Genomic DNA, 332,280 nt, shown 5'->3' with positions numbered 1-332,280 from the left:
AGTGCCAGAAATCAAAAGCCTAAGCACTGTGGGTTGGGTTTCACAACGTAGGATGGGCGAAGCCCATCGCAAGAGCTTGATGGGTTGCACCCGCCCTACGAGACGCAGGCGTGAGTTGCTTCTTTGCTGGCAGACGAACCATCAGACGCCGCCGAACGCCCCTTTCAGAAGGCCGAATGGAATCGCTGCGTAGAGGGGCGAGCGGCATGGATGCCGCGAGAGCCGTGAAGGGCCATGGATGGCCCTTGCGCGGCGGCCCTCAGCGCAGCGATGGAATGAGGGAAGTCGAGCGCAGCGAGACCCGGATGCAGGGGCAAGACCTTTTGGTTCCTTTTGGGGCGACTGCCAAAAGGAACTCGCCCAGCGGGGCGAAACCAAGCCATCAAACAACTCCCTAATCAGCCTCACTCCCAAAACACGAACAATAACGTGAAAACCCCTGAGCCAATTCAACCCCCACCCCATTCATCCAACCGTCACATCCATCTGTTTCCGTGCCCTCACGCACTGGCGCGCCTCGCCACGGAGACCCGATGAAATCCCTGCTCAAACTCCACACCCTTACCCTTCTCGGCCTGGCCATAGCCGCCAACGCCGGCCTGCAAATCTATCTCGCGACCGGCCAGCTCAAGGCCTGGGCCGAGATCAACTGGATGGACGTCGCCGGCGAAGGCGGCTCGGCCGTGCTCGCACTGGCATGGCTGATCATGCTGCTGCGCAGCCGCCCGGCCGGACGGGTGACGCGGCTGCTTGCGCTGGGTCTGTGCTGCGTATTCTTTTCCTGGTGGATGGACGCGTTGGATGAATTCATTCACCTGCCGGAACTGGCAGTCTGGGACAACTGGCTGGAAACGGCACCAATGCCCATCGGGCTGATCCTGCTGACGCTGGGTATCTACCACCTGAACCAGGAGCAGCGCGCCATCAGCCAACAGATGAGCAAGCGTGAAAAGCTGTTTCGCGAGCACCGTCTGTTCGACAAGCTGACGCCCCTGGGCGCCGCCGAATATCTCCGGCAACAGCTACAGCGTGCGCTGGCACAGGGCCTCGAACATTCGCAGCCACTGTCACTGGTGGCCGTGGACATCGACGACTTCAACGCCATTAACCAACGCTACGGCCAGGCCGAAGGCGACGCCGTGCTTCAGGCCATGGCACAAGTGCTGTTGCTCAATCTGCGCCGTCAGGACCTGCTGTGCCGGTTGGCCGGGGATCGCTTTGTCGCGGTGCTGCCCAATACCGGGGAAGCCCAGGCGCGGCTGATCGCCGCTGAGCTGCAACAGGCGGTCGCCAGCCTTGCGCATCGGACGGAGCAGCACGGCGAGCGTCTCCATTTGCAAGCCAGCACCGCTGCAATCATGGCCATCGACGAAAACGCCGAGCAGTTGCTCAAGCGCCTGAATCTCGGCCTGGCGAAAGCCAAGCAACATCTGCCGCGCTGCGCCTGAACAATGAACATGCCGCTCGGCTACGAATGCGACACCCGATTCATTGCCGCGCATCATCAGCCGGCGGTGCTGATCGACCTGGCGTTATCGCGCGGGATCGACAGTCACCAGCTGCTGCGCGGCAGCGGAGTGTTCTACGACGACGTGACCAGCGGAGGAGCGCGCATCAGCCCTGATCAACTGCGCGTGCTGATTGGCAATGCTCAGCGACTACTGGGCGCTGACGACAGCAGCTTCCTGTTCGGCCAGCGGTTGCTGCCCGGGCACTACGGAGAGGTCAGCCATGCCCTGACTCACGCAGCGTCGCTGCAGCAGGCTCTGGAGCAGCTGCAGCAGTTCCGCGCCCTGCTCAGCCCCCTGCTGACTCCGCGCTTGTTGCACGACGAAAAGCAACTGCACCTGTACTGGACAGCCAGTTGCGGCACCGGCGAGCAGCGTTTCCTTACCGAAGCCAGCCTGACCGCTGTGGTCGCCATGAGCCGACGCCTGTCAGGCGCGCGCTTGCCTTGGCGCTTTCACCTTGCTTACGGGCAGCCGCGGCATATCGAGCAGTACTGGGTACACATGGGCGAAGACCTGACGTTCGATAGCCAGATGACCATGATGAGCCTGCCGATCGAGTATCTGCATCAACCCTGGCCGAACGCCTCGGCAACTGCAGGTCGGGTCGCATTGCAGGCAGGTCAGGCCCAGCTTGAACAGCTCGGATGTACGAGCAGCTTCATCGATCAGCTATACGATCATCTGCACGCCAACATCCGCTCACCGCTCAATCTGGAGCGCGTCGCGCAGGCCTTCGACATGAGCCCGGCATCGCTCAAGCGCAAACTGCACAAGCACGGCACCGGCTTTCAGGAGCAACTCGACCAGGTGCGCAAGCACGTTGCGTTGTACCTCTACCAGATGAAGGGTTACAGCAACGAGGAAGTGGCGAGTTATCTGTGCTTCAACGACACTACCAACTTCCGTCGCTCCTTCAAGCGCTGGACCGGCATTGCGCCCAGCGCCCTGCGCCAGCTGTTCGACTAGCTAGACGAACACCCAGAGCGCGAGCATCCCGCCAAGCAGGGCATAGATCAGGGCCGGCGCCAGGGTACGTCGCAGCACCTCGCCCTCCTGGCCAACCAGATTCACCGTCGCGCTGGCCGCCACGATGTTGTGCGGACAGATGATATTGCCGACAGCTGCGCCAAAACCCTGAGCGCCGAGCAAGGGCAACGCCGGCATACCCAGACGCTCTGCGGTGGCTTGCTGGAAATCACTGAACAGGATGTTGGATGCGGTAGCCGAGCCGGTCACGAATGTACCCAATACACCCACGAAGGGCGCGAACAAGGGCCAGACACCCCCAGTTGCGTTAGCCGCCGCCAACGCCAGGGTATCGATCATCTGCGCGTGCACCATCACCCGCGACAATGCCAGCATCGCGGTCAGCGCCAGTGTCACCGACAGCATGCGTCGCAGCACCTGAACCGCGGACGCAGAAACCTCGGCAAAGGCCGCACGCTGACAGAAAGCACCGATGAGAAAGCTCAGCAGTAGCAAGGTGCCAGGGTGATAAAGCACGGCCATGCTGCCGCTGAACGCCTCGAATCGCCACGTTAGCGTCACACCCTGCAGCGCTTCGCGGATCGGCGTGATCAAACGCGTCACCAGCACCAGCGCAACCAGCGCCAGATAGGGTGCCGATGCCCGCAACAGCTGCTGTCCGGATGCACCGCTCTGCCCTGCCGCGCGAGCACCCTCGCGGCGGCGCAATGTCACCAACGCCGCGACGAAGATCATCGCACCCAGTAGTGCACCGCCCAGCGTTGGCAGTTCCGGACCGATGAACACGGCGATCAGGTAGAACGGCAGCAGGAACGCCACCGCGGCGAACAGCGGCCACGCCCACTGGGCCAGCGAAATCTGCCGACTGCCAGCGAAGGCGCGGGAAACCAGCCACATCACCACCAGCGGCATCAGCCAGCCCAATAGGACGTGGTAGTTCGCAGTCGCCGCGGCCAGTTCACCGCCGCTGAACGGCGTGACCGCCAACTGCGGCAGGATCGGCGTCCCCACCGCCCCAAAGGACACCCCGACGGCGTGGCCGATCAAGGCGATGCTCACCGCCTCCACACGACCAAAACCTGCGGCAACCAGAAACGGCGCGGCCAGGGCGACTGAAGTGCCGAAGCCTGCGGCGCCTTCGATGAACAAGACGAAGAACCAGGCCACCAGCAAGGCGACGATGCGCGGATCATCAGACAGCCGCCCCATAGCCTCGCGCAGCACATCGATCGCCCCCGTGCGCGACTGCAACTCGTGGATGCACAGCGCCGGAAAGATGATCCAGAGGATGGTCATTGCCAGGAACAGCGCTTCGCCCAGCGCGCCGGCTGTGGCAACGCCAACACCCAGTTCAGGCAGCAGCCGCGTACCGTAGCCGAAGGCAAACCAGGCGATGCCAAGGGCAAGAAGCAAGCCGACACTGCCGGAACGCGCGGCGGACCAGCGAAATCCGACCATCAACACCAGTATCGCGATGATAGGAACCGCCGCGAGCCCGGCGAACAGCAGATTCGGCATCAGGCGATCTTGTCCGCGTTGACCCGATGCAAGGTGCCCGTGCCGCTCTCGAAGGCAGTGATATTGGCGATCGTGGTGTCGGCGATGTTGGTCAGCGCCTCGGCGGTGAAGAACGCCTGATGGCCGGTAATCAGCACATTGTGGAAGGTGGTCAGGCGCATGAACTGGTCATCGCTGATGACGCGCTGGGACAGGTCCTGAAAAAACAGGTGCTCCTCTTCTTCGTACACATCAAGCCCGAGCCGGCCGATCTTTCCGCTCTTGAGCCCTTCGATCACTGCCTTGGTATCAATTACCCGGCCCCGCCCGGTGTTGATGAGCATGACGCCGTCCTTCATCTGAGCGACCGCCTTGGCATCGATCAGGTGATCGGTTTCCGGCGTAAGCGGGCAGTGCAGGGAGACGATGTCCGCTTCGCCCAGCAGGCGGTCCAGCGCAACGTACTCAACGAATGGCTTGGCATCCGGGCTTGGGTACGGGTCAGCCGCAAGAATCTTGCAGCCAAAGCCACGCATGATGTCGGCGAAGATCAGCCCGATCTTGCCCGTACCGATCACGCCGACCGTCTTGCCGAAGAGGTCGAAGCCGAGCAGCCCATCAAGGGAGAAGTTGCCCTCACGCACACGGTTGTAGGCACGGAAGGTCATCCGGTTGAGGCTCAGCACCAGCGCCACCGCATGCTCGGCCACCGCATGGGGCGAATAAGCAGGCACCCGCGCCACCGTCATGTCGAGCCGTTCCGTCTCCGGCAGATCGACATTGTTGAAACCCGCCGAACGCAGCGCGATCAGGCGTGTGCCGCCGGCGTGAAGCAGCTGCAGCACCTCGGCATCGAGCTTGTCATTGACGAACGCGCAGACGCCGGCGAATCCCGCGGCCAACGACGCCGTTTCGGCTGTCAGCCGGGCATCCAGATACACCAGCTCATGCCCGTGCCGCTCGTTGGCCTTGTCGAGAAAGGTGCGGTCATAGGGTTTGGTGCTGAATATGGCGATGCGCATGGGAAGACTCCTCTGGAAGCGAATTGATGGGCCACCCCAGCGATACATCGACCTGATGTCATGCTCGACAGATCAAAGGCGGAGCGGCCAACCGGCTCAGCGAGTCTGGCAGAAGCAATGCCTCACGCTATCCCCTCGAACCGGGCGTAGGGGTTGCTGCAGGGTAACCTGTAACCGATAAAGCTGACTTTTGCCTTGGCCTGGGGCTGCTGCCGCAGGAAATCGGTAGACATCATGAAGTCAGTCAGCAGGCGACGCTCGAATTCATCGACCTTTGGGTTGGTGTAATCAGTGCCTACGCCGGTGTCCTGACGGATCCGGTAGAGCCCCATCAATGCCATGAGCTTCTTCTGACCATAGTGCTCGTGCATTGCATCAACGAACTTGCGCTGGTCGTCGGCACTCATCTCGAAATCTCCAACCAGCCGATGAAGCAGATGTGGAATGAAGACCTGGCGGTCTTCGTAGACCCAGGCGGCTGAGCCCACTGCGGCCAGCCCCAGCGTGGCGGCGGACGAGATCAACAACGTACGGCGTTTCATTGGCAGTCCTTAGCTAAACAGCAGGTCAGCAGCACGGATCGACAGCGCGGCGGCGGTCAGGCTGGGGTTGGCGGGCGAGCAGCTTGGGTAGGTGGCGGTACCCACCACGACGAGGTTGCGCATCTTGTGATGCAGCATGTGCCCGTCGACGACCGAACCATCGTCGATCTGCCCCATGCGCAGCGTGCCCTGTACGTGCGATTCGGTCAGTCGCCATTCACGAAAGTTGATCGACTCGACGGGCAGCGGCGCCAGAAGCTTTTCAAGATTGTCCAGGCCGTACTGAACGCCTTTCAGGCCATAGTCCGACTCACCCTGGTAATCGACGATCGCATTACCGCTTTTCGGATCGATCTTGATCCGGCTATCGCGGTTGGGCAGATCTTCCCCGACGAGCATCAAAGGCAGCAGCTGGTTCCAGCGGCCAATTTCCGGCCGCAGCCCGTAGGGCCATCGATTTTCGAAGTAGACCAGGCAGGCCGAGTGGTCCTTGCGGAAATCACCGTCATAGAGCGAGTAATTCAGGCCGGTGGTGATGGTACTGCCATCGAAATTGCCAAGACCGTCCAGATAGACCTCGATATTCGCACCGACCTGCTCGTGCAGGCCCATGCCCGTATCACCGAAGGCAATATCAGAACGCAGCAGGATGGCAGGACTCTGAATGGCGTTCGCACCCAGCACGAACAGATCACCGAAAACTTTGAACTCTGCTCCGTCAGAGCGAATCGTCGCGCCCTTGATGGTGGTGCCTTCGTATTCGAGCGTGCGCACCTCGGTGTTCAGGCAGACGTCCACCTTTGGGTGCCGGAACAACTCAGCCAAGCCATTCTGGGCAGTGAACTTGGCATTGACTGGGCACAGATTGCAGGTGGCGTTGGCGCAGCAGACCCCGCGGGTGCCGGTGGCGACACGAGCGCGACCGGTCGGCATGATGAAGTGGTAATCAGGCATGGCCGCCTTCATCAGCATGTCGATCGATGAGCCCTTATGGGGCGGTTGGGGGAAAGGCTGGCTTCGCGGCAGCACTCTGGCCATATCTTCATCGCCAGCGATCGACATGATCTGCTCAGCCTGACAATAGTAGGGCTCAAGGTCGTCGTAGCTCAGTGGCCAGTCGTGACCAACGCCGTAACGGGTGCGAGTGGCGAAATCACTTGGGTGCAAGCGAGGGGTCTGGGAATACCAGCAATTCATCCCGCCGCCGAGCGCAATCGTGGTGTTCCAGGGCTTTTCGTGAGGGTTTTCGTATGTGGACTCGGGCGTGATGACCGAGCTGCGCTGGTTTTGAATCTGCCAGTCCCATGGGTGGAAATCGCCCCACTCGATGATCAGGGCCCGTCCTTTGAGGTGCTTCAACGCTTCGGTCAGAAAGAAGCTGGAACCGAAACCAGATCCGATCACTACTAATTCATACTGCGAACGGTCGACATCCCTTGCACTTACGCGGTTGATTTCCACGCCGACTACCCTTCCATATCGCAAACTGGTCCTTGGACAAGCTGCCTGATCCATGATTGGCGCGAGCATCGAAATCCTGCGCGTGCCGTAAGCGCCTTCGCTGCTGGATAATCAACCGCAGCGACAACAGCTTTACGAGACCTTTCACGCAGGGCTTAGTTCCACGCGTAGTTGCGTCGCACCCACCGAATTAGACCTGCTCGACACGAAAAGACAGTTCAGCCAATGGATTCCGTCAGCCATTGTCGTACTTTGCGACGATCACGGCGTGACAATAGCTGTTGAGTGAAGGGGCTCTCAGGGATCAGCGCGCAATCAGGTTCGCCCTGATCGGCCAACTTGAACCGTCTGAGTACGCCCATGGGATGTCGCTCCGGCCCGTAGAAGGCTACGGCCCGAATCTCCAGGGCATTGAACTGCCAGTCACCGGCGGGCCGGTATCCGTTCAACTCGACCCCGTGACGTCGCGCAACAGCTTCGAGCATCCCTTGGAAGGTGCCAACCTGGACGTATTCACCGCTGCGCAAAGGTCCCTGATGCGTCGTTTGGCCGATGGACAGGTCGGGCGATGCAGCTGTCTCGCTATCGATGCTTTGCCGAATGTCCGTCACATCGAGTTCAAGCGGCCCCTTGGACGTTTCGATGGAGACAACCAGCTGGTTGATGAACATGGGCTCGGCGCTCATGTTGGAGATCAGGCAGAGCGAGCTCAACCCTCTCCCCGCCCCACGGTTGATGATCAGGCTCGGTTTGCGCTGCCGCCTGAAATTGAGCAATAAAAGGTGTGCATAGAACACCCAGACCAGCAGCGTGCAGGCCGAGATCCCGAGCGTGAGCAGCTGGTGATTGTCTTTCAGCCAATCGATCATTGTTTGCCTCGAAGTCATGTGTCTGGCTAGGACAGCGCGACGACCGCGACGTGCCTGACCTGTCGTCCTGCATGCCTGCATCGAATTCAGGCATGAACAACTGCGCGGGTGGCTGGGTCCGTATCAGAGAGCATCCGCTCCTGACATCGAGGGCTTTGTGATGAACATTTCAGCTATGGCAGCCACATTTCTCGCCGCGCTATTGACGGGCGCAACCGTTCAGGCGGCCCCATCCGACAGCGGTCAGGACGCCGGCCAGAGCCAGCAGGAGCAGAACGACGAGGCTTCGGCCCACGGGTATCAGAACCCGACCGGCGAGGATCCTGACCCTCGGATGACGAACCATCCGAACAGTGAGCCAGAGATCACCGACGAAGAAGACACCATGGATGATGAAGACGACAGCGAAGATTAATGCCGGTCTGTAATCGCCATGCCTGTCGGGCGTGTCGGCATGGCCGCTGCAACGGGAATCGCGGTAAGCGAGGAATATCCGGAGCCGCTGCGTTCACCTGACCTTATCCGCGGGGCCGCGGATAGGTTGTAACGCTTGCGCGACTGGCGCTTTCAGGCACTGTGTTGACGTTCGAATGCTCCGCCATCAACGATTTCGGCGTTCTGGGGCGGCCGGTTGAGAATCGGCTGCTCCGGTAATGTGCCGAAGGCCTTCCACATAAAGTAAATGCTGAGGGCAATCGTAGTTGCCATGAGCGACAGCAGCATCACCGTTCCCATCTTCATCACTCGCTAAAAGTTGCCAGGTTGCGAATGATGTCACAGTGATATCTATGTGAGTAATGTTTTTGTCTTGCAACTGCGCGATGACAGAAGTCACAGGCTCATGCAAAGCGGCTGTTCAGCCGTCCGTTAGCAACTATCCCTCGACCGCTGAATCATTGATCCTACGATGTGGCATCAGCCGCGGCAGACTTAGTGTAATGACAACGCCCTCGCTTTCGGTGGATGTCACCGAGACCGTGCCTTCATGTGCTGTGACGATCTCTTTGACGACATAAAGGCCCAGTCCCAGATTTTGCGTACGGGCAGCGATGCGCTCAGTGGCCGGGCGAATGACGAAGCGCTTCACAGGATCGAACAAGGTACGCAGCCGCGCAGGCGGAATGACGTCGGCGTCGTTTTGAACGCGGTACATGACCTCACCGGGCAATCCGAGGATCGATACCGCAATTACCCCGTCTGGCTTCCCGTGCTGCACGGCGTTCGTAAGAAGATTTGAAAACGCCTGCGCGATTCGAGCGCCGTCCCAGGCACCGATCAGATGGCCGTCCGTCGTCAGATGAATCTTACGGTCCGGATGGAAGGTTCTCGCTTCCTCAACCACCGTCTGACAGACCTCAAGGAGGTCGACGTTGTGCGGGTCGATGGGTATGCCACCGCCCAGGTGCGTCGTCGAAAAGTCCAGCAAATCTCTGACGATCTCGTCCATCCGTTTAGAGCTGTTGAATATCCGCAGCCCGACTTTCAGCGCCTTGGAAGGCAGGCTCTGGTCGAGAAGCAGCACCTGAGCACCCATGCTGATGGCACCTAGGGGAGTCCGTACGTCGTGGCCGAGTATGGCGAGAAACAGATTCTGAGCTTCTCTCAGCATCTTGGTATATCGCGCCATGGATTCTGTCTGCGCCTGATCCATGGCTTCGTTGAAGCGAACCATGTCTTGAATCTCGCTGGCGCTGGTGACTTCGATCCGCCGTGCCCACAAACGCAGCACGCTTGAACGAAGGGCTCTGAACTCGGCCATCACCTGATCGCTGCTCAGGCCGGCCGCGATTCGATGGGCGGCATGACTTTCGGCAACTGTGTCTTCTGTTGACTGTGGGGCCAGCCCCTTGGACTTGGCAATACTCTCAAGCTCATCCTGCGGCGTATCCAGATCTACAACGATAACCTGCAACAGTGCAGCGGCATGGTCCCGCAGCTCTGCCCTGTCGGCGTGACGAAGCGGCTCCATTGTCGACGCAAAGGCTTCCCACTCCTGAAGTATTTCTTCAAGGTTGGATAATATAAAGACGGATAATTTCAATTAATTTCCTGAGCGATCCCACTTGGGGGTACAGAATGAATCTCGAGTAACTTTCGCACACTGACCAACAAGCCTTCGACCATAAATGGCTTTTTAATGAAACCGTCGTAATAGTCGCTAACACCCACATCACACTGAAGCGAGCCACTCATCAACAGGATGGGAAGTTGAGCAGTGGATGGCGTCTGCTTAACGTGCTGACACAGCTCCAGGCCTGTTAAGCCAGGCATACAATAGTCAGATATCAGAAGATCCGGTTGTAATGATTTAATCTTGGATAATGCGTCAGCCCCACTGAAAGCCACACTCACCTCATAGTCAAAGGACTGCAACAACATTGCGCAAGTCTCGGCAAATGCCGAGTCGTCATCCACTACTAGAATCATTGCTACCTCTGAACTTGCGCACATGCCGCTAATGACACGGCTCAGTTACATGCGCCCCGCCATTTGACATGAGAAATTATTGCCTTCCTACAACCAGAAAGCCGTCCGGCACCCATTTCAGGCTCAGATATTATTTCGGAAGTATCAAACAAAACAGCGCTCAAACAAGCGGAAGGAAGAATTGTGCCGCCTCACTAAAACTCGGCGCATGCAATCAACATACAGTAATTAAGCTCAACAATCCTTTTTTCTTTTTTATTTCACACTTATATTAATCCGCTTGGAATTATTAACGATTTCGAGAGAAATCGTCTTAGGAGGTCTCGAAACGCTCAGAGCAGGAATCGTCTGGCGGTCCGCTGAACGGCTACATTTGCGAGACAAGCCGGCATCTAGCCTTGCGGTTGCCCGAGCGTAGCAGCCGCACCGGGCAACTTGATCAGGCAATGCCGCCTGTCGATATCTAGGTATGGCTCAGGTCTGTATGCAAGACTCAAGGCAACGACGTATCGAAACGAACGCCTATGCACACCACCTATAACTTCGCACTGGTCGGCCTTTCCATACTGATTGCAATCGCCGGCTCATTTACCGCACTCGACCTTGCCGGCCGTAATCGGGTCACCCACGGCTGGGCTCGCCACGGGTGGCTGGCCGCCGCCGCTGCCTGCATGGGGGGCAGCATCTGGGCGATGCATTTCATCGGCATGCTCGCGTTCGGTATGCCGGGAATGGACATTCAGTACGACCTCGGGTTGACGCTGTGGTCGTTCGTCGTGCCCATTGCAGTGACCGCCATCAGTTTCTTTGCGGTTGGCGCACGCTCGGACAAGCTTACGCTGGGCATCGGCGGCCTGTTTATGGGGCTTGGTATCGGTGCGATGCACTATATGGGCATGGCCGCGATGACCATGCACGCCGAGCTGAGCTATGACCCTGCCTGGGTAGCGTTGTCCTTCGCAATCGCCATTGGCGCGTCAACCATTGCGTTGTGGTTATCGGACAAGGGCGCCAGGCCCGTGCTGCAGGGGGTATCCGCCGTCATCATGGGCTTTGCCATTGCCGGCATGCATTACGCCGCGATGGCAGGCGCACGCTTTACGCCGATTGCAGCCGATATGCCTGAGATGTCCGGCGATGGTCTGGATCTCCTGACGCTGGCTTCGGCGGTGTCCGGTTCGACGTTCGTCGTTCTGTTCTTGGGTTTGGCTGCGTCGATGCACGACCGGCGCAAGGCAATGATCAGCGAGCGCGAAGCATTTTCCCTGCGCCTTAGCGAGGAGCGCTTCCGAGAGCTGTACAGTAAAACGCCGCTCCCGCTTCACTCGCTGGACGCCGATGGACGATTGGAGTCGGTGAGCGATACCTGGCTTGCGCTTGTCGGCTATCGTCGCGAAGACGTCATCGGCAGGCATCTGGTCAGCTTCATGACGGAGACATCGGCACGTCAGATGCTTGAACAGGACTGGCCGTTATTGCTGGAGACCGGCGAATGCCTCAATGCCGAGTACCGCCTCGTCGCCAGAGCGGGCATTTTCGTGGATGTCCTGGCATCGACCCGTATCGAGAAAGTGTCCGGGGGCTCGCTCATCCTTGGCGGCCTCGTGAACATCAGTGAACGGCGACAGGCCGAAGCCGCACTGCGTCAAGCGCAGAAGATGGAAGCCGTCGGCAAGCTGACCGGGGGCATTGCACACGACTTCAACAACCTGCTTGCCGTGGTTGCAGGCAATCTGGAGCTTCTGCGCAAACGCGTGCCCCGTGCCGAAGGGCGCATCGACAGCCTGATCGAGAATGCGCTGCAGGCCACGCGGCGCGGCGAGGGTCTGGTTCAGCGGTTGCTCACATTCGCCCGTAAACAGGAACTGCGCCCCAGCTCGGTTTCGCTTCCCGATCTGGTAATGGACATGCGCGAGCTGCTTCAACGCTCAGTGGACATCAACATCACGGTCGATATTCGCTTTCCGCTAAACCTGCCGCCGGCATATGTCGATGCCAACCAGCTTGAGATGGTGCTGATCAACCTGGTGGTGAATGCGCGGGACGCAATGCTAAACGGCGGCACCATCTGTATCGAAGGCCAGTGTCGGTCTGCGAATTTCGAAGGGAAAGACGGTAGCCGGGACTATGTCGTGCTGAACGTGCGCGACGACGGCTGCGGGATGTCCCCGGAAATACTGGCTCGAGCCACCGAACCGTTTTTCACGACCAAGGGTCCTGGCAAGGGCACTGGCCTGGGCCTATCGATGGCGCATGGCTTGGCCGAGCAGTCAGGCGGACGCCTGCATGTGCGCAGCACTCTGGAAAAGGGAACGACGATAGAGCTTTGGCTCCCTCTTTCGACCGTAAGCGCAGAGAAGCACAGCGTCGCCGATCCAGAAGCGCTTGAGGCCGATACAGCTGGCCAGCGCTTTCCCGTCCGGACCTCCCTGGCTGTTCTCGTCGTCGATGACGACCCACTCGTTCTGGAAAACACTTCTGCGTTGCTCGAGGACCTCGGCTACCGCGTTACGGCGGTCGACAGTGGCGAAGCCGCCCTCGGCCTGCTGCGCGGTCAGGGACATTTCGACATTCTGGTGACTGATCACATGATGCCCGGGATGACGGGCGCTCAGCTGGCGGACACCCTGCAGGCGGAGCGTCCGGGTTTTCCGGTTCTTCTTGTGAGCGGTTATGCCGACCTCGCTGAAGGCAACCGCCGCCGCCCTACCCTCGCCAAACCCTTCACACAGTCCTCGTTGGTCCTGGCGATGAACCAGGCGATGCATCGGCCAAACCCTGGCGTGGTGGTGGAGCTGTACCCCGCTCGTTAGCGATAGGTCTGCCGTCCTGACATTGCGAAACCAGACCGGACCACTGGACCAGCTCACCTGTATTGGAGGTGGTTCTTTCGCTCCAGCTGTCTGCCCATTACGTGCTCGTCAGATGCTAATCACAGCGGCCCTAGGCTAAGTGGCATAGAGCCACTCGTCGGCTGTAAGTAAATGCTTACAAGCAATGAAGGCAGTACGCCATTACTGGCCATCTGACTTAAGCTAATAATGGCATGGCACACGACGCACAGGGATGCACAAGCAACTGGGATCGTCTGCAGGATCGCGAAACGGAATTCGCTTCAAGGATTAATGGAATAGACGTGTGTAAGCCTCGCTCCGGCGAGGCTGTTCCACTTAGCTGGCCTCTGCCCGCTGTAGCTTTTTAGGCGTCGCTCCCGTTCTAGTGCGTCAGCCAAAGGGATAGCCCCTCCAGCTCGGAGGCAAATCCCAGCAGCCCCCACCACTTAATTACCTCTCCACCTTGGCCGGACGCATCGTTCCGCCCGCTTCTGCTTGCACAGGATTTGCACATGCCGCTCACGCTACAGATGGCAACCGCTATTGTCGAAAGCGCTTTCATGCCCCTTTCGTGCCGCTTCTCGCACGATCTGTCCAGCGCCCGGATCCGGATCTACGACTCAGCTACCGGTGAGGCGCGCCTTCTGGTCGCGGGCATCCAGATGAGTGGATTGAGTAACTCCAAAGCAGTAAGCAAACTTGTTGGCGAGATCCGCCACGAACTCGAAGTGGTCAACCTGTTCATGCCGCGCGTGTACTGATCCTCGTCTTCAAGCAAGACCGAAACGGAACAGCCCCGCGATCGCCCAGATGTATCAAGCAGGATGAGAATTCAGACCTGCTTCCGAGGCAAGCAGCACTACGGGTGCTGCCCTGCGCGCATCCGATCGCGCCAAGATCAATTTTTAGTCGGCACGGCCGTTACAACTAGGCAGCGACATTTCGCTTGCATACCTGCCACGAGTTCCAAGCATGAGCCGTCCGACAGATCGGAACCATTTTCCCTTTTTCGCTTCGCTTTGTATTGTGCTCGGCGCCTGGTTGTTGTTCGGCATGTCGGCCTACGCTCTGTCCGAGAACTCTAGCGGAAAGATTTTGCGCTTAGGCCAGGCTGAGCAATCGCTGCGGACCGATGCTGGCTCCTACTCTGAATACTTGCTTCAGCCTATCACCCGCTCATTCGATCATGCCGCGCAATCCGGAGATTGGCAGATCCCTGCACGCGGGATTGTGAGTCTCGGCCACAAGGATCAAGGGGGTTGGATCCGCTTCCGAGTGATGAGCCAGACGCAAACAGCAGATGCTTGGTTGCTGACACTCGCGGTCCCGACTCTGGAGCGGGTTGAGATGAGGATGTTTGATCCGCTTCGTGGAGCCTGGTCTCGCTCCCAGATCTCGGGCAACGCCGTCAGCTCCCAAGAAAAGCCCATTTGGAGCCGCTATCCCGCCTTCGAGTTGGATCTGCCTCCAGGAGAGGAGCGCGTCGTCTACATCCGAGCGAGCAGCTTCGACTACCTGAATCTTCCGGCCGTCGTTGTTCGACACGATGTCTGGCATCAGCAGGAATCACAGCTCATCCCATTACTTGGAGCGTTCTTCGGCGCGATGTTTGCGATGCTGATCTACAACGGCTCGCTACTGATCTTCACACGCGACAAGGCCTATCTCTGGTATTGCCTGTACTTGAGTTGCTCAATTACCTACACGCTCAACATGACGGGCTTGGGCAACCAATATCTATGGGGTGATATGCCGTCGCTTGCGTCTCGATTACTTCCGATGAGTATCTGCGCAAGCTTCGCTGCGGCTGGAGTGTTCATTCGATCATTCCTGAACCTCAAGCAACGAGGCGGCTACCTTCTGCAAATCAGCAATTTCACGATTCTTTACTGGTTTGTAGTCACGGTCATCGTCGCATCCAAACCAGACCTTTTTACGCAACTCGGGGTGTACGAAGTAGGCTTCTTCAGTTGCGTTGTCGCGCAGGGCACGGCGATGCGCTTATGGTACGAGGGCAATGTCTCAGCTCGCTACTTCACCATTGCCTGGCTCGCACTTTATATGAGCACCGGTTATTTGACTCTAGCCCTGGCTGGCTTCATCCCGATGTCGCATAACCCAATCCACTTGCAACTAATCGGCTTTACGCTCGAGTTCTTGTTGCTGTCTATTGCATTGGCCGAGCGGATAAACCGTGAGCGCATTGCGCGCATACAGGCGCAGCGAGAAGCATTGGCGGCTAGTCAGGCACTGGGAATCGAACGGCTCACCAGCTTACGCACCCAACAGGAAGCCAACGTTCAGCTCGAACATCGCGTACAGGATCGAACACGCGCACTGGAAGAATCCAACCAGGCGTTAGCCGCTGCAAATGCGCTGTTATCCGAACTAAGCCAACGGGACGCGCTGACCGGGCTGTTTAACCGGCGCCACTTCGACGAGCTATTCGAAACAGCCGTTCAGCAGGCGGCGATAGACCGGCACTATATTGGCATCGCCATGCTCGATATAGATCATTTCAAGCGCATCAACGATAGTTACGGACATACGGCTGGCGACCATTGCATCGTCGCGGTGGCCGATGTGCTGAGGCGCTATACGCAACGCAGCGGCGAGAGCGCGGCAAGATTCGGCGGAGAGGAATTCATATTGCTGTTCACCAACGTCTCTCAAGCCGCGCTGTACACCTTATGTGAACGGATCAGGAAGGATATTGAATCCATGCTCGTCAGCGTCGATGGTTCAGGCATCTCATTCACAGTCAGTATCGGGGCAGCTTGCCTGCAGCCCCAGCCAGGAGATCAGCGCGAAGCTTTTTCAAAGCAAGCAGACGAAGCGCTCTATAGCGCCAAGGCCGAAGGACGGAACCGCGTCTGTGTCTTTACCGCAGCGAACATGTAACAAAGCTGGCCCGTCTCAAGCTTCCTACATCGTACTTTTGCCATCAGATAAGCGGGATGCCGCAGCGAACAGCAGCCTCTTGATTTTCACCATACGAGCTGTCCTGCGATGGGCAGCTGGCCCAACCTATTGCACTAGCCCACTAGATCAAGCTCTGACGTTTCGGCCACTGTCGCTCTGGCCGGCGCCTCCAGCTTGAAATAGGAAAGGACACGGGCGTTATGGAAAAGACCTGCGCTGCACCAAACAACGACCACAAAAAAGCCCCGCTGCACAATTGGTGCGGCGGGGCTTTCAGGTCCTCGAATAGTGGCGGAGAGATAGGGATTTGAACCCTAGGTACCCGCGAGGGTACAACGGATTTCGAATCCGTCCCGTTCGGCCACTCCGGCATCTCTCCAGCGGCGCGCATCATAGCAGTTCATGAGCGATTGTCGAACCCCAGTGAACCGCTTTTTTCTCGCTTTTCAGGGCGTTGCGTAGTCGCCATGGCCGTCGCGTTTCGTGCTCCTGAGGACAGCCCAGAAAAGAACGATCAGGCAGTTAGACGTGTCAGCGCTTCGCGATACTTGTCGGCCGTCTTCTGAGCCACGTCAGCGGGTACAGGCGGAGCGGGTGGCTCCTTGTTCCAGCCTGTCGACTCCAGCCAATCACGCACGAACTGTTTGTCGAAACTGGGGGGATTGCTCCCTTCCCGGTAGCTGTCCGCCGGCCAGAATCGGCTGGAGTCAGGGGTCAACACTTCATCCATCAGCGTCAACGTGCCGTCCTCGTCCAGGCCGAACTCGAACTTGGTGTCGGCAATGATGATGCCTCGAGTCTGGGCATACTCCACCGCGGCGGAATAGAGCGCGATGGATGTATCACGGACTTGTGCCGCCAGCGCGGCGCCGATGATGGCTTCACACTGCTCGAATGAGATGTTTTCGTCGTGATCGCCCACTGCGGCTTTGGTTGATGGCGTGAAAATAGGCTGAGGCAGCTTTGCCGCTTCATTCAGACCAGCAGGCAGTTCGATTCCGCAGACCGTCCCGCTTTTCTGATATTCCTTCCAGCCGGAGCCAACGATGTAGCCTCGCACGATGGCCTCGACGGCAACCGGCTTCAACCGCTTGGCAACCACCGCACGACCTTCCACCAAAGGCAATTCCTCGGCAGAGACGACGTCTTCCACTTTGTCGCCCGTGAAATGATTGGGGACCAGGTGTCCAAGCTTGTCGAACCAGAAGTTGGAAATCGCGGTGAGGATCTTGCCTTTCTCCGGTATCGGCTCGGCGAGAATCACGTCGAAAGCGGAGAGCCGGTCGGTGGCAACCATGAGCATGCGCTTGTCATCGATTTCGTATAGGTCACGAACCTTGCCGGAGTAGATCTTCTTAAGGCTGAGAGATTGGGTACTGGTCATGGTGACTCTCGTGTTTACCAAGCCGTTGCCCAGCTGCGTCGATCTGCAGCCGCGACAATTGGTCTTTCATTAAACGAAACAGGCGAAACCGAGGGGTTTCGCCTGCATGGACTGGCACGGGTCGATCCGCCGATCAGTCCAAATTTTCCTTGAGCATGTTCAGCACACTGCGCGCGACGTCTGCTGGTGCAACCGTGTCGAGATCCTTGTCGAGCGAGACTTGAACGTTGCCGCCGACATCGGTCAGACGAAGCTGATACCGCTCGGATCGGGCATCCAATTCTTCACGATCCGGCGCACCGCCAAACAGACGCGAGAAGAAGCCTGGCTTGTCGTCAGGATTGGCCGCACCTTCGGCAAGGTTGATGTAATAAACGCCGAGGCTACGATCAAGATCCTCCACCAGAATGTCGCTTGCTTGCAGTGCTCTTCCAACACTCGACCAGGCACGGTTGAAGTCGGTATCAAGCTGCAGGACTGGACTGCCGCTGCCCGCTTCGCTAAGCGTTACTCGGCTTGGGGCGTCATATTCACGCTCTGCCAGCAGCGAGGCCGACCCGCCCTGCTCGGTGCTGCGGTTCAGGCCCGCGTGCAGTTCATCGAGGAGCACTCGATCAAGCTCGGCATTAACCGGCGCATCGGGCCAGGCGACATCTGCGCTGCTGCCTGCCGGACGTTGAACGCTGACCAGATAGATCTCGCTGGTATCGCGCTGCACACCCGGCTCGATCCTGACCCGAACCCGGGTTTCGGCATCGCTCAGACCAAGATTGCGCACCAGCGCAGTAGCCAGTTGATCACGGGTCTGCCAGGCGGTGACGAACTCACCGGTCTGCGGCCGCTCTTCATCGATCTGGAAGCCATTGTCAGTGAAGAACTGCCGAGTAGCAGCCCAGACCTGCGAGGGCGCACGCATCGCAACCAGCCAACGTGCATCTTCAGAGGTCTGCAGGGAGAACTCACCAGCTTCTTCGGCAATCAACAGCCGCTGAGGGCGCGGTACTTCGTACTCACCGGTCGAACGTGAGTCGGCAACCTGCTGAGGAACGGGAAGCAGCGGCTCGATCGGGCGCAACGCTGCGCCAGCCGGAACCTGCATAGGCGGCACTTGCTGCGCCTGGAGATAATCGCTGCCACGGTCGCGGAAATATCCGTCGTCGCCCCACAACCAGCCACAACCGCTGGTTCCAGAGATGATCAAGGCTAGGGTCGAGAGGCCGGCCAATCGCTTCATGCATGTTCCTTCATTGTTAAATCGGTACACCGGAGACTAATCAGGCCAGCACACCGGACTGACGCATGGCATTGCGAAGCGGCTCCTGGCAGCGCTGGCTGAGCCAAGTCAGCGGCAGGCGAATGCCATCCTGCATCAGGCCCATCTCGTGAAGCGCCCACTTTACAGGGATCGGATTGGCCTCGAGGAACAAGGACTGGTGTAGCGGCATCAGCAGCGCATTGATGGCGCGCGCTTTCTCGGCGTCGCCCGCGATTGCTGCAGCACAAAGCTCACTCATCGCACGGGGCGCGACGTTAGCTGTCACTGAAATATTGCCCTTGCCGCCCATCAACATCAGTTCGACCGCGGTGGCGTCGTCACCGGAATAAACGAGAAAGTCCTTACTGACACGATCAAGCACTTCCTGACCGCGCTTGAGATCGCCGGTCGCTTCCTTGATACCAATGATGTTCGCCACCTTGGACAATCGCTCGACGGTTTCAGGGAGCATGTCGCAGGCCGTACGGCCTGGGACGTTGTATAGAATCTGCGGAATCGCGACGGCTTCAGCGATATGGCGGAAGTGCAGGTACATGCCTTCCTGGGTCGGCTTGTTGTAGTAAGGCGTGACCAGCAAGCACGCATCGGCGCCAGCGGCCTTGGCGTTTTCAGTCAGCTCTACCGCCTCGCGAGTAGAGTTGGCTCCGGTTCCGGCAATCACCGGGATACGGCCATTGACCTGATCCACCACTCGCCGGATCACTTCGATGTGCTCAGCCACTTCGAGCGTAGAAGCCTCGCCCGTGGTACCGACAGCGACGATCGCATTGGTGCCTTCCTGGAGATGGAAGTCGACAAGCTTGCTCAGGCTATCCCAATCAAGACCACCCTGCGCGTCCATGGGAGTGACCAACGCCACCATACTGCCCGCAATCATGCAACCCACTCCTGCCGGAAAAAGAGAGGCGTAATGGTACAAGGCTCCTGAGCGCTTTGCGAGTACGCTGGATGCATCCCATCTGGCGGAAGGCCCAGATCGCGGCGGCCCCCTTCGTCTCACTTCAGCGGCCCCCTCATTCCCTCGGGCATCGCTTTTCGATACCCTTAGCCGTTTTCGGCTTGGCTGGCCGACCGATTCATCACCGCCAGGAATCTGAATGTCCACCCCCCCTGTACCCAGAGAACAGTTTCTCGTCATCAGCGCCATGGGTCGCGACCCCATGGCGCTTACCAACGTGCTTTGCAGAACCAGCAACGAGAACCGCTGCGCCGTCGTGAGTACGCGTTTGACCCGGCATGGTGAATGCTGCGCACTGGTCCTTGAAATCACCGGAACATGGGACGCGCTTGCTCGCATGGAAACGGCTCTCCCGGCGCTGGCCAAGAAGCATGAGTTCACCACTAACGTGGTGCGTAGCGAAGCGCTGGAGACCCGCCCTCAAGCGCTGCCCTACGTGGCCTATGTCAGCTCGGTTTACCGCCCGGACATTCTTAATGAGCTGTGCCAGTTCTTCCTCGACCATCGCGTCGAACTCGAGAGCCTGACCTGTGATACCTACCAGGCCCCTCAGACCGGCGGCACCATGCTTAATGCGACCCTGACCGTCACGCTTCCGGCCGGTACGCAGATCAGCTGGCTGCGTGACCAGTTCCTGGACTTTGCCGACGCTCTCAATCTCGATGCCTTGATCGAGCCTTGGCGCCCGCAGAACCCTTGATATAAGGAAGCAGATGATGGCAGTGCAAATCGACCAACCCGTTCCGCCCTTCCTGGCCCGAGCAACCAGCGATTGCCTGGTCAGCCTGGAAACCCTCAAGGGCAAGCAGGCGGTGTTCTATTTCTATCCGAAAGACAACACGCCAGGGTGCACCACGCAAGGCCAGGGTTTCCGCGACCTTCACACCGCCTTCGGCGACGCCAATACGCTGGTTTTTGGAATTTCCAGAGACAGCCTGAAGACCCATGAAAATTTCAAGGCCAAGCAGGCGTTTCCCTTCGAGCTCATCTCCGACAAGGACGAGCAGCTTTGTCAGCTATTCGATGTAATCAAATTGAAGAAGCTATACGGCAAGGAGTACATGGGGATCGACCGCAGCACCTTCCTGATCGACAGCCAAGGTGTGCTCCGCCAGGAATGGCGAAGCGTCAAGGTGCCTGGGCACGTTGACGCTGTCCTGCAGGCTGCTCAGGCACTGCATAGCAAATAAGCGAAGGCCGGTTGATACCGGCCTTTTTCTTGCCTTAAAGTCTCTCGACTTCTGGCACTGCAGCCGCTCTACGAGGCCACGCATAAAGCACCGCCTTGAACAGGGTCGCCAGCGGGATCGCGAAAAACACGCCCCAGAAGCCCCACAGCCCTCCGAATAGCAGCACTGAGCAAATGATCGCCACGGGGTGTAGGTTCACCGCTTCGGAGAACAGCAACGGCACCAGTACGTTGCCGTCCAATGCCTGAATGATTGCGTAGGCAACCATCAAGTAGATGAACTGGTCACCCAGCCCCCACTGAAACAACCCTATGAGTGCTATCGGGATGGTGACTACCGTGGCGCCGATATAGGGCACGACAACCGAAATACCCACCAGCATTGCCAGCAGCGCCGCGTAATTCAGTTCCAGCGCTGCAAACACCGCATATGACACCACGCCACAGATCAGGATCTCGATCGCCTTGCCGCGGATGTAGTTGGCGATCTGCATGTTCATTTCCTGAGACACCTGGGTGATAAGCGCGCGCTCACGTGGCAGGTATCCGCTTAGCCAGTCGCTGATTTGCTGACGGTCTTTAAGAAAGAAGAACACCAGAATCGGCACCAGAATCAGGTAGATCATCAGACTCAGCAGCAGCGGAAGACTGGACAGTGACGACGTCAACACCAACTGCCCGTAACGCCCAACCTCCCCACGCATGAAATCGATACCACGCAGCACCTGCTCCTCGGTCAACAGCTGTGGGTAGCGCTCCGGCAGCAGCAATAGTAGGGACTGCCACTCGACCAGCATTCGCGGCAACTCGTTAAACAGCGTCAATACCTGCTGCCAAAGCAACGGCACCAGGAACAGAAGGCAAACGGTGAGTATCCCAACGAACATCAGGAACACCAACCAAACCGCCAATATATGCGGGAGGCGTGCGCGCTCCAGCGCACCGACCAGTCCCTGCATCAGAAACGCGAGTACCAAGCCAGCCAGAACGGGCGCGAGCATGTGACCCAGCGTCAATACGGTAGAGAAAGCCACCACCAGCAATACCGCCAGAACCACCGCTTCTTCATCAGAAAAATAGCGATGGACCCAGCCACGCAACACCTTGAGCATGTATTTCCTTACCGGCCTTCAGGCCTTGCGCAACCAGTATTGATAAAGACCTTGATCCACTTCTTCCCGCACAAGGGTATGCCCTGCAAGCGCGGCGAAACTGCGGAAGTCTCGTTGCGATCCTGGATCAGTCGCTGTGACTTTCAGAATCTGCCCGCTCGCCAAGCGATTGAGCTCCAGCTTCGCCTTCAGCAGGGGCATCGGGCACTGTAGCCCTGCCGCGTCCAGCTCAGCGTCGCAGCCAGCATCGGACACGCTGTGTTGAGTCATGGCCTTCTCCTCTAAAGATACGCAGGATACCGACCTGCCACGGCCTCTGGCCAGTTACCCAGGCACAAGGCTACAGTAGCGCTCCCGCCCTCATGAGCCAGTCTGGATGAAATTGCTGCGCCCTACCCTACTGACGCTTGCATGCCTGATCGGGCAGCCGGCCATGGCCAATGATCTGCCGTCCCTGGGCGACTCCAGCTCAGGCATCGTTTCGCCGGAGCAGGAGCACCAACTGGGTCGCGCCTGGCTCAGCCTGCTGCGCGGCCAGGTCCCGCAGCTCTCGGACGCTTTGCTGAAGGATCATCTGGAGCGCAGCGTGTACCGTCTGGCCGAGACCAGCCAGCTGCAGGACCGTCGTCTGGCGTTCGTACTGCTCGATAGCCCACAGCTGAATGCTTTCGCCGCGCCCGGGGGCATTATTGGGGTCAATGGCGGCCTGTACTTGCACGCACAGACCGAAGCCGAATACGCCTCAGTATTGGCGCATGAATTGGCGCACTTGTCCCAGCGTCACTTCGCACGCGGCCTCGAAGCTCAGAAGCGCATGCAACTGCCCTTGATGGCGGCCATGCTCGCCGGTGTAGTTGCAGCCGCGGCAGGTGCAGGAGACGCAGGGATCGCCGCTATCGTCTCGACACAAGCGGCTGCCATCCAGGCGCAACGGCGCTTCTCCCGGCAAAACGAGCAGGAAGCTGACAGGATAGGCATCGTCAATCTGGAGCGAGCCGGCTATGACCCCCGCGCCATGCCACAGATGTTCAGTCGGCTGATGCGCCAGTACCGCTACGACCAGAAGCCCCCTGAATTCCTCCTGACCCACCCGGTTACCGAATCACGTATAGCGGACACCAATAACCGCGCCGAGCAATATCCCGACGGCGGGGTCAAGGACAGCCTTCGCTATCAGTTGATGAGGGCTCGAGTGGATCTTAAATTCGAAAGCACGCCAGGCGTCAGCGCCAAGCGCTTTCGCGCGATGCTCGCAGAGGATCAGGAACTGGACGCGGCTCGGTACGGGTTGGCGCTTGCACAGATCAAAAGCGGACAGCTTCCGGATGCTGCAAAAGAGCTGGAACCACTGCTGGCAAAAGAGCCCGAGAACGCCATTTACAATCTGGCGCAGGTCGAACTGGACATCACCGCCAACCGGCTCGCCGCAGCGCGCAAGCGGACTCAGCGACTGCTCCAACTCTACCCGGGCAGCTACCCGGTGCGGCAAACGCACATCGACCTGCTGATCAAAGAAAACAAGCTGCAGGAAGCCGAGCGTGAGCTGGATAAGCTGGTCGAAGCCCGTTCGAAGGACCCAGACATTTGGTACCAGGTATCGGAGATTCGGGGGCTCACAGGGAACATCATTGGCCTGCACCAGGGTCGCGCGGAGTATTTCGCGCTGGTCGGCGACTATGATCAGGCGATAGAACAGCTGGATTTCGCCAAGCGTCGCTCGGACAATTTCCAGGCAGCCGCCCGCATCGATGCAAGACAGAAGGCGTTGATGGACGAGAAGCGGATGGTGGAGGAAATGTTGCGCTGAAGCCTTTCTCTACAGCGAAAACCTCGTGCAACCAGCGCAGGATTCAACCTGCGCTGGGCTGAAGATCACGCATTTCCTGCCTGTCTGATGCGCGCCGCCTGGGTGAAGTCCAGCATGCGCTTGAGCGGCTTGACTGCGCGAGGCACGAGGGCTGGGTCTACGAAGATCTCATTGCTGCCCGCCTGCAAACACTCCAGCGTCCGCTCCAAAGTGTTCATTGCCATCCACGGGCAATGGGCGCAACTACGACACGCAGCGCCGCTTCCCGCAGTCGGTGCCTCAATGAACTCCTTGTCAGGGCATAGCTGCTGCATCTTGTAGAAGATGCCGCGGTCGGTGGCGACAATGAACATCGGGTTCGGCAGCGTCTGAGCCGCCTTGATCAGCTGACTGGTAGAACCCACAGCATCCGCGAGGGAGATTACAGATTCCGGCGACTCGGGATGAACCAGCACGGCCGCATGTGGATACAGCGCTTTCATGTCCTCCAGCTGTTTCGCTTTGAACTCTTCATGCACGATACAGGCGCCATCCCATAACAGCATATCGGCACCCGTCTCACGCTGTACGTAGCTGCCTAGATGCTTGTCCGGAGCCCAGATGATCTTCTCACCGTTATCCATCAGACTCTCGACGATCTCCAGCGCACAGCTGGAGGTGACGACCCAATCCGCACGCGCTTTGACCGCCGCGGAAGTATTGGCATAGACGACGACGGTGCGCTCTGGATGCTGGTCGCAAAACGCGGAGAATTCTTCGACCGGGCAGCCCAGATCCAGCGAACAGGTTGCCTCAAGCGTGGGCATCAGCACGCGCTTCTCGGGATTGAGAATCTTAGCCGTTTCCCCCATGAACTTGACGCCGGCAACCACGACGGTTTGTGCCGAATGCTCGTTACCGAAGCGGGCCATTTCCAGCGAATCGGAAACGCATCCCCCGGTTTCCTCGGCTAAGGCCTGTATCACTGGGTCGGTGTAGTAATGCGCTACCAGTACCGCATTCTGCTTTTTCAGCTCAGCCGCAATCTCACCGCGCAAGCGCAGCTCATCGGCCGGCGTCAGCGGGTGCGGCTGCTTGGCAGCAAGGTGCGCCTGAACCAGGATGCGTTCGGGTATTTGCGTCATGTTCGCGAGTTCCTGCAAGCACGGCGGAGCACGGATCGCCGAGTATAGCCATTGAGGCAAAGTTTACGGAGGTAGTGAGCAAGGAGAGCCGCGAAGAGCGAAGCATCCCCCCTGCCCTTTCCCAAGGGGGCGGAATACTATCCGAAGCTTTCAGAAAAATGAAAGCAGAGAGGGGAATAACGAAATACTGGCCTGAAAAGCGAGAAGCCCGCCAACTTGCGTTGGCGGGCTTCCGGTTGGCTTACTTGCCCTTGAGCATATGACCACGCTCTTCGAGATTGGTATGCCAATCCATGGCTTCATGCAATAGGTGTGGCGTCTGACCACCCTTCTTGCAGGCCGCATCGAAGTAGGCGTTGAGCGCATCGCGGTAAGACGGATGCACGCAGTTGTCGATGATCACCCGCGCGCGCTCACGTGGCGCCAGGCCGCGAAGATCGGCAAGGCCCTGCTCGGTCACGAGAATGCTGACGTCATGCTCGGTGTGATCGACATGGGCAACCATCGGAACGACGCTGGAGATATTGCCGCCCTTTGCAATCGACTTTGTGACAAAGATGGCCATGTGGGCGTTACGCGCGAAGTCACCCGAACCGCCAATGCCATTCATCATCTTGGTGCCGCCAACGTGGGTAGAGTTGACGTTGCCGTAGATGTCGAATTCCAGCGCGGTGTTGATGCCGATAATGCCGATACGACGCACCAGTTCCGGATGGTTGGAGATTTCCTGCGGACGGAGGATCAACTTGTCCTTGTACTTCTCCAGATTACCGAAGACGCGATTGTTGCAGCGCTCGGACAGCGTGATGGAACAGCCGGACGCGAACACCATCTTGCCAGCGTCGATCAAATCGAACGTGGAGTCCTGCAGGACTTCTGAGTACATCACCAGGTTTTCGAACGGAGAGTCGATCAGGCCGCACATCACAGCGTTGGCAATGTTGCCGATACCTGCTTGCAGCGGGCCTAGGCTGTTGCTCAGACGCCCCGCATCAACTTCCTTCTTGAAGAAGTGAATCAGATGATTTGCGATAGCCTGAGTTTCATCGTCCGGCGGCGTGACGGTTGAATAGGAATCTGGCTGATCGGTGATTACGATCGCTGCAATTTTGGCAGGATCAATCGGAATGGCGCCCGTTCCGATACGGTCATCGACTTTAAGAAGCGGGATCGGCTGACGGTTCGGACGCTCACCCGGAATGTAAATGTCGTGCAAGCCTTCCAGGTTAGGGTTATGGGCCAGGTTCAGCTCGATGATGACCTTGTCGGCAAACAGAGCCAAGTTGGCTGAGTTACCCACAGACGTGGTGGGAACGATGTGGCCCTGCTCGGTAATGGCAACCGCTTCGATGATCGCGATATCTGGCTTCTTGATCTGATGGTTGCGCATCTGCTCAACGGTATGAGAGAGATGCTGGTCAATAAACATGACCTCACCACTGTTGATCGCCTTGCGCAGCCCTGCGTCAGCCTGAAACGGCATACGACGGGACAGCAGCCCGGCCTCAGCCATCAATCCGTCCAGGTCGTTACCGAGGCTGGCGCCGGTGATCAGGCTGATCTTCAGCGGGTTGTCCTTGGCACGCTTGATCAGCGCCATAGGAACGGCCTTGGCTTCGCCAGCGCGCGTAAAACCACTCATGCCGACAGTCATGCCGTCGAGAACGTGGGTAGCTGCCTCGTCGGCGCTCATGACCTTGCTATGCAGGGAGGACAGGCGGATGCGATCAGAATACATTTGAGCCTCGAACCACTGTGAAATCGGAAGACCGGAGTCTAGTACGTTTGAAGACGCTCGGGGCATCTACCAAGGTCGTAGAGAATTCGACCTTAATAACCGCACCGCTCGCTCTTTCTTATATGACTATAAACTGCGGGCATAAAAAAACCGGAGAGCCTTTCTGGCTTCCGGCTTTTCTTTCTCCTTCAAAGGAGAATTTGGTGGGTCGTGTGGGATTCGAACCTACGACCAATTGGTTAAAAGCCAACTGCTCTACCAACTGAGCTAACGACCCGTTGCGGTGCGCATGATACTGATTTGATTGATTAAATCAACCGGATTTTTTAAATAAATGTTAGAAGTAGCGTGTCGGATCTTCAATCCCTGCCGACTCGAAACCTGCTGCCCGGAGGCGGCAGCTATCGCAAACCCGACATGCACGGCCGTCATCGTCAGCCTGATAGCACGACACCGTCATTGAATAATCGACACCCAGCTGTACACCCGTTTTTACAATTTCAGCCTTGCTCATGTCTTGCAGCGGAGCGCGGATGGAGAAGCTCAAACCTTCAACTCCAGCTTTTGTCGCCAGGTTTGCCACGCGCTCGAACGCCTCGATGAACTCCGGCCGACAGTCAGGGTAGCCGGAGTAATCGACGGCATTTACCCCAATGAAGATGTCCCGGGCACCCAGCACCTCTGCCCAGCCCAGCGCAAGCGAGAGAAACACCGTGTTTCGAGCTGGCACATAAGTCACGGGAATGCCCTCACCCAGCTGCTCAGGCACAGCGATAGCGCTATCGGTCAGCGCTGACCCGCCTATGCCATCGAGGTTGATCCCAATGACTTTATGCTGCACCGCGAGCTGGCGGGACACACGTTCTGCCGCGTGTAATTCAGCGCGATGGCGCTGGCCATAATCAAAACTCATGGTGTAGCAGGCATACCCTTGCGCCCTTGCAATTGCAACGACGGTGGCCGAATCGAGCCCTCCGGAAAGAAGGATTACAGCTTTCTTGTCAGTCATTGACCCACCTGCTTGATACTGAACTCTGGACGAGGGTGAATGCATCCGCAGGCTCAGTGGCCAGGCGCATCATTCCAGAGAATCTTGTGGAGCTGGAGCTGCAGCCGCACGGGAAGGTTGTCCGCGATGATCCACTCGGCCAACGCACGAGCATCGAGCTGTTCTTGGCTGGGCGAGAACAACACCTCCCCCGCCCTGGCGTCTAATCGAAACTCGATAAGTTTGGATACAGCCCAGTCGTAGTCTTCTCGAGAACAGATGACGAACTTGACCTGATCATTGGCGGTTAGATGGCCGATGTTGTCGTATAGATTCCGGCCCGACTCAGCGGAACCCGGCGTCTTCAGATCAACAACACGACTTACGCGCGCGTCCGTATCGGAGATGTCCAGCGCACCACTTGTTTCCAGTGACACCTCGTATCCCGCGTCGCATAGCTGTCGCAGTAAGGGCAAACAGTTCGGCTGGGCCAGCGGCTCGCCACCAGTCACGCAAATATAACGGGGGTTATAGGAAGCGACCTGCTGCAAGATCACCTCGAGCGGCATAATCTCTCCACCGCTAAATGCGTAAGCGGTGTCGCAGTATTGACAGCGCAGGGGACAGCCGGTCAGGCGAACGAATACCGTGGGCAGGCCACTGGTACGAGTTTCCCCCTGCAGCGAAAAGAATATCTCTGTTATTCGCAGGGTATTTTGCATATCTGGCCACGGGCGTGACGGCTAAACAGGCCATCCGCCTCCGTTGCGGAAAAGGGTGGGAATTCTAACGAAAAAAACCCGCCATAAGGCGGGTCATTTGAGCATCAACAGCATCGTTTACCGATTTAGCTGTCGCTGGGCCAGCTGTGCTGCCGAAGAATTCGGATAGTCAGCAATGACCTGCCGAAGGATACCGTTGGCCTTGTCTCGATTGCCAAGGCGAACCTCGACATCGGCAAGCTTGTAAAGAGAATCAGGCACTTTGTTATGCTGCGGGTAAGCTTGGCTGACCTTGGCAAAAGCCTGGCCAGCACCCTGGAGATCACCCTTGGCGAGATTCACTTCACCTAACCAATACTGAGCATTGCCGGCGTACGGACTGAGAGGATACTTACGAAGAAAGGCAGAGAAAGCCTGACTGGCCTTATCAAAATCTTTTGCCTTGATCAGATCGAAAGCGGCATCGTAGTACAGTTTTTCCTTTTCGGGATCCGCCGACTCACCACCTGCAGCCTGTTGCGTGGAGCCACCGGAGGGCGGTGACTGCAAAGAACCGCCGGCATCAATAGCGCCAGCAGCTGAAGAATTCTGGCTAGCCGATCCGCTCGAAGCGGTATTCGACAAGCGACTGTCCAAATCCTGATAACGCTCCAGGCCCTCTCTTTTGAGGCTCTGAATTTCGTTCTGTTGCACTTCGAGCATGCCGCGCAGCTGCGCAATCTCTTCCTGCATCTGCTGCAACTGAACGAAGAGCATGCCCTGCGCTGAAGACGGAGCCGAAGCCCCGCCCCCAGCATAAGCACCGCCAGCATCCGCTCCGGACGAATAACCCGACCCAGACGAGCCACCCTGGGCTTGCGAGTCATAGTCAACAACCGGAACCTGAGCTCCCGCAAAAAACGGAAGACCAAGTGCAATGAGCGTTAGAGCGAAACGGTGCTTAAGCATGGCTTATTACTTGCGCAGTTCGACGCGACGGTTCTGAGCCCAGGACTGCTCATCGTTACCCATGGCAACCGGACGCTCTTCACCGTAGGAAACCAGTTCGAGCTGAGCAGGGGATACGCCCTGCAGAACCAGATAACGCTGGACTGCTTTGGAACGACGCTCGCCCAGAGCCATGTTGTATTCGCGAGTGCCGCGCTCGTCAGTGTGGCCTTCCAGGACTACACGGTTGCCAGCAGACTGCAGGTCCTTGGCGTGAACGTCCAGAGCGCGCATGGCCTCTGGCTTCAGGTCGGAACTATCGTATTCGAAGTAGAAAGTAGTGATGGCGCGCAGGGCAGCCTCTTCACCGCTCATGCTACCGTCGACAGCACCGCTGTCTGCGCCGTAGCCGGCGTTAGGGTCGATGGCAGAAGAACCTTCGCCTGAATCGTCGCCACCTTTGGACGAACAACCAACAGCAACGGCCATAGCCAGAGCCAGCGCAGCAAACTTACCGAATTTAAGCATTTCCATTTGTAGCAACCCCAGGTGTGTTTTTGGTTAGGTAAAGCATTAATACCGCATCAGTTCAGGTAAGGGGACCACGATGGCTCACGGACTTCGCCTTGAGCAGTAGGAAGCGGGAGCCTAATTCGACCATTGATAGATACGAGCATCAAGACTCCCCGGCCCTGCTGGCGGGTCGCGTAGATTAGCATGGTGCCATTAGGCGCAACAGTGGGCGACTCATCTAAACTCGTTTCCGAAAGCAGCCTGAGATTACCGCGTTGCAAATCCTGCGCTGCCACTTTGAAATTGGTGTAGCCGTCCTGACGATGAATCATTACCAGCGTCTTCTCGTCCGCTGATAATTTTGGATTGGCATTGTAATTACCAACGAAGGTAACGCGTTCAGCGCTATTGCCGCCCAGACGCTGCTTGTAGATCTGCGGTTTACCTGCACGATCCGACGTGAAGTAGATGGTTTGACCATCAGCACCCCAGAAAGGCTCCGTATCGATCGCGTAATGATTAGTCAGGCGCTGCAGCTGACGAGAGCCAAGGTCCATCACGTAAATTTCAGGATTACCGTCCTTGGACAGGACGAAAGCCAAGCGATTACCATCCGGCGAGAACGCAGGAGCGCCGTTCAGCCCTTCAAAATTGGTGATCTGCTCCCGACGACCGGTATCAATGTGCTGCATGAAAATACGCGGGCGCTTCTGCTCGAAGGATACATAAGCGATCCGACCACTATCTGGGGAGTAGCGCGGCGACAGGATTGGCTCCCTGGACTGCAATAGCGTTACTGCTCGTGCGCCGTCGTAATCGGAACGCTGCAGGGTATATCGGGTGTTCGCCCCGCCAAGACGCTCAACGGTCACATACAGCAGTCGAGTCGAAAACGCGCCCTTGATACCTGTCAGTTTCTCGAACGCCTGATCGGAGGCGTGGTGAGCCATGTCTCTCAACTGATCCTGACCACCGCCGACGGTACCGGTCATTACCTGCTGCTCAGTGGTCACATTGAAAACTTCGTAACGGATCTGAAGCTTGCCTCCCGAAGGTTCGATATTGCCAACCATGACGTATTGGGCACCCAGCGCCTTCCAGTCACGGAAGATGATCTCGCTTCCGCGTGTCGGGAGGCTGATCATGTTTTGTTTGGGGACAGGCTCGAAGATGCCTGAGTTGCGCATATCGTTGCCAATGATATCGGCCATGTCTTCTGGAAGGACGCTTCCGCCTTGCCACCCAAACGGCACGACCGCGATCGGGATTGCGCGATCGGCGCCACTGGTAACGACAATGTTCTTCTCTTGCGCTACGGCGCTGCCGAACACAAAAAATAGAAGAACGATTAAACCTCGAAGGTGATTGATCACAACGCTAGATCCTCAGGCGTGAATGTCATCGTGAACGAGCGATACGGCTGGAATTCCTGAGCGGTGAGCCCCTGCATTTCAGTCAACCGACCAATATTCTTCACCGCGGCGACCGCGGAATTGTCAAACGGTGCATCTCCACTGGAACGTGAAACAGTAACGGCCGTAATGGTCCCGTCAGGCAACATGTTCACGCGAAGAGAAACCGACATGTTATTGCGAGCCGAGGGCGGACGAGACCAACCTTCTGCTGCCCGAATGCGAATCAGATCATCGAAATTGCCGGAAGTTTGATCGCCCTGCGTATCAGCCATGGCCTGCTGACGCTGAGTATCCTCTGACAACAATTCAGCAAGCGCCTGAGCCTTCTTATCTTCGGATGCCTTGCGTGCCGCCTCAGCGGCTTTCTTCTTCGCGTCATCGGCAGCCTTTTTCTTCGCAGCTTCGGCTGCCGCTTTTTTCTTTGCATCTTCAGCGGCTTTCTTTTTTGCAGCCTCGTCAGCCGCCTTCTTTTTGGCTTCTTCGGTAGCTTTTTTCTTTTCCGCTTCGTCGGCTGCTTTTTTCTTGGCTATATCGGCCTGCTTCTTCTGCTCAGCCTTTTTGGCCTCTTCAGCTTTCTTGGCGTCCGCAGCCTTCTTTGCAGCATCGGCCTTCGCTACATCGGCTTTTCGAGCCTCGTCAGCTTTTTTTTGTTCCGCGGCTTTTGCAGCGACCTGCTTTTGCTGCTCTACCTTGCGCTGCTCCATCTGCTCCGCTTCGTACTGCTTTGCAGATGTCTTCTGCGCCTCACCCGCAATTTTCTGATTAGTCTGGGTTTTCGCCTGGCTCTGTGACTTCAGCTGATAGAGAGTGGCTTGGACGAATGGCTTGGATGGTGGCAGCTCCGGTGTCATGGCGAAGCTGACGAACAGCATCCCGAACAGGATGACATGCAAACCCACCGCCAAAATCGTCGGCCAGTAGAAGCTCTCTGAGCGGGAACGTTCCGGCTGCTGCATCAAGGTGCCTCGGTAATCAAGCCGACGTTACCGACACCGGCTTCCTGCAACCCACCCATAGCAGACATTACAGACCCGTAGTCCACCGCCTTGTCGCCCCGGACGAACACCTGTACCTGCTTACCCTGGCTACGGTTCTGATTCATGATTGCCGTGACGGCTTTGGTCATCTCTTCAAGCGTCAACGCCTGATCCTGAACGGTATCGGTGTCAACCTCGCTACCGATGTTCCAGAAATAGGTCTTGTCTGCCTTGATCGAGACGGTCAGGACACGGGCGTCATTATCCTGCGGCAGCACCTCGCTACTGACCTTTGGCAGATCGACCTTCACGCCCTGATTGAGCATGGGCGCCGTCACCATGAAGATCACCAGCAGCACCAACATCACGTCGATGTAAGGTACGACGTTCATCTCGGCGACTGGTTTGCGTCTGTTGCGAATTCTTGCCATGGCCTGCGGGCCTCAGTCTTCTGTGGTGTGAACTTTGCGATGGAGAATCGCCTGGAACTCATCGGCAAAGGTGTAATAACGACCGATGAGCATTTCGCCACGAGCGGAGAAGCGGTTGTAGGCAATGACTGCTGGGATCGCTGCGAACAGACCGATGGCTGTCGCGATCAAGGCCTCAGCGATACCCGGTGCCACGGTCGCCAGAGTCGCTTGTTGTACCTGCGCGAGACCACGGAATGAGTTCATGATGCCCCACACGGTACCAAACAGGCCGATGTAAGGACTGGTGGAACCTACCGTTGCAAGATACGGCAGGCTTTGATCGAGCTTTTCCTCTTCACGCGATATCGCCACGCGCATCGCCCTGTTGACGCCATCCATCACTGCGTCCGGATCGACGCCTTGCTGCTGGCGGAGGCGGGAAAACTCCTTGAATCCTGCCCGGAAGATCTGCTCGACGCCGGAATCAGGATCGGGATTGCTACCGGCCTGGCGATACAGTTTCGAGAGGTCGATGCCTGACCAGAACCGCTCCTCGAAGCTATCCAGAGCGCGCTTTGCCGCGCGAAGCATGTTGCCGCGCTGGAAAATGATGATCCAAGAGGTCACCGAGGCGCCCACCAGAATGAGCATGACCAGCTGAACCACAAAGCTGGCATTGCTGATCAGGCTCCACATGGACATATGATCGACGTTGGCTTCCACGCTTACTCTCCTGCAGGGGGTAGACCCGCCCCGGCGAACGCTGCACGCAACGCATCGGGAATGGGACGGGGTTTCAAACTCTCGGTGCGCACGCAGGCCACCACAAACTGCCCTTCGCAGAGCAGCACATCATCCTTCGCTCGCCGCACTTGCTGCATGAAACGCAGGCTTGCACGCTTGAGCTCAATCACCTCGGCCGTCACCAGCAGTTCATCATCGAGACGCGCCGGCGCGTGATATCGCGCCTCGCTCGAATGCACGACGAAAAGCAGGTCTTCACCCACCAGCTGCGACTGGGCAAACCCCAGACTGCGCAACCGCTCGGTACGGGCCCGCTCCATGAACTTGAGATAATTGACGTAGTAAACGATGCCTCCCGCATCGGTATCTTCGTAGTAGACACGACACCGATGGGAGAACGGTTGAGCATGTGATTCCGCGCGCATACTAGTGCCAGGCCCTGCAAATGCCAATCGGGTTAAACAAAGAAATATTTGTCACTCTGTTTCGCTGCCGAAAAGGTCTGGGGTGGGTGAATCACCCATGCGTTTTGGCAGGTTCAAGCCAAAGTGGAGGTAGGCGTGACGTGTGACGACCCGGCCGCGCGGGGTACGCATGATGTAGCCCTGCTGGATCAGATAAGGCTCAAGCACATCTTCGATGGTATGCCGCTCTTCGCTGATGGCAGCAGCCAGGCTGTCGATACCCACAGGCCCTCCATCGAATTTTTCGATCATCGTCAGCAGCAGGCGGCGATCCTGATGATCCAGCCCGCGCTCATCGACATCGAGCATATTCAGGGCGAGGTCGGCGGTGGTACGGGTGATCTCGCCATTGCTGCGCACCTCGGCAAAGTCACGTACCCGGCGTAGCAGGCGGTTGGCAATCCGAGGGGTCCCTCGGGCGCGGCGTGCAATCTCGACGGCGCCTTCCGTCTCGATTGTCAGGCCGAGAATACCGGCGGAACGGCTGACAATGGTTGCAAGATCGGGCGTCGAGTAGAACTCCAGGCGCTGCACGATACCGAAACGGTCACGCAGCGGATTGGTCAGCATCCCAGCGCGGGTCGTGGCGCCCACCAGCGTGAAAGATGGAAGGTCGAGCTTGATCGAGCGGGCAGCCGGTCCTTCGCCGATCATGATGTCCAACTGGAAGTCCTCCATTGCCGGATAGAGCACTTCTTCAACGATTGGCGACAACCTATGAATTTCGTCGACGAACAGCACGTCGCCTTCTTCAAGATTGGTCAGCAGCGCGGCCAGGTCACCAGGCCGTTCAAGAACGGGACCCGATGTACTTTTGATGGATACTCCCATCTCCTGGGCAATGATATTTGCCAGTGTGGTCTTGCCCAACCCGGGAGGGCCGAAGATAAGCGTGTGATCGAGGGGCTCATTTCGTGCGCGAGCGGCTCGAATGAAAAGGTCCATCTGCTCACGCACGACCGGCTGACCTATATAGTCAGCGAGGCTCAGCGGGCGGATAGCCCTATCGAACTGCTCCTCGCGGTCGCGGCCAGTGCCGGTGATGAGACGATCGGCTTCGATCACTAGACCATTCCCTTCAACGCACGGCGGATCAGGTCTTCACTGCTCAAATCGTCTTCCTGCACGGCGGATACGGCACGGCTCGCCTCTTGCGGCTTGAAACCAAGGGAGATCAATGCGCTGACCGCATCTGTCTCGGCGCTTGAGACTGCCACAGTCCCGCGGGGTTCCACCACCAGGTTGGCGATGGACGGCATGGTCTCCCAAGCCTTGAAGCGATCTTTCAATTCGACCAGCAGACGCTCGGCGGTCTTTTTGCCGACACCCGGGATCTTCACCAGCACAGATGTATCTTGCGCCTGAACACAGCGGACCAGCTCATCGACCTCGAGCCCGGACATGAGTGCCAGGGCAAGCTTCGGGCCTACACCATTGAGCCTGATCAGCTCCCGAAAAAGCTCTCGATCGCGCTTTTCCGCAAAGCCATACAGCAGATGCGCGTCTTCGCGCACAACGAGATGTGTATGAAGCGTGACCGGCTCCCCCACCGAGGGCAGCCGATACAGAGTGGTCATGGGAACTTCAAGCTCATAACCGACGCCATTGACTTCAAGTATCAGATGCGGCGGCTGCTTTTCCGCCAATGTGCCACGTAAGCGTCCAATCACTGCGGTGCGTCCTCGTTCGACCGGCATACAGCGGGCCGTAGCGTTCAACTATCTTCCCCGACGACGGCATCGGGACGACGAATTACAGCCGCAGGCGCCCGCCTCTTCGCTTGGCGCCAGCAAGCCCATGCGGAATAAGGCTTTGACGATGATGGGCATGACACAGCGCGATCGCCAGGGCATCGGACGCGTCAATCTGCGGTTTCTGAATCAACTTGAGAAGGTGCATGACCATCATCTGCACTTGCTGCTTGTCCGCGCCGCCCGTTCCGGCGATCGCCTGCTTGACCTGCGTAGCGGTGTACTCAGCAATCTCCAGCCCCTGTTCCGCCGCGGCGACGATTGCTGCACCACGGGCCTGGCCGAGCTTGAGTGCTGAATCTGCATTGCGCGCCATGAACACCTGCTCGATGCCCATGGTCACCGGGCCATGTAAACGAATCACTTCGCTGACCCCGACAAACACCGCCTGCAATCGGGCGGATAATTCACCGCTCCCGGTGCGGATACAACCGGATGCTACGTACTCGCAACTGCGACCCGTATCTCGCACCACACCATAGCCAGTGATTCTTGAACCAGGGTCAATCCCTAGAATGAGCGTCATGCCATTGCCGCACTGTTTATTTATCCAGGCGTGAGTATAGGGAGGTCGCAACGCTCCGGCCAGAGTCAAAACCCAGTCCTGGATCAGGCGATAAAAAGCCGGAAGCGCAACAGGGCACTTCCGGCATCGGGATCTGAGGCCAATCAGTCCAGCTGTTCCAGGATCTCGTCTGATATTTCCGCGTTGTGGTAGACGTTTTGTACGTCATCCAGGTCTTCCAACGCATCGATCAGGCGCAGAACCTTCTGCGCGGTTTCGACGTCGCCAAGCGGAGCAGCAATGGAGGGGATCATGGCTATATCCGCCTCCTCGCCCTTGAAACCTGCCGCTGTCAGCGCCTCGTTCACTGCGTGGAAGTCGGCAAAGCTGGTGGAAACCAATGCCGATCCGTCGTCACCCATCTCGACGTCGTCGGCTCCAGCTTCAAGAGCCGCTTCCATCAATGCGTCCTCGTTTACGCCCGAGGCGAAACTGATCTGACCCTTGCGATCGAACATGTAGGCGACCGAGCCGTCCGTACCGAGGTTGCCGCCGTGCTTGCTGAAGGCATGTCGCACTTCGGCCGCCGTACGATTACGGTTGTCGGTCATGGCCTCGACGATGATCGCAACACCGCTTGGCGCGTAACCCTCGTAGGTCAGCTCCGCCATATTGTCGGCATCATTGGTGCCGGCCCCACGTGCGATGGCGCGGTCGATGGTGTCGCGCGTCATATTGGCGACAAGGGCTTTATCGACTGCCAGACGCAGACGCGGATTGTCCGCAGGTATCGGTCCGCTCTTCGCCGCTACAGTCAGCTCGCGAATGATCTTGGTGAAGATCTTGCCGCGCTTGGCGTCCTGGCGACCCTTGCGATGTTTGATGTTGGCCCATTTGGAATGACCAGCCATTAACTGCCTCCCTTTCTGATCAACTTTTCTCTTGCTGAAACCAAGAGCCCAGGTTTCCCTGGGCTCCAGCACGCCATCATTCGGCCTTCGGTTGCTCGCGCAGGCGAATGTGAAGCTCTCGCAATGCCTTGCCGTCCACTGAGCCCGGCGCCTGCGTCATCACGTCCGCAGCACTTTGAGTCTTAGGGAAGGCGATCACTTCGCGAATGGATTGCGCGCCAGTCATCAACATCACCAGGCGATCAAGGCCGAATGCCAGGCCGCCATGTGGCGGAGCACCGAACTTGAGCGCATCGAGCAGGAAGCCGAACTTCTCGTCCTGCTCCGCTTCATCAATGCCCAGGATGCGGAACACGGTCTGCTGCATTTCCTTGCGGTGAATACGGATCGAACCCCCGCCCAGCTCGGTGCCGTTAAGCACCATGTCGTAAGCTCGCGACAGCGCGCCGGCCGGATTGGCCTCGAGTTCTGCAGGCGAGCACTTGGGTGCAGTGAACGGGTGGTGCAGCGCACTCAGAGAGCCGTCATCGTTCTCTTCGAACATCGGGAAGTCGACGACCCACATTGGCGCCCACTCGCAAGTCAGCAGCTTGAGGTCATGGCCAAGTTTGATGCGCAGCGCGCCGAGCGCTTCAGAGACGATCTTGGCTTTGTCAGCACCGAAGAAGACGATATCGCCATCGACCGCACCCACTCGATCAAGGATGACGTTGAGCTTGTCTTCCGGGATGTTTTTGACGATGGGCGACTGCAGGCCTTCAACGCCCTTGGCTCGCTCGTTGACCTTGATGTAGGCCAACCCCTTGGCGCCGTAGATGCCGACGAACTTCGTGTAATCGTCGATCTGCTTACGCGGCATGCTGGCGCCACCGGGCACACGAAGTGCGGCGACGCGGCATTTCGGATCGTTGGCCGGACCGCTGAAAACCTTGAATTCCACTTCTTGCAGTTGGTCTGCGACGTCAACCAACTCGAGCGGGATTCGCAGATCTGGCTTGTCCGAGCCATACCTGCGCATCGCTTCTTCGAAAGGCATGTGCGGGAAGTCGCCGAACTCGACACCCAACACTTCCTTGAACAGCTTGCGCACCATGCCTTCGGTAATGCCGATGATGTCGGACTCATCGAGGAAACTGGTTTCGATGTCGATCTGGGTAAATTCCGGCTGACGGTCAGCACGCAAGTCTTCGTCACGGAAGCACTTGGCAATCTGGTAGTAACGATCGAAGCCAGCCACCATCAGCAACTGTTTGAACAGTTGCGGCGACTGCGGCAAGGCAAAAAAGTGACCCGGATAGGTACGACTTGGGACCAGATAGTCGCGTGCGCCCTCAGGTGTCGGACGGCCAAGAATGGGGGTTTCTACATCGAGAAAACCATTCTCGTCGAGGTACCGACGGATGCTGGTGGTAATGCTCGAACGTAGCTTGAGCTTCTCCGCCATCTCCGGACGGCGCAGATCGATGAATCGGTAGCGCAGGCGGGTTTCTTCGCCCACATCGCTGTATTCATTGAGGGGGAACGGCGGCGTTTCTGCCTCATTCAATACTTCCAGTTCGTAACCCAGAACTTCGATGGCACCGGAAGTCATGTTGGGGTTGACTGCTCCGGCCGGACGCAGACGCACCTTGCCAATGATCTTGACGACGTATTCGCTACGTACTTTATCCGCCGCAGCGAAGGTTTCCGCGCGATCCGGGTCGAACACGACCTGAGCCAGACCTTCACGATCACGAATGTCGAGGAAGATGACCCCGCCGTGGTCACGGCGGCGATGAACCCAACCGCATAGAGTAATTTCCTGGCCGTCCAGGCTTTCGTTCAACTGGCCGCAATAGTGGCTGCGCATCATGGTGGGGTTCGCTTCTCGTATCTTGAAAATTCGTAGGATCGCTCGACTCGCGATTGGACAGACGGCTCCATTAACAGCGCACACTGAGCAGCTAGCCTGAGGTCGCAGGCAGGTAACTGCGGGGATCGATGCGCGCCTGGCCCTTGAGACAAACGAGCCGCCCGATACAAGCGCGGGATTATATCTGCATAATTGCCTCAACGCAGCCGGCGCCGATAGCCTCAGGCAATCAACACGATAGCGATCACTTTTGAACCGAAGCTGGTCAAGTCCTTCAAACGAACATCGAGGCTGGCGACAGTTTACCGCTTCACTATGTGCCTTCAATTTCTGGCATAAATGCCTTTGAATTCATCAAAACGGGAGAGAACCATGGAAATCGACATTGGTATTGCCGAACAGGATCGCGCCGCAATCGCGGAAGGTTTGTCCCGCCTGCTGGCTGATACCTACACGCTGTATCTCAAGACTCACAACTTCCACTGGAACGTGACCGGACCGATGTTCAACACGCTCCACACTATGTTCGAAACCCAGTACACCGAGCTCGCTGTGGCCGTGGACGACATCGCCGAGCGCATTCGCGCACTGGGATTTCCTGCGCCAGGCACCTACGCGGCCTACTCCAAGCTGTCGTCGATTAAAGAGCAGGAAGGCATTCCGTCTGCTGATGAAATGATCAAGTTGCTGGTCGAAGGCCAGGAAGCGGTCGTACGGACAGCGCGGGGAATCTTCCCTCTTCTGGAGAAGGTAAGCGACGAACCTACTGCCGACTTGCTGACCCAGCGCATGCAGATCCACGAGAAAACTGCATGGATGCTGCGCAGCCTGCTGGCCGCGTAACGCTGCCGCATGGCCTCGCCGATCCGATAGCCGCCCCCGCGCGGCTATTTCACTTACGCTGTCACCTCCATATCTGATGAGTCGAGCAAGGCGAGTCAGCCGTTTCCTCTTCCTTTCTAAAAGGCAGCGATTTGAGCCGCGCCCTCCTTTACTGTTAAATTCGCGCGCGCCGCAGGCTGGGCACCATCAATTACGAGCGATCGCTCCACTCTCCCGCTCAGCTTCTCAACATGCCCTTATGCCTGCCGCTTTCAGTCGTGCTATTTAACCGTGAGCCATTAACGATGCTTAAGATCATCCATGTGTTAACGGGCGTCGCCGCCCTTGTACTGTCATTCGTCCCCAGCCTGACTGGCGGAACGCCATTTCTGGTACAGCCAGAAGCGCTTTGCTTGATGTTGCTTGGTTTGCTGAACGTTCAGTTCGCGTCAAACGTGCAGCTGGCTACCGATGGCCGGAACCGCCCCATCCTGCTAGGTGCATCCGTATTGCTGATCGCTGCTGCGGCAATACAGGCCGCGGTATTGTTGATCCCAATGTCGGAATTTGCCGACCAACCTGCGACGCTCGCCAGCCTTGTGCTCGCACTGATCGCCGTATTGCTGCAGCTTGCAACGACTCAATCCAAGGCTACCGTGACACCCCATCGCAATACAGCATCGACGCCGCGCAGAACCCAGCAGGCTAATGCAGTCGTGCCGGCCGCCGGTCGCGAGAGAGGCACCGTCAAGTGGTTCAACACATCGAAAGGCTTCGGCTTTATTTCCCGGGACAGCGGTGACGATGTATTCGTCCATTTCCGGGCGATCCGCGGTGAAGGCCATCGCGTTCTGGTCGAAGGTCAGCGTGTCGAATTCACCATCATGATGCGTGACAAGGGCCTACAGGCCGAAGACGTCGTCGCCGCTCAACCAGGTCAGTGATCATCTGCGGCAGGACTGTTCAAGTCCTGCCGCAGTACGCCCGCCTCCGCTAAACACTCTGATCAATAATGCGGCGGAGGTGCTTCATCCTCGTCGCCGCCCAACCTACCTTGCATGTCCTCCTGCCGCCTCGCCAGCAAACCGAGCTGCGCCTGCAGCCGATCTAAGCTGCGCTGCTGCGCGACAAGCACATCATTCAATGTCTGGATGGTGTCATCCTGAAATGCCAAGCGGGCTTCCAGATCAGCTATACGCTGCTCAATCTCCATATCACTCACTCCGCGAACGTGAAGTTGTCGGTCAGTACCAATTTGAGCTTCCGCTTGATTGCCTCGACCTGCTCTGCAGCATACGGGCTAGCAGGATGACGGCCCCATACCGGTGCGGGCCATGCTGCATCATCCCGACGTCTAGCGATGACGTGAACGTGCAGCTGACTGACCACATTGCCCAGGGTCGCAATATTCATCTTGTCCGCACCAAAGGTATCTTTAACTATCTCGGCAAATGCCGACGTCTCTTGCCATAAAAGCTGCTGATCCGCGGCGCTCAGCTGAAAAACCTCGCTGACCTCCTCAAGCCGGGGCACGAGAACGAACCAGGAATAGCTCGCATCATTCATCAACAACAACCGACACAATGCAAAGTCCCCAATGAACAGCGTGTCCTGCTCCAGGCGTGTATCGAGAACGAACATAACGGCTCTCCAATTTTTTGATGAAAATCAACCACCACACATGGCGGGGGTAACGTTCGCAAAAAGAATAACTCAGCAGACCTTCATCGCTGGCAAGACCGACGCACCAGCACAGTGCGCTCACACGGCTTCCCAGCCCAGCTTTGGCGCGCTCCGCGGCACCCACCGAGTGAAAATCTCCCCATAAGCCGGCGTTTCCGATTTGTGCACACTTCTTGCTGTAAGGTAAAAAACCACCGCGGGAGGGGGAGGAAAATCGGAAATAGCTGAGTTAAGCTTGCTGGCGCTAGTTTACCCAGCTACACAGTAATTCTCGGAGATACATTCCAGGGCTTGCTGCTGGTCTCTACCAGTTGGGCAAACAAAGGACTCAATTGAGCTTGTATACCGAAAATAAAGATGCCTCTTTCCGGCGCACGCTGGAAAGCAAGCACCAATTTGAAACCAAAGGAGCAATCACGAATGAAAGTGATGAAGTGGAGCGTTATCGCCATGGCCGTTGCGGCCGGCACGTCGCAAATGGCACTGGCGTCCAGCCAGTCTGAATCGGAAGGCTTCGTTGAAGGCAGCAGCCTGACCATTCTGAACCGCAATCTCTACATGAACCGTGATTTCCGTGATAACGGCGCTGGCGGAACTGAGGAGCGCGGACAGAGCTATCGTGAAGAATGGGGCCATGGCTTCATTGGTACATTCGAATCCGGCTTCACCCAAGGCACCATCGGCGTCGGTGTCGACGCCATTGGCCTGCTAGGTGTCAAGCTGGACACAGGCCGAGGCCGCAACGGCAACGGCCTGTTCCCCACAAGCGATGATGGCCGCGCTCAGGATGATTACTCAGAAGCTGGTGCCGCAATCAAGTTCCGCGCATCCAATACCGTGCTCAAGTACGGCACCCAATTCGTTGCTCTACCCGTATTCTCAACAGATGACAGCCGCCTTCTGCCCGAGACCGCCGAAGGGTCTCTGATTACTAGCAGCGAAATCGAAGGCTTGGAACTGAATGCTGGCCGCTTCACAGGCCTGAACGGTCAAGCAGCCACAGCCAGCGATAGCGCCAACGGCGGCGCGCTTGAAAGCATCAACCTCCTGGGTGGTACTTACGCAATCAGCGATGCGCTGAGCGCTTCTCTGTACTACTCCGACGTAGAAGTCCATGAGGCGGCGGACTACGAGAAGTTCTACGGCAACCTCAATTACAACATGGAGCTTGGGGCTGATCAGTCGCTGGCTTTCGATTTCAACATCTACAAGTCCGACGTTGATGCTGCGGATAGCGACAACACCATCTGGAGCTTGGCTAGCACATACAGCTTTGGTGCTCACGGCCTCACCGTGGCTTATCAGCGCTCAAGCGGCGACGCAGGTTATGGATACGGCGTGGATGGCGGCGGTACCGTGTGGCTTGCCAACTCGGTTCAGTACTCCGACTTCAACGGTGAAGACGAGAAGTCCTGGCAGGCGCGTTACGATCTGAACATGGCTTCATACGGTGTGCCGGGCCTGAGCTTCATGACCCGCTACATCAGCGGTTATGACATCAGCACCCCAACCGGTACCGGTGAAGAGCGCGAATGGGACGTTGAAGCCAAGTACGTCGTACAAGAAGGCGCAGCTAAGGACCTTTCGCTTCGCCTCCGCCATGCCAAGTACTGGTCGGACTCGGATTACGCGCCAGTCTACGAGAGCTCAGATCTCACAGATGTACGCCTGATCGTCGAGTACCCGCTGAGCATCCTGTAATCCAGGTCACTCAGTTGTAACTCGCGTTAAAAAAGAAGCCCGGCACCCGCCGGGCTTCTTTTTTTCACTCCAATCACCTTTCCCTAACCATTCTGTACGCCACACTGCGACCGCCGTACAATGCCGAGCCAAATTCCGCTCTGCAAGGACACAACGGCCACATGCGCACCAGTCAGTTCCTGCTCTCGACCCTCAAAGAAACGCCTTCCGACGCCGTCGTCATCAGCCATCAGCTGATGCTGCGAGCCGGGATGATTCGCAAGTTGGCTTCGGGCCTCTATACCTGGATGCCAATGGGGTTGCGCGCTCTGCGCAAGGCCGAAGCCATCGTTCGCGACGAGATGAACAAGGCCGGCGCGCTGGAAGTACTGATGCCTGCCATCCAGCCAGCTGAACTCTGGCAGGAATCCGGGCGCTGGGAGCAGTACGGCCCCGAACTGCTGCGAGTGAAAGATCGTCATGACCGAGAGTTTTGTGTTGGTCCTACCCACGAAGAAGTCATCACCGACCTGGCGCGCAACGAGCTGAACAGCTACAAGCAGTTGCCGATCAACTTCTATCAGATTCAGACCAAATTTCGCGACGAAATCCGCCCACGTTTTGGGCTGATGCGTGGCCGTGAATTTCTGATGAAGGACGCCTACTCCTTCCATGCGGACCAGCAGTCGCTGCAGGAAACCTATGACCGCATGCATCAGGCGTACTGCAATATCTTCACTCGTCTGGGTTTGAACTTCCGACCTGTGCAAGCTGATACCGGGTCGATCGGCGGCACTGGCTCGCATGAATTCCACGTGTTGGCTGACTCCGGCGAAGACGATATCGCCTTCAGCGACAGCTCCGACTACGCGGCGAACATCGAGAAAGCCGAGGCGATCCCGCGTGAGGCCGAGCGCGGCGCCGCTACAGAAGAGCTGCGCCTGGTGGATACGCCGAATTGCAAGACCATTGCAGCCTTGGTTGAGCAATTCCAGCTTCCAATTGAAAAAACCATCAAAACCCTGCTTGTGCGGGGTACTGAGAAAGGCCAGCTGGTCGCATTGATCGTTCGTGGCGATCATGAACTGAACGAAATCAAGGCTGGGAATCTGGCACAGGTCGAAAGCCCGCTGGTATTCGCGACAGAGGCTGAGATACGCGACACCATGGGCGCTGGCCCTGGTTCTCTGGGCCCGCTGAACCTGCCGATTGCCTGCATCATTGATCGCTCGGTCGCGCTGATGAGCGATTTTGCGGCAGGCGCCAACCAGGAAGACAAGCATTATTTTGGTGTCAACTGGGAGCGAGACTTGCCGCTACCGGAAGTTGCGGATATTCGAAACGTGGTTGCAGGCGACCCAAGCCCAGACGGACTCGGCACGCTGATCATCAAGCGCGGCATCGAAGTTGGTCACATCTTCCAGCTGGGCACCAAATACAGTGAAGCGATGAACTGCAGCGTAATGGGTGAGAATGGCAAGCCGGTCATTTTGACCATGGGCTGTTATGGCATCGGCGTATCGCGGGTCGTGGCAGCGGCGATAGAGCAGAACTACGACGACCGCGGGATACTCTGGCCCGAGGCGCTGGCCCCGTTCCAGATCGCTCTGGTCCCGATGAAATACGATAACCCGGCTGTTCGTGAAGCGACCGATAACCTGTATGCCGAACTCACCGCAGCCGGCTACGAAGTGCTGCTGGACGACCGTGACAAAAAGACTAGCCCCGGCGTCAAATTTGCCGATATGGAGTTGGTGGGGATTCCGCACCGCATCGTTGTGGGCGATCGCGGACTTGCCGATGGCACACTGGAATACAAGCATCGTAGAGATGCCGAAAGCCAGGCCATTCCCGCCGCTGACATCATTGAGTTCATCAACTCTCGCGCCAATCGCTAACGGACATCATGCTCAACCGAAGTGTTTCAATCTGCGCCACGCTTAGCGTGGCGCTTTTCATGAGTGGCTGCGCCAATCAGCTGCCTCAGCGCAGCGAACACGAAGCCCGTACCGAGCGCAAGTTGCTAGACCACAGCCTGCGCATAGAAGTGGGAGCTCCCCTGCTGGAGCTGCCACAGCGCCGTATTCGCGTGCTCGACCAGAAGACTTTCGAAGTCACTGACTTCGAGGTAACCCGTCGCTATGACCGCTATACGCCGTACCAGCCATGGCGAGAGCTGTACGAGATCCCGATGGGTGCTGTCGCCGTCGTCGCGGGCGTCGGCGCCAATGTGCTGAATGTCGTATTGCTCGGCAACCTGCCTGAAAGCGCCACCCGCGACTGGATCAGCTATGGTTTCGCCGGCCTCAATCCCTTCGTCAACGTGGAATCCAACGGTCGCTCGCAGCAGAATTTGGCCAGTATCGACGAGCAGCGTCGGGACGCCCGGCTTGAGTATTCCAGCTTGCCCTGGGCTGACCGTCCTGTGCTGGTAATGGCTGGCAACCAAACCCATGAATTAAGCACCGACCGTAATGGTGTGCTGCGCCTGAATCTGCTGGATGGACCCTTCGCCGATCAGGACATCAGCCAGGTTGGCAAACTTCAACTTCAGGTCGAGGACCCGCAGGACGCGACTCGTGCCGACGCCATGCTGCTGGTCAGCAGGAGCCTGCGTGGCAAGCTTCTCGAAGCTCACGACCTAATCTTCAATGACCTGGAAGGCGATGACGTCAGTGAGTGGGTGCATCGTGTCAAACGCCTATCGGAGCTCGGTCTCGAAGAAGAGGCCAGCGAGCTCGAGCTAAGCCTGATCGAGTTGACCCGCAACGATCCCGATCTGCAGCAGGAATTCCTTCACAGCCTCATGCAGGACGCTGGGCGCCAAGCTCGCGATCCGGGCGAAGACGACTAGACGCACCATGAAAGTGCTTTTCTGCCTCGGGCTGTTGGCTTTGATTGCCGCCTGGCCGGCGTACGCAGCCGTTCGCCAGGCACCAGAGCCGGAGTTGCGTGCATTGATGCAGCGCACCGTAGCCGAAGCCGAAAGCTTTCAGGATCGCTTCGACGCAGAAGTCTGGCTGCTGGACATGTCGACCCGTCTGAAGCGATATGTCTCAGATCCACAGGAGCGTTTGACGCTGTTACGCCTGGTCCATCAGGAAGCGAGTAAGGCGGGGCTGAAACCGGACATTGTGCTGGCGCTGATTCACGCCGAGAGTCGCTTCGACCGTTTCGCCATCTCCAGCGTTGGCGCACAAGGCATGATGCAGGTGATGCCTTTCTGGAAAGCCGAGCTAGGGCGCCCACAGGACAATCTCACCGATAACGCCACGAATCTTCGCTATGGCTGCACCATCCTCAGCTATTACCTGAAGAAGGAAAACGGAGATATGAACCGGGCTCTGGCACGCTACAACGGGAGCCTCGGCAAGCATCACTACCCGGCGAAGGTGATCGGCTTCTGGCAGGACTTCTGGTACGTGAGGCCCTAGCGCACCAGCGCGGGTCAATTACTTCTGCTGCAGCTTTTCCAGGCGAGCCAGCAGCCCTTCTGCCGTTTGCTCGCCGACCAGGCTATCCCGCACCTTGCCATCAGCGTCAACGATGTAGGTGACCGGCAGTACCGCACTGCGCGGCAGGTCAAGCCGCTCGGCGGGGTCGACGCTCAACACCCTGAACTCGATGCTCAGCGCTTTCGCCGCCTCAGACAGCTCATCTCCCTGCAGCCCATCGAAATTCACCCCAAGAACCGTAATGTCATCCCTGGATTCATCCAGTGCATTCAGTTCAGGTATCTCGGTCCGACAGGGGCCGCACCATTCGGCCCAGTAATTGATAAGCAACCATTGATCATTCAATTGCTGAGTGGTGACTGCAGCTCCGTGCTGGTCAGGGCCCCAATCCTCTGAGCAGCCGGTCAATATCAGGCCGGCAAGCAGACCGAGCAATCCTAATGGTCGATTCATCGTCTCTTTTCCTTGTACTAGGCTGATTCAGTCCCGCCGCGCCTGCAGCCAATCCGCCACGCTGCCACCAAACAGACTGGACTGTTCCTTGCGCAACAGCTCAAGGGATTGCCGCAACGTGGGATACCAGGGCTCGTCCAAGTGCTCGGGCAAACCCTGCCTGCCCGAGAGAGGCCAGGGATTGCAGCGCATAAGTTGATCGAAGCTGTAGTGATTCAGGTCGCGGCATAACACCCACCCCGAAGAGCCTGTCCTGCAGACGAGCTGTTCGCGCTCGAAAAACTCAAGGATTTCGTCCCACTCGTCTTCCGGTAGCTGCCAACCGCTTCGATGTGCATCACGCAAGCGCACTTCGCGCCCGGCCTGCTGGCTCTCGAACAGCACCCTCAACAAACCAAGCATGACCAGCAGGCGCGGCACCGAGCGCCGCCGCCACTGCTGTGACGAAGACATGCCACACACCAACTCCGCGCCAAAGAGCACGATCATCCAGGACAGATAGACCCAGAGCAGGAACAGCGGAACCGCCGCGAAGGCACCATAGATCAGCTGATAGCTGGGGAAATAGCTGACATATAGACCGAACAACTGCTTGGCGGCCTCGAATAGCACGGCAGTGAAAACGCCGCCAACCAAAGCATGCCTCAAGGGCACACGGGTGTTCGGGACTGCTGCATAGATAAGCGTGAACGCAGCGACGCTGAGCACCAGCGGCATCCCCTTCAGAACAGTACGCGCGCCAATCAGCGCGTGCGGGCCGGAAATCATCGACAGCGAGGTGATGTAGGTGCTCATGGCGAAGCCAGCACCAAGCAGCAGAGGCCCAAGGCTGAGAATGGCCCAGTACAGCAAAAAGCTCGAGATGCCACGTCGCGGCTGGCGCACTCGCCAGATGACATTGAACGCTTTCTCGATGGTGAGCAGCATCATCAGTGCTGTCGCCATGAGAAACCCCACGCCGAACCAAGTCAGTTGCCGCGCCTGATCGGTGAACGCGACGAGATATTCCTGAATCGTTGCGCCAGTGGAAGGGATGAAGTTGCTGAAGATGTACATCTGGATCTGCTCACCCACCCCTTGAAATGCGGGGATCGCCGAGAGCATGGCGAAGGTGACGGTCATCATCGGGACCACCGCGAACAGCGTGGTATAGGTCAAGGCGGCGGCGCTGTGTGGGCCGCGGTCCGCCAGAAAGCGCTGCACCAGAAAACGGCCAAACTCTACAAAATCCTTGATCCGCTGCTGCATTCCATCCCCTCGGTGGCATTGCGATTGTCGAGACCTACGTCGCAGGCTTATGACAAGCGAAAGCCTACCTTGGCAGACAGTCGTCTGCGAGCAGCGTTTCAGGCCTTGCCGGATTGAAGGGTAGAATGGCCGCCAATACTGGCGCGAAGTAACCCCTGATGACCGAACTGACGCTTTATCACAACCCACGCTGCTCGAAATCGCGAAACGCACTGGAACTGCTCGAACAGCGTGGCCTGCCCCTGACCATCGTCCGCTATCTGGAAACCCCACCCTCAGCAGCTGAACTGGAGCAGATCGTTGCCCTCCTCGGCATCGATCCACGGCAGCTGCTGCGGACAGGGGAAGATGAATACAAGGCGCTCAACCTGGCCGATCCAGCCCTGACGGACGATGAAATCCTCAACGCCATGGCGGCACATCCGAAGCTGATCGAGCGCCCCATCCTGATTGCAGGCAATACTGCCGTCATCGGCCGCCCGCCTGAAAAAGTGTTGGAGATATTGCCATGAGTACGGCTTACGTTCTGGTGCTGTATTACAGCCGCCACGGCGCTACTGCGGAAATGGCGCGTCAGATAGCCCGAGGCGTCGAGCAAACGGGGCTTGAGGCTCGGCTGCGCACTGTGCCATCCGTATCTACCGAGTGCGAAGCAGTAGCGCCCACAATCCCCGAGCAGGGCGCGGTCTACGCCACTCTTGATGACCTGAAAAATTGTTCAGCCCTGGCGCTTGGAAGCCCTACGCGCTTCGGCAACATGGCAGCTTCGCTAAAATATTTCCTCGATGGCACCAGTGGGCTCTGGCTAACGGGAGAACTCGTCGGAAAACCCGCCGGAGTCTTTACCTCAACCTCGAGCTTGCACGGTGGCCAGGAGACGACGCTGCTTTCCATGCTGCTGCCGTTGCTGCATCACGGAATGCTTGTGCTGGGCCTGCCCTATAGTGAGAACGCGCTGCTCGAGACCCGAGGTGGCGGCACCCCTTACGGGCCGAGCCACCATGCTGGAGCAGACGGTAAGCGCCTGCTGGACGAGCACGAAATCAGCCTCTGTCGCGCACTGGGCCAACGCCTCGCGCAAACAGCCAAGCGCCTGGAGAATTCCCGTGGCTAGAAAGCCCAAGCCCCTTCCTTCGCTCGATTGGCTGACGCCTCGTGTGAAAATCAGCCGCGCGATCAGCCTGGCTAGCTTCATTGGCCTCGCGGCATTATTGCTCGTCTGGAATCTGGCATTCGCCGACCTTCATGGCGCACGCACCTGGGTCGTTGTAGGCATTCAATTGATCCCGCTGTTGCTGGTCGCCCCGGGGATGATCTCGGGCAGCCCGCGAGCCCACGCCTGGACCTGCTTTATCGTTAACCTTTACTTTATTCAAGGCGTACTGGCTGCGATCAATCCGGCCCGGATGGTTTATGGCTGGCTCGAGGCGATCATCAGCCTGACGCTGTTCATCAGCGCCCTCCTCTATACCCGCTGGGCTTATCAATACGGGCGCAAAGCGGCTGGGGAGAGCTGAGAAAGTCGCACGCACGTGACTCATTCGGCTTGCGCTGGGCTGGGCTTTAGATTCAGAGATTACAGGTGGAACGTCCACCCTCAATGCCAGACGAACTACCAGCCGAGCGTCTCTTTGAGAAAAGGGATGGTCAGCTTGCGCTGAGCCTGTAGCGACGCCTGGTCCAACCGATCGAGAAGCTCGAACAACGCACTCATGCTACGGGCGCCGCGGGTGAGGATGAAACGCCCGACATCATCCGGCAGGTTCAGACCACGGCGTGAAGCTCGAAGCTGCAGCGCCCGCAGCTTGTCTTCGTCGGAAAGCTCCTGCAGTTGAAACACCAGCGCAAGACTCAGGCGAGACTTGAGATCCGGTAGTTGCACGGCGATTTCGCGTGGCGAAGCGTCGGCAGCAAGCAGCAGACGCCTGCCACTGTCGCGCAGGCGGTTGAAAAGATGAAACAACGCTTCTTCCCAGATCGGATCGCCTGCAATTGCGTCCAAATCATCCAGACAGACCAGCTCGCTCTGCTCCAGATTGTCCAACAGCGCCGGACCATATACGGCCACCTCGGCCAGTGGCAGATAGACCGCCCGCTCACCGCGCTGCTCGACGCGCAGGCAAGCGGCCTGCAGCAGGTGACTGCGCCCGACACCGGTGTTGCCCCACAGATAGATCAACTCGTCGGACCAGCCCGCCTCTGGCGAGCAGACTCGCTCGACATAACCCAGCGCCGCAGCGTTGGCGCCCGGGTAGAAGTTGGCGAATGTGGCATCGTCGCGAAGGCGGATACCGAGGGGAAGCTGAATGGGTTTCATGGTTGGCGAGTGGGATCTACCGGCGGCTCAGCGTAAAGGTCGGAGAGTTTATAGAGATCATGAACATGGCGCAGTAGAACCATGATCACGGCCGCTACTGGCAGCGCCAGCAGCACGCCGGTAAACCCGAACAGCTGCCCACCCGCCAGCACCGCAAATATGACTGCTACCGGGTGCAGACCGATCCGGTCACCGACCAACAGCGGCGTCAGCAGCATGCCTTCGAGCATCTGACCCACGGTAAACACCGCGGCGACACCCAGCAGTGGGTAGGGCTCCAGGCCAAACTGGAACAACACAGCGATCACAGCAGCGCCTATGCCCACCACGAACCCCATGTACGGCACGATACTCGCGAGGCCGGCGAGAACACCGATCAATAGCCCCAACTCGACCCCGACCAGCATCAGTCCAGCCGAATACACGATGGCCAGCGCCAGCATTACCAACAGCTGGCCCCTGAGAAAGGCGCCGATCACCTCATGACATTCTCGCATCAGCGCCATGACCGTTTCCTCGCGACGCCGCGGCAACAGTGTCCGCAACTTCGCCATGATCAGATCCCAGTCGCGCAACAGGTAAAAGCAGACCACCGGCACGAGCAATAGATTGGCAAGCCACGCCAGCAGCGCAATGCTCGAAGCGGTCGCCTGGCTCAGAATCACAGCCACGACATCCTTGGTGCTGCCGAGATTCGACGAAAAGGCACTCTTGATCTGATCGAAACGCCAGAACTCATCCTCCAGACCGAAGCGCACCTGCACCCAGGGCAGCGCCGTCAGCTGGAGCCAGTCGAGCCCCAGAGGCGCCAGCTGATACAGATGCATGAGCTGCTTGCCCAGCATTGGCACGAGCACCAAAAGCAGCACCAGACACACCAGACTGAACAACGTAAAAACCACTACCACGCCCCAGGTTCGGGACATACGGCAGCGCTCCAGCCGGTCGACCAAGGGGTCCCCCAGATAGGCCAGCAGAATCCCGACAAGGAACGGCGCAAGGATTGGAGAAAGCTGATAAATCAGCCAGCCAAGCAGCAACAGCGCCGCCAGCCAGAGCCAGCGGTTGGTATGAGAGATGGTCATGTTCAAGACGCCGTGCTCCGGTTGGTACGATCCATAGGGCCACTGCAGATAAGAAGATCAGCGGCCGCGAGCGCCCGAGATGCAGGCGCTCGCTCCGTTTTGTGGGATTTTCGGCGGCACAGATAGGGTGGCATGCTGATACGCAACCTTACCAACGGTAGCGCAGCACCTCACCCCTATCCTCCGGCTGAGATTGCCGCGACTCAGCCTCGACCCGGGCATCTGCAGCAGCTTGATCGTCAGCCGGTTGAGAGGCGGCATTACCGGCCGACGTATCTTCGCTACCGGCCTCGGTCACGACTTCAGGCTCGTCGCCGCTGTTGGTCTGGGCATCAACCTCATCGGCGGGCACTTCCTGCAAGCGCGCCAATGAGAGTTGTGCCTTGAGCTGATCCTGACTTGCACGCAGGCGATACACCAGCCGGTCACTTTCGACACGCTGCAACTGCGCCCCGAATGGCTCCAGCAAACGGTCCAGCTCGGCAAAACGCGACACATCGGCACCGAGGACTTCGAGTGTGATTTCCGACGTCGCGCCTGGCGCCACCCGATACTGTGGAGCCAGAAAGCTACTAACGGCCAACATCACCTGGTCGGCGACGGCAGCCCGGCTTTCTCCGCTCACTTTGCCTTGCGATTGCTTGTCACCCACCCAAAGGCGCCAGTTAGCTCCCCAGTTTTCGTCAGACTTTTGGGCAACCACAGCGAGCAGTCCATCCGCATCATAGCGGTCGGAAATTTCGCGAAGCCCTTGCGGTTCTTTGGCGCTGACGGTGTCGGCGGTGGCTGCGAGCTGCTCGCTGAGATCGGCCAGGGGAAGCCGCAACGGCAAGCCGCGATGTTGGGCAGCCGCTTGCAATGTGGCGGCGCCCTCCTGGGCATCACCGACAAGCTGCGAGCCATCCGCCGACTCCGTCAGCCACCACGTCAGAATGCTGGGCCGGTCGGCGCCCCACAATGACAGGCCGGCTAAGCGAAGGGCGCGCTCGGTAGTTGTCGGGTCGAAGCTTACGACTACAGCATTGTCTTCGTAGGAATAACGGCTGACCAGCTGTTGCGGGTCCTTACGCAGTTGTACTACAGCGTCCTGGTCCGCTTGGGCTTCCCCGGTAAGACGCAGCACGAGGGTATCGAGCGCCTTGCGCAGCGCCTCTTCCCGCTCTTCGGGCTGCTGGCTGGCCACAGGTTCGCGCACCTTATATAGATCGCTGAGAGGCGCCGCCATGCCGTGAGCGGAAACGACCGCGCAACACAGGGCTAGAAGACGGGGAATAAAGCGCATGCGGATACTCGCTGGCTGGCCGGTCATCGGGAGCCTGTCGGTCGTGTGGCGACAACCGAGTACGGCTACGGTGGGTGAAGCGTTATACCTTAAACAGGCGTCTGAAGCGGGGCAACCACCGTACGGGCGCCTTGCGGGCGCCGCAGCAAAAGCTGAAAGGGTTTCGGTGCTCCTTATACGACGGCCAGGTGCGCGGGATGGTCGCTATGCGGCAAGCCTGATAAAATCGCGCGCTTTCCGCAGACCGGTCCGACGCCCTCTCCGCATCGAGACAACAATCTTGTCCCACCGGTCGCCCCGCACTCTCCTCACAGGTCCGGATTATGAGCAAGCAACCCTCCATCAGCTACAAGGACGCCGGCGTCGACATCGACGCAGGCGAAGCGCTGGTCGAACGCATTAAGGGCGTGGCCAAGCGCACTGCGCGTCCTGAAGTCATGGGCGGGCTGGGCGGCTTCGGCGCGCTCTGCGAAATTCCTGCAGGCTACAAGCAACCGGTACTGGTCTCTGGCACCGACGGCGTGGGCACCAAGCTGCGCCTGGCGTTGAACCTGAACAAGCACGACAGCATCGGGCAAGACCTGGTCGCGATGTGCGTCAACGACCTGGTGGTCTGCGGCGCAGAGCCGCTGTTTTTCCTCGACTACTACGCGACCGGCAAGCTCAACGTCGATATCGCCGCCACCGTAGTCACCGGTATCGGCGCCGGCTGCGAGCTGGCTGGCTGCTCGCTGGTAGGCGGTGAAACCGCGGAAATGCCTGGCATGTATGAAGGCGAGGACTACGACCTCGCCGGCTTCTGCGTGGGTGTAGTGGAGAAAAGCGAAATCATCGACGGATCGAAGGTCTCGGCCGGCGACGCACTGATCGCCCTCCCCTCGTCCGGTCCGCACTCCAATGGCTATTCGCTGATTCGCAAGATCATTGAAGTCGCTGGCACCGATATCGAGACAACTCAGATCGATGGCAAACCGCTCACCGAACTCTTGATGGCGCCGACCCGTATCTACGTCAAGCCGCTACTCAAGCTGATCAAAGAGACAGGCGCCGTGAAAGCCATGGCACACATCACCGGTGGTGGCCTGCTGGACAACATCCCGCGGGTACTCCCAGAAGGCAGCCAGGCGGTGATCGATGTCGCCAGCTGGCAGCGTCCGGCCGTGTTCGACTGGCTGCAACAGCAAGGCAATGTCGACGAACATGAAATGCACCGCGTGCTGAACTGTGGCGTGGGCATGGTCATCTGTGTAGCCCAGGGCGAAGTAGAGAACGTACTCGCGAACCTGCGCAGTTCCGGCGAAAGCCCGTGGCTAATCGGTCAGATCGCTTCAGCCGCCGATGCTGGCGAACGTGTCGTACTGAACAACCTGAAAAGTCACTGATGAGTGCTGCCTGCAACGTTGTGGTGCTCATATCAGGGTCTGGCAGTAACCTGCAGGCCCTGATCGATAGCCTCGGCGAAGACAACCCCTTGCACATTAGTGCCGTTGTTTCGAACCGAGCAGAGGCGCTAGGACTGCAACGGGCCCAGGCTGCTGGAATCGCCACTCACGTGGTGCAGCACCGGGACTTCGCTGATCGGGAAAGCTTCGATGCGGCCCTGATGGAGACCATCGACGCGCATCAGCCGCAACTCGTCGTGCTGGCCGGTTTCATGCGCATCCTGACCCCCGGTTTCGTGCGCCACTACCAAGGCCGCCTGCTCAACATTCACCCCTCTCTGCTGCCCAAGTACAAAGGCCTGGATACTCATCGCCGTGCGCTTGAAGCCGGTGACCGGGAGCACGGTTGCAGCGTGCATTTCGTCACAGAGGAACTCGATGGCGGCCCTGTAGCGGTCCAGGCAGTGCTGACGATCGAAGCCGACCAAAGCATCGGCGCGCTCACCGATCGGGTGCATGCAGCCGAGCACATCATTTACCCACTGGCCGTTCGCTGGTTCGCCGATGGCCGCTTGCGCCTTGCCGAGCAAGGCGCGATGCTGGATGGCGCTCCCTTGCCGGCTACCGGCCACCTGTTAAGACTCTAGGAGATTTTATGCGTTGCGCCTTGCTGCTCGCTCTTGCCGTACTGGCCCTGCCGGTTCAGGCACTTGAGCTCAAGCCCTTCTCCGCCAGCTATACCGCAGACTGGAAGCAGGTGCCCGTTAGTGGCACTGCCCAGCGGAGCCTGGTGAACCTTGAAGGCGATACCTGGGAGCTGGACTTCGAAGCCTCCATGTTGGTGGCCAGCCTGAACGAACGCAGCACTTTCAAGGTGGAGGGCGAAACGCTCGTCCCGCAGAAGTACCGCCTCAAGCGCAGCGGACTCGGCAAGGGCAAGGCTATAAAGCATGACTTCGACTGGTCGGCCAAACAGGTCGTCGGCGAGGACCGTGGCGACCCTGTCAAACTGCCGCTCAATCGAGGCCTTCTCGACAAATCCACTTACCAGATCGCGCTACAGCATGCCGTGGCCACTGGCGAGAAAAGCATGAGCTATCAAGTCGTCGATGGCGATGAGATCGAAACATACGACTTCCGCGTGCTCGGCGAAGAAAAGGTCAATACCAAGGCCGGACAGGTAGATGCGATCAAGGTCGAGCGCGTGCGTGACCCGACTCAGAGCAAGCGCCAGACCATTCTGTGGTTCGCCACCGACTGGGATTACCTGCTGGTCCGACTGCACCAGATCGAGAAGGACGGGAAGGAATACCAGATCATGCTGCAAGAAGGCACTGTTGCCGGCAAGAACGTAAAAGGTGACTGACTCCGGCTGCGCCAGCCCGCTGGCGCAGTAATCCCGCCGCAACGCCGAGCCCGCTCATGACCTCTTCCCGCACCTTGCTGTTCGCCCTGCTGCCCCTGTTCGCCGGTTGCCAATCATTGCCTTGGAGCACTGAGCCCACCCGGCAAGCGACCGAGCGGCTGCAGGGCGAAATCACACGTAACGATGGCACGCTGGTGATGCGCACCTGTCAGGGGCAACGGCAAGTGGAATTGCTCGACGGCGCAGGCACTGGATTGCCGGACGACGCCATGATGCTGGCCGACGGCGAGCCGCTTTTCGGCGACGTACGTGGACGGCTGGACACACGGAGTGACGGCGCCAGCGAATTGCATCTGACCCAGGTCTATCGTCTGCAGAACGAAGGTCAGGGGTGCAATGATCACGAATTCAACGAACTGAAGCTGAGCGCCGCCGGGCACGAACCGGGATGGAACGTGCGCATCACCACCAGCGGCATGCTGCTCGAGCGTCAAGGTCAGAGTCCCCTGGCGATCCCCTATCTCGAGGAGCAGTTGCCAGGCGGTCAAACCAGCTTCAGTAGCGAAGCGAACAGCCAGCGTCTTGACCTGTGGGTGGCGCCGCAGCGCTGCGTAGACGACGCAACTGGGGCTGTGAGCCATTTGACAGCCGAGCTGCGACTCGATGACCAGACCTTGCGTGGCTGCGCCTTTTACGGCGGCGCGCGCGGCGAATGAACTTACCCGGGCGCGCTTTGGCGCGCCAATCGACGCTTCGAAGATCCCCGACCATGAATAACGCCCTGTCCTTGCTGCAGCCCTATCCGTTCGAGAAACTTCGCGCTCTGCTTGCCGACGCCCGACCGCCAGCGGAAAAGCGCCCGATTTCGCTGTCGATCGGCGAGCCTAAACACCCCTCGCCCGATTTCGTGGCGCAGGCGCTCAGCAGCAATCTCGACCAGCTCTCGGTCTACCCCACCACGCTGGGCATCCCGGCGCTGCGGGAGTCCATTGCGCGATGGTGTGAACGGCGATTCGACGTGGCAAATGGCGTCATTGATCCTGCACGGCACGTATTGCCCGTCAACGGTACGCGGGAGGCCCTTTTTGCCTTCACCCAGGCCGTGGTCAATCGCGATCCTGATGCACTGGTGCTCAGCCCGAATCCCTTCTACCAGATCTACGAAGGTGCGGCGTTACTTGCAGGAGCAACGCCTCATTACCTGCCATGTCGGCCGGAAAACGGCTTCAATCCGGATTTTGATTCGGTGACAGCAGATATCTGGAAGCGTACCCAGATCCTCTTTCTCTGCTCCCCTGGCAACCCTACTGGCGCCCTGGTGCCGATGGATGTGCTGAAGCGTCTTATCGCGCTGGCGGACGAACACGATTTCGTCATCGCTGCGGACGAATGCTACAGCGAGCTGTATTTCGATGAGGCGCAACCGCCGGCTGGTCTGCTGTCGGCATGCGCTGCGCTGGGCCGCAACGACTTCAAGCGTTGCGTTGTCTTTCACAGCCTGTCCAAGCGCTCCAACCTGCCGGGGCTGCGGTCGGGATTCGTTGCTGGCGACGCCGATATTCTCAAAGCCTTTTTGCTCTATCGCACCTACCACGGCTGCGCCATGCCGGTGCAGACGCAACTGGCAAGCATCGCCGCCTGGGACGATGAGGTTCATGTGCAGGCCAACCGACAGCTATATCGGGAAAAATTCGACGCGGTACTTGAGATACTCACTCCGGTGATGGATGTGCAGCGCCCGGACGGGGGCTTCTATCTCTGGCCAAGAACACCGGTCGATGATCAACGTTTCACACGGGAGCTGTTCGCCCAGGAACATGTGACGGTTGTGCCCGGCTCGTATCTGTCGAGGAACGTCAATGGTTTCAGCCCTGGCGCTAACCGCGTCCGAATGGCGCTGGTCGCACCGCTGGCCGAGTGCATCGAAGCGGCCCAGCGTATTCGTCATTTCATCGAAACGCTCTGATTGAACTGCCGGACGCCATGGCGTCCGGTTGTCCTTCAGGCAATGCCTGGCGGAATCATGTCCTTGCCGTAATCGCGCAGCTTTTCCAGATTCTCCGGCTTCATATGCTCCGGAATGTCTGCCTTGGTTTCGTCCTGCTTGTCGTTTTCATCGACGTTCGGCTTTTCCGATTCGCTCATGACTACCTCCGTCAGATCGCATTTTCTTCCCAGATCAGCTCACCTTCTTCGCTGACCTCACGCACTTTGGTCAAGGCCGCCTCGGCGGCCACATCGGCCTCAGACGCCAGGTCGTAGCGGCGACCGTTGGCTACCTTGAAAACCTGGGCATTCTCATCAGTGCCGCGGCGTTTGACGGCGATCACCGCCTCGAACGCATCGTCAGCCGGTACTGCCGACGATATGGCTTCGTAATTTTCAAAATGTTTGCGTGCCATGAATGCCCCTCATCGTTGCGATTGTCATCTGTGGACAACAGCACAAGGGTAAAAGGTCTGAACAGGGACATGAGCAGCTGAACCGCTCGGCGTACTGAAGACTCCCATCTGTACGGCCAGCCAGGGGAGATACGGGAATGCCCATGAATGAAACATATACCGCTCACGCACCCACACGCGCCGATGTGGATATGCTCGAAGGCGTTACGTTGCTGGAGTTTGGCACCGCCTGGTGCGGCCATTGCCGCGCGGCGCAGGCTCCATTGGCAAAGGTGCTGGCCGACCGGGATCTTCGCCACCTTAAGATCGAGGATGGCCCCGGCCGTCCGCTTGGCCGCTCGTTTCGCGTCAAACTCTGGCCAACGCTGATTCTGATGCGACATGGCGAGGAACTTGGGCGGCTGATCCGCCCGACCAGTGCGCAGCCTATCGAAGAACTGCTGCACAAGGCTGACGCTGCGTCGAACTGAGCTGACAACTGCCATGAGTGGTAGCGGCGCCGCCGGCTGTCAGCAGGCTTCGCCTCATCGTGGCATAATCCGCGGCCCAGTTTGTCCGGAGAGCCTGGAGCCTGTCATGCCCGATCAAAACAAAGGTCTGTGCCTATATGGCATAAAGGCGTGCGACACGATGAAAAAGGCCCGTACCTGGCTCGACCAGCAGGGACTAAGCTACGAATTCCATGACTATAAGAGCGCCGGCATAGACCGCGCCCACCTGGAAGCCTGGTGCAATGAACATGGCTGGCAGACCGTACTCAACCGTGCTGGCACCACCTTCCGCAAGCTGGACGATGTGCAGAAATCCGATCTGGATCAGGCCAAAGCCATCGAGTTGATGCTGGCGCAGCCATCGATGATCAAACGCCCGGTGCTCGATCTGGGTGAAAAGACGCTGATCGGTTTCAAGCCAGATACCTACGCTGCCGAGCTGGCGGCCAAGAACTGATACCCGCTCGCCTGAACGAGCGCGAATGATTAAAAGGATTCCCCATGAGCAACTCTCTATTCAGCGTGGCGTTCGGCGTCGGCACTCAAAACCGTCAGGGCAACTGGCTCGAAGTGTTCTACGCACAACCCATGCTGCGGCCCGCAGGCGAACTCGTCTCGGCCATCGCCCCGCTGCTGAAATATGAAGGCGGCAACCAGGCAATCAGCATCACCACCACTCAGGCGGCACAGCTGGCTGATGCAGTCAAATCCATTGACAGCGTTCAGCACGCGCTGCTTACCCGGCTTGCGGAAAGCCAGCGTCCATTGGTGGTCACCCTGCTAGCAGATGACTCCGCACTGACCTCCACGCCGGAGGCATACCTTAAGCTCCACCTGATTTCTCATCGCCTGGTCAAGCCTCATGGCCTGAACCTGACGGGCATCTTCCCGTTGCTGCCCAACGTAGCCTGGACCAACCAGGGCGCGGTTGACCTTGGCGAATTGGCCGAGCGCCAGCTGGAAGCACGCCTAAAGGGCTACCTGCTGGAAGTTGTCTCGGTCGACAAATTCCCCAAGATGACCGACTACGTAGTCCCAGCTGGCGTGCGTATCGCTGACAGCGCGCGTATTCGCCTCGGCGCTTATGTGGGCGAAGGCACCACCGTCATGCATGAAGGTTTCATCAACTTCAATGCTGGCACCGAAGGCCCGGGAATGATCGAAGGTCGCGTCTCGGCCGGCGTGTTCGTCGGTAAGGGCTCAGACCTGGGCGGCGGCTGCTCGACCATGGGCACGCTTTCCGGCGGCGGCAACATCGTGATCTCGGTGGGCGAAGGCTGCCTGATCGGCGCGAATGCCGGCATCGGCATCCCGCTGGGTGATCGCAACACCGTGGAGTCCGGCCTGTATATCACTGCGGGCACCAAGGTGAATCTGCTCGACGAGCAAGGCGAACTGGTCAAGGTGGTCAAGGCGCGCGAGCTGGCGGGGCAGACCGACCTCCTGTTCCGCCGTAATTCGTTGACCGGCGCAGTCGAATGCAAGACGCACAAGTCCGCAATCGAGCTGAACGAAGCGCTGCACGCGCATAACTAACCGCATGGCTCGAAGCTGAAAGCCCGGGGGCTGGAGGACAACGGCGCCGCTTTCAGCTCCCTGCCTCCAGCTCAAGGTTTACCGCTATGCTTTTTTCCCCCTGGCGTGCCGATTTCCCCGCCCTGGCAATCCTAGAAAGTCAGGGGCAGACCTACCTCGACAGCGCCGCCACGTCGCAAAAGCCGCAGGCGCTGATCGACGCGCTTACCGGTTACTACACTTGCGGTACCGCTAACGTCCATCGAGCCCAGCATCTGCCAGCCGAACGGGCGACGCGCGCCTTCGAGGATGCCCGCATCAAGGTAGCGCAGTGGCTCAATGCAGCCTGCCCGACTGAGATCGTCTTTACCCGGGGTGCCACTGAAGCGCTCAATCTCCTCGCCTACGGGCTCGAGCACCTGATCAAAACCGATGACGAAATCGTGATCAGTGCGCTGGAGCATCACGCCAATCTTCTGCCCTGGCAGCAGTTGGCGCGACGGCGCGGAGCCAGGCTGGTCGTATTGCCGCTCGACGCGCGAGGAGTGATCGATCTGGACGCTGCAGCCAACCTGATCGGTCCTCGCACTCGGCTGCTCGCGGTCAGCCAGCTTTCCAATGTGCTCGGCACCTGGCAACCCCTGGCCGAACTGCTGCCAATGGCCAGGCAACAAGGCGCGCTGACAATAGTCGACGGCGCTCAAGGTGTGGTGCATGGACGGCACGACATGCAGGCGCTCGACTGCGATTTCTATGTGCTTTCCAGTCACAAGCTGTATGGGCCGGAAGGCGTCGGTGCACTCTACGGCCGTGGCGAGTCATTGTTGCAGCTCAAGCACTGGCAATTCGGCGGCGAGATGGTACGCGTTGCCGATTTTCAGAGCGCGGATTTTCATGCTGCGCCACTGGGCTTTGAAGCCGGCACGCCGCCCATCGGCAGTGTCATCGGCCTGGGCGCCACGCTCGATTATCTGTCGAGGCTCGACGCTGCTGCGGTAACGGGACACGAGCAGGCACTGCACATGAAGCTTCTCGCCGGCCTGCAGGCACGTGATGGGGTGCAGCTGCTATCCGAGCCGCAGACCGCGCTGGCCAGCTTTACCGTTGAGGGCATTCATCATGGTGATCTGGCCCACCTGCTCACCGAACAGGGCATCGCCGTACGCAGCGGCACACACTGCGCGCAGCCCTTGATGAAAACCCTAGGCGTCGACGGCGCTATCCGGGTGTCACTCGGGCTGTATAACGATGGCGTCGATCTGGAGCGCTTCTTCGGCGCCCTCGATCAGGCGATGGACGTGTTGCGGTGATCGCGCTTTCCGAAGCGGCCGCCGAAACGCTGGAGAGCTTCCAGCAGGCCGCGGGCTGGGAGCAACGCGCTCGGTTGCTGATGCAATGGGGCGACCGCCTTGAGCCCCTTGCCGAGGCCGAGCGCAGCGAGCCGAACCTCGTGTCTGGCTGTGATAGCAAGCTCTGGCTGGTCAGTGATCACCAGGATGGTCGCCTGAATTTCCGCGGCACCAGCGAAGCGCGCTTGCTGCGCGGCTTGCTAGCCGTGTTGCTGGTTCGGGTAAATGGACTGGAGGGGCAAGCGCTTCAGCAACTCGACGCCACGGAGTGGTTCACCCAGCTCGGTCTGTCGCGGCAGTTGTCGCCGTCCCGCGCCAACGGAATGAGTGCGGTTCTGCAGCGGATGCGTGAGCTGGTGTCGACAGGCTGAGCCTGGCACTCAGGACCGAACACGCTCCGCCGGACGTCGTGCCCCCGCAACCAGTTTGTCCACTGCACGGGCCGCAGCCACCAGACCAAAACTGGCCGTGACCATCATCGCCGCACCGAACCCGCCCGCGCAGTCGAGCTTCACGCCCTCACCAACGAAACTCTTGCTCTGGCAGACGCCACCGTCCGGCTTGGGATAACGCAGTTGCTCGGTGGAGAATACGCAGGGCACGCTGTAGGTGCGACCCGGCGTACGCGAGAAGTTGTACTCACGCCGCAGCAGCGAGCGCACCTTTGCAGCCAGCGGGTCGTTGAAGGTCTTGTTCAGATCGGCAACTTGAATCTGCGTCGGGTCCACCTGCCCTCCCGCGCCGCCCGTGGCGATGATCTGAATCTTGCGACGCTTGCACCAGGCGATGAGCGCCGCCTTGGCCGGCACGCTGTCGATGCAGTCGATCACACAGTCCATCTGTTCGGTGATGTACTCGGCCATGGTTTCGCGAGTCACGAAGTCGGCCACTGCATGCACCACGCACTGCGGGTTGATCGCCTTGATCCGCGCAGCCATCTCGTCGACTTTCGGTTTACCTACCGCGCCTTCCAAAGCATGAACCTGCCGATTGGTATTGGTGATGCAAACGTCGTCCAGGTCGTACAGGCTGATCTCACCGACACCACTGCGCGCCAGCGCCTCGGCGGCCCAGGAACCGACGCCACCAATGCCGACCACTGCAACATGCGCCGCGGCCAGGCGCTCGAGACCGGGGTTGCCGTATAGGCGTGCGATACCGCCGAAGCGCTGATCGTCGAAAGACATGCTGATACCCAAGAAGAACGACGGGCAATTATAGGCGCTCATGCTCCCCAAAACAGAGCCTGCGCTCTGCCACCGGCCGGCCGGCCTATGGCATACGCCACCAAAGCCGGCACACGTGAAGCTGGCGCCACCACTCGACCCGCGGCAGTAACCGGGTTTTGCTTTAATATGGCGCCCTTTCCCCGCCCGCCCCGGAGCCGTGATGACCGCCGCCGCCCTCTCCCCGACCCTCGAACTCGCTTGCGAACTGATCAATCGGCCCTCGGTCACACCGCTGGACGAAGGCTGCCAGGGGCTGATGAGCGAACGCCTTGCCGCATGCGGGTTCGCCATCGAGCCGATGCGTATCGAAGACGTGGAGAATTTCTGGGCGATCCGCGGGAACGAGGGTCCCGTATTGTGCTTTGCTGGACACACTGATGTCGTCCCGACCGGCCCTCTGCAGGCCTGGCAGAACCCACCGTTTGCTGCACGCATCGACGAACAGGGAATGCTTCACGGGCGTGGCGCGGCAGACATGAAAGGCAGCCTGGCATCGATGATCGTCGCGGTGGAGCGCTTCACTGCCGAATACCCGAGTCACAAGGGGCAGATTGCCTTTTTGATCACCAGCGATGAGGAAGGTCCGGCGCATCATGGTACCAAGGCGGTTGTCGAACGCCTTCGCCAGCGCGCTCAGCGACTGGACTGGTGCATCGTCGGTGAGCCATCGAGCACCAAGCTGGTCGGCGATGTGGTCAAGAATGGTCGACGCGGCTCACTGGGGGGCACGTTGACTGTGCGCGGAAAACAGGGTCACGTGGCCTACCCGCATCTGGCCAACAATCCGATCCATCTGGCTGCACCTGCATTGGCCGAGCTGGCTGCCGAACACTGGGATGATGGCAACGCGTTCTTCCCGCCGACCAGCTTCCAGATTTCCAACCTGAACGCCGGCACTGGGGCCACGAATGTCATTCCCGGGACGCTGGAGGCGGTGTTCAACTTCCGTTTCTCGACCGAATCCACCGTCGAAGGCCTGCAGCAACGCACCGCCGCGATACTCGATAAGCACGGCCTGGATTGGAGCGTCGACTGGGCACTATCAGGCCTCCCCTTCCTGACCGAACCAGGTGACCTGCTCGACGGCGTGGCCAGAGCGATCCGCAGCGTGACCGGCCGCGAAACCACGCCATCCACCAGCGGCGGCACATCCGATGGTCGCTTTATCGCGACCCTCGGTACCCAGGTCGTCGAGCTGGGGCCAGTCAACGCGACGATCCACCAAGTGGACGAACATATCCTTGCCAGCGATCTCGATCTACTGACCGAGATCTACTACCAGACCCTGGTCAACCTCCTCGCATGCTGATCTGCCCAATCTGCCGGGGCGAACTTATCGCCCTCGACAACGGCGTGACATGCCCTGCCAACCATCGTTTCGATCGGGCACGTCAGGGCTATCTCAATCTGCTTCCCGTGCAGCACAAGAATAGCCGTGACCCAGGCGACAACCAGGCCATGGTTGAAGCACGGCGGCGGTTTCTCGATGGCGGCCACTACGCTCCATTAGCTATGCGCCTGGCGCAGCTGGCAGCCGAGCGCGCTCCGAAACGCTGGCTGGATATCGGCTGTGGCGAAGGCTATTACACGGCACAGATTGGCCAGGCACTCCCGGAAGCGGACGGCTACGCGCTGGATATCTCCCGCGAAGCGGTAAAACGCGCCTGCAAACGTGCGCCGCAGGTCGAATGGTTGGTTGCGAGCATGGCTCGCGTGCCAATGGCCGACGCCAGCTGCGAACTGCTCGCGAGTGTTTTCAGCCCTTTGGACTGGGATGAAGCCCGGCGCCTGCTCGCACCCGGCGGCGGACTGCTGCGCATGGGCCCGACCCGCGAACACCTCTGGGAACTGCGCGGCCTGCTGTACGACGAGATCCGCGAATACGATGACGAGAAACACCTGACCCTGATCCCGGACGGCATGCATCTGGCCCATAGCGAGACCTTATCTTTCGAATTGCAGCTGGACAGTGCCCAAGCTCGCGCCGATCTGCTGGCCATGACGCCGCATGGCTGGCGTGCGAGCGCAGAGCGCCGCACGGCGGTCGTCAACGCGCCACTGCGGGTGCGGGTTGCGATACGCTACGACTGGATCGAGAGAGACAGGTAAAACCCAGCTTCTGAAGCATGCGATGCACACGACAGCACTGGCACCCTTCCACGATGGGTTCCTGATCACTTCACGCCATCTACTACCCGACAAGGCCACCGCTCATGCGTCAACCGGACATCGAAATCTATCTCAGGGATGCCAGCCATGAGGCTGTCACCGAATGGCTGACCCAGGCCCTGGGCGCCTGTTCACCTTGGGAGCCCAAGGGCAAGACGTTCAAATGCAGGGCCGGCGAGGTTCCGGTGACATGGTTGCCAAAGGCGGTCGGGAAATGGCACAGCCTTTTGCTCGAGAGCGATTCAACACCCTGGGATGACGACATCGCCTGTGCCCGCGCCGCTCATCAGGTACTCGGAGTCGAGATCCGCTGCGCACCGGGTGGCTGGCAGGAAGAAGAATCGGTAGAAGACGCTGATCGTTGGATAAGCATCAGCGAGCGCGGCGAAGAGGAGATCGTCTGGCGCACGGATTGAGCTCCCTCGCCCACTAACCCGCAGCCGACGCTCCAATCAGAGGTTCTAACCTCTGCGGCCAGAGGCGCTAGCTAAATGCCCGGGTAAGCGCTGCTGGAAGATTACTCGGCGCGGCCGATCGGAAAGAAATGACCGTGGCTCCATACCCCCAGCCACTTGGCGCCATCTATCTCGCGCGGCTCCGCCAGCTCAACCAACTGATAGAAGACGTTGCGATGGATCAGCGCCTCCAGGTTGGCGCGAACATGTACGTAAGGCGCCGGTTCCTGAGTCTCGGGATCGATTTCGACCCGCATCGGATGCTCTTCACCTGCTTCGGTTTCATCACCAACATTGGTGACGAAGCGAAGAACCTGAGCCTCGCCGCTGCCCTCGGCAATCAGCTCAACCGCCACGAAAGGCGCGTCATCGACAGTGATGCCGACCTTCTCAACCGGCGTCACCAGAAAGTAATCGTCACCGTCTCGCCGAATCACGGTAGAAAAAAGCCGCACCATGGCGGGACGACCTATGGGCGTACCTTGATAGAACCAGCTGCCATCGCGCGCAATCCGCATGTCGATATCGCCGCAGAACGGCGGGTTCCAGAGGTGAACAGGTGGCAGGCCCTTATTTTTTTCTTGTGGAATCTGGCCGAGCAGATTCTCGGCTTTTCCAGCATCACTCATGTGTGCTCCTTAGCGACTCAGGCCCGTCAGGCGCCTGGCGTAGTCTCGCAACGGCGGCCCCAACAGGAGTTGCGGCGTTGCGTCATAGATGTTCCACAGCCCGCCTCGGCTACGGATTCGTGCCGTGTCGACCAGGTAGCGAGTCCCGGTCTCGAACAACATCAGCTGCACCACGCTGGTGTCCACACCGAGGCGATCGAGCGCGCGTTGATCATTGAGTTCATCGAAACTGCCTATGCGGTCATCCGCAGCGGCAAAACGGGTGTACAGCAAGTAATGGGCACCAGCAACCGCCGCCTGGTTCAATGCCTCGTCCAATCCGGCCGGATCAGGAGCGCGCCGTACCAGCGGGAAATACTCGACAAACCCCTTGAAGGCTTCTTCTGCGACAACGTTTGGTCGCGGGTAGGCATCCCCCGGCGGGACGAAGTGCCCCTGTGCGATATAGATGAAGGAGTCGGGCTGCAAGCGCCACGAAGCCGAGCGCACGGTCTCGCTGTGGTCGAGTATGCCGACGTCGCGAAGTTGATGGCGTGTACCCTCGGCCATATCGCTTACCTTCATGCAGCCGCTTAATACGAGCGCGGCTACGATAAGGCTAAACACTTTCATCTCTCGCTCCTGGCGTGACGGAAAACCGACGATTGACGTAGCAATGCAGCAAACACGCCAGTTCTGACGGTACCGTTTTCCATCGTGTGGGAAAGCCGGTGTCATCAGCTCGATACGTTGTCCTCCGAAGCAAACCGTAGCTCACGCCCATGCGTCCGATTGGCGCGACGGTATTCGAATAAACAGGCGGCGCCAAAGCACCAGCAGCAAAGTTGATGTACCCGAGCCGGGATAGACGGGTTTATTCGACGAGCCTAACGGCGAAGCGCATCCATGTTGGCGACGTTTTATCTACCGATGTTGTCTGAAATAGATACGAAGCTACCGTGAGGGGCAGTTAAGTCTGTGCTTTTTTTCTTAGGGTGTACTATCAACATAGTCCCCATCAGGTATGAGCGAGCCATGTCCACGCCAAGCGAAGAGAGCAATGAGATCGTAGCTTCTCTAACGCGTCGCGTTGGCCCTGACGCTAACACCGCAGCGGTCGCACAGACGATCATATCCATACTGCAGGACATAGACTCAGCACTGGCGCCCATCCTCGGGCCGCAAGGCGTTGCCGCGCTGTATCGCCGTAGCCTTCACCTCTGCCTATCCAACCACCCGCACCTCACCAGCGTATATGCCGAGTTGCAGGCTTCTCTGGATCTGACAGCTCTGCAGGCCCTGCTCGTTGAGCAAAGCGTAGCCGAAGCTCTGTTTTTTGGTGAAGTGTTGCTAGTTACATTCCACAAACTGCTGACCACGCTTATTGGTTCCTCGCTCACCACCCGCTTGCTTCGCGGTGTGTGGAAACCCATTTCGAGCGAAACCCCTGCGCAGGAAAAATCGCCATGAGCACCCAAAGCGACTATAAACCGTCTGGCCACCGGTGTGCCGGGGTTGGACGAAGTGCTCGGCGGAGGGTTGCCGGAGTTCTCGTTCAACCTGATCGCCGGCCCCCCAGGTTGTGGCAAAACCACCCTGGCACATCAGATGATGTTCGCCTTGGCAACACCCGAACGCCCCGCACTTTTTTTTACGATGCTAGGCGAGCCACCGCTGAAAATGCTGCGCTATCAACAGCAGTTCGAGTTCTTCGACAGCGAAGCGATCAACCAGTCGATCCGCTACATCAATCTGGCTGACGACACCCTGGCCGGAGACCTGGACGAAGTGCTGCGGCGTATCGTCAGCGAAGTCGAAAGTCATTCGCCCGCGCTGGTGTTCGTCGATTCGTTCCGTTCGGTAGTGCTGGCAAGCCAGACCCAGAACAACCCGAACAACAATCTGCCGCAGTTCGTTCAGCAACTCGGCATGCTGATGACCACTTGGCAGGCAACGACATTTCTGATTGGTGAGTACTTCACCGAAACCGATACCAACCCGATTTTCACCGTGGCCGATGGGCTGATCTGGCTGCGCCAGAGCGTTCAGCGCAATTCCATGGTTCGCAAGATGGAAATCATGAAGATGCGTGGCCAGCCGACATTGCCTGGTTTGCACACTTTCCGAATCGCCAGCTCAGGAATCAAGGTATTTGCACCCGCGGCGTCCAGTACCGTCGAGGCACCGCGAACCTTCCCTATGAAGCGCCTGAATATGGGCGTACCGCGGCTCGACGATATGCTGGGCGGCGGCCTCCCTCGGGGCTACTCACTGCTCGTGGCCGGGCCATCGGGTTCTGGTAAAAGCATTCTGGCTGCATCTTTCCTCGCAGAGGGTGTTCGCAATGGCGAAACCGGGGTCATCGCCGTATTCGAACAACGACCCAATCGCTCGCAAAATGCCACCCTTGCCGATTTGATCAAGAACGACCAAGTCGGTTTGGTCGACAGTCGTGCCCCGGACCTATCCATCGATGAAATCGTTTCTCAGCTGTTAAGCGAAATCGACAGATTGAAGGCGACCCGCGTGGTGATCGATTCACTATCGGGCTTCGAACTGGCGCTGGCACCTACCTTCCGCGAAGACTATCGGGAATCGCTTTCAAGGATGGTTACCGCACTGACCTCTGTTGGGGTGAGTGTGCTGATGACTTCGGAGCTGGAAGATCGCTACACGGACTTGCGATTCAGCCCTTACGGTACGGCGTTCCTCACCGACGCCATTATCGTCCAGTGCTATATCGAGGTGGAGAGCCGCTTGTTGCGCATCATGGCGGTGGTCAAGGTGCGCGCCAGCAGCCATTCGGATGAGTTGCGCCTGTATCGCATTGACGATAACGGACTACTGATCGGAGAGATGCTGTCGGATCAAGAAGGTCTGCTCGGAGGCCGGCCTACCCGACGGCGTCCAAGCGGGGACGAGGAGTGAACACAAACTCGTGAAAAGGATCAATGCCGACAACGCGCAAGCAAGGGCTACCGCCTCCGAGGAACTGTTCCGGCTCGGACAGCAAACCGTTGAGGCGCGCGCGGTGCTGGCGGCATTGCATAAAGAACTGAACGACACCAACGCCCAGCTCGTCGACAGTCAGCAGATGGAGCAACTGATCGAGGCCAACCAGCAATTGGTTCTGGCGACATTGCTAGCTCAGTCGGATGCAGAGAGATCGCAGCTCACACAAGCAGAGCAGCAGCTAAGTCTGGATATGCGTGAAGCCAACGAACAATTGGTTACCGCCGCCTTGAGCGCAAAAGACCTGCAAGCCTCGGCCGAATTCGCGCTGGAGCAGCAAAGAAAAGTGCTCGCGTTGGTAGCTCACGAACTACGCAATCCCCTGACACCTATCAGCCTGATTGCTGGGCGTCTGGGGCGTACGCCAAGTGAGGAGCTGCCGCGCATGCAGGCCTTGATCGAGGGGCAGGTACGCCACATGTCTCGTCTGGTAGAAGATCTGCTCGACTTGGCGCGCGCCAGCACCGGCAAGTTCCGACTCAAATGTCGCGTTGTCGATATGGTAGAGACCATCCAAGAAGCTGTGGAGCTCTGCAGTCCGGCAATGATCGCGCGCGACATACACTTGAGCACATTACTGCCTGAGGGTGTACTGGCAATAAACGGTGACCCCATGCGGCTCGCTCAGATTCTCGGAAACCTGTTAGGTAACGCCGCCAAGTACACACCGGTCGGTGGCTCGGTCAGCCTATTGGCTACTGCCGAAGGGGACATAGTGGAGATCAGCATTCGCGACAACGGCATCGGGATCACAGCAAAAGCGCTACCGTTCATCTTCGAGCCATTCGTACAGGATGTGAATGCGGTTGGTTTCGACGGCGCAGGGCTGGGCATCGGTCTCACGGTGGTGCGCGAGTTGGTCGAGGCACACGGTGGCACGGTGACCGGCAAGAGTGAGGGAAGCGGCAAAGGAACTGAGCTGGTTGTGAGGCTTCCGTTACTGAACCCTGGAGAATCGCTGCCCGACGCACAGTTGTGGTCCAAACGTCAGCCCTTTTGCTCAACGGGCATCTGACCCTTAGCGCGGCCGCATCTGTTTTCCGAAGCACATGGCGACAAAATGCCCAGCCTCACCCCACCTGGATCAGTCTCGCTTGCGCTTGTTGCCCATCCGTACGCCGATGTCCATCAGGAACTGGAAGAAGCCTTCCTGATCTTCCAGGACGTTGCTCCAGAATGGCGAGTGATACAGCGCGACAGCGCCGTGCACCAACGCCCAGGCTGCGCAATAGTGGAAATAAGGTGGTACGTCTTCGAGTTTGCCTTCCGCGATGCGCCCCTTGATCAGCTGAGTCAGGTGTTCGAAGTTCGACGCGCGGATGCGGTGAAGCTCTTCGACCATTTCCGGCACTTGATTTCCCTTCACGACCTTCTCCTCGAGACGGTCGAACAGGCGATAGCGCTGAGGGTCACCCATGCGGAATTCGAAGTAAGCACGGGACAGCGCTTCCTTGTCCTGATCCAGGCTGGGTGAGTGCAAGAGCTCATTCAGGTCGCGCTCGTAATCAAGCATCAAGCGGAGATAGATCTCGGCCTTTGATTTGAAGTGCTTGTAAATGGTGCCTTTGCCGATTCCCACCTTGTCGGCGATCATCTCGACGGTGACGCTGTCTTCCCCCTGATCAAGGAATAACTGGAGCGCCGTATCGAGAATCTCTTGTTCGCGACGGCGAAATTCGCGGACCTTACGGGATTCATTTTGCATAAGAGGCTGCGGGTTGAAATCGAAGCAGAAGATTATGCCTATTTAGTCAGAAAATGCACGGAACATCGCCCATGAGTACATTGAGTGACGAATTTCCCCAAATCGAAGGCTTGCGATACCTGAATCACGCCTCTGTTGCCCCATGGCCGCGCCGCGCAACTGAGGCCGTGATTGCGTTCGCTCAGCAGAACATGACTATTGGTGCACGCGACTACCCGCAATGGCTCACAGTCGAGAACAGGCTGCGCGAGCGCCTCGTCAGATTGCTCAACGCCCCAAGCACCGCCGATGTGGCGCTGGTCAAGAACACCTCCGAAGCGCTCTCGTTCGTGGCTTTCGGCCTGGATTGGAGGCCAGGTGACCAGATCGTCATCAGTGACGAGGAATTCCCTTCCAACCGCGTGGTGTGGGAAGCGTTGAAGCCGCAGGGAGTCGAGATCATTCAAGTCAGCCTCAAGGGCAATGATCCGGAGGGCGCACTGTTGGCGGCCTGTGGACCCAAAGTTCGCTTGTTGGCGGTCAGCGCCGTGCAGTACGCCAGCGGTTTACGGCTCGATCTGGCACGACTTGGCCAAGGCTGCGATCAACACGGCGTACTCTTCTGCATCGATGCCATCCAGCAGATCGGCGCGCTGCCCTTCGATGTCCAGAACTACCACTGCGCGTTCGCTATGGCGGACGGCCACAAATGGATGCTCGGCCCGGAAGGACTTGGTGTCTTCTATTGCCGCAGCGACCTGCGTGAGCAGCTGCGGCTACACGAATACGGCTGGCACATGCTCGAGCATGCGGGCGACTACGACCGCAGTGACTGGCAGCCAGCGGCAAGTGCGCGCCGTTTCGAATGCGGCAGCCCGAATCTGCTCGGTGCCATGGCGTTGGACGCCAGCCTTTCGCTGTTGGAAGAGATTGGTATGAGCGCCGTAGGCAAGGGACTGAGCGAGCGCATCGATCATTTTCAGCGTGAGCTGTCAGGCATGCGAGGGGTGGAGATTCTGAGCCCCACCGATCCGCACCGCCGGGCCGGGATTATGACCTTCAGAGTCAATGGCTGGGAAAACCCGGAGCTGTTCCAAAGGCTTAAGGCCGAGCAGATTGTCTGTGCGCTGCGGGGCGGCGGTATCAGGCTATCGCCGCATTTCTACACCGAATACGAGGTGATCGAGCAGTCATTGGCAATCGTCCGCAGCCTTGGCGCAAAGTGAGCGATCAAGGCGCGTGCAACTATTCCAAATCCGTTTTAAAAAGCGGCGAATCGGCCGGCAGACTTGCTCATCCCGGCCAATACTTCAGTCACTGGCCGCGCAATCCCCCCAATGCCCGGCCAGCTGAGGAAGCGAGGAACGTGACCTCATTACTCCTAATGGTCTTGACCCGGCTTCCTTAGACGCCGGGTTTTTTTTGCCTGGTGCGCAGGCCTAGCGTCTCAACCTTAAGTGGTGCGCTTGCTGAACTGCCTTAGCTTAAAGCACAGCCAGATGAACAGCGCCCAGAAAGGGATGGCAATGATGGAGGTACGCAGTCCAGGCATCGACAACATGATGACAGCGATCAAAGCCACGAAGGCTAGGCACAGGTAGTTGCTGAATGGATACCAGAAGGCTTTGAACGACGGCTCGATACCTTGCATTTGCATTGACTTGCGGAATTTCAGATGTGCCAGGCTGATCATCGCCCAGTTGATCAGCAGCGCCGCAACCACCAGCGACATCAGCAGCTCAAGCGCGCCTTGAGGCAGCAGATAATTGACCAGCACGCAAAGCATGGTGACCAGCGCAGAGAGCGCGATCGCCAATACCGGAACGCCGCGACGGTTCACGCTCATGAACACCTTCGGCGCATCACCCTGCTCCGCAAGGCCATACAGCATGCGGCTATTGCAGTACACGCCACTGTTGTAGACCGATAGCGCCGCGGTGAGCACCACGAAATTGAGGATGTGCGCCGCAGTGTCACTCCCTATCAGAGAAAAGATCTGCACGAAGGGGCTGCCGCTGTAGGGGTCGCCCGCAGCACCAAGGGTCTCGAGCAAACTGTCCCAGGGATATAGCGCGAGCAGTACGCTCAGCGCACCGATGTAGAAGATCAGAATTCGGTAAACGACCTGATTGATGGCTTTCGGGATGACCGTTTTCGGGTCCGACGCCTCTGCCGCGGTGATTCCGACCAGTTCGAGTCCGCCGAACGAAAACATGATGATCGCCAGCGCCATGACCATCCCGCTGATGCCGTTGGGAAAGAACCCGCCGTGGCTCCAGAGATTGCTGAAGCTGGCCTGCTCGCCTCCGCTGCCGCTCAGCAACAAGTACAGGCCCAGCGCAATCATGCCGACGATGGCACCCACTTTTACGATGGCGAACCAGAATTCCGTTTCGCCAAAGGTTCGGACGTTTACCAGGTTGATCAGATTGATCAGCACGAAGAACGCCGCAGCGGTTACCCACGTAGGCACCTCTGGCCACCAGAACTGCACGTATTTGCCGACCGCCGTCAGCTCGGCCATTCCCACCAGAACGTAAAGCACCCAGTAATTCCAGCCAGAAAGGAAGCCCGCATACGGTGTCCAGTACTTGTGAGCAAAATGACTGAACGATCCGGCGACCGGCTCTTCGACGATCATCTCGCCCAGTTGCCGCATGATCAGAAAGGCAATCATGCCGCCAATGGCATAGCCGAGAATCATTGAAGGCCCGGCACTGCGAAGCACGCCTGCCGAACCGAGGAAGAGGCCAGTGCCGATGGCCCCACCAAGTGCGATCAGTTGGATGTGCCGATTCTTCAAACCGCGCTGAAGCGGTCCCGTGTGCAGCGTCTCGCTGGACATGACGTCACCTTGTCTGGGTTGTGACGAGTGGTCGCCGAAAACAGGAGCCGCGACGCATGGATTCGAATGCACCCGTTGCGTCGATGCTCGACGTCTCGGAAGGCATCTCGAAGCGGCGCGGATTGTACATGCCCGCCGAGTTCCTGGCTTGCGTATGACCAGCCTGCGACGGCTGGCCGCAATCAGAAACCGATGCGGGCCAGCGGGAACAGCCGTTTAAAATTGGCAGTGGTCTGTGAAGCCAAGGTTTCGAAATCGACACCGCGCAAGTCAGCCAGGAACTCGGCCACTTCGCGTACGTATTGCGGCAGGTTCGATTTGCCCCGATAGGGAATTGGTGCCAAGTAGGGTGAGTCCGTTTCCACCAGCAGACGATCCGCCGGAACGCGACGCGCCACATCCCGCAGTGCATCAGCATTGCGAAACGTGACGATACCGGATAGCGAGATGTAAAAACCCAGGTCCAGTGCCGCCTTGGCCATGTCCCAGTCTTCGGTGAAGCAGTGCAGCACGCCGGCCTGAGTCAAAGCCGCCTCACGAAGCAGGTCCAACGTGTCCGACCGCGCGGCACGAGTATGGACGATCACTGGTTTGCCGCAGATCTGCGCCGCCTCCAGATGCAGCCGAAAGGACTCCTGCTGCAGTTCCGCGGCCTCGGGTTCATAGTGGTAATCGAGCCCCGTCTCGCCAATCGCAACTACGCCGGGCGCCTCCAGCTCACCGAGCAGCCAGTCCAGCGCAGGTTCGGTACCAGGCTTGAGATCCAGCGGGTGCACGCCAACTGAACAGTCAACATCCTTGTATCGCTGCGCGAGTGCCTTGACTGCCGCGGTGTTATCAGCGCTCACGCCTATACAGAGGAAATGCCCTACGCCACACTCACGCGCAGCATCAAGGGCTTTGTCGAGACAGCCATCATGTGCGGAGAGATCGAGACGATCCAGGTGGCAATGCGAGTCGACCAGCATGAATATCATCCGAACCAAAAGCCGGTGATTGTAAGGCAAAGACGGTCAGCAGGTCGCCGCCGGATCGATCCGCGCAATGCAGGAGGGAAACTAAAAGGGAATAGGCGAGCAGTACGCCGGGTTACATGGTGTGGGTGGGACGATCGGACTTCATTGCGCCAGCAAGATAGGTTTCGATTTTGTTACGAGCGGTCGAGTCACCCTCGTTGAACTGCACACCTACCCCAGCCGCCCGATTGCCCTGTGCGCCTTTGGGGGTGATCCAGACGACTTTACCTGCAACCGGAATTTTCTCAGGCTCGTCCATCAGGCTGAGAAGCATGAACACTTCATCGCCCAGCTTGTAGCTCTTGTTGGTAGGGATGAACAATCCGCCATGCTTGATGAAAGGCATGAACGCCGCATAAAGCACGGACTTGTCCTTGATCGTCAGAGACAGAATGCCGTTACGCGGACCAAGGTTTGCAGGCAAGCTCATGCGGTATTCCTAACAACAATTCCGGTGGATTCTAGCTTGGCCCGGGCAAGCTTGCCCACTGCACCAGCAACGCTTCGAGAAGCAAGACACGGTTGAGGTTGGCTTTACCCAGCACTTTCTGCCTGTGGGCCAACAACCAGTCCTGTAACGCCAGCAGTTTAGACGCAGAAGTCTTCTGCCCCAGATACTGAATGACCTTTTGCATATCGGCAGCGCCGAGCTCTGCTTCATCGCCGGTCATGTGGAATCGCAGTATCAGGTGCGCCCACTCGCAGAACCAGTCAAACAGAAGAAGCAACGGCAACGGGTTCCACGCTTCGGCCAGTTGGCTGGGCGACTGCTGTCGCTTCAAAAGACCTTTTACCCCTTCGACCACCTGCACCCGCATCGCCAGAACACCAGCGCCATGCAGATTGAGCGCCGCCAGAGGCGAGTTGGCTGCCAGGCTCAACAGCTCTTCGCGCTCGACGGCGGGCAGCTCCGGAAGCTTGGCTGCCAACCAATCAAGGCTCTGCTGACGGCCCGGCAAAGGACAGCTCTGCTGGACGCAGCGACTCTTGATCGTCGGGAGCAAACGGCTTGGCTGATGGCTGATCAACAGCAATACGGTATCACCCGCCGGCTCTTCGAGGCTCTTGAGCAGTGCATTGGACGCATTAAGGTTCATTGCCTCGGCGGGCTCGAGTAACACCACCTTACGCCCGCCAAGTTGCGCAGTTTGAGTGACGAATCCGACCAACTGGCGAACCTGGTCCACCCGAATAGCCTTGTCGACCTCCTCCGGCTCGAGGATGTAATGGTCAGGATGGGTATGCGCTGCAAGCAACATGCAACCTTTACAGCTGCCGCAGGCGCCGTCCTCCGCCGGCCGCTGACACAGCAGGAGCGCCATCAGCCGTTCGGCCAAGGCACGCTTACCGATCCCAGCCGGGCCATGGAGCAAGTAGGCATGCGCGTGCTGCTGGCGGCCTGCCAACAGATCCCAGAGGTCTGCCTGCCAAGGAAGAATGGCGTCAGCCAAGTGTACGCTCCAACAGCTCAGGCAAAAGCGCATCCAGATCCTGCTGCACGGCTGTCAGCGACTGCCCAGCGTCGACCACTCGATACCGCTGAGGATTCTGTCCTGCGCGGTTGAGATAGGCGCTGCGCACAGCTTCGAAGAAATCGAGCCCTTCCTGCTCGAATCGATCAAGGCGTCCGCGAGCAGCCGCACGACTCAACCCAACCTCGACCGGCAAGTCGAAAATCAACGTCAGATCCGGCCGCTTATCGCCCTGCACGAAATGCTCAAGCTGCTCAATACGCTGAACAGACAGTCCGCGCCCCCCACCCTGGTACGCGTAAGTCGCATCGGTGAACCTATCGCAAAGCACGACTGCACCACGCGCAAGTGCCGGGTGAATGACCTGAGCGAGATGCTGCGCCCGTGCGGCGAAAACCAGAAGTAGCTCAGTATCGCTATTCATGGGCTCGTCAGCCGGGGTTAACAACAGCTCGCGGATGCGCTCGGCCAGAGGCGTTCCGCCAGGCTCGCGGGTCAATACAACATCAAGGCCATGCTCGCGAAGGCGTTGCGCCAGATACTCGCGGTTAGTGCTCTTGCCCGCACCCTCGGGGCCTTCCAGGGTAATGAAGAGACCAGTCACTGGGCATTCTCGGTAGGCGCCGGAGCTTGTCGGGGCGGTGGGCTGGATCGGTAATCAGCGCGGCGCTTGAGCTGATATTCGCGCACCGCACGGTTGTGATCGTCCAGGGAATTGCTGAATACATGGCTGCCGTCGCCACGCGCGACGAAGTAAAGGCTTTCACCATCCACCGGATTCAGTGCGGCATTGATGGCTTCGCGGCCAACCATTGCGATCGGGGTGGGGGGCAGGCCGCTGTTGGTGTAGGTGTTGTAAGGCGTGGCTTTTCGCAAATCGTTGCGCGTGATGCGCCCTTGATACTGTTCACCCATGCCGTAGATGACCGTAGGGTCGGTCTGCAACAACATGCCTCGCTCGAGCCGCCGAACAAAAACACCCGAGATCTCCCGGCGCTCTGACGGAACGCCGGTTTCCTTCTCGATGATCGAAGCCATGATCAGCGCTTCATATGGGCTTTGATATGGCAAACCCTCGCTGCGCTTCTGCCATTCCTCGGCGAGTACGGCCTCCAGCCGAGCGTAAGCTCGCTGAAGCAATTCGAGGTCGGTCACCCCGCGGGTAAATCTGTAGGTGTCGGGAAAGAATCTTCCCTCAGGATGCAGTTCGGGCTGTCCAAGCCTAGTCATTACCTCGGCATCGGTTGCGCCGACCAAGGTCTGTTGAACTGTTGGTAATGCGCTTAACGCAGCTCGAACCTGGCGGAAGTTCCAGCCTTCGACAATGGTCAAGGTGTGCTGAACGACCTCGCCACGCTGCCAGAGCTGGATCATGTCATGCGCGGTCATGTCTGGGCGCAGCTGATACTCGCCGCTGTGCAACGTATAACCGGATAGTTTCAATCGCCAATGCGCCCGTAACCAGAACGAGTCACTCAGGACGCCGTCGCGCTCAAGGCGTTGAAACAGGCCGCTGGGCGTATCTCCCGGCTGCACTTCGAGCGTCTGAACCTCACTCAGCTGCAGAGGTTGTTCCAGAGCCGAATGAAGTTTCCAGAAGATCAGGCCAAGTGCCACAGCAGCAATCAGAACGGCGCCCAAGAGCGCAAAAGACAATTTTCGAATCACGTGTTGCTCGACAGATCAGCTACCAGACGCTGAAGTTTACGTGTGAGCGGACCCACCGACCAGACACAGGCCTCGATTTGCCGCACAGGCCAAACGCCATACAAGCTGTTGCACATGAACACCTCGTCAGCATCGAGTAGGCGTTCGAGCGTGATGTCCGTGACCAGGGTATCGACTCCAATCAAGCCAGCCCTCTCCAGCAGCTCTTCTCGCATCACTCCGGCGACACCGCACCGATCAAGCGCAGGCGTCAAAAGCTTGCCAGACTCGATAATAAACAGGTTGCTGAAGACGCCTTCTATAACGCGCCCGGACATATCTCGCATCAATCCTTCGGCATAGGCGGGATCCTGCCATTCACTACGGGCGAGAACCTGTTCCAGTCGATTGAGGTGCTTGAGGCCGGCAAGAAGTGGCTGCTCTGCAAGGCGAGTCGTGCAGGAGTAAAGTTTCACTCCCTGCGTGGAGTGAGCGTCTGGATAGTTTGGAAAGGGAGACCCGAGAATGATGGTTCGCGGAATAACGGGGTCGGGCTGGGCATAACCCCGTCTACCCTCGCCGCGACTGACAATCAACTTGGCCACACCGTCGACAAGCTCAACGCTGAAAGCCGTGAGCTGCCTGCGTAGCGCTTCGCTATTGCAGGGAATCGCCAGGGTCCGGCAGCCTCGCTTCAACCTGTCGAGGTGCCGATCTAGTAGTTCCGGACGGCCGTCTACAACCTTGATCGTTTCAAACAGGCCGTCACCGTAAGCGAGCCCTCGATCATGAACAGACAACCCATCAGAGGGCTGTCCGTCCACCCAGCTCAGTGTCACTCGGTGAACCGGCGGAATACCAGCGAACCATTGGTACCACCGAAACCAAATGAATTCGAGACAGCGACATCGATTGTCCGGGGCTTTGCCACATGCGGTACGAAGTCGAGATCGCAGCCCTCACCAGGCTCATCGAGGTTGATCGTCGGCGGCGCCACCTGATCGCGGATGGCGAGCACACTGAATATCGCCTCTACTGCGCCTGCAGCACCTAGCAGATGCCCCACCATGGATTTGGTCGAGCTTACCGACAGATCATAAGCATGACTGCCGAACACCGTTCTGATCGCAGCCGCCTCAGCCTTGTCACCGGCCGGTGTCGAAGTACCGTGAGCATTGATGTAATGGACCTGGGCGGTATCTATGCCGGCATCCACGATCGCGTTTCGGATGCAACGAGCGGCACCTGCGCCATCGTCCGGCGGCGAGGTCATATGAAACGCATCTGCACTCATGCCGAAACCGATCAGCTCCGCATAAATTTTTGCACCGCGTGCCTTGGCATGCTCGAGCTCTTCAAGAACCAGTGCGCCAGCACCATCGGACAATACGAAGCCGTCCCGGTCCTTGTCCCACGGCCGGCTTGCTGCAGCCGGATCATCGTTGCGCGTCGATAGCGCCCTGGCCGCGGCGAAGCCGCCGATTCCCAGACCACTTGCTGCCATTTCCGAACCGCCTGCAACCATGACGTCAGCTTCACCGTAAGCGATGTTACGTGCGGCCATACCGATGCAATGCGTACCAGTCGTACAGGCTGTAGCGATAGCGTAGTTTGGACCTTGCAGCCCCAGATGGATCGACAGAAAGCCCGAAACCATATTGATGATCGAGCCGGGGACGAAAAACGGCGAGATGCGCCGTGGTCCCTGCTCGATGAGGGCCTTGCAGCTGTTCTCAATATTGGTCAGACCGCCAATTCCGGAGCCCATGGCCACGCCGATGCGCTCGCGATTGGCATCGGTAATTTCCAGTCCGGAATCACGCACCGCCTGGAAACTGGCAGCCAGGCCGTACTGGATGAAGAGATCGAGCTTGCGCGCCTCTTTCGCTGGCAGATACTGCTCAACGTCGAAATTCTTTACTGATCCGCCAAAGCGAGTGGAGTAGGCGGAAAGATCCATGTGCTCAATCAGGCCGATACCACTGCGGCCGGCGAGAATACCCTGCCAGCTGCTTGGCACATCGTTACCCAGCGGCGATAGCATGCCCATCCCGGTGATTACGACGCGTCTACGCGACACAGCAATTCTCCTTGCATTATTCGCCACACTCTTCGCCGCTTGCATTCGCAACGGACAACGAGCCGGGCCTTCACAGACATCGGCCAATCGGCACGACCAGCTGGTACAACTAACTCAAACAAAAGCCGCACTGCTCTGTTTAGGAGCAGTGCGGCTTACTGGTTCGAAGCAGGATTACAACTTACTGCGCGTGCGCGTTGATGTAATCGATTGCTTCTTGAACAGTGGTGATCTTCTCAGCTTGCTCGTCAGGGATTTCAGTCTCGAATTCCTCTTCCAGAGCCATCACCAGCTCAACGGTGTCAAGGGAGTCGGCACCCAGGTCTTCGACGAAGGAAGCGCTGTTGGTGACTTCCTCTTCTTTGACGCCAAGTTGCTCAGCAACGATTTTCTTGACGCGTTCTTCGATGGTGCTCATACCTTGTTTTCACTCCTATGGAAAAATCAGGCAGCTGGTCTGCGCGGTAGTGTATAGAAAGCGTTTTCCGCATTTCAAGCTGAAAGCGGGCAAGCATGACTCCGCTTTCAACCATCTGTCTATATCAAAACCGCAGTTTTATAACGAAACGGACCAGCCTTCATTACTGCATGATGACTTGGCGTCACGCTAGCTCATGTACATGCCGCCGTTCACCGGAACCGTTGCTCCCGTGACATAGGCAGCACCGTCCGAAGCCAGAAAAGCGACAACCTTGGCAATCTCTTCCGCTTGGCCGAGACGCCCCAAAGGGATCTGCCCCAGCAATGCGTCACGCTGAGCTTCAGGCAGCTCACGCGTCATATCCGTATCGATGAAGCCAGGTGCAACCGCATTGACCGTAATGCCTCGCGAACCGACTTCACGCGCCAATGCCCGGCTAAAACCTTCAAGCCCGGCCTTGGCTGCGGCGTAGTTTACCTGCCCGGCGTTGCCCATGGCACCCACCACCGAACCGATACTGATAATTCTGCCCCAGCGGGCCTTCGTCATCCCCCGCAAAACGCCTTTGGTGAGCCGATACAAGCTGCTGAGATTGGTATTGATCACGTCATGCCATTCGTCATCCTTCATCCGCAACATCAGATTATCGCGGGTGATGCCTGCATTATTGACAAGGATGGCGGGCTGACCGAGATGCTGTTGAATATGCTCCAGTGTGGTAGCTACGGACTCGTCACTTGTGACGTCCAGCACCAGACCCGCACCTTCGATGCCATTTTCCTTTAACGTTTCAGCGATACGCTCGGCGCCTGAAGAGGAAGTCGCAGTGCCAATCACGATGGCACCCTGCCGACCAAGCTCAAGCGCAATGGCCTGGCCAATACCGCGGCTAGCACCCGTCACCAGAGCGACTTTGCCTTGCAGATTCATAAATATCTCCTAGTTCAGACCAGTGCGCCGCGCGCGGCGGCGAAAGCTTCCGGGGTGTCCAGATTGTAGGTATTAATACCCTTGACGCAGCGCTTGTTAAGACCCGAGAGCACCTTTCCGGGGCCGCATTCAACCAGCTCGGTAACACCGCCCCCATTCAACACAACGATAGTCTCCACCCAGCGAACCGGACTGTAGAGCTGAGCCAAAAGATTTCGTCTGAGGGTATCGAGATCGGAAACGATCTCCGCGCTGACATTCTGGACCAGAGGGAGCTCAGGCGCTTGCCACGCGGCCTGATTGATGGCGTCGGCAAAGCGTTCCGCTGCAGGACGCATCAGCTCGCAATGCGACGGCACACTGACCGGCAGGGGCATGGCGCGCTTGGCACCTTTTGCCTTGCAAGCCTCGATGGCCCGTTCTACAGCCGCAGCGCTGCCGGCGATCACAACTTGGCCCGGGGCATTGAAATTGACAGCGCTAACGACTTCGCCTTGCGCCACTTCGCCGCAGGCAGCCAGGACGTCAGCGTCGTCAAGACCAAGGATCGCCGCCATGCCGCCAGTACCGACAGGCACCGCTTGCTGCATAAGCTGGCCACGGAGCTCAACCAACTTTACCGCATCGTGAAATGGCAGACTGCCCGCCGCCACAAGCGCGGAGTATTCGCCCAGGCTGTGCCCTGCTAAATATGCCGGCTTCACGCCACCTTCCGCCAACCACAACCGCCAGAGAGCGATCGAAGCGGCAAGAATGGCTGGCTGGGTTCTGTCGGTCTGATTCAGCCGCTCGTCTGGGCCCTGCTGGCAGAGCTCCCACAGATCGTAGCCTAGCGCAGACGAAGCTTCTGCAAAGGTGTCAATGATCATTGATTGGTGGGCACCATGCTCAGCCAGCATACCAACGGCCTGGGAGCCTTGACCCGGAAAGACGAATGCAAGTGATGCAGACATGAAACCGCTCTCTTATGGTTGTTCGTCTGGAAGAAAACGCCCTTGAGGCGCATCGAATTTCAGTTGGATGGCGAGCTGCCGGCGGCGGTCACATCATTCCCGGCATTAATCGACCGACTGGTCACCAGCATATGCTCAAGCCGACTGTGCAGCTGCTCGGGCAAGTTGTGCTCTAGATCCTGCGCTGCTCGCAGGATAGCTGCACGAAAACCCTCCGCCCCTGCACCGCCATGGCTTTTAACGACGATTCCCTGAAGGCCGAGAAAACTGGCACCGTTGTATTGCGCAGGACGCAGGTCCGCACGCAGCTGTCGCAAAAGTGGAAGAGCCAGCACCCCGACCAGCCGCGAGAACAATGATCGCCGGAAGAGCGCCTCGACACGAACTGCAACCATATGGGCAAGGCCTTCGCTGGACTTAAGGAGAATGTTTCCTACAAATCCGTCACATACGGCTACGTCGGTCTCGCCACGAAACAGCCCGTCGCCTTCGGCGAAGCCCTGGTAATTGATATCGGCCGCTTGCTGCAGAAGGCAGGCCGCAGCCTTGACCTGCTGATTTCCTTTGATTTCTTCGGTGCCTATGTTCAATAAAGAAACACGCGGCCGGTCGATACCGAAGCTTTGCGCCGCAACCGACCCCATCACCGCGAACTGATAGAGCTGTTCGGCGGAGCAATCCACGTTAGCCCCAAGATCAAGTAATAGGCATGGCCCCTTGAGAGTGGGAATTGCAGTCATCATCGCCGGCCGGTCGACCCCAGGCAGCGTCTTGAGAATCTGCCTGGCGAGCGCCATTAACGCCCCAGTATTACCCGCACTGACACAGGCATGGGCTTGACCATCACGCACGAGCTCAAGGGCAACTCGCATGGAGGCACGAGGCTTGGTGCGCAAAGCCTGGGCAGGACGCTCATCCATGCCGATCACCTCTTCGGCATCAATAACGTTCAGGCGCGAGCGGTCGACACCCTGGGTTTGGGCGATGAGTTCTTCAACAATAGAGGATTGGCCGACAAGGGCCAGATGCAGCGAGGGGACTTCAGCCAGGCATTTGAGACTGGCCGGGACAATGCAGTGGGGACCGAAGTCCCCACCCATTGCATCGATCGCTATGACCGGGACAGACAAGATTTACTCGTCAGCGCCCTTGTCGATCACTTTACGACCACGGTAGAAACCTTCCGGGGAAACGTGATGGCGCAGGTGAACTTCACCGGTGCTCTTTTCCACGGACAGGGCGTTCGGCTCGAGTGCGTCATGGGAACGACGCATGTCACGGGCGGAACGGGATTTTTTGTTCTGCTGAACAGCCATTGGGATCAACTCCTAAACGTTTGGGTCACGCTTTAACTGAGCCAGTACGCTGAACGGGTTGGACCGCGATACCTCGTCCTCATTCGGCTCGGGCTCATCAGGCCCAGCCGGCGGCTGGCAAATTTCTTGGTCATGGAGTGGAACAATCGGAAGAGCAAGCAGAAGCTCCTCTTCAACCAGCGCCAGCAGATCCAGAGGATCCTCTCCCACTTCCAGCACGTCGTAGCCCTTAGGCAGGTGCTGACTGCTCGACCCTTCATTCACAACGGCATAATCGCACTCGCTGTGAATAGGAAGAACAACCGGCTCCAGACAGCGCTGGCAAATCATGGTTACCTCAACATCCAGCTCGCTGTGGATAACCACAGCACGCTGCTCGTCACGCCCGAACTCAAAACTGACGTGCACCACACCCTTATCGTCCTCAAGAGGATCGACAAGCCGCTTCAGCTCAGACAATTGCAGCTCACCCTTAAGGGCAGCCGCTCGGTCGGCGAGCTTGCGCGGATCAACGTGCGGAGGTATTGGTCCTTTCAACATAAGCGCGGCATTCTAGGGATGCGCTCCTCGACTGTCAAAGGAATTCAACCCCATAATTTAGCTCCCCCGACAGTCAAAACTGACTCCCATATAAAAGGAAGGAAAATGCGCCAACTGCTTCTCGCATCCAGCTCTCGCTATCGACGCGAGCTTCTCTCACGCCTGAGGCTGGCATTCGAATGCAGCGCACCGGAGATAGATGAAACCGCACGTGCTGACGAGCTGCCAGACCAACTGGTGCGCCGGCTGGCCTATGAAAAAGCTCAAGCATTGACCGGAAGCCATCGAGACCACCTCATCATCGGATCAGATCAGGTGGCCGTGCTGGAGCACAGCATCCTAGGCAAACCCCACACGTTTGACCGAGCCAAACGGCAACTGCAAGCGTGCAGCGGAAAAAGCTTGGATTTTCTGACCGGGTTGGTATTGCTGGACAGCCGAACCGGGTCTGCACAGATCGACTGCGTACGTTACACCGTGCACTTCAGGCAACTCGATGAGCGCCAGATCGATCGATACCTGCACGCCGAGCAACCCTTCGATTGTGCAGGAAGCTTCAAAGCCGAAGGTTTGGGTATCAGCCTGTTCCGCGCCACGGAGGGAACGGACATCACCAGCCTTGTCGGATTACCGCTGATAAGGCTGGTAGATATGCTCAATGAAGCCGGGGTAAAGGTGCCTTAACAGTAGAGCATGGCGAGCTATCGCAGCTGCGGCCCTTGAAACCCCATCCACATGGCTAATTGCGCACCGACGCTCGCACCAAGCTTTTTCGTAAAACGGTCCAGGGCGGAATCCTTGACCGTGAAGTCAACGAGATCATCCTCACCGATGACTTCCCGCGCCACATAGCTAGTACTTCCAAGCCCATCGACCAGACCAAGTTCAAGCGCCTGCTCGCCGGACCAGATAAGCCCAGAAAAGAGCTCGGGATGCTCTGCGATCTGCAGACGCTCCCCACGCCCCTGCTTCACGCTATCGATAAACTGTCGGTGAGTGGTAGCCAGCACGCTACGCCAGAACTCGGACTCTTCAGGCTTCTCCGGCTGGAATGGATCAAGAAAAGCCTTGTGCTCGCCCGATGTGTACACGCGCCGCTCGACTCCCAGCTTCTCCATGGTATCCACAAACCCAAAGGTCGCCGCGGTGACACCTATGGAGCCGACCAGACTCGACTTATCCGCGTAGATTTCGTCCGCCGCACTGGCAATGTAATAGGCACCGGAAGCCCCGAGATCCGTTATCACCGCATAAAGCTTGGTATCAGGGTACTCACCACGTAAACGGCGAATCTCATCGTATATATAACCCGACTGCACCGGGCTTCCCCCCGGGCTGTTGATTCGCAAGACCACACCCTTGGTAGCAGGATCATCGAAGGCTTCACGCAGGGCCCCGACAATGTTATCTGCGCTCGCAGATTCCTCATCCGCAATCATTCCCCGCACGTTGATGACCGCGGTATGACTGTCGCCCGCCGTCTTACCGTCACCCATCCGCAACAGTGGCGAGAACATCAGCAATGCACCAAACAGATAGATGAACGTCAGCGACTTGAAGAAAATACCCCACCGTCGTGCACGCCGCTGTTCCTGCACACCTGCCAGCAGCGTCTTCTCCAGTAGTTTCCAGCTGTTGCGCTCTTCTTTCGCCTCGGAATCCGGCGCTTTCCAATCATCAGCCATATGCAGCCACTCCCGAATGCGCATCAGCGGAGCTCAGCCAGTCACTAAGCTCCAAAAAATGATTGATGGCCAGGCGCGGCGAGCACGCTTGCAAAACTTCCAGTGGCTGCGCCCCATAGCACGCAGCAACACTGTCCAATCCTGCGCGCCTGGCCATCTCAAGATCGAAGACAGAGTCTCCGATCATCAAAGCCCGTTCAGGCCGAACCCCGCAATGGTCAAGAATCTCGTGAATCATTAGCGGATCCGGCTTACTCGCTGTTTCATCGGCGCAACGGGTCGCATCGAAGAAGTCACTCCAGCCCTGCCCCTCAAGCGCCCGATTCAGACCGCGCCGCCCCTTCCCTGTCGCCACGGCAAGTAGGCGCCCCTGATCTCGAAACTTCTGGAGCGACTGCGCAACACCGGGAAACAGAGCCGAAGGTTCGATTTCAAGCGACAGGTAATGATCGGCATAAGCGCGACGAAAAGCCTCAACCAACTTCACATCATTGATATGCGGATAGAGAACAGCGATCGCCTCAGGCAAACCAAGCCCGATGATCCCTTTTATGGTCCCGCCATCAAGCACCGGCAAATTACAGCGGGACGCCGCGGCGGAAATGGACTCGACAATCCGTCCAACCGAATCCACCAAGGTGCCATCCCAATCGAATATTAAAAGCTCGTACTTACTCACCAAGCCTCTCCAGCGTGCGAGCCCAAAGGTCATCGACCGGCGCCTCAAGACTCAGCTCACCGCCGTCAGGCAAAGGCACCTTCAGCGCGTAAGCATGCAAAAACAGACGCTTGCCTCCTAGATCGCGAATGACGCTGGAGAACTCCTCATCGCCGTACTTAGTGTCACCAGCAATACTGTGGCCTGCGTGACGGGCATGCACTCTGATCTGGTGAGTGCGGCCCGTTACAGGCTTTGCCTCAACCAAAGTGGCGAAATCGCCAAACCGACGCAAGACGCGGAAAAGCGTCAGCGCCTCCTTGCCATCGTCAGTCACTTCCACCATTCGCTCACCCGAGCGCAGCGTGTTCTTCAGAAGCGGGGCATTGACCTGTTTCTTACTTGTCTCCCAGCGCCCACGCACAAGCGCCATATAACGCTTGTCGACGCCATCACCCCGTAACTCCTGATGCAGGTGACGCAGCATGCTGCGTTTTTTCGCCACCATCAGCAGCCCGGAAGTGTCGCGATCCAGACGATGCACAAGCTCGAGCTCCTTTGCGTCAGGCCGCAGCTGACGTAGCGCTTCGATCACTCCAAAGCTGAGTCCACTTCCACCATGTACCGCAATACCTGCAGGCTTGTTCAGCACGATCAGCGCCTTATCTTCGTAGATAATCGCTGCCTCTAATCGCTCAAGCAGACCCTGAGCCAGGGGGACCGGCTCATCCCTCTCAGCCAAACGCAGCGGCGGCACGCGCACGATATCGCCTGCCTGAAGCTTGTATTCGGGCTTGATCCTTCCTTTATTAACGCGCACTTCGCCTTTACGCAAAATGCGATAAATAAGGGTCTTGGGCACACCCTTGAGCTGAGTACGAAGAAAATTGTCGATGCGTTGGCCGGCAAGCTCCGGCGAGACCTCAAGCATTTGCACGCCAGAGGTCTGAGAGGGGGTATTTGTCATGCGCGGATGATATCAATTTTCCCTTATTTGAAGCACTTAAACATTGCTGTTATAGTCCAGACGCCGCCAAAAGCGGTCAGGTCGAGGAATGCCAGCGAAACCGCCATTCCAGGCCCAGCAATGTTCAAGGACGTGAGGCCGTCCGACGATGCTTCTCTCAAGTAGCCGGAGCACCGAAACAAGCCTTGAAGACATGATGCGTGCCCCCTTGGGGAATCGCGATAATCGATAACCCGCTCTCGGATACTGCGAGCGGCACCCGATTTTCAAAGTATGAGTGTTGGGTGGAGATGTACAGCCATCGGAGTGCGTAGCAAAGGCTTTCATAGACGCTTCATTCCGTCCGCTACCGATTGCTGATTCCTCCTCCCGAACCATTGCTTCTGTTCCGACAGTAAGCAGGAGACGTCGTCGCGACGCCGGCCCAACTGGCCTCACATCGCTGGACACTGGAGTGCCTTACAACCATTCCTGACTCACCTGACACCGACCGCGAGAGTCGTGTGTGCCGAACGCCGTTTCCGCTGCCTTGGAAACCGACGGTACTACATGAAAAGAATGCTAATTAACGCAACTCAGCCTGAAGAGTTGCGTGTCGCACTGGTCGATGGCCAGCGCCTGTTCGATCTCGATATCGAATCTGGTGCTCGCGAACAGAAAAAAGCCAATATCTACAAGGGCAAGATCACTCGCGTTGAGCCCAGCCTTGAAGCCGCGTTCGTTGACTTCGGCGCCGATCGCCACGGCTTCCTCCCCCTTAAAGAAATTTCCCGCGAATACTTCAAGAAATCCCCTGAAGGCCGCGTCAACATTAAGGAAGTCCTGAGCGAAGGCCAGGAAGTCATCGTCCAGGTCGAAAAGGAAGAGCGCGGCAACAAAGGCGCCGCTCTGACCACATTCATCAGCCTTGCCGGCCGTTATCTCGTACTGATGCCAAACAACCCGCGTGCGGGCGGCATCTCCCGCCGTATCGAAGGCGAAGAGCGCAACGAACTGCGCGAAGCATTGAACGGGCTCGATGTTCCCGCTGACATGGGCCTGATCGTCCGCACTGCCGGCCTAGGACGCTCCAGTGAAGAGATGCAATGGGACCTGGACTATCTTCTGCAGCTATGGAGCGCAGTCAAGGAAGCTTCTCAGGACCGCCCTGCCCCATTTCTGATTTATCAGGAATCCAATGTCATCATCCGCGCCATTCGCGACTATCTGCGCCAGGACATCGGCGAAGTACTGATCGACAGTGTCGAAGCCCAGGACGAAGCGCTTTCCTTCATCCAGCAGGTCATGCCGCAGTACGCCAGCAAGATCAAGCTGTACGAAGACAGCGTGCCGCTGTTCAACCGCTTTCAAATCGAGAGCCAGATTGAAACTGCATTCCAGCGCGAAGTGAAGCTGCCATCGGGCGGCTCCATCGTTATCGATCCGACCGAGGCATTGGTGTCCATCGACATCAACTCGGCGCGCGCTACCAAGGGCGGCGATATCGAAGAAACCGCCCTTCAGACCAACTTGGAAGCGGCTGAGGAAATCGCCCGCCAGCTACGCCTGCGAGACATCGGTGGCCTGATCGTCATTGACTTCATCGACATGACTCCGGCAAAGAACCAACGCGCCGTGGAAGAAAAGGTCCGCGAAGCACTCGAAGCCGATCGTGCTCGAATCCAGGTTGGCCGCATATCGCGTTTCGGCTTGCTGGAAATGTCCCGACAGCGCCTGCGCCCATCGCTTGGCGAAACCAGCGGCATCGTCTGCCCGCGCTGCAATGGCCAAGGCATCATCCGCGACGTCGAGTCGTTGTCGCTTGCCATCCTGCGCCTGATCGAGGAAGAAGCCCTGAAAGACCGCACCGCCGAAGTGCGCGCGCGCGTACCTTTCCAGGTTGCGGCATTCCTGCTTAACGAAAAACGCAACGCCATTACCAAGATCGAACTGCGTACCCGCGCGCGTATCTTCATCCTGCCGGACGATCACCTGGAAACTCCGCATTTCGAAGTGCAACGTTTGCGCGACGACAGCCCCGAAATCGTCGCAGGTCAGGCCAGCTACGAGATGAGCCCGACCGAAGTCGAGGAAGCTCAACCAGTCAGCTCCACCCGCACCCTGGTCCGCCAGGAAGCAGCAGTCAAAACTGCTCCACAGCGCACAGCGCCTGCGCCTGTACCCGCTGCTGCACCTGCAGAGGCCGCAGCGCCGGTAGCCCAGGAGCCAAGCCTGTTCAAGGGCCTGGTGAAATCCTTGGTTGGACTGTTTGCCGGCAAGCAAGAAACCGCCGTCGTAGAGGTTGAGAAGAAGCCTGCAGCGAGCAATCGGCCACAACGCAACGATGAGCGCCGAAGCGGTCGTCAGCAGAATCGTCGTCGTGATTCGCGCGGCAGCCGCGATGAGGAGCGCAAGCCTCGCGAAGAGCGTGCTCCACGTGAAGAACGCCAGCCTCGCGAAGACCGGCAGCCGCGCCCTCCACGCGAAGAACGCAAGCCACGTGAGCCGCGCGAGCCCGTCGAAGTTGCTGATAACTCTGCACAGCCGCAGCCGCAGCCGCAACCACGACGTGAACGCGCGCCACGTGAAGAACGCCAGCCTCGCGAAGAGCGCAAACGCGAGCTCCGCGCCCCACTTGACGAGACCGGCCAGCCTGTCGCATCAACTGTTTCCAGCGAAGAGACTACCGAGCGCAAGCCTCGTCCGCCACGCGAAGAGCGCAAGCCGCGCACTGAGCAGGTCGATGCGGTTGAAGAACTGCAAGGCGACGCTGTGGAAGCTGGTCAGGACGAACAAGACTCATCAGAGGGCGGTGATCGCCCGCGCCGCCGCTCGCGCGGTCAGCGTCGGCGGAGCAACCGCCGCGATCGTCAACGCGACGCTAATGGCAATGAGATCGACGGCGAGGCAGAGACCAACACAGCCGAAATCAGCGAAAACAATGCACCGGTGAAGTCTGAACAGGTAGCAATTGCAGCTACTGCCGCTGCCCTGGCGGCCAACACCGCCGACACCAATACAGCACCGGTCACGAACGAGCATGAGTTCGAAGCGCCCGTAGAAGTGCCCAAAGCGGTTGAAGCTGAAGTTGTGAACGATGATGGCAGGAGTGAAGAAGCAGTAAAACCGCTCGATACCATCGAAGCATCTACAGACAAGATTGCTGATCCGGTTGAAGTGGAGCCTGCATCGCTTTCTGCGCCGCTGGAAGTCAGTGAGCCAGTACTCGAAAAGCCCGTCCCCGCCGTAGACCAGGCGACTGCAACTGCATCTCCCGCAGAGCAGCCTGAGCCGGCAGTGGTCGAGCCATCAGCTCCAGCCGGGTCTGCCTCCGGTCGCGCTCCTAATGACCCGCGCGAAGTGCGTCGCCGTCGCCTTGAGCAGGAGCGCTTGGCCAAGGAAGCAGCCGAAACGCAGGCAAAACCTGCCGAAGGCACGACTGCTCAGGAAACCGAGGTCATAGCGCCTGCTCCAGCAGCAGACCAAACCACAAGCCCCGAGATCGTCGTATCAGCCCCTTCCGCTGAGTTGCAGGCTGAATCCACGACTCACGAAACTATCAGCGAAGAGCGGGCCACGGAGGCTAGCCAGCAAGCTGAGCTGCCGAAGGCTGAACTGCAAGCCGAGCACGTCCCCGCGGCCGCGGAGAGACCAGAGACATCGACTATCAGTTCTGATACTGAGGCCCAGCCCGAGCCAGCTGGTGAGTCTGAGTCCATCCAGCAGAATGAGGATGACGCTGACAAACGTCAGAGCTGAAAGGTAAGAAGGTGAAAAAAGGGATGCTTCGGCATCCTTTTTTTTGCGCAACACCAACAGAACATTGCGCCGAGACGCCAGTACTCGAACCGGTGGAAAATTGCGGGTAGAGGTTCTGCTCTAGTTCCAATGGCCCGAAGTATTAGAACTATTGCAAAGTCGGGTCTAGCCGCTCACTGGCAATCAGGACAGGAAACTCGACCTAGATAATGTTCGGCTCTACTTCGAGCTGCACACCAAAGCGCTTGGCAATGTCTTCCTGAATCTCTTGAGCTAGCTCGAGAATCTGTTTACCGGTAGCGTTGCCGTAGTTGACCAGCACGAGCGCTTGCAGTTTGTGCACACCGGCGTCCCCCTTCCGATACCCTTTCCAGCCAGCCTGTTCTATCAGCCAACCGGCCGCTAGCTTGAATTTTCCATCTGTCTGCGGATACGCCACCAGATCAGGGTAGCGCTCGCACAAGGTAGCGGCGACAGATTGGGGCACAATCGGGTTTTTGAAGAAGCTACCGGCGTTGCCCAGAACACGGGGATCTGGCAACTTTTCGCTGCGTATGGCAGAGACCGCCCGGCTTACATCCATAGGCGATGGAGACTGGATGTCGTGCTGCTGCAGCCACTGCCGGACCGGCCCGTAATCGAGCCGGAGGTTAACGGATCGATGCAGTAAAAACCGCACTCTTAGGATGATGTAGCGGCCAGCCTGACGCTTGAAAAGACTGTCGCGATAGCCGAACTCGCAAGCTTGCAGATCGAAGTCGACAATATTACCCGTCACCCGATCAAGCGCAGTCAGGCCGGCAAAGACATCCTTGATTTCGACGCCATAGGCACCCACGTTTTGAATCGGTGCGGCCCCGACGGTACCCGGAATCAGACTCAGGTTTTCTAGCCCGGATAGCCCAAGCTCCAGGCAATGCAACACAAATGGGTGCCAGGGCTCTCCTGCCTCGGCCTCGATCACAACCTGATCGCCATCGTCCTCAACGATCTGGACGCCCCGGGTAGCCATGCGTAAAACCAGCGCGTCGACATTCCGTGTAAGCACCAGATTGCTGCCGCCGCCCAAAACCCGCACCGGCACGCTCAGACGATGAGCCTCTGCAAGCGCATCGATTACATCCTGATCGCTTCGAGCCTCGGCAAACCGAAGGGCACGTGCTTCGACCGCAAGGGAGTTAAACGACTTGAGAGAGCGATCGGTTTCGATGGACAGGCTCACAGGCGCCCTCTTAACTCATTGAGCAATGCTCCGGAGCCCTGCTCGATCAAATCAAGCACGTGATCGAAGCCGCCGTCACCTCCATAGTACGGATCCGGCACCGCCTCTTCCGCCAGATTGAAACGGCGCAGGAACAGATCGAGCTCGGCCCGGCCGTTTGACGGTTGCAGTGCTTTGAGCCTCTTGAGGTTTTCCTGATCCATGGCCAGGATCAAATCGAAACGCTGAAAATCCTCGACGCTCACCTGCCGCGCTGTCAATTCACTCAGGTCGTACCCTCTTGAGGCGGCCGCTCGACAAGCTCGGTCATCCGGCCTTTTACCTACGTGCCAGTCACCGGTACCCGCGGAATCCATGGTAATACGGCTTTCCAGCCCGGCTTCCCGTACGTGCTCGCGAAACACGCCCTCCGCGGTCGGTGACCGGCAGATATTGCCCATACAAACGAACAGAACCTTCACACTCAGGCCCCGAGCAGCTTGCGAACACGATCCAGATCATCGGCGGTATCGACCCCAGCCGGCGGCGCTTCGATCGCATCAGCCACATGTATACGCACGCCATGCCAGAGCGCGCGCAACTGCTCAAGACATTCAGTGCTTTCCAGCCAGCATGGGCCCCAGGTCACAAAGTCCGCCAGGAACCCGGCCCGGTAGGCATATATGCCGATGTGCCGGCGATATGGGACTCCTGACGGCAGGGCGTCACGGCCATGCGCGAACTCATTGCGAGCCCAAGGAAGCGGAGCGCGGCTGAAGGTCAGCGCCAGTCCATTGATATCGCACAGGACCTTGACCACATTGGGGTTGAATAAGGCTCCTGCGTCGTGGAGCGGTTCGGCAAGCGTAGCGATCGCCGCTTCCGGATGAGCGGCGAGATTCAAAGCAACCTGGTTGATGACCAAAGGTGGGATCAATGGCTCATCCCCCTGAACATTCACGACGATAGCGTCACTCGCCAGCCCCAACTTGTCGGCAACTTCAGCTAGACGATCGGTGCCAGATTCATGCTCAGCTCGGGTAAGCAGCACCTCAGCACCGAAGCCTCTGCAAGCGTCCAGTATGCGACTGTCATCGGTTGCTACCACCACGCGCTGCGCATCACTTTTGCAAGCTTGCTCCCAGACATGGCGGATCATGGGCTTGCCGGCGATATCCTGCAGCGGCTTGCCTGGCAGACGACTGGATGCATAGCGCGCGGGGATGACAACGGTGTAGGCAGTGCTCATTTGTCGAGACGCTCATCCACATCCAGCGTGCGAGCTTCGCTTTCGAGCATCACCGGAATGCCATCTCGAACCGGGAAGGCCATACCGTCGGCCTTGCAGATGAGTTCGGACTTATCGTCGGTCAGCTTCAACGGGCCCTTGCACAGCGGGCAGGCGAGAATATCGAGCAGTTTGGTATCCATGCACAGTCCTAGGATTCAGCCGACTGCACCTGGCAGATCGAGCGGCTTAAGGATGTCCGGGAAGCAATCGGTCCAGCTGGGCATCAAACCAGGTCACGAAAGCCGAAGAGGGTTCGACTTTCACCTGCAGATAGCACCAGCCCGGTTGCGCGAATGCCCGGCATTTGACCGCATCCTTCTCGGTCATCACCAACGGTAGCTCGGGGCTGAATCTCAGCTGCTCCAGGCTATAGCGGGCGTGGTCTGCGAAGGGGTGCGGAATTGGTCGCCAGTGTAGCGCCTCGAGCGTGGTGAAGAAACGCTGTGGATTACCGATGCCGGCGACCGCATGCAATTGCTGTCCTGGTGGGAAGTGATCGAGTGGCAGATCCTGATTGCTGAACAGCTCAATCAATCGCGACGGCTGCAGGGAAAACGCGTAGCCAGCGTCGGTGTCTTCAACTGCTCCGTTGAAGAGCACAGCGTCAACGGACGCCAAACGTTCGGCCGGCTCGCGTAACGGACCGGCCGGCAAACAGCGACGGTTGCCCAAGCCACGGGCAGCGTCGATAAGCACTAGCTCAAGGTCACGGGCCAGACGGTAATGTTGCAGCCCATCATCAGAAAGAATGAGATCTACGGTTTCATGTTCGAGCATGTTGCGCACCGCACGCGAGCGATCCGGGTCGATCATCACCGGTACACCGGTGCGCCGCGCGATGAGAAGAGGCTCGTCACCCGCCTCTTCCGCAGAATCATCAGGCGACACTCGCCACGGATATGATCGTGGTGTGGCGCCATAGCCGCGACTGACCACACCGACATTCAGCCCGCGGCGCCGGCAATGATCGATAAGCCAGAGAATGAGTGGGGTCTTTCCAGTGCCGCCAACAGTGATATTGCCAACTACCACCACCGGCACCGAGGCCCGATACGAGCCCGCGGCGCCTGAGAGAAACCTGTTCCGCTTGGCGACTACCACTCGCCGATAGAGAGCCTCCAGGGGGGCGAGCAACGCCAGGGTAGGATGCCCTTGGTACCACGCCCGCTGCAGACGATCGGCAAAAGACATCAGGGCTCCGGCTGCGCCTCGACAGTGGTGATACGCAACTGAGCGAAACCGAGCTTTCCGGCCGCGTCCATAGCAGTGATGACAGCCTGATGAGGCGTCTTGCCATCGGCGCTAATGATCATCGGAAGACTGGTATTCCCACCAGACTCCTTGTTCAGCGCCGCCATTAGAGTACTCAGGTCATGCTTGATCAACGTCTTGCCGTTGAGAGTAAAACTCCCGTCGACATCGATCACTACCTCCAGCTGTTTATTCACGGCATCCTGAGGGGGTGTGCCGCTGGCTGCTTCAGGCAGATCTACTTGCAACTGAGTCTCACGGGTGAAGGTTGTGGTTACCACGAAGAACAACAGCAGGATGAACACCACATCGATCAGAGGGGCCAGACCGATGTCGACGTTCTCGCGCGCTTTGCGTCGGAACTTCACGCCTTGCCCTCACCCAAATCGACGTCGCGGTCACCCTGTACAACCTCGACAAGCTTGATCGCTTCCTGCTCCATCCCCACGACCAACTCTTCGACACGGCGAAGCAGGAAGCGATGAAAGAATAGCGCGGGGATACCCACCATCAGGCCTGCAGCGGTAGTGATAAGCGCCTTGGAAATACCAGCAGCGAGCAATGGCGCATTGGCCATGCCAGACCCCATGAAGGCGCTGAAAATCTCGATCATCCCAAGCACGGTACCCAGCAGACCAAGCAAGGGCGCGATGCCCGCGATGGTACCCAGAGCGTTGAGGTAGCGTTCGAGATCATGGACGACACGTGCGGCCGCCTCTTCTATGCATTCCTTCATGATCTCTCGACCATGCTTGGAATTGGCCAGGCCTGCGGCCAGGATTTCACCAAGCGGTGAGTCTGCGCGCAGCTCCTTGAGCTTCTGGTTGCTGAGTTTCTTGTCCTTGATCCACTTCCACACCTGGCCGAGCAGATGTTGAGGGGTCACGCGACTAGGCCTCAGCGTCCAAAGTCGCTCGGCGATGATGCCAACGGCCGCGATGGAACACAGGATGATTGGCAGCATTATCCAGCCGCCTGATTTGACCAGCTCCCACACGAGATGAATCCCCCTCGAAAAAGTGGCGCCACTCTAGCATAGGGCCGGCAGGCCGCCGACGGCCCCGGTTCTCATTTTTCCCGCCAGAATCGCCGTTCAGCGCGCAATCCATAAACAGTGCCGAAACGCCCGAGATAGATCTGCATCGCCCCCCGCTCTGCAGTGTCATGGATCCTTGCTCCGGACGCGCGCAGACGTGCCACCACGTCAGAGTGAGGATGTCCAAATGCGTTGTGCATACCGCGGGATACAAGCGCACCCTCAGCCCCTGCCGCCTCAACGAAGGCACTGGAAGAAGAGCTGCGGCTGCCATGGTGCGGCACCAGCAGCCAACGCGTATTCACTGGCATCTCGCTCGCCAACAACGCCTGTTCTGCTAGCGCATCAATATCGCCCGTCAGCAGGATGCGCTCTCCTTTTGCTTCGATCAGCAGCACGCAAGACGATTGGTTGCCATCGCGAGCAAGAGGCCACTGCCAAATCGTGAAACGCACTCCGTCCCACTCCCAGCGATCGCCGGAACGGCACGGTTCCGCACCTAGCATTGAAGGCAACCTTGCCGGCTCGCCGCTTAAAATACGTTGGGGCGGCATCTGCTTTTGGAGAGCCAAGGCGCCGCCGGCATGATCACTATCGGCATGGCTGAGAATCATCAAATCGAGACCGTTCAGGCCCAATGCACGCAATGAAGGGAAGACAACTCGCTCGCCTATGTCAAAGTCGCCGTAACGTGGCCCAGCGTCGTAGAGCATGGCGTGCTCATGGGTACGCACCAGGACCGAAAGCCCCTGCCCAACGTCGAAGATCCAGACTTGCGCCTCCCCTTCTGCGGGCTTGCTCACCGGCGGGAAGAGCAACGGCGCAAGAAGAACCACGCCAAAAACCCGGAACGGTACTCCGGCAGGTAAAAGGATAATGAAGACTCCCAATGCAATCATTATCCAGCTCCACAGCGGTAACGACGCAGGTAGCCATGCTGGCTGCCAGCCCGCAATCCATTGAAGCGCGTCGAAAAGTACGGCCAGCATTCCGCCCGCGATCCACAACAACGGCTCGCCGACAACTGGAATCCATAGCAGCGAAGTGCCGAGTAACGACAGCGGAACTATGAAGGTGCTCACAAGCGGTACGGCGAACAGATTGGCCACCGGCCCACTGACGCTAACCGGCAAGCCCAGCGCCAGCAAAATCGGCAGAAGTCCTAGTGCCATGCTCCACTGCGCACGCCCCAGTGCGGACCACACGCCAAAGCTGCCGAGTCGTCCACGGAAAATCAGAACGAGCAAGGCTACCGCCATAAAGGACAACCAGAACCCGGATTGCAAACCGACCAAAGGGTCAAACACCAGGACTGCAACAAGTGCGATGAAAAACGGCAGCCAGACCCCCAGGTGCCGAAACCGTAACCGCCACATAAGTACCAGTCCGACCATGACCAACGCTCTCTGGACCGGAACGTCAAAACCTGCCAACCAGCCGTAAGCAAGCGCACCGGCCAGTGCGAGGGAACACGCACTGGGTAACCACGGAACGCGTTGCGGCCAGATTCCCCAGCGCGCCAGCAGTGCGACCAGTCCGTAGAGCAAGCCGGCCAGCATCCCAACATGCTGACCCGATATCACCATCAGATGCACGGTTCCAGTGTCCTGCAGGATCCGCCAATCGGACGAGGACAGGCCGCTGTCATCACCGACCACTAAGGCGGCGATCGCACCCGAACGTCCGTGCGCGTTGAGGCTCATCAGACGCTGGCGCAAGCGGTCCCGCCACGCCTGCCCGCCTCCTGCCAGAGATATCCGCTCACCTGCTTTGATGGTGCCACTAGCTCCTATCCGACGCGCCAGAAGCCAGGCCTCGTAATCGAAAGAATGAGGATTGACCAGGCCTCGCGGTCGCTTCAATTTGGCGGCCAGCCTCCACCGCTCTCCGGCATTAATGATCGGCCCGCCGTACCATGCCAGACGCAATGTGGAGGGAAGGCCGCTATGCCGAGACGAAACATCGGTCAATTCGAAGCGCACCACGCCATTACGCACATCAGGCAGGCCCGTCACCCGCCCTTCCAACCAAAATGTCCGGCCATCAAGATCCGTCGGAAGCCGATCGGTCAATGCCCAGTGCCCCGTCACACATGCCCAGCCAACACCGATCAAAAAGCAACCGAGCAGCCGGCAGCGTGACGGCAATAAGGCCATGCCGGAAAGACAGAGTAAGAATGAAGCCCACACAGGGGGCAACTGCGGGAGGAAGCGCAGCAGCAAAAGGCCTGCTGCCAGCGCCAGCATAGCTGCACGCATGAGAACTCCAGGATTCCATTCCAGCAACTGGCAGCTCGGATACAAACGGATACCGAGTTACCGCGGGTTAGCTGACGTCCTGTCAGCGCTCACAGTGTAGAATTTCCCTACAAACGCCTCTCAGCGCCGGTTCTCGTTTAAGGCATAATCGCGCGCGCTTCACACCCCGCCAGAGAATGTTCATGCCGCGTCGTTTTTTCAAGCGCTACATGCCGCACCCCGATCGGCTAAAGACGCACAAGTCTTTACGGTTTCTCGGCACGCTGATTCACGACCCCAATCTCCTCCATCTCAACCGGCATTCAGTTTCCAGAGCGATGGCTATCGGTCTTTTCTGGGCGATGATTCCGATGCCCATGCAGATGTTGGTGGCGGCACTTTGTGCAATACCGGCAAGAGCCAACCTGCCGATCGCGGTTGGCCTGGTCTGGCTGACCAATCCGCTCACGATGCCGCCGGTGTTTTACTGCAACTACAAGGTCGGTGCCTGGCTGATGGATACGCCTGTAAAGGCAATGCCCATGGAGCTCAGCCTTGCGTGGGTACGTCAGATGCTCAACAGCCACTGGCAACCGCTGTTCCTCGGCTCGTTCGTCGTTGGAATAGTGCTTGCCATATTGGGTTATGTAGCCACCCAGAGCTATTGGCGGTGGTGGGTCGGACGTAGCTGGCGCAAACGGCAGATGGGTCGCCGCTGACCCACCCGCTTATTCGTAGCGGAGCGCTTCGGCTGGCTGAGTCTGTGCTGCACGCCAGGCTGGGTAGAGCGTCGCCAGAAAACTCAGGACCAGAGCTGCAAGCGTCACCAAAAGCACATCCTCCAACCGCAATTCCGATGGCAACGTGCTGATGAAATAGACGTCTGAACTGAAGATATGCTGACCTGAAACCTTCTCCAGCCATGACACGATTGCGCTGACATTGATAGCGCCGAGCACACCCAGAACCGTCCCGATGACGGTGCCGGTGAGACCGATGATGCTGCCCTGCACCATGAAAATCGCCATGATCTGTCGGGGTGTCATGCCGAGGGTCCGGAGAATTGCAATATCCGCGCGCTTGTCGGCCACGACCATGATCAGCGTGGCGATGATATTGAAGGCAGCAACTGCAACGATCAGCAAGAGCAGCAGGCCAATCATTGTTTTCTCCATCTTCATCGCGCTGAACAGGCTTCCCTGAGTGAGCGACCAATCCTCACCGCGATAGCCACTTCCAAGCGTCGCTACCAGCTCCTCCGAAATCTGAGGCGCCTGATAAAGATCGGCCAGTCGGACCCGGACACCTTCGACCTGACCCGGCTCCCAGCGGAGAATCCGCGCCGCATCTGCCCGGTGAATCATCGCCAGAGTACCGTCCAGCTCCGCACCGACTTTAAATACACCAACCACGTTCAGGCGCTGCATTTTCGGGGTGATACCGCCAGGTGCATCGCTGAGTTCAGGAACGATGAGCGTAAGGTTATCGCCGAGTTTCAGGCCGAAGCGGCGCGCGGTCATCAGCCCCAGGATGACGCCCGACTCTCCGGCTTTCAGGTCTTCGATCCTGCCCCCGATCATCTTGCTACCCAAGATCGAAACCTGTTTTTCCGCTTGCGGGTCAATGCCCTTGATCTCGATGGGCTGCATGACACCCTTGAACGACAGCATGCCCTCTAGCTGAGTAATGGGAGCAGCACCCAACACTCCCGGATGCGCCTCAAGCTTCTCTGCGAGTGACCGCCAATCCGCCACCGGTTGTTTGTCACCTGCAATCACCGCATGCGGGACCATGCCGAGAATGCGATTGCTCATTTCGCGCTGAAAACCATTCATCACGGACAGGACCATGATCATCGCCAGCACGCCCAGGGACAGACCGATCATCGATGTAAGAGAGATGAAGGAAATGAAGTGGTTACGGCGCTTTGCTCGCGTGTAGCGGCTACCGATGAAAATGCTGAGCGGCCTGAACATCAACCGGCCACCAAACGGCCGTCTTCCAGGCGCAGTATGTGATCCATCTGACCAGCCAGCTGCGGGTCATGGGTGACAACGAGAAACGCCGTGCGCAGCGAGCTACTGAGTTCCAGCATCAGATCTTGAATGCCTTGAGCAGTATGGTGATCGAGATTGCCTGTAGGCTCATCGAGTAATACCAGCGCTGGCCGGTTGGCCAGTGCCCGGGCAATAGCTACCCGCTGACGCTCACCCCCAGACAACTCTGATGGCTTATGAGCCAGTCGGTGGCCCAGCCCCACTCGTTGCAATAATTCTGAGGCTCGCTTGCGTGCTTCCGGAATCGGTGCCTTGCCGATCAGCAGCGGCATACACACATTCTCCAGCGCGGTGAACTCTGGCAGCAGATGATGAAACTGGTAAACGAAGCCGAGCGCGCGATTGCGCAAGAGTCCGCGATCCTTCTCGCTAAGCGCCGAGAGCTCTTCTCCTGCTAGCCAGACACTGCCCTCGCTCGGCGTGTCCAGACCACCCAGCAGATTTAGCAAGGTACTTTTACCTGAGCCCGAACTGCCGACGATGGCGACTCGCTGACCCGGGAACAACTCCAGTTGCAGGCCGGACAATACGCTGACCGACTCGGGCCCTTGTTCGTAACGCTTACCCAGGTTGCGGCAGCTCAGGACCGCCGCATCCTTAGTAGAACTTTCATTCATAACCAGCTCACTCATAACGTAGCGCCTCGGCCGGTTGAGTCCTGGCCGCTCGCCACGCCGGGTAAAGGGTGGCGAAAAAACTCAGGATGAGGGCCGCCGCACAGACCTGAACTACGTCAGTAGTCATCAGACGGGACGGCAGATAGTCGATGAAATATACGTCGGCACTCAGAAACTTATGCCCGATCAGCCGCTCCAGAGCGGCAATCCAGCTACTCACATTAAGGGCTGCCAGAATGCCAAGCACGGCTCCCACGAATGTACCGACTACGCCGATCACCGTTCCTTGAACCATGAAAATCGCCATGATCTGTCTGGGTGTTGCGCCCAGGGTCCGAAGGATGGCGATGTCCCCTCGCTTGTCTGTCACCACCATGACCAGCGTCGAAATGATATTGAAGGCCGCTACCGCGACGATCAGCAATAGCAGCAGCCCTATCATGGCCTTTTCCATGCGAATCGCCTGGTAAAGGTTGCCATGGGTGCGGGTCCAGTCTCTGGAATAAAAATTGTCACCCAGCTCGCCAGCTAGCTCCCAGGCGATACGCGGCGCCTGGAACAAATCCTCGAATCGTAGCCGCACACCCTGAACCTGATCCGGTTTCCAGCGGTGCAAACGCGCAAGATCGGAAATATTGGTCATCGCTACGTAACCGTCTATCTCCCCTGCACCAACATGGAAGATGCCGCGTACTGTAAAGCGCTTCATGCGAGGGAACACCCCCGCCGGCGTAACCGTGACCTCGGGTGCCACGAAGGTGATCTTGTCACCGATGCCGACACCAAGCTTCTCCGCGGCCTTGTCGCCGATGACGATGCCGAATTCACCGGGTTGCAGATCCTGCAAGGAGCCATCACGAAAGAATCGGCCGATGATCGATACGTCTGACTCAACCTCTGGATCCACTGCATTGATCAGGATCTTGGTAACCTGACCGCGGTGCGTCAACAGACCCTGCATCTGGATGAATGGTGCCACTGCACTCACCTGCGGGTGTTGTACGAGCCTCTCCCCGAGGGACCGCCAGTTATCTATTGGGGTCGGGCTTTCGATGGTGGCGTGCGGGACCATGCCCAGTACGCGGGTACGCATCTCATGGTCGAACCCATTCATCACAGAAAGCACCACAATCATGACCAGCACACCCAGTGCGAGCCCGATCATCGAGGTGAAGGATATGAAGGAGACGAAGAGGCTGCGACGTCTGGCGCGGGTATAGCGCGCCCCGATATACACGGACAGCGGTCTGAACATAAATCGTTGGGTTCGCTTTCGCTGGCAGGAATTAACAAGCTGAATGACGTTGCCAGGCGGCCTGATACACTCAAGCCATCACTGCAGCCCAGGGATCGACATGCCCACAGAAGACACCGAAGATCGCCGCGAATACTATCGTATCGAGGACATGATCGCACTGGAAATCCTGCCGCCGGAACACGCCGAAACAGTCTCCGGTAACGGCTCGACACAACGGTTCGATCTACTGGGCGAGCTTCACCAACTCGACTTCGAGGCTCAGCACCTGCTGCGTCAGATCGCCGAAGGCAACCGCACGCTGGCCAATTACCTAAAGGTGCAGAACAAGCGCATCGATCTGATCGGGCAAGCGCTGGCACAGGATCTTCTGAAAGACCTCGGCCCGCCGCGCGAGGTGATTCTTTCTGAAGGCGGGGTAAGCTTCATGAACGAGAGCCCCCTCGATGAGGGATCGACCTGGGCGTTGAAACTGATGCTGATGCCTCAAGGCTTGGGCATGATGCTGACCGCTCGCGTCGCCACGTGCCAGGTCATGGAAGATGGCCGCTACGCGATCGGAACGTCCTTTGAAGCGTTGACTGATGCACAACGGCAATCGCTCGCACGGCATATCCTGCAAAAACAGGCGACGGAAAGACGCCTGGCTCGTGAAAGTTTGCAGGAACCGTGAACATGCACCGAATACTGATTCCGTTTTTGTCCATCGCCTTGTGCGTTACAGCGCACGCCGAGACCATCCGCATTCCGGTTGGTCAACAGGGGCAAGACAAGCTGTCCATGCCTAGCCGCGGCGACTCCAAGAACCTTGTACTGGACCGCTTCGGCCTTGCCGACGAGGAACGTCTGCCAGTCGGTCATCCACCTATAACGCGCTGGGATTATCGTTACTTCTCGGTGTATTTCGAAGGTGACCGAGTCATCAACAGCGTGTTGCATCATCAGCGCGGCGCACCATCACAGCGGGACATACAACAGTGACTTTGATTTACGGCCACAGAGGCGCGAAGGGTGAAGCCCCTGAAAATACCCTCGCCAGCTTTCAGCAATGCCTCGCCCATGGCGTACGCCGTTGCGAACTCGATCTGCATCTTTCCAAAGACGGCGAACTCATGGTCATCCATGATCCGACGCTCAAGCGCACCACGGGGCGACGTGGGAAGGTAGCCGAGCACGACGCCGAAGACCTTATACGATATGACGCACGCCACGGCGGACCAGGCTGGAAACATGCCTGCCCCATCCCGCGTCTGTCCGAGCTATTTGAAAAGTGCGATTTCGACCATTGGCAACTGGAGGTCAAAAGCGCATCGAGGGTGCGCGCAGCGCGCTCGGTGCTGGCCATCAAGGCGCTGGCGGATCAGCATGGGCTGCTGGACCGAGTAACGGTGACCTCCGGGTCTCGCGAGGTGCTGCGAGCACTGAAGCGCCTGACACCTGAACTGTCATGTGGGCTTGTAGCCGAATACGCCTGGCTAGATCCACTCAAAGTGGCGAAGCAGTACGACTGTAACCTTTTGGCTTTGAAGTGGACGCTGTGCACTCCAGAGCGAATCGCAAAGGCACGCCAACAGGGACTTCACGTTTCCGTATGGACGGTAAATGAACCTGCTTTGATGCGGCGCCTGGCCGATTTCGGGGTCGACAGCCTCATAACCGACTACCCCGGGCTAGCTGTCACAACGCTACGTAACGGATGAGTCCGCCAACCATCACCTCGGATGGCGGAGCACCGCTTTACCTGAAGTCAAAAGCTTTCCCGATTTGGCCAGCGCCAATCACGGGTATCCCCTCCGACCGGCTCAGGCCACCGGTCGGAGCCGCTCAAAAAAGCCGATTTAACCCGTCGAATGCAGCGACACGGTAGGCTTCGGCCATCGTCGGATAATTGAACGTCGTATTGATGAAATACTTGATCGTGTTGGCCTCGCCTGGCTGATTCATGATCGCCTGCCCAATGTGCACGATCTCCGATGCCTGGTAGCCAAAGCAGTGCACGCCAAGCACGGCCAACGTCTCGCGATGGAAAAGAATCTTCAGCATGCCCACCGGCTCTGCCGAAATCTGCGCACGCGCCATGCCCTTGAAGAAGGCTTTGCCCACTTCGTAGGGGATCTTTGCCTCGGTGAGTTCACGCTCGGTCTTGCCGATCGAGCTAATCTCCGGAATCGTGTAGATACCCGTCGGCACGTCGTCTACGAAGCGCCAGCTATCATTTTCGACAATGCTGCCGGCAGCCGAGCGCCCTTGGTCATAGGCAGCGCTGGCAAGTGATGGCCAACCGATCACATCGCCGGCGGCATAGATGTTGCCGACGTCGGTACGGTAATGCTCGTCGACCTTGATCTGCCCCCGGCTATTCACTTTGAGGCCGATGTTTTCAAGTGCAAGCTTGTCGGTGTTGCCGGTTCGCCCGTTGCACCACAGGAACGCATCCGCCTTGATTTTCTTGCCTGACTTCAAATGCAGGATGACACCGTTGTCCACTCCCTGAACGCGCTCGTACTCCTCGTTATGGCGAATGAGCACATTGTTGTTGCGAAGGTGGTAGCTGAGCGCATCGGAGATCTCATCGTCCAGAAAGCTGAGCAACTGATCACGGTTATCGATCAAATCGACCAGCACACCCAATCCGCTGAATATCGAGGCGTATTCGGAACCGATTACCCCGGCACCGTAGATGATCAGTCGGCGTGGCGTATGGCTCAGGGTAAGGATGGTGTCGCTGTCGTATATGCGAGGATGAGTGAAATCGACATCAGCGGGACGATAGGGGCGCGAACCGGTGGCGATGATGAACTGGTTCGCGACCAATGTTTCGACCATTCCGTTGGTGTTTACCACTTCAACGGTCTGTTCATCTGCAAAACTGGCCGTGCCGAAGAAAAGATCAATCCGGTTCCGGGCGTAATAGCCGGTGCGCGAGGTGACCTGCTTTCCGATGACGCTCTCGGCACTCTTGAGTACATCAGGGAAAGAAAACCAGCGTGGCTCACCAATCTGACGGAACAGTGGGTTGGTGTTGTACTGCATGATCTGGCGCACCGAGTGGCGCAGCGCTTTGGACGGGATGGTCCCCAAGTGGGTGGAGTTGCCACCTACGTGAGGCCGACTGTCTACCACGGCAACCTTGCGACCGGCCTTGACCGCGTTCATTGCCGCGCCTTCGCCAGCAGGGCCCGAGCCCAATATCACCACATCGTAATTGTAGACAGCCATATTTACCCCTGAACCTGCAGCAGGCAGCCCTGCCGCTGCTAACTAAATGGATCGACCGGGAGCAGTGTCATTGTTTACGCACCGCCGCCCTGAGTCATTGCGTCGATGACCGGAGCATCATCGCAATATCGAAGTTGAAAGTTCCGTCGCGATGTCAATCCAACACTTGAAGATCAGCGTTTGGTTGCGTCGTACGCCAACTCTGTGTCCGCCTCTTGGCTAGCCTGGGCGTTGACCTCGTCGCACTTCTCACGACTACCGCCGCAGATCGAGCACTCTTTCTCGATGCCGAGGTTAGCAATTCCGCCACAGGAACCTGCGATGGGCTTGCGTCCCATGATCACGCCAATGGACATACCAAACACGACCAACAACATCACAAGAAAAACGATTAACCAGGTCATTGCTCCGCTCCCGCACCGAATAGCTCATCGAAGGCCTCAGTGCTTTTGCTTACGAATTCCTGTCCTTCGCGGATTACGAAGAACGCTGCAATATTCCGCTCGGCTGCATAGGTCAGCCCGCGCTCGGGGCCCATGACCATGAGCACAGTAGACAACCCATCCGCCCGCAATGTCGAGGGATCGAATACCGTGACAGCTGCCAAATGATGGGTGATCGGTGCGCCGGTCTGTGGATCGAGCGTATGAGAGAAACGAACACCGTCACGCTCGAAATAATTACGGTAATCCCCGGAAGTCGACACCCCGAGTCCATCCAGCTCAACGACTCGCTGCGCTACCCGTTCGGTATCTAACGGCGCTTCAATGGCAATGCGCCAAGGCGCCCCTTCAGGCTTGAAGCCGCGCGCCTTGAGCTCGCCAGTGATCTCAACCAGGTAACTGGTGACGCCCGAAGCCTCGAGCATCGCCGCAACCCGGTCTACGGCATAGCCTGCGGCGATGCTGTTGAAATCAACCTGTACAGCCCGTTGTTTGCAGAGCTGCTCCCCGTCTGCCTGCAGATAACGATGGCCGACATTTTTACGGGCCGTGGCAATTTCCTCAGCCGTTGGTACCTGTTCACCCTTTCCATGAGGACCGAACCCCCACAGATCGAGCAGCGGCTCGATGGTCAGATCCAGTGCACCATCGCTTTCCTCGGAAAGCAATTGCCCCGCCCGGATCAACTCGCGTACACCATCGGACATGGCCATGCACTCACCCGCAGGTAAAGCGTTGAATATCTCGATGTCCGAATCGGAACGGTAGGTCGATGCCTGCTTGTCGATCTCAGCAAGAATCGATTCGGTATCACGCCAGAGCTGCGCTTTGTCGGCAGCGCCGCTCCCAGCCACATACTTCACCGTATAGGTGCTGCCCATGGTGGGACCGACGAAGCTTTCAACCTTGTCCTGAAACAGACAGCCCGTCAGGGCTACCGCCAGGGCGGCAACGATGACGGGCTGAAATAACGCGCGAACCATACTAGCCGCCGAAGTCGTCGAGCAGGATATTCTCTGGTTCGACACCAAGATCGGTAAGCATCTTAATCACCGACGCGTTCATCATTGGCGGGCCGCACATGTAGAACTCGCAGTCCTCTGGCGCCGGATGGTCCTTGAGGTAGTTCTCGTACAGTATGTTGTGAATGAAACCGGTAGGACCTTCCCAATTATCTTCAGGCTGCGGGTCCGACAGCGCCAAGTGCCACTTGAAGTTGTCGTTCTCCGTCTGCAGCTGGTCGTACTCCTCGACGTAGAACGCTTCGCGCATCGAACGGGCGCCATACCAGAAACTCATTTTGCGTGTGGATTTCAGACGCTTGAGCTGATCGAAAATATGCGAGCGCATCGGCGCCATACCGGCGCCACCACCGATGAAGACCATTTCGGCATCGGTGTCCTTGGCGAAGAACTCACCGAAGGGCCCGTAAACGGTCACTTTATCACCCGGCTTTAGGCTGAATACCCATGACGACATCTTGCCTGGTGGCAGATCGTCCTTACCCGGCGGCGGCGATGCGATACGGATGTTGAACTTCACCAGACCGACTTCTTCCGGGTAGTTCGCCATCGAGTAGGCACGGATAACTGTCTCGTCGACCTTGGAAACGTATTTCCACTGGTTGAACTTGTCCCAGTCACCGCGATATTCCTCTTGGATATCGAAGTCCTTGTAACGGACCTCATGCGGAGGACATTCCAGCTGAACGTAACCGCCAGCGCGGAAATCGACGTTCTCGCCTTCCGGCAATTGGAGGGTGAGCTCCTTGATGAAGGTCGCTACGTTCGGGTTGGAAAGTACCGTGCACTCCCACTTCTTCACACCGAAGACTTCTTCTGGCACTTCGATTTTCATGTCTGCCTTGACCGGAGTCTGACAGGACAGACGCCACCCCTCACCCGCCTCACGACGGGTGAAATGGGACTCTTCAGTCGGCAGCATTTCACCGCCGCCACTTTCGACTACGCACTTGCACTGCGCGCAGGTACCGCCGCCGCCGCAAGCGGACGAAAGGAAAATGTTGTTCGCAGCCAATGTCTGCAGCAGCTTGCCGCCTGCCGGAACGGTGATAGTGCGTTCGCCGTTGATCTCGATGCTCACGTCGCCACTTGAAACCAACTTGGCACGCGCCGCGAGGATGATCACCACCAACGCAAGCACGATGGCAGTGAACATGCCGATGGCGAGGAAAATTTCGTAACTCATCAGTTCATCCCGTCCTTACAGCTGTACGCCAGAGAAAGACATGAAGCCCAGCGACATCAGTCCGATGGTGATGAAGGTAATCCCCAGACCCTGAAGGCCATCCGGAACGTCGCTGTACTTGAGCTTTTCGCGAATACCGGCCAGCAAGGCAATGGCAAGCGCCCAGGAAAGACCCGAGCCAACACCGTAAACCGTACTTTCCGCCAGGTTGTAGTCACGTTCGACCATGAACAGCGTACCGCCCATGATGGCGCAGTTCACCGTGATCAGCGGCAAGAACACACCCAGCGCGTTGTAAAGGCTGGGCACGTACTTATCGAGGGTCATCTCGAGAATCTGCACGATCGCAGCAATCACACCGATGTAGCTGAGCAACCCGAGAAAACTCAGATCCACTTCAGGCAATCCGGCCCAGGATAAGGCGCCGGCTTTCAACAGATAGGTGTAGATCAGGTTGTTAGCCGGAACAGTAATGGCCTGCACGACGATAACGGCGATACCCAGCCCGATTGCCGTTTCCACCTTCTTCGAAATCGCGATGAAGGTACACATGCCGAGAAAGAACGCCAGCGCCATGTTCTCGATAAACACGGCCCGGACGAACAGGCTGATGTAATGCTCCATTAGTAAGCCTCCTTGTTCGAGACTTGCGGCGCCATCTTGAACGAAGGCTTCTCGACCTGCTCCTTCTTCCAGGCACGGATGCCCCAGATGAACAAGCCGATCAGGAAGAACGCCGAAGGTGGAAGCAGCATCATGCCGTTAGGCAGATACCAGCCACCATCATTGACCACCGGAAGGATGGTGTAGCCCATCAGTTTGCCGGCACCGAACAGCTCGCGAATGATGCCGAGCGCAATCAGCATGGCGCTATAGCCCAGCCCGTTACCCAGACCGTCGAAGAACGACAGCATGGGCGGGTTCTGCATGGCGAAGGCTTCGGCCCGACCCATGACAATACAGTTGGTGATGATCAGACCGACGAACACTGACAGCTGCTTAGAAAGTGAAAACGCGTACGCCTTGAGTACCTGGTCGACCAGGATCACGAGCGAGGCGATGATCACCATCTGCACGATCATGCGGATCGATCCAGGGATCTGACTGCGGATCATCGAGATGAACAGGTTGGAGAATGCAACCACCAGGGTCAGCGCGACCGACATAACCAGCGCTGTCTTGAGGTTGGAGGTAACCGCCAACGCCGAGCAGATTCCGAGAATCTGCAAGCCGATGGGGTTGTTGTTGAAGACCGGATTTAACAGGACTTCCTTGATAGTAGGTTGCGACATGATCAAGCCTCCCCAGCGCGCAGGTTAGCGATAAATGAACCGAAGCCGTTTTCGCCCAGCCAGAAGTGCAGCAGGTTATTGACACCATTACTGGTAAGCGTTGCACCGGCGAGAGCATCGACCTGATGGTCGGCACGCGGACTTTGCGGATCGACACCGCCCTTGACCACCTGAATGGCCAGTTTGCCGTCCTCGTTGAACAGCTCCTTGCCCTGCCACTGGCTGCGCCATTTCGGGTTATCGACTTCACCGCCGAGACCGGGCGTTTCGCCGTGCTGATAAAAGCCCAGACCCGCAACGGTATTTAGGTCGCTCTGAACAGCCATAAAGCCATACAGAGTCGACCACAGCCCGTAGCCACGAACTGGCAAGATCAGCTTATCGAGCTCGCCGTTTTCTTCCACGATGTAGACGACGCTGTAGCGTTCGCGGCGTTTGATCGAGGCGATATCTTCGTCACCGGACAGCGATTGCGAGAGCGCCGGGTCCTTGGCAGCAACCAACGGGTCGAAAGTGTTCGGATCGAATTCGTCGCTGTACTCCCCTGTTTCCAGATTGACGAGTTTGGCAACGATACGCTCTTTATAAAGCGTTTTTACCTGATTGCCAGACATACCCGCCTCACCTAGACCGGCGATTGCCAGAATGCTGCGCTGCTTGTCGAGCTGACGGTTTTCCAGTTGCGTGGGACGCAACGCAACGGCCGCTCCCGCAACGAACACCGAGCACACCAGGCAGACCAGCAAGGCCACAACGAGCGTGCGGGCGGTGGATTCTTTTTGACTAGACATTACGCGCCAGCCTCCGCTTGATATTGGCCTGAATGACGAAGTGGTCAATCAACGGTGCACAAAGGTTGGCGAAGAGGATCGCCAGCATCATGCCTTCAGGGAAGGCCGGATTGACAACCCGGATCAACACGACCATGACGCCGATGAAGATACCGAAGATCCACTTGCCGGTATTGGTCATGGAGGCCGACACCGGGTCGGTGGCCATGTAGATCATGCCAAAGGCGAAGCCGCCTACCACCATGTGCCAGTACCAAGGCATCGCGAACATCGGATTGCTATCGGAACCGATCAGGTTGAACAGGAAACTCAGCCCGATCATGCCGATCATCACACCTGAGACGATGCGTATGGAGGCGATCTTGGTCATCAGCAATACGGCACCGCCGATGAAGATGGCCAGCGTACTGGTTTCACCAAGGGAGCCGTGGATAGTACCGACGAACGCGTCCATCCAGCTGATGCCGCCGGCGATCACGTTCTCGATGCCGCCTGCGAAGCTCAGGCTGAGTGCGGTTGCGCCAGCAAAGCCGTCGACAGCGGTCCAGACTTCATCACCTGACATCTGCGCCGGGTAGGCGAAGAACAGGAACGCACGGCCTGTAAGAGCCGGGTTGAGGAAGTTTTTGCCCGTGCCACCGAAGATTTCCTTACCAATCACGATTCCGAAGCTGATACCCAGCGCGACCTGCCACAGTGGAATGCTAGGCGGCAGCGTTAGAGCGAACAGAACGGAGGTAACGAAGAAACCCTCGTTGACTTCGTGCTTGCGAATCGAGGCGAAGAGAACTTCCCAGAAGCCGCCCACGATGAAGGTCACTGCATACACAGGGACGAAATATGCAGCGCCCTGAATGAAGTTGTCCCACAGACTAGTAGGATCGAACCCCGCCAGTGCACTGATCAGCATCATGCGCCAACCTTCCTGGTCAGCCAGCAGATCAGGGCTCTGGGCGTAGATCAAGTTAGCCTGGTAGCCGGTGTTCCACATACCGAAGAACATCGCCGGAAAGGTACAGAGCCAGACCGTGATCATCATGCGCTTGAGGTCAATGCCGTCACGCACGTGGGCGGTAGTCTTGGTCACACTGCCAGGACGATAGAGGAAGGTGTCCGCAGCTTCGTAGAGCGCATACCACTTCTCGTACTTGCCGCCCTTTTCGAAGTTGTGCTCGATCTTGTCGAGGAATTCGCGAATGCCCATTCCTTACCCCTCCTTCTCGATGCGAGTCAGATTGTCCCGGAGGATCGGGCCGTATTCGTATTTGCCGGCGCAGACATAGGTACACAGCGCCAGGTCTTCTTCATCCAGCTCAAGACAGCCGAGCTTCTGAGCGACTTCTGTATCCCCGACGATCAATGACCGCAGCAGCTGAGTCGGCAGCATGTCCAGCGGCATGATCTCCTCGTAGTTCCCAACTGGAACCATCGCCCGGGGACTGCCATTGGTGGAGGTGGAGAAGGCGAATTTCTTGCCACCCATCAACTTGGAGATATAGATATTGAGGATCGAGTGCTTGTCACTGCCGGCACGCAGGTAGTGCAACATCTCGCGTTCCTTGCCTTCACGAAGGCAGGAGACCTGCTGGTGGTAGCGGCCAAGATAGGCAAATGCACCGTGAGCGGTACGGCCGCCCAATACGGAGCCAGAGACGACTCGATTTGCGCCAGGCTGAAGCTCGCCAGCAGTCAGCTCATCAAGGTTCGCACCTACACGAGCACGAACCAGACGTGGTTTTTCCACAACGGGGCCGGCTAATGACACTACACGCTCAACTGACAGCTTGCCTGTGGTGAATAGCGCTCCGATGGCGATGACGTCCTGATACCCAATGGTCCAGACACTTTTGCTGGCACTGACCGGATCCAGAAAATGAATATGGGTGCCAGCCAGGCCTGCAGGATGCGGCCCCGCGAAGCTCTCAGTCTTAACCTTGGCGACTTGTTCGCCAGGCAGCGATGCGCCTTCGGCCTTGCAGAGGAACAGCTTGCTCAGATTTCCGAGCACCTTCAGGCCGGCTTCAAACTCGGCAGCACGCTCAGCGATGATGATTGCTGGGTCGGCGGCTAGCGGGTGAGAGTCGATCGCCGTCACGAAGATCGAATTCGGCACCGCATCGACAGCAGGCACCTTGCTGTATGGGCGAGTGCGCAATGCGGTCCAGAGACCTGACTGCTGCAGGTTTTCACGAACCTTTTCGTCGCCAATCCCCTCCAGCTGATCGCTACCGTACTGAGCGAACGCCACTTCATCAGCGCCATCAAGATCGATGACAACCGATTGCAGCACACGCTTTTCGCCACGATGAACCGCGCTGACTACGCCTGCGCCAGGAGATGTGAACTGGACGCCAGGTGACTTCTTGTCGGTAAACAACACCTGACCCAACTTGACGCGATCACCGACCTGAACCTCCATGGTCGGCTTCATGCCAGGATAATCAAACCCTATAACGGCGACGCTTCGCACAGGCCTTCCGGCCTCGATACGCTGCGCCGGCGCACCTGCAATGGGCAAATCTAGCCCACGTTTTATATTGATCATCGGTTCGCCTAACCACTGATTTTGAATGCTTTTTTTAAGAGCCCAGCGATTTAGCTGAAAGTCGAATTGCACGACACGCACTGAACATGTATTCAGCGCGACGCTATGCCGCGGGCCCAGGTAGAAATCCGCCCGATTATAGAGGCCGCGACCCGCGACTGACCACCCAAGGTCTTCCAATTTTTTGACTGAAGACAAGCGGTCATCAACAACCGACTATTGACGCTCCGGCGCTTGAGCCCACCAAGCGCGGCAAGTCGAGACATGCCTGCTAACAAAAAACGGGAGCCGAAGCTCCCGTTTTCATGTGCCAAAGGCTAGTTAGCGCGGAAATGCAGGCGGGTTCACCCCAGCCATATCTTCCATTACGCGAACCACCTGACAGCTGTAGCCAAACTCATTGTCGTACCAGACATACAGCACGACGCGGTTGTCACTGCAGATGGTTGCCTCGGCATCCACCACACCCGCATGACGGGAACCGACAAAGTCACTCGAAACCACTTCTTGCGAATTGACGAAATCGATCTGCTTCTGCAGATCCGAATGCATGGCCATCTGGCGCAGATACTCGTTGATCTCTTCGCGGGTCGTGGCCTTCTCGAGATTCAAATTGAGGATCGCCATGGACACGTTCGGCGTCGGAACGCGGATGGCGTTACCGGTCAGCTTGCCCTTGAGCACAGGCAGTGCTTTGGCTGCGGCAGTGGCAGCGCCTGTCTCGGTAATGACCATGTTCAGCGCGGCACTACGGCCACGACGACTGCCTTTATGGAAGTTGTCGATCAGGTTTTGGTCGTTGGTATAGGAATGCACGGTCTCAACGTGACCGTTGACGATGCCGTACTGGTCGTTCACCGCTTTGAGCACCGGCACGATGGCGTTGGTGGTGCAGGATGCGGCCGAAACGATCTTGTCGTCATCGGTGATCTCGGCGTGATTGATACCGTGAACGATGTTCTTCAACTCACCCTTGCCAGGCGCAGTCAGCACCACTCGCGCAACGCCCGGGCACTTGAGGTGCTGGCTGAGCCCTTCGGCGTCACGCCATTTGCCGGTGTTGTCGACAAGCAGCGCGTTCTCGATGCCGTACTGGGTGTAATCCACCGAGGCCGGGTCGTTCGAGTAGATCACCTGAATAAGATTGCCATTGGCGGTGATGGTGTCGTTCTCAGCATCAATATGAATGGTGCCGTCGAACGGACCATGGACCGAATCGCGGCGCAGCAGGCTGGCACGCTTGACCAGATCATTCTCTGCACCGCGGCGCACTACGATGGCGCGCAGGCGAAGGCCGTCGCCACCGCCAGTCTTTTCAATGAGGATACGTGCCAGCAGACGACCGATCCGGCCAAAGCCGTAGAGCACGACGTCGGTGCCCTTGTGAACGCCAGTGGTGTTGCGCTTGCCTGCGACTTCGGCCAGCTCATCACGCACGAACTGATCGAGCGTGCGGCCGTTCCCTTCGGCCTTGAACTTGCCAACCACCTTGCCCAGATCGACCGAGGCGGCACCAAGGTCCATATCGCTCATGGTAGTGAGGATCTGGTGCGTCTCATGGACGGAAAGTTCGGCTTCATCAGCCTGACGATGGCGCGCAAAACGATGAGCCTTGAGCAGCGCGATAACCGAGCGGTTAATCAGGCCACGGCCGTAGATGGAAGTCACCACGTTGTTGTTACGATACAGCTGACCAATCAGCGGAATCATCGCTTCGGCGAGGGCTTCTCGATCAATCCATTCACCAAGACACTGGTCGGGCTTCTGAGTCACGGGCAGTTCCTTCCAACATGTAGGGGCTGAGAAAAAGGGCTACATTATGCCGGCGCACCCTAGAGCCGGCAATCTGTGCAGCGGAAACACTGACAGCGTCCCGCGCGGATAGTTACAATCCGGGCGGTCCATTTTTCGACCGGAGTCACGCCCACTCGTGTCCGTATTGCGCCTTCCGCCCATGCCTGCCGCCAGCGGCAAGCAAACCTGGGGCAACCTTCCTGGAGCCGCGCTGAGCCTGGCCATTGCCGAAGCAGCCAGCAACGCAAAACAATTCACGCTTCTACTCACGGCTGACAGCCAGAGCGCCGAACGCTTGCAAGAAGAGCTCGTCTTCTTCGCGCCAGGGCTTCCGGTCCTGCATTTCCCAGATTGGGAAACCTTGCCTTATGACGTCTTTTCCCCACACCAAGACATCATTTCTCAACGTATTGCAGCACTTTATGAGCTACCTGCACTGACCCACGGCGTTCTGGTAGTTCCCATCACCACTGCGCTACACAGACTCGCGCCGAAGCGTTTCCTGCTCGGCTCCAGCCTGGTGCTGGATGTCGGCCAGAAGCTCGACGTCGAGCAGATGCGCATGCGCCTGGAAGCGGCCGGTTACCGCTGTGTCGATACCGTCTACGAACACGGTGAATTCGCCGTGCGCGGTGCCCTGATCGATCTGTTTCCCATGGGCAGCGCCCTGCCCTATCGGATCGATCTGTTCGACGACGAGATCGAAACGCTGCGCACCTTCGATCCGGAAAACCAGCGCTCGATCGACAAGGTCGAGTCGATCCGCCTGCTGCCGGCGCGCGAGTTCCCGCTGAAGAAGGAGTCGGTAACCGGCTTCCGCGCGCGATTCCGCGAGCGTTTCGATGTCGATTTCCGCCGTTGCCCGGTTTATCAGGACCTCTCGACCGGCATCACGCCTGCGGGCATCGAGTACTACCTGCCGCTGTTCTTCGACGAAACGTCCACGCTGTTCGACTACCTGCCAGAAGACACCCAGGTGTTCTCTCTGCCGGGAATCGAGCAGGCCGCGGAGCACTTCTGGAAAGATGTCCGCAACCGTTATGAAGAGCGCCGAGTCGATCCCGAGCGTCCGTTGTTGCCTCCTGCTGAGCTGTTCATGCCGGTGGAGGACTGCTTTGCGCATCTCAAATCCTGGCCGCGTGTTGTGGTCAGCCAGGACGACGTGGAAACCGGAATCGGCCGCGAGCGTTTCCAGGCCAGCAGTTTTCCGGAGCTGGCCATTGATGCCAAAGCCAGCGAGCCGCTTGGCGCGCTGCGGCGCTTCCTCGAAGAATTCTCTGGTCGCGTGCTGTTCACTGCCGAGTCCGCCGGGCGCCGTGAGGTGCTGTTGGAACTGCTGGCGCGCCTGAAGCTGCGCCCTCAAGAAGTCGCAGGTTGGCCGCAGTTCGTCGAAAGTAAGGAACGGCTCGCAATCACCATCGCCCCACTGGATGATGGCCTGTTGCTGCAAGAGCCCGCGCTGGCGTTGATCGCTGAGAGCCCGCTGTTCGGCCAGCGAATCATGCAGCGCCGACGCCGTGAGAAAGGACGCGACGCCGGCGAAAACGTCATCAAGAATCTCACCGAGCTGCGCGAAGGCGCGCCGGTCGTGCACATCGATCACGGCGTCGGCCGCTATCACGGGCTGGTCACGCTGGAAATCGAGGGTCAGGCAGCCGAATTCCTGATGCTGCAGTACGCCGAAGACGCCAAGCTCTACGTTCCCGTTTCCAGCCTGCACCTGATCGCTCGCTATACCGGCAGCGACGACGCCCTCGCGCCCCTGCATCGTTTGGGCTCGGAGACCTGGCAGAAGGCCAAGCGCAAGGCCGCCGAACAGGTCCGGGATGTCGCGGCCGAGCTGCTCGACATCTACGCCCGTCGTGCGGCGCGTGAAGGTTATGCCTTCGAAGACCCTCAACTCGATTACGAAACCTTCAGCGCCGGTTTTCCGTTCGAGGAGACGCCGGACCAGCAGGCCGCCATCGAGGCCGTGCGCAACGACATGCTGGCGCCCAAGCCGATGGATCGCCTGATCTGCGGGGACGTGGGCTTCGGCAAGACAGAAGTCGCCATGCGCGCGGCCTTCATCGCCGTGCACAGCGGGCGACAGGTGGCCGTATTGGTGCCGACCACCCTGCTCGCCCAGCAGCACTACAACAGTTTTCGCGATCGTTTCGCCGATTGGCCAGTACGCGTCGAGGTGATGAGCCGTTTCAAATCCGCAAAAGAAATCCAGAGTGCGGTACAGGAGCTGGCCGAAGGCAAGGTCGACATCCTCATCGGCACGCACAAACTGCTCCAGGATGACGTGAAGTTCACCAACCTGGGACTGGTCATCATCGACGAAGAGCACCGCTTCGGAGTACGCCAGAAGGAGCAGCTCAAAGCCCTGCGCAGCGAGGTGGACATCCTCACCCTCACTGCCACGCCAATTCCGCGGACGCTGAACATGGCCGTGGCGGGCATGCGCGACCTGTCCATCATCGCGACGCCGCCTGCCCGACGCCTGTCGGTGCGCACCTTCGTCATGGAGCAGCAGAACTCGGTGATCAAGGAAGCGTTACTGCGCGAATTGCTGCGCGGTGGCCAGGTCTATTACCTGCACAACGACGTCAAGACCATCGAGAAATGCGCCGCCGACCTTGCGGCCCTGGTGCCCGAAGCACGCATCGGCGTCGGCCACGGGCAGATGCGCGAACGCGAACTCGAACAGGTGATGGGCGACTTCTATCACAAGCGTTTCAACGTGCTGATCGCCTCGACCATCATCGAGACCGGCATCGACGTGCCGAGCGCAAACACCATCATCATCGAGCGCGCCGACAAATTCGGCCTCGCCCAGCTGCACCAGTTGCGCGGTCGCGTCGGACGAAGCCACCACCAGGCCTATGCTTACCTGCTCACGCCACCGCGCAAGGCGATGACGCCCGATGCGGAAAAGCGTCTGGAAGCCATCGCCAATGCGCAGGATCTGGGCGCGGGCTTCGTGCTCGCGACCCACGACCTGGAGATCCGAGGCGCTGGCGAACTGCTTGGCGACGGTCAGAGCGGGCAAATTCAGGCCGTGGGCTTCACGCTTTACATGGAGATGCTCGAGCGGGCGGTCAAATCCATCCAGAAAGGTGAACAGCCGAATCTTGATCAGCCACTGGGAGGCGGTCCGGAAATCAACTTGCGGGTGCCCGCACTGATTCCAGAGGATTATCTGCCGGACGTTCATGCGCGGCTGATCCTCTACAAACGCATCGCCAATGCGGCAGATGAGAACGGCTTGCGCGAACTGCAGGTCGAGATGATCGACCGCTTCGGCCTTCTACCTGAACCGGCCAAACATCTGGTCAGGCTGACACTGCTCAAATTACAGGCCGCCAGCCTCGGCATCACCAAGATCGACGCAGGGCCAGGAGGCGGACGTATCGAATTCGCCGCCGATACCAGCGTCGATCCGATGGTGCTGATCAAGCTGATTCAGAGCCAGCCCAATCGATACAAGTTCGAAGGCGCCACGGTGTTCAAATTCCAGATACCCATGGAGCGCGCTGAAGAACGCTTCAATACGCTGGAAGCGCTGCTCGAACGCCTTTCTGCGGAAAAGCCCTGAGGATGACAATGCCGACCCCGCGCGCGACAGGGGCCACTGATGCAAGGTGATTTCCTGCCCCATCTCCCTGCCGCCTGGCGATTGCCGTTCTCCGAAAACGCGCTCGCCAGAGGGCAGCATTACGCCATGGAGAAACGGGTCAAGATCGTTCGCGAGGACGGGCGATTCCTGGAAGCGACCTGTCGTGGCACGGGTGGCAGCCTGTATCGCCAGTCGCTCCAGCTTTCCAAGGAAGGCAGGCTCAGCTGCATCTGCAGCTGCCCGGTCGGGCTGAACTGCAAGCACTGCGTTGCGCTCATTCTCACCCTTGAACGGCAGGCCGAGCACCCAACTTCCTCTGCAAGCGAGCACGCCAGCGATCGTTTCCCGGACAGGCTTGAACAATGGCTTTCGCAGCTTCCACACGCGCTGAACGATGAGCTGCAAACAGGTCAACAGTGGTGCATCCATTATCTGATCAAGCCGGACATACGCATCGAGGTTTCTCGGGTGCGTCTGCACAAGGATGGGACCTGGGGCGAACGGCAGACCTATTACGGATTCCGCGAGGCCAGTTTCCGGCAGCCGGGCTTCATGCAGCCTATGGATCTGCGCATTGCCGCGCTGGTTGCGCTTAGCCGAACCGACGGGCTGGGCTTCGTACTCAGCGGTGAAAACGGTGGCGAGACCCTGCGCCTGGTGCTGGAGACTGGTCGCGCGTTTCTCAGCTGGGGACAACCGCCGTTGGCGCCGGGGCAATCACGACCGGCACGCTTCAACTGGAGCGAGCAACCCGACGGCAGCTTCCAGCCCGAGCTGAGCATGGAGGCTGGAGAGCTGCTGACAGCGGTCGACCCGCTGTATTACATCGACGTCACCCATAACGAGCTTGGTCTGGTAGACCATGGTTTGCCCGCACCGCTGGCCCGCCACCTGCTTGGTGCGCCTTCGGTGCCATCGGCCCAAGCCGCGTTGTTCAGCCTGACGCTGCATGAAATCGCCCCGCAGCTGCCTGCGCCAGCCAAACCCGAAGAACACAAGGTCGATGACATACTTCCCGCCCCGCATCTGGCGCTGGGAAGCCACCACTCGGTCAACTACCAACCCGGCAGCGGGCGAATGGTGGGCGAACACCAGCATCGAGCGGGGCTGAGCTTCCTCTATGGCAGGACGCTGGTCCACGGCAAGGCGAAGCCAAACCAACGTGTGCGACACGCTGAAGAGAATCGCGTGTTGAGCATTGGTCGTCGCCCGGACGCCGAGCAGGCGCTGCGTCAGCAGTTGAAGCAACTCGGTTTTCGACCGGCGCTGCGTCAGAGCCTGGCCCTTCCCAATGACTCGGCTGAAATGTTCGAACTGCCCAATGAAGGCGCCTGGCTGCAGTTCACCCAGACCCAACTGTCAGATTTGCGCGAGCAAGGCTGGCAGATCGACATGCAGCCCGGCTTCGCCTATGACCTGACACCAGTGGACGCCTGGTACGTCGAGGTCGACGAGCAGCCCGAGCACAGCTGGTTCGATCTGGAGCTGGGCATCATCGTCGACGGCGAGCGCATCAGCTTGTTGCCGGTTCTGCTCGGGTTGATCCGGCGCAATCCGGCACTGTTGTCGGCCCACGCCCTGGCTCAGCGCGACGACAACGAAACCCTGCGAGTGCAGCTGGACAAGCGTCGTGATGACGACAACCAATCCCTGCAGGTCCTGCTGCCCTTTGGCCGGCTCAAACCCATTCTTGCCGCGCTGTCCGAGCTTTACCTGCGCGAACAGCCGGTAGGCGAAAACCTGCGGCTGGGACGAGCCGACGCCGCACGCCTGGCGCAGCTCGATTCGCTGGGCATGCAATGGCACGGCGGTGAGGATCTGCGGGCCTTCGCCCAGCGCCTGCGCGATTACAGTCAGCAGGCCGTCAGCGCACCCGAGGGCTTGAATGCCGAACTGCGCCCTTATCAGCTCGACGGGCTGCGCTGGATGCAGACACTGCGTACCCTCGGAATCGGCGGTGTGCTCGGTGACGACATGGGCCTTGGCAAAACCCTGCAGACCCTCGCTCATCTGCTGCTCGAAAAAGAATCAGGGCGGCTGGATCGGCCCTCGCTGGTGGTCATGCCAACCAGCCTGATCCCCAACTGGCAGGACGAGGCCGCTCGGTTTGCACCGGGACTGAGCGTCGCGACGCTGCACGGTACAGCGCGCCAACAACACTTCGAGCACCTGAACGAGTTCGATCTGCTGTTCACCACCTATGCGCTGCTACCCAGGGACATCGACCGACTCATCGACTTGCCGCTGCACGTGCTGGTGCTCGATGAGGCGCAGAACATCAAGAACGCCAACAGCAAGGCGGCACTGGCAGCAGGCCGGCTGAACGCCCGCCAGCGCCTTTGCCTCACCGGCACACCGCTGGAAAATCATCTGGGCGAGCTATGGTCGCTGTTTCACTTCCTCATGCCAGGCTGGCTGGGCGATGCCAAACGCTTCAATCGCGACTACCGCAACCCCATCGAAAAGAATGGTGAGGCCGAACGCCTGCAGCACCTGACCGCCCGGATCAAGCCGTTCCTGCTCAGGCGACGCAAGGAGCAAGTGGCCCATGAGCTGCCGCCCAAGACCGAGATCCTGCATTGGGTGGAGCTGAGCCCCGCGCAGCGTGACCTCTACGAGACCGTGCGCATTGCCATGGACAGCAAGGTGCGCGCGGAGATCGACAGCAAGGGGCTGGCGCGGAGTCAGATCGTCATACTCGACGCCCTGCTCAAGCTCCGGCAGGTGTGCTGCGATCTGCGGCTGGTCAAGGGCGATCTGGCCAAGCCGGCTCGCGGCAGCAGCTCCGGCAAACTAGACAGCCTTATGGAGCTGCTGACCGAGCAGCTTGCAGAGGGGCGGCGCATTCTGCTGTTCTCGCAATTCACCTCGATGCTGGCGCTGATCGAAGATGAACTTCGCAGCCGCGCCATCGACTACGTGCAGATCACCGGAGAGACCAGGGACCGACGCACGCCCGTACGCCGGTTTCAGGATGGTGAGGTCCCGCTGTTCCTGATCAGCCTCAAGGCTGGCGGCACCGGCCTGAACCTCACTGCGGCCGACACCGTGATTCACTACGACCCCTGGTGGAATCCAGCGGCGGAAAACCAGGCTACTGACCGTGCGCATCGGATCGGCCAGGTCAAGCCGGTGTTCGTCTACAAGCTGATCGCCCGAGCGACTGTCGAAGAAAAGATCCAGCAACTGCAGCGGCGCAAAGCCGATCTGGCAGCAGGCGTACTGGACACCAGCAATCCAGGCGACTGGCAGTTGGAGCCTGACGACATCGAGGCGCTGTTCGCGCCGCTACCCTAGGAGACGGCCGTGCGCCGACTGGTCAACCCCGCTGATTTCAATCGCATCTTCGACATCTACATGCACGAGGCGGTGGTGCCCTATCTCGGCTTCGACCCGATGCCGCGTGAAGCCTTCGGCAAGGTGTTCGACCCGCTGTTCGAAAGCGCCTGCTTTTACGTCTATGAGGTCGAGGGCGAGGTGATGGGGTTCTATAAGGCGCAACGGCATTTAGGCCGCGCCGCGCATGTCGCCTATCTGGGTACGCTGGCCGTGGCACCCGAAGCTCAGGGCCGCGGCATCGCCGGAATGATGCTACAGGACGCCCTCACGCGGCTGCGTAGCGCGGGCGTGACCCGCGTCGAGCTGACCGTCGAGGCGGACAATCCGAGAGCCATCGCATTTTATCAACGCCTTGGCTTTGTTCATGAGGGGACGCAGCGTGCTGCGTACAAACGAGCCTGCGATGAAGGCTACGTCGACGAATTGATGTACGGGTTGCTGCTGCACGACTGAACCGTCGGCAACACTGGCGACACCGGGCAGCCGAGCCGCCCGGCGCGGCGGGTGGTCAGCCTTTCAGCTTGACTGTAGTCTGGGCCACCAGCTCGCCCTGATAACGGGCAATGGTCAGTTCCTTGTTCGAAGGCTGACGCGAGCCGTCACCACCGGCGATGGTCGAAGCACCGTATGGCGTACCGCCGTTCACTTCCGAAATATCGAAGAACTCGCCGATACCGTAACCGGTGGGCACGATGATCATTCCGTGGTGTGCCAAAGTGGTCCAGGTGGACGTGATGGTCATCTCCTGGCCACCGCCGGTTCCGGTGGAGGTGAACACGCTGGCGACCTTGCCGTGCAGGGCACCTTTAGCCCAGAGTCCGCCGGTTTGATCGAGAAAGTTGCGCATCTGGCCGGACATGTTGCCAAAGCGGGTCGGTGTGCCAAAGATGATTGCATCGTAATCGGCGAGCTCTGCCGGGGTGGCCACGGGCGCCTGTTGATCGACCTTGCCGCCAGCATTCTTGAACGCTTCTTCCGGCATGGTTTCGGGGACGCGCTTGACCGTTACTTCAGCGCCCTCGACGCGACGAACGCCTTCAGCCACCGCGTTGGCCATGGTTTCGATATGGCCATACATCGAGTGATACAGCACGAGAATCTTCGCCATTTGCATTTCCTCTTTCGGGTTGGATGTGGGGTTGGTGCTGCGGAAGACGCGCTCAGCGCACGTCCACTAAAACGACTTCGCTGTCTTCAAGCGCTTTGATGATTAGCCGCGATTCATCACGCACGGCCACACCGTCTCCGGCGCCTGCGATCGATCCGCCAATTTCGATGCGACCACTTGCGGGGACGAGATAGACCTTACGGTCCGACTCGATCTCGTATTCGGCAACCTGACCGGCAGAAAGTGTCGCCGCCACCAGGCGAGCATCTGCGCGTATCCGCAATGCGTCATCGTCTTCAGTCATGCCGCTGGCGAGAGTGACAAAACTGCCGGCGCGCTCGCCTGCCGGAAAAGGACGTGTGCCCCAGGCAGGTGGCAGCCCGCTCTCGTCAGGGTAGATCCATATCTGGAAGATTTCCGTGGTCTCGTCTTCCAGGTTGTATTCGCTGTGGGCGATTCCGGTGCCGGCACTCATCACCTGCACGTCACCTGCCACGGTTCGGCCGCGGTTACCCAGGCTGTCCTCATGGGTGATCGCACCCTTACGCACATAGGTGATGATTTCCATGTCGCGATGGGGATGGGTCGGGAAGCCCGAATGCGGCGCAATGGTATCGTCGTTCCAGACGCGCAGATGGCCCCAATGCATACGCGCCGGGTCGTGGTAGTCGGCAAAGGAAAAGTGATGGCGGGTGTCCAGCCAGCCATGCTGGGCACCACCGAGTTCGGCGCGAGGGCGGATGTCGATCATGAGATAGCCTCTGTGTTCAAGCTCGGCGCTTCAGCGCGTCGAGTGAAGGAATGAGGCCATCATCAATTTAGCCGGCATGTAGATGGTTGGATTATTCCGCATTTACCAATCAGCTTATTCGATAGATAAATCAGGACAGAAACCCCAATACCTCCTTAAGCAGCGCCTCGGGGACCTCTTCCGGGAGGTAATGACCGGCGGGTAAGGCCTTGCCTTGAACATCTTCCGCAACGGCGCGCCACTCTTTCAACGCATCGAAACAGCGCCCGACGATTCCGTGGGCACCCCATAGCACCATCAACGGCGCCTGGATCACCCGACCGGCAGCCCGATCCTCGCGATCGTGCTCGAGATCGATCCCCGCACTGGCACGGTAGTCTTCGCAGAACGCATGCACGGTGCCGGGCAGCTTCATGCACCGCAGGTACTCGGCGTAGGCCGCATCGCTGAACGGATGCACGTGATCAGCGCGGATCGCCACTGCGGTACGCAGGATCAACTCGGGGTCGGCCTCGAGCAGGGTTTCCGGGAGCGGTGCCGGACGGATCAGGAAGAACCAGTGCCAGTAAGCGCGGGCGAAGGTTTCGTCGGTCTGGCTGTACATCGCCAGGGTCGGTGCGATGTCCAGCAGAATCAGCCTCCGCACCGCCTGTGGATGATCCATCGCCAGACGGTGGCTGACCCGGGCGCCACGATCATGGGCGAGGATGTCGAAACGCTCGAAGCCCAGGCTGCGCATCAGCTCGACCTGATCGAGCGCCATTTCGCGCTTGCTGTAGGCGACGTGGTTATCGCCCCCGTCCGGCTTGCTGCTGTCGCCGTAGCCGCGCAGGTCAGCGGCAACCACGGTGAAACGCTCGGCGAGCTGATCGGCGATCCTGTGCCAGATCACATGGGTCTGCGGGTAGCCGTGTAGCAAGAGCAGCGGCGGCCCAGAGCCACCCTTTCGATAGTTGATCCGAACGCCGTTAACCTCGCACTCGTCACGCTGAAAGCTCTCGAACATGGGCCGCTCCTGTGGGATGAGTCCTAAGCCTAGGCGCAGATGGCCTGATCGCAACCAGTCGGCGCGATGACATCAGGCCGAACGCGATAGCTCAGCCCAACGCCAGCGGCAGGAACAGCGCGATCAGGATGCCCAGCAAGCTCATTCCCAGCGCGGCGAAGGCGCCGCATTCGTCGCCCTCCTCCAGCGCTCGCGCCGTACCGATGGCGTGGGCATTGATGCCGTAGCTCAGGCCCCGCGCCGCAGGATGATCGACCCCTGCCCAGCCCAGCAGCAGCGGGCCGAGCGCCGTACCTATCACGCCGGTAAGCATGACGAACACAGCGGCCAGTGATGCCAGGCCGCCCAGTTGCTCGGCGACCAACATGGCGATCGGCATGGTCGCAGCCTTCGGTGAAAGGCTCATCAGTACGGACAGATCGGCTCCCAGCGCGCTGGAGATCGCCAGCGTTAGGACAACGCCCAGGACTCCACCGCTGACCAGAGTGATGAGAATCGGCCAGAACAATTCCTGGATGCGCCTGATGTGACGATACAACGGCACGGCCAGCGCTACGGTCGCGGGGCCGACCAGCACAGCGATCATCGAAGCGTCGGCTCGATAGCTCGCATAGTCGACGCCGCACAGATAGAGCGTGCCAACCACCAGCAACATGCCCACCATGACCGGTTGCAGCACCAGCCAGCCACTGCGCTTGTACAGCGCAAGGGCCAGCTGGAACGCGATCAGGGTCAGTGCCACGGAAAACAGTGGGTGGTCCAGTGTCATGAGCCAGACGCTGCGCCAGTCAACAGCGGTCATGGCTGATTCTCCCTTCGCTTGTCCGTACGCCGTATCAGCATCTGCATCAACCAGCCACAGAACGGCACGGTCACTATCAGCGAAAGGACCAGCCCGGCCGCAATGGCGGGCAGATCAGCAAGCAAGGCATCGCTGCTGGTCATGATCCCTGCCGCCGGGACAATCAGCAGTAGCGGCAGGTACTGCAGGAGTAATGCGGCTGTCTTTTCAAGCGGTTCGGGAATCCCCCGACGCAGCAAGAGCAGGACGAACAGCAGCACCATGCCGATGATCGGACCGGGCAGCGCCGGTAACAATGAAAGATGAATGACACTGCCCAGCAGCTGCAGCACGACCAGCCAGGTCAGGCCTTTGAGAATCATCGAGGGGTCCTTAATGCATCGGAACGGAACGCGTAATCATGCAGGGAATAGCCGGTGACAGCACGCCTTCGTGACAAGCAAAGCACTATCGCCCGAGCCGGCTGCAATGAAACAGGTGCAGATAGCCTTCAAAAAAACGGATCAGTCATGGCGCAGCGACTGTGACCTGACGCCGCAGGCTCGGCGACCGGGTGTGCTATGCCAACCCCTAGTGGGCGCTCAACCAACCAGCAATGGCGCGGCGTCTGGCTAGCTTGACTCTTGGGAGGCTGGTCGTTCATGAAAGCCGGGCCATCTGATCCGTATTTTTCTGGTTTACCTGAGCCTGTTATGTAACAGGGCTCACCCTGATTATCAGCGCCGCCTGATTAGCCTGATAGGGGCGCTGCAATGACCGAACGAATTCCTGCCGCGATCATCGAAACCGTTGACCCGCGCAAGCCCATCCGCCTCACACCTGCACAAGCCGGCGGACCAATCCATACCCGCAGTTTCACCGGTGTCTTTCGCAATCTGCGCCTGCTGGGTGCCGGTCTCTTGTTTCTGCTCTACTTCGGCACCCAATGGCTGAACTGGGGAGATCGCCAAGCGGTGCTCTGGGATCTTGGCAAACAGCAATTTCACATCTTCGGCACTACGTTCTGGCCACAGGATTTCATCCTGCTTTCAGCGCTGCTGATCATTGCTGCGTTCGGGTTGTTCTTCATTACCGTGCTGGCCGGTCGGGTCTGGTGTGGTTATGCCTGCCCGCAAAGCACATGGACGTGGGTGTTCATGTGGGCTGAGAAAGTCACCGAGGGCGATCGCGGCCAACGCATCAAGCTGGACGCGGCACCCTGGTCACCTGAGAAGTTGCTGCGCCGCGGCGCCAAGCATGCGATCTGGCTGGCCGTGAGCCTTGCAACGGCAATCGCCTTTGTCGGCTACTTTACCCCGGTCCGGGAACTGGTGATCGAGCTGTTCACCTTACAGCTCAACCCGACCGCCAGCTTCTGGCTGTTCTTCTTCACCACCGCCACCTACCTCAATGCTGGATGGCTTCGGGAAAAGGTCTGCGTGCACATGTGTCCATACTCGCGCTTCCAGAGCGTGATGTTCGACGCCGACACCCTTACCGTCTCGTACGATGCCAAACGTGGTGAGCAGCGCGGCGCCCGGCGCAAGGACAGCGATCCGCGCGCCCAGGGCCTGGGTGACTGCATCGATTGCACCCTGTGCGTGCAGGTCTGCCCGACCGGCATCGACATTCGCGATGGGCTGCAACTCGACTGCATCAGCTGCGGTGCCTGCATCGACGCCTGCGATAGCGTAATGGACAAGATGGGCTACGCCCGCGGGCTGGTTCGCTACACGTCGGAACGTGTGCTGGAAGGCGGCAAGTCGCAGCTGATGCGACCACGATTGGTGGGCTACGCTGCGGCATTGCTGATCATGGTTGGCGCCTTTGTCTGGGCGCTGGATGCGCGACCGATGCTATCGCTGGACGTGACCAAGGACCGTACGCTCTACCGCGAGAACGTGGAGGGCCAGATCGAGAACATGTACAGCCTCAAGGTCATCAACAAGACCCAACAACGACGTGACTACCTGATCAGCCTCGGCGAGGGCCCTTTTGAGTTGCAAGGGACGCTCGAGATCACTCTGGCGCCCGGTGAAATCTCTAACCTGCCGGTCAGTGTGGCGCTGGTCGATGAACAGGACACCGGCAATCATGAACTGCGCTTTGCGGTAAAGGATTTGAGCGACCCGGACAGCCAGGTGAGTGCGCGGAGCACCTTCATCTCGCCGAGGGTTCGTTAACGTGGCGTTTACGAGCGAGCGTCATCGACTGGTGTTGGCTGTACGCTGCGCTTTCTATGCACGCTCCGTGGCCCGGACGCGTGGCTCGGCAACACCCACCGCTATGCTCAGCGAAACTGGCAGATACGTAACTCGATGAAACGCTACGAGAAATTTGCAGACGAAATTGCCGAGCTGATTCGCAGCGGGATGCTGACGCCTGGTGAAAAGGTGCCCTCGGTGCGTCATGCCAGTCGTACCTACGGCGTCAGCCCTTCCACGGTCTTCCAGGCGTATTACCTGCTCGAAGATAGAGGGCTGATTCAGGCGCGCCCACGCTCCGGCTATTTCGTTCGTGAACATGCCAAGCGCCCGTTGCATGAGCCGGAGATCAGTCCCCGGCTGAGCGAGACCACGGATGTCGATGTGAGTGAGCTGGTCTTCTCGGTCCTCGCTTCCCTGCGTGATCCAGCCACCGTGCCTTTCGGCTCAGCCTTCCCCAGCCCCGATCTCTTTCCTCTGCCGCGACTGGCACGCTCCATGGCGCAGACCGTACGCGAGATGCCCGCGCGCGAAGTGGTCGCAGAAATGACCAGCGGCCACCCTGACCTGCGGCGACAGATTGCCCTGCGCTACATGGTCAGCGGGGTGATGCTGCCGATGGAAGAGCTGGTAATCACGACCGGGGCCATGGAAGCGCTGAACCTTTGCCTGCAGGTCGTCACCAAACCGGGCGATCTGGTTGCCATCGAAGCGCCGGCTTTTTACGCAACCCTACAAGTGCTGGAGCGGCTCAAGCTCAAGGCGGTCGAAATCCCGGTGCACCCGCGTGAAGGCATCGACCTGGACGCGCTGGCAAGCAGCCTCGCCACCCTGCCGATCAAGGCCTGTTGGTTCATGAGCAGCTTGCAGAACCCCATCGGCGCGAGCATGGGTGAAGACAAGAAAGAGCGCCTCTATGCCCTCTTGAAGCACCATCAGGTGCCACTTATCGAAGATGACGTATACGCCGAGCTGTACTTCACAAGAGAGCCGCCCAAACCGGTGAAAAGCCACGACCGCGACGGCCTGGTGATGCACTGCGGCTCATTCTCCAAAAGCCTGGCGCCGGGATATCGGGTCGGCTGGGTCGCTGGCGGCCGTTATGCAGAGCAGATCAGTCGGCTGAAACTGATGACCACCATCTCCCCTTCAGTGCCAGCCCAGGCCGCCATCGCCGATTACCTGCAACACGGCGGCTATGATCGTCACCTGCGCAAGTTACGCCACGCCCTTGAGCGCCAGCAGGGCGAAATGCTGGCCTCCGCCGCACGTCATTTCCCTTCCGGCACCCGGGTCACACGGCCATGTGGCGGTTATTTTCTCTGGTTCGAGTTTGCCGAGCAGGTCGATTCGTTGCAGCTGCTGCAATTGGCACTTGCCCAAGGCATCAGCCTTGCTCCGGGCCCGATATTCTCGGCCACCCGAAGGTTCAGAAACTGCGCGCGGCTCAATCACGGCCACCCTTGGGATGAGCGCAGCGAGGACGCCATGGCGCTGCTCGGACGTATGATCAAGTCCTTCTGAACGCGTCTGTCCCTAGATTTCGATGGTGCCCTGCAGGTATCGCACCGCATGGCCTGCGACGTATACCCGCTCGCCCTCGACCCGGCAATACAGCAATCCACTGCGACGCGAGGCCTGCAGTGCGAGCAGCGATACTTTACCGAGGCGCTCTGCCCAGTAAGGCGCAAGTCCCGCGTGAATCGAGCCGGTGACTGGATCTTCATCTCCTCCATTGGCGGGCCAGAAGTAGCGTGAGACGAAATCCTGCTCACGACCCGGCGCGGTCACCACGACATCCAGCGGAGCGAGCGATTTGAGCAGCGCGAGATCGGGTGAAAGTTGCCGGACCTGCTCTTCGTGCTCAAACACCGCAAACCAGGCCTGGCGGCTTTTCAGTACGGCCTGAGGCAATACCCCGAGGCCGTTGAACAGCTCGACCGGCGGATTATCGACCGGCTCAGGCGAACGACTGGGGAAATCCATCTCGAGCCTGCCATCGTCAAGCTGAGCAACGCTGATATCCCCGACCGCAGCTGCGCGGAACGTCAGCGGCGCGGTCGCCATTTGCTGATCGAGCAGAACAAAAGCGCTGGCCAGGGTCGCGTGACCGCAGAAATCGATTTCGGTGAGTGGAGAGAACCAGCGGATGTGAAAGGCCCCGTCTGGCTCACGAACCAGAAAAGCGGTCTCCGACAGATTGTTTTCCACCGCGATAGCCTGCATCTGCGCATCACTCAGCCACTGTTCCAGTGGCACTACGGCCGCGGAGTTGCCCTTGAAACGCTCATGGGTAAAGGCGTCGATCTGGTAGATCGGTAGTTTCATGCTGGACGCTCCTTGCACGGCGTCCATCATCGGTACGCCTGGCGAGCAGTCTGGCCAACCGGGCGGAAACGGGCAATGACGTCATGCAGCGGATACCGGCGACCTGGGGGTCGCCGGGGCTTCAGCGCTTTGAAGCCATACTGGCTGTGAGCGTCGGCTGAGCGGGCTCGGCATCTGATTCGCACTGCGTTTGCGCGCCGACTTGCAGGTACGGCTGCAGGATCGGCGCCATACCTTTGAGCACCTGCACTGGCAGCGCAGAAGTGAAGCGGAAACTCTCCGCACCGCGACCCGGGACGTAAGCGGTCAAGGTGCCGAAATGATTCGGGCCGAGATAGAAGACGAAGGTGGCAGTACGATTCAACGCCAGGGAGCTGATCAACCGGCCACCCGAACCAATGGTCTGGATTCGGTTATCGCCCGTACCGGTCTTGCCTCCCACTCGCAATGGCTCACCATCGGCCTGCTGGAAGCTACCACGCAGACGCCGCGCTGTTCCGCCTTCGACCACGCTGCCGAGCGCCTCGCGCAGCGCGGCGGCGACTTCGCTATGCAAGACTCGAACGCCAGTCTCGGGCCTGATGCCCAGACGCGTCTCGTAAGGCGTATCACTGGCGAAATGCAGGCTGTCGATCCGCACACTGGGCAGGCGCACGCCATCGTTGACGATGATACCCATCAGCTCGGCAAGCGCTGCCGGCCGGTCACCGGAACTGCCCAGTGCCGTGGCCAGCGACGGCACCAGATGGTCGAAGGGGTAGCCCACCCGCTGCCAGCGACGATGAATATCGGTAAAGGCCTCGACTTCCAGCATGATGCGAATGCGACTGTCACGCGCACTCTTGTGGCGACTGCGGAAGAGCCAGCCGTAGACCTCCTGGCGCTCAGCCGTACTGGCGTTGATTACCTCGGTAATGCCGGCCTCCGGGTGCTTGATGAGATAGCCCAGCAGCCAAAGGTCCAGCGGGTGCACGCGTGCGATATAGCCCTGATCCGGCAGGCTGTAGGCGCCTGGTTCGTAGCGGGTATACAGCGAGTCGAGCGTCTTCTCGCTGAGCTCGGTACTCGGCAGGCTTTGCTTGAGGAAGCGATCGAAAGTGACACGATCGGCTTCAGGCATCAGATACCGGTGCACCGCAGCCAGACGCGGTGCTGTAGGGCGCATGCCATCGAGAAGCACTTCGATGCGCTCATCGGCGGTCTTGCCACGGTATTTTTTCCAGAACCGCTGCAGAAAGACCGAACCCTCGCGATCGGCAAAGCGCTGCAGATACTCACGCCGCTCCGGGTTGTCATCACGCTTCAACAGCTCGGCGCCGTTGGACGTCTGATAGGTGCTGTAGCTCACCAGGTCGCGCATCAGGCGCACGAACGGCAGATTGATCGACTCCTGCAACGCCTCACGCATGGTTGGCAGGCGACCGTCATCTTCACGACGGAAGTTGCCAAAGCGGTGCATACCGGCACCTGTGAAGAAGCGTTCGGTAGGGCTGGCCGAATATCGCCGCTCCAGCGCCGCATCGAGCATCGCCGGCAGATTGCGATCCCCATTCTGGATCAGATAGCCGAGCGCCCAGCGCGTCAGCGGATCGACCGCCTCGGCCTTGCGCAACTCACTGACGCTACTCTGCGCGTAGCGATCATGCAGTTCGGCAATCACTTCGAGATAAGTGGTTAGCACGCGCAGCTTAGCTGTCGACCCCAGTTCGAGCTTGCTGCCTTCGTTGATGTCGAAGGGCTGATTGGTGTTATCGGTCTGTACCCGCACGCGAAAACCCTGCTCGCCACGCTCGAACAGCGTGAAGCTGTAACGGACGTCTGCTGTGCGCTCCGGCGACAGCATGCGTTCGCCGAACAAACCCACTTCGCCCGCGAAGCCCGGCTCCGCCAGACGATGAAGGTAATCGCTGACCTGAGTCTGCAACTCGCCATGCAAAGGCGTGGTGGCGCTCAGATCGAGACGATCGAGCTGATACAGGGAGACGCCAAGCAGACTGCTCAGGCGCATACGCGCAGCGGTGATACCTTTGCTGGACGGTACTTCGCGGATGCCTGAATCAGTTTTCAAGTCACGAAACACGACCTTCTGCTGCAAAGCCGCGTTGCGCAGCCGGGTGCTGATCACCCCGCCATTGGCCAGCAGCCGGATATGACTGTCGGTCAGTTCAGCCATGTCATCGCGGCCAGCGCCGAGGTAATAGGAAGGCCGCCGTTGAGCGATCAACAGTGAAAGCACCTGACGCAGCGCCAGACCTTGGGCCTCATAGGGGGCATCTGCATTGCGACGCGAATCAAGCAGACGGTTCACCTCAGCAAAATCGGCCCCAAACCAGAGGCGCAAGCCGTCAGCAATACCGTGTACTTCGCCATGGCCGTAGGCAGCGGAGAGCGGCACGCTATTGAGGTAGTCGCGAACGATGCGCTTGCGAGTCGACAGGGTTTCCTGGCCCTCGCGATAGGTGCGCACACTCGCCGATACCATCTGCCGAATCTTTTCCTCGGCACTGCCGGTTCGACCTTCAGGCGAGTGACGGTATTTTTCCACCTGAGTGGCAAGGGTACTGCCGCCGGCAGCCTGTACCGGCAGACCGAGCTGCTTCTCCACCTGGCTGATCGCTGCCATGGTGAAACGCGGCCAGTCTACGGCCGGATTGGCCCGAGGGCGCCCGGCGTTCAGTAATCCGCGATCCTCGATGAAGAGCAGGCTCATCGCGATGATCGGCGGCACATCATCGAAGCTTTCGTAGTACTGGTGCGGATAGCTGGTGGCGTACAGCGGCTCGCCACGGCAATCGTCCACATTCAGCCCGGCCTGGGACTTTTCCGCATAAGGCACGAAGAAGCCATGATCGACGTAGCGCATCAGTGCAGGAGAGAAGCGCACCTGTTGCTCGATATCGAACCCACGCTCGGTGAGCCGCTCGAGAAAGGTCGGCAATGCTGCGTAGCCCAGACGACGATCGAACGGCCCTGCGTCGGGAAACTGGATGCTGCCGCTGGGACCAGGCTCGATCTGGTAATCGAGCTTTTCAGCGTAACGGCTTAACCAGAGCGCCTGCAGTTTCGATGTGTGCATCTCGTGCCAGGCGGCATAACCACCACCGGCTAATAATGAGACGCCCAACAGCACGCCCATGCGGCGGCCCAAGCGGCTACCGCGCGGAGGTTTCTTGCCGGGTTTTTTGATGGATGGCACACGTGTACTGCCACCCTCCCGGGATGTATTGGTCCGCCATACTGCGCCCATCTTTTGGCCTGGCATCCTAGAGAAATCAAAGACTTAAGCTTAGCGGGTGGCGCTTCTTTCAGCGTGTTCAAGCAGACGAACGGAGAAGGCCTGAGTCGCGCTTTGAACGCGACGCGACCAGCGGTTGCGAACGGTTGATCAGCGGGTCCAGTGTGGATAAAAACCAAGACGTTCCTGCACCCCGGTGTCGTGCAGGCGCACGGTATCTTCTGGAAGCTGCATGTGGTTTTGCGCTGCCTCGGCAGCATCGCCGCGTAGGAAAAACCGTCGACCGTCATCCATTGTGAGAAACAGCCCGAGCGCGCCGTGCCCGGGCAGCTTGACCAGCACCAGCCGCTGATCGCCGGACAGGTCGAGACTTTCAGTGAATCCGAGAAACGGGCGCTGCTCGAATCGCAAAGGCTGCCAGTTCACGCCATGAGCGAATTGCGCCGCAAGCACGGCGGGTGGCATCGCAGTGCGTGCGTAATCGATCCCATCCTGGCTCGCCAGCACCGGCAGCTCGGCGAAGTCCGCCAGTCCCGACGCATATTGCCAGCGTGCACATCCCAGCACGATCTGGTCGACATGACGGTCATCGCCCGAGAGTTGGTCGCGCGCCGGGTGTACCGCGACGTAGCGTTTTTCCCGCCATGGAAACGCGCTGTCCATCTGTACATCGATCTGCTTTCCTAGCCCGGTGCCAAACAACAGCCGGCGACCGCTGTGCTCGATTAATACCGCGACATGGTTGATGCGTGGTGGATCGACCCAACGGCCGTCGCGCCAGGCAAATTCACCGCCAGTGGTGCTCTCCCCAGTCCGGATCAGGCTGAAGCGCAAGCTGTCGGCCGCCGCGCCAGTCGCAAGCAGAACCAGCATCAGACCAAGCAATCGACGAATGGCCATGGCTTACACCTCCGCCCGTGGGAGGAAGGGAGATGCTTCGGGCGCCGAAAATGACAAGGGCAACCGCCCACGACGAAGCGACCAGCGCCCTGGTGTCAGCGCCAGCATGCGTTCGGCACTAGGCGGCGGATTGGCGTTGAAGGCCGCATACTGCTCTGGCCACACGAGCTCAGCCTTGGCCTGGAGCTGCAGCAGATCACCGCTATCGAAATCCATGAAAAGCAGTCCACAGCGCGGTTCTCGAACAAGATTGCCAAGCGTATTGAACAGCTGATTGCCGCCGTAATCAGGCAGCCAGAGGCGACCGTCCTCCCCGTATCGCACGAAGCCGGGCGCACCGCCGCGATGCGAGATATCCGCCCCGCCTCCCTGTGCGTCGGGGCTCTGACTGGCAATGAAGAGTGTGTCGGCGGTCTGCACCAGCGCCAGCCATCGATCATCCAGCCCTTCCCCTGCAACGACGAGCCCGGGCATCCGTGGACTCGCCTGCCAATGACGAGCCTGGATGTATTTGGGGCAATTACCGAACGACTGAGCGACTGCAACGCTGAACCCTCGCTCATCGCACTCGACGATTCGTCCGTTCACCCGGTTGCGGCGCCGCGTGGGCATTTCCAGCCCTAGCAGCCCGATTGCAGCTTGTGGCCGCATGAGTGACGCAACCGGATCATCCGCCTGCACGCTGGCTTCGACACACAACAGTGCCGGGTGCGGCGACCACATAAATCCGGGCGTGCCCCACAATATCGATGCATGAGGCTGCCCTTCGCTGTCGACAGCGCCCAGCAGAACCGCCGGCAGCCGTTCAAAGAACTCGCGATGCTGCTCAGGCATTGCCGAACGAATTATTCGGCTGCCGATCTGCTCGGCTTTCTCACGCACACCTGCACGGCTTTGCACCCACTGCTCGCCAACATGGAAAGGACTGCTCATGGTTAAGCCTCCCTACTCCAGACCTGGCATCCCGACATAGCCAGGTAGCTCGCGGATACGCGAACACCAAGCCCTTACGGCCGGGTAAGACGCGAGATCAACGCCGCCCTCGCCCGCAAGACCCGCGTAGGGATACACAGCGACATCGGCGAGTGTTGGCGTGTCGGTGCCAGCCAACCATGCGTGCTCAGAGAGCTGCTGCTCCAGCAACTGCATGGCCGCCAGCGCGCGGCTTTCGGCCAAAGCCGCATCTATGGGACGACCGAACACGCGGCCTAGCCTCGCAGTGGCCGGCCCATGATGCATCTCGTTCGCCGCGAAGCTCAGCCAGCCAACGATGTCCGCTTGGCGCTGTGCATCCAGCGGAAACCAGCGTTCATCGGCATAGCGCCGCGCCAGATAGACGAGGATGGCCTGGGAGTCCACGACTCGCACATCGCCGTCCACCAGAACCGGAACCTGCCCGCGCGGATTGAGCGAGAGGAATGGCGGTCGCTTGTGCTCACCCTTCAGCAGATCCACTGGGACCAGTTCGACCGGCTGGCCGATCAGACTTAGAAACAGCCGCGCCTTATAGCAGTTACCAGACAGGGTCAGATCGTAGAGTTTCATCGTGTCGCTCCGTTGGGATGAGATCGGTAAGGCACGACTGGATAATAGACAGACCTGTCTGTATATTTCAAGCCTCAGAAACACATCGACCCGCAACTTTTGGAGGATGTCATCCGCTCCCGCATAATGGCCGCTTGAGGAGATCTAAATGGCAACGAACAAGCGTGACGTTCTGCTCGGCACCGCCGAGCGCCTGTTCTACACAGAGGGTTACCACGCCACGGGAATCGACCGGATTCTCAGCGAGTCCGGCGTGGCCAAGATGACCTTGTACAAGCACTTCAAGTCCAAGGACGAGTTGATCCTGGCGGTGCTGGACGCTCGCCAGCAGCCAATGCTTGAAAGGCTGCGCGAAGCCCGCAGCAAGCTACCGCCGCGCAAGGCCGTATTGGCCGTGTTCGATGGGTTGAACAACATGATTCACAGCCCGAGCGCGTTCTGTGGCTGCCTGTTCATCAATGCGGCGGCCGAGTATCAGGACCGCGAACACCCTATCCATCAACGCGCGGCATCTTACAAAGCGCAGTTTCAGCAGCATCTGCGCGAACTGCTGGAAGCGCTGGAGGCGCCGCAGCCCGAGCAGTTGGCGCGCCAGCTGCAATATCTCATCGAAGGTGCGCTGAGCATGGCGCACATCGAGGGCCCTGCGGATCAGGCACTACTGGCCAAATCCGCTGCTGAACAATTGCTCAAGGCCGCCGGCATCTGAACTGAATGCCGGGGCGATTGCCCTACGTCTGCGGCTCTTCCTTGACCCGGAACCAGGCGGCATAGAGCGCCGGCAGGAACAGCAGCGTCAGCGCCGTCGCAACGATCAGACCACCCATGATGGCCACCGCCATGGGCCCGAAGAACACGCTGCGTGACAGCGGGATCATCGCCAGCACCGAAGCCAGCGCGGTCAGCACGATCGGGCGGAAGCGACGCACCGTCGCATCGATGATGGCGTTGAAGCGATCCTGTCCGGCACCTATGTCCTGCTCGATCTGATCGACCAGAATCACCGAGTTGCGCATGATCATCCCCGACAGCGCGATGGTGCCCAGCATCGCCACGAAACCGAACGGCTTGCCGAACAGCAGCAGGAACAGCGCAACGCCGATCAACCCAAGCGGCGCGGTGAGGAACACCATGGCCGCGCGTGAAAAGCTCTTGAGCTGAAGCATCAGCAAGCTGACAACAACGATGACGAACAAGGGCATGCCGGCATTCACCGAAGCCTGGCCGCGGCTCGAATCCTCCACCGTTCCGCCAACTTCCAGCAGATAGCCGCTGGGTAGCGCCTCGCGAACCTCGGCCAGAGATGGCTCGATCTGCTGGACCAGCGAAGCCGGTTGCTGATCACCATAGATATCGGCCCGCACGGTAACTGTCGGCAAGCGATTGCGATGCCAGATCACACCTTCCTCGAAACCGTATTCCAGGGTCGCAACCTGCGACAAGGGCACGCTGCGTCCGCTGGCAGTAGGGATAGCCAGACTTGGCAGCATGGACAGCTTTTCGCGCTCCCGTGCCGTACCACGCAGCTGAATCTCGATCAGCTCGTTGTCTTCGCGGAATTGGCCCGCAGTCGTGCCGGTAAAGGTGCGGCGAAGGAAATCTGACAGTTCCAGCGTGCTCACGCCAAGCGCTCGGGCGCGGTCTTGATCCACGTTCAACCACACCACCTTGCTCGGCTCCTGCCAGTCGAGGTGCACATTGGCGACATAGGGGTTTTCGCGCACTTTGGCAGCGACCTGACGAGCTAGCTTGCGCACCACGTCGATATGCTCGCCGGTGACGCGGAACTGCACCGGATAGCCCACAGGCGGACCGTTCTCCAGACGGCTCACGCGGCCACGCAGGCTCGGAAAGTCTTCACGCAACCGTTCGATCAGCCAGCTGCGCAAAGCCTCACGCTGCTCGATGCTCCCAGCCAACACCACGATCTGAGCGAAACTGGTGGCCGGTAGCTGCTGGTCGAGCGGCAGATAGAACCGCGGGGAGCCATTGCCAACATAAGCAACGTAATTGTCGATGCCGGCGCGGTCTTTGAGCATTTCTTCGAGTCGGTGCACCTCTGCTTCGGTCGCTTTGAGCGATGCACCTTCGGCCAGTTTCAAGTCGACCATCAGCTCCAGGCGACCCGATGCCGGAAAGAACTGCTGCGGAACGATGCGAAACAGGCCGATCGCACCGACGAACAATAACAACGTGAGGACAATCACCGTCTTGCGCCGCCGCACACAGAACTGGATCACCCGACGAACGCGCTGATAGAACGGCGTCGAGTACGGATCATGGCCCTCATCGGAACCACCGTGCTTATCTGCATGGCGCTTGGCCAGATCCGGGAGCAGTTTTGCTCCCAGCAACGGCACGAACACGACTGCGGCAATCCACGACGCGATCAGAGCGATAGTCACGACCTGAAAAATCGAGCGGGTGTATTCGCCCGTGCTGGACTGGGCCGTGGCGATCGGCAGAAAGCCCGCCGCAGTGATCAGCGTGCCAGTGAGCATCGGAAATGCCGTGCTGGTCCAAGCGTAACTCGCGGCCTTGAGCCGGTCGTAACCCTGCTCCATTTTTATCGCCATCATCTCCACGGCAATGATCGCGTCGTCCACCATCAGTCCCAGCGCCAGCACCAAGGCCCCCAGGGAGATCTTGTGCAGACCGATATCCAGGTAATGCATGCTGGCGAAGGTCATCGCCAGCACCAGCGGAATCGACAGTGCGACCACCAGCCCCGTACGCACACCAAGCGAGAAGAAGCTCACCAGCAGCACGATTACCAGCGCCTCGATCAGCACCTGCACGAACTCGCCGACGCCGGTTTTCACGGCCGCTGGCTGATCGGACACCTTGCGCAGCTCCATGCCTGCCGGTAACTCCTGCTGCAATCTGGCGAACTCGCCCTGCAAGGCCTCACCGAGCACGAGGATGTCGCCGCCCGCCTTCATCGATACCGCCAGCCCGATTGCCGGCTCGCCCATGAACCGCATGCGGGGCGAAGGCGGGTCGTTGAAACCACGATAGACCTCGGCCACATCGCCGATGCGGAAGGTGCTGCCCGCAACGCGGATCGGGAAGTCGCGAATCTCCTTCACTGATTCGAAGCTACCGGTAACTCGTAGCTGTACACGATCACTGACGGTTTCGACGAAGCCCGCCGACATCACGGTGTTCTGCGCCTCTAATGCCTGTTTGACCGCCTCGAGCGGCACGCCCAGCGTGGCCAATTTGACGTTGGACAGCTCGATCCAGATCTTCTCGTCCTGCAAGCCGATCAGCTCGACCTTGCCAACGTTCTTCACCCGCTGCAGGCGCAGCTGAATCCGATCGGCATAGTCCTTGAGCACGGCGTAGTCGAAGCCCTGCCCGGTCAAGGCGTAGATATTGCCGAAGGTCGTCCCGAACTCGTCGTTGAAAAACGGCCCCTGCACACCCGCCGGGAGCGTGTGATGGATGTCGCCGATCTTTTTGCGGATCTGATACCAGAGATCGGGGATCTGCTCGGAACGCAACGAATCGCGCGCCATGAAGGTCACGTTGGATTCACCAGGGCGGGAGAAGGAAACGATGCGCTCGTATTCGCCGGTCTCCATCAGCTTCTTCTCGATGCGCTCAGTGACCTGGCGAGACACCTCTTCGGCAGTCGCACCGGGCCACTGGGTCTGGATCACCATGGCCTTGAAGGTGAACGGCGGATCCTCGCTCTGACCGAGTTTGCTGTACGACAGCGCCCCCACGACGGCCATAAGCAGCATCAGATAGATAACGATCTGCCGGTTTCCCAGGGCCCAGGCGGAAAGATTGAAGCGCATCCGAATTACTCCTGCGCCGCCAGCTCGACCGGTCGGTTGTCGCGATCAACGGCCCTCACCGGCTGACTCTCATGCAGCATCTGCACCCCAGCCATCACGATCCAGTCATCGGCATTAAGGCCAGCGAAGATCGGCACCAGCGTTTCGCCAAAGGCACCGGTCTGTACCGCCACTCGTTCGAGGGTGGCATCGCTCTTCACGCGCCAGACATAGGCATTGCCCTGCTCGGCGGTGACAGCGGAAAGCGGCAATGCCAACGGCACTTCGGTCTCGTTGCGGATCGAGACCAGCGCACTTTGCCCGAGCTCGGCCGATACCTCGGCCGTGGCGAAAGCGACACGTGCGGAATAGGTGCGAGACTGCGGGTCAGCGGCAGGCGACAGCTCGCGAATGTGGCCGGGGAACTGTTTGTTTTTCTGCGACCAGATTTCCACAGATACCGTCTGGCCCACCGAATAGCGGTCAAGCGCCTGTTCCGGCAGGTTGATCGCCACCTCGCGCTCACCATCAGCCGCCAGCACGAACGCAGTCTGGCCAGCGGCGACGACCTGTCCGACTTCTATCCGGCGCTGAGCAACCACGCCATCGTGGGTGGCCCGCAGCACGGCGTAGTCGACCTGATTATGTGCCACGTCGTATTCGGCTCGCGCCTGCTGCAACCGTGCCTGAGCCGAGCGAAAAGCGTTTTCGGAAGAATCGAATTGCGAGCGGCTGACCAGCTGGCGATTCATCAGGGTCTTGTAGCGTTCGTGCTCGGCCTGCGCGACGCGCAGATTGGCTTCTGCCGCTGCGACCTGAGCGCGAATCCCTTCGAGCTGCAACTGCACGTCCTGTGGGTCGAGCTTGGCCAGCGGCTGGCCTTTGCTGACACGCTCACCGGCCTCGACCATGCGCTCGGCTACCTTGCCACCAATGCGAAATGCCAGTTCCGGCTCATAGCGCGCATGAACCTCACCCGGATAGCTTTCGAATGCCTCACTGGCCGGTTGCGGCTGAGTGACCATGACCGGCCTTACCGCAAGCGGCTCGGGCTCGCCGTTATTACAGCCGGCAAGCAGCGCGAGACCAATGACTCCGATGAAAGGCAGGGCATGTCGAAACACGATAGGTCTCTCTCTGTCGCAAGGCGGGTTCTAATACTTATACTGCGCGGTATAGTAAAAATACCGAACTCACCAGTCTAGTATTAAAAAGACCCATGACAGAAAAGCTCCCCGCCTCCGCTGGCCCGGGCCGTCCGAAGGATCTCGCCAAGCGCGAGGCCATTCTTGAAGCAGCGCGTGTTCTCTTTCTCAGTAATGGTTACGAAGGCAGCAGCATGGATGCCATCGCTGCCGAAGCCGGCGTGTCGAAGCTCACGCTGTACAGCCACTTCAAGGACAAGGAGGCATTGTTCGGCGAGGCGGTTAAGACCACCTGTGAGACGCGTCTGCCGCGCAAGCTGTTCGTACTCGAAGCGGGCTGCTCGATTCGCCAGGTGCTGCTGGATATCGGCTATGCATTCCAGGCACTGGTCAACAGCCCGGAATCCATTGGCCTGCATCGCGTCATGGTAGCGATGGCTACGCAGAACCCTGCGCTGTCACGGATGTTCTTCGACGTCGGGCCGCAGCGCCTGCTGCTGGATCTGGAGCAGCTGTTGAGCCAGGCGAAACAGCGCGGCTTACTGAATATGGAAGAGCCCATGCGTGCCGCAGAACACTTCTGCTCGCTGATCAAGGGTGCCGCACATTTTCGGCTGTTGATCGGCTATGCAGCGCCGCCGGATCAGGCAGAAGCGAATAAACACGTCGAAGACTGCGTGTCGCTGTTCATGGGCGCATACGGTGAAGACGCCGGCTCAGCGGCGACCAAAAGCCGGAAGCAGCACTGAAGCCTGCGCCCGGATATCCTCCGGGCACCTCAGCCGACCTTCAGTCGTGACTCAGCGCACCGATACGGTGGATCGAAAGGTCAGCACCGTTGAACTCCTCCTCCTGGCTCAGACGAATGCCAATCGTTGCCTTGAGCAGCCCATAGACGACGAAGCCGCCAACCAGCGCCACCAACACCCCCACCAGCGTGCCCACCATCTGGCTGAGCAGACTGATGCCACCCAGCCCACCCAACGCCTGCTGACCGAAAATCCCACACGCTAAACCGCCCCAGACGCCGCATAGGCCATGCAATGGCCAGACACCTAGAACGTCATCGATCTTCCAGCTGACCTGTGCCGCAGTGAAAGTCCAGACGAACAACGCGCCTGCTACAAGGCCGGTGGCCAGTGCACCAATTGGATGCATGAGATCGGAACCGGCGCAGATCGCCACCAGTCCGGCCAGCGGCCCATTGTGCAGAAAGCCCGGGTCGTTGCGGCCAACGGCCCATGCAGCGACCGTTCCGCCGACCATGGCCATCAGCGAGTTGATCGCCACGAGCCCGCTGACGCCCTCAAGGGTCTGCGCGCTCATTACGTTGAAGCCGAACCAGCCCACGATAAGGATCCACGAGCCCAGCCCCAGGAATGGGATGTTCGACGGCGCAAAAGCCACGAGCCGGCCTTCACGGTAACGGCCGTTGCGTCTTCCTAGCAGCAGTACCGCGCCGAAGGCGAGCCAGCCACCCATGCCATGTACGACAACCGAACCGGCGAAGTCATGAAACGGCGCACCGAACTGCGCTTCGAGCCAATCCTGCAGCCTGAAATTGCCATTCCACATCAACCCTTCGAAGAACGGATAGATGAAGGCGACGATCAGCAAGGTCGCACACAGCTGCGGACCAAATCGGGCTCGCTCGGCGATACCGCCGGAAATAATGGCTGGGATCGCCGCCGCAAAGGTCAGCAGGAAGAAGAACTTGACCAGTGAATAGCCGTTGTCGGCAATCAGCTGATCGGCAGGCTGGACGAAGGTGACGCCGTATGCCACCCAATAGCCGATGAAGAAGTAGGCAAGGGTCGAGACGGCGAAGTCAGCAATGATCTTCGACAGCGCATTGACCTGATTCTTCAGGCGAACCGTGCCCACTTCGAGAAAGGCGAAACCGGCGTGCATGGCCAGCACCATTACCGCGCCCATTAGAATGAAAAGCGTGTTGGCGCCATGCACCAGCACCTCGACTGCACTGCTTGGATTTTCCATCAACTGCGTCCTACGGATGAATCGCACCAAAACAGCAAGCCAGATCTATCAATGCACCAGAATGATTCATTTAGCATGCTTGGCTTGCCTACGTTCTTTACACCTGGCCGAGGGTTGCCGCGATTTCATCCAGACAGCCTGAATCGGGCGTACGAAGGCTTCAGCTGCAAAGGCAACGCCTCCCGTTCTGCTCCGTTTAAGGGCTTTGAGTTGGGAGACGCACCAAGCAAAAGCAATTGCCATACCAGCGAAACGGCAGGATGAACCAAAGTGAGGCAGCAGCCGACTGGCTGTGCAAATGGACGGCGCAGGATCGACTGCGCTATCGCAGACTGGAGCTAGAGGGCGGACAGGGTGCGGTATTCATCCTGAGCCAGCTGATCGGTCATGCCACTGACGAAGTCCTGCAGCATTCGACAGCGGTAATAGAACTCCCACAACGGTTGCTCGGGGCTCCCTTCGGGGTACGTCTTGATCGCCTCGTGATAGGCCTTGATCAGTTGGCTGGGTAGTCGACGGGCCAGCATCTGCAGGTGAGGCTCGCTGCGGCAAACACCTTCGGTCAGCGCGTGAAAGGTTGCAGGTGCGACCTTCAGCACGGGCCCATAGGCATCCAGCAAGCCCTGCAGAATCCGGTAGCCCTGCAGCTGCAGGGTTTCCACTTCGCGGTGGCAGAACACGCGGTCCATCGCTACATCCTTGAAGGTCTGCACGATGGCATTGGGCAGGCTGGCGTCCTCGAGCAAAGCACGATCGAGGGTGCCGTGATAGACCTCCTCGATATGCTCGATGAACTGCTGAGCCGCATGCTGTACCAGCGGATGAACCATGTTCACCCGCAGCCAGATGAAGAACTCACCCACCTTGTTGATCGGCTCTCTGTCTGCGCGTGACAGGGCATAGTCGACCATGCCTCGAAAGCTGCGACCTGTGGCCGCGATCGGCTCGTCCGCTGAACCATGCTCTGCGAACTTGGCGATCAACAGCTGCGCCAGCTGTTCGATGGTGAAGATGCCTTTCTCCACCGAATCCTCGATATCGGCCAGGCAGTAGGCAATGTCGTCCGCCGCTTCCATGATGTAGGCAACAGGATGCCGAGTGCCCGGCAGCAGTCCCAGCGCGGCCTGCAGATCGCCCACGAAGGGCTCTTCGGACAAGTAGAAGCCCGGCTTCTTCAGCAGATAGGCACCCGGCGTTCCTTTCTCCGGCTTCGGTGCATAAGCGGCGCGTACATACTTGAGCAGTCCGGCTGTCTGCGTGTAGGTGAGATTGAGCCGCAGCAGGCTGACCACCAGCCGTATTGCCTGGGCATTGCCCTCGAACTGCTCCAGATCTCTGAGCATCTGGCGGCGCAACCCGGTGTCGCCCTGCCCTGGCGGTACCGCTGCATCGAACAGCGCTTGCAGATGCCGGGTAAACCACTCGCCAATGGCGAATTCACCGAAATGTCCGAACGGCGGATTGCCGATGTCGTGCATCAGGCAGGTCATCTCGACCAGACTCTCCAGCGCGCCTTCGAGCCCATCCAGTCCATAGCACGCGGCCTTGTCACCGAGCTGCTTGTACAGGGTGCGCACGATGAAACGACCGGTCTGCTGGACTTCAAGCGAATGCGTCAGGCGGCTGCGCACCGCGGCGTTGCGCTCCAGAGGGAATACCTGGGTCTTCTGCTGCAGGCGGCGTATCGCTGCCGAATTGATGATGCGCCCGCGATCACTTTCAAGTTGGTCGATGACCAGCGACAGATCCCCCTCGGACGCCTTGAGTCCCTGCTCGACGCGAGCATAGGGTCGCTGGCGGGAAATCTTGTCCTTGAAGTTCACTGGCCCCGGCATGGTTCACACTCGCGTATCGAAGGAAGGGCGAGCCTAGCGCGGCCAGACGGCTTTACCAAGGGTCAGCCGCCAGCGCTGCACTACTGGTTTAGAATCGCCCCCTGATAACGGGAGCAAAAGATGAGTCGGTCAGAATTTCATCAGCAACATGCCGAACGGGCGACAGCCGAAGCACAGCGGTTGATCGGGCAACGCTCGACACTTGGCACGCGCTGGTTGGCCTGGGTCGCCAGCGAGCTCTATCAGCTGACACCGCCTGAATACGCTGCGATGGTTCGCCGAGAACTGGCCAGGCTGAATGAAAGCTGAGCGAGGAAATCATCATCCATTCTCCTCCGGGTTCGCTCATGCACTGGCCGGTTGAAGGGCCCTTCCTACGCGACCAATTGCTGCAGCTGCCGGGTACTGACAAGCCTTCAGCCATCGACAAGCAGCTCGCTCCGGGTGAGGTCTGGCTCGACCATGATGGTCTGCAGGGCGACCGGGTCGCCGACCGACGCTTTCATGGTGGGCCCGATCGCAGCCTCTGCCATTACCCGGTCGAGCACTACCGCCGATGGCACGATCTGTTTTCGCATCTGCAGTCGCTTGGCCCAGCCGCGTTCGGCGAGAACATTTCCACCCGCGGCCTCGATGAGCGTCAGGTTTGCATTGGTGATCGCTTTGGTTGGGGTGATGCCATCATCGAAGTCAGCCAGCCGCGCTCGCCGTGCAGCAACCTTGATCGCCGCCATAATGCCCGCGGCCTGGCGCGACAGCTCGCGCGCAGCGGCCGAACCGGCTGGCTGTATCGAACACTGGAGCCCGGGGTCATCCGGCCTGGCGCCGAGCTGCAGCTGCTCGAGCGGCCACACCCCACCGCGACCGTGCTTCGTGTCTGGCGCAGCTTCATCGATGATGCGCTCGGCGAGGACAATCTCGACTGGCTTCAGGCGTTACAGCCGCTGGCGAACGAGTACCGCGTGCGTTTTCGCCAGCGTCTTGATGCAAAGCGCCGACTTCAGGATCAAGGCGCGCTGTTCTGAAATTCGCCAGGCGGCGTCGTGCCGCTGTTCAGGTGGTGCGCTTGTCGCGACAATGCCGCACTCGAAGCGTCCTCGCAGAAGGATGCCAGCAGCACTTATAGCCCTGCGTGTAAACCACTCCCCATATTCGAGGTTTACATGAGCATCACATCCGCTGACATTTGTCAGGCCGCCGACCGCCTGCAGGGTTTTGTAGGCTTCAATAGCAAAAGCGGTCGCCATATCGTGCGTTTCAGCGAAGACTCGTTCGGCATGGATGTGGCCGACGCCAGCATCACGCCCACTAGCGAGTTCATCTGGCACCCACTGGATGGGCAAGTGATGACGCTCAAGCGCGAGCTCATCCAGCTACTGATCGACCAGAACGTGAATGACCGCCTGGGAATCAGCGAGCCGTTGCTGGCTTATATGCGGCGTGCAGAACTCCCGGAAATTCAGGCACAACGGATTCGCTGCTGACCGTCAGCGCCATTGTCATGACCGCCTGGCAGATGCCTGAAAAGTCATCAGACAACCCTCAAGTAACAGCAGGCTCAGCCGATCTCGTGTTACGACACATCGTCATCGGCACCCTGCCCCGCTTGAGGTACAACAATGAAAAATCTCAAGGTCAGCTACAAGCTGGCTCTAGGCTTCGCCGCGGTATTGCTGCTCACAATCTGCGTCGCTGTTATCGGCGTATTGAGCATGGATGCGCTGATCTCGCGCAGCGACAAGGCACAGACTGCAGAGAATCTGCTCAACGAAGCCAATCAGATCCGCTACGCACAGGTGCGATTCGAGGAGCGCGGCGATGCTCAGTACGTCACTCGCGTAAGCGAATCGGTCGCCAAGATCGCTCAACTGGTCGAGCAACGCAGATCAACCTTCTCCGAGCCGCAAGATCGGGCCTATCTGGAAACCATCGCCAGCGAGGCGCGCAATTACCAGAGTGCGTTCGAAAAACTCGTAGCACTGCATGCCCTCAAGAAGCAGACCCGCGCCAACTGGGTCGACGCAGGCAACACCACGGACAAGTTGATCGCCGACCTGGAGCGCCGTTGGAACGGTGTCTACGGCAATCCGGTCCTGCACCCGACCAGCGACGTAGCCAATATCGCCCTGCTCACCACCGAGCTGTCCAAGCAGAATCGCCTGTTGCGCTTCACGGTCAGGGGTTACCTCATGGAAGAATCGGAGCCAGCCCTGCAGGCGCTGAATAAGCAATTTGAGACGCTCACCGCTGCCATCGCACCGCTCGAGCAAGAGTTGATCGGCCCTCAAGCTGCGAGCCTGACGGCCCTCAAGGCCAGCGCGACGGAGTATGTCGAGCTGGTCAAGAAGTTGCCGCCCCTGGTTGCAGATCAGCAGCAGACGCGTCAGGACATGGAGGCCATCTTCGCCAAGCTCTATGAGCAGGCGCAGGGGATCATCTCCAGCCAGACGAAGAAACGCGCCGAAGACGCCACCTCGAAGAAACTCCAGGTAGTTGGAATCACACTGTTTGCCATTGTGCTCGGCGTACTGATCGGTGGATTGATCGTCCGGCAGATCACCCAGCCGCTGAACCAGGCCGTGCTCATCGCCGAGAAAATCGGCTCGGGTGACATGACTGGACAGTCTCCGGAGCCGCGCAAGGACGAGTTCGGCAAACTGCTGCAAGCGCTCGACAAGACCCGCGGTAACCTGCAGTCGTTGATCGGCCATGTCGGGGGTATCACCACCCAACTGGCAACCGCTTCCGAAGAGCTCTCGGCAGTTACCGCACAAACCAGCGCCGGCGTAAGCAGTCAGCGGCAGGAAACCGATCAGGTCGCCACGGCAATGCACGAGATGACCGCAACGGTGCAGGAAGTCGCCCGCAATGCCGAAGAGGCTTCGGGGGCCGCCCAACGCGCCGATCAGCAGGCTGCTAAAGGCAACACCGTTGTACAACGCGCTTTGGCCCAGATCGACAAGCTCTCGAGCGAGGTCACGCTGTCGGCCGAAGCCATGACTCAGCTCAATCAGGAAACTGACGGCATCAGTACCGTGCTGACCGTTATCAACGGGATCGCCGAACAGACCAATCTGCTTGCACTGAACGCCGCCATCGAAGCGGCGCGCGCCGGCGAGGCCGGACGTGGGTTTGCCGTGGTAGCCGACGAGGTGCGCGGCCTCGCCCAGCGCACACAGGAGTCGACTGCGCAGATCGAAGCACTGATTGCCAATCTGCAAAAGGGCGCACGCAACGCCTCCGGCATGATGGACAGCAGTAGCAGCTTGGCACGAGATACCGTAACCCTTGCTCGAGATGTAGGAGCGGAGCTGCAGGCCATCACCGAAACCGTCTCGGTCATCCAGGCGATGAACCAGCAGATCGCGACCGCTGCTGAGCAACAAAGCTCGGTCGCAGAGGAGATCAATCGCAGCGTATTGAGCGTGCGCGACGTGGCGGACCAATCAGCCGAAGCGGCGCAAGAGACGGCATCCGCCACGGCACGCCTGGCCCAGCTGGGCGGCGAACTGCAGACGCTGATCGGTCGTTTCAAGGTCTGACCGTCGGCTGGCCGGTTTGGGTAGTCACGGCAGAATTTGCCGCTATCCAATCCGGGGCATCAGGCGTAGGCTCGATTCATCCTGTTTCCCTTCTTCTCGCTCACATCGAGGTGTACTGGCCACAGAGCAGACCCATGCAGGGATGCACAATCAAGCCACTAATCCGCGAGGCGACGCCATGAGCAAAGGTATGGATACAAAGAAGAATGCGAAAAAGAAACCCCTGAAGACTGCGCAAGAAAAACGCGCAGCCAAGAAGGATAAAGCGAACGGTGCGACACCCCTGCTGGGTAGCCACGCTGCCCGCTGAGCACTGACGCCATGCAGCGCCCCGCCCGGTCTCCGCGCGGGGCGCTATGCATTCAGGCAGCCGGTTTACCGGATGCCACGCGTAGACGGCCAACCACCCAAGCCCCGCCCACGTTGACCGCTAGCCCCAGCATCACCAGCACCGCGCCGGCTGCCTGCAGAACCCCCAGATGTTCATCCAGCAAAAGCGCGGCAGACGTCAGCCCTACGACCGGAACCAGCAATGAAAACGGCGCCACGGTATTGGCTGGATAACGCGACAGAAGCCGGCTCCAGAGTCCGTATCCGAGAATGGTCGCCCCAAACGCCAGGTAGAGCAGTACCAACGCCGAATCCATGTTGAAGCCGCGCAGCGCTGCCTCGATCGCGACAGGGCCTTCCAGAAACCAGGACAGCGCGAAGAACGGAATTGGCGGAATCAGGCTGCCCCATACAACCAAGCCGACCAGATTCACCTTGCCCACCTTGCGCGTAACGATGTTACCCAGCGCCCACATAGACGCCGCACAGATCGTCAGCACGAAACCCGCCAGCGTCATGGTTCGATCACCTTGCATGCCAATCAGCAGCAAACCACTCGCCGCGATCACCAGCCCGATCAGATTGGTTATCCGCAGTCGTTCGCCAAGAAACAGCACAGCAAAGAACAAGGTGAAGAACGCTTGCGACTGGAGCACCAGGGACGCGAGTCCTGCCGGCATCCCGACCTTCATCGCCGAGAAGAGAAAGGCGAACTGCCCAAGCGAAATCGTCGCGCCATAGGCCAGCAACCAACGCAGCGGCATCTTTGGTCGCTTGATGAACAGGATCGCCGGAAAGGCAGCCAGCATGAAGCGCAGCGAACCCAGCAGCATCGGCGGAATGTTGTCGAGGCCGACCCTGATCACCACGAAGTTCATGCCCCATACGACGATCACGACAAGGGCCAGCATCAGGTCCTTTGGCGACATGGCAGTTCCTCGGATAAAAATGCATTAGAACCGTCAGCCACAAGGGCGTCGTCATACAGCAGGCGGCCAAATCGGCGATACAGTCGCCCTCGGTGCACCATACGTCCCGCCGGCTCATCAGAGTCGATCGCAGCCCGTGCCTGCTGCTACGCCAACGGCTAGAATCGCTCAATCGAACGATCTTCCTACTTTCAGCAAAAACGAGAGAAACCATGGGCGCACAGTGGAAAGCGAAACATAAGGAAGCGGCAGCCAACGCCAAGGGACGCACCTTCGGCAAGCTGTCCAAGGAAATCATGATCGCAGCCCGCAGCGGCGCCGATCCGGACATGAATCCGCGCTTGCGTCTAGTGGTCGAACAAGCCAAGAAAGCCTCGATGCCACGTGAGACCCTCGAGCGCGCCATCAAGAAAGGCGCTGGCCTGCTCGGCGAAAGCGTCAACTACGAGCGCACCACCTATGAAGGCTTCGCTCCGCATCAGGTTCCGGTGATCGTTGAATGCCTGACCGATAACGTCAACCGCACCGTGGCCGAGATTCGTGTCCTCTTTCGCAAGGGTCAGCTGGGCGCGTCCGGCTCGGTAGCCTGGGACTTCGAGCACTGCGGCATGATCGAGGCTGCACCCGCTAGCGCTGAGGCCGACGCCGAATTGGCCGCTATCGAAGCCGGTGCCCAGGACTTCGAACCGGCAGAGGACGGCGCCACGCTGTTCATCAGCGATGCCACCGACATGGACGTAGTTTGCCGGGCGTTGCCCGAGCATGGCTTCACTGTACAGTCGGCGCAGCTGGGTTACCGTCCGAAGAACCCGGTCTCCTCGCTGTCAGAAGCCCAGCTCGAAGAAGTCGAGTCCTTCCTCAGCGCTATCGACGCTCATGACGATGTGCAGAATGTCTACGTTGGCCTGGCGGGCTGATCGCAACTGGCAAGTAATCTTCAGGTAGAGGCAAAGCGATGAGTACGAACAAACCAGGTACGCCCTACGCCCAGCGTGAACAGGGCTATCGGGAAAAAGCACTGAAAATGTATCCCTGGGTGTGCGGGCGTTGCGCGCGTGAATTCTCGGGCAAGCGCTTGAGTGAGTTGACGGTCCATCACAAGGACCACAACCACGACAACAACCCCGAAGACGGTTCGAATTGGGAGCTGCTCTGCCTCTATTGCCACGACAACGAGCATTCCCGCTATACAGACAATCAGTACCACGCCGAAGCCAAGCCAGGCAGCGATCTCGGCCCGAAGGAGACCTTCAAGGCCTTCGCCAACCTGGCTGATCTGCTCAAGAAAAAGCCGGACTGAATCCAGCCCGACTGTCTCGGTCCCGGTTACTTGACCAGCAGGACCGGCACCGAGACCTCATGGATGACGCGATTCGCTACCGAGCCCATCAACATGCCTTTGAAACTGCCCAGGCCTCGAGTACCCATCACCACCGTATCGCAGCCATAGCGCTGCACCGCGTCACTGACCTGCTCTGCGACATTACCCAGAATCGCATGAGTCTGATGATTGATCCCGGCGGTCTGCAGCGCGGAAGCGGCATCTTCCAGGGTGCGTCTCGATTTATCGAGGAAGCTCTGATTAAGTTCCTCCACCGTTCCGGCGGTGACGAACTCTCCGTAAAGCACCGGCTCCTGCTGCACATTCAGCACATGGACTTCAGGCGGCTTCGGTGCATCCCTGGCGAAGTCGACGATGTACTGCAGAGCCCGCCTGGCATTCTCGGACCCGTCGAAAGCTAGAAGGATGTTGCGCATGGCGATTCTCCTGTTGACCCATTCTCGACAGAATAGACCATCGCCCTGCCACGCCAGACCATCAGGACCACATCCATTGCCGTGGATCAATAATCCACCAACACATCTCTATTCGAGCGTTTACATGAGTGAAACCGGCCCCCTCCCCTTCGGCACCGCTGACGCGTCTTTTATCGCCGCAGGAGGTGAATCCGGCATCGCCCGGCTGGTAAACGATTTCTACCAGATCATGGATGAGCATGAACGGGCCAACTGCGTGCGTCGCCTCTATCCTGAAGACCTGCGCGCGCCACGCGAGCGGTTGGCGGCGTTTCTCTGTGGCTGGTTGGGCGGTCCACGCCGCTACGCAGAGCGATACGGCAGCATCAACATTCCGCAGTTTCATACCCGCTGGCAGGTGGCTGAAGCCGAGCACGACGCCTGGCTCGAATGCATGGCCCTCGCCATCGAAAGGCAGGGTTATTCCGCTGATTTCGCGGACTATCTGCTGGCGCAACTGCGGGTACCCGCCCAACGCATCGTGCAAGCGGGCCGGCTTGCCTGTCCGCACGGCCACTGACATCCGACCACACTGGCGAACACATGAAAATCCGCTATGCGTCGGCCAATGAACAGAAAATCCGCAACGCGGAAGAATTTTGGCAGAGCGGGATCGAGATCATCAAATTTCCGGTGCGTATCGTCGAAACACAGATCGAAGACCTCAATCAGTTAGTGAGTGACACGTTGTTCGCGGCTTTTCAAACTGATTGGCAAACCGGTCTTCGTCGATCACTCCTGCCTTACATCAGCCTCAATGAATCTCCAGGCGGTTTGACGCAAACCTTCTGCGGCAATCTGCATGCGGTGCGCTTCTCCGATCTGATTGGCAGCCTGGACGATACTTCAGCAGTGTCGCGCACGCTTATTGGCTACTGCGACGGGCGCAAGCGGCATTTCTTCATAGGCGAAGTGACCGGCAGGAATTGCCTGCACGCCAGCCGCCAGCGAAGGCTTCGAGTGGGACGAGGTGTCCATTCCCGACGGCTACCTCTGCATCTTTGCCGAGTTGTGATCGCCAATGCCGGCGATCCGGTGAGGCGCGAGATGGAGTTCGGCAGATCGTCAAGTTGCATAGTGATTTCGATGACGATGTCTCATCGTGCTGGATGAGACGAGTTACTACGAAAGACTCCAATTCGAAACGCCGCTCGATATCAAGTTATACACGGACAACTTGAGCAAAGCCGTCCTGTTAATCGGCGACAGCCTTTCTGAGATCAATATCCGTCTACTGCTCTACAAGCTCTCGAATCAGCATGAAACATTTTGCGTGCGCCCGACCTCTACGTCTTCCCAAATAAACCAAATCCGGTTCAGGAAGAATTCTCAGTCAATGGGGGATTGCATGATCACTTCAGAATATGACGAGCCAGGGCTGGCATTGCAGAATCATCTGAAGCAACTGGTAAAGGCTGACATGACCAACGAGCTTTATAATTAAATTTGAAAACTGCAATTAACAAGCGCAGCGCAAGTGCGAGTGCGATGCCGTTAGGGCATCGCACTCATTACGCTTAGTAGTTGTAACCGATACCTACGCTGTAGAAGAACGCGCCATCATCGTAACGGTCTTGCGCATCGCTCCCGCTTTTGAACAGGAACTGATACTCGGCCATAGCAGTGATGAAGGTCTTGTCCTGCACCCAATGCTTGATTCCGATTTCCGGGCCGCCCATGAAGGTCTCATCGACCTCTTCGCCATAGATGCCGCCGACGCTTACACCTACGAAGGGACGGGTATTACCGCTACCGAAGTGATAGTCGTAGAACACACGGGTGGAGCCATCGAACTGCACGCTTTCGCCCTCGGAATCACGTGCGTTTACTGTCTGACGGACACCCCACATGGAGGCTTCGTCCAGATAAGTACCCCAACTACCCTGTACGGAGAACACCGTATCGTCGAAGCTCTTATCGCTGCTGCCCGCGCCACCCAGAGTTACTTCTCGATCACCTGCCACAGGTGCGGCAACTGCAATCGCAGGAAGCATGGCGGCGACAAGGAGGGAAGTTTTGAAAAGTTTGTTCATGACAACACCTCTTGTTCTTCATAGCTATGTCGGATACGCAACTTTCTGATGCGTATGCAAGTGACATGAGCATGAACAGACTGTTCACTTTATTTTAGGAATATCTTATAAACCATTGATGTATGGTCGTTTAATTATTACCGCTTCGCTAGTTTATTAGCCTGAACCAGAAACCAAATGACGACTTTAAAACTAGCGAAGCGGCTTATTTCTCTTCGAACATTCAGACCGTATTTCTCTGATCAACAGTTGTCTCGTCCAGCATCAACTCGTCTTCAGGATCCGTATCGAAATCGCGCCCCATGGCGATTCGCAACCAGACCGGGATCAACAACAAACCCACTGCGATGCAGATCCAGCTGATCATTGATGATCCGTTCGGTGGCGGAAACATCAAGCGACCTACACCGACCAGCAATGAGAAGAGCGAAACAGCGGTTACCGCAACGGCAAACAGTCGAGTACCCAGTGCCTTGATCGAGACGGAGGCGGCCACCCCGTTGAGCATTGCTGCGTTGCGCCAGAAACCGAACGGCCGAACACGACGGTAGAACCGCTTCAGCGTTGCATCATCGGTTGCAGGCGTGATGAAGGTAACCAGGATGGCGGCCGAGGTGGTGGTCAGCGCCATTATTCCAAGTCGGACCCACTCACGTTCAGGATCAGTGCCGAGGTAGTAGAGAAGCAGTGGCGCAGTGATCAGCGACACGGCCATAGCGGTCAGCTCCGAATAGAGATTTATCCGCTCCCAGAGCCAGCGCAGAACCAGCACAGACCCCATTCCAGCACCGAAGAGCAGCGAAATGAACCAGGCCGTCTGAATCGATCCAAGGTTGGCCATGATGATCATGGCGATTGCCAGGATCAGCACATTCGACAGGCGCGCCACCAGCACCAGCTCACGATCCCTGGGTTTGCGCTTCAGCACATGGGGTGCAAACACGCCACCGTAAACGTCGTTACTCCAGTAGGACGCGCCCCAATTGAGGTGCGTATCAACGGTTGATGCCAGCGCGGCCAGCAGGCCGACGAGCATCAGGCCGCGTACACCCGGCGGCAGCAAGTCTTCGATCCCTTGAACAAACAGCGCTTCTCGTCCTGCGGTAAAGCCATCACCGGCCATTTCTGCCGGCGTAAACGGATAGAGCACCAGTAAACCGACCGCAATAGCCATCCAGAACAGGCTCCGAAGGAAGATCTGCAGCCAGGAAAACACCAGCCCGGCAATTCTCGCGTCACGGTCTGTCGGGCAGGCCATGCTTCGCTGCGCGAGATAGCCAGTGCCATCGGAATTCATCTGAAAGAACCACTGCAGGCCAACGATCACCAGAAAAGGCATCAGTGCCTCGCCAGCATCCGCCGGGGGTGAGAAGGACAGCATCTTGCTAGCTTGGTCCGCGCCGTACAGTTCAACGATACGGTCCGTGAGCCCGCCGAGGCCGCCGGCGGCGTCTACCACGAACCAGGCATACAGCAGCGTCCCGACCATCGCCAGGCTGAACTGCACGACATCGGTCTGCACCACCGCACGCAACCCGCCAGTGATTGAATACATCGCCGTAAACGCTAGGATCAGCAGAATCGATATGAGGTTGTTGGCGCTCATCATCGCAGGCTCGAGCCCGGTGATACTTTCGCCAAGCTGGATGCCTGTACTGGAGATGAATCCGACGATGGGCTCGTAGATGCCTGCTGGAAGCCACAGGTGCCACGGCAGGAACACCTCAGCGATACGAATAGCCGCCACCAATACCATGGCCAGCACGACGCAATTGATTACGGTGCCGTAGTAGATGGCCTTGAGCAAACGTAGCGCGGTAACGCCTCTGCCGCTGTAGCGCACACGCGTCAGCTCAGCATCGGTCAACACACCGGCTCGACGCCATCCCACTGCGAAGACGAATGCCATCAGCAGGAACGCCAGGCCGTAGATCCAAAGACGCCATAGCGCGAAAATACCGGCCGTCGCGACCAAGCCCGTGACCAGCAGGGGTGTATCGGCCGCAAATTGCGTCGCCCCCATGGAAAAGCCGGCCTTCCAGCCCTTGATCGTTCTGCCCGCGAGGAAATACTCGTCGAGACTCTTGGATGCCTTACCCCGTGCGCGCAAACCGGAACTCAGGCCGTAGAGGATGAAAGCCATGACTATCAGTAGATCCAACATATTGTTATGTCCTAGTTGGAGGGCTGGTCATTCTGAGAACCTGATTTATGTCCAAAAATTTCAGCGTTCGGATGAACGGAATAAGCGTCCGCATACTCACGTCCGGCGCGGGTTGCAGGAAATCGCCGCGATTGGCTGCCGCAGCTTGAAAGGACTTCCGTGCAGACAGATCTGATACGCCAGTTGCCGAGTGAACATCGGCCACTGCTGAGCAAGTTTTATCGGAGCCACCGCAGCCATATGCGTGCGCCAGCTGACGCCGGCTACTGGGTCGCAGGCCAGCCAGAGATCGTGGCCGGGTTGTGCCTGTCCGATGTAGCCGGAGGCAAATGGCTGACCGGCTTACTGGTCGCACCCGGCCACCGTGGTCGCGGCCTCGCCAAGTGCCTGGTATCGCGCGCGCTTGTTGCTTGCGAGGGCCCCGTATGGCTATTTTGCGAGCCGACACTGATGACCTTCTATCAGCAGATGGGGTTCTGCAGGGCTACGACGCTGCCGGACTCGCTGACCTCCCGGCTCGAACGTTACAACCGGCATAAAACGCTGACGGCGATGCACTACAACAGCGAGCTCACATGCCCAACATTTTGAAGATTGCCACGGCTTGCCTGGTGAACGACGCCGGCAAATTGCTGATCGTCCGTAAACGCGGCACTGAGGTGTTCATGCTTCCAGGCGGCAAGATCGAATCTGGGGAAGCGCCGCTCGATGCGCTTGGAAGAGAGCTGAAGGAGGAGCTGAATCTGGATATCGACACCTCAGAACTCCAATCGCTTGGCCACTTTCAGGCAAGAGCAGCCAACGAACCGAATCACTGGGTAGAAGCGGATGTCTTTGTGGGAAGCCTGAAAGGTGCCGTGAGGGCACAGGCTGAAATCGAGGAGTTGGCGTGGCTGGATCTGCATGCACAGCAGCAGTACGTGCTTGCCCCACTGCTGCGCGAACAGATCATAGCTGCACTGGTTCAGCGACTGAGCGCTTGAGACTGGCAGCTGGAGTACCGGCCCCGTTTAAGGGGAGATGGGATCACTGGCCGGGAACGTTTCTTCCAGTGCTTCATCCAGCTGATCCTCGTCAGCTTCATCTGGATGGCGCTTCGCAGGATCCTCATGATCCTGTTCCGACTGCGTAGGTTGATTCGGGTCTGTACTGCTCATTGTGAATTCCTCTACTTTGAGTACCTAACATAGGACACCCAGCATCGAAGTCGTTCGGCAGACTGACACGCGGTAAATCGCAGGCAAAAAAAGGGGCGGGGTTTAACCCCCGCCCGCCTCCTTCCATGCATCCCTCTATTTCCTGCTCATCATCCTGATGAACCGCATCCTACGGTCGTTCCTTACCGACATCCTTGCCGGCTGTGCTTGTCCTTAAGCACGGGTGCGATATTAAGGCTTTGGATGACAACAGCAACTTGGAAAAATGCATGATGGCTACGCTGCCACTATCCGATTTATTTTCACTTTCTTTTTTAAACAATGACTTACGGAACAATAAATTTCGTTTACGACATCTGCCGGATCACCTTTGCACGCTTTGCTTACACGCACTGTAAGCAATTGCTTACATCTCGAATAGAGAAAGGGGAAATCCGCGCGATCAGGGATTAACCCTTAGCCGCGACGGTGAAACCAAGAAATGGAATCTGCAGGAGCGGGCTGGGACGAACCGCTCCTCCCCACCGGAATGGTGAGGAGGATGCGTCACTTTCAGCGGAACAATGATTCGCTAGACAGGCCGTTACGCTCGAGAATTTCACGTAACCGCTTGAGCGCCTCGACCTGGATCTGACGCACCCGCTCGCGGGTCAGCCCGATTTCCTGGCCGACTTCCTCAAGCGTACAACTCTCATGGCCGCGCAATCCAAACCGCCGAATCACGACTTCACGCTGCTTTTCGGTAAGGTCCGACAGCCATTGATCGATGCTTTCTGACAGATCGTCATCGAGTAATAAATCACATGGATCGCTAGGGCGATCGTCAGTCAGCGTGTCGAGCAACGTTTTGTCGGTATCTGGGCCAAGTGACACGTCTACCGAGGTGACGCGCTCGTTTAGCCCCAACATCCGCTTGACCTCGGCAACAGGCTTCTCAAGCAGATTGGCGATTTCTTCGGGGCTGGGTTCATGGTCAAGCTTCTGGGTCAGTTCGCGCGCAGCACGGAGATAGACGTTCAGCTCCTTGACCACGTGAATCGGCAGTCGGATGGTCCGGGTCTGATTCATGATCGCCCGTTCGATCGTCTGTCTGATCCACCAGGTGGCATAGGTGGAGAAACGGAAACCACGCTCTGGATCGAATTTCTCGACCGCGCGTATCAAGCCCAGGTTGCCCTCTTCGACCAGATCCAGCAGGGACAGCCCTCGGTTCACATAGCGGCGCGCGATTTTCACTACCAACCGCAGGTTGCTTTCGATCATGCGCTTGCGCCCGGCCGGATCGCCCTTCTGCGCGAGGCGCGCAAAGTGCACTTCCTGTTCGGGAGTCAACAGAGGGGAAAAACCAATTTCGTTGAGGTAAAGCTGAGTGGCGTCGAGCGCGCGGGTGTAGTCGACAAACTTGTGTTGCTTGACCGTTGCGGTCTTGGACTTGGTGCCAGCTGAACCAGCGCGTGGGATCTCGGTGATCGAATCCACGTCCGCGGAAGGTTCCATCAGTAGAACGGCATCGTCTACGTCAAACTCCGGCACTTCTTTTTTGAGAGCCATTATTGTTTTCCTGTTCTGAGTTCGACAACAGGCTCGGGCGGCACACCTCCCTGGTATCGCTCAAGCCCCTCCTAGTGCCAGAACAGGCAGCATCAAATCATCGCTTTGGCAGGTATTGCAGCGGATCTACAGGTTTGCCTTGGCGGCGAATCTCAAAGTGCAGCTTCACCCGGTCGGTTCCAGTCGATCCCATCTCGGCAATTGTTTGCCCAGCTTTGACTTGTTGACCCTCCTGAACCAGCAGCCTGCGGTTGTGGCCGTAGGCACTTACATAGGTATCGCTGTGCTTGATGATCACAAGTTCGCCGTAACCCCGTAAACCACTGCCGGCGTACACAACAGCCCCATCAGAAGCAGCTAAAACAGGCTGTCCTAATTCCCCTGCGATATCAATTCCTTTATTCAAACTGCCGTTTGAGGAAAACCGACCGATCACAGCGCCTCCGGCGGGCCACGCCCAACCGCTTGCAGAGCGGGCAACTGGCTTGATCGGCGTACTCGCCGCGGGGGGCTTGGCCGCCGGTGCGCTAGGTCGCGAAAGCGGCGGTGGAGTCGGCACCGGGTTGGTCACTACGGTCGGCGTACTGGGCGTTGATGCCGGAGGCGGTGTGACCGGACGAGCGGCAGCGGTGCGGGGCGCTTGCCCGCTGAAACGAATCGTCTGGCCGGGATAGATGACATGCGGTGGCTGGATGTTGTTGACTCGGGCAAGGTCGCGCCAATCCCAACCAAAGCGGAATGCAATCGACCAGAGCGTGTCGCCACGCCTGACAACGTACTGCCCGCTTGTTACGCGGTCTCTGTTGTTACGGTCAACGACGCTCACTCCACCAGACGGCGAGCTTGCGCAACCGGCCAGCAACGAACCAGCCAATATGGCTGCAAGCGCGCAACGGAATGACGAACTGCGTATCCACCGCATGCTGGCTGTGAGCTTCAATGCCCGCTCCCTAAGATCGACAAATCGGTTCAGACGCTTTGTGCGGCTGGCTGGTGACGTCTTGCAAACCACTCAAGCCCAAGCACAAGAACGATTCCGGCAACCGCAAGAAGTATTGCCAGGAGCAGCTGCGGATCCTGCCCGGTCAGGTCGCCGTAGGCACCTGGAGACAGATTCTGCTCCAGGAGCGGCACGCGCTCGCCATGGGAGTCGGTACGCCAGGTCAGTGTTTCTTTCCAGGGCCAGACCTTGTTCAGGGAGCCCAGCATCAGGCCTGTGAGAAATGCCAAGGTGAGGTCTCGCCACCGCTGTAGCACCCAGCTCAGGATGCGGGCGAAGCTCAGCAACCCTACCAGGCAGCCAGCAGCAAAGGTCATCATCACACCCAGATCAAGCGCCTTCACCGCGCCCAGAATGATCGGATAAAGGCCTAGCAGAACCAGAATGAAGCTGCCCGAGATACCGGGAAGGATCATTGCGCAGATCGCAATGGCGCCGGCAAAGAACAGGCTGACGCTACTCGCACTCCACTGCACAGGCGCCGCCACGGTGATCCAATAGGCGAAGGCGATGCCCAGGCACAGGCTGACCAGCCGCGACAGGGTGCGTCTCTGGATTTCCTTGCCGACCAAATGGACCGACACCAGAATCAGACCGAAGAAGAACGACCAGACCGGTATCGGATGCTCTTCGAGAAGGTAGGTGATCAGTTTCGCAAGGCTCAGAACACTGGTGAGAATGCCGGCGAACAGAACCAGGAGAAAACTCGCGTTGGCCGTGCGCCACGCTTCGGTGAATCGCCCTTTGAGTAGCGGCGCAACGGCATTCGGAACCGCGGCTATGGAGCGAAGCAGCTCGTCGTAAATGCCAGTGATGAATGCAACAGTCCCGCCCGACACGCCAGGCACGACATCCGCAGCGCCCATGGCCATGCCTTTGGCGTACAACAACAAAGCGTTCTTCATGCTTCCTTCCGCTGAGATCAAACTACAGGTCCATTGAGCAGCGGCACGAAGCGTACGGTATCCAACAGGTGGCGGGAAAAACCCTCTTCCTCTCGAATGATCAGCATCAGTTGCTGGACTTCGCCAACACCCACCGGGATCACCAGCCGCCCGCCGGGCGCCAGTTGATCAAGGAGGGCCTGTGGCACGTCGGCGGCCGCCGCGGTAACGATGATGCCGTTGTAAGGAGCCAATGCAGGCCACCCTTCCCAGCCATCACCCCAGCGAAAGACCACATTGCGCAACTTGAGTTCGACCAGTCGCTCTTTTGCTCTGTCCTGCAATGCCTGGATACGCTCGACAGAGAAGACCCGCTCGACCAGTTGCGCCAGCACGGCAGTCTGGTAGCCGGAGCCGGTGCCGATCTCCAGTACCTTGTCCAGTGGCCCATCGGCGAGCAGCAGTTCGCTCATGCGCGCCACCATGAACGGCTGAGAAATGGTCTGGTTATGGCCAATCGGCAATGCAGTGTCTTCGTAGGCCCGATGGGACAAGGCCTCATCGACGAAAAGATGGCGTGGGGTGCGTCGGATTACTTCGAGCACTCGCGGATCGGAAAGCCCCTCTTCATATAAACGCTGGATCAGACGATCACGCGTGCGTTGTGAAGTCATTCCGGTGCCGTGGCGCAGAAAATCGTCAGGTCCGCGGTTCACAACACGCCCTCCAGCCAACTGTCGAGACCGTCGAAGGCCTCATGAAAGGTTCGGTCAAGCTGCAATGGGGTGATCGAAACATAGCCCTGCATGACAGCATGGAAATCGGTGCCCGGACCGCCGTCCTCGACATCCCCGGCAACGGAGATCCAGTACCCGTCCTTGCCTCGCGGATTGGCCTGCTTGACCGGAGGCTTGGCTCTTTGGCGATGCCCGAGGCGCGTCAACTGGATCCCGCGGATGTGATCCAGCGGCAGGTTGGGCACGTTGACGTTCAATACCGTTCGCGGCGGCAGATCGAGTGAAGCCTGATGCTCGACCAGTTTGCGCGCGACATAAGCCGCAGTAGGCAGGTTATCGGTCTGGCGCGATACCAGTGAGAACGCGAATGCAGGCTTGCCAGTGAAGCGCCCTTCGATGGCTGCCGCGACCGTACCGGAATACAGCACGTCATCGCCAAGATTGGCACCCAGATTGATTCCAGAAACCACCATGTCCGGTGCGTCTTCAAGCAGGCCGTTGATGCCCAGGTGAACGCAATCGGTGGGTGTTCCGTTCACGCCGATGAAGCCGTTCGGCATGGTGACGGGATGAAGCGGGCGATCCAGGGTCAGCGCGCTGCTCGCGCCACTCATGTCCTGGATCGGGGCAACCACAATGCACTCGGCAAAATCCGCCAGCGCGTCATAAAGCGCGGCGAGCCCGGGTGCATACACCCCGTCGTCGTTGGCGATCAAAATACGCATCAGATGTCCGTCTGCCCTGCCAGGCTGACCAATTCACGCACCACAGCTGTGGCGAAGCATCCGGTCGGCAGGACGAATTCAAGTTGCAGAATGTCAGGCTCGGGATAATGCCACGACAAGCCGCCAATGGGGAGGCGAAGAATGCGCCGTTCATGCTTCATGCCAGCTTCTGCGAGCCACTTGGCGATTGACGGCTCCGCTGCGCCGACGCTGCACTCCAGCGCCCCTGCTCGGCCCGTTGCAGGCGAGTCGCCAAGTCCCCAGAGCGGACCGGTGGGATGCAGGTCCAGAATAGTAAGCCGGGGATCGCTGCATTCGGCCTCGCCGGCAGGAAAGAAGCTTCGGCTATCGGTAAATGCCAGCAGGTCACCTACCTTAGCCGTGTTCCAGCTGCCATCTGCAACTCGCGCGGCCAGCACCCGGTTAAACAAGTAGCTGCGGCCGGCTGATAACAGGCGCGACCGCAGATTACGCTGTACGGGAAGCTCCTCGCGAGCGGCATACTCCCGGGCACCCAGGACATTGCTGCCTTCGAAGCCGAAACGCTGCAGGCCAAAATAGTTAGGCACCCCCTGCGCCTTGATCCGCTCGAGCCGAGCATCGAGTTCGTGCCGCTCCGCCCGGAGTTCGGTCAGCCGCAGGATGAAACCGTTCGCCGAGTGCGCACCGCGCTGCAGCTTGCGCTGGTGCCGTCCGGTCTTGAGGATCTTCAGGGTTTCATCTTCGGCCTTGCTCAATTGCGGATCGGCTTTGCCCGGCAGATGCAGGCTGAACCACTGCCGGGTCAGCGCCTGCCGATCCTTCAGCCCGGCGTAGCTGATGTTGCGTACTGGAACGCCAGCCGCGCGGGCGATCCGGCGTGCCGCTTCCTCAGTGTTGAGGTTGCGCTTCTCAACCCATAACCACAGGTGCTCCCCTGCGCCCGATAGAGGGATATCCAGCACTTCGTCGACCTGAAAGTCTTCGGCTACGGCCTTGAGTACTGCAGTGCCACAGGCCCCGCCATGTGCACAGGGGCCAAGCAATTGGTCTTGGGTCATGCCCTGACCAGCAACGCGACAGCGTGAACCGCGATCCCTTCTTCGCGCCCAACAAAACCGAGCTTTTCTGTCGTGGTGGCTTTGACATTGACTTGGTCGAGATCGACCTGAAGGTCTTCGGCGATCAGGTGGCGCATCGCATCGATATGCGGCGCCATCTTTGGCGCCTGGGCGACGATGGTCGCATCGACGTTACCCACCTTCCATCCCTTGCCCTGAACCTGTTTAAGCACGTGGCGGAGCAACGCACGGCTATCGGCTCCTTTGAAAGCCGGATCGGTGTCGGGGAAGTGCTTGCCGATATCACCAAGCGCCGCGGCACCGAGCAGGGCATCGCTCAAGGCATGCAACAGCACATCACCGTCCGAATGCGCGACCAGTCCGAACCTGTGTGGAATCCGGACGCCGCCGAGGGTGACGAAATCGCCCTCACCGAAACGGTGAACGTCGTAGCCGTGACCGATACGCATAGTCTTGAACCCCGAAAAGAACAGCCCGCGATTCTACAGGACCACGCCAGCGGTTGAACCCGCACTTCTCGGATCAACGCAGCCGATAACCACCATCAACCGAATCGATCTCATATCGTTTTATACCGATATATAGTTCGCCCCATCGCGATATACGGAACCGGACGAGACCATGAAAGACGAGCTCGACGACATCATCAAGGCCATCGCCCATCCGTTGCGCAGGGAAATCCTGCAATGGCTGAAAGAGCCTCAACAGTATTTCGCCGAGCAGCATCATTCACTTGAAAACGGCGTATGTGCCGGTCAGATCGACCAGCGCGCCGGGCTTTCGCAATCCACCGTATCGGCTCATCTGGCAACCCTGCAGCGAGCAGGGCTGGTCACCAACCGCAAGGTGGGCCAGTGGCACTTCTTCAAACGCAATGAACCGGCCATCGAGGCCTTTCTGGCCCGTCTCGGCCAGGAACTCTGAGCTTTACCAACGCTTTCCCTGTCATGGAGCTGCACGCTATGCCTACACTTTTCGACCCAATCAAGATCGGCGACCTCGAACTGGCCAACCGCATCATCATGGCCCCGCTGACCCGCTGCCGCGCCGAACCTGGCCGCGTTCCGGGCGACCTGATCGCCGAATACTACGGTCAGCGCGCCGGAGCCGGTCTGATCATCAGCGAAGCCACTTCGGTCACACCGATGGGCGTCGGATATCCGGACACACCGGGCATCTGGTCCGCCGAGCAGATTCAGGGTTGGAAAAAAGTTACCGATACCGTGCATGCAAAAGGCGGCAAGATCGTCCTGCAGCTCTGGCACGTTGGCCGGATCTCGGACCCGATCTACCTGGACGGCCAACTGCCAGTCGCGCCCAGCGCTATAAAGCCTGCCGGTCACGTGAGCCTTGTGCGGCCAATGAAGGGTTTTGAAACGCCGCGCGCGCTGGAAACCTCAGAAATTGCCGGCATCGTCGAGGCGTACCGCAAAGGTGCCGAGAATGCGCGTGAAGCTGGCTTCGACGGCGTAGAGATCCATGGCGCCAACGGATATCTGCTCGATCAGTTCCTGCAGACCAGCACCAACCAGCGCACCGATGAATACGGCGGCTCACTGGAAAATCGTGCCCGTCTTATGCTCGAAGTCACGGATGCCGCAATCAGCGTCTGGGGACCCGGCCGTGTGGGCGTGCACCTGTCACCCCGCGCAGACCTTCACGACATGGGCGATACCAACCTGGCCGATACCTTCGGCTATCTGGCGCGTGAGCTGGGCAAGCGTGGCATCGGCTTTATCTGCTCCCGCGAAAAAGCCGGCGAAGACAGCCTGGGCCCGCAGCTGAAAGACCTGTTCGGCGGTGTCTACATCGTCAATGAGAGCTTCAGCAAGGAACAGGGCAACGCCTGGTTGGCCGACGGCAAGGCTGACGCCGTGGCCTTTGGCGTGCCGTACATCGCCAACCCGGATCTTGCCCAGCGCCTGCGTCAGGATGCGCCGCTCAACGAAGCGCGCCCTGAGTTGTTCTATGCCAAGGGCGCCGAAGGCTTTACCGATTATCCATCGCTCTAGCTCCTTGCGATGGAAGGCCCGGCTGGTAAACCAGCCGGGCCTTTTTTATTCGAGCCGACCAATCAGCAGAGGCTGCGCACGCACTCAGCTTTTGAGGGCCTGCGCATGGTGCTGCAGGTGGTCTTCGATGAAGCTGCTGATGAAGTAGTAGCTGTGGTCGTAACCCGGCTGAATGCGCAGTTTCAGTGGGTACTCCGCAGCCCTGGCTGCTGCTTCGAGTGCATGAGGTTTCAGCTGATCAGCCATGAAGTCATCGCGATCACCCTGGTCGACCAGAATCGGGAGCTTCTCCTGCGCTTTGCCGATCAGTGAACAGGCGTCCCAATCGCGCCAACGTGAGCGATCACTGCCCAGATAGCCCGTGAACGCTTTTTCACCCCATGGGCAATCGACCGGATTGGCAATCGGTGCGAACGCCGAGAGTGATTGGTAGCGCCCGGGATTTTTCAGCGCGCAGACCAACGCACCGTGACCACCCATGGAGTGACCGCTGATCCCACGCTTGTCCGAGACCGGAAAGTTAGCCTCGATCAGCGCCGGTAGTTCATCCACCACGTAGTCATACATCCGGTAGTGCTGCGCCCATGGCTCCTGAGTGGCGTTGAGGTAGAAGCCCGCGCCCAGCCCGAAATCGTAGGCCTTGTCAGGGTCGTCCGGAACATCTGCCCCACGCGGGCTCGTATCCGGCGCAACGATGATCAAGCCTAGTTCTGCGGCCAGCCGATGGGCACCGGCCTTTTGCATGAAGTTCTCATCGGTGCAGGTCAGTCCCGACAGCCAATACAGCACCGGCAGCTTTTCGCCCTGCTCGGCCTGCGGCGGCAGATAGACGGCGAACACCATGTCGCAATTCAGGCTATTGGAGCGGTGGCGGTAACGCTTGTGCCAACCACCGAAGCTCTTCTGGCAGGAAATAATCTCAAGGCTCATAGGCCCTCCGCGCATGCCGCGGCCGCTGCAAGCGCGCTGAGAACAGCGCGCAGCGGCGCGGTGCAATGATCAGAAGTGAATGACAGTCCGGATGCTTTTGCCTTCATGCATCAGATCAAACGCCTGATTGATTTCTTCAAGCCCCATGTTGTGGGTGATGAAGGTGTCGAGCGGAATCTCGCCGGTCTGGGCTTTCTCCACATAGCCTGGCAGTTCGGTACGGCCCTTGACGCCACCGAACGCACTGCCACGCCAGACGCGCCCGGTAACCAGTTGGAACGGACGGGTACTGATTTCCTGCCCGGCGCCGGCGACACCGATGATTACCGATTCGCCCCAGCCCTTGTGGGCGCATTCCAGCGCAGCGCGCATCAGCTGGACGTTGCCGACGCACTCGAAGGAATAGTCCACACCGCCATCGGTCATCTCGACGATGACTTCCTGGATCGGCTTGTCATGGTCTTTCGGATTAACGAAGTCGGTTGCGCCCAGCTCTCCAGCGATGGCGAACTTGGACGGGTTGATGTCGATGGCGATGATGCGGCTGGCCTTGGCCATCTTGGCGCCGATGATGGCCGCCAGGCCGATTCCGCCGAGACCGAAAATAGCGACCGTCGCGCCCTCTTCCACTTTCGCGGTATTGAGCACGGCACCGATGCCGGTAGTAACACCGCAACCAAGCAGGCAGACCTTGTCCAGCGGCGCCTCCTTGGGGATTTTCGCTACAGACACTTCCGGCAGTACGGTGTACTCGGAGAAAGTCGATGTGCCCATGTAGTGATAAATAGGTTCACCCTTGTACGAGAACCGGGTGGTGCCGTCCGGCATCAGGCCCTTGCCCTGGGTCGCGCGAACGGAGCTGCAAAGATTGGTTTTGCCGGATTTGCAGAACTTGCACTGGCGACATTCTGCGGTGTACAGCGGGATCACGTGATCGCCCACGGCGACCGAGGTAACGCCTTCGCCTACGGCTTCGACGATGCCGCCGCCCTCATGGCCGAGAATGCACGGAAATACCCCTTCGGAATCCTCACCGGAAAGCGTGTAGGCATCGGTATGGCAGACACCGGTCGCAACGATGCGCACCAGCACCTCGCCAGCCTTTGGCGGCTCAACGTCCACTTCGACGATCTGCAACGGTTGGTTGGGCGCGAAAGCGACCGCAGCGCGGGACTTGATAGTCATGAAAATTGCTCGGTTCGTGGATAGTGACGCCAGTGTAGTTTGTTCGATGAGCAGGGTTAATCGGCTGTTTGTGGAAACATTATTGCTGTGCAGGGATAATCTGACCCTGTATCAGATAGCAGTGAATTCGAGGCAGAGCTTTCGATGAATCGTTGGGAAGGGCTGGATGAATTCGTAGCCGTAGCCGAGCGCGGCAGCTTCATGCGTGCAGCAGAACAACTGCGGGTATCGTCCTCCCACGTCAGCCGGCAGGTGGCGCGCCTGGAGGAGCGGCTGCAGGCGCGACTGCTCTATCGAACCACCCGCCGTGTATCGCTGACGGAGGCTGGACATACTTTTCTGGCGCGCTGCCAGCGGTTGGTCGAAGAGCGTGACGAGGCGTTTCACGCGATCAGCGATCTGCATGCGGCGCCAACCGGGTTGCTTCGCATGACGGCCGCCGTGGCTTACGGCGAACGTTTCATCGTGCCTCTGGTGAATGATTTCATGGCCCAGCACCCACAGTTGCGGGTTGAGATAGAACTGTCCAACCGCACGCTTGACCTCGTTCAGGAAGGTTATGACCTCGCGATTCGCCTGGGTCGGCTCAGCGAGTCACGGCTGGTAGCAACCCGAATCGCCCCTCGCGCCATGTATCTATGCGCGGCACCGAGCTATCTGGAGCGCTACGGTCGACCGCATACCCTGTCTGAACTGGCGCGGCACAACTGTCTCGTCGGCACCGGGGACACATGGATGCTTCAGGTCGATGGCCGGGAACAACCGTTCAAACCAGCCGGCAATTGGCGCTGCAACAGTGGCCAAGCGGTACTAGACGCGGCGCTTCGTGGTTTCGGCCTCTGCCAGCTGCCCGATTACTACGTTCAGGAGCCGCTGCGCCGGGGCGAGCTGGTTTCATTGCTCGAAGACAACCAGCCGCCGAACACAGCTGTGTGGGCGGTCTACCCGCAGCGTCGCTACCCGTTGCCAAAGGTCCGCCTACTGGTCCAGTCGCTTAAAGATGGCCTGGCCGCGCGACCTGAATACCGTCAGTAATGCAACTGAGTCGCGACTGCGCCGCGCGTCCGACTCTGCGCAAACAGTCGGAACCCGGCTTAACCCACCACGTCGAAATTCTGAAGCCGGCGCCTCCGGCGCTTTGCTTGAGCGAGCCGGCGATTCAATCAGGAGGACAACATGCAGATTCTGGTGAACAGCAATCACAGCGTCGATGTGACCAGCACTCTCGAGGAGCATGTGAAGGCGACAGTCGAAAGTGAACTGGAACGTTTCGATGATCAGCTGACCCGAGTCGAAGTTCATCTCAACGACGAGAACAGCGGCAAGAGCGGCCCCCAGGACAAGCGCTGTCAGATGGAAGCCCGGATCAAGGGTCACGAGCCCATCTCCACTACCCACAAGGCGGACTCACTGACACTGGCGATCGATGGCGCCGCAGAGAAACTCAATCACGCCCTGGCGCATGCGCTGGACAAGAAACTCAATCACCACTGACAACCAGTAGCGCCGACCTGCCGTCGCAGGCCGGCGACCGTCCGCGAGGGACCCGATCAACTTCAAACCACCGACAGAGGCCGTTCATGAACAGATTGCTCGATCGTGAAACCATGTCCCAATTGCTGGCAAAGCGCGAGGCTCCCTGCCTTTCGCTTTATCAGCCCACTCACCGCAGTTTTCCAGAGCGCCAGCAAGACCCGATCCGCTTCAAGCATCTTGTCCGTCAACTGGAGGATTCCCTCAAGCAGCAAGGTCGTGCAGACCAGGCCAAGAGCCTACTCAAGCCTTTCCATGACCTGATTGATGATCCTGACTTCTGGAACGCCAACCGCGACGGCCTCGCGGTATTCGGTGCGAATGACTACTTCGAGGTGTTCCGACTGCAACGCACCGTGCCGGAATTAGCCGTTGCCAATGACCGGATGCACCTGAAGCCTTTGCTACGCATTGCCCAATCCGCGGACCGCTATCAGATACTCGCGGTCACGCTTGATTCGGTAAGACTCTTCGAGGGCAATCGCGACAGCATTGATGAAGTCCAGCTGAACGCAGGCGTTCCTAAAACTCTCGAGGAAGCCCTTGGTCGCGAGCTGACCGAAAAGGGACAGACAGGTTTCCCACAAGGCTTCGGCCGCGCCAACGAGCGAGGCGACCCGATGCAGGTTGAGAGCGGTGGCGCCGGCCGCCAGGACGAAATCGACAGGGACCGTGATCGGTTTTTCCGAGAGGTTGACCGCGCCATTCTCGAGCACCACAGCCGCAAATCGAAGCTCCCTCTGATTCTGGCGGCACTGCCCGAGCACCAGTTTCACTTTCGCAAACAGAGCCACAACGACTTCCTCTTACCTGAAGGCATCGAGAACGATGCATCCATGCTGAGCCACGACGAACTTCGGCAGAAGAGCTGGTTGGTGATGCAGCCGCGTTACATCAAGCGACTGGAAAGCTTCATCGACCAGTACGGTGAGTCCCATGGCCAGGGGCTGGCCACAGATCAGCTCGAGCGGATCGGCCAGGCGACGCTTGAAGGGCGGGTCGCAACACTGCTGGTGGAGGCGGAACGCCAGATCCCCGGTGTAGCGGACAAGCAACAAGGAAAGGCGATACCGGTAGAAGACGACTCGGCAACTACGCCCGATCTACTGGACGAGCTGACCATCTGGACAATGGAACAAGGTGGTGAGGTGATCTCGGTCCCAACCGAGCGCATGCCGACCAACAGCGGTGCGGCGGCGATCTATCGCTACTAGACCGCAATCAGTGTGATATTCGATGCAGGGTGGATATCTGCCCTGCATCGCGTAAGTTCAGGACTTCCAGCGCTGCTCCAGCCATTGAAGATCTTCGGGACGAGTAATCTTCAGATTGTCGGCCCGCCCCTCGACAAGCCGCGGGTGATGCCCAGCCCACTCCAACGCCGACGCCTCATCGGTAACGGCAGCACCGCTGACAAGCGCATCCGCAAGCGCAGCCCGGAGGGAGCCGAGCCGAAACATCTGAGGCGTGAATGCTTGCCAGATGACGCTGCGATCGACCGTTTCCTGCACCCTCCCATCAGCTCCCGCACGCTTGAGAGTGTCACGCGCAGGTACAGCGAGAAGACCGCCAACCGGGTCGTCCGCCAGTGAGCTCAATAAATTATTCAGGTCGTCGATCACGAGATTGGGCCGCGCGGCATCGTGCACCAGCACCCAGTCCAGGTCGTGTGCGCCCAATCTGGACAACTCCAGCAGTCCAGCAAGGACAGAATCTGCCCGCTCGCTGCCGCCGGCGGCGCGGTGAACACGCGCATCATTGGCACAATTCAGATTGGGCCAGTATGGATCATCCTCAGCCAGGCACACGACCAGCGCGCGTAGCTGTGGGTGATCGAGAAAACAATCGAGCGTGTGTTCGAGAATAGTCTGGTCACCAAGCCTGAGGTATTGCTTGGGCCGATCGGCGCGCATGCGGCTGCCAATGCCCGCCGCGGGAATCACTACCCAGAACGGCGGAAGCTGAAGCGCAGTCATTCTGTAAGCTGGAAGAGGGTTTCACCCTCTTTGACCATTCCCAGCTCATGGCGCGCGCGCTCCTCGACAGTCTCCATGCCCTGCTTGAGCTCCATCACTTCCGCTTCGAGGATGCGGTTGCGTTCGAGCAAACGACGGTTCTCGCCCTGCTGCTCGGCGATCTGCTTGTTCAGCCCGCTGACCTGAGCAAGGCTGCCCTCGCCCACCCAAAGGCGATACTGCAAACCGCCTAACAGCAGAATCAAAACGACGAACAACCAGTAGGGACTGCGCATGGAAGGCATGGAACGGATTCGGTTGGTTTCAGGTGACGTGGTATAGGCGGCGGTCAGCGACATGGCCTGGCTTTCCCTTGCTGGCGAGCGCATCGCCCACTCTCTGCGGCACCTTAACAGCGCTGACGGTTATCCACAAAAAAGGGCGACTAACGCCGCCCCTTTTCTAGCATGGCCCAGCTTTTCGAGCGAGAGCGAACTCAGCCACGAAACTCGGCACGGCCCTTGTAAGGGGCCTTTGCACCAAGCTGCTCTTCGATCCTCAACAGCTGGTTGTACTTGGAGACACGGTCGGAGCGGCACAGCGAGCCGGTCTTGATTTGCCCTGCCGCCGTACCAACAGCCAGGTCGGCAATGGTGTGATCTTCAGTTTCACCGGAGCGGTGTGAGATCACTGCCGTGTAGCCTGCGGCCTTGGCCATCTGGATAGCTTCGAGGGTTTCGGTCAGTGAGCCGATCTGGTTGAACTTGATCAGGATCGAGTTACCGATGCCTTTCTCGATGCCTTCCTTGAGAATCTTGGTATTGGTCACGAACAGGTCGTCGCCAACCAGCTGAACCTTGCTGCCGATCTTGTCAGTCAGAACCTTCCAGCCATCCCAATCCGACTCATCCATGCCGTCTTCGATGGAAATGATCGGGTAGCGGTCGGACAGTCCTGCCAGGTAGTCGGCAAACCCAGCGGCATCGAAGACTTTGCCTTCTCCAGCCAGGTCGTACTTGCCATTCTCGAAGAACTCGCTGGAAGCACAATCAAGCGCCAGAGTAATGTCGTCGCCAAGTTTGTAGCCGGCGTTCGCCACGGCTTCGGCAATGGCTGCCAGCGCGTCTTCATTGGATGCAAGGTTGGGAGCGAAACCACCTTCGTCGCCCACCGACGTGCTCAGGCCACGCGCTTTCAGTACGGCTTTGAGGTGATGGAAGATTTCAGCGCCCATGCGCAGTGCATCTGCAAAGTTCTTGGCGCCGACCGGCTGGACCATGAATTCCTGGATGTCGACGTTGTTGTCGGCGTGCTCACCGCCGTTGATGATATTCATCATCGGAACCGGCATGGAGTACTGGCCAGGCGTGCCATTGAGATTGGCGATGTGGGCGTACAGCGGCAGATCCTGATCCTGGGCGGCGGCTTTGGCAGCGGCCAGGGATACCGCGAGAATCGCATTGGCGCCCAGCGAAGCCTTGTTCTCAGTGCCGTCCAGCTCGATCATCGCGCGGTCCAGCGCCTTCTGATCCAAAGGATCCTTGCCCATCAGCAGATCACGGATCGGGCCGTTGATGTTGCTGACCGCTTTCAGCACACCCTTGCCCATGTAACGGCTCTTGTCGCCATCGCGCAGTTCAAGCGCCTCGCGGGAACCGGTGGATGCACCGGACGGCGCGCAAGCGCTTCCGATGATGCCGTTATCGAGGATAACGTCTGCTTCCACAGTCGGGTTGCCACGGGAGTCGAGAACCTCACGCCCTTTGATGTCGACGATCTTTGCCATTTTTATTAACACTCCGTAGATAGCTTCAAGGCTTCAAGCAGTTTCGATTGGCGAAAAATTCTTGATCAGATCATCCAGCTGCTTGAGCTGGGTGAGGAAAGGTTCCAGCTTGTCCAGGCGCAAGGCGCACGGACCGTCGCACTTTGCACTGTCCGGATCGGGATGGGCTTCGAGGAAGAGCCCCGCCAGGCCTTGACTGAGGCCAGCCTTGGCCAGATCGGTAACCTGAGCGCGGCGTCCGCCGGCCGAGTCGGAGCGGCCACCGGGCATTTGCAATGCGTGGGTGACATCAAAGATCACCGGATACTGCATCCGCTTCATGATGTCGAATCCGAGCATATCCACGACCAGGTTGTTATAGCCGAAGGACGAGCCGCGCTCGCATAGAATCAGCTGATCGTTCCCGGCTTCCTCGCATTTGGTGAGGATGTGCTTCATTTCCTGCGGCGCGAGGAACTGAGCTTTCTTGATATTGATCACCGCCCCGGTCTTGGCCATGGCTACGACCAGATCGGTCTGGCGAGACAAGAAGGCAGGCAGCTGGATGATGTCGCACACTTCGGCCACCGGCTGCGCCTGGTGCGGCTCGTGCACGTCGGTGATGACCGGCACGCCAAAGGTCTTCTTCACCTCTTCGAAGATACGCATCCCCTCTTCCAGGCCAGGACCGCGGAAGGAGTTGATCGAGGAGCGATTGGCCTTGTCGAAGCTGGCTTTGAAGATATAGGGAATGCCGAGCTTCTCGGTCACCTTCACATAGCTTTCGCAGATCTGCAGAGCAAGATCGCGGGATTCGAGAACGTTCATACCCCCGAAGAGTACGAATGGCTTGTCGTTGCCGATCTCGATATTGCCGACGCGGATGGTTTTCTGGCTCATGCCTTGCTCGCCTTGTGGTCCAGCGCCGCCTTGACGAAACCGCTGAACAGCGGATGGCCGTCGCGCGGCGTAGAGGTGAATTCCGGGTGGAACTGGCATGCCACGAACCACGGATGATCCGGCGCCTCGACAACCTCGACCAGCGCACCGTCACCGGAGCGACCGGTAATTTTCAGCCCCGCGGCTTGCAATTGTGGGAGCAGCTTGTTGTTCACTTCATAGCGATGGCGGTGACGCTCGACGATGCGCTCCTTGCCATAGCAGCCATATACGTTAGAGCCTGCCTCAAGACCGCACTCCTGAGCCCCCAGGCGCATGGTGCCACCCAAGTCGGATGCATCGGTGCGAGTCTCAACAGTGCCCGTGGCGTCTTCCCATTCGGTAATCAAACCGACAACCGGATGAGTGGAGTCTTTGTCGAACTCGGTGGAGTTGGCGTCAGACCAGCCAAGCACATCACGCGCAAATTCGATTACCGCGACCTGCATACCGAGACAGATACCGAGATAAGGGATCTTGTTCTCGCGGGCATATTTGACCGTCGCAATCTTCCCCTCCACACCGCGCAGGCCGAATCCACCTGGAACCAGAATCGCATCCATACCCTCAAGCAGGCTGGTGCCCTGGTTTTCGATGTCTTCGGAATCGATATAGCGAAGGTTCACTTTGGTACGGCTCTGGATGCCAGCGTGGCTCATTGCCTCGATCAGAGATTTGTAAGCGTCCAGAAGTTCCATGTACTTGCCGACCATGGCAATGGTGACTTCCTTCTCGGGATTCAGCTTGGCATCGACGACGCGATCCCACTCCGACAGATCAGCACCGCCACATTCCAGGCCGAAGCGTTCGACGACGAAGTCATCCAGTCCCTGGGCGTGCAGAACACCGGGGATCTTGTAGATGGTGTCGACATCTTCCAAGCTGATGACCGCACGCTCTTCGACGTTGGTGAACAGTGCAATCTTGCGGCGCGAAGAGACGTCGATCGGGTGGTCGGAACGGCACACCAGCACGTCCGGCTGCAACCCAATGGAGCGCAGCTCCTTGACCGAATGCTGGGTCGGCTTGGTCTTTGTTTCACCGGCCGTGGCGATGTAAGGCACCAGCGTCAAGTGCATAAGCATTGCGCGCTTAGCGCCGACTTCGACCCGGAGCTGGCGAATCGCTTCAAGGAAGGGTTGCGACTCGATATCGCCAACCGTTCCGCCGACTTCCACCAGCGCCACGTCAGCATCACCAGCCCCCTTGATGATGCGGCGCTTGATCTCGTCAGTGATATGCGGGATGACCTGAATGGTTGCACCCAGGTAGTCACCGCGGCGTTCGCGGCGAAGCACGTCTTCGTAGACGCGACCGGTGGTGAAGTTATTGCTCTTGGTCATCGTCGTGCGGATGAACCGCTCGTAGTGACCCAGATCGAGATCGGTCTCGGCGCCGTCATGAGTGACGAACACTTCACCGTGCTGGAACGGGCTCATGGTGCCCGGATCGACATTGATATAGGGGTCCAGCTTGAGCATCGTGACCTTCAGGCCCCGCGCCTCCAGGATGGCCGCCAATGAAGCCGAGGCGATGCCTTTCCCCAATGAAGAAACAACACCACCCGTGACGAAGATGTAGCGCGTCATGAAAAACCCTAGAAGTCTGCGTTAAGCGGTCAGCGCCGCCGGGGAAAAGCGAAGGTGCCACTGCGCCTATGGCGGCAATAGCGCAACTACCACGGTTTTCGAAGAAAGCCGCAGAAGCTGTATTGGGACGGGAGCGTAGTCTACTTGAAAGACCCTACCAGCTCAAACCTGGCGTCGGTCGGTGGCGCCCATACCAGAGACAGTCCCAGCACATCGAACTGGGGGAGATTTGCCACCGCAACAAGTTCGTCGTCGAGGTACAGCAATGGCAGACGTGAACGGACGAAGCCTGGTAAAGCGGCTTCGTTGAGTAGTCTCTTGAGGTCTCGACGGCCTCGTCCGGGCAGCTTCAGCGATTCACCGCCCTGACGGTAACGCACCTGCAACCCCTTCTCGCCGCCATACCCATGGAGGTGAACGCGACCATTGCACGGCAGTTGCAGATCCTGATCCGGAACCACCCAGACCACCGAGCCTGCCGGCGCCACGAGCCATGAACCGGAAAGCCACCAGATGCGCCCTGCCCCCCGATGCAATTCACCGGCCGCCAACCGCCAGATCGGCGAAGCGTCCTCAGCGGCATCGCGCAGAGCATCCCAACCGGCCCAGTGGTCTGTGTCGGGAAGCGATGTGAGCACGGAGAACCAATGCCGCAATGCGTTTCGCTGGCGTGGCGTGCTAAGGCCTCTCAATGAGGCCAGCGACAGGCTCGGCACCGGCAGCCACTCATGTTGGTGGCTACGTTTCGCTTCGCTTAGATCGATCTCGGCCAGTTCTGCCAGCAGTTGCTGGGCCTCGTCCAGATGCGAAGCGGCGCGGACCATGGCACTCGAGGCTTTCGGCCACCGTTGCTGGAGCATCGGCATAACGCGGTGCCGAAGATAGTTGCGCGCGTGATCGACACTTTGATTACTCGGATCGTCGATCCACCGCAGCCCATGTTCGCTGGCATAGTTTTCAAGCTCGTTTCGATTGACATCGAGCAACGGTCTGATCAACCAGCCCTGGCCTAACGCACGCACCGAGGGCATACCAGCAAGCCCGCGGACGCCGGCACCTCGCAGCAACCGGAAAAGCACCGTCTCGGCCTGGTCATCCTGATGCTGAGCGATCATCAGCAACTCGCCTGGACCGAGAACCTCATTGAATGCCTGATAGCGTGCCTGCCGGGCATTGTTTTCCAGACTTGGTCCCGGCGGAACGTCGACATGCACGATATCCAGCTCCACCCCCAGCCCCTCGCAAATATCACGACAATGCGCAGGCCAGGTGTCGGCCACAGGCTGCAGCCCGTGGTGAATATGGATGGCCTTCAAAGGAGGCAGCTGTTCGAGTGACGCCAGCTTCACCAGCAAATGCAGCAGCACGGTGGAATCAAGGCCACCGGAATATGCCACTCGCCACCGCGAAGCGGTGTGCCAGGGCTGCAACGCATCATGCAGGCGAGACTCGAGGGACATGGGATAGCAGCTCAAGTATGGCTAGGCATAGCTAATGCAGAAGCCCAGTTATGCGCCTGGCTCCAAACATTACCTAAAGGTACGAAAAACGGCGGGAAGGCCCGCCGTTTCGGTCAACCATGTATAACCCATCAGGCGATGCCGTAACTCATCAAACGCTCATAGCGGCGTGTCAGCAGCGCTTCGGTGTCCAGCCCCTTGAGCATGTCGAGCTGGGAAGTGAGTTCGTCACGCAAGGACGCAGCAGTGACTGCCGGATTGCGATGGGCGCCGCCCAGCGGTTCGGAGATGACCTTGTCGACGATGCCGAGATTTTTCAAGCGCTCGGCAGTAACGCCCATGGCTTCAGCTGCTTCCGGTGCCTTGTCGGCGGTGCGCCAGAGAATCGAAGCACAACCTTCAGGGGAAATCACTGCATAGGTGGAATACTGGAGCATGTTCAGCTGATCGCAGACACCGATCGCCAACGCACCACCAGATCCGCCCTCACCAATCACTGTGGCGATGATCGGCGTCTTCAGTCGCGCCATGACGCGCAGGTTCCAGGCAATTGCTTCGCTCTGGTTGCGCTCTTCGGCATCAATCCCCGGGTAGGCGCCTGGCGTGTCGATGAAGGTCAGGATCGGCATCTTGAACCGCTCGGCCATCTCCATCAGCCGGCACGCCTTGCGGTAACCCTCAGGGCGCGGCATGCCGAAGTTACGGCGGACCTTTTCGCGGACTTCTCGGCCTTTCTGGTGACCGATGATCATCACCGGCTCGCCGTTCAATCGGGCTGTACCGCCGACAATCGCGGCGTCGTCGGAAAAATGCCGATCACCGTGCAGCTCTTCGAACTCGGTGAAGAGATGACTGATGTAATCCAGCGTGTAGGGGCGTTGTGGGTGGCGAGCCAGGCGGGCAATCTGCCAGCTGGTGAGGTTGCCGAAGATGCTCTCGGTGAGCGATTCGCTCTTGTCCTGCAGGCGAGAAATCTCATCGCCAATGTTCAACGAGTTGTCGTTACCAACCAGGCGCAACTCTTCGATCTTGGCTTGCAGGTCGGCAATCGGCTGTTCGAAATCGAGAAAATTCGGGTTCATAGGCATCCGTCATGCGTCGACGGCCAGGCGGCCGGGAAGCTGTTCCGTTTTTTGCGCCCTACCTTACGGGACGGACGCATCCAGGTCGAACAAAAAATGTCCGCAATCATGACCCGATCCAAGATCAGGCCAGGTCGGGCGGTCGCTCGATTGCGCACTAGCGTTAGCACGCACCTCGCAGCCTCCCGTTATCGGTATTGCAAAAAGACGTTGTCGCGCCCGAACTGGTCACGCAATGCCTGAATCAAGTTATCAGCCGGATCGATTCGCCAGCTTTCGCCGAATTGCAACAGCGCTCGCGCATCACTGCCGGTGTACTCCAGCGTGATCGGACAAGCTCCGCGGTGGCGTCCGCACACATCAGCCAGCCAGCGCACTCGATCGCCTTTCAACGCGTCACCGGCGACCTTGACCCGCAAGCTTTCCGCGAGCCCTGTGCGCGCCTCTTCCAGGCTCATCACCCGCTTGGCCCGCAGGCGCAGGCCGCCGGAGAAGTCGTCGTTACTCACCTCACCTTCGACCACTACCAACGCGTCGGTCTGCAGCAGTGCCTGTGCACTGTTGAACGCTTCGGCGAATAGCGAAGCCTCGATTCGACCGGAGCGGTCATCCAGGGTAATGAAGCCCATCTTGTCGCCCTTCTTGTTCTTCATCACCCGCAGATTGACGATAAGCCCCGCGATGGTCTGCTCACCCCGCGCAGGACGCAGATCAATGATGCGTTGGCGGGCGAAGCGGCGAACCTCGCCTTCATACTCGTCGATTGGATGGCCCGTCAGGTAAAGACCAAGCGTGTCCTTCTCACCCTTGAGACGCTCCTTCAGCGACAGATCACGCGCTTTACGGTGATTGGCGTAAACGTCTGCCTCAGGCTCGGCGAACAGACCGCCGAACAGGTCCATGTGGCCGCTGTCGAGGCTTCGTGCCGTCTGTTCTGCGGCCTGAATGGCTTCTTCCATGGCTGATAGCAGAACGGCACGGTTTCGGTCGATGTTTGCCTGATAGGCCTTTGGCTCATCGGAGAAGTAAGGACCTAGACGATCCAGGGCGCCGCCGCGAATCAGTGCCTCCAGGGTGCGCTTGTTGATCCGTTTGAGGTCGACACGGCTGCAGAAGTCGAAGAGGTCCGCAAACGGCCCGCCCTCGCTGCGGCATTCGCAGATAGCCTCGACTGGGCCTTCCCCGACACCCTTGATCGCCCCGAGCCCATAAATGATGCGACCGTCATCGCTGACGGTGAACTTGAACTCGGAATTGTTCACATCCGGCGCGTCGATGCGCAGCTTCATGCTGCGGCATTCCTCGATCAGCGTCACCACCTTGTCGGTGTTGTGCATATCTGCCGAGAGTACCGCCGCCATGAACGGCGACGGATGATGCGCCTTGAGCCACGCCGTTTGGTAGGAAACCAGACCATAGGCCGCCGAGTGCGACTTGTTGAAGCCGTAACCGGCGAACTTTTCCACCAAGTCAAAGATGTTACCCGCGAGATCGGCATCGATGCCGTTGTTGGCACAACCCTCGATGAATCCGCCGCGCTGCTTGGCCATTTCCTCGGGCTTTTTCTTACCCATGGCGCGACGGAGCATGTCGGCCTGACCAAGGGTATAGCCGCCCATTACCTGAGCGATCTGCATCACCTGTTCCTGATACAGGATGATGCCGTAGGTCGGCGCCAGCACCGGCTTCAGGCCTTCATACTGGTAATCAGAGTGCGGGTAAGAAATCTCCGCGCGGCCATGCTTTCGGTTGATGAAGTCGTCCACCATGCCCGACTGCAGCGGACCTGGACGGAACAGCGCCACCAACGCGATCAGGTCTTCCAGACAGTCCGGCTTGAGCTTTTTGATCAGCTCTTTCATGCCACGCGATTCAAGCTGGAACACTGCGGTCGTTTCAGCTTTCTGCAGCAATGAGAAGGTGGGCTTGTCGTCCAGCGGGATGAAGTCGATGTTCAGCGGATCCAGGCCCTTCTTCGCCTGCTCGCGGTTGATCGTCTCCATTGCCCACTTGATGATGGTTAGCGTGCGCAGGCCGAGGAAGTCGAACTTGACCAGGCCGGCGGATTCGACGTCATCCTTGTCGAACTGGGTTACCAGGCTACCGCCCTCATCATCACAGGCGATGGGCGCAAAATCAGTGAGCTTGGTCGGCGCGATCACCACGCCACCGGCGTGTTTGCCAGTGCCGCGGGTGATGCCCTCGAGCTTGAGAGCCATCTCCCAGATTTCCCGGGCATCTTCGTCGACTGCCAGGAAGTCTCGAAGCGGCTCTTCCATCTCATAGGCTTTCTCGAGGGTCATACCGACTTCGAAGGGAATCATCTTCGACAGCCGGTCAGCGAGTCCATAGGACTTGCCCTGCACCCGCGCCACGTCACGCACCACCGCCTTCGCGGCCATGGTGCCAAAGGTAATGATCTGGCTGACTGCGTTACGCCCGTATTTCTCCGCCACGTAATCAATGACCCGATCGCGGCCATCCATGCAGAAGTCGACGTCGAAGTCGGGCATCGAAACCCGTTCGGGATTGAGGAATCGTTCGAACAGCAGATCATAGGCCAGCGGGTCGAGGTCGGTGATCTTCTGCACATAGGCGACCAGCGATCCCGCACCCGATCCCCGTCCCGGCCCTACCGGCACGCCGTTGTTCTTCGCCCATTGGATGAAGTCCATAACGATGAGGAAGTAGCCTGGAAATCCCATCTGAATGATGATGTCGAGTTCGAAGTTGAGGCGGTCGATATAAACCTGTTTTTTCGCCTCGTAATCCGGCGTGTCTCTGGGGAGCAGCACTTCCAGGCGCTCATCGAGCCCGTCAAACGAGACCTTGCGGAAATACTCGTCCATCGTCATGCCTGCCGGCACGGGAAAATCGGGCAGGAAGTAGGTCCCGAGTTGAACCTCGATGTTGCAGCGTTTGGCGATCTCGACCGTGTTTTCCAAGGCCTCGGGAAGATCGCTGAACAGCTCCCACATCTCCTCGGGCGTCTTCAGATACTGCTGATCGGAATAATTGCGCGGACGACGTGAATCGTCGAGGGTACGGCTTTCGCCAATGCAGACCCGAGTCTCGTGAGCCTCGAAGTCTTCCTGCTTGAGGAAGCGCACATCGTTTGTGGCCACCAGCGGTACGCTGCAACGCTCTGCCATCGCCGCGGCGGCATGCAAGTGCTCTTCGTCGTTAACGCGACTGGTGCGTTGCACCTCCAGATAGAAACGATCCGGAAAGACGGCCTGCCATTCGGCCAGCAAGGCTTCAGCCAGAGTGTCTTCGGCATCGAGCAGGGCATGCCCGATCTCACCCTCCTTTGCCCCCGACAGGGCAATCAGGCCGTCGGCTGCTGCCTTCACCCAATCACGTTCTATGATGATCTGATCGTTGCGCTGCCCCTCGGTCCAGCCACGTGACACCAGTTCAGTGAGGTTGCGATAGCCCTTGGCATTCATGGCCAACAACGTCAGCCGGCTAAGCGGACCGTCTTCTTCACGCCCGGCGAGCCAGATGTCAGCGCCGCAGATCGGCTTTATCCCGGAGCCCTGGGCAGCTTTGTAGAACTTCACCAACGAGCACATGTTGCTCTGGTCAGTCACGGCCACAGCCGGCATCCCCGCCCCTGAAACCGCCTTGACCAGCGGCTTTACGCGTACCAGCCCGTCGACCAGAGAGTATTCGGTATGCAAGCGAAGATGGACGAAGGAAACGGGCATGGATCAACCTTGGACTGGCGAGACGACAAGCGCGGAATTGTACCGTAAAGCCGCCGGAGATTAAGGCTGCAATCAGCGCGATGGATCAGCGGAACGATGCTGAGAGGCTGTCGCTAACCGGCTGTAGCTAAGAGATTCAGAGGTGCTGTGGGGATAGGACGAATCCGCTACACCAACAGGCCGGCCCCGATGCTGGCGTCGATCTTTTCCGATGATTCGGTCAGCGCGAACTGCTCAAGAAGGTTGCGCACCGGCGCGAACGACCGCCGATGGATGATAGTCGGCCCAAGCCGTCGCAGCGCATCCAGATGATGCGGGGTCGGATAGCCTTTGTGGGTGGCGAGACCATATCCGGGGTAGCAGAGATCCAACGCACACATCTCCCGATCGCGGCTGACCTTAGCCAGAATCGAAGCCGCGGCGATTGCTGGCACCTGACCGTCACCCTGGATGACCGGAGCGCTAGGCACCGACAATTGAGGACAACGATTGCCATCGATCAATGCCAGCCGCGGCGTTACGCTCAGCCCCTCTACTGCACGCTTCATGGCCAACATGGTCGCGTGGAGAATGTTCAACTGGTCGATTTCGTCCACCTCGGCGCGAGCAATACACCACGCCAGTGATTTCTCGCAGATCTCGTCAAACAGTGCTTCGCGGCGTGCCGCGGTGAGCTTTTTCGAGTCGTTGAGCCCATCTATTGGGCGTCGCGGGTCGAGGATGACGGCTGCGGTGACAACGGGCCCACAAAGCGGACCGCGGCCAACCTCGTCGACACCCGCAACCAGGTCTTCGACGAGGTTGAAATCAAGTCCAATCTGCATCAGCTCGCCTCGACCAATTGAAGCACCGCCTGAGCAGCCTGACTTGACGCGTCACAGCGCAGCGTACGATGAATGGCGTCAAAGCCCTCGGTCTGGATATCGCCGTTATCCAACAACGGCGATAGCAGCTGGGCCATCGCCTCAGGCGTCGCTGCATCCTGCAAGAGCTCGGGCACCAGCAAACGCTGGGCGAGCAGATTGGGTAAGGCCACGTATGGGCTCTTTACCAGGCGCTTAAGAATTCGGAAGGTCAGCGGCGCAACGCTGTAGGCAACTACCATGGGACGCTTGTATAGCAATGCCTCAAGCGTAGCAGTACCGGATGCAATCAATACGGCATTGCAAGCAGCCAGCGCCTCATGGGAACGCCCGTCGAGAAGCGTCAGCGGCAGATCTCGCCCTACCAGCATCTGTTCGAGCTGCAAACGGCGCTCGGGACTGGCGCAGGGGACAACGAAACGGATGCCGGGTCGCATGGCACGAAGCCGATCAGCCGCGCCCAGAAAGAGCTCACCGAGCCGACCTACCTCGCCTCCCCGGCTGCCGGGCATCAGCGCCACAACGAGCCCGTCGTGCGGCAAGTTCAGTGCAGCCCGCGCAGCGGAGCGATCAGCTTCCAGGGGGATGGTGTCGGCCAACGGATGGCCTACGAAACGCACTGGCACCTGATGCGCGTCATAGAACTTCGCTTCGAACGGAAACAGTGTGAGCATCAGGTCGCAGGCGTCACGGATCTTCAACACCCGCTTCTGACGCCAAGCCCAAACCGATGGGCTCACGTAGTGGACAGTCCTGATCCCGTTGCGGCGCAGCTTTAGTGCCAGATCAAGATTGAAGTCCGGCGCATCAATACCTATGAAAAGATCGGGACGCGCCTCAAGCAAGGTCGCCAGCAAGCGTTTACGCCGAGCCAACAGCTCCGGCAGACGACCAAGCACCTCAACGAGGCCCATTACCGCCAACCTCTCAAGAGGGAAGTAGGACCTGAGCCCCTCGGCTTCCATGCGAGCGCCGCCGATACCAATGAACTGCACATCAGGGTGACGCGCCCTGAGTGCCTGCATCAGCCCCGCACCGAGGATGTCACCGGATGCTTCGCCGGCCACTAGCGCAACTTTCAGCGGCCTGGACATGTCAGCGGGTAATGCCGCGACTTGAGGCTTGTATGGAGTCTCTGAACATCGCCACTTCAGGAAATAGCTTGGCTTCGGCATCCAGAGCAGTGAGAGCGGCCTCGACAGTCATGCCTTTGCGATAGACAACCTTGTAAGCATTTCGCAGCGCAAGAATCGCTTCGGGACTGAAGCCGCGGCGACGCATACCTTCGAAATTCATACTGCGCGCCTCGGCTGGGTTGCCGAAGACAGTCACGAAGGCTGGGACATCCTTGCCAATAGCTGTGCCCATGCCTGAAAAACTGTATGCGCCGATATGGCAATACTGATGAACCAAGGTGAAGCCGGACAGAATTGCCCAATCCCCAACGTGCACATGTCCAGCCAACGCAGTGTTGTTGACCAGAATGCAATGGTTGGCGATCACACTGTCGTGCCCGATATGGGCATAAGCCATGATCAGGTTATGGTCGCCGATAGTGGTTTCACTTCGATCCTGTACGGTGCCGCGGTGAATAGTGACCCCTTCGCGAATGACATTGTGATCACCGATCACAAGACGCGTAGGCTCGCCCTTGTACTTCATGTCGGGCGTATCTTCACCAACCGAGGAGAACTGGAAGATCCGATTATGTCGACCTATACGGGTTGGTCCCTTGATGACCACATGGGATGCGATCACCGTTCCCTCGCCTATCTCGACCTCCGGCCCGATTATCGACCAAGGCCCAACCTGCACGTCATCCGCCAGTCGGGCCGCTGGATCGACGATGGCTCGAGGGTCGATCAAACTCATATCTTCTGTTCCGCGCAAATGATTTCAGCCGAACAAACCGGCTTGCCGTCAACGCTGGCACGACAGTCGAATTTCCAGATTCCGCGCTTGGCGCTGATGAAGGACGCCTCCAGCGTCAGCTGGTCGCCAGGCACGACTGGCTGGCGAAAACGCAGTTTGTCTGAGCCGACGAAATAGTAAAGAGTGCCATCAGCAGGCTTTGCACCCATCATCTTGAAACCCAGCAGTCCGGCTGCCTGGGCCATGGCTTCAATGATCAAGACGCCCGGCATAATCGGGTGCTGAGGGAAATGTCCGTTAAAGAACGGCTCGTTGATGGTGACATTCTTGTAAGCGCGAACACGCTTGGCTTCCGTATCAAGCTCCACCACACGATCAACCAGCAGAAACGGGTATCGGTGGGGAAGGTATTCGCGAATTTCGTTGATATCCATCATATGAAGAAAAAGCCCGTAAGGAGTATGGGAGCCAGCTCGGCACGACGACCGAGCAACCCGATGGCGAAGCCTCGGAGAGGGGCGATCAGACTGCAGGTTCAGCCATCAGAAGACGCATCCCCGCCCGGGGTCACGGAAGCCAGGCGTTTTTCCACTTGTTGCAGACGGCGAGCCATGTCGTCGAGGTGGCGAATCCGAGCGGCACTCTTGCGCCATTCGGCGGCAGGCTGCATGGCCGTTCCGGAAGAATAGCTGCCAGGTTCGGTGATGGATCGAGTAACCATAGTCATGCCGGTGATGAACACGTTATCGCAGACTTCAATATGACCGACGAGTCCGGCCCCTCCGGCAATCATGCAGTTTCGGCCGATCTTGGTACTTCCGGAGATGCCCGAGCAGCCAGCCATTGCCGTGTTATCACCAATCTGGACGTTGTGCGCGATCATGATTTGGTTATCAAGCTTAACGCCGTTACCGATTACGGTGTCCGATATAGCGCCGCGATCGATGGTGGTGTTGGCGCCAATCTCGACATTGTCGCCAATCCGAACGCCGCCCAGCTGAGCGATCTTCTCCCAACTACCACGCTCGTTAGCAAAACCGAAACCTTCCCCGCCAATGACCGCGCCCGGTTGAATGACGACCCGCTCGCCGATGATCACGTCATGACAGAGCGTGACCCGAGCGGCCAGACGTCCACCCGCTCCAATGCGCGACCTCGCACCTACCACCGATTGGGAACCGATCTCGACGTCAGGGCCAATCCACGCATCAGCCTCGATCACCACCTGGGCACCAATGCGCGCACTGGGATCTACGTCCGCAGACGGATCAACAATAGCGCTTGGGTGGATGCCGATAGCAGCAAGGGGCCGCCGCTCGAACAGGTGCGAAAGACGCGCATAAGCGAGATACGGGTTCGCAACGATGAGCGCGACGCCCGCATAATCCTCGGCATCCTTGGCTGTTAACAGCACGGCACCAGCCTGTGTATCGGCTAGAAATCTCCTGTACTGGGCATTGGCCAGAAAGCTGAGGTGTTCGCGGCCTGCGTCTTGCAGCGTCGCCAGCCCGGTTACCCGCAGACTGGCATCTCCGCGCAGCTCAGCGCCTAATTGCTTGGCCAGATCGCCGAGTGTATAGACAATACTGCTCATCAACGCTGCTGATTCATGCGCTCGATGACCTGGCGGGTGATGTCAAATTGCGGTTTGACATCAACCACGGCACCGCGCTCTAGGACGAGATCGAAATTGCCTTTCTTGATGACGTCTTCTACAGACTTGTCCAGTTTCGGCTTTAGCTGCTTGAGCATGTCGCGATCCGCTGCGGCCTTGGACTCGTTCAACTCCTTGGAGAGGAACTGAAAGTCACGTGCCTTCTGCTTAAATTCCAACTCCAGACGCTCACGCTCAGCCTGTTGCATCTTGTCGCCATCTTTACCCAGTCGATCCTGGATACGTTTGGCATCGCTCTCCAGACCTTTTAGCTTCTCAAGTTGTGGGCCGAACTTCTTCTCCGCATCGACGGAGTAACGCTTGGCAGCATCTGATTCAAGCAGCGCCATTTGATAATTCATTACCGCAATCTTCATTTCAGCGAAAGCGGGGGTTGCCACCAAGGTAACGGCAACAACAAGCAATTGGGTCAACTTACGCACAGTATTTACCACTCTTCGTATAGGCACTGGAGCGTTGCCCCAGATGATTAAAAGGTTTGGCCAAGCGAGAACTGGAAGACTTGAGTATCTGCGTCGTCCGGTTTCATGACCGGCATGGCCAGGCTGAAGCTCAAGGGGCCCATGGCAGTGATCCAGGTCAGGCCAACGCCAACCGAACTGGCCATGTCCCCGATGTCGATATCGCTGCACTTATCAGAGGCCGTCGGACAATTTGTATCGTAGACGTTACCGACGTCCCAGAATACCGAAGTCCGCAGCGAACGTTGATCTTTGACGAACGGCATCGGGAACAGAAGCTCCAAACCACCCTGGATCAGCACGTTACCGCCGTAGGGCAACGGGTCCTGATCCGGGTCGGCAAGAGTACCCTCATTGCCGGTTACCGCTACTCCGCGACTTGGCGTACTCCGCGGGCCTAGACTGCTGTCTTCGAAGCCACGAACCGAGTTGAAGCCCCCTGCATAATAGTGTTCATAGAACGGCAAGCTTGACGTCGACCCATATGCATCGCCATAACCCAACTGAGTGTGGAGACGCATGGTGTAAGTCTTGGTTACCGGCAGGAACAACTGGGCGTTGTAATCCAGCTTATAGAACGAGAGATCGCTGCCCGGAATGGTGGTTTCCAGCGAGAGACTCTGTGAGTGACCCCGCGTCGCCAGTACACCACGGTTCAAAGTGGACTCGGACCAGCCTACGGAAGCCTTGAAGTTGAGGTAGCTATCGCCCTCTTGTTCAATGAAGTTGAAAATTTCGTCGACGGTGTAACGGCCGCTATCAATGGTGTCCTGCTGCGCGGACAGACCGAACGACAGGCGAGATGTCTCGCTGATCGGATAACCAATATTCACGCCGCCACCGAGGCTGTCGACCGAATAGCTAGACACGTCGTAGTCCAGTTCGTCGTAATCGGTAGTTCGGTAGAAAGCGTTATAACCCAGGCTGACGCCGTCTTCGGTCCAGTAGGGATCCACAAAGCCGAAGTTATAACGCGACTGATATTCGCTGCGCGTCAGACCCAGGCTGACACGGTTGCCCGTGCCCAGGAAGTTGTTCTGGCTAATGGAGCCGCCGAGAATAAGGCCGGCATTCTGCGCAAAACCGACGCTGGCCATGATCGAACCGGACGGCTGCTCTTCGACACTGTAGTTCACGTCGATCTGGTCGTCGGTTCCAGGAACCTGCGGCGTTTCGACGTTTACTTCCTTGAAGAAGCCCAGACGCTCGAGACGCGTCTTGGACTGATCGATCAAATAGGTGGAGGCCCAGCCTCCCTCCATTTGACGCATCTCGCGTCGCAATACTTCGTCTTCGGTTTTGGTATTGCCACGGAAGTTGACTCGATTGACGTAAGCCCGCTTGCCCGGGTCGACCACGAAGGTGATCGCGACAGTGTTATCTTCGTCGTTGGTTTCAGGCACACCGTTGACGTTGGCGAAAGTGTAACCTTCGTTACCCAGCCGGCGAGTGATCAGTTCCGAAGTTGTAGTCATCACCTTGCGCGAGAAGACCTGACCTTCCTTGGCGAGTAGCAGCGACTGAAGGTCCTCCTGCGGGACTTTGAGATCGCCGCTAAGTTTGACGTCGCTGACCGTGTAGCGATCGCCTTCAGCAATATTGACTGTGACGTAAACGTCTTTCTTATCCGGCGTGATGGATACCTGAGTTGAGGTGATATCCATGTTGATGTAGCCGCGATCCAGATAATAGGAACGCAGCCGCTCCAGATCACCGGAGAGTTTTTCACGCGCGTATTTATCATCGTTCCGGAAGAACGACAGCCAGTTGCTCGTCTTGAGTTCGAACAGGTCGGTCAGGTCTTCATCCGGGAAAACGGAATTACCGACCACGTTGATATGCTTGATCGCCGCGACCGAGCCTTCGTTGATCTCGATCCTCAATGCAACGCGATTGCGCGGCTGCGGAACGACCTTCGTTTCGATAGTGGCGGAATAACGTCCCTGAGCCACGTACTGACGCTGCAGTTCATTACGCACGCCTTCGAGCGTGGCCCTTTGGAATATCTCGCCTTCAGCCAGACCCGACTGCTGCAGACCGGAAAGCAGGTCTTCGGTCTTGATCGCCTTGTTGCCGTCGATTTCGATGCCCGAAATCGAAGGTCGCTCCACTACATTGATCACCAGCACGTCGCCTTCGCGACCGAGCTGGATATCTTCGAAAAATCCGGTACGGAACAGTGAGCGGGTAGCGTCCACTAGACGGCTGTCGTCAGTAGTCTGACCAACGTTCAAAGGCAGCGCGCCAAAGACGCTGCCAGCTGAAACCCGCTGAAGACCATTGACACGTATATCGGAGATGGTGAAGGACTCGGCGTGAACTTCGGCAATCATCAGTGCGGAAATAACCGCAGGTAGCAGCAGACGTTTCATGAAGTCCTTTCTTTTCAAACCTGATAATTGAACCTGCGCTTAGCGCAGCTACATCAAGGTATATGGCGATTAAAGGCGGCCAAGGTCGTTGACCAACGCAAGCAGCATCACCCCAACAACCAGGCTGATACCGATCTGTACTCCCCAGCCCTGAACCCTGTCCGAAAGCGGACGTCCACGGACCCACTCGACTAGATAGAAGAGCAGATGCCCACCATCCAGGACCGGGATAGGCAATAGATTGAGTACTCCAAGGCTAATGCTCAGGTAGGCGAGGAAGTTGAGGAAATCGCCCACGCCGGACTGTGCAGAAGCGCCCGCCACTTTAGCAATGGTTATCGGGCCGCTCAAGTTTTTTACCGAGAGCTCGCCAAAGAGCATTTTCTTCAACGAATCGAGCGTCAATATGCTCATCGTCCAGGTTCGACGCAGCCCTTCACCGACCGCCTCAAAAGGCCCGAAGCTGACGTTCCGAAGCATTTCCGCCGGCCACTCGCCCCCCGGAAACGCCTGCCCCCAAATAACCCCGCCGCTCGTTACCCTCACCACGTTCGGCCAGCTCTACAGGCAGATCGATAACCTGACCTTCACGCTCAATCTGCAAGCTAACGGACTGACCGCCGAGAGGTCTGACACGATCAATCACCTGCTGCCACTCACTCAGCGGTTGATCATCAAGACTGACGAGTCGATCACCTAGACGCACCCCCGCTGCCTGAGCAGGGCCTTCCGGATCCAACTGGGCAACGATCGGATCGATAACAGGCCGCCAGGGCCGGATTCCCAGCGAACCTATCGGGTCGGGCTCTTCAGCGCCTTTAAGCCAATCTTTCAGTTCAAGCTGCAGCCGCCGCGGCTGCCCACCCTCACCGTCCTGGACCAGCATCTCAAGCGAGCCAGTTTCGCCCAAGCGCCGGATCAGCTGGAGATTTACTTCAGACCAGCCATTAGTTGGCTTACCGTTAATCTCGATGATTTCCTGCCCGGCAGTCAGGCCTGCGCGGTCGGCAAGACTGTCAACCTCGACAGCACCCACTACTGGGCGAATCTGCTCCGTTCCGAGCATCGCAAGGGCCCAGAAGAACACCAAAGCAAGCAGGAAGTTGGCCAGTGGTCCAGCCGACACGATAGCGAAGCGTTGTTTTACGGTTTTTCGATTGAAGGTTTGATCGAGTAACGCCGAGGGAACATCACCCTCGCGCTCGTCGAGCATTTTCACGTACCCGCCCAGCGGAATCGCCGCCAGTACGAATTCAGTCCCTTGACGGTCATACCAGCGAAACAGCGGACGGCCGAAACCTACGGAGAACCGCAATACTTTGACCCCGCAACGACGCGCAACCCAGAAATGCCCATACTCGTGAAAGGTAACCAATACCCCCAGCGCCACCAGGGTACCGATGATCATGTACAGCGCGCTCATAGTTTCCCCTGCCCCGAAAGGCCGTTTAGGTACCCGTAAACCGGGTCGGCTCGTTGCCTCATTGCGGCGCTGCCGCCGAAGCGTTTCAAGCCGTTAGCGATTCCGATTCTGTAGCCAGCTCGCGGCCAAAGCGCGAGCTCGCTCATCGGCGGCAAACACATCGGCCAGGCAGCGAGCCGGAACCGTCGCCTCTCGATCAAGGACGTCTTCGATGATACTCGCGATTTCAGTGAAGCGAATGCGACCATTCAGGAAGGCATCCACCGCGATCTCATTCGCCGCGTTTAGCATGGCAGGCGCAGTCCCGCCTTCTTTAGCGGCTTGTCGCGCAATGCGCAAACACGGAAACCGCTGCTGATCAGGCGCCTCGAAATCCAGGCGACCCGTCTGTAGAAGATCAAGCGCAGACACGCCTGAGTCGATACGTTCGGGCCATGCAAGCGCATGTGCTATCGGGGTGCGCATATCGGGATTGCCCAATTGAGCCAGAACGGAGCCGTCGATGTAATCAACCATCGAATGTATGACGCTTTGCGGATGAATCACCACTTCGATCTGATCCGGTCGCGCATCAAACAACCAGCACGCCTCGATAAGTTCGAGGCCCTTGTTCATCATGCTGGCGGAGTCGACGGATATCTTTCGCCCCATAGACCAGTTCGGGTGCGCACAGGCCTGGTCGACCGTAACGGATTCAAGCTGCTCAACAGGTAACGTACGGAACGGCCCGCCTGATGCCGTCAGCAGGATACGTCTGACACCGACATTACGAAGCCCGTCTGAGTAATTGCCAGGCAAGCATTGGTAGATCGCGTTGTGCTCACTATCAATTGGAAGAAGGACAGCCTCGCTCTCTCGCAAGGCCTGCATGAACAGCGCGCCGGACATGACCAGCGCCTCCTTGTTCGCCAACAGCACCCGTTTACTGGATTCAACGGCGGCTAGAGTGGGACGCAAACCGGCTGCACCGACTATCGCCGCCATCACCACGTCGACCTCTGGATGAGCAGCCACCTCGCTTAGCCCACCCTCACCAGCCAGTACGCGAGTCTTGACTCCGTCACTATCCAGCTGGGTCTGCAATTCTCGGGCGCTAGCGCCATCGTCCACTACTGCATAGCGTGGTCGGTGCAGCCGACATAGAGTACGCAGCTCGGCAATACGGCTGAACGCCGTGAGCGCAAATGCCTGATAACGCTCGGGATGCCGCGCAATGACGTCCAGCGTGCTCAACCCGATCGAGCCAGTGGCGCCCAGGATGGTGACCTGTAGAGGATTGCTCACCAGGTGCCCCAGCCTGCAAGCCATAGCAGGACGGTGAATACCGGCACAGCGGCGGTAAGACTGTCGATACGATCCATTACACCACCGTGACCTGGTAATAGCTGGCTACTGTCCTTGATGCCAGAACTGCGCTTGAACATGCTCTCGGTCAGGTCTCCCACCACCGAGATGACCACAACCAGTACAGCGCCAAGGAGGGCAAGGGTGAGCTGCCTAGGTAGCCAGCCGTGATACAGCCCCACAGCAAGCGTAATCAGCAGGCTGGTGATGAGGCCTCCAACCAGCCCCTCCCAGCTCTTGCCCGGACTGACCTGCGGAGCCAGCTTGCGCCGCCCCAACGCTTTGCCAGAAAAATACGCACCAATGTCGGCAGCCCAGACCAGCACCATTACTGCCACGATCAGCCAATTGCCCTGAGGCCATTGCTTGAGCAAAACCAGCGCCTGCCAGGAGGGCAGCAGAATAAGCAACCCAATCAACAAGCTGCCGAAGCGGCCACCCCAATGACGCTGACTCGCTGGATAAGTGAGCACCAGGGCAGTTGCTATCAGCCACCAGATTACGCTCAGCGAAAGTAGCCATGGAGCTAGTGCGGGAAGCTGATAGAGCAGGACCAGCAACGCCGCCACGACCAACGCGTAACCAACTCGTGCAGGCTGCGCAGCCATCCCCGCCAGACGCGCCCACTCCCAGGCGCCTAGAACCACCACCACGCCTATGAACAGGGCAAACGCTAGACCTTCCAGCAGAAAGAACCCAACCAGCGCGATTGGCAAAAGGATGGCGGCGGTGATGATTCGTTGTTTCAGCATTCGGCACGGACCTCCGTCTCGACCTGTTCACCAGTCTTGCCAAAACGCCGCTGCCGCTTGGCGAAATCGGCAAGCGCAGCTCGCATGGCATCGTGTTTGAAGTCGGGCCAGAACAGGTCCGAAAAATACAGCTCGGCATAGGCCAGCTGCCATAGAAGAAAGTTGCTGATACGACGCTCGCCGCCGGTACGGATACACAAATCCGGCAACGGCATATCTCCAGTGGCGAGATACCCCTGGAACATGGCCGGCGTAATTTCGTCGGGGTTGAGACGACCTTCTTGCGCCTCTCGAGCCATGCGCTGGGCGGCCTGCACGATATCCCACTGACCGCCATAGTTGGCGGCCACCTGAAGCACGAAGCGACCAGAACCCGCAGTCATTTCCTCTGCTTCGAGCATCGCGATCTGCAGTTCAGGGTGAAAACGAGAACGATCACCGATGATGCGCAGGCTGATGTCATTCTCATTGAGCTTGCGCGCTTCCCGACGCAGAGCGGTCAGGAACAACTCCATCAGGGCACCGACTTCTTCAGCAGGACGCTGCCAGTTCTCGCTGGAGAACGCGAACAGTGTCAGCACCTCGACGCCAGCCTCGGCGCAGACTTCAATGACGGCTCGCACCGCATCGACGCCCGCCTTGTGCCCTGCTACGCCAGGCAGGAGTCGTCGCTTCGCCCAGCGGTTGTTACCATCCATGATGACTGCGACGTGACGGGGTACATTCCGCCCGGCAATCTGCCTGACCTTTTCCATGAAACGACTCTACCTGCGCTCAATCACGCTGCGAACAATAGGAGAAATCGCCAGCGGCAATTTCCGGGGATACGGCTGGTTAGCCCCTCGCGCCTGAACCCTCACGGATGCGGCGCGCTCCGACGTGAGCAGTACGGACGAAGTCCGGCACAGCAACATCAAACGGCCATCAGGTCGTTTTCCTTGACTTCAAGCGCTTTGTCGATTTCAGCAACGTACTTGTCGGTCAGCTTTTGAACGTCGTCCTGGGCGCGGCGTTCCTCGTCTTCGCTGATTTCCTTTTCCTTCACCAGATCCTTGAACTGCGCGATGGCGTCACGACGAATGTTACGCACTGCGACACGAGCATTCTCGGCTTCTGCACGAGCCTGCTTGGTATACCCCTTTCGAGTCTCCTCGGTCAGGGCGGGCATAGGCACGCGAATGGTGGTGCCAGCAGTCGCAGGGTTCAAACCCAGGTCCGACGTCATGATTGCCTTCTCGACCGCCTGTATCATGCTCCGGTCGAAAACAGTCAGCGCCAAGGTCCTTGAGTCCTCGGTAGTCACGTTGGCGACCTGACGTAGCGGGGTATCGCTTCCGTAATAGGAGACCATCACGCTATCGAGGATGCTTGGATGGGCACGTCCGGTTCGAATCTTGGCAAATGCATGCCCAAGCGATTCCACGGTCTTCTTCATGCGCTCCTGCGCGTCTTGCTTGATATCGTTGATCATTGTTTATGCTCCTCGATCAGAGTTCCTTCAGCGCCGCCAAGCACGATATTGAGCAAAGCGCCGGGCTTGTTCATGTTGAACACCCGCAGCGGCATGTTGTGGTCGCGGCACAGGCAGATGGCAGTCAGATCCATGACGCCGAGCTTGCGATCAAGCACATCATCATAAGTCAGCTGCTCGAATTTTTCGGCATTGGGGTCCTTGAACGGATCAGCCGTATATACGCCATCGACCTTTGTCGCCTTGAGCACGACGTCGGCGTGAATCTCGATGGCGCGCAGACAAGCTGCGGAATCGGTGGTAAAGAATGGGTTGCCGGTACCGGCCGAGAAGATCACCACCTCCCCGGTCTTGAGGTGTCGCATCGCCTTGCGGCGGTCGTAATGGTCGGTCACGCCAACCATGGAGATTGCCGACATAACCAGCGCGGGGATGTTCGAGCGCTCCAGAGCGTCACGCATGGCCAGCGAGTTCATGACCGTCGCCAGCATTCCCATGTGGTCGCCAGTAACCCGATCCATGCCGGCTGCCGACAGCGCTGCGCCTCGAAACAGATTACCGCCGCCGATGACCAGGCCTACCTCTACCCCAATGCCAACCAGCTGACCAACTTCCAGGGCCATGCGATCGAGGACCTTTGGATCGATGCCGAAGTCTTCCGACCCCATGAGGGCTTCGCCACTTAATTTGAGCAGAATGCGTTTATAGCGAGGATTGCGTGCACTCATCTGCTGAGCCATTGGCGTTGTCTCTCCTGCGGCGTTTGTATGACTGGACTGGCCTTGCTGCCAGAAAAATATCTGCGCTATGACAGCGCAGTGACGAGTTGGTGCCAGGCGATGACTATAGCGTGGCAAAAAACATTTCCGCCCCCCAGTCCGACAAAGAGGCCGCACGCGTGAGCGGGCAGCCTCTTCGAGGACAGCAGAAGCGTCTTATTGCTTGGTAGCAGCGACCTGCGCGGCAACTTCGGCAGCGAAGTCGACTTCTGCGCGCTCGATGCCTTCGCCTACTTCGTAACGAACGAAGGACACGATCTCGGCACCAGCTTTCTTAGCCAGTTCGCCAACCTTGACATCGGGATCCTTGACGAAGGCTTGCTCGACCAAGCTCGCCTCAGCAAGGAACTTGCTGATACGACCGGCAACCATCTTCTCGACGATTTCTGCCGGCTTGCCTTTGATCTTGTCTTCGTTTAGTGCCAGGAAGATTTCCTTTTCCTTCGCGACGGCTTCTTCCGAAACCTGCGATGGATTCAGGAACTGCGGGTTGCTGGCCGCAACGTGCATGGCGATTTCCTTTGCCAGCTCGACACTGCCACCCTTCAGGGCAACCAGAACACCGATGCGGTGACCGTGCAGGTAAGAGCCAACCAGATCAGCCTCAACGGTAGTAAGGCGACGGATATTGACGTTCTCGCCACACTTGGCGACCAGCGCCTCGCGATCACTTTCCTGCGCAGCAATCAGCGGCGCCGCATCGGTCATCTTCTCGGAGAAGGCTTTCTCAACGCTGTTATTGACGAAATTCTTGAAGTCGTCCTGCAGGGCCAGGAAGTCGGTCTGCGAGTTGACTTCGATAATCACGGCACGCTTGCTGTCATCAGCAACTTTAACGGCGATAGAGCCTTCAGCGGCGATGTTGCCGGCCTTCTTGGCTGCCTTGATGGCACCCGCAGCGCGCATATCGTCAATGGCCTTCTCGATATCGCCACCGGCAGCGGTGAGCGCTTTTTTGCAATCCATCATGCCTTGGCCAGTCCGCTCGCGCAGTTCTTTAACCAGGGCTGCAGTAATTTCTGCCATGTTCGCAAATCCTCTCGATTCGATTTTCGATCATCGCCCATCAATCGGACGATCAATTCGGAAGTGGCAAAAAGGGGGCATAGCCCCCTTTCTGTTCAACGGGTATCAGCTAGGCGGCAGGTGCGCTCAGCCTTGAACGGTCTCAGCAGCTGCTTCTTCAACGAACTCGTCAGCACCGCCAGCGTTGTTCTGACGACCACGCATTACAGCGTCTGCCATGGAGCCCAGATAGAGTTGCACAGCGCGGATGGCATCATCATTACCGGGGATGATGTAGTCGACGCCTTCCGGGCTGCTGTTGGTATCAACGATGCCGATAACTGGAATGCCCAGCTTGTTGGCTTCAGATATAGCAATGCGCTCGTGATCGACGTCTACAACGAACATCGCGTCCGGCAGACCGCCCATATCCTTGATACCACCCAGGCTGCGATCCAGTTTTTCCAGATCACGGGTGCGCATCAGGGCTTCTTTCTTGGTCAGCTTCTCGAAGGTGCCGTCCTGAGCTTGGGTTTCGAGCTCACGCAGACGCTTGATCGAGGCACGAATGGTCTTGTAGTTGGTCAGCATGCCGCCCAACCAGCGATGATCGACGTACGGTGAACCGCAACGAGCGGCCTCTTCACGAACGATCTTGCCAGCGGAACGCTTGGTACCGACGAACAGAATCTTGTTCTTGCCCGCAGCCAGCTTCTCAACGAAACGCAGCGCGTCGTTGAACATCGGCAGGGTTTTTTCAAGGTTGATGATGTGAATCTTGTTACGCGCGCCAAAGATGTATTTATCCATCTTCGGGTTCCAGTAACGGGTCTGGTGGCCGAAGTGCACACCGGCCTTCAGCATATCGCGCATGGTGACTTGAGACATGAGACTTCCTCAGATAAGTCGGGTTAGGCCTCCACGCGTCCCGATATCCAACTCTTGCGAGCACCCAGGATACCGTGTCGACACGTGTGTGGGGTCAAGCTCGGCAGGTAGTCCCGCTGAGCGGCGCGTTTTATAGCACAAAGAAGTGGCAGAGGCTAGCGCGGACAGCCTTGAGGGCCGATGACCAGCGCCATAGACCACCAGGCCCGCCTGCAGCCAACCAGTTCTTTGGTTTATCATTTGCGCCTTTATTATTTCCGCCTGCGCTTCATGGCGCCAAGAGGGTTGCATGACAGTTTCCATCAAGACGCCTGAAGACATCGAAAAAATGCGCGTTGCCGGCCGCCTGGCTGCCGAAGTGCTGGAGATGATCGGCGAACATATAAAGCCGGGCGTGACCACCGAAGAGCTGGACCGCATTTGCCATGACCACATCGTCAACGTTCAGCAGGCTATACCCGCCCCTCTCAACTACAAGGGCTACCCGAAATCCATCTGTACGTCGATCAATCACGTGGTCTGTCACGGCATCCCCAATGACAAACCGCTAAAGGATGGCGACATTCTCAATATAGACATCACCGTCATCAAGGACGGCTACCACGGCGACACCAGCAGGATGTTCCTTGTCGGTAAAGCGCCGGAGTGGGCTGAACGCCTCTGCAAGGTCACGCAGGAGTGCCTTTATAAGGGTATCGAGATGGTCCGCCCAGGCGCACGCCTTGGGGACATCGGCGAGGTGATTCAGAAGCATGCCGAGAAGAACGGCTTCTCGGTCGTCCGCGAATACTGCGGCCACGGCATCGGCAAGGTCTTTCATGAAGAGCCGCAGATCCTCCATTACGGCCGAGCTGGAACCGGGCTGGAGCTAAAAGAAGGCATGACCTTCACGATCGAGCCCATGATCAACCAGGGCCGGTCGGAAACCCGCCTGCTCGGTGACGGCTGGACAGCCATCACCAAGGATCGCAAGCTGTCCGCCCAGTGGGAACACACCCTCGTAGTGACCGCTGACGGCTATGAAATCTTCACACTTCGCAGCGATGACACCATCCCCCGTACTTCGCCCTAATTTTTGATGTCCTGATGGAGGGCCGGCATGCCTCAGCTTGATTCCGAACTGTTCGATCGTAGCCAGTTTCAGGCTGAGCTGGCACTCAAGGCCAGCCCCATCGCCGCTTTTAAGAAGGTCATCCGGAATGCTCGGGAAGTGCTCGACGCGCGCTTCCTGGAAGGCGAGGACATCCGCAAACTCATCGAGGGCCGCGCCTGGTTTGTCGATCAGATCCTTCGCGCCGCCTGGGGGCGTTTCGACTGGAACAGCGACGCCGAGATCGCGCTGGTAGCAGTCGGGGGCTATGGACGGGGTGAGCTGCATCCTTACTCCGATATTGATCTGCTTATCCTGCTGGATAACAACGACCAGGAAATCTTCCGCGACGCCATCGAAGGCTTTCTGACATTACTGTGGGATATCGGACTGGAGGTCGGTCAGAGCGTACGCTCTGTTCAGGAGTGCGCGGAAGAGGCTCGCGCGGACCTGACAGTCATCACCAACATGATGGAAAGCCGCACGATCGCGGGCCCCGAGCGCCTGCGCCAGAACATGCTGAAGGTTACAAGCCCCTCGGAAATGTGGCCAAGCAAGGAGTTCTTTCTTGCCAAGCGTAACGAGCAAGCAGCCCGCCACGCCAAATACAACAACACCGAGTACAACCTGGAGCCGAACGTCAAAGGCTCGCCAGGAGGCCTGCGCGACATACAGACGATCCTGTGGATCGCCCGGCGACAGTTCTGCAGCCTCAACCTGAGCGCCATCGTCGACCAGGGATTCCTTACCGAGGGCGAATATTCCTTATTGGTCGCCGGCCAGGAGTTCATCTGGCGTGTTCGATATGGCCTGCACATGCTGGCTGGTCGTGCAGAGGATCGCCTGCTGTTCGACCATCAGCGCAGTCTTGCAGCGCTGCTCGGCTATGAAGACAGTGACGCCAAATTGGCTATCGAGCGCTTCATGCAAAAATATTACCGGGTGGTCATGAGCATCTCGGAGCTCAGCGACCTGGTAGGTCAGCATTTCGCCGAAGTCATTCTGTGGGAGGGCGATAGCGGGCCTGCGGCGCCACTGAACAGCCGCTTCCTGGTACGCGACGGCTATCTCGAAGTGACCGATGACTCGGTGTTCAAACGCCGGCCTTTCGCGATTCTGGAAATCTTCGTTCTGCTGGCGCAACACCCCGAGATCCAGGGCGTGCGAGCGGAGACCATCAGGCTTTTGCGCGACCACCGCCATCTGATCGACGATGATTTCCGAAGCGACATCCGCAACACCAGCCTGTTTATCGAGCTGTTCAAGTGCAAGGAAGGCATCCATCGCAACCTGCGCCGCATGAATCGTTACGGCATCCTTGGCCGATACCTTCCCGAGTTCGGCCATATCGTCGGGCAGATGCAGCACGACCTTTTCCACATCTATACGGTCGACGCCCATACGCTCAACGTCATCAAGTACCTGCGGAAGCTGAGCAAACCTGGAGTGGCCGAGAAGTACCCACTGGCCAGCAAACTGGTGGAACGGCTGCCCAAGCCGGAGCTCATCTACATCGCGGGGCTGTATCACGACATCGCCAAAGGCCGTGGCGGCGACCATTCGGAACTGGGGGCGGTGGATGCACAGGAGTTCTGCACACGCCACAAGCTTCCCGCATGGGATACCCGACTGGTGGTGTGGCTGGTGGAAAACCACTTGGTGATGTCCACGACCGCACAACGAAAAGACTTGTCGGACCCGCAAGTGATCAACGATTTCGCCCAGCTGGTGGGCGATGAAACTCATCTTGATTATCTCTACGTGCTGACCGTTGCCGATATCAATGCAACCAATCCGACGCTCTGGAATTCATGGCGAGCGAGTCTGCTACGCCAGCTGTACACCGAAACCAAACGAGCATTGAAGCGAGGGCTGGAAAACCCACTGGGACGCGAGGAGCAGATACGCCAGACACAGCGCGCCGCCTTGGACAATCTTGTACGCAACGGTACGGACCCCGACGACGCCGAACAGCTCTGGGCGCAGCTTGGGGATGACTACTTCATGCGTCACAGCTCCACCGACGTCGCTTGGCACACCGAAGCCATCATCGAGCATCCCAGTGATGGTGGGCCGCTGGTTCTGATCAAGGAAACCACGCAACGCGAGTTCGAGGGCGGCACGCAGATATTCATCTACGCACCAGACCAGCATGACTTCTTTGCGGTGACAGTGGCGGCCATGGATCAGCTGAACCTGAACATTCACGACGCCCGAATTATCACCTCGAGCAGTCAATTCACTCTCGATACTTACATCGTGTTGGATGCGGACGGGTCACCGATCGGGAACGATCCGGTTCGTACGGAGGAGATCCGCCAGGGCCTGATCAACGCGCTCCGCAATCCGGACGACTACCTGAACATCATCCAGAAACGCGTACCGCGCCAACTCAAGCATTTCGCTTTCCCACCGCAGGTCACCATTCATAACGACATGCAGCGCCCGCAGACGATCATTGAGGTCATCGCACCAGATCGGCCGGGGCTGCTGGCGCGTATCGGCCAGCTTTTTCTAGATTTCGACCTGTCGGTGCAGAACGCCAAAATCGCCACCTTAGGAGAACGGGTGGAGGACGTCTTCTTCGTAACCAACGCGGATAACGAACCACTGTCGGACCCTCAGCTGTGCATGCGCCTGCAGCAAGCCATGATCAAACAGCTGTCACAAGCCAATGAACACCAACCCTCGCCCAGCAGCATCGTCATCTGAGTCGACGAGGCTGAGCCTGCGGCTCAATCCCATGGCTTGCCTCGCGTCCGGGCAGTGCAAGGCAGCTTCTGTTGCATCGCGGCCTTTGCCAGCACATGGGCGCTGACGGGCGCTGTCAGGAACAAGAACAGTGTGATCAGCACTTCATGAAGACTGAGGCCATCACCCCGATTGCTGAAGAAGATCATCGAAGCAATCACGATTCCCCCCACACCAAGCGTGGTCGCTTTAGTCGGGCCATGTAGCCGCGTGAAAAAGTCGGGGAGCCGATATAACCCGATTGCCCCCACCAGCGCGAACGCACTGCCGATGATCAGGAACGCGCTTACCAAAAGCTCTACCCAGAATGGCATGCTAACTCCTCAGTCGATGATCTCGCCGTGAAGAAGGTGCTTACCTACAGCCACGGTGCTGACAAAGCCCATCACTGCGATGAGCAGAGCAGCTTCGAAGAACAGATCGGATGCCAGCCAGATGCCGAACAGGACGATCAGGGCCAGCGCGTTGATGTAGAGCGTGTCGAGCGCCAAAACCCGGTCAGGCATGTCCGGCCCCTGGACTAGCCGCACGATGTTGAGTACCGCCGCGATTCCAAGAACCGCCATGCACATCGGTATTACGTACGTGAGCATTCGAAAATCTCCAGCAGCGGGGTTTCATAACGGCTCTTCACCTCGGCAGCCAGTGCCTCCATGTCGGGCGCGTCCAGTGCATGAATGAGCAACACTTTGTGATCGGGCCGCAACGAGGCCGATACCGTTCCCGGGGTCAACGAAATGATGCTGGTCAACACAGCTAGAACGAACGGATGCTCGATCGCCATCGGCACCTCGATGAACGCCGGCTGCAAGCGATCACGTGGTCCTAGCACCAACTTGGCCACGCTCACGTTGGCAACCGCTATGTCATAGAAGACTTTCAGCAGGAACCCACATAGCCTCAACGGACTACGGACTTTCGGGATATCGACCAGAAAACCCCCGACCAGCAACGGAATACCCCAACCCAGGAAGAGACCTAGAACCAGGTGCCCGATGCTTAAGGTGTTGTTGAGCATCATCCATAGCAGCGCAAGCAATACTGTCAGGGCGGGATTGGGCAGCACGCGTGATTTCATGCGTCACCTCCCCCAATGATCTGCATATAGGGTCCTAGGTCGAAGAGCTGCACCGCCGCCGCCTGCACGTAAGCCTGAATCGGCGCCGCCAATACGACCATGACAACGCTGCCCAGCAGCAAACCGAAGGTAGCTGCAACCCGCACACTGTCCGCCGGCCTCCCTACACTGACCGCCTCACTGGGCCGCCAGAACACCATGCTGCCGGCCCGGCTGAGAGCGATCACCATCCCCAAGCCTCCAACCAGCACTACTGGCCACAGTATTGAAGCGTCGAATCCGGGAGGAACGGCACTCAAGAGCATTACTTTGCCTAGAAATCCTGAAAAGGGTGGAAGCCCCGCGATCGAGATCGCGCCAGCAAAGAATAGCGCTCCCAGCATCAATGGCTGCTTTAGTGCCGGGGCGGAAATCAGCTCAGCTGCGGTATCACCGCGTTGCCTCGCAATTAGGTCGGCGAGCAGAAACAGCCCGCCGGAAACCAATGTGCTGTGCACCAGATAGTAGAGCGCAGCGCTAAGCCCCGCTTGCGTGCCCATCGCAATGCCGGCGAGCAGCGTCCCCACCGAAACCACCACCAGATACGACAGCAGAATCTGCAGATTACGCGCAGCGAGCGCTCCGAGCACTCCTCCGACCAGCGTCAACATTGATAGTGGCCATAACCAATCGAGGACCATATTGTTTAACTCGCCCGCCTCGCTACCGAATACCAGGGTAAACACCCGGACAATGGCGTAGAGACCAAGCTTGGTCATGATCGCGAACAGAGCGGCAACCGGCGCCGTTGCCGACGCATAGGCTCTAGGCAGCCAGAAGTAAAGCGGCAGGATGGCAGCCTTCAGCGCGAACACTACCAGCAGCAGATAGCCAGCAGCGGCCAGGAGCGGTGCGTCGGCGGGGTCGGCCATGCTGACACGGCCAGCCATATCGGCCATGTTCAGGGTGCCAGTCAAGCCATAGAGCATGCTCACGCCGATCAGGAACAATGAAGAGCCCAACAGATTGAGCACCACGTAGTGGATACCAGCCTGGACCCGCTTTGCACCATGACCATGAAGCAGCAGCGCGTAGGACGAGATCAGCAGAATCTCGAAGAACACGAAAAGGTTGAACAGGTCGCCAGTCAGAAAAGCGCCATTGAGACCTACCAGCTGGAACTGGAACAAGGCATGGAAATTTTGTCCGCGCTCATCGTCGCCGCGCACCGCATAGAGCACAGAGAAGGCGGCAAGCACTGCGGTCACCAAGAGCATCAGCGCACTCAAGCGATCGAGCAGCAGCATGATGCCGAACGGCGGCTCCCAGCCACCCAGCCGGTAGACGGTCAGGTCACCGGTGTCTGCCTGCCATAACAGCCATAAGGCCAGCGGCACCAGCAACCAAGTGGCCGTCACCGAGACTAGACGCTTGAGCGAAGACGCCTGGCGATGACCCAGTAACAGAAGACAGCCGACCGACAACGGCAGCAGGATCGGCATGATCAACGCGTGATTCATTCGCGCGGCTCCCGACCGTCAACATGATCGGTACGCAGCTCGCCAAGGCCGCGAAGCGCGAGCACCACGACAAACGCAGTCATGGCGAAGCCAATTACGATAGCGGTGAGGACCAGCGCTTGTGGTAACGGGTCGCCGTACTCGGCGCTCGCGCCGATAATCGCCGGAACGCCGGTTGAGAGGCGCCCCATGGCGAATATGAAAAGATTCACCGCGTAAGAGATCAGTGTCAGCCCCATCACTACCGGGAATATTCTGGCCCGCAACACCAGATACACGCCGCTCGTCATCATCACGCCAAGCGTGACCGCAAATACGATTTCCATCAAACCACCTCCTTGCACGACTCGTCCTGGCTGACATGGCCGAGGTTGGACAGGATCAGCAACGTCGCACCTACGACCGCCAGATAAACACCGAGATCAAACAACATCGCGGTCGCTAACTCGAACTTACCAATCAGCGGAAGATGGAAATAGTCGAAGGCGGACGTCAGGAATGGGCGCCCGAATATCCAGCTGCCAAGTCCAGTCAAACTGGCGATCAGCACGCCCAGTCCGGCCACGCCGTGGTAACTGAACGGCTGACGCTGCTGAGCCCAGACCACGCCGTGTGAGATGTATTGCAATATCAGAGCGACCGCAGTGATCAACCCTGCAATGAAGCCCCCGCCAGGCAAATTGTGGCCGCGCAGGAAGATGAAGACGGACACCAGCAGTGCCATGGGCAGCAGCACACGCGACAGGGTATCGAGCACCATTGGATGACGGTCGGTGGACCATAGCCTTCCTCCATAGTCGCGTATGGGGTGCGGCAAGCGCAGACCATGGAGTAGTCCGTAGATGCCAACCGCAGCAATCGCCAGTACGGCAATCTCGCCGAGCGTATCGAAACCACGGAAGTCGACCAGAATCACGTTGACGACATTGGTACCACCACCACCGGATACGCTGTTCTCAAGGAAGAACGAAGCAATGCTGTCGTACGGGCGGGTCAGCACCGCATAGGCCAGTAGCGCGACCATGGTGCCAAAGGTGGAAGCAATGATCAGATCGCGAAAGCTGCGAAGGCTACTGGATTCCACCGGCGTTCGGTCAGGCATGAAGAACAGCGCCAGTATCAGCAGAATGATGGTCACTACCTCGACTGAAATCTGTGTCAGCGCCAGGTCGGGTGCCGAATAGCGTGCGAATACGAGAGCCACGAAAAGGCCAACCACGCTGAGCACCATCAATGCCATGAGACGTCTGCGGTGAAAAACAACCGTCATTGCTGAAGAAAGAGCGAGGATCAGCAATCCAGCAACCGTGATGCCATCGAGCGGGGTCAGGGCGACAGAGCCGCGAAGTGACTGCAACGGAGTCAACGCATACACCACGACCAGCAACGAGCTAACCAGCATCAATGCCAGGTAACGCTGAAGTGATCCGTTTTCCATCCGTACCGTGATCCAGCGCGCTATGGCGGCGATGTTGCTGATAACCAGGGCGAACACATGCAGCGAATCGACGCGGGGCAACCCTTCGTACCAGCGAAATGCCCATTTGCGCAGAGAGTAGATCAACAATCCGCCACCAAGGGCCACGAAACTCATCGCCAGCGGCAGGTTGAAGCCGTGCCAGATGGCCAGGCTGTACTCGGGCACGTCTCCTCCGAGGCTGCCGGCTACGGCGGCGGCCAGTAGCGGGGCTACGGTATAGGCAGGCAAGGTCCCGACCAAAAGGCAAAGCAGGACGAGAATCTCTACCGGAATTTTCATATACCGCGCGGGTTCATGCGGCGGGTATTTAGGCAGATCGACTGGCTCGCCGTTAAAAAAGACGTCATGCACGAAGCGAAGCGAATATGCGACCGAGAATGCACTCGCCAGCGTCGCCAGAGCAGGAATGGTCCAATAGAAGCTGCCGAGCAGATGTTGGTCGAGGGTCTCGGCGAAGAACATTTCCTTGCTGAGAAAGCCATTGAGCAGCGGCACACCTGCCATCGCCAGTGACGCCACCATCGCCAGGGCAGCAGTATGAGGCATGTACTTGAGCATGCCGTTTATTCGCCGCATGTCACGCGTACCGGTCTCGTGATCGATAATCCCGGCAGCCATGAACAGTGACGCCTTGAACGTCGCATGATTGATGATGTGAAAGATCGCCGCGACCGGCCCGAGACGCGAATCAAGGCCAAACAACAGCGTGATCAGGCCCAGATGACTGATGGTCGAATAGGCGAGCAGGCCTTTGAGATCATGTTGGAACAGCGCCATTACCGCGCCGATCAGCAAAGTGGCCAGCCCCGTCAGGCTGACCATGTAGAACCACCACTCCGAGTCCGAAAGAGCCGGGTACAACCGCGCCAGCAGAAACACGCCGGCCTTGACCATTGTCGCCGAGTGCAAGAATGCTGATACCGGCGTAGGTGCAGCCATCGCCTGGGGCAACCAGAAGTGGAATGGAAACTGTGCCGATTTGGTGAACACACCCAGCAGGATCAGGATCAGCGTCAGCGGATACAGCGAGTTGGCTCGGATCAGATCACCGGACGCAAGTACGGTGGTCAGTTCATAGCTTCCAACGATATGCCCGATCAACAGGATGCCGGCCAGCAATGCCAGTCCACCACCGCCCGTGACTGCAAGCGCCATCCGTGCGCCTTGGCGCGCATCAGAGCGGTGATTCCAGAATCCGATTAACAGGAACGATGAGAGGCTGGTCAGCTCCCAGAACATCAACATCAGCAGCAGATTTTCGGACAGCACGACGCCAAGCATGGCGCCCATGAAAAGAAGGAAAAAACTGAAGAAGCGCCCCATCGGTTCGCTTTTCGACAGGTAATAGCGCGCGTAGAGGATGACCAGCAGGCCGATCCCGAGAATCAGCAGCGCGAAGAGAAATCCAAGTCCATCGAGCCTGAGGCTGAGGTTGAGCCCAAGCTCTGGAAGCCATTGCCACGTTATGACTTCGGTTTCGCCGCCAAATACGGCGGCACGCTTGGACATCAGAATTATCAACGCGAGCAGTGGAGCCAGGCCGGCACCGAATGCACATGCAGACCTGCCAAAACGTTCGAAGAATAGGGGCAGGCAGATCCCTAGAAATGGCAAAGCGATTATCAGCGCAAGCGCCATGAGCAAAAACCCCTTAAGCCGTGTTGTGCACAGCAGTTAGATCCCTTGGTCGACCAGATGCAGCCTGATGAGGCGTAGCGGTGTGCGCCGATTATCCATGCCGATCACAGTGACGTCATGGATTCATGTATTTCGAAAAACAAACGGCGCCGCCTGATTACCGGACCTGACGGTTTCAGGTAGCGCCTTGCTGCCTTCGCGGCACGCATTTCACTGGCGATGCGCGAGCGTGGCGGGCTCCGAGACGGCAGCTATCCGTCCGAAGACGGATGATGCTGATGTGTAGTCGGCAGCATGAATCAAGGAGCGATGCGGCTGGTCCCATTGACGGTCATGATGCGTACGCGCTGACCGACACGGAACACCTGGTTCGGTTCAACCTCCTGCACATAGGCGCGCATATTGCCGTCGTCTTCTCGCACGGTGATCTCAACGCCCTGCGCACGCGTAATCCCCTCCTCTGCCGCTGCGCCGAGCATACCGCCTGCGACCGCACCAATCACAGCAGCGACGGCGCTACCGCGCCCACCGCCCACGCCACTGCCGGCAATACCACCGACTACCGCACCGGCCCCTCCGCCAATTGGCGTCTTGGTACCCTCAAGCTTGACGGGACGTAACGACTCGATGCTTCCATAACGAACGGTCTGGACCGTACGCGCTTCGTCACGAGAGTAGGAGTCGCCAGTAAGGTTCGAGGTACAGCCGCCTATGGCCAGCGCCATGGCAGTAAACGAAGCAACGAAGATGGATTTGCGCATGATGTGTTCTCCTGGGAAATAAATGTTCATCCCCGACCGCATTAAGTAGGCCCCCGTGACGAAAAGACACTTGGCGACGGCTCTGTTCCGACTCAGCATTCGTATAGTTAGGACCCCACTTTACCCGAGGCGATCCCGCTCCGCATTCAAGCGGACAGCCTCAGCTGTATCACGAGACTACTCATGGACTATTTCATCATCGCCGCTGTGACCCTTGCCGGACTCGCTTTCCACGTCTGGCTGTTCGTTCGATTCAGACGTTGGGCCGACAGAGACCTGGCATTGTCCCTGGCGGGAAAGGATTCTGGAAAGCGCGAATGGGTCTTGCAACGTCTCGCCGCAGCGAAACGTGAGCGCGTTAAAAGACGCAATCTGCAGGCTTGGCTGGAAAAGGAGCTGGAGGGGTACGAAGGGGGTTGATGCAGAAGAGTGCCGCAATGGCGCTCCTCTGATCGATCAGCGACTCAAGGGGCAAGGCGCTCACGCTGCCAGGTGCTGGCCACGCGGCGGTAGTTGAGGCGGTCATGCAACCGGCTGGGGCGCCCTTGCCAGAACTCCATTCGTTCGGGCAATAAGCGATAGCCTCCCCAGTGCGGCGGGCAGTGAGGTTGCTTATCAAAAAAACGCTGCTCGGTTTCGGCAAGTAACCGCTCCAACTCAGCGCGATCGCGTATTACACGGCTCTGTGGCGAGGCCCAAGCGCCGAGGCGACTGCCCAGCGGGCGAACCTGGTAATAGGCGTCCGACTCTGCGGGACTGACCTTCTCGATACGCCCCTCGATACGGACCTGACGTTCTAAAGTTGGCCAGAAGAACGTCATTGCTCCAAAAGGACAGGCTTCCAATTGCTCAGCCTTGGCACTGTCGTAATTACTGAAAAAGGTGAAGCCGCGGTCATCAAGCGCCTTTAGCAACAATACCCGGCAGTGTGGCCGACCTTCGGCATCTACCGTAGCGAGCGTCATGGCGTTAGGCTCAACGGGTAGCTGCTCGGTCTGTACAGCGTCTTCAAACCACTGCCGGAAGAGCGTGAAAGGTTGGTCCGGCGCGTTTGCCTCGCTCAGGCCTTCTCGCGTGTAGTCGCGGCGCATATCAGCCAGGGTCTGGGTCATCACAGCGATTCCTGAAAACAGTCGGAGCCACAGCTTACCGGCTGGCGGTCAAACTCCACTTGATTCAACGCAAAACAAGCCCAACCATACGGACTGGGCATGGCCCTATTCACTTGGCCTTGCTCACCTCTGCAGCAGCCACCTGAGTTGGTGCAGCAGGCGCTTCGCTGTACTGACCAATCAGAGCCAGCAACGTAGGTTGAGGAGTCAGAACCATTTCGACGCGACGATTCAGGGCACGGCCCTCTTCGAGCTCGTTTGACGCGCGCGGCATATCCGAGCCGAGGCCGCGGATGCGCAGGCGATCATGTTTCAATCCGCTCAGCCGGAAAATTGCCGCAACAGCACCCGCACGCTTGCGGCTGACATCCCGGTTGATTTCAACCGACCCGGTGCTATCGGCGTGGCCCAACACGACCACGGCGGTTTTCTCGTCATTCTCGACCAGCTTGGCCACACGACTGATAGGACCAAGCGTTACCGGCAGCAGCATGCCGGGGCGGTCTGGATTGAAAGATGCATCGACCGGAGCAGTAACGACCAATACGCCATCGCGACGCTCAAGCTCGAAACGGCTGTCCTTCAAAGCATCGCGTAATCTCGGCTCGTACTCATCCAGCCAGGCATGATCGATCGCAGGTTCCGGCACAACCGCCACTTCGCTCGGCTTTTCGCTTTTTGAGCTACAGCCGACAAGGACCATGCAGATGACGAGAGAGGTGCTTTTCAGCAGATTCATGAGCCAGATTCCGGGAGAGTTGGATGTTTGGGTTACAAGCCGAGCGAGATCAATGCTCAGCTTAAGCAAGGATTTGTCTCAAATTGTGGACGCAGGTCATTGTTATGAAAAGCCCACCCACCACGAACAGACGAGCGGTTCAACCCAAACAGGCCTTTACGCTCTGAGCCAATGCCTGCGCACGGGGGTCCATCAGCACATAAGGTCCCAGCGTATTGGTTACATAACCAAACGCAACATCGTGTTGCGGATCGGCAAAGCCGATACATCCGCCGGCACCTGGATGACCAAAAGCTGCGGGCCCCATCGCGAACGTAGCGTTTGCAACATCCGGTTGATCCAGCCAGCAGCCCAAAGCGAAGCGAGTTCGCGTAAGCAACGTACGGTCCTCGCCGCGGCAGTGCTCACGCGTCATTTCCGTGAGTAACTCATAATCGAGCAGCTCACCGCGCAGCAATCCGTCATAGAACCCGGCCAGTGACCGCGCATTGCCGTGCCCGTTAGCCGCAGGTTGCGACATACGACGCCACTCGGGTTTGTTGGCGCTATTCATGATCGAAGGCGGATTAGTGAAAGCGCGAGCCGTGAGTGACTGCGGATCCTCCATCAGCGCTCTGAACACACGCTGCGCCGCCGCATCGCCAAAGTTGTTCTTCTGTCTGGTCAGGTAACCGACCCGCTCAAATTCGGACTCGGCCAGCCCAATGTGGAAGTCAAGTTCAAGAGGACGGGCCGTACGCGCAACGATTGCCTCGCCGGGTTCCCGCCCATCAGTTCGGCGAATCAGCTCTCCAAGCAGCCAACCGTATGTGATCGCGGCGTAGCCATGACCGTCACCTGGTGTCCACCAGGGACTTTCTGCTGCGAGCGCTGAGACCATTGCATCCCAGTCATAGAGGGCTTCGGGAGGGAGCGGCTGACGGATAGCCGGCAGCCCCGCCTGATGGCTGAGCAGTTGCCGAAGCGTGATCGCCTGCTTACCGTTAGCGGCGAATTCAGGCCAGAGCCGCGCTACCGGCTCGTCCAGTTGCAACTTGCCTTCCCCCACCAGCTGCAAGGCAGCCACAGCGGTGAACGTCTTCGTGCAGGAAAAGAGGTTGACCAGAGTATCGCTTTGCCAGGCTTGCTCACCGGCATTGTCAGCCACGCCGGCCCAGAGATCGACGACCGTTTCACCACCGACTTTCACGCAAACCGCAGCACCACGCTGCTGGGTTTGCTCGAACAGATCAGCGAACGTTTCTCTGACCGCCTCGAAACGAAGATCGAAATATCCCTGGATCTGCACGCTCGCGCCCCTCGGTTGTGGATTGTTCACCGCATTGTTTCAGCCATGCTTGAACATGAAAACAGCCTTGGCCTCGTCTGCCGGAGCATCGATCGCCTGAATGACCTCACATGGACAGGACGGTTGAGGCGCTACCTTCAGCCGATCTCACGCCGGAACGGCGGCAGTGCGTTGAGTATCGCCTTGCCGTAACGCTGCGTAACCACTCTACGGTCCAGCAACGTGATGGTGCCCCGATCCTCTTCGGTGCGCAGCAGTCGCCCACAAGCCTGCACCAGGCGCAATGAAGCATCGGGCACTGCAATCTCCATAAAAGGATTACCGCCGCGGGCCTCTATCCATTCGGCCAAGGCTGCTTCGACAGGATCATCGGGTACTGCAAAGGGAATCTTGGCAATCACAACATGCTCACAATATGCACCCGGCAAGTCGACACCTTCTGCGAAGCTGGCAAGGCCGAAGAGCACGCTTTTCTCACCATCGTCCACGCGTGCTTTGTGCTTGTTGAGCGTCTCCTGCTTGGAGAGATTGCCCTGAATCAGCACTCGCCGCCGCCATTCCCGTTCCAGCCCATCAAACACGTCCTGCATCTGCTTGCGCGACGAGAAGAGTACGAGCGTGCCACGCGACTGCTCCACCAACCCTGGCAAGTCCCGCACTATCGCCGCCGTATGGGCAGCGGCGTCGCGTGGATCGGCGTTGAGATTGGGCACGCGCAAAACGCCTGCGTCGGCGTGGTGGAACGGACTCGGCACTACGGCAGTGACGGCACATCGAGGCAGGCCAGCACGCATGCGGTAGCGATCGAAACTGTTCAGTGCGGTCAGGGTCGCTGAGGTGACCAGCGCGCCGTAGCAGACGTTCCAGAGATTGCGTCGCAATGTCTCGGCCGCGAGGATGGGACTGGCGTTGACCTCGATATCGAATAACGCACCGCCCTCCGCCAGGGTCAACCAACGCGCCATTGGCGGGCTGTCTTCGGGATCATCAACCGTGAAAGCCGTCCATAGCTCCCAGTTGCCCTGCGCCCGCGTAAGCAGGCTGCCGAACAACGGATACCATTCTTCGGCCTGGTGGCTGGCAATGCCGACACCGGTTTCGCCGTCCATTGCCTGCTTGAGCAGCTCCGTCAGACGCGTGAACAGGTCGTTAAGTTTGGCAAAACCCTTTTTCAGCTCGATACCCAGCTCGATCAGATGCTCCGGGACCACACCACCAACGAACCGGTGGCGCGGTCGCTCTCGACCCTCCATGTCTTCACCGGCTCTGAAATCAGCCAACTGCTCGCAGGCGCTGAACATGAATTGCAGCTGGCTGCGCAGATCCCGAGCGATCTCGGGTACCGCCTCGATCAACCGGCCGAGATCGCCCGGCAGCGGATGCTGAGCAAGCAACTTCGTCAGATTCTTATCGATCTGGGCAAGCCAATCGGCCGTTGAACGGAGGCGAGTGAAGTGGGCGAAATGGCCGATGGCTTTATCCGGCAAATGATGACCTTCATCGAACACATACAAGGTGTCCCGCGGATCAGGCAGCACCGCACCGCCGCCCAGGGCCAGGTCCGCCAGCACCATGTCATGGTTGGTCACGATGACATCAACCTTGGTCATGCCCTCACGCGCCTTGTAAAAGGCACACTGCTGAAAGTTAGGACAATGACGGCCGGTACACTGGCTGTGGTCGGTCGTCAGCTGAGCCCAGTCGGGATCTGCAAGCTCTTCAGGCCAACTGTCTCGATCTCCATCCCAGCGATTGCCAGCAAGTTTTTCGATCATGCTGCCGAACAGTTTCTGGCTGCGCTCGTCGACATCGATACGAAAGCCTTCCTCTTCAAACAGTTGCGCGGTGGCACTTTGTGCCTGACCTTCCTGCAACAGCACGTCGAGTTTGGACAAACATAGATAACGGCCGCGGCCCTTGGCCAGCGCGAAGGAGAAGTTCAGCCCGCTGTTGCGCATCAGATCGGGCAGATCCTTGTGCACTATCTGCTCCTGCAACGCGACGGTAGCGGTGGCAATCACCAGGCGTTTGCCCGCCGCTTTGGCTGTAGGAATAGCGGCCAGGCTATAGGCAACCGTTTTGCCGGTGCCGGTGCCCGCCTCGACGGCCACAATCGCGGGCTCACCGTCCCGACGGCCTTCATCGTCGGCCTTGATCGCGCCCAGGACTTTGGCAATTTCGGCGATCATCAAGCGCTGGCCATAACGAGGCTTGAGCCCCTTGGCTTCGAGAAATTGAGAATAGGCGCCCTGGATCTGGGACTTGAGTTCAGTGCTAAGCATGGGCGCGCAAGCTGTATATATTTTCAGTACTTCGAGTGGGTGGCTATGATAACGCGCCATTCCTCAACCGCCACCGGAGATTTCAATGACTGCGTACGCCTCACTCTATTCCCTCCACGTACTCGCTGCCGTGATCTGGGTCGGTGGCATGTTTTTCGCTTGGATGGTTCTGCGACCCGCTGCTGTCTCCCAGCTGCAGGCGCCAGAGCGATTGAGGCTCTGGGCCGAAGTGTTTCGCCACTTCTTCAAGTGGGTATGGCTCACGCTGTTGGTATTGCCGATCAGCGGTATCGGCATGTGGCACATGCGCTTCGAAGGACTGGAGGCGGCCCCCCGCTACGTACACATCATGGCCGGGCTGTTTTTAGTGATGCTAGCGTTGTTTCTGCGCATCCAGCTTTTACTGTTGCCCGAGCTCAAACGTGCAATTGCTGATGAAAACTGGCCGGAAGGCAGTGCGGCCCTGGGAAAAATCCGGCGGCTGGTTGGCGGCAATCTGCTGATAGGGCTGATTGTCATCGCGGTGGCCAGCGCCCGCCCGCTGTTCTAGTTCGATAATCCAATAAAAAGCCGGGCAAAAGCCCGGCTCGTTTACCCAGCGCTACTTTTTAAGGGCGCGCTTCAACTTCGGCTTCTACACGACGGTTGATCGCGCGACCTTCCTCAGTTGAGTTATCCGCAACTGGACGGGCCTCACCGTATCCAACTGCCTCAACGCGATTGCTTTCCAGACCATGCTGGTTGACCAGAACATCACGCACGGCTTGAGCGCGGCGCTCGGACAGACGCTGGTTATAAGCGTCGGTACCAACGGAGTCGGTATGGCCTTCAACAACAGTCGAAGTCTGACCGTATTGCTTCATGAAGTCGGCCAGATCGCGAATGTCGCCCATGCTGTCCTGCTTGACCTCAGCACGATCGAAGTCGAACTTGACGTCCAGCTCTACGCGAACAGGCTCTGCCATTGGCTCAGGCTCTGCAACGGGTTCTGCAGCGGGGGCAGGCTCAGCAGTTTCGACCATTGCAACGGTTTCTTGCTCGGTGCCGTTGGCCCAGCAGTACGCTGCCGCCATGCCACCACCGATCAAAGCGCCGTAACCTGTATAGGTACTGCTTTCAATCGCACCCAGCGCGGCGCCAGTCACGCCGCCAACGGCCGCACAGCTGGGCCAATCCTGCTTCTGCACCCCTGCGCAGCCAGCCAGGAAGGTGGTCATTAAAATCACGGGTACTGCTGTCCGTAAGCTACTCATCGGGTAAAACCTCCTAGTTTTGGGATCGGCCAGAGCGCCATGCAGACAGCATAAGTCACTCCAGTTATAACGAGACTAGGACGGCACGCGTCGCCGCGCTAGTCTTTACGCTTCGACAGGTTATATGGAGCGCATTCCTGCGACCGATAAATCCTGTCTAGAGGATCCCGATTTGGTTGCATCCAGCTCATCCCAATCGCCACAACAAGCCATTGCCGCATTGCTCGAACTGCACGCCCCGTCCCGGTTGCTGTACGTGGGCGCCAGTGACATACCTGCGGTAAGAGCTTTCGGCGATCGCCACCAAAACTGTCAGATCGATCGCGCGACTGCTGCTCCACTGTCGGACGAACTCGCCGGACGCAGGTATGACATGGCACTCATCGCCGATTGCCTGGAGCATCTACCCAAGCATGACGGCCTGCAATTGCTAGGCGGCATACGCAACCTGAACGCCAGCCGCGTTGCAGTTCTGATTGATCTGAATGCATGCGATTGGCAGCCCACCGACTTCTATGCACTGGCATTGCAAGTCAGTGGGCGCTTCGAACGGGACGAACAGACCTTGACCCTCTTCACCTACGACCTGCTTGATTACAAGCAGGTTCCGGACTGGCTGAACGCGAAGTTCTGGGCCAACCCACAGATGTTCGGCAAATATTGGTGGTGATCGATGACGAACCGCGAGCCCGGTGACACCAGCTGCCCCTGCGGCACTGGCGACTCTCTCAAGGATTGCTGCGGCCGCTACCATGCCGGTACCCCGGCACCAAGCGCCGAACGACTCATGCGTTCACGCTATAGCGCGTATGTCCTGAGCGAGATCGATTATCTGAAAGCGACAACCCTGCCCTCTCAGCAGGCATCGCTTGACCTGCAGTCCATGAAGGACTGGAGCGTGGGTAGCGTCTGGCTGGGGTTGGAGGTCGAGCAAACTCAGTTGCTTGGCGGACAACCGGAACACGCCCTGGTCAGCTTCACGGCGCGCTGGCACGATCAGGCAGGCGAGCACTCCCAGCATGAGCGCTCTGCATTTGTTCAGCACGGCGGGCAATGGTATTTCATCGACCCAACCATCTCGCTCAAGGCCGGCCGGAACGATCCCTGCCCTTGCGGCAGCGGTCAGAAATTCAAGAAGTGCTGCGCACCCTATTTATAGACAACAGCAACGAAAAGGCCGGTAGCTGCATCGCAACTACCGGCCTTTTTGTCTAGATCAACTGCCCGCTATTTTTCCACGAAAGCTCGTTCGATCAAGTAATGCCCCGGATCACCCATACGCGGCGACGCCTTGAGCCCAAAGCTGTTCAGCACTTCGCTGGTTTCAGCCAGCATGCTTGGGCTACCGCAGATCATTGCGCGATCATCGTCAGGGTTGATTGGCGGTAGCCCGATGTCGGCGAATAGCTTGCCGCTGCGCATGAGATCGGTGAGGCGACCCTGATTTTCGAAAGGCTCGCGGGTCACGGTTGGGTAATAGATGAGTTTTTCCTTCAACGCCTCGCCGAAGAATTCGTTCTGGGGCAGATGCTCGGTGATGAATTCACGGTAGGCGACCTCATTCACATAGCGCACACCATGAACCAGAATGACCTTCTCGAAGCGCTCGTAGGTTTCAGGGTCCTGGATCACGCTCATGAAAGGCGCCAGCCCGGTGCCTGTACTGAGCAAGTACAGATGCTTGGCGGGTAGCAGGTCATCCAGCACCAGCGTCCCGGTTGGCTTGCGGCTTACCATTAAGGAGTCACCTTCCTTGAGGTGCTGCAGACGCGAGGTCAACGGACCATCCGGTACCTTGATGCTGAAGAACTCGAGGTGTTCCTCGTAGTTGGGGCTTGCGATGCTGTACGCACGCATCAGGGGTCGCCCTTCGACTTCGAGGCCGATCATCACAAACTGGCCATTCTCAAAGCGCAGACCCGGATTACGGGTGGTCTTGAAACTGAACAGCGTGTCGTTCCAGTGATGAACACTGAGGACTCGCTCTACGTTCAGGTTGCTCATGTAAGTGTTCCCCTTTCAGCACGCATAAGCGCGTCAATGATTGCGAGCAGTTTACCGCTACGCCTAATATCCGTTAAACGAATATTAACGATATATGTTATCGGTTATATAGATATGCATTTTACGCTGCGCCAACTTCAAGTATTTGTCGCATTTGCCCGACATGAAAGTGTCTCGCGTGCGGCAGAAAGCCTCGCCCTTTCGCAATCTGCTACCAGTACGTCACTTGCTGAGCTGGAGCGCCAATCCGGATGCCAACTGTTCGATCGCGCAGGTAAGCGGTTATGGCTGAACGCCCTGGGTCACCAGCTCCTGCCCCAAGCGGTAAGCCTGCTCGATCAAGCCAAAGCGATTGAGGACTTGCTGGCTGGAAAAACCGGTTTCGGGTCGCTCAAAGTTGGCGCGACCCTGACCATCGGCAATTACCTGGCGACCCTGCTCATCGGCAGCTTCATGCAGCACCACCCTGAGTGCCGAGTGAAGCTGCATGTGCAGAACACCGCGCACATTGTCCAGCAGGTCGCACAACATGAACTTGATCTGGGTTTGATCGAAGGCGACTGCCAACATCCTGATATCGAGGTAGTGCCGTGGGTCGAGGACGAGTTGGTTGTGTTCTGCGCACCACAGCACGCCCTGGCTGTGCATACCGAGGTCAGCCTGGAGCAGCTTTCGCGCGAGGCCTGGATTCTTCGCGAGCAGGGTTCTGGCACGCGCCTGACGTTCGAACACGCCATGCGCCATCATCCGGCCAAGCTGAACATACGCCTCGAGCTTGAGCATACAGAGGCGATCAAGCGAGCAGTGGAGTCCGGCCTTGGAATTGGCTGTATCTCTCGACTGGCCCTTCGGGATGCATTCCGCCGTGGCAGCCTGGTTGCGCTGGAAACCCCCGAGCTGGATCTTTCACGACAGTTCTATTTCATCTGGCACTCATTGAAGTACCAGACGGCGGCAATGCGAGAGTTCGTCGAGCAATGCCGAGCGCTTACGGCTGGGGTTCGCCGAAGTGATGAGATCGTGCTGCCGACGATCGCCTGAGTCGCCCTCCGGCACGTACGGTGTTCTGGCGTCAGTTGCTGGGAATGGAGCCCATTTGCTGCAACAGAAGTGCAGCCTGGGTTCTGGTACGAACCCCAAGCTTGCGGAAGATTGCGGTGACGTGCGCCTTGATGGTTGCCTCGGAAACGCTGAGTTCATAGGCGATCTGCTTGTTCAGCAGCCCGTCGCACACCATCGTCAGCACGCGAAATTGTTGCGGCGTGAGGCTTGCGAGCCCTTCGCTGGCTGCTTTGGCTTCCGGACTGACATGGGCCACATCGTCAATATTGCTTGGCCACCAGACGTCACCGTCGAGGACCATTCGAACCGCTTCTTGAATGGTTTCGAGCGAGCTCGACTTCGGAATGAAACCGCTGGCCCCAAACTCGCGCGACCGAGCAACGACGGCAGCATCTTCCTGAGCGGAAATCATAACTACCGGCAGTTGGGGGTACTGGCCCCTGAGCAATACGAGCCCGGAAAACCCATAGGCTCCCGGCATGTTCAAGTCCAGCAACACCAGATCCCAATCCGTAGTGCGGGTCAGTTGGGCTTCCAGTTCAGCGATGCTGGCCGCTTCGGATAACCGAACCCCATCGCCCAAGCCAAGCGTCAGCGCTTGCTGAAGGGCACTGCGAAACAGCGGATGATCGTCGGCGATAAGGATTTCGTAAGCAGCCATGGCGGACCTATAGTTTTTATTGGCGCTTTCACCAGACCGAGCAAAATGCCGACATCAGGACGGCAATGAACTGCAACATGCTCGGAGGTGGACTGCGGTGATGATATCGCGCCACCACCGGAATTTCGATCATCGCTCAGAATTTAATGAGGCAGCTATCTAGTGCGGCGGCGAAGCTGTGGCCAAGCGCCGCGCTTTGAGGCACAGTCCGCAGCTTTTCGAAAAGAGTCCAGACATGCGCAAACAAGCCCTTCGCGCTGATTCCCTTATGCTCATCACTGCCATGATCTGGGGAAGCGGATTTGTCGCGCAGCGGATCGGGATGGATAACCTTGGGCCGTTCCTCTTCACCGGCTTGCGTTTCGCACTGGGGGCGATCGTTCTGATGCCGCTGTTGCTTCATCAAGGGCGCGGTGCGGCACGCCACGAGCCGTTCTTACAGCGCGGACTGCTGTTGGGCGGGCTGAGCATGGGGTTGGCGCTGACCCTCGGCATCAACCTGCAGCAGGTCGGTCTGATGTTCACCAGCGTCACCAATTCGGGCTTCATCACCGGCCTCTATGTCATCGTCGTCCCGCTCCTCGGGCTGGCCATTGGACAAAAGACCGGCACGGGCACGTGGCTGGGCGCGGTGCTCGCAGTCCTCGGCATGGCGCTGCTCAGTATCGACGAGAACTTCCAGGTCGCGTCGGGTGACTGGATTCAGCTAGCGGGCGCTTTCGTGTGGGGCGTTCACGTCTTGCTGGTGAGCTTTTTTGTCGGCCGCCATGACGCAATCCGCCTGGCCTTTCTACAATTCGTCACCTGCGCAATCGTCAGCCTGGTATTGGCAGCCATCTTCGAACAATCCAGTTTGAACAGCATCTGGCTCGCCGCACCCGCATTGATCTACGGAGGGATGTTTGCCGTAGGCGTGGGTTATACCCTGCAGGTCGTGGCGCAGAAGCACGCGATTGCCTCCCACGCAGCCATCATCCTGTCGCTCGAAGCGGTGTTCGCAGCAATAGCCGGCGCCTGGCTGCTCGATGAAAGCCTCGACCTGCGAGGCTACCTCGGATGTGCGTTAATGTTCGGCGGCATGCTCATCGCGCAGCTCTGGCCGCGCAAGCGCCTTCCTGCGGTCGTGGCAGATGAGATCGCGCCAACCGCCAGGCACTGATCACGCTCAACGCTGGCCCAGCGCGCTGAGCGCCCGATGGGTGGCGTCGTCCATGTCAGGCGTTCGGTGGTATTTGGCGCCCAGATAATGGTCCGTGAAGGCATCGAGCCAATTATCCAGAGCGCCAGCTGCCAGATTGTCTCCAACCAGTCCCAGGCAGAGCGCGGCCACTTCGGCAGTACATAGGTGTTCGCTACGGGTCGAGCGGCGCAGACGATAGCGGGAGACCACATCAGCCTGCAGGCTCAACACCGGAAGCTGGTTCAGGTACGGGCTTTTACGAAACATCTTCCGTGCTTCCGTCCAGGTCGCATCGAGCAGAATGAACAGTGGCCGCTTGCCGGCCTTCGGCTCTACGAGCGAAATCACTCGATCGGGCTCAGCGTACTCGCCTGGAAAGACCACCATGGGCTGATATTGAGGGTCGGACAGCAGCGCCAGTAAGGCTGGATCCACAGCAGTCCGCTTCCAGGTGAACGCATGGGTGTCGCTCACGATATCGGCTATCAGCCATCCAGTATTGCTCGGCTTCAGCGGCTCGACATCGTGCATGATCAGGCACACAGCGCTATTGGCTGACACGCGCGGCATCAAGCTGCACAGACAATGGCTAGGCGCCACGCGGCAGCGTACACAGCGGACCCCGCGCGATCCCCTGGCTACAAAAGGCTTGGCACTTTGAGCCAGGCGAGCTTCACGCAAACGAGCTACGGCATGCGGCATGGGAAAAGGTCTGTCTGGACGGAGCGGCAGTTTACCAGCCAGACCGGAAACCATGGGCAAGCTGAACCGCGCAGAAACCCGCGGGTCGAACGACGGCAGTCATCAGGAGATCACCTATGTACCGTCTGACCACCCTATTCACGCTCTGCCTCGCCCTGCCCTTCGCCCATACCGCGTCCGCGCAGGATCAAGCGCTCGGCCCGCTGCTCGACAAGGTTGCCCGCGAAAGCAGCGTAGGCACGCCGCGCGCCATCAACTCCGACCTCCTTGACGAAGGCTATAGCGTTGACGGCAATGAGCTGGTCAACCACTTGAGCGTCCAACCGCGTCACGCCGCACAGATGCGTGACAATCCAACACAGGTTCGCACTCAGCTAGCCACCAGTGTCTGCAGCAATGACGGTCTGCGCCAGCTCATGGCCCAGGGTGCGGTTTTGCGCTTCGAGTTCAAGGAGTACGAGACCAAAAACCCGATCACCACCGAGCGCTACCGTTCAGGCGACTGCTGAGCATCGTCAGCCGCGGGCGGCCACGCGCTACCCGCGACGCCCCATCTAGCGCAACACCCGAGGGTCGCCTTTTCCTGCAACCGCAGCGGCCTCGTCAGGCTTGAGCAACGAAGTGCGTGGCACATCGAGAAGTCGTGCGCAGGCCGCAAGTACGTTGGCCCATGAGGCTCGATTGGCGAACTGCATACCGGCTTCATCCAGTGTGCCGCCACGATTCCGGTAGCCCAGTACAGAGTTCCGCCGCACATCTGGCAGAATCGGCCAGAGGTGACCGCGCGCCACTTCTGGTCGCATGTGCGTTAGCAGCACGCGCATCTCCATCTGTTCCGGGAATAGCCGTTCGGCAACGCCATCCGCCGCCAGCGCGTCGATCTCCCAGCGATCCCGCGGCGCCCTGAAACGCCCAGGCTCTTGCAGGTATATCAAACGATAAGCCACTCCCGCTTCACTCAAGCGAGCAGCGGCACGTTGCATTTCGGAGAGCTGGTAACTGCCGTTGGCGATCAATAGAAGAGGATCAACCCCAAGCCGCTCATCGACGATGATGGCACCGTCCCGAGCCAACTGCTCGGCCTGCGCCTGGCTGAATACCGCTGGGCGCTCCCGTTTGGGCATGACCAGGCAAGCCAGGGTGCCACGCGCCAGATAGATCGAGGGAAGCAAAGCCAGCGCGCTGTTATGGTCCGCCGGAAACAGGACCCTCGCCATATCGCTCATCTCACCCAACAGGGCTTCGCAAAAGGTGGTGTCCTGGTGCGACTGCTGGTTCTTGCCGTTTTCCCAAGTATGCGAGGTAGCGATGATCGGCCAGCCTAGCCAACCAGCCGGGCGCTCAACTTCCTTCTGTTGGCGGGAAAAGATGAGGCTCTGCCGGACCGCGCCGAGCATTTTCACGCAGAAGGCTTCATAGCTTGCGACCAGATTCAAACCGCCCTGATTGGCCAGGCAGGCCGATACCACCGCCTCTTCATTCAGCGCGGTGATCACCTTTCCGTCCACGGCCTCGAACTCGCTTTCCGGATCGACTACCCGATGCTTTAGCGCCTTGAGCACGCCACCGAGGCGATTGCTCGCCAACTCATCGGGATTACCTACGCGTGGGCGCAACGATGGATTGGCCCGGGCCAATTCGACGAAGAAGTCATCTACTGCGCTCATGGGCGAGCAGGCCTCGTCTCGATAAATGAGTGCCGGCATCACAGGCGCAGCCGGTCGCCTCATGGCCAACGTGTTGTCACGCTCGGCCGGGCGCCCACGCCGGGACTGCGCCAACAGGTCCCGTGCCGCTCCGAGCTCCGCCCTGGGCACGAAAAGCGGCGCTGCATGGCTATTGAATAACTCACGGGCACGTTCATCTATGTGTGGATTGCCGGGCAACGGCAAGTTATGCGCCGCGTTGCTACCTGCGCCATAGAAGCCGAACCCTTTGACTGTCTCGGCAATGCCGTAGGGAATTGGTAGCGGATAACGAAGCAGCCCCCGGGCCTTTTCTTCAATGCGACGGGCCAGGCGCTGTTCCATTTCCCAGAGAATGCAAACAAACGCAGCAGGATCGCGCCCATCGAAGGTGATCGGATCAAACCCGCAACGACTCAGGTGCTGGCGGAACCCCTCGAGACCTTCGTGCGTGCCCAGCTGGGTTCGCTGCTCGATGCGCCGACCGTTGGCGATCATGATCGGCAAGGCCACCCCGCAATCCTCAGCGCGCCACCAGCGTGGGATCCAGTCACTGCCGCGCTGCTCTTCGGCTGCGCCATCAGATAGAAACGCCACCAGCGTCTCGCCAGGGAGCGGCATATGGGCGTATTGAAGCTCAGCAAAGCCGAGGTAGCCACCCTCGGCGATACCACCACCGGTGTGTGCGTTGACGTGGCTACCGATCGGTGCAGACGGACTGCCGTCAGCGCCCTGAGCGTAACCGTAAAAATCCTCCAGCAAACGATTCAGACCAACCTCACCGCCGCCATAGGCCTGCGCCTGCTCGGGATGCAGATTGTCCGTCAGCACGTTCAGCGCCTCTATCGCCGCCACGCAATGGCCCTGTCCCATCATCCAGGCGCGGGTACTGCCGGTCAGTGCATTCAGCCCGAGATAGCCGGCGTATGCCGGGACCATATTCAGCGATCCGCCGGTGTGCCCTTCGGGTGACGCCTTGAAATCCTCGGCCACGAGCGCTTCGCCATCGAGCCTTACGCGACGGGCATAGGTCATGTGCACCACGAGCCAGAGACCAGCCGAACCGATCCGATCGATAGCTTGCAACAGCCGATACACATCAGCGACGTCTTGCTGATGCCCCGCCTGCACCAGCTGGTGGGCCAGACGAAACACGGCCGCCTGGGTTTCCAGCGCGTGCTCGAACGGACCGTAACCGGCTCGCCAGCGGGCAAACTCAGGCTGTGTTTCAGCGTGCCGGTCCAGCTCGGCAAGACTGGGGAGTAACTGGTTCATGTGGCGCTCCATTGAGTGGCGGTTGCAACAGTCTAGTCAGCGTTCCTGCCGCTCTCTCTGATATGCATCAAGACGCACCCTTACGGAAATCTGCACACTCCGTTCTACATCCAGCATGGAGACGCCGCTCATGGCTCTGCTCAGTTTTCTAGGCGCAATACAACAGGTGACCGGGTCCTGCTATCTCATCGAGACACACGCCGGGGCCCGTGTATTGCTCGACTGCGGCATGCGTCAAGGGCGTCGCCAGGAAGAAGAAGGCAACCGGGCGGGCTTCGCTTTCGATCCGAAAACGCTGGATGCGGTAGTGCTGTCTCACGCACACATCGACCATAGCGGCGTGTTACCGAAGCTTGTGGCGGCCGGCTTCGACGGCCCGATTCACGCCACTGACGCGACCTGCAAGCTGGTCGAGCTGATGCTGCTCGACTCGGCGAGCATTCAGGAAAAGGACGCCGAGTGGGAGAATAAATGGCGAGCCCGGCTCGGCAAAACTGCGATCGAGCCGCTTTACACGCGGATCGATGCCGAACGCATGCTCAAGTTACGAGAACCGCATGGCTACGGCGAAACCTTCGAAGCGGCACCGGGGATAAGCGTGACCCTGTTCGATGCCGGGCACATTCTTGGCTCGGCCATCGTGCAAGCCGATGTCGAAGACTTCGGCGAGAAACGCCGCCTCGTATTCTCCGGCGATCTTGGCAATGCCACCGCCCCGCTCATGCATCGCCCTACCCCACTTCAAAAAGCCGATGTTCTGCTCATGGAGTCGACCTATGGCGATCGCGATCACCGTGATCATGAGGCTACCATCGAGGAGCTCGCCGACATCCTCCAGCAGGCCCATCTGGACGGCGGAAACGTGCTGATGCCCTCATTTGCAGTGGGCCGTACCCAAGACCTCATCTATTACCTCGGACTGCTCTATCAACAAGGCCGCGTCCCTCAGCAGAACGTCTTCCTCGACAGCCCAATGGCCATCGGCGCGAACGCTATCTATTCACTGTTCCGAGACCAGCTGGAAATAGATGCGATGTTGCCAGGTGCGCTGGATGGGCGTAGTGCTCACATCGAGAAATGGCTACCGATATTGCGAGCGACCCCGACCCCCGAAGAATCAATGTCGATCAATCGTTTCAAGAGCGGCGCAATCATCATTGCCGGTAGCGGCATGTGCAGCGGCGGCCGCATCCTCCACCACTTCAAACACAATCTATGGCGAAACGAGTGCCACCTCATAATCCCTGGCTTCCAGGCGCGAGGCACCCTGGGACGTGCCATCGTTGATGGTGCGAAGACGGTCAAACTGCTGCATCAGCGCATCGCGGTGAACGCCAAGGTCCATACGCTGGGTGGATTCTCAGCGCACGCAGGCCAATCACAATTGATCGAATGGGCCAGCCATTTCACACCAATGCCCGAGCTGTACCTTGTTCATGGTGAACGAGAAAAGATGCTATCGCTGCAGCAGGTGCTGAGCGACCGCCTGAACTGGCAAGCAAACATCCCGGAACCCGGCGACCGCATCGCGCTCTGATGCCGTCTACGCCCGGGCTAACCTCGCTCCCTTGAAACACGGTGCAGCCATCAATGACCGTAGCTGTCGTGCGCTGCGCCCCGACAGCCATTCAGCCCGGGCACTCTGCTGATAGGCTTAGCCAAGGTGTCAGGACTGGATGCGTTACGCAGACACCTGATTTCACGTGATGCGGGCACATAGCTGTGCGGCATAGAGCAAGCCTCAACTGCCACTACATGGGAGACGCCGTATGCCTTTCGATCCAGACGACTATCTGTCGCGGCATTTCAAGACCAGTGGCGCGGAGCTGACCAAGAAGATCGACGAACTGATCGCTCTCGTCGTTCCGCCCAGCAGCCAGAACCTTCCGCTGTATCGAGAAATGCTGGTGACCGTCATGCGCATGGCACAGGCAGACCGCAGCCGCTGGGATGCCAAGATCCTGCTACAGACCATGCGCGAGATGGAGCATGCATTCAGCCGTCTCGATCAGTTCAAGCGTCGCCGCAAGGTTACGGTTTTCGGCTCGGCCCGCACCCCTATCGAGCACCCGCTATATGCCCTGGCTCGCGAACTCGGGGAAACGCTGGCCCGTTATGACCTGATGGTCATAACGGGTGCCGGCGGTGGCATCATGGCAGCCGCGCACGAGGGCGCCGGCACGGACAACAGCCTTGGCCTGAACATAACCCTGCCCTTCGAACAACGCGCCAACTCCACCGTGGATGGCACCGACCATCTGCTGTCCTTCCACTTCTTCTTCGTTCGCAAACTGTTCTTCATTAAAGAAGCGGACGGCCTGGTCCTTTGTCCCGGCGGGTTCGGCACGCTGGACGAGACGCTGGAGGTACTGACACTTGTTCAAACGGGCAAGAGCCCCCTGGTGCCAATCGTGTTGCTTGATGAACCGGGCGGCACTTTCTGGAAGGACGCACTGAGCTTCATGCGTCATCAGCTGGAGGGCAATCGCTATATCCTGCCTACCGATATGCGTCTGATGCGACTGGTGGACAATGCCGAAGACGCGGCGGCGGAGATCGATCACTTCTACAGCAACTTCCACTCCAGCCGCTGGCTAAAAGATAGGTTCGTCATGCGCATGAATCACGTGCTTACCGAACAGGCACTTGCACACATGAACGAGGCGTTCGCCGACCTATGTCTGAGGGATCGATTCGAGCAGCAACCGTGCTGCGAGATGGAGCTGGACGAGCCAGAACTGCAGCCGTTACCTCGGCTTAGCTTCGTCTTCAACGGTCGAGACCATGGACGTCTTCGCGAGCTGACAGACTTCATCAATGCAAAACAAAACTGGCGGGATTGAGAGAGATTAAATCCAGGAAGGGTGAAACGGACTCTCGAGAAGGCCGGTGGCCTATCCGGGCGAGACCCTTGCCGATCAATCGAAAGAGCCACCTCGCAGCAAGCGGCCCACCATCTCCAAGGAGTAACCCCGATAACTCAGAAAGCGGCCCTGGCGAGCCCTTTCGCGTTGATCACCAGGCAGTTCGCCAAACTTACGTTGCCATACATCGTAGAGCTGAACGTTCCAGTCAAAACCACTGTCTCGCAGGGCCTGCTCTATTGCCTCTCTCGACAAGCCTCGCTGGGAAAGTTCTTCGCGGATGCGCAAGGGGCCATAACCCGCATTCGCCCGCATCCGCACGTAGCTTTCGAGGTAGCGCGCGTCGCTTAACAGGCCTTCTTCAGCCAGCCTATCCAGCGCCGGCTCAATAAGCTCGGCAGGCGCCCCACGCAGTCGCAACTTACGCCCAAGCTCGACACGACCATGTTCACGCCGGGCCAGCAAATCCATGGCTGCCCGCCGCACAGCGGCGGGGCTGTCGAGCACAACAGGCATACGGATCAGAGATCGGCTTCGGCCAGGTCTTCGGTAACCGGGTTGGCCTTGGTGTTCGGCGCAACGACCAGCAACTTGTCGCGGATCTGTTGCTCGATTTCGCGACCGATCTCGACGTTTTCTTCCAAGAATTTGGCCGCATTGGCCTTACCTTGTCCGATCTTGTTGCCCTTGTAGGCATACCAAGCGCCGGACTTCTCGACCAGCCCCTGCTGCACGCCAAGATCGATGACCTCGCCATTGCGGTAAATGCCCTTGCCATACAGGATCTGGAACTCAGCCTGACGGAACGGTGGCGCTACCTTGTTCTTGACGACCTTGACCCGCGTTTCGCTACCGACCACTTCGTCGCCTTCTTTCACCGCGCCAGTGCGGCGGATGTCGAGACGGACCGACGCGTAGAACTTAAGTGCGTTACCGCCGGTGGTGGTTTCCGGACTACCGAACATCACACCGATCTTCATACGGATCTGGTTGATGAAGATCACCAGGCAATTGGCGTTCTTGATATTACCGGTGATCTTGCGCAGCGCCTGGGACATCAGACGCGCCTGCAGACCCACGTGGGTATCGCCCATTTCGCCTTCGATTTCGGCCTTTGGCACCAGCGCAGCAACCGAGTCGACGATGATTACGTCGACTGCGTTGGAGCGCACCAGCATGTCGGTGATTTCCAGTGCCTGCTCACCAGTATCTGGCTGGGATACCAGCAAGTCGTCGACGTTGACGCCGAGCTTGCCAGCGTAATCGGGATCAAGCGCGTGCTCGGCATCGACGAAGGCACAGGTGGCGCCCATCTTTTGCGCTTCGGCGATAACCGAAAGAGTCAGAGTGGTCTTACCCGAAGACTCCGGGCCGTAGATCTCGACGATTCGGCCCTTGGGCAGTCCTCCGATGCCGAGCGCAATGTCCAGGCCCAGCGAACCAGTGGAAATAGAGGGAATAGCCTGGCGATCATGATCGCCCATACGCATGACCGCGCCCTTACCGAACTGCTTTTCGATCTGGCCCAAGGCAGCAGCCAAGGCGCGCTTCTTGTTCTCGTCCATTACAATCCTCACTTGATCAAGAGGGCCAGAGGCCACGACAACTGTATAAGTAGACAGTATTAGAGCATAGGCAAAAACGACCGCCTAGCCCTCAATTGGATTTTCTCCGGACACCAGCCGGATCAATCCGACGAGTGCCGCTTCCACGCTCCTTTCGCGCACGGCTTGCCGATCACCGCTGAACTGGAAGCGCCGGGCGCACCCTTGCTCACCGCAGGCCCAGGCCAGCCACACGGTTCCAACCGGTTTCTCTGGCGAACCGCCTCCAGGCCCCGCCACACCACTGACAGCCACTGCGTAACGAGCGCCACTAGACTGTTGGGCGCCGTGCACCATGGCTTCCACCACCTCACGACTGACGGCGCCCACTTCGGAAAAAAGCTGTTCGGGCACCTGCAGTTGCCGGGTCTTCTGCGCGTTGGAATACGTGACGAAGCCCGCTTCGAACCAGGCGGAACTGCCCGCGATACGCGTGATTGCTTCAGCAATCCCGCCACCGGTGCAGGACTCGGCGGTGGTTACCTGTGCCGATTGTGCTTGCAGCGCGGCGCCTAGGCGCGCGGCGAGATCGGTCGTGGACGTCATGAGAAAACTCCAATGCGGCAATGTCAGGCGACTACCTTAGCAGGCAATCTTCAGCGCCTGGTCGACGCTCTAGCCTGATCACGGGTCGAGCTATCGGGGCTCGCTGCCATCCCAATACCGCTGCATTTCGAGAAACAGAAACGAGGCGGTCCAGGTGATGAGCACCAGTCCGGTCAGCGCCTCGATGCCGGTCAGGAATCTGATCGGACCCAGTGGGTGGATGTCGCCGAAGCCAAGCGTGGTGAAAGTCGTGAACGAAAAGTAGACGCAGTCCATCAGCCCGCCATCGACGTTGCCGGACAGCTCACCCCAGCCTGGCAGCCGACTCATGAAAAAATAGGCGAAGGCGAAAATCCAGACCTCCACGGCGTGCGCCATGAGCGCGCCACAGACGCCGAATACGATTCCGACTCGATGATTGAAGCGCGGCTTGCCCCTGCGGCTCGATAGGCGCAACAGAAACTCGTAGTGAACCCCGACGACAGTCGCGACGATCAGCACGTTCACCAGCCCGACGATGATCAGGCTGGGTGCGGTTTCCAGGGCCTGCGTGAATTCTGCCATCAAAGATATCCAACAGTGGCTGATAGGGCTGACGCAAGAATACGCTGCCACCTGCGCTGGATAGCAAACGCCGTACGCGTCGGCGAGCCATCGATACGACCGCAGCGCATGCTAACCTTGCCGGTTTTATCCGGCCGGCAAAAGCATGATCGCCGGCCTGTGCTCGCGACAGGATTTCGTCCCGAGCCGCAGCCGCAAGCATGCCCGCCTTCAACTCAAGTCAAAGTATCGAACCATATGTCGTCACAAGACCTGTCCCATCACACGCCCATGATGCAACAGTACTGGAAGCTCAAGCGCGAGCATCCGGAACAACTGATGTTCTACCGCATGGGCGACTTCTATGAGCTGTTCTATGACGACGCCAAGAAGGCCGCCAAGCTGTTGGACATCACGCTGACCGCCCGTGGCCAATCGGGTGGCAATGCGATACCCATGGCAGGGATCCCCTTCCACTCTGCCGAAGGCTATCTCAGCCGTTTGGTAAAGCTCGGCGAGTCGGTGGTGATCTGCGAGCAGATCGGCGATCCGGCAACCAGTAAAGGGCCAGTTGAGCGGCAGGTCGTGCGCATCATCACGCCCGGTACGGTGAGTGATGAAGCCTTGCTGGACGAGCACCGCGACAACCTGCTCGCAGCAGTGGTGGGCGACGAGAAACTGTTCGGGCTGTCGGTGCTGGACATCACCAGCGGCCGATTCAGCGTGCAGGAATTTGGAGGATGGGAAACGCTGCTGGCCGAGGTGGAGCGCCTGAACCCGGCAGAACTGATGATTCCTGATGACTGGCCAGCCGGTCTGCCGATCGAGAAACGCCGTGGCGTACACCGCCGAGCACCCTGGGACTTTGATCGTGACAGCGGCTTCAAAGGACTTTGTCAGCAATTCGGCACCCAGGACCTTAAAGGCTTCGGCTGTGAGAAGCTCACACTGGCAATCGGCGCGGCGGGTTGCCTGCTGACCTATGCCAAGGAAACCCAGCGTACTGCGCTGCATCACCTGCGCAGCCTGCGCCATGAGCGCCTCGACGACACAGTGATTCTCGACGGCGCGACCCGACGCAACCTCGAACTGGACATCAACCTTGGCGGAGGGCGTGATAACACCCTGCAATCGGTGGTCGACCGCTGCCAGACGGCGATGGGCAGCCGACTACTCAGTCGCTGGCTCAACCGCCCGTTGCGCGACCGCAGCATCCTGGAGGCGCGTCAGGACTCGATCACGTGCCTGCTCGAGCACTACCGCTTCGAGCAGATCCAGCCCCAGCTGAAAGAAATCGGCGACCTCGAACGCATCCTGGCGCGGATCGGGCTGCGTAACGCGCGCCCCCGTGACCTTGCACGACTGCGCGATGCTCTCGCCGCCCTGCCCCAGCTGCAGGTCGGCATGCAGGAGCTGGTTGCGCCTCATCTGATCGAACTGGCTGGCATCATCCGGACGTATCCCGAGCTGGCCGAATTGCTGGCCAAGGCGATTATCGACAATCCACCGGCGGTAATTCGCGAAGGTGGCGTGCTGAAAACCGGTTACGACGCTGAGCTGGACGAGCTGCAATCCCTCTCGGAGAACGCGGGCCAGTATCTGATGGATCTGGAAACCCGTGAAAAAGCCCGCACGGGATTGGCCAACCTCAAGGTTGGCTACAACCGTGTGCATGGCTACTTCATCGAACTGCCGAGCAAGCAGGCCGAATCCGCGCCCGCTGACTACATCCGCCGCCAGACGCTCAAGGGTGCCGAGCGATTCATCACGCCGGAGCTGAAGGAATTCGAAGACAAGGCGCTGTCAGCGAAAAGTCGTGCGCTGGCTCGGGAAAAACAGCTGTACGAAGAATTGCTGGAGCGCTTGATCGGGCATCTCGCACCGCTACAGGACAGCGCCGCCGCGCTGGCCGAATTGGACGTCCTCAGCAACCTCGCCGAACGGGCGCTTACGCTGGACCTCAATCGCCCCCGCTTCGTCGAACATCCCTGCATGCACATCGAGCAGGGCCGCCATCCGGTGGTCGAGCAAGTCCTGCAAACGCCATTCGTGGCAAACGATCTCGATCTCGATGACGACACCCGCATGCTGGTCATCACCGGCCCGAACATGGGCGGCAAGTCGACCTACATGCGTCAGACTGCCCTGATCGTGTTGCTCGCACAGATAGGAAGCTTCGTTCCGGCCAAAGCCTGTGAGCTGTCATTGGTGGATCGCATATTCACGCGTATCGGATCCTCGGACGACCTTGCCGGCGGCCGCTCCACATTCATGGTGGAGATGAGCGAAACCGCCAACATTCTGCACAACGCCAGCGACCTCAGCCTGGTGCTGATGGACGAAGTCGGTCGCGGCACCAGCACCTTCGATGGTCTATCCCTCGCCTGGGCCGCCGCTGAACACTTGGCCAAAACGCGGGCCTTCACATTGTTCGCAACGCACTATTTCGAACTGACCGTACTGCCGGAAAGCGAGCCGGTGGTGGCCAACGTGCATCTATCGGCTACCGAGCACAACGAACGCATCGTCTTCCTGCATCACGTGCTGCCGGGGCCGGCCAGCCAGAGTTATGGCCTCGCTGTAGCACAGCTTGCAGGCGTACCCGGTGAAGTCATCCAGCGCGCACGCGACCATCTGTCGCGGCTGGAAACCACCAGCCTGTCCCATGAAACGCCGAAGATGAGCGCCGGTCAGCCCGCGCCACCTATGCAGAACGACCTGTTTGCCAGCCTGCCGCACCCGGTCATCGAGGAATTGGGACGGATCAATCCCGATGATATGACCCCGCGTCAGGCACTGGACCTGCTATACAACCTGAAAACGCGAGTCTGACGGCTGCAAAAAAGCTGCTAGAATCGCGCGCATTTTTTGGATATAGGCGGCATTTGCCTGATGTCGCCATAGCCCTGCCGAACGGGGGCGTCATTGCAACGCCACCTGACACGCCCGAGGAGATAGCTAGAATGACCTTCGTCGTCACCGACAACTGCATCAAGTGCAAATACACCGACTGTGTGGAAGTCTGTCCGGTGGACTGCTTCTACGAAGGCCCGAACTTTCTGGTCATTCATCCTGACGAGTGCATCGATTGCGCACTCTGCGAGCCGGAGTGCCCTGCCCAGGCAATCTTCTCAGAAGATGAGGTACCGGATGATCAGCAGGAATACATTCAGCTGAACGCCGATCTGGCGGAAGTCTGGCCGAATATCACTGAGAAGAAGGATTCCCTTCCGGACGCGGAAGACTGGGACGGCGTGAAGGACAAGCTTCAGCATCTGGAACGCTGACCCGCCAGCCAGAAACAAAAATGCCCGCAGATGCGGGCATTTTTATTGGACATGCATCAGGTGCGATCTACGCCCTTCTTGATGGTGTCCTTGGCTTCGCCTTTGACCTGCTGCGCGTCGCCCTTCAGCTCCTGGCCACGGCCTTCGTTTTTCATACGCTCGTTGTCAGTCGCTTCACCGACGCCCTGCTTTGCCTTGCCAGCGGCTTCGTTGAGATTGCCTTTCATCTTATCTCCAGTACTGCTCATGGCGTTTACCTCTTGGCTTCATGGGTTACATAAAGTTGACCGGACGGCGACGGCGTTAGTTTCCTATTTCCGAGGAACGGTAGGCAGGCCTGCCTGAGCCTAGAGCGTCTGCTCAACGCTCACGCGCCTTGATCAGTCGATCGAATAGTGGCCTGCCAGCCAGATGCAGAAATAGCGGAGCGCCCACGATCAGGTAGAAGTAGTAGGTCACGAAGCGCCATATGAGGATCGCCGCAGCCGCAGTGGATTTGCCCACCAATGGCGTAAGCAGTGCGGCTGATGCCAACTCGGCACTGCCAGCGCCACCCGGCAGCAAACTCAACTGGCCGGCCGTCAGTGCCAATAGCTGCACGATGAACGTCCAGGCCCATGCCAACTGACTGCCCAGCCCTTGGAGGGTCAGATACAACACGCTGTAACGCAGCAGCCAGTGCAAGGTGGTCAGCAGGAACACTCCGAGCAGGATGGCTCGCGGCAGACGGAAACAATCGAGCAAGGCGTTGCGAAAGCTCAGCACTTTGCGCGCCCAGGAGCGCTTACGCGATCCCTTGACCCCCAACCGACTTACTACCCAACCGTTGAGCAGAACCACCTGCCGGTGAAACCGGCCCAGCAGCGCGAGCACCACCATAAGGCCAATGAGCAATGCGGCACTGAATCCAAGCAGGCTCGCGATATAGGCGTTAAGCGAATGGGTGACGGCGTAGATCAACACACCCACCAGCGCACAGGCGAAGAACAGCAGGTCGGTCAATTGCTCGACGGCATAAGTTGCTGTGCCCTTGGCTGGTGCTATGCCCTGCCGCAGCAGCAGGGCCATCATCGTCAGCGGCCCGCCGGCGCCGCCGGGTGTCGCGCAGATCGCGAACTCCGTGGCGATGACGACTCCAAGTGCGCGCCTCTGCCCTAGCCGGCGCTTGCCAATCAGCAGGCGTAGCCGCAGTGCGTTGAGATACCAGCCGAGCATGATCATGCTCAACATGGTCAGCAGCAGCCAGAAGGGAAACCGGAGCAGCCGCTCGAACAGCCCGCTGCCACCCAGCAATAACGGAATGGACCCCGCCACCAATAGCGCGCCGAGCAGCAACCACCAGCGACCACTCATGCCGCCGCACTCGGTACCAGCACATAGCGTTTCAGCCAGTCGATCTTGGTCGACGGACGCCGCCCCTCCTCCAGCAGGCGACTCAACAGATTCAGCCAGTAGCGCCGTGAGTAGTCATGACGCATATCGACCGGATGCAGGCCGAGACGCAGCACCGGCGCCTGTTTGTGGCGGGCGAGCAACTTCTCGCTGACCAGGCGCGACATGCCCCGTCGCCAGGCACTGCGCGCGCTCCACACCAGCCCTGGTGCCTCGATCGACTGGTAATCCGGCAGCAGGTAGAAGTGCCCGGGATCACTGGTGTAGCTCAGATTGGTGTCTGCCAGCGCCTGCCGTGCGCCAGGGCCCAGCAACCAGGCGGGCGCCACGAATCCATGCAGGGGCCAGTGGTTACGCGCGAACAGCTGCATGCCCTGTTCGAGGCGCAGCGCAGACTCATCCCGATCCAGCGGATAGAACTCGCCTTCGTGTGTGAAGACGCGGCGCATGAACCAGTCCCTCGGCGTGCGTGGAGCTGGCGCCTCGTCCGCGTGGTAGCAACCATGAAGAATCAGCTCGTCACCCCGCGCCAGGCGCGCATCGAGCATCCGGCGGAAATCGGGATGCGCATCGAGCGGGTTACGACGGTGGAAATCCGGGACCACCAGCCAGGAAATCGGAATCTGCCCCAGCGCATCGACAGCCTCGACGAAGGGTCTGTAGTCAGGCCAGGTTTCCGGCGCCACATCATGAAGCACCAGCATCAACGTGCGCTCAGCCATGTACGGCTACCGGCAGATCGGCAGTGCCCAGTACGGCGTGGTAATGCGTCAGCAGGCCCGCAATAACGGCGTCCCAGGCATGGTGCGACTCGACATGTTGCCGTGCCTGTGCCCCAAGCAGGCGAGGGTCATCTTCGAACAGTTCGCGTACGGTCTGCGCCATGGCCTGAGCGTCCAGCGGGCGGCAGAGCCGGCCGGTATGAAACGGCACCAGCTCCGGCAGCGCGCCCGCACGTGTAGCGATTACCGGGATGCCGCTGGCCATCGCTTCCAGCGCGACGAGGCCGAACGTTTCCTGATTGCCGGCGTGCAGTAGCACATCGCTGCTGGCCATGTAACGAGCCACATCAGCCGCCGGGCAGAATCGGTCGATAACCGAGACGTTCGCTGGAACGCGATGCGGCATGCTCGAACCGACCAACAACAGGTGATATGGCTTGCCCAGACGTCTTGCGGTCTCCAAAAGCACATCGATGTTTTTCTCTCTGGAGCCTCTCCCGGCAAAGATCATCAACCGGGTGTCATCCGCCAGACCTAGCTCCTGGAGAACTTGCGGGTCGCGCCTATCCGGTCGAAAGGTTTCAAGGTCCACGCCCAGCGGCTGGACGAAGACGTTGTCGACGCCGAGTGCTTTCAACTTTTCCGCCATTACCCGGCTCGGCGCCAGTACCCGATCGAAGCTGCTGTAAAGCCGCGAGACATAGCCGTTCAGGTTGCCGCCCAACCAGCCGCCGATCCGGTTGCTGACCAGCAGCGGCAGATCCGAGTGGTAGAAGCCGATGACCGGGACATCCAGACGCCGTCCGGCATCCAGCGCCGCCCATGCGGTCATGTAGGGATCGCCAACCTCGATCACATCCGGGCGCAATGCGCGCAGCTGATTTCGCCAGGGGGCACGTCGCACTGGGAACCGGTAGCCCTTGCCGAAGGGCAGCGCCGGTGCAGGAATCCTGTAGATCCCTCCGCTGTGGTTATAACTGTCGCCGGGTACCAGGATGCTGTGGCGAACCCCCGCATAAAGCTGCAAGCGACGGTGCTTGGCCTCGAGGTAGGTACGCACGCCACCACTGGCGGGTGCGTAAAACATGGTCATGTCGGCGATGTGCAAGATGAAGCGTCTCCATTAGGTCTCGATGCAACGCCATCAGGAGACGATTACTTGGCAGGGTCACAACCCAGTGCCGATGTAGTTCGCTCCTGAAAGATTCTGCAATGAAATCAATGGACCATAGCCTTCGACCGTTGTTCGCAACACACGGTTACAGCGGGCCGTACCAGCGAACTCACCCCTCGACTTTCTTATCGCCGTCGTCCTTGCCCTGCTCCGAAGCATGTTCGATGACTGCATTCATCTCAGCGCCGAAGAGCAGCACCGAGGCCGATATATAGAAGTAGAGCAACAACACGATGACGGCGCCGATGCTGCCGTAGGTGGCGTCGTAGTTGCCGAAGTTCTGCACATAGATACCGAACCCTATCGAGGCGGCGATCCAGACGATGACTGCCAGCACAGAACCCGGTGTAATGAAGCGAAACTGCTGCTCGACGTCCGGCGTCACGTAATAAATCAGTGCGACCACCAACATCATGAGGATCACGATCACCGGCCAGCGCAGCCAGGTCCACAACGTGACCACAATGTCTTTCAACCCGATTTGCGAAGCCAGCCATTCCATCACTTGCGGCCCTGTGATCATCAGGCCGGCTGTGGCGAGCAGAATGAGAGCCAGACCGATGGTGTACGCCACGGCAAGCAGCATTAATTTCCAGGTGGGCCGCCCTTCCTCCACGTCATAAGCCCTGTTCATCGCATTCATCAGTGAGCGGACCCCGATAGACGCCGACCAGAGCGCGACGAGGATACCTACCGACAGCACGCCACTTTTCTGGTCTTGCATCTCGTCGATCACTGGGTTGACCAAATCGAGGGCATCGGGTGGCAATACCAGCGAAACCTGCTCGCGAAGCCAGGTGAAAAAATTCTGCAGATCCAGCATGCCAAGCATGGCAATGAGAAAAAGCAAAAAGGGAAACAACGAGAAGATTCCTCGATAAGCCAATGCAGACGCATAGGTAGTCATGTCGTCGTTGCTGAACTCCTTCACGGTTCGTTTCAACAATTCGAAGCTGCTGATACCGCGCGTTTCCAGCAAGGCCATTGCGTACCCCCAATTAAAGAATCAATCCCGTCCAGATTGGGACGGCCAGCCTCTACAAGAGTTCGACAACCGCGTTCCCAACCGTCGCCGCCGCGTCTGCCGCTGTCTGCCAAAACCTATTTCCAAGCGATAAGGCTTAAACCCGCACGTCGCCTGATGAGGAACTTTCCCTGCCTCAGGCGCTCTTGATGAAGTCTCTTTTGACGTCATCGCAGGTTGTAAACACGCGACCACTCGACCCAGAAAATTGGAACAGGCCAGCTTCCGAGAGGAGCCATCCTCGCCGGCTTACGCCGTCGGATACGTCAGAAATGGCTTGCGCCGCGCGACATGCGGCAGCTAGGAGCAGTGAATGAAATCGGCATATGCAACGGACGCCCCAGAGTCAGGAATGAAAGCCGACATCCTCAAATACGCCAGACTGATCCTTACCAAAGGCAGCGGCGCTGGCGCGACGCTCGGCTTGAACATCCTGCTGGCGCGAATGCTGGCTCCGGATCTGGCGGGAACCGTTTTCTTTTGTGTAGCCCTTGGCATCTTCCTGTCACTGGTGGCGCGGCTTGGGCTCGACATAGCCTGCCTGAAGAACATTTCATCGCTTGGCGAAGGTCAGCAGCGCCGCTATTTCCACCGTGCGCTGGGGCTGGCCACCCTGATGAACATCCCGGCCTTTCTGATCGGCCTGGCGGTGGTGTACTTCTCCAAAACCACTCAAGACTACTTCGAGCACGCCGCCGTACTGTTCGCGGTCACTGCGCTCGGCCTGTCACTGCTCAGTATTTCCAGCGAAACCCTGAAGGCCAAGAACAAGACCAGTGAAGGCCTGTTCTGGCAGACGGCGTTCCAACCGGCATTGACGCTGCTGCTGGTTGCACTGACCGGCAACGACCTGACCAACGTTGTGATCTGTTTTGCGGCCAGTTACACCCTGGCGATAATCGGCTCGATATGGCGTGCTCACGCCAGCCTCCCAGCTTCCAGCATTGAGTCCGCCCTCGGTTGGCGGGACATGTTCATCCTCTGCATACCGCTGATGCTCATCGCGGTCATGAACAGCATCATTGAACTCTCCGACACCTTGCTGTTGGGCGTTTTGCGCTCGGCCAGCGAGGTCAGCATCTATTACATCGCGGCCAAGATCGCAGCTCTGTCGACGACGCTGCTGTTCATCATCAACGGCACCATCGCACCGGACATCTCCAGGCGCTGGGCGCAGCATGATCGAGCCGGCGCCTTCGCGATCGTGCGTAAGTACTCGCGCTTCATGCTTGCTCTGGCGCTGATGATCCTTCTCGCCATCGGCGTGCTGCGCGAATACATCCTGGCGGTGTTCGGCCCGGAATATCGCGAACAGGGTGTGTATCCGCTTCTGGTTCTGGCCATCGGTTACTTCTTCGTGCTGGCCGCAGGGCCGCTCGGCATCTTCATGACCATGACGGGCAATCATCGGCGTTACCTGCACAACAACATTGCGGCCTGCGTCATCAACGTCGTGCTCAACCTGATCCTGATTCCGCTCTACGGCGTCAACGGTGCCTGTTTTGCCACAGCCGTTGCGCTCGCGCTGAAAAACACCCTGCTGTATGTACAGTTCAAAAATATTGAAAGGAGTCCTACTGCATGACTGATCGAGTCAAGGTAATCGCATACGGAGCCTATGATCGGCACAACTACGGCGACCTACTCTTCGCAATAGTCCTCAAACGCTACCTTGAAGCGGATGGACGCTTCTCGGTACTAATTGCGGCCACCAAGACGTCCGACCTTTCGGAATATGGCGCACTGCCCACCATTCCACTGAAACAGGCGCTGGACGAGACGAGCGACCAGTCAAAAACGATGCTTATCGTGGCTGGCGGTGAATGCCTGACAGCCCAGTGGGAAAGCATCATCGGCTACCTCGCGCCACAGGCGATTTACTATCCGATCAAGGCCAGCCCCTATCTGATCGGCCATAAGGCGTTCATTTACCTAAGCCGAATGTTCACGTCCATTCCATCGGACGTGCCTCTGGTGCTAGGCGAGCGCGATCTGCCTGGTTACCAGGTCATGTACAACAGCGTCGGCGGGAATCAGATCAGCAGCAAGACGCCGCTCATACATGATGCGATCGAGCAGAACCTCAAAGATTGCACCTACGTGTCGGTGCGAGATCGCGAGACGTCGGCCGAGCTCGAGAAAATCGATGTCGAGCACAATCTGGTGCCGGACAGCGCAATCCTGATTTCGGACATTTTCCCGCAGCAGGTCGATCCGACCGAACGCGGCCACATCGTGTTCCATATCTCCGATCACCATGCCAAGCGCCGCATTGAGGCAATTGCGCAGCAGTTGACCGAACTCAATGTGAATACCGGGCTCAAGATCGCTCTGCTGACCATTGGCAAGGCACCTGGCCATTCCGACGATGAACCTTTGGACAAGCTTCATAGTCTCCTGGGTGACGAGCGAGCCTATCGCGTCGACAGCGGCAACATCGAAGACATCATCAGCTGCATCGCCTCCAGCAAACTGTATTGCGGCACCAGCCTGCATGGCGCTATCACCGCGTTGGCATACGCCGTGCCGCAAATCGCCTTGCTCCCACAAAACGTAATCAAGCTGTCGAGCTTTCTCGAAACCTGGGTACCGAAACAGCTGTGCGGGTTCGCTGAAGTACGTCAGATCAGCCAGATTGGTACCAATCTGATCAGTTCGTTCGGCGATAGCCAGCGAGCTGAGTTGCGAGCAGTTGTGGAGGCCATGAAGAGCCAGGTCCGGGGCAACCTGGATCACATGGTTTCACTTTACGACGAGGCCTCTACAAGCGACGACGCAGCGGCAACCATGTCTGAGCCGAATCGCGTCGCAAGCTGAAGCCGAGCGCGTCTAGCAGGCCGGAAAAATGCCCGTATAACTGCGGGCGATCCGGCTGGAGATATTGGTTTTTTTCACGCAGCGAATGGTTAGCCCTAGATCCAATTAGACAGGCTCCTCGATACTGCTCCAAAGACTTCTCGGCCTGGCTTTTGCCGATACCTGAGTTGGCTGAATCTTCACCGGACTTGACGCATTGGGGCCTTGAACGAAAAAGGGCTAGCCGAAGCTAACCCTTTGATCTCATTGGTGCCGGTGAGAGGAGTCGAACCCCCGACCTTCGCATTACGAATGCGCTGCTCTACCTACTGAGCTACACCGGCGCCATTCCGCGGATTAACGAAATTCGCCGGCTCGGACTCAACTCCGAACCGGCGAAAATCTTCAACTTAAACCGCATCGTCAGCAGCGCAGGCTAGATGCCAACGGAGGTGCCCGTCGAATTGGAATTCGACCGGTTACCATCACTGCTCATATCCTGCTTAACGTGCTGCGCCACTTCCTCGCCTTTGGCCGACACCTTCTGATAACCCTCTTCAGCCTTATGGCGAAGCTGATCTGTCATGCGGTCACTGGCATCGCCGAGCATTTCATCTTCACGACGCGACGGCGGGACAGCTGCAGCGATCAGCGCACCCAATGCAATGCCGATCGCACCTAGTGCAAGAGGCTGCTCTTGCAGCAACTGATCGAAGCCACCACGGGCACGGTCCGCACCCCCTTTCAGTCGAGTAGAAGCCTGACGGCTTGAATCACTCGCCCGTGAGCGTGCATTGCCGATGGATTCAGAAACGCTGTGGGTCATCTGACTGGCTTTCTCTTTGAGGCCGGCACCCTGCTGCTTGAGACCTTCGGTCTTGGCAGAGAGCTTGTCACCCATGGATGGGCCAGTAGAGCCGGTGCCGTAGTGGCTGGTCGTCACATTGGAATGAGGCTGGCGATTCTGACCAGCCATCAGCCAGATCAAGCCTACGGACGTCAGCAACGTCGGCACTGGATTGGCTTTGACCGTATTGCTCAGGTTGCCAAAGAATTCTCCGCCGCCACCTTTCACATAGCCCAAGGCCGTATCAATCAACTCGCCGGGAGACAACTTGTTCTCCAGCGCGTGGACAATATCGCCAATCTCGGCGCGCTTTTGGTCGATCTCGCGTTCTAGCTCTGCTGGATCCTTCTGCGCTTCGGCATCAATCTGATTACGTGTACTCATGATGTGTGCCCCTTGACTGCTTCTTTGTCCTTGTTGACCGAATGAATGGTGCGCTCAGGCTTGAACGAAGAAGCCTCAAACTTCTTCTTGCCGGCAGACACCATCACCAAACCGATGACCACAACAACCGCACCAACGATCAATGCAGCGAGCCAAGGCTCAACTACGTTGCTCAGGCCATAGACCGCGGACATCAGCAGGACGATGAAACCACCGAGAAGGACGGCGCCGCCAGTAGCGACGCTTGCTGCACCAGCCTTTGTCGCACGCAGCGACTCGCTGATTTCAGCCTTCGCCAGCGCCAACTCCTTGGTGATCAAAGACGGCACTTCATGAGTCAGCTGGCGGAGCAACCCTCCTACAGAGGTGTCATTTTCGGCGCGAAGCCCGGGCTCGACAGTGGTGGTCGAGGTGGAAGTCGTTGTCTTACGTGCTTCACTCATGGGAAAAGTCCTCCGTCAGTGCCCTTGCCGTCGCGGCTGGATGTAGAACCGGAGCCAGAGCTTGGATTCGAGCCGATACCCAATCCATTACTGGTATTTGCGCCAGTTGTGGAGCTGGATGAACCGCTGAGGCCGGTGCCTACACCAGTTCCTGAACCCGTGCCAATACCAGCCCCCATACCCGAGGCAGTGCCGGACGTTGGGCGTGAACCGCTGGAAGTGCCACTGGCATTGCTGACGCTGCCGACGGTCCCAGTTTGCCCGGTGCTCAATCTGTCATTCAGATCCCGCTGACTGGAGTCATGGGAAGACGTCGCGCCAGCAAAGCTGCTGGAGCTGTCATGGCGATCGTAATCGTGTTGAGCGGCCCGCTTGCTCGAGGCGCGAGCAAAGCGTGTCAGGCCGAAGCCAAGTGCGATGCTTCCTGTGATGAACAACGCAGGATTGTTCCGAGCAATACGGTTCACATCCTGAAAGAGCTCATCAACGCTTTTGCCGCGCAGGCTTTCGGAGAAATGGACCATGTTCTCGGCCATGTCCGACACGTAGCCTGACAGACCGAGGCGATCATCGCCTTCCAGCTCATGGGCAGCAGCTTTTGCGCTTTGTGCCACTCGCTCAATTCCGTCAGCTGCGGTCTCCCGATAGCCTTCCAGTTGAGTTTTACCCTGGCTTTTGACCTGCTCGGCCACATCTTTTGCCTTGGCTTTGGCCTCTTCCGTGGTGTGTCCTGTAGAGCTCGACCCAGTGGTGGAACCTTGATTCACATTCGCGGATTGATTGCCGTTCGAGCTTGAATTCGAATGATTCGATCCAGTGGTATTAGAAGTCGAATTGGGGCCGGTCTTAGGTTGGCCACCGTAACCAGTAATTTCTTCGTCGGGTGTAGTCATTTGATTCACCTTTTATATGGCTTGGCCGGAAGACCACGGTCCGTTGGTACACAGCGGGAGCGGTGAGCCGCGACCTGTGTATTTCGGTGCGCACATATAAGGTGACCGGGTGCAAATTTTTGAGTTCCATTGTTTTACCAAGCGGCACCCACTCCCAGTTGCAATCCAAAAAGAAAAGAAATCGAATGCGATCTTCCCGATGGATCATGGCACTTTGGCCGACTTCTGGAGCAAAGCCGCACGGCTACAGCATTTAAGCGAAGCGGCAATAAAACAAGCGGAACGGCAATAAAACAAGCGGAACGGCAAAATAGATTTGTCTGTATGTAAAACGGGATGGCAATTATTTTTTATGGCGCCGCACACCATGACGACCCCGACGAACTGCAGCGCTTGTTCGCGCCACACTATTAATCGCAAAAAAAAACGGGCCCCGCAGGGCCCGTTTTTTCGTATCGCGACAGCTTTTACAGCGGACCGATCGTGGAGCAGGTCTTCTTGGCTTTAGCGTGCTTCTGCAGGGGCGCCAGCTGAGGACGGTGCTTACCGCTTTGAACATCCAGGGACATGATGTTCTCGCCCCAGCGAGGACCAGCTGCCCAGTAGCTGCTCGGGATGCAGTTCTCGTTCAGGTAAGCCAGCAGGTTGTCAGTGGCGACTACAGCAGACGGAGAGAAGTCCGGAATACCATGCTCGCCAATGTAACCGCGCAGCTTGTTCTTCTTCAGCCACTCGACCCACGGCTTGACCCGCTCGACACCCAGCATCGGTGCGAAGGTTTCAGCCCGCTTGGTGTAGGTACCCGAGTAGTCAAAGTCGAGATACTGGTGCGCTTCGTATACCAAGTTGTTCTTCGGATCACGCATCCAGGGATCGTTGATCAGCGAGGTATTGTACTTCTGCCAGTGGAAGGCGCTCGAGTAACGGTCACCTGCAATCATGATCCACTTGCTCGGATCAATCTTGCGGATCGCTTGACCAGCAGCCTGCGCGGTTTGCGGCCACATGTTATTGCCAGTGTTATACGGCTCATTCATCAAACCGTAGCCATACAGTGCCGGGTGCCGGGATAGCTCGACTGCGATCTTGCGCCAGGTTTCCGCAAACTGCGCACGTGGTACTTCTGGCGAGTTGATAACCTTCCCGTAGTAGCGATAGTAGTTGTGCATATCAAGAATAATCTTGATTCCGTGCTTGTGCGCGTAATCGAGCGACTGCTTGATCCGACCCAGTTCGGCTGCATTGAGGTCAGTACCCAGCTTCGGCTGAATACGCTCCCAAAGGAAGCCAAGACGAACCAACTTAAAGCCCAGCTCGGAGTGACGCTTGTAATAGGACTCGTCGGCGAAGGTGTAGCCCTTGTTATAGATGCCTGGAACAGTACCCGGATCAAACACACCTGAACCGAAGTTCACGCCTACCAGATCGATGCCGCTGCCATCACTGACCACTGGAGTGGTAGGTGCTGGGGCTGGAGTAGGCGCCGGAGCCGGGGTCGGAGCTGGAGCTGGAGCTGGAGCCGGTGCAACCGGAGCACTGGTCGAAGTACCGGACACAACGCTGATGGTCTTCGGGTAACCAACGCTGGCGGCTGAAAGAACCGAACCGCTGAGCATTACTGAAAGGTGAGCGCCGACGTCGTAGACAGCTGCGACCTTGCGTACTTGGCCGTCAGCCAGCTTCACCGAAGCCCCAACCGCGAAAGCAGACTTGTTGGCGGTGGTATCCGGGATGGAGAAGCCTGCTGCCTTGCGATAGATACCGTTGTCCCAGTCAGCATTGGAGAAGCTGTTCATCGACGCTGTGTAGGTGCTGCTCGGCGCAGTAACGACAGGGGCAGTCACAACTGGAGCGGGAGCAACAGGCGCGGTTACAGCAGGTGTGCTTGGCGTCGCAGCCGCCGGCACCACAGTGCTGATGGTGCGAGGTGCACCGACCTTGCCACCATCAAGCAGACCACCGTCTACATAGATGCTGAGGTTTGCACCGACTTTGAAGACCTTGGAGATCTTACGTACTTGGCCGTCTGCAAACTTGATCTGAACGCCCGGCTTGAAAGCAGCGATAGAAGCAGAAGTAGCAGGCACGGACACCGCAGCTGTGCGGCGCCATACACCATTAAGGAAGTCGGTACTGGTGAACTTGTTAATCGGGGAAGTAAATGCAGCGGCGGCAGTTGCACTTACTGTAGTGGCGGCTGCCACATGACCTGTAAAAGTTACTGCACTGAATACTGCAGCGAGCGCGATGGAGCGAACAAGTGCCTTGGGGGCACCAGCAAATACATTGATAGACATTCTGTCTCTCCGGAACTTAATACTTCAAAAGGCCGAAGCCTTTAAACAAGTGGCGGGAGTTGGTGTTGAGTCGTTCAGGCGCTACTGGGCAGACTCCTGTCTATGCGCAACCGGACGAACCGTGTTGCAAAGGACGCCGGATCACCTTGGGTGGAACCCGGCAATCCGTTGCGTGGCGTCTTTATAATAGGTTTCTAAAAAGACTCAAAATTTATTTGACGGGTTTAGATCGCCAATCCTACGTCACAATTTTGACCGGCCATTAATGCGCTATTAGTTTGTGGCGATAGGCCATCTCCCTCAATAGCCTCTCGCCCCCTTTAACTCGGGAAGATAGGTCAATACCAGCGTCATTTTTTTGAATATCTTTATTAGGGAAATAGATATGAGGCTATCTATCTAGCCGACGAACGGTAGGCGTAGGGAAGGCTTTTTTCCGGTCCGGAGATAGGAGGGGAAACATTTTTTCCTCCTATGCCTGATCAATTTCTAACCAATCGCAGCTGCCGCGGAGGAAAAATGACCGAAGAACGATTCAACGTAGGTGAACACGTGCGTTGGAATTCAGAGGCAGGGCACGTGACGGGCCATATTCAGGCTGTGCACACCAAAGACACCGACTACAAAGGGCACCTCCGCCGGGCCAGCCCCGAAGAACCTCAATACGAGATCAAAAGTGACAAGACGGATCACGTAGCAATGCACAAGGGCAGCGCACTGAAGAAAATCAGATGATCGAGGCCCAACCGCTACAGATCTGGACGGTTGGCCACTCGATCCGCAGCAGTCACTCGTTTATCGAGTTGCTTGAGCAGTACGGCATCCAGACGATCGCGGATGTCAGGCGCTTCCCGGGGTCTCGGCGGTTACCGCAATACCTGTCTGAAACACTCCAGGCATCGCTCGCCGAGCACGGCATCGGGTATGAGTGGATAGAAGCGTTGGGGGGCCGACGAAAAGCGTCGCCCGGCGCAAGCACCAGCGCATGGCGAAACGCGTCGTTCAGGGGATATGCAGAGCATTTGCGGAGTGAGGAATTCGCCATTGGGTTGCAGCAACTGCTGACTCTGGCGACGCAGCGGCGTACTGCGATGATGTGCGCGGAAGTGCTCTGGTGGCGGTGTCACCGCTCGATGGTGGCCGATGTGCTGAAGTTCAAGGGCATCGAGGTGTTGCACATTCTGGACGAGCAACGAGTGACCATTCATCCATATACATCTCCGGCACGGCAGGTAGATGGCTGCTTGAGCTACGACGAGGGAGCGGGCGAGTCGCTCAAGGCAACTACTGACTCGGGCAGCAAATGACGCCTATGACGATGCGTCCGTAGGTACGGCATCAGGAACCTGATGCCTTCATACGCAACAATTAGAAACTTTTCTGCCTTAAAAGCTTCATATACGCGCACGCACCTATTCATCTACGTCAGTATCCGCGCCGACGTTCAGCTTGGTGGATGACAACCCGCATGGACTGCCCCGCTTCATAGAGCGGCGCATTCACAAGGAGGGACCCTCAGATGCCGAGCCTCGACCTTTCAGCAAAGCTTCTCGCCGCCAAGCAACGCCTCTCCGGAGGGTCGTCCGGAAGTGTTTTCAAAGGCATGGCTACGCTGGCACTTGGCAGCGGCATGGCGAAAATCATCGGGCTGCTTTCCATTCAGGTTCTGACCCGAATCTACAGTCCAGAAGATTTCGGACTGCTGTCGGTTTTCACGGCGATGCTGCTCATCCTCACGCCGCTGATGACGCTTCGCTATGAACTCGCGGTCCCGCTGCCGAGCAGGGATGGCGCGGCAATGACGCTGATGGCTTTATCAAGCGCCCTTCTCGTATTGATGACGTTCGTTGTGGGCACGGTTCTATGGTTGGCCGGCCCCACATTGCTCTCGCTGATCTCGATGGATGCGGTAATTCCCTATCGCGGCCTGCTCGTGATCGCACTGTTTCTCACAGCACTCTATGAAGTGCTGCAGATCTGGGCAGTTCGTCGACGTGCTTATCCAATAATCGCCCGCACTCAGCTTCAACAGAGCGTCGTCGGAGCGGTCGCGAAGATTGGTCTGGGCGTGGCAGGGCTGATGCCGCTGGGGCTTCTATTGGGCCACGTGATAGGAGCAGGCGCGGGCATGATGGCTGTGGTGCGTGCATTTCACGGTGACGTCAGACACTTCTGGCGTCACGTCACGCTGCACCGCGCGCGGACAATGCTGCGGCACTACCGCGGTTTCCCGATTTACCGCCTGCCTGCACAGTTGCTGCAGATATTTTCGAGCCAGTCTCCCCTGCTGCTGACGGCTGCCATCTATGACGCCGGAACAACCGGGCAGCTCGGACTCGCGTTGATGACCCTGGCGCTGCCGATGAACCTGCTGGGGTATACGACAAGCAAGGCCTATTACGCGGAGATCGCTTCGCTTGGGCGCAAACGCCCAAAGGAGATCCGCGCAGTTACCCATTCGGTGATCAAGCGGCTGCTGGCGCTGTCCATCGCGCCGGCACTGGTATTGCTGGCTTTCGGAGAAGGCTTGTTTGCCCTGGCCTTCGGGGCGCAGTGGGAGCTGGCTGGTCAGCTGGCGGCGATATTGGCCATCTACCTGCTGTTCCAGTTCATCCACGCACCAGCATCCCACTTGCTGTCACTGTTCGAGCGACAGCGCCTGCTGTTGATGCTGAACATTCAGCGAACCGCTCTGACGGTTGCCTGCTTTACCGCAGCACACTTCCTTGATCTACCTATCACGTCGGTGGTGCTGCTGTACTCGATCACGCTCTCAGCGCACTACCTGTTCAGCTTGCTGATGTCGCTGCGGGTGATCCCGCGCTGATTCAAGGCCACTCGAGCCGCTAATGACGTCGCCCAGATTAGGGCGACGGGCTCAGTATCTGCTGGGTTACTGCTCGCGCTTGACGGCATTCCAGCCGGCGACCTGGTGTTTACCTGAAAATGCATTGCGCAAGAGGTAATAAAAGAACACTGGAATGCCGATCGCATAACGTTTGAACAGACGGCGGGGCTCGATCAGCATGCGGAACGCCCACTCCAAACCGAACTTGCGGAAGAACAGCGGAGCACGGGGAAAGCGCGCGGCGGTGAAGTCGAGAATTGCCCCACCACAGATCAGCAACGCTTTCGTGTCCATTGCCTGCTGAAGATGCAGTGCCACCTGCTCCTGCTTCGGCATACCCATGGCCAGCACGATGATAGGGAAACGCCCTGGGACATGGTGCTTCTGGTAGAACTTCAAATAATCATCGGCTTCCTGAAAGCCATCGATTGCATGGAACTTGCGCTTGCCGAATAGATTGCGCGCGCCTTCGCTCAGCCAGGGCTCGCGAGTGCCCATGGCAAACAGTTCGCAGCAATCCTCAGACTGCCCAACCAACTCATCGACCAACTCAGGGATGAAGTCCGAACCATTGAGATTGGCTTTAGGGTCGATGCCGTTGTAGAGGCACGCAAGCTTGATACCTATTCCATCGCGCAGCAGGTAATTAACCTGCATGAAACTTTTGAAGATCACTTGGTCACGCTGGGCGATGTTGTAGCCGTGTTGATTCAAAAAACCCAGGATTGTAGGACTCTCACGCTTCTTCAACTCAGACATGAAGGTGCCGGTGTCATCCTCGGTCAATAGCTTCAGCTTTGCGATCAAAGGATCCGTTCTTCTGGCGAGCGGGTTTTTCATATGAGCTTCTCTATCAGTTCTTCGATTCGTCGCCGAATCCGAATATGCATGGAAATCTGAGTGAGTAGAATGCCGGCGGTGCCGAATTCAGAAAAAGTGAACATTGCGCGCCAATACCGGACAAACGAAGCAGCTGTAAAAGCGGCTTTTCCGATAGCAGAATGAGGCAGTGAAAATGATAGGGACATGCGACAAACCAAGGCGCTCAAAAGGAATACTCCTCGGACTCGCACTTGCGCTCGTGAGTGCCACGAGCACTGCAGAAAATATTGATCTGGTTGGCATGAACATTGGCGGTGCCGCCTTTTCCGGCAATGCCATTCCCGGAAAATTCAACACAAATTATTTCTTCCCTAAGCCCGGCTATCTTGAGCAATGGAAGGACAAGGGCATCAAGACCATTCGCTTCCCTATCATGTGGGAGCGTCTTCAATCGGAATTGAACGGCGAGCTCGATGAAGACTATGCAAAGCGCATAGAAGAGACATTCCAGCAAGCCGCGAAATACGATATGCGGGTCATCCTCGATATCCACAACTATGCCCGTTATCACAAGCAGATAATCGGCACGGACGCCGTGCCAATCAGCGCGTATCAGGACCTGCTCGAACGTATAGCCAAACGCTGGAAAGATCAGAAAGGTCTTTACGCTTACGACATCATGAACGAGCCACATGGCGCCGATAAATACTGGCCTGCAGCGGCGCAGGCTGGGATCGACGCTATCAGGAAACATGACAAGCAGCGCCCCTTGCTTATAGAAGGGAATTTCTGGTCGAGCAGTTTTCTCTGGCCAAAATTCAATGATCCGCTGCTGCAACTGAAAGACCCCTCCGACAATTTGATATTTTCCGCCCACCTGTACATCGACAAGCACAGCAGTGGGCAATACAAGGAACCGATCCCGGACGACTTCGACACAATGCTTGGCGTCAAGCGGGTCAAGCCCTTCATCGAATGGCTGGTCAAGCATGAAAAACAAGGGCACATCGGTGAATTCGGCATCCCAGCCGACGATCCCCGCTGGTTAGAAGCGATGGATAACCTGCTGGCCTACTTACAAGAGCATTGCATTCCCATGACGTACTGGGCTGCGGGCTCTGCATGGGGCAATTACAAGTTATCCGTCGAACCCAAGAACGGCCAGGACAAACCCCAGTGGGAGGTTCTGCGCAAGTACGTCGGCCAGGGAGAGTGCAGCCGTATAGGGCCAAACGCCTGACAATCACATCTGGGATTGGCTGCATGCAAAGCAGCCAATCCGCAAATCAGCTATTTGATGGGCACAGCCGGAGCGAGCCTGCCAACCACCGATTTCAACTTCCTCATGAGTTTTGCTTTCAGACTGTATGTTTTGCGCAGGGTATTGGCTTTCAGGTTATAAGCCTGACCGGGCACATACATCTCATTTGTCTCGATGCAATACACGGGCTTGCCACTGATCCGCATGATCTCTATGGCCTGCCTGACTTCGCTTTCTACGAACAAACGCGTCAGCGGATGTTTGGCATAGACCTCGGCCTTGAATTTATGATGAATATTCAAACGCCGCCGCTCTTCCGCACTTGGAAGATCTAGCATGTGCAATGTCCCGTACTGCACGCCGTTACGTTGCAACCAATCCTCAGTTTCAGCACGGTACTTTTCCAGCCGGCTAGTGACCAGATGCGCTACTTTTACCGAGGGAACAAAAAGCGGCCGTGCGCAGCTGATGAAGTCTCTATAAATAGGACCGTCATCATTCTGTTCCTCAGTCGGATCTACACAGAGCACACCATCGATATCGAGGCAAGCATGAACCAGAAGCGGGTGGTGCATGATGTTCCATTCGAACACTCGAGGCTGCTCAACGAGCTCAAGGTACAGGTCCACATGATGGCGATTGTGCTTTTCCGCAAAGACCGCCATGGTCACGACTGTCCCTTTGTATGCAGCTCTCACCTGCTCTTCAGCCGCTCGCATGGATTTGGCTGAGGAGATGCTGTCGTCGACCAGCAGAATCTTCATCGCGTCCTGTGGCTTGGTGAGCTCCGCATGCTTGTAGGTGCGGGTATTACCTTTCTTGAGTTCATCGTTACGCAAGAAGGAATACAGATCAGTCAGCGGCAGGTTCTGTTTGAGCGCGATAACGCTCGCAACAAGCATCCCACTGCGAGGAATGCCGACCACCAGATCGACATCATTCGGGATTTTGCTGCCGCACTCAGTGCTCAGCCGCGATAGATCAGTCAAGCTTCGGTAGTTCATCGAACACGCTCCTGTGCCCAGCTCTTGTTGGCTCTGTAAATCCTAGAACCGCTCATGTTTACCTGCCCAGTGACGCACGCAATTGTTTGGTATGAGTGTGCACGTAGTGCAGGACGTAAAGTGCCAATGCGTTTGGCTTTGAATAATTCAAGATCCGGGTTCTGATATCCATATCCTCGCGGATCGCCTCGAAACGACGCTTGTGCGAAACGCCCGTGGTATCGAAGATACACAAAGGGAATGACAACTGGAGCACTTCAGCCTGAAGGTCCAGGCCCTGCAGAAACTCCAGCAGCAGGCAGTAATCAGCCGACAGCCTGTAGTTCAATCTGAATTTGAATTGACGCAGCCGCTCGTTCTCGAAATACATCGTCTGGTGACTGGCGGGCAATCCCAGCGGGGCACGCTCGATAGGTCGCGCGGCGACGCGCTTCAATGCCCCGGCCTCGTCTTTACGGTAAAAGTCACCGTAAACAAACTTGGGGGCCACAGCCGCGCTCGATAACTCATTACTAATGCGCTCGAGCACGTTCGCGTCAGCAAGCGCATCACCGCTATTCAGGAACAGCGTATAACCGGGAGCCTCGACCGCACGCAGGCGCCCCTTCTCCATGCCATCGTAAATACCCTTGTCCGGTTCGATGGTGATTTCAGCCTGGGGGTCATCCAGGCCTCTCAACCATTCCCCGCTGCCATCCTTGGAGGCGCCGTCGATAACGATCCAGCGAAAGTTACGGCAAGTCTGTTTTTGCAGACTGCGGTAAGTGTCCTTCAGGCCGTCTAGATTATTCCAGTTTATAGTTACGATACTGAAATTGATCATAATTCACCTGCTCCAAGTTATTCGACAAAGTTGAATCCGCAGCTTGCAGTTTGGCGTAATAAAGGAAGATCGCAGCAGCCATCCCGTACAGATCACCTGCGAACGTCAGACCGTTGGATAGCATGAAGTTCATCATGCCAAATATGAACGCTATTCGTATCGCCGAGAGCAGGCTTCCTTTGTCTCGACACTGACTCATGATCCACAGGTAACCACCGTAATAGATCATCAATACAGCAAGCGCCATGAAGCCGTACCGGTAATACACACCAAAGATACCAACGTCGGACAGATAGAAATGCGAGTTATATATGGTGGAGAAACCGCCATTCCATTGAAGTGAAAGTGCCCCCATGCCTATGTAATTATTGTTGCTGATCGCTTCAATAATCGTCGCGACCGTTACATCCCTTACGCCGGGGCCCGACGTTGCCTCGAAGAGCAAAGCGTGGAAGCGTTCATATTGGGCGACATAAAACTCTGGCATCAGGAAATAAGAAACCACCAGCATAATGATGCCGAGAACGGTCATCTTCATCAGCGAATCGATGCGCTTGCGGAATATCCACAGGCCCGCTACGCCCCAGACCAGCATGGTCTGACGGGTCTGCATGACCAGCCACAAATAAGCTACGAAATAGAGAAGAATGAAGAAGTGCGCAGCAGTGATACGCTCCTTCATTTTGTACATCAACATGAATGCCGAAATCGTGACGAATGCAGAACCAATCCGATAACGATCAGGTCGCAATAGATCTTCGTATTGAGTCCAGTCATCTACCGTAAAGGACGCCACCGTATTTGTCGGAATAATACCGAGGTAATACATGAAGCCAACCGTCGCACAAATCAGCGCAACGTATAAAAAGTAGTTCCCTACCTCTTCTTCGGTGGGTTTTGCCATTATCAAAAGAAACAGTGTCGGGAAAAACACCAGGTATTCGAAAAACCGGCGCTCTTCCAACAGCCCATAAGCAAGTGGCTGACCAAAGTTGAGGTATGCAAGCGTCGCTGAAATGAGCGGGAGCGCAACCCCCATGAAGATGATCCACAGCGACGTTTTGGACTGATAAACATATCGCCACGCAACGAATAGGCAAGCAGTGGCTGCAAGCACCACAAGCAAAAACAATTCGCGCAGATACGGAATCCCGGCTCGCTTGTCATCCGTCAAAAAGAAGCAGGCGGAGTTGAGCAGAAACAGGATGAACAGTAGATTCTTGTACGCCAGAACTTTCCTTAACAAGCGCTATCTCCAATATCCTAGTTGACGTAGCTAAGAACGAAATGACCCGCAGGGCCGCGGCCTCCCCAGGCGGATCGCGCCGCCCAGGATATTCGTGCCATGGATGGACAACACGAAGCCCGAAAAAGTCCCTTCTTCGGAAGCCTAGCGGTGCTGCCCCCTACGATCATTGCGCTGCAATCCATGCATCCTTATGCACAACCTTTGGTGCTGAGGAAGAGTTCGAGGTACTCATAATCCGTATGAACCTGACCAGCTCCAATGGCAGCGACGCGCGATAGGCACGTCGCTGCGATGTGTCAGTGCCGGGCTTTGTCCTGGTTCTCGACAAACCAACGGTAAGCGTCGCGCAAACCATCTTCTAGGCTGATGGTCGATTGCCAACCCAGCTTCTTGAGGCGGGAGACATCCATCAACTTGCGTGGCGTGCCATCCGGCTTGGTGCTGTCGAACTTCAGCTCGCCCTGATACTCGGTGACCCGAGCGATGGTTTCGGCGAGTTCACGAATGCTGCAGTCAACGCCAGTGCCTACGTTGATATGCGAAAGCATTGGCTGGGTGTGCGCCTGGTAGGTCTGATCATCCAGTTCCATCACATGCACGCAAGCGGCCGCCATGTCGTCGACATGCAGGAACTCACGCTGCGGCTTGCCACTTCCCCAGATCACGACTTCGTTGTCGCCACGCTGCGTCGCTTCGTGGAAACGCTTGAGCAGCGCCGGTACTACGTGGCTGTTTTCCGGATGAAAGTTGTCGTTGGGACCATAGAGGTTGGTCGGCATCACGCTGCGGTAGTCGCGTCCGTACTGGCGGTTGTAGCTCTCGCAAAGCTTGATGCCGGCAATTTTCGCGACCGCGTACGGCTCGTTGGTCGGCTCGAGTACGCCGGTCACCAGGGCCTCTTCCTTCATCGGCTGCTCGGCAAACTTGGGATAGATGCACGATGAGCCGAGGAACAACAGCTTGTTCACGTCATTCATGTGCGCAGCGTGGGTGATGTTCGCCTCGACCATCAGGTTCTGGTAGATGAACTCGGCCGGATAGGTGTTGTTGGCGTGGATACCGCCCACCTTGGCAGAGGCCATATAGACCTGATCGATCTTGTTCTCGGCGAAGAAGGCATTCACCGCGGCCTGATCGACCAGATCAAGCTCTTCACGGCCGCGGGTGATGAGATTGGTGTAACCCAACGCTTCCAGGCGGCGGACGATTGCCGAGCCCACCATTCCACGATGTCCCGCAACGAAAATACGTGCGTCACGATTCATATTCAGTTCTCCACACTCACTGGAATTTCAAAGCCGTGCTCTTTGAGCAGGGCGTGGCGCTGGGCGACCTTCAGGTCTTCGCGAACCATCTCGGCGCACATTTCCTGCACGCTGATTTCCGGTGTCCAGCCCAGCTTGTTCTTTGCATTGCTCGGATCGCCGAGCAGTGTTTCCACTTCCGCCGGACGGAAGTAGCGCGGATCGATGCGAACGACGACGTCACCAGCGCTCAGCGCCGGTGCCTTGTCTCCTTCGATGCTGGCGACGATCGCACGCTCATCCACTCCGCTGCCTTCGAAGCTCAATTGGACGCCAAGTTCAGCAGCCGACCATTTGATGAACTCGCGAACCGAATATTGCACGCCGGTGGCGATGACGAAGTCTTCAGCGGTCTCCTGCTGCAGCATCATCCACTGCATGCGGACGTAGTCCTTGGCGTGGCCCCAATCGCGCAGCGCATCGAGGTTGCCCATGTGCAGGCACTTCTCGTGACCCTGGGCGATGTTCGCCAGGCCACGGGTGATCTTGCGCGTCACAAACGTCTCGCCGCGACGCGGCGATTCGTGGTTGAACAGGATGCCGTTGCAGGCGTACATGCCATAGGCTTCGCGGTAGTTCACGGTGATCCAGTAGGCGTAGAGCTTGGCCACTGCGTAAGGCGAGCGCGGGTAGAACGGCGTGGTTTCCTTCTGCGGTGTTTCCTGAACCAGACCGTAGAGTTCGGAGGTGGAGGCCTGGTAGAAGCGGGTTTTCTTTTCCAGGCCCAGCAGGCGGATGGCCTCGAGGATGCGCAACGCACCCATACCATCGACGTCGGCCGTGTACTCGGGCGACTCGAAGCTCACTGCTACGTGGGATTGCGCGCCCAAGTTGTACACCTCATCGGGCTGCACTTCCTTGATGATGCGGGTCAGGTTGGACGAATCCGTAAGGTCGCCGTAGTGAAGAACGAAGTTCTCATTGTCGACATGGGCGTCCTGATAGATGTGGTCGACCCGCTGGGTGTTGAACGACGAAGCGCGGCGCTTGATGCCATGCACTTCGTAGCCCTTCTCCAGCAGGAACTCGGCCAGATAGGACCCGTCCTGACCGGTAATACCGGTGATCAACGCTTTTTTTCGTTCCATATTCGTTTACCTGTTCAAGGCTGTTGAGAAGAGTGGGTCCAGGTCGAAGGTCAGCTCGACCGAGCGCTCTTGATCATCATCTGGAGGCGCTCAAGGAAGCCGACGCAGATCACCGGCACAGACGGAAACTTGTAGAAGAAACGGTACGTGTCGTACTGCGTACGCGCTGCGTTGAGCGCTGCGGTATCCACCTCGGCCGTATCGATCAGGGCAATGCCCTCACCCACCACGTCGTGCAGGACGCTCAGCTCCATCGGCTTCATTGACAGGCTGAAATTGTGCAAGCCTGGCTTGGTCGTGCGGGTCAATTGCAGCCCGCTGCGACATTCCTTGCAGCCAAAGAGGTTGACGGTGAAGTCATGGCTGGCGAGCTTGGGATTCAGGCGTTTGACCGTAGCCGGCAACAGCTCGCAAAAAGCGTCGTAGATGGCCAGCGATTCACTGGAGGACGGAAAGTGGTAGTCCATCCGCTGCTGCTGGATCGCTACCTGGAAGCGCGATGAAGCAATGTAGAAATGCTCGCCCGGATCACCGAAGTTCGTGGTCAGCGAGCGATAGGGATACACGAAGTACAGGTCGTGACTGATGATGTAAGCGTTGTAGAGCTTGAGCCACGATGATTCCGGCCAGCTGCGAATATCGCCAGGAATGCCATCGACACGACTGATGTCGGTGCCGTTGGCTTCAAGCCACTGGCGGAATCCCTGCCAATGCGAGCGCGACCAGGCCTGCCCCCATGACGCCGCCAGCTGCATGAAATAGATGTCCGAGTTCCCGTCATCGATGGGCGTGAACGGCAGATTGGCAGTCTGGTTGAATTGCTGGCTATACAAGCTGATGCCGGCAATGCGCGAATCGCTGGCGTAGAAGCTCAACGCCTGCGCCGTGTATTCGTAGAAGAATGGCGAAACGAACAGGTCATCCTCGAGCACGATGACGTCGCCGTACTCCTCGGTAAGGTCGCCACAGGCCAGTACGTGATTGCGAAGCCCCATACGCTTCTCGCGATGGATGACGCGCTTCTCACCATGCGTCCATGGATAGGCTTCGGCAACCCTTAGCGGTTCCAGCGTGCCGGAGTTGTCCAGGCTTATGACCAGACGAATCTCGCCCTCCGGATAGTGGGCCTTGCTCAAGGAATCCAGTAGACGCGTGAGGCTCTTCGGCCTGTTGTAGCCGATGACGACAATGGTGGGGAGGTTTGCTGTCATAGGTGAATCCATACCACTCGAACAGAATTAGATTGCGAGCCGTCTCAGACAGGCCCTTGTTGGCGCGCATACCAGCGTCGCGCCGCGATCATGACAATTACCACCAGCGACAGATAAATCACGATACTGGCGGCCGCGAACGCCTGAACCGTGGCCAGGGCATCACCCAGCAAAACAGCGCCGCCAAACAGCGCAACCAGGCGCAGGCTGGTGCTGAAGACTTCAAACAGCAGGAAACGTGCCTGTAGAGAAAGAGCCGGCACAGCCACCACTGAAGGACGCGAGATGAACACCGCGAATTCAGCCAGCGCCAACCAGCGCGCGTACTCCCCCGCTACCTGCCATTGCTCGCCAAACACCGTCGCGAACAGCCAGGGGCCGAAAACGGCGACGATGGCGAACGGAACCAGGCCGACAAGCCCAAGCGCAGTGGTTGCCTTCAGCAACATTGCTGCTACGGGCTCACGGTCATGGATTGCACGGCTGATACGCGGGTAATAGACGTCTGCAACAGACTTGCCGATCAGGTTGGTGGGCATGGTCAGCGCCTGTTTGCACAGTGCGAAGAATCCTGCCGCCGCGGGACCGAAATAAGCCGCCAGCACCAAAGTTGGCAGATGCTGCGAGATCGCATTGATCAGCATCACTGGCGCACGATATTGGGGAAAGTCGTTGTACCGACGTGCCATCTCGAGCATGCCCGGCTCGGGCTGTTGTGCCTCGTCGGTATGTTCTTCTACACGCGGCTTCGCCCGCAGAATTGCAAGCCCCAGCATGGCGGCATGCAAGGCCTGCTGCAGCGCAGTGGTGCAGACCAGAACCAGCGCCGACGATTGCAGCAGACCGGCCACCGTCCGCATCGTGTTGAACAGCAGCGAATGCCCTACCGCCACGCTTGCCGTGATACGGAACCGCTGTGTACGAAACAGCCATTGCTGGCATATTTCCAACGCGGCACCGCAGAACATCACGAACGGAATCAGCATCAGGTACGGCTGGATGATCTCGATTTCCAGCGTTGCTGCCAGCTGATCGCCGAAGAACAGCAGCCCAAGCGCCACCACGATCGACAACGACAACGCGATGGCCAGCCCCAACCGAACCAGCCCGCGCGCATCACCATCGCGCTTGGGCAGCACGATAGCGATCGGATATGTCAGCGCCGCCACTGGAATCAGCATCATGGTGACGCTGAGAAAGGTGCCGAGTATCCCGTACGCTTCCGGACCGTAGATGCGCGTGATCACCGGCATGAACGCCAGCGTCAGCGCCTGCGCGCCGGCGGTCCCGCTTACCACGGTGACGATATTGCGCAACAGCTTGCTGCGTATGCTTCCCTGCAATAGAGCGGTCAGCCGTTCTCGAAACGAGGACGCACCGCGTGTCACGCTGGGCTGGTCGATGGCGCTCACTCGCAGCCCCTCGCTCAGGCGTGAACCGGCTGACGGCCGATGCCGTAGTAGCTGAAGCCTTCCTGCTTCACCTGCTCACGGTCGTACTGGTTACGGCCATCGACGATCAGCGGGGTGTTCAGCAGACGCTTGAGCGCGCGGAAATCCGGACGGCGGAACGGCTTCCATTCAGTGACCAGGAACAGTGCATCGGCATCGATCGCCGCTTCGTACTGGCCTTCGACGATCTGCAGACGACCATCGGCAAACCAGCTTTCCGGGAATTCCTTGCGCGCGGTTTCACGGGCAACCGGGTCGAATGCGCGAACTTTGGCGCCCGCATTGATCAGACTGTTGATCAGCACGACGCTCGGCGCCTCGCGCATGTCATCGGTGCCGGGCTTGAACGCCAGACCCCAGACGGCAAAGGTGCGGCCTTTGAGATCACCATTGAAATGCGCGTTGATCTTGTTGAACAGCGAATGCTTCTGCTGATCGTTGCGGGATTCCACGGCCTGCAGCAACTTGGGTTCGAAGTCGTTCTGGTGGGCGATGTTGATCAGCGCCTTGACGTCCTTCGGGAAGCAAGAACCACCGTAGCCGCAACCGGCATAGATGAAGTGGTAGCCGATTCGCTCGTCCGAGCCGATACCCAGACGAACATTCTCAACGTCCACGTCCAGACGCTCACAGAGACTGGCAATCTCGTTCATGAAAGAGATCTTCGTCGCCAGCATGGCGTTGGCGGCGTACTTCGTCATTTCCGCATCGCGGATGCCCATGAACATGGTGCGCGGACGATTACGAATGAAGGGGGCGTACAGCGCGCTCATGACTTGACGGGCGTGCTCGTTGTCCGCACCGATGACGATACGGTCCGGGTGCATGAAGTCATTGACCGCTGCACCTTCCTTTAGAAATTCCGGGTTCGAGACAACCGAGAACGCGATGTCGGCACCGCGAGCTTCGAGCCGCTCGGTTACCGCTGCACGCACCAGATCTGCCGTGCCAACCGGAACAGTCGACTTGTTCACCACGATGGCAGGGCCAGTCATGGTGTCGCCAATCTGGCGTGCGACTTCCAGGACATAGCGCAGGTCAGCTGAACCGTCCTCGCCAGGCGGCGTGCCGACGGCGATGAAGTAGACCTCGGACTGCTCTGCGGCCTCGCTCAGCGAGGTAGTGAACAGGAGACGGCCGGAGGCATGATTCTCGGTGACGATTTCTTCGAGGCCCGGCTCATAGATCGGCAGAATGCCCTGCTTGAGGTTCTCGATCTTGGACTTGTCGACGTCGACGCAGTAAACCGTGTTGCCCATTTCCGCAATACAGGCACCGGTTACCAGCCCAACGTAGCCGCTTCCAACGACGGTGATGTTCATAGCAGGATCCTCGATTTAGACATTAATACAGGCGTGCCTCGACGCGGCCCTTTCGGTGGCCGGCGGCACAGAATTCTCTTGCTTGGCAGAATCAAACCGGATCAGGCCCGCACTGAGGCGGGACCTGATCAAGTGACCAAAGGAGCGAGCCGGATCAGACCGTTTGTTGCTCGCTGTATCCGTAATGGTCGTAGTAGCCACGGAACTGACCGTTCTTCTTGGCTTTATCGATATCGACATGATTGAGCACGACACCTGTTACCGGTGCGTTACTGTTCTGCAGCTGGCTTACGCCCTTCTGCACGTGCGGAATCAATGTGCTGTCGGATTTGACGACGTAGATCACGGCATCGGCGAGCGTCGAGAGTACGGCAGCATCACTGACCGCCTGGCTTGGCGGAGAGTCGATGATGATGCGGTCGTAGCGACCCTTGACCACTTCGAGCAGCTTGGCGAAGCGTGGCGAGGACAGCAGCTCCAACGGGTTGGACGGCACGGCGCCGGCGGCGATCATGTCGACATTGCCCACGGTGTGAACGCAATCCTCAAGCTTGGCGTTGCCAGCGATGAGGTTGACCAGCCCCGGGGTGCCCGGCTTGAAGTCGAATGCCTTGTCCAGCGTTGCACGACGCAGGTCCGCATCGATCAGCAGAACGCGGTGCAGCTGACCCATCGCAAAGGCGAGGTTGGCCGATACCGAACTCTTACCTTCACCGGGAGCGGTTGAGGTGATCACCAGTACCTGGCGCGGCTGGCCGGTTTCGCTCAACAGCAGGTTGGTACGGATGGTGCGTACCGCCTCGCAAAAGCGCTTGTCACCGCTGCGTTCGAACAAGTGACTGACTTCTTTGCGCAACTTGCGAGGCACCTGAGGAACGATGCCCATCACTGGCAGGTTCAGCTTGCTTTCAACCTCTTCGGAGCTCTTGAAGGTGTTGTCCAGAATCTCGCGGATGATTGCCTGAGCGATACCCAGGATCAGTGCAAGGAACAGCACCACAGCCATGATCAGCGGCACATTGGGCGCCGCGGGGACAGTCGGCGGGATAGCCGCGTCGACAATGCGCGCGTTGGTCGTGCTCAGGTCCGAAGTCGCTGTGGTTTCCTGCAGTCGGGTCATGAAGGTTTCATACAGCGCGCGGTCGCTTTCGACCTGGCGCTGCAGATCGCGCACCTTGAATTCCTTGCGGGAAATATCCTGGATGCGGTCCTTGTTTTCATCAAACGAAGCACGCAGCGAGTTCTCATTGGCCAAGGCCAACTGATAGTTACGCTCGATGCTCGCGACAACTTGCTCGACTTGCTGACGCAAGCTCGCCGTTGCGGCATTGAGGTCGGAACGTGCCGAAGCCATTGACGGGTGACGATCGCCGTAACGACGCGACAGATCTTCTACGCGCGACCGGGCATGAGCCTGATCGGCTTTGAACTGTTGAATCAAGGGGTGACCCAGAACAGCCGGCACACTGGCCAGACGCTCCCAACCCTGACTGCGCATGGACTCAACCTGACGGTACTGGCTTTCAGCCTCGGCGCGCTGACGACGCGCATCGATCATGCGGTCTCCGGTAAGGGAAAGTTCGTTGGCACTGATGGTGCCCACGCCATCCAGATCTACCAGACCTTCAGCGTCCAAATAGGCCTGAAAACGGTCTTCAGATGCCTGCAGATTTTCACGCAGGGACACCAGACGATCATTCATCCAGCTGGCCGCGGTCATGGACATATCGACCTTGGCTTCCAGCTGCGCCTCGATATAAGCCTGCGCCAGCTGATTAGTCGCCTGTGCAGCGGTCAGGCTGTCGGCCATGGAAACCGACAGATAGACCAGCTGACTTTTACCTTCTACCCATACGCTGGTGCTGTCCATGAACCGCTGGGTTGCGTAGTCCATGAGTTCTGCTTCAGTCGGCGGCTCAACTTCCTTACCCGTGAACATCCGCTTGATGGCGCCGGTGTCGATCAGTGGCTTGGGCTGCTGACGCAGGTCGAACTCAGGGTGCTCGATAAGAGTCAGGTCACGAACAACACGCTGCGCCACACCTCGACTCTGCATGAGGCTGAGCTGGGTCTGCAGGTATTCGCTGATCTCTTTAGGCGCATCCGGCATCTGGAAAGAAAGTACCGGCGTACCTTTGGTCTCGATTAATACCGTGCCCACAGCTTGGTAAGTCGGCGTAATGCGGGACACGAAGAAGGCAGCCAACAAGCCGATTACGGCCACTAGCAGGATGATGCCCCACTTGCGCGACCAGATCGCATGCCAGATTTTTTTCAGGTCTATAAAGTCGCTATCCGTTGCTGGCCCTACGGGGCGCTGCCACGGACGATCCGGGCGAACTGGGCTATTCATCAGAAGAATCCTTCGTCGATGTTGATCGTGTCACCAGGGCGAACAAGAGTGTTCATGGTGGCTTTTTCTTCGGCTCGGCTTCCTTGGGAGCCACGCACAATTGTCATGCGTTTGGTTGAAGCGCGTTCGGTCAACCCACCAGCCAGGGCGATCGCCCGATCCAGGGTAAGACCCGGCTGATAGGGATAGCCGCCAGGAAGCTTGACCTCACCGGCGATGTAGAACTCGCGGTAATTAACTACCGAAACCGAGACGCGCGGATCGATCAGATAACCGTCCTTGAGTTTTTCGGTCAGCAGCGCCCGAACCTGCCCAGCCGTTTTGCCGTTCGCGTCGACTTCACCAATGAACGGAAAGGTGAAGGTCCCGGCATCGGTCAGGCGTATCTCATCGAAAGACAGATCCGGCTCGCCGTGCACGCTGATGCGTACCACATCGCCAGAACCCAACTCATATTGAGCGGCAGTGGCAGCGGCACTGAAGACCAATAGAATCAACAGGGAAAAAATTTTGTAGATGTTTGGGATGCGCATGCTCGGCTCCTCCTTAGGCACTGTTTTTACGTCCTTCCTGGCCTCAGAGGCTCAGGTCGAAACTCAGCAGGTAAACGTTTCTGTCGTAATTCTCCGAGGCCAGGCTGGAGTCGTTTTCCGTTCTGAGATACGACAGCGTTACGTCGATCCAGCGGTCCGGTGACCAGATCAGCCCGGCACCATAGGCCGTTCTTTCATCGTCCCGATTAATGCCTTCGTACTCCCGGTCGGAGAAGCGGTACTTAAGCTCCGTCGCGATGCGCGAAGTCCACTCGTGTTCCCAGCTGGCCAGTGTCGTCCAGTCATTGATGGTGCTGGCACCGTCGTTACCTTCGTCGAACGCGCGACGTGACGTCAGGTTGAAAGCCGAATAGGTGCGAGGTTTCCAGGTGACATTCGCCTCCCACATCGGGCTGGTGAAGTCCTCACGTTGATCGCTGTCGAAATCTTTGCGTTCGGCACCCACCTTGAAGCTGCCCGATGTTTTGGCAGTAGCGTTCCAGGTCGCGCCTCCAAGCAAAGCCACGTTGGTACTGTCGCGCAGTGCGCTGGAAAGCTTGTAGTCGTGATCGGTGTGGCGCACTTCCACCAGCGAACGCGTTCTGGCCCCCAGACGATGGAACCAGATCGAGTTGAACATCAGGCTGTCGCGCTCTTCGGACGCGTTGATGTTGCCGCTGTTGTGGTAGCGCCGCTGCTCGTAATGAGTACCGAACTCAAGCTGGTTGCGCGCCGTTTGAGCACCGAAACGGTACGCTGCGCGGGCAATGGCACTGCTGTACTTGTCGTTCTCGGTGTTGTCTTCGGTGTCGGCCGTCTCTTCGACGCGGTGATAGCCTAGCCCCCAGCTCAGGCGGTTGCGGGAGTTGAACTCCATGACGCTTCTGAGATTGAGGTGGTGGTCGGTGTTGCTGGCTTCGGAGTCCGAATGAAAGATGTCGCTATTGAAGGAGTACTCGAGCTCGTACTCGCTGTTGCGATTGCCGGTCCCTAGCAGAAAGGTCGGGTTAATCCCCGTCACCCAGGACGCCTGCTCGTTATCCGCCAGCCCACGGTAGTTGTCGTCGTAACTTTCGCGCACGATCAGCGTAGGCGTGAATTCGAAATTACCGATGCGAATGTCCTGTGGTTCGTTCACGGCCCAACTGTTGGTGGACACGACGCACAGTAGCGATACACCTGGAAGTGTGATCTTCCTCATATGGAATCCCTTCTCGGAGATAAATTATTGTTCATGCCTCGACTCCGGCCGCGACGCTGGCTTCTGTGAGGTGGCATAGACACGCAACAGACCGCAAATATCCCGGACAGTTGCAGAATCGATGAATGGTCCGCTTCAAAAATGGCTGGAAAGTCCCTCGTAGTCAGCGCTTCAGGCACGCTACCGCCCCAGGGAGCCCCCTGTAATGAATTGTTGGCAGTGCAAAAACGCAACTATCCTCACGCTCGACGAACCGGTCGGCGCTGGCAGGTATAGCTAGGAAAACGGGATCACTGATTTCTTGTTAGAGAGGCGTAACAGCGCCCTGTGAGACGGGCTGGATATGGGCCAGGCGCACCTGAACTCGTTGCTGGCGATTGAGGACGCTCAACAGCAACATCACCCGCTCTTCTCCTTCCATGGACAGGAAAATCGCTTCCATGTCTGCGAACTCACCTATCTGGATATTCACTCGATCACCAGGGCTCAACATTCGCTGCGTGCCTGCAATCGCACAGCGGCGCTGGAGGTGATCAATGATGGCGTCCTGCACCTGACAAGGCTGACCGCAGAAGGCGACGACACGATTGACTCCGCGCGTGGAGCGCAACGCCAGCCAGCTGTCTTCGATCCCCATGCGAATGAATACATAGCCCGGAAACAATGGCTGTTCCTTTACTCGCAACTTTCCGGTGCTGATCGCCTGGACCTGGTACACCGGTGCGTAACATTCGAAACCCTGTCGCTCCAGGTGCTCCAGTGCACGTGCATCCTGCCTAGGCTTGCACTGCAGCAGATACCAGAATTTCGCCGGCAATCCCGTTTCACTTTCCATAGCTTCTCCGAGTACACATCCGGTGAAATAACTGAGCCGACTTTCCTTATCGGATATCAAGCGCCCTCTCTGGACCCAGATCGATCCAGCAGAGTTCCCGCCCGTAACAACTGGCAACATTCTGGAAATGACGGGCGGTCGGGTTTGGAGCCTTTGAGCGCTGACAGCGATCTGCCTGAAGCGCATCCAGACAGAGCGTGCAATTGACTTTCGGTGGTGCAGAGAGCTGCAAGCTTCGGGAGGGGAACGGCACTGAGGCGACGCCGCAGTATTCAGGCACGCGGCAGGAGATTGCCTCCTGCCTCGCCAGTCAGGCGCGTTCGATACGATCCGGGTGGATGACGATACGACCCTGCTTGTACAGGCCGCCAATGGCCTTCTTGAAGTTTCCCTTGCTCACGCCGAACAGCCCTGCAATCTCGTCCGCTGGCGTCTTGTCGCCGACCGACAGGCTGCCATCGTTTTCCTGAAGCTTCTGCAGGATCAACGCCTGCAAAGCATCTCCGGCTTCGCTGCCGACAGGCTGCAGGCTCAGGCTGATTTTGCCGTCCGCACGGACTTCCTTGATGAAGCCCTTCTCATTCATCCCACCGCGCAGAAATTTGAATGCCTCGTTCTTGTGAATGAGGCCCCAGTGCTTGCCGTTGATGATTGCCTTGTAGCCGAGGTCAGTCGGTTCGACGACCAGCAGCTCAACAGCCTCGCCCACCTTGTATCGCGCGGGCGTCTTGTCGAGGTATCGATCCAGGCGCGCAGTGGCGGTGATGCGGCGAGTGTGTTTGTCGAGATAAACGTGAACGACGCAGTAGTCGCCCTCGTTGAGCGGCCGTTTCTCTTCCGAGTGAGGCAGCAGCAGGTCCTTCGGCAGGCCCCAGTCAAGGAACAGACCGATGCGATTGATTTCGACAACCTTGAGGCTGGCAAACTCCCCCACCTGGACCTTCGGCTTCTCGGTGGTTGCGATGAGCTTGTCTTCGCTGTCGAGATAGATGAACACGTTCAGCCAATCGTCGACCTCGGTGGGTGTGTTCTTCGGGATGTAACGATTGGGCAGCAGAATTTCGCCATCCGGACCGCCATCGAGATAGAGACCGAAACCGGTGTGCTTGACGATTTGCAGGCTGTTGAAGCGCCCGATTGCAGCCATGTCACTAATCCTCTGAGTCGAAGGCGGCGATTCTAGCAGGCCGTCCGCGTTGCAGCGTGCGCCGCAGAGGGCGCATACATGGCAGGCCGTTAACGTGGCAGTGCATAGGCGATGATCGAGTCACCCGCCTTGGTGCCCAAGGAGCCATGTCCGCCCGCGACGACCACTACCATCTGCCGCCCCGAGCGACTCTGATAGGTCATCGGCGTAGCCTGGCCGCCGGCCGGCAGGCGTGATCGCCACAGCTGCTTGCCCGTCGTGACGTCATAGGCCCGCAGGTAGTAATCCAGCGTGCCGGAAAGAAACGCCACGCCGCCTGCTGTAACCACCGGGCCGCCAAGGCTCGGCACACCCATCTCGAAAGGCAACGGCACTGGCGCGCGATCGCGAACCGTACCGTTCTTGCGCAGCCAGTGAGTCTTGCCGGTACGCAGGTCCGCACCTGCCACATAACCCCATGGCGGCGCGGTGCAAGGAAGACCGATGGGCGATACGAACGGCTTCAACTCCACCGCGAAAGGCGCACCGAAGTTCTCGTTCAGGTGAGGCTCGCTGTCGGACACATAAGTTGCGTCATCGTCCTCGCGCGGTATCAGTTTGGAGGTAAATGCGAGGTAGGAAGGCGCGCTGAATACCATCTGCCGAACCGGATCAACTGCGACACTGCCCCAGTTGAAGACGCCGAAGTTGCCAGGGTAGATCAGTGATCCCTGGGTCGAAGGCGGCGTGTAGCGACCTTCGTAACGAAGCGAGTTGAACTGGATGTGGCACATCATCTGATCGACGACGGTCGCGCCCCAGAGATCGGTGTCACGTAGCTTCGGCGGCTCATAGGACAGAGCCGAAACTGGCTGGGTCGCGGCTACGTAATCACCCTCCGCCGCACCTTGTGGCGCAGGAACCTCACGAACGGGTAGTACTGGTTTGCCGGTGCGACGATCCAGTACATAGATATCGCCCTGCTTGGTTGGGGCCACCAGAGCGGGAACCATGCCGGACTCGGTTTGGATATCGACCAGGCTGGGCTGGGCCGGCACATCCATATCCCAGAGATCGTGGTGCACCGTCTGGAACACCCAGCGCAATTGTCCGGTTTGCAGATCCAGAGCGACGATCGACGAGGAGAATCGCTCGCTGTTCTCGCTGCGATTTCCGCCCCACTGGTCCGGGACCTGATTACCCAAGGGCACATAAATCAGGCCCAGCTCCTCGTCGGCGCTGGAAATGCTCCAGCTGTTGGGCGTGCTCTCGCTGTAGGTTTCCCCTGCCGCAATGGGATCGGTCTGTTCCGGGTTGCCCGGATCCCAGTTCCATTTCAGCTCGCCGGTCATGACGTCATACGCACGGATCACCCCAGACGGCTCGGTGGTCGACACGTTGTCATTCACCGCTCCGCCGACGATCACCAGACCGCCGGCCACAACGGGCGGCGAGGTCGAGTAGTAAAACCCCTCGGTGACGTGCGGCATGTTTTCCCAGAGATTCACTGCGCCGTTGTCGCCGAACGCAGGGCAGACCTGACCGGTTTTCGGGTCCAATGCGATCAGCCGCGCATCGGCGGTTGGCATGAACAGACGCTGCTGGCAGGACTGACCGACGGTCGGCGTCTGGCTGGCGTGGTAGGACAGCCCGCGACAGGTCAGATGCTGCCGGTTGGCCGAATCCGGCACCTGCGGATCGAAGCGCCAGCGCTCTTCGCCAGTCTCGGCATCCAGCGCGATGACCAGATTGTGCGGCGTGCAGATATAAAGGCTGTCATCGATCTTGAGCGGGGTAACTTCGTACGTGGTTTCTTCAGGATCGCCGGGGCGGCGCATGTCGCCCGTCTGGTAATGCCAGACTTTTTCCAGCCGATCGACATTGCTGGGCGTGATTTGCGCCAGCGGCGAATAGCGGGTGCCGTGCTGGGTACGACCGTAGGCGTGCCAATCACCGTCCGGCATATCTTCCGCACCTGAACCTCCTGCCGCCGGTACGGAAGCCAGGGACGGCGGGAGCATGCCTTTGATGTCGGTTGTGTCGGTGGTAATCGCATGGAAGGCAGTTGCCCCCCATAGCACCACGGCGATCAGCAATGGAATGGCACTGCCGCTCCAGGCTCGTGCGCCAAAATGCTGCCAACCCAGACGCTGAGCAATCCAGGGCGACAGCATCCACAGACCCAGCGGAGCGATGATGCTGCCACGCGGCGCCAGCTGCCACCAATCGAAGCCCACTTCGTAGATAGCCCAGCCCAACGCACCGAGCATCACCAGTGCGTAGACCCAGAGCGCAGCACGGCGCCTCGCAAGCAACAACACACCGGTCAGCAGAAACCCTGCAGCGAGCGCCGCAAAATACCAGGTGCCGCCCAGGCTAATAACTTTCCATCCTCCGACCGCAAGCGTCAGGCCGAGGATGATCGATAGAACTGCAGTGATGACGACCGCCACTTTCCGCTCCTTTTCTTGTTTTAGGCGCCGGAGATGACGAAACAGGGCCGCAGCCGCCGAGCATCTCTGCCGGAATACTTGTGTCGCCGGCTGATTACCTGATCAGGCGACAGAGCAGTGGACCGGCGGTCGGCTCGAACGCTCCCCACGGAACGGGAAAAAGCCTGTATACGCTCTGGCTGGGGCCGACGGCCCGGCCACATTAAACATAGCCTATAGAAAATCGAACAAAAATTAGCCAGATCTGTATAATGTCCGGTTCGACTGATCAAAGGAACCAGATGACGATGGCCGCTAAAACCACCACCGCCAAACGCAAACCAGAACCCGCAAGCGAAACCAGCGAATCCCTAGCCAACCAGATGGCTGCATTCCTGAAGTCCGGCGGCGAAGTCCAGAAGATCCCCAACGGGGTCAGTGGCCAGACCCAGGGCCCATCGCGTCAGATCACCATCAGCAAGAAGTAACATCCGCAACACCTAACCTAGCAAGCGAGCCTCCGCTACTTCAGCCTTCTGCGACGGCTCGCCAGGTTTCCCCTTCCGAAGCACCTGAGAACACCATGACCGACCCGATACGCTTGTCCAAACGCCTTGCCGAGCAGCTCGGCTGTTCCCGGCGCGAGGCCGAGCTTTATATCGAAGGCGGCTGGGTCCGGGTCGACGGCGAGGTGATTGAAGCGCCGTATCACAAGGTCGGCGATCAGCGGATCGAGCTTCTACCCGGCGCCACGGCAGCTGAATTGCCACCCGTCACGCTGCTGTTTCACAAACCTTCCGGTGACCCCACTGCTGCGGACCCCGCCAACGCGCAGCTGCAGCTTGCCAAAGCAAGCCATTGGGGCAGCGACGATGCCCGCCTCACGCCCCGTGAGCGGCACTTCGCGCGTCAGACAGCACTGATGCCACTCGAGCAGGATGCATCCGGGCTTGTCGTATTCAGCCAGCAGCGCGAAATCATCCGCGCGCTGGACGATCCGCGCGGCAAGCTCGAGCAGGAATATGTCGTCAAAGTGCAAGGTGAGCCCGAGGATGGCGGACTGGCTTTGCTGGCCAAGGGCATCGGACACCGCGGCAGGGTTCTCCCAAAGGCCAAGGCCAGCTGGCAGAACGAAACCCGCCTGAGAATGGTGCTCAAGGCTCCGCAAGCAGGCGATCTGCAGCAACTATGCGAAGCGATTGGTCTGAAGATGGTCGGCTGCAAGCGAATCCGCATCGGTCGCTTGTCGATGGCGAAGCTGCCTGTCGGTCAATGGCGATTTCTCGGCGAGCACGAGCGCTTCTAGCCAGCTACCCTGTCTGCACCAGCGCTGAATGTTCTCGCTGGTGTCCGCCCGATCATGCTGGAGCCTGACTGGATAGATGCTGTCCACAGGCCAGATACAGCAGATCGCGAGCCGGGCGTCGGTAATCCTGTTGCAAGGGTTCATCATGCAGCGACTTGCACTGTTGTTGATGTTCGCTGTGCTGCCTCTAGTCTGCGGCGCACAGCAAAGAGTCGAGGTCTGGACTTATCATCTCTCACCACCGTTCATCGTTGACGATACCCAAGGGCTTTCGCACGACTTCGTCGAGCTGCTCAACAATGACCCTGGCAACCAGGGACGCTTCAGATTCGAGCTGGTGCGAATTCCTCGAAATGGTATAGACGAACGCCTTTCACAAAAGCGCCCCGGCGTGCTGCTCTGGGCCACCCCCAGCTTCTTCACAGCCGCACAGGCCAATAACGGCAGATGGTCACGGCCGCTATTGATGGATCAACAGGTTTTCGTCTCGCTCCCTGACGCGCCTTTCGATTACGAAGAACCAGAAACACTGCACGGCATGGTGCTCGGCGGAATCGTCGGGCATCGCTACAACGCGCTTAGCGCGGACATCGAGAACGGGAAGATCATACGCCAGGATGCCCAGACCGATCTGGATAACTTCGCCCAGCTTATGTCCGGCCACATCGACACGCTTCTGATCCCTCGCTCCACCCTGCTCTACTATCTTAAAAACGCACAGCACAGGGATTTGTACGTATCGGACACGCCGCTGTATCAATTTGCCCGGCACTTGCTCGTCACGGATGCAGTCGGCGAGGCCGTCAGCGCCTATCTCGCCGAATGCATCGAGGCACTGGATGGCAACCCCGAGTGGCAGATTCTGCTCTTTCGTTACGGACTCAAGCCAATCGCCACCGAGCAATGAAAGGATGAACAGAACTGAACGTCGCCTGTCAGACGAGGCGCTGGCACATTAAATAATCAAGAGAACAAGGCAGCAATGAAGAACGCATTGGTGATCGGACTGCTCGTTGTACTGGGCGGCTGCGCCTCCCAGCCATGTGATCAGAATGGCAGCGACGGCACGTGTCGCGCGGAGCGGCTGCTCTATCAGAATGACCTGCTGCAAGCGAAGATTCTCATCGCGATAGGCGATGAAGACGGCTATGAGCTCGCCGACGCGCTACTCAAACGCAGCGCGGCACTCGATGAACGTGGTGAGATCGAGTTCTATCAGGCCCTGCTGCTGATTCGTCAGGGTCCGCAGCCGGAGCAGGTGACGAACCTGTTGGAACAAGCAAGCGCCAAAGGCCATCCGCACGCCATGGCCCTGCTGTACAAGGTTTACCAGGAACCCTACCTGCTGGATAAGCGTGACGAAGCTAGGGCAGAAGGATATCGCGAGGCATATTCGAAGCTGGACGTCGCTCAGAGCGGTTACCCGTCGTTCGACAAGGCCCTGGAGCTGGTTTCCCAGCTCGTCGAGCCTCCGCCTCCGCTTCCTGAACGATTCGATCCCTGCGTCGACCGCTGCCCCTGACGGTCGTCAGGGCGTCGGCGTTTGCGAGATTCTGGGCTCCTGATCCCCATCCATCACCGCCTGCGCCTCTTCGCGGGTGGCGTAGGGTCCAGCGATAGTCTTACCGTCCACCTCCACTACCCAGCAGGTTACCCAGGTCGGCCGCCAGCCCTGAGGTACTTCATCTCCGGTCAAATGCCTGATCGTTGTCTGCATGACTTCCTCCACATCGTTGGCTGAATTCGAAGCGCGGTCTGCGCCTCTTACTATGAGAGACCACAGGGGCGACGGTTCTTCTCGCGAAACAAGCAGTTGCTGTTTTGCTACGAACTGGCGCAGCGCTCCATAGCTCTACTGAACGAGCACATACGTTTGGCAGGCAACACGAGTACGGGGGCACCGATGCAGATCCGTCATACGCTTCGCTGCAAGACATGGCTGGTGGTGTTTGCCATCGCCTTGGTCGTTGCCGGCTGCAGCCGCATGAACCTCGCATACCGCAACCTGCATTTGCTCATCCCGTGGTCGCTCAACGACTACCTCGACATGAACAGCGACCAGCAGAAGGCTTTTCGAAGCCAGCTGCGTGAGCACCTGAGCTGGCACTGCCAGACGCAGTTGCCGAGCTACCTCGACAAGATCGAGCATCTCCAGCAGCAAGTCCGTCAGGGTGACTTGGACGAAGCCGCATTGCGCATGCATTACCGGGACGCCAAAGATGCGATCGACGCTATTGTGCTTGAAATCAAACCGACAACGACTCGCCTGTTGCGTGATCTGGATGATGAGCAGGTGCGCCAACTCAATGCTTCGCTCGAGGATGAGCGGAGCAAGCGTGAAGACAAATACCTGAAGCCGCCATTGGAGAAGCAGATAAGTGAGCGGGCCGAGCGGATGCAAGAGCGTGTCGATCAGTGGCTGGGGAGCACAAGCGCATCGCAACGGCAACGTATTCGTGAATGGGCCCACACGCTTGGACCGCAAAATCAGCTCTGGCTGGACAATCGAGCCCAATGGCAGCGCGCGCTGGTCGCAGCGCTCGAGAAGCGGGACGAGCAAGGCTTCGAAGAGCAGGTCGCCAAGCTGCTGCAGGACAGGGAATCGTTATGGTCAGCTGAATACCAAGCTGCCTTTGCGCGCGCGGAGCAAGCAGGCATAAACCTCGCCGTAGACCTTTTCGCAAGTTCCGACGCAAAGCAGCGGCGCCATCTCGATGGCCAATTGGAGGACCTGCGCAAGGATCTAGGTTCGCTCGACTGCTTGCCTAAGCCTCACTGATCGCAGAACAGATCGACGCTGTAGACGTCGATCTGCTCGTCACAATCGAGGCGCCCGAGAGGTCTGCGGGCTAGCGTTTACGGGTGCACAACAAGAAGCCCACCAGTCCCGCAGCGACACCACCGGCAACCAGCAGGTTGCGCTGTCTGGAATCCTTGCTGCGCCAACCGCCATCGATTCGACGCTCACCCAGCGCAGGGTGGAACAGGTTTCCGGAAGACGGTGCAACCCGGTCTGCACTGCGCAGCGCAACTCCCGTCAGCAACCCAGACAGCTGTTCGAATCCCGGCGTGATGAAATGCGCCAGCCGTAGCAGTGTCGCCGTGATGCCCACGGATGTGGTGTGGCGAGGATGCAACGCCAAACTCACCATCGCCTTGGCAACCTGCCGGGGATCACAGAGCGGTGGCGGCGGCTGCAGCGAGCGGCCTGCGTAGTTGCCGCCATCGCGGAAGCCTGGGGTATCTACCATCGAAGGATAAACGTCGCAAACATGTATATCGGGCCACTGCGCCAGTTCGCCGCGCAAAGCATGCGAGAAGCCGCGCAAGCCGAACTTGCTGGCTGAATAAGCGACCGCGAAGGGCTGCGGCACCCAGCTGCCGACCGACAAAGTATTGATCAGGATGCCGGCATTCTGCTGCTTGAAGTAAGGCAGCACCACATGGGCGCCGCGCAGATAGCCGATCAGATCGGTTTGGACCACCTGCTCATGGGCATCCAGTGGTGTTTCGTCGAATGCGCCGACCGCTCCCACACCCGCGTTATTTATCCAGATATCGATGCGACCCCGACCGAATTCGGCGGCGGCGCTAGCCAATTGCTCGACGGAGTCGCTGAGTGTCATGTCGGCCGGCACCACCAAGGCTTCGCCGCCCAGCGCCCGGCACTCCTGCGCCGCTTCCTGCAACGCCTCATCGTCCCGTGCAGCCAGCACTAAGCGGGCCCCCTGCCGAGCGAATGCCTGCGCGGCGGCTCTGCCTATCCCGCTGGACGCGCCAGTGATCACCACTACCGCGCCTACGAGTCTGGATTCACTCATGTCTGTTCCTCCGTTATGGCTGTCGTTCTTAGCTGACAGCCGCGGCACGACAAACATTCCCTGCCCTAGAGGACGATGTCACACCATCTGCAATGCCTGCCGCCCCGTCGGTGGTGGAAATGCCTGGTCGAGCAGCTGCAGATCCTCTGCCGTGAGCATCAAATCGGCAGCCGATGCATTCGCACGCAGATGAGCCGGACTGGCTGCCTTGGGTATCACCAGCACACCGGGCTGGCGCAACGCCCACGCCAGAGCGACCTGCGCCGGCTGTGCGCCATGGCGGCGAGCAACATTGATGACAGCCGTATTGCGCAACAGATCGCCGCCCTGCCCCAACGGACAGTACGCCATGATCGGCATGCCCTGCGCCTGACACCAAGGCAGCAGGTCGTACTCGATTCCTCGTTCGGCCGGGTTGTAGAGCACCTGATTGGTCGCGCAGTCAGGTGAGCCCAGCTCATGCATGTCATCCAGATCGAAGTTCGATACCCCCCATCGGCGGATCTTGCCCTGATCCTTCAATCGCTCGAAGGCTTCAACCGTTTCCACCAGGGGATACTGACCCCGCCAGTGCAGCAGATAGAGGTCGATGCACTCGGTGCCTAGCCGGCGCAGGCTGCGCTCGCAGGCCTCTGGCACGCCTGCGCGGCTGGCGTTATGGGGATAGACCTTGCTCACCAGAAATACTCGATCGCGACGATTGCGGATGGCCTCCCCCACCACGTCCTCCGCTCCGCCCTCGCCGTACATCTCTGCCGTATCAATGAGGGTCATGCCCAACTCGATGCCCAGCCGCAGCGCTGCAACTTCGTTCTGGCGCTCGGCAGGATTTTCGCCCATGTGCCAGGTGCCCTGGCCGATCACCGGAACAACCGCACCGTCGGCCAATTTCAAGCTGCGCATCAGAACTCCTCCCGAGGTGCATTCTGTTCGGCGACCGGCTCTGCCCAGGGGTCGTACGTCCCGAAGGTCCACAGATGCCCCTCCAGATCGCGGCAACTGAAGCTGCGACCGCCGTAATCCTCATCCTTCAACTCAATGACGATCTCGGCACCTGCAGCCTTCGCCTGGTTGTACAGCCCGTCCGCACTGTTGACGATGACATAGGTGCTCTGGGTAGAGATGCCGCCCACCTCATCCGGCTGCCGGACCTCGTTGCCGTAGGCGGAATCGGTGACGGGGCCGAGCATCAGCATGCCGCTACCAAAACTGAGCTGCGCATGGATGACGCCGACCTGATCGTCTTCAATCACGCGTTGCTGTTCGAAGTCAAAAGCTCTGCAAAGCCATTCCAGCGCTGCAGGAACATCGCGGTAACGCACGCAGGGAATCAGATTGGACGTGGTGTGCTTGCTATAGAGGGACATGAAATCTCCTTCGGGTATGCCGCGGCATGCGCAATCAAAACTGCACCGCATACCATTCAGACCGATACCCTCACCGACGTTCCCTCAACAGCTATGCGCGATCGGCGAGCCCAAGGCGGACACCCAGACCAATCAGCACCGAGCCAATAAGCCGGTCCAGCCACTGGCCCAGGCGTCGATTTCCACGCAATGCCGAGCTCGCCCGAGCAGCCAGCAACACCATGGCGCACTCCACCACAATCGCCACCAGTACGACCAGGACCCCAAGAACGAGCAGCTGCGTCGCAACCGCGCCCTGATCCGGGCGTATGAACTGTGGCAGAAACGCCATGAAGAAAATCGCCGCTTTCGGGTTGAGGATGTCCACCAGGATGCCTTGCCGATAGGCCTTCCATGGGCTGACTCGAGGTGCTGTCTGAACATCAATCGAAGATGGGGCGCCTGCCGAGCGCAAAGTTTGTATCCCGAGGTACAGCAGGTAGGCAGCGCCCACGTATTTGACCACCGCGAAGGCCAATGCAGAGGTTGCCAGAATCGCTGAAATGCCTAGGGCTGCGCCCGCCACATGAACGAGTGCGCCGCTGCACACGCCAAAAGCCGATGCGATTCCGACACGACGCCCGCCCGATAACGTACGCGAGAGAATGAACAGCAGGTCTGGGCCTGGCGACAGATTCAGCGCCAGTGCAGCCGAAAAAAATACCAACCAGAAAGCCGGATCAGACATGGCCTGCGCCCGCGAAGAGTCGAAAAGGAGATTAAATCTAGGCCAGCACAGCGTATTTGCCACTTCGAATCGGCACATGCGCCGCTGCATTTCGTCGGAAAACTGCCACCACTTCACACTATCGACTTTTTATTGTCACCCGGCTGAACTACCTTCTGTCCAATAATGTCAAAGCGCCAGACCAGGCGAGGTACTGGGTGCAGCTCGGCCTGAGCGCTTATTAAAACATCACTAGCAAAGGATATGCACATGACCGATGAAGCCCCTGTGGCCCTCGTCGCCGCTTCGACACGTCTAATTCTGCTGTCAAACAGCGATTCAATGGACAGCTCTTTGCATCAATTTCTGATGGGACTTCCGCAGCTGCGCCTGATTCGTAGCAATACCCTCCGCACTGGCCAGAATGATGCCGATCTTGCACTGGTTGACGTGGGCAGTTTCGCCGACGCTGAATGCCTGCGTCTGCTGCGCCAGCTTCGTGAATTACCCACGGCGCTGGTTAACGTGCAGATTGACCAGGCACGCCGCATTCTGGAGCTACACCCCTGGATCAAGGGCGTGTTCTACGCAAACACCAATCGGGCGAATCTCAGCCGCGGCATCGGCACGCTCCTCGAAGGCGGCGACTGGCTGCCCCGTGCGCTGATGGAAAAACTGCTCACCCGCTATCGACAACTTACACACGCCTCACAGGCCATCGACGAGTTGTCTGTGCGCGAGAAACAGATCCTCGCGCTGGCCGGCAAGGGGCTTTCCAATTCGGAAATCGCCGAGCGCCTGCATCTCAGCACCCACACCATCAAGAGCCATATACACAACGCCCTTGGCAAGCTGGGCGCCTCCAACCGGGCGCAAGGCGCCTCGCTGGTACTGGGTCACGTGGGCGAGGTCGGCATATGAGAGCCGCGGTGCTGATGCTGGCGCTGCTGCTGAGCAATCAGGCCCCTGCCGATGAAGCCGAGCTGCAGGGTTTCATCACCAATGCCACGGTTTCCCGCTCCGGACAGGAGTTCTACCGCAAGTTTTGCGAACGCATGAACGACACCAGCTCGCTGGACTTCAACCTGGCGGTCAAGGAACGCCCGTCGGCGCGCTGGGGGATTCTGGTCTGGGTCGAGCAAGACAATCAGCCTTTGTACCGCCGCTTTCTCCAGCCAAACGTGAGCGACATGGAACAGACCGCCTATGAAGCGGCGGATTTCGTGTTGCAAGAGATAAACCGTAGGAAAGTCGAAGCATTATTCCAAGACACCATTGACCTTGCGAAGGATGAGTTATGAACCGGCCTCAACAAAAAATCACCGGCGTCTTCCTGGCCGGATTGCTGCTCAGCTCCGGCCTCGGCGCGACCGAACTGGTCTACACCCCGGTCAATCCATCATTTGGTGGCAGCCCCCTGAATGGCGCGTGGCTGCTCGGCAACGCGCAAGCACAGAATGACACCAAGGACCCGGACGCGATCGATCGTTCATCGTTGACTGGCACCTCAACGCTTGATCGGTTTACCAACCAACTAGAGTCGCGCCTCTTATCCGATCTGCTCGCAGACGCAAGGGACGGCAAGACCGGCTCGGTTACCACTGACGATTTCGTTGTCGACGTCATCAACGATGACCTTGGCAACCTCGTCGTCAGCATCACCGATCGGCTGACCGGTGAAGTCTCCGAAATCATCATTGGTCAGAATTAATCAGGGAGCAAAAAGGCCATGAGAAGCCTATTGGTAACCATCGGGATGATGGTCGTTCTACAGGGCTGCGCGGTGCGCGAGCCGATGTCGGCAGACCAGGAAACCCCAACGCTCACACCCCGGACCTCGACCTACCAGGATCTGCTCGACCTGCCCCGTCCACGAGGACCACTGGTGGCTGCCGTCTATGGTTTTCGCGATCAGACCGGGCAATACAAGCCAAGCCCGGCCAGCTCCTTTTCCACCGCCGTGACCCAGGGTGCCGCCAGCATGCTGGTCGACGCGATGCAAGCCAGTGGCTGGTTCATCGTGCTCGAGCGTGAAGGCCTGCAGAACGTGCTGACCGAACGCAAGATCATTCGGGCATCCCAGGCCAAGCCAGACGTGGCGCCGAACATTCAAACCGAGCTGCCGTCGTTGTTGGCAGCCAACATCATCATGGAAGGCGCCATCGTTGCCTACGAGACCAACGTGCGCAGTGGCGGGCAAGGCGCGCGTTACCTCGGTATCGGCGTCTCGCAGGAGTATCGGGTCGATCAGGTCACCGTCAATCTGCGCGCCATCGATGTTCGCAGCGGCCAGGTGCTTTCCAACGTGATGACCACCAAGACCATCTACTCCATCGGTCGCAGCGCCAACGTCTACAAGTTCATCGAGTTCAAGGAGTTGCTGGAAGCCGAAGCGGGATACACCACCAACGAGCCAGCGCAGCTCTGCGTGCTTTCGGCAATCGAGGCAGCGGTCGCTCACCTGATCGCCCAGGGCGTGGACCGTCGACTTTGGCAGACTGCGGAGAACACGCCAGCCGCCCAGGCGGAACTGGCGAAATATCTCTCCATGCCGACCAAGCTCTAGGAACAAACGAAACGGTTTCAGCCATAGGATGGATTTGTCGAATCGCGGTTTAGGTCAGGATGACCTACCGCGACTCAACAGGGATGACTGATGATCGATGCGCAAAGGACTGCCCGCAAAGCACTGCTGCCACTGCTTTGTGTAGCGCTGAACAACTCTCCCCTCGGGGCCGCAGGCCTTTTTTCTGCCTCGAAAGATACGGCGCCCGATGACGTCGATTCCAGCCGAGCGAGGCTCATCGCATTGTCGCTGGCCGAAGGCGGTATCCCGCCGGCAATCTCACCGTCGTCGCGCAATACCGCGCCAGCCTCTCTGGCGATAACAACCCGATCGGCAACGACCACGCAGCGCTCAGCCTCCAGAGCGGCCGCGCGCTCGATCCATCCATCGTCCAGCACTGCAACCACAACCAGGAATTGATTGTTCAATCGGCGCTGCAACCGCGTCCGCTTTGAACAGTATCGCGTGCCCACCAGCGCGCTGATCGAACAGGCCGGCACCGGACATAGCAGTCGCGTACGCAGCATGGCCAGGGTCTGAGCGTACTGGGTCGCCAGTAACGCTGACATAGAGCACCACCAGGAAGTACCGCTGAAAACATTCCATGGAGAAACAACAATGTTCAATCTCAAACCCCTTGTAGCTGCCTTGCTGACTGTCGCCGCCGCACAGGCGATCGCCGCCGATCACACATCCGAACAACGTCAGAGCGGCGTCAATAACAGTGCAGAAGTGACCCAACGCTACGGCAGTGCCAGCACTGCAAAGCAAGTGCAGAGCGGGTGGGGCAACGGAGCGAAGACCGAGCAAACCAGCTCCTACAGCTCCTCTGCCCTGCAGACTCAGACCGGCAACTTCAACAAGGCAGACGCCGACCAGACGGCCGCCGTGCGCAGCAGCTCAGTGCAATGGCAGTACGGCCACTCCAACGACGCGAGCATCAGCCAGAGCGCCACCGCCGATAGCAGCGCCGAACAGCGGCAGCGTGGTCAGGGTAACGCCGTCATAACTACGCAGACCGGAGCCTACGGCGCCGATGCATTGACCAAACAGGATGGTGCCGGCAACCGAGCCTCAAGCTATCAGTCGGTCGCCTATGGAAGCAAAGCCGCGCTCTACCAGGACGGCAACTTCAACGAAGCCGGTATCACCCAGACAATCAGCTCCACTGATCGCGCGCTGATCGAGCAACTGGGTGATCACCACGTTGCCAAGGTGGCCCAGACCTGGAGTAACGGCTCGGTAGCCGAGGTTGAGCAAAGCGGCACTGCGAACAATGCCGATGTGCATCAAACCGGACGTAACCAAGAGGCGTACACGTACTCAGCCGGTAGGTACAACATGCTGGACATCAACCAGCGCGGCAGCAATCAGAACGGGTTCGTGTATCAGCAGGGCAACCTGAACAAGGCAACCCTGGAGCAACGCGGCAATGGCAACACGGCTACAGCCAACCAGACCGGCCTCGATAACGCAGCCGTGATCGACCAGGACGGGCGCGGCCAGGTCGCCAAGGTGGACCAACTGGGCGGCTATAACCAAGCCGAAGCCAGTCAGCAGGGCAAACACAACGAGCTGAATTTCAGCCAGTCGGTCGCCGGCAACGTACTCGCGGCGCATCAGGAAGGCGACAGCAACCGCATCACCGGCTCCAGCAGCGGTGTAAGCAACAATGTCGACATCGACCAGGACGGCGACTTCAATCTGGCCGACGTCAACCAGTTCGGCTACGACAACGGCGCAATCGTCTCGCAGTACGGAGACAACCTCGCAGCTGGGATTTCACAGGGCGGCACCGGAAACAATGCATTGATTGCTCAGAGCGGTATCGACAACAGCGCGCTGATAACTCAGGCAGGTTTCAACAACGCAGCGACCATCACCCAGCACTAACTTACGGCCCATCGCGACTGCCGGCCGTGAGCCGGCAGTTTCGTTTCTGCCGTTGCCCGTTCAACCTTCGTTACAGGGCTCCTCGATACAGGCAGCCAATGCTTCTCGGCTGTCAGGTGGCTGGCGCGACGAGCCGAAACACCAGTGCCTTGAGCCCGCTGTCTGCGCTGATATCCGGAAACTCCGGCGGATTTTCCAGGCGTTCGTGAAACCGCAACGCTGGCGCCTGTGCAGCAACCCCATCGATGAGAAAGTCCGGACCGGTATCCGGGTCATTGATACACGCCAGCACTGTCCCGGCGGGCGTCAGCAACTCAGGCAGGCGACGAAGAATCTTTTGGTAGTCGCGATCAAGGGCGAAGCTGCCCTTCTGAAACGACGGCGGATCGATGATTACAAGGTCATAGGGTCCGGTCTTCTTCACCTTTCCCCAGGACTTGAAAAGCTCGTGGCCGAGAAAGCTGACTTGGCTCAGATCATGATCATTGAGCCGGTGGTTGTCGCGTCCACGACTCAGCGCCGCACGCGCCATGTCCAGGTTCACCACATGCTCTGCGCCGCCGGCGATGGCTGCCACCGAAAAGCCGCAGGTATAGGCAAACAGGTTGAGCACGCGCTTGCCCTGAGCGTGCTGCTGAACCCAGCGCCTGCCGTAACGCATGTCGAGAAACAGCCCATTGTTCTGCTTGAGGCCCAGATCGAGCTTGTAGCGCAACCCGTTTTCGCTGATCAGCCATTCATTGAGCGGTTCGCCCAGCAGTTGCTGCATTCGGCTATCAGGCAGGTAGCGGTGCTGCAAAAGCAAGGTGTGTGCCCCGCTCGCCCTCCATGCCGATTCTTCAGTCAGCGCCGACAACATCCGCAGCAGCCCGTCGAGGTCATCCGCAGTGGGCTCGCGAAACAGCGAAACCAGCACCACACCTTGCAGCCAGTCCACGGTGACGTGTTCCAGCCCGGCCCAGCAACGCCCCCGCCCATGGAACAAACGGCGGGTTTCATCAGGAACAGGCGTCATCGCCTGGGTCAGGTGCTGCTTGAGTGTCGCAAGAGCATCGGGGTGCATAAATCACGTCAACTAGATAAAAGGCGCGCGCATTCTAAACGTGATGCGCCGGGGCCGCAGGCGTTCGAGGGTGGCGCATGCGGGCGTCGGGATCGCCAAGACCTATGCAAGACGTCGACAAAGTTGTCGGTTTAGACTGCCTGCTCGGTGCAATGACCGCACCACTGAAGCTCTTAAGGACAGCAATCGATGGACACCACCGCAGGTCGAAATTTCGAGGCATTGCGCCGGGTCGCCCCCGCTGCGTTGGCCATCATCCCCGTGAGCCTACTGTTCGGCATTCTGGCAAGCCGCTCGGATTGGAGCCCGCTCGAGATCGCGCTGATTGGCTTGCTGGGGTTCACTGGCAGCGGTCAGTTTGCGGTCCTGCCATTGGCAGACTCGGGTGCGGGCTTCGTCACCATGCTTTTGCTCACCGCCTCGATCAACAGCCGATACCTGCCCATCGCCTATGTGTCCGCCTCACGTCTGCCGCAGCGGCTGGGACCACGCGCGCTGCTCGCTCATATGCTAGGGGACGAGGCCTATGCCACAGAAACAGACCGGGACTCGTGGATGGCGCTGGCGACCATCCGCGCAAGTCTGTTCATCACCTGGGTAATCGCCGGCGTGGCAGGTGCTCTATTGGGGAGCTTGATACCGGCTAGCTGGCTCGATGCAGATCTCAATCTGGGCTTCCCTGCGAGCGTGGTGCTGATGTTCCTCTCGATCAGCCAGCTGCGAGCACGACTACCTCTACTCAGCTCAAAAAGACTGCCCCTGCTATTGGCGGTCCTGCTGTGCGGCCTGTCAGCCGTGCTGCTGATCCTGGTACTCGGCCCGCTGTATTTCTGGATTCCCAGTGTGCTCATAGCCACACTCGTGCTCTCGCGGGTGCGTCCATGAACACGTCGATGCTAATGGCGATTGGAGCGCTCTTTGTCACCAGCTGCCTTGTACGGATACTGCCGGTATTCATCACGCTCGATCTGAGTGACGCCGCCCGACGCCTTCTTGAGCGCGTACTGCCGACCGCTGTGTTCATCAACTTTGCGGTGTACATCCTGTATAGCGAGGCCACCAAAGCACCGCTGGCCGCTACCGCTGCACTGATACTCGTGACGGGCATAGCTGTAGCGACGCGTCTGGGTCTGATCATCTCTGCGGTGCTGGGTAGTGCCTGCTATTACCTAACGCGAGGCTGGCTAGTCGGGTAGCAGAAGGTCAAGTCGGGCCAATTGATTTCGCAGGTCGGCGGGTCTTTGGCGAGGCCTTGCGTCCGGCGGACTTGCGCTTTTTCCAGGGCGCGCCACGGGTGGCAGTTGCGGCGGGGCCAGTAATGGTCATGCGGACGTCCTTGCACCGCTCCACTTGTTTGCTCATCCAGGCCGATTGCTTGGTGACGAACTCATCGAGGCTCATCTCGCCGCTTTGCACCATATCCAGTGCCTGCTCCCAGATCGCCGTGGTGCCCGGGTCGGCGATGGCCCGCGGGACTGCGTCGATCAAGCTGAAGGCTGCAGGCGCCGCCGCCAGGGTCTTGCCCTGCTTGGTCAGGTATCCGCGGTCGAGCAGCCCCTGGATGATCCCGGCACGTGTCGCTTCGGTGCCGATGCCCGTGGTGTCCTTGAGTTTCTGCTTCAGCTTCGGATCGTCCACCAGCTTGGCGACGTTCTTCATGGCCTTGATCAGATCGCCTTCGGTGAAGGGCTTTGGCGGTTGCGTCCAGAGATCCTTCATCATCATGTCGCGGATCGGGCACTGCTGCCCCTGACGCAGCGATGGCAGCCTTTGAGGCGGGGCCGCTTCGCGCCCGCGACCTGCTGCGATCGCTTCGGGCATGGCACGCTTCCAGCCAGGCTCGATGATCTGCTTGCCGACCGCGCGTAACGCCTCGCCGGCACAATCGAAGTCCGCCTGAGTCCGATCATATTCGTGGTTCGGCAGGAACTGCGCGAGATAGCGCGCGCGGATCAGTGTGTAGACCGCTCGCGGTTTGCCGGACAATCGATCCAGCGCCCGCGCCGCAGCGGTGGGAATGATGCCGTGGTGAGCGCTCACCTTGGCATCGTTCCAGGCGCGCGACTTGCGACTGGACTCCAGGTGGCTTTTGAGTTCGGCCAGCCCTGCGTCGGCCTGGATCAGAGCCGCGAGAATCGCCGGCGCCTCGCTGTGCTGACTCAACGGCAGGTAGCCGCAATCGCTGCGTGGATAGGTGATCAGCTTGTGGGTCTCATAGAGCGACTGGGCGATATCCAGCGTTTCCTGAGCGCCAAGCCCCAGCTTTTTCGAGCAGATTTCCTGCAATGTTCCGAGATCGAAGGGCAACGGCGGCGCCTCACGCACGCGCTCGGTCTTGAGCTTTTGCAGCTCTGCGCTGCCGACGGCGCGCATGGCATCAGACGCCCGTAGCGCCACGCGTTGATCGAGGCAGCGACCCTGATCGTCACAGTGCTCATAAGGTGCCCGCCACTGCGCGATGAAGGGAATGGGATCGTCCGCCAGCAGCTGCACCTCGATGGTCCAGAACGGTAGCGGCACGAAGTCGGCAATGCTGCGATCACGGTCCACCACCAGCCGCAGCGTCGGCGTCTGCACTCGCCCCACCGGCAGCACGCCCTGATACCCGGACTGGCGCCCAAGCAAGGTGAACAGCCGGCTCATGTTCATGCCGATCAACCAGTCTGCCCGCGACCGGCCCAGGGCCGACTGGTAGAGGTTGAAGGTATCGGCACCTGCGCGCAGCCCACAGAGCGCCTTGCGAATCGATGCATCGTCCAGAGCCGAAAGCCACAGCCGCTGGATCGGCCCACGGTAACGGCAGTGCTCAACCAACTCGCGGGCGATCATCTCGCCTTCGCGATCGGCGTCAGTGGCGATTACCAGCTCGCTCGCCTCCCCCAGCAGGCGCTTGACTGCCTTGTACTGACCCGCAGTCTTGGGCTTGACCAGCATCTTCCAGCGTTCGGGAACGATGGGCAGATCCGCCAGCACCCAGCGCTTGTAACGCGCGTCGTAGCTGTCGGGCGGAGCGGTTTCCAGCAGATGGCCGATGCACCAGGTGACCGTGACGTCAGGACCAAGCCAGCACCCATCGCCGCGCCGCGTGGCGCCAAGCACCTGGGCAATGTCTTTGGCCTGTGATGGTTTTTCGCAGAGAAACAGCCGCATCGGGAGGTCACTGAGATGGTTTTCGATGCTGAGTAGCATGCGCAGCCATGGGCTGACAGGCAAGATTTATCTGTATGGATATACAGATATAGCCAAAAATCTGAATTGCTTTCGAATAGTCTTCGGCGACGTCTGCTTTCGCCCCTGCCCTTGTGCCGCAGCTGGGGCCAGTCACCTGCAGGGCTCGTTCAAAAAGCGACTTGAAGCAGCAACGCGGACGCGGCTACGGCCGCGATCAGCCCGAATCCCCGTTGCAGCAGCCGGCCATCGAGGCGAGCCGAAACAGTACGCCCGGCGAACATGCCGCATATGGCACCGGCCGAAAACGGCAGGGCGACTGCCCATTGAATGTTTCCGGTCAACGCGGCTGACGTCACACCGCTGACCGATACAAGGCCGATGACGGCCAACGATGTAGCGGCAATCGAGCGCATCGGCAGATCGCTGAAGCGGTTCAGCGCCGGAACCAGAACAAACCCGCCACCGACACCCAGCAAGCCGGACAGGAAGCCCGCCAGGGTGCCCGACGCCGCCACTGTCGCAGCACAGCGGGACGTCCAATGGAAACGGCCGGTGTCGGGGTTCAGCCGACAGGGAACCGCCCTTGGCGTCGAATCATCGGTCGGTGGGCGCCTGAATGCCCTGAACGCGACCCAGAACATCACCAGTGCAAACACGACGGCGAGCGCGTCGTGCGCGACCCGCCCAGCCACCCAGACCCCGACGGGCGCGAGCAGGACCCCGCAACTGGCCATCAGCGCTGCTGCCTTGTAACGGACAATGCCATCCCTGAGCCCGATCAGAGCGCCGACCCATGCAGCCAGACCCACCGCCATCAGGCCGATAGGCGCGGCCTGATGCAGCTCCAGCCCCACCACGAAGATCAGCAGCGGTACGGTGAGGATGCCGCCGCCTGCACCGGTTAGCGCGAGGACGACGCCCACCAACAGCCCCAGCCCGATCTCTATCATCACTGGCAGTGCTCCAGATCAGACGCCCTGGCTTCGCGAATACGGTTGCAACCGATCACTGCGGCTGTTCCGACAAGCGCGTCTGCACCTCATACAGTGCCATCCCCGCCAGCATCGCAAGGACGAAAATCAGCGGCTCGCTTCGACCGCTCAAGAGCGACGCTAATGCCGGTCCCGGACAATAACCGGCCAGCCCCCAACCCACACCGAACGCCAGGCTTCCTAAAACGAGACGGCGATCTATCCGGGTGGCAGTCGGCAAGCGCATGAGGTCGCCGAGCACCGCCCGGGACCGCCTGGACGCGAAGTAGAACCCAATACTAGCGACGAGGATGGCGCCACCCATGACGAACGCGAGCGAGGGGTCCCACATTCCGGCCAGATCAAGGAAGGCAATCACCTTCGATGGGTCGGTCATGCCTGACAGAATCAGGCCAAGACCGAAAATCAGCCCCGCTACGAATGCGCTCAGCAATTTCATCGCAGCTCCTCAGCCCAGCAAATGGCGGATGACAAACACGGTGAGAAAGCCACTGGCCATGAACGCGACAGTCGCAACCAGCGAGCGCGGGGATCGGCGTGACAACCCACAGACGCCATGTCCGCTCGTACAACCGGAGCCATATCGCGTGCCAATGCCAACCAACAATCCGGCCGCGATAAGGGTCAAGGTGCTTGCACCCATCTCAATGTCTGGCAGCTCGTACACCGCCTCAAACAGAATCGGTGCAATGACCAGCCCCGCGATGAATGAAACACGCCAGAACACATCCCCGCGCTCCGGTCTCAGCAAACCGCCCACCACACCGCTGATACCCGCGATGCGCCCGTTCAAAAGGATGAACATGGTCGCCGCAAGACCGATCAGCGCGCCCCCGGTGAACGAGGACCATGGTGTGAAGCTTGCCCAGTCAATGGTCATTTCATTGGCTCCTCGCTGTCGGGATGCTGGCAGTAAAGCCGGTAAAGCACCTGCATGACTTCCATCGCTTGATGACTGGCGATGCTGTAGTGGACCTGCTTGCCTTCGCGCCGGGTGCTGACCAAGCCGTTTTGGCGCAAAACCGTGAGCTGTTGAGACAGGGTCGGCTGCTCGATACCCGTCGCATTGGCGAGGTCGCCTACGCAGTATTCGCCCTGGGTCAGCTGGCACAGCAAGAGCAGGCGGTCAGGGTTGCTCAGCACCTTCAATAGCGCGCAGGCATCCGTAGCGCTGCGTCGGAGCGTTTCTATATCCAGATCTGCCATGGAATGCAGGTTCTTCAAATGGGTCGTGGAATTTGACAATATGCTTTATCTATATATATTTCAATATATCGTTATAGGACAAGTTAGGAATACGTGCAGGCTCGCCCGGGATCTTCACCTCACGACGCCTGCTAAGTGATAGCGCGAAAAACGGGAAATGAAAGGAACTGCCCGTGACCGGGAAACGGTTTTCGTCCTTGAAGTCGTGTGTCGTGGTTCGGCAACACGGCTCGACACGATTGGCGCTTCGCTGGCGTTTCTGTGCGGCCTGGTTGCCTGACGTGTGGCGAGATCGATGAGGAACAACATGCGCTGCTCGGTGCGCCTGAGCAGGCACTGCAGAACACCCACCACAGACGAGATCATCATGATATTTCGCCAGCTATTCGAGCCCCTGTCCTCTACCTATACCTACTTGCTCGGGTGCGAGGACACCTGCCAGGCCGTCCTCATCGACCCGGTCATTTCAGCGACGGACCGCGACCTGGCCGAGCTGTCCAAGCTGGGTTTGAAGCTGGCATTTACACTGGACACCCATATACATGCCGACCACATTACCGCTGCGCTTGAGTTGAGGAAGAAGACAGGCTGTCGTATCGCGGGGCCAGCGATCGACAAACTGCCCTGCACCGACATTGGCATCGAGGAAGGCGTGCCCTTCACCGTCGGCAGCCTCAACTTCACACCGATCCATACCCCCGGACATACCGACGGGCACTTTGCCTATCTGCTCGGGGATCGCCTGTTCAGCGGTGATGCCTTGCTCATCGACGGCTGCGGCAGGACCGATTTTCAGAATGGCAGCGCCGACGATCTCTTTCACAGCGTCAGAAACAAGCTCTTCGCCCTGCCAGACGACACTCTGGTCTACCCCGGGCATGACTACAGCGGCCGCCGAGTCTCGACCATCGCGCAGGAAAAGCAACGCAACCCTCGTCTAGGCGAAGCGATAACCCAGGAGCGTTTCAAAGAAATCATGGCGGGACTGAACCTGCCCTACCCCAAATTCATTGACCATGCTGTGCCCGGGAATCGCCAATGTGGCGTGTGCCCGGCAGACCTGACGGACAATCTCCGTCGCTATTGCGAACAGGTTGAGCACAGTCCCCAGGGCTGAGCCACGGTCATGCGTATGGATCGCGTCGGATGCGGAATTTCCTAGCGAGTCACCATGCCGGACGGGCCCAGGCGGCGCCATCAAACGTCCATTTCGCTCCATGAGGTACTGAACATGCAAAACACTGATCGCCCCCGTTTTCGTGTGAGCGCAGATCGCCAATCGGCAGTCCGCCGCGTTCGCTATGTTGAAACCAATCGGCCTGAGAACCAGAACTGCACGATTTGCCAGCTGGATGAAGAAAACCCATCACAGGTCGAACATGAATTGACGAAGTCGCCCGAAAGCATCGGCACGTAGACCGCCGGGTTCACGCCACACATCCCGGAAGATCCGCCGGCAACCGGATCGACGTGTTTTTGTGAGTACTTGACCAACATAACCTGCTACGACGGAGTTACGTTGTTCGACGAACCCGCCCACACAGCGCCTCCCCGAGGAAAAAGGACGCGCTAAAAAGAAGTGGATGAGTGAACGAGCCGATGCCCTCCCTCATCGTCGCTAGCAGTAGGCACATGATCAATTCCTGACGCTGCGCCCCCTTCCCTCATCCTCGAGCGGGCCCAAAACCCGCTAATCCGTGTCCGGTTGCTCCGCCCTTGGCTCGAACCTCTGCGTCCGACTGGGTTCAGTTAAAGAACAGGAGGGCTACAGCGATGGCAACGGCGGACTGGGCCTGAACGCACAAAGCGTGCTGTGCCACGCGCGGAACGAGGAGACAATCTTTTGCAAAAGCACCCGGGACGCCAGGAGCCTCATGCAGACGAGCGACCGACCTGTTGCAACAGACAAAGCACAATCAAAGGCTTCGACATCGATTTTTATGACGGCTCGAACACTGAGCTCATCGACCAAATCATCTCGTCGAGCGGGCGCGCGTTCAGCTATATCGTCACCCCTAACGTCAACCATGTGGTCCGGCTCGAAGATGACCGCGACCTTCGTCGCGCCTACGCCAATGCCAGCCACAGGATCTGCGACAGCCAGGTATTGAAGGGCCTGATGAAGCTGCTGCGCACACCCGTACCCGAGGTCATCCCCGGTAGCAACCTGACCGGGGAGCTCATGGACATCGCCGAGGCGAAGGCGTGGCGGGTGACGGTGATTGGCAGCGGTGTCTCGGAGATGCGAACGATGCGTCGGCTGTACCCGAACGTAACCTTCTTTCATCACAACCCGCCCATGGGCTTCTTCGCCCATCCGCCCGAGGTTCAGGCGTGCCTGGACTTCGTCGTCGATCACCCTGCCGAACTCGTGGTGCTTGCCGTGGGTTGCCCGCGTCAGGAAATTCTGGGGCAATTGATTCAAGCGGACGGTCGAGCCCAAGGCGTAGGCCTCTGCGTCGGTGCCTCCATCGACTTCCTCTCCGGCAAGGTCAGGCGAGCGCCGAAATGGATGCAGCATATGTCGCTCGAATGGTTGCACCGTATGTGTACCGAACCGCGGCGTCTGGCCAAACGCTACGCCAATGATGCGGTACGCATGATCCCCATCGTTTACCGGCAGTTACGGTGATGGCACGAGCGCCATCCCTATGGCTGAACCAGGCGTTTCATACACCGTGCGCGGCGACAGCGACCGCGCCTTTTCCGTGTTTGTTCCGCCACTACCACGGCAGCCCTTCCCCGCTGTACGCATAAAATCCACCGCTCGCCTCCGGCCCCAGACCATCGATGACTCGCAACAGATCCCTTGCTGCATCGGCGGCTGGACGGCCGATCTCGGCGCCGCGGAAAGGCTGTGAAAGTCGTGAGTTGACCGTGCCAGGATGCAATGCCAGCAGCACGGCGTTCGGCTGGCTGCGGCGAACCTCGATGGACGCGGTCTTGATCAGCATGTTCAGCGCAGCTTTAGAGGCTCGGTAGCTGTACCAGCCGCCGAGGCGGTTGTCGCCGATGCTGCCGACCTTGGCCGAAAGCATGGCCAGCACGCCCCGCTGGCGGTCGAGCAGCCCGCAGAAATGCCGCAGCACCAGCGCCGGGCCGAAGGTGTTCACTTGAAAGGTCTCAAGCAGTTGCTGATGATCGAGATCGGCAAGGCGCTTTTCCGGCATGAACTGATCGCCATGCAGCACTCCGGCGGCGTTGAAGATAAGGTGGAACGGTCCCTGCCCGGCCACCTCCGCCGCAGCCTGCTCGATGCTGGCAGGGTCGGCGAGATCCAACGCTGGAACTGTCCCGCGACCCAGCTCGGTAACCGAGGCGCAACGCGAGTCTGCACGCAAACTTTCGACCAGCGCGGCGCCGATGCCGCCGGAAGCGCCGATAACCAGCACGCGATATCCATCGGGAAAGGAGTTCATCTGCATCCTGATTGCCTCCGGCCGGGTTGGGGCCTGATTGAATGAAGTGGTCCGAATATCTGGCCGAGTGGTTAGCCCGGTTTGTCGGACTGCACGCCGGCGCGCCACCGCTCGATATGCTGTGCCAGCAGATCGGCAATCGGCAGGCAGGCACCAAGGCGGTAGAGATTCCAGTAATGACCTTCCAGCGTGCGGTTGACCAGAAGCGTGCCAGACGCAGGCTGAAGGCTGCCAAGCGCGGACATAGCCAGCGGAAAGAGCTCCACCAGCTGCTGATGGAGTGAAGTTGCGCGGAAGTCCCACTGCGCGCCCGGCTGCAACAACGGATGAAGAAGCTGGTGTATGCGCCTGTACAACCCGTGCGGCGGTGCGCTGCCCGGCTGGCGTCCACCCAGGGCCTGGAATGCCGGCTCCAGCGCCTCGCTGGAGGGGCCGCGCAGGGCGTCGAACATCTGCACGTAAGCCCTCAGCAATCTGGGCGGTAGGGGCACGACGCTGCCAAAGTCGTAGACGATCAATTCTCCTGTCTCGGTCCAGGCCAGGTTGCCAGGATGCGGGTCCGCATGCAGAACGCCCATCCCCAACGCCTGCTCGACGAGCCATGCGCACAGCGTTTCGGCCAAACGCTCACGCACCTCAAGCGGCGCCTGCTCGACCTCCCCCATCGAACGCCCGGGCACCTCCTCCAGTACCAGCACGCCCGCGCGGCACAATTCAGGTACCGCGAAGGGGATCTGCACATCCGGCCAATCAGCGAAATGCTGTGCGAATCGCTCGATGTTTTGCCGCTCGGCCTCGTAGTCCAGTTCCTGATCGATGGCGCGCTGCAGCTCCAGATAAACCGATTCGAGTCGCGCCGAGGGCGTTCCGAATAATCTCCCCAACGGCATCAGCCGGCGCAGTTGCCGCAAATCCGCATCGCAGATTGCGCGTATGCCCGGGTACTGAATTTTCATGATCAGCGCCCGCCCCTGCCGATCGCGTGCACGATGCACCTGGCCCAACGAGGCCGCCGCGGCGGGCTGTCGCTCGATCGACTCGAACAACTCATACAGACGACCGTCGTAAAGCCGTTGCAGGTGGGCTTCAAGCGAGGCGAATGGCAGCGAGGGCACTTGGTTCTGCAGTCGCGCCAAGGCTGCACTGATGGGCGCCGGCAACACGTCCTGCCATTGCGAAGCCTGCTGTCCCAGCTTCAGAACAGGGCCTTTCATCTGCCCAAGCGTGTCACCGAGCAATGCGCCGATGGGCTCCCAATCGACACGCGACCTGCCGGGCGTGATGCGCTGCACCAGCAGACTGCCTGCAATGCGAGCGCCGGTTCCGCCCAGATGAAGGAACCGGCCCAGCGCCGACGCTGATGGCCGCGAGAATCGAGACATGCAGGGCATCCGTAGCAGGTAAAGGCCGATCATGGAGCAGCCTGCGCAACGATCCAAGCGCGAAGGGTTGCAAGCTGTTGCGCCCCGGCGCAATGCGCACTTTCGCTGCTATGGCCGGAACGCTTGAATTATCTGTACGCGAGCTCGGCATCAAGCTCAAACGCGCTCCTCACGGGCCTCACGCAAATGGGCACTGCGGAACGAGACGACAAAAGGTGAGTCGGATCAATAGACTGCGCCTCTCCGATGTCGCCTACCGGAAGCACGTAATAACTGCACGATTTGCATCCATCCGGTGATCATTCGAAGAGGTTTTTGCCCGAGCCGCCCAGTCGGCGCTTTACGGGCGAGTTCCGCCGCGTCGAGCCTGGTTTACGGCCGCGTTGGGCAGGAACCACAAACGCAGCAGCTTCCGGAGTGAAGCCTGCGTAAGGAGTACGGAATGACCGATTCAATTGATCTTTCCTTCAACCCGGATGACGACCCTCCCCGTATTTCCACCGGCAGTGAAGGCCTGGACGATATCCTCGGCGGCGGCCTCGACCCCAACCGCATGTACCTCTATGAAGGCAGCCCCGGCGCCGGCAAGACCACCATCGCCATGCAGTTCTTGCTCGAGGGCGTCCGCCAGGGCGAGCGTGTGCTCTACGTAACCCTTTCGGAAACCAAGAACGAGCTGGAACTGGTGGCCAAGCGGCACGGCTGGTCGCTCGAAGGCATCGACGTTTTCGAGTTGGTCACGCCCGAAGCCAGCCTCGACCCTGAACTCGAACTGACCGTCCTGCACCCTGCCGAGATGGAACTGAGCGAAACGACTCAACAAGTATTCGACCGTGTCACGCAGACGAACCCGACCCGGGTGATTTTCGACAGCCTGTCCGAAATGCGACTGCTGGCTCAGAGCCCGTTGCGCTATCGGCGCCAGGTATTGGCGCTCAAGCACTTCTTCACCACGCGCCGCTGCACCGTGATCCTGCTCGATGACCAGACCTCCGAACTGGGCGACCTGCAGCTGCACTCGATCTCACACGGCGTGGTGATGCTGGAGCAGTTGGCCATTGATTACGGCGCCGAACGCAGACGCCTGCGGGTCGTGAAGATGCGCGGCATTCAGTTTCGCGGCGGCTATCACGACTTCGTCATCCGCAAAGGCGGTTTGCAGATCTATCCCCGCCTGATCGCGGCGGAGCACCATTCGAATTACATCGGCGAACCTGCATCTTCCGGTAACGCCGCCCTGGACACCATGCTCGGCGGCGGTCTGGAGCGTGGCACCAACGCCCTGTTCGTCGGCGCTGCCGGCGTCGGGAAGTCTTCGCTGGCCCTGAGCTTCGCGGTCGCGGCCTGCAAGCGCGGTGAACAGGTCTCCTTTTTCGTCTTTGACGAGAACATTGGGACTTTAATGGCTCGTGGACGCTCCCTGGGTCTCGACGTAGAGCCATGGATTAATAAGGGCCTGCTGCATCTGCAGCAGGTCGATCCGGCTGAGCTGTCGCCTGGTGAATTCACCGCCGCCGTACGTCGCAGCGTTGAAGATCAAGGCTCAAGGCTGGTTATCCTGGACAGCCTGAACGGCTACCTGCACGCCATGCCGGACGGCCGCTTCCTGATCCTGCAGATGCACGAACTGCTGAGCTATCTGGGGCAGAAAGGTGTGATTAGCATTATGATCCTGGCCCAGCATGGTCTGGTCGGTCCGATGGATACGCCAATCGATATCAGCTACCTCAGTGATGCGGTTATCATGCTGCGCTACTTCGAGCACGCCGGTATCGTTCGCAGAGCCCTGTCGGTGGTGAAGAAGCGCAGCGGCCGGCACGAAAACACCGTTCGCGAGTACCGGCTCAGCACAACCGGCGTCAAGGTCGGGCCACCGCTGAGTCACTTCAGTGGAATTCTCTCGGGCACACCGGAATACACCGGTGATGCGACTCAGCTACTGACAGACGAGCATGACGACGCCCACTAAGCCAGAACACCCGATAATCGTCGTCTACGCCCCCATTGGCCGGGATGGCCCGGCCACAGCCGAACTGCTGCGCCGCAGCGGTATGGACGCGGTGGTCTGCCATGGTGTCGATGAGGTTCTGCAGCGAGCCGAAACCGATGCTGCGGCAGTGTTCATCGCCGAGGAAGGCCTCTTCGGCCATGACCTCAAATCACTCTCCGACTGGGTGGATCGTCAGCCCACCTGGTCGGATTTCCCTTTCGTGGTACTCACCAGCAAACACCAGCAGCCCGCCGTCGCCGCCTGGCGCCAGCGTATGGTTGCCGCGCTGCGTAACGTTTCGCTGCTCGAACGCCCGGTGCAAAGCATCACCCTGACCAGCGCCGTGCAGGCAGCCGTGCGGGGCCGTTTGCGCCAGTACGAGGTGCGCGCACTGATCGAGGCGCGCGAACAAGCCTCGCAGGAACTGGAAGCGCTGGTCGTCGAGCGCACCAGCGAGCTGGAGAAGACCAACCTTGAGTTGCGCACGCAAATGGTAGAGCGCGCGCATATCGAAGAAACCCTGCGCCAGACTCAGAAGATCGAGGCCATCGGGCAGCTCACCGGCGGCATCGCCCACGATTTCAACAACCTCCTGATGGTGATTTCCGGCGGGCTCGACATGCTTGATCGTCGCGCCGATCCCGAGCGTCGCAAGCGCCTGATGGACGGCATGCGGCAGGCCGCTCAGCGCGGCTCGGCGCTAACCCGCCAGCTGCTGGCATTCTCCCGGCGCCAATCGCTGGCGCCCGAGCCTGTCGACCTTGCTCAACGCATCACCCAGATGCGCGAATTGCTGGACCGCAGCCTGCGCGGCGACGTCCATGTGAAGCAGGAATTTGCGCCTGATCTCTGGCCAGTCGAGGTGGACCCGGGCGAGCTGGAACTGGTGATTCTCAACCTGGCGGTGAACGCGCGCGATGCCATGCCCGAAGGCGGCAACATTCTGCTGCAAGCCCGCAACGCGCCGGACGAGCTGGTGCTAGGCCGCCGCGGGGACTTCGTCCGCCTGGCGGTGATCGATACCGGCACCGGGATTCCCGATGAGGTGCGCAATCGGGTGTTCGACCCCTTCTTCACGACCAAGGAGATTGGCAAGGGATCAGGACTTGGCTTGGCTCAGGTCTATGGTTTCGCACGGCAGTCCGGGGGTACGGTCTGGATTGACTCCGAATGCGGCTACGGCACCAGCGTGGTCATGCTGCTGCCACGCTCGGCCGATCTGCCGAGCCCGGTCAAGGATCAGCTGCCGATCGATGAGGCCGTCAACGTCTCTGCCGGCAATGTGCTGCTGGTCGATGACGACGAGGAAGTTGCCGCTCTGGTGGCCGAAATGCTGGAGCATCTGGGTTACGAGGTGACCAGCGCCGCCAGTGCCGCCGCCGCGCTGGGCGCGTTGGCCAATGGCCGCGGGATCGACATCGTCTTCTCCGACGTGATGATGCCCGGCGGCATGAACGGGCTAGAGCTGGCGCGTGAAATCCGTACGCGCAACTTTGAAGTGCCGGTGCTGCTCACCAGCGGCTATGCCGAAGCAGTGAAGCATTCCGCCGAGGCCGAAGGTGTGCAGATTCTTGCCAAACCGTATCGACTCGAAGAGCTCGCCGCCGCGCTGAAGACAGCGCTGGAACACATCGAAGCCTGACCTCTGGCCGCCCGTTCAACCCGCCATGCATTAGAACTTCGGGCGGGTACGACCGTCGAAACGCCATCTTCGTGCGAGCAGCGTTCAGCTGCTGCGAACTTTCGCATCGCGCTCGTTTGCGCCCATCACAAGGACCCGATCGATGCCCCTTCGGCAAAACAGCTATCGCCTACCCTCCCCGCCACGACCCGACTCCCGCACGCCACTCGCCGCTGCCGTGGCTTGCCTGCTGCTGGCGACTGCCATGCTGCCAGCCCACGCAGATGATGCGGCCGTGGCCAAACGCGACGCAGAAAACAAGCGCTGGAGTGAACAACTGATCTCCCAGCCAAAGGACAACCCGCCCGCCCTGGACGCGAAGTACAACCACATCATCACCTTCGGCCAGTCGCTGGCGTCCGCGGCCGAAGGATGGCCTGCGCTGTCGAAGGAGCCTGGCTACGACAACCTCATGTTGGGTGACGCGACACGCTCGGCGACGTTCAGCGGTGATCGATTCGTGCCGGTGGGCGGCCCCGAGTTCAAGCCGTTGCGCGCGGTGGTTCAGTTCAAGCGCGACCCTAAGGTCCTGCTCGACGGGGATGCCGTGGCACAGCTCGAAGCCCAGGCTCAGGAAGAAGGTGAATCGGTCGAGGTCGGCGCGCTGAACATGGCCCGCCGGCTTTATCTGGAGAACAAAGGCATCAAGGCCGATCCTCAACATCTGTTCGTCGCGAGCAACGCCGCCACTTCAGGGCGCTCCATTGCCCAGCTAGCAAAAGTGGGCGGCACCAACGAATATCGACGCGTTGTGCAGGCCGTCGATCAAGCCCACCAAGCTGCTCGATCTGAAAATGCGAGTTACAGCTTCAGCGCCCTTTTCTGGCTGCAGGGCGAATATGACTACGCTGAGGTACAAGGCGGCATCAATGACAAGGCGAACTACAAGAAGATGCTGCGTCAGCTGCGTGACGACCTGTACGCCGACACCGCCAAAGCGATCGGCCAGAAACAGATGCCGGCGTTTATCAGCTATCAGACCGACGCCAAGTCATCGGTGATCAACGGCAGCCTGGATATCGGCATGGCCCAGTGGGAACTGGCAAAGGAGGAATCCAGCTGGTACCTCGCCGGCCCGGTCTACCCATACGTCGACAAAGGGACGCACCTGTCAGCCAACGGTTACCGCTGGTTCGGCCAGATGCTCGGCAAGGTGTACAACCAGGTCGTGGTAGAGCGTCGCGGCTGGCAGCCGCTGTCACCTCGTCGCGCCACGGTTGAAGGTCGGGAGATCCTGATGGACTTCCATGTGCCGCACCCGCCTCTGGCCTTTAGCGAGCCCTACCTCGGACACAAGACGCAGATGATCGAGAACTACGGCTTTGTCGTCACCGACGATCAGGGCAAGGTGCCGGTCGAATCCATCAAGGTGGTTGCCGATACAGTGGTGCGCCTGGTGGTTGGCCAGGATCTGGTCGGCACTCCGACCATTCGCTACGCCAGCCATGAAGTAGGCGGCGCCGGCGAACTGCATGACAGCGACCCGACCGTTGCGGACGCGAACTACGAATACCTGCCCGAAGAAGGCATGACGGAGGACGCCAATATCGAAGCGCTGGTGGGTAAACCCTATCCTTTGCAGAACTGGAGCATTGCCTTCGAATTGCAGGCTGCTGAGGGCCACGACTCGGCACGTTGAGCGCAGCGCCAAGCGGTGGCGCAGGCGTACAGCGCCGCAGCGGACTGCCGTTCGGATCACCCTTTCACCACAGCATCGGCCGATGCGCGCCAGGTTGCGCGCTGGGCGCCGGTATCTGGAGGGCGTGTATGCCTGGCCCCGATCAGCGCCCGGCTGAAGCTGAATTAACAAAAGACATCCAGGCGAGAAGCCGGATAATGGACGGCCACATCGTGTTGTTCTGGTAATCCCGCATGGAAATCAAGGTTAATTTTCTCGACAACCTCAGGCTCGAAGCCAAATTCGACGATTTCACGGTGGTTGCCGACCAGCCGATTCGCTACAAGGGCGACGGTTCGGCGCCGGGCCCGTTCGATTACTTTCTCGCTTCGTCTGCGCTCTGTGCGGCGTACTTCGTAAAGCTCTACTGCAACACCCGGAACATTCCGACCGACAACATTCGCCTGTCGCAAAACAACATCGTCGACCCCGAAAACCGCTACAAGCAGACCTTCAAGATTCAGGTCGAGCTGCCAGCGGACATCTCCGCGAAGGATCGCCAGGGCATCCTGCGCTCCATCGAGCGCTGTACGGTGAAGAAGGCGGTGCAGACCGGGCCGGATTTCGTTATCGAGGAAGTAGAGAACCTGGATGCGGACGCTCAGGCATTGCTGATGCCCATGGCCGAGTCCGGAGAAGGTACCCGCGTACTCGGCAAGGACCTGCCGCTGGAGCAGACCATCGCCAACATGTCCGGCATTCTGGCCGAGCTGGGCATGAAGATCGAAATCGCCTCATGGCGCAATATCGTGCCCAACGTATGGTCGCTGCATATCCGCGATGCGCAGTCGCCGATGTGCTTCACCAACGGCAAGGGCGCGACCAAAGAGGCCGCGCTGGCCTCGGCGCTGGGCGAGTTCATCGAGCGGCTCAACTGCAACTTCTTCTATAACGATCAATTCTGGGGCGAGGAGATCGCCGACGCCGAGTTCGTGCATTACCCGAACGAGCGCTGGTTCAAGCCGGGCCGCAAGGATGCGCTGCCGGCCGGCATTCTCGATGAGTATTGCCTGGCGATATACAACCCTGATGGCGAGCTGTACGGCTCGCATCTGATCGACACCAATTCCGGCAATGAGCAGCGCGGAATCTGCTCACTGCCCTACGTGCGCCAGTCGGATGGAGAGGTGATCTACTTCCCATCCAACCTGATTGAAAACCTGTTCCTCAGCAACGGCATGAGCGCCGGCAATACCCTGGCCGAAGCGCAGGTGCAGTGCCTGTCGGAGATCTTCGAGCGCGCGGTGAAACGCGAGATTCTCGAAGGTGAAATCGCACTGCCCGATGTGCCGCAAGAGGTGCTGGCGAAATACCCCGGCATCCTCGCCGGCATCCAGGGCCTCGAAGAGCAGGGCTTCCCGGTACTTGTGAAGGATGCGTCCTTGGGCGGTAAATACCCGGTGATGTGCGTCACCCTGATGAATCCACGCACCGGCGGTGTGTTTGCCTCCTTCGGCGCGCACCCGAGCTTCGAAGTGGCGCTGGAGCGCAGCCTGACCGAGCTGCTGCAGGGCCGCAGCTTCGAAGGTTTGAACGACCTGCCTCAGCCGACCTTCGAAAGCCAGGCCGTGATGGAGCCCAACAATTTCGTCGAGCACTTCATCGATTCCAGCGGTGTGGTGTCCTGGCGTTTCTTTAGCGCCAAGGCAGACCACGCATTCGTCGAGTGGGACTTTTCCAGCCAGGGCGAAAGCTCGAATGCCGAGGAAGCGGCCACGCTGTTCGGCATTCTCGAAGGCATGGGCAAGGAAGCGTACATGGCGGTGTACGACGACCTGGGCGCCACCGCGTGCCGCATTCTGGTGCCGGGTTATTCCGAAGTGTATCCAGTTGAAGACCTGATCTGGGATAACACCAACAAGGCGCTGTTTTTCCGCGACGACATCCTCAACCTGCACAGCCTGGACGACGACAGCCTGCAGGCGATGCTCGAGCGCCTGGAAGAAAGCGAGCTGGATGACTACACCGACATTCCCACCCTGATCGGTATCGAGCTTGACGACAACACGCCTTGGGGCAAGCTCACCATTCTCGAACTCAAGCTGCTGATCCACCTCGCTCTGCAGCAGTTCGAGGAGGCGAAAGAGCTGGTCGAAACCTTCCTGCAGTACAACGACAACACTGTCGAGCGCGGCCTGTTCTACCAGGCGCTGAACGTGGTGCTTGAAGTCCAGCTGGATGCCGAACTGGACATGCAGCACTACGAGACCAATTTCCGACGCATGTTTGGCGACGCGCGAATGGATGCAGCAATTGGCTCGGTATACGGCAGCGTGCGCTTCTACGGTCTGACGACCACCAGCATGAAGTTGGAAGGACTCGACCGACACCAGCGGCTGATCGATAGCTATAAGAAGCTGCACGCGGCACGCGCCAGGGCGGCTTCCCTATCGCGCTGAGATTGCTGGGGAGCCTTTGTGCTGTTTGATCAGCGTGCTGGCAATCCCCTCGCTTGAGCTACGACCCTGCTGTGTGGGACTGGCCAAGGGTGTTCTCGGCAGCCCGATTAGGCGCCGGCTTCCACAGGTGTTGTGAAAGTACCAGCCACGAGATCAGGCGATGCTGCGCAGGCGCGCCATGTCCTTGACCGGTGAGGCGCCGAACAGCCGGCTGTACTCGCGGCTGAATTGCGAAGGGCTTTCGTAGCCGACCCGGTATCCCGCCGCCGAAACTTCCAGCCCTTCAGCCATCAACAGGCGGCGGGCCTCCTGCAACCGCAGTTGCTTCTGGTACTGAAGCGGGCTCATGGCCGTCAGCGCCTTGAATCGATGATGCAAGCTGGAAGCGCTCAGATTAACCCGGCGCGCCAGGTCATCGATGCGCAGCGGCTCGACATAATTGTGATTGAGCCACTCGATGGCGCGGTTGACCCGGTGCGACTGGCTGCCTTGCAGCGCCACATCCTGCAGATGCCTGCCCTGAGGCCCGCGGAGTACGCGATAGAAGATCTCGCGCAGGGCCAGCGGTGCCAGTACGGGAATATCCTCTGGTTCACCCAGTAGCCTGACCAGCCGCAAAGTGGCATCCAGCAACGGCGCGTCGATGCGATCCAGATAAAGGCCGCGTCCGGCAGGTTCGGAGCTGGGGCTTGCCGGTTCAGCTTCGCTGACCAGCGCGGCGATCAGCGACGGATCGATGTCCAGCCGGATGCAGATATAGGGTTCGTCACTGGAGGCGCGGATTACGCAGCCGGCCACCGGCAGCGTCACCGACACGACCAGGTAATGAAGCGGGTCGTAGCAGTAAAGCTCATCGGCCAGACGCACTTCCTTACCACCCTGCACGATGATGCACATCGCCGGCTTATGCAGCCCGTAAGTCATTTCACCCGGTTTCTCGCATCGGATCAGATGCAACAGATCGATAGCGGTGGGATGCATGCCGTCGCCGCTGACGAAACCCTCCACCAGACGGGCCAGTTCGGCGCGCTGGAGGCTGGTGTCATCGGCCGGTGGATTGATGAAGGAGTTCATGGCCGGCCCTTGAGAAAAACGAAGCACTTAGCTTAGCAGCTCAGCTGCGAATCGCTGTTGCGGGCGTTTGATCGTCATGATCGATCGTTGCCGATATCGAAAGCCTCCTTCAGGCCGATATCGTCGCTCAGTGAATCGCACAAACAAAAGCGCCGGCACAAGGACGGCGCTTTTCACATCGGGGTCGATCAGCTGCGAGCGCGCTCGGCGTCACGCAGTGCCTTGACCTGATCATGGTTGCGCTGCACACCCTGGAGCTGGCGTTCGACAACGCTGCGAACGTCCATCGGCAGGTCCTTTTCCAGCGCCTTACGGTAGCTCTTGAGTGCCACGTCTTCGCCACGCTCGCACTCGTTAAGGATAGCTTCGTCATCCTTGCCGGTGATCATCGACTTGAGGTCGACCCAACGACGATGCATGTCGGCCGCTACGCTGGTGGAGGTCTCTGGATCACCACCGAGGGTGCGCACCAGTTGCTGCAGTTCGGCAGAGGCCGTTGCGCAATCCTGGGCACGCTGAGTCATGGTGGTTTTCAGTTGCGGGTTCTTGAGGTCTTCAGCGCATTCGCGAAAGCCTTTCTCACCGTCTTTGCTGGTTTCGATAAGGTCGTTGAGTACGGAAATGGTGTCTTTGTTATCCATTGAATAATTCTCCTACGGGCTTGATGAACGGCCGGAAAGAACACGGCCAACCTGTTAAGTCGACTGTACTCATTCGAGAAAGGTTCAGCCTGGCCTGCCGAGCGGAGCGCCGTCCACGCCTGAGAAATGGCACATGCCGTGTGCTGGAGACGCTGACGTTTTCGGGCTGAGCCCCCGCCGCTACGCGCTACCCGAAGAGCCAGCGCCAGTGCCAAAACGCAACGCGGCTAATCACCCTGTCGCCGCGAACGACAAAGGCCGTCCAAGCAGATAGCCCTGCGCCTTGCCGACCTGCAGCTCGCGGAGGATTTCCAGCTCCGCCTCGGTTTCCACGCATTCGGCGACGATCTTGCTGCCGGTTTCGTGACCGAAGCGGATCAGTGCCGATGCCAGTGCACGGCAGTCGCCGTTTCTGTCGATGCCACGGATAAGGCTTCCGTCGAGCTTGATGACGTCGGGCTTGAGCTGAAGAATATGACGAAAGCTCGCGTAGCCTGCCCCGGCATCGTCCACTGCCAGCGCAAGCCCTTTGCCTCGTAACGGCGCCAGGGCTTCATTGACTGTCTGGTAATCGGTCACCGAGGCGTGTTCCGTCACCTCGAGCATCAGGCGATTCAACGGCTGTTTGTCGAGCAGCCGCTGCACCGCGCCCGTCAGCATGGTTTCCGGCGAAACATTGACGGACAGGTACGCGTCCCCGATATGAGCCAAGCCCTTCAGCGCTTCCTCGATCAGGCCCATCTCCAGCTCGCACTGCAGCCCGACCCGCGCCGCTTCACCGAACCAGAGGTCGGGGCTGCGCTGCGGATCGGGCTGGAAGCGCGCCAGGGCCTCATAGCCCACGATTCGGTTATGCACCACATCAACGATGGGCTGATACACAACTTGATAGAGGTGGTCGCTCAGCACGCTGCGAATCCTGCGCACGATCACCTCCTGATCGCGTTCTCGCCTGGCCTGAGTCTCAAGCAGACGTCCGGAAAACTCGGCGAATACCCGAAGCGTATCGAGGTCACGGTCGTTCAACGTCTGGTCAGGGCACGAGCTCAGACAGCAGAGCGTTCCGTAAAGCTGACCATCGCTGAAACGAATCGGGGCACACCGATATAGGCACCGATGGACAGGGACGCGGTGATCGGCAAGGCAACGGCGCTCGGCAATTGGCTGGTGTCGGGAATCAGCTGCGGAAGCCGGCCGTCCAACACCCGCTCGCAGTAGGTGTCGCACAAGGGATCGGAATCTCCGGCACAGATCGCCATCGACTGGTTATTGCCGTCTACGTATCGAAACACGCGCAGCCCATCGGCGAACTCGGCGACGAAGGCCACGTCCATTCCCAGGTGCACACGAACGGAGTGCAGCGCTTCGCAAAGCATGTCCGCGACCGATTGCCCGCGCATCTCGATGTCGACCAGTGCCAATACCGGGTCGCCAAGGTAACCAACAGTTCCCGGACTGAGCCGAATGTTGTCGTGCATCCAAACCTCCAAAACCGCCTGCTGCGCCGAAGCCCGCAACCGCGATGTATAGGTAATAGCCGTCGCCGGCACCTCCAGCAGCTAATTTTTTACAGCGTAGACGACCTCGTTCGTTGGGATTGGCCAATAGAACTCAACCCGCATCGGCATGCTGCCAAACCTGCCGCCAAGGAGCCGCAGCCCGTGGATCGAATGGAAGTCATGTACTGTTCACCAAGTCTGCACAGACGGAAACCACGTCTCCGCGTACGCGCGTTATCGCCCGGCGCAGATGGATTCGTCCTGGCTGCGGAACGCCTTTCTGAGCGACTGGGGTGATTTGAGCGGCAGCCCTTCGGTTGTGCGTGACAAGCTCCGTCGGCACACCAACCTCGGTTGCCGGTAAAATGTGACCAATCGTTTCGCACAGATTATTGTCCGACGTTAAGCGCCACGGGCCTTGGCCAGCTGCGCAGCCCAGTCGTCCCGCTTTTGAGCCTCGCAAAGAATGCCGCAATACCTAGCCCCCGTTCCCCGTTGGGAACCCCATGAACGCCCTTCGATGCCCGGATCGCCAGCGATCCTGGTGCATTCGATGCGGCTGCGTATCGCCTATGCCTGCGTTGCGGTGCTGGTAGGTATCACCGGCGGACTGGGCAATGCGTTGTTCATCGCCAACCTGCCGAGCATTCAGGGCGATCTGGGTCTGACGCCATCGCAGGGCGCGTGGCTGCCGGCGGCCTATTTCATGGTCAACGTGTCGGCCAACCTGTTGGTGATCAAGGTTCGTCAGCAGTACGGGCTGCGCCGGTTCGCCGAGATCGGGCTAACGGTTTATGCACTGCTGAGCATCGCCCACGTGTTCGTCGAAGGCTGGGAAATGGCGGTCTTCGTGCGCGCGGCCAGCGGCCTGGCGGCAGCGACCACCACCTCGCTCGGCCTGTTCTACATGCTGCAGGCATTCGGCAAGGTGGGATTGCCCAAAGGGGTGATCTTCGGCTTCGGGATCTCGCAACTGGGCACGCCACTGGCCTGGTTAATGTCACCTGCGCTGCTGGACATGGGCGAATGGCACCGCCTCTACGTATTCGAAAGCGGGCTGGCGCTCTGCTCGCTGGCTGCCGTGGTGGTGCTCAAACTGCCGCTGGGCGAGCGCATCAAGGTGTTCGAACCACTGGACTTTGTCACCTTTGCCCTGATGGCGCCGGCGCTTGCGCTGATTGCTGCGGTTCTGGCCCAGGGCCGGATCCTCTGGTGGACCGAGCAGCCCTGGCTGGGCTACGCGCTGATTGCCTCGCTGTTGCTGATGTGTGCCGTCTTCATGATCGAGCACCACCGCCGCAACCCCCTGCTGCACACCCGCTGGCTCGGCACGGGTGAAATGCTGCGCTTCGCCTTTGGCGCGCTCGCACTGCGGCTGCTGCTCTCCGAGCAGACCTACGGTGCGGTCGGGCTGCTACAGACCCTCGGCATGGGCACCGAACAGCTGCAACCGCTGTATGCCGTGATCCTGCTGGGGCTGACGCTGGGTATCACCGCCAGCGCGATGACCTTCAGCCCGGTTACCGCTTTTCCGCAAATTCTGCTGTCGATCGTGCTGATCGCCGTCGCCAGCTTTCTCGATATCGACGCCACCAACCTGACCCGTCCACACGACATGTTCCTCAGCCAGGGCCTGCTCGCCTTCGCCAGCGGCATGTTCCTCGGCCCGCTGCTGCTCACCGGCATCGGCAAGGCGTTGCGCAACGGACCGAACTATCTGGTGACCTTCATCGTCCTGTTCACCATGACCCAGAGCCTTGGCGGCCTTGCCGCGCCGGCACTGTTCGGCACCTTTCAGGTGGTGCGTGAGAAATACCACTCCAGCCACCTGACAGAGCAGATCGTGTCAGGCGACCCACGGGTGGCCGGACGTCTGCAAGCGCAGAACCTGGCCCTGGCGCCGCGCCAGAACGACCCGCAGCTGCGGCAGGCACAAAGCGCGGCGCAGCTGAGTCAGGTCGTCACTCGTGAAGCCAACGTGCTGGCCTTTAACGATATATTCCGGCTGATCGGCATGCTTTCCATCGGCGTGTTCGGCTGGACGCTCTATCACACCCTGCGCATTGCGCGGCAGAACAGGAACGCCTCGTCTCCATGAGCGAACGCACAAATCCCGAGGATCAGGAAACACGCCAGCCGGCCCTACCCGCAGAGCCCCAGGCAGCTGCCACCGATGCAGGCCCGACGCCGGACGATCCGCCAAAAACCATCAAACCCAGCCGCCGCTCGGTGATGCTCATGGTGCTGGTAGCGCTGATCGGCACGCTGGCTATTCTCTATGCCTGGCAACTCTGGCCCTTCAGCGGCCGCGTGGCGGTTACCGAAAACGCCTATGTCCGCGGGCAGATCACGGTGCTTGCGCCTCAGGTCAACGGCTACGTGACCGAAGTTCTGGTGCAGGACTTCGAGCGCGTCACCCAGGGCCAACCGCTGGTGCGCATCGACGACCGCCAATACCGCCAGATGGTCGAGCAGCGCCGAGCCGAGCTCGCCGCGCGGCGTTTCGAACTGGACAACCTGAAGCAGACGCTTGCGTCCAACCGGGCGACGCTGGCCTCGCGCCGTGCCGAGCTTTCAGCGGCTGAGGCAGAGCTGCAGCGCGTGCGCAGCGATGAAAAACGCGTCAACGAGCTGGCCGAACGTGGCTCGGTGTCGATCCGCGAGCGCGACCAGATCCGCGCCACTGCAGGCGCCGATGCAGCCCAGGTACAACAGGCGCGCGCCGCCATCGCCATTGCCGAGCAGACGCTGAAAGCCAGCGAGGTTTCGCGTGGTGGGTTACAGGCGCAGGTTGAAATCGCCGAGGCGACGCTGAAACGCGCGCAGATCGATCTGGATAACACCGTCATCCACGCCCCGCGCGACGGTCAGGTCAGCGAGGTCACCGTGCGTCAGGGGCAATACGTGGCGGCTGGCTCGCAGCTGCTCTATCTCGTACCGGATCAGCTCTGGGTGATCGCCAATTACAAGGAAACCCAGACCTTTGCCATGCGTCCCGGCCAACGTGTGGAAATCGAGGTCGATGCACTGGACGACGCGCACCTGACCGGCCGCGTGGAGCGACTGGCCCCCGCAACAGGGTCGGAATTCAGCGTGCTGCGTCCGGACAACGCTACCGGCAACTTCACCAAGGTGGTTCAGCGTGTGCCGGTGCGCATCTCCATCGACCCCGATCAACCTCTCGCCAAACGGCTGCGGCCCGGCCTTTCAGTCGTCACCCATGTGGATACCGCAGGCGCAGCGAATGCCGAGCCCGAGACGGCGGACGAGCGACCATGAAAGGACGATTCAAATGGCTGCCCGGACTGGCTCCAGCTCTGCTGCTGACCGCCCTGGCAGGCTGCATGCCGGCGCGGCAGCCTGCCCCACCCGAAGCGGACGTGGCCCCGCCTGCTCAGTGGCGCGACGCCGAACGCCGTGAAACTGCTATCTCTGCCACTTGGTGGAGGGCCTTCGACGATCCGCAGCTGACAGCACTGGTCGAAGCTGCGCTGGCGAACAATACCGATGTATTGAGCGCGGCCTCACGCGTCGAGCAGGCCCGCGAGCAGATCCAGCAGTCGCGCGCTGCCCTGCTGCCATCAATCGATGCGGCGCTGGGCGCACAGCGTACGCGAGAGCTGAGCGTGCTGGGCATCACGCATAACACGTCCGTTCAGCCATCGCTGCAGGTGTCCTACGAAGTGGATCTCTGGGGCCGGTTGCGGCGACTGCGCGAAACGGCCGAGCTGCAATATCGTGCCACCGAGGCCGAGCGCGATGCGGTGCACCTGGCTGTTGCCAGCACTACCGCGCGTGCGTACATGTCCCTGCTTTCGCTGGATCAGCAGCTGGCCGTCACCCGTGAAACCGTTGAGTCGCGGCAGCAGGCGCTACGCGTCGCCGAGGACAGAGCCAAGCTTGGTTACACCTCGCAGCTGGAATTGAGCCAGGCGCAGTCCGAATACGAAGCCGCCGCCGAGCTGCTGCCGCAGTTGCAACAGGCGATCCGTGAACAGGAAAATGCATTACGCCTGCTTACCGGCCGCCTGCCGGGAGTGATCGAGCGCGGCGCTGGTTTGCTGTCGATCGAGCCGCCCCCGGTCCCGGGGTTACTGCCGTCGACGCTACTACGCCGTCGGCCTGATATTCAGCAGGCCGAACTGTTGCTGGCCGCCAGCGACCTGAACATCCAGGCCCAGCGCGACCGCTTTTTGCCTCAGGTTCAGCTGTCCGCCAGCCTCGGCCGGCTGTTCGTCAATTCGCTGGACTATGACCCGGTGCGGGTCTGGGATCTGGGAGCCAGCGTGCTGGCGCCGATCTTCAATGCCGGTCGGCTGGAATCGGGTGTGAACATCGCCGTCGCGCAGCGCAACCAGGCGGCCTTCGCATATCGCGCGACGGCTTTGCAGGCATTCAATGAGGTGGAAAACAGCCTCTCGGCCGTCGGCAATCTGCGCCAGCAGCTCGAACGCGTCGCGGCCCGTCGCACCGTGCTGGAGCGCTCGCTGACCTATGCAGAAGACCGCTACCGAGCCGGTTACTCGTCCTATCTGGAAACCCTGGATGCACAACGCAACCTGTTCAACACCGAGCTGGCAGCGGTTCAGTTGCGCGAAAGCCAGCTCAATGCGCTGATCAGTCTGTATCAGGTACTCGGTGGAGGTTGGCTTAGCGAGCCGTGAAGGCCCGCTGGCAGACACCTCACCCGGCGTTGAAGGAGCCCGTGAACACGCTGGAAACCGGCGCGGTGATAGGCGCCGGACGCCCAAGCAGATAACCCTGCGCCTTGTTGACCTTGAGCTCACGCAGCACCGCCAGCTCCGCTTCGGTCTCGATACACTCGGCGACCACCTTACTGCCCGTCTCTTCAGCAAAACGGACCAATGCAGCCGCCAGGGCACGGCTCTCGATGCTCGAATCGATATTGCGGATCAGGCTGCCATCGAGCTTGATGACATCCGGCTTGAGCTTGAGGATGTGGCGAAAGCTGGCGTAACCAGCGCCGGCATCATCCACCGCCAGACGCAATCCCTGCTTGCGCAGCGGCTCCAGCGCGTCGGCAATGAGTCCGTAGTCACCAATGGACACGTGTTCGGTGACCTCCAGAAGCAGGCGCTCGAGCGGCTGCCCGGCGAGCGCACCGCAAAGCGCGCCGTCGAGCACCGTGCCCGGCGAGACGTTTAGCGACAGATAGGCCTCCTCCGGCAGGAAGACCAACCCTTTGAGGGCTTCGTCGATCAGGGCGATTTCCAACTCGGATTGCAGACCTATGGCCGCGGCTTCGGCAAACCAGGCGTCCGGGCCACGCTCCGGTTTAGCGCTGAATCGCGCCAGCGCTTCGTAGCCGACGACCCGGTTCTCAAGCAGATGCACGATGGGCTGATACACCACCGAATAGGCCCGCTGCTCAAGCACCGAGCGGATGCGCGTCAGCATCTCGGCATAGCGCAGTTCACTGAGCGCATGACGTTCCAGCAGTCTGCCGGCGAAATCGGCGAACAGCCGCAACGTATTCAGATCCCGTTCGTTGAGGCTGTTGTCTGGTGTGGTGCTGAAGCAACAGAAGGTGCCGTAGAGTCGTCCATCGCTGAAGCGCAGCGGAACGCTGAGGTGCGCGCCGACCGGCAGGGCCATGGTTACCGGCATGGCCAGCGCTTCCGGCAAGGACGCTGCATCCTGGATCAGCTCCGGCAGGCGGCCGTCGAGCACGCGCTGACAATAACTGTCTTCAAGGGGATCGCAGGCCCCGACCGCCAGCTGCAAAGGTACGAAGTTGCCATCGAGGTATCTGAACACCCGGCTTCCGCCCCTGAACTCGCTGATGAACGCCACATCCATTCCCAAATGCGCGCGCACCGCATGCAGGGTCTCAGCGAGCATCTCGCTCAATGAAAGATTGGCGTTTTCCAAGCGAAGCAGGATCGACACTGGATCGTCGACCACCGCAAACCGATCGACCAGATTCTGCTGAATGTCATCAGACATGGAGTCCCTCCCTCACCAGTGACCCCTACCCTGCTGTGATGGACACAACTGATAGCGAGTCTGGAACCGCACCTTTTCCAGGCGCGGCTTCTGAACATTTGCCCAGATACTACTGATACAAATAACCATGCTGGGGTTTCGGCGACGACCGGCTCTACCCCGTCCCGTTGGCTGCAGCGCTCTATGGCGGGCATTCTGAACCGGCTGGCCGCGCCTGGCGGGTGCGCACGGCAGCTTTGGCCGTCCGGCACGGAATTGGGTCAGAGCCGTGCACGCCTTTAGTCACAAGTGCCCCTAAAGCGGAACGACTGCAGCCCGAGAGGCGCTGATTACCTGAGCTCAGCTGCCAGTGACCAGGCCGAGCCGCCCCTTAGCGGCTCCCACTCAACTGGCGCGCCGAAGTGTCGTCATCAGCACATCCACCGCAAGGAAGAGAAACAAGCTGACACCTAGCACCGGCAGGCACATGCCGAATACCAACGCGACGGCGCCCGTCGCCCAGCGCTCGCGCGGCGAGAGCCCACGCAGCGCTTCGACCAGTCCCGGCCGGATGGCTCGACCCTGCGCGCGGCGTCGCCACCACATCAGGTAACCCATGGCCACCAGGGCCGCCAGGCCAAGCGCGGTCACTGCAAGCAGCAGCTGATTGGCCAGACCGAACAGTGAGCCCATGTGCGCATCGATGCCCCAGCGCGTTAGCTTGGCTGCAATCGGGAAGGTCGCGAAATCGGTGCGATCGGTGATGTGCAGCGTGCGCGGATCGACGGCCACGGCATCCACCTGGGTGGGCCAGCTGCGGTCGATTTCAGTCACCGTCCAGGCGCGATCCGGTCCGGCGGCCGGCATGATCTCTACCTTGCTGGCGTCTATCCCGTTCTCCCGCGCGGCGCTGAGTACCGCATCGAACATCATTGGATCAGCCGACCCGGCATGCGGCATTGCCATACCGGTGTGATGGCCATGCTCGCCTGCCGGCGCAGCTACCTCTCCATCCAGCGCAGTGGACACGCTTGGCGTAGACATGCCCAGCGCAGCCCGTGCGACACCGATGTTGTCGCCTGCCCAGCGCGACCATGTCAGGCCGGTCGCAGAGAAGAACAGCAGCCCGATCAGCAGGAACAGCCCAAGCGTGGCATGCCAGCGTCTCACCCCTTTCGAGCGCGCCGCCCCAACGCTGCGTTGCCGCCGGATGTACCACAACGCAAAGCCACCCAGCGCCGCGACCCACAGCCAGGACGCGGCCAGCTCACTGTATATCCGGCCCGGTTCGCCGAGCAGCAGGCTACGGTGGAACTGATCGAGCCAGGTGCGCAGCGGAAGCACGCCACTGGTCCCATACACCAGCAGATTGCCGCGGACCTCGGCAGTGCTCGGATCAATGAACACCGCTCGGCTCTCTGACTCACCCAGCGTCGGTGCCTTGAACATCACACGGGTGGTGTATCCGGCCCCTGGTGCCGGTCGGACCGCCGAAAGCGTCGCCGATTCACCAATATGGGCCTGCGCAATCTCGATCTGTCGGGCCAACGGTTGCGGCGTTCCGGTGCTGTCGGTGTAGAGCTGCTCGGCGTAGAGGCGGTCTTCGAGTTGCGGTGTCAACGCATAGACCAGGCCGCTCAACGCAGCGACGAAAATGAAAGGGCCTACCAGCAGCCCAACGTACAGATGCAGACGAATCAACAACGCCAGCAGCGGGTGCCGCGTGCGGGAAACCATGGATAGCCCCTCGTGGTGGGCGCCAGCGGTACTTGAAGTCATGACTACTTACTCGATCGAAATGGCTGCAGCTTCTCTGTAGGTGCCAGCTTGCTGGCGATCAATGACGCTGTAGTGGGTCGGGATCGCGAGCAAGCTCGCTCCTACAAAGGCGGGACCGTATTTTTTGCTCTGCCGGCCGGGACGTAGGCCTGCAGCAAGGCCAGCGACCAGCAACGGCACGCATACGCGACCGTCGATGGCTACCGGGCAGATCAGGGGTTATCGATCAGGCGAGCGGGGAGGCGCGGGGATTGAGTGCGGGCCAACGGTAACGCGGTGACAGCAGAGGCGCAGTCGCCGTGGGCAGACTGCCGAGCCGCATCAGATGCGGCGGATGCAGCACCGGCGAGCCGGTCGTGATCGCAGCCAGCGATGCCGATCCCGCCGCGCAGCAGCAAGGCATCCCCTGATGATGACTGGGCTTGGGCTCAGATTCATCGACGTGAGCGTGCTGGACGTGCCCGTGCCCGGTGTGATGCTGGCTCACACTGGCACTGGCCATCGCGCAGTGTTTACCCGAACCCGCCTGCATGTGCGCAGCCATCAGCGGCATCGCGAACAGATGCAGCAGGACGGCGAAAGCCGCTATCCAGATAGGCGCATGACGGGGGCGACGCATGACGGGCAAGCTCCAGCAGAAGCGAAAAGAGCCAGGCGCGTTGAGCGCTGACTGCAGCGAGTTTACCTCGTTGACTTGGCTTTGCTGCGTTTGGCCGGCTTTTCCGGCTCGGTCTCAGCGCTCGCGGCGCCCTTCAGGGTTACCCAGGTTGGCGCATGGTCGCTGGCATGCTCCTGATCACGCACCCAGCGGTCAACGCCGGCATCGATCAACCGTGGCGCCAGATCGGCGCTAAGCAAGAGATGATCGATCCGCAGGCCGGAGTTCTTCTGCCAGTGCTGGCGAAAGTAATCCCAGAAGGTATAGATGCGCTCGTCCGGGTATTTAGCCCGCAAAGCATCGGTCCAGCCCTGCGCCAGCAGCCGGTCGAAGCATTCGCGGCTTTCCGGCTGCAGCAGTGCGTCCTTCTTCCAGGAGCGCGGGTTGTAGATGTCTTCGTCAGTGGGAATAACGTTGTAGTCGCCGGCCAGCACCACCGGGTGGCCGCTGGCGAACAACCCGGCGGCGTGCTCGATGAAGCGCTCGAACCAGCTCAGTTTGTAATCGAACTTCGGCCCCGGCTGCGGGTTGCCGTTGGGCAGATAGAGGCAGGCGACGATCACGCCATGGGCCGCCGCTTCCAGATAACGGCTGTGGGTATCGTCCGGATCGCCCGGCAGACCGCGGCGGATCTCCAGCGGATCATCTCCCTTCGCCAGAATCGCCACGCCATTCCACGATTTCTGCCCCTGCCAGATAGCGCCGTAACCGGCGGCGCGGATGTCATCAATGGGGAAGTCGGCGTCCTGCGCCTTGAGCTCTTGCAGGCACACCACGTCCGGCTGCTCGCGCTCTAGCCATTCAAGCAGGTTGGTGCGGCGTGCACGGATACCGTTGATGTTGTAGGTGGCGATTTTCAGGGAGTCCACAAGCGCGTCTCTCAAAGGCAGTTTTATGACCTTAGCTGTGACAGCGCGCGCCGGCATCCATATCCAGAGGCGATGATCGTAATCAGACCATTTCTGCCGGGAAGCGCAGGATGAACTCCGTTCCCTTGGCATCGCTGCGAACGCTCACCTCGCCGCCATGCAGTTGCATGATTGAACGCACGATAGCCAGTCCCAGCCCGCCAGTATCGCCCGGCTCGGCGCGCGATGGGTCGCAGCGGTAGAAGCGATCGAACAGCCGCGGCAGATGCTCGGGCGGGATCGGAGGTCCTAGATTGATCACGCTGACCGACCGCCAGCCATCCTCTGAGCCACTGACGATGCGCACCGTGCTGTCACTAACGCCGTAGCGCAGCGCATTGGCCAGCAGGTTCGCCAGCGCCCGGCGAATCATCTCAGGATCACCGAACAGCTCACCCTCGGTTTCATCGAGCAGCTGAATGCCGCGCTCTTCGGCGACGCCTTCGAAGTAGTCGCACAGCTGCTCGACCAGTGCCGGCAATGCAAAGCGCTGTCGCTCGATGGCCGCCGGCTGCTCGGCACGGGCGAGGAACAACATGCTGTCGATCATCCGCGCCAGGCGTTCATACTCCTCCTGATTGGACACCAGCAGCGCGTGATAGGCCTCGGCATCGCGATCCTTGTGCAAAAGCTGCTGGGTCTGCCCCATGAGATTGCCCAGCGGCGTACGCATCTCGTGGGCAAGGTCTTCGCTGAAGCGTGACAGCCGCGCGAAGCCCTGTTCCAACCGATTGAGCATCTGGTTCAACGCGGCACGCAGCGGTTCCAGTTCGCTCGGCATCGCTGATTCGTCCAAGCGGAGGTGCAGATGCTGCACGTCGATCGCCAGGGCCTGACGCGTCAAGTGACGCACCGGACGCAACGCGCGCCGGCTGATCAGCCAGCCAAGCACTGACGCCAGCAGCGCGCCGAGACTGAGCGCCCACCACAGTTTTACGCGGTAGGCGGCGAGCATCTGCTCACGCTCGGCTAGCAGGCGACCGGCGACCAGTGTCAGACCGGCTTCGCCCGGCAACCGACGCCAGGCCAGCCGCGCTCCGTCAGCATCGGTCAGCGCCGCAGCCTTGCTGGCCGGCAACTTCGGAATGATCAGCCTCTCCGGGTTGATTTCGATCAGCGGGCGCCCCTGAGCGTCGAGCAGCCAGAGCAGGCTGTCGCGATTGCCCAGCATGTTTTCGTACAGCTGAGGTCGTTGGCGGAGCGCCTCGATACTGGTGCTGTCTTCCAGCAGCGCCTGCATACGTTCCAGCCGACCGAGCAGTGCCTGATCGTCACGCCAGCTGATTTCCCGCTCCAGCGAGCGATACAAATACAGTCCGATGGCACCGAGCAGCACTACAGCCACCAGAGCGAAAGCGATGGCCAGGCGCAGGCTGAGCGAGCGCGGCAACAGCCTCACGATGCCGTCTCCAGCACGTAACCCATACCGCGCACGGTGTGGATGAGTTTGAGCGGATAGGGATCGTCGACCTTTGCGCGCAGGCGGCGGATCGCCACGTCGACCACGTTGGTGTCGCTGTCGAAATTCATCTGCCAGACCTGCGAGGCGATCTGCGCGCGGGACAGCACCTCGCCCTGGCGACTGAGCAACAGATGCAGCAAGGCGAACTCCTTGTTGGTCAGGCTGATGCGCTCGCCCTGGCGAGTAACGCGGCGGCGCAGCAGGTCCAGGTCCAGATCGGCGACGTGGAAGCGTTCGACTTCGCGCGGCGGCCCGCGGCGCAGCAGGGTGCGTACCCGCGCTAGCAGCTCGGCATAGGAGAACGGTTTGACCAGATAGTCGTCGGCGCCCAACTCCAGCCCGCGCACACGGTCTTCCACTGCATCGCGCGCCGTCAGGAACAGCACCGGCGTGTGCGTCGAACGGTTGCGCACCACCTGCACCAGCTGCCAGCCATCGAGCCCCGGCAGCATGACGTCGAGGATCACGAAATCGAACGGCTCCTCCTCGATCAGGTGTTTGCCGTCGACGCCATTGCGCGCGACCTCCACACGGTAGCCGGACTCCTCCAACCCACGCTTGAGGTAGTCGGCCGTCTTGGCCTCGTCCTCCACCACCAGAATTCGCATCGGATCACCTCGCTGAATGTGCGCCGCAGGTCGTTGAAGAACGTCAGCGAGGCAGCCAGCGCAAGGCGAAAACAGGCGAAAAAGCGCAGTTTACAAGTGGTAAATGAGCATTTTGAGCCTGTTTTCAACGCAGCGATGGCAACGCAGGTAGTTCTTCAACGGCCTGCTAGGTTAGGGAGTCGGCGTCGAAGCGGCCATTACAAAAGCGTAATGCGCAGGCAACGGTTCTGACGGGCAGGCATCGGCACCATGCGCCCCGAAGCTCAGCCATCCAAGGAAACCGATATGCGTACCGCAGCCACACTGTCATTGCTGACGCTGGCATTACTTACCCCGGCCCTAAGCGCCAACGCCGCCACGCCAGCACCGATCGCCCAACAGAACGTATCGCTGGCCCTGGCCGACGGCCTGATCCAGGCCACGCTGGATCAGTGCCACGCGGAAAACCGCACGGCGGTGGTCGCGGTGGTGGATCGCGGCGGCAACCTGGTCGCCCTGCGCCGGGACGACAACGTCGGCCCGCACAACACTCTCGCGGCACAGCGCAAGGCCTACACCGCGCTGTCGAGCAAGACCCCGACCCGCCTGTTCGCCGAACGCGCCGCCGCTACGCCGGACGCCGCCAACCTCAACACGCTGGATGAACTGTTGCTGCTCGGCGGTGGCGTGCCGCTGAAGGTCGGCGACGAGGTAATTGGTGCCATCGGCGTGGCCGGTGCCGGCGGTGCCAAGAACGACGAGGCCTGCGCCATGGCCGCCATCGAAAAACTGCTGCCCTCCTCCCACTGAAGAAAAGGAAAACCCCATGAAAGCACTACGTTCAATCGCTGCCGGCTTGATGCTCAGCGGCCTGTCCGGTCTCACCCTCGCAGCTGGCAACCCGCTCAGTGTGCATGTGCTCAATCTGGAAAACGGCCTGCCGTCACCGGATGTGCGCGTCACACTGGAACAACGTCAGGGTGACACCTGGAAATCACTCAACAGCGGCGAGACCAACGCTCAAGGTCGGGTCACCGCGTTATACCCCGAAGGCAAGGCGCTGGAGAAAGGCACTTACCGCGTCACCTTCATGACTGGCGACTGGTTCGCCACGCAGAAGGCCAGCACCTTTTTCCCCGAAGTTCCAGTGATCTTCGAAGCCGACGGCAGCGTCGAGCACTACCACATCCCGCTGCTGCTGAGCCCCTACGGCTTCTCCATCTACCGCGGCAACTGAGCCGCTCAGCGCACTTCCCAATAGCCCTGTGCGTTGTAGATGTCCTTCAGATAGTCGATGAAGAAACGCACCTTGGCCGGCAGGTAGCGCTGCTGCGGGTACACCGCCTGGATGTCGTAGGCCGGCAGCGCGTACTCGTCAAGTACCGTGACCAGCTCGCCACGCTTGAGCTCGGCCTGGATCTCCCAGGTCGAGCGCCAGCCGATGCCAAGGCCCTGCTTGACCCAGTCGAACAGCAGCTCACCGTCATTGCAGTCCAGATTGCCGGCCACGCGGATCGCCACCTGCCTGCCGTCGCGCAGGAAGGTCCAGCCACGCTGCTGCCCGCCCTGCAGGTTGAAGGCCAGGCAGTTGTGCTGCGTCAGCTCTTCCAATGCCGTCGGCGTGCCATGGCGGGCGAAGTACTCCGGCGAGCCGCATACCACCCGCCTGTTCGGAAACAGCCGCACCGCCACGTAGTTGGGGTCGGTCACCTCGCCGATGCGAATACCCATGTCGTAACCGTGGCGCACCAGGTCGACCACGCTGTCGGTGAAGTTGAACGACAGCTGCAGGTCCGGATAGCGCGCCTGAAACGCAGGCGCATGCGGACCAATATGCCGCCGCCCGAACGCAGCCGGCGCCGACACCACCAGATGCCCGCGCACCGAGGTGCCGTGGTGGCTGATGCTGGCATCGGCTTCCTCGAAGTCCTTGATCAGCCCGCGGGCGCGCTCCAGGTATTGCTCGCCCAGATCAGTCAGCGCCAGCCCGCGCGTGGAGCGGTGCATCAGCTTCACACCTAGATGCCGCTCCAGCGCATCGAGTCGGCGGCCCATGACCACCGGTGTCACGCCTTCCTTCAGCGCAGCGGCAGCGAAACTCCCGCTTTCGGCTACCAGCACGAAGCTTTGCAAGGTTGTGTAGCGATCCATTCGATACTCCTGATATCGACAGAATTGAAGTTTCGGCCAATTCACTCGTTCCGGCCAGCCCTTCATGCTTGGGCCACGTATAAAAACTATCGAGTTACCCGTAGGAGGGAATGACCCATGGCCCGAATGAGAGCAATCGATGCCGCCGTTGCGGTATTGCGCAAGGAAGGCATCGACACCGCCTTCGGCATTCCCGGTGCGGCGATCAATCCGCTGTATTCCGCCCTGCGCGCCGACGGCAGCATCCGTCACATTCTGGCTCGCCACGTCGAAGGCGCCTCGCACATGGCCGAGGGCTACACCCGCACCAAAGCCGGCAACATCGGCGTGTGCATCGGCACCTCGGGCCCGGCCGGTACCGACATGATTACCGGCCTCTACTCCGCCTCGGCCGACTCGATCCCGATCCTCTGCATCACCGGCCAGGCGCCACGTGCGCGGCTGTACAAGGAAGATTTCCAGGCCGTGGACATCGAGTCCATCGCCAAGCCGGTGACCAAGTGGGCCGTGACCGTCCGCGAGCCGGCACTGGTGCCGCGGGTATTCCAGCAAGCCTTTCACGTGATGCGCTCCGGTCGCCCCGGTCCTGTGCTGATCGACTTGCCGTTCGACGTGCAGATGGCTGAGATTGAATTCGACGTCGAGACCTACGAGCCGCTGTCCGCGTACAAGCCGGCAGCGACTCGCAAGCAGATCGAGAAAGCCATCGACATGCTCTGCGCCGCCGAGCGTCCGCTGATCGTGGCGGGCGGCGGGATCTACAACGCCGGTGCCGAAGCGCTGCTGGTGGAGTTCGCCGAGACCGTTGGCGTGCCGGTGATCCCGACGCTGATGGGCTGGGGCGCGATCCCCGATGACCACCCGTTGATGGCCGGCATGTGTGGGTTGCAGACCAGCCACCGTTACGGCAACGCCAACATGCTGGCTTCGGATTTCGTGCTCGGCATCGGCAACCGCTGGGCCAACCGCCACACCGGTTCGGTGGACGTCTACACCAAGGACCGCACCTTCGTGCACGTGGATATTGAACCGACACAGATTGGTCGGGTGTTCTCGCCGGACTTCGGCATCACCTCGGACGCAGGTGCTGCGCTCGAACTGTTCGTTGAAGTCGCCAGGGAGCGCAAGGCAGCGGGCAAGCTGCCGGATCGCACGCCATGGGCGGCAGACTGTCAGGAGCGCAAGCGCACCCTGCTGCGCAAGACGCACTTCGAAACGGTGCCGATGAAGCCACAGCGCGTATACCAGTGCATGAACAACGCCTTCGGCCGTGATGCCTGCTACGTCAGCACCATCGGTTTGTCGCAGATCGCCGCCGCGCAGTTCCTGCACGTGTACAAGCCGCGCCACTGGATCAACTGCGGCCAGGCCGGCCCGCTCGGCTGGACCATTCCGGCAGCGCTCGGCGTGGTCGCGGCGGACCCAACCCGCAAGGTGGTGGCGCTTTCGGGCGACTACGACTTCCAGTTCATGATCGAGGAATTGGCGGTGGGTGCGCAGTTCAAGCTGCCCTACATCCACATCCTGGTGAACAACGCCTACCTCGGCCTGATCCGCCAGGCACAGCGCGGTTTCGAGATGGATTACTGCGTGCAGCTGGGCTTCGAGAACATCAACGCCGACCAAAGCGGCATGGAAGGCTACGGCGTGGATCACGTCGCGGTGGTCGAGGGCCTGGGCTGCAAGGCGATCCGCGTGTTCAAGCAAGAAGACCTGCGCCCGGCCATCGACCAGGCCCAGGCCTGGATGGCCGAGCATCAGGTGCCGGTTGTGATCGAGGTAATCCTCGAGCGGGTGACTAACATCGCCATGGGCACCGAAATCGACGCCATCAACGAATTCGAGCCGCTGGCCGAAGGCCGTGAAGACGCTCCGACTGCGGTCGCGCTGTTGGATTGACGGAAGACGCACCGCCCGTAGGAGCCAGTCTGCTGGCGATCCTAAGCGCCATGCCCGACTGATCGCCAGCAAGCTGGCTCCTACGAAAAGCAGACCCGTAGGGTGGATATCGCGAAGCATATCCACCAAAAACGTAGCACCGACGTACCGAACCGATCCCTACAGATCACAAGGAGATACCTATGCCCCGTTTCGCCGCCAACCTGTCCATGCTGTTTACCGAGATGGATTTCCTCGACCGCTTCGCCGCCGCTGCCGAAGCCGGCTTCAGCGGTGTCGAGTACCTCTTTCCCTACGACTACCCGGCCGAAGAGATCAAGGCACGACTGGACGCCCACAACCTGACCCAGGTGCTCTTCAACCTGCCGGCCGGTGACTGGGCCAACGGCGACCGTGGCATTGCCTGCGACCCGGAACGGATCGAAGAATTTCGCGCCGGCGTCGACCAGGCCATCGCCTACGCCAAGGTGCTGGGCAACACCCAGATCAACTGTCTGGCCGGTATTGCGCCTCGCGGCGCCGACCTTGGCAAGCTGGAAATCACCTTTATAGAGAACCTGCGCTACGCGGCGAAAAAGCTCGAAGCGGAGGGCATCAGGTTGGTCATGGAGATGATCAACACCCGCGACATCCCACGTTTCTTCCTAAACAACACCTCGCATGCGCTGGAAATCCGCGACAAGGTCGGCAGCACCAACTTGTTCCTGCAGTACGACATCTACCACATGCAGATCATGGAAGGAGACCTGGCGCGCACCATCGAAACCAATCTGGCAGCCATCAACCATGTGCAGCTGGCGGACAACCCCGGCCGTAACGAACCCGGCACGGGCGAGATCAACTACCACTTCCTGTTTGAACACCTGGACCACATTGGTTACGAGGGCTGGGTCGGCTGTGAATACAAGCCGGCCACCACCACCGAAGCAGGCCTTGGCTGGCTGAAGAGCCACAACGCCATCTAATAAATAGTCGAAAAACGTAGGCAAGGCAGGCAAGACGAGACCTAGGCGGCCCCGCAAAGAAGACCGAAGAAGCGGACCGGGCTCGCGTGCGAGGTTGGTCTTCCAAATGAGCATTCTGACCGAGGCTGGCCACCCAGGCCGCGCTCAACGAAGTACTGCCAACGCAGGTAGTTTTTTCGGCGACCAGAACGAATTTGAGGAGAATTATCATGGCTAAGATCGGATTTATCGGCACCGGCATCATGGGCCTGCCCATGGCTCAGAACCTTCAGAAAGCCGGACACGAGCTGTTCCTTTCAGCGCATCACGATGCCGCTCCGGCTGCATTGATCGAGGCTGGCGCCGTCTCCCTGGCCAACCCTAAGGAAGTCGCCCAGGAAGCCGAGTTCATCATCATCATGGTGCCGGACACCCCGCAGGTCGAAGACGTGCTGTTCCGTGAGAATGGCATCGCCGAGGGCGTCGGCCCGAACAAGCTGGTGATCGACATGAGCTCGATCTCCCCTAGCGCCACCAAAGCGTTCGCCGAGAAGATCAACGCCACCGGCGCCCGCTACCTCGACGCACCGGTGTCCGGTGGTGAGGTCGGTGCCAAGGCCGCGACGCTGTCGATCATGATCGGCGGCAGCGAGGAGAGCTTCGCCCGTGCCCTGCCGCTGTTCCAGGCCCTGGGCAAGAACATCACCCTGGTCGGTGAGAACGGCGACGGCCAGACGGCCAAGGTCGCGAACCAGATCATCGTGGCGCTGAACATCCAGGCCGTTGGCGAAGCCCTGTTGTTCGCAGCGAAGAACGGCGCCGACCCGGCCCGTGTCCGCGAGGCGTTGATGGGCGGGTTTGCCGGCTCGAAGATTTTGGAAGTGCATGGCGAGCGCATGATCAAGGGCACCTTCGATCCAGGCTTCCGCATCAGCCTGCACCAGAAGGACCTGAATCTCGCCTTGGCTGGTGCTCGCGAGTTGGGCCTGAACCTGCCCAACACCGCCAATGCTCAGCAGGTGTTCAGCACCTGCGCGGCCATCGGCGGCAGCAACTGGGACCACTCGGCGTTGATCAAGGGCCTGGAGCATATGGCCAACTTCTCGATCCGCAAGGACTGAGCACAGAGTTGAGTTGAGCCGCGCCAGCCATCGCTGGACCCAGACAGCAGCGCTGGCTGGCGCTGCGCTCAACGCCACACACTGATGGGTATCGCATGCTCAACCCGTCCTACGGGCGAGCCGCAACACCGCCCCCGTAGGATGGCGTCGAGCTCAGCGATACCCATCACATAACCGCTTCAACGCACCTGAGGTGCACCCCTTTCGATCTGCCCGGCAGAAGGAGTCACGGCCCGACTGCCGGGTGGGTCGAATCCAATTCCATACCTTAGCGCTTGCAATGCCGAGCCCTAAGGTCTGGAATCGGCCCCAGACCTAATAGAGAAGGAGCAGTACATGAGCCTCGACCCGCAAGCCCTGTTGCGCGAGCTGTTCACCGCCGCCATCGATGCTGCTCACCCGCGCCAGGTCCTGGCTGACCATCTGCCCGCGGATCGCAGCGGCCGCGCCATCGTCATCGGCGCCGGCAAGGCGGCAGCAGCCATGGCCGAAGCAATCGAAGCAGTGTGGGAAGGTGAACTCTCCGGGCTGGTGGTAACGCGCTATGGCCACGGTGCCGATTGCCGCAAGATCGAGGTGGTCGAGGCCGCGCATCCGGTGCCGGACGATGCTGGCGAACGCGTCGCCCGCCGCGTGCTGGAAATGGTCAGCAATCTCGCAGAAAGCGACCGGGTGATCTTTCTTCTTTCCGGCGGTGGTTCCTCGCTGCTGGCACTCCCAGCCGAAGGCATCAGCCTCGCCGACAAGCAGGCGATCAACAAAGCGCTGCTGCGCTCCGGCGCCCACATCGGCGAGATGAATTGCGTGCGCAAGCATCTCTCGGCGATCAAGGGTGGCCGTCTGGCCAAGGCTTGCTGGCCGGCGACTGTCTACACCTACGCCATTTCCGACGTTCCGGGTGACGAGGCGACGGTGATCGCCTCCGGCCCGACCGTAGCTGACCCGACCACTTCAGCCGAGGCGCTTGCGATCCTGGCGCGCTACGGCATCGACATCCCTGCGAACGTACGTGCCTGGCTGGAAGACCCGCGCTCAGAAACCGTCAAGCCGAACGATCCCTGCCTGTCACGCAGCCACTTTCAGCTGATCGCCAAGCCGCAGCAATCGCTTGATGCCGCCGCTGATAAAGCCCGCGCAGCGGGCATCACGCCGCTGATCCTCGGTGACCTGGAAGGTGAGTCGCGTGAAGTGGCAAAGGTCCATGGCGGCATCGCCCGGCAGGTGGTGCTTCACGGCCAACCGATCGCCGCGCCTTGCGTGATCCTTTCCGGCGGAGAAACCACGGTGACGGTGCGCGGAAATGGCCGCGGCGGTCGCAATGCCGAGTTTCTCCTGAGCCTGACCGAAAACCTTCAGGGCCTGCCCGGCGTGTACGCGCTGGCTGGCGACACAGACGGCATCGACGGTTCGGAAGACAACGCCGGCGCGCTGATGACGCCGGACAGCCATGCCCGCGCCGCTGCCATGGGGCTCAGTGCAGCCGACGAGCTGGGTAACAACAACGGCTATGGTTACTTCGAAGCCCTCGACGCGCTGCTGATGACCGGCCCGACTCGGACCAACGTCAACGATTTCCGCGCCATCCTGATCCTGCCGCCGTCCCGTTAGGCACGGCGCATCACGAACACAGCCCAAAGAGCCCGCCATGACACCCGATAAGAAGGTCAAGATTCTCGCCACCCTCGGCCCTGCCACCCGCAGCATCGATGATGTGCGCGATCTGGTGGAAAACGGGGTCAACCTGTTCCGCCTGAACTTCAGCCACGGCGAGCATGCTGACCATGCCGAGCGTTTCGGCTGGATTCGTGAGGTGGAGCGCCAGCTGAATCAGCCCATCGGCATCCTCATGGACCTGCAAGGCCCGAAGCTGCGCGTGGGCCGGTTTGCCGAGGGCAAGGTGCTGCTGACGCGCGGGCAGACGCTGCGTCTCGATCTTGATCCGACGCCGGGCGACAGCACCCGGGTCAACCTTCCCCATCCGGAGATCATCGATGCACTGCAGCCCGGCATGAGCCTGCTGGTGGACGATGGCCGGCTGCGTCTGACGGTGGTTGCAAAGCTCGCCAATGCCATCGAGACCCGCATAGTGGCGGGCGGCGAGCTGTCGGATCGCAAGGGCGTCAACGTACCGGAAGCGGTTCTGGAGTTGAGCCCGATGACTGAAAAGGACCGGCGTGACCTGACGTTCGGGCTGGAGCTGGGCGTCGACTGGGTAGCGCTGTCCTTCGTTCAGCGTCCGCAGGACATTCATGAAGCTCGCGAGCTGATCGGTGGGCGTGCCTTTCTCATGGCCAAGATCGAGAAGCCTTCTGCCGTGCAGCATCTGCGCGAGATCGCACGGCTGAGCGACGCGATCATGGTGGCGAGGGGTGATCTGGGCGTCGAGGTGCCGGCCGAAAACGTCCCGAGGATCCAGAAGAACATCGTGCGCACCTGCCGCCAGCTCGGCCGGCCAGTGGTGGTGGCCACGCAAATGCTCGAGTCGATGCGCTTCTCCCCTGCCCCGACTCGCGCCGAGGTGACCGATGTGGCCAATGCGGTAGCCGAAGGCGCTGACGCGGTGATGCTCTCGGCCGAAACTGCCTCGGGCGACTATCCGCTGGAAGCAGTCAGCATGATGAGCAAGATCATCCGCCAGGTGGAGAGCGGGCCGGACTTCCAGGCGCAGCTCGACGTGCACCGACCCAGCGCCGAAGCCACCCTGCCTGATGCCATCAGCTGCGCGATTCGCCGAATCAGCGGCATCCTGCCGATCGCGGTGCTGGTCAACTACACCGAGTCGGGTCGTTCCAGTCTGCGCGCCTCCCGCGAGCGACCGGGCACACCGATCCTCAGCCTCACCCCCAACGTCGCCACGGCGCGTAAGCTGACCCTGGCGTGGGGGGTGTACTCGGTGATCGACGCGCGCATGCACGACATGGAGCAAATCTGCCTAAATGCGCTGGAACTGGCGCGCGCGCAGGGAATGGCCGGTACTGGCGATACGGTGCTGATCACCGCCGGCGTGCCGCTGGGCCAGCCCGGTACGACAAACTCATTGCGCATCGAAACACTCAACTAGCCCCCAACGACGCCTGCGCCGGGAAGCGTCTTTCCCGGCACGGACGCGCTCGCCCTTGAATATGTTCCATGCACCCATTCGCCCAGTATCTGTTGCGCTCGACGCTCAACGGCTTCAGTCAGATCTTCCTGCAACGCCATCGGGGCTGCGGCTTGCTGACCTTGATCGTGATCGGCCTCAACGAGCCTTTTCTGCTCATTGGTGCCCTTGCAGGGCTGCTCGCCGGCACCGCCACGGCATGGTGCTGTGATTACGCGAGAAGTGACATCGAGACCGGTCTTTACGGCTACAACGCAGCATTGCTGGGCCTGTTGATCACCCATCTGCTCGGCTTTTCGTACATAACGCTCTTGATCGCCGCAGCCGTGGGGGCCCTGTCGAGCCTGCCGCAACATTACCTGCTCAGAGGCAGGCGCGAGCGTCATGGCCTTTCAGGTTTCACCCTGCCCTTCGTGCTGCTTGGCTGGCTGATGCTCGCGCTGTCCGCACCTATGGAGCCTACGGGCGACTTGCACTCATCGGCCTACCAACTGGATGGCTGGGGCGCGTTGGAAAGCGTATTGCGGGGGATTGCGCAGATCATTTTGCTGTCGGATCCGTTTGCCGGGCTCTGCCTGTTTGGAGGATTGCTGATGGCCAACCGGCGCGCGGCCTCTTGGGCACTCTGCGGTTCTGCGATGGGCATATATGTGGCGCTGCTCACCGGCGCCGCAGAGGATCATGCGCTGGCGGGGCTAACCGGCTACAACCCGGCGCTTGCCGCGCTGGCGCTAAGCCAGACTCATCGCTCGCCGGTCGCTCCGGCGCTGGGTATCGCGCTGGCGATCATCGGTAGGCTGGCCTTCGAACGGCTCGGCATTGCGCCGCTAACCATGCCTTTCATCCTTGCGTATTGGGCGGTGGCGCTGGCTGCACAAATCAACCAGCGCCAGCGCCTCTGCAACCGACCTTATGATCAGCCTTTGGTTGAACGCGGGTCCTGATCTCTCGGGTAGGTCCGCTCTTCCTCGATCTTGCCGTCGACGGTATGGATCTTCACCGAGGCGGTGCGCAACTTCATGTAGTCACGGGTCTCACTGATGATGTCTTCTTTGGTGGTCGCCTCAAGCAAGGCGCGCTTGTCGCCCTCTTCGCGCAGTACCCAACGGTCCTGGTCGTGCGTGATGTGGTAGTTCTCCATGTCGCCTCCATAAGCTTGTCGATGGTCAGAGCTATAGAACGCACTCGGGCGTAGCGGTTCGATCTGCAACGCTCGGGAAGCGCAGTCCAGAGGGTTACCAGGACCTTTGATGGTTATTTAAACCTTAAAAATCTGGGTGGAATTGACCTTCATGCGTCTGATCGGCCTTGATTCTGGTCAATTCCGGCATGGAACGGATATTGAAGGAGTGAGGTACCTGTCCGAGCCGCTTCACGGAGCGATGCACCAGAGACGGGGCCCTTTCAATAACTGGAGTCCTCCATGCTTTGCGCTGAACAACGTGCCCTGATTACCGCGACCGTCCCGCTGCTCGAAAGCGGTGGCGAAACCCTGACCGATCACTTCTACAAGCTCATGCTGGCCGAATACCCGGAGGTGCGCCCGCTGTTCAACCAGGCGCATCAGGCCAGCGGTGACCAGCCGCGCGCCCTGGCCAATGGCGTGCTGATGTACGCCAAGCACATCGACCGGCTGGATCAGCTCGGCGGGCTGGTTTCGCAAGTCATCAACAAGCATGTGGCCCTGCAGGTACAGCCGGAGCACTACCCCATTGTCGGCTCTTGCCTGCTGCGCGCCATCCGGGAAGTTCTCGGGGAAGAAATCGCCACCGATGAGGTGATCGCCGCATGGGCCGCAGCTTACGAGCAGCTCGCCGGCATCCTCATTGGCAGCGAAGAACAGCTGTACAGCGCAACGGCCCAGGCCCCGGGCGGCTGGCGTGGCGCACGCACGTTCCGGATCGCCCGCAAGGTAGCCGAGAGCGCGGAAATCACCTCGTTCTATCTGGAACCTGAAGACGGTGGCGCGGTGGTAGCGCATGAGCCGGGCCAATACATCGGGCTACAGCTGTGGGTGAATGGCGTAGAGATTCGCCGCAACTACTCACTCTCCGCCGCCAGCAATGGCCGCGACTACCGCATCAGCGTCAAGCGCGAGCCAGGCGGCGTAGCTTCCAATGCGCTTCACGGAATGGCAGAGGGAGAGCGACTGGAGCTGTTCGCGCCTGCCGGTGAGTTCACGCTTCAGCCCAGCGACAAGCCGCTGGTTCTGATTAGCGGTGGCGTGGGCATCACCCCTACGCTGGCGATGCTCGAAGCTGCCATCGCGACCGAGCGGCCGATTCATTTCATCCACTGCGCGCGTAATGCTGACGCCCATGCCTTTCGCGAAGCCATCGATGATCTCGCTGACCGGTATGAGCAGCTGAATCGCTTCTATTGCTACGACGAGCATCAGCAAGGTAGCCCTCAGCCCGACGCCGTTGGCCTGTTGACCGAGGAACGGCTCGACGACTGGCTGCCGGCCGAGCGCGATCTGGATGCCTACTTCTTGGGCCCAAAGCCCTTCATGGCCGCCATCCGCCGTCAACTGCAAGCACTTGGCGTCCCTGCGCATCAGGCTCGCTACGAGTTCTTCGGTCCAGCTTCGGCGCTTGACTAGCCGTTACGGGCTCGCCATCCGCGAGCCCTTTGTTCAACATCGAGGAGCCTCATGAACGCGCAACCACTCGATCCGCAACGGCTGTTGATTCTGGCCAATCTGTCCATGGTGCTCGGCGTACTTCTGCTCGTGCTGGGTATCGCCGGCGCCTACATCTTCGATGCTCACCTTGTACTGGGCGCCATCGTCGCAAGCCACGCGCTGGTGATTCTCGGGCCAACTGGGCTAAAGATCGGCTATGTCATGCGCCTGCTGGCACAACGCCAACTTGCACTGATTGCCTGACCTATCAGCGATTCAATTTATGCGGTAGATATTTGGAAATAACAGCCGTTTCGTTGTACTTGCCATTAGCCATACTTGTTGCAGATGTAAAATAACCACTCGTCCGTCGCTTGTTAAATAGCGGAAACTAGTGGAGCGCTCCTCCGCTCTGAAATTATGAAGGCTGATGAGGTGTGTTCAGCCCGCATGAGTCTGTATCCATCGAGGAGAGTAAGACATGGCGAACAAGAATCCTGGCAACTTCGCAAACGATCGCGAAAAAGCATCCGAAGCAGGCAAGAAGGGCGGCCATAACAGCGGCGGCAACTTTGCCAATGATCGTGAAAAGGCCTCCGAAGCAGGCCGCAAGGGTGGCCAGAACAGCCACGGCGGTGGCCGCACCAGCAATAGCTGATGTGTAGAGGTAATGAAAAGGCGAAGGTTAACCCTTCGCCTTTTTTATTTACGCTATCTCTAACGCTATTAATCAAAGTTGGTTCCAAGCCTTATTGATGACAATAAACCGACACCGCTAATCCATACTCCCAACTGGTACTCGATTAATATCGCGAACAAGATGAAGCTGAGTGGCAGGAGACTTTCATGAATATGACTGACATCGGGTCGTCCTCTCAAAACCCAGGCGACGACGCCGCACCCGGAACGCCCGGCACGGGTGAGAACATCTGCAGGGTCTGTAATGGCAGCGGCCGTATTGATGCGGGGGAATGCAAAAACTGCGGCGGCACAGGTAAGGTGGTCGAAGGTATCGGCGGAGCCTGATTCCGCCCCACAGCCAGAGACCAGCCAATGAGCGTCAGCGCCTTTTCCGAGCGAATCGTCCAGAGCCTGCTGGACACCGATTACTACAAGCTGACGATGATGCAGGCGGTGCTGCACCATTACCCCAACGCCGAAGTCGAGTGGGCTTTTCGCAGTCGCTCCGAGGAAGACCTCACGCCTTACCTCGACGCCATCAAAGAGCAGCTGGAGGCGCTGGCCGAACTGCGTTTCGAGCCGGCGGAACTGGCGTTCATCGAACGCATTCCCTACATGCAGCCAGACTTCATTCGCTTTCTCGGCCTGTTTCGCTTCGACCCACGTTACGTGCGCGTCGAACTAGAAGGCGGTGAACTGGTGGTCTATCTGCGCGGCCCATGGCTGCACGTAATCCTGTTCGAGGTACCGCTGCTGGCGATCATCAGCGAGGTGCGAAACCGCGCTCGCTACCCCGATGTAACGCTGGATCAGGCAACCGACCGGCTGGATGAAAAACTCCAATGGCTGCGTGAAGAAGCCTCCCCGGACGAACTCGCCGGCTTCAATCTGGCCGACTTCGGAACCCGTCGGCGCTTCTCCGTCGGCGTGCAGACCGAAGTCGTGAAGCGACTGAAGACTTCATTCCCTGGCAATTTCGTGGGCACCAGCAACGTTCACCTGGCTCGCACCCTCGATCTCAAGCCCATGGGCACCATGGCTCACGAATGGATCATGGCGCATCAGCAGCTCGGTCCAAGGCTTATCGACAGCCAGAGCGCAGCACTTGACTGCTGGGCGCGGGAATACCGGGGGGCGCTGGGCATTGCCATTACCGACTGCATCACCATGGATGCTTTCACCGCCGATTTCGATCTGTATCTAGCCAAGCTGTTCGACGGCCTGCGCCACGACTCGGGTGACCCGGTCGAATGGGCGGAAAAGGCGATTGCCCACTACCGCCGCCTAGGCATCGATCCGATGACTCGGCAGCTGGTGTTTTCAGATGGTCTGGATTTCCCTAAGGCGTTGGGCATCTACCGGGCGCTTGCCGGGCGCAGTAACACCAGCTATGGCATCGGCACCCATCTGACTTGCGACATTCCCGGCGTCGTGCCCACCAACATGGTGATCAAGATGACCAGCTGCAATGGGCAACCGGTTGCCAAGATTTCCGACTCGCCGGGCAAGACCATGTGCCGTGACGAGGCCTTCGTCAGCTATCTCAAGCACGTGTTCTCGGTTGAGCGCTGACCCGGCTCAGGCGGCCGACGGCTCCGTCACCGCCTCGTCCGATTCGTAACAGAGGCGGTTGCGGCCCGAGCTCTTGGCCAGGTACATCCGGCGGTCTGCAAGCTCGAGCAGTTCTGCCGGGCTCTCGACAAAATCGATGCAGCGCTCGGCCAGGCCTATGCTCGCGGTCACCGCCTGCCCATCCGGACGCATGCCCAGTCCGCGCCGCACGATACGCTCCAGCGCCAGCCGCGCCTGCTCCCGGTCGGTATCCGGCATGATCACCACGAACTCCTCACCGCCCCAGCGCAACAGGGTATCGGTACTGCGCAGGCTGGACAGCATCTGCTGGGCGCAACTGCGCAGCACCAGGTCGCCAGCCTCGTGACCGAAGGTGTCGTTGATCGGTTTGAAGTGATCGAGGTCGATGAAAGCCACCGCTAGCCCGGTGTCGTGGCGTCGCGCGGTGTCCCATTGAAGCGTGAGAATCTCCTGACCGCTGCCGCGTGAAAACACACCCGTGAGCGGATCCCGTATGGCTTGGCGCACCAATGCAATCATGAAAGCCAGTTGGCTGAGACTCGCCAACGCGGTCACACCGGCAATCAGCATCAGCAGCCAGAAACCACCAGCGTACGAGGGCCAGTTGAGCGTCGCCCACGACAGATAGCCTGCCAGGGCATGTGCCAACAGCAGGACGCTCGCCATGACAACGTTCTCAAGCAATGTCAGCGGAAATATCGCTAACCCCGCCATCAGCACGAACGGCAGAAAGGCATAGCCAGCCGCCACCATAGCGGACAACTGGGTTAGCTGATAGCCGCCCAGCAGCGTATGCGAGGCGATATAGAAAAGGGTCGGGATTGCGAACAACAGCGCAATCGCCCGATAGGCGTCGAACAGATTGCCGCTGGGACGGTAGTACAACAGCAGACACACGAACGCGGCACAGGCCAACAGACGAAACGTCGCCAGACCGAGCCATAGTGGATAGCTGAAGACCATCACATCGATGATCCCCCATACCGGGGTCAGCACCGCAAAAAGGAAGGCAAACATCCTGACCCGATTAACGATCAGTGTGGCTCGACGCTGGGAAAGCAGCATCGAATGACGGTGCGGGATGACCAGTTTCATGAACTCATTGGACTTGAGTTCACTTGGCAGCAGACTGGCCAGGCGGCTTGACAGCAGGTCGATCAAGGACGGCATTTAATAAACACCCGAATGGAGCAATGCAGAGGCTAGCCACGCCCTCGTGTTAGCCGCGCCGAATGGTAGCACTTGGACATTATTTCAGAGCCATTTCTATGTGCCCGTGGCGCTTGCCAACCGGCACCTGGGCATTCGGCCAACCACTATTAGCGCCATAGCCCTACAGATCACGTGGCTTAGCGCTCATGCTGGGTTAGCGGCCACCGTCCTGAATTCAGGAGTCGATGAAACAAATAAATTTTAACAAGGCTCTGATCGAAGTGATCTCCGCCAGTAGTCCGTTCGGGCGACACGAACACGCCCGATAAATGGCGCTTAAGAGTGCTTATACCTGTGACCGATCGCGGATAGATTGAACTGCCGGCCGCCAGTGCGCCGGCTGCCAATAACAACAAGAAGGAGAGACATGTGCAGAGCCCTCTCAAGCCACTCGCCATAGCCTTACTCATGGCTGGAATGTCAGCTGCAGCCTATGCGCAAACGAGCCCGTACAGCCAATTCGTCAATTTCGGTGACTCGCTCAGCGACGCCGGAACCTTCCCGGATCTGGGCAGCCCCTTATCGGGTGCTTTCCCCACCGGAGGATTGCGCTTCACCAACCGCACCGGCCCGAACTATGGCCCTGACAATACCGAGTATTTCGGGCAGGTTGCTACGCAAGTACTCGCCAATCGGCTGGGGCTTCAGTCGCAGCCCTCCACGCCGCTGCTGCCATCCCTTGTGACCGGTAATCCAGACGGTACCAATTATGCGGTGGGTGGTTACCGTTCAGATCAGATCCTCGATTCGCTGGTGGGCAGTTCAACGGTGTCGGCTGGTGGACTCTCTAGAACCCGTCCGGGTTATCTCGTTGAGACCCCCCAGGTCGACCCGAACGGTCTTTACTACCTCAACGGCGGCGCCAACGACATCTTTCAACTGCAAACCAGGCCGGTGACGATGGCTCAGGCTGCAGGAAACATGGTTACCGCGGTCGGCGCGCTACAGGCCGCCGGGGCGCGTTACATCGTCATCTCCGACCTGCCCGATGTCGGCAATACGCCACTGGGTACAGCGCAGGGAAACAGCGCCCTGCTGAACGGCTTGAGCGACGCCTTCAACGCCGAACTCGCCGCGGGCCTCCGAGCCCAGGGTGGCAATTACGTATTGCTGAACACCCGCCTGCTGCTGACAGAAGTGCGCGCCGATCTCGCCCGCTATGGGTTCGACCCAGCGATCAATCAAACGGCTGTCTGCTTCGATGGGGGCAACTGCCCGCTCGACCCGACTTACGGCCTGGGCACCGCCAATGCCGATCCAAGCCGCCTGCTGTTCAACGACGCCGTGCATCCAACTACCGCGGTTCATCAGATCAGCGCCGACTATATCTATTCGATCCTTTCTGCCCCGGCAGAGATTTCCCTGCTGCCGGAAATGGGCCGCTCGGCATTGCGCAACCATCTGCAGATGCTCGACAACGAGCTCACCGCGCAGCGCCATGACTGGCAGACCACAGGCACCTGGCGCGCCTTCGTCCAGGGCGGCTACAACCGGCCAGAGTACGACGGTTTTGGTGGCGGTGATGGTGACAGCCCTACCTTGATGATCGGCGTGACCAACCGGATCAGCGAGGCCTGGCTTGCCGGGCTTAGCCTGGGCTTGGCGCAGAACTCCCTGACCCTGGGCGAAGGTGATTCCGACTACGACATGCGCAGTTATCTGGCGAGCGCCTTCGCCAGCTATCAGAAGGATCGTCTATTCGCTGATTTCACTGCCAGTGTCGGCTACCTGGATTACGACTCGCTGGATCGCACCTTTGCCTTGGGCGTAGCGGAGCGCTCCGAAAAAGGCAGCACCGAAGGGATGCTCTGGGGCGTCTCGGCAAAGACCGGCTTCAACCTCATGCAGATCGGCGACGCATTGCAGTTCGGGCCATTCGTCGGCGCCAGTTACCAGAAGGTCGACGTTGATGGCTACAGCGAGAAAGGCGCCAGCTCGACAGCCATGAGCTTTGACGATCAGGAACTCGACTCGCTGCGCTTGTCGGTCGGTCTGTTCGGCAACTATGCGATCAGCGAGCGTACCCGCCTGTTCGCTGAGGTGGCCCGTGAAGTGGAACGAGAAGACGATGAACGCGAGGATTTGCGTGTGTCGCTGAACAGCGTGGAGAACAACAGCTTCGTGCTTCCGGGCTCTACGCCTACCGTCGACCAGACCCGCTTCAGTCTGGGAATCGCCCATCAGATAACACCCGGGATGAGCGTTCGCGCCAATTACAACTATCAAGGTAACGAAAATCGCAACCAGGGCGTCGGCGTATCGCTAGCGCTTGACCTCTAGCTTCACACTCCTCGTTTGGCTGACTCGCCTGGCCGCTGCGCTCGATGCGCAGCGGCTTTTTTGTGGCTAGCGCTGATCGAGTTGCTGCTGCAGGTTCGCGATCTGGCCCTGCAGTGTGTTGACGTTGCGCGTCATCTGCGCACGGAAGGCGTCAAATTCGGAAGTGTTGATCCCCGGCGTAGCGGCGGGACGGTTGTCCAGTTCACTGCGCAGGATGAGCACATCCTGTTCCAACCGGCTGATAGCCTGGCTGGCGTCGCCCCGCTGCTTCAGCGCAGCGACGTCCTTGCTCAAGCTGTCGATCCGGCCGGATAGCTTGCCTAGCTCATCAACCGACCCTTTCAGTCCGGCGAACGACGATTTCAGCTCGGCCTGCTCGCCAGATACGTTCTTTACCGACTCGGCGAGGGTTGCCGCCGCGCTCTGCTGGCCGCGTACTTCGCTGGCGACGCTCTCGACCCGGGTGTTCTGCTCGTCCAGACGCTTATCCTGATTACCTTGCTTGCCGGTCAGACTCTGCTGCTGCGTGGTGATCGCCCGCTGCTGCTCGGCTAGCTCCAGCGTCAGCTTCTCCAGCTGCTTGATCCGCAATTTCAGGGCTTCGCCTTCGGTGGTGACATTCGATTCGGTCGCCACGATCTTGCCGGAGATGTCCTGCAGTCGCCCGCTTGCATCTTCACTGATGCGCGCAAAGCTCTCCTGGGTAGCAACCAGCTGCGCTTCGAGCTTGGAGACCTGCTGCATACTCCACCAACCCAGCCCAACCAGCAGGCCAAACAGCGCAACGATCAGGATCCAAAGCGGCACGGTACTTCCACCACGGCGTTTCTGTCGTGTCCGAGGGCTGTCTGGATCGCGGTCCTCGGGCTTGCGGACCGGCTCGAGCTCCGGCGCGGGATAGGGGTCGCGGTCACGGCCGGCGGTCAGGCTGGGTACGTTGTCCAGTTCGTCGTGAGCATCGTTGCGCATGGGGTACCTTCAAAGGGCGCGAGGCGAGAAACAGCGCGCAGTATAACGATTCAGCAGAGGCACTTCAGCGCCATGATCAGGCTGACCGCACCTTCATCAGGCGCGTGGCGCCACAGCGATTCAAGACTGTGCAGCAGGACGCAAAACCTGTGCGTCCTGCTTCACGTCGGTTCAGCCGCCAGACCGCATGGCTACGGCCTCCACCGTCTTCGGAAGCATGGGAAATCGGAGCTGGTATGGCGGTTGCTACATGACTCATGCCAGTGGATAGCGTTTCGCCGACAAGGATGTCGGGCCCAGGAGTGAATGAGTCATTGCGGAGGACGAATCGTCATGGAGTTCAACAAGGCCGTACTCGATTGCATGCAGCACCTGCGCAGTCGACTGCGCGACGAGCAACAGCTGGAAATACGTCTGAGCCAACCCGATGCCATCCAGGCCATGCTGACGGCCTGCCTCTGCTCTGGCGATGAAACCACCCGTGACCTCGGTAAACAGCTGGCGACCTACAGCGACATGCCACCACCCGTCGTGACCAAGCCTACATCCGACGCCAGCCATCTCATGCATCAGCCATCGGCTCGCATCTACCGCGGCCAGCGTGTCATGAGCTGACAATCGAGAGATTCACCCGATCAGCCATTGCCCAGCCGAACGCGTGAGCTGCTGAGTAAGCTCGGCCAGCAACTCGCCACCGTTGCGCCAGTGATGCCAATACAGCGGGACATCGATTGGCTCGCCCCGAAACACATCGACCAGCGCACCGCTGGCCAGCTCCTCGCGGACCTGGAGCTCAGGCACCATGCCCCAGCCGAGGTCGCTCTGCAGCAACCTTACGAAGCCTTCCGATGAGGGACACAGGTGGTGGCTGAACGCACCGCTCAGGCCCAACGATGCGAGGTACCGGTGCTGCAGCTGATCATCCGGCCCGAAGACGATGGCCGGAACTCGTACCAAGGCCTCGGCAGGCGGATCGCCACGCAGATGCCGGGCGATGAAGGCCGGCGTCGCCAGGGCACGATAGCGCATGGACCCAAGGAACTGGCTGCGCGCACCGGCTAATGGGCGCTCGACGGCGCAGACGCACGCGGCCACTTCTCCTGCGCGCATGCGTTTGAGTCCCACATCCTGATCTTCCAGCACATGATCGAGTACCACGGCGTTCGCGGTGCAAAATGGCGCAACGGCTTCCGGCCACCAAGTCGCAAGGCTGTCGGAATTGAGCGCGACCCGAAGCCGTTCAGGGAGCCGGCCTCCATCCAGTTCGGGCACTCTGCCCTGTAGATCTCGCTCCAGCAATCGCACCTGCTGAACATGATTGAGCAGCCGCCGACCCACCTCTGTCGGCTGCGGGGGCGTCGCGCGTAGCAGTACCGGTTGCCCAAGCCGCGCTTCCAGTAACTTGATGCGCTGAGAGACCGCCGACTGCGACAAGCCCAGCGACTGTGCGCCACGATCAAACCCAGCCTGCTCGACCACCGCAGCCAAAGCGGACAGCAGTTTGTAATCGAACATCAGTTTTCCTTATGCAGCATTACCGTAATTCGTTTCTCTTATACGACAGCAAGGCCGAGACTGCGAGCCATCCTTTATATGCAGACAGGCAGAGCACCATGTGGCAGAGCTACTTCAACGGATTGCTGGTCACCGCAGGGCTGATCATCGCGATCGGCGCGCAAAATGCTTTCGTGCTGGCGCAAAGCCTTAGGCGTGAGCACCACCTGCCCGTCGCTGCGCTCTGCATCCTGTGCGACATCCTGCTGGTCAGCCTTGGAGTGTTCGGCCTCGCCGCACTGCTCGCCGAGAGCCCGGTACTGCTCCAGGTCACGCGTTGGGGCGGCGTGATCTTCCTGTCCTTCTATGGCGTCGTCGCCTTGTGTCGTGCTGCACGCCCGCAGGCCTTGAAGGAAGATGCCCAGCGCGGCCCGCGTTCGCTGCGAAGCGTGCTGCTTGCAGCGCTGGCGGTCACGCTGCTCAACCCGCACGTCTATCTCGACACGGTATTGCTGATCGGCTCGCTTGGCGCTCAACAACCCGAACCCGGCGCCTACACACTCGGCGCCGCGACTTCCTCGACTATCTGGTTTCTGATCCTTGCCCTTGGTGGCGCCTGGCTTGCTCCCTGGCTCGCGCGACCGTTGACCTGGCGCCTGATCGACCTGGGAGTCGCGATGATGATGTTCGCCGTTGCAGCACAGCTGGTAATCCTTGCCTGAGGAACGCCTGCCATTCTCGGAGGTCCACGCAGAGGGCTAGTAGCGCCGTCAAACCACCCGCGAAACCCAGCGACAAGGCTCTGGCCTCGGCTTCTCCACACAGTTGGCGCGTGGTTTTGCCGCAGGCCCGGTGCTATGATCCACGGTTCGCGGGCATGGAGTGGAACGCTTCAGCCCGCTATTACGGCCGCCCGTGATCGGCCGAAGAATGCGCAAGCATGCAGCAAGCGAAGGGAAAGACAGGCGTAAACGGACAAGCATCAGTGCAGTAGTTTCCCCGTTCCGCGAGGCGCTGATTACCAGCGCAGACTGCCTCCTTCCGAGCCGCATCTATTCTCGACACCTGAGCAGGAGATACACCATGGCTTTCGAATTGCCGCCGCTTCCGTTTGAAAAAACCGCCCTCGAGCCGCACATTTCCGCCGAGACCTTCGAGTATCACCACGGCAAGCATCATCAAGCCTACGTGACCAATCTGAACAACCTGATCCCTGGCACCGAGTTCGAAGGCAAGGATCTGGAAACCATCATCAAGACCTCTTCCGGTGGCATCTTCAACAATGCCGCTCAGGTCTGGAACCACACCTTCTTCTGGAACTGCATGGCACCGAACGCCGGTGGCCAGCCGACAGGCGAGCTGGCTGATGCCATCAACGCCGCGTTCGGTTCCTTCGACAAGTTCAAGGAAGAGTTCACCAAGACCGCTATCGGCACTTTCGGCTCCGGCTGGGCGTGGCTGGTGAAGAAGTCCGACGGCAGCGTCGGCCTGGCCAGCACCATTGGTGCCGGTAACCCGATGACCGCTGGCGACAAGCCATTGCTGACCTGCGACGTCTGGGAACATGCCTACTACATCGACTACCGCAACGCCCGCCCGAAATTCGTCGAAGCGTTCTGGAACGTCGTAAACTGGGACTTCGTCGCGAAGAACTTCGCAGGCTGAGTTGCCAGGCTGGCAACGTGGGTCGATCCGGTCGGCCCATGACGCTCGCACCAAAATGCCCGCAGCTATTGCGGGCATTTTTCGTTTAAGCACATAGAGATTCTTTCGGAGCCGGGGTCGCCTCAGCGTGATAACCGAATCGATCCTGCTGAAACGCTAGGCGTTAGGAGAACCCTTTACGCCCGGCAGCGCGCCCGAAGAACGGACAGCGCGGCGTTGCTATAACGACGCGTATGGCCTCAGCCGCCGCTACACGCATGAACACTGTGGAACAGACAGGAAGTTACGCCTTGGGTAAGGTCACGCCGCGCTGGCCCTGATACTTGCCGCCACGGTCGCGGTAGGACGTCTCACACTCCTCGTCCGACTCCAGGAACAGCATTTGCGCCACGCCTTCATTGGCGTAGATCTTCGCCGGCAGCGTCGTGGTGTTGGAGAACTCCAGCGTTACATGACCTTCCCACTCAGGTTCCAGCGGCGTCACGTTAACGATGATGCCGCAGCGGGCATAGGTGCTCTTGCCCAGGCAGATGGTCAGTACGTTACGCGGAATGCGGAAATACTCGACGGTGCGCGCCAGGGCGAATGAGTTTGGCGGGATGATGCAAACGTCACTCTGGATGTCGACGAAGCTCTTCTCATCGAAGTTCTTCGGGTCGACGATCGCCGAGTTGATGTTAGTGAAGATCTTGAATTCGTCGGCGCAGCGTACGTCGTAGCCGTAGCTGGAGACGCCATAGGAGATCAGGCGCTCGCTGCCCTCGCCGCGCATCTGGCGCTCGACGTAGGGCTCGATCATGCCGTGCTCCTGGGCCATCCGGCGAATCCACTTGTCCGATTTGATGCTCATGGCGGGCGTCCTGATTGGGCTGGTGAGAGTTAAGGAAAGGCGTGCATCTTACCGAGCCGACAGGGCCGGTTCCAAGCCCAGCGGCCAGGACCGAGCGCCGCGGCGGGTGAGCGTAAGGTAGAAACCTGAAAATAATGCTCGCATTGCTACGGAAATGCGGTATCTTTCGTTGGCTGCTGCTGCATGTGTCACCGTGAATCGCTACATGTTTAGATTTCGATCCGATCATTGCTACGACTCCTTTAACTCCTTGCACACAGTCACCGTTCGGGGTATTTGCCCGTTCAAATCATCTCTACATCGTTCAAGGAGACATTCAAATGTCCAATCGCCAAACCGGTACCGTTAAGTGGTTCAATGATGAAAAAGGCTTCGGCTTCATCACTCCTCAATCCGGTGACGACCTCTTCGTACACTTCCGCGCCATCCAAGGCGACGGTTTCAAGAGCCTGAAAGAAGGCCAGCAAGTTTCCTTCGTCGCTACCCGCGGCCAGAAGGGCATGCAAGCTGAGGAAGTTCAGGTTATCTAACCTGAAGCTTCTCTGCTGAAAAGAAGCTCCGCCTCGGCGGGGCTTTTTTTATGCCTGCGATTTGTGGTGCCCGCCTCGTACCAAGCGCACCGCTGGCCGGAAATCGATTCGGCTCAGAGTTGATGGGTATCGCTCCGCTCAACGCCATCCTACGAGTGATATCGGTGACGCGGTGTTGATCC

General features: G+C 59.0%; 325 protein-coding genes, 3 tRNA genes and 3 pseudogenes. 123 read left to right on the top strand and 208 right to left on the bottom strand.

Translation table 11 applies throughout. From position 1 onward, the window contains the following. The first annotated feature begins 533 nt into the window (after nt 1-533). Nucleotides 534-1,448: a GGDEF domain-containing protein gene (locus NA619_RS07430; protein WP_255961133.1), complete on the top strand. Its 915-nt coding sequence runs from the start codon at nt 534-536 to the stop codon at nt 1,446-1,448. Between the two features lie 3 nt (nt 1,449-1,451). Then, a complete protein-coding gene (locus tag NA619_RS07425) occupies nt 1,452-2,477 on the top strand; it encodes an AraC family transcriptional regulator (protein ID WP_255961132.1) in 1,026 nt (341 codons plus the stop codon). Here NA619_RS07425 and NA619_RS07420 read toward each other — a convergent pair whose 3' ends face one another. The 5 genes from NA619_RS07420 to NA619_RS07400 form a co-directional block, all read right to left on the bottom strand. Continuing rightward, on the bottom strand, nt 2,478-4,016 hold the full coding sequence (locus NA619_RS07420) for an L-lactate permease (protein ID WP_255961131.1): 1,539 nt from the start codon (nt 4,014-4,016) through the stop codon (nt 2,478-2,480). Then, nucleotides 4,016-5,017, bottom strand: a complete 1,002-nt coding sequence (locus NA619_RS07415; RefSeq protein WP_255961130.1) for a 2-hydroxyacid dehydrogenase — start codon at nt 5,015-5,017, stop codon at nt 4,016-4,018. The genes NA619_RS07420 and NA619_RS07415 overlap by 1 nt, the downstream gene beginning before the upstream one ends. Nucleotides 5,018-5,139: 122 nt before the next feature. Further along, nucleotides 5,140-5,559, bottom strand: a complete 420-nt coding sequence (locus NA619_RS07410) for a hypothetical protein (RefSeq protein WP_255961129.1) — start codon at nt 5,557-5,559, stop codon at nt 5,140-5,142. Between the two features lie 9 nt (nt 5,560-5,568). Beyond that, entirely contained in the window at nt 5,569-7,020 is a 1,452-nt protein-coding gene (locus tag NA619_RS07405) for a GMC oxidoreductase (protein ID WP_255961128.1), read from the bottom strand. Between the two features lie 218 nt (nt 7,021-7,238). Next, nucleotides 7,239-7,889 (bottom strand): hypothetical protein, encoded by a 651-nt coding sequence (locus NA619_RS07400; protein WP_255961127.1) that lies wholly within the window; start codon nt 7,887-7,889, stop codon nt 7,239-7,241. Nucleotides 7,890-8,049: 160 nt separating this feature from the next. Here NA619_RS07400 and NA619_RS07395 point away from each other — a divergent pair, with 160 nt between their 5' ends. After that, complete coding sequence (locus tag NA619_RS07395; RefSeq protein WP_255961126.1) at nt 8,050-8,304, top strand: hypothetical protein; 255 nt, start codon at nt 8,050-8,052, stop codon at nt 8,302-8,304. Nucleotides 8,305-8,456: 152 nt separating this feature from the next. Here NA619_RS07395 and NA619_RS07390 read toward each other — a convergent pair whose 3' ends face one another. The 3 genes from NA619_RS07390 to NA619_RS07380 form a co-directional block, all read right to left on the bottom strand. Further along, nucleotides 8,457-8,612, bottom strand: a complete 156-nt coding sequence (locus tag NA619_RS07390; RefSeq protein WP_255961125.1) for a hypothetical protein — start codon at nt 8,610-8,612, stop codon at nt 8,457-8,459. A 151-nt stretch (nt 8,613-8,763) separates the two neighbouring features. Beyond that, nucleotides 8,764-9,930, bottom strand: a complete 1,167-nt coding sequence (locus tag NA619_RS07385) for a sensor histidine kinase (RefSeq protein WP_255961124.1) — start codon at nt 9,928-9,930, stop codon at nt 8,764-8,766. Continuing rightward, nucleotides 9,927-10,304 (bottom strand): response regulator, encoded by a 378-nt coding sequence (locus tag NA619_RS07380; protein WP_255961123.1) that lies wholly within the window; start codon nt 10,302-10,304, stop codon nt 9,927-9,929. The genes NA619_RS07385 and NA619_RS07380 overlap by 4 nt, the downstream gene beginning before the upstream one ends. A 536-nt stretch (nt 10,305-10,840) precedes the next feature. On the opposite strand from NA619_RS07380, the gene NA619_RS07375 reads away from it, so the two are divergent. The 3 genes from NA619_RS07375 (at nt 10,841) to NA619_RS07365 (ending at nt 16,051) form a co-directional block, all read left to right on the top strand. After that, nucleotides 10,841-13,129 carry an MHYT domain-containing protein gene (locus tag NA619_RS07375; RefSeq protein ID WP_255961122.1) on the top strand — a complete coding sequence of 763 codons (2,289 nt, stop codon included), beginning with the start codon at nt 10,841-10,843 and terminating at the stop codon, nt 13,127-13,129. Nucleotides 13,130-13,662: 533 nt separating this feature from the next. Next, on the top strand, nt 13,663-13,911 hold the full coding sequence (locus NA619_RS07370) for a DUF1652 domain-containing protein (protein ID WP_255961121.1): 249 nt from the start codon (nt 13,663-13,665) through the stop codon (nt 13,909-13,911). A gap of 211 nt (nt 13,912-14,122) precedes the next feature. Next, nucleotides 14,123-16,051, top strand: a complete 1,929-nt coding sequence (locus NA619_RS07365; protein ID WP_255961120.1) for a sensor domain-containing diguanylate cyclase — start codon at nt 14,123-14,125, stop codon at nt 16,049-16,051. Nucleotides 16,052-16,361: 310 nt separating this feature from the next. Here the strand turns inward: NA619_RS07365 and NA619_RS07360 are convergent. The 4 genes from NA619_RS07360 to dapA form a co-directional block, all read right to left on the bottom strand. Next, nucleotides 16,362-16,451, bottom strand: a tRNA-Ser gene (locus NA619_RS07360). A gap of 135 nt (nt 16,452-16,586) precedes the next feature. Beyond that, entirely contained in the window at nt 16,587-17,456 is an 870-nt protein-coding gene (locus NA619_RS07355) for a phosphoribosylaminoimidazolesuccinocarboxamide synthase (RefSeq protein WP_255961119.1), read from the bottom strand. A gap of 133 nt (nt 17,457-17,589) precedes the next feature. Continuing rightward, the gene (gene bamC / locus NA619_RS07350) at nt 17,590-18,690 is read right to left on the bottom strand and encodes an outer membrane protein assembly factor BamC (RefSeq protein WP_255961118.1); all 1,101 of its coding nucleotides are present in this window, start codon (nt 18,688-18,690) and stop codon (nt 17,590-17,592) included. Between the two features lie 40 nt (nt 18,691-18,730). Beyond that, nucleotides 18,731-19,609 carry a 4-hydroxy-tetrahydrodipicolinate synthase gene (gene dapA, locus NA619_RS07345; RefSeq protein WP_255961117.1) on the bottom strand — a complete coding sequence of 293 codons (879 nt, stop codon included), beginning with the start codon at nt 19,607-19,609 and terminating at the stop codon, nt 18,731-18,733. 220 nt (nt 19,610-19,829) lie between these two features. Between dapA and NA619_RS07340 the strand changes: the two genes are divergently transcribed. Both NA619_RS07340 and NA619_RS07335 read left to right on the top strand, forming a co-directional pair. Then, entirely contained in the window at nt 19,830-20,390 is a 561-nt protein-coding gene (locus NA619_RS07340; protein ID WP_255961116.1) for a glycine cleavage system protein R, read from the top strand. A gap of 16 nt (nt 20,391-20,406) precedes the next feature. After that, nucleotides 20,407-20,880 (top strand): peroxiredoxin, encoded by a 474-nt coding sequence (locus NA619_RS07335; RefSeq protein WP_255961115.1) that lies wholly within the window; start codon nt 20,407-20,409, stop codon nt 20,878-20,880. Nucleotides 20,881-20,914: 34 nt separating this feature from the next. Here NA619_RS07335 and NA619_RS07330 read toward each other — a convergent pair whose 3' ends face one another. Both NA619_RS07330 and NA619_RS07325 read right to left on the bottom strand, forming a co-directional pair. After that, nucleotides 20,915-21,991 (bottom strand): AI-2E family transporter, encoded by a 1,077-nt coding sequence (locus NA619_RS07330; RefSeq protein WP_255961114.1) that lies wholly within the window; start codon nt 21,989-21,991, stop codon nt 20,915-20,917. 18 nt (nt 21,992-22,009) lie between these two features. Beyond that, complete coding sequence (locus tag NA619_RS07325; RefSeq protein ID WP_255961113.1) at nt 22,010-22,261, bottom strand: sulfurtransferase TusA family protein; 252 nt, start codon at nt 22,259-22,261, stop codon at nt 22,010-22,012. 106 nt (nt 22,262-22,367) lie between these two features. Between NA619_RS07325 and NA619_RS07320 the strand changes: the two genes are divergently transcribed. Further along, a complete protein-coding gene (locus NA619_RS07320) occupies nt 22,368-23,798 on the top strand; it encodes a M48 family metalloprotease (RefSeq protein ID WP_255961112.1) in 1,431 nt (476 codons plus the stop codon). A 65-nt stretch (nt 23,799-23,863) separates the two neighbouring features. Here NA619_RS07320 and nadA read toward each other — a convergent pair whose 3' ends face one another. The 17 genes from nadA to aspS form a co-directional block, all read right to left on the bottom strand. After that, nucleotides 23,864-24,922 carry a quinolinate synthase NadA gene (gene nadA / locus NA619_RS07315; protein WP_255961111.1) on the bottom strand — a complete coding sequence of 353 codons (1,059 nt, stop codon included), beginning with the start codon at nt 24,920-24,922 and terminating at the stop codon, nt 23,864-23,866. 241 nt (nt 24,923-25,163) lie between these two features. Next, the gene (locus NA619_RS07310; RefSeq protein WP_255961110.1) at nt 25,164-26,660 is read right to left on the bottom strand and encodes an acetyl-CoA hydrolase/transferase family protein; all 1,497 of its coding nucleotides are present in this window, start codon (nt 26,658-26,660) and stop codon (nt 25,164-25,166) included. 201 nt (nt 26,661-26,861) lie between these two features. Then, nucleotides 26,862-26,937: transfer RNA gene (locus NA619_RS07305), tRNA-Lys, on the bottom strand. Between the two features lie 60 nt (nt 26,938-26,997). Then, on the bottom strand, nt 26,998-27,669 hold the full coding sequence (queC, locus tag NA619_RS07300; protein WP_255961109.1) for a 7-cyano-7-deazaguanine synthase QueC: 672 nt from the start codon (nt 27,667-27,669) through the stop codon (nt 26,998-27,000). A gap of 53 nt (nt 27,670-27,722) precedes the next feature. Continuing rightward, complete coding sequence (gene queE, locus NA619_RS07295) at nt 27,723-28,370, bottom strand: 7-carboxy-7-deazaguanine synthase QueE (protein ID WP_255961108.1); 648 nt, start codon at nt 28,368-28,370, stop codon at nt 27,723-27,725. A gap of 117 nt (nt 28,371-28,487) precedes the next feature. Then, entirely contained in the window at nt 28,488-29,318 is an 831-nt protein-coding gene (ybgF, locus tag NA619_RS07290; RefSeq protein ID WP_255961107.1) for a tol-pal system protein YbgF, read from the bottom strand. Nucleotides 29,319-29,324: 6 nt separating this feature from the next. Next, the gene (pal, locus tag NA619_RS07285) at nt 29,325-29,831 is read right to left on the bottom strand and encodes a peptidoglycan-associated lipoprotein Pal (RefSeq protein ID WP_255961106.1); all 507 of its coding nucleotides are present in this window, start codon (nt 29,829-29,831) and stop codon (nt 29,325-29,327) included. A gap of 50 nt (nt 29,832-29,881) precedes the next feature. Next, nucleotides 29,882-31,183 (bottom strand): Tol-Pal system beta propeller repeat protein TolB, encoded by a 1,302-nt coding sequence (gene tolB / locus NA619_RS07280; RefSeq protein ID WP_336605446.1) that lies wholly within the window; start codon nt 31,181-31,183, stop codon nt 29,882-29,884. Beyond that, on the bottom strand, nt 31,180-32,181 hold the full coding sequence (tolA, locus tag NA619_RS07275) for a cell envelope integrity protein TolA (protein ID WP_255961105.1): 1,002 nt from the start codon (nt 32,179-32,181) through the stop codon (nt 31,180-31,182). The genes tolB and tolA overlap by 4 nt, the downstream gene beginning before the upstream one ends. Continuing rightward, nucleotides 32,181-32,633: a protein TolR gene (tolR, locus tag NA619_RS07270; protein ID WP_122165123.1), complete on the bottom strand. Its 453-nt coding sequence runs from the start codon at nt 32,631-32,633 to the stop codon at nt 32,181-32,183. Before tolR ends, tolA begins: the two co-directional genes overlap by 1 nt. Before the next feature lie 12 nt (nt 32,634-32,645). After that, nucleotides 32,646-33,338: a protein TolQ gene (gene tolQ / locus NA619_RS07265; RefSeq protein ID WP_255961104.1), complete on the bottom strand. Its 693-nt coding sequence runs from the start codon at nt 33,336-33,338 to the stop codon at nt 32,646-32,648. A 2-nt stretch (nt 33,339-33,340) separates the two neighbouring features. After that, nucleotides 33,341-33,784, bottom strand: coding sequence for a tol-pal system-associated acyl-CoA thioesterase (gene ybgC / locus NA619_RS07260; protein ID WP_255961103.1), 444 nt, complete (start codon nt 33,782-33,784; stop codon nt 33,341-33,343). A 51-nt stretch (nt 33,785-33,835) separates the two neighbouring features. After that, a complete protein-coding gene (ruvB, locus tag NA619_RS07255; protein ID WP_255961102.1) occupies nt 33,836-34,888 on the bottom strand; it encodes a Holliday junction branch migration DNA helicase RuvB in 1,053 nt (350 codons plus the stop codon). Then, the gene (gene ruvA, locus NA619_RS07250; RefSeq protein WP_255961101.1) at nt 34,888-35,493 is read right to left on the bottom strand and encodes a Holliday junction branch migration protein RuvA; all 606 of its coding nucleotides are present in this window, start codon (nt 35,491-35,493) and stop codon (nt 34,888-34,890) included. The genes ruvB and ruvA overlap by 1 nt, the downstream gene beginning before the upstream one ends. 82 nt (nt 35,494-35,575) lie before the next feature. After that, complete coding sequence (gene ruvC, locus NA619_RS07245) at nt 35,576-36,100, bottom strand: crossover junction endodeoxyribonuclease RuvC (protein WP_255961100.1); 525 nt, start codon at nt 36,098-36,100, stop codon at nt 35,576-35,578. Nucleotides 36,101-36,243: 143 nt separating this feature from the next. After that, nucleotides 36,244-36,990 (bottom strand): YebC/PmpR family DNA-binding transcriptional regulator, encoded by a 747-nt coding sequence (locus NA619_RS07240; protein WP_255961099.1) that lies wholly within the window; start codon nt 36,988-36,990, stop codon nt 36,244-36,246. A gap of 76 nt (nt 36,991-37,066) precedes the next feature. After that, on the bottom strand, nt 37,067-38,842 hold the full coding sequence (gene aspS / locus NA619_RS07235; RefSeq protein ID WP_255961098.1) for an aspartate--tRNA ligase: 1,776 nt from the start codon (nt 38,840-38,842) through the stop codon (nt 37,067-37,069). Between the two features lie 372 nt (nt 38,843-39,214). Between aspS and NA619_RS07230 the strand changes: the two genes are divergently transcribed. Then, nucleotides 39,215-39,685 (top strand): Dps family protein, encoded by a 471-nt coding sequence (locus NA619_RS07230; protein WP_222911317.1) that lies wholly within the window; start codon nt 39,215-39,217, stop codon nt 39,683-39,685. A 284-nt stretch (nt 39,686-39,969) separates the two neighbouring features. Then, nucleotides 39,970-40,608, top strand: coding sequence for a cold-shock protein (locus NA619_RS25045; protein ID WP_272891672.1), 639 nt, complete (start codon nt 39,970-39,972; stop codon nt 40,606-40,608). A gap of 62 nt (nt 40,609-40,670) precedes the next feature. Here the strand turns inward: NA619_RS25045 and NA619_RS07220 are convergent, their stop codons facing one another. Together NA619_RS07220 and NA619_RS07215 are read right to left on the bottom strand one after the other, a co-directional pair. Beyond that, nucleotides 40,671-40,877 (bottom strand): SlyX family protein, encoded by a 207-nt coding sequence (locus NA619_RS07220; protein WP_255961097.1) that lies wholly within the window; start codon nt 40,875-40,877, stop codon nt 40,671-40,673. A 5-nt stretch (nt 40,878-40,882) separates the two neighbouring features. After that, complete coding sequence (locus NA619_RS07215; protein WP_255961096.1) at nt 40,883-41,305, bottom strand: HIT domain-containing protein; 423 nt, start codon at nt 41,303-41,305, stop codon at nt 40,883-40,885. A 462-nt stretch (nt 41,306-41,767) separates the two neighbouring features. On the opposite strand from NA619_RS07215, the gene NA619_RS07210 reads away from it, so the two are divergent. From NA619_RS07210 to NA619_RS07195, 4 genes are all read left to right on the top strand, one after another. Next, nucleotides 41,768-43,048, top strand: a complete 1,281-nt coding sequence (locus NA619_RS07210; RefSeq protein WP_255961095.1) for an OprD family porin — start codon at nt 41,768-41,770, stop codon at nt 43,046-43,048. A 161-nt stretch (nt 43,049-43,209) separates the two neighbouring features. Then, nucleotides 43,210-44,925 (top strand): proline--tRNA ligase, encoded by a 1,716-nt coding sequence (locus NA619_RS07205; RefSeq protein WP_255961094.1) that lies wholly within the window; start codon nt 43,210-43,212, stop codon nt 44,923-44,925. Nucleotides 44,926-44,933: 8 nt separating this feature from the next. Beyond that, nucleotides 44,934-45,881: a hypothetical protein gene (locus tag NA619_RS07200; protein WP_255961093.1), complete on the top strand. Its 948-nt coding sequence runs from the start codon at nt 44,934-44,936 to the stop codon at nt 45,879-45,881. A 7-nt stretch (nt 45,882-45,888) separates the two neighbouring features. Beyond that, complete coding sequence (locus NA619_RS07195; RefSeq protein ID WP_255961092.1) at nt 45,889-46,461, top strand: lytic transglycosylase domain-containing protein; 573 nt, start codon at nt 45,889-45,891, stop codon at nt 46,459-46,461. A gap of 18 nt (nt 46,462-46,479) precedes the next feature. On the opposite strand, the gene NA619_RS07190 is transcribed toward NA619_RS07195, so the two are convergent. Then, nucleotides 46,480-46,935, bottom strand: coding sequence for a TlpA family protein disulfide reductase (locus tag NA619_RS07190; RefSeq protein ID WP_255961091.1), 456 nt, complete (start codon nt 46,933-46,935; stop codon nt 46,480-46,482). A gap of 27 nt (nt 46,936-46,962) precedes the next feature. Beyond that, entirely contained in the window at nt 46,963-48,183 is a 1,221-nt protein-coding gene (locus tag NA619_RS07185; protein WP_255961090.1) for a virulence factor BrkB family protein, read from the bottom strand. A gap of 158 nt (nt 48,184-48,341) precedes the next feature. Between NA619_RS07185 and arsC the strand changes: the two genes are divergently transcribed. Genes arsC through NA619_RS07170 form a run of 3 tightly spaced genes read left to right on the top strand, consistent with a single transcriptional unit; the run spans nt 48,342 to nt 49,700 of the window. Beyond that, complete coding sequence (gene arsC / locus NA619_RS07180; protein ID WP_255961089.1) at nt 48,342-48,695, top strand: arsenate reductase (glutaredoxin); 354 nt, start codon at nt 48,342-48,344, stop codon at nt 48,693-48,695. Beyond that, nucleotides 48,692-49,297 carry an NAD(P)H:quinone oxidoreductase gene (wrbA, locus tag NA619_RS07175; protein WP_255961088.1) on the top strand — a complete coding sequence of 202 codons (606 nt, stop codon included), beginning with the start codon at nt 48,692-48,694 and terminating at the stop codon, nt 49,295-49,297. The genes arsC and wrbA (NA619_RS07175) overlap by 4 nt, the downstream gene beginning before the upstream one ends. Further along, nucleotides 49,290-49,700 carry a DUF2069 domain-containing protein gene (locus NA619_RS07170; RefSeq protein ID WP_255961087.1) on the top strand — a complete coding sequence of 137 codons (411 nt, stop codon included), beginning with the start codon at nt 49,290-49,292 and terminating at the stop codon, nt 49,698-49,700. The genes wrbA (NA619_RS07175) and NA619_RS07170 overlap by 8 nt, the downstream gene beginning before the upstream one ends. A gap of 95 nt (nt 49,701-49,795) precedes the next feature. Here the strand turns inward: NA619_RS07170 and hda are convergent, their stop codons facing one another. The 3 genes from hda to NA619_RS07155 form a co-directional block, all read right to left on the bottom strand. Next, nucleotides 49,796-50,500 carry a DnaA regulatory inactivator Hda gene (gene hda / locus NA619_RS07165; RefSeq protein ID WP_255961086.1) on the bottom strand — a complete coding sequence of 235 codons (705 nt, stop codon included), beginning with the start codon at nt 50,498-50,500 and terminating at the stop codon, nt 49,796-49,798. Then, nucleotides 50,497-51,585 (bottom strand): AI-2E family transporter, encoded by a 1,089-nt coding sequence (locus NA619_RS07160; protein WP_255961085.1) that lies wholly within the window; start codon nt 51,583-51,585, stop codon nt 50,497-50,499. The genes hda and NA619_RS07160 overlap by 4 nt, the downstream gene beginning before the upstream one ends. A 148-nt stretch (nt 51,586-51,733) precedes the next feature. Then, complete coding sequence (locus NA619_RS07155; protein WP_255961084.1) at nt 51,734-52,867, bottom strand: DUF2066 domain-containing protein; 1,134 nt, start codon at nt 52,865-52,867, stop codon at nt 51,734-51,736. 323 nt (nt 52,868-53,190) lie between these two features. Between NA619_RS07155 and purM the strand changes: the two genes are divergently transcribed. Genes purM through dapC form a run of 5 tightly spaced genes read left to right on the top strand, consistent with a single transcriptional unit; the run spans nt 53,191 to nt 57,581 of the window. Then, on the top strand, nt 53,191-54,249 hold the full coding sequence (gene purM / locus NA619_RS07150; RefSeq protein ID WP_272891671.1) for a phosphoribosylformylglycinamidine cyclo-ligase: 1,059 nt from the start codon (nt 53,191-53,193) through the stop codon (nt 54,247-54,249). Then, a complete protein-coding gene (purN, locus tag NA619_RS07145) occupies nt 54,249-54,896 on the top strand; it encodes a phosphoribosylglycinamide formyltransferase (RefSeq protein WP_255961083.1) in 648 nt (215 codons plus the stop codon). The genes purM and purN overlap by 1 nt, the downstream gene beginning before the upstream one ends. Before the next feature lie 8 nt (nt 54,897-54,904). After that, nucleotides 54,905-55,615 carry a DUF3108 domain-containing protein gene (locus tag NA619_RS07140; protein ID WP_255961082.1) on the top strand — a complete coding sequence of 237 codons (711 nt, stop codon included), beginning with the start codon at nt 54,905-54,907 and terminating at the stop codon, nt 55,613-55,615. Between the two features lie 56 nt (nt 55,616-55,671). Further along, nucleotides 55,672-56,331, top strand: coding sequence for a COG3650 family protein (locus NA619_RS07135; protein ID WP_255961081.1), 660 nt, complete (start codon nt 55,672-55,674; stop codon nt 56,329-56,331). A gap of 53 nt (nt 56,332-56,384) precedes the next feature. Next, on the top strand, nt 56,385-57,581 hold the full coding sequence (gene dapC / locus NA619_RS07130) for a succinyldiaminopimelate transaminase (protein ID WP_255961080.1): 1,197 nt from the start codon (nt 56,385-56,387) through the stop codon (nt 57,579-57,581). Between the two features lie 35 nt (nt 57,582-57,616). On the opposite strand, the gene NA619_RS07125 is transcribed toward dapC, so the two are convergent. Then, on the bottom strand, nt 57,617-57,760 hold the full coding sequence (locus NA619_RS07125) for a hypothetical protein (protein WP_255961079.1): 144 nt from the start codon (nt 57,758-57,760) through the stop codon (nt 57,617-57,619). 11 nt (nt 57,761-57,771) lie between these two features. Further along, nucleotides 57,772-58,017 carry a hypothetical protein gene (locus tag NA619_RS07120; protein WP_255961078.1) on the bottom strand — a complete coding sequence of 82 codons (246 nt, stop codon included), beginning with the start codon at nt 58,015-58,017 and terminating at the stop codon, nt 57,772-57,774. Nucleotides 58,018-58,154: 137 nt separating this feature from the next. Here NA619_RS07120 and NA619_RS07115 point away from each other — a divergent pair, with 137 nt between their 5' ends. The 5 genes from NA619_RS07115 (at nt 58,155) to NA619_RS07095 (ending at nt 61,743) form a co-directional block, all read left to right on the top strand. Next, nucleotides 58,155-58,487 (top strand): thioredoxin family protein, encoded by a 333-nt coding sequence (locus NA619_RS07115; RefSeq protein ID WP_255961077.1) that lies wholly within the window; start codon nt 58,155-58,157, stop codon nt 58,485-58,487. Between the two features lie 106 nt (nt 58,488-58,593). After that, complete coding sequence (locus tag NA619_RS07110; protein ID WP_255961076.1) at nt 58,594-58,965, top strand: ArsC family reductase; 372 nt, start codon at nt 58,594-58,596, stop codon at nt 58,963-58,965. Nucleotides 58,966-59,009: 44 nt separating this feature from the next. Beyond that, on the top strand, nt 59,010-60,044 hold the full coding sequence (dapD, locus tag NA619_RS07105) for a 2,3,4,5-tetrahydropyridine-2,6-dicarboxylate N-succinyltransferase (protein ID WP_255961075.1): 1,035 nt from the start codon (nt 59,010-59,012) through the stop codon (nt 60,042-60,044). Between the two features lie 86 nt (nt 60,045-60,130). After that, complete coding sequence (locus tag NA619_RS07100) at nt 60,131-61,333, top strand: aminotransferase class V-fold PLP-dependent enzyme (protein WP_255961074.1); 1,203 nt, start codon at nt 60,131-60,133, stop codon at nt 61,331-61,333. Next, nucleotides 61,330-61,743, top strand: coding sequence for a SufE family protein (locus NA619_RS07095; protein WP_255961073.1), 414 nt, complete (start codon nt 61,330-61,332; stop codon nt 61,741-61,743). The genes NA619_RS07100 and NA619_RS07095 overlap by 4 nt, the downstream gene beginning before the upstream one ends. Before the next feature lie 9 nt (nt 61,744-61,752). Here NA619_RS07095 and tcdA read toward each other — a convergent pair whose 3' ends face one another. Beyond that, on the bottom strand, nt 61,753-62,559 hold the full coding sequence (gene tcdA, locus NA619_RS07090; protein WP_255961072.1) for a tRNA cyclic N6-threonylcarbamoyladenosine(37) synthase TcdA: 807 nt from the start codon (nt 62,557-62,559) through the stop codon (nt 61,753-61,755). A gap of 202 nt (nt 62,560-62,761) precedes the next feature. Here tcdA and dapE point away from each other — a divergent pair, with 202 nt between their 5' ends. From dapE to NA619_RS07075, 3 genes are all read left to right on the top strand, one after another. Beyond that, nucleotides 62,762-63,910, top strand: a complete 1,149-nt coding sequence (gene dapE, locus NA619_RS07085) for a succinyl-diaminopimelate desuccinylase (RefSeq protein WP_255961071.1) — start codon at nt 62,762-62,764, stop codon at nt 63,908-63,910. After that, entirely contained in the window at nt 63,904-64,710 is an 807-nt protein-coding gene (locus tag NA619_RS07080; RefSeq protein WP_255961070.1) for a putative RNA methyltransferase, read from the top strand. The genes dapE and NA619_RS07080 overlap by 7 nt, the downstream gene beginning before the upstream one ends. Before the next feature lie 104 nt (nt 64,711-64,814). Then, nucleotides 64,815-65,186 carry a hypothetical protein gene (locus NA619_RS07075; protein WP_255961069.1) on the top strand — a complete coding sequence of 124 codons (372 nt, stop codon included), beginning with the start codon at nt 64,815-64,817 and terminating at the stop codon, nt 65,184-65,186. A gap of 101 nt (nt 65,187-65,287) precedes the next feature. On the opposite strand, the gene NA619_RS07070 is transcribed toward NA619_RS07075, so the two are convergent. Next, entirely contained in the window at nt 65,288-65,854 is a 567-nt protein-coding gene (locus NA619_RS07070) for a DUF1285 domain-containing protein (protein WP_255961068.1), read from the bottom strand. Between the two features lie 9 nt (nt 65,855-65,863). After that, nucleotides 65,864-66,466 carry a DUF4823 domain-containing protein gene (locus NA619_RS07065; protein ID WP_255961067.1) on the bottom strand — a complete coding sequence of 201 codons (603 nt, stop codon included), beginning with the start codon at nt 66,464-66,466 and terminating at the stop codon, nt 65,864-65,866. A gap of 402 nt (nt 66,467-66,868) precedes the next feature. On the opposite strand from NA619_RS07065, the gene NA619_RS07060 reads away from it, so the two are divergent. The 3 genes from NA619_RS07060 to NA619_RS07050 are packed head-to-tail and all read left to right on the top strand — an operon-like array spanning nt 66,869 to nt 69,860. Then, nucleotides 66,869-67,303, top strand: a complete 435-nt coding sequence (locus NA619_RS07060; RefSeq protein WP_255961066.1) for a hypothetical protein — start codon at nt 66,869-66,871, stop codon at nt 67,301-67,303. Between the two features lie 36 nt (nt 67,304-67,339). Then, nucleotides 67,340-68,761 (top strand): RAD55 family ATPase, encoded by a 1,422-nt coding sequence (locus NA619_RS07055; protein ID WP_423836809.1) that lies wholly within the window; start codon nt 67,340-67,342, stop codon nt 68,759-68,761. A gap of 10 nt (nt 68,762-68,771) precedes the next feature. Then, complete coding sequence (locus NA619_RS07050) at nt 68,772-69,860, top strand: sensor histidine kinase (RefSeq protein WP_255961065.1); 1,089 nt, start codon at nt 68,772-68,774, stop codon at nt 69,858-69,860. Between the two features lie 69 nt (nt 69,861-69,929). Here the strand turns inward: NA619_RS07050 and NA619_RS07045 are convergent, their stop codons facing one another. Further along, nucleotides 69,930-70,550 carry a TetR/AcrR family transcriptional regulator gene (locus NA619_RS07045; protein ID WP_122165162.1) on the bottom strand — a complete coding sequence of 207 codons (621 nt, stop codon included), beginning with the start codon at nt 70,548-70,550 and terminating at the stop codon, nt 69,930-69,932. 71 nt (nt 70,551-70,621) lie between these two features. Between NA619_RS07045 and NA619_RS07040 the strand changes: the two genes are divergently transcribed. Further along, nucleotides 70,622-71,755 carry an aminotransferase class V-fold PLP-dependent enzyme gene (locus tag NA619_RS07040; RefSeq protein ID WP_255961064.1) on the top strand — a complete coding sequence of 378 codons (1,134 nt, stop codon included), beginning with the start codon at nt 70,622-70,624 and terminating at the stop codon, nt 71,753-71,755. Nucleotides 71,756-71,982: 227 nt separating this feature from the next. Here the strand turns inward: NA619_RS07040 and NA619_RS07035 are convergent, their stop codons facing one another. The 14 genes from NA619_RS07035 to NA619_RS06970 form a co-directional block, all read right to left on the bottom strand. Continuing rightward, nucleotides 71,983-73,374, bottom strand: a complete 1,392-nt coding sequence (locus NA619_RS07035) for an amino acid permease (RefSeq protein WP_255961063.1) — start codon at nt 73,372-73,374, stop codon at nt 71,983-71,985. A gap of 182 nt (nt 73,375-73,556) precedes the next feature. Further along, nucleotides 73,557-74,342: a TatD family hydrolase gene (locus tag NA619_RS07030; protein ID WP_255961062.1), complete on the bottom strand. Its 786-nt coding sequence runs from the start codon at nt 74,340-74,342 to the stop codon at nt 73,557-73,559. A 121-nt stretch (nt 74,343-74,463) separates the two neighbouring features. Further along, nucleotides 74,464-74,820, bottom strand: a complete 357-nt coding sequence (locus NA619_RS07025) for a PilZ domain-containing protein (RefSeq protein ID WP_019342489.1) — start codon at nt 74,818-74,820, stop codon at nt 74,464-74,466. Between the two features lie 31 nt (nt 74,821-74,851). Then, a complete protein-coding gene (locus tag NA619_RS07020) occupies nt 74,852-75,874 on the bottom strand; it encodes a DNA polymerase III subunit delta' (protein ID WP_423836808.1) in 1,023 nt (340 codons plus the stop codon). Continuing rightward, nucleotides 75,834-76,466, bottom strand: a complete 633-nt coding sequence (gene tmk, locus NA619_RS07015; RefSeq protein WP_255961060.1) for a dTMP kinase — start codon at nt 76,464-76,466, stop codon at nt 75,834-75,836. Before tmk ends, NA619_RS07020 begins: the two co-directional genes overlap by 41 nt. Next, entirely contained in the window at nt 76,463-77,530 is a 1,068-nt protein-coding gene (mltG, locus tag NA619_RS07010) for an endolytic transglycosylase MltG (RefSeq protein WP_255961059.1), read from the bottom strand. Before mltG ends, tmk begins: the two co-directional genes overlap by 4 nt. After that, nucleotides 77,527-78,342, bottom strand: coding sequence for an aminodeoxychorismate lyase (gene pabC, locus NA619_RS07005; protein ID WP_255961148.1), 816 nt, complete (start codon nt 78,340-78,342; stop codon nt 77,527-77,529). Before pabC ends, mltG begins: the two co-directional genes overlap by 4 nt. 2 nt (nt 78,343-78,344) lie before the next feature. After that, nucleotides 78,345-79,589 carry a beta-ketoacyl-ACP synthase II gene (gene fabF, locus NA619_RS07000; RefSeq protein WP_255961058.1) on the bottom strand — a complete coding sequence of 415 codons (1,245 nt, stop codon included), beginning with the start codon at nt 79,587-79,589 and terminating at the stop codon, nt 78,345-78,347. A 181-nt stretch (nt 79,590-79,770) separates the two neighbouring features. Next, complete coding sequence (acpP, locus tag NA619_RS06995) at nt 79,771-80,007, bottom strand: acyl carrier protein (protein WP_003283670.1); 237 nt, start codon at nt 80,005-80,007, stop codon at nt 79,771-79,773. A gap of 189 nt (nt 80,008-80,196) precedes the next feature. Beyond that, nucleotides 80,197-80,940: a 3-oxoacyl-ACP reductase FabG gene (fabG, locus tag NA619_RS06990; protein WP_158189368.1), complete on the bottom strand. Its 744-nt coding sequence runs from the start codon at nt 80,938-80,940 to the stop codon at nt 80,197-80,199. Nucleotides 80,941-80,954: 14 nt separating this feature from the next. Continuing rightward, nucleotides 80,955-81,893 carry an ACP S-malonyltransferase gene (gene fabD, locus NA619_RS06985; RefSeq protein ID WP_255961057.1) on the bottom strand — a complete coding sequence of 313 codons (939 nt, stop codon included), beginning with the start codon at nt 81,891-81,893 and terminating at the stop codon, nt 80,955-80,957. A gap of 59 nt (nt 81,894-81,952) precedes the next feature. After that, nucleotides 81,953-83,023: a phosphate acyltransferase PlsX gene (gene plsX, locus NA619_RS06980; protein WP_255961056.1), complete on the bottom strand. Its 1,071-nt coding sequence runs from the start codon at nt 83,021-83,023 to the stop codon at nt 81,953-81,955. Nucleotides 83,024-83,026: 3 nt separating this feature from the next. Beyond that, the gene (gene rpmF, locus NA619_RS06975) at nt 83,027-83,209 is read right to left on the bottom strand and encodes a 50S ribosomal protein L32 (RefSeq protein ID WP_019342480.1); all 183 of its coding nucleotides are present in this window, start codon (nt 83,207-83,209) and stop codon (nt 83,027-83,029) included. 12 nt (nt 83,210-83,221) lie between these two features. Continuing rightward, entirely contained in the window at nt 83,222-83,749 is a 528-nt protein-coding gene (locus tag NA619_RS06970) for a YceD family protein (RefSeq protein WP_255961055.1), read from the bottom strand. 105 nt (nt 83,750-83,854) lie between these two features. On the opposite strand from NA619_RS06970, the gene NA619_RS06965 reads away from it, so the two are divergent. Beyond that, entirely contained in the window at nt 83,855-84,433 is a 579-nt protein-coding gene (locus NA619_RS06965; protein ID WP_255961054.1) for a Maf family protein, read from the top strand. Between the two features lie 17 nt (nt 84,434-84,450). Here NA619_RS06965 and sppA read toward each other — a convergent pair whose 3' ends face one another. From sppA to rluC, 3 genes are read right to left on the bottom strand one after another with little or no spacing between them, the layout of a single operon-like run. After that, a complete protein-coding gene (gene sppA / locus NA619_RS06960) occupies nt 84,451-85,434 on the bottom strand; it encodes a signal peptide peptidase SppA (RefSeq protein WP_255961053.1) in 984 nt (327 codons plus the stop codon). Next, nucleotides 85,427-86,113: an HAD-IA family hydrolase gene (locus NA619_RS06955; protein WP_255961052.1), complete on the bottom strand. Its 687-nt coding sequence runs from the start codon at nt 86,111-86,113 to the stop codon at nt 85,427-85,429. The genes sppA and NA619_RS06955 overlap by 8 nt, the downstream gene beginning before the upstream one ends. After that, nucleotides 86,106-87,059: a 23S rRNA pseudouridine(955/2504/2580) synthase RluC gene (gene rluC / locus NA619_RS06950; RefSeq protein WP_255961051.1), complete on the bottom strand. Its 954-nt coding sequence runs from the start codon at nt 87,057-87,059 to the stop codon at nt 86,106-86,108. Before rluC ends, NA619_RS06955 begins: the two co-directional genes overlap by 8 nt. Nucleotides 87,060-87,608: 549 nt before the next feature. Between rluC and rne the strand changes: the two genes are divergently transcribed. Next, nucleotides 87,609-90,797: a ribonuclease E gene (gene rne, locus NA619_RS06945; RefSeq protein ID WP_255961050.1), complete on the top strand. Its 3,189-nt coding sequence runs from the start codon at nt 87,609-87,611 to the stop codon at nt 90,795-90,797. Nucleotides 90,798-90,999: 202 nt separating this feature from the next. On the opposite strand, the gene murB is transcribed toward rne, so the two are convergent. From murB to NA619_RS06905, 8 genes are all read right to left on the bottom strand, one after another. After that, nucleotides 91,000-92,019 carry a UDP-N-acetylmuramate dehydrogenase gene (gene murB, locus NA619_RS06940; RefSeq protein WP_255961049.1) on the bottom strand — a complete coding sequence of 340 codons (1,020 nt, stop codon included), beginning with the start codon at nt 92,017-92,019 and terminating at the stop codon, nt 91,000-91,002. Then, complete coding sequence (locus NA619_RS06935) at nt 92,016-92,480, bottom strand: low molecular weight protein-tyrosine-phosphatase (RefSeq protein WP_255961048.1); 465 nt, start codon at nt 92,478-92,480, stop codon at nt 92,016-92,018. Before NA619_RS06935 ends, murB begins: the two co-directional genes overlap by 4 nt. A gap of 2 nt (nt 92,481-92,482) precedes the next feature. Further along, on the bottom strand, nt 92,483-93,247 hold the full coding sequence (gene kdsB, locus NA619_RS06930) for a 3-deoxy-manno-octulosonate cytidylyltransferase (protein WP_255961047.1): 765 nt from the start codon (nt 93,245-93,247) through the stop codon (nt 92,483-92,485). Further along, entirely contained in the window at nt 93,244-93,429 is a 186-nt protein-coding gene (locus NA619_RS06925; protein WP_019342470.1) for a Trm112 family protein, read from the bottom strand. The genes kdsB and NA619_RS06925 overlap by 4 nt, the downstream gene beginning before the upstream one ends. A gap of 46 nt (nt 93,430-93,475) precedes the next feature. Beyond that, nucleotides 93,476-94,480, bottom strand: a complete 1,005-nt coding sequence (lpxK, locus tag NA619_RS06920; RefSeq protein ID WP_255961046.1) for a tetraacyldisaccharide 4'-kinase — start codon at nt 94,478-94,480, stop codon at nt 93,476-93,478. Continuing rightward, nucleotides 94,480-94,908: an ExbD/TolR family protein gene (locus NA619_RS06915; protein WP_255961045.1), complete on the bottom strand. Its 429-nt coding sequence runs from the start codon at nt 94,906-94,908 to the stop codon at nt 94,480-94,482. Before NA619_RS06915 ends, lpxK begins: the two co-directional genes overlap by 1 nt. Next, on the bottom strand, nt 94,905-95,537 hold the full coding sequence (locus tag NA619_RS06910; protein ID WP_255961044.1) for a MotA/TolQ/ExbB proton channel family protein: 633 nt from the start codon (nt 95,535-95,537) through the stop codon (nt 94,905-94,907). Before NA619_RS06910 ends, NA619_RS06915 begins: the two co-directional genes overlap by 4 nt. Before the next feature lie 71 nt (nt 95,538-95,608). Then, on the bottom strand, nt 95,609-97,834 hold the full coding sequence (locus NA619_RS06905; RefSeq protein ID WP_255961147.1) for a DNA internalization-related competence protein ComEC/Rec2: 2,226 nt from the start codon (nt 97,832-97,834) through the stop codon (nt 95,609-95,611). A gap of 182 nt (nt 97,835-98,016) precedes the next feature. On the opposite strand from NA619_RS06905, the gene NA619_RS06900 reads away from it, so the two are divergent. Then, nucleotides 98,017-98,532 (top strand): DUF2062 domain-containing protein, encoded by a 516-nt coding sequence (locus NA619_RS06900; RefSeq protein ID WP_255961043.1) that lies wholly within the window; start codon nt 98,017-98,019, stop codon nt 98,530-98,532. Nucleotides 98,533-98,541: 9 nt separating this feature from the next. Here NA619_RS06900 and NA619_RS06895 read toward each other — a convergent pair whose 3' ends face one another. From NA619_RS06895 to NA619_RS06885, 3 genes are read right to left on the bottom strand one after another with little or no spacing between them, the layout of a single operon-like run. Further along, nucleotides 98,542-99,789, bottom strand: coding sequence for a lipoprotein-releasing ABC transporter permease subunit (locus NA619_RS06895; RefSeq protein ID WP_255961042.1), 1,248 nt, complete (start codon nt 99,787-99,789; stop codon nt 98,542-98,544). Further along, nucleotides 99,789-100,487 carry a lipoprotein-releasing ABC transporter ATP-binding protein LolD gene (gene lolD / locus NA619_RS06890; protein ID WP_255961146.1) on the bottom strand — a complete coding sequence of 233 codons (699 nt, stop codon included), beginning with the start codon at nt 100,485-100,487 and terminating at the stop codon, nt 99,789-99,791. Before lolD ends, NA619_RS06895 begins: the two co-directional genes overlap by 1 nt. Nucleotides 100,488-100,494: 7 nt before the next feature. After that, the gene (locus tag NA619_RS06885; protein WP_255961041.1) at nt 100,495-101,742 is read right to left on the bottom strand and encodes a lipoprotein-releasing ABC transporter permease subunit; all 1,248 of its coding nucleotides are present in this window, start codon (nt 101,740-101,742) and stop codon (nt 100,495-100,497) included. 100 nt (nt 101,743-101,842) lie between these two features. On the opposite strand from NA619_RS06885, the gene NA619_RS06880 reads away from it, so the two are divergent. From NA619_RS06880 to NA619_RS06870, 3 genes are read left to right on the top strand one after another with little or no spacing between them, the layout of a single operon-like run. Continuing rightward, the gene (locus NA619_RS06880) at nt 101,843-102,415 is read left to right on the top strand and encodes a PilZ domain-containing protein (RefSeq protein ID WP_255961040.1); all 573 of its coding nucleotides are present in this window, start codon (nt 101,843-101,845) and stop codon (nt 102,413-102,415) included. Nucleotides 102,416-102,417: 2 nt separating this feature from the next. Beyond that, nucleotides 102,418-102,723 (top strand): phosphodiesterase, encoded by a 306-nt coding sequence (locus NA619_RS06875; protein WP_255961039.1) that lies wholly within the window; start codon nt 102,418-102,420, stop codon nt 102,721-102,723. After that, entirely contained in the window at nt 102,720-103,442 is a 723-nt protein-coding gene (locus NA619_RS06870; protein WP_255961038.1) for a glycerophosphodiester phosphodiesterase, read from the top strand. The genes NA619_RS06875 and NA619_RS06870 overlap by 4 nt, the downstream gene beginning before the upstream one ends. A gap of 124 nt (nt 103,443-103,566) precedes the next feature. On the opposite strand, the gene sthA is transcribed toward NA619_RS06870, so the two are convergent. From sthA to NA619_RS06820, 10 genes are all read right to left on the bottom strand, one after another. After that, nucleotides 103,567-104,961, bottom strand: a complete 1,395-nt coding sequence (gene sthA / locus NA619_RS06865; RefSeq protein ID WP_255961037.1) for a Si-specific NAD(P)(+) transhydrogenase — start codon at nt 104,959-104,961, stop codon at nt 103,567-103,569. Between the two features lie 173 nt (nt 104,962-105,134). Beyond that, complete coding sequence (gene nqrM, locus NA619_RS06860; protein ID WP_255961036.1) at nt 105,135-105,365, bottom strand: (Na+)-NQR maturation NqrM; 231 nt, start codon at nt 105,363-105,365, stop codon at nt 105,135-105,137. Further along, entirely contained in the window at nt 105,362-106,387 is a 1,026-nt protein-coding gene (locus NA619_RS06855) for an FAD:protein FMN transferase (protein WP_255961035.1), read from the bottom strand. The genes nqrM and NA619_RS06855 overlap by 4 nt, the downstream gene beginning before the upstream one ends. A 1-nt stretch (nt 106,388) precedes the next feature. Then, nucleotides 106,389-107,615: an NADH:ubiquinone reductase (Na(+)-transporting) subunit F gene (gene nqrF, locus NA619_RS06850; RefSeq protein ID WP_255961145.1), complete on the bottom strand. Its 1,227-nt coding sequence runs from the start codon at nt 107,613-107,615 to the stop codon at nt 106,389-106,391. A 12-nt stretch (nt 107,616-107,627) separates the two neighbouring features. Beyond that, nucleotides 107,628-108,236, bottom strand: coding sequence for an NADH:ubiquinone reductase (Na(+)-transporting) subunit E (nqrE, locus tag NA619_RS06845; protein ID WP_131648194.1), 609 nt, complete (start codon nt 108,234-108,236; stop codon nt 107,628-107,630). Beyond that, nucleotides 108,236-108,910, bottom strand: coding sequence for an NADH:ubiquinone reductase (Na(+)-transporting) subunit D (locus NA619_RS06840; RefSeq protein WP_255961034.1), 675 nt, complete (start codon nt 108,908-108,910; stop codon nt 108,236-108,238). The genes nqrE and NA619_RS06840 overlap by 1 nt, the downstream gene beginning before the upstream one ends. After that, a complete protein-coding gene (locus tag NA619_RS06835) occupies nt 108,907-109,695 on the bottom strand; it encodes a Na(+)-translocating NADH-quinone reductase subunit C (protein WP_255961033.1) in 789 nt (262 codons plus the stop codon). Before NA619_RS06835 ends, NA619_RS06840 begins: the two co-directional genes overlap by 4 nt. Beyond that, nucleotides 109,688-110,899, bottom strand: a complete 1,212-nt coding sequence (locus NA619_RS06830; RefSeq protein ID WP_255961032.1) for an NADH:ubiquinone reductase (Na(+)-transporting) subunit B — start codon at nt 110,897-110,899, stop codon at nt 109,688-109,690. Before NA619_RS06830 ends, NA619_RS06835 begins: the two co-directional genes overlap by 8 nt. Before the next feature lie 3 nt (nt 110,900-110,902). Continuing rightward, on the bottom strand, nt 110,903-112,240 hold the full coding sequence (locus NA619_RS06825) for a Na(+)-translocating NADH-quinone reductase subunit A (protein ID WP_255961031.1): 1,338 nt from the start codon (nt 112,238-112,240) through the stop codon (nt 110,903-110,905). A 321-nt stretch (nt 112,241-112,561) separates the two neighbouring features. After that, nucleotides 112,562-114,013 (bottom strand): glyceraldehyde-3-phosphate dehydrogenase, encoded by a 1,452-nt coding sequence (locus NA619_RS06820; RefSeq protein ID WP_255961030.1) that lies wholly within the window; start codon nt 114,011-114,013, stop codon nt 112,562-112,564. A 157-nt stretch (nt 114,014-114,170) separates the two neighbouring features. Between NA619_RS06820 and mfd the strand changes: the two genes are divergently transcribed. Genes mfd through NA619_RS06805 form a run of 3 tightly spaced genes read left to right on the top strand, consistent with a single transcriptional unit; the run spans nt 114,171 to nt 121,430 of the window. Then, the gene (mfd, locus tag NA619_RS06815; protein ID WP_255961029.1) at nt 114,171-117,617 is read left to right on the top strand and encodes a transcription-repair coupling factor; all 3,447 of its coding nucleotides are present in this window, start codon (nt 114,171-114,173) and stop codon (nt 117,615-117,617) included. Nucleotides 117,618-117,656: 39 nt separating this feature from the next. Then, nucleotides 117,657-120,935: a DEAD/DEAH box helicase gene (locus NA619_RS06810; protein WP_272891667.1), complete on the top strand. Its 3,279-nt coding sequence runs from the start codon at nt 117,657-117,659 to the stop codon at nt 120,933-120,935. Nucleotides 120,936-120,944: 9 nt separating this feature from the next. Next, entirely contained in the window at nt 120,945-121,430 is a 486-nt protein-coding gene (locus NA619_RS06805) for a GNAT family N-acetyltransferase (protein WP_255961028.1), read from the top strand. Nucleotides 121,431-121,485: 55 nt separating this feature from the next. Here the strand turns inward: NA619_RS06805 and wrbA (NA619_RS06800) are convergent, their stop codons facing one another. From wrbA (NA619_RS06800) to NA619_RS06780, 5 genes are all read right to left on the bottom strand, one after another. After that, nucleotides 121,486-122,085, bottom strand: coding sequence for an NAD(P)H:quinone oxidoreductase (gene wrbA, locus NA619_RS06800; protein ID WP_255961027.1), 600 nt, complete (start codon nt 122,083-122,085; stop codon nt 121,486-121,488). A 52-nt stretch (nt 122,086-122,137) separates the two neighbouring features. Then, nucleotides 122,138-122,836 (bottom strand): pirin family protein, encoded by a 699-nt coding sequence (locus NA619_RS06795; protein ID WP_255961026.1) that lies wholly within the window; start codon nt 122,834-122,836, stop codon nt 122,138-122,140. 130 nt (nt 122,837-122,966) lie between these two features. Further along, nucleotides 122,967-123,842: an alpha/beta fold hydrolase gene (locus tag NA619_RS06790; RefSeq protein WP_255961025.1), complete on the bottom strand. Its 876-nt coding sequence runs from the start codon at nt 123,840-123,842 to the stop codon at nt 122,967-122,969. Between the two features lie 91 nt (nt 123,843-123,933). Beyond that, a complete protein-coding gene (locus NA619_RS06785) occupies nt 123,934-124,644 on the bottom strand; it encodes an LrgB family protein (protein WP_255961024.1) in 711 nt (236 codons plus the stop codon). After that, nucleotides 124,641-125,006, bottom strand: a complete 366-nt coding sequence (locus NA619_RS06780) for a CidA/LrgA family protein (protein ID WP_255961023.1) — start codon at nt 125,004-125,006, stop codon at nt 124,641-124,643. The genes NA619_RS06785 and NA619_RS06780 overlap by 4 nt, the downstream gene beginning before the upstream one ends. 390 nt (nt 125,007-125,396) lie before the next feature. Between NA619_RS06780 and ccoG the strand changes: the two genes are divergently transcribed. Next, on the top strand, nt 125,397-126,806 hold the full coding sequence (gene ccoG, locus NA619_RS06775; protein WP_255961022.1) for a cytochrome c oxidase accessory protein CcoG: 1,410 nt from the start codon (nt 125,397-125,399) through the stop codon (nt 126,804-126,806). A gap of 135 nt (nt 126,807-126,941) precedes the next feature. Next, the gene (gene mapR, locus NA619_RS06770) at nt 126,942-128,351 is read left to right on the top strand and encodes a GntR family transcriptional regulator MpaR (protein ID WP_255961021.1); all 1,410 of its coding nucleotides are present in this window, start codon (nt 126,942-126,944) and stop codon (nt 128,349-128,351) included. A gap of 12 nt (nt 128,352-128,363) precedes the next feature. On the opposite strand, the gene NA619_RS06765 is transcribed toward mapR, so the two are convergent. From NA619_RS06765 to NA619_RS06745, 5 genes are all read right to left on the bottom strand, one after another. Then, nucleotides 128,364-129,143 (bottom strand): PhzF family phenazine biosynthesis protein, encoded by a 780-nt coding sequence (locus NA619_RS06765; protein ID WP_255961143.1) that lies wholly within the window; start codon nt 129,141-129,143, stop codon nt 128,364-128,366. 133 nt (nt 129,144-129,276) lie between these two features. After that, on the bottom strand, nt 129,277-132,402 hold the full coding sequence (locus NA619_RS06760; protein ID WP_255961020.1) for a transglycosylase domain-containing protein: 3,126 nt from the start codon (nt 132,400-132,402) through the stop codon (nt 129,277-129,279). A gap of 138 nt (nt 132,403-132,540) precedes the next feature. Further along, on the bottom strand, nt 132,541-133,290 hold the full coding sequence (locus NA619_RS06755) for a Zn-dependent hydrolase (RefSeq protein ID WP_255961019.1): 750 nt from the start codon (nt 133,288-133,290) through the stop codon (nt 132,541-132,543). A gap of 3 nt (nt 133,291-133,293) precedes the next feature. Beyond that, nucleotides 133,294-134,223, bottom strand: coding sequence for a pyridoxamine 5'-phosphate oxidase family protein (locus tag NA619_RS06750; protein WP_255961018.1), 930 nt, complete (start codon nt 134,221-134,223; stop codon nt 133,294-133,296). Nucleotides 134,224-134,235: 12 nt separating this feature from the next. Further along, complete coding sequence (locus NA619_RS06745) at nt 134,236-134,835, bottom strand: glutathione S-transferase family protein (RefSeq protein ID WP_255961017.1); 600 nt, start codon at nt 134,833-134,835, stop codon at nt 134,236-134,238. A gap of 148 nt (nt 134,836-134,983) precedes the next feature. Here NA619_RS06745 and NA619_RS06740 point away from each other — a divergent pair, with 148 nt between their 5' ends. Next, nucleotides 134,984-135,544, top strand: coding sequence for a TetR/AcrR family transcriptional regulator (locus NA619_RS06740; RefSeq protein ID WP_255961016.1), 561 nt, complete (start codon nt 134,984-134,986; stop codon nt 135,542-135,544). 22 nt (nt 135,545-135,566) lie between these two features. Here NA619_RS06740 and NA619_RS06735 read toward each other — a convergent pair whose 3' ends face one another. Then, entirely contained in the window at nt 135,567-138,641 is a 3,075-nt protein-coding gene (locus NA619_RS06735) for an efflux RND transporter permease subunit (protein WP_255961015.1), read from the bottom strand. A 5-nt stretch (nt 138,642-138,646) separates the two neighbouring features. After that, entirely contained in the window at nt 138,647-139,744 is a 1,098-nt protein-coding gene (locus NA619_RS06730) for an efflux RND transporter periplasmic adaptor subunit (protein ID WP_255961014.1), read from the bottom strand. A gap of 95 nt (nt 139,745-139,839) precedes the next feature. Between NA619_RS06730 and NA619_RS06725 the strand changes: the two genes are divergently transcribed. After that, the gene (locus NA619_RS06725) at nt 139,840-140,514 is read left to right on the top strand and encodes a TetR/AcrR family transcriptional regulator (protein ID WP_255961013.1); all 675 of its coding nucleotides are present in this window, start codon (nt 139,840-139,842) and stop codon (nt 140,512-140,514) included. 40 nt (nt 140,515-140,554) lie between these two features. On the opposite strand, the gene NA619_RS06720 is transcribed toward NA619_RS06725, so the two are convergent. Further along, nucleotides 140,555-141,763, bottom strand: a complete 1,209-nt coding sequence (locus tag NA619_RS06720; protein ID WP_255961012.1) for an ammonium transporter — start codon at nt 141,761-141,763, stop codon at nt 140,555-140,557. Between the two features lie 338 nt (nt 141,764-142,101). Then, complete coding sequence (gene dgt, locus NA619_RS06715; RefSeq protein ID WP_255961011.1) at nt 142,102-143,598, bottom strand: dGTPase; 1,497 nt, start codon at nt 143,596-143,598, stop codon at nt 142,102-142,104. Between the two features lie 120 nt (nt 143,599-143,718). Between dgt and NA619_RS06710 the strand changes: the two genes are divergently transcribed. The 5 genes from NA619_RS06710 to NA619_RS06690 all read left to right on the top strand — a co-directional run bounded on the left by NA619_RS06710 (nt 143,719) and on the right by NA619_RS06690 (nt 147,450). Continuing rightward, a complete protein-coding gene (locus tag NA619_RS06710) occupies nt 143,719-143,907 on the top strand; it encodes a hypothetical protein (protein WP_255961010.1) in 189 nt (62 codons plus the stop codon). A 38-nt stretch (nt 143,908-143,945) separates the two neighbouring features. Then, the gene (locus NA619_RS06705) at nt 143,946-144,623 is read left to right on the top strand and encodes an MOSC domain-containing protein (protein ID WP_255961009.1); all 678 of its coding nucleotides are present in this window, start codon (nt 143,946-143,948) and stop codon (nt 144,621-144,623) included. A 138-nt stretch (nt 144,624-144,761) separates the two neighbouring features. After that, nucleotides 144,762-145,082 carry a DUF2025 family protein gene (locus tag NA619_RS06700; RefSeq protein WP_255961008.1) on the top strand — a complete coding sequence of 107 codons (321 nt, stop codon included), beginning with the start codon at nt 144,762-144,764 and terminating at the stop codon, nt 145,080-145,082. A gap of 135 nt (nt 145,083-145,217) precedes the next feature. Further along, on the top strand, nt 145,218-147,140 hold the full coding sequence (locus NA619_RS06695; protein ID WP_255961007.1) for a HAMP domain-containing methyl-accepting chemotaxis protein: 1,923 nt from the start codon (nt 145,218-145,220) through the stop codon (nt 147,138-147,140). Nucleotides 147,141-147,318: 178 nt separating this feature from the next. Further along, nucleotides 147,319-147,450: a hypothetical protein gene (locus tag NA619_RS06690; protein ID WP_255830001.1), complete on the top strand. Its 132-nt coding sequence runs from the start codon at nt 147,319-147,321 to the stop codon at nt 147,448-147,450. 52 nt (nt 147,451-147,502) lie between these two features. On the opposite strand, the gene NA619_RS06685 is transcribed toward NA619_RS06690, so the two are convergent. Next, nucleotides 147,503-148,399, bottom strand: a complete 897-nt coding sequence (locus NA619_RS06685) for an EamA family transporter (protein ID WP_255961006.1) — start codon at nt 148,397-148,399, stop codon at nt 147,503-147,505. 212 nt (nt 148,400-148,611) lie between these two features. On the opposite strand from NA619_RS06685, the gene NA619_RS06680 reads away from it, so the two are divergent. Further along, the gene (locus tag NA619_RS06680) at nt 148,612-149,316 is read left to right on the top strand and encodes a YebC/PmpR family DNA-binding transcriptional regulator (RefSeq protein ID WP_255961005.1); all 705 of its coding nucleotides are present in this window, start codon (nt 148,612-148,614) and stop codon (nt 149,314-149,316) included. Between the two features lie 38 nt (nt 149,317-149,354). After that, the gene (locus tag NA619_RS06675) at nt 149,355-149,699 is read left to right on the top strand and encodes a YajD family HNH nuclease (protein ID WP_255961004.1); all 345 of its coding nucleotides are present in this window, start codon (nt 149,355-149,357) and stop codon (nt 149,697-149,699) included. Nucleotides 149,700-149,725: 26 nt separating this feature from the next. Here the strand turns inward: NA619_RS06675 and NA619_RS06670 are convergent, their stop codons facing one another. After that, a complete protein-coding gene (locus tag NA619_RS06670) occupies nt 149,726-150,157 on the bottom strand; it encodes a universal stress protein (RefSeq protein WP_255961003.1) in 432 nt (143 codons plus the stop codon). Between the two features lie 124 nt (nt 150,158-150,281). Here NA619_RS06670 and NA619_RS06665 point away from each other — a divergent pair, with 124 nt between their 5' ends. Together NA619_RS06665 and NA619_RS25200 are read left to right on the top strand one after the other, a co-directional pair. Further along, nucleotides 150,282-150,716, top strand: a complete 435-nt coding sequence (locus tag NA619_RS06665; protein ID WP_255961002.1) for a group II truncated hemoglobin — start codon at nt 150,282-150,284, stop codon at nt 150,714-150,716. Nucleotides 150,717-151,210: 494 nt separating this feature from the next. Beyond that, nucleotides 151,211-151,640: pseudogene (locus NA619_RS25200) on the top strand (SIR2 family protein); the annotation flags it as partial. A gap of 73 nt (nt 151,641-151,713) precedes the next feature. On the opposite strand, the gene NA619_RS06655 reads toward NA619_RS25200, so the two are convergent. Together NA619_RS06655 and NA619_RS06650 are read right to left on the bottom strand one after the other, a co-directional pair. Beyond that, nucleotides 151,714-152,229, bottom strand: coding sequence for a hypothetical protein (locus NA619_RS06655; protein WP_255961000.1), 516 nt, complete (start codon nt 152,227-152,229; stop codon nt 151,714-151,716). Nucleotides 152,230-152,452: 223 nt separating this feature from the next. Beyond that, on the bottom strand, nt 152,453-154,393 hold the full coding sequence (locus tag NA619_RS06650) for a sodium:solute symporter family protein (RefSeq protein WP_255960999.1): 1,941 nt from the start codon (nt 154,391-154,393) through the stop codon (nt 152,453-152,455). Between the two features lie 159 nt (nt 154,394-154,552). On the opposite strand from NA619_RS06650, the gene NA619_RS06645 reads away from it, so the two are divergent. Beyond that, a complete protein-coding gene (locus NA619_RS06645; protein WP_255960998.1) occupies nt 154,553-154,984 on the top strand; it encodes a GNAT family N-acetyltransferase in 432 nt (143 codons plus the stop codon). Continuing rightward, a complete protein-coding gene (locus NA619_RS06640) occupies nt 154,969-155,376 on the top strand; it encodes an NUDIX hydrolase (protein ID WP_255960997.1) in 408 nt (135 codons plus the stop codon). Before NA619_RS06645 ends, NA619_RS06640 begins: the two co-directional genes overlap by 16 nt. 27 nt (nt 155,377-155,403) lie before the next feature. Here the strand turns inward: NA619_RS06640 and NA619_RS06635 are convergent, their stop codons facing one another. The 8 genes from NA619_RS06635 to ispF form a co-directional block, all read right to left on the bottom strand. Further along, nucleotides 155,404-155,550 carry a hypothetical protein gene (locus NA619_RS06635; RefSeq protein WP_255960996.1) on the bottom strand — a complete coding sequence of 49 codons (147 nt, stop codon included), beginning with the start codon at nt 155,548-155,550 and terminating at the stop codon, nt 155,404-155,406. Between the two features lie 552 nt (nt 155,551-156,102). Continuing rightward, nucleotides 156,103-157,101 carry an RNA polymerase sigma factor RpoS gene (gene rpoS / locus NA619_RS06630; protein ID WP_255960995.1) on the bottom strand — a complete coding sequence of 333 codons (999 nt, stop codon included), beginning with the start codon at nt 157,099-157,101 and terminating at the stop codon, nt 156,103-156,105. Between the two features lie 97 nt (nt 157,102-157,198). Continuing rightward, nucleotides 157,199-158,023 (bottom strand): peptidoglycan DD-metalloendopeptidase family protein, encoded by an 825-nt coding sequence (locus NA619_RS06625; protein WP_423836811.1) that lies wholly within the window; start codon nt 158,021-158,023, stop codon nt 157,199-157,201. A gap of 47 nt (nt 158,024-158,070) precedes the next feature. Further along, on the bottom strand, nt 158,071-159,006 hold the full coding sequence (locus NA619_RS06620; RefSeq protein ID WP_255960993.1) for a DUF368 domain-containing protein: 936 nt from the start codon (nt 159,004-159,006) through the stop codon (nt 158,071-158,073). 17 nt (nt 159,007-159,023) lie between these two features. Beyond that, nucleotides 159,024-159,659 (bottom strand): protein-L-isoaspartate(D-aspartate) O-methyltransferase, encoded by a 636-nt coding sequence (locus NA619_RS06615; protein WP_122166254.1) that lies wholly within the window; start codon nt 159,657-159,659, stop codon nt 159,024-159,026. A gap of 38 nt (nt 159,660-159,697) precedes the next feature. Then, the gene (gene surE, locus NA619_RS06610) at nt 159,698-160,447 is read right to left on the bottom strand and encodes a 5'/3'-nucleotidase SurE (RefSeq protein ID WP_255960992.1); all 750 of its coding nucleotides are present in this window, start codon (nt 160,445-160,447) and stop codon (nt 159,698-159,700) included. Continuing rightward, entirely contained in the window at nt 160,447-161,487 is a 1,041-nt protein-coding gene (gene truD / locus NA619_RS06605) for a tRNA pseudouridine(13) synthase TruD (protein WP_255960991.1), read from the bottom strand. Before truD ends, surE begins: the two co-directional genes overlap by 1 nt. Beyond that, entirely contained in the window at nt 161,484-161,957 is a 474-nt protein-coding gene (gene ispF, locus NA619_RS06600) for a 2-C-methyl-D-erythritol 2,4-cyclodiphosphate synthase (RefSeq protein ID WP_255960990.1), read from the bottom strand. Before ispF ends, truD begins: the two co-directional genes overlap by 4 nt. Nucleotides 161,958-162,129: 172 nt before the next feature. Between ispF and NA619_RS06595 the strand changes: the two genes are divergently transcribed. Together NA619_RS06595 and NA619_RS06590 are read left to right on the top strand one after the other, a co-directional pair. After that, nucleotides 162,130-162,432 (top strand): ArsR/SmtB family transcription factor, encoded by a 303-nt coding sequence (locus NA619_RS06595; RefSeq protein ID WP_255960989.1) that lies wholly within the window; start codon nt 162,130-162,132, stop codon nt 162,430-162,432. A 38-nt stretch (nt 162,433-162,470) separates the two neighbouring features. Further along, nucleotides 162,471-163,520: an alkene reductase gene (locus tag NA619_RS06590; protein WP_255960988.1), complete on the top strand. Its 1,050-nt coding sequence runs from the start codon at nt 162,471-162,473 to the stop codon at nt 163,518-163,520. Between the two features lie 84 nt (nt 163,521-163,604). On the opposite strand, the gene fghA is transcribed toward NA619_RS06590, so the two are convergent. Then, nucleotides 163,605-164,450 carry an S-formylglutathione hydrolase gene (gene fghA / locus NA619_RS06585; RefSeq protein WP_255960987.1) on the bottom strand — a complete coding sequence of 282 codons (846 nt, stop codon included), beginning with the start codon at nt 164,448-164,450 and terminating at the stop codon, nt 163,605-163,607. A gap of 69 nt (nt 164,451-164,519) precedes the next feature. Beyond that, nucleotides 164,520-165,635, bottom strand: a complete 1,116-nt coding sequence (locus NA619_RS06580) for an S-(hydroxymethyl)glutathione dehydrogenase/class III alcohol dehydrogenase (RefSeq protein WP_255960986.1) — start codon at nt 165,633-165,635, stop codon at nt 164,520-164,522. Between the two features lie 144 nt (nt 165,636-165,779). Here NA619_RS06580 and NA619_RS06575 point away from each other — a divergent pair, with 144 nt between their 5' ends. The 3 genes and pseudogenes from NA619_RS06575 (at nt 165,780) to NA619_RS06565 (ending at nt 168,382) form a co-directional block, all read left to right on the top strand. After that, the gene (locus NA619_RS06575) at nt 165,780-166,670 is read left to right on the top strand and encodes a LysR family transcriptional regulator (RefSeq protein ID WP_255960985.1); all 891 of its coding nucleotides are present in this window, start codon (nt 165,780-165,782) and stop codon (nt 166,668-166,670) included. 141 nt (nt 166,671-166,811) lie between these two features. Continuing rightward, nucleotides 166,812-167,111 (top strand): annotated as a pseudogene (gene hpf, locus NA619_RS06570) (ribosome hibernation-promoting factor, HPF/YfiA family); the annotation flags it as partial. A 104-nt stretch (nt 167,112-167,215) separates the two neighbouring features. Next, nucleotides 167,216-168,382 (top strand): hypothetical protein, encoded by a 1,167-nt coding sequence (locus NA619_RS06565; RefSeq protein WP_255960983.1) that lies wholly within the window; start codon nt 167,216-167,218, stop codon nt 168,380-168,382. A 57-nt stretch (nt 168,383-168,439) separates the two neighbouring features. Here NA619_RS06565 and ispD read toward each other — a convergent pair whose 3' ends face one another. The 23 genes and pseudogenes from ispD to rpsB form a co-directional block, all read right to left on the bottom strand. After that, on the bottom strand, nt 168,440-169,144 hold the full coding sequence (gene ispD / locus NA619_RS06560) for a 2-C-methyl-D-erythritol 4-phosphate cytidylyltransferase (protein ID WP_255960982.1): 705 nt from the start codon (nt 169,142-169,144) through the stop codon (nt 168,440-168,442). Then, nucleotides 169,141-169,419, bottom strand: a complete 279-nt coding sequence (ftsB, locus tag NA619_RS06555) for a cell division protein FtsB (RefSeq protein ID WP_255961142.1) — start codon at nt 169,417-169,419, stop codon at nt 169,141-169,143. The genes ispD and ftsB overlap by 4 nt, the downstream gene beginning before the upstream one ends. A 200-nt stretch (nt 169,420-169,619) precedes the next feature. Beyond that, entirely contained in the window at nt 169,620-170,909 is a 1,290-nt protein-coding gene (gene eno / locus NA619_RS06550) for a phosphopyruvate hydratase (RefSeq protein ID WP_255960981.1), read from the bottom strand. A gap of 33 nt (nt 170,910-170,942) precedes the next feature. Next, nucleotides 170,943-171,788, bottom strand: a complete 846-nt coding sequence (kdsA, locus tag NA619_RS06545) for a 3-deoxy-8-phosphooctulonate synthase (protein ID WP_255960980.1) — start codon at nt 171,786-171,788, stop codon at nt 170,943-170,945. Further along, nucleotides 171,785-173,416 (bottom strand): CTP synthase, encoded by a 1,632-nt coding sequence (locus tag NA619_RS06540; RefSeq protein WP_255960979.1) that lies wholly within the window; start codon nt 173,414-173,416, stop codon nt 171,785-171,787. The genes kdsA and NA619_RS06540 overlap by 4 nt, the downstream gene beginning before the upstream one ends. A 140-nt stretch (nt 173,417-173,556) precedes the next feature. Then, nucleotides 173,557-174,876, bottom strand: coding sequence for a tRNA lysidine(34) synthetase TilS (tilS, locus tag NA619_RS06535; protein ID WP_255960978.1), 1,320 nt, complete (start codon nt 174,874-174,876; stop codon nt 173,557-173,559). Nucleotides 174,877-175,007: 131 nt separating this feature from the next. Continuing rightward, nucleotides 175,008-175,958, bottom strand: coding sequence for an acetyl-CoA carboxylase carboxyltransferase subunit alpha (locus NA619_RS06530; protein ID WP_255960977.1), 951 nt, complete (start codon nt 175,956-175,958; stop codon nt 175,008-175,010). A 188-nt stretch (nt 175,959-176,146) separates the two neighbouring features. Further along, entirely contained in the window at nt 176,147-179,668 is a 3,522-nt protein-coding gene (gene dnaE / locus NA619_RS06525) for a DNA polymerase III subunit alpha (protein WP_255960976.1), read from the bottom strand. 167 nt (nt 179,669-179,835) lie between these two features. Beyond that, entirely contained in the window at nt 179,836-180,492 is a 657-nt protein-coding gene (gene rnhB / locus NA619_RS06520) for a ribonuclease HII (RefSeq protein WP_255960975.1), read from the bottom strand. Beyond that, nucleotides 180,492-181,625, bottom strand: a complete 1,134-nt coding sequence (lpxB, locus tag NA619_RS06515; protein WP_255960974.1) for a lipid-A-disaccharide synthase — start codon at nt 181,623-181,625, stop codon at nt 180,492-180,494. Before lpxB ends, rnhB begins: the two co-directional genes overlap by 1 nt. Nucleotide 181,626: 1 nt before the next feature. Then, nucleotides 181,627-182,403, bottom strand: a complete 777-nt coding sequence (gene lpxA, locus NA619_RS06510) for an acyl-ACP--UDP-N-acetylglucosamine O-acyltransferase (RefSeq protein WP_255960973.1) — start codon at nt 182,401-182,403, stop codon at nt 181,627-181,629. After that, on the bottom strand, nt 182,400-182,840 hold the full coding sequence (gene fabZ / locus NA619_RS06505; RefSeq protein WP_255960972.1) for a 3-hydroxyacyl-ACP dehydratase FabZ: 441 nt from the start codon (nt 182,838-182,840) through the stop codon (nt 182,400-182,402). Before fabZ ends, lpxA begins: the two co-directional genes overlap by 4 nt. Before the next feature lie 98 nt (nt 182,841-182,938). Then, nucleotides 182,939-184,000: a UDP-3-O-(3-hydroxymyristoyl)glucosamine N-acyltransferase gene (gene lpxD / locus NA619_RS06500; protein ID WP_255960971.1), complete on the bottom strand. Its 1,062-nt coding sequence runs from the start codon at nt 183,998-184,000 to the stop codon at nt 182,939-182,941. Continuing rightward, nucleotides 183,997-184,500 (bottom strand): OmpH family outer membrane protein, encoded by a 504-nt coding sequence (locus tag NA619_RS06495; RefSeq protein ID WP_255829877.1) that lies wholly within the window; start codon nt 184,498-184,500, stop codon nt 183,997-183,999. The genes lpxD and NA619_RS06495 overlap by 4 nt, the downstream gene beginning before the upstream one ends. 47 nt (nt 184,501-184,547) lie before the next feature. Beyond that, nucleotides 184,548-186,911, bottom strand: coding sequence for an outer membrane protein assembly factor BamA (bamA, locus tag NA619_RS06490; protein WP_255960970.1), 2,364 nt, complete (start codon nt 186,909-186,911; stop codon nt 184,548-184,550). A gap of 69 nt (nt 186,912-186,980) precedes the next feature. Further along, nucleotides 186,981-188,334: pseudogene (gene rseP, locus NA619_RS06485) on the bottom strand (RIP metalloprotease RseP). A 93-nt stretch (nt 188,335-188,427) separates the two neighbouring features. Beyond that, nucleotides 188,428-189,618, bottom strand: a complete 1,191-nt coding sequence (gene ispC, locus NA619_RS06480; RefSeq protein ID WP_255960969.1) for a 1-deoxy-D-xylulose-5-phosphate reductoisomerase — start codon at nt 189,616-189,618, stop codon at nt 188,428-188,430. Further along, nucleotides 189,615-190,430 carry a phosphatidate cytidylyltransferase gene (locus tag NA619_RS06475; RefSeq protein WP_255960968.1) on the bottom strand — a complete coding sequence of 272 codons (816 nt, stop codon included), beginning with the start codon at nt 190,428-190,430 and terminating at the stop codon, nt 189,615-189,617. The genes ispC and NA619_RS06475 overlap by 4 nt, the downstream gene beginning before the upstream one ends. Then, entirely contained in the window at nt 190,424-191,185 is a 762-nt protein-coding gene (uppS, locus tag NA619_RS06470) for a polyprenyl diphosphate synthase (RefSeq protein ID WP_255960967.1), read from the bottom strand. Before uppS ends, NA619_RS06475 begins: the two co-directional genes overlap by 7 nt. 158 nt (nt 191,186-191,343) lie before the next feature. Beyond that, nucleotides 191,344-191,901: a ribosome recycling factor gene (gene frr, locus NA619_RS06465; RefSeq protein ID WP_255960966.1), complete on the bottom strand. Its 558-nt coding sequence runs from the start codon at nt 191,899-191,901 to the stop codon at nt 191,344-191,346. Then, nucleotides 191,898-192,641, bottom strand: a complete 744-nt coding sequence (gene pyrH, locus NA619_RS06460) for a UMP kinase (RefSeq protein ID WP_255960965.1) — start codon at nt 192,639-192,641, stop codon at nt 191,898-191,900. Before pyrH ends, frr begins: the two co-directional genes overlap by 4 nt. A gap of 195 nt (nt 192,642-192,836) precedes the next feature. Continuing rightward, a complete protein-coding gene (tsf, locus tag NA619_RS06455) occupies nt 192,837-193,706 on the bottom strand; it encodes a translation elongation factor Ts (RefSeq protein WP_255960964.1) in 870 nt (289 codons plus the stop codon). 126 nt (nt 193,707-193,832) lie between these two features. After that, nucleotides 193,833-194,573 carry a 30S ribosomal protein S2 gene (gene rpsB, locus NA619_RS06450; protein ID WP_255960963.1) on the bottom strand — a complete coding sequence of 247 codons (741 nt, stop codon included), beginning with the start codon at nt 194,571-194,573 and terminating at the stop codon, nt 193,833-193,835. 289 nt (nt 194,574-194,862) lie between these two features. Here rpsB and map point away from each other — a divergent pair, with 289 nt between their 5' ends. Next, nucleotides 194,863-195,645 (top strand): type I methionyl aminopeptidase, encoded by a 783-nt coding sequence (gene map, locus NA619_RS06445; RefSeq protein ID WP_255960962.1) that lies wholly within the window; start codon nt 194,863-194,865, stop codon nt 195,643-195,645. A 27-nt stretch (nt 195,646-195,672) separates the two neighbouring features. Further along, on the top strand, nt 195,673-198,375 hold the full coding sequence (locus NA619_RS06440; RefSeq protein WP_255960961.1) for a [protein-PII] uridylyltransferase: 2,703 nt from the start codon (nt 195,673-195,675) through the stop codon (nt 198,373-198,375). A 23-nt stretch (nt 198,376-198,398) separates the two neighbouring features. Here the strand turns inward: NA619_RS06440 and NA619_RS06435 are convergent, their stop codons facing one another. From NA619_RS06435 to NA619_RS06405, 7 genes are all read right to left on the bottom strand, one after another. Next, nucleotides 198,399-198,728: a Na+/H+ antiporter subunit G gene (locus tag NA619_RS06435; RefSeq protein WP_255960960.1), complete on the bottom strand. Its 330-nt coding sequence runs from the start codon at nt 198,726-198,728 to the stop codon at nt 198,399-198,401. A 9-nt stretch (nt 198,729-198,737) separates the two neighbouring features. Further along, complete coding sequence (locus tag NA619_RS06430) at nt 198,738-199,007, bottom strand: K+/H+ antiporter subunit F (RefSeq protein ID WP_255960959.1); 270 nt, start codon at nt 199,005-199,007, stop codon at nt 198,738-198,740. Next, nucleotides 198,992-199,492, bottom strand: a complete 501-nt coding sequence (locus tag NA619_RS06425; RefSeq protein ID WP_255960958.1) for a Na+/H+ antiporter subunit E — start codon at nt 199,490-199,492, stop codon at nt 198,992-198,994. The genes NA619_RS06430 and NA619_RS06425 overlap by 16 nt, the downstream gene beginning before the upstream one ends. Further along, nucleotides 199,489-200,991, bottom strand: a complete 1,503-nt coding sequence (locus NA619_RS06420) for a monovalent cation/H+ antiporter subunit D (RefSeq protein WP_255960957.1) — start codon at nt 200,989-200,991, stop codon at nt 199,489-199,491. Before NA619_RS06420 ends, NA619_RS06425 begins: the two co-directional genes overlap by 4 nt. Next, nucleotides 200,988-201,317 (bottom strand): Na+/H+ antiporter subunit C, encoded by a 330-nt coding sequence (locus NA619_RS06415; RefSeq protein ID WP_255960956.1) that lies wholly within the window; start codon nt 201,315-201,317, stop codon nt 200,988-200,990. The genes NA619_RS06420 and NA619_RS06415 overlap by 4 nt, the downstream gene beginning before the upstream one ends. Then, nucleotides 201,317-204,109, bottom strand: coding sequence for a monovalent cation/H+ antiporter subunit A (locus NA619_RS06410; RefSeq protein ID WP_255960955.1), 2,793 nt, complete (start codon nt 204,107-204,109; stop codon nt 201,317-201,319). Before NA619_RS06410 ends, NA619_RS06415 begins: the two co-directional genes overlap by 1 nt. Nucleotides 204,110-204,408: 299 nt before the next feature. Then, nucleotides 204,409-204,870: a hypothetical protein gene (locus NA619_RS06405; protein WP_255960954.1), complete on the bottom strand. Its 462-nt coding sequence runs from the start codon at nt 204,868-204,870 to the stop codon at nt 204,409-204,411. A gap of 183 nt (nt 204,871-205,053) precedes the next feature. Here NA619_RS06405 and NA619_RS06400 point away from each other — a divergent pair, with 183 nt between their 5' ends. Continuing rightward, complete coding sequence (locus NA619_RS06400; protein WP_255960953.1) at nt 205,054-205,290, top strand: hypothetical protein; 237 nt, start codon at nt 205,054-205,056, stop codon at nt 205,288-205,290. 44 nt (nt 205,291-205,334) lie between these two features. Here NA619_RS06400 and pdxH read toward each other — a convergent pair whose 3' ends face one another. From pdxH to dinG, 4 genes are all read right to left on the bottom strand, one after another. Continuing rightward, nucleotides 205,335-205,982 carry a pyridoxamine 5'-phosphate oxidase gene (gene pdxH / locus NA619_RS06395; RefSeq protein WP_255960952.1) on the bottom strand — a complete coding sequence of 216 codons (648 nt, stop codon included), beginning with the start codon at nt 205,980-205,982 and terminating at the stop codon, nt 205,335-205,337. A gap of 109 nt (nt 205,983-206,091) precedes the next feature. Further along, entirely contained in the window at nt 206,092-206,721 is a 630-nt protein-coding gene (locus tag NA619_RS06390) for an OmpA family protein (RefSeq protein WP_255960951.1), read from the bottom strand. A 139-nt stretch (nt 206,722-206,860) separates the two neighbouring features. Continuing rightward, entirely contained in the window at nt 206,861-208,009 is a 1,149-nt protein-coding gene (locus tag NA619_RS06385) for a serine hydrolase domain-containing protein (protein ID WP_255961141.1), read from the bottom strand. 137 nt (nt 208,010-208,146) lie between these two features. Then, a complete protein-coding gene (gene dinG, locus NA619_RS06380; RefSeq protein ID WP_255960950.1) occupies nt 208,147-210,291 on the bottom strand; it encodes an ATP-dependent DNA helicase DinG in 2,145 nt (714 codons plus the stop codon). Between the two features lie 85 nt (nt 210,292-210,376). On the opposite strand from dinG, the gene NA619_RS06375 reads away from it, so the two are divergent. Next, nucleotides 210,377-210,841: a CopD family protein gene (locus tag NA619_RS06375; RefSeq protein WP_255960949.1), complete on the top strand. Its 465-nt coding sequence runs from the start codon at nt 210,377-210,379 to the stop codon at nt 210,839-210,841. Nucleotides 210,842-210,899: 58 nt separating this feature from the next. On the opposite strand, the gene NA619_RS25040 is transcribed toward NA619_RS06375, so the two are convergent. Next, entirely contained in the window at nt 210,900-211,508 is a 609-nt protein-coding gene (locus NA619_RS25040) for an OmpA family protein (protein WP_272891664.1), read from the bottom strand. A gap of 208 nt (nt 211,509-211,716) precedes the next feature. Between NA619_RS25040 and NA619_RS06365 the strand changes: the two genes are divergently transcribed. Then, nucleotides 211,717-212,214 (top strand): DUF6231 family protein, encoded by a 498-nt coding sequence (locus tag NA619_RS06365; protein ID WP_255960948.1) that lies wholly within the window; start codon nt 211,717-211,719, stop codon nt 212,212-212,214. A 3-nt stretch (nt 212,215-212,217) separates the two neighbouring features. Continuing rightward, a complete protein-coding gene (locus NA619_RS06360; RefSeq protein WP_255960947.1) occupies nt 212,218-212,703 on the top strand; it encodes a YchJ family protein in 486 nt (161 codons plus the stop codon). A gap of 68 nt (nt 212,704-212,771) precedes the next feature. Here NA619_RS06360 and fpr read toward each other — a convergent pair whose 3' ends face one another. Beyond that, the gene (gene fpr, locus NA619_RS06355) at nt 212,772-213,548 is read right to left on the bottom strand and encodes a ferredoxin-NADP reductase (protein ID WP_255960946.1); all 777 of its coding nucleotides are present in this window, start codon (nt 213,546-213,548) and stop codon (nt 212,772-212,774) included. Nucleotides 213,549-213,662: 114 nt separating this feature from the next. On the opposite strand from fpr, the gene NA619_RS06350 reads away from it, so the two are divergent. Beyond that, a complete protein-coding gene (locus tag NA619_RS06350) occupies nt 213,663-214,589 on the top strand; it encodes a LysR family transcriptional regulator (RefSeq protein ID WP_255960945.1) in 927 nt (308 codons plus the stop codon). A 31-nt stretch (nt 214,590-214,620) separates the two neighbouring features. Here the strand turns inward: NA619_RS06350 and erdR are convergent, their stop codons facing one another. Then, nucleotides 214,621-215,271 carry a response regulator transcription factor ErdR gene (gene erdR / locus NA619_RS06345; RefSeq protein WP_255960944.1) on the bottom strand — a complete coding sequence of 217 codons (651 nt, stop codon included), beginning with the start codon at nt 215,269-215,271 and terminating at the stop codon, nt 214,621-214,623. A gap of 235 nt (nt 215,272-215,506) precedes the next feature. Here erdR and NA619_RS06340 point away from each other — a divergent pair, with 235 nt between their 5' ends. After that, a complete protein-coding gene (locus tag NA619_RS06340; RefSeq protein ID WP_255960943.1) occupies nt 215,507-216,430 on the top strand; it encodes a DMT family transporter in 924 nt (307 codons plus the stop codon). A 6-nt stretch (nt 216,431-216,436) separates the two neighbouring features. Here the strand turns inward: NA619_RS06340 and NA619_RS06335 are convergent, their stop codons facing one another. Then, on the bottom strand, nt 216,437-217,153 hold the full coding sequence (locus NA619_RS06335) for a tRNA-uridine aminocarboxypropyltransferase (RefSeq protein WP_255960942.1): 717 nt from the start codon (nt 217,151-217,153) through the stop codon (nt 216,437-216,439). 116 nt (nt 217,154-217,269) lie between these two features. On the opposite strand from NA619_RS06335, the gene NA619_RS06330 reads away from it, so the two are divergent. Continuing rightward, a complete protein-coding gene (locus NA619_RS06330) occupies nt 217,270-217,662 on the top strand; it encodes a PA3611 family quorum-sensing-regulated virulence factor (protein ID WP_255960941.1) in 393 nt (130 codons plus the stop codon). A gap of 45 nt (nt 217,663-217,707) precedes the next feature. Here the strand turns inward: NA619_RS06330 and NA619_RS06325 are convergent, their stop codons facing one another. Further along, entirely contained in the window at nt 217,708-220,113 is a 2,406-nt protein-coding gene (locus NA619_RS06325) for a xylulose 5-phosphate 3-epimerase (protein WP_255960940.1), read from the bottom strand. A gap of 130 nt (nt 220,114-220,243) precedes the next feature. On the opposite strand from NA619_RS06325, the gene NA619_RS06320 reads away from it, so the two are divergent. Both NA619_RS06320 and NA619_RS06315 read left to right on the top strand, forming a co-directional pair. Next, entirely contained in the window at nt 220,244-221,650 is a 1,407-nt protein-coding gene (locus tag NA619_RS06320; protein WP_255960939.1) for an MBL fold metallo-hydrolase RNA specificity domain-containing protein, read from the top strand. 232 nt (nt 221,651-221,882) lie between these two features. Next, on the top strand, nt 221,883-222,956 hold the full coding sequence (locus NA619_RS06315; protein ID WP_255960938.1) for an LOG family protein: 1,074 nt from the start codon (nt 221,883-221,885) through the stop codon (nt 222,954-222,956). A gap of 75 nt (nt 222,957-223,031) precedes the next feature. Here the strand turns inward: NA619_RS06315 and recX are convergent, their stop codons facing one another. From recX to NA619_RS06295, 4 genes are all read right to left on the bottom strand, one after another. Further along, nucleotides 223,032-223,493, bottom strand: coding sequence for a recombination regulator RecX (recX, locus tag NA619_RS06310; RefSeq protein ID WP_255960937.1), 462 nt, complete (start codon nt 223,491-223,493; stop codon nt 223,032-223,034). A 5-nt stretch (nt 223,494-223,498) separates the two neighbouring features. Beyond that, a complete protein-coding gene (gene recA / locus NA619_RS06305) occupies nt 223,499-224,542 on the bottom strand; it encodes a recombinase RecA (protein WP_122165289.1) in 1,044 nt (347 codons plus the stop codon). Between the two features lie 84 nt (nt 224,543-224,626). After that, on the bottom strand, nt 224,627-225,127 hold the full coding sequence (locus NA619_RS06300; protein ID WP_255960936.1) for a CinA family protein: 501 nt from the start codon (nt 225,125-225,127) through the stop codon (nt 224,627-224,629). A 90-nt stretch (nt 225,128-225,217) separates the two neighbouring features. Beyond that, nucleotides 225,218-225,652, bottom strand: a complete 435-nt coding sequence (locus NA619_RS06295; RefSeq protein WP_255961140.1) for a potassium channel family protein — start codon at nt 225,650-225,652, stop codon at nt 225,218-225,220. 276 nt (nt 225,653-225,928) lie between these two features. Between NA619_RS06295 and mutS the strand changes: the two genes are divergently transcribed. Further along, a complete protein-coding gene (gene mutS / locus NA619_RS06290) occupies nt 225,929-228,502 on the top strand; it encodes a DNA mismatch repair protein MutS (RefSeq protein ID WP_255960935.1) in 2,574 nt (857 codons plus the stop codon). Nucleotides 228,503-228,633: 131 nt separating this feature from the next. After that, nucleotides 228,634-228,957, top strand: coding sequence for a ferredoxin FdxA (gene fdxA / locus NA619_RS06285; RefSeq protein ID WP_255960934.1), 324 nt, complete (start codon nt 228,634-228,636; stop codon nt 228,955-228,957). Nucleotides 228,958-229,013: 56 nt separating this feature from the next. On the opposite strand, the gene NA619_RS06280 is transcribed toward fdxA, so the two are convergent. The 5 genes from NA619_RS06280 to NA619_RS06260 all read right to left on the bottom strand — a co-directional run bounded on the left by NA619_RS06280 (nt 229,014) and on the right by NA619_RS06260 (nt 233,230). Then, nucleotides 229,014-229,205 carry a CsbD family protein gene (locus NA619_RS06280; RefSeq protein WP_255960933.1) on the bottom strand — a complete coding sequence of 64 codons (192 nt, stop codon included), beginning with the start codon at nt 229,203-229,205 and terminating at the stop codon, nt 229,014-229,016. Nucleotides 229,206-229,317: 112 nt separating this feature from the next. Then, nucleotides 229,318-230,310 carry a lysylphosphatidylglycerol synthase transmembrane domain-containing protein gene (locus NA619_RS06275; protein ID WP_255960932.1) on the bottom strand — a complete coding sequence of 331 codons (993 nt, stop codon included), beginning with the start codon at nt 230,308-230,310 and terminating at the stop codon, nt 229,318-229,320. Continuing rightward, nucleotides 230,307-231,071: a DUF2334 domain-containing protein gene (locus NA619_RS06270; RefSeq protein ID WP_255960931.1), complete on the bottom strand. Its 765-nt coding sequence runs from the start codon at nt 231,069-231,071 to the stop codon at nt 230,307-230,309. The genes NA619_RS06275 and NA619_RS06270 overlap by 4 nt, the downstream gene beginning before the upstream one ends. Beyond that, a complete protein-coding gene (locus NA619_RS06265; RefSeq protein WP_255960930.1) occupies nt 231,064-232,179 on the bottom strand; it encodes a glycosyltransferase family 4 protein in 1,116 nt (371 codons plus the stop codon). The genes NA619_RS06270 and NA619_RS06265 overlap by 8 nt, the downstream gene beginning before the upstream one ends. A gap of 175 nt (nt 232,180-232,354) precedes the next feature. Beyond that, a complete protein-coding gene (locus NA619_RS06260; protein ID WP_255960929.1) occupies nt 232,355-233,230 on the bottom strand; it encodes a YihY/virulence factor BrkB family protein in 876 nt (291 codons plus the stop codon). Nucleotides 233,231-233,621: 391 nt separating this feature from the next. Here NA619_RS06260 and NA619_RS06255 point away from each other — a divergent pair, with 391 nt between their 5' ends. Both NA619_RS06255 and NA619_RS06250 read left to right on the top strand, forming a co-directional pair. Further along, nucleotides 233,622-234,854 carry a lipopolysaccharide biosynthesis protein gene (locus tag NA619_RS06255; RefSeq protein ID WP_255960928.1) on the top strand — a complete coding sequence of 411 codons (1,233 nt, stop codon included), beginning with the start codon at nt 233,622-233,624 and terminating at the stop codon, nt 234,852-234,854. Further along, a complete protein-coding gene (locus NA619_RS06250; RefSeq protein WP_255960927.1) occupies nt 234,851-236,086 on the top strand; it encodes a polysaccharide pyruvyl transferase family protein in 1,236 nt (411 codons plus the stop codon). Before NA619_RS06255 ends, NA619_RS06250 begins: the two co-directional genes overlap by 4 nt. Before the next feature lie 247 nt (nt 236,087-236,333). On the opposite strand, the gene NA619_RS06245 is transcribed toward NA619_RS06250, so the two are convergent. The 4 genes from NA619_RS06245 to NA619_RS06230 form a co-directional block, all read right to left on the bottom strand. Further along, nucleotides 236,334-236,409, bottom strand: a tRNA-Thr gene (locus tag NA619_RS06245). Nucleotides 236,410-236,501: 92 nt separating this feature from the next. After that, nucleotides 236,502-237,296 carry a DUF3618 domain-containing protein gene (locus NA619_RS06240; RefSeq protein ID WP_255960926.1) on the bottom strand — a complete coding sequence of 265 codons (795 nt, stop codon included), beginning with the start codon at nt 237,294-237,296 and terminating at the stop codon, nt 236,502-236,504. Beyond that, complete coding sequence (locus NA619_RS06235; RefSeq protein WP_255960925.1) at nt 237,293-237,739, bottom strand: phage holin family protein; 447 nt, start codon at nt 237,737-237,739, stop codon at nt 237,293-237,295. Before NA619_RS06235 ends, NA619_RS06240 begins: the two co-directional genes overlap by 4 nt. After that, nucleotides 237,736-238,632, bottom strand: a complete 897-nt coding sequence (locus NA619_RS06230) for a hypothetical protein (protein ID WP_255960924.1) — start codon at nt 238,630-238,632, stop codon at nt 237,736-237,738. Before NA619_RS06230 ends, NA619_RS06235 begins: the two co-directional genes overlap by 4 nt. A gap of 109 nt (nt 238,633-238,741) precedes the next feature. Between NA619_RS06230 and NA619_RS06225 the strand changes: the two genes are divergently transcribed. Continuing rightward, nucleotides 238,742-238,924 carry a hypothetical protein gene (locus NA619_RS06225; protein WP_255960923.1) on the top strand — a complete coding sequence of 61 codons (183 nt, stop codon included), beginning with the start codon at nt 238,742-238,744 and terminating at the stop codon, nt 238,922-238,924. Nucleotides 238,925-239,099: 175 nt separating this feature from the next. Here NA619_RS06225 and NA619_RS06220 read toward each other — a convergent pair whose 3' ends face one another. Next, a complete protein-coding gene (locus NA619_RS06220) occupies nt 239,100-240,929 on the bottom strand; it encodes a glycoside hydrolase family 5 protein (RefSeq protein ID WP_255960922.1) in 1,830 nt (609 codons plus the stop codon). Nucleotides 240,930-241,448: 519 nt separating this feature from the next. On the opposite strand from NA619_RS06220, the gene NA619_RS06215 reads away from it, so the two are divergent. The 3 genes from NA619_RS06215 to NA619_RS06205 all read left to right on the top strand — a co-directional run bounded on the left by NA619_RS06215 (nt 241,449) and on the right by NA619_RS06205 (nt 243,756). Then, a complete protein-coding gene (locus tag NA619_RS06215) occupies nt 241,449-241,664 on the top strand; it encodes a DUF2945 domain-containing protein (RefSeq protein ID WP_255960921.1) in 216 nt (71 codons plus the stop codon). After that, entirely contained in the window at nt 241,661-242,236 is a 576-nt protein-coding gene (locus tag NA619_RS06210) for a DUF488 family protein (RefSeq protein ID WP_255960920.1), read from the top strand. The genes NA619_RS06215 and NA619_RS06210 overlap by 4 nt, the downstream gene beginning before the upstream one ends. A gap of 212 nt (nt 242,237-242,448) precedes the next feature. Beyond that, entirely contained in the window at nt 242,449-243,756 is a 1,308-nt protein-coding gene (locus NA619_RS06205; protein ID WP_255960919.1) for a lipopolysaccharide biosynthesis protein, read from the top strand. Between the two features lie 66 nt (nt 243,757-243,822). On the opposite strand, the gene NA619_RS06200 is transcribed toward NA619_RS06205, so the two are convergent. Beyond that, entirely contained in the window at nt 243,823-244,617 is a 795-nt protein-coding gene (locus tag NA619_RS06200; RefSeq protein WP_255960918.1) for a WecB/TagA/CpsF family glycosyltransferase, read from the bottom strand. A 283-nt stretch (nt 244,618-244,900) separates the two neighbouring features. On the opposite strand from NA619_RS06200, the gene NA619_RS06195 reads away from it, so the two are divergent. After that, entirely contained in the window at nt 244,901-245,839 is a 939-nt protein-coding gene (locus NA619_RS06195; RefSeq protein ID WP_255960917.1) for a glycoside hydrolase family 5 protein, read from the top strand. A 50-nt stretch (nt 245,840-245,889) separates the two neighbouring features. On the opposite strand, the gene NA619_RS06190 is transcribed toward NA619_RS06195, so the two are convergent. The 14 genes from NA619_RS06190 to NA619_RS06125 all read right to left on the bottom strand — a co-directional run bounded on the left by NA619_RS06190 (nt 245,890) and on the right by NA619_RS06125 (nt 263,813). After that, nucleotides 245,890-246,864, bottom strand: a complete 975-nt coding sequence (locus tag NA619_RS06190; RefSeq protein ID WP_255960916.1) for a phosphoribosyltransferase family protein — start codon at nt 246,862-246,864, stop codon at nt 245,890-245,892. Nucleotides 246,865-246,922: 58 nt separating this feature from the next. Continuing rightward, nucleotides 246,923-247,687, bottom strand: coding sequence for a glycosyltransferase (locus NA619_RS06185; RefSeq protein WP_255960915.1), 765 nt, complete (start codon nt 247,685-247,687; stop codon nt 246,923-246,925). Then, nucleotides 247,650-248,933 carry a hypothetical protein gene (locus NA619_RS06180; RefSeq protein WP_255960914.1) on the bottom strand — a complete coding sequence of 428 codons (1,284 nt, stop codon included), beginning with the start codon at nt 248,931-248,933 and terminating at the stop codon, nt 247,650-247,652. Before NA619_RS06180 ends, NA619_RS06185 begins: the two co-directional genes overlap by 38 nt. Nucleotides 248,934-249,232: 299 nt before the next feature. Further along, the gene (gene fcl, locus NA619_RS06175) at nt 249,233-250,201 is read right to left on the bottom strand and encodes a GDP-L-fucose synthase (protein WP_255960913.1); all 969 of its coding nucleotides are present in this window, start codon (nt 250,199-250,201) and stop codon (nt 249,233-249,235) included. Between the two features lie 2 nt (nt 250,202-250,203). After that, nucleotides 250,204-251,328 carry a GDP-mannose 4,6-dehydratase gene (gmd, locus tag NA619_RS06170; RefSeq protein ID WP_255960912.1) on the bottom strand — a complete coding sequence of 375 codons (1,125 nt, stop codon included), beginning with the start codon at nt 251,326-251,328 and terminating at the stop codon, nt 250,204-250,206. A gap of 50 nt (nt 251,329-251,378) precedes the next feature. Further along, a complete protein-coding gene (locus NA619_RS06165; protein WP_255960911.1) occupies nt 251,379-252,539 on the bottom strand; it encodes a glycosyltransferase in 1,161 nt (386 codons plus the stop codon). 44 nt (nt 252,540-252,583) lie between these two features. Continuing rightward, entirely contained in the window at nt 252,584-253,951 is a 1,368-nt protein-coding gene (locus NA619_RS06160) for a lipopolysaccharide biosynthesis protein (protein WP_255960910.1), read from the bottom strand. Between the two features lie 14 nt (nt 253,952-253,965). Further along, nucleotides 253,966-255,312, bottom strand: a complete 1,347-nt coding sequence (locus tag NA619_RS06155) for a UDP-glucose dehydrogenase family protein (protein ID WP_255960909.1) — start codon at nt 255,310-255,312, stop codon at nt 253,966-253,968. Nucleotides 255,313-255,466: 154 nt separating this feature from the next. Then, entirely contained in the window at nt 255,467-257,665 is a 2,199-nt protein-coding gene (locus tag NA619_RS06150; protein ID WP_255960908.1) for a GumC family protein, read from the bottom strand. Beyond that, the gene (locus NA619_RS06145; protein WP_255960907.1) at nt 257,665-258,198 is read right to left on the bottom strand and encodes a polysaccharide biosynthesis/export family protein; all 534 of its coding nucleotides are present in this window, start codon (nt 258,196-258,198) and stop codon (nt 257,665-257,667) included. The genes NA619_RS06150 and NA619_RS06145 overlap by 1 nt, the downstream gene beginning before the upstream one ends. Before the next feature lie 43 nt (nt 258,199-258,241). After that, nucleotides 258,242-259,399, bottom strand: coding sequence for an outer membrane beta-barrel protein (locus tag NA619_RS06140; protein WP_255960906.1), 1,158 nt, complete (start codon nt 259,397-259,399; stop codon nt 258,242-258,244). A 304-nt stretch (nt 259,400-259,703) separates the two neighbouring features. Next, entirely contained in the window at nt 259,704-260,234 is a 531-nt protein-coding gene (gene rfaH, locus NA619_RS06135) for a transcription/translation regulatory transformer protein RfaH (RefSeq protein ID WP_255960905.1), read from the bottom strand. A gap of 310 nt (nt 260,235-260,544) precedes the next feature. After that, entirely contained in the window at nt 260,545-261,381 is an 837-nt protein-coding gene (locus NA619_RS06130) for a CvfB family protein (RefSeq protein ID WP_255960904.1), read from the bottom strand. 89 nt (nt 261,382-261,470) lie between these two features. Beyond that, a complete protein-coding gene (locus tag NA619_RS06125) occupies nt 261,471-263,813 on the bottom strand; it encodes a glucose/quinate/shikimate family membrane-bound PQQ-dependent dehydrogenase (protein WP_255960903.1) in 2,343 nt (780 codons plus the stop codon). Nucleotides 263,814-264,100: 287 nt separating this feature from the next. On the opposite strand from NA619_RS06125, the gene NA619_RS06120 reads away from it, so the two are divergent. The 4 genes from NA619_RS06120 (at nt 264,101) to NA619_RS06105 (ending at nt 266,620) form a co-directional block, all read left to right on the top strand. Further along, nucleotides 264,101-264,280, top strand: a complete 180-nt coding sequence (locus NA619_RS06120) for a hypothetical protein (protein WP_122166273.1) — start codon at nt 264,101-264,103, stop codon at nt 264,278-264,280. A gap of 95 nt (nt 264,281-264,375) precedes the next feature. Then, nucleotides 264,376-265,098 carry an RNA pseudouridine synthase gene (locus NA619_RS06115; protein ID WP_255960902.1) on the top strand — a complete coding sequence of 241 codons (723 nt, stop codon included), beginning with the start codon at nt 264,376-264,378 and terminating at the stop codon, nt 265,096-265,098. A gap of 145 nt (nt 265,099-265,243) precedes the next feature. After that, nucleotides 265,244-266,005, top strand: a complete 762-nt coding sequence (locus NA619_RS06110; RefSeq protein ID WP_255960901.1) for a substrate-binding periplasmic protein — start codon at nt 265,244-265,246, stop codon at nt 266,003-266,005. A gap of 75 nt (nt 266,006-266,080) precedes the next feature. Further along, a complete protein-coding gene (locus tag NA619_RS06105; RefSeq protein WP_255960900.1) occupies nt 266,081-266,620 on the top strand; it encodes a hypothetical protein in 540 nt (179 codons plus the stop codon). A 6-nt stretch (nt 266,621-266,626) separates the two neighbouring features. On the opposite strand, the gene NA619_RS06100 is transcribed toward NA619_RS06105, so the two are convergent. After that, a complete protein-coding gene (locus NA619_RS06100) occupies nt 266,627-266,815 on the bottom strand; it encodes a hypothetical protein (protein ID WP_255960899.1) in 189 nt (62 codons plus the stop codon). A 186-nt stretch (nt 266,816-267,001) separates the two neighbouring features. Between NA619_RS06100 and NA619_RS06095 the strand changes: the two genes are divergently transcribed. Continuing rightward, nucleotides 267,002-267,877, top strand: a complete 876-nt coding sequence (locus NA619_RS06095) for a DUF6279 family lipoprotein (protein WP_255960898.1) — start codon at nt 267,002-267,004, stop codon at nt 267,875-267,877. Between the two features lie 70 nt (nt 267,878-267,947). Here NA619_RS06095 and NA619_RS06090 read toward each other — a convergent pair whose 3' ends face one another. The 4 genes from NA619_RS06090 to NA619_RS06075 form a co-directional block, all read right to left on the bottom strand. Further along, on the bottom strand, nt 267,948-268,919 hold the full coding sequence (locus NA619_RS06090) for an SDR family oxidoreductase (protein WP_255960897.1): 972 nt from the start codon (nt 268,917-268,919) through the stop codon (nt 267,948-267,950). A 78-nt stretch (nt 268,920-268,997) separates the two neighbouring features. Next, nucleotides 268,998-269,822 carry an aldo/keto reductase gene (locus NA619_RS06085; protein WP_255960896.1) on the bottom strand — a complete coding sequence of 275 codons (825 nt, stop codon included), beginning with the start codon at nt 269,820-269,822 and terminating at the stop codon, nt 268,998-269,000. Beyond that, the gene (locus NA619_RS06080) at nt 269,822-270,286 is read right to left on the bottom strand and encodes a VOC family protein (RefSeq protein WP_255960895.1); all 465 of its coding nucleotides are present in this window, start codon (nt 270,284-270,286) and stop codon (nt 269,822-269,824) included. The genes NA619_RS06085 and NA619_RS06080 overlap by 1 nt, the downstream gene beginning before the upstream one ends. Nucleotides 270,287-270,377: 91 nt before the next feature. Continuing rightward, complete coding sequence (locus tag NA619_RS06075) at nt 270,378-271,013, bottom strand: LysE family translocator (RefSeq protein ID WP_255960893.1); 636 nt, start codon at nt 271,011-271,013, stop codon at nt 270,378-270,380. 249 nt (nt 271,014-271,262) lie between these two features. Between NA619_RS06075 and NA619_RS06070 the strand changes: the two genes are divergently transcribed. The 4 genes from NA619_RS06070 to NA619_RS06055 are packed head-to-tail and all read left to right on the top strand — an operon-like array spanning nt 271,263 to nt 273,558. Further along, complete coding sequence (locus NA619_RS06070; protein ID WP_255960892.1) at nt 271,263-271,913, top strand: helix-turn-helix transcriptional regulator; 651 nt, start codon at nt 271,263-271,265, stop codon at nt 271,911-271,913. Beyond that, nucleotides 271,910-272,293: a curli production assembly/transport protein CsgE gene (gene csgE, locus NA619_RS06065; RefSeq protein ID WP_255960890.1), complete on the top strand. Its 384-nt coding sequence runs from the start codon at nt 271,910-271,912 to the stop codon at nt 272,291-272,293. Before NA619_RS06070 ends, csgE begins: the two co-directional genes overlap by 4 nt. Further along, a complete protein-coding gene (locus tag NA619_RS06060) occupies nt 272,290-272,703 on the top strand; it encodes a curli assembly protein CsgF (RefSeq protein ID WP_255960889.1) in 414 nt (137 codons plus the stop codon). Before csgE ends, NA619_RS06060 begins: the two co-directional genes overlap by 4 nt. 18 nt (nt 272,704-272,721) lie before the next feature. Next, nucleotides 272,722-273,558 (top strand): CsgG/HfaB family protein, encoded by an 837-nt coding sequence (locus tag NA619_RS06055; protein WP_255960888.1) that lies wholly within the window; start codon nt 272,722-272,724, stop codon nt 273,556-273,558. Nucleotides 273,559-273,632: 74 nt separating this feature from the next. Here the strand turns inward: NA619_RS06055 and NA619_RS06050 are convergent, their stop codons facing one another. Next, nucleotides 273,633-274,127 (bottom strand): hypothetical protein, encoded by a 495-nt coding sequence (locus tag NA619_RS06050; protein WP_255960887.1) that lies wholly within the window; start codon nt 274,125-274,127, stop codon nt 273,633-273,635. A 49-nt stretch (nt 274,128-274,176) separates the two neighbouring features. Here NA619_RS06050 and NA619_RS06045 point away from each other — a divergent pair, with 49 nt between their 5' ends. Further along, entirely contained in the window at nt 274,177-275,451 is a 1,275-nt protein-coding gene (locus NA619_RS06045; protein ID WP_255960886.1) for a hypothetical protein, read from the top strand. A gap of 112 nt (nt 275,452-275,563) precedes the next feature. On the opposite strand, the gene NA619_RS06040 is transcribed toward NA619_RS06045, so the two are convergent. Then, complete coding sequence (locus NA619_RS06040) at nt 275,564-276,514, bottom strand: class I SAM-dependent methyltransferase (protein WP_255960885.1); 951 nt, start codon at nt 276,512-276,514, stop codon at nt 275,564-275,566. 189 nt (nt 276,515-276,703) lie between these two features. Here NA619_RS06040 and NA619_RS06035 point away from each other — a divergent pair, with 189 nt between their 5' ends. Then, complete coding sequence (locus tag NA619_RS06035; protein ID WP_255960884.1) at nt 276,704-277,399, top strand: AzlC family ABC transporter permease; 696 nt, start codon at nt 276,704-276,706, stop codon at nt 277,397-277,399. Further along, nucleotides 277,396-277,710, top strand: a complete 315-nt coding sequence (locus NA619_RS06030) for a hypothetical protein (RefSeq protein WP_255960883.1) — start codon at nt 277,396-277,398, stop codon at nt 277,708-277,710. The genes NA619_RS06035 and NA619_RS06030 overlap by 4 nt, the downstream gene beginning before the upstream one ends. 7 nt (nt 277,711-277,717) lie before the next feature. On the opposite strand, the gene NA619_RS06025 is transcribed toward NA619_RS06030, so the two are convergent. The 5 genes from NA619_RS06025 to NA619_RS06005 form a co-directional block, all read right to left on the bottom strand. Continuing rightward, the gene (locus NA619_RS06025; protein ID WP_255961139.1) at nt 277,718-279,664 is read right to left on the bottom strand and encodes a DNA topoisomerase III; all 1,947 of its coding nucleotides are present in this window, start codon (nt 279,662-279,664) and stop codon (nt 277,718-277,720) included. A 188-nt stretch (nt 279,665-279,852) separates the two neighbouring features. Further along, entirely contained in the window at nt 279,853-280,635 is a 783-nt protein-coding gene (locus tag NA619_RS06020) for a sulfite exporter TauE/SafE family protein (RefSeq protein WP_255961138.1), read from the bottom strand. 55 nt (nt 280,636-280,690) lie between these two features. After that, the gene (locus NA619_RS06015) at nt 280,691-281,116 is read right to left on the bottom strand and encodes a YeeE/YedE family protein (RefSeq protein ID WP_255960882.1); all 426 of its coding nucleotides are present in this window, start codon (nt 281,114-281,116) and stop codon (nt 280,691-280,693) included. 9 nt (nt 281,117-281,125) lie between these two features. After that, nucleotides 281,126-281,557: a YeeE/YedE family protein gene (locus tag NA619_RS06010; RefSeq protein ID WP_255960881.1), complete on the bottom strand. Its 432-nt coding sequence runs from the start codon at nt 281,555-281,557 to the stop codon at nt 281,126-281,128. Further along, nucleotides 281,554-281,883 carry an ArsR/SmtB family transcription factor gene (locus tag NA619_RS06005; RefSeq protein ID WP_423836807.1) on the bottom strand — a complete coding sequence of 110 codons (330 nt, stop codon included), beginning with the start codon at nt 281,881-281,883 and terminating at the stop codon, nt 281,554-281,556. The genes NA619_RS06010 and NA619_RS06005 overlap by 4 nt, the downstream gene beginning before the upstream one ends. A 367-nt stretch (nt 281,884-282,250) precedes the next feature. Here NA619_RS06005 and NA619_RS06000 point away from each other — a divergent pair, with 367 nt between their 5' ends. Both NA619_RS06000 and NA619_RS05995 read left to right on the top strand, forming a co-directional pair. Next, a complete protein-coding gene (locus tag NA619_RS06000; protein WP_255960880.1) occupies nt 282,251-283,000 on the top strand; it encodes an MBL fold metallo-hydrolase in 750 nt (249 codons plus the stop codon). A 726-nt stretch (nt 283,001-283,726) separates the two neighbouring features. Then, nucleotides 283,727-284,515, top strand: a complete 789-nt coding sequence (locus NA619_RS05995; protein ID WP_255960879.1) for a WecB/TagA/CpsF family glycosyltransferase — start codon at nt 283,727-283,729, stop codon at nt 284,513-284,515. A gap of 91 nt (nt 284,516-284,606) precedes the next feature. On the opposite strand, the gene NA619_RS05990 is transcribed toward NA619_RS05995, so the two are convergent. After that, nucleotides 284,607-285,308, bottom strand: a complete 702-nt coding sequence (locus tag NA619_RS05990) for an SDR family NAD(P)-dependent oxidoreductase (protein ID WP_255960877.1) — start codon at nt 285,306-285,308, stop codon at nt 284,607-284,609. Nucleotides 285,309-285,373: 65 nt separating this feature from the next. Then, nucleotides 285,374-286,684 carry an ABC1 kinase family protein gene (locus tag NA619_RS05985; RefSeq protein ID WP_255960875.1) on the bottom strand — a complete coding sequence of 437 codons (1,311 nt, stop codon included), beginning with the start codon at nt 286,682-286,684 and terminating at the stop codon, nt 285,374-285,376. A gap of 442 nt (nt 286,685-287,126) precedes the next feature. Between NA619_RS05985 and NA619_RS05980 the strand changes: the two genes are divergently transcribed. The 4 genes from NA619_RS05980 to NA619_RS05965 all read left to right on the top strand — a co-directional run bounded on the left by NA619_RS05980 (nt 287,127) and on the right by NA619_RS05965 (nt 294,432). Then, entirely contained in the window at nt 287,127-288,653 is a 1,527-nt protein-coding gene (locus tag NA619_RS05980) for an ATPase domain-containing protein (RefSeq protein WP_255960874.1), read from the top strand. Next, entirely contained in the window at nt 288,637-290,316 is a 1,680-nt protein-coding gene (locus NA619_RS05975; protein WP_255960873.1) for a response regulator, read from the top strand. The genes NA619_RS05980 and NA619_RS05975 overlap by 17 nt, the downstream gene beginning before the upstream one ends. A gap of 142 nt (nt 290,317-290,458) precedes the next feature. Then, nucleotides 290,459-291,994: a sialate O-acetylesterase gene (locus tag NA619_RS05970; RefSeq protein WP_423836806.1), complete on the top strand. Its 1,536-nt coding sequence runs from the start codon at nt 290,459-290,461 to the stop codon at nt 291,992-291,994. Nucleotides 291,995-292,227: 233 nt separating this feature from the next. After that, nucleotides 292,228-294,432, top strand: coding sequence for an OsmC domain/YcaO domain-containing protein (locus NA619_RS05965; protein ID WP_255960872.1), 2,205 nt, complete (start codon nt 292,228-292,230; stop codon nt 294,430-294,432). Between the two features lie 153 nt (nt 294,433-294,585). On the opposite strand, the gene NA619_RS05960 is transcribed toward NA619_RS05965, so the two are convergent. The 4 genes from NA619_RS05960 to NA619_RS05945 form a co-directional block, all read right to left on the bottom strand. Further along, a complete protein-coding gene (locus NA619_RS05960) occupies nt 294,586-295,506 on the bottom strand; it encodes an AraC family transcriptional regulator (RefSeq protein WP_255960871.1) in 921 nt (306 codons plus the stop codon). Nucleotides 295,507-295,694: 188 nt separating this feature from the next. Next, nucleotides 295,695-296,147, bottom strand: coding sequence for a PA2169 family four-helix-bundle protein (locus NA619_RS05955; RefSeq protein ID WP_255960870.1), 453 nt, complete (start codon nt 296,145-296,147; stop codon nt 295,695-295,697). A gap of 231 nt (nt 296,148-296,378) precedes the next feature. Then, the gene (locus NA619_RS05950; protein ID WP_423836810.1) at nt 296,379-297,308 is read right to left on the bottom strand and encodes an EAL domain-containing protein; all 930 of its coding nucleotides are present in this window, start codon (nt 297,306-297,308) and stop codon (nt 296,379-296,381) included. Beyond that, complete coding sequence (locus NA619_RS05945; protein WP_255960868.1) at nt 297,194-297,625, bottom strand: hypothetical protein; 432 nt, start codon at nt 297,623-297,625, stop codon at nt 297,194-297,196. Before NA619_RS05945 ends, NA619_RS05950 begins: the two co-directional genes overlap by 115 nt. 541 nt (nt 297,626-298,166) lie before the next feature. On the opposite strand from NA619_RS05945, the gene NA619_RS05940 reads away from it, so the two are divergent. Genes NA619_RS05940 through NA619_RS05930 form a run of 3 tightly spaced genes read left to right on the top strand, consistent with a single transcriptional unit; the run spans nt 298,167 to nt 302,310 of the window. Beyond that, nucleotides 298,167-299,744, top strand: a complete 1,578-nt coding sequence (locus tag NA619_RS05940) for an MFS transporter (RefSeq protein ID WP_255960867.1) — start codon at nt 298,167-298,169, stop codon at nt 299,742-299,744. Then, nucleotides 299,741-300,925 carry an HlyD family secretion protein gene (locus NA619_RS05935; RefSeq protein ID WP_255960866.1) on the top strand — a complete coding sequence of 395 codons (1,185 nt, stop codon included), beginning with the start codon at nt 299,741-299,743 and terminating at the stop codon, nt 300,923-300,925. The genes NA619_RS05940 and NA619_RS05935 overlap by 4 nt, the downstream gene beginning before the upstream one ends. Beyond that, entirely contained in the window at nt 300,922-302,310 is a 1,389-nt protein-coding gene (locus NA619_RS05930; protein ID WP_255960865.1) for an efflux transporter outer membrane subunit, read from the top strand. Before NA619_RS05935 ends, NA619_RS05930 begins: the two co-directional genes overlap by 4 nt. Nucleotides 302,311-302,329: 19 nt before the next feature. Here the strand turns inward: NA619_RS05930 and NA619_RS05925 are convergent, their stop codons facing one another. The 6 genes from NA619_RS05925 to NA619_RS05900 all read right to left on the bottom strand — a co-directional run bounded on the left by NA619_RS05925 (nt 302,330) and on the right by NA619_RS05900 (nt 309,007). After that, nucleotides 302,330-303,613, bottom strand: a complete 1,284-nt coding sequence (locus NA619_RS05925; protein WP_255960864.1) for a sensor domain-containing phosphodiesterase — start codon at nt 303,611-303,613, stop codon at nt 302,330-302,332. Between the two features lie 384 nt (nt 303,614-303,997). Next, a complete protein-coding gene (locus NA619_RS05920; protein WP_423836805.1) occupies nt 303,998-305,371 on the bottom strand; it encodes a PepSY-associated TM helix domain-containing protein in 1,374 nt (457 codons plus the stop codon). Nucleotides 305,372-305,597: 226 nt separating this feature from the next. Next, nucleotides 305,598-305,990, bottom strand: coding sequence for a DUF2946 family protein (locus NA619_RS05915; RefSeq protein ID WP_255960863.1), 393 nt, complete (start codon nt 305,988-305,990; stop codon nt 305,598-305,600). 62 nt (nt 305,991-306,052) lie between these two features. Continuing rightward, on the bottom strand, nt 306,053-306,898 hold the full coding sequence (gene xth / locus NA619_RS05910) for an exodeoxyribonuclease III (RefSeq protein WP_255960862.1): 846 nt from the start codon (nt 306,896-306,898) through the stop codon (nt 306,053-306,055). Between the two features lie 82 nt (nt 306,899-306,980). Further along, on the bottom strand, nt 306,981-308,336 hold the full coding sequence (locus NA619_RS05905; RefSeq protein ID WP_255960861.1) for a heavy metal sensor histidine kinase: 1,356 nt from the start codon (nt 308,334-308,336) through the stop codon (nt 306,981-306,983). Continuing rightward, complete coding sequence (locus NA619_RS05900; RefSeq protein ID WP_255960860.1) at nt 308,333-309,007, bottom strand: heavy metal response regulator transcription factor; 675 nt, start codon at nt 309,005-309,007, stop codon at nt 308,333-308,335. Before NA619_RS05900 ends, NA619_RS05905 begins: the two co-directional genes overlap by 4 nt. A gap of 285 nt (nt 309,008-309,292) precedes the next feature. Here NA619_RS05900 and NA619_RS05895 point away from each other — a divergent pair, with 285 nt between their 5' ends. After that, nucleotides 309,293-309,796 (top strand): GlcG/HbpS family heme-binding protein, encoded by a 504-nt coding sequence (locus NA619_RS05895; RefSeq protein WP_255960859.1) that lies wholly within the window; start codon nt 309,293-309,295, stop codon nt 309,794-309,796. A gap of 16 nt (nt 309,797-309,812) precedes the next feature. Next, entirely contained in the window at nt 309,813-310,223 is a 411-nt protein-coding gene (uraH, locus tag NA619_RS05890) for a hydroxyisourate hydrolase (RefSeq protein WP_255960858.1), read from the top strand. A 5-nt stretch (nt 310,224-310,228) separates the two neighbouring features. Here uraH and NA619_RS05885 read toward each other — a convergent pair whose 3' ends face one another. Next, nucleotides 310,229-311,137, bottom strand: a complete 909-nt coding sequence (locus NA619_RS05885) for a LysR family transcriptional regulator (RefSeq protein WP_255960857.1) — start codon at nt 311,135-311,137, stop codon at nt 310,229-310,231. Between the two features lie 117 nt (nt 311,138-311,254). Here NA619_RS05885 and gcl point away from each other — a divergent pair, with 117 nt between their 5' ends. The 6 genes from gcl (at nt 311,255) to NA619_RS05855 (ending at nt 319,145) form a co-directional block, all read left to right on the top strand. Continuing rightward, the gene (gene gcl, locus NA619_RS05880; protein WP_255960856.1) at nt 311,255-313,036 is read left to right on the top strand and encodes a glyoxylate carboligase; all 1,782 of its coding nucleotides are present in this window, start codon (nt 311,255-311,257) and stop codon (nt 313,034-313,036) included. A 182-nt stretch (nt 313,037-313,218) separates the two neighbouring features. Next, nucleotides 313,219-314,001 carry a hydroxypyruvate isomerase gene (gene hyi, locus NA619_RS05875; protein ID WP_255960855.1) on the top strand — a complete coding sequence of 261 codons (783 nt, stop codon included), beginning with the start codon at nt 313,219-313,221 and terminating at the stop codon, nt 313,999-314,001. A gap of 209 nt (nt 314,002-314,210) precedes the next feature. Then, the gene (locus tag NA619_RS05870; RefSeq protein ID WP_255960854.1) at nt 314,211-315,101 is read left to right on the top strand and encodes a 2-hydroxy-3-oxopropionate reductase; all 891 of its coding nucleotides are present in this window, start codon (nt 314,211-314,213) and stop codon (nt 315,099-315,101) included. A 336-nt stretch (nt 315,102-315,437) separates the two neighbouring features. Further along, on the top strand, nt 315,438-316,709 hold the full coding sequence (locus tag NA619_RS05865; RefSeq protein ID WP_255960853.1) for a glycerate kinase type-2 family protein: 1,272 nt from the start codon (nt 315,438-315,440) through the stop codon (nt 316,707-316,709). A 37-nt stretch (nt 316,710-316,746) separates the two neighbouring features. Then, the gene (pyk, locus tag NA619_RS05860; RefSeq protein WP_255960852.1) at nt 316,747-318,162 is read left to right on the top strand and encodes a pyruvate kinase; all 1,416 of its coding nucleotides are present in this window, start codon (nt 316,747-316,749) and stop codon (nt 318,160-318,162) included. Nucleotides 318,163-318,230: 68 nt separating this feature from the next. Beyond that, nucleotides 318,231-319,145 (top strand): urea transporter, encoded by a 915-nt coding sequence (locus NA619_RS05855; protein ID WP_255960851.1) that lies wholly within the window; start codon nt 318,231-318,233, stop codon nt 319,143-319,145. On the opposite strand, the gene NA619_RS05850 is transcribed toward NA619_RS05855, so the two are convergent. Further along, nucleotides 319,118-319,342: a DUF2188 domain-containing protein gene (locus NA619_RS05850; RefSeq protein WP_255960850.1), complete on the bottom strand. Its 225-nt coding sequence runs from the start codon at nt 319,340-319,342 to the stop codon at nt 319,118-319,120. The two genes, NA619_RS05855 and NA619_RS05850, sit on opposite strands and share 28 nt — an antisense overlap. 282 nt (nt 319,343-319,624) lie before the next feature. On the opposite strand from NA619_RS05850, the gene hmpA reads away from it, so the two are divergent. From hmpA to pncB, 5 genes are all read left to right on the top strand, one after another. Then, complete coding sequence (gene hmpA / locus NA619_RS05845; RefSeq protein ID WP_255960849.1) at nt 319,625-320,803, top strand: NO-inducible flavohemoprotein; 1,179 nt, start codon at nt 319,625-319,627, stop codon at nt 320,801-320,803. Between the two features lie 51 nt (nt 320,804-320,854). After that, entirely contained in the window at nt 320,855-321,088 is a 234-nt protein-coding gene (locus NA619_RS05840; RefSeq protein ID WP_255960848.1) for a hypothetical protein, read from the top strand. Between the two features lie 217 nt (nt 321,089-321,305). After that, on the top strand, nt 321,306-321,482 hold the full coding sequence (locus NA619_RS05835) for a general stress protein (protein WP_272891662.1): 177 nt from the start codon (nt 321,306-321,308) through the stop codon (nt 321,480-321,482). A 188-nt stretch (nt 321,483-321,670) separates the two neighbouring features. Further along, complete coding sequence (locus tag NA619_RS05830; RefSeq protein WP_255960847.1) at nt 321,671-321,850, top strand: hypothetical protein; 180 nt, start codon at nt 321,671-321,673, stop codon at nt 321,848-321,850. Nucleotides 321,851-321,877: 27 nt separating this feature from the next. Further along, a complete protein-coding gene (pncB, locus tag NA619_RS05825; protein WP_255960846.1) occupies nt 321,878-323,077 on the top strand; it encodes a nicotinate phosphoribosyltransferase in 1,200 nt (399 codons plus the stop codon). Nucleotides 323,078-323,083: 6 nt separating this feature from the next. Here pncB and NA619_RS05820 read toward each other — a convergent pair whose 3' ends face one another. Beyond that, on the bottom strand, nt 323,084-324,268 hold the full coding sequence (locus NA619_RS05820; RefSeq protein WP_255960845.1) for a GGDEF domain-containing protein: 1,185 nt from the start codon (nt 324,266-324,268) through the stop codon (nt 323,084-323,086). Between the two features lie 411 nt (nt 324,269-324,679). On the opposite strand from NA619_RS05820, the gene NA619_RS05815 reads away from it, so the two are divergent. Further along, on the top strand, nt 324,680-326,590 hold the full coding sequence (locus NA619_RS05815; protein ID WP_255960844.1) for an autotransporter domain-containing protein: 1,911 nt from the start codon (nt 324,680-324,682) through the stop codon (nt 326,588-326,590). Nucleotides 326,591-326,656: 66 nt separating this feature from the next. On the opposite strand, the gene NA619_RS05810 is transcribed toward NA619_RS05815, so the two are convergent. Then, nucleotides 326,657-327,559 (bottom strand): ATPase, encoded by a 903-nt coding sequence (locus NA619_RS05810; protein WP_255960843.1) that lies wholly within the window; start codon nt 327,557-327,559, stop codon nt 326,657-326,659. A 333-nt stretch (nt 327,560-327,892) separates the two neighbouring features. On the opposite strand from NA619_RS05810, the gene NA619_RS05805 reads away from it, so the two are divergent. Further along, entirely contained in the window at nt 327,893-328,174 is a 282-nt protein-coding gene (locus NA619_RS05805) for a hypothetical protein (protein WP_255961134.1), read from the top strand. Nucleotides 328,175-328,186: 12 nt separating this feature from the next. On the opposite strand, the gene NA619_RS05800 is transcribed toward NA619_RS05805, so the two are convergent. Then, nucleotides 328,187-329,074 (bottom strand): LysR family transcriptional regulator ArgP, encoded by an 888-nt coding sequence (locus NA619_RS05800; protein WP_255960842.1) that lies wholly within the window; start codon nt 329,072-329,074, stop codon nt 328,187-328,189. 98 nt (nt 329,075-329,172) lie between these two features. Here NA619_RS05800 and NA619_RS05795 point away from each other — a divergent pair, with 98 nt between their 5' ends. Beyond that, nucleotides 329,173-329,775 (top strand): LysE/ArgO family amino acid transporter, encoded by a 603-nt coding sequence (locus tag NA619_RS05795; RefSeq protein WP_255960841.1) that lies wholly within the window; start codon nt 329,173-329,175, stop codon nt 329,773-329,775. Between the two features lie 361 nt (nt 329,776-330,136). Next, nucleotides 330,137-330,718: a superoxide dismutase gene (locus tag NA619_RS05790; RefSeq protein ID WP_255960840.1), complete on the top strand. Its 582-nt coding sequence runs from the start codon at nt 330,137-330,139 to the stop codon at nt 330,716-330,718. Nucleotides 330,719-331,001: 283 nt separating this feature from the next. Here NA619_RS05790 and dcd read toward each other — a convergent pair whose 3' ends face one another. Next, nucleotides 331,002-331,568 carry a dCTP deaminase gene (gene dcd, locus NA619_RS05785; protein ID WP_122165380.1) on the bottom strand — a complete coding sequence of 189 codons (567 nt, stop codon included), beginning with the start codon at nt 331,566-331,568 and terminating at the stop codon, nt 331,002-331,004. Between the two features lie 320 nt (nt 331,569-331,888). Here dcd and NA619_RS05780 point away from each other — a divergent pair, with 320 nt between their 5' ends. After that, complete coding sequence (locus tag NA619_RS05780; RefSeq protein WP_003282211.1) at nt 331,889-332,098, top strand: cold-shock protein; 210 nt, start codon at nt 331,889-331,891, stop codon at nt 332,096-332,098. Nucleotides 332,099-332,280 lie beyond the last annotated feature (182 nt).

This window comes from Stutzerimonas stutzeri (assembly GCF_024448895.1).
Lineage (GTDB): Bacteria > Pseudomonadota > Gammaproteobacteria > Pseudomonadales > Pseudomonadaceae > Stutzerimonas > Stutzerimonas stutzeri_Q.
This window is presented reverse-complemented; position numbering and strand designations above follow the sequence as displayed.

What these genes read in the sequence shown, in the direction of transcription:
- NA619_RS06155 (WP_255960909.1), bottom strand. Translation starts at nt 255,312, where the DNA reads ATGAACATCACCGTCGTTGGAAGCGGCTACGTTGGGCTGGTAACCGGT.
- gcl (WP_255960856.1), top strand. Translation starts at nt 311,255, where the DNA reads ATGGCCCGAATGAGAGCAATCGATGCCGCCGTTGCGGTATTGCGCAAG.
- NA619_RS06540 (WP_255960979.1), bottom strand. Translation starts at nt 173,416, where the DNA reads ATGACGCGCTACATCTTCGTCACGGGTGGTGTTGTTTCTTCATTGGGG.
- NA619_RS06120 (WP_122166273.1), top strand. Translation starts at nt 264,101, where the DNA reads ATGGCCGCTAAAACCACCACCGCCAAACGCAAACCAGAACCCGCAAGC.
- NA619_RS06140 (WP_255960906.1), bottom strand. Translation starts at nt 259,399, where the DNA reads ATGAGGAAGATCACACTTCCAGGTGTATCGCTACTGTGCGTCGTGTCC.
- NA619_RS07340 (WP_255961116.1), top strand. Translation starts at nt 19,830, where the DNA reads ATGTCCACCCCCCCTGTACCCAGAGAACAGTTTCTCGTCATCAGCGCC.
- NA619_RS06855 (WP_255961035.1), bottom strand. Translation starts at nt 106,387, where the DNA reads ATGGTTCGCGCGTTATTTCAGCCCGTCATCGTTGCCGCCCTGGCGGTA.
- NA619_RS06425 (WP_255960958.1), bottom strand. Translation starts at nt 199,492, where the DNA reads ATGAAATCACGCGTGCTGCCCAATCCCGCCCTGACAGTATTGCTTGCG.
- dapE (WP_255961071.1), top strand. Translation starts at nt 62,762, where the DNA reads ATGACCGCCGCCGCCCTCTCCCCGACCCTCGAACTCGCTTGCGAACTG.
- NA619_RS07390 (WP_255961125.1), bottom strand. Translation starts at nt 8,612, where the DNA reads ATGCTGCTGTCGCTCATGGCAACTACGATTGCCCTCAGCATTTACTTT.
- NA619_RS06735 (WP_255961015.1), bottom strand. Translation starts at nt 138,641, where the DNA reads ATGCGCTTCAATCTTTCCGCCTGGGCCCTGGGAAACCGGCAGATCGTT.
- NA619_RS06275 (WP_255960932.1), bottom strand. Translation starts at nt 230,310, where the DNA reads ATGAGTGGTCGCTGGTGGTTGCTGCTCGGCGCGCTATTGGTGGCGGGG.
- NA619_RS07355 (WP_255961119.1), bottom strand. Translation starts at nt 17,456, where the DNA reads ATGACCAGTACCCAATCTCTCAGCCTTAAGAAGATCTACTCCGGCAAG.
- NA619_RS06710 (WP_255961010.1), top strand. Translation starts at nt 143,719, where the DNA reads ATGAGTCGGTCAGAATTTCATCAGCAACATGCCGAACGGGCGACAGCC.
- NA619_RS06475 (WP_255960968.1), bottom strand. Translation starts at nt 190,430, where the DNA reads ATGCTGAAACAACGAATCATCACCGCCGCCATCCTTTTGCCAATCGCG.
- NA619_RS06270 (WP_255960931.1), bottom strand. Translation starts at nt 231,071, where the DNA reads ATGGCTGAGCGCACGTTGATGCTGGTGCTTCATGATGTGGCGCCGGAA.
- fghA (WP_255960987.1), bottom strand. Translation starts at nt 164,450, where the DNA reads ATGAGCCTTGAGATTATTTCCTGCCAGAAGAGCTTCGGTGGTTGGCAC.
- NA619_RS05850 (WP_255960850.1), bottom strand. Translation starts at nt 319,342, where the DNA reads ATGGAGAACTACCACATCACGCACGACCAGGACCGTTGGGTACTGCGC.
- NA619_RS06530 (WP_255960977.1), bottom strand. Translation starts at nt 175,958, where the DNA reads ATGAACCCGAATTTTCTCGATTTCGAACAGCCGATTGCCGACCTGCAA.
- wrbA (WP_255961027.1), bottom strand. Translation starts at nt 122,085, where the DNA reads ATGGCGAAGATTCTCGTGCTGTATCACTCGATGTATGGCCATATCGAA.
- NA619_RS06025 (WP_255961139.1), bottom strand. Translation starts at nt 279,664, where the DNA reads ATGCGGCTGTTTCTCTGCGAAAAACCATCACAGGCCAAAGACATTGCC.
- NA619_RS06705 (WP_255961009.1), top strand. Translation starts at nt 143,946, where the DNA reads ATGCACTGGCCGGTTGAAGGGCCCTTCCTACGCGACCAATTGCTGCAG.
- NA619_RS06420 (WP_255960957.1), bottom strand. Translation starts at nt 200,991, where the DNA reads ATGAATCACGCGTTGATCATGCCGATCCTGCTGCCGTTGTCGGTCGGC.
- NA619_RS07200 (WP_255961093.1), top strand. Translation starts at nt 44,934, where the DNA reads ATGCTCAACCGAAGTGTTTCAATCTGCGCCACGCTTAGCGTGGCGCTT.
- NA619_RS06925 (WP_019342470.1), bottom strand. Translation starts at nt 93,429, where the DNA reads ATGGATACCAAACTGCTCGATATTCTCGCCTGCCCGCTGTGCAAGGGC.
- NA619_RS06215 (WP_255960921.1), top strand. Translation starts at nt 241,449, where the DNA reads ATGACCGAAGAACGATTCAACGTAGGTGAACACGTGCGTTGGAATTCA.
- NA619_RS06060 (WP_255960889.1), top strand. Translation starts at nt 272,290, where the DNA reads ATGAACCGGCCTCAACAAAAAATCACCGGCGTCTTCCTGGCCGGATTG.
- NA619_RS05990 (WP_255960877.1), bottom strand. Translation starts at nt 285,308, where the DNA reads ATGCAGATGAACTCCTTTCCCGATGGATATCGCGTGCTGGTTATCGGC.
- NA619_RS07415 (WP_255961130.1), bottom strand. Translation starts at nt 5,017, where the DNA reads ATGCGCATCGCCATATTCAGCACCAAACCCTATGACCGCACCTTTCTC.
- uraH (WP_255960858.1), top strand. Translation starts at nt 309,813, where the DNA reads ATGAAAGCACTACGTTCAATCGCTGCCGGCTTGATGCTCAGCGGCCTG.
- NA619_RS06400 (WP_255960953.1), top strand. Translation starts at nt 205,054, where the DNA reads ATGGACTATTTCATCATCGCCGCTGTGACCCTTGCCGGACTCGCTTTC.
- NA619_RS07135 (WP_255961081.1), top strand. Translation starts at nt 55,672, where the DNA reads ATGACCTCTTCCCGCACCTTGCTGTTCGCCCTGCTGCCCCTGTTCGCC.
- NA619_RS07110 (WP_255961076.1), top strand. Translation starts at nt 58,594, where the DNA reads ATGCCCGATCAAAACAAAGGTCTGTGCCTATATGGCATAAAGGCGTGC.
- NA619_RS07025 (WP_019342489.1), bottom strand. Translation starts at nt 74,820, where the DNA reads ATGAGCTTGCCTGCAAACCTTGGTCCGCGTAACGGCATTCTGTCTCTG.
- NA619_RS06195 (WP_255960917.1), top strand. Translation starts at nt 244,901, where the DNA reads ATGAACATTGGCGGTGCCGCCTTTTCCGGCAATGCCATTCCCGGAAAA.
- NA619_RS06725 (WP_255961013.1), top strand. Translation starts at nt 139,840, where the DNA reads ATGACAGAAAAGCTCCCCGCCTCCGCTGGCCCGGGCCGTCCGAAGGAT.
- NA619_RS06440 (WP_255960961.1), top strand. Translation starts at nt 195,673, where the DNA reads ATGCCTCAGCTTGATTCCGAACTGTTCGATCGTAGCCAGTTTCAGGCT.
- NA619_RS05810 (WP_255960843.1), bottom strand. Translation starts at nt 327,559, where the DNA reads ATGCGCAACGATGCTCACGACGAACTGGACAACGTACCCAGCCTGACC.
- NA619_RS06405 (WP_255960954.1), bottom strand. Translation starts at nt 204,870, where the DNA reads ATGCGCAAATCCATCTTCGTTGCTTCGTTTACTGCCATGGCGCTGGCC.
- dinG (WP_255960950.1), bottom strand. Translation starts at nt 210,291, where the DNA reads ATGCTTAGCACTGAACTCAAGTCCCAGATCCAGGGCGCCTATTCTCAA.
- NA619_RS06625 (WP_423836811.1), bottom strand. Translation starts at nt 158,023, where the DNA reads ATGCGGTGGATACGCAGTTCGTCATTCCGTTGCGCGCTTGCAGCCATA.
- NA619_RS07310 (WP_255961110.1), bottom strand. Translation starts at nt 26,660, where the DNA reads ATGTATTCTGATCGCATCCGCCTGTCCTCCCTGCATAGCAAGGTCATG.
- mapR (WP_255961021.1), top strand. Translation starts at nt 126,942, where the DNA reads ATGAAACGCTACGAGAAATTTGCAGACGAAATTGCCGAGCTGATTCGC.
- NA619_RS06020 (WP_255961138.1), bottom strand. Translation starts at nt 280,635, where the DNA reads ATGATAGAGATCGGGCTGGGGCTGTTGGTGGGCGTCGTCCTCGCGCTA.
- NA619_RS07335 (WP_255961115.1), top strand. Translation starts at nt 20,407, where the DNA reads ATGGCAGTGCAAATCGACCAACCCGTTCCGCCCTTCCTGGCCCGAGCA.
- NA619_RS06650 (WP_255960999.1), bottom strand. Translation starts at nt 154,393, where the DNA reads ATGTTGGATCTACTGATAGTCATGGCTTTCATCCTCTACGGCCTGAGT.
- NA619_RS06325 (WP_255960940.1), bottom strand. Translation starts at nt 220,113, where the DNA reads ATGAACCAGTTACTCCCCAGTCTTGCCGAGCTGGACCGGCACGCTGAA.
- NA619_RS06565 (WP_255960983.1), top strand. Translation starts at nt 167,216, where the DNA reads ATGAACAGATTGCTCGATCGTGAAACCATGTCCCAATTGCTGGCAAAG.
- NA619_RS06690 (WP_255830001.1), top strand. Translation starts at nt 147,319, where the DNA reads ATGAGCAAAGGTATGGATACAAAGAAGAATGCGAAAAAGAAACCCCTG.
- tolR (WP_122165123.1), bottom strand. Translation starts at nt 32,633, where the DNA reads ATGGCAAGAATTCGCAACAGACGCAAACCAGTCGCCGAGATGAACGTC.
- NA619_RS05940 (WP_255960867.1), top strand. Translation starts at nt 298,167, where the DNA reads ATGCCCGGATCGCCAGCGATCCTGGTGCATTCGATGCGGCTGCGTATC.
- NA619_RS07075 (WP_255961069.1), top strand. Translation starts at nt 64,815, where the DNA reads ATGCGTCAACCGGACATCGAAATCTATCTCAGGGATGCCAGCCATGAG.
- truD (WP_255960991.1), bottom strand. Translation starts at nt 161,487, where the DNA reads ATGACCCAAGACCAATTGCTTGGCCCCTGTGCACATGGCGGGGCCTGT.
- NA619_RS05975 (WP_255960873.1), top strand. Translation starts at nt 288,637, where the DNA reads ATGACGACGCCCACTAAGCCAGAACACCCGATAATCGTCGTCTACGCC.
- NA619_RS07230 (WP_222911317.1), top strand. Translation starts at nt 39,215, where the DNA reads ATGGAAATCGACATTGGTATTGCCGAACAGGATCGCGCCGCAATCGCG.
- ccoG (WP_255961022.1), top strand. Translation starts at nt 125,397, where the DNA reads ATGACCGAACGAATTCCTGCCGCGATCATCGAAACCGTTGACCCGCGC.
- NA619_RS07160 (WP_255961085.1), bottom strand. Translation starts at nt 51,585, where the DNA reads ATGACCATCTCTCATACCAACCGCTGGCTCTGGCTGGCGGCGCTGTTG.
- fcl (WP_255960913.1), bottom strand. Translation starts at nt 250,201, where the DNA reads ATGAATCGTGACGCACGTATTTTCGTTGCGGGACATCGTGGAATGGTG.
- NA619_RS06040 (WP_255960885.1), bottom strand. Translation starts at nt 276,514, where the DNA reads ATGCACCCCGATGCTCTTGCGACACTCAAGCAGCACCTGACCCAGGCG.
- fdxA (WP_255960934.1), top strand. Translation starts at nt 228,634, where the DNA reads ATGACCTTCGTCGTCACCGACAACTGCATCAAGTGCAAATACACCGAC.
- NA619_RS06085 (WP_255960896.1), bottom strand. Translation starts at nt 269,822, where the DNA reads ATGCGCAGCTTGAAATTGGCCGACGGTGCGGTTGTTCCGGTGATCGGC.
- NA619_RS05855 (WP_255960851.1), top strand. Translation starts at nt 318,231, where the DNA reads ATGCACCCATTCGCCCAGTATCTGTTGCGCTCGACGCTCAACGGCTTC.
- NA619_RS07365 (WP_255961120.1), top strand. Translation starts at nt 14,123, where the DNA reads ATGAGCCGTCCGACAGATCGGAACCATTTTCCCTTTTTCGCTTCGCTT.
- NA619_RS05970 (WP_423836806.1), top strand. Translation starts at nt 290,459, where the DNA reads ATGCCCCTTCGGCAAAACAGCTATCGCCTACCCTCCCCGCCACGACCC.
- NA619_RS06885 (WP_255961041.1), bottom strand. Translation starts at nt 101,742, where the DNA reads ATGTTCAGACCGCTGTCCGTGTATATCGGGGCGCGCTATACCCGCGCC.
- sppA (WP_255961053.1), bottom strand. Translation starts at nt 85,434, where the DNA reads ATGGCTGATGATTGGAAAGCGCCGGATTCCGAGGCGAAAGAAGAGCGC.
- NA619_RS06760 (WP_255961020.1), bottom strand. Translation starts at nt 132,402, where the DNA reads ATGGGCGCAGTATGGCGGACCAATACATCCCGGGAGGGTGGCAGTACA.
- NA619_RS07045 (WP_122165162.1), bottom strand. Translation starts at nt 70,550, where the DNA reads ATGCAAAATGAATCCCGTAAGGTCCGCGAATTTCGCCGTCGCGAACAA.
- NA619_RS05965 (WP_255960872.1), top strand. Translation starts at nt 292,228, where the DNA reads ATGGAAATCAAGGTTAATTTTCTCGACAACCTCAGGCTCGAAGCCAAA.
- NA619_RS07325 (WP_255961113.1), bottom strand. Translation starts at nt 22,261, where the DNA reads ATGACTCAACACAGCGTGTCCGATGCTGGCTGCGACGCTGAGCTGGAC.
- NA619_RS05980 (WP_255960874.1), top strand. Translation starts at nt 287,127, where the DNA reads ATGACCGATTCAATTGATCTTTCCTTCAACCCGGATGACGACCCTCCC.
- rne (WP_255961050.1), top strand. Translation starts at nt 87,609, where the DNA reads ATGAAAAGAATGCTAATTAACGCAACTCAGCCTGAAGAGTTGCGTGTC.
- purN (WP_255961083.1), top strand. Translation starts at nt 54,249, where the DNA reads ATGAGTGCTGCCTGCAACGTTGTGGTGCTCATATCAGGGTCTGGCAGT.
- queE (WP_255961108.1), bottom strand. Translation starts at nt 28,370, where the DNA reads ATGCAAAATACCCTGCGAATAACAGAGATATTCTTTTCGCTGCAGGGG.
- aspS (WP_255961098.1), bottom strand. Translation starts at nt 38,842, where the DNA reads ATGATGCGCAGCCACTATTGCGGCCAGTTGAACGAAAGCCTGGACGGC.
- NA619_RS06185 (WP_255960915.1), bottom strand. Translation starts at nt 247,687, where the DNA reads ATGATCAATTTCAGTATCGTAACTATAAACTGGAATAATCTAGACGGC.
- NA619_RS06260 (WP_255960929.1), bottom strand. Translation starts at nt 233,230, where the DNA reads ATGGCCTTGCTGGAAACGCGCGGTATCAGCAGCTTCGAATTGTTGAAA.
- NA619_RS05820 (WP_255960845.1), bottom strand. Translation starts at nt 324,268, where the DNA reads ATGCCGTCCTTGATCGACCTGCTGTCAAGCCGCCTGGCCAGTCTGCTG.
- NA619_RS06685 (WP_255961006.1), bottom strand. Translation starts at nt 148,399, where the DNA reads ATGTCGCCAAAGGACCTGATGCTGGCCCTTGTCGTGATCGTCGTATGG.
- NA619_RS05795 (WP_255960841.1), top strand. Translation starts at nt 329,173, where the DNA reads ATGTGGCAGAGCTACTTCAACGGATTGCTGGTCACCGCAGGGCTGATC.
- NA619_RS06340 (WP_255960943.1), top strand. Translation starts at nt 215,507, where the DNA reads ATGCGCAAACAAGCCCTTCGCGCTGATTCCCTTATGCTCATCACTGCC.
- NA619_RS06145 (WP_255960907.1), bottom strand. Translation starts at nt 258,198, where the DNA reads ATGCGCATCCCAAACATCTACAAAATTTTTTCCCTGTTGATTCTATTG.
- NA619_RS05840 (WP_255960848.1), top strand. Translation starts at nt 320,855, where the DNA reads ATGAACGCGCAACCACTCGATCCGCAACGGCTGTTGATTCTGGCCAAT.
- NA619_RS06790 (WP_255961025.1), bottom strand. Translation starts at nt 123,842, where the DNA reads ATGTTCGAGAGCTTTCAGCGTGACGAGTGCGAGGTTAACGGCGTTCGG.
- NA619_RS06095 (WP_255960898.1), top strand. Translation starts at nt 267,002, where the DNA reads ATGCAGATCCGTCATACGCTTCGCTGCAAGACATGGCTGGTGGTGTTT.
- NA619_RS05865 (WP_255960853.1), top strand. Translation starts at nt 315,438, where the DNA reads ATGAGCCTCGACCCGCAAGCCCTGTTGCGCGAGCTGTTCACCGCCGCC.
- nqrM (WP_255961036.1), bottom strand. Translation starts at nt 105,365, where the DNA reads ATGACCTGGTTAATCGTTTTTCTTGTGATGTTGTTGGTCGTGTTTGGT.
- NA619_RS06350 (WP_255960945.1), top strand. Translation starts at nt 213,663, where the DNA reads ATGCATTTTACGCTGCGCCAACTTCAAGTATTTGTCGCATTTGCCCGA.
- kdsA (WP_255960980.1), bottom strand. Translation starts at nt 171,788, where the DNA reads ATGAGCCAGAAAACCATCCGCGTCGGCAATATCGAGATCGGCAACGAC.
- NA619_RS07220 (WP_255961097.1), bottom strand. Translation starts at nt 40,877, where the DNA reads ATGGAGATTGAGCAGCGTATAGCTGATCTGGAAGCCCGCTTGGCATTT.
- NA619_RS06745 (WP_255961017.1), bottom strand. Translation starts at nt 134,835, where the DNA reads ATGAAACTCTACGATCTGACCCTGTCTGGTAACTGCTATAAGGCGCGG.
- NA619_RS06055 (WP_255960888.1), top strand. Translation starts at nt 272,722, where the DNA reads ATGAGAAGCCTATTGGTAACCATCGGGATGATGGTCGTTCTACAGGGC.
- NA619_RS07215 (WP_255961096.1), bottom strand. Translation starts at nt 41,305, where the DNA reads ATGTTCGTTCTCGATACACGCCTGGAGCAGGACACGCTGTTCATTGGG.
- NA619_RS06755 (WP_255961019.1), bottom strand. Translation starts at nt 133,290, where the DNA reads ATGGCCATTCGTCGATTGCTTGGTCTGATGCTGGTTCTGCTTGCGACT.
- NA619_RS06740 (WP_255961016.1), top strand. Translation starts at nt 134,984, where the DNA reads ATGGCAACGAACAAGCGTGACGTTCTGCTCGGCACCGCCGAGCGCCTG.
- pyk (WP_255960852.1), top strand. Translation starts at nt 316,747, where the DNA reads ATGACACCCGATAAGAAGGTCAAGATTCTCGCCACCCTCGGCCCTGCC.
- NA619_RS05920 (WP_423836805.1), bottom strand. Translation starts at nt 305,371, where the DNA reads ATGACTTCAAGTACCGCTGGCGCCCACCACGAGGGGCTATCCATGGTT.
- NA619_RS06895 (WP_255961042.1), bottom strand. Translation starts at nt 99,789, where the DNA reads ATGTTCAGGCCGCTCAGCATTTTCATCGGTAGCCGCTACACGCGAGCA.
- ruvC (WP_255961100.1), bottom strand. Translation starts at nt 36,100, where the DNA reads ATGACGCTCATTCTAGGGATTGACCCTGGTTCAAGAATCACTGGCTAT.
- NA619_RS05935 (WP_255960866.1), top strand. Translation starts at nt 299,741, where the DNA reads ATGAGCGAACGCACAAATCCCGAGGATCAGGAAACACGCCAGCCGGCC.
- NA619_RS07020 (WP_423836808.1), bottom strand. Translation starts at nt 75,874, where the DNA reads ATGCGCTTTTGCCTGAGCTGTTGGAGCGTACACTTGGCTGACGCCATT.
- fpr (WP_255960946.1), bottom strand. Translation starts at nt 213,548, where the DNA reads ATGAGCAACCTGAACGTAGAGCGAGTCCTCAGTGTTCATCACTGGAAC.
- NA619_RS07320 (WP_255961112.1), top strand. Translation starts at nt 22,368, where the DNA reads ATGAAATTGCTGCGCCCTACCCTACTGACGCTTGCATGCCTGATCGGG.
- NA619_RS06015 (WP_255960882.1), bottom strand. Translation starts at nt 281,116, where the DNA reads ATGAAATTGCTGAGCGCATTCGTAGCGGGGCTGATTTTCGGTCTTGGC.
- NA619_RS25040 (WP_272891664.1), bottom strand. Translation starts at nt 211,508, where the DNA reads ATGACCACCTTCCTGGCTGGCTGCGCAGGGGTGCAGAAGCAGGATTGG.
- rpmF (WP_019342480.1), bottom strand. Translation starts at nt 83,209, where the DNA reads ATGGCTGTTCAGCAGAACAAAAAATCCCGTTCCGCCCGTGACATGCGT.
- NA619_RS07370 (WP_255961121.1), top strand. Translation starts at nt 13,663, where the DNA reads ATGCCGCTCACGCTACAGATGGCAACCGCTATTGTCGAAAGCGCTTTC.
- NA619_RS05945 (WP_255960868.1), bottom strand. Translation starts at nt 297,625, where the DNA reads ATGCACGACAACATTCGGCTCAGTCCGGGAACTGTTGGTTACCTTGGC.
- NA619_RS06595 (WP_255960989.1), top strand. Translation starts at nt 162,130, where the DNA reads ATGAAAGACGAGCTCGACGACATCATCAAGGCCATCGCCCATCCGTTG.
- sthA (WP_255961037.1), bottom strand. Translation starts at nt 104,961, where the DNA reads ATGGCTGTCTACAATTACGATGTGGTGATATTGGGCTCGGGCCCTGCT.
- NA619_RS06810 (WP_272891667.1), top strand. Translation starts at nt 117,657, where the DNA reads ATGCAAGGTGATTTCCTGCCCCATCTCCCTGCCGCCTGGCGATTGCCG.
- acpP (WP_003283670.1), bottom strand. Translation starts at nt 80,007, where the DNA reads ATGAGCACCATCGAAGAACGCGTCAAGAAAATCGTTGCTGAGCAACTT.
- tcdA (WP_255961072.1), bottom strand. Translation starts at nt 62,559, where the DNA reads ATGTCTTTCGACGATCAGCGCTTCGGCGGTATCGCACGCCTATACGGC.
- tolA (WP_255961105.1), bottom strand. Translation starts at nt 32,181, where the DNA reads ATGCAGCAGCCGGAACGTTCCCGCTCAGAGAGCTTCTACTGGCCGACG.
- surE (WP_255960992.1), bottom strand. Translation starts at nt 160,447, where the DNA reads ATGCGTATTTTGATCGCCAACGACGACGGGGTGTATGCACCCGGGCTC.
- NA619_RS07195 (WP_255961092.1), top strand. Translation starts at nt 45,889, where the DNA reads ATGAAAGTGCTTTTCTGCCTCGGGCTGTTGGCTTTGATTGCCGCCTGG.
- ispD (WP_255960982.1), bottom strand. Translation starts at nt 169,144, where the DNA reads ATGACTGCGCTTCAGCTTCCGCCGTTCTGGGTAGTGATTCCCGCGGCG.
- NA619_RS06750 (WP_255961018.1), bottom strand. Translation starts at nt 134,223, where the DNA reads ATGAGCAGTCCTTTCCATGTTGGCGAGCAGTGGGTGCAAAGCCGTGCA.
- frr (WP_255960966.1), bottom strand. Translation starts at nt 191,901, where the DNA reads ATGATCAACGATATCAAGCAAGACGCGCAGGAGCGCATGAAGAAGACC.
- queC (WP_255961109.1), bottom strand. Translation starts at nt 27,669, where the DNA reads ATGACTGACAAGAAAGCTGTAATCCTTCTTTCCGGAGGGCTCGATTCG.
- fabD (WP_255961057.1), bottom strand. Translation starts at nt 81,893, where the DNA reads ATGTCTGCATCACTTGCATTCGTCTTTCCGGGTCAAGGCTCCCAGGCC.
- erdR (WP_255960944.1), bottom strand. Translation starts at nt 215,271, where the DNA reads ATGGCTGCTTACGAAATCCTTATCGCCGACGATCATCCGCTGTTTCGC.
- NA619_RS05930 (WP_255960865.1), top strand. Translation starts at nt 300,922, where the DNA reads ATGAAAGGACGATTCAAATGGCTGCCCGGACTGGCTCCAGCTCTGCTG.
- NA619_RS05985 (WP_255960875.1), bottom strand. Translation starts at nt 286,684, where the DNA reads ATGTCTCGATTCTCGCGGCCATCAGCGTCGGCGCTGGGCCGGTTCCTT.
- hyi (WP_255960855.1), top strand. Translation starts at nt 313,219, where the DNA reads ATGCCCCGTTTCGCCGCCAACCTGTCCATGCTGTTTACCGAGATGGAT.
- NA619_RS06830 (WP_255961032.1), bottom strand. Translation starts at nt 110,899, where the DNA reads ATGGGCATTCGCGAATTCCTCGACAAGATCGAGCACAACTTCGAAAAG.
- NA619_RS06030 (WP_255960883.1), top strand. Translation starts at nt 277,396, where the DNA reads ATGAACACGTCGATGCTAATGGCGATTGGAGCGCTCTTTGTCACCAGC.
- NA619_RS07395 (WP_255961126.1), top strand. Translation starts at nt 8,050, where the DNA reads ATGAACATTTCAGCTATGGCAGCCACATTTCTCGCCGCGCTATTGACG.
- map (WP_255960962.1), top strand. Translation starts at nt 194,863, where the DNA reads ATGACAGTTTCCATCAAGACGCCTGAAGACATCGAAAAAATGCGCGTT.
- NA619_RS06970 (WP_255961055.1), bottom strand. Translation starts at nt 83,749, where the DNA reads ATGTTGAAAGGACCAATACCTCCGCACGTTGATCCGCGCAAGCTCGCC.
- uppS (WP_255960967.1), bottom strand. Translation starts at nt 191,185, where the DNA reads ATGGAAAAGGTCAGGCAGATTGCCGGGCGGAATGTACCCCGTCACGTC.
- kdsB (WP_255961047.1), bottom strand. Translation starts at nt 93,247, where the DNA reads ATGAGCACTGCCTACACCGTTGTCATCCCCGCGCGCTATGCATCCAGT.
- NA619_RS07080 (WP_255961070.1), top strand. Translation starts at nt 63,904, where the DNA reads ATGCTGATCTGCCCAATCTGCCGGGGCGAACTTATCGCCCTCGACAAC.
- NA619_RS06875 (WP_255961039.1), top strand. Translation starts at nt 102,418, where the DNA reads ATGCACCGAATACTGATTCCGTTTTTGTCCATCGCCTTGTGCGTTACA.
- NA619_RS06230 (WP_255960924.1), bottom strand. Translation starts at nt 238,632, where the DNA reads ATGACTACACCCGACGAAGAAATTACTGGTTACGGTGGCCAACCTAAG.
- NA619_RS07035 (WP_255961063.1), bottom strand. Translation starts at nt 73,374, where the DNA reads ATGTCCAGCGAGACGCTGCACACGGGACCGCTTCAGCGCGGTTTGAAG.
- lpxK (WP_255961046.1), bottom strand. Translation starts at nt 94,480, where the DNA reads ATGTCTTTTGCCGATCGTCTGCAGCGGGCGTGGTACCAAGGGCATCCT.
- NA619_RS06590 (WP_255960988.1), top strand. Translation starts at nt 162,471, where the DNA reads ATGCCTACACTTTTCGACCCAATCAAGATCGGCGACCTCGAACTGGCC.
- NA619_RS06965 (WP_255961054.1), top strand. Translation starts at nt 83,855, where the DNA reads ATGCGCCAACTGCTTCTCGCATCCAGCTCTCGCTATCGACGCGAGCTT.
- NA619_RS25045 (WP_272891672.1), top strand. Translation starts at nt 39,970, where the DNA reads ATGCTTAAGATCATCCATGTGTTAACGGGCGTCGCCGCCCTTGTACTG.
- NA619_RS07100 (WP_255961074.1), top strand. Translation starts at nt 60,131, where the DNA reads ATGCTTTTTTCCCCCTGGCGTGCCGATTTCCCCGCCCTGGCAATCCTA.
- NA619_RS06880 (WP_255961040.1), top strand. Translation starts at nt 101,843, where the DNA reads ATGCCCACAGAAGACACCGAAGATCGCCGCGAATACTATCGTATCGAG.
- NA619_RS05895 (WP_255960859.1), top strand. Translation starts at nt 309,293, where the DNA reads ATGCGTACCGCAGCCACACTGTCATTGCTGACGCTGGCATTACTTACC.
- NA619_RS06330 (WP_255960941.1), top strand. Translation starts at nt 217,270, where the DNA reads ATGTACCGTCTGACCACCCTATTCACGCTCTGCCTCGCCCTGCCCTTC.
- NA619_RS05800 (WP_255960842.1), bottom strand. Translation starts at nt 329,074, where the DNA reads ATGTTCGATTACAAACTGCTGTCCGCTTTGGCTGCGGTGGTCGAGCAG.
- NA619_RS07115 (WP_255961077.1), top strand. Translation starts at nt 58,155, where the DNA reads ATGCCCATGAATGAAACATATACCGCTCACGCACCCACACGCGCCGAT.
- NA619_RS06675 (WP_255961004.1), top strand. Translation starts at nt 149,355, where the DNA reads ATGAGTACGAACAAACCAGGTACGCCCTACGCCCAGCGTGAACAGGGC.
- NA619_RS06075 (WP_255960893.1), bottom strand. Translation starts at nt 271,013, where the DNA reads ATGTCTGATCCGGCTTTCTGGTTGGTATTTTTTTCGGCTGCACTGGCG.
- NA619_RS06165 (WP_255960911.1), bottom strand. Translation starts at nt 252,539, where the DNA reads ATGACAGCAAACCTCCCCACCATTGTCGTCATCGGCTACAACAGGCCG.
- arsC (WP_255961089.1), top strand. Translation starts at nt 48,342, where the DNA reads ATGACCGAACTGACGCTTTATCACAACCCACGCTGCTCGAAATCGCGA.
- NA619_RS06190 (WP_255960916.1), bottom strand. Translation starts at nt 246,864, where the DNA reads ATGAACTACCGAAGCTTGACTGATCTATCGCGGCTGAGCACTGAGTGC.
- NA619_RS06825 (WP_255961031.1), bottom strand. Translation starts at nt 112,240, where the DNA reads ATGATCAATATAAAACGTGGGCTAGATTTGCCCATTGCAGGTGCGCCG.
- lolD (WP_255961146.1), bottom strand. Translation starts at nt 100,487, where the DNA reads ATGAATGAAAGTTCTACTAAGGATGCGGCGGTCCTGAGCTGCCGCAAC.
- NA619_RS06905 (WP_255961147.1), bottom strand. Translation starts at nt 97,834, where the DNA reads ATGCGTGCAGCTATGCTGGCGCTGGCAGCAGGCCTTTTGCTGCTGCGC.
- NA619_RS06050 (WP_255960887.1), bottom strand. Translation starts at nt 274,127, where the DNA reads ATGTCAGCGTTACTGGCGACCCAGTACGCTCAGACCCTGGCCATGCTG.
- tilS (WP_255960978.1), bottom strand. Translation starts at nt 174,876, where the DNA reads ATGTCCCTCGAGTCTCGCCTGCATGATGCGTTGCAGCCCTGGCACACC.
- NA619_RS06375 (WP_255960949.1), top strand. Translation starts at nt 210,377, where the DNA reads ATGACTGCGTACGCCTCACTCTATTCCCTCCACGTACTCGCTGCCGTG.
- fabG (WP_158189368.1), bottom strand. Translation starts at nt 80,940, where the DNA reads ATGAATCTGCAAGGCAAAGTCGCTCTGGTGACGGGTGCTAGCCGCGGT.
- NA619_RS06005 (WP_423836807.1), bottom strand. Translation starts at nt 281,883, where the DNA reads ATGGCAGATCTGGATATAGAAACGCTCCGACGCAGCGCTACGGATGCC.
- bamC (WP_255961118.1), bottom strand. Translation starts at nt 18,690, where the DNA reads ATGAAGCGATTGGCCGGCCTCTCGACCCTAGCCTTGATCATCTCTGGA.
- NA619_RS06100 (WP_255960899.1), bottom strand. Translation starts at nt 266,815, where the DNA reads ATGCAGACAACGATCAGGCATTTGACCGGAGATGAAGTACCTCAGGGC.
- NA619_RS06615 (WP_122166254.1), bottom strand. Translation starts at nt 159,659, where the DNA reads ATGACTTCACAACGCACGCGTGATCGTCTGATCCAGCGTTTATATGAA.
- ftsB (WP_255961142.1), bottom strand. Translation starts at nt 169,419, where the DNA reads ATGCGCAGTCCCTACTGGTTGTTCGTCGTTTTGATTCTGCTGTTAGGC.
- NA619_RS06580 (WP_255960986.1), bottom strand. Translation starts at nt 165,635, where the DNA reads ATGACTATCAAGTCCCGCGCTGCGGTCGCTTTCGCGCCCAACCAACCG.
- NA619_RS06680 (WP_255961005.1), top strand. Translation starts at nt 148,612, where the DNA reads ATGGGCGCACAGTGGAAAGCGAAACATAAGGAAGCGGCAGCCAACGCC.
- NA619_RS07120 (WP_255961078.1), bottom strand. Translation starts at nt 58,017, where the DNA reads ATGGCACGCAAACATTTTGAAAATTACGAAGCCATATCGTCGGCAGTA.
- NA619_RS07125 (WP_255961079.1), bottom strand. Translation starts at nt 57,760, where the DNA reads ATGAGCGAATCGGAAAAGCCGAACGTCGATGAAAACGACAAGCAGGAC.
- NA619_RS07030 (WP_255961062.1), bottom strand. Translation starts at nt 74,342, where the DNA reads ATGCTGGTCGACTCGCATTGCCACCTGGATCGTCTCGATCTCTCCGCA.
- NA619_RS07330 (WP_255961114.1), bottom strand. Translation starts at nt 21,991, where the DNA reads ATGCTCAAGGTGTTGCGTGGCTGGGTCCATCGCTATTTTTCTGATGAA.
- NA619_RS07420 (WP_255961131.1), bottom strand. Translation starts at nt 4,016, where the DNA reads ATGCCGAATCTGCTGTTCGCCGGGCTCGCGGCGGTTCCTATCATCGCG.
- NA619_RS07430 (WP_255961133.1), top strand. Translation starts at nt 534, where the DNA reads ATGAAATCCCTGCTCAAACTCCACACCCTTACCCTTCTCGGCCTGGCC.
- rluC (WP_255961051.1), bottom strand. Translation starts at nt 87,059, where the DNA reads ATGACAAATACCCCCTCTCAGACCTCTGGCGTGCAAATGCTTGAGGTC.
- tsf (WP_255960964.1), bottom strand. Translation starts at nt 193,706, where the DNA reads ATGGCAGAAATTACTGCAGCCCTGGTTAAAGAACTGCGCGAGCGGACT.
- NA619_RS06720 (WP_255961012.1), bottom strand. Translation starts at nt 141,763, where the DNA reads ATGGAAAATCCAAGCAGTGCAGTCGAGGTGCTGGTGCATGGCGCCAAC.
- NA619_RS06620 (WP_255960993.1), bottom strand. Translation starts at nt 159,006, where the DNA reads ATGAAGAACGCTTTGTTGTTGTACGCCAAAGGCATGGCCATGGGCGCT.
- NA619_RS06435 (WP_255960960.1), bottom strand. Translation starts at nt 198,728, where the DNA reads ATGCCATTCTGGGTAGAGCTTTTGGTAAGCGCGTTCCTGATCATCGGC.
- NA619_RS06105 (WP_255960900.1), top strand. Translation starts at nt 266,081, where the DNA reads ATGAAGAACGCATTGGTGATCGGACTGCTCGTTGTACTGGGCGGCTGC.
- NA619_RS05885 (WP_255960857.1), bottom strand. Translation starts at nt 311,137, where the DNA reads ATGGATCGCTACACAACCTTGCAAAGCTTCGTGCTGGTAGCCGAAAGC.
- nqrE (WP_131648194.1), bottom strand. Translation starts at nt 108,236, where the DNA reads ATGGAGCATTACATCAGCCTGTTCGTCCGGGCCGTGTTTATCGAGAAC.
- NA619_RS05960 (WP_255960871.1), bottom strand. Translation starts at nt 295,506, where the DNA reads ATGAACTCCTTCATCAATCCACCGGCCGATGACACCAGCCTCCAGCGC.
- rnhB (WP_255960975.1), bottom strand. Translation starts at nt 180,492, where the DNA reads ATGCAGATTGGACTTGATTTCAACCTCGTCGAAGACCTGGTTGCGGGT.
- NA619_RS06390 (WP_255960951.1), bottom strand. Translation starts at nt 206,721, where the DNA reads ATGAATCTGCTGAAAAGCACCTCTCTCGTCATCTGCATGGTCCTTGTC.
- pal (WP_255961106.1), bottom strand. Translation starts at nt 29,831, where the DNA reads ATGGAAATGCTTAAATTCGGTAAGTTTGCTGCGCTGGCTCTGGCTATG.
- NA619_RS05870 (WP_255960854.1), top strand. Translation starts at nt 314,211, where the DNA reads ATGGCTAAGATCGGATTTATCGGCACCGGCATCATGGGCCTGCCCATG.
- NA619_RS05955 (WP_255960870.1), bottom strand. Translation starts at nt 296,147, where the DNA reads ATGGATAACAAAGACACCATTTCCGTACTCAACGACCTTATCGAAACC.
- NA619_RS07060 (WP_255961066.1), top strand. Translation starts at nt 66,869, where the DNA reads ATGTCCACGCCAAGCGAAGAGAGCAATGAGATCGTAGCTTCTCTAACG.
- NA619_RS06235 (WP_255960925.1), bottom strand. Translation starts at nt 237,739, where the DNA reads ATGAGTGAAGCACGTAAGACAACGACTTCCACCTCGACCACCACTGTC.
- nadA (WP_255961111.1), bottom strand. Translation starts at nt 24,922, where the DNA reads ATGACGCAAATACCCGAACGCATCCTGGTTCAGGCGCACCTTGCTGCC.
- NA619_RS07190 (WP_255961091.1), bottom strand. Translation starts at nt 46,935, where the DNA reads ATGAATCGACCATTAGGATTGCTCGGTCTGCTTGCCGGCCTGATATTG.
- lpxB (WP_255960974.1), bottom strand. Translation starts at nt 181,625, where the DNA reads ATGTCCAGGCCGCTGAAAGTTGCGCTAGTGGCCGGCGAAGCATCCGGT.
- fabZ (WP_255960972.1), bottom strand. Translation starts at nt 182,840, where the DNA reads ATGATGGATATCAACGAAATTCGCGAATACCTTCCCCACCGATACCCG.
- NA619_RS05900 (WP_255960860.1), bottom strand. Translation starts at nt 309,007, where the DNA reads ATGCGAATTCTGGTGGTGGAGGACGAGGCCAAGACGGCCGACTACCTC.
- NA619_RS07070 (WP_255961068.1), bottom strand. Translation starts at nt 65,854, where the DNA reads ATGAGTGATGCTGGAAAAGCCGAGAATCTGCTCGGCCAGATTCCACAA.
- dcd (WP_122165380.1), bottom strand. Translation starts at nt 331,568, where the DNA reads ATGAGCATCAAATCGGACAAGTGGATTCGCCGGATGGCCCAGGAGCAC.
- NA619_RS05835 (WP_272891662.1), top strand. Translation starts at nt 321,306, where the DNA reads ATGGCGAACAAGAATCCTGGCAACTTCGCAAACGATCGCGAAAAAGCA.
- NA619_RS06150 (WP_255960908.1), bottom strand. Translation starts at nt 257,665, where the DNA reads ATGAATAGCCCAGTTCGCCCGGATCGTCCGTGGCAGCGCCCCGTAGGG.
- pyrH (WP_255960965.1), bottom strand. Translation starts at nt 192,641, where the DNA reads ATGGCTCAGCAGATGAGTGCACGCAATCCTCGCTATAAACGCATTCTG.
- NA619_RS06300 (WP_255960936.1), bottom strand. Translation starts at nt 225,127, where the DNA reads ATGACGTCCACGACCGATCTCGCCGCGCGCCTAGGCGCCGCGCTGCAA.
- NA619_RS07410 (WP_255961129.1), bottom strand. Translation starts at nt 5,559, where the DNA reads ATGAAACGCCGTACGTTGTTGATCTCGTCCGCCGCCACGCTGGGGCTG.
- dnaE (WP_255960976.1), bottom strand. Translation starts at nt 179,668, where the DNA reads ATGCCCGTTTCCTTCGTCCATCTTCGCTTGCATACCGAATACTCTCTG.
- NA619_RS07375 (WP_255961122.1), top strand. Translation starts at nt 10,841, where the DNA reads ATGCACACCACCTATAACTTCGCACTGGTCGGCCTTTCCATACTGATT.
- NA619_RS05790 (WP_255960840.1), top strand. Translation starts at nt 330,137, where the DNA reads ATGGCTTTCGAATTGCCGCCGCTTCCGTTTGAAAAAACCGCCCTCGAG.
- hda (WP_255961086.1), bottom strand. Translation starts at nt 50,500, where the DNA reads ATGAAACCCATTCAGCTTCCCCTCGGTATCCGCCTTCGCGACGATGCC.
- rpoS (WP_255960995.1), bottom strand. Translation starts at nt 157,101, where the DNA reads ATGGCTCTCAAAAAAGAAGTGCCGGAGTTTGACGTAGACGATGCCGTT.
- NA619_RS06080 (WP_255960895.1), bottom strand. Translation starts at nt 270,286, where the DNA reads ATGTCCCTCTATAGCAAGCACACCACGTCCAATCTGATTCCCTGCGTG.
- ybgC (WP_255961103.1), bottom strand. Translation starts at nt 33,784, where the DNA reads ATGCGCGCGGAATCACATGCTCAACCGTTCTCCCATCGGTGTCGTGTC.
- NA619_RS06415 (WP_255960956.1), bottom strand. Translation starts at nt 201,317, where the DNA reads ATGGAAATCGTATTTGCGGTCACGCTTGGCGTGATGATGACGAGCGGC.
- NA619_RS07425 (WP_255961132.1), top strand. Translation starts at nt 1,452, where the DNA reads ATGAACATGCCGCTCGGCTACGAATGCGACACCCGATTCATTGCCGCG.
- recA (WP_122165289.1), bottom strand. Translation starts at nt 224,542, where the DNA reads ATGGACGAGAACAAGAAGCGCGCCTTGGCTGCTGCCTTGGGCCAGATC.
- NA619_RS07210 (WP_255961095.1), top strand. Translation starts at nt 41,768, where the DNA reads ATGAAAGTGATGAAGTGGAGCGTTATCGCCATGGCCGTTGCGGCCGGC.
- NA619_RS07140 (WP_255961082.1), top strand. Translation starts at nt 54,905, where the DNA reads ATGCGTTGCGCCTTGCTGCTCGCTCTTGCCGTACTGGCCCTGCCGGTT.
- NA619_RS06900 (WP_255961043.1), top strand. Translation starts at nt 98,017, where the DNA reads ATGCCGCGTCGTTTTTTCAAGCGCTACATGCCGCACCCCGATCGGCTA.
- NA619_RS05830 (WP_255960847.1), top strand. Translation starts at nt 321,671, where the DNA reads ATGAATATGACTGACATCGGGTCGTCCTCTCAAAACCCAGGCGACGAC.
- NA619_RS06115 (WP_255960902.1), top strand. Translation starts at nt 264,376, where the DNA reads ATGACCGACCCGATACGCTTGTCCAAACGCCTTGCCGAGCAGCTCGGC.
- NA619_RS06335 (WP_255960942.1), bottom strand. Translation starts at nt 217,153, where the DNA reads ATGCCGCATGCCGTAGCTCGTTTGCGTGAAGCTCGCCTGGCTCAAAGT.
- NA619_RS06360 (WP_255960947.1), top strand. Translation starts at nt 212,218, where the DNA reads ATGACGAACCGCGAGCCCGGTGACACCAGCTGCCCCTGCGGCACTGGC.
- NA619_RS06835 (WP_255961033.1), bottom strand. Translation starts at nt 109,695, where the DNA reads ATGTCTAGTCAAAAAGAATCCACCGCCCGCACGCTCGTTGTGGCCTTG.
- NA619_RS07240 (WP_255961099.1), bottom strand. Translation starts at nt 36,990, where the DNA reads ATGGCTGGTCATTCCAAATGGGCCAACATCAAACATCGCAAGGGTCGC.
- NA619_RS06785 (WP_255961024.1), bottom strand. Translation starts at nt 124,644, where the DNA reads ATGACCGCTGTTGACTGGCGCAGCGTCTGGCTCATGACACTGGACCAC.
- NA619_RS06700 (WP_255961008.1), top strand. Translation starts at nt 144,762, where the DNA reads ATGAGCATCACATCCGCTGACATTTGTCAGGCCGCCGACCGCCTGCAG.
- mutS (WP_255960935.1), top strand. Translation starts at nt 225,929, where the DNA reads ATGTCGTCACAAGACCTGTCCCATCACACGCCCATGATGCAACAGTAC.
- eno (WP_255960981.1), bottom strand. Translation starts at nt 170,909, where the DNA reads ATGGCAAAGATCGTCGACATCAAAGGGCGTGAGGTTCTCGACTCCCGT.
- NA619_RS06045 (WP_255960886.1), top strand. Translation starts at nt 274,177, where the DNA reads ATGTTCAATCTCAAACCCCTTGTAGCTGCCTTGCTGACTGTCGCCGCC.
- NA619_RS06130 (WP_255960904.1), bottom strand. Translation starts at nt 261,381, where the DNA reads ATGGCTGCAATCGGGCGCTTCAACAGCCTGCAAATCGTCAAGCACACC.
- NA619_RS06795 (WP_255961026.1), bottom strand. Translation starts at nt 122,836, where the DNA reads ATGATCGACATCCGCCCTCGCGCCGAACTCGGTGGTGCCCAGCATGGC.
- NA619_RS07065 (WP_255961067.1), bottom strand. Translation starts at nt 66,466, where the DNA reads ATGAAAGTGTTTAGCCTTATCGTAGCCGCGCTCGTATTAAGCGGCTGC.
- NA619_RS05805 (WP_255961134.1), top strand. Translation starts at nt 327,893, where the DNA reads ATGGAGTTCAACAAGGCCGTACTCGATTGCATGCAGCACCTGCGCAGT.
- NA619_RS06410 (WP_255960955.1), bottom strand. Translation starts at nt 204,109, where the DNA reads ATGGCGCTTGCGCTGATAATCGCTTTGCCATTTCTAGGGATCTGCCTG.
- NA619_RS06280 (WP_255960933.1), bottom strand. Translation starts at nt 229,205, where the DNA reads ATGAGCAGTACTGGAGATAAGATGAAAGGCAATCTCAACGAAGCCGCT.
- wrbA (WP_255961088.1), top strand. Translation starts at nt 48,692, where the DNA reads ATGAGTACGGCTTACGTTCTGGTGCTGTATTACAGCCGCCACGGCGCT.
- lpxA (WP_255960973.1), bottom strand. Translation starts at nt 182,403, where the DNA reads ATGAGTTTGATCGACCCTCGAGCCATCGTCGATCCAGCGGCCCGACTG.
- rfaH (WP_255960905.1), bottom strand. Translation starts at nt 260,234, where the DNA reads ATGGAAAGTGAAACGGGATTGCCGGCGAAATTCTGGTATCTGCTGCAG.
- rpsB (WP_255960963.1), bottom strand. Translation starts at nt 194,573, where the DNA reads ATGTCTCAAGTCACCATGCGCGATATGCTGAAGGCCGGTGTGCACTTC.
- NA619_RS06695 (WP_255961007.1), top strand. Translation starts at nt 145,218, where the DNA reads ATGAAAAATCTCAAGGTCAGCTACAAGCTGGCTCTAGGCTTCGCCGCG.
- dapA (WP_255961117.1), bottom strand. Translation starts at nt 19,609, where the DNA reads ATGATTGCGGGCAGTATGGTGGCGTTGGTCACTCCCATGGACGCGCAG.
- NA619_RS06240 (WP_255960926.1), bottom strand. Translation starts at nt 237,296, where the DNA reads ATGAGTACACGTAATCAGATTGATGCCGAAGCGCAGAAGGATCCAGCA.
- ispF (WP_255960990.1), bottom strand. Translation starts at nt 161,957, where the DNA reads ATGCGTATCGGTCACGGCTACGACGTTCACCGTTTCGGTGAGGGCGAT.
- NA619_RS06640 (WP_255960997.1), top strand. Translation starts at nt 154,969, where the DNA reads ATGCCCAACATTTTGAAGATTGCCACGGCTTGCCTGGTGAACGACGCC.
- pdxH (WP_255960952.1), bottom strand. Translation starts at nt 205,982, where the DNA reads ATGACCCAGACCCTGGCTGATATGCGCCGCGACTACACGCGAGAAGGC.
- dapD (WP_255961075.1), top strand. Translation starts at nt 59,010, where the DNA reads ATGAGCAACTCTCTATTCAGCGTGGCGTTCGGCGTCGGCACTCAAAAC.
- NA619_RS06220 (WP_255960922.1), bottom strand. Translation starts at nt 240,929, where the DNA reads ATGTCTATCAATGTATTTGCTGGTGCCCCCAAGGCACTTGTTCGCTCC.
- NA619_RS06090 (WP_255960897.1), bottom strand. Translation starts at nt 268,919, where the DNA reads ATGAGTGAATCCAGACTCGTAGGCGCGGTAGTGGTGATCACTGGCGCG.
- pncB (WP_255960846.1), top strand. Translation starts at nt 321,878, where the DNA reads ATGAGCGTCAGCGCCTTTTCCGAGCGAATCGTCCAGAGCCTGCTGGAC.
- ybgF (WP_255961107.1), bottom strand. Translation starts at nt 29,318, where the DNA reads ATGCTTAAGCACCGTTTCGCTCTAACGCTCATTGCACTTGGTCTTCCG.
- NA619_RS06655 (WP_255961000.1), bottom strand. Translation starts at nt 152,229, where the DNA reads ATGAACAAACTTTTCAAAACTTCCCTCCTTGTCGCCGCCATGCTTCCT.
- NA619_RS06670 (WP_255961003.1), bottom strand. Translation starts at nt 150,157, where the DNA reads ATGCGCAACATCCTTCTAGCTTTCGACGGGTCCGAGAATGCCAGGCGG.
- NA619_RS07205 (WP_255961094.1), top strand. Translation starts at nt 43,210, where the DNA reads ATGCGCACCAGTCAGTTCCTGCTCTCGACCCTCAAAGAAACGCCTTCC.
- recX (WP_255960937.1), bottom strand. Translation starts at nt 223,493, where the DNA reads ATGCCTGTTGTGCTCGACAGCCCCGCCGCTGTGCGGCGGGCAGCCATG.
- NA619_RS06035 (WP_255960884.1), top strand. Translation starts at nt 276,704, where the DNA reads ATGGACACCACCGCAGGTCGAAATTTCGAGGCATTGCGCCGGGTCGCC.
- NA619_RS06210 (WP_255960920.1), top strand. Translation starts at nt 241,661, where the DNA reads ATGATCGAGGCCCAACCGCTACAGATCTGGACGGTTGGCCACTCGATC.
- NA619_RS07040 (WP_255961064.1), top strand. Translation starts at nt 70,622, where the DNA reads ATGAGTACATTGAGTGACGAATTTCCCCAAATCGAAGGCTTGCGATAC.
- NA619_RS06205 (WP_255960919.1), top strand. Translation starts at nt 242,449, where the DNA reads ATGCCGAGCCTCGACCTTTCAGCAAAGCTTCTCGCCGCCAAGCAACGC.
- NA619_RS07400 (WP_255961127.1), bottom strand. Translation starts at nt 7,889, where the DNA reads ATGATCGATTGGCTGAAAGACAATCACCAGCTGCTCACGCTCGGGATC.
- NA619_RS06635 (WP_255960996.1), bottom strand. Translation starts at nt 155,550, where the DNA reads ATGAGCAGTACAGACCCGAATCAACCTACGCAGTCGGAACAGGATCAT.
- NA619_RS06250 (WP_255960927.1), top strand. Translation starts at nt 234,851, where the DNA reads ATGACTGATCGAGTCAAGGTAATCGCATACGGAGCCTATGATCGGCAC.
- dgt (WP_255961011.1), bottom strand. Translation starts at nt 143,598, where the DNA reads ATGCCGGGGCCAGTGAACTTCAAGGACAAGATTTCCCGCCAGCGACCC.
- NA619_RS06255 (WP_255960928.1), top strand. Translation starts at nt 233,622, where the DNA reads ATGAAAGCCGACATCCTCAAATACGCCAGACTGATCCTTACCAAAGGC.
- NA619_RS06010 (WP_255960881.1), bottom strand. Translation starts at nt 281,557, where the DNA reads ATGACCATTGACTGGGCAAGCTTCACACCATGGTCCTCGTTCACCGGG.
- NA619_RS06430 (WP_255960959.1), bottom strand. Translation starts at nt 199,007, where the DNA reads ATGCTCACGTACGTAATACCGATGTGCATGGCGGTTCTTGGAATCGCG.
- hmpA (WP_255960849.1), top strand. Translation starts at nt 319,625, where the DNA reads ATGCTTTGCGCTGAACAACGTGCCCTGATTACCGCGACCGTCCCGCTG.
- NA619_RS06000 (WP_255960880.1), top strand. Translation starts at nt 282,251, where the DNA reads ATGATATTTCGCCAGCTATTCGAGCCCCTGTCCTCTACCTATACCTAC.
- NA619_RS05780 (WP_003282211.1), top strand. Translation starts at nt 331,889, where the DNA reads ATGTCCAATCGCCAAACCGGTACCGTTAAGTGGTTCAATGATGAAAAA.
- NA619_RS05925 (WP_255960864.1), bottom strand. Translation starts at nt 303,613, where the DNA reads ATGTCTGATGACATTCAGCAGAATCTGGTCGATCGGTTTGCGGTGGTC.
- csgE (WP_255960890.1), top strand. Translation starts at nt 271,910, where the DNA reads ATGAGAGCCGCGGTGCTGATGCTGGCGCTGCTGCTGAGCAATCAGGCC.
- NA619_RS06780 (WP_255961023.1), bottom strand. Translation starts at nt 125,006, where the DNA reads ATGATTCTCAAAGGCCTGACCTGGCTGGTCGTGCTGCAGCTGCTGGGC.
- NA619_RS06200 (WP_255960918.1), bottom strand. Translation starts at nt 244,617, where the DNA reads ATGAAAAACCCGCTCGCCAGAAGAACGGATCCTTTGATCGCAAAGCTG.
- NA619_RS06110 (WP_255960901.1), top strand. Translation starts at nt 265,244, where the DNA reads ATGCAGCGACTTGCACTGTTGTTGATGTTCGCTGTGCTGCCTCTAGTC.
- gmd (WP_255960912.1), bottom strand. Translation starts at nt 251,328, where the DNA reads ATGGAACGAAAAAAAGCGTTGATCACCGGTATTACCGGTCAGGACGGG.
- NA619_RS06315 (WP_255960938.1), top strand. Translation starts at nt 221,883, where the DNA reads ATGCCTTTCGATCCAGACGACTATCTGTCGCGGCATTTCAAGACCAGT.
- NA619_RS06070 (WP_255960892.1), top strand. Translation starts at nt 271,263, where the DNA reads ATGACCGATGAAGCCCCTGTGGCCCTCGTCGCCGCTTCGACACGTCTA.
- NA619_RS05915 (WP_255960863.1), bottom strand. Translation starts at nt 305,990, where the DNA reads ATGCGTCGCCCCCGTCATGCGCCTATCTGGATAGCGGCTTTCGCCGTC.
- dapC (WP_255961080.1), top strand. Translation starts at nt 56,385, where the DNA reads ATGAATAACGCCCTGTCCTTGCTGCAGCCCTATCCGTTCGAGAAACTT.
- NA619_RS06575 (WP_255960985.1), top strand. Translation starts at nt 165,780, where the DNA reads ATGAATCGTTGGGAAGGGCTGGATGAATTCGTAGCCGTAGCCGAGCGC.
- NA619_RS07185 (WP_255961090.1), bottom strand. Translation starts at nt 48,183, where the DNA reads ATGCAGCAGCGGATCAAGGATTTTGTAGAGTTTGGCCGTTTTCTGGTG.
- NA619_RS06665 (WP_255961002.1), top strand. Translation starts at nt 150,282, where the DNA reads ATGAGTGAAACCGGCCCCCTCCCCTTCGGCACCGCTGACGCGTCTTTT.
- bamA (WP_255960970.1), bottom strand. Translation starts at nt 186,911, where the DNA reads ATGAAACGTCTGCTGCTACCTGCGGTTATTTCCGCACTGATGATTGCC.
- NA619_RS07155 (WP_255961084.1), bottom strand. Translation starts at nt 52,867, where the DNA reads ATGCGCTTTATTCCCCGTCTTCTAGCCCTGTGTTGCGCGGTCGTTTCC.
- NA619_RS06320 (WP_255960939.1), top strand. Translation starts at nt 220,244, where the DNA reads ATGGCTCTGCTCAGTTTTCTAGGCGCAATACAACAGGTGACCGGGTCC.
- purM (WP_272891671.1), top strand. Translation starts at nt 53,191, where the DNA reads ATGAGCAAGCAACCCTCCATCAGCTACAAGGACGCCGGCGTCGACATC.